430 protein-coding genes, 8 tRNA genes, 1 other RNA gene, 2 pseudogenes and 2 riboswitches (2 of these 443 cut by a window edge) are annotated in these 450,623 nt (G+C 73.7%); of the genes and pseudogenes, 145 read left to right on the top strand and 296 right to left on the bottom strand.

Going from position 1 to position 450,623, the window contains the following annotated elements:
• Nucleotides 1-374: the final stretch of a hemolysin family protein gene (locus OCU29_RS03765; protein WP_261818831.1), read on the top strand. It extends 916 nt beyond the left edge of the window; 374 of the gene's 1,290 nt are visible here — the last part of the coding sequence; its start codon lies beyond the left edge, outside the window; it ends in the stop codon at nt 372-374.
• 90 nt (nt 375-464) lie between these two features.
• Here the strand turns inward: OCU29_RS03765 and OCU29_RS03760 are convergent, their stop codons facing one another.
• Together OCU29_RS03760 and OCU29_RS03755 are read right to left on the bottom strand one after the other, a co-directional pair.
• Nucleotides 465-752 carry a hypothetical protein gene (locus OCU29_RS03760; protein WP_261818830.1) on the bottom strand — a complete coding sequence of 96 codons (288 nt, stop codon included), beginning with the start codon at nt 750-752 and terminating at the stop codon, nt 465-467.
• Between the two features lie 23 nt (nt 753-775).
• On the bottom strand, nt 776-985 hold the full coding sequence (locus OCU29_RS03755) for a hypothetical protein (protein WP_261818829.1): 210 nt from the start codon (nt 983-985) through the stop codon (nt 776-778).
• Nucleotides 986-1,029: 44 nt separating this feature from the next.
• Between OCU29_RS03755 and map the strand changes: the two genes are divergently transcribed.
• Nucleotides 1,030-1,878, top strand: a complete 849-nt coding sequence (gene map, locus OCU29_RS03750) for a type I methionyl aminopeptidase (RefSeq protein WP_179616147.1) — start codon at nt 1,030-1,032, stop codon at nt 1,876-1,878.
• Nucleotides 1,879-1,885: 7 nt separating this feature from the next.
• Here the strand turns inward: map and OCU29_RS03745 are convergent, their stop codons facing one another.
• Complete coding sequence (locus OCU29_RS03745) at nt 1,886-2,305, bottom strand: tetratricopeptide repeat protein (RefSeq protein ID WP_261818828.1); 420 nt, start codon at nt 2,303-2,305, stop codon at nt 1,886-1,888.
• A gap of 53 nt (nt 2,306-2,358) precedes the next feature.
• On the opposite strand from OCU29_RS03745, the gene rnpB reads away from it, so the two are divergent.
• The 3 genes from rnpB to OCU29_RS03730 all read left to right on the top strand — a co-directional run bounded on the left by rnpB (nt 2,359) and on the right by OCU29_RS03730 (nt 5,155).
• Nucleotides 2,359-2,757: RNase P RNA component class A (gene rnpB / locus OCU29_RS03740), an RNA gene on the top strand.
• 147 nt (nt 2,758-2,904) lie between these two features.
• Nucleotides 2,905-3,774 (top strand): universal stress protein, encoded by an 870-nt coding sequence (locus tag OCU29_RS03735; protein ID WP_261818827.1) that lies wholly within the window; start codon nt 2,905-2,907, stop codon nt 3,772-3,774.
• Nucleotides 3,761-5,155, top strand: a complete 1,395-nt coding sequence (locus tag OCU29_RS03730; RefSeq protein ID WP_261818826.1) for a CBS domain-containing protein — start codon at nt 3,761-3,763, stop codon at nt 5,153-5,155. The genes OCU29_RS03735 and OCU29_RS03730 overlap by 14 nt, the downstream gene beginning before the upstream one ends.
• 24 nt (nt 5,156-5,179) lie before the next feature.
• Here OCU29_RS03730 and OCU29_RS03725 read toward each other — a convergent pair whose 3' ends face one another.
• Together OCU29_RS03725 and OCU29_RS03720 are read right to left on the bottom strand one after the other, a co-directional pair.
• On the bottom strand, nt 5,180-5,365 hold the full coding sequence (locus OCU29_RS03725; protein WP_261818825.1) for a hypothetical protein: 186 nt from the start codon (nt 5,363-5,365) through the stop codon (nt 5,180-5,182).
• Nucleotides 5,358-5,801, bottom strand: coding sequence for a pyridoxamine 5'-phosphate oxidase family protein (locus OCU29_RS03720; RefSeq protein WP_261818824.1), 444 nt, complete (start codon nt 5,799-5,801; stop codon nt 5,358-5,360). Before OCU29_RS03720 ends, OCU29_RS03725 begins: the two co-directional genes overlap by 8 nt.
• Before the next feature lie 166 nt (nt 5,802-5,967).
• On the opposite strand from OCU29_RS03720, the gene OCU29_RS03715 reads away from it, so the two are divergent.
• Nucleotides 5,968-6,378 (top strand): hypothetical protein, encoded by a 411-nt coding sequence (locus OCU29_RS03715; protein ID WP_261818823.1) that lies wholly within the window; start codon nt 5,968-5,970, stop codon nt 6,376-6,378.
• A 4-nt stretch (nt 6,379-6,382) separates the two neighbouring features.
• Nucleotides 6,383-6,838 carry an NUDIX domain-containing protein gene (locus OCU29_RS03710; protein WP_261818822.1) on the top strand — a complete coding sequence of 152 codons (456 nt, stop codon included), beginning with the start codon at nt 6,383-6,385 and terminating at the stop codon, nt 6,836-6,838.
• A gap of 19 nt (nt 6,839-6,857) precedes the next feature.
• Here the strand turns inward: OCU29_RS03710 and OCU29_RS03705 are convergent, their stop codons facing one another.
• Nucleotides 6,858-7,979 (bottom strand): pentapeptide repeat-containing protein, encoded by a 1,122-nt coding sequence (locus tag OCU29_RS03705; protein ID WP_261818821.1) that lies wholly within the window; start codon nt 7,977-7,979, stop codon nt 6,858-6,860.
• A gap of 204 nt (nt 7,980-8,183) precedes the next feature.
• Here OCU29_RS03705 and OCU29_RS03700 point away from each other — a divergent pair, with 204 nt between their 5' ends.
• On the top strand, nt 8,184-8,324 hold the full coding sequence (locus OCU29_RS03700) for a hypothetical protein (RefSeq protein ID WP_261818820.1): 141 nt from the start codon (nt 8,184-8,186) through the stop codon (nt 8,322-8,324).
• Nucleotides 8,325-8,460: 136 nt separating this feature from the next.
• Here the strand turns inward: OCU29_RS03700 and OCU29_RS03695 are convergent, their stop codons facing one another.
• The gene (locus OCU29_RS03695; RefSeq protein WP_179616141.1) at nt 8,461-9,921 is read right to left on the bottom strand and encodes an RNB domain-containing ribonuclease; all 1,461 of its coding nucleotides are present in this window, start codon (nt 9,919-9,921) and stop codon (nt 8,461-8,463) included.
• 21 nt (nt 9,922-9,942) lie between these two features.
• On the opposite strand from OCU29_RS03695, the gene yaaA reads away from it, so the two are divergent.
• On the top strand, nt 9,943-10,722 hold the full coding sequence (yaaA, locus tag OCU29_RS03690; RefSeq protein WP_261818819.1) for a peroxide stress protein YaaA: 780 nt from the start codon (nt 9,943-9,945) through the stop codon (nt 10,720-10,722).
• On the opposite strand, the gene OCU29_RS03685 is transcribed toward yaaA, so the two are convergent.
• From OCU29_RS03685 to hisD, 8 genes are read right to left on the bottom strand one after another with little or no spacing between them, the layout of a single operon-like run.
• The gene (locus tag OCU29_RS03685) at nt 10,709-11,482 is read right to left on the bottom strand and encodes a hypothetical protein (protein ID WP_261818818.1); all 774 of its coding nucleotides are present in this window, start codon (nt 11,480-11,482) and stop codon (nt 10,709-10,711) included. The genes yaaA and OCU29_RS03685 overlap by 14 nt on opposite strands.
• 45 nt (nt 11,483-11,527) lie before the next feature.
• On the bottom strand, nt 11,528-12,289 hold the full coding sequence (gene hisF, locus OCU29_RS03680; protein WP_179616138.1) for an imidazole glycerol phosphate synthase subunit HisF: 762 nt from the start codon (nt 12,287-12,289) through the stop codon (nt 11,528-11,530).
• Entirely contained in the window at nt 12,286-13,020 is a 735-nt protein-coding gene (priA, locus tag OCU29_RS03675; protein ID WP_261818817.1) for a bifunctional 1-(5-phosphoribosyl)-5-((5-phosphoribosylamino)methylideneamino)imidazole-4-carboxamide isomerase/phosphoribosylanthranilate isomerase PriA, read from the bottom strand. Before priA ends, hisF begins: the two co-directional genes overlap by 4 nt.
• Nucleotides 13,021-13,045: 25 nt before the next feature.
• Nucleotides 13,046-13,381 carry a hypothetical protein gene (locus OCU29_RS03670; protein WP_261818816.1) on the bottom strand — a complete coding sequence of 112 codons (336 nt, stop codon included), beginning with the start codon at nt 13,379-13,381 and terminating at the stop codon, nt 13,046-13,048.
• 25 nt (nt 13,382-13,406) lie between these two features.
• The gene (hisH, locus tag OCU29_RS03665; protein WP_179616135.1) at nt 13,407-14,066 is read right to left on the bottom strand and encodes an imidazole glycerol phosphate synthase subunit HisH; all 660 of its coding nucleotides are present in this window, start codon (nt 14,064-14,066) and stop codon (nt 13,407-13,409) included.
• Nucleotides 14,063-14,671, bottom strand: coding sequence for an imidazoleglycerol-phosphate dehydratase HisB (hisB, locus tag OCU29_RS03660; RefSeq protein ID WP_179616134.1), 609 nt, complete (start codon nt 14,669-14,671; stop codon nt 14,063-14,065). Before hisB ends, hisH begins: the two co-directional genes overlap by 4 nt.
• Entirely contained in the window at nt 14,668-15,828 is a 1,161-nt protein-coding gene (locus OCU29_RS03655) for a histidinol-phosphate transaminase (protein WP_261818815.1), read from the bottom strand. Before OCU29_RS03655 ends, hisB begins: the two co-directional genes overlap by 4 nt.
• 9 nt (nt 15,829-15,837) lie before the next feature.
• On the bottom strand, nt 15,838-17,154 hold the full coding sequence (gene hisD, locus OCU29_RS03650; RefSeq protein ID WP_179616132.1) for a histidinol dehydrogenase: 1,317 nt from the start codon (nt 17,152-17,154) through the stop codon (nt 15,838-15,840).
• Between the two features lie 93 nt (nt 17,155-17,247).
• On the opposite strand from hisD, the gene OCU29_RS03645 reads away from it, so the two are divergent.
• Together OCU29_RS03645 and ybaK are read left to right on the top strand one after the other, a co-directional pair.
• Nucleotides 17,248-17,913: an LON peptidase substrate-binding domain-containing protein gene (locus OCU29_RS03645; RefSeq protein ID WP_261818814.1), complete on the top strand. Its 666-nt coding sequence runs from the start codon at nt 17,248-17,250 to the stop codon at nt 17,911-17,913.
• An 8-nt stretch (nt 17,914-17,921) separates the two neighbouring features.
• The gene (gene ybaK, locus OCU29_RS03640; RefSeq protein ID WP_261818813.1) at nt 17,922-18,416 is read left to right on the top strand and encodes a Cys-tRNA(Pro) deacylase; all 495 of its coding nucleotides are present in this window, start codon (nt 17,922-17,924) and stop codon (nt 18,414-18,416) included.
• Nucleotides 18,417-18,574: 158 nt separating this feature from the next.
• Here the strand turns inward: ybaK and OCU29_RS03635 are convergent, their stop codons facing one another.
• From OCU29_RS03635 to mraZ, 25 genes are all read right to left on the bottom strand, one after another.
• Nucleotides 18,575-20,125 carry a DUF3352 domain-containing protein gene (locus OCU29_RS03635; protein ID WP_261818812.1) on the bottom strand — a complete coding sequence of 517 codons (1,551 nt, stop codon included), beginning with the start codon at nt 20,123-20,125 and terminating at the stop codon, nt 18,575-18,577.
• Between the two features lie 40 nt (nt 20,126-20,165).
• Nucleotides 20,166-20,783: a hypothetical protein gene (locus OCU29_RS03630; protein WP_261818811.1), complete on the bottom strand. Its 618-nt coding sequence runs from the start codon at nt 20,781-20,783 to the stop codon at nt 20,166-20,168.
• Nucleotides 20,768-24,325, bottom strand: coding sequence for a DNA polymerase III subunit alpha (gene dnaE / locus OCU29_RS03625; protein ID WP_261818810.1), 3,558 nt, complete (start codon nt 24,323-24,325; stop codon nt 20,768-20,770). The genes OCU29_RS03630 and dnaE overlap by 16 nt, the downstream gene beginning before the upstream one ends.
• A gap of 156 nt (nt 24,326-24,481) precedes the next feature.
• Entirely contained in the window at nt 24,482-25,195 is a 714-nt protein-coding gene (locus OCU29_RS03620; RefSeq protein ID WP_261818809.1) for a GNAT family N-acetyltransferase, read from the bottom strand.
• Nucleotides 25,185-26,123, bottom strand: coding sequence for an RluA family pseudouridine synthase (locus tag OCU29_RS03615; RefSeq protein ID WP_179616125.1), 939 nt, complete (start codon nt 26,121-26,123; stop codon nt 25,185-25,187). The genes OCU29_RS03620 and OCU29_RS03615 overlap by 11 nt, the downstream gene beginning before the upstream one ends.
• Nucleotides 26,120-26,713 (bottom strand): signal peptidase II, encoded by a 594-nt coding sequence (gene lspA, locus OCU29_RS03610; RefSeq protein ID WP_261818808.1) that lies wholly within the window; start codon nt 26,711-26,713, stop codon nt 26,120-26,122. Before lspA ends, OCU29_RS03615 begins: the two co-directional genes overlap by 4 nt.
• Nucleotides 26,686-27,435 carry a TraR/DksA C4-type zinc finger protein gene (locus OCU29_RS03605; RefSeq protein WP_261818807.1) on the bottom strand — a complete coding sequence of 250 codons (750 nt, stop codon included), beginning with the start codon at nt 27,433-27,435 and terminating at the stop codon, nt 26,686-26,688. Before OCU29_RS03605 ends, lspA begins: the two co-directional genes overlap by 28 nt.
• A 193-nt stretch (nt 27,436-27,628) precedes the next feature.
• Entirely contained in the window at nt 27,629-28,393 is a 765-nt protein-coding gene (locus OCU29_RS03600) for a DivIVA domain-containing protein (RefSeq protein WP_246305161.1), read from the bottom strand.
• A 116-nt stretch (nt 28,394-28,509) separates the two neighbouring features.
• Nucleotides 28,510-28,800, bottom strand: coding sequence for a YggT family protein (locus tag OCU29_RS03595; protein WP_179616121.1), 291 nt, complete (start codon nt 28,798-28,800; stop codon nt 28,510-28,512).
• Nucleotides 28,801-28,859: 59 nt separating this feature from the next.
• On the bottom strand, nt 28,860-29,375 hold the full coding sequence (locus OCU29_RS03590) for a cell division protein SepF (RefSeq protein ID WP_179616120.1): 516 nt from the start codon (nt 29,373-29,375) through the stop codon (nt 28,860-28,862).
• A gap of 54 nt (nt 29,376-29,429) precedes the next feature.
• Nucleotides 29,430-30,146, bottom strand: a complete 717-nt coding sequence (locus OCU29_RS03585; protein ID WP_261818806.1) for a YggS family pyridoxal phosphate-dependent enzyme — start codon at nt 30,144-30,146, stop codon at nt 29,430-29,432.
• Complete coding sequence (gene pgeF, locus OCU29_RS03580; protein WP_370463650.1) at nt 30,134-30,820, bottom strand: peptidoglycan editing factor PgeF; 687 nt, start codon at nt 30,818-30,820, stop codon at nt 30,134-30,136. The genes OCU29_RS03585 and pgeF overlap by 13 nt, the downstream gene beginning before the upstream one ends.
• Before the next feature lie 9 nt (nt 30,821-30,829).
• Nucleotides 30,830-32,095: a cell division protein FtsZ gene (gene ftsZ, locus OCU29_RS03575; RefSeq protein ID WP_261818804.1), complete on the bottom strand. Its 1,266-nt coding sequence runs from the start codon at nt 32,093-32,095 to the stop codon at nt 30,830-30,832.
• A gap of 354 nt (nt 32,096-32,449) precedes the next feature.
• Nucleotides 32,450-33,178 (bottom strand): cell division protein FtsQ/DivIB, encoded by a 729-nt coding sequence (locus OCU29_RS03570; RefSeq protein ID WP_261818803.1) that lies wholly within the window; start codon nt 33,176-33,178, stop codon nt 32,450-32,452.
• Nucleotides 33,171-34,601 carry a UDP-N-acetylmuramate--L-alanine ligase gene (murC, locus tag OCU29_RS03565; protein WP_261818802.1) on the bottom strand — a complete coding sequence of 477 codons (1,431 nt, stop codon included), beginning with the start codon at nt 34,599-34,601 and terminating at the stop codon, nt 33,171-33,173. Before murC ends, OCU29_RS03570 begins: the two co-directional genes overlap by 8 nt.
• A complete protein-coding gene (gene murG, locus OCU29_RS03560) occupies nt 34,598-35,698 on the bottom strand; it encodes an undecaprenyldiphospho-muramoylpentapeptide beta-N-acetylglucosaminyltransferase (protein WP_261818801.1) in 1,101 nt (366 codons plus the stop codon). The genes murC and murG overlap by 4 nt, the downstream gene beginning before the upstream one ends.
• 10 nt (nt 35,699-35,708) lie before the next feature.
• A complete protein-coding gene (gene ftsW / locus OCU29_RS03555) occupies nt 35,709-36,968 on the bottom strand; it encodes a putative lipid II flippase FtsW (RefSeq protein ID WP_258016946.1) in 1,260 nt (419 codons plus the stop codon).
• 28 nt (nt 36,969-36,996) lie between these two features.
• On the bottom strand, nt 36,997-38,487 hold the full coding sequence (murD, locus tag OCU29_RS03550; RefSeq protein WP_370463647.1) for a UDP-N-acetylmuramoyl-L-alanine--D-glutamate ligase: 1,491 nt from the start codon (nt 38,485-38,487) through the stop codon (nt 36,997-36,999).
• The gene (gene mraY, locus OCU29_RS03545) at nt 38,469-39,557 is read right to left on the bottom strand and encodes a phospho-N-acetylmuramoyl-pentapeptide-transferase (protein WP_179616113.1); all 1,089 of its coding nucleotides are present in this window, start codon (nt 39,555-39,557) and stop codon (nt 38,469-38,471) included. Before mraY ends, murD begins: the two co-directional genes overlap by 19 nt.
• A gap of 138 nt (nt 39,558-39,695) precedes the next feature.
• Nucleotides 39,696-41,285, bottom strand: a complete 1,590-nt coding sequence (locus tag OCU29_RS03540; RefSeq protein ID WP_261818799.1) for a UDP-N-acetylmuramoyl-L-alanyl-D-glutamate--2,6-diaminopimelate ligase — start codon at nt 41,283-41,285, stop codon at nt 39,696-39,698.
• Between the two features lie 100 nt (nt 41,286-41,385).
• A complete protein-coding gene (locus OCU29_RS03535) occupies nt 41,386-43,197 on the bottom strand; it encodes a penicillin-binding protein 2 (RefSeq protein WP_258016944.1) in 1,812 nt (603 codons plus the stop codon).
• 50 nt (nt 43,198-43,247) lie between these two features.
• Nucleotides 43,248-43,922 carry a hypothetical protein gene (locus OCU29_RS03530; protein WP_261818798.1) on the bottom strand — a complete coding sequence of 225 codons (675 nt, stop codon included), beginning with the start codon at nt 43,920-43,922 and terminating at the stop codon, nt 43,248-43,250.
• Complete coding sequence (gene rsmH, locus OCU29_RS03525) at nt 43,919-44,899, bottom strand: 16S rRNA (cytosine(1402)-N(4))-methyltransferase RsmH (RefSeq protein WP_261818797.1); 981 nt, start codon at nt 44,897-44,899, stop codon at nt 43,919-43,921. Before rsmH ends, OCU29_RS03530 begins: the two co-directional genes overlap by 4 nt.
• A gap of 1 nt (nt 44,900) precedes the next feature.
• Complete coding sequence (locus tag OCU29_RS03520) at nt 44,901-45,083, bottom strand: hypothetical protein (protein WP_179616109.1); 183 nt, start codon at nt 45,081-45,083, stop codon at nt 44,901-44,903.
• A gap of 251 nt (nt 45,084-45,334) precedes the next feature.
• Nucleotides 45,335-45,760 (bottom strand): division/cell wall cluster transcriptional repressor MraZ, encoded by a 426-nt coding sequence (gene mraZ / locus OCU29_RS03515; RefSeq protein ID WP_179616108.1) that lies wholly within the window; start codon nt 45,758-45,760, stop codon nt 45,335-45,337.
• Nucleotides 45,761-46,055: 295 nt separating this feature from the next.
• Here mraZ and OCU29_RS03510 point away from each other — a divergent pair, with 295 nt between their 5' ends.
• The 4 genes from OCU29_RS03510 to OCU29_RS03495 all read left to right on the top strand — a co-directional run bounded on the left by OCU29_RS03510 (nt 46,056) and on the right by OCU29_RS03495 (nt 51,583).
• Complete coding sequence (locus tag OCU29_RS03510; RefSeq protein ID WP_179617444.1) at nt 46,056-46,982, top strand: MoxR family ATPase; 927 nt, start codon at nt 46,056-46,058, stop codon at nt 46,980-46,982.
• A 24-nt stretch (nt 46,983-47,006) separates the two neighbouring features.
• Nucleotides 47,007-48,293, top strand: a complete 1,287-nt coding sequence (locus OCU29_RS03505) for a DUF58 domain-containing protein (RefSeq protein WP_261818796.1) — start codon at nt 47,007-47,009, stop codon at nt 48,291-48,293.
• Nucleotides 48,290-50,695 carry a DUF3488 and transglutaminase-like domain-containing protein gene (locus OCU29_RS03500; RefSeq protein ID WP_261818795.1) on the top strand — a complete coding sequence of 802 codons (2,406 nt, stop codon included), beginning with the start codon at nt 48,290-48,292 and terminating at the stop codon, nt 50,693-50,695. The genes OCU29_RS03505 and OCU29_RS03500 overlap by 4 nt, the downstream gene beginning before the upstream one ends.
• Before the next feature lie 84 nt (nt 50,696-50,779).
• Nucleotides 50,780-51,583, top strand: coding sequence for a nucleotidyltransferase domain-containing protein (locus OCU29_RS03495; protein ID WP_261818794.1), 804 nt, complete (start codon nt 50,780-50,782; stop codon nt 51,581-51,583).
• Nucleotides 51,584-51,629: 46 nt separating this feature from the next.
• Here the strand turns inward: OCU29_RS03495 and OCU29_RS03490 are convergent, their stop codons facing one another.
• From OCU29_RS03490 to OCU29_RS03455, 8 genes are all read right to left on the bottom strand, one after another.
• Nucleotides 51,630-52,085 (bottom strand): DUF3040 domain-containing protein, encoded by a 456-nt coding sequence (locus OCU29_RS03490; protein ID WP_179616104.1) that lies wholly within the window; start codon nt 52,083-52,085, stop codon nt 51,630-51,632.
• 127 nt (nt 52,086-52,212) lie between these two features.
• Nucleotides 52,213-53,418: a DNA polymerase IV gene (gene dinB / locus OCU29_RS03485; protein ID WP_261818793.1), complete on the bottom strand. Its 1,206-nt coding sequence runs from the start codon at nt 53,416-53,418 to the stop codon at nt 52,213-52,215.
• 96 nt (nt 53,419-53,514) lie between these two features.
• Nucleotides 53,515-54,273, bottom strand: coding sequence for a methyltransferase (locus OCU29_RS03480; protein WP_179616103.1), 759 nt, complete (start codon nt 54,271-54,273; stop codon nt 53,515-53,517).
• A gap of 31 nt (nt 54,274-54,304) precedes the next feature.
• The gene (locus OCU29_RS03475) at nt 54,305-58,252 is read right to left on the bottom strand and encodes a DNA polymerase III subunit alpha (RefSeq protein WP_261818792.1); all 3,948 of its coding nucleotides are present in this window, start codon (nt 58,250-58,252) and stop codon (nt 54,305-54,307) included.
• Nucleotides 58,253-58,361: 109 nt separating this feature from the next.
• Nucleotides 58,362-59,639 carry an endonuclease gene (locus OCU29_RS03470; protein ID WP_261818791.1) on the bottom strand — a complete coding sequence of 426 codons (1,278 nt, stop codon included), beginning with the start codon at nt 59,637-59,639 and terminating at the stop codon, nt 58,362-58,364.
• A 14-nt stretch (nt 59,640-59,653) separates the two neighbouring features.
• A complete protein-coding gene (locus tag OCU29_RS03465) occupies nt 59,654-60,115 on the bottom strand; it encodes an SAV_6107 family HEPN domain-containing protein (protein WP_261818790.1) in 462 nt (153 codons plus the stop codon).
• Between the two features lie 14 nt (nt 60,116-60,129).
• Nucleotides 60,130-60,510 (bottom strand): DUF6504 family protein, encoded by a 381-nt coding sequence (locus OCU29_RS03460; protein WP_179617442.1) that lies wholly within the window; start codon nt 60,508-60,510, stop codon nt 60,130-60,132.
• Between the two features lie 194 nt (nt 60,511-60,704).
• Nucleotides 60,705-61,205 carry a hypothetical protein gene (locus OCU29_RS03455; protein WP_179616099.1) on the bottom strand — a complete coding sequence of 167 codons (501 nt, stop codon included), beginning with the start codon at nt 61,203-61,205 and terminating at the stop codon, nt 60,705-60,707.
• Nucleotides 61,206-61,303: 98 nt separating this feature from the next.
• Between OCU29_RS03455 and OCU29_RS03450 the strand changes: the two genes are divergently transcribed.
• Entirely contained in the window at nt 61,304-61,786 is a 483-nt protein-coding gene (locus tag OCU29_RS03450; protein ID WP_261818789.1) for a YbaK/EbsC family protein, read from the top strand.
• A gap of 25 nt (nt 61,787-61,811) precedes the next feature.
• Nucleotides 61,812-63,113: an NAD(P)/FAD-dependent oxidoreductase gene (locus OCU29_RS03445; protein WP_261818788.1), complete on the top strand. Its 1,302-nt coding sequence runs from the start codon at nt 61,812-61,814 to the stop codon at nt 63,111-63,113.
• Nucleotides 63,114-63,126: 13 nt separating this feature from the next.
• Here OCU29_RS03445 and metF read toward each other — a convergent pair whose 3' ends face one another.
• Nucleotides 63,127-64,017 (bottom strand): methylenetetrahydrofolate reductase [NAD(P)H], encoded by an 891-nt coding sequence (gene metF / locus OCU29_RS03440; protein ID WP_179616096.1) that lies wholly within the window; start codon nt 64,015-64,017, stop codon nt 63,127-63,129.
• An 88-nt stretch (nt 64,018-64,105) separates the two neighbouring features.
• Between metF and OCU29_RS03435 the strand changes: the two genes are divergently transcribed.
• Nucleotides 64,106-65,194 carry a polyprenyl synthetase family protein gene (locus OCU29_RS03435; RefSeq protein ID WP_261818787.1) on the top strand — a complete coding sequence of 363 codons (1,089 nt, stop codon included), beginning with the start codon at nt 64,106-64,108 and terminating at the stop codon, nt 65,192-65,194.
• 145 nt (nt 65,195-65,339) lie between these two features.
• On the opposite strand, the gene OCU29_RS03430 is transcribed toward OCU29_RS03435, so the two are convergent.
• Together OCU29_RS03430 and OCU29_RS03425 are read right to left on the bottom strand one after the other, a co-directional pair.
• The gene (locus OCU29_RS03430) at nt 65,340-65,795 is read right to left on the bottom strand and encodes a hypothetical protein (RefSeq protein ID WP_179616093.1); all 456 of its coding nucleotides are present in this window, start codon (nt 65,793-65,795) and stop codon (nt 65,340-65,342) included.
• Nucleotides 65,796-65,814: 19 nt separating this feature from the next.
• A complete protein-coding gene (locus tag OCU29_RS03425) occupies nt 65,815-66,192 on the bottom strand; it encodes an Rv2175c family DNA-binding protein (RefSeq protein ID WP_179616092.1) in 378 nt (125 codons plus the stop codon).
• Nucleotides 66,193-66,353: 161 nt separating this feature from the next.
• Between OCU29_RS03425 and pknB the strand changes: the two genes are divergently transcribed.
• The 9 genes from pknB to OCU29_RS03380 all read left to right on the top strand — a co-directional run bounded on the left by pknB (nt 66,354) and on the right by OCU29_RS03380 (nt 77,456).
• Entirely contained in the window at nt 66,354-68,429 is a 2,076-nt protein-coding gene (gene pknB, locus OCU29_RS03420) for a Stk1 family PASTA domain-containing Ser/Thr kinase (RefSeq protein ID WP_261818786.1), read from the top strand.
• Between the two features lie 296 nt (nt 68,430-68,725).
• Nucleotides 68,726-69,676 (top strand): sensor histidine kinase KdpD, encoded by a 951-nt coding sequence (locus tag OCU29_RS03415; protein ID WP_261818785.1) that lies wholly within the window; start codon nt 68,726-68,728, stop codon nt 69,674-69,676.
• A gap of 79 nt (nt 69,677-69,755) precedes the next feature.
• Entirely contained in the window at nt 69,756-70,487 is a 732-nt protein-coding gene (locus tag OCU29_RS03410; protein ID WP_261818784.1) for a response regulator transcription factor, read from the top strand.
• 58 nt (nt 70,488-70,545) lie between these two features.
• Nucleotides 70,546-71,460, top strand: a complete 915-nt coding sequence (locus OCU29_RS03405; RefSeq protein ID WP_261818783.1) for a deoxyribonuclease IV — start codon at nt 70,546-70,548, stop codon at nt 71,458-71,460.
• Complete coding sequence (locus OCU29_RS03400) at nt 71,457-72,407, top strand: DMT family transporter (protein WP_258016939.1); 951 nt, start codon at nt 71,457-71,459, stop codon at nt 72,405-72,407. The genes OCU29_RS03405 and OCU29_RS03400 overlap by 4 nt, the downstream gene beginning before the upstream one ends.
• Before the next feature lie 62 nt (nt 72,408-72,469).
• Nucleotides 72,470-73,519: a 3-deoxy-7-phosphoheptulonate synthase gene (aroF, locus tag OCU29_RS03395; protein WP_179616088.1), complete on the top strand. Its 1,050-nt coding sequence runs from the start codon at nt 72,470-72,472 to the stop codon at nt 73,517-73,519.
• 103 nt (nt 73,520-73,622) lie between these two features.
• Nucleotides 73,623-74,573 (top strand): hypothetical protein, encoded by a 951-nt coding sequence (locus tag OCU29_RS03390; protein WP_261818782.1) that lies wholly within the window; start codon nt 73,623-73,625, stop codon nt 74,571-74,573.
• A gap of 100 nt (nt 74,574-74,673) precedes the next feature.
• Nucleotides 74,674-75,798, top strand: coding sequence for an NAD(P)/FAD-dependent oxidoreductase (locus OCU29_RS03385; protein ID WP_261818781.1), 1,125 nt, complete (start codon nt 74,674-74,676; stop codon nt 75,796-75,798).
• Between the two features lie 32 nt (nt 75,799-75,830).
• Nucleotides 75,831-77,456, top strand: a complete 1,626-nt coding sequence (locus OCU29_RS03380) for a LuxR family transcriptional regulator (RefSeq protein ID WP_261818780.1) — start codon at nt 75,831-75,833, stop codon at nt 77,454-77,456.
• A 22-nt stretch (nt 77,457-77,478) separates the two neighbouring features.
• Here the strand turns inward: OCU29_RS03380 and OCU29_RS03375 are convergent, their stop codons facing one another.
• The 4 genes from OCU29_RS03375 to OCU29_RS03360 all read right to left on the bottom strand — a co-directional run bounded on the left by OCU29_RS03375 (nt 77,479) and on the right by OCU29_RS03360 (nt 82,617).
• Nucleotides 77,479-78,471, bottom strand: a complete 993-nt coding sequence (locus OCU29_RS03375) for a low specificity L-threonine aldolase (RefSeq protein ID WP_261818779.1) — start codon at nt 78,469-78,471, stop codon at nt 77,479-77,481.
• 160 nt (nt 78,472-78,631) lie between these two features.
• A complete protein-coding gene (locus tag OCU29_RS03370) occupies nt 78,632-79,981 on the bottom strand; it encodes a class II 3-deoxy-7-phosphoheptulonate synthase (RefSeq protein ID WP_261818778.1) in 1,350 nt (449 codons plus the stop codon).
• Between the two features lie 59 nt (nt 79,982-80,040).
• The gene (locus OCU29_RS03365) at nt 80,041-81,513 is read right to left on the bottom strand and encodes an APC family permease (protein ID WP_261818777.1); all 1,473 of its coding nucleotides are present in this window, start codon (nt 81,511-81,513) and stop codon (nt 80,041-80,043) included.
• Nucleotides 81,514-81,588: 75 nt separating this feature from the next.
• Entirely contained in the window at nt 81,589-82,617 is a 1,029-nt protein-coding gene (locus OCU29_RS03360; RefSeq protein WP_261818776.1) for a 6-phosphofructokinase, read from the bottom strand.
• Between the two features lie 67 nt (nt 82,618-82,684).
• Between OCU29_RS03360 and OCU29_RS03355 the strand changes: the two genes are divergently transcribed.
• On the top strand, nt 82,685-83,218 hold the full coding sequence (locus tag OCU29_RS03355; RefSeq protein ID WP_261818775.1) for a hypothetical protein: 534 nt from the start codon (nt 82,685-82,687) through the stop codon (nt 83,216-83,218).
• Nucleotides 83,219-83,231: 13 nt separating this feature from the next.
• On the opposite strand, the gene OCU29_RS03350 is transcribed toward OCU29_RS03355, so the two are convergent.
• A complete protein-coding gene (locus tag OCU29_RS03350; protein ID WP_218876340.1) occupies nt 83,232-84,485 on the bottom strand; it encodes an MFS transporter in 1,254 nt (417 codons plus the stop codon).
• 65 nt (nt 84,486-84,550) lie between these two features.
• Here OCU29_RS03350 and OCU29_RS03345 point away from each other — a divergent pair, with 65 nt between their 5' ends.
• Together OCU29_RS03345 and glpK (OCU29_RS03340) are read left to right on the top strand one after the other, a co-directional pair.
• The gene (locus OCU29_RS03345; protein ID WP_261818774.1) at nt 84,551-85,384 is read left to right on the top strand and encodes a DUF1028 domain-containing protein; all 834 of its coding nucleotides are present in this window, start codon (nt 84,551-84,553) and stop codon (nt 85,382-85,384) included.
• On the top strand, nt 85,381-86,868 hold the full coding sequence (gene glpK / locus OCU29_RS03340; protein WP_261818773.1) for a glycerol kinase GlpK: 1,488 nt from the start codon (nt 85,381-85,383) through the stop codon (nt 86,866-86,868). The genes OCU29_RS03345 and glpK (OCU29_RS03340) overlap by 4 nt, the downstream gene beginning before the upstream one ends.
• Nucleotides 86,869-87,135: 267 nt before the next feature.
• Here glpK (OCU29_RS03340) and OCU29_RS03335 read toward each other — a convergent pair whose 3' ends face one another.
• The 5 genes from OCU29_RS03335 to OCU29_RS03315 all read right to left on the bottom strand — a co-directional run bounded on the left by OCU29_RS03335 (nt 87,136) and on the right by OCU29_RS03315 (nt 91,263).
• The gene (locus OCU29_RS03335) at nt 87,136-88,041 is read right to left on the bottom strand and encodes a hypothetical protein (RefSeq protein WP_261818772.1); all 906 of its coding nucleotides are present in this window, start codon (nt 88,039-88,041) and stop codon (nt 87,136-87,138) included.
• Nucleotides 88,034-88,723, bottom strand: a complete 690-nt coding sequence (locus OCU29_RS03330) for a response regulator transcription factor (RefSeq protein ID WP_261818771.1) — start codon at nt 88,721-88,723, stop codon at nt 88,034-88,036. The genes OCU29_RS03335 and OCU29_RS03330 overlap by 8 nt, the downstream gene beginning before the upstream one ends.
• 91 nt (nt 88,724-88,814) lie before the next feature.
• Entirely contained in the window at nt 88,815-89,351 is a 537-nt protein-coding gene (locus OCU29_RS03325; protein WP_261818770.1) for a flavin reductase family protein, read from the bottom strand.
• Nucleotides 89,348-90,487, bottom strand: coding sequence for a MacS family sensor histidine kinase (gene macS / locus OCU29_RS03320; protein WP_261818769.1), 1,140 nt, complete (start codon nt 90,485-90,487; stop codon nt 89,348-89,350). The genes OCU29_RS03325 and macS overlap by 4 nt, the downstream gene beginning before the upstream one ends.
• Nucleotides 90,488-90,537: 50 nt before the next feature.
• Nucleotides 90,538-91,263: a 1-acyl-sn-glycerol-3-phosphate acyltransferase gene (locus tag OCU29_RS03315; protein ID WP_261818768.1), complete on the bottom strand. Its 726-nt coding sequence runs from the start codon at nt 91,261-91,263 to the stop codon at nt 90,538-90,540.
• A gap of 83 nt (nt 91,264-91,346) precedes the next feature.
• On the opposite strand from OCU29_RS03315, the gene OCU29_RS03310 reads away from it, so the two are divergent.
• Nucleotides 91,347-92,141, top strand: coding sequence for a carboxylesterase (locus OCU29_RS03310; RefSeq protein WP_179616073.1), 795 nt, complete (start codon nt 91,347-91,349; stop codon nt 92,139-92,141).
• Nucleotides 92,142-92,164: 23 nt separating this feature from the next.
• The gene (locus OCU29_RS03305) at nt 92,165-92,644 is read left to right on the top strand and encodes a hypothetical protein (RefSeq protein ID WP_261818767.1); all 480 of its coding nucleotides are present in this window, start codon (nt 92,165-92,167) and stop codon (nt 92,642-92,644) included.
• 43 nt (nt 92,645-92,687) lie between these two features.
• Here OCU29_RS03305 and OCU29_RS03300 read toward each other — a convergent pair whose 3' ends face one another.
• From OCU29_RS03300 to OCU29_RS03280, 5 genes are read right to left on the bottom strand one after another with little or no spacing between them, the layout of a single operon-like run.
• Nucleotides 92,688-93,686, bottom strand: a complete 999-nt coding sequence (locus OCU29_RS03300) for an ROK family protein (RefSeq protein WP_261818766.1) — start codon at nt 93,684-93,686, stop codon at nt 92,688-92,690.
• Between the two features lie 16 nt (nt 93,687-93,702).
• Nucleotides 93,703-94,644 carry an ROK family glucokinase gene (locus OCU29_RS03295; RefSeq protein ID WP_261818765.1) on the bottom strand — a complete coding sequence of 314 codons (942 nt, stop codon included), beginning with the start codon at nt 94,642-94,644 and terminating at the stop codon, nt 93,703-93,705.
• Nucleotides 94,641-95,207, bottom strand: a complete 567-nt coding sequence (locus OCU29_RS03290) for a hypothetical protein (RefSeq protein WP_261818764.1) — start codon at nt 95,205-95,207, stop codon at nt 94,641-94,643. The genes OCU29_RS03295 and OCU29_RS03290 overlap by 4 nt, the downstream gene beginning before the upstream one ends.
• Complete coding sequence (locus tag OCU29_RS03285; protein ID WP_261818763.1) at nt 95,204-96,415, bottom strand: ArsA family ATPase; 1,212 nt, start codon at nt 96,413-96,415, stop codon at nt 95,204-95,206. Before OCU29_RS03285 ends, OCU29_RS03290 begins: the two co-directional genes overlap by 4 nt.
• A gap of 13 nt (nt 96,416-96,428) precedes the next feature.
• A complete protein-coding gene (locus tag OCU29_RS03280; protein WP_261818762.1) occupies nt 96,429-96,878 on the bottom strand; it encodes an SRPBCC family protein in 450 nt (149 codons plus the stop codon).
• Between the two features lie 200 nt (nt 96,879-97,078).
• On the opposite strand from OCU29_RS03280, the gene OCU29_RS03275 reads away from it, so the two are divergent.
• The 9 genes from OCU29_RS03275 (at nt 97,079) to OCU29_RS19825 (ending at nt 107,945) form a co-directional block, all read left to right on the top strand.
• Entirely contained in the window at nt 97,079-98,881 is a 1,803-nt protein-coding gene (locus OCU29_RS03275; RefSeq protein WP_261818761.1) for a long-chain fatty acid--CoA ligase, read from the top strand.
• A gap of 190 nt (nt 98,882-99,071) precedes the next feature.
• On the top strand, nt 99,072-99,818 hold the full coding sequence (gene cpaB, locus OCU29_RS03270) for a Flp pilus assembly protein CpaB (protein ID WP_179616066.1): 747 nt from the start codon (nt 99,072-99,074) through the stop codon (nt 99,816-99,818).
• 5 nt (nt 99,819-99,823) lie between these two features.
• Nucleotides 99,824-101,053, top strand: a complete 1,230-nt coding sequence (locus OCU29_RS03265; protein WP_261818760.1) for an AAA family ATPase — start codon at nt 99,824-99,826, stop codon at nt 101,051-101,053.
• Complete coding sequence (locus OCU29_RS03260) at nt 101,050-102,489, top strand: CpaF family protein (protein ID WP_261818759.1); 1,440 nt, start codon at nt 101,050-101,052, stop codon at nt 102,487-102,489. Before OCU29_RS03265 ends, OCU29_RS03260 begins: the two co-directional genes overlap by 4 nt.
• Nucleotides 102,489-104,405, top strand: coding sequence for a type II secretion system F family protein (locus tag OCU29_RS03255; protein ID WP_261818758.1), 1,917 nt, complete (start codon nt 102,489-102,491; stop codon nt 104,403-104,405). Before OCU29_RS03260 ends, OCU29_RS03255 begins: the two co-directional genes overlap by 1 nt.
• A 1-nt stretch (nt 104,406) precedes the next feature.
• Nucleotides 104,407-105,330 (top strand): type II secretion system F family protein, encoded by a 924-nt coding sequence (locus tag OCU29_RS03250; RefSeq protein WP_261818757.1) that lies wholly within the window; start codon nt 104,407-104,409, stop codon nt 105,328-105,330.
• Between the two features lie 7 nt (nt 105,331-105,337).
• Nucleotides 105,338-106,948, top strand: coding sequence for a sensor histidine kinase (locus OCU29_RS03245; protein ID WP_261818756.1), 1,611 nt, complete (start codon nt 105,338-105,340; stop codon nt 106,946-106,948).
• Nucleotides 106,945-107,598, top strand: a complete 654-nt coding sequence (locus tag OCU29_RS03240) for a response regulator transcription factor (protein WP_261818755.1) — start codon at nt 106,945-106,947, stop codon at nt 107,596-107,598. Before OCU29_RS03245 ends, OCU29_RS03240 begins: the two co-directional genes overlap by 4 nt.
• A gap of 146 nt (nt 107,599-107,744) precedes the next feature.
• Nucleotides 107,745-107,945, top strand: a complete 201-nt coding sequence (locus tag OCU29_RS19825; RefSeq protein WP_368858941.1) for a Flp family type IVb pilin — start codon at nt 107,745-107,747, stop codon at nt 107,943-107,945.
• On the opposite strand, the gene OCU29_RS03235 is transcribed toward OCU29_RS19825, so the two are convergent.
• The 4 genes from OCU29_RS03235 to OCU29_RS03220 all read right to left on the bottom strand — a co-directional run bounded on the left by OCU29_RS03235 (nt 107,850) and on the right by OCU29_RS03220 (nt 111,932).
• Nucleotides 107,850-109,196, bottom strand: a complete 1,347-nt coding sequence (locus OCU29_RS03235; RefSeq protein ID WP_261818754.1) for a M48 family metalloprotease — start codon at nt 109,194-109,196, stop codon at nt 107,850-107,852. The two genes, OCU29_RS19825 and OCU29_RS03235, sit on opposite strands and share 96 nt — an antisense overlap.
• Nucleotides 109,193-110,425: a hypothetical protein gene (locus tag OCU29_RS03230; protein ID WP_261818753.1), complete on the bottom strand. Its 1,233-nt coding sequence runs from the start codon at nt 110,423-110,425 to the stop codon at nt 109,193-109,195. The genes OCU29_RS03235 and OCU29_RS03230 overlap by 4 nt, the downstream gene beginning before the upstream one ends.
• A 49-nt stretch (nt 110,426-110,474) precedes the next feature.
• Entirely contained in the window at nt 110,475-111,467 is a 993-nt protein-coding gene (locus OCU29_RS03225) for an NlpC/P60 family protein (protein ID WP_258016938.1), read from the bottom strand.
• 291 nt (nt 111,468-111,758) lie between these two features.
• Nucleotides 111,759-111,932 carry a hypothetical protein gene (locus OCU29_RS03220; protein ID WP_368858940.1) on the bottom strand — a complete coding sequence of 58 codons (174 nt, stop codon included), beginning with the start codon at nt 111,930-111,932 and terminating at the stop codon, nt 111,759-111,761.
• Between the two features lie 193 nt (nt 111,933-112,125).
• Here OCU29_RS03220 and OCU29_RS03215 point away from each other — a divergent pair, with 193 nt between their 5' ends.
• On the top strand, nt 112,126-113,508 hold the full coding sequence (locus tag OCU29_RS03215) for a hypothetical protein (protein WP_261818752.1): 1,383 nt from the start codon (nt 112,126-112,128) through the stop codon (nt 113,506-113,508).
• On the opposite strand, the gene OCU29_RS03210 is transcribed toward OCU29_RS03215, so the two are convergent.
• Nucleotides 113,417-114,772, bottom strand: a complete 1,356-nt coding sequence (locus OCU29_RS03210; protein ID WP_261818751.1) for an NYN domain-containing protein — start codon at nt 114,770-114,772, stop codon at nt 113,417-113,419. The genes OCU29_RS03215 and OCU29_RS03210 overlap by 92 nt on opposite strands.
• A gap of 118 nt (nt 114,773-114,890) precedes the next feature.
• On the opposite strand from OCU29_RS03210, the gene OCU29_RS03205 reads away from it, so the two are divergent.
• From OCU29_RS03205 to OCU29_RS03195, 3 genes are read left to right on the top strand one after another with little or no spacing between them, the layout of a single operon-like run.
• Nucleotides 114,891-116,705: a DEDD exonuclease domain-containing protein gene (locus OCU29_RS03205; RefSeq protein ID WP_179616053.1), complete on the top strand. Its 1,815-nt coding sequence runs from the start codon at nt 114,891-114,893 to the stop codon at nt 116,703-116,705.
• 5 nt (nt 116,706-116,710) lie between these two features.
• Entirely contained in the window at nt 116,711-116,989 is a 279-nt protein-coding gene (locus OCU29_RS03200; protein ID WP_179616052.1) for an Lrp/AsnC family transcriptional regulator, read from the top strand.
• Nucleotides 116,990-116,997: 8 nt separating this feature from the next.
• Nucleotides 116,998-117,633: a hypothetical protein gene (locus OCU29_RS03195; RefSeq protein ID WP_219633579.1), complete on the top strand. Its 636-nt coding sequence runs from the start codon at nt 116,998-117,000 to the stop codon at nt 117,631-117,633.
• Nucleotides 117,634-117,846: 213 nt separating this feature from the next.
• Here the strand turns inward: OCU29_RS03195 and trpD are convergent, their stop codons facing one another.
• Genes trpD through OCU29_RS03180 form a run of 3 tightly spaced genes read right to left on the bottom strand, consistent with a single transcriptional unit; the run spans nt 117,847 to nt 120,279 of the window.
• Complete coding sequence (gene trpD, locus OCU29_RS03190) at nt 117,847-118,869, bottom strand: anthranilate phosphoribosyltransferase (protein ID WP_261818750.1); 1,023 nt, start codon at nt 118,867-118,869, stop codon at nt 117,847-117,849.
• A gap of 2 nt (nt 118,870-118,871) precedes the next feature.
• On the bottom strand, nt 118,872-119,294 hold the full coding sequence (locus OCU29_RS03185; protein WP_179616050.1) for a response regulator transcription factor: 423 nt from the start codon (nt 119,292-119,294) through the stop codon (nt 118,872-118,874).
• A 10-nt stretch (nt 119,295-119,304) separates the two neighbouring features.
• Nucleotides 119,305-120,279: a cytochrome c oxidase assembly protein gene (locus OCU29_RS03180; protein ID WP_261818749.1), complete on the bottom strand. Its 975-nt coding sequence runs from the start codon at nt 120,277-120,279 to the stop codon at nt 119,305-119,307.
• A 107-nt stretch (nt 120,280-120,386) separates the two neighbouring features.
• Here OCU29_RS03180 and OCU29_RS03175 point away from each other — a divergent pair, with 107 nt between their 5' ends.
• The 4 genes from OCU29_RS03175 to OCU29_RS03160 are packed head-to-tail and all read left to right on the top strand — an operon-like array spanning nt 120,387 to nt 124,763.
• Nucleotides 120,387-120,992 carry a heme-copper oxidase subunit III gene (locus OCU29_RS03175; protein WP_261818915.1) on the top strand — a complete coding sequence of 202 codons (606 nt, stop codon included), beginning with the start codon at nt 120,387-120,389 and terminating at the stop codon, nt 120,990-120,992.
• Nucleotides 120,993-121,030: 38 nt separating this feature from the next.
• Nucleotides 121,031-121,900 carry a c-type cytochrome gene (locus OCU29_RS03170; protein WP_306799002.1) on the top strand — a complete coding sequence of 290 codons (870 nt, stop codon included), beginning with the start codon at nt 121,031-121,033 and terminating at the stop codon, nt 121,898-121,900.
• Nucleotides 121,897-123,018, top strand: coding sequence for a ubiquinol-cytochrome c reductase iron-sulfur subunit (locus tag OCU29_RS03165; RefSeq protein WP_306799001.1), 1,122 nt, complete (start codon nt 121,897-121,899; stop codon nt 123,016-123,018). The genes OCU29_RS03170 and OCU29_RS03165 overlap by 4 nt, the downstream gene beginning before the upstream one ends.
• Nucleotides 123,015-124,763: a cytochrome bc complex cytochrome b subunit gene (locus OCU29_RS03160; protein WP_261818748.1), complete on the top strand. Its 1,749-nt coding sequence runs from the start codon at nt 123,015-123,017 to the stop codon at nt 124,761-124,763. The genes OCU29_RS03165 and OCU29_RS03160 overlap by 4 nt, the downstream gene beginning before the upstream one ends.
• A 60-nt stretch (nt 124,764-124,823) precedes the next feature.
• Here the strand turns inward: OCU29_RS03160 and OCU29_RS03155 are convergent, their stop codons facing one another.
• The 4 genes from OCU29_RS03155 to coxB all read right to left on the bottom strand — a co-directional run bounded on the left by OCU29_RS03155 (nt 124,824) and on the right by coxB (nt 129,232).
• Nucleotides 124,824-126,041, bottom strand: a complete 1,218-nt coding sequence (locus OCU29_RS03155) for an Ig-like domain-containing protein (protein WP_261818747.1) — start codon at nt 126,039-126,041, stop codon at nt 124,824-124,826.
• A gap of 91 nt (nt 126,042-126,132) precedes the next feature.
• The gene (locus tag OCU29_RS03150) at nt 126,133-126,549 is read right to left on the bottom strand and encodes a cytochrome c oxidase subunit 4 (RefSeq protein ID WP_179616044.1); all 417 of its coding nucleotides are present in this window, start codon (nt 126,547-126,549) and stop codon (nt 126,133-126,135) included.
• A complete protein-coding gene (ctaD, locus tag OCU29_RS03145; protein WP_179617434.1) occupies nt 126,549-128,255 on the bottom strand; it encodes a cytochrome c oxidase subunit I in 1,707 nt (568 codons plus the stop codon). Before ctaD ends, OCU29_RS03150 begins: the two co-directional genes overlap by 1 nt.
• Before the next feature lie 44 nt (nt 128,256-128,299).
• A complete protein-coding gene (gene coxB, locus OCU29_RS03140; protein ID WP_261818746.1) occupies nt 128,300-129,232 on the bottom strand; it encodes a cytochrome c oxidase subunit II in 933 nt (310 codons plus the stop codon).
• 93 nt (nt 129,233-129,325) lie between these two features.
• On the opposite strand from coxB, the gene OCU29_RS03135 reads away from it, so the two are divergent.
• Nucleotides 129,326-130,465 carry an aminotransferase class V-fold PLP-dependent enzyme gene (locus tag OCU29_RS03135; protein ID WP_261818745.1) on the top strand — a complete coding sequence of 380 codons (1,140 nt, stop codon included), beginning with the start codon at nt 129,326-129,328 and terminating at the stop codon, nt 130,463-130,465.
• Complete coding sequence (locus OCU29_RS03130) at nt 130,462-130,704, top strand: sulfurtransferase TusA family protein (protein ID WP_261818744.1); 243 nt, start codon at nt 130,462-130,464, stop codon at nt 130,702-130,704. The genes OCU29_RS03135 and OCU29_RS03130 overlap by 4 nt, the downstream gene beginning before the upstream one ends.
• Here the strand turns inward: OCU29_RS03130 and OCU29_RS03125 are convergent.
• Nucleotides 130,701-131,642: a carbohydrate kinase family protein gene (locus tag OCU29_RS03125; protein ID WP_179617431.1), complete on the bottom strand. Its 942-nt coding sequence runs from the start codon at nt 131,640-131,642 to the stop codon at nt 130,701-130,703. The two genes, OCU29_RS03130 and OCU29_RS03125, sit on opposite strands and share 4 nt — an antisense overlap.
• Before the next feature lie 150 nt (nt 131,643-131,792).
• On the opposite strand from OCU29_RS03125, the gene OCU29_RS03120 reads away from it, so the two are divergent.
• Nucleotides 131,793-132,104 carry a hypothetical protein gene (locus OCU29_RS03120; protein WP_261818743.1) on the top strand — a complete coding sequence of 104 codons (312 nt, stop codon included), beginning with the start codon at nt 131,793-131,795 and terminating at the stop codon, nt 132,102-132,104.
• 324 nt (nt 132,105-132,428) lie between these two features.
• Here OCU29_RS03120 and erpA read toward each other — a convergent pair whose 3' ends face one another.
• Together erpA and OCU29_RS03110 are read right to left on the bottom strand one after the other, a co-directional pair.
• The gene (gene erpA, locus OCU29_RS03115; RefSeq protein ID WP_218876335.1) at nt 132,429-132,791 is read right to left on the bottom strand and encodes an iron-sulfur cluster insertion protein ErpA; all 363 of its coding nucleotides are present in this window, start codon (nt 132,789-132,791) and stop codon (nt 132,429-132,431) included.
• A gap of 103 nt (nt 132,792-132,894) precedes the next feature.
• Entirely contained in the window at nt 132,895-133,986 is a 1,092-nt protein-coding gene (locus OCU29_RS03110; protein ID WP_261818742.1) for a glycerate kinase, read from the bottom strand.
• 50 nt (nt 133,987-134,036) lie between these two features.
• Here OCU29_RS03110 and OCU29_RS03105 point away from each other — a divergent pair, with 50 nt between their 5' ends.
• Both OCU29_RS03105 and nadA read left to right on the top strand, forming a co-directional pair.
• Complete coding sequence (locus OCU29_RS03105) at nt 134,037-134,930, top strand: GNAT family N-acetyltransferase (RefSeq protein ID WP_261818741.1); 894 nt, start codon at nt 134,037-134,039, stop codon at nt 134,928-134,930.
• Nucleotides 134,931-134,952: 22 nt separating this feature from the next.
• Nucleotides 134,953-136,137, top strand: coding sequence for a quinolinate synthase NadA (gene nadA / locus OCU29_RS03100; protein ID WP_261818740.1), 1,185 nt, complete (start codon nt 134,953-134,955; stop codon nt 136,135-136,137).
• A gap of 101 nt (nt 136,138-136,238) precedes the next feature.
• Here the strand turns inward: nadA and OCU29_RS03095 are convergent, their stop codons facing one another.
• The 5 genes from OCU29_RS03095 to OCU29_RS03075 all read right to left on the bottom strand — a co-directional run bounded on the left by OCU29_RS03095 (nt 136,239) and on the right by OCU29_RS03075 (nt 140,223).
• Nucleotides 136,239-137,483, bottom strand: coding sequence for a GAF domain-containing sensor histidine kinase (locus tag OCU29_RS03095; RefSeq protein ID WP_261818739.1), 1,245 nt, complete (start codon nt 137,481-137,483; stop codon nt 136,239-136,241).
• Nucleotides 137,484-137,612: 129 nt separating this feature from the next.
• Entirely contained in the window at nt 137,613-138,191 is a 579-nt protein-coding gene (locus OCU29_RS03090) for a hypothetical protein (RefSeq protein WP_179616040.1), read from the bottom strand.
• Between the two features lie 7 nt (nt 138,192-138,198).
• Nucleotides 138,199-139,122, bottom strand: coding sequence for a zinc metalloprotease HtpX (gene htpX, locus OCU29_RS03085; protein ID WP_179616039.1), 924 nt, complete (start codon nt 139,120-139,122; stop codon nt 138,199-138,201).
• Nucleotides 139,123-139,165: 43 nt separating this feature from the next.
• Nucleotides 139,166-139,444: a hypothetical protein gene (locus tag OCU29_RS03080; RefSeq protein WP_179616038.1), complete on the bottom strand. Its 279-nt coding sequence runs from the start codon at nt 139,442-139,444 to the stop codon at nt 139,166-139,168.
• Nucleotides 139,441-140,223, bottom strand: a complete 783-nt coding sequence (locus OCU29_RS03075; RefSeq protein ID WP_179616037.1) for a PspA/IM30 family protein — start codon at nt 140,221-140,223, stop codon at nt 139,441-139,443. The genes OCU29_RS03080 and OCU29_RS03075 overlap by 4 nt, the downstream gene beginning before the upstream one ends.
• Before the next feature lie 192 nt (nt 140,224-140,415).
• Between OCU29_RS03075 and OCU29_RS03070 the strand changes: the two genes are divergently transcribed.
• Nucleotides 140,416-141,021: a DUF3043 domain-containing protein gene (locus OCU29_RS03070; protein WP_261818738.1), complete on the top strand. Its 606-nt coding sequence runs from the start codon at nt 140,416-140,418 to the stop codon at nt 141,019-141,021.
• Nucleotides 141,022-141,030: 9 nt separating this feature from the next.
• A complete protein-coding gene (locus OCU29_RS03065; RefSeq protein WP_261818737.1) occupies nt 141,031-141,894 on the top strand; it encodes a hypothetical protein in 864 nt (287 codons plus the stop codon).
• On the opposite strand, the gene OCU29_RS03060 is transcribed toward OCU29_RS03065, so the two are convergent.
• Nucleotides 141,868-142,875 carry an aldo/keto reductase family protein gene (locus tag OCU29_RS03060; protein WP_179616035.1) on the bottom strand — a complete coding sequence of 336 codons (1,008 nt, stop codon included), beginning with the start codon at nt 142,873-142,875 and terminating at the stop codon, nt 141,868-141,870. The two genes, OCU29_RS03065 and OCU29_RS03060, sit on opposite strands and share 27 nt — an antisense overlap.
• Before the next feature lie 61 nt (nt 142,876-142,936).
• Between OCU29_RS03060 and OCU29_RS03055 the strand changes: the two genes are divergently transcribed.
• From OCU29_RS03055 to OCU29_RS03040, 4 genes are all read left to right on the top strand, one after another.
• Nucleotides 142,937-143,491 (top strand): GNAT family N-acetyltransferase, encoded by a 555-nt coding sequence (locus OCU29_RS03055; RefSeq protein WP_261818736.1) that lies wholly within the window; start codon nt 142,937-142,939, stop codon nt 143,489-143,491.
• A 114-nt stretch (nt 143,492-143,605) separates the two neighbouring features.
• On the top strand, nt 143,606-143,806 hold the full coding sequence (locus OCU29_RS03050; RefSeq protein ID WP_179616033.1) for a hypothetical protein: 201 nt from the start codon (nt 143,606-143,608) through the stop codon (nt 143,804-143,806).
• Nucleotides 143,807-143,816: 10 nt separating this feature from the next.
• Nucleotides 143,817-144,554 (top strand): AzlC family ABC transporter permease, encoded by a 738-nt coding sequence (locus tag OCU29_RS03045; protein WP_261818735.1) that lies wholly within the window; start codon nt 143,817-143,819, stop codon nt 144,552-144,554.
• Complete coding sequence (locus OCU29_RS03040; protein WP_261818734.1) at nt 144,551-144,862, top strand: AzlD domain-containing protein; 312 nt, start codon at nt 144,551-144,553, stop codon at nt 144,860-144,862. The genes OCU29_RS03045 and OCU29_RS03040 overlap by 4 nt, the downstream gene beginning before the upstream one ends.
• 79 nt (nt 144,863-144,941) lie before the next feature.
• Here the strand turns inward: OCU29_RS03040 and OCU29_RS03035 are convergent, their stop codons facing one another.
• Both OCU29_RS03035 and dapB read right to left on the bottom strand, forming a co-directional pair.
• Nucleotides 144,942-146,648 carry a M4 family metallopeptidase gene (locus OCU29_RS03035; RefSeq protein WP_261818733.1) on the bottom strand — a complete coding sequence of 569 codons (1,707 nt, stop codon included), beginning with the start codon at nt 146,646-146,648 and terminating at the stop codon, nt 144,942-144,944.
• Nucleotides 146,649-146,806: 158 nt separating this feature from the next.
• Nucleotides 146,807-147,553 (bottom strand): 4-hydroxy-tetrahydrodipicolinate reductase, encoded by a 747-nt coding sequence (dapB, locus tag OCU29_RS03030; RefSeq protein WP_246305657.1) that lies wholly within the window; start codon nt 147,551-147,553, stop codon nt 146,807-146,809.
• A 157-nt stretch (nt 147,554-147,710) separates the two neighbouring features.
• Here dapB and OCU29_RS03025 point away from each other — a divergent pair, with 157 nt between their 5' ends.
• Both OCU29_RS03025 and OCU29_RS03020 read left to right on the top strand, forming a co-directional pair.
• Nucleotides 147,711-148,232, top strand: a complete 522-nt coding sequence (locus tag OCU29_RS03025; RefSeq protein ID WP_179616029.1) for a trans-aconitate 2-methyltransferase — start codon at nt 147,711-147,713, stop codon at nt 148,230-148,232.
• A 70-nt stretch (nt 148,233-148,302) separates the two neighbouring features.
• Complete coding sequence (locus OCU29_RS03020) at nt 148,303-149,028, top strand: NADPH-dependent F420 reductase (protein ID WP_261818731.1); 726 nt, start codon at nt 148,303-148,305, stop codon at nt 149,026-149,028.
• 26 nt (nt 149,029-149,054) lie between these two features.
• Here the strand turns inward: OCU29_RS03020 and OCU29_RS03015 are convergent, their stop codons facing one another.
• From OCU29_RS03015 to rimP, 12 genes are all read right to left on the bottom strand, one after another.
• Nucleotides 149,055-150,389 carry a pitrilysin family protein gene (locus OCU29_RS03015; protein WP_306799000.1) on the bottom strand — a complete coding sequence of 445 codons (1,335 nt, stop codon included), beginning with the start codon at nt 150,387-150,389 and terminating at the stop codon, nt 149,055-149,057.
• Nucleotides 150,390-150,469: 80 nt separating this feature from the next.
• On the bottom strand, nt 150,470-152,707 hold the full coding sequence (locus OCU29_RS03010) for a polyribonucleotide nucleotidyltransferase (protein WP_261818730.1): 2,238 nt from the start codon (nt 152,705-152,707) through the stop codon (nt 150,470-150,472).
• 288 nt (nt 152,708-152,995) lie between these two features.
• The gene (gene rpsO / locus OCU29_RS03005) at nt 152,996-153,271 is read right to left on the bottom strand and encodes a 30S ribosomal protein S15 (protein WP_179616027.1); all 276 of its coding nucleotides are present in this window, start codon (nt 153,269-153,271) and stop codon (nt 152,996-152,998) included.
• A 177-nt stretch (nt 153,272-153,448) separates the two neighbouring features.
• Nucleotides 153,449-153,688 carry a DUF6458 family protein gene (locus OCU29_RS03000; RefSeq protein WP_179616026.1) on the bottom strand — a complete coding sequence of 80 codons (240 nt, stop codon included), beginning with the start codon at nt 153,686-153,688 and terminating at the stop codon, nt 153,449-153,451.
• A gap of 134 nt (nt 153,689-153,822) precedes the next feature.
• Nucleotides 153,823-154,872, bottom strand: coding sequence for a hypothetical protein (locus tag OCU29_RS02995; protein WP_261818729.1), 1,050 nt, complete (start codon nt 154,870-154,872; stop codon nt 153,823-153,825).
• Nucleotides 154,873-154,876: 4 nt separating this feature from the next.
• The gene (locus OCU29_RS02990; RefSeq protein WP_261818911.1) at nt 154,877-155,824 is read right to left on the bottom strand and encodes a bifunctional riboflavin kinase/FAD synthetase; all 948 of its coding nucleotides are present in this window, start codon (nt 155,822-155,824) and stop codon (nt 154,877-154,879) included.
• Between the two features lie 21 nt (nt 155,825-155,845).
• Nucleotides 155,846-156,757, bottom strand: a complete 912-nt coding sequence (truB, locus tag OCU29_RS02985; RefSeq protein WP_261818728.1) for a tRNA pseudouridine(55) synthase TruB — start codon at nt 156,755-156,757, stop codon at nt 155,846-155,848.
• On the bottom strand, nt 156,754-157,236 hold the full coding sequence (gene rbfA / locus OCU29_RS02980) for a 30S ribosome-binding factor RbfA (RefSeq protein ID WP_261818727.1): 483 nt from the start codon (nt 157,234-157,236) through the stop codon (nt 156,754-156,756). The genes truB and rbfA overlap by 4 nt, the downstream gene beginning before the upstream one ends.
• 110 nt (nt 157,237-157,346) lie before the next feature.
• Complete coding sequence (infB, locus tag OCU29_RS02975) at nt 157,347-160,220, bottom strand: translation initiation factor IF-2 (protein WP_179616017.1); 2,874 nt, start codon at nt 160,218-160,220, stop codon at nt 157,347-157,349.
• Nucleotides 160,221-160,349: 129 nt separating this feature from the next.
• Nucleotides 160,350-160,670, bottom strand: a complete 321-nt coding sequence (locus tag OCU29_RS02970; protein WP_261818726.1) for a YlxR family protein — start codon at nt 160,668-160,670, stop codon at nt 160,350-160,352.
• Between the two features lie 139 nt (nt 160,671-160,809).
• Nucleotides 160,810-161,808, bottom strand: a complete 999-nt coding sequence (gene nusA, locus OCU29_RS02965; RefSeq protein ID WP_179616016.1) for a transcription termination factor NusA — start codon at nt 161,806-161,808, stop codon at nt 160,810-160,812.
• The gene (rimP, locus tag OCU29_RS02960) at nt 161,808-162,323 is read right to left on the bottom strand and encodes a ribosome maturation factor RimP (protein ID WP_261818725.1); all 516 of its coding nucleotides are present in this window, start codon (nt 162,321-162,323) and stop codon (nt 161,808-161,810) included. Before rimP ends, nusA begins: the two co-directional genes overlap by 1 nt.
• Before the next feature lie 139 nt (nt 162,324-162,462).
• On the opposite strand from rimP, the gene OCU29_RS02955 reads away from it, so the two are divergent.
• On the top strand, nt 162,463-162,999 hold the full coding sequence (locus tag OCU29_RS02955; RefSeq protein WP_261818724.1) for a hypothetical protein: 537 nt from the start codon (nt 162,463-162,465) through the stop codon (nt 162,997-162,999).
• A complete protein-coding gene (locus tag OCU29_RS02950; RefSeq protein ID WP_261818723.1) occupies nt 162,996-163,421 on the top strand; it encodes a ferritin-like domain-containing protein in 426 nt (141 codons plus the stop codon). The genes OCU29_RS02955 and OCU29_RS02950 overlap by 4 nt, the downstream gene beginning before the upstream one ends.
• 209 nt (nt 163,422-163,630) lie before the next feature.
• Here the strand turns inward: OCU29_RS02950 and OCU29_RS02945 are convergent, their stop codons facing one another.
• The 4 genes from OCU29_RS02945 to OCU29_RS02930 all read right to left on the bottom strand — a co-directional run bounded on the left by OCU29_RS02945 (nt 163,631) and on the right by OCU29_RS02930 (nt 168,089).
• Nucleotides 163,631-164,560: a zinc metalloprotease gene (locus OCU29_RS02945; protein WP_261818722.1), complete on the bottom strand. Its 930-nt coding sequence runs from the start codon at nt 164,558-164,560 to the stop codon at nt 163,631-163,633.
• A gap of 137 nt (nt 164,561-164,697) precedes the next feature.
• Complete coding sequence (locus OCU29_RS02940; protein ID WP_261818721.1) at nt 164,698-165,462, bottom strand: class I SAM-dependent methyltransferase; 765 nt, start codon at nt 165,460-165,462, stop codon at nt 164,698-164,700.
• A gap of 72 nt (nt 165,463-165,534) precedes the next feature.
• Nucleotides 165,535-166,293, bottom strand: coding sequence for an HAD family hydrolase (locus OCU29_RS02935; RefSeq protein WP_261818720.1), 759 nt, complete (start codon nt 166,291-166,293; stop codon nt 165,535-165,537).
• Nucleotides 166,290-168,089 carry a proline--tRNA ligase gene (locus OCU29_RS02930; RefSeq protein ID WP_261818719.1) on the bottom strand — a complete coding sequence of 600 codons (1,800 nt, stop codon included), beginning with the start codon at nt 168,087-168,089 and terminating at the stop codon, nt 166,290-166,292. Before OCU29_RS02930 ends, OCU29_RS02935 begins: the two co-directional genes overlap by 4 nt.
• A 147-nt stretch (nt 168,090-168,236) precedes the next feature.
• Between OCU29_RS02930 and OCU29_RS02925 the strand changes: the two genes are divergently transcribed.
• The 3 genes from OCU29_RS02925 to OCU29_RS02915 all read left to right on the top strand — a co-directional run bounded on the left by OCU29_RS02925 (nt 168,237) and on the right by OCU29_RS02915 (nt 171,330).
• The gene (locus OCU29_RS02925; RefSeq protein ID WP_261818718.1) at nt 168,237-169,223 is read left to right on the top strand and encodes a hypothetical protein; all 987 of its coding nucleotides are present in this window, start codon (nt 168,237-168,239) and stop codon (nt 169,221-169,223) included.
• Nucleotides 169,220-170,254 (top strand): hypothetical protein, encoded by a 1,035-nt coding sequence (locus tag OCU29_RS02920; RefSeq protein ID WP_261818717.1) that lies wholly within the window; start codon nt 169,220-169,222, stop codon nt 170,252-170,254. Before OCU29_RS02925 ends, OCU29_RS02920 begins: the two co-directional genes overlap by 4 nt.
• Before the next feature lie 92 nt (nt 170,255-170,346).
• Nucleotides 170,347-171,330, top strand: coding sequence for a hypothetical protein (locus tag OCU29_RS02915; protein ID WP_261818716.1), 984 nt, complete (start codon nt 170,347-170,349; stop codon nt 171,328-171,330).
• A gap of 6 nt (nt 171,331-171,336) precedes the next feature.
• On the opposite strand, the gene OCU29_RS02910 is transcribed toward OCU29_RS02915, so the two are convergent.
• From OCU29_RS02910 to gabT, 6 genes are all read right to left on the bottom strand, one after another.
• Nucleotides 171,337-172,182 (bottom strand): GNAT family N-acetyltransferase, encoded by an 846-nt coding sequence (locus OCU29_RS02910; RefSeq protein WP_261818715.1) that lies wholly within the window; start codon nt 172,180-172,182, stop codon nt 171,337-171,339.
• A 28-nt stretch (nt 172,183-172,210) separates the two neighbouring features.
• On the bottom strand, nt 172,211-173,362 hold the full coding sequence (ispG, locus tag OCU29_RS02905; RefSeq protein WP_179616006.1) for a flavodoxin-dependent (E)-4-hydroxy-3-methylbut-2-enyl-diphosphate synthase: 1,152 nt from the start codon (nt 173,360-173,362) through the stop codon (nt 172,211-172,213).
• An 85-nt stretch (nt 173,363-173,447) separates the two neighbouring features.
• Nucleotides 173,448-174,389, bottom strand: a complete 942-nt coding sequence (locus OCU29_RS02900) for an endonuclease domain-containing protein (protein WP_261818714.1) — start codon at nt 174,387-174,389, stop codon at nt 173,448-173,450.
• 165 nt (nt 174,390-174,554) lie between these two features.
• On the bottom strand, nt 174,555-175,916 hold the full coding sequence (locus tag OCU29_RS02895) for an RIP metalloprotease (protein WP_306798999.1): 1,362 nt from the start codon (nt 175,914-175,916) through the stop codon (nt 174,555-174,557).
• A complete protein-coding gene (dxr, locus tag OCU29_RS02890; protein ID WP_261818713.1) occupies nt 175,913-177,031 on the bottom strand; it encodes a 1-deoxy-D-xylulose-5-phosphate reductoisomerase in 1,119 nt (372 codons plus the stop codon). Before dxr ends, OCU29_RS02895 begins: the two co-directional genes overlap by 4 nt.
• Nucleotides 177,032-177,072: 41 nt before the next feature.
• Nucleotides 177,073-178,419 (bottom strand): 4-aminobutyrate--2-oxoglutarate transaminase, encoded by a 1,347-nt coding sequence (gene gabT, locus OCU29_RS02885; protein ID WP_261818712.1) that lies wholly within the window; start codon nt 178,417-178,419, stop codon nt 177,073-177,075.
• A gap of 63 nt (nt 178,420-178,482) precedes the next feature.
• Between gabT and OCU29_RS02880 the strand changes: the two genes are divergently transcribed.
• Nucleotides 178,483-180,339: an amidohydrolase family protein gene (locus OCU29_RS02880; protein WP_261818711.1), complete on the top strand. Its 1,857-nt coding sequence runs from the start codon at nt 178,483-178,485 to the stop codon at nt 180,337-180,339.
• Here OCU29_RS02880 and OCU29_RS02875 read toward each other — a convergent pair.
• The 3 genes from OCU29_RS02875 to OCU29_RS02865 all read right to left on the bottom strand — a co-directional run bounded on the left by OCU29_RS02875 (nt 180,326) and on the right by OCU29_RS02865 (nt 184,729).
• Nucleotides 180,326-181,549, bottom strand: a complete 1,224-nt coding sequence (locus OCU29_RS02875) for a saccharopine dehydrogenase family protein (protein WP_261818710.1) — start codon at nt 181,547-181,549, stop codon at nt 180,326-180,328. The genes OCU29_RS02880 and OCU29_RS02875 overlap by 14 nt on opposite strands.
• A gap of 7 nt (nt 181,550-181,556) precedes the next feature.
• Nucleotides 181,557-183,005, bottom strand: coding sequence for a gamma-aminobutyraldehyde dehydrogenase (locus OCU29_RS02870; protein WP_261818709.1), 1,449 nt, complete (start codon nt 183,003-183,005; stop codon nt 181,557-181,559).
• A gap of 92 nt (nt 183,006-183,097) precedes the next feature.
• Nucleotides 183,098-184,729, bottom strand: coding sequence for an amidohydrolase (locus OCU29_RS02865; RefSeq protein ID WP_261818708.1), 1,632 nt, complete (start codon nt 184,727-184,729; stop codon nt 183,098-183,100).
• A 115-nt stretch (nt 184,730-184,844) separates the two neighbouring features.
• Between OCU29_RS02865 and OCU29_RS02860 the strand changes: the two genes are divergently transcribed.
• Nucleotides 184,845-186,233, top strand: coding sequence for an aspartate aminotransferase family protein (locus tag OCU29_RS02860; protein ID WP_261818707.1), 1,389 nt, complete (start codon nt 184,845-184,847; stop codon nt 186,231-186,233).
• 95 nt (nt 186,234-186,328) lie between these two features.
• Nucleotides 186,329-187,837, top strand: coding sequence for a CoA-acylating methylmalonate-semialdehyde dehydrogenase (locus tag OCU29_RS02855; protein WP_370463646.1), 1,509 nt, complete (start codon nt 186,329-186,331; stop codon nt 187,835-187,837).
• Nucleotides 187,838-187,898: 61 nt separating this feature from the next.
• On the opposite strand, the gene OCU29_RS02850 is transcribed toward OCU29_RS02855, so the two are convergent.
• From OCU29_RS02850 to OCU29_RS02825, 6 genes are all read right to left on the bottom strand, one after another.
• The gene (locus tag OCU29_RS02850) at nt 187,899-188,837 is read right to left on the bottom strand and encodes a type IV toxin-antitoxin system AbiEi family antitoxin domain-containing protein (protein ID WP_261818706.1); all 939 of its coding nucleotides are present in this window, start codon (nt 188,835-188,837) and stop codon (nt 187,899-187,901) included.
• Nucleotides 188,838-188,994: 157 nt separating this feature from the next.
• Nucleotides 188,995-190,407 carry an FAD-binding oxidoreductase gene (locus OCU29_RS02845; RefSeq protein WP_261818705.1) on the bottom strand — a complete coding sequence of 471 codons (1,413 nt, stop codon included), beginning with the start codon at nt 190,405-190,407 and terminating at the stop codon, nt 188,995-188,997.
• The gene (locus OCU29_RS02840) at nt 190,404-191,240 is read right to left on the bottom strand and encodes an ABC transporter permease (protein ID WP_261818704.1); all 837 of its coding nucleotides are present in this window, start codon (nt 191,238-191,240) and stop codon (nt 190,404-190,406) included. The genes OCU29_RS02845 and OCU29_RS02840 overlap by 4 nt, the downstream gene beginning before the upstream one ends.
• Entirely contained in the window at nt 191,237-192,136 is a 900-nt protein-coding gene (locus OCU29_RS02835) for an ABC transporter permease (protein ID WP_261818703.1), read from the bottom strand. The genes OCU29_RS02840 and OCU29_RS02835 overlap by 4 nt, the downstream gene beginning before the upstream one ends.
• A 2-nt stretch (nt 192,137-192,138) precedes the next feature.
• Nucleotides 192,139-193,290: an ABC transporter ATP-binding protein gene (locus OCU29_RS02830; protein WP_258016927.1), complete on the bottom strand. Its 1,152-nt coding sequence runs from the start codon at nt 193,288-193,290 to the stop codon at nt 192,139-192,141.
• Between the two features lie 35 nt (nt 193,291-193,325).
• Nucleotides 193,326-194,546, bottom strand: coding sequence for a spermidine/putrescine ABC transporter substrate-binding protein (locus tag OCU29_RS02825; RefSeq protein WP_261818702.1), 1,221 nt, complete (start codon nt 194,544-194,546; stop codon nt 193,326-193,328).
• Between the two features lie 159 nt (nt 194,547-194,705).
• Between OCU29_RS02825 and OCU29_RS02820 the strand changes: the two genes are divergently transcribed.
• From OCU29_RS02820 to OCU29_RS02800, 5 genes are all read left to right on the top strand, one after another.
• Entirely contained in the window at nt 194,706-195,179 is a 474-nt protein-coding gene (locus OCU29_RS02820) for an Lrp/AsnC family transcriptional regulator (protein WP_179615991.1), read from the top strand.
• The gene (locus OCU29_RS02815) at nt 195,164-196,600 is read left to right on the top strand and encodes an FAD-binding oxidoreductase (protein ID WP_261818701.1); all 1,437 of its coding nucleotides are present in this window, start codon (nt 195,164-195,166) and stop codon (nt 196,598-196,600) included. The genes OCU29_RS02820 and OCU29_RS02815 overlap by 16 nt, the downstream gene beginning before the upstream one ends.
• 26 nt (nt 196,601-196,626) lie before the next feature.
• Nucleotides 196,627-197,403: a dimethylargininase gene (gene ddaH, locus OCU29_RS02810; RefSeq protein ID WP_261818700.1), complete on the top strand. Its 777-nt coding sequence runs from the start codon at nt 196,627-196,629 to the stop codon at nt 197,401-197,403.
• A gap of 186 nt (nt 197,404-197,589) precedes the next feature.
• A complete protein-coding gene (locus OCU29_RS02805; protein ID WP_261818699.1) occupies nt 197,590-198,522 on the top strand; it encodes a serine protein kinase RIO in 933 nt (310 codons plus the stop codon).
• 48 nt (nt 198,523-198,570) lie between these two features.
• The gene (locus OCU29_RS02800) at nt 198,571-199,698 is read left to right on the top strand and encodes an LOG family protein (protein WP_258016926.1); all 1,128 of its coding nucleotides are present in this window, start codon (nt 198,571-198,573) and stop codon (nt 199,696-199,698) included.
• Nucleotides 199,699-199,745: 47 nt separating this feature from the next.
• Here OCU29_RS02800 and OCU29_RS02795 read toward each other — a convergent pair.
• The 12 genes and pseudogenes from OCU29_RS02795 to rpsB form a co-directional block, all read right to left on the bottom strand.
• Nucleotides 199,746-200,708: pseudogene (locus OCU29_RS02795) on the bottom strand (glycosyltransferase); the annotation flags it as partial.
• A gap of 213 nt (nt 200,709-200,921) precedes the next feature.
• A complete protein-coding gene (rlmN, locus tag OCU29_RS02790) occupies nt 200,922-202,112 on the bottom strand; it encodes a 23S rRNA (adenine(2503)-C(2))-methyltransferase RlmN (RefSeq protein WP_246305155.1) in 1,191 nt (396 codons plus the stop codon).
• Nucleotides 202,113-202,187: 75 nt separating this feature from the next.
• Complete coding sequence (locus OCU29_RS02785; RefSeq protein WP_179615986.1) at nt 202,188-203,906, bottom strand: glycerol-3-phosphate dehydrogenase/oxidase; 1,719 nt, start codon at nt 203,904-203,906, stop codon at nt 202,188-202,190.
• 42 nt (nt 203,907-203,948) lie between these two features.
• Complete coding sequence (gene glpK / locus OCU29_RS02780; RefSeq protein WP_179615985.1) at nt 203,949-205,478, bottom strand: glycerol kinase GlpK; 1,530 nt, start codon at nt 205,476-205,478, stop codon at nt 203,949-203,951.
• A gap of 75 nt (nt 205,479-205,553) precedes the next feature.
• Entirely contained in the window at nt 205,554-206,432 is an 879-nt protein-coding gene (locus OCU29_RS02775; protein ID WP_261818698.1) for an MIP/aquaporin family protein, read from the bottom strand.
• A 107-nt stretch (nt 206,433-206,539) separates the two neighbouring features.
• Nucleotides 206,540-206,947, bottom strand: a complete 408-nt coding sequence (locus tag OCU29_RS02770) for a hypothetical protein (protein WP_179615983.1) — start codon at nt 206,945-206,947, stop codon at nt 206,540-206,542.
• 4 nt (nt 206,948-206,951) lie between these two features.
• Nucleotides 206,952-207,500 (bottom strand): histidine phosphatase family protein, encoded by a 549-nt coding sequence (locus OCU29_RS02765; RefSeq protein ID WP_261818697.1) that lies wholly within the window; start codon nt 207,498-207,500, stop codon nt 206,952-206,954.
• On the bottom strand, nt 207,497-208,393 hold the full coding sequence (locus tag OCU29_RS02760; protein WP_246305153.1) for a phosphatidate cytidylyltransferase: 897 nt from the start codon (nt 208,391-208,393) through the stop codon (nt 207,497-207,499). The genes OCU29_RS02765 and OCU29_RS02760 overlap by 4 nt, the downstream gene beginning before the upstream one ends.
• Before the next feature lie 23 nt (nt 208,394-208,416).
• Nucleotides 208,417-208,971, bottom strand: coding sequence for a ribosome recycling factor (frr, locus tag OCU29_RS02755; protein WP_179617416.1), 555 nt, complete (start codon nt 208,969-208,971; stop codon nt 208,417-208,419).
• Nucleotides 208,972-209,057: 86 nt separating this feature from the next.
• Complete coding sequence (pyrH, locus tag OCU29_RS02750; RefSeq protein ID WP_179615980.1) at nt 209,058-209,774, bottom strand: UMP kinase; 717 nt, start codon at nt 209,772-209,774, stop codon at nt 209,058-209,060.
• A gap of 120 nt (nt 209,775-209,894) precedes the next feature.
• Complete coding sequence (gene tsf / locus OCU29_RS02745) at nt 209,895-210,707, bottom strand: translation elongation factor Ts (protein WP_179615979.1); 813 nt, start codon at nt 210,705-210,707, stop codon at nt 209,895-209,897.
• A 108-nt stretch (nt 210,708-210,815) separates the two neighbouring features.
• Nucleotides 210,816-211,775, bottom strand: coding sequence for a 30S ribosomal protein S2 (rpsB, locus tag OCU29_RS02740; RefSeq protein ID WP_179615978.1), 960 nt, complete (start codon nt 211,773-211,775; stop codon nt 210,816-210,818).
• Between the two features lie 416 nt (nt 211,776-212,191).
• On the opposite strand from rpsB, the gene OCU29_RS02735 reads away from it, so the two are divergent.
• Complete coding sequence (locus tag OCU29_RS02735) at nt 212,192-212,791, top strand: M23 family metallopeptidase (RefSeq protein WP_261818696.1); 600 nt, start codon at nt 212,192-212,194, stop codon at nt 212,789-212,791.
• 87 nt (nt 212,792-212,878) lie between these two features.
• Here the strand turns inward: OCU29_RS02735 and OCU29_RS02730 are convergent, their stop codons facing one another.
• The 7 genes from OCU29_RS02730 to OCU29_RS02700 form a co-directional block, all read right to left on the bottom strand.
• Nucleotides 212,879-213,823 (bottom strand): tyrosine recombinase XerC, encoded by a 945-nt coding sequence (locus OCU29_RS02730; RefSeq protein ID WP_261818695.1) that lies wholly within the window; start codon nt 213,821-213,823, stop codon nt 212,879-212,881.
• Between the two features lie 28 nt (nt 213,824-213,851).
• Nucleotides 213,852-214,988, bottom strand: a complete 1,137-nt coding sequence (dprA, locus tag OCU29_RS02725) for a DNA-processing protein DprA (protein ID WP_261818694.1) — start codon at nt 214,986-214,988, stop codon at nt 213,852-213,854.
• Nucleotides 214,988-216,586: a YifB family Mg chelatase-like AAA ATPase gene (locus OCU29_RS02720; protein WP_261818693.1), complete on the bottom strand. Its 1,599-nt coding sequence runs from the start codon at nt 216,584-216,586 to the stop codon at nt 214,988-214,990. The genes dprA and OCU29_RS02720 overlap by 1 nt, the downstream gene beginning before the upstream one ends.
• Nucleotides 216,586-216,954 carry a YraN family protein gene (locus OCU29_RS02715; protein WP_179615972.1) on the bottom strand — a complete coding sequence of 123 codons (369 nt, stop codon included), beginning with the start codon at nt 216,952-216,954 and terminating at the stop codon, nt 216,586-216,588. The genes OCU29_RS02720 and OCU29_RS02715 overlap by 1 nt, the downstream gene beginning before the upstream one ends.
• Nucleotides 216,955-217,067: 113 nt before the next feature.
• The gene (locus OCU29_RS02710) at nt 217,068-218,624 is read right to left on the bottom strand and encodes a pilus assembly protein TadG-related protein (protein WP_261818692.1); all 1,557 of its coding nucleotides are present in this window, start codon (nt 218,622-218,624) and stop codon (nt 217,068-217,070) included.
• Nucleotides 218,624-219,058 carry a TadE/TadG family type IV pilus assembly protein gene (locus OCU29_RS02705; protein WP_261818691.1) on the bottom strand — a complete coding sequence of 145 codons (435 nt, stop codon included), beginning with the start codon at nt 219,056-219,058 and terminating at the stop codon, nt 218,624-218,626. The genes OCU29_RS02710 and OCU29_RS02705 overlap by 1 nt, the downstream gene beginning before the upstream one ends.
• 165 nt (nt 219,059-219,223) lie before the next feature.
• Nucleotides 219,224-219,532, bottom strand: a complete 309-nt coding sequence (locus OCU29_RS02700; RefSeq protein ID WP_261818690.1) for a DUF2469 domain-containing protein — start codon at nt 219,530-219,532, stop codon at nt 219,224-219,226.
• Between the two features lie 73 nt (nt 219,533-219,605).
• Between OCU29_RS02700 and OCU29_RS02695 the strand changes: the two genes are divergently transcribed.
• Both OCU29_RS02695 and OCU29_RS02690 read left to right on the top strand, forming a co-directional pair.
• Complete coding sequence (locus tag OCU29_RS02695) at nt 219,606-220,343, top strand: YqjF family protein (RefSeq protein ID WP_261818689.1); 738 nt, start codon at nt 219,606-219,608, stop codon at nt 220,341-220,343.
• Between the two features lie 56 nt (nt 220,344-220,399).
• The gene (locus tag OCU29_RS02690) at nt 220,400-220,606 is read left to right on the top strand and encodes a hypothetical protein (RefSeq protein WP_179615968.1); all 207 of its coding nucleotides are present in this window, start codon (nt 220,400-220,402) and stop codon (nt 220,604-220,606) included.
• A 38-nt stretch (nt 220,607-220,644) separates the two neighbouring features.
• Here the strand turns inward: OCU29_RS02690 and OCU29_RS02685 are convergent, their stop codons facing one another.
• From OCU29_RS02685 to OCU29_RS02550, 28 genes and pseudogenes are all read right to left on the bottom strand, one after another.
• Nucleotides 220,645-221,304 carry a ribonuclease HII gene (locus OCU29_RS02685; RefSeq protein ID WP_179615967.1) on the bottom strand — a complete coding sequence of 220 codons (660 nt, stop codon included), beginning with the start codon at nt 221,302-221,304 and terminating at the stop codon, nt 220,645-220,647.
• Nucleotides 221,305-221,314: 10 nt separating this feature from the next.
• Entirely contained in the window at nt 221,315-222,121 is an 807-nt protein-coding gene (gene lepB, locus OCU29_RS02680) for a signal peptidase I (protein WP_261818688.1), read from the bottom strand.
• Between the two features lie 28 nt (nt 222,122-222,149).
• Complete coding sequence (gene rplS, locus OCU29_RS02675) at nt 222,150-222,503, bottom strand: 50S ribosomal protein L19 (protein ID WP_179615966.1); 354 nt, start codon at nt 222,501-222,503, stop codon at nt 222,150-222,152.
• A 200-nt stretch (nt 222,504-222,703) separates the two neighbouring features.
• Nucleotides 222,704-223,105 (bottom strand): GNAT family N-acetyltransferase, encoded by a 402-nt coding sequence (locus OCU29_RS02670; RefSeq protein ID WP_261818908.1) that lies wholly within the window; start codon nt 223,103-223,105, stop codon nt 222,704-222,706.
• A 93-nt stretch (nt 223,106-223,198) separates the two neighbouring features.
• Nucleotides 223,199-223,885: pseudogene (gene trmD / locus OCU29_RS02665) on the bottom strand (tRNA (guanosine(37)-N1)-methyltransferase TrmD); the annotation flags it as partial.
• A 5-nt stretch (nt 223,886-223,890) separates the two neighbouring features.
• A complete protein-coding gene (rimM, locus tag OCU29_RS02660; protein WP_219633577.1) occupies nt 223,891-224,439 on the bottom strand; it encodes a ribosome maturation factor RimM in 549 nt (182 codons plus the stop codon).
• Nucleotides 224,440-224,522: 83 nt separating this feature from the next.
• Nucleotides 224,523-224,765, bottom strand: a complete 243-nt coding sequence (locus OCU29_RS02655) for an RNA-binding protein (RefSeq protein WP_179615964.1) — start codon at nt 224,763-224,765, stop codon at nt 224,523-224,525.
• A 5-nt stretch (nt 224,766-224,770) separates the two neighbouring features.
• Nucleotides 224,771-225,313 (bottom strand): 30S ribosomal protein S16, encoded by a 543-nt coding sequence (gene rpsP, locus OCU29_RS02650; protein ID WP_261818687.1) that lies wholly within the window; start codon nt 225,311-225,313, stop codon nt 224,771-224,773.
• Nucleotides 225,314-225,494: 181 nt separating this feature from the next.
• Nucleotides 225,495-226,565, bottom strand: a complete 1,071-nt coding sequence (locus tag OCU29_RS02645; RefSeq protein ID WP_261818686.1) for an amidohydrolase family protein — start codon at nt 226,563-226,565, stop codon at nt 225,495-225,497.
• Between the two features lie 40 nt (nt 226,566-226,605).
• Entirely contained in the window at nt 226,606-226,992 is a 387-nt protein-coding gene (locus tag OCU29_RS02640) for a hypothetical protein (RefSeq protein ID WP_261818685.1), read from the bottom strand.
• Nucleotides 226,989-228,563 carry a signal recognition particle protein gene (gene ffh, locus OCU29_RS02635; RefSeq protein WP_179615960.1) on the bottom strand — a complete coding sequence of 525 codons (1,575 nt, stop codon included), beginning with the start codon at nt 228,561-228,563 and terminating at the stop codon, nt 226,989-226,991. The genes OCU29_RS02640 and ffh overlap by 4 nt, the downstream gene beginning before the upstream one ends.
• Before the next feature lie 44 nt (nt 228,564-228,607).
• Entirely contained in the window at nt 228,608-230,827 is a 2,220-nt protein-coding gene (locus tag OCU29_RS02630) for a [protein-PII] uridylyltransferase (protein WP_261818684.1), read from the bottom strand.
• A gap of 162 nt (nt 230,828-230,989) precedes the next feature.
• Nucleotides 230,990-231,328, bottom strand: a complete 339-nt coding sequence (locus OCU29_RS02625; protein WP_179615958.1) for a P-II family nitrogen regulator — start codon at nt 231,326-231,328, stop codon at nt 230,990-230,992.
• On the bottom strand, nt 231,325-232,665 hold the full coding sequence (locus OCU29_RS02620) for an ammonium transporter (protein WP_261818683.1): 1,341 nt from the start codon (nt 232,663-232,665) through the stop codon (nt 231,325-231,327). Before OCU29_RS02620 ends, OCU29_RS02625 begins: the two co-directional genes overlap by 4 nt.
• A 170-nt stretch (nt 232,666-232,835) precedes the next feature.
• Nucleotides 232,836-234,002, bottom strand: a complete 1,167-nt coding sequence (gene ftsY / locus OCU29_RS02615; protein WP_370463645.1) for a signal recognition particle-docking protein FtsY — start codon at nt 234,000-234,002, stop codon at nt 232,836-232,838.
• A 33-nt stretch (nt 234,003-234,035) separates the two neighbouring features.
• Complete coding sequence (locus OCU29_RS02610) at nt 234,036-234,236, bottom strand: hypothetical protein (RefSeq protein ID WP_261818681.1); 201 nt, start codon at nt 234,234-234,236, stop codon at nt 234,036-234,038.
• Between the two features lie 61 nt (nt 234,237-234,297).
• Nucleotides 234,298-234,765, bottom strand: a complete 468-nt coding sequence (locus OCU29_RS02605; protein ID WP_179615955.1) for a thioesterase family protein — start codon at nt 234,763-234,765, stop codon at nt 234,298-234,300.
• Nucleotides 234,762-238,325, bottom strand: coding sequence for a chromosome segregation protein SMC (gene smc / locus OCU29_RS02600; RefSeq protein ID WP_261818680.1), 3,564 nt, complete (start codon nt 238,323-238,325; stop codon nt 234,762-234,764). Before smc ends, OCU29_RS02605 begins: the two co-directional genes overlap by 4 nt.
• 33 nt (nt 238,326-238,358) lie before the next feature.
• Nucleotides 238,359-239,876 (bottom strand): hypothetical protein, encoded by a 1,518-nt coding sequence (locus OCU29_RS02595; RefSeq protein ID WP_261818679.1) that lies wholly within the window; start codon nt 239,874-239,876, stop codon nt 238,359-238,361.
• Between the two features lie 53 nt (nt 239,877-239,929).
• A complete protein-coding gene (locus OCU29_RS02590) occupies nt 239,930-240,136 on the bottom strand; it encodes a hypothetical protein (RefSeq protein ID WP_179615952.1) in 207 nt (68 codons plus the stop codon).
• A gap of 197 nt (nt 240,137-240,333) precedes the next feature.
• Complete coding sequence (gene mutM / locus OCU29_RS02585) at nt 240,334-241,221, bottom strand: bifunctional DNA-formamidopyrimidine glycosylase/DNA-(apurinic or apyrimidinic site) lyase (protein WP_179615951.1); 888 nt, start codon at nt 241,219-241,221, stop codon at nt 240,334-240,336.
• Nucleotides 241,222-241,228: 7 nt separating this feature from the next.
• Nucleotides 241,229-242,047, bottom strand: coding sequence for a ribonuclease III (gene rnc / locus OCU29_RS02580; RefSeq protein ID WP_370463649.1), 819 nt, complete (start codon nt 242,045-242,047; stop codon nt 241,229-241,231).
• 5 nt (nt 242,048-242,052) lie between these two features.
• On the bottom strand, nt 242,053-242,238 hold the full coding sequence (rpmF, locus tag OCU29_RS02575) for a 50S ribosomal protein L32 (protein ID WP_179615949.1): 186 nt from the start codon (nt 242,236-242,238) through the stop codon (nt 242,053-242,055).
• A gap of 66 nt (nt 242,239-242,304) precedes the next feature.
• On the bottom strand, nt 242,305-242,829 hold the full coding sequence (locus tag OCU29_RS02570) for a DUF177 domain-containing protein (RefSeq protein ID WP_258016922.1): 525 nt from the start codon (nt 242,827-242,829) through the stop codon (nt 242,305-242,307).
• 115 nt (nt 242,830-242,944) lie between these two features.
• On the bottom strand, nt 242,945-243,430 hold the full coding sequence (gene coaD / locus OCU29_RS02565) for a pantetheine-phosphate adenylyltransferase (protein WP_179615948.1): 486 nt from the start codon (nt 243,428-243,430) through the stop codon (nt 242,945-242,947).
• The gene (gene rsmD / locus OCU29_RS02560) at nt 243,430-244,038 is read right to left on the bottom strand and encodes a 16S rRNA (guanine(966)-N(2))-methyltransferase RsmD (RefSeq protein ID WP_261818677.1); all 609 of its coding nucleotides are present in this window, start codon (nt 244,036-244,038) and stop codon (nt 243,430-243,432) included. The genes coaD and rsmD overlap by 1 nt, the downstream gene beginning before the upstream one ends.
• Nucleotides 244,039-244,049: 11 nt before the next feature.
• A complete protein-coding gene (locus OCU29_RS02555; RefSeq protein ID WP_261818907.1) occupies nt 244,050-246,266 on the bottom strand; it encodes an ATP-dependent DNA helicase RecG in 2,217 nt (738 codons plus the stop codon).
• A 43-nt stretch (nt 246,267-246,309) separates the two neighbouring features.
• Nucleotides 246,310-247,968 (bottom strand): DAK2 domain-containing protein, encoded by a 1,659-nt coding sequence (locus OCU29_RS02550; RefSeq protein WP_261818676.1) that lies wholly within the window; start codon nt 247,966-247,968, stop codon nt 246,310-246,312.
• A 245-nt stretch (nt 247,969-248,213) separates the two neighbouring features.
• Between OCU29_RS02550 and rpmB the strand changes: the two genes are divergently transcribed.
• Nucleotides 248,214-248,399: a 50S ribosomal protein L28 gene (rpmB, locus tag OCU29_RS02545; protein ID WP_056862348.1), complete on the top strand. Its 186-nt coding sequence runs from the start codon at nt 248,214-248,216 to the stop codon at nt 248,397-248,399.
• An 80-nt stretch (nt 248,400-248,479) separates the two neighbouring features.
• On the opposite strand, the gene OCU29_RS02540 is transcribed toward rpmB, so the two are convergent.
• Nucleotides 248,480-249,457 carry a thiamine-phosphate kinase gene (locus OCU29_RS02540; RefSeq protein ID WP_261818675.1) on the bottom strand — a complete coding sequence of 326 codons (978 nt, stop codon included), beginning with the start codon at nt 249,455-249,457 and terminating at the stop codon, nt 248,480-248,482.
• Nucleotides 249,458-249,603: 146 nt separating this feature from the next.
• On the opposite strand from OCU29_RS02540, the gene OCU29_RS02535 reads away from it, so the two are divergent.
• Genes OCU29_RS02535 through OCU29_RS02525 form a run of 3 tightly spaced genes read left to right on the top strand, consistent with a single transcriptional unit; the run spans nt 249,604 to nt 251,373 of the window.
• Nucleotides 249,604-249,840, top strand: a complete 237-nt coding sequence (locus tag OCU29_RS02535; RefSeq protein WP_028636164.1) for an Lrp/AsnC ligand binding domain-containing protein — start codon at nt 249,604-249,606, stop codon at nt 249,838-249,840.
• Nucleotides 249,841-249,860: 20 nt separating this feature from the next.
• On the top strand, nt 249,861-250,382 hold the full coding sequence (locus OCU29_RS02530; protein ID WP_261818674.1) for a DUF3515 domain-containing protein: 522 nt from the start codon (nt 249,861-249,863) through the stop codon (nt 250,380-250,382).
• A gap of 37 nt (nt 250,383-250,419) precedes the next feature.
• Entirely contained in the window at nt 250,420-251,373 is a 954-nt protein-coding gene (locus OCU29_RS02525) for a D-alanine--D-alanine ligase (protein ID WP_261818673.1), read from the top strand.
• Between the two features lie 203 nt (nt 251,374-251,576).
• Here OCU29_RS02525 and OCU29_RS02520 read toward each other — a convergent pair whose 3' ends face one another.
• Nucleotides 251,577-252,671 (bottom strand): D-alanine--D-alanine ligase family protein, encoded by a 1,095-nt coding sequence (locus OCU29_RS02520; RefSeq protein ID WP_261818672.1) that lies wholly within the window; start codon nt 252,669-252,671, stop codon nt 251,577-251,579.
• Nucleotides 252,672-252,682: 11 nt separating this feature from the next.
• Nucleotides 252,683-254,074, bottom strand: coding sequence for a UDP-N-acetylmuramoyl-tripeptide--D-alanyl-D-alanine ligase (gene murF, locus OCU29_RS02515; protein ID WP_261818671.1), 1,392 nt, complete (start codon nt 254,072-254,074; stop codon nt 252,683-252,685).
• 74 nt (nt 254,075-254,148) lie between these two features.
• On the opposite strand from murF, the gene OCU29_RS02510 reads away from it, so the two are divergent.
• Nucleotides 254,149-255,216 (top strand): PLP-dependent aspartate aminotransferase family protein, encoded by a 1,068-nt coding sequence (locus tag OCU29_RS02510; RefSeq protein WP_179615940.1) that lies wholly within the window; start codon nt 254,149-254,151, stop codon nt 255,214-255,216.
• Between the two features lie 13 nt (nt 255,217-255,229).
• Here OCU29_RS02510 and OCU29_RS02505 read toward each other — a convergent pair whose 3' ends face one another.
• Together OCU29_RS02505 and OCU29_RS02500 are read right to left on the bottom strand one after the other, a co-directional pair.
• Complete coding sequence (locus OCU29_RS02505) at nt 255,230-256,246, bottom strand: NAD(P)H-dependent glycerol-3-phosphate dehydrogenase (RefSeq protein ID WP_261818670.1); 1,017 nt, start codon at nt 256,244-256,246, stop codon at nt 255,230-255,232.
• Nucleotides 256,243-257,013 carry a 1-acyl-sn-glycerol-3-phosphate acyltransferase gene (locus tag OCU29_RS02500; RefSeq protein WP_261818669.1) on the bottom strand — a complete coding sequence of 257 codons (771 nt, stop codon included), beginning with the start codon at nt 257,011-257,013 and terminating at the stop codon, nt 256,243-256,245. Before OCU29_RS02500 ends, OCU29_RS02505 begins: the two co-directional genes overlap by 4 nt.
• A gap of 109 nt (nt 257,014-257,122) precedes the next feature.
• Here OCU29_RS02500 and cofC point away from each other — a divergent pair, with 109 nt between their 5' ends.
• Nucleotides 257,123-257,803, top strand: coding sequence for a 2-phospho-L-lactate guanylyltransferase (gene cofC, locus OCU29_RS02495; protein WP_261818668.1), 681 nt, complete (start codon nt 257,123-257,125; stop codon nt 257,801-257,803).
• A 116-nt stretch (nt 257,804-257,919) separates the two neighbouring features.
• On the opposite strand, the gene OCU29_RS02490 is transcribed toward cofC, so the two are convergent.
• From OCU29_RS02490 to leuC, 3 genes are all read right to left on the bottom strand, one after another.
• On the bottom strand, nt 257,920-258,783 hold the full coding sequence (locus OCU29_RS02490) for an HU family DNA-binding protein (RefSeq protein ID WP_306798998.1): 864 nt from the start codon (nt 258,781-258,783) through the stop codon (nt 257,920-257,922).
• 122 nt (nt 258,784-258,905) lie between these two features.
• Entirely contained in the window at nt 258,906-259,511 is a 606-nt protein-coding gene (leuD, locus tag OCU29_RS02485) for a 3-isopropylmalate dehydratase small subunit (RefSeq protein ID WP_261818667.1), read from the bottom strand.
• Nucleotides 259,512-259,525: 14 nt separating this feature from the next.
• The gene (leuC, locus tag OCU29_RS02480) at nt 259,526-260,926 is read right to left on the bottom strand and encodes a 3-isopropylmalate dehydratase large subunit (protein ID WP_179615934.1); all 1,401 of its coding nucleotides are present in this window, start codon (nt 260,924-260,926) and stop codon (nt 259,526-259,528) included.
• A 186-nt stretch (nt 260,927-261,112) separates the two neighbouring features.
• On the opposite strand from leuC, the gene OCU29_RS02475 reads away from it, so the two are divergent.
• Nucleotides 261,113-261,838 carry an IclR family transcriptional regulator gene (locus OCU29_RS02475; RefSeq protein WP_179615933.1) on the top strand — a complete coding sequence of 242 codons (726 nt, stop codon included), beginning with the start codon at nt 261,113-261,115 and terminating at the stop codon, nt 261,836-261,838.
• 21 nt (nt 261,839-261,859) lie between these two features.
• Here the strand turns inward: OCU29_RS02475 and OCU29_RS02470 are convergent, their stop codons facing one another.
• Together OCU29_RS02470 and OCU29_RS02465 are read right to left on the bottom strand one after the other, a co-directional pair.
• The gene (locus OCU29_RS02470) at nt 261,860-262,339 is read right to left on the bottom strand and encodes a methylated-DNA--[protein]-cysteine S-methyltransferase (protein ID WP_261818666.1); all 480 of its coding nucleotides are present in this window, start codon (nt 262,337-262,339) and stop codon (nt 261,860-261,862) included.
• A 1-nt stretch (nt 262,340) separates the two neighbouring features.
• A complete protein-coding gene (locus OCU29_RS02465; protein ID WP_261818665.1) occupies nt 262,341-263,843 on the bottom strand; it encodes an AlkA N-terminal domain-containing protein in 1,503 nt (500 codons plus the stop codon).
• A 113-nt stretch (nt 263,844-263,956) separates the two neighbouring features.
• On the opposite strand from OCU29_RS02465, the gene OCU29_RS02460 reads away from it, so the two are divergent.
• Nucleotides 263,957-265,192 carry an LCP family protein gene (locus tag OCU29_RS02460; protein WP_261818664.1) on the top strand — a complete coding sequence of 412 codons (1,236 nt, stop codon included), beginning with the start codon at nt 263,957-263,959 and terminating at the stop codon, nt 265,190-265,192.
• On the opposite strand, the gene OCU29_RS02455 is transcribed toward OCU29_RS02460, so the two are convergent.
• From OCU29_RS02455 to OCU29_RS02390, 14 genes are all read right to left on the bottom strand, one after another.
• Entirely contained in the window at nt 265,122-265,955 is an 834-nt protein-coding gene (locus OCU29_RS02455) for a phosphatase PAP2 family protein (RefSeq protein WP_261818663.1), read from the bottom strand. The two genes, OCU29_RS02460 and OCU29_RS02455, sit on opposite strands and share 71 nt — an antisense overlap.
• A complete protein-coding gene (locus tag OCU29_RS02450) occupies nt 265,955-266,440 on the bottom strand; it encodes a hypothetical protein (protein ID WP_261818662.1) in 486 nt (161 codons plus the stop codon). The genes OCU29_RS02455 and OCU29_RS02450 overlap by 1 nt, the downstream gene beginning before the upstream one ends.
• Nucleotides 266,440-267,594 (bottom strand): glycosyltransferase, encoded by a 1,155-nt coding sequence (locus OCU29_RS02445; RefSeq protein ID WP_261818661.1) that lies wholly within the window; start codon nt 267,592-267,594, stop codon nt 266,440-266,442. The genes OCU29_RS02450 and OCU29_RS02445 overlap by 1 nt, the downstream gene beginning before the upstream one ends.
• Nucleotides 267,591-268,967 (bottom strand): cytochrome P450, encoded by a 1,377-nt coding sequence (locus OCU29_RS02440; RefSeq protein WP_261818660.1) that lies wholly within the window; start codon nt 268,965-268,967, stop codon nt 267,591-267,593. Before OCU29_RS02440 ends, OCU29_RS02445 begins: the two co-directional genes overlap by 4 nt.
• Entirely contained in the window at nt 268,964-269,302 is a 339-nt protein-coding gene (locus OCU29_RS02435; protein WP_179615926.1) for a lycopene cyclase domain-containing protein, read from the bottom strand. Before OCU29_RS02435 ends, OCU29_RS02440 begins: the two co-directional genes overlap by 4 nt.
• Nucleotides 269,299-269,643, bottom strand: coding sequence for a lycopene cyclase domain-containing protein (locus OCU29_RS02430; protein ID WP_261818659.1), 345 nt, complete (start codon nt 269,641-269,643; stop codon nt 269,299-269,301). The genes OCU29_RS02435 and OCU29_RS02430 overlap by 4 nt, the downstream gene beginning before the upstream one ends.
• Nucleotides 269,640-271,247: a phytoene desaturase family protein gene (gene crtI / locus OCU29_RS02425; protein ID WP_261818658.1), complete on the bottom strand. Its 1,608-nt coding sequence runs from the start codon at nt 271,245-271,247 to the stop codon at nt 269,640-269,642. Before crtI ends, OCU29_RS02430 begins: the two co-directional genes overlap by 4 nt.
• A complete protein-coding gene (locus OCU29_RS02420) occupies nt 271,244-272,140 on the bottom strand; it encodes a squalene/phytoene synthase family protein (RefSeq protein ID WP_261818657.1) in 897 nt (298 codons plus the stop codon). Before OCU29_RS02420 ends, crtI begins: the two co-directional genes overlap by 4 nt.
• On the bottom strand, nt 272,137-273,165 hold the full coding sequence (locus OCU29_RS02415) for a polyprenyl synthetase family protein (protein ID WP_261818656.1): 1,029 nt from the start codon (nt 273,163-273,165) through the stop codon (nt 272,137-272,139). Before OCU29_RS02415 ends, OCU29_RS02420 begins: the two co-directional genes overlap by 4 nt.
• 154 nt (nt 273,166-273,319) lie before the next feature.
• A tRNA-Glu gene (locus tag OCU29_RS02410) sits at nt 273,320-273,395 on the bottom strand.
• Nucleotides 273,396-273,520: 125 nt separating this feature from the next.
• Nucleotides 273,521-273,592 (bottom strand) — tRNA-Gln (locus tag OCU29_RS02405).
• Nucleotides 273,593-273,644: 52 nt separating this feature from the next.
• Nucleotides 273,645-274,607, bottom strand: coding sequence for a CPBP family intramembrane glutamic endopeptidase (locus tag OCU29_RS02400; protein WP_261818655.1), 963 nt, complete (start codon nt 274,605-274,607; stop codon nt 273,645-273,647).
• 6 nt (nt 274,608-274,613) lie between these two features.
• Nucleotides 274,614-276,101 carry a glutamate--tRNA ligase gene (gene gltX / locus OCU29_RS02395; RefSeq protein ID WP_179615921.1) on the bottom strand — a complete coding sequence of 496 codons (1,488 nt, stop codon included), beginning with the start codon at nt 276,099-276,101 and terminating at the stop codon, nt 274,614-274,616.
• Nucleotides 276,098-276,907 (bottom strand): fumarylacetoacetate hydrolase family protein, encoded by an 810-nt coding sequence (locus OCU29_RS02390; protein ID WP_179615920.1) that lies wholly within the window; start codon nt 276,905-276,907, stop codon nt 276,098-276,100. The genes gltX and OCU29_RS02390 overlap by 4 nt, the downstream gene beginning before the upstream one ends.
• Before the next feature lie 32 nt (nt 276,908-276,939).
• On the opposite strand from OCU29_RS02390, the gene OCU29_RS02385 reads away from it, so the two are divergent.
• From OCU29_RS02385 to OCU29_RS02365, 5 genes are read left to right on the top strand one after another with little or no spacing between them, the layout of a single operon-like run.
• Nucleotides 276,940-277,845 carry a 3-methyladenine DNA glycosylase gene (locus OCU29_RS02385; RefSeq protein ID WP_261818654.1) on the top strand — a complete coding sequence of 302 codons (906 nt, stop codon included), beginning with the start codon at nt 276,940-276,942 and terminating at the stop codon, nt 277,843-277,845.
• Between the two features lie 9 nt (nt 277,846-277,854).
• The gene (locus OCU29_RS02380) at nt 277,855-278,670 is read left to right on the top strand and encodes an alpha/beta fold hydrolase (RefSeq protein WP_179615918.1); all 816 of its coding nucleotides are present in this window, start codon (nt 277,855-277,857) and stop codon (nt 278,668-278,670) included.
• Nucleotides 278,667-279,845 carry a SpoIIE family protein phosphatase gene (locus tag OCU29_RS02375; protein ID WP_261818653.1) on the top strand — a complete coding sequence of 393 codons (1,179 nt, stop codon included), beginning with the start codon at nt 278,667-278,669 and terminating at the stop codon, nt 279,843-279,845. The genes OCU29_RS02380 and OCU29_RS02375 overlap by 4 nt, the downstream gene beginning before the upstream one ends.
• 9 nt (nt 279,846-279,854) lie before the next feature.
• Nucleotides 279,855-280,082 (top strand): hypothetical protein, encoded by a 228-nt coding sequence (locus OCU29_RS02370; protein ID WP_261818652.1) that lies wholly within the window; start codon nt 279,855-279,857, stop codon nt 280,080-280,082.
• Nucleotides 280,079-280,693 (top strand): pentapeptide repeat-containing protein, encoded by a 615-nt coding sequence (locus OCU29_RS02365; RefSeq protein ID WP_306799004.1) that lies wholly within the window; start codon nt 280,079-280,081, stop codon nt 280,691-280,693. Before OCU29_RS02370 ends, OCU29_RS02365 begins: the two co-directional genes overlap by 4 nt.
• Here the strand turns inward: OCU29_RS02365 and OCU29_RS02360 are convergent.
• The gene (locus OCU29_RS02360) at nt 280,667-281,251 is read right to left on the bottom strand and encodes a TetR/AcrR family transcriptional regulator C-terminal domain-containing protein (protein WP_179615915.1); all 585 of its coding nucleotides are present in this window, start codon (nt 281,249-281,251) and stop codon (nt 280,667-280,669) included. The two genes, OCU29_RS02365 and OCU29_RS02360, sit on opposite strands and share 27 nt — an antisense overlap.
• 115 nt (nt 281,252-281,366) lie before the next feature.
• Here OCU29_RS02360 and OCU29_RS02355 point away from each other — a divergent pair, with 115 nt between their 5' ends.
• Genes OCU29_RS02355 through OCU29_RS02345 form a run of 3 tightly spaced genes read left to right on the top strand, consistent with a single transcriptional unit; the run spans nt 281,367 to nt 283,308 of the window.
• Nucleotides 281,367-281,975: a biotin transporter BioY gene (locus OCU29_RS02355; RefSeq protein ID WP_261818651.1), complete on the top strand. Its 609-nt coding sequence runs from the start codon at nt 281,367-281,369 to the stop codon at nt 281,973-281,975.
• Between the two features lie 10 nt (nt 281,976-281,985).
• The gene (locus OCU29_RS02350; RefSeq protein WP_218877130.1) at nt 281,986-282,675 is read left to right on the top strand and encodes an energy-coupling factor ABC transporter ATP-binding protein; all 690 of its coding nucleotides are present in this window, start codon (nt 281,986-281,988) and stop codon (nt 282,673-282,675) included.
• An 18-nt stretch (nt 282,676-282,693) separates the two neighbouring features.
• The gene (locus OCU29_RS02345; protein ID WP_179615912.1) at nt 282,694-283,308 is read left to right on the top strand and encodes a CbiQ family ECF transporter T component; all 615 of its coding nucleotides are present in this window, start codon (nt 282,694-282,696) and stop codon (nt 283,306-283,308) included.
• 158 nt (nt 283,309-283,466) lie between these two features.
• Here OCU29_RS02345 and OCU29_RS02340 read toward each other — a convergent pair whose 3' ends face one another.
• The 11 genes from OCU29_RS02340 to OCU29_RS02290 all read right to left on the bottom strand — a co-directional run bounded on the left by OCU29_RS02340 (nt 283,467) and on the right by OCU29_RS02290 (nt 295,393).
• A complete protein-coding gene (locus OCU29_RS02340; protein WP_261818650.1) occupies nt 283,467-284,870 on the bottom strand; it encodes an amidase in 1,404 nt (467 codons plus the stop codon).
• 15 nt (nt 284,871-284,885) lie between these two features.
• A complete protein-coding gene (locus tag OCU29_RS02335; RefSeq protein ID WP_261818649.1) occupies nt 284,886-285,431 on the bottom strand; it encodes an NADPH-dependent FMN reductase in 546 nt (181 codons plus the stop codon).
• 174 nt (nt 285,432-285,605) lie between these two features.
• Nucleotides 285,606-287,204, bottom strand: a complete 1,599-nt coding sequence (cimA, locus tag OCU29_RS02330; protein WP_261818905.1) for a citramalate synthase — start codon at nt 287,202-287,204, stop codon at nt 285,606-285,608.
• A 110-nt stretch (nt 287,205-287,314) separates the two neighbouring features.
• The gene (locus OCU29_RS02325) at nt 287,315-288,982 is read right to left on the bottom strand and encodes a serine/threonine-protein kinase (RefSeq protein ID WP_261818648.1); all 1,668 of its coding nucleotides are present in this window, start codon (nt 288,980-288,982) and stop codon (nt 287,315-287,317) included.
• A gap of 26 nt (nt 288,983-289,008) precedes the next feature.
• A complete protein-coding gene (locus OCU29_RS02320) occupies nt 289,009-290,058 on the bottom strand; it encodes an iron-siderophore ABC transporter substrate-binding protein (protein ID WP_261818647.1) in 1,050 nt (349 codons plus the stop codon).
• Between the two features lie 41 nt (nt 290,059-290,099).
• Complete coding sequence (locus OCU29_RS02315; RefSeq protein ID WP_261818646.1) at nt 290,100-290,957, bottom strand: ABC transporter ATP-binding protein; 858 nt, start codon at nt 290,955-290,957, stop codon at nt 290,100-290,102.
• The gene (locus OCU29_RS02310; RefSeq protein ID WP_179615907.1) at nt 290,950-292,005 is read right to left on the bottom strand and encodes an iron chelate uptake ABC transporter family permease subunit; all 1,056 of its coding nucleotides are present in this window, start codon (nt 292,003-292,005) and stop codon (nt 290,950-290,952) included. The genes OCU29_RS02315 and OCU29_RS02310 overlap by 8 nt, the downstream gene beginning before the upstream one ends.
• Nucleotides 292,002-293,030, bottom strand: a complete 1,029-nt coding sequence (locus OCU29_RS02305; protein ID WP_261818645.1) for an iron ABC transporter permease — start codon at nt 293,028-293,030, stop codon at nt 292,002-292,004. The genes OCU29_RS02310 and OCU29_RS02305 overlap by 4 nt, the downstream gene beginning before the upstream one ends.
• A gap of 20 nt (nt 293,031-293,050) precedes the next feature.
• Nucleotides 293,051-294,139: a branched-chain amino acid aminotransferase gene (locus OCU29_RS02300; RefSeq protein ID WP_261818644.1), complete on the bottom strand. Its 1,089-nt coding sequence runs from the start codon at nt 294,137-294,139 to the stop codon at nt 293,051-293,053.
• A gap of 35 nt (nt 294,140-294,174) precedes the next feature.
• Entirely contained in the window at nt 294,175-295,257 is a 1,083-nt protein-coding gene (locus tag OCU29_RS02295) for a 3-isopropylmalate dehydrogenase (RefSeq protein WP_261818643.1), read from the bottom strand.
• Between the two features lie 10 nt (nt 295,258-295,267).
• Complete coding sequence (locus OCU29_RS02290; protein WP_258016917.1) at nt 295,268-295,393, bottom strand: hypothetical protein; 126 nt, start codon at nt 295,391-295,393, stop codon at nt 295,268-295,270.
• A 407-nt stretch (nt 295,394-295,800) separates the two neighbouring features.
• On the opposite strand from OCU29_RS02290, the gene OCU29_RS02285 reads away from it, so the two are divergent.
• The gene (locus tag OCU29_RS02285) at nt 295,801-296,370 is read left to right on the top strand and encodes an O-methyltransferase (protein ID WP_179615903.1); all 570 of its coding nucleotides are present in this window, start codon (nt 295,801-295,803) and stop codon (nt 296,368-296,370) included.
• On the opposite strand, the gene OCU29_RS02280 is transcribed toward OCU29_RS02285, so the two are convergent.
• A complete protein-coding gene (locus OCU29_RS02280; RefSeq protein WP_179615902.1) occupies nt 296,351-297,031 on the bottom strand; it encodes a YitT family protein in 681 nt (226 codons plus the stop codon). The genes OCU29_RS02285 and OCU29_RS02280 overlap by 20 nt on opposite strands.
• A gap of 62 nt (nt 297,032-297,093) precedes the next feature.
• On the opposite strand from OCU29_RS02280, the gene OCU29_RS02275 reads away from it, so the two are divergent.
• From OCU29_RS02275 to OCU29_RS02255, 5 genes are all read left to right on the top strand, one after another.
• A complete protein-coding gene (locus tag OCU29_RS02275; RefSeq protein WP_261818642.1) occupies nt 297,094-298,527 on the top strand; it encodes a PLP-dependent aminotransferase family protein in 1,434 nt (477 codons plus the stop codon).
• Nucleotides 298,528-298,973: 446 nt separating this feature from the next.
• Entirely contained in the window at nt 298,974-299,396 is a 423-nt protein-coding gene (locus OCU29_RS02270) for a VOC family protein (RefSeq protein WP_261818641.1), read from the top strand.
• 157 nt (nt 299,397-299,553) lie between these two features.
• A complete protein-coding gene (locus OCU29_RS02265) occupies nt 299,554-300,876 on the top strand; it encodes an HNH endonuclease signature motif containing protein (protein ID WP_261818640.1) in 1,323 nt (440 codons plus the stop codon).
• Between the two features lie 331 nt (nt 300,877-301,207).
• A complete protein-coding gene (locus tag OCU29_RS02260) occupies nt 301,208-302,806 on the top strand; it encodes an ATP-binding cassette domain-containing protein (RefSeq protein ID WP_261818639.1) in 1,599 nt (532 codons plus the stop codon).
• 4 nt (nt 302,807-302,810) lie between these two features.
• A complete protein-coding gene (locus tag OCU29_RS02255) occupies nt 302,811-303,191 on the top strand; it encodes a hypothetical protein (RefSeq protein ID WP_261818638.1) in 381 nt (126 codons plus the stop codon).
• On the opposite strand, the gene arr is transcribed toward OCU29_RS02255, so the two are convergent.
• The 5 genes from arr to OCU29_RS02230 are packed head-to-tail and all read right to left on the bottom strand — an operon-like array spanning nt 303,188 to nt 307,715.
• Nucleotides 303,188-303,610: an NAD(+)--rifampin ADP-ribosyltransferase gene (gene arr, locus OCU29_RS02250; protein ID WP_261818637.1), complete on the bottom strand. Its 423-nt coding sequence runs from the start codon at nt 303,608-303,610 to the stop codon at nt 303,188-303,190. The two genes, OCU29_RS02255 and arr, sit on opposite strands and share 4 nt — an antisense overlap.
• 34 nt (nt 303,611-303,644) lie before the next feature.
• Nucleotides 303,645-304,913, bottom strand: a complete 1,269-nt coding sequence (efeB, locus tag OCU29_RS02245; protein ID WP_261818636.1) for an iron uptake transporter deferrochelatase/peroxidase subunit — start codon at nt 304,911-304,913, stop codon at nt 303,645-303,647.
• Nucleotides 304,910-306,097 (bottom strand): iron uptake system protein EfeO, encoded by a 1,188-nt coding sequence (gene efeO / locus OCU29_RS02240; protein WP_261818635.1) that lies wholly within the window; start codon nt 306,095-306,097, stop codon nt 304,910-304,912. Before efeO ends, efeB begins: the two co-directional genes overlap by 4 nt.
• Before the next feature lie 4 nt (nt 306,098-306,101).
• Nucleotides 306,102-306,941, bottom strand: a complete 840-nt coding sequence (gene efeU, locus OCU29_RS02235; RefSeq protein ID WP_261818634.1) for an iron uptake transporter permease EfeU — start codon at nt 306,939-306,941, stop codon at nt 306,102-306,104.
• 54 nt (nt 306,942-306,995) lie between these two features.
• Complete coding sequence (locus OCU29_RS02230) at nt 306,996-307,715, bottom strand: DsbA family oxidoreductase (protein ID WP_261818633.1); 720 nt, start codon at nt 307,713-307,715, stop codon at nt 306,996-306,998.
• 108 nt (nt 307,716-307,823) lie between these two features.
• Between OCU29_RS02230 and OCU29_RS02225 the strand changes: the two genes are divergently transcribed.
• Both OCU29_RS02225 and OCU29_RS02220 read left to right on the top strand, forming a co-directional pair.
• Complete coding sequence (locus tag OCU29_RS02225) at nt 307,824-308,753, top strand: ABC transporter ATP-binding protein (protein WP_261818632.1); 930 nt, start codon at nt 307,824-307,826, stop codon at nt 308,751-308,753.
• Nucleotides 308,750-309,583, top strand: coding sequence for an ABC transporter permease (locus OCU29_RS02220; protein ID WP_261818631.1), 834 nt, complete (start codon nt 308,750-308,752; stop codon nt 309,581-309,583). The genes OCU29_RS02225 and OCU29_RS02220 overlap by 4 nt, the downstream gene beginning before the upstream one ends.
• Before the next feature lie 55 nt (nt 309,584-309,638).
• Here OCU29_RS02220 and ilvC read toward each other — a convergent pair whose 3' ends face one another.
• The 4 genes from ilvC to OCU29_RS02200 form a co-directional block, all read right to left on the bottom strand.
• Nucleotides 309,639-310,667 carry a ketol-acid reductoisomerase gene (ilvC, locus tag OCU29_RS02215; protein ID WP_276529353.1) on the bottom strand — a complete coding sequence of 343 codons (1,029 nt, stop codon included), beginning with the start codon at nt 310,665-310,667 and terminating at the stop codon, nt 309,639-309,641.
• A 48-nt stretch (nt 310,668-310,715) separates the two neighbouring features.
• Nucleotides 310,716-311,255 carry an acetolactate synthase small subunit gene (ilvN, locus tag OCU29_RS02210; protein WP_179615887.1) on the bottom strand — a complete coding sequence of 180 codons (540 nt, stop codon included), beginning with the start codon at nt 311,253-311,255 and terminating at the stop codon, nt 310,716-310,718.
• A 10-nt stretch (nt 311,256-311,265) separates the two neighbouring features.
• Nucleotides 311,266-313,035, bottom strand: coding sequence for an acetolactate synthase large subunit (locus tag OCU29_RS02205; RefSeq protein ID WP_179615886.1), 1,770 nt, complete (start codon nt 313,033-313,035; stop codon nt 311,266-311,268).
• Nucleotides 313,036-313,275: 240 nt separating this feature from the next.
• Nucleotides 313,276-313,683 carry a VOC family protein gene (locus OCU29_RS02200; protein WP_179615885.1) on the bottom strand — a complete coding sequence of 136 codons (408 nt, stop codon included), beginning with the start codon at nt 313,681-313,683 and terminating at the stop codon, nt 313,276-313,278.
• A gap of 36 nt (nt 313,684-313,719) precedes the next feature.
• Here OCU29_RS02200 and OCU29_RS02195 point away from each other — a divergent pair, with 36 nt between their 5' ends.
• Nucleotides 313,720-314,367, top strand: coding sequence for a Pr6Pr family membrane protein (locus tag OCU29_RS02195; protein WP_261818630.1), 648 nt, complete (start codon nt 313,720-313,722; stop codon nt 314,365-314,367).
• Nucleotides 314,364-316,550: a molybdopterin-dependent oxidoreductase gene (locus OCU29_RS02190; RefSeq protein ID WP_261818629.1), complete on the top strand. Its 2,187-nt coding sequence runs from the start codon at nt 314,364-314,366 to the stop codon at nt 316,548-316,550. The genes OCU29_RS02195 and OCU29_RS02190 overlap by 4 nt, the downstream gene beginning before the upstream one ends.
• Here the strand turns inward: OCU29_RS02190 and OCU29_RS02185 are convergent.
• Together OCU29_RS02185 and OCU29_RS02180 are read right to left on the bottom strand one after the other, a co-directional pair.
• A complete protein-coding gene (locus tag OCU29_RS02185) occupies nt 316,531-317,577 on the bottom strand; it encodes a S66 peptidase family protein (protein ID WP_261818628.1) in 1,047 nt (348 codons plus the stop codon). The two genes, OCU29_RS02190 and OCU29_RS02185, sit on opposite strands and share 20 nt — an antisense overlap.
• Nucleotides 317,574-318,809, bottom strand: coding sequence for a kynureninase (locus OCU29_RS02180; RefSeq protein WP_261818627.1), 1,236 nt, complete (start codon nt 318,807-318,809; stop codon nt 317,574-317,576). Before OCU29_RS02180 ends, OCU29_RS02185 begins: the two co-directional genes overlap by 4 nt.
• Before the next feature lie 43 nt (nt 318,810-318,852).
• On the opposite strand from OCU29_RS02180, the gene OCU29_RS02175 reads away from it, so the two are divergent.
• Nucleotides 318,853-320,412, top strand: a complete 1,560-nt coding sequence (locus tag OCU29_RS02175; RefSeq protein WP_261818626.1) for an acyl-CoA carboxylase subunit beta — start codon at nt 318,853-318,855, stop codon at nt 320,410-320,412.
• 100 nt (nt 320,413-320,512) lie between these two features.
• Here OCU29_RS02175 and ilvD read toward each other — a convergent pair whose 3' ends face one another.
• Nucleotides 320,513-322,201 (bottom strand): dihydroxy-acid dehydratase, encoded by a 1,689-nt coding sequence (ilvD, locus tag OCU29_RS02170; RefSeq protein ID WP_179615879.1) that lies wholly within the window; start codon nt 322,199-322,201, stop codon nt 320,513-320,515.
• Nucleotides 322,202-322,302: 101 nt separating this feature from the next.
• On the opposite strand from ilvD, the gene OCU29_RS02165 reads away from it, so the two are divergent.
• A complete protein-coding gene (locus OCU29_RS02165; protein ID WP_261818904.1) occupies nt 322,303-323,013 on the top strand; it encodes an HAD family phosphatase in 711 nt (236 codons plus the stop codon).
• Complete coding sequence (locus OCU29_RS02160) at nt 323,010-325,511, top strand: glycoside hydrolase family 65 protein (RefSeq protein WP_261818625.1); 2,502 nt, start codon at nt 323,010-323,012, stop codon at nt 325,509-325,511. The genes OCU29_RS02165 and OCU29_RS02160 overlap by 4 nt, the downstream gene beginning before the upstream one ends.
• A gap of 39 nt (nt 325,512-325,550) precedes the next feature.
• On the opposite strand, the gene OCU29_RS02155 is transcribed toward OCU29_RS02160, so the two are convergent.
• Nucleotides 325,551-326,654, bottom strand: coding sequence for an exo-alpha-sialidase (locus tag OCU29_RS02155; RefSeq protein ID WP_261818624.1), 1,104 nt, complete (start codon nt 326,652-326,654; stop codon nt 325,551-325,553).
• Between the two features lie 42 nt (nt 326,655-326,696).
• Here OCU29_RS02155 and OCU29_RS02150 point away from each other — a divergent pair, with 42 nt between their 5' ends.
• From OCU29_RS02150 to OCU29_RS02135, 4 genes are all read left to right on the top strand, one after another.
• Nucleotides 326,697-327,575 (top strand): DMT family transporter, encoded by an 879-nt coding sequence (locus OCU29_RS02150; RefSeq protein WP_261818623.1) that lies wholly within the window; start codon nt 326,697-326,699, stop codon nt 327,573-327,575.
• Between the two features lie 103 nt (nt 327,576-327,678).
• Nucleotides 327,679-327,921 (top strand): hypothetical protein, encoded by a 243-nt coding sequence (locus OCU29_RS02145; RefSeq protein ID WP_179615876.1) that lies wholly within the window; start codon nt 327,679-327,681, stop codon nt 327,919-327,921.
• A gap of 43 nt (nt 327,922-327,964) precedes the next feature.
• Nucleotides 327,965-328,876 carry an alpha/beta fold hydrolase gene (locus OCU29_RS02140; protein ID WP_179615875.1) on the top strand — a complete coding sequence of 304 codons (912 nt, stop codon included), beginning with the start codon at nt 327,965-327,967 and terminating at the stop codon, nt 328,874-328,876.
• Entirely contained in the window at nt 328,873-330,045 is a 1,173-nt protein-coding gene (locus tag OCU29_RS02135) for a sorbosone dehydrogenase family protein (protein WP_261818622.1), read from the top strand. The genes OCU29_RS02140 and OCU29_RS02135 overlap by 4 nt, the downstream gene beginning before the upstream one ends.
• Here OCU29_RS02135 and OCU29_RS02130 read toward each other — a convergent pair.
• The 9 genes from OCU29_RS02130 to gatC form a co-directional block, all read right to left on the bottom strand.
• Nucleotides 330,029-330,796 carry an ECF transporter S component gene (locus OCU29_RS02130; protein ID WP_261818903.1) on the bottom strand — a complete coding sequence of 256 codons (768 nt, stop codon included), beginning with the start codon at nt 330,794-330,796 and terminating at the stop codon, nt 330,029-330,031. The genes OCU29_RS02135 and OCU29_RS02130 overlap by 17 nt on opposite strands.
• Before the next feature lie 86 nt (nt 330,797-330,882).
• Nucleotides 330,883-332,490: an ABC transporter ATP-binding protein gene (locus tag OCU29_RS02125; RefSeq protein WP_261818621.1), complete on the bottom strand. Its 1,608-nt coding sequence runs from the start codon at nt 332,488-332,490 to the stop codon at nt 330,883-330,885.
• Nucleotides 332,487-333,623 (bottom strand): energy-coupling factor transporter transmembrane component T, encoded by a 1,137-nt coding sequence (locus OCU29_RS02120; RefSeq protein WP_261818620.1) that lies wholly within the window; start codon nt 333,621-333,623, stop codon nt 332,487-332,489. Before OCU29_RS02120 ends, OCU29_RS02125 begins: the two co-directional genes overlap by 4 nt.
• Nucleotides 333,620-334,753 (bottom strand): hypothetical protein, encoded by a 1,134-nt coding sequence (locus OCU29_RS02115; RefSeq protein WP_261818619.1) that lies wholly within the window; start codon nt 334,751-334,753, stop codon nt 333,620-333,622. The genes OCU29_RS02120 and OCU29_RS02115 overlap by 4 nt, the downstream gene beginning before the upstream one ends.
• Nucleotides 334,754-334,846: 93 nt before the next feature.
• Nucleotides 334,847-334,917: riboswitch (cobalamin riboswitch) on the bottom strand.
• 67 nt (nt 334,918-334,984) lie between these two features.
• Nucleotides 334,985-335,944: a hypothetical protein gene (locus tag OCU29_RS02110; RefSeq protein ID WP_261818618.1), complete on the bottom strand. Its 960-nt coding sequence runs from the start codon at nt 335,942-335,944 to the stop codon at nt 334,985-334,987.
• On the bottom strand, nt 335,941-337,035 hold the full coding sequence (locus OCU29_RS02105; RefSeq protein ID WP_261818617.1) for a hypothetical protein: 1,095 nt from the start codon (nt 337,033-337,035) through the stop codon (nt 335,941-335,943). The genes OCU29_RS02110 and OCU29_RS02105 overlap by 4 nt, the downstream gene beginning before the upstream one ends.
• Before the next feature lie 77 nt (nt 337,036-337,112).
• Nucleotides 337,113-337,233: riboswitch (cobalamin riboswitch) on the bottom strand.
• Between the two features lie 43 nt (nt 337,234-337,276).
• The gene (gene gatB / locus OCU29_RS02100; RefSeq protein ID WP_179615869.1) at nt 337,277-338,776 is read right to left on the bottom strand and encodes an Asp-tRNA(Asn)/Glu-tRNA(Gln) amidotransferase subunit GatB; all 1,500 of its coding nucleotides are present in this window, start codon (nt 338,774-338,776) and stop codon (nt 337,277-337,279) included.
• Nucleotides 338,773-340,263, bottom strand: a complete 1,491-nt coding sequence (gatA, locus tag OCU29_RS02095) for an Asp-tRNA(Asn)/Glu-tRNA(Gln) amidotransferase subunit GatA (RefSeq protein ID WP_218877116.1) — start codon at nt 340,261-340,263, stop codon at nt 338,773-338,775. The genes gatB and gatA overlap by 4 nt, the downstream gene beginning before the upstream one ends.
• A gap of 32 nt (nt 340,264-340,295) precedes the next feature.
• Entirely contained in the window at nt 340,296-340,595 is a 300-nt protein-coding gene (gatC, locus tag OCU29_RS02090; RefSeq protein ID WP_179615867.1) for an Asp-tRNA(Asn)/Glu-tRNA(Gln) amidotransferase subunit GatC, read from the bottom strand.
• A gap of 120 nt (nt 340,596-340,715) precedes the next feature.
• Here gatC and OCU29_RS02085 point away from each other — a divergent pair, with 120 nt between their 5' ends.
• The 5 genes from OCU29_RS02085 to wrbA all read left to right on the top strand — a co-directional run bounded on the left by OCU29_RS02085 (nt 340,716) and on the right by wrbA (nt 345,485).
• Entirely contained in the window at nt 340,716-342,074 is a 1,359-nt protein-coding gene (locus OCU29_RS02085) for a PP2C family protein-serine/threonine phosphatase (protein WP_261818616.1), read from the top strand.
• On the top strand, nt 342,071-343,063 hold the full coding sequence (locus tag OCU29_RS02080) for a B12-binding domain-containing protein (protein ID WP_261818615.1): 993 nt from the start codon (nt 342,071-342,073) through the stop codon (nt 343,061-343,063). The genes OCU29_RS02085 and OCU29_RS02080 overlap by 4 nt, the downstream gene beginning before the upstream one ends.
• 106 nt (nt 343,064-343,169) lie before the next feature.
• Nucleotides 343,170-343,691 (top strand): SigE family RNA polymerase sigma factor, encoded by a 522-nt coding sequence (locus OCU29_RS02075; protein ID WP_261818614.1) that lies wholly within the window; start codon nt 343,170-343,172, stop codon nt 343,689-343,691.
• Nucleotides 343,684-344,799 (top strand): hypothetical protein, encoded by a 1,116-nt coding sequence (locus OCU29_RS02070; RefSeq protein ID WP_261818613.1) that lies wholly within the window; start codon nt 343,684-343,686, stop codon nt 344,797-344,799. Before OCU29_RS02075 ends, OCU29_RS02070 begins: the two co-directional genes overlap by 8 nt.
• A 92-nt stretch (nt 344,800-344,891) precedes the next feature.
• The gene (gene wrbA, locus OCU29_RS02065; RefSeq protein WP_261818612.1) at nt 344,892-345,485 is read left to right on the top strand and encodes an NAD(P)H:quinone oxidoreductase; all 594 of its coding nucleotides are present in this window, start codon (nt 344,892-344,894) and stop codon (nt 345,483-345,485) included.
• Between the two features lie 34 nt (nt 345,486-345,519).
• Here the strand turns inward: wrbA and ligA are convergent, their stop codons facing one another.
• The 13 genes from ligA to OCU29_RS02000 all read right to left on the bottom strand — a co-directional run bounded on the left by ligA (nt 345,520) and on the right by OCU29_RS02000 (nt 363,912).
• A complete protein-coding gene (ligA, locus tag OCU29_RS02060) occupies nt 345,520-347,616 on the bottom strand; it encodes an NAD-dependent DNA ligase LigA (protein WP_261818611.1) in 2,097 nt (698 codons plus the stop codon).
• A 352-nt stretch (nt 347,617-347,968) separates the two neighbouring features.
• Nucleotides 347,969-348,991, bottom strand: coding sequence for a methionine synthase (locus OCU29_RS02055; RefSeq protein WP_261818610.1), 1,023 nt, complete (start codon nt 348,989-348,991; stop codon nt 347,969-347,971).
• Entirely contained in the window at nt 348,988-350,136 is a 1,149-nt protein-coding gene (mnmA, locus tag OCU29_RS02050; protein WP_261818609.1) for a tRNA 2-thiouridine(34) synthase MnmA, read from the bottom strand. Before mnmA ends, OCU29_RS02055 begins: the two co-directional genes overlap by 4 nt.
• Nucleotides 350,136-351,320 (bottom strand): cysteine desulfurase family protein, encoded by a 1,185-nt coding sequence (locus tag OCU29_RS02045; RefSeq protein WP_261818608.1) that lies wholly within the window; start codon nt 351,318-351,320, stop codon nt 350,136-350,138. Before OCU29_RS02045 ends, mnmA begins: the two co-directional genes overlap by 1 nt.
• Nucleotides 351,317-352,318: an endonuclease/exonuclease/phosphatase family protein gene (locus OCU29_RS02040; protein ID WP_179615860.1), complete on the bottom strand. Its 1,002-nt coding sequence runs from the start codon at nt 352,316-352,318 to the stop codon at nt 351,317-351,319. The genes OCU29_RS02045 and OCU29_RS02040 overlap by 4 nt, the downstream gene beginning before the upstream one ends.
• Before the next feature lies 1 nt (nt 352,319).
• Complete coding sequence (gene proB / locus OCU29_RS02035) at nt 352,320-353,435, bottom strand: glutamate 5-kinase (RefSeq protein WP_179615859.1); 1,116 nt, start codon at nt 353,433-353,435, stop codon at nt 352,320-352,322.
• A 7-nt stretch (nt 353,436-353,442) separates the two neighbouring features.
• Entirely contained in the window at nt 353,443-355,017 is a 1,575-nt protein-coding gene (gene obgE, locus OCU29_RS02030; protein ID WP_261818607.1) for a GTPase ObgE, read from the bottom strand.
• 133 nt (nt 355,018-355,150) lie between these two features.
• Nucleotides 355,151-355,405: a 50S ribosomal protein L27 gene (gene rpmA / locus OCU29_RS02025; RefSeq protein WP_179615857.1), complete on the bottom strand. Its 255-nt coding sequence runs from the start codon at nt 355,403-355,405 to the stop codon at nt 355,151-355,153.
• Between the two features lie 61 nt (nt 355,406-355,466).
• Complete coding sequence (gene rplU, locus OCU29_RS02020; RefSeq protein WP_179615856.1) at nt 355,467-355,769, bottom strand: 50S ribosomal protein L21; 303 nt, start codon at nt 355,767-355,769, stop codon at nt 355,467-355,469.
• A gap of 198 nt (nt 355,770-355,967) precedes the next feature.
• Nucleotides 355,968-359,621, bottom strand: a complete 3,654-nt coding sequence (locus OCU29_RS02015) for an Rne/Rng family ribonuclease (protein WP_261818606.1) — start codon at nt 359,619-359,621, stop codon at nt 355,968-355,970.
• Between the two features lie 387 nt (nt 359,622-360,008).
• Nucleotides 360,009-360,722: a TIGR03936 family radical SAM-associated protein gene (locus OCU29_RS02010; RefSeq protein WP_179615854.1), complete on the bottom strand. Its 714-nt coding sequence runs from the start codon at nt 360,720-360,722 to the stop codon at nt 360,009-360,011.
• Between the two features lie 102 nt (nt 360,723-360,824).
• The gene (locus tag OCU29_RS02005; RefSeq protein WP_261818605.1) at nt 360,825-362,543 is read right to left on the bottom strand and encodes a S8 family peptidase; all 1,719 of its coding nucleotides are present in this window, start codon (nt 362,541-362,543) and stop codon (nt 360,825-360,827) included.
• 181 nt (nt 362,544-362,724) lie between these two features.
• A complete protein-coding gene (locus OCU29_RS02000) occupies nt 362,725-363,912 on the bottom strand; it encodes a winged helix DNA-binding domain-containing protein (RefSeq protein ID WP_261818604.1) in 1,188 nt (395 codons plus the stop codon).
• Nucleotides 363,913-364,118: 206 nt separating this feature from the next.
• On the opposite strand from OCU29_RS02000, the gene OCU29_RS01995 reads away from it, so the two are divergent.
• Together OCU29_RS01995 and OCU29_RS01990 are read left to right on the top strand one after the other, a co-directional pair.
• The gene (locus tag OCU29_RS01995) at nt 364,119-365,324 is read left to right on the top strand and encodes an MFS transporter (protein WP_261818603.1); all 1,206 of its coding nucleotides are present in this window, start codon (nt 364,119-364,121) and stop codon (nt 365,322-365,324) included.
• Entirely contained in the window at nt 365,321-366,115 is a 795-nt protein-coding gene (locus tag OCU29_RS01990; protein WP_179615846.1) for a DUF4190 domain-containing protein, read from the top strand. Before OCU29_RS01995 ends, OCU29_RS01990 begins: the two co-directional genes overlap by 4 nt.
• A gap of 94 nt (nt 366,116-366,209) precedes the next feature.
• Here the strand turns inward: OCU29_RS01990 and OCU29_RS01985 are convergent, their stop codons facing one another.
• Entirely contained in the window at nt 366,210-368,180 is a 1,971-nt protein-coding gene (locus OCU29_RS01985) for a TIGR03960 family B12-binding radical SAM protein (RefSeq protein ID WP_179615845.1), read from the bottom strand.
• A 102-nt stretch (nt 368,181-368,282) separates the two neighbouring features.
• Here OCU29_RS01985 and OCU29_RS01980 point away from each other — a divergent pair, with 102 nt between their 5' ends.
• On the top strand, nt 368,283-369,404 hold the full coding sequence (locus OCU29_RS01980) for a calcium:proton antiporter (protein WP_261818602.1): 1,122 nt from the start codon (nt 368,283-368,285) through the stop codon (nt 369,402-369,404).
• A gap of 9 nt (nt 369,405-369,413) precedes the next feature.
• Here OCU29_RS01980 and rodA read toward each other — a convergent pair whose 3' ends face one another.
• The 7 genes from rodA to OCU29_RS01945 form a co-directional block, all read right to left on the bottom strand.
• Nucleotides 369,414-370,619: a rod shape-determining protein RodA gene (rodA, locus tag OCU29_RS01975; RefSeq protein WP_179615843.1), complete on the bottom strand. Its 1,206-nt coding sequence runs from the start codon at nt 370,617-370,619 to the stop codon at nt 369,414-369,416.
• Nucleotides 370,616-372,775, bottom strand: coding sequence for a penicillin-binding protein 2 (gene mrdA, locus OCU29_RS01970; protein ID WP_261818601.1), 2,160 nt, complete (start codon nt 372,773-372,775; stop codon nt 370,616-370,618). The genes rodA and mrdA overlap by 4 nt, the downstream gene beginning before the upstream one ends.
• A 22-nt stretch (nt 372,776-372,797) precedes the next feature.
• Entirely contained in the window at nt 372,798-373,307 is a 510-nt protein-coding gene (gene mreD / locus OCU29_RS01965; RefSeq protein ID WP_179615841.1) for a rod shape-determining protein MreD, read from the bottom strand.
• The gene (gene mreC, locus OCU29_RS01960) at nt 373,304-374,347 is read right to left on the bottom strand and encodes a rod shape-determining protein MreC (RefSeq protein WP_261818600.1); all 1,044 of its coding nucleotides are present in this window, start codon (nt 374,345-374,347) and stop codon (nt 373,304-373,306) included. The genes mreD and mreC overlap by 4 nt, the downstream gene beginning before the upstream one ends.
• Complete coding sequence (locus OCU29_RS01955) at nt 374,347-375,375, bottom strand: rod shape-determining protein (RefSeq protein ID WP_261818599.1); 1,029 nt, start codon at nt 375,373-375,375, stop codon at nt 374,347-374,349. The genes mreC and OCU29_RS01955 overlap by 1 nt, the downstream gene beginning before the upstream one ends.
• Nucleotides 375,376-375,635: 260 nt before the next feature.
• Entirely contained in the window at nt 375,636-376,055 is a 420-nt protein-coding gene (gene ndk, locus OCU29_RS01950; protein ID WP_179615839.1) for a nucleoside-diphosphate kinase, read from the bottom strand.
• 10 nt (nt 376,056-376,065) lie between these two features.
• A complete protein-coding gene (locus OCU29_RS01945; protein WP_261818598.1) occupies nt 376,066-376,788 on the bottom strand; it encodes a pyridoxamine 5'-phosphate oxidase family protein in 723 nt (240 codons plus the stop codon).
• A gap of 71 nt (nt 376,789-376,859) precedes the next feature.
• Here OCU29_RS01945 and OCU29_RS01940 point away from each other — a divergent pair, with 71 nt between their 5' ends.
• Nucleotides 376,860-378,191 carry a PLP-dependent aminotransferase family protein gene (locus OCU29_RS01940; RefSeq protein ID WP_261818597.1) on the top strand — a complete coding sequence of 444 codons (1,332 nt, stop codon included), beginning with the start codon at nt 376,860-376,862 and terminating at the stop codon, nt 378,189-378,191.
• Between the two features lie 29 nt (nt 378,192-378,220).
• On the opposite strand, the gene OCU29_RS01935 is transcribed toward OCU29_RS01940, so the two are convergent.
• Both OCU29_RS01935 and OCU29_RS01930 read right to left on the bottom strand, forming a co-directional pair.
• Nucleotides 378,221-378,583, bottom strand: a complete 363-nt coding sequence (locus OCU29_RS01935) for a DUF4233 domain-containing protein (protein WP_258016906.1) — start codon at nt 378,581-378,583, stop codon at nt 378,221-378,223.
• Complete coding sequence (locus tag OCU29_RS01930) at nt 378,580-380,010, bottom strand: folylpolyglutamate synthase/dihydrofolate synthase family protein (RefSeq protein WP_261818596.1); 1,431 nt, start codon at nt 380,008-380,010, stop codon at nt 378,580-378,582. The genes OCU29_RS01935 and OCU29_RS01930 overlap by 4 nt, the downstream gene beginning before the upstream one ends.
• A 65-nt stretch (nt 380,011-380,075) precedes the next feature.
• Between OCU29_RS01930 and OCU29_RS01925 the strand changes: the two genes are divergently transcribed.
• On the top strand, nt 380,076-381,176 hold the full coding sequence (locus OCU29_RS01925) for an NAD(P)-dependent alcohol dehydrogenase (protein WP_261818595.1): 1,101 nt from the start codon (nt 380,076-380,078) through the stop codon (nt 381,174-381,176).
• Here OCU29_RS01925 and OCU29_RS01920 read toward each other — a convergent pair.
• Complete coding sequence (locus OCU29_RS01920) at nt 381,154-382,059, bottom strand: GNAT family N-acetyltransferase (RefSeq protein WP_261818594.1); 906 nt, start codon at nt 382,057-382,059, stop codon at nt 381,154-381,156. The genes OCU29_RS01925 and OCU29_RS01920 overlap by 23 nt on opposite strands.
• 97 nt (nt 382,060-382,156) lie before the next feature.
• Between OCU29_RS01920 and valS the strand changes: the two genes are divergently transcribed.
• A complete protein-coding gene (gene valS, locus OCU29_RS01915) occupies nt 382,157-384,769 on the top strand; it encodes a valine--tRNA ligase (RefSeq protein ID WP_261818593.1) in 2,613 nt (870 codons plus the stop codon).
• 72 nt (nt 384,770-384,841) lie between these two features.
• Here valS and clpX read toward each other — a convergent pair whose 3' ends face one another.
• From clpX to OCU29_RS01855, 12 genes are all read right to left on the bottom strand, one after another.
• Entirely contained in the window at nt 384,842-386,125 is a 1,284-nt protein-coding gene (gene clpX / locus OCU29_RS01910; protein ID WP_179615832.1) for an ATP-dependent Clp protease ATP-binding subunit ClpX, read from the bottom strand.
• 139 nt (nt 386,126-386,264) lie between these two features.
• Entirely contained in the window at nt 386,265-386,870 is a 606-nt protein-coding gene (locus OCU29_RS01905) for an ATP-dependent Clp protease proteolytic subunit (protein ID WP_179615831.1), read from the bottom strand.
• Nucleotides 386,871-386,887: 17 nt separating this feature from the next.
• A complete protein-coding gene (locus tag OCU29_RS01900) occupies nt 386,888-387,490 on the bottom strand; it encodes an ATP-dependent Clp protease proteolytic subunit (RefSeq protein ID WP_179617394.1) in 603 nt (200 codons plus the stop codon).
• Nucleotides 387,491-387,649: 159 nt separating this feature from the next.
• On the bottom strand, nt 387,650-388,846 hold the full coding sequence (locus OCU29_RS01895) for a triacylglycerol lipase (protein ID WP_261818592.1): 1,197 nt from the start codon (nt 388,844-388,846) through the stop codon (nt 387,650-387,652).
• A 118-nt stretch (nt 388,847-388,964) separates the two neighbouring features.
• Complete coding sequence (gene tig / locus OCU29_RS01890) at nt 388,965-390,389, bottom strand: trigger factor (RefSeq protein WP_261818591.1); 1,425 nt, start codon at nt 390,387-390,389, stop codon at nt 388,965-388,967.
• 57 nt (nt 390,390-390,446) lie between these two features.
• Nucleotides 390,447-390,519: transfer RNA gene (locus OCU29_RS01885), tRNA-Pro, on the bottom strand.
• Between the two features lie 47 nt (nt 390,520-390,566).
• Nucleotides 390,567-390,640 (bottom strand) — tRNA-Gly (locus tag OCU29_RS01880).
• Between the two features lie 131 nt (nt 390,641-390,771).
• Nucleotides 390,772-391,875, bottom strand: a complete 1,104-nt coding sequence (locus tag OCU29_RS01875; RefSeq protein ID WP_261818590.1) for a PP2C family protein-serine/threonine phosphatase — start codon at nt 391,873-391,875, stop codon at nt 390,772-390,774.
• Between the two features lie 26 nt (nt 391,876-391,901).
• Complete coding sequence (locus tag OCU29_RS01870; RefSeq protein ID WP_261818589.1) at nt 391,902-392,750, bottom strand: Fpg/Nei family DNA glycosylase; 849 nt, start codon at nt 392,748-392,750, stop codon at nt 391,902-391,904.
• The gene (locus OCU29_RS01865) at nt 392,743-393,264 is read right to left on the bottom strand and encodes a ribose-5-phosphate isomerase (protein ID WP_261818588.1); all 522 of its coding nucleotides are present in this window, start codon (nt 393,262-393,264) and stop codon (nt 392,743-392,745) included. Before OCU29_RS01865 ends, OCU29_RS01870 begins: the two co-directional genes overlap by 8 nt.
• A 36-nt stretch (nt 393,265-393,300) precedes the next feature.
• Nucleotides 393,301-394,185, bottom strand: a complete 885-nt coding sequence (locus OCU29_RS01860) for an alpha/beta hydrolase (RefSeq protein WP_261818587.1) — start codon at nt 394,183-394,185, stop codon at nt 393,301-393,303.
• Between the two features lie 9 nt (nt 394,186-394,194).
• Nucleotides 394,195-394,764, bottom strand: a complete 570-nt coding sequence (locus OCU29_RS01855) for a hypothetical protein (RefSeq protein WP_179615825.1) — start codon at nt 394,762-394,764, stop codon at nt 394,195-394,197.
• Between the two features lie 88 nt (nt 394,765-394,852).
• Between OCU29_RS01855 and OCU29_RS01850 the strand changes: the two genes are divergently transcribed.
• Nucleotides 394,853-395,212 carry a DUF2568 domain-containing protein gene (locus tag OCU29_RS01850; protein WP_261818586.1) on the top strand — a complete coding sequence of 120 codons (360 nt, stop codon included), beginning with the start codon at nt 394,853-394,855 and terminating at the stop codon, nt 395,210-395,212.
• A gap of 33 nt (nt 395,213-395,245) precedes the next feature.
• Here the strand turns inward: OCU29_RS01850 and metG are convergent, their stop codons facing one another.
• A complete protein-coding gene (gene metG, locus OCU29_RS01845; RefSeq protein WP_179615823.1) occupies nt 395,246-397,042 on the bottom strand; it encodes a methionine--tRNA ligase in 1,797 nt (598 codons plus the stop codon).
• Nucleotides 397,043-397,103: 61 nt separating this feature from the next.
• On the opposite strand from metG, the gene OCU29_RS01840 reads away from it, so the two are divergent.
• The gene (locus OCU29_RS01840; protein ID WP_261818585.1) at nt 397,104-397,763 is read left to right on the top strand and encodes a GPP34 family phosphoprotein; all 660 of its coding nucleotides are present in this window, start codon (nt 397,104-397,106) and stop codon (nt 397,761-397,763) included.
• 18 nt (nt 397,764-397,781) lie between these two features.
• On the opposite strand, the gene OCU29_RS01835 is transcribed toward OCU29_RS01840, so the two are convergent.
• On the bottom strand, nt 397,782-399,008 hold the full coding sequence (locus tag OCU29_RS01835) for an N-acetylmuramoyl-L-alanine amidase (RefSeq protein WP_261818584.1): 1,227 nt from the start codon (nt 399,006-399,008) through the stop codon (nt 397,782-397,784).
• A gap of 82 nt (nt 399,009-399,090) precedes the next feature.
• Here OCU29_RS01835 and OCU29_RS01830 point away from each other — a divergent pair, with 82 nt between their 5' ends.
• On the top strand, nt 399,091-400,368 hold the full coding sequence (locus tag OCU29_RS01830; RefSeq protein WP_179615820.1) for a DUF2254 domain-containing protein: 1,278 nt from the start codon (nt 399,091-399,093) through the stop codon (nt 400,366-400,368).
• A gap of 25 nt (nt 400,369-400,393) precedes the next feature.
• Here OCU29_RS01830 and OCU29_RS01825 read toward each other — a convergent pair whose 3' ends face one another.
• Nucleotides 400,394-401,032: a DsbA family protein gene (locus OCU29_RS01825; protein WP_179615819.1), complete on the bottom strand. Its 639-nt coding sequence runs from the start codon at nt 401,030-401,032 to the stop codon at nt 400,394-400,396.
• Between the two features lie 46 nt (nt 401,033-401,078).
• Complete coding sequence (locus OCU29_RS01820; protein WP_261818583.1) at nt 401,079-402,719, bottom strand: CHAP domain-containing protein; 1,641 nt, start codon at nt 402,717-402,719, stop codon at nt 401,079-401,081.
• Nucleotides 402,720-402,937: 218 nt separating this feature from the next.
• Here OCU29_RS01820 and pepN point away from each other — a divergent pair, with 218 nt between their 5' ends.
• Nucleotides 402,938-405,487 carry an aminopeptidase N gene (gene pepN / locus OCU29_RS01815; protein ID WP_261818582.1) on the top strand — a complete coding sequence of 850 codons (2,550 nt, stop codon included), beginning with the start codon at nt 402,938-402,940 and terminating at the stop codon, nt 405,485-405,487.
• A gap of 98 nt (nt 405,488-405,585) precedes the next feature.
• Here the strand turns inward: pepN and OCU29_RS01810 are convergent, their stop codons facing one another.
• On the bottom strand, nt 405,586-405,972 hold the full coding sequence (locus OCU29_RS01810; protein WP_261818581.1) for a DUF5130 domain-containing protein: 387 nt from the start codon (nt 405,970-405,972) through the stop codon (nt 405,586-405,588).
• Complete coding sequence (locus OCU29_RS01805; RefSeq protein ID WP_261818580.1) at nt 405,959-406,330, bottom strand: hypothetical protein; 372 nt, start codon at nt 406,328-406,330, stop codon at nt 405,959-405,961. The genes OCU29_RS01810 and OCU29_RS01805 overlap by 14 nt, the downstream gene beginning before the upstream one ends.
• Before the next feature lie 176 nt (nt 406,331-406,506).
• On the opposite strand from OCU29_RS01805, the gene OCU29_RS01800 reads away from it, so the two are divergent.
• Nucleotides 406,507-407,556, top strand: a complete 1,050-nt coding sequence (locus OCU29_RS01800) for a mechanosensitive ion channel family protein (protein WP_261818579.1) — start codon at nt 406,507-406,509, stop codon at nt 407,554-407,556.
• A complete protein-coding gene (locus tag OCU29_RS01795) occupies nt 407,553-407,924 on the top strand; it encodes a globin (protein WP_179615813.1) in 372 nt (123 codons plus the stop codon). The genes OCU29_RS01800 and OCU29_RS01795 overlap by 4 nt, the downstream gene beginning before the upstream one ends.
• A 40-nt stretch (nt 407,925-407,964) precedes the next feature.
• Here the strand turns inward: OCU29_RS01795 and OCU29_RS01790 are convergent, their stop codons facing one another.
• Complete coding sequence (locus tag OCU29_RS01790; RefSeq protein ID WP_261818578.1) at nt 407,965-408,846, bottom strand: thioesterase family protein; 882 nt, start codon at nt 408,844-408,846, stop codon at nt 407,965-407,967.
• A gap of 36 nt (nt 408,847-408,882) precedes the next feature.
• On the bottom strand, nt 408,883-409,098 hold the full coding sequence (locus OCU29_RS01785; protein WP_261818577.1) for a hypothetical protein: 216 nt from the start codon (nt 409,096-409,098) through the stop codon (nt 408,883-408,885).
• Between the two features lie 137 nt (nt 409,099-409,235).
• Here OCU29_RS01785 and OCU29_RS01780 point away from each other — a divergent pair, with 137 nt between their 5' ends.
• A complete protein-coding gene (locus OCU29_RS01780; protein ID WP_179615810.1) occupies nt 409,236-410,450 on the top strand; it encodes an acetyl-CoA C-acetyltransferase in 1,215 nt (404 codons plus the stop codon).
• A 119-nt stretch (nt 410,451-410,569) separates the two neighbouring features.
• A complete protein-coding gene (locus OCU29_RS01775) occupies nt 410,570-411,085 on the top strand; it encodes a MarR family winged helix-turn-helix transcriptional regulator (RefSeq protein WP_179615809.1) in 516 nt (171 codons plus the stop codon).
• A gap of 30 nt (nt 411,086-411,115) precedes the next feature.
• Here the strand turns inward: OCU29_RS01775 and ettA are convergent, their stop codons facing one another.
• From ettA to OCU29_RS01755, 4 genes are all read right to left on the bottom strand, one after another.
• Entirely contained in the window at nt 411,116-412,798 is a 1,683-nt protein-coding gene (gene ettA, locus OCU29_RS01770; RefSeq protein ID WP_179615808.1) for an energy-dependent translational throttle protein EttA, read from the bottom strand.
• A gap of 81 nt (nt 412,799-412,879) precedes the next feature.
• Complete coding sequence (locus OCU29_RS01765) at nt 412,880-414,526, bottom strand: GTPase (protein WP_261818576.1); 1,647 nt, start codon at nt 414,524-414,526, stop codon at nt 412,880-412,882.
• 67 nt (nt 414,527-414,593) lie between these two features.
• Nucleotides 414,594-416,363, bottom strand: coding sequence for a GTPase domain-containing protein (locus OCU29_RS01760; RefSeq protein WP_261818575.1), 1,770 nt, complete (start codon nt 416,361-416,363; stop codon nt 414,594-414,596).
• Nucleotides 416,360-417,481, bottom strand: coding sequence for a PrsW family intramembrane metalloprotease (locus OCU29_RS01755; protein WP_179615806.1), 1,122 nt, complete (start codon nt 417,479-417,481; stop codon nt 416,360-416,362). Before OCU29_RS01755 ends, OCU29_RS01760 begins: the two co-directional genes overlap by 4 nt.
• 82 nt (nt 417,482-417,563) lie before the next feature.
• Between OCU29_RS01755 and OCU29_RS01750 the strand changes: the two genes are divergently transcribed.
• Nucleotides 417,564-418,985 (top strand): aminopeptidase P family protein, encoded by a 1,422-nt coding sequence (locus OCU29_RS01750; protein WP_261818574.1) that lies wholly within the window; start codon nt 417,564-417,566, stop codon nt 418,983-418,985.
• A gap of 619 nt (nt 418,986-419,604) precedes the next feature.
• Here OCU29_RS01750 and OCU29_RS01745 read toward each other — a convergent pair.
• The 4 genes from OCU29_RS01745 to OCU29_RS01730 all read right to left on the bottom strand — a co-directional run bounded on the left by OCU29_RS01745 (nt 419,605) and on the right by OCU29_RS01730 (nt 424,339).
• Nucleotides 419,605-420,948, bottom strand: a complete 1,344-nt coding sequence (locus OCU29_RS01745; RefSeq protein ID WP_261818573.1) for a sensor histidine kinase KdpD — start codon at nt 420,946-420,948, stop codon at nt 419,605-419,607.
• Complete coding sequence (locus OCU29_RS01740) at nt 420,945-422,072, bottom strand: cytochrome P450 (RefSeq protein ID WP_261818572.1); 1,128 nt, start codon at nt 422,070-422,072, stop codon at nt 420,945-420,947. The genes OCU29_RS01745 and OCU29_RS01740 overlap by 4 nt, the downstream gene beginning before the upstream one ends.
• 237 nt (nt 422,073-422,309) lie before the next feature.
• Nucleotides 422,310-422,693 (bottom strand): response regulator, encoded by a 384-nt coding sequence (locus tag OCU29_RS01735; protein ID WP_261818571.1) that lies wholly within the window; start codon nt 422,691-422,693, stop codon nt 422,310-422,312.
• A 38-nt stretch (nt 422,694-422,731) separates the two neighbouring features.
• Entirely contained in the window at nt 422,732-424,339 is a 1,608-nt protein-coding gene (locus OCU29_RS01730) for a Na+/H+ antiporter NhaC family protein (RefSeq protein WP_261818570.1), read from the bottom strand.
• Nucleotides 424,340-424,565: 226 nt separating this feature from the next.
• On the opposite strand from OCU29_RS01730, the gene OCU29_RS01725 reads away from it, so the two are divergent.
• A tRNA-Arg gene (locus OCU29_RS01725) sits at nt 424,566-424,639 on the top strand.
• 33 nt (nt 424,640-424,672) lie between these two features.
• Here the strand turns inward: OCU29_RS01725 and OCU29_RS01720 are convergent.
• Complete coding sequence (locus OCU29_RS01720; RefSeq protein ID WP_179615800.1) at nt 424,673-425,347, bottom strand: response regulator transcription factor; 675 nt, start codon at nt 425,345-425,347, stop codon at nt 424,673-424,675.
• A gap of 90 nt (nt 425,348-425,437) precedes the next feature.
• On the opposite strand from OCU29_RS01720, the gene OCU29_RS01715 reads away from it, so the two are divergent.
• Nucleotides 425,438-426,211, top strand: coding sequence for a PIG-L deacetylase family protein (locus OCU29_RS01715; RefSeq protein ID WP_261818569.1), 774 nt, complete (start codon nt 425,438-425,440; stop codon nt 426,209-426,211).
• On the opposite strand, the gene OCU29_RS01710 is transcribed toward OCU29_RS01715, so the two are convergent.
• From OCU29_RS01710 to OCU29_RS01700, 3 genes are read right to left on the bottom strand one after another with little or no spacing between them, the layout of a single operon-like run.
• A complete protein-coding gene (locus tag OCU29_RS01710; RefSeq protein WP_261818568.1) occupies nt 426,199-427,224 on the bottom strand; it encodes an adenosine deaminase in 1,026 nt (341 codons plus the stop codon). The two genes, OCU29_RS01715 and OCU29_RS01710, sit on opposite strands and share 13 nt — an antisense overlap.
• The gene (locus OCU29_RS01705; protein ID WP_261818567.1) at nt 427,221-427,967 is read right to left on the bottom strand and encodes a DsbA family protein; all 747 of its coding nucleotides are present in this window, start codon (nt 427,965-427,967) and stop codon (nt 427,221-427,223) included. The genes OCU29_RS01710 and OCU29_RS01705 overlap by 4 nt, the downstream gene beginning before the upstream one ends.
• Nucleotides 427,964-428,509: a MauE/DoxX family redox-associated membrane protein gene (locus tag OCU29_RS01700; RefSeq protein WP_261818566.1), complete on the bottom strand. Its 546-nt coding sequence runs from the start codon at nt 428,507-428,509 to the stop codon at nt 427,964-427,966. The genes OCU29_RS01705 and OCU29_RS01700 overlap by 4 nt, the downstream gene beginning before the upstream one ends.
• A 108-nt stretch (nt 428,510-428,617) precedes the next feature.
• Between OCU29_RS01700 and orn the strand changes: the two genes are divergently transcribed.
• The 3 genes from orn to OCU29_RS01685 all read left to right on the top strand — a co-directional run bounded on the left by orn (nt 428,618) and on the right by OCU29_RS01685 (nt 430,004).
• Nucleotides 428,618-429,238: an oligoribonuclease gene (orn, locus tag OCU29_RS01695; protein WP_179615795.1), complete on the top strand. Its 621-nt coding sequence runs from the start codon at nt 428,618-428,620 to the stop codon at nt 429,236-429,238.
• 89 nt (nt 429,239-429,327) lie between these two features.
• Nucleotides 429,328-429,403, top strand: a tRNA-His gene (locus OCU29_RS01690).
• Between the two features lie 79 nt (nt 429,404-429,482).
• Nucleotides 429,483-430,004, top strand: coding sequence for a GNAT family N-acetyltransferase (locus tag OCU29_RS01685; protein WP_261818565.1), 522 nt, complete (start codon nt 429,483-429,485; stop codon nt 430,002-430,004).
• A 6-nt stretch (nt 430,005-430,010) separates the two neighbouring features.
• Here the strand turns inward: OCU29_RS01685 and OCU29_RS01680 are convergent, their stop codons facing one another.
• Both OCU29_RS01680 and OCU29_RS01675 read right to left on the bottom strand, forming a co-directional pair.
• On the bottom strand, nt 430,011-430,958 hold the full coding sequence (locus tag OCU29_RS01680; RefSeq protein ID WP_261818564.1) for a pirin family protein: 948 nt from the start codon (nt 430,956-430,958) through the stop codon (nt 430,011-430,013).
• Nucleotides 430,959-431,031: 73 nt separating this feature from the next.
• On the bottom strand, nt 431,032-433,059 hold the full coding sequence (locus tag OCU29_RS01675; RefSeq protein ID WP_261818563.1) for an ATP-binding protein: 2,028 nt from the start codon (nt 433,057-433,059) through the stop codon (nt 431,032-431,034).
• A 203-nt stretch (nt 433,060-433,262) separates the two neighbouring features.
• On the opposite strand from OCU29_RS01675, the gene OCU29_RS01670 reads away from it, so the two are divergent.
• From OCU29_RS01670 to OCU29_RS01640, 7 genes are all read left to right on the top strand, one after another.
• Nucleotides 433,263-434,846, top strand: a complete 1,584-nt coding sequence (locus tag OCU29_RS01670; RefSeq protein WP_261818562.1) for an NAD(P)/FAD-dependent oxidoreductase — start codon at nt 433,263-433,265, stop codon at nt 434,844-434,846.
• 76 nt (nt 434,847-434,922) lie between these two features.
• Nucleotides 434,923-434,995, top strand: a tRNA-Lys gene (locus OCU29_RS01665).
• 206 nt (nt 434,996-435,201) lie between these two features.
• Nucleotides 435,202-436,410 carry an ATP-binding protein gene (locus OCU29_RS01660; RefSeq protein WP_261818561.1) on the top strand — a complete coding sequence of 403 codons (1,209 nt, stop codon included), beginning with the start codon at nt 435,202-435,204 and terminating at the stop codon, nt 436,408-436,410.
• 52 nt (nt 436,411-436,462) lie between these two features.
• Nucleotides 436,463-438,112 carry an NAD(P)/FAD-dependent oxidoreductase gene (locus OCU29_RS01655; protein ID WP_179615789.1) on the top strand — a complete coding sequence of 550 codons (1,650 nt, stop codon included), beginning with the start codon at nt 436,463-436,465 and terminating at the stop codon, nt 438,110-438,112.
• A 35-nt stretch (nt 438,113-438,147) separates the two neighbouring features.
• Entirely contained in the window at nt 438,148-438,507 is a 360-nt protein-coding gene (locus tag OCU29_RS01650; RefSeq protein ID WP_218876322.1) for a hypothetical protein, read from the top strand.
• Between the two features lie 72 nt (nt 438,508-438,579).
• Complete coding sequence (locus tag OCU29_RS01645; protein ID WP_261818560.1) at nt 438,580-440,043, top strand: MFS transporter; 1,464 nt, start codon at nt 438,580-438,582, stop codon at nt 440,041-440,043.
• A 128-nt stretch (nt 440,044-440,171) separates the two neighbouring features.
• Nucleotides 440,172-441,419, top strand: coding sequence for a hypothetical protein (locus OCU29_RS01640; protein ID WP_261818559.1), 1,248 nt, complete (start codon nt 440,172-440,174; stop codon nt 441,417-441,419).
• 34 nt (nt 441,420-441,453) lie between these two features.
• On the opposite strand, the gene OCU29_RS01635 is transcribed toward OCU29_RS01640, so the two are convergent.
• The 8 genes from OCU29_RS01635 to OCU29_RS01600 all read right to left on the bottom strand — a co-directional run bounded on the left by OCU29_RS01635 (nt 441,454) and on the right by OCU29_RS01600 (nt 447,429).
• Entirely contained in the window at nt 441,454-443,895 is a 2,442-nt protein-coding gene (locus OCU29_RS01635) for a penicillin acylase family protein (RefSeq protein ID WP_261818558.1), read from the bottom strand.
• Between the two features lie 44 nt (nt 443,896-443,939).
• On the bottom strand, nt 443,940-444,179 hold the full coding sequence (locus OCU29_RS01630; protein WP_179615785.1) for a hypothetical protein: 240 nt from the start codon (nt 444,177-444,179) through the stop codon (nt 443,940-443,942).
• A gap of 64 nt (nt 444,180-444,243) precedes the next feature.
• Entirely contained in the window at nt 444,244-444,567 is a 324-nt protein-coding gene (locus OCU29_RS01625) for a co-chaperone GroES (RefSeq protein ID WP_179615784.1), read from the bottom strand.
• A gap of 41 nt (nt 444,568-444,608) precedes the next feature.
• Nucleotides 444,609-444,857: a DUF3618 domain-containing protein gene (locus OCU29_RS01620; RefSeq protein WP_179615783.1), complete on the bottom strand. Its 249-nt coding sequence runs from the start codon at nt 444,855-444,857 to the stop codon at nt 444,609-444,611.
• The gene (locus tag OCU29_RS01615) at nt 444,854-445,681 is read right to left on the bottom strand and encodes an energy-coupling factor ABC transporter ATP-binding protein (RefSeq protein WP_261818557.1); all 828 of its coding nucleotides are present in this window, start codon (nt 445,679-445,681) and stop codon (nt 444,854-444,856) included. The genes OCU29_RS01620 and OCU29_RS01615 overlap by 4 nt, the downstream gene beginning before the upstream one ends.
• Nucleotides 445,678-446,361 carry a cobalt ECF transporter T component CbiQ gene (cbiQ, locus tag OCU29_RS01610; RefSeq protein WP_179615781.1) on the bottom strand — a complete coding sequence of 228 codons (684 nt, stop codon included), beginning with the start codon at nt 446,359-446,361 and terminating at the stop codon, nt 445,678-445,680. Before cbiQ ends, OCU29_RS01615 begins: the two co-directional genes overlap by 4 nt.
• A gap of 1 nt (nt 446,362) precedes the next feature.
• Nucleotides 446,363-446,734, bottom strand: coding sequence for a PDGLE domain-containing protein (locus OCU29_RS01605; RefSeq protein WP_261818556.1), 372 nt, complete (start codon nt 446,732-446,734; stop codon nt 446,363-446,365).
• Entirely contained in the window at nt 446,731-447,429 is a 699-nt protein-coding gene (locus tag OCU29_RS01600) for an energy-coupling factor ABC transporter permease (protein WP_261818555.1), read from the bottom strand. Before OCU29_RS01600 ends, OCU29_RS01605 begins: the two co-directional genes overlap by 4 nt.
• Before the next feature lie 140 nt (nt 447,430-447,569).
• Between OCU29_RS01600 and bcp the strand changes: the two genes are divergently transcribed.
• Nucleotides 447,570-448,049 carry a thioredoxin-dependent thiol peroxidase gene (bcp, locus tag OCU29_RS01595; RefSeq protein WP_179615779.1) on the top strand — a complete coding sequence of 160 codons (480 nt, stop codon included), beginning with the start codon at nt 447,570-447,572 and terminating at the stop codon, nt 448,047-448,049.
• Here bcp and OCU29_RS01590 read toward each other — a convergent pair.
• A complete protein-coding gene (locus OCU29_RS01590) occupies nt 448,046-448,603 on the bottom strand; it encodes a GNAT family N-acetyltransferase (protein WP_261818554.1) in 558 nt (185 codons plus the stop codon). The two genes, bcp and OCU29_RS01590, sit on opposite strands and share 4 nt — an antisense overlap.
• Nucleotides 448,600-449,490 carry a hypothetical protein gene (locus OCU29_RS01585; RefSeq protein WP_261818553.1) on the bottom strand — a complete coding sequence of 297 codons (891 nt, stop codon included), beginning with the start codon at nt 449,488-449,490 and terminating at the stop codon, nt 448,600-448,602. Before OCU29_RS01585 ends, OCU29_RS01590 begins: the two co-directional genes overlap by 4 nt.
• A gap of 22 nt (nt 449,491-449,512) precedes the next feature.
• Between OCU29_RS01585 and OCU29_RS01580 the strand changes: the two genes are divergently transcribed.
• Nucleotides 449,513-449,594 (top strand) — tRNA-Leu (locus OCU29_RS01580).
• A gap of 145 nt (nt 449,595-449,739) precedes the next feature.
• On the opposite strand, the gene OCU29_RS01575 is transcribed toward OCU29_RS01580, so the two are convergent.
• On the bottom strand, nt 449,740-450,321 hold the full coding sequence (locus OCU29_RS01575) for a 1-acyl-sn-glycerol-3-phosphate acyltransferase (RefSeq protein ID WP_261818552.1): 582 nt from the start codon (nt 450,319-450,321) through the stop codon (nt 449,740-449,742).
• A 29-nt stretch (nt 450,322-450,350) separates the two neighbouring features.
• Nucleotides 450,351-450,623 carry the 3' portion of an RdgB/HAM1 family non-canonical purine NTP pyrophosphatase gene (gene rdgB / locus OCU29_RS01570; protein WP_261818551.1) on the bottom strand. It continues 357 nt past the right edge of the window, so the window shows 273 of its 630 coding nt (coding positions 358-630); its start codon lies off the right edge, out of view; its stop codon occupies nt 450,351-450,353.

Below are 450,623 nucleotides of genomic sequence, written 5' to 3'. Positions count from 1 at the left end.
TCGCCGTGGTCGTCGACGAGTACGGCGGCACCGACGGCATCGTCACCCTCGAGGACCTCGTGGAGGAGCTCGTCGGGGAGATCCACGACGAGTACGACGTGCCGCTCACCGCAGCGCGGGCCGGCACCAACGGGGCCGACCCCGCGCTCGACGCGGGGCTGAGCATCGAGGACTTCGGGGCCGCGACCGGCCTGGTGCTGCCCGACGGTCCCTACGAGACCGCGGCCGGCCTGGTGCTGCACCGGCTGGGCCGGGTCGCCCACGTCGGCGACCGGGTGCGGCTGGCCGACGCCGAGCTGGTCGTGGTGCGGGTCGAGGGGCACCGGATCACCCGCCTCGAGGTGCACCCCGTCCCCCCGCCCGAGCAGGAGTGAGCCGAGCGGTCACTTCTGCACCATCGACCGGTCACTCCCGCACCGTCGACCGGTCACCGAGTCCTGGGTGACGGGTCGGCGCGCCCGGGATCAGTCCCAGTCGAGCCAGATCCCGCCGGGGACCACCACGAGGAACCAGGTCACCGCGGAGACCACCGCCACCCACGGCACCCAGCGCGGGTGCAGGGTGAACCAGGCCGAGGCCACCAGCAGGCAGAAGGCCCACCACACCAGCATCAGCGCCTGCACCCACCAGGGCGTGAAGGGGGCGCTGGCGGCGTACAGGAAGAAGGTCGTGGCCATCCCGACCATGCCCACGAAGGGCCACGGGTCGGCCGCGTCGGGGCGCGGGGCAGGGCGGGTCCGTCGACGTGCCATCGGCGTGCTCGGTCCTCTCCGGCTCAGTCCTCGAGGCCGGCGTCGTCCCAGCGCTCGTCCTCCTCGTCCCACTCCTCGTTGCGCGCCTGGGCGATCTCGAGCGCGTTGGCCGCGGCCTCGCGCGAGTCGTAGGGGCCCATCCGGTGCTTGCCGGGACACAGGTCGTCGACCGTCTCGACCCGGTGGTGCTTGACGCAGAACCAGTACTGGTCGGGGTTGCCGCCTTCGCTCATGCCCCGACACTAACGCCTCGCGACGCCGCCTAGACTCGCTCGACGTGACTCCCGTGGCGCCCGCGACCCTCTCCCCCCGCCGACCCGTGCCCGCCCACGTCGTGCGGCCCGAGTACGTCGACCGCGACGCGCCGGCGCCGTACACCGGGCCCGAGGTCAAGGACGCCGAGACCATCGAGAAGATGCGGGTCGCCGGCCGGCTCGCCGCGCAGGCCCGCGAGGAGGTCGGCCGCCACGTCGCGCCCGGCGTCACCACCGACGAGCTCGACCGGATCGGCCACGAGTTCCTCTGCGACCACGGCGCCTACCCCTCCACCCTGGGCTACCGCGGCTTCCCCAAGTCGCTGTGCTCCAGCGTCAACGAGGTCGTGTGCCACGGCATCCCCGACAGCCGGGTCGTCGAGGACGGCGACATCGTCAACATCGACATCACCGCCTACCTCGACGGCGTGCACGGCGACACCAACGCCACCTTCCTCGCCGGCGACGTCGATGAGGAGTCGCGGCTGCTGGTCGAGCGCACCCGCGAGGCGCTCGAGCGCGGCATCAGGGCGGTCAAGCCGGGGCGCCGGATCAACGTCATCGGCCGGGTCATCGAGTCCTTCGCGAAGCGGCACGGCTACGGCGTGGTGCGCGAGTTCACCGGCCACGGCATCGGCACGCACTTCCACTCCGGGCTGATCGTGCCGCACTACGACGACCCGCAGCACGACGACCTGATCGAGGTCGGGATGACCTTCACGATCGAGCCGATGCTCAACCTGGGCACCCACGAGTGGGAGATGTGGGACGACGGCTGGACCGTCGTGACCGCCGACCTGCGCCGCTCCGCGCAGTTCGAGCACACGCTGCTGGTGACCGCCGACGGCGCCGAGGTGCTGACGAACCCCTGAGCGCGGCTCAGTGCCGGCTGTCGGCCAGGCGGCGCTGCACGCGCAGCACGTCGGCCTGGTGGTCGTAGTCGTCGCTCATCACCGCGGCCAGGCGCAGGAAGCCCAGCGCCTCGGCGTACCGGCTCTGGCGCTCCAGGCTGCGCCCGAGCGCGTGGCAGGCCCACACGTCGTCCGGGCGCTCCTCGACCAGCAGGCGCAGGTCGTCCTCGGCGCGCTGCAGCTGGGCGCGGGCCAGGAAGGCCCAGGCGCGCAGCGAGCGCAGCCCGCGGTTGCCGGGCTCGCGCTCCAGCGCCGGCTCGAGGACGTCGAGCGCCTGCGACGGGGCGTTGCGGGCCAGCAGGTCGTAGGCGGTGCGGTAGGCGGACTCGGGCGCCCACTGCCCGGGGAAGAGCAGCGGCGGGGCCTGGATCGGGGACTCCTCGCTCATGGTGGTGCAACAAGCCGGGCAAGCGCGGTGTTCCGCTACCCTGGTCACGCGGACGGGCTGGCCGGGCGACCGCGTCGTACCTCTCGAGGTGCGCCGAGGAAGGTCCGGGCTCCACAGGGCGAGGTGGTGGGTAACACCCACCCGGGGCAACCTGCGGGACAGTGCCACAGAGAACAGACCGCCACGACCGGCTCCGGCCGGGCGGGGCAAGGGTGAAACGGTGGAGTAAGAGACCACCAGCGTCCGGGGCGACCCGGACGGCTAGGCAAACCCCACCTGGAGCAAGGTCAAGAAGCCACCACTCGTGGTGGCGCGCGTGCGTTCGAGGGCGGCCCGCCCGAGCACGCGGGTAGACCGCTGGAGCCCACCGGCAACGGTGGGCCTAGATGGATGGTCGCCCCCCGGTCCGAGAGGCCCGGGGACAGAACCCGGCCTACAGGCCAGCCCGTCCGCACCCGGGCCGTGCACACCGAGCCGGCCCGTTCGAACCGGCCGGCTCGGCGAGCGGACCACGACCCGGGCGGCTCAGGACCTCCGTCCCTCCGCGCGCAGACCTCGGGCCCTGCCGGCGCCCGTCGCCGGCGCGGCACCCTGGGTGGATGAACTCGCCCTCGGGCTCCCCCACGAGCTCCCCGGTCCGGCCGGACGCCACGACCGGCGCCGGCGTCGTGGTGGCCGTCGGCGGCTCCGACCCCGGCTCCGCCGCCCGGTGGGGCGCCCGGGAGGCCGCTCGCACCGGCGCCACCGTGCGGCTGCTGCACGTGGCGCCGCACGACCCGGCCCTCGCGCAGGGCCGCGAGGCGCTGCGCCTCGCGGCGGCCGCCTGCCGCGACGAGGTCGGTGACCGGGTGGGCATCGAGGAGCAGCAGGTCGTGGGCGACCCCGGCGCGGCCCTGCCCGAGGCGTGCCACGACGCCCGCCTCGTGGTGACCGGGCGGCGCAGCAGCACCTCGTGGCACTCCACCAGCTCGGTCTCGGCGCAGCTGGCCGGGCGCCTCGACCTCCCGGTCTGCGTGGTGCCCCCGTCGTGGACCTCGTCGAGCCACGGCGTGGTGGACGTGGGCCTGACCCCGGACGGGCACGACCACCGGGCCCTCACCGAGGCGGTACGCCGGGCCCGCCTGCAGCGCGCCGCGCTGCGGGTGCTGGTGTGCCGGCCCGGGTCGCTGGCCCCCGACCCCACGGAGAGCGACGACGTCCTGCGGCGCCGGGCGCTGGCAGCGCTCGACCAGGCCGGCGGGGACGCCTGCGACGTCGAGGTCGACGTGACCTCCGGCCACCCCGCCTCGCAGCTGCTCGAGGCGGCGGCCACGGCCGACCTGCTCGTGCTGGGCCGGCGCCGGCGGCACGGCGAGCACGCGACCTACCTGGGTCCCGTGGCGCGGGCGGTGCTGCCGTGGGCGGCCTGCCCCGTGCTGCTCGCCCGCCCCGGACCGATCGACGAAGGAGCCGACCATGCACGTCGCTGAGCTCATGACCATCCCACCCGTGACCACCCGGGGCGACGTGGCCGTCACCGAGGCCCTGCGGGTGCTCGTAGAGCACGGCATCACCGCGCTGCCGGTCGTCGACGACGCCGGCCGGCTCGAGGGCCTGCTCAGCGAGGCCGACGTGATCCGCGGGCGGGTGCCGCACACCGACCGGCCCACGGGCGCCGGCGGGGCGCCCGCCCTGGTCGCCGACGTCATGGAGCCGCTGCGGGCCAGCGTCGGGCCCGAGACCGACCTGGCCACGGCCGTGGACCTGCTGACCTCGGTGTCCGTGCCGATCCTGCCGGTCGTGGACCCCGACGGCCTGCTCGTCGGGGTGGTGAGCCGCAGCGACGTCGTACGCAGCCTGTCGACGGCGCAACCGACGGCGCAGTCGACGGAGCATGCCGGGCTCGCCCCTCACGAGCGGCGCCTGCTCGAGACGGCCTGCCGCGCCCCGAGCGTGCACAACACCCAGCCGTGGCTCTGGCGCGTCGACGGCCCCTTCGTCGAGCTGTACGCCGACCCCTCGCGGCTGCTGCCCGCCTCCGACCCCGACGGGCGCAACATGCTGATCAGCTGCGGCGCCGCCCTGCACCACCTGCAGGTGGCGGCCCGGGGGCAGGGACGCACCTGCACCGTGACCCGCCTGCCCGAGGGCCCGCGCTCGACGCTGCTGGCCCGGGTCGTCCTGGGTGCCGCCGACCCGGAGGGTCAGGGCCGGAGCGAGGAGGCCCACCGCCGGGACCTGGAGGACAGCGCCCGCGACCTGGAGGCGGTCGCGGCCCGCGTCACCGACCGCCGCCGCTTCACCTCGTGGCCGGTGCCCGAGCAGCGCCTGGACCACCTGGCGTCACTCGCCTCCCGCCAGGGCTGCACCGTCGCCGCCGTCACCGACCCCCACCAGCGGCACCGGCTGGAGGAGCTGGTCGAGGAGGCGCGGGCGGGCCTGGCCGGCGACCCCGCCCGGTGGGGGGAGCAGCGCGCCTGGACCGGTCGCGGCGGTGCCGACGGGGTGCCCGAGGAGGCGCTCGAGGGCCCCGCGACGCGCTTCGACGACGAGCCGGTGCTCGACCCGGGCGGCATCGAGCGGGCCGACGGGGTCCTGGTGCTGGCCACCCCCGCCGACGAGCCGCTCGACCACCTGGTCACGGGCGAGGCCCTGAGCAGGCTGTGGTTGAGCGCCACCAGCGAGCTGCTGTCGCTGGTCCCCCTCAGCCACGTCGTGGAGGCCCCGCAGACCCGGCACGCGCTCCGGCACGAGGTGCTGGCCACCTCCCTGCACCCCCAGCTGCTGGTCCGGGTCGGGTGGCAGGAGACCTCCCGCGACCCGCTTCCGCCCAGCCCCCGGCGCGCGCTCGGCGACGTGCTGCTGCGCTGAGGCGGGCCGGCCTGCCGGGCGTCCTCAGTCCAGGGCGGAGAAGGCCTCGAAGACCATGAACGCCGGCCACACGAGGCCCTCCAGCACGGCCAGGACGTGCCACCAGAACCCGTCGCGCGCGTCCTGCCAGAAGTAGACCCAGGCACCGAGGACGCCCAGCCCGTAGAGGGCCCCGCCGCCGCCCGCCGCGCCGCCCCGGTCCTCAGCCATGCCGGGCCGCGGTCCGCTCAAGGCGCAGGCGACGGCCGCTGACCACAGCGGGCTCCAGCCGCACCACGTCGTACTTGAGGGTCGGGACCCAGGACCACAGCCCCAGCTCGTCGGCGCGGTGCGCCTCGTCCTCCGGCACCCGCTGCAGACGGCCGTGCACCACCACCGACCGGGCGACCCGGTCCTCGACACGGTCGACCTCGAAGGCCACCTCGGAGTGCAGGGCGGCCGCGAGCAGCTTGCCGCCCGCGGCGGTGCGGAAGAGGAGCACGCCGTCGTCGACGACGTGGTTGACCGGCACCAGGTGCACCTCGTCGACCAGGCGGTAGGCCAGCCGGCCGAACCGCTCGTCGGCGACCAGGTCCCAGCACTCCTGCTCCGTCAGCTCGGTGACGGGCTCGTCTGCGTCCTCCCAGGCACCCGTGGTGTCCGTCATCGGGCTCTCCCGTCGCTCGCGTGCCCCCTCGGGCCGTCCTCCCAGGTGTAGCGCCGGGTCGACGCGACCCACCAGGGGCGCACGTCCCGTCGGGTCCGGGCCAAGGTCCCGCCCGCTCCCCCGCCCGGGCGTGGGCCAGGGGGCCGCCGGCTGGTGGGATGGCCACATGGTCACCCGACACGAGTTCGCCTTCGCCCCGACGTACCGGCTGCCCGCGCTGGCCCTCGGGATCACCCCGCGCACCGCGTGGGTCGAGCTCGACGACCCGGAGGCCGCGGCACCGGAGCTGCGGGTGCGCTTCGGGCTGTGGCGGCTGCGCACCCCGGTCGCCAACATCACCGGCGTGCAGCGCAGCGGTGGCTTCGCCTACCTCAAGACCGTCGGTCCCCCGCACCTGTCGTTCAGCGACAAGGGCGTCACCTTCGCCACCAACGGCGAGGCCGCCGTGTGCCTCGAGCTCGACACCCCGGTCAGGGGCATCGACCCGACCGGCCGGATCGTGCACCCCGGGGTGACGCTCACCGTCGCCGACCCCGACCGGCTCGCCCAGGAGCTCACCGCCCACCCGGCACGATGAACCCATGAGCTGGGCCAGGTGCGCGCGGGGCCACCACCACTGGGGCCCGCGCGGCGCGGCCGGCCTGCTGGTCGCGGCCGACGGCGCGGTGCTCCTGCAGCTGCGCGCCCGGTGGGCCCACCAGGGCGGCACCTGGTCGATCCCCGGCGGCGCCCGTGAGCGGGGCGAGTCGGCCGAGACGGCGGCGCTGCGCGAGGCCGAGGAGGAGCTCGGCATCGACCCCGCCGTCGTCAGGGTCACCGGGTCGTACGTCGCCACCTGCGGCGGGTGGAGCTACGAGACGCTGCTGGCCCGTGCCCCGCGCGACCTCGCCGTGCGCGACCGGGCGGAGTCCGACGGGCACCGGTGGGTGCCGGTCGACGAGGTCGACGACCTGCCGCTGCACGCCGGCTTCCGCGCCGCCTGGGCCGACCCCGGGCGCGCGCTGCGCGACTTCGCGGCGTCATCGCGGAGTCTGTGACACTTACCGTGACGACGCCCTACGAACCAGCGACGCGGTCTTCGAGTCGACGTTCGAATTCTGCCGCAGCCACGGCTTGTTGCCTGGCCCAAGCCCGACGGTCTGCCTCATGGTCAGCCCCGCAGACCGCGTTGCCCGTTGGGGTCAGCATGTCCGATCTCGGCACTTCATCATCGCGGACCATCCCCGCCTTGGCCGGGTCGAAGCCCGCGGGGAAGAGCGTGCGTCGATCGTGCGCCGCATTCCGCAGATCCGCGTGTTGCAAGTCTGCGTCGCGAAGATCAGCCGAGCGAAGATCAGCCCCGCGCAGGTTGGCATTGCGAAAAGAAGCGCCAACAGCTGAGACTCCGAAGAGCTCGGCATCGACAAGGTCGACTTCCTGCATACGGGCATGGTCAAGGGTGGCTCGGTGCAAGTGCGCTCCTCGAAGGACCGCCCCACGCAAGAAGGCGTTGGTCAGATCGGCGTCATTGAGCTCGCCTTTCGTGAAATCGCATTGTTCGAGATTGGACCGGAACAGGCAACATCGACGGGAACGAGACCCCGAGAGGTCACGTCCCCGCAGAGAGAACCAAGACAGGTCTAGGTCCGACAGATCAACCCGCGACAGATCACGCTCTAGCCCGAGGATCAGCAGCATCGTCGAGCGTTCGCTCTGTCGCCGTAGTTCCGATGCCGAATGCTCGTCTCGGCGCTGCTGAGCGAGTTGCATAACAATGAGGACGGCAGAAACGATAAGTCCGCCGAGCAGTGCGTTCCCAAGGTCCGTGGCCACGTTTTGCCCCGGCGTGGTTGCCAGGCGCTCGCCCAAGAACGGCACGTGGCCACTCGCCAAGATGATCATCCCAGCGAGAAGCGTTAACCAGAAGGTTGTGTGCGTCACCAGCCGCAAGACGTCTGCCGGTTGCGGGCCGCCGAAGCGTATTCGGTTACGCCAAGTAGTCGACACTTCCAGCAGGAACACTGCCGGACCAACCAACAGTAGGGCTTGCTCCTCGTGGGCTAACCGGGTTATTCCGACGACGAGAAGGACGATGCCAACGACCCACACGACTGCCGAGCTGACAGCCTCAGGTTGACGGGCCTTGAGCGTCTGCCAGTAGCTGACGGTCGAATGTGCTCGCTTGATCCGTGCACTCATAGATGTCTCGCTTAGTGTCGAGGCGCCGCCGCGGACGCTCCTGAAGAAGCGTCAGAATCTCAGAGCCACGTTTGACCCGGAGGGGTCTTCTTAGAATTGCCTGTCGATCTGGGCTCCCAGTCCCAGTCTCAGGCTCATACAGCGCCCGCGAGCGCGGTCTGCGCCGCGACGAGACGCTGCTGGCCTGCGCAATGCGACCTCGCCGTGCGCGACCTGGCGGAGTCCGACGGGCACCGGTGGGTGCCGGTCGACGAGGTCGACGACCTGCCGCTGCACGCCGGCTTCCGCGCCGCCTGGGCCGACCCCGGGCGCGCGCTGCGCGACTTCGCGGACCACCCGGGCTGAAGGGGGTCGTGGTCCGGGTCGTGGGCGGAGTCGTGGTCCGGGTCGTGTGCCCACGGACGCGCCATACCGCGTCCACAGGCCACGACCCAACCCACGACCCGGGCCACGACCCGGACCACGACCGGGCAGGCGGCGCTCAGGCCTCCGCGACCAGCTCGAACGCCACCTTCCGGGCCTGTACGTCGGCCACGACCAGCCGCACGCGCACGTCGGTGCCCAGGGGCAGCTCGGCACCGTCGCTGGTGAGCCGGCCCTCGACGGCGGGCGACTGCACGACCACGGAGCCGCGGGTCGGCTCCTTCTCGTCAACGTCGACGACGACCCCGGCGAACTCCTCACCGACGCGGTCCTCGAGGACACCGGCCTCGACCAGGTCGAGCACCCCGCGCTCGTACGCACCCGCGCGCCGCGCGGACTCGCGCAGGGTCTCGGGCAGCCCGGGCAGCGCCTCGAGCACCCAGCCGGGGACCTCGGTGCCGGCGCACAGGGCCAGGCAGATCTCGCCGGCGTAGCGGTCGCCGAGGCGGCGCAGGGGCGCGGTGACGTGGGCGTACTCGGCGGCCAGGGCCGCGTGCAGCGGCTGCTCGGGCAGCTCGCCGTCGAAGCCGACGTACCCGCTGCCGCGCAGCAGTCGGGTGCTGGCGTCGACCATCGCGGCGTGGGCGGGCACGCGCGGGTCGAGGGTGCGGATGAAGTCGGGGTAGAGCATCTCGGCGGGCCACTCGATGCCCAGCGCGCGGGCGGTGCGGTGCAGCCGCTGCACGTCGCGCGGGTCGGCGGGCGGCAGCGTGCGCAGCAGCCCGACGCGGGCGTAGACCATCAGGTCGGCGGCGCCGTAGCCGGTGAGCAGCGAGATCTGGGCGTTCCAGTCCTCCATCGGCAGGCGCTCGCGGAAGGTCAGGCGCCAGTGCTCGCCCTCGACGTCGACCTCCTGCTCGGGCAGCGGCAGCGACACCCCGCCGCGGGCGGCCTCGCGGAGCAGGCGCAGCGGCCCCACCTCGGCCAGCAGCCGGAGGGTCTCGGGCGCGGACCCGTCGTCGAGGGCGGCCTGCGCCTGCTCGTAGGTCAGCTGGGCGGTGGAGCGCACCAGCGCCCGCTCGACGGTGACGTCGGTGCCCTCCCCCTCGGCGTCGAGCCGGATGGTCCACAGCAGGGCGGGCCGGACCTGCCCGGCCAGCAGCGAGGCGGCGTCCTCGCTGAGCACCGGCGGGTGCAGCGGCACCTTCGAGTCCGGGGCGTAGAGCGTCTCGCCGCGCCGGTTGGCCTCGAGGTCGACCGGGTCGCCGGCGGTGACGAAGGCGGCCACGTCGGCGATGGCGTAGTGCACGACGTACCCGTCGCCGTCGCGCTCGATGTGCATCGCCTGGTCGAGGTCGCGCGCGCCCTCGGGGTCGATGGTCAGCATCGGCAGGTCGGTGCGGTCGAGGTCGGGCAGGCGGGGCGCCGCGGCCGCGCGCGCCGCGGCCTCCTCGACCTCGGGCGGGAAGTCGGGGGTGACCCCCAGCTCCTCGCGCAGTCGCTCGACACCGTCGCGCAGGCGGTGCGCGGCGACGCCGTCGTCGTGGGAACGGACCCGGAGCACGCGGTTGCTGGGCATGCAGGCACCATAACGACCACCATGCTGATCCTGCTGCCCCCCAGCGAGGGCAAGACCGCTCCCCGCCGCGGCAAGCCGCTCGACCTGGCCACCTTGTCGTTCCCCACGCTCACCCCGACCCGCGAGCGGGTGCTCGACGCCCTGGTCGACCTGTGCTCCGGCGACCCGCAGGAGGCCGCGCGGGTCCTCGACGTCGGCAGCACCCAGCTCGACCTGGTCGACCTCGACCGGGGGCTGCGCACCAACCCCACGGCCCGCGCCGACGCGGTGTACGCCGGCGTGGTCTACGACGCGCTCGACGTGACGACCCTCAGCCCCGCCGCACGGCGCCGTGCCACCGCCCGCCTGGCGGTGACCTCCAGCGTCTTCGGCCTGGTGCGCCCCGGCGACCGCATCCCCGCCTACCGGCTCTCCGGCGGCACCACCCTGCCCGGCCTGGGCCCGGTCGCGGGCGCCTGGCGCGAGGTGCTCGGCGAGGCCGTCACCGACGCGCTGGGGGGCGGCCTCCTGGTCGACCTGCGCTCCAGCACGTACGCCGCCTTCTGGCGGCCCACGCCCGACCTGGCCGCGCGCGTGGCCACGGTGCGGGTGCTGCACGAGGTCGGCGGCACCCGCAAGGTCGTCAGCCACTTCAACAAGGCCACCAAGGGCCGGTTGGTGCGTGCGCTGCTCGAGGACGGCGGCCACCCGCGCACCCCCGCCCGGCTGGCCGAGGCGCTGCGCGACCTGGGCTGGCACACCGAGGTCGGCGAGCCCGGCCCGCGGGGCACCCAGCTCGACGTGGTCGTCAGCGACCTGTAGCCACGCCGCCCAGCAGGTCGAGCACCGGGTCGACCACCCCGTCGAGCACGTCGGTGATGCCGTCGGTCGCCGGCACCACGACGTCCATCACCGGGTTGGTCGTGCCACCTGTCACGTCGTCGGCCAGGCCGGCCACACCCGACACGACCGGGTCGAGCAGGCTCGAGACGGTGCCGGGCCGGGTCGGCGGCGGCGACGGCGGCCCCGGGTCGACCGGCGGCTCGGTGGGCGGGTCGACCGGCGGGTCGGGCGTCCCGGGCCCCTCGGCGCCCGGGTCGGTCGACGGGCCGGACGAGGGCACCGAGGGCGTCAGCAGCGTGCCCGGCACCACCGCGGCCGGCTGCGGCTGCGGCGCGTCGGCGGCCTCCGCGGGCGCGGGCTCCGCCTCGGGGCCGTCCGTCGGCTCGTCGGGCTCGGAGCCCGACCCGGGCACCAGCAGGTCGGGCAGCTGGGCGAGCACGTCGTCACGCAGCCCGGCCCCGATGTCGGTGCTGAGCAGGCCACCCCCGGCGAGCGCGAGGAACGCCAGCCCGGCGACCCGCAGGCCCCACGTCGTACGCCGGTCGCGACGCACCGCGGCGCCCTCGACGCCGGGCGCGGGGCCGGGCACCACCGGGGGCCCGAGGCCCGCGGTCATCTCGGCGCCGACCGCGGAGGGCAGCACCCGCTGGGGCTGCTCCCCGGTGGGGCGCTCACGGACCGCCGACCAGCCCCAGGGCGGCGTGCTGCCGTCCCCGTCGGGGGTGGTGTCGTCGGTCACGGCGTCCATCATGCCGTACCCCGAGTACGTGTGCGCGGAACCCGCTCAGCGGACCGGGTGGCCGCCCTGCGCCAGCGCGTCCTTGACCTGGCCCACGGTCAGGGTGCCGAAGTGGAAGACCGAGGCGGCCAGCACGGCGTCGGCGCCGGCGTCGACCGCGGGCGCGAAGTGCTCGGGCGCCCCGGCCCCGCCCGAGGCGATCACCGGGATGGTGACCTCGCGGCGCACCGCCTCGATCAGCTCGAGGTCGAAGCCGTCGCGGGTGCCGTCGGCGTCCATGGCGTTGAGCAGGATCTCCCCCGCCCCCAGACCGGCCGCCCGGTGGGACCACTCGACGGCGTCGAGACCGGAGGAGGTGCGGCCACCGTGGGTGGTGACCTCGAAGCCGGAGTCGGTGCCGGCGGCGCGCCGGGCGTCGACCGAGAGCACCAGCACCTGGTTGCCGAAGCGGTCGGCGATCTCGGCGACCAGCTCGGGGCGGCGGATCGCGGCGGTGTTGACCGCGATCTTGTCGGCGCCCGCGCGCAGCAGCCGGTCGACGTCGGCGACCGAACGGACGCCACCGCCCACGGTGAGCGGGATGAAGACCTGCTCGGCGGTCGCCGAGACGATCTCCATCGTGGTCGCGCGGCCCTCGTGGGAGGCGGAGATGTCGAGGAAGGTCAGCTCGTCGGCGCCCTCGGCGTCGTAGAGCTTGGCCAGCTCGACGGGGTCGCCGGCGTCGCGCAGGCCCTCGAAGTTCACGCCCTTGACCACCCGGCCGCCGTCGACGTCGAGGCAGGGGATGACGCGGACCGCGAGGCTCACGAGGCGCCCTTGGTGAGGGCCAGCGCGTCTTCGAGGGTGAAGCGGCCCTCGTAGAGCGCGGTGCCGGCGATCGCGCCCTCGACGCCCTCGGGGACCAGCGCCATCAGCGCCTCGATGTCGGCGAGCTCGGTGACCCCGCCCGAGGCGATGACCGGGCGGTCGGTGACCGCGCAGACGTCGCGCAGCAGCTGCAGGTTGGGGCCCTGGAGCATCCCGTCCTTGTTGACGTCGGTGACCACGTAGCGCGCGCAGCCCTCGCCGTCCAGGCGGGCCAGGACGTCGTAGAGGTCGCCGCCGTCGCGGGTCCAGCCGCGGGCCGCGAGGGTGCGCCCGCGCACGTCGAGACCGATCGCGATCCGGTCGCCGTGCTCGGCGATCACCTTCGCGCACCACTCCGGCTGCTCCAGCGCGGCGGTGCCGATGTTGACGCGGCGGCAGCCGGTGGCCAGCGCGGCGGCCAGCGACTCGTCGTCGCGGATGCCGCCCGACATCTCGACGTCGATGTCGAGGGCGCCGACGATCTCGGCCTGCAGCTCGCGGTTGGTGCCGCGACCGAAGGCCGCGTCGAGGTCGACCAGGTGCAGCCACTCGGCCCCCGCGTCCTGCCAGCGGCGCGCGGCGGCGACCGGGTCGCCGTACACGCGCTCGGAGCCGGCGACGCCCTGGGCGAGCTGGACGGCGCGCCCCTCGGTGATGTCGACGGCGGGGAGGAGCTGCAGGTAGTCGCTCATGGGACCTTCCGGTGGTGGGGCCGCCTCAGCGGCGGAACAGCAGGGTGTGCAGGACGGGGGCGGCCAGGGCGGAGACGACGAGCGAGAGGGCGGGCCAGGCCCAGCCGTCGGTGAGCAGCGCGACCAGGACGTTGAGGACCACGAGCAGCACCACGGTGGTGGTGCGCTGGCGGCGCTCGCGCTCGGCGATGACGCCCGAGGGACGACCGGTGCGCGAGGAGCGCTCGGGCAGCCAGGAGGCCAGCGCCCGGCGGCGCGCCGCCCGCCGCTCGCGGCGCTCGGCCTCGGCCGCGCGCGCCGCGGTCAGCACCGCCTGCTCGCGCAGCCGCTCCTCGCGCCGGCGCGCCCGCTCCTTGCTCATCCTCGCTCGTCTCCGGTCGGTGGGCTCAGCGCCGCAGCGTGGCGACCCAGTTGCGCAGCAGCGCCGCGCCGGCGTCGCCCGACTTCTCGGGGTGGAACTGGGTGGCCCACAGCGGACCGTTCTCGACCGCGGCCACGAACCGGTCGCCGCCGGCGTCCGCGGGGCCGGTCTCGGCCCAGGTGACCAGGGGCGCACGGGTGCGGTCGTTGGTGACCAGGCTCCAGTCGCGCACGCCGTAGGAGTGCACGAAGTAGAACCGCTCCCCCTCCACGCCCGCGAACATCGCAGAGCCCTCGGGCGCCTCGACGGTGTTCCAGCCCATGTGCGGCACCACCGGCGCCTGCAGCCGCTCGACCAGCCCGGGCCACTCGTCGCAGCCCTCGGTCTCGACGCCGTGCTCGATGCCGCGCTCGAAGAGCACCTGCATGCCCACGCAGATTCCCAGCACCGGACGGCCACCGGCCAGCCGGCGACCGATGATCCGCTCGCCCTTGACCTCGCGCAGGCCGGCCATGCAGGCGGCGTACGCCCCCACCCCGGGCACCAGCAGGCCGTCGGCGGCCAGGCAGGTGTCGAAGTCGGAGGTCAGCTCGACCTCGGCGCCGGCGCGCTCGACGGCGCGCACCACCGAGCGCAGGTTGCCCGAGCCGTAGTCGAGGACCGCCACCGTCGGGCGATCGCTCACAGCGCGCCCTTCGTCGAGGGGATGCCGCTCTCGCGCGGGTCGATCGCGACCGCGTCGCGGAAGGCCCGGGCGAACGCCTTGAACTGCGTCTCCACGATGTGGTGCGGCTCGCGGCCGGCCAGCACCCGCACGTGCAGCGCGAGGTGGGCGTGGAAGGCGATCGTCTCGAAGACGTGGCGGGTCAGCGACCCGAGGTAGCCCACCCCGCTGCCGCCGAGCGAGACGTACTGCTGGCCCTCCGGCTCGCCGGTGTGCACGCAGTAGGGCCGGCCCGACACGTCGACGACGGCCTGGACCAGCGCCTCGTCGAGCGGCACGGTCGCGTCACCGAAGCGGCGTACGCCGACCTTGTCGCCCAGCGCCTCGCGCAGCGCCTGGCCCAGCGCGATCGCGGCGTCCTCGACGGTGTGGTGGGCGTCGATGTGCACGTCGCCGTCGACCTGCACGGTCAGGTCGACCAGCGCGTGGCGCGCGAAGGCGGTGAGCATGTGGTCGTAGAAGCCGACGCCGGTGGAGATGTCGTGGCGGCCCGACCCGTCGAGGTCGACCTCGACGAGCACCTTGGACTCGCTGGTCCGGCGCTCGATGCGTGCGGTGCGGCTCATCGCGTGCTCACTTCCTCGTTGCGGGTCCCCGGGGCCGGCTCGTGGGCCAGCACGTCGTCCAGGGCGGTGTCGAAGGCCATCATCTCCTCCGGGGTGCCGACGGAGACGCGCAGCCACCCCTCCGGGCCGGTCTCGCGCACCAGCACGCCCCGGTCGAGCAGCCGCTGCCAGGTGTCGTGCCGGTCGGCGAAGGTGCCGAACAGCACGAAGTTGGCGTCGCTGTCGGCGACCGTGAGGCCCTTGGCGCGCAGCGACTCGACGGTGCGGTCGCGCTCGACGCGCAGGTCATCGACCTTGCCGAGCAGCTCGGGGGCGTGGCGCAGCGCGGCCAGCGCGACCGCCTGCGTCACCGCGGAGAGGTGGTAGGGCAGGCGCACCACCCGGATCGCGTCGCAGATCGCCGGGTCGGCGGCCAGGTAGCCCAGCCGGGCCCCGGCCAGCGCGAACGCCTTGCTCATCGTGCGGGTCACCACGAGGTTGCGGTGCTCGGGCAGCAGCTCGAGCGCGCTCGGGGTGCCGGCGCGCCGGAACTCGCCGTACGCCTCGTCGATGACCACCAGCCCGCACGGCTCGTAGGAGGCCGCGGCCTCGCAGAGCACGCCCACCGCCTCGGGCGCCAGGGCGGTGCCGGTGGGGTTGTTGGGGCTGGGCAGCAGGATGACGCTCGGTCGCTGCTCGAGCACCAGCGCGCGGGCCGCGTCGAGGTCGAGGGTGAAGTCGTCCTCGCGGCGCCCCTGCACCCACTCGGTCGAGGTGTCGCGGGCGTACTCGGGGTACATCGAGTACGTCGGCGCGAAGCTCAGCGCGCGCCGCCCCGGGCCCCCGAAGGCCTGCAGCAGCTGCAGCATCACCTCGTTGGAGCCGTTGGCCGCCCACACCTGCGCCGGGTCGATCGCGAACCCGCGGGTCGGCTCGGTGTCGCGCGTGAGGTACGCCGCCAGGGCCGCGCGCAGCTCGACGTGCTCGCGGTCGGGGTAGCGGTTCAGCGTCGTCGCGGCGCGGCGCACCGACTCGGCGACGTCGTCGGCGCAGGCCGGCGACGGGCCGTAGGGGTTCTCGTTGGTGTTGAGCTGCACCGGGGCGCGCTCGAGGGAGACCTGGGGCGCGCCGTACGGCGCCAGCCCCTGCAGCTCCTCGCGGAGCGGGGGGAAGACCATGTCGCCGCCCTACCGCTCGAAGCGCACGCGCACGGCGGCGCCGTGACCGGGCAGGTCCTCGGCCTCGGCGAGCGTGACCACGTGGTCGGCCACGTCGGCCAGGCCCTCGCGCGAGTAGTCCACGACGTGCACCGACTTGGTGAACGCGCGCACCGACAGGCCCGAGGAGTGGCAGGCGCAGCCGCCGCTGGGCAGCACGTGGTTGGAGCCGGCGCAGTAGTCGCCCAGGCTCACCGGGGCGTGCGGACCCACGAAGATCGCGCCCGCGTTGCGCACCCGGGCGGCGTCGCCCGCGGCGTCGGCGGTGTGGATCTCGAGGTGCTCGGCGGCGTAGGCGTTGACCACCTCGAGCCCCTGCTCGAGGTCGTCGACCAGCACGGTGCCCGACTGGCGGCCGGTGAGGCTGGTGCGGATGCGCTCGACGTGCTTGGTCACCGAGACCTGCTTGTCGAGCTCGGCGTCGACCTCGTCGGCCAGGCTCTCCGACGTGGTCACCAGCACGCTGGCGGCCAGCGGGTCGTGCTCGGCCTGGCTGATCAGGTCGGCCGCGACGTACGCCGCCTCCGCGGTCTCGTCGGCCAGGATCGCGATCTCGGTGGGGCCGGCCTCGGAGTCGATGCCCACGACGCCCTTGAGCAGCCGCTTGGCGGTGACGACGTAGATGTTGCCCGGGCCGGTCACCATGTCGACGCGCTCGCAGGGGCCGACCCCGTAGGCGAACATCGCGATCGCCTGGGCGCCGCCGACGGCGTACACCTCCTCGACGCCGAGCATCGCGCAGGCCGCGAGGATCGTGGGGTGCACCTCGCCGCCGAAGTCCTTCTGCGGCGGGGAGGCCAGCGCCAGCGAGCGCACGCCGGCGGTCTGGGCGGGCACCACGTTCATCAGCACGCTGGAGACCAGCGGCGCGAGGCCGCCGGGCACGTAGAGCCCGACCCGGTCGATCGGCACCTTGCGGTGCGTCACGCGGGCGCCGGGGCCCAGGTCGGTCACCGCGTCGCGCTCGAGCTCGTTCTCGCAGGTGCGGCGCAGGCGCTCGATCGACTCCTCGAGCCCGGCACGGATGGCCGGGTCGAGCTCCTCGAGGGCGCGGCGCATCGCCTCGGGGGCCACGCGCACGTCCTCGCGCTCCACGCCGTCGAACTTCGCCGACATCTCCTGGATCGCCTCCAGGCCGCGGGTGCGCACCGCCTCGGTGATCGCATGCACCGCCGGGACCGCCGCCTCGATGTCGAAGTCGGCGCGGGGCAGGGCCGTGCGGTAGTCGAACGGCTCGGTGGCCGAGCGGCCGGTGGCGGCGCTGCGCAGGTCGATGCGGCGGATCATGCCCTCGAGTCTACGAGCGCCGGGCCCGCGCACCCAGCCGGCAGCGGGTGGTGGACAGCACACGCCTCGCCGCCCCACCGCTAGGTTGGGGGTGTGAGCGACACGTTGCCGATGTTCCCGCTGGGCTCGGTGCTGTTCCCGGGCGTCAGCGTGCCGCTCACCGTCTTCGAGGACCGCTACCGCGCGCTGGTGCACCACCTGCTGCGCGTGGAGGACCCCACCCAGCGGCTCTTCGGCACCGTCGGCATCCGCGAGGGCTACGAGGTGGGCGACCACGGGGCCCAGTCGCTCTACCGGATCGGGGTCAAGGTGCTGCTCACCGAGGTGGAGCCGCACGACGACGGCACCTTCTCCTGCGTCGCCGTCGGCCTCGAGCGCATCGCCCTGGAGCGCCTCGACACCACCGGCCTCTTCCCCGTCGGCCACGTCGAGGACCGGCCCGAGCCCGAGGGGGTCGTCGAGGACCACGTCGTCGAGCGCGCCCGCGGCGTCTTCACCGCCTACCGTGCCGCGCTGGCCGAGCTGCGCGCCGACCCCTACTCCGGCGCGCTGCCCCGCGACCCGACGTACCTGTCGTGGACGCTGGCGGCCTGCGCGCCGCTGCCGATGCCCGAGCGGCAGGCGCTGCTCGAGGCCGACGACACCACCGAGCGGCTGCTGCTGGTCACCGACCTGCTGCAGACCGAGCTGCGGGCGATGAACGTCATCCCCTCGCTGCCGGCGACCGACGTGGCGCGCACGCGCTGGTCGCCCAACTAGGCCGGCTCGTGGCGCGCCGCTCCCGCGACCGCTCCCCCGCCACCCAGGCGACCCTCGCCCTGGGCCGGGCCGGCGTCGCCTTCACCCCGCACCCCTACGAGCACGACCCGCGCGCGGCGTCGTACGGGCTGGAGGCGGCGCAGGTGCTGGGCATCGACCCCGCACGGGTGCTGAAGACCCTGGTGGCCGAGGTCGACGGGCGCCTGGCGGTCGCGGTCGTGCCGGTGGCCGGCCAGCTCGACCTCAAGGCGCTGGCGCGGGCGCTGGGGGCCAGCCGGGCCGCGATGGCGGACCCCGCCGCCGCCGAGCGGGCCACCGGCTACGTCGTCGGCGGCATCTCCCCCCTCGGCCAGAAGCGGCCGCACCCCACCGTCGTCGACGTCTCGGCGCTGGAGCACCCCACCGTGCTGGTCTCCGGCGGCCGGCGCGGCTTCGACGTCGAGCTGGCCCCCACCGACCTCGTCTCGGTCACCGGCGCCACCACCGCCCCCATCGCCCGCTGACCAGGCCCATATCTCGCGCCGACCCGGCGCATATGTCGCGCCGACCCGGCGCATACCCGCACCCCTCGCCGGGTACGTCGGTCCTGGCCGGGTCAGCGCGAGATTCGCGACGGGTCAGCGCGAGATTTGCGACGGGTCGGCGCGAGATTCGCGACGGGTCAGCGGAGGGTCAGGCGCAGCACGGCGCGGGCGACGTCGTCGTCGACCCGGGCGCTGGCGCCCACGGCGCCCAGCTGCTGCAGGTCGGCGAGGACGTCGTCGTCGCCCGTGCCGCTGGCAGCCACCTCGTCGCCGACCAGGTCGGCCACCACGCCGAGGTCGAGGAAGAACACCGACTGGGCGCCGTCGACGTCGGGGACGACCGCGCTGAAGAGGTCGGTGTCGCCGAGCGTGCCGCCCGCCTCCACCGCGTCGAGCCACGCACCGGTCGGGCCCACCAGCACCCGGTCGCCGGCCTGGCGCGCCTCGAGCGAGGCGGCCAGCGGGCCGGCCTCGGCGAGCGCCTGCTCGGCGTCGCCCAGCTCGCCACCGGTGACCAGCGCGACGGGGACCCGGCTCAGGTCACCGGCGAAGAACGCCCCGAGCAGGGCGTCGGGGTCGAGGTCGGGGCCCACGGCCAGGGCCGCGACGTCGCCGAGCAGCGCCTCGACGTCGAAGGGCAGCGACGCGGTCTCCTCCTCGAGCCCCTCGGTCCAGCCCTCGACGAGCCCGGCCGCAGCGGCCAGGGCGGTGTCGTCGGGCAGACCGCTCACCAGCTCGCCCGCTCCCCCACCCAGCACGTCGGTCTGGTCACCGGCCGCGCCCGCGGCCTCCACCTCGACGCTGCCCTCGCCGAAGCGCAGCACCGCCGCCATGCCCTCGAAGTCCTCGACGGCGTCGTCGAGCTCGACCAGCTCGTCGGCGCCGGGGAGCTCACCACCGAAGAACTCGCTGCCCAGGTCGGCCAGCACGCCCAGCGCCTCGGGCGCGGCGTACGCCGTCAGCACGCCCTCGTCGCCGGCCTCGCCGGTCCAGCGCTGGAAGTCGTCGTCGTCGGCCAGGGACCCCTCGGCCGCGGCGTCGACGACGCCCTCGGCGATCTCGGGCGTCTCGGCGACCACCATCCAGTCGCCCTCCACGACCCAGCCGGCGAGGCTCTCGGCGTCACCGCCGTCGCAGGAGAGCAGCGCCCGCAGGCCCGCGTCGGCGGCCTCGGCGTCGGTGACTTCGACGGCGAAGACCATCGAGGGCAGCGCCTCGCCCGCCGGCACCGCCGCGACCCCGAACCGCTCGCCCAGCCACGGCTCGACGTCGCCGGCGTAGTCGATGTCGCAGGGCGCGTCGGCCAGCACCGCCTCGGCGATGCTGCGCTTGACGTCGATCTCGTCGACCGGGCCCTCCAGGTCGAGCTCCTCGGCGAGGGTCGGGAGCTCCTGGAGGGTCTCGAGCGCGGCCAGCTTCTGCTGGCCGCTGGGGTCGAGGGTCAGCCCGACGTAGCCGACCGAGTCGGCCGGGAACGCCTCGGCCGCCTGGGCGCCGTCCGCGAGGTACCAGTAGGCGCCGAAGGCTGCTCCGCCGACGAGCCCGAGGCCCAGCACACCGAGCCCGGCCACCACGCCGGCGCGACGCCGCCCGGCGCGCGCCTCGGGGGTGATCGGTCCGCCTCCGCCCGACTCGAGGAGCTCGGGCTGCGGGGCGTCGTCGGGGCGCTGCTGGGGGGTCTGGTCCACGGCCGGCACTTTACCGCGCGGGCGTGGTGCGCCGAGGTGGCTACCGCGGGCTGCGGGGGTGCAGGCTCGGCAGCAGCAGGTACACGCTGCCGGTGCCCGCCAGCGCGGCCAGCGGCCAGGCCAGCAGCGCGCCGAGGCTGTCGAGGCTCAGGTCGCTGGGCAGGGTCGCGCCGCGGCCGGCGGTCGCGGCGAGCTCCTGGGGGTCGGCCGGGCCCAGCGCGACGCCGACCTGCCACATCACCAGCGCCGCGAGCACCGAGGCCAGACCCACCACGAGCAGGGCCAGCAGCTCACGCCCGGCCAGCAGCAGGCTGGCCAGCACCCCGAGGACCACTCCCCCGCCGAGCGCGAGCACGACGTACTGGGCGGTGCCGGCGAACTCGTTGCGCAGCGCGTCGAGGTCGTAGCGCCCCTCGGCGTCGACGGGGAACCACTCCTTGCGGAAGACGGTGCCCGTCGAGGGCTCCCACCAGCGCTCCCAGACCCACCCCAGGGCCGCGCCGACGAGCACGAAGACCACGACGACAGCCAGCGACTGGAGCAGGCTCGAGCGCAGCCCCGGCCGCGGCCGGCGTACGTCGTCGGCGTGCGGGTGCGCGGCGTGGCCACCGAACGGGTAGGGGTGCGCGGAGGAGGAGTGGGTCAGCTGGTCAGGCATCCGGGACCCAAAAGCGCCTTGAGGTCGGCGAACAGCGCCGGCGTCGGGGTCACCCGCAGCCGGTCGTCGAGCCTCATCACCTTCGTCGCCTCGCGTGTCATCAGGCGCAACCGTACTTCGGTCATCCCAGGGTGGGTGCCCAGCACGTCCTTGAGCTGCTCGACGACCGGGCCGGTGCAGCGCGTGGAGGGCATGGAGATGACGACGGGGCCCGAGGGGCCGTCGGAGATGTCGGGGACCGAGACCTCCTGGCCGTGGATCTCGGGCTGGTCCTTGCTGCGCGAGAGGCGGCCCTTGACGGTGAGGATGGCGTCCTCGACCAGCAGCGTGGAGGCGAGCTGGTAGGCGCTGGGGAACAGCAGCACGTCGATGCCGCCGTCGAGGTCCTCGAGCGTGATCATCGCCCACGCGTCGCCGCGCTTGGTGATCTTGCGCTGCACCGAGGTGACCAGGCCGCTGATGGTGATCGGCGAGCCGTCGGTGCGGTCCTCGTCGAGCATCAGCTGGCCGATCGTGCAGTCGGAGCCGTTGGCCAGCACGTGCTCGAGCCCGAGCAGCGGGTGGTCGGAGACGTAGAGACCCAGCATGTCGCGCTCGTGGGCCAGCAGCGTGGTCTTGTCCCACTCGTCGATGTCGGGCACCGTCACCGAGATCCCGAAGGAGCCGCCGGCGTCGTCGTCCATCCCGCCGAAGAGCGAGTCCTGGCCGATCGCCTCGTTGCGCTTGATGTCGACGTACTGGTCGACCGCGGTCTCGTGGATCGCCACCAGCGCTCGGCGCCGGTGCTTCATCTCGTCGAAGGCGCCGGCCTTGATCAGCGACTCGATGACGCGCTTGTTGCACACCAGCGCCGGGACCTTGTCCATGAAGTCGTTGAAGTCGGTGTAGCGGCCCTTCTCCTCCCGGCCGGCCACGATCCCGTCGACGACGTTGGCGCCGACGTTGCGGACCGCGGTGAGCCCGAAGCGCACGTCGTTGCCGACGGGGGTGAAGTTGGCCGCCGACTCGTTGACGTCGGGCGGCAGCACCTGGATCTTCATCCGCCGGCACTCGTTGAGGTAGATCGCCGACTTGTCCTTGTCGTCCTTCACCGAGGTCAGCAGCGCGGCCATGTACTCGGCCGGGTAGTTGGCCTTGAGGTAGGCGGTCCAGTAGGACACCACGCCGTACGCCGCGGAGTGCGCCTTGTTGAAGGCGTAGTCGGAGAACGGGAGCAGGACCTCCCACAGGGTCTTGATGGCGGCGTCGGAGAAGCCGCGCTCCTTCATGCCGCCCGAGAAGCCCGCGAACTGCTTGTCCAGCTCGGCCTTCTTCTTCTTGCCCATCGCGCGCCGCAGGATGTCGGCCTGGCCCAGCGTGTAGCCCGCGAGCTTCTGGGCGATCGCCATCACCTGCTCCTGGTAGACGATCAGGCCGTAGGTCTCGCCCAGCACGTCCTCGAGCGCCTCGGCCAGCTCGGGGTGGATCGGCTCCACCGGCTCGCGACCGGTCTTGCGGCGCGCGTACTTGTTGTGCGAGTCGGCGCCCATCGGGCCGGGCCGGTAGAGCGCGCCGACCGCGGAGATGTCCTCGAAGGTGTCGGGGCGCATCGAGCGCAGCAGCGCGCGCATGGGGCCGCCGTCGAGCTGGAAGACGCCCAGGGTGTCGCCGCGCTGGAGCAGCGCGTAGGTGTTCTCGTCGGTCAGCTCGAGGTCCTCGAGCACGACGGTCTCGCCCCGGTTGGCCTCGATGTTCTTGATCGCGTCGTCGAGGACGGTGAGGTTGCGCAGACCCAGGAAGTCCATCTTGATCAGGCCGAGGCCCTCACAGGTGGGGTAGTCGAACTGGGTGATCATCGCGCCGTCGGCGGGCCGCTTGAGCAGCGGGATGACGTCCTCGAGCGGCTCGCTGGACATGATCACGCCGGCCGCGTGCACGCCCCACTGCCGCTTGAGGCCCTCGATGCCGATGGCGGTGTCGACGACCTTCTGCACGTCGTTGTCGGAGTCGTAGAGCTGGCGGAACTCCCCGCCCTCGCCGTAGCGGGCGTGCTCGGGGTCGAAGATCTGCTGCAGCGGCACGTCCTTGCCCATCACCGCCGCGGGCATCGCCTTGGTGATCCGGTCGCCCATCGCGAAGGGGTAGCCCAGGATGCGCGAGGAGTCCTTGACGGCCTGCTTGGCCTTGATGGTGCCGTAGGTGACGATGTAGGAGACCCGGTCGTCGCCGTACTTCTCGGTGACGTAGCGGATCACCTCGCTGCGCCGACGCTCGTCGAAGTCGATGTCGAAGTCGGGCATCGAGACGCGGTCGGGGTTGAGGAACCGCTCGAAGATCAGGCCGTGGACCAGCGGGTCGAGGTCGGTGATGCGCAGCGCGTAGGCGACCATCGAGCCCGCGCCCGAGCCGCGGCCCGGCCCGACGCGGATGCCGTTGTTCTTGGCCCAGTTGATGAAGTCGGCGACGACGAGGAAGTAGCCGGGGAAGCCCATCTGGGTGATCACGCCGAGCTCGAACTCGGCCTGCTTGCGGACCTCGTCGGGGATGCCGTTCGGGTAGCGGAACTGCAGCCCGCGCTCGACCTCCTTGACCAGCCAGGAGTCCTCGTTCTCCCCCGGCGGGCAGGGGAACTTGGGCATGTACTTGCCCACGCCCTCGGAGAACTCCACGTCGCAGCGCTCGGCGATCAGCAGCGTGTTGTCGCAGGCCTCACGCAGCTGGTACCGGTCGGCCCACAGCGCCCGCATCTCCTCGGCGGACTTGATGTAGTAGCCGTCGCCGGAGAAGGCGAAGCGCTGGCCGGGGCCGTCACCGGCCGGGATGTCCATCGTCGAGCCGGAGTTGATGCACAGCAGGTGCTCCTGGCTCTTGGCGTCCTCGCGCATGACGTAGTGCGAGTCGTTGGTGGCCAGCAGCGGGATCTTGAGGTCGCGCCCGAGCTCGAGCAGACCGTCGCGCACCCGGTTCTCGATGTCGAGGCCGTGGTCCATCAGCTCGAGGAAGTAGTTCTCCCTGCCGAGGATCTCCTGGAAGTCGCCGGCGGTCTGGCGGGCGGCGGCGTAGTTGCCGTGGCGCAGGTGCACCTGGATCTCGCCCGAGGGGCAGCCGGTGGTGCCGATGATCCCCTTGCCGTGCTGGGAGAGCAGCTCGCGGTCCATGCGGGGGTGCTTGAAGAACCCGTCGCGCCACGCCCCGGTGGAGAGCCGGAAGAGGTTGTGCATGCCCTCGGTCGACTCCGAGAGCAGCGTCATGTGCGTGTAGGCGCCGCGGTTCGACACGTCGTCGGGGCCGCCGCCGTAGAAGTTGACGCCCTTGCGCTCGAAGCGCGAGATGTTGGGGGCGAAGTAGGCCTCGATGCCGATGATCGGCTTGACGCCGGCGGCCTTGGCCTTGGAGTAGAACTCGTAGGCGCCGAACACGTTGCCGTGGTCGGTCATCGCGATGGCGGGCATGCCGAGCTCGGCTGCGCGCTCGGTCAGCGCGCCGAGGCGGGCAGCGCCGTCGAGCATGGAGTACTCGGTGTGCACGTGCAGGTGCACGAAGGAGTCCGACGAGGTCGCCATGGTCGCGGAATGCGTCCCTTCGGGATCGGTGCGGGCGGGCAGCATCGACCGCGACCAGCGCTGGGCACCGGGGTCGGACGTCGATCCTGGGGGAAGGACGTCAGCCTACGCGACCGACTCCGTCAGGGTGCCAGGGCGCACCGACAACCGGGGCCGTCAGGGTCGCTCGGCCGCCGCCTCGAGGGACTCGGTGATGATGACGTGCGCGATCCGCTCCAGGCGCTCGGCGCCCAGCTCGGGCGCGCGGGCCGCGAGGGTCTCGGCGACGGCACGCTCGCGGCCGGGGTCGCGGCGCGTGGAGCCCTTGAAGGGCTGGATGGCGCGGGTCAGCGCGGCACGGCGGGCCAGCAGGTCACCGAGCTGGGCGTCGACGTCGTCCACCAGCCCGCGCAGGAACCGCAGCGGGTCCGCGCCGGGCCAGGCCATTCGTACGTCGGGAGCGCCCTCCTCGTTGGCCGAGCCGTCGGTGGCCTCGAGCTCGACGAGGCCGTGGCGGGCGTAGAAGGCCCGCGCCGGGGCGTTGGAGGCGAAGACCCACAGGCAGAAGCCCTCGGGCAGCCGCGACTTCACCAGGTCGAGCAGCGCGCTGCCCACACCGCGCCGGGCGGCGACCGGGGCGACGTACAGGTCGTCGAGCCAGCCGGGCGTCAGCCGGGCGTAGCCGACCACCCCGTGGCCGGCGAGGTCGGCGACCCAGACCTCGTCGCTCTCCAGGCGGCCCGAGAGCCACCGGGTGACGTCGGCGGGGTCGTGCACCGGCTCCGGCATCGGCGCCGCTCGGCGGGCCGCGAGGTGCACCGCGGCGAGGGCCGCGCCCTCCCCCGGCTCGGCCGGGCGCAGCCACAGGTCGGCCGAGGCGTCAGTGGGCATCGCGGATCGTGTCGAGGGCGCGCGCCAGGTCGTCGGGGTACGACGACTCGTACTGGACCTGCTTGCCGGTGTCGGGGTGCTCGAAGCCCAGGCGCACCGCGTGCAGCCACTGCCGCTCGACCCCGAACCGCTTGGCCAGCACCGGGTCGGCGCCGTAGGTCAGGTCACCCACGCAGGGGTGCTTGAGCGCACTCATGTGCACCCGGATCTGGTGGGTGCGCCCGGTCTCCAGGTGCACCTCGAGCAGGCTCGCGAAGCGGTGCGCCTCGAGGGTCTCGTAGTGGGTGACCGAGGCGCGGCCGTCGGCCATCACCGCGAACTTGTAGTCCGCCTTGGGGTGGCGCCCGATGGGGGCGTCGATCGTGCCCTCGAGCGGGTCGGGGTGGCCCTGCACGACCGCGTGGTAGGTCTTGTCGACCGTGCGGTGCCGGAAGGCGTTCTTGAGCACCGAGTAGGCATGCTCGGACTTGCAGATCACCATCACGCCGGAGGTGCCGACGTCGAGGCGCTGCACGATGCCCTGGCGCTCGGAGGCGCCGCTGGTGGCGATCCGGAAACCGGCGCCGGCCAGGTGGCCGACCACGGTCGGGCCGCTCCAGCCCGGCGAGGGGTGCACGGCGACGCCGACCGGCTTGTCGATCACGACGATGGAGTCGTCGTCGTGGATGATCTTGATCCCCTCGACGATCTCGGGGCGCACCTCGAGCGGGTCGACGGCGCTGGGGATGGAGACCTCCAGCAGCGAGCCGGGCAGCACCCGGTCGCTCTTGCTGGGCACGCTGCCGTCGAGCAGCACGTGGCCCTGGGCCACCAGCTCGGCCGCACGGCTGCGCGAGAGGCCGAACAGCCTCGCCATGGCGGCGTCGACCCGCTCACCGGCCAGGGCGTCGGGGACGGTGAGGGCACGCTCGTCGGACACCTGGGTCATGCTCGCCCCTCCTCCTGCTCGTCGGCGGGCGCGGGGCCCGGCTCGTGGTCGCGGTCACGGGTGCCGTCGAGGCGCACGCCGCGGAAGGCCTGCACCAGGATCAGCGCCGCGGCGCCGTTGATGGCCATGTCGGCCACGTTGAAGACCGGCCAGTTCGGCAGCATCAGGAAGTCGATGACGTGCCCGCGCATGGGCCCCGGCTCGCGGAACAGGCGGTCGGTCAGGTTGCCGAGGACACCGGCCATCAGCAGGCCCAGGCCCAGGGCCCACAACCGGCTGCGCAGGCGGATGCTGAGGTAGGCCACGACGACGGCGGCGACGATCGAGAGCGTGCTGAGCACCACGGTGTACTCGGTGCCGGTGCTGAAGGCCGCACCCGGGTTCTTCACCAGGCGCAGGACCAGCAGGTCACCGACGACCGGGACGTCGGGCTCGCCCTCGAGGCGGCTGACCGCCAGCACCTTGGTGCTCAGGTCGAGCGCGTAGCCCGTGAGGGCGACCAGGGCGAAGACCGCCCACGTACGTCGTCGGGTCGGTCGGTCCTCGGGTGCTGCGGCCGGGTCTATCGCCGCTCCTCGCGCTGCTTGCATGGCATGCACAGTGTGGCACGGGGGAAGGCCATCAGCCGCAACTTGCCGATCGGCTGGGAGCACGACTCGCACTGCCCGTAGCTGCCGTCGGCGATCCGGGCGAGGGCCCGGTCGATCTGGGCGAGCTTGTCGCGCTCGCTGTTGAGCACGCTCATCTCGTGGTCGCGCTCGAAGCTCGTCGCACCGACGTCGGCCTGGTCCTGGCCCGCGCCGTCACCGGAGTCGCGCATCAGCCCGTCGAGCTCGGCCTCCATCTCCTCGACCACCGTGGCGCTGTGGTCGCGCTGCTCGTGGAGCTCGGCCATGAGCTCGTCGAGCTCGGCGGGGGTCCAGGCCTCCTCGTCGGCCTTGACGACCAGCGAGTCGGCCGGGGCCTTCGCAGCGCTCTTCTTCGGGGCGGCCTTCTTGGTCGCCGTCTTCTTCGCAGGTGAGGTCGTCACGGGCGCTGCCTTCTTCTCCGGGGCCGTCGGGGTGGTGGTGCGGGGCTGCTGGGTCTTCGTGGCAGCGGTCTTCTTCGCCGGGGTCTTCTTGGCGGCGGTCCTCTTCGTGGCCGAGGCCGACTTCTTGGCGGCGGTCCTCTTCGTGGCCGAGGTCGACCTCGTCGCCGGCGCGGGCTGCTCGACGGGGGCCGGGTCGTCGCCCGTGTCCCCCGGTTGGAGGCCCAGGGCCCGGCGTGCCGCCGTCACCGCCTGGCCGGCGAGCGCGCGTGTGCCACGAGCCATCGAGCCCGCCTCCCTCCGGCGCCCCCTGCGGGGACCCGTCAGCTGCCGTGGTCCGCCTCCCGGACCACCGCGGTGGCACGGAGAGTAGCCCCTGCACCCCACCCCTCAAAACCGCCACACCGGGTAGGACGCACGACGCGGCCGACCCCATCGGGGTCGACCGCGTCGTGGTGCTGCTGTGGGGAGGGCTGGTTCAGCCCTCGTCCTCGCCGAGGATCGAGCGCAACCGCTTGGGCTGCGGGCTCTCCTCCGAGCCCGAGTCGCCGGAACCGGCGAGCGCCTCGAGCTGCTGGGTGAAGTAGCTCTTGAGCCGCGAGCGGTACTCGCGCTCGAACGAGCGGAGGTTCTCGACCTCGCTGCTGAGCTTGTCGCGCTCGCGCTCGAGGTCGCCGAACATCTGCTGGCGGCGCTCGGCGGTCTCGGAGTCGAGCATCTGGGCACGGGTGCGGGCGTCGGACTCGAGGCGGTCGGCCTTCGACTTCGACTCGGCTTCGAGACGCTCGGCCTTGGTGCGGGCCTCGCCGATGATCTTGTCGGCGTCGTTCTTGGCCTCGTCGACGAGCTCGTCGGCGTTGCGCGTGGCGATCTCGAGCAGGCGGGCGGCCGCGTTGGAGGCCTGCGGCACCGTCTCGACGCGGATCGTCTCGACCGGGCTCGAGGCGGCAGCCGCGACCGGGGCCGGGGTGGGCTCGGGCGCCGGGGTCGGCTCGGGAGCCTTCTCCGGGGCCTTCTCGGGAGCCGGCGTCGGCGCAGCGGCCACGGCGGGCTGCTGGCCGGTGTCGCCACCGGTCTGGGCCGACGCGAGCCGGGCGCGCAGGTCCTCGTTCTCCTTGGTCAGACGAGCGAGCTCGGCCTCGACCTCGTCAAGGAACTGGTCGACCTCCCCCATGTCGTACCCCTCGCGGAGACGGACCGGAGTGAAGCGCTTGTTGCTCACGTCCTCGGGCGTCAACGGCATGACCTCACCCATTCGTAGTCGTGGTTGTCCCGAGGACCCGACTGCGTCCTCGACCTGTCGGATCGAACAATAGCCTCATCAGTGGGGCAGGTGTGACAGCCGGGTTCTCCCCCGGCTCACAGCAGCGTGCTCGCGACGACGCTGCGCAGGATCCACACGCTGATGAAGACGATCAGGAAGCTGAGGTCCAGGGCGATGCTGCCCAACCGCAGCGGCGGCACGACGCGGCGCAACGCCTTGATCGGCGGGTCGGTGACCGAGTAGACGGCCTCCAGCACCACCAGCACCGGACCCCGCGGCGACCAGTCGCGCGCGAAGACCATCACCCAGTCGACGACGAAACGGATCCACAAGAAGATCCAGAAGATCGTCAAGATGATGTAGATGATCGAACCGGCGACCTGCACGTCGGTCTGTCTCCTGTTCAGTGACCCGGGACCGCGCCCCGGGTCGGGTCACGCGAGCCTCAGCTCTGGTTGAAGAAGCCGTTCTCGGCCATGCGCTCCTTGTCCTCGGCCGCAACGGTGACGTTGGCGGGCGAGAGCAGGAAGACCTTGTTGGTGACGCGCTCGATGGTGCCACGCGTGGCAAAGACCAGACCAGCGGCGAAGTCGACGAGGCGCTTGGCGTCGGCGTCGTCCATCTCCGAGAGGTTCATGATCACCGGCACGCCCTCGCGGAAGTTCTCCCCCACGGTGCGGGCCTCGTTGTAGGTGCTCGGGTGCAGGGTCGTGATGCGGGACAGCTCGGCCACCACTCCGGTCGGGCCGGGCGCCGGACGACGGCGCTCGGCGAGGTCGGCCACGGGTGCGGGGCGCTGCTCGCGCGCACGCTCGTGTCGGGACGGGCCGGGGGCGGCCACGGGACGGGTCTCGGCGGTGTAGTCGTCGCTGGGGTCGTACTCGCCGTGGTCGCCGTCGTACCGGCCGGTGTCCTCGACGAGGCCGAGGTACTCGCCGATCCTGCGCATCGCGCCGCTCATGGTGGTGCCCTCCGGATCTGAAGCGTCCGGTGACGGACGCCTGGTGGTCTGAACTTAACGGACCGCAGGCCTCGAACCGAGGATTGCGGAGCCGACGCGCACGTGTGTCGCGCCGGCGGCGACGGCCTCGTCGAGGTCGCCGCTCATCCCGGCGGAGAGCCGGTCTGCTCGGGGGTGGTCGGCCAGCAGGCGCTCGCGCACCGCGGCCAGCCGGGCGAAGGCCGCTGCGGGCTCCTCGCCGAGGGGTGCGACGGCCATCAGCCCGCGCAGGCGCAGGTGCTCGGCCGCCTCCACGGCGTCGGCCAGCGCGGGTACGTCGTCGGGCGCGGCGCCGGCGCGGTGCTGGCTGCCGGGCGGGTCGAGGCTGACCTGCACCAGCACGTCGAGGGGTCGGCCGCGCTCGGCGGCGCCGCGGTCGAGGCCGCGCACCAGCTTGGGGCGGTCCAGGGACTCCACGACGTCGGCGTAGCGGGCGACGGCGGCCGCCTTGTTGCTCTGCAGCGCCCCGATGTAGTGCCACACCAGGTCGAGGTCGGCGCACTCGGCGGCCTTGGCCTCGGCCTCCTGGTGCCGGTTCTCGCCGACGTCACGGACCCCGAGGTCGACCAGCAGGCGCACGTCGGAGGCGGGGAAGAACTTGGTCACCACCACGAGGCCGACCCCCGGGTCGTGGGGGCCGTCGCGCCCGGCGCCCGAGCGGGCCGCCTCGATCCGCGCCCGCACGGCCGCGAGCCCCGCCTCCAGCTCCTCGCGCCGGTTCACGAGGTCCACACCAGCCCGGCCATCCGCCCGGAGGCGGCGGCGTCGCGGCGGTGCGAGTGCAGCGCCGGGTCCTCCAGGGTGCAGCGGCCCACCTCGGTGAGACCCACGCCCAGCGCGGCGAGCTGGGCACGCACGCCCGCACCGAGGTCGAGGGCGGGTGTGCCCCAGCTCGTCTCGGCCCAGGTCTGCGGGACCACGGCCGCCACCTCCTCACGCATCTGCTCGGGGACCTCGTAGCAGCGTCCGCACACGTGGGGTCCGACCCACGCGTGCAGCTCGCCGGCGCCCTGCTCGCGCATCCGCTCCACCGCCCGGGTCACCACGCCCAGCGCGACGCCCGCACGGCCCGCGTGCACGGCACCGACCACACCGGAGCCGGTGTCGGCCAGCAGCACCGGCAGGCAGTCGGCCACCCGGACCATCAGGCCCAGGCCCACCGTGGCGGTGACGAGGCCGTCGGCGGTCGGCACCTGCTCCGTCGGGGCGGGGCCGGGCTCGTCGACGAGGAGCACCTCGTCGCCGTGCACCTGGTTCATCCGCGCGAAGCGGACGCCGCAGGCCTCCTCGACCCGGGGCAGCTCGTCGACGAAGCCGGGCCGCAGACCCTGCAGGTCGACGGTGGAGTCGGTGAAGGCGACGTCGACACGGACGTCGCCCTCACGGTGGTCACGGAAGCTGAACAGGGCAGGGGCTCACTTCAAGAAGTCGGGCACGTCGAGGTCGTCGTCGTCGAACTGGACCTGGCGCGGAGCCGGCTTGGGGACCTGCGGAGCCGCCGGGGTGGAGGGGTGGAAGGTCTGCTGCGGCGTGACCGAGGGCCGCTCACCCTGGGAGCCCTGGGAGCCCTGCGAGCCCTGGGAGCCCTGGGATCCCTGGCGGGCGCCGGCCTCGACCCGCGCGGGCTCCTCGCGACGGTTGGCCGCGGCACGCACCGCCTCGCGCGTCTCGTCCTGGCTCTGCTGCTCGCGCGGCTCGCGGCGCAGGACGGTGCCCTCGTCGCGGCGCTTCGGCGTACCCCCGTCGAAGCCGGCGGCGATGACGGTGACGCGCACCTCGTCGCCCAGGGCGTCGTCGATGGTGGCACCGAAGATGATGTTGGCCTCGGCGTGCACGGCCTGGGCGACCAGCGCGGCCGCCTCGTTGATCTCGAACAGGCCGAGGTCGGACCCACCGGCGATCGAGAGCAGGACGCCGTGGGCGCCGTCGATGCTGGCCTCGAGCAGCGGCGAGCTGACCGCCATCTCGGCGGCCGCGACCGAGCGGTCCTCGCCCCGGGCCGAGCCGATGCCCATCAGGGCCGAGCCGGCGTTGGCCATCACGGACTTCACGTCGGCGAAGTCGAGGTTGATCAGGCCGGGGGTGGTGATCAGGTCGGTGATGCCCGAGACACCCTGCAGCAGCACCTGGTCGGCCTGCTTGAAGGCGTCGAGGACCGAGACGTTGCGGTCGCTGATCGAGAGCAGCCGGTCGTTGGGGATCACGATCAGGGTGTCGACCTCCTCGCGGAGCCCGGCGATGCCCTCCTCGGCGGAGTTGGCGCGGCGACGACCCTCGAAGGCGAACGGGCGGGTGACCACACCGATGGTCAGCGCACCGAGCGAGCGGGCAATGCGCGCGACGACCGGCGCACCGCCGGTGCCGGTGCCGCCGCCCTCGCCGGCGGTCACGAAGACCATGTCGGCGCCCTTGATCACCTCCTCGATCTCGTCGGCGTGGTCCTCGGCGGCGCGCGCCCCGACCTCGGGGTTGGCGCCGGCACCGAGGCCGCGGGTGAGCTCGCGGCCGATGTCGAGCTTGACGTCGGCGTCGCTCATCAGCAGCGCCTGCGCGTCGGTGTTGATGGCGATGAACTCGACGCCCTTCAGACCGACCTCGATCATCCGGTTGACGGCGTTGACACCACCACCACCGATGCCCACGACCTTGATGATGGCCAGGTAGTTCTGTGCTGCTGCCACGGCGGCTCGCCTCTCGCTGAGTACTTCGGTTGGTTGGGTGCTGCTGGGTTGTTGCCGGATTGCTGCTGGGTGTTGCCGGGTGTTGCGGAGTCTGGGACGACCGGTCGGCGTGTCTCTCAACTCTGACCCTCAGGTAGAGGGTTATAGTTATGTCAACCTCGTCGTGGTCACGACAGTAGGCAGCCCGCTCGGCCGCACCGCGCCGACACACCGCGCGCCGTGCCGATTTCTGCACCGATCTGCGTGCGCCCACTCACACCGCGCCGGCGTATGCCGGTCCGGGCCGGGTCGGCGCGAGATTCACCACGGGTCGGCGCGAGATTCGTGACGGGTCGGCGCGAGATTCGCGACGGGTCAGCTGCGGGTGGTGGGGGTGGCCGGGACGGAGACGTCGAGCACCCGGCCGTCCTGCTCGAGCAGGATCTCCAGCACCCGGGCCTTCTGCTCGGAGTCGGAGGCGCTGCCCCACACCACCTCGCGGCCGTCGCGCAGCAGCAGGCGGATCTGGTCGACGGTGCCGACCTCGACGTGGTCGACGTCGGCGGCGAGCCCCTCGGGCAGGGCAGAGACCACGGCGGCGCCCTCGCGCAGCGCCTCGCTGGTCACGCCGGTCAGGGCGTCGACGCGGGGCAGGTCGGTGGGGGTGTCCTCGTAGTCGCGGAAGACGACGCCGTCGGCGTCCATGCCACGCAGGGTCGAGCCGATGCGCACCACCGCGACGGCGACGCGCTCCACCACCTCGACCCGCACCCCATCGGGCCAGGCCCGCGTCACGTCGGCGGAGCGGACCACCGCCAGCGCCTCGACCCGCGCCCGGACGGCGTCGAGGTCGATGCGGGCCACCGGGTCGCCCACGGGCACCGAGGCGGCCTCGCGGACCTCCTGCTCGGTGAGGACCTCGGAGCCGACGACCTCGACCCGCTCGACGGCCAGCAGCGAGGAGAACCAGACCGACCACACCGCGACCACGAGCAGCGCGAGGGCCAGCACGCCGACGACCACGTAGCGCAACCGCACCCAGCGCCGCTCCCACTGCCGGCGCACGAAGCGCCGCCGGGAGGACGCCACGGCGGGCTCAGCCACCGGACCCCTCCCGCAGCAGCGCCAGCACGCGCGGGCCGACCTCGGTGATGCTGCCGGCGCCCAGGGTCAGCACCAGGTCGCCGGGGCGCGCCCGGGCCACCAGGGCGGCGGGCACGTCGTCGAGGTCGGGCACGAAGGCGACCCGCTCGGGCGCCAGCGGCACGTGGTCGGCGACCAGGGCGCCGGTGACGGCGGGGTCGGCGTCCTCGCGGGCCAGGTAGACGTCGCACACGACGACCTCGTCGGCCGCGCCCAGCGCGGCGCCCATGCCGGCGCCGAAGAGGCGGGTGCGCGAGACCAGGTGGGGCTGGAAGGCCACGACGACGCGCCCCTCCCCCGCCACCGAGCGGGCGGCCTCGAGGTCGCCGGCGATCTCGATGGGCTGGTGGGCGTAGGAGTCGTAGACCCGGACACCGGCGGCCTCGCCCTTCGACTCCATCCGGCGCCCGGTGCCGCCGAAGCCCTCGAGCCCGGTGCGCAGCCCCTCGAAGGGCAGTCCGAGCCGCAGCCCGACGCCCAGGGCGGCGAGCGCGTCGAGCACGTAGTGGCGCCCGGGGATGGCCAGGCGCACCCGGCCCAGCTCGTGGCCCCGGTCGACGACGGTGAAGGAGGAGGTGGTGCCCTCGAGGACGACGTCGACGGCGCGCAGGTCGGCGTGCTCACCCTCGCCGACCCCGACGAGCTCGAGCCCGCGGGCGGCGGCCAGGGGACGCAGCGCCTCCGCGCCCGGGTCGTCGACGCAGGCCACCAGGAACCCGTCGGCGTCGATGGTGCCGACGAACTCGGCGAACGCGGCCCGGTAGGCCTCCTCGGTGCCCCAGGTGTCGAGGTGGTCGGCCCCGACGTTGGTCACGATGGCGGCGTGCGGGCGGTAGACCAGGAAGGCGCCGTCGCTCTCGTCGGCCTCGGCGACGAAGAGGTCGCCGGCGCCGGCGTCGGCGTTGCGCCCGGTCGCCGAGAGCACCCCGCCGACGGCGTACGTCGGGTCGGCGTCGCAGGCGAGCAGGGCGACGGTGAGCAGCGAGGTCGTGGTGGTCTTGCCGTGGGTGCCGGCGACGGCCAGCACGCGCCGGTCGGCCATCACCGAGGCGAGCCCGGCCGAGCGGGGCAGCAGCCGCAGGCCGCGGCGGCGCGCCTCGAGCACCTCGGGGTTGTCCTCGCGCGCCGCGGTGGTGACCACGACGCTGTCGCCGGGGCCGAGGTCGCCGAGGTGGGCGGGGTCGTAGCCGAGGTGGCAGGTGACGCCGAGCTCGCGCAGCGAGGGCAGGAACGGGGTGTCGTGGTCGTCGCTGCCGGTGACCTCGACGCCGCGCGCGGCCATGATGCGCGCGATCGCCGACAGCCCGGCGCCGCCGATGCCGACGAAGTGGACGCGACCCAGCTCGGCCACGCCGGGCACGACCTCGGGGACCGGCAGCCTCATCGGGCCGCTCCCCCGGCCTCGAGCACGATGCGGGCCAGGGCCTCGTCGGCGTCGCGCGGCACCAGGTGGCGCGCGGCGGCGCTCATCGTGGCCAGTCGGGCCGCGTCGGTGGCCAGCGGCACCACGTTGGCCACGACCCAGCCGGTGGTCAGCTCCTCGTCGCGCACCAGCAGCGCTCCCCCGGCGTCGACGACGGGCCGGGCGTTGAGCTCCTGCTCGCCGTTGCCGATCGGCAGCGGCACGAAGACCGCCGGCACCCCGGTGGCCGCGGCCTCCACGACGCTGTTGGCGCCGCTGCGGCAGACCATCAGGTCGGCGGCGGCCAGCGCGTAGTCCATGCGGTCCACGAAGTGCTCCACGACGTACGGCGTGCCGGTCGCGGTCGTCGCGGCGGGGTCGGCCTCGCCCTTGGGCCCCACGACGTGCAGCACCTGCACCCCGGCCTCGCCGAGCTGGCGGGCGGCGCCCGAGACGGCCTGGTTGAGCCGGCGCGCCCCCTGGGAGCCGCCGGTGACCACCAGAGTGGGCCGGTCGGCGTCGAGGCCGAAGAACGCGCGGGCCTCGGCGCGCAGGGCGTCGCGGTCGAGGGTGGAGATCATCCGACGGATCGGCAGGCCGACGTACTCGGCGCCGGGCAGCGGGGTGTCGGGGAAGCTCACGGCCACGCGTCCGCCGCGCCGGGCGGCGACGCGGGCGCCGAGCTTGTTGCCGAGCCCGGGCAGCGCGTTCTGCTCGTGCACCACGACCGGGAGGCCGCGCTTGCGCGCGGCCAGGTACGCCGGCACCGAGACGTAACCGCCGTAGCCGACGACGACCTGCGGGTCGACCCGGTCGAGCACGGCGTGGGTCTGGCGCACGGCGTCGCGGATGCGGCCGGGCACGCGCAGCAGGTCGGCGCCGGGCTTGCGCGGCAGCGGCACCGGTGGCACCAGCTCGAGGGGGTAGCCGGCGGCGGGCACGACGGTGTTCTCGAGGCCGCGCGGGGTGCCCAGGCAGGTGATCTCGACCGACGGGTCGAGCCGCCGAAGGGCGTCGGCGGTGGCGAGCAGGGGCGAGGTGTGGCCGGCGGTGCCGCCGCCGGCGAGCAGGATGCGCATCAGGGTCAATCTAGGCGCTGTGGCTGCTGTGCGAGGCACCGGCCGCGACGCCCGCCGCGCGGCCGCGGCGGCGCGCGGCCAGGGCGCGGGCGGCCTCGGGCTCGTGGCGCGCGAAGCCGATCAGCAGGCCGAGCGCGACCAGCGAGGGCAGCAGCGAGGAGCCGCCGTACGAGATCAGCGGCAGCGGGATGCCGATGACCGGCAGCAGCGCCAGCACCATGCCGACGTTGATGATCATCTGGCCCACCAGCCACACGACGATGCCGAAGCTCGCGTAGCGCACGAAGGGCTCCTGGGTGTGGCGGGCCACCCGCAGCGCCGCGAGGGCGATGGTCAGGAACAGCGCGACGACCAGCAGGGTGCCGACGAGCCCGAGCTCCTCGCCCAGCACCGCGAAGATGTAGTCGGTGTGGGCCTCGGGCAGGTCGCCCCACTTCTGCTGGCTGGCGCCGATGCCCTGGCCGAACCAGCCGCCCGAGGACAGGGCGTAGAGCCCGTGGGCGGGCTGCCAGCCGGTGTCGAGGTAGTCCTGGAAGGGGTCGGCGAAGTTGGTGATCCGCGCGACGCGCTCGGTGTCGGTGGCGGCCAGGCCGATCGCGGCGACGCTGACCAGCGAGATCGCCAGCCAGAACAGCCGGGCCGGGGCCCCGACGACCCAGAGCATGCCGAGCAGGATCGCGAAGAAGATCAGCGCGGTGCCCAGGTCGCGCCCGGCCACGACGAGCAGGGTCGCGAGCAGCAGGCCCGGCACCACCGGCACCACCAGCTGGTGCAGGCTGTGCAGGCGCCGCTCCTTGTTGGCGTAGATGTGCGCGGCCCACAGCACCAGCGCCAGCTTGGCGACCTCGGAGGGCTGGATCGCCAGCGAGCCGACGCCGAGCCAGTTCTGGTTGCCGTTGACGGTGGTGCCGACGAAGGCCGTGGCCAGCAGCAGCACCAGGGAGAACAGGTAGGCCGGGTAGGCCAGCGCGCGCACCCAGCGCAGCGACATCCGGCTGGCGATGAAGGCCGCCGGCAGGCCGAGCGAGAGCCACATCAGCTGGCGGCGCACCACGGCGTAGGAGTCGCCGTCGTAGACCTTGAACGACCACACGCTCGAGGCCGAGAGCACCATCACCAGGCCGATGGTCAGCAGCAGCGCCGAGGCGCCGACCAGCAGGTAGTAGGAGGTCAGCGGCCGGTCGAAGGCCTCGCGGGCGCTGGCCACCGAGGCGCGCAGGTGACCGAGCCGCCGAGGGAGCCCCATGTCGTCCGGGACTGCTGTGGTCACCTCGGCCCCTCTCCTGGTCCTGCGGGTGCTACTCCTGGGGTCCGGTGCGGGCCCGTACGGCGGCGGCGAACGCGTCGCCGCGAGCGCCGTAGTCGGTGAACATGTCCTGCGAGGCGCATCCCGGGGCCAGCAGCACGGTGTCGCCCGGCTGGGCGAGACCGGCGGCGGCCTCGACGACACGACCCATCGGCCCGTGCTCATCGTCAGTCACACCAGTCTCATGCGCCTCAACTTCGATCACGGGTACATCCGGTGCGTGTCGCGCAAGTGCCTCCGCGATCACCGCGCGGTCGCGCCCCAGCAGCACCACGGCGCGCAGCCGGTCGCGCACGGCGGCCACCAGCTCCTCGAACCGCGCGCCCTTCGCCAGCCCGCCGGCCACCCACACGACGCTGTCGTAGGCGCGCAGCGAGGCCAGGGCGGCGTGCGGGTTGGTGGCCTTGGAGTCGTCGACCCAGGTCACGTCGCGGTGGCGGGCCACCTCGGCGATGCGGTGCCCGTCGGGGCGGAAGGAGCGCAGCCCGTCGCGCACCGCCTGCTGGGAGACGCCGTGGGCGCGCGCCAGCGCGGCGGCGGCCAGCGCGTTGGCGACGTAGTGCGGCGCGCTGCTGGCCAGCTCGGAGACGGTGACCAGCTCGGCGGCCGAGTCGGAGCGCTGCTCGATGAAAGCGCGGTCGACCAGGATGTCCTCGACCAGGCCGAGCATCCCCACCCCGGGCATGCCGAGGGTGAAGCCGATGGCGCGGGCGCCCTCGACCACGTCGGCCTCGCGCACCAGCGCCTCGGTCTGCGGGTCGTCGACGTTGTAGACGCACGCGCGCTGGACCTGCTCGTAGACGCGGCCCTTGTCGGCGGCGTACTCGGCCATCGAGGCGTACCAGTCGAGGTGGTCCTCGGCGATGTTGAGCACGGCGGCCGACTCAGCGCTCATCGAGCTCGTGTAGTGCAGCTGGAAGCTGGACAGCTCGACGGCCAGCACGTCGTACGGCGTCGGGTCCATCACCGCCTCGACGATCGGCAGCCCGACGTTGCCGGCCGCGACCGTGCGCAGCCCGGCGGTGCGCAGGATCGTCTCGAGCATCTGCACGGTGGTGGTCTTGCCGTTGGTGCCGGTCACGGCCAGCCACGGGGCGGCGTGCTCGGGGTGGCGCAGCCGCCAGGCGAGCTCGACCTCGCCCCAGACCGGCACGCCGCGCTCGCGGGCCTGGGCCAGCAGCGGCGCGTCGGGGCGCCAGCCGGGCGAGGTGACCAGCACGTCGACGTCGTCGGGCAGCGTGGCCGTGGCGCCCTCGCCGAGGCGGATGGTCGCGCCGAGCACCTCGAGCAGCTCGGCCTTCTCCTCCTTGCCGGTCGCCGACTCGTCGAGGGCGGTCACCGAGGCACCGAGGTGGTTGAGGTTGTCGGCGGCGGCGAAGCCGGAGACGCCGAAGCCGGCGACCACGGCGCGCACGCCGTCCCAGGAGCTGGTCTGGTCGAGCCCGTCGAGCTCGCGCGGCGCGCTCACGTGCCTGCCACCCACTCGGCGTAGAAGATGCCCAGGCCGCCGGCGACGCACAGGCCGGTGAGGATCCAGAACCGGATCACCATCGTGACCTCGCCCCAGGCCATGTCGAAGGTGTGGTGGATCGGGGCCATCCGGAAGAGCCGCTTGGGCGAGCCGGTGAGGCGTCGGCTGAGCTTGAACCAGGAGACCTGCAGCATCACCGAGACCGTCTCCATGACGAAGACGCCGCCGACGATCACCAGCAGCAGCTCGGTGCGGGTCAGCACCGCCAGGCCGGCGAGCGCGGCGCCGAGCGCCAGCGAGCCGGTGTCGCCCATGAAGATCTGGGCCGGTGAGGCGTTCCACCACAGGAAGCCGAAGCAGGCGCCGGTGATGGCGGCGGCCACGATCGCCAGGTCGAGCGGGTCGCGCACCTCGTAGCACTTGCCGTAGGTGATGTCGGACTGGCCGCACCACTGGTTGTTCTGCCAGATGTTCACGATCGTGTAGGCGCCGAAGACCATCATGCTGCAGCCGGTCAGCAGGCCGTCGGCGCCGTCGGTGAGGTTGGTGGCGTTGCTGGTGGCGATGACCATCACCAGGATCAGTGCCACCACCGCGGCCGCGGGCAGCACGAAGCTGTCGAGGTCGCGGATGAAGGACAGCGAGAACGACGCCGGCCGCTGGCCGCGGTCGTCCTCCAGCATCGGGCTCAGCGCCAGGATGCCGAAGGTCAGGCCGACGACGGTCTGGCCGACGATCTTGGCCTTGCTGCGCAGGCCGAGGCTGCGCTGCTTGTAGATCTTGATGAAGTCGTCGAGGAAGCCGACGGCGCCGATGCCGACGAAGAGCAGCAGCAGGAGCAGCGCCGAGGCGGTGGGCGCCGACAGCGTGATCAGCTTGGCCCCGAAGTAGCCGAGCACGGTGGCGCCGATGATCGCGACGCCGCCCATGGTCGGGGTGCCGCGCTTGACGTGGTGGGTGGTGGGCCCGTCGTCGCGGACCTCCTGGCCGTAGCCCCACTGCGTGAACTGCCTGATCGCGAAGCGGGTGCCGATCAGCGAGATCAGCAGGGCCAGGCCTCCGCCCAGCAGGATCGCCCTCACCGCCGTTGCACCTCGTTCCGCTCGCAGATCGCCTCGCCGACGACGTGCGTCACCGACCGGGCCGGCTCACCGGCACCGTTCATCTTGGCCCATGCCGGCGGACGGCTCGACCACGCCTCGCCGGGCGGGTGTCGATCATCACGCCCCGCCGGCGTCCTCCGCGGCCCGCTCGCGGGCGCGCTCGCGCAGCAGCTCGGCGGCCACCTCGCGGTCGTCGAAGGGGTGCACCACGCCGTCGACGACCTGGCCGGTCTCGTGGCCCTTCCCGGCGACCAGCACGATGTCGCCGGTGCCGACGCGGCGCAGCGCCTCGGCGATCGCCTCGCGCCGCCCGGCGACCTCGAGCACCTCGGCGCGCTGGTCCCCCGGCACCTGCGCGGCGCCGGCCAGCACCGCCGCGCGGATGGCCGCCGGGTCCTCGGAGCGCGGGTTGTCGTCGGTCACGACGAGCACGTCGGCCAGCCGGGCGCCGATCTCCCCCATCACCGGGCGCTTGCCGGTGTCGCGGTCCCCGCCGGCGCCGATGACCAGCACCAGCCGACCGGTGGTCAGCGGGCGCAGCGCGCCCAGCGCCGCCTCGACCGCGTCGGGCTTGTGGGCGTAGTCCACGACCACCTCGAAGTCCTGGCCCGCCACCACGCTCTCGAGGCGCCCGGGCACGCCCGGCAGCGCGCTGATGCCGGCGGCCACCTGGGCGGCGACGTCGACCGGGTCGACGTCGCCGGGGCTGGCCTCGCCCACCGCGGCCACCGCCGCGAGGGCGTTGGAGACGTTGAAGCCGCCCGCCAGCGGCACCCCGCCGGCGAAGGCCCGGTCGCCCGGGCCCAGCACCCGGAAGTCGGAGCGGCTGGGCGAGGCGTCGACGTCGACGACGCCCCAGGTGGCCTCGCGGCCCTCGGTCGAGAACGTCGCCACCGGCAGCCCGGTCTCGCCGGCCAGGCGCCGGCCGTGCTCGTCGTCGACGTTGACCAGGGCCCGGCGCGCGCGCTCGGGGGTGAACAGCGAGGCCTTGGCCGCGTAGTACTCCTCCACGGTGTCGTGGAAGTCGAGGTGGTCGCGCCCGAGGTTGAGGAAGACCGCCACGTCGAAGACGACCCCGTCGACCCGCCCGAGCACCAGGGCGTGGCTGGAGACCTCCATCGCGCAGACGTCGACGCCCTGCTCGACCATGGCGGCGAACAGGCCGTGCAGGTCGGGGGCCTCGGGCGTGGTCAGCGTCGTCGGCACGTCCTGGCCCGCCACGCGGGTGCCCACGGTGCCGATCACCGCGCCCACCAGCCCGGCCTCGTGCAGCCCGCCCTCCAGCAGCCGGGTGGTGGTGGTCTTGCCCTGGGTGCCGGTGACCCCGATCATCGTGAGCCGCTCGGCGGGGTCGTCGTAGACCCTGGCCGAGAGGCGGCCCAGGATCCGGCGCGGGTCGTCGGTCACCAGCAGCGGCACCCCCGCGGGCACCTTCTCGGCGCCGGCCGGGTCGGTCAGCACCGCCACGGCCCCTGCCTCGAGCGCCTCGGCGGCGAAGTCGGCGCCGTGCGCGCGGGCGCCCGGCAGGGCGGCGTACAGGTCGCCGGGGCGCACCCGCTGGCTGCTGAGGCTGATGCCGGTCACGACCGGGTCGTCGCCGCGGTGCTCGACCATCGCCAGCGCGTGGCGCGCCCACCCGGCCAGCTCGGCCAGGGGGGTCCGCGGCGGGTCGACGGGGCGGGTCGCGGGGACGTCGGGGCGAGGCATGGCGGGAGGCTAGCAGCGCGGGATCCGCGCCGGGTCAGCGCGACATTTGCGCCGGGTCAGCGCGACATTTGCGCCGGGTCGGCGAGAGATTTGCGCCGGGTCACCACTCGACGGGGAGGTCCGAGGCGGGGGTGCCGGTGGGGGGCACGGCGTAGCGGCGCAGCGCGTAGCCGGTGATCTTGGCGAACGCCGGGCCGGCGACCGAGCCGCCGCCGCCGCCGTTGCGCGGGTTCTGCACCACGACGTAGACGGTGAAGCGCGGGTCGTCGGCGGGGGCGAAGCCGGCGAAGGAGACGGTGAAGGTGCCGTCGTAGCAGCGGCACTCCTCGCCGACCCGCTGGGCGGTGCCGGTCTTGCCCGCGACCCGGTAGCCGGGGACCTGCGCGCCGGGGGCGACACCGGCCTCGGGGTCGACCACGCGCTCCATCATCAGCGCGGTCTTGCGGGCGGCCTCGGCGCTGATGACCTGGGTCGTGGTGGCCTGGTCGGTGCCGACCTGCTCGCCGGCGTCGGTGGTGGCGCTGCCACGCACCAGGCTGGGGTCGATGCGCACCCCGCCGTTGGCCACGGTGTTGATCGCCGCGGCCATCTGCAGGGCGTTGACCGAGACCGACTGACCGAAGGCGATGCGGTCCTGGGCCTGGCTGGTCCACAACGAGGGGTCGGGCAGGATGCCGGCCGACTCGCCGCGCACCCCCGCCCCGGTCGCGGAGCCGAGCCCGAAGGCGGCGAGGTAGCGGCGCATCTGGCCGTCCTCGAACTTGTCCGAGGCCAGCACGGTGCCGATGTTGGAGGACTTGGCCAGCACCCCGGCCAGCGTCAGCCGGATCGTGTCGTGCGGGAACCAGTCGCCGATGGTGCGGTCCTGGCGGGCCAGCGAGCCCGGCACCGTCAGGCGGGTGCGCGGGGTGACCTTGCCGGCGTCGAGCAGGCCGGCCATGGTCAGCACCTTCGAGACCGAGCCCGGCTCGTAGACGTCGCTCATCGCCCGCGACCCCAGGTCGGCCTCGTCGGAGGCCAGCGGTGCGTTGGCGTCGAACGTCGGGTGGTCGGCCAGCGCCAGCACCTCACCGGTGCGCGAGTCCATCACCACCGCGAGACCGGAGTCGCCGCGCGACTGCTGCACCGTCTGGCGCACCACGCGCTGGGCGTACCACTGCAGCTCGCGGTCGATGGTCAGCGTCAGGTCCTCGCCGTCCTGCGCCTCGACGACGGTGCTCTCACCCAGCGGCAGCTTGTTGCCGGCCGCCACCGAGTAGCGCGCAGAGCCGTCGGTGCCGGAGAGGAGCTCGTCGAAGGTGCGCTCGAAGCCCGCGAGCGGCTGGGGGGTGCCGTCGGCGAGCGGGGTGCCCAGGAAGCCGACCAGGTTGGCGGCCACGTCGTCGGCCGGGTACTCGCGCACCGGGTCGCGCCACGTCGACAGGCCCGAGAAACCGAGCTCCTCGGCGCGGTCGACGACCTTGGTCGCGGTGGCCGCCGGCACGCCGCGGGCGACGTACTGGAAGCGGCTCTCCGTGCGCAGCCGCTGCAGGATCGTGAAGTAGTCGACGTCGAGCTTGTTGGAGAGGAACTTCGCGACCTCCGGGGCCCGGTCGACCTCGCGGCCCTCGTCGTCGGTGTTCACCAGCGCCGGGTCGGCCACCACCATCAGCCCGTCGGCCGACTCGGCCAGGGGCTCGCCGTTGCGGTCGAGGATCGCGCCCCGCTCGGCCGGCAGCACCATCTCGTCGACGCCCTCGGCCGCCGCCATCTCGGCGTACGCCTTGGGGTCGATGCCCTGCAGCTGCACCAGGCGCCCGGCGAAGACCGAGAGGACCATCGCGATCAGCACGAACCCGACACGCAGTCGGAAGTGCGGCTGGCCGCGGCGAGCGGCGACCTCGCTGCTCGGCGTCGGGCGCGTGGTGGGCACGAGGGCTCCTCCCTGGGTGCGGTGCGGGGGTCGGTGGTGCGGGTCGCGGCTCAGCCGCGGTCGGACTCGTTCTTCTTCGCCTTGCGCTCGGCCTTCTTCTCGGCCTTCTCGGCCTTGCGCTCAGCCTTCTTCTCGGCCTTCTTCTCGGCCTTGGTCTGCTTCTTCTCGTCCTGCTCGTTCCTACTCCCGTCGCCGCCGCCGGAGCCGCCGCCACGCGGGTCGGCCAGCACGCCCTCGGGCGGCGTCACCACCGTGGCCGGCGGGTCGAGCTCGGAGGGCCGCGCGGGGGGCAGCGGGTCGAGCGCGACGCGGGCACCGAGGGTGGCGCCGCTGGCGTCGCCGGAGACCGAGCCGTCGGAGAGGTCGAGGAAGAGCGGCGCGGCCGGCACCTGCATGCCCATCCGCTGGGCCTTGCGCGCGATCTCCTGCGGGTCGCGCAGCCGCTCGAGCTTGGTGGCCAGCGCCTCCTGGCGGGCCGAGAGGACGGTGGCGCGCTGCTCGAGCGAGGTGGCGGCGAAGGCCGACTGCTGCATGGAGGTGTTGAAGAGCAGCAGGCCCACGACGCCACCGAGCAGCAGCACGGTCACCAGGCTGACGAACGGGACCCTGGCCGCGCGGGTGCGCGCGACCGGCACCACGCTGAGGCGGGCGCGCTCGACCGCGGCGCCGGCGATGCGTGGCACCCGGCTCCGGGCCGTGCCCTGCGGGCTGTAGAGACTGCTCATCGGGCTGCTCCCCTTCCGGTGGTGGTGTCAGTGGTGGGTCGCACGCGTTCGACGGCGCGCAGGCGCACCGAGGCGGCGCGCGGGTTGGCCTCGATCTCGCCCGCGTCGGCCTTCTCGGAGCCGCGGGTGACCAGGCGCAGGGCGGGCTCGCTGCCCTCCGGCACGAACGGCAGGTCGACGGGGACCTCCGAGCGGGTGGCGGCGGTGAAGGCCTGCTTGACCAGCCGGTCCTCCAGCGAGTGGTAGGACTCGACCACCACCCGGCCGCCGACCCCGATGGCCTCGATGGCCGCCGGCACCGCGCGGCGCAGCACCGCGAGCTCGTCGTTGACCTCCATGCGCAGCGCCTGGAAGGTCCGCTTGGCCGGGTGGCCGCCGGTGCGGCGCGCGGGCGCCGGGATCTCGGCGTACAGCAGCTCGACCAGCGCGGCCGAGGTGGTGAAGGGCTCGCTCTCGCGGCGGCGCACGATGGCGCCGGCGATCTTGCGGGCGAACTTCTCCTCGCCGTAGTCGCGCAGGACCCGGGTCAGCTCGGCCGCGGAGTAGGTGTTGAGCACGTCGGCGGCGGTGGGGCCGGTGCTGCCCATCCGCATGTCGAGGGGGGCGTCCTCGGCGTAGGCGAAGCCGCGCTCGCGCACGTCGAGCTGCATCGAGGAGACGCCGAGGTCGAAGAGCACCGCGTCGACGTGGTCGAGGCCGAGCTCGTCGAGCACCTCGGGGATCTCGTCGTAGACCGCGTGCACGCCGCGGAACCGGTCGCCGTACGCCGCCAGCCGCCGACCGGCCAGCTCGAGGGCGGCCGGGTCGCGGTCGATGCCGATGACGCTGGCCTGCGGGAGGCGCTCGAGGACCGCCTCGGAGTGGCCGCCGAGACCCAGGGTGCAGTCGACGAGCACGGCGCCCGGGTGGTCGAGCGCGGGAGCGAGCAGTGCCACGACCCGGTCGAGGAGCACCGGGACGTGCGAGGGGCCGGCCACGTCAGCGGCCCAGGCTCGTCAGGAGCGTGAAGGCGACCGCGGCACTGAGCGACATCGCCGCCGAGAAGGCCATCAGCCGCAGCGCGTCCTGGGCCTGGTGGCGCACCCGGGGCGCGGGGGCGCCGGGGGCCGGTCGGGCGCCGGGGGCGCCGCCGGTCAGTCCGTCGACCTGGGTGCTGCTCATGGTCTCGACCCCATCGGGAGATTGCTGCGTGGCTGGTGCTGGGTGTGGTGGTGGGGGATCCGCAGGGTCTGGTCCCTGCCCGCTCGCCGGTGCTTCGTGGGGCTCTGGAACCGGGGAAGGTGCTACAGAGCCGGGTGCCGTCTGGGGCCGGGGAAGGTGTCCCAGAAGACGAGGTGGGGAGCGGGCCGAGACCGGGCCCTGCGGATCGCTGTCCTGTTGTGGTGGTGCGGGGTGGAGCGAGGTGGTGCTGGTCAGAGCGGGGGTGTCTCGTCGAGCTCGGCGAACTTGGCCTGGGCGCCGGCGGAGTACTCCGCCCAGCGCTGGGGGTTCCAGATCTCGACCCGGTCACCGACGCCGGCCACGACCACGTCGCGCTCGATGCCGGCGCTGGCGCGCAGGATCGGCGAGATGCCGATGCGTCCCTGCTTGTCGGGCGTGCCCTGCTCGGCCCCCGCGAACAGCACGCGCCGGTAGTCGCGCGCGTCCTTGTTGGTCATCGGGGTCTCCTGGGCCCGCCGTGCCTCGGCCATGAACGTCGCCTCGGGCCACACGGTCAGGCAGTTCTCCTGTCCTTGCGTGATCACGAGCCCCTCCGACAGTGCGTCCCTGAACTTGGCCGGGAGGAAGAGGCGTCCCTTCTCGTCGACCTTGGGGGTGTAGGTGCCCATGAAGAACACATCGCACCTCCACGTCGACAAGCCCCGGGACGGTCACTTGCTCCACTTTCCACCACTCTACTCCACAACGCTCCACCGTCAACCACATTCCGCCCCCTTCCACCCCCTCCGCTCCCCCGCGCCGCTGGACCCTCCCCACCACCGGCTCGCACCTGGCCCGCACCTGTGGGGGCGCGGTGTTGCCGCGACGGCATACGGTGGAAACCCACTGCCGGGCACCGGCACGACCTGGAAGGGACCGCTCGTGGGATCTCCGACAGCTGGAGGCGCCGACCTCGAGACGCTGGCGCGCGTGATGGAGCGCGTGCGCACCAACGTGGAGCGCGTCATCGAGGGCAAGCCCGAGGTCGTCAGCTCGGCGCTCGTGGTGCTGCTCGCCGAGGGGCACCTGTTGATCGAGGACGTGCCCGGCGTCGGCAAGACGATGCTCAGCAAGGCGCTGGCCCGCTCGATCGACTCGACCGTGCGACGCATCCAGTTCACGCCCGACCTGCTGCCCTCCGACGTGACCGGCGTGTCGGTCTTCAACCAGGACACCCGCCAGTTCGAGTTCCGCCCCGGCGGCGTCTTCGCCAACATCGTGGTCGGCGACGAGATCAACCGCGCCTCCCCCAAGACCCAGTCGGCGCTGCTGGAGTGCATGGAGGAGCGCCAGGTCACCGTCGACAACGCGACCTACCAGCTCGAGACGCCCTTCATGGTCATCGCCACCCAGAACCCGGTGGAGATGGAGGGCACCTACACGCTGCCCGAGGCCCAGCGCGACCGCTTCATGGTGCGCACCTCGATGGGCTACCCGGTCGAGGCCGCCGAGCTGGCGATGATCGCCGGCCACACCGGCGGCAACCCGCTCGACGACCTCGAGCACGTCACGGACGCCGCCGAGATCCGCAAGCTCACCGCCATCGTGGGCCAGGTCTACGTCGCCGAGGCCGTGCAGCGCTACACCGTCGCGCTCACCTCGGCCACGCGGCGTACCGACGAGCTGGTGCTGGGCGCCTCGCCGCGCGCGACCCTGCACCTGGTGCGCGCCGCCAAGGCGTACGCCGCGCTGCACGGTCGCGACTACGTGCTGCCCGACGACGTGCGCGCCCTGGCGCCCCGGGTGCTGACCCACCGGCTGCTGCCCAGCGTCGAGGCCTCGATGAACGGGCGCGGCACCGACGAGATCCTGGAGCGCCTCGTCGCCGCCGTGCCGGTGCCCGACGGCACCCGCGGCTGAGGCCGCGGTCGTGGGGAGGACGTCGTGAGGGAGGCGCTGGCCGGGCTGACCGTGCGCGGGCGCGCGTTCGTGGCCGCCGGGGTCACCGCCGTGGTCTGCGCCGTCCTGCTCGGGCAGCCCGCGCTGACCCGCGTCGGCGTGCTGGTGCTGGCCCTGCCCCTGGTCACCGCGCTGGTGCTGGGTCGCAGCCGCTACCGCCTGGCGCTGGTGCGCACGGTCTCCCCGCCGCTGGTCACCGCCGGGCAGCAGGCCCGCGTGACGCTCTCGCTGAGCAACGAGGGCCGCACGCCCAGCGGCGTGCTGCTGCTCGAGGACCACGTGCCCTACGTGCTGGGCACCCGTCCCCGCTTCGTGCTCGAGGGCATCGGCCACGGCTGGCAGCGCCAGGTCGGCTACCAGGTGCGCTCCGACGTGCGCGGCCGCTTCGAGGTCGGCCCGATGTCGGTGCGCGTCAGCGACCCCTTCGGCCTCGTCGAGCTCGGCCGGGCCTTCCGCACCACCTCCGCGCTCACCGTGACCCCCCGCACCGTCGCGCTGCCGGCGATCCCGCTCGGCGGCTCCGAGAGCGGCTCCGGCGACAACCGCCCCCGCGCCTTCGCCACCGGCAGCGCCGAGGACGTCACGGTGCGCGAGTACCGCCGCGGCGACGACCTGCGCCGGGTGCACTGGCCGAGCTCGGCGCGGGTCGGCGAGCTCATGGTGCGCCGTGAGGAGCAGCCCTGGCACTCCCGCGCCACCGTCTTCATCGACAACCGCGAGGTCGCCCACCGCGGCGAGGGCATCGCCTCCTCGCTCGAGACCGCCGTCAGCGCCGCCGCCTCGGTGGCCGTGCACCTGACCCGGCGCGGCTTCGCCGTGCGGCTGGTCACCGCCGCGGGCGAGGACCGCTCGAGCGGCTGGCACGAGCGGGGCGCCGAGCCCAGCACGGCCCCCCTGCTGGAGTCGCTGGCCGTGCTGCGCCCGACCCCGGCGCCCCGCCTCGACACCGCCTGGCTGGGCGAGGCCGGCCACGGCGGCCTGGTCGTCGCCGTGCTCGGCGCCGTCCAGCAGCACGACGCCCCGGTGCTGCGCCGCATGCAGTCCCACCAGGGCAGCGCGCTCGCGCTGGCCCTCGACGTGGAGGCCTGGGTCGGCGCCACCGGCGCCAGCACCGCCCCGGCGACCGGGCTGCTGGCCCAGCAGGGCTGGCGGGTCACCACCCTCGGCCCGCGCGACCGGCTCGAGGCGCGTTGGCAGGAGCTCGGGGCCGGCGCCCGGTCCGGCGCCCGGCGCGCCGCGCCCGAGCGGCGTACGACGGAGGTGGGGCGATGACCTCGCGGACGCGCAGCAGCCTGGGCGCCGGCCTGACGCTCTCGACCGTGGCGGCGCTGACGACGTGGATCTGCATCCTGTCGTGGCGCGGCTTCACCGACGCGCCCTCGTTGTTCCTCTCCCCCCTGCTCGGCCTCGCCCTGCTGGTGGCCGCCGTCGGTGCCGTGGGGCGCTGGTCGCGCCTCGGTGCGCTCTCGGTGCTGCTGCTGCAGCTGCTCAGCGGCGCGATGGCGCTGAGCTGGGTCGTCGTCGGCTCGCCGCTGCCCGTCGGGGCGACGTGGGACGCGCTGCTGGTGGCGCTGGCCGACGCGCGCGAGGGCGCCGTCGTCTACGCCTCACCCGTGCCGACCGCGGAGGCCGCGGTCGAGCCGCTGCTGCTCGCCGGCGGGCTGGCCTGCCTGGTGCTGGTCGACCTGCTGGCCTGCGGGCTGCGCCGGGTGCCCCTGGCCGGCCTGCCGCTGCTGGCCGTCTACAGCGTGCCGGTCAGCCTGCTGGCCACCGACCTGACGTGGTGGGTCTTCGCCCTCTCCGCCCTCGGCTTCGTCGCGATGCTCTACCTCCAGGAGAGCGAGCAGGTGGCGCGCTGGGGGCGCAGCCTCGGCAACGACGACCTCACCGCTCCGTTGGCCGAGCCGTCGGGCCTGGGCGTGCACACCGCGACCGTGCGGGTCCACGCGCTGGCCGTGGGCGGCGTCGCGACCGCGCTGGCCGTGGTGGTGCCGCTGGCGGTCCCGACCCTCGACGTGCACCTGCTCGACATCGGGCGCGGACCGGGCGGCGACACCGAGATCAGCGTCGACAACCCGATGACCGACCTGGTGCGCGACCTCAACCGACCCGAGGACACCCCGCTTCTGGCCGTGCGCAGCGAGCAGGTGGAGCCCGAGTACCTGCGGATCTCGGTGCTCAACCGCTTCTCCGAGAACGAGTGGAGCCCCGGTGACCGGGAGATCCCCCTCGAGAACCGTCCCGACGGCGAGATGCCCAGCCTGACCGGGGTCAGCCAGTCGGTGCCGCGCCGCACCCTCGACTACAGCATCGAGGCCTACGAGACGTTCTCGTCGCGCTGGCTGCCGACCTTCGCCCCGGTCAGCCGGGTCGAGGCCGAGGGCGACTGGCGCTACGACGAGTCGACGATGGACTTCCTGGCCGGCGACGCCGACCTCGACCTCACCGGCACCCGGTGGTCGATGACCGGCGTCGACCTCGACCTCTCGGCGCAGGAGCTCGCCGACGCCCCGTCCTCGGTCGGCATGGTCTCGGCGTCCTACACCGACCTGCCCGACGACATGCCGCCGCTGATCCGCCAGCTGGCCAACCAGGTCACCGCGAGCGCCCCGACCCGGTTCCAGAAGGCCGTGGCCCTGCAGGACTGGTTCCGCCAGGAGTTCGAGTACTCGCTGCGCAACGTGCCGCCCGGCAACGGCACCGACGAGCTCGAGGAGTTCCTGAGCACCGAGGGCGACTACGCCCGCACCGGCTACTGCGAGCAGTTCGCCAGCGCGATGGCCGTCATGGCCCGCCAGCTCGGCATCCCCGCCCGCGTCGCGGTCGGGTTCCTGACGCCCCAGCGGATCGCCGACGGCGTCTACGAGTACTCCTCCGACGACCTGCACGCCTGGCCCGAGCTCTTCATCGCCGGTTCGGGCTGGGTCCGCTTCGAGCCCACTCCCCCCGCGCGGGCCGGGGCCGTGCCGTCCTACACCCGCGAGGCCGTCGACCTCGAGCAGCCCGAGCCCAGCGGCCCGAGCGGGCGCGCCGAGGACCAGCTGCCCGACCGCAACGGCGAGCCCAGCGCCGCCCCCGAGGAGGAGCTGGACCCCGAGACCGGTGCCGCGGCCGGCAGCACGGACGGCGGGTTCCCCTGGGGCACCCTGCTCGGTGTGCTGCTCGGCGCGCTCGCGCTGGTCGGCCTGGCGCTCGCGCCCGGCGCGCTGCGACGTCGCCGCCGCGAGCACCGTCTGGCGGCCGGGCCCGAGGAGATCTGGGACGAGCTGCGCGACACCGCCCGCGACCTCGGGCTGCCCTACGCCGGGGGCCGTTCGCCCCGCGAGACCGGCGCCGGTCTCGTGGGCCACCTCGGCAGCCCGCTCGACGACCGCCTGCGCCCCGGCCACGGTGCCGGGCAGGCACCCGAGGCCGTCGCCTCGCTGCACCGGCTGGTGGCCGACCTCGAGCGGCTGCGCTACGCCCCCGCCGGCGCCGCCGACCCGGCGCACCGCCACGACGACGGCCTGCGGGTGGTCCAGGCCCTCTTCGACGGCACCACGCCCCGGGCCCGGCGCCGCGCCACCTGGCTGCCCCGCACCCTGCTGCGGCCCACGCGTCGTACGAGCGCGGCGGCGGGGCCCGAGACGGAGTCGCTGGGCTACCGCGGCGGGGTCGTCGACCACGTCGGCTGACCCCGACCCGGCCGGTTCGAAGCGGCCGGGTCGCGCGCGCAAACCCGTTGCCGCAGGGATGGCCGTTCGTGGACAGTGCGGACGGTGACCGCACCCCACCCGGCCCTCACCCTCCCCGACCACGTGTCCCCGGAGCACCGGCGCCTGCTCGACGAGGTCGCGGAGCGCAACCTGGCGGAGCACGGGGACGACCTCGTGGCGATGGTCCTCACCGGCTCCGCGGCTCGCGGGATGACCACGCCCCGCTCCGACGTCGACGTCTACGTCGTCCTCACCGACGAGGGCGCGCGCCGACGCACCACGAGCCATTCCGAGACCGTCGACGAGATCCCGGTGTCGGTGGCCGAGCTCGAGGAGGTGCCGGTCTTCGGGACGCAGTGGTGGTACTCCCGGTGGTCCTTCGCCTGGGCGCCGGTGCTGATGGACCGCAGCGCCGGGCGGGTGGGCGCCGCGGTCCGCCGGCAGGCCGTCGTGGACGTCGCCGAGGCCGAGTCCGTCCTCCTCGAGCACGACCGGCTCGACGGGTGGTTGAACTACGCCTACCGCGCGCTCAAGAACGACCGTGACGGGCGCGGCCTCGAGCGGCGCCTCGACGCGGCGGAGTCACTGCCCTGGCTGCTCGACGTCGTCTTCTCCCTGGCCGGCCGGGTCCGGCCGTACCACACGTACCTGCCGTGGGAGCTGCGCACGCACCCGCTGCCGGGCTGGGACGCGGACGAGCTGCTCGGGCTCGTCACCGCCACCCTCGACGGGGACCCCGACGCCCTCCGGACGACGTTCGCCGAGGTCGACGCGCGCTGCCGGGCCCACGACGCCCGGCGACCCCGGCCCGTGCTGGGACCGGTCATCGACGCCTGGGGGCGCGACCTGGAGCTGCTGCGCCCCTGAGCGGCAGCCCGTCGCGAGCCGGCTCGTTCGAACCGGCCGGGTCGGGTCAGAAGCCGCCGTTCTCCTCGCGGCGGCGGCGCCAGCGCTCCTCCATGCGGTCCATGAACCCGGCGCCGCCGGCGCCACTGCGGCGCTGGCGCGAACGGGTGCGGCGCCCGCCGTCGATGACGGTGAAGGCCCGGGAGCCCTGGTCGGCGTGCGGCGCGCCGGTCTCGGCGGCGGGGCCGGCCTGCGCCTGGTTGCGCAGGGCGTTGAGCCCGAAGGTGGCCGAGCCGAGCATCACGACGAAGCCGACGATGCCGATCGCCCAGATCTGCGAGATCGCACCGGTCATCAGGACGACGATGCCGAGGGCGAAGACCGCCCCGGCGAGCATGGCGCGGCGACGCGCGACGCGGCGCAGCGACGTGCCGCGCAGGGTGGAGGCGAACTTCGGATCCTCCTCGGAGAGGGCACGCTCCATCTGCTCGAGCAGTCGCAGCTCCTCTTCCGAGAGTGGCACCGTTCCTCCAAGGGGTCACACACGCACCGTCACATCGCGGCGATGTCGGCGGGTCAAGTCTAGGCAGGCCCTCGCCGTCACGGTAGGCGGCTCATGCAAATTGGGTGATGATGGCCTCTCGGAGCGCTCAGGAGAGCAGGCTGGCCGGTCGCACCGCGGCCGAGCCGAAGCGGCGCGTCGCCCGGTCGACGGCCCGGTCGGCCTCCGACCAGCCGTGCTCGCGCTCGCCCAGCACGTGCTGGTGGTGCACGCTCTCGCGGGGCGCGAGCCCCTCGACCCGGACCCCCACCAGCCGCAGCCGGGCCCGCTGCAGCCCCAGGGCGTCGTACAGGGCGGTGGCGGTGCGGTAGACCTCCTGGGTGACGTCGGTGGCCTCGCTCATCGTGCGCGAGCGGGTGATGGTGGTGAAGTCGGCGAAGCGCACCGTCAGCGTCACGGTGCGCCCGGCGACGCCGGCCACGCGCATCCGCCCGGTGACGGTGCTGGTCAGGCGCAGCAGCTCGCGCAGCACCACCGCCCGGTCGTCGACGTCGCGCCCGAAGGTCTCCTGCGCGCCCATCGACCGGTCGGGCTCGCCGCCGCCGAGCCCGAAGGCGCCGGTGGTGCGGGCCACGACCTCGCGCCGGTCGTCGCCCCACGCCAGCTCGTGCAGGTGGCGCCCGAGGTGGTCGCCGACCGCGCGCTGCAGGGTGCGCACCGGCGTGTGCGCGACGTCGCCGACGGTGACCAGGCCCAGGCGGTGCAGCATCGCGCGGGTCTTCTCCCCCACCCCGTAGAGCTCGCCGACGTCGAGCGGGTGCAGGAAGGTGGTGATCTCCTCGGGCGGCACCACCACCACGCCGTCGGGCTTGGCGCGCCTGCTGGCCAGCTTGGCCACCGAGACCGTGGCCGCCACCCCGACCGAGCAGGTGATCGCCTGCTCGTCGTGGATGGTGGCGCGCACCTGCTCGGCGATCTCGGCCGGGGGGCCCAGGCGGCGCACGGACCCGCTGACGTCGAGGAAGGCCTCGTCGAGGGAGACCACCTCGACCAGCGGTGTGACCCGGCGGAAGGTCTCGACCACGGCGGTCGAGACGCTGCCGAAGAGCTCGTGGTCGGGCGGCACCACCACGGCCTGGGGGCACAGCCGCCGGGCCCGGGTGGCGGGCATGCCGGAGCGGACGCCGTGCTCGCGGGCCAGGTAGTTGGCCGAGAGCACCACGCCGCGGTACCCGCCGCCCACGATGACCGGCACGTCCCACAGCTCGGGCCGCTCCCGCACCGCCACGGAGGCGTAGAAGGCGTCCATGTCGATGTGGAGGATCGGCGTGGCCGAAGCGCCAGCGGAGGTCACGCCGATCCTCCACCACAGCACGTGAGAAGAAGCCGAGTCGGCGCTACTTCACGGGAGGAGCGAAGCGGGGGAACGTGAAGTAGCGCCGACTCGGCGTCAGCGGGCGAGCACGTGCAGCTGCGTGGCGAGCGGGAGGTACTCGGGACGCGTGGCGACCGCCTTCTCGAGCTCGACGAGGGCGGCGGTGGAACCGGGCTCGAGGTCGAGCAGGGTGCCGGGGACCAGGTCGGCGAAGACCCGCACGCCGTGGACCTGCTCGACGTGCAGGTCGGCGGTGGCCAGCAGCGCGACGAGCTCGTCGCTGGTGTAGCGGTGCCCGGCGCGACCGGGGTCGACGGTGGGCTCGAGGAGCGCGAGGGCCTGGCCGAAGTGCCCGGCCATGGCGCGCGCCAGCACCGCCGCGTGGCGCTGGGCGACCAGGAGGCTGAGGGTGCCGCCGTCGCGCACGGCCTCGCGCAGCACCCCGAGGGCGGTGGCGGGGTCGCCGACGTGCTCGAGCACGCCGTGGCACAGCACCAGGTCGGCGCTGTCGGCGCCGGCGACGTCGAGCAGGCTCGAGACCTCGCCCTGCAGGCCGGCCACCTCGACGCCGCGCTCGCGGGCGCGGCGCCCGAGCGAGGCGAGGGCGTCGGGGCTGGGGTCGACGACGGTGACGCGGTGCCCGAGCTCGGCCACCCGTACGGCGAAGCCGCCGGTGCCGCCGCCGATGTCGAGGACGTCGAGTGGCCCGGACTGCTCGAGCAGCGGGCGCAGGGCGTCCCACACCACGGCGGTGCGGGCTGCTGCCCGGCGCTCGCTGGGACGCTCGGCGAGACGTTCGCTGGGTCGGTCGCTGGGGCGCTCGCTGGCGGACATGGGACCCACCCTAGGGCCACGGGCACGCCGTTCATCCCGGGCTCCCCGAGCTGCGGTGCCACAGCTTGCGCGCCACGTCGCGGGTCTCCTCGCCGGCCGGCTTGATGTCGGCGTACGGCGAGAGCTTGAAGCCGCTGGAGTGCACCAGCACCCGGCGCCGGCCCATCCCGCCCGCGGCGCCCGGGCCGTCGGGGCGGGCCATGACCGGGCGCGGGGCCCGGCTCTCGGCCGCGCCCTGCCCGGCGAGCTCGACGCCGACGCCGCCGAAGCCCTGGGGCACCACCGCCATCTGCTCGCGCACCGCCTCGATGCCGCCGCTGCGCCACTGCTGGTGCAGGACCGGCAGCTCCCAGCAGCCGGTGGCGCGCAGCGAGACGCCGCGGTGGCCGGTGCGGCGCAGCTCGCCGCGCACGACGAGCAGCCAGGAGTGGAAGACGGTGGCGGCGTAGGGGCCCTGGGCGTCCTCGAAGAAGGTGGCGTCGACCGGGCCGGTGCCGTCGTCGAGGGTCAGGAAGACCACCCGGCGCCCCGAGCGGATCGGCGGGGTCTGGGTGGCGACCTTGACCCCGGCCACCAGCAGCTCGGCCTTGCTGCGCTGGGCGAGCAGCTGCTCGCTGCGGGTCACCCCGAGCGCGTCGAGGAAGGGGCCGTAGGTGTCGACGACGTGGCGGCTGGCGTCGAGGCCGAGGATCTCGAGCTCGGCGCGCATCTGCTCCTCGCCGGTCATCTCGGGCAGCCCCGAGACCCCGCCCTCCCCCGGCGCGTCGCCGAGGTCGAGGCTCAGCTGGACCGAGTCGACCGGGGGCGGCGGCGGGGCGGTGCGGGCCTGGGCCTGCGAGCGCCCCCACACGCCCTCGCGCACCGGCGCCCCCCGGTCGTCGCGGTAGTCCTCGGCCTGGTCGCCGGGTCGCTGGTCGCGGCGCCGGTCGGCCTCGGCGACGCTCTCCCCCGCCTGCGCCCGCTCGCGCACCGAGAGGTCGGTGCTGTTGCGCGCGGCCGCGGCGTCGGCGACCTGGCGGGCGCGCGTGGTGGCCCCGCTCCAGGACTTGCGGGCCGCCAGGCCGCGTCCGCGCGAGGCCCGCTCGAGCGCGCGGCCCTGCCGGTCGAGCTCGGCGACCTGCAGCAGCAGGTCGCGGCGGGTCAGCACCCCGCGACGTCGTACGTCGCTGCCGGCGGCCGACCCGATCCCGTAGGTGCTGTCGAAGGCACCGGCCAGCACCAGCCGCTCGACCACCGGGCGCGAGACCCGGGCGCGCTGCCAGAAGTCGGGAAGGGAGTGGAAGGGCCGGGCCGCGACGATGCGCGAGACCTCGACCTCGCTGATGCCCTTGACCTCGGCCAGCGCCAGCCGGATGCCCCACGGCCGCCCGTCGGGGACGTCGGGGCCGGGGTGGGCGCCGGTGGGCTCGACCCGCTCGACGACGTAGGCCCGCTCGGAGGCGTTGACGTCGAGGCCGAGCACCGCCACGCCGAGACGGCGGGCGTCCTCGAGGATCAGCCGCTTGGGGTACATCCCCGGGTCGTGGGTCAGCACCCCGGAGAGGAAGTGCGCCGGCCAGTGCGCCTTGAGCCAGGCCGACTGGTAGGTCGGCAGCGCGAACGCGGCCGCGTGGGCCTTGCAGAAGCCGAAGGAGGCGAAGGCCTCCAGGACGCTCCACACCTCCTCGACCACGCCGAGCGGGTAGCCGCGGCCCAGGGCACGCGGGAAGAACCAGGCCCGGGTCTCGGCCATCCCCTCCGCGTCGCCGAGGGCCCGGCGCTTCTCGTCGGCCTCGGCGTAGGAGATGCCGGTGAAGCAGCCGATGATCTCGATGACCTGCTCGTGGAAGACCACCACGCCGCGGGTCGGGGCCAGGATCGGGCGCAGGTCGTCGTGGAGGTAGCGCGGCTCGCGCCAGCCGTGCTTGACCTCGAGGTAGGGCGTGATCATGTCGCTCTTGACCGGCCCGGGCCGGAAGAGCGAGATGTCGGTGATGATGTCCTCGAAGGTCTCGATGCCGGACTTGCCGACCAGCTCCCGCTGGCCCGGCGACTCGATCTGGAAGACCCCGAGGGTGCGGGCCGCGGAGATCATCCGGTAGGTCGCGGGGTCGTCGAAGGGCACCTGCTGGTCGTCCTCGAGGTCGATGCGCACCCCCTCGACGCGCTCGACCTCGGTGAGGGCGTGCGCCATCGCCGACTGCATCCGGATGCCGAGCACGTCGAGCTTGAGCAGGCCGAGGTCCTCGACGTCGTCCTTGTCGAACTGGCTCATCGGGAAGCCGGCGTACGACGCCTCCACGGGGGTGCGGTCGAGCAGGGTCGCGTCGGAGAGCAGCACCCCGCAGGGGTGCACCGCGACGTGGCGCGGCAGCCCGTCGAGGCGCTCGACGAGCTGGAACATCAGGTCGAGGCGGGCCTCGCCCAGCCCGCTGGCGCGCAGCTCGGGCAGCTCGGCCAGCGCGGCGCGGGCGTCGCGGGCCCGGACGTGGGGGAAGGCCTTGGCGATGGCGTCGGTCTCGGCCGGGGGCATCCCGAGCGCGGCGCCGACGTCGCGCACGGCGTGGCGCACCCGGTAGGTGTCCATCATCGAGACGCACACGCACCGCTCGCCGCCGTAGCGGTCGAGGATGCGCTCGTAGACCTCGGTGCGCCGGTCGGACTCGACGTCGACGTCGATGTCGGGCAGCGCCTGGCGCAGCGGGGAGAGGAAGCGCTCCATCAGCAGCTGGTGGCGGATCGGGTCGACCCCGGAGATGCCGAGCAGGTAGTTGACCAGGCTGCCGGCCCCCGAGCCGCGCGCGGCGACCCGCACCCCCATCTGCTTGATCAGGTCGGTGACGTCGCCGACGGTCAGGAAGTACGAGGCGTAGCCGAGCTCGCCGATCACCGCGAGCTCGTCCTCGAGCCGCTTCCACACCACCGCCAGCCCGCCGCTGCCGTAGCGGTCGCCGATGGCGCCCTCGCAGCGTGCGCGCAGCGCGACGTCGGCGCTGGGGTGGTCGGTGGAGAGGCTGAACTCGGGGAAGTGCACCTCCCCCAGGCCCAGGTCGGCGCGCGGGTCGAGCGCGCAGCGCTCGGCCAGGGTGCGGGTGCGCGCCAGCAGGCGCAGCGCCTCGCGCCCGGTGCCGGCGCCGGCGCGGGCCACGACCTCGTGGGCCACCTCGCGCATCTGGGGCCCGGACTTCAGGTGTCCCTCGGCGTTGCCGCGGTCGACGTGGCGCCGGTCGAGGGCGACCAGGCGCCGGGCGGCGTCGAGCACGTCGACGGTGGCGGCGTCGCTGCGGTCGGCGTAGCGCACGGCGTTGGTCAGCACCGACCCAGCACCGACCTCCTGGGCCAGCGCGAGCATCCGGGCGGCGTGCCGGGTCGAGCCGGGGCCGTCGCCGGCCACGCGGTGCGAGACCACCTCGACCTGCAGGTTCTCGCGGGGCACCAGGGCGCTCCAGCGCTCCAGGGCGGCGCGGGCGTGGTCGCGGCGGCGCTGGGCCGCGGCGGCCCCGACCTCGGAGGCCGGGCCGAGCAGCACGACCAGGTCGCCGGAGGCGAGCAGCGCCGCGACCTCGGGGGCCTCGGGGTCCAGGACCGGGGTGCCGCGCTCGCCGGCGAGGTGGGTGGTCGAGAGCACCCGGCACAGCGCGGCCCAGCCGCCCCGTCCGCCGCCGGGCCCGGCGGCGTGGGCCAGCAGGGTGACCCGCGGCAGCCGCGGGTCGCGGAAGGCGCCGCCCCGCACCGGGGTGCGCCCGCGCCCCGGCACGGGCGCCGACGCCCCGGGGCTGCCCGGCCGGTAGGCCAGGTCGACCCCGAGCACCGGGCTGATCCCGGCCTGCAGGCACGCCTTGGCGAACTTCACCGCCCCGTAGGTGCCGTCGCGGTCGGTGAGCGCCAGCAGGTCCATGCCGTGGTCGGCGGCGCGCTGCACCAGCAGGTGCGGCAGCGAGGCGCCGTGCTGCAGGGAGTAGCCCGAGGCGACGTGCAGGTGCGGGAACGGGTCGGGCACGGGTCGGACCACCTCTCGCGTCGGCTCGACCCTGACGAAGAATCTCTCGAACTCATGTTCGAGAAGGCGCCAGCCTAACCCCGTCGCGCCATGCGCGCCAACCCACCCCTCACCAGATCGCGGAGACCCACTCCGGCCGGTCGACGAAGGGGTTGCGGTTGCCCTGCCAGGTCTCGTGGATCGCGTCGTTGCGGGCGCGCTCGAAGGCGTCGGGCGGGTCCTGCTCGTGCCAGCGCAGCAGCGTGGAGAGCCGACCCAGGTAGCCCAGCGCGTCGAGGTCGCGCCGGCCCACCTCCTCGGAGACCTCGAGGTCGGCGTACCCGTCGCCACCCTCGTAGCGCACCGCCATGTAGAGCACCATCCGGGCCACGTCGCCCTTCACCGCGTCGCGCGGCTCCCAGGAGTCGGCGTCGCGGTAGGTGTCGTCGGCCTCGCCCTGGGGGCTGCCGCCGTCGTCGAAGTCGAGGCTGGAGCGGTCGGCGTTGACGCTCACGTCGGCCGGGCGGACGTGGTGCAGGTCGGTGCCCGGCCCGGCGCTGGTGCCGAAGCCGCCGCGGCTCTGCGGCCACACGTGCTCGCGGTTCCACTCGTCGGGGTCACCGCCGTTCGCCTCGCCCGGCACGCTGTCGCCGGTGTAGAGCTCGATCACCCGGCCGGGGGCGTCGGGGTCGGCGTCGGTGTCGCGCAGGGCCTCCCACAGCTCGTCGTAGCGCAGCCGGTCGACGTCGGTGGAGATGATCTCGTGCAGCGCCCGGGCGAGGTCCTCGCCGGTGCGACCCTCCGCGTCGGCGTAGTAGCCGACCAGCTCGGCCGGCAGGTCGCTCGGCAGCCCACCCGGCAGGTCCGTCGGGGCCGGCGCGCCGGGACCGCTCGGCGCCGCCGCGTCGACCAGCGCGACCGCGGTCACCCGCTTGAGCCCCGGCGCCGAGAAGTACGCCGCCCGCTCGCCGTCCAGCACCACCTCCGCGCCCAGCAGCGCGGGGTGGGAGGCCAGCCCCCAGGTGCCGCGCAGCTCCTCGGGGAGCTGCACCAGCAGCATCCGGGAGGGGTCGCGCTCCTGCGGGTCGTCGGCCACCGCGAGCGCCAGGTCGTCGGGGAAGGAGCCGCGCACCACGGTGCCCGGCGCGGTGGGCTGGCCGACCAGGTGGCCGCGGACCCGCAACGACGCACCGTCGGGCATCGTCAGCGCCTGCGCGACATCGACCGCCCCCTCCAGCGCCTGGCTCGCGGCCTCCGAGCCGGAGCCGAGCAGGGTGCTGCGCGCGGTCCCGCCCTCCCCCGGCCGCGCCGCGTCGTCGGCGCCCGCGCAGGCCGGGAGCACCCCGAGGACCCCGACGAGGAGGACGGCAGCGAGCCGCGGTGGGCGCAGGGCGGGCGAGAGGGCCATGGGAGCAGCCTGCCTCACCCGGCGCGCGCGATGCGCTCCTGGACCGGCGGGTGCGGCACGAGCCCGAGGCACTGCTCGACCACGGCCAGGAACCGGTCGGCGTCGCGGACCAGGTCGTCGGCCTCGCGCTCGGTGACGGCGCGCGTCGAGCCGGCCTCGGCGGCCGCGCGCTTGGCCGCGCCCGCGGAGAAGAACGTGGCCCACTCGCCCAGCTCGGGCGCGACCTCGGCCAGCAGCACCCAGGCGTTCTTCTGGGGGCGGCGCCGCGGCCCGGCCGGTCGTGCGCGCGCCGAGAGCAGGGCGGCCGCCGAGCGCAGCGCCGAGACGTGGGCGCAGGCGTAGCGGGCCGGGACCTCGGGCGTGGCCATCGCCTCGCTCAACGACTCGGCGGCGCGGGCCAGGTAGGAGTGCGTGGTCGCCGGGAGGGCCTGCGGGTGCGGTGCGGGGACCGCGGCAGGGGTGCGGGTGCGCGCCATCGTGGCCACCACCCTCAGTCCGCGCAGCCGACGAGCTGCCAGCGCCCGCCGTCGACGTCGAGGGCCAGGTCGAAGACCCCGCCGGTGTCCTCGGCGCCGCGCACCGCGGCACCCCGGCCGGCCTCCACCCGCCAGACCGCGCGCTCGGCGAGCAGCTCCTCCAGCGGGCGGGGCCGGGCGGGCCGCTCGGCGGTGGAGGCGTCGGCCGGCTCCTCGGAGCCGAGCACCGCACGCACCCCGGCGTGGCGCCACCACTCGCCGGTCTCCACCCAGTGCTCGAGCACCGAGCGGACCTTCCAGAGCCGTCCGCGCCACAGGAACTGCTCGGGGACCGTCGTCTCGGTGCCGGCCAGCACGCCGCACCGGACCTCGACGGGCTCGTCGTACCGTCGCATCAGCTCCACCACTGCCACCTCTCCGGCGCCGGGGCGCCAGGTCCGCCTGGAACCCCCGACGGGGGCGGGGTCGAGGTCGCCCCCGCCGGGAGCGTGTTCGAATCTGTGTTCGAACTTGGTCCCAAGGTACACGCCCCCACCGACAGTGGGTCAAGGGTCGTGACGGACCCCTGTGGACGGGGCCGGGGAGAGCCTCAGGAGGCGGCGATCCGCTCGCGGGTGGCGCTGAGGTAGCGGTCGGTGTCGGGGTGGAACATCGTGACGAGGATCGCGACCTCGACGACCAGCGAGAGGTAGCTGAGCACCACGAAGACCTGCGGCGGCTCGACCCGGATGCCGCTGAGCGTCGCGACCGCCGTCATCACCACTAGCACCGCCAGGCAGACCCGCGCCCAGTGGTGGCCGTTGCGGAAGAAGACCATCAGCACCCCGATGAGCATCGCCATCACCACGAACAGCACCGCCGCGACCGGGAAGAACTGCGGGACCGCGATCGGCTGCTCCTCGATCAGGTAGTCCAGCCCCTGCCGCTCGAGGATCTCGCCGGCCGAGCGGTGCCCCCGCGCCCAGTTGAGCACCAGGTCGTCGCGCAGCACGGCGGTCAGCACGACGGTCAGCGTGCCCAGCGCCAGCAGGACCAGGTGCAGCTGCAGGCACAGCCTCAGTGCGCGCGGTCGTTCCAGCCGGTCGTCCATGACGGCCCTCTCGTGGGTGGTCTCGTGCGTGATCTGGAGCCTGGTCTCGTGCGTGATCCCTCGTGCACGATCTCCGAGCGAACTCTAGGGTCGCAGCCATGAGCACCGAGCACCCGGGCATCGCGGCCTTCCGCGCCGAGCTGGTCCGCCGCGGCGGCCGGGGCGAGGTCGTGGTCCTCCCCGACGCCGTCCACACCGCGGCACTGGCCGCCGAGGCCCTCGGCTGCGAGGTGGGCGCGATCGCCAACAGCCTGCTCTTCGACGCCGGCGGCACGCCGGTGCTGGTGCTCACCTCGGGCGCGCACCGGGTCGACGTGCGCGCCGTGGCCGAGCGCATCGGGGTCGAGCGCCTCTCGCGCGCCAGCCCGGACTTCGTGCGTGAGCACACCGGGCAGGTGATCGGCGGGGTCTCCCCGCTCGCCCACCCCGCGCCGGTGCCGACGTACCTCGACGAGTGGCTGGCGCGCCACGAGGTCGTGTGGGCGGCGGCGGGCCACCCCGCGGCGGTCTTCTCCACCTCCTTCGGCGAGCTCCTCGAGCTCACCGGCGCCGAGGTGGTCGACGTCGAGAGCCCCGCCTAGGAGCACGACCCCCTAGGGTGTGCGCGTGGCGCGGGTCGTGGTGGTCGGGGGCGGGTACGCCGGCCTCGCCACGGCCGCCCGCCTGGCCAAGACCGGCCACGACGTCACCCTCCTCGAGCGCGGCGACACCCTGGGCGGCGCCCTGGGCTCGGTCGAGGCCGACGGCTACCGGTGGGACGCCGGGCCGACCTCGACCCTGCTGCCGGCGGTGCTGCGCGACCTGTTCCGCAAGACCGGCCGGCCGCTGGAGCGCGAGCTGGAGCTGGTGCCGCTGGAGACCGTGCGCACGCACCGCTTCGTCGACGGCTCCGAGCTCGCCCTGCCCGGCGGGTCGCGCTCGGCGCAGCTGCGGGCCGTGGAGGAGCTGTCCCCCGGCGAGGGGCAGCGCTGGCTCGACCACGTCGCGGCCTACACCGAGGACTGGGAGGTGCTGCGCCGCGGCTACCTCGAGGAGCCCTGGGACCGCACCGCCCTGCCCCGTGACCTGCGCGAGCGCCTCGACTCCCGCGAGAGCCTGCAGCGGCGCCTGCGCCGCACGCTCAAGGACGACCGGCTGCGCGACGTGGCCGCGCACCCCTTCGTCGCCGACGGCCACGCCCCCCGCGACGTGCCGGCCTGGATGGGTCTGGTGGCCTACCTCGAGCAGCGCTTCGGCTCCTGGACCGTGCCGGGCGGGATGGCGAAGGTGGGTGAGGTGCTGGCCGGGCGGATGAGCACCCGCGGCGTCGACGTGCGCCTGGGCACGAGCGTGCACGACGTGGTCGTGCGCGGCGGGCGCGCCGTCGCGGTCAGGACCGACGCCGGCGAGGTCGACGCCGAGGTGGTCGTCTGCGCCATCGACCCGCGCCGCCTGCCGGCGCTCGCCGAGCTCGTCAAGCGCACGATGCCGGCCATCCCACCGGTGGTCTGCCACGTCGGGCTCGTCGGCGACCTGCCGGAGGTGCCCCACGAGCTGGTCCTGCACGGCGACCCGGGCCTGGTGGTGCGCACCGGCGGCAGCGCGCCCGACGGCGGCGCCGCGTGGACGGTGCAGGGGCGTGGCCGCCTGGCCGAGGACGTGCTGCTCGCGCTGGCCCGGCACCGCATCGACGTGCGCGCCCAGGTCGTCACCCGGGTCGACCGCTCGCCCCGCGACCTCGTCGAGGCGTGGGGCGGCTCCCCCCTGGGCGTGCTGTGGCAGGGCCGCTCGACGGTGCGCCGCCGGCTCGGCCCCGACACGCCCGTGCCCGGCGTGTACGCCGCCGGCGCGCACGCGACCCCGGGCTCGGGGCTGCCCTTCGTGGGGCTCTCGGCGGCCCTGGTGGCCCAGCGCGTCGGGCCCGCCTGACCCGACCCGCCCGTCAGGGCGTGACGTCGAGCTTCTCGAAGATCTCGCGCGTGGCCTTCGACCTGTTCAGGGTGTAGAAGTGCAGCCCCGGCGCTCCCCCGTCGAGCAGCTCCTGGCACAGCTCGGCGGCCTGGGTGATGCCCTCGGCGCGCATCGAGACCGGGTCGCCCTCGTGGGCGCTGATCCGCTCGACCACGTCGGCGGGCACGTCGGTGCCGATCAGCTCGCCCTGGCGGCGGATCGCCTGCAGGTTCAGGATCGGCATGATGCCCGGCAGGATCGGCAGGTCGACGCCGCGCGCCCGCACCCGCTCGACCAGCGAGAAGTAGTCGGAGGCGCGGAAGAACATCTGGGTGACCGCGAACTCCGCGCCCGCCCGGGCCTTGGCGGCCAGCACGTCGGCGTCCTGCTCGAGCGAGGCCGACGAGGGGTGGCGCTCGGGGAAGGCGGCCACGCCGATGCGGAACTCGCGGCGAGCGGCGACCAGCTCGACCAGCTCGTCGGCGTGGTCGAGGCCGCCCTCGGTGGAGGTCCACTCGGCGCGGGGGCCGGCCTCGGGGTCGCCGCGCAGCGCCATCACGTGGTGCACGCCGGCGGCGGCGTACTCGTCGAGGATCTGCTCGAGCTCGCCGCGGGTGTGGCCCACGCAGGTCAGGTGGGCCATCGGCAGCATCGAGGTCTCGCGCGCGATCCGCCCGGTCAGGCGCACCGTGGTGCCGCGGCTGCTGCCGCCGGCGCCGTACGTCACCGAGACGAAGGTGGGGCGGTAGGGCTCGAGGGCGCGCACGGCGTCCCACAGCTGGGTCTCGCCGGCCTCGTCCTTGGGCGGGAAGAACTCGAACGAGAACGAGCGCTCGCCGGCTGCGATGAGGTCGGTGAGCGCGCGCCCACGGCCGATGGTCATGGCCACGATTCTAAGGACGCCCGGGCCACCCGGGGGTGGGCGTCCACCCAACGGCGCCAGTTGTGGGTACGTCTCCTACTGTGATCCGGTGAGCGAGACCCCCGCCCCGACGCCCGCCTCCGACTGGGACGCCGACGGCTTCCGCGACCGGGTCCAGGCGGCCCTGGACCAGTTCCTCGACCGGCAGGCCGACCGCCTGGCCCCGCTCGGCCCCGACGCCGAGCGGCTGCTCGCCGAGGCCCGCGCGATGATCTCGGGCGGCAAGCGGCTGCGGGCGGCCTTCTGCTGGTGGGGCCACCTCGCGGTGGCGGCCCCCGTCGACGAGCAGGCCCTGGTGCGGGCCTGTGCCGCCCTGGAGCTGCTGCACGCCAGCGCGCTGGTGCACGACGACCTGATGGACGCCTCCGACACCCGGCGGGGTCGCCCGGCCACCCACCGCGTCTTCGAGCGCGAGCACCGCGCCGACGCCTGGCGCGGCGACCCCGAGCAGTACGGCGCCGCCGCGGCCATCCTGCTCGGCGACCTGCTGCTCTCCTGGTCCGACGAGCTGCTGCGCGGCTGCGGCCTGCCGGTGCAGCGGGTCGTGGCGGCCCTCGAGGTGCTCGACCTGTGCCGCACCGAGGTGATCGCCGGGCAGTTCCTCGACGTCTCGGTGCAGGCGCGTGGGCGCGCCGACGTCGACGCCGCCATGACGGTGCTGCGCTACAAGTCGGCGAAGTACTCCATCGAGCGGCCGCTGCAGGTCGGCGCCGCCCTCGCCGGGGCCGACCCGGCCACGATGGAGCAGCTCAGCGCCTTCGGCCTGCCCCTGGGTGAGGCCTTCCAGCTGCGCGACGACCTGCTCGGCGTCTTCGGCGACCCCGCGACCACCGGCAAGCCCGCCGGCGACGACCTGGTCGAGGGCAAGCGCACCGTGCTGGTCGCGCTGGCCCTCGACTCCGCCTCCGACGACGATGCCGCCCTGCTCGACCGTGCCCTGGGCCGCCCCCTCGACGACGAGCAGGTGGAGCGGCTGCGCACGATCTTCACGACCTCCGGCGCCCGGGAACAGGTCGAGGAGGTCATCACCGCACTGACCGAGCGCGCCACGCACTCGCTCGACCGCAGCGGCCTCGACCCCGCAGCGCGCACCGTGCTGACCGAGCTCGCCACGGCCGCGACCCAGCGCCTCGTCTGACGCGACCCGGCGCCACTTCCCCGCCGAGTCGGCGTCTCTTCCCCGCCGAGACGGCGCTACTTCCTTGCACGGGCTGGGAACTGGCGCCCTCTCGGTGAACTGGCGCCGTCTCGGTGAGCTGGCGCCGGCTCGGGGCAGGGTCGGGCTAGGGACCGATGCGTGAGAACGACGCGCCGTCGTCGTCGCTGTAGTAGCGCTCGCCGCCCGCGCCGGCCACCAGCAGCGAGCCGGCGCCGAGGGCGTACTGGCTGTAGTAGCCGGTGGTGCGCTGGACCGGCAGGAGGCCCGCGCCGTTGAGGAAGGGCCGCCGGGAGACGCCGGCGGGCAGCTCTCCCCCGGCGTCGACGTCGCGCAGCACCTCGGCGACCCGGGCCGGCAGGTCGATGGGGGCCACGTACGGCAGTCCGCTGACGGGGTCGTCGGGTGCGCGGGCGTCGCTGCGGCCGGGGTCGTCGACGCTGCTGAAGGTCGAGCTGCCGGGGTCGCGCCCGGCCAGCAGCCAGATGCCGAGCGCGAGGCCGATCACCACGACGATCGCGAGCGCGCCGGAGGGGCCGCCCCGCGGCGGCCGGACGTTCTCGGGAGAGATGCGGTAGACCACGACGACCCCCCGGGAGGTCCTACAGGGCCATGGCCTGGGCGCGGCGCTTGACCTCGGAGCCACGGTTCTCGCGCAGCGCGTCGATCGGGCGCCCCGGGAGGCCGAGGTCGAGGAAGAGCCAGGCGATGCACTCGCGGTCGTCGTAGCGACCGTCGTGCAGGACGGTCAGCAGCCCCGGCAGGCCCTTGACGGGCAGGCGCAGCTCGTCGTCGATGAACAGGGCCGGGATCTTCTGCCCCTCGCCGGGCACCGGCACGGCGGCGGCCAGCTCGTGGGTGCGGATCATCGTGCGGACCTTGCCGACGCTGACCTCGAGCCGGCTCGCGGCCTCGGCCCAGTCGATCCAGTCGTCGACCAGGACGGCCAGGTCGTGCCCTGCCAGGGAAGTCTCGCTCATGGCTCCATGCTCCCACCCCGCACCAGGCCCGCCCAACCGTGAGGGTGGGGCGTACGTCGCCCCGACCCGCCTGCGGGCCGTCGGTGCCCGTCCCGGCGGGTCCGCCCGCCTACGATGGGCTCCGCCGGAACCTTCCCCGTCCGGCCACGCAGGAGGTCGCTGTGCCGACAGACCGGCAGCCGCACGAGGTCGCCCGGCCTGCCCGACAGGGCACGTCCGGTGGCCTCGCCGACCCCGTGACCGGCCGCGTCCTCGACGGTCGCTACCGCATCGGGCCGCGCATCGCGCGCGGCGGGATGGCCAGCGTCTACGAGGCCACCGACCTGCGGCTCGACCGCGTCGTGGCCGTCAAGGTGATGCACGTCGGGCTCGGCGACGACGAGGAGTTCGCGGCCCGCTTCGTGCGCGAGGCCCGCGCCGCGGCCCGGCTCTCGCACCCCAACGTCGTCGCGGTCTTCGACCAGGGCGACGACCAGGGCACCGTCTTCCTGGCGATGGAGCTGGTCCCCGGGCACACCCTGCGCGACGTGATCGCCAAGGAGGCCCCGATGTCGCCGTCGCGGGCGCTCGCGCTGGTCGAGCCGGTGGTCTCCGCCCTGGCCGCGGCGCACCGCTCAGGCATCGTGCACCGCGACGTGAAGCCCGAGAACGTGCTGATCGCCGACGACGGGCGGGTCAAGGTCGCCGACTTCGGGCTGGCCAAGGCGGTCGGGACCGACACCCAGCACACCGCGACCGGCGGCGTGCTCATCGGCACCGTCTCCTACCTGGCCCCCGAGCTGGTCTCCGAGGGCATCAGCGACGCGCGCGCCGACGTCTACGCCGTCGGGGTGCTGCTCTACGAGCTCCTCACCGGCGCGAAGCCGCACGAGGGCGAGAGCCCGATCCAGGTGGCCTACAAGCACGTGCACGAGGACGTGGCGCCCCCCTCGCGGCTGGTCCCCTCGCTCCCGGGGTACGTCGACGCGCTGGTCGCCCGCGCCACCTCCCGCGACCGCGGGCTGCGCCCGGCCGATGCCGGGGTGCTGCTGCACCACGTGCACCGGGTGGCGCACGCGCTGGCCGAGGGCGTGCGCGAGGACCCCGAGCTCACCCAGGACCTGGCCCCGCTGCTGCTGCACCCCGACACCGGCGAGATCGTCGTCGAGGAACCTGGGCCGGCCCGGCCCCCCGGGCCCGGCGTGGACCCAGGCACCACCGGCGACCACGAGCCCACCTCGATGCTGCGCACGGTCTCGGCACCCGACTCCCCGGTGCGCGCCGCTGCCCTGCCCGGCCTGCCCGACCCGCGGGGGCCGCAGCCGGACGCACCCGCGTCCGCCGCCAGCCCCTCCAGCCCCGCCCGCCGTCGCCGCTGGAGGGGCCCGGTCGCGGTGCTGCTCGCGGTGCTGCTCGCCACCACCCTCGGGATCGGCGCGTGGTGGTACGGCTGGGCGCGCTACTCGACCGTGCCCAGCGTGCTGGAGCAGGGACGCGCCTCGGCGGTCGCCGAGCTGGAGGACGCCGGGTTCGAGGTCGTCCTCGGCGAGGCCGTCTACAGCAACCGGGTGCCCGAGGGTCGGGTCGTCACCGCCGAGCCCGGCGCCGGTAGCCGCGCCCTGGAGGGCGACGAGGTCACCATCGTGCTCAGCCTGGGCATCGAGCAGTACCCGGTGCCCGAGCTGGCCGGGCGCACCCTCGAGGAGGCGCGCTCCGCGCTGGCCGAGGTCGAGCTGGAGGTCGGCCGGGTCAAGGAACGGTTCTCCGAGACCGTGCCCGACGACCAGGTCGTGCGCAGCACCCCGGGCCCCGGCAAGGAGCTGCGTCCGGGCGCCGCGGTCGACCTCGTGGTCAGCAAGGGGCGCAAACCGGTCAACGTGGGCGACTGGGTCGGTGAGCCGGCCGACGAGGCCCAGCGCACGCTGGAGCGCAAGGGCCTGCTGGTGCAGCGCAACGAGGACGTCTTCTCCGACGACGTCGCCGCCGGTGACGTCGTCGCCCAGGAGCCCACGGGCGGCACCCTCTTCAAGGGCGACACCGTCACCCTGACCGTGTCGAAGGGGCCCGAGCTGGTGGAGGTGCCCGGCGTGCGGGCCCAGGGGGTCGACGCGGCCCGGGCGCAGCTGGAGTCGCTGGGCTTCGTGGTGCAGGTCCAGAACATCTCCGACTACCTGGGGCTGGGCTACGTCTTCCGCACCGACCCCGGGGCGGGCGAGCTGGTGCCGAAGGGCTCGACCATCACCCTGTTCCTCGTCTGAGCGTTCCTCGTCTGAGCGTTCCTCCTCCGAGCGGGCGCGTAGTCACTTCTGACCAGCCCGGGTGGGCAGTGCGGGCTATGTCGCCGCGGCCGATCGGGTAGGACGATCGTGGGACGGACATCGGGGTCCGTGCCCAGGGGAGGGCGGCACAGGGGGGACCCACCATGGTTCGAGGTCGACAACGCACGACGAGGGACGCTGGACGCGACCCGGGCGGGGGTGCAGCGGGACCGGCGAGGCGGGGTCCGTGGCGCGACCCGCACGCCCTGCTCGCCGCCGCGGGGGCCGCGGTCGCCGTGGTGGTCCCGGTCGGGCTGCTGCCCCTGGCCCTGGAGCGCGAGCCCCGGCTCAGCGACCCGGCCGTCGCCGTCTCCGCACTGCTGCTGGTCCTGGTCGTCGGACTCCTGGAGTGGCGCGCCGCCGGGCGCGTGGTCGACGGGCACCGCGCGGTCCTCGAGGCGGCCCTGGTCGACGCCGCCCGGGTCCGCGCCCAGCACCAGGCGCGGGCCGAGGAGGTCGAGCACGACGCCCGCAGCGCGCTGGGGGCGCTGCGGTCGGCCCTCTCGACCCTCGAGCGCTACGACGAGCAGCTCGACCGCAGCCTGGCCCACCGGCTCCAGGCGGCGGCGCTGCGCGAGGTCGACCACCTCGAGCAGCTGATCCGCCTGCGCGAGCCCGCGCCGCCGGGACCGGACGCCGCCGGGGCGGTCGACTTCGACGTGCGCGAGGTGGTCCGCGACGTGGCCCTGACCCGCCAGGTCGCCGGCCTGCGGGTGCGCACCGACGGGGTCCACGGGCGCGCGCACGGGTCGCCGGGCGACCTGGCCACGGTGCTGGGCAACCTGCTGGTCAACGTGATGCGGCACGCCCCGGGAGCCGCGGTCGAGATCACCAGCGCGGTGGTCGGTGACCGGCTCGAGCTCAGGGTGCGTGACGACGGCCCCGGCATGCGCCCCGGGCTGGCGGCGTCGGTGTTCGAGCGCGGCACGCACGGCGGCCACCACCTCAGCACCGGCCTGGGCCTGTACGTCTCGCGCCAGGTGCTGCGCGAGCTGGGCGGCGACCTGCGCCTGGAGCCGTCCGCGACGGGGTGCTGCTTCGTGGTGGGCCTGCCCCGGGCCGGGGCAGGCACTCCGCCCGCTGGCGGCGGCGCACCGGTCGAGGTGCCCGAGCACACCGCCTCTGGACCGGACGGGCCACCCGATCTGGCACGAACGGGCCATCGTCATGATCCGGCCGAGTCATGACGACCCGGCGTCCGGTACGGCAGAATGGTCCGCCCAGTGGCCGTCGCCACCCACGTCACACGGCAACCGGGGGGAAGCCATGACGATCCAGGACCTCCACCAGCACCAGCACGACCCGCCGCGCGCGCGGGTGAGCATCGTCGAGCGTCACCAGCTCCTCGTCGACGGGCTGGAGATGGCCCTGCGCGACGACGGGTTCGACGTCGGCGCCGTCGGCGTGGAGGGTCGCAGCACGGACGACCTCGTCGAGGCGGCGCTGGCGGGACACCCGCAGCTGGTGCTGCTCGCGCTCGACCTGGGCGCGGGTGCCGACGGCACCGACCTGATCGGCCCGTTGCGGACCGCCGGCGCCCGCGTGCTGGTGATCACCGGGATCGAGGACCAGGCGCGTCACGACCGGGCCGTCGCGCTGGGGGCCGAGGCCGTGCTCCCCAAGACGACCCCGCTGGCCGACATCCGCGCCGCCGTCCCGCGTGCCGCCGAGGGTGGGGAGCTGATGTCGCCCGCGGAGCGCGCGGCGTGCCGGAGACGTGACGCGCTGGCGGCGCCCGCGCGCGAGCGCGACCTGCTGGGGCTGCAGCTGCTGAGCCCGCGCGAGTCGGAGGTGCTCGCGGCGCTGGTCGACGGTCACTCGGTGTGCGAGATCGCCACGCACGGGAAGGTGCGGCCCTCGACGGTCCGCGCCCAGGTGCGCGCGATCCTGGTCAAGCTCGGGGTCTCCTCGCAGCTGCAGGCCGTGGCCGTGGCGCACCGCCGGGACTGGCGGGCACCCGCGCTCGGCGACTGGGAGGCGACGCCGACCTCCGCGTGAGGGCCGCCACAGGCCCGCGGATTGGCTGCCCGCGCCAACGGCTCCCTAGCGTGCTCGCGTGAGCACCCACGACGTCGCGCAGCGCAACCCGATCGGCACCCACGTCCTGGTCGGCAAGGGCCTGGCGGCCGGGGCCCTGGTCGACGCCGAGCGGCTGGGCTGCGAGACCCTCCAGGTCTTCGTCGGCAACCCGCGCGGGTGGGCGCTGAGCCCCGGCCGGCCGGCCGACGACGAGGCCTTCCGCGCCGCGACCGCGGAGCGCGGGATGCGCACGTTCATCCACTCCCCCTACCTGGTCAACCTCGGCTCGCCCACGCAGAAGACCTACGAGAACAGCGTCGCCGTCGTGGCCCACAACCTGCGCCGCGCCGCCGAGACCGGCGCCGAGGGCGTCGTGGTCCACACCGGCTCGTACGTCGACCCGCAGGGCGACCCGGCCGGTGCGGCCGAGCGTCACGCGGCCGCGCTGCGCCAGGTGCGTGAGGGGCTGCTGCCGCTGCTCGAGGCGCTCGGCGACGACGGCCCGTGGCTGCTGCTCGAGCCGACCGCGGGCCAGGGCCGCTCGCTGTGCGCCGGCGTGGAGGACCTGGCGGCCTACCTCGACGTGCTCGAGCACCACCCGCGCGCCGGCATCTGCCTCGACACCTGCCACGTCTTCGCCGCCGGCGCCCCGCTCGACGAGCCGGGCGGCGCGGCCGCGACCCTCGAGCGGATCGTCGAGATCGGCGGCCCGGGGCGACTGCGGCTGGTGCACGCCAACGACTCCAAGGACGTGCGGGGCGCCTACAAGGACCGCCACGAGCGGATCGGTGAGGGCCACATCGGCGCCGCCGCCTTCGGCGAGCTCTTCGCCCACCCCGCGACCGAGGGCGTGCCGTTCGTGCTCGAGACCCCCGGCTCGCGCGACGCCGACAACCCCGACATCGCGCTGCTCAAGCGGCTGCGCGCCGAGGCCCACGGCGCCGTCGCGTGACGACCACCCTGCCGGCGACCTCGCGGCGCACCTCGGCGCTGGCCACCATCGCGCTGCTGGCGATGACGGCGAGCTGGGGCAGCACCTTCTTCCTCATCAAGGACCTGCTCGAGCGGGTGCCGACCCTCGACTTCCTCGCGGTCCGCTTCGCCGTGGCCACCGTGGCGATGGTCGTGGTGGCCCCGCGCGCGCTGTCGCGGCTGAGCCGCGAGTCGCGGCGCCACGCCGTCGTGCTCGGCCTGGTCTACGGCCTGGCCCAGATCCTGCAGACCGCCGGCCTGGCGCACACCCCGGCCAGCGTCTCGGGCTTCATCACCGGCATGTACGTCGTGCTCACCCCGCTGCTGGCCGCGGTGCTGCTGCGCAGCCGGATCGGGGCGACGACCTGGGCCGCGGTGGCGCTGGCGACCGCGGGCCTGGCGGTGCTCAGCCTCGACGGCCTGTCGGTCGGCTACGGCGAGGCGATCACCTTCGTCTCCGCGATCCTCTACGCGCTGCACATCGTCGGCCTCGGCGCGTGGTCGGACGCGCGCCAGGCGCTGGGCATGTCGATCGTGCAGATCGGCGTGATCGCGCTGGTCTGCACGCTGGCCACCGCCCCCGACGGGATCGTGCTGCCGAGCACCGGCGCCGACTGGGCGTCGGTGGTCTACATGGCGCTGGTCGCCGGTGCGCTGGCGATGCTCGCCCAGACCTGGGCGCAGGCGCACCTGCCGCCCACGCGCACCGCGCTGATCATGAGCATGGAGCCGGTCTTCGCCGCCACCTTCGCGGTCTGGCTCGGCGGCGAGGCGACCACCGCGCGGATGGTCGGCGGCGGGTTGATGGTGCTGACCGCGATGCTCGTCGTCGAGCTGCGCCCGCCGCGCAGCCAGCACCCGCCCGGGCCGCGGCCCGACCCCGACGACGGCCCCATCGAGGGCCAGGTCACCCACCTGGCGGTGTGAGCGGGGGTCTCGCCAGCTGGGAAGCCCCCGGTGGTGTGACGAGCGCCGCCTAGTCTCCTCGCATGGTCGTCGTCATGTCCCCCGACGCCACCGACGAGGACGTGGCCCACGTCGTCGCGCGGGTCGAGGGCGTCGGTGGCGAGGCCTTCGTCAGCAAGGGCGTGGTGCGCACGATCATCGGGCTGGTCGGGGACATCGACTCCTTCCACCACCTCAACCTGCGCACCATGCGCGGGGTCGCCGACGTGCACCGCATCTCCGACCCCTACAAGCTCGTCAGCCGCCAGCACCACCCCGACCGCTCGACCGTCTGGGTCGGCCCGCCGGGACGCCAGGTGCCGATCGGTCCCGACACCTTCACGTTCATGGCCGGGCCCTGCGCGGTCGAGACCGCGGCGCAGACCCTCGAGGCCGCGCAGATGGCGGCCTCCGCGGGGGCCACGATCCTGCGCGGCGGGGCCTTCAAGCCGCGCACCTCTCCGTACGCCTTCCAGGGGCTGGGCCTGCGCGGCCTCGAGATCCTGGTCGACGTGGGCCGGGCCACCGGGCTGCCGGTGGTGACCGAGGTCGTCGACGCCCGCGACGTCGCGGTGGTCGCCGAGCACGCCGACATGCTGCAGGTCGGCACCCGCAACATGGCCAACTTCGGCCTGCTGCAGGCGGTCGGTGACGCCGGCCGACCGGTGCTGCTCAAGCGCGGCATGACCGCGACCGTCGAGGAGTGGCTGATGGCTGCCGAGTACGTCGCCCAGCGCGGCAACCTCGACATCGTGCTGTGCGAGCGCGGCATCCGCACCTTCGAGCCCGCCACCCGCAACACCCTCGACGTCTCCGCGGTGCCGGTCGTGCAGGCCACCAGCCACCTGCCGGTGATCACCGACCCCTCGCACGCCGCCGGGCGCAAGGACCTGGTCGTGCCGCTGTCGCGGGCCTCGATCGCCGCCGGGGCCGACGGGATCATCGTCGACGTGCACCCCGACCCGGAGTCGGCGCTGTGCGACGGCCCGCAGGCGCTGCTGGGCACCGAGCTGCGCGAGCTCGCGGCCGCCGTACGACGACTGCCCCCGGTGCTGGGCCGGGTCGACGCCGGCGAGCGGATCCGCACCGCCTGAGCCCACTCCCGGCCCTCGCGACCGGCACCGACCGGTCTGGACCACCTCGCTAGGCTGGACCGGCCGACCGGGGAGGGGCCCAGGGCCGGCGCCGGGGAGGGACGTGACCGCGCACTGCGCCGCCTGCGGGGCACCACTGGTCGACGTCGGCCGCTACTGCACGAGCTGTGGCCAGCCACGGCCCGACGCCCCCGAGGTGACGGCGCCGCCGGCCGTGGGCCGGCGCCCGGGTCCGGCCCGCTACCCGCTCTACGTCGACGCGGACCCCCGACCCGCCCCCGATGCCCCCGCGGCAGCCGCGGCGCAGGACGCCTGGGTGCAGCCGACCGAGACCGACCTGTCGCCGGTGCCGCCTGTGCCGCCTGTGCCGCCGGTGCCGCCTGCCCCCGCGGCACCGGTGCAGCGGACGCGCCGCCGGCGGGGGCTCGGGTGGTTGCTGGCCCTGCTCCTCCTCGCCCTGGTCTGCGTGGCCGGGGCCGCGTGGCTCGGGAGCCGCGACCAGCGCACCGGCTCCCCCGCCACCGAGGGGTCGGCGGCGTCGGGCGAGCCGCGGCCGCTGCTCGACCTGGCCGAGGCCTCAGCGCCCGCCCAGGACGACGACAGCGTCGACATCGCCACCGGCGAGACGACGACGTACGCCGCCGCGAACCTGCTCGACGACGACCCGAGCACCGCGTGGCGGGTGCCCGGTGCCGCGGTCGGCACCGAGCTGGTGCTGCGCCTCGACCAGGACGTCACGCTCACCACCGTCGGGCTGGTCAACGGCTACGCCAAGACGTCGGTCTCGGAGGGGACCACCTACGACCTCTACGCCGGGGGGCGGCGGGTCACCGCGGTCACCTGGCTGCTCGGCGACGCGCCACCGGTGCGCCAGGAGCTCGACGAGACCCGCGACCCGCAGGTCCTCGACGTCGGTGCGGTCACCACCGACACCGTGCGGCTGCGCATCGAGTCGGTCACCGAGCCGGGCTCGGGGCCGGCCGCCCGCGACACCACCGCGATCAGCGACGTGGTGCTCGAGGGGATCGTCGCGGACGCGGCCGGCGGTGGGTAGGAACACCCACCCCCGCCGCGGAGGATGGGTGCTGCGACCGACGCGTGGGAGGGCGGGCGGCTCCTAGCGTGGGTGCCACCCTCACCCACCTGGAGTAGTCATGAGCGACACCCTCCGCGACAGCACCTCCGAGACGTCCACCGACGTCGTCGTCGTCGGCGCCGGCCAGTCGGGCCTGGCGACCGCCTACCACCTGCGGCGCCGAGGGATCGACCTCGTGGTCCTCGACGCCGCCGAGCACGTCGGGGACCAGTGGCGCCGCCAGTGGGACTCGCTGCGCCTCTACTCCCCCGCCCGCTACGACGCACTGCCGGGGATGGCGTTCCCGGCCCCGCCGTGGTCCTACCCCGACAAGGACCAGGTGGCCGACTACCTGGCCTCCTACGCCCGGCACCTCGACCTCCCGGTCCGGCTGCGCACCCGGGTCCTCGCCGTCGACCCCGACGGCGACGGGTACGCCGTGCACACCGACGCGGGCACCTACCGCTGCCGCAGCGTGGTGGTGGCCACGGGCACGTTCGGGCGGGCGCCGTACCGGCCCGGCATCGCCGCGCAGCTCGACCCCGGGATCCTGCAGCTGCACTCCAGCGAGTACCGCCGCCCCGGGCAGCTGCGCGAGGGGCCCGTGCTGGTGGTCGGGGCCGGCCACTCCGGCACCGACATCGCCTACGAGGCCGCCGAGAGCCACCCCACGATCCTGGCCGGACGCGACTGCGGGCAGATCCCGCCCCGGCTGGAGTCCCGCAGGATGCGGCTGCTGTTCCCCGTGCTGATGCTGGTGTGGAAGCACGTGCTCAACCGTCGGACCCCGGTCGGGCGCCGGATGATGCCGCACCTGCGTCACCACGGCGGCCCGATGCTCCGGGTCAAGCGCGCCGACCTGGCCGCGCGCGGCGTGGAGCGGGTGACCTCACGGGTGGAGTCGGTCCAGGACGGGCGACCGGTCGTCGACGGCACCCCCCGGGACGTGGCGACCGTCGTCTGGGCCACCGGGTTCCGGCAGGGCTTCGACTGGATCCACCTGCCGGTCGTCGGCGACGACGGCTGGCCCCGCGAGCTGCGCGGGGTGGCCACCGACGCCCCCGGGCTCTTCTTCTGCGGCCTGGCCTTCCAGTACTCCTTCACCTCGATGCTGCTGGCCGGCGCCGACCGGGACGCCGGGTTCGTCGCCGCCCGGGTGGCCGAGAGGCACCGGGACCGCGCCGGGCTCGCGACCGCGGCCTGAGCCGCCGTACGCTGCCCGGGGAGGTTCCTGCGATGGGCGTCGGCGAGCTCGAGCGGGCCCGGGCCGGCTTCGAGCGCGGCGACTGGGCCGCCGCCCACGCGGGCTGGGCGGCCTCGGCACCGGGCACGCTGTCGGTGCAGGACCTCGCCGACCTCGCCACCGCGGCCGAGCTGCTCGGGCGCCACACCGAGGCGGTGGCGGCCCTCCAGGACGCCTTCGCACGGTCCCTCGAGGGCGGGGAGCTCCCCCGGGCCGTCCACTGCGCCTTCCGGTTGGCGATGACCACCGCCGCCCACAGCCAGCCGGCGCTGTCCGCAGGGTGGGCCGCGCGTGTCGAGGAGCTCCTCGACACGCTCGACGCCGACGCGGTCGAGCACGGCTGGGTGGCGATGCTGCGGATGTTCCGCGCGCTCGGCGCCGGGGCGTTCGACGAGGCGGGCGCGTGCGCCGACCGGGCGGCGGCCGTGGGACGAGGACACCACGACACCGACCTGGTCGCCATGGCCACCTGTGCGCGCGGACGGTTCGCGATGTACGCCGGGCGGGTGCCCGCCGGGCTGGCGCTGCTGGACGAGTCGATGGTCCGGGTGGTGGCCGGGGAGACCTCGCCCGTGATCGCCGGCCACGTCTACTGCACCGCCATCGAGGGCTGCCAGGAGGTCGGCGACCTGGCCCGCGTCGCGGAGTGGACAGCCGCACTCGAACGCTGGTGCGCCCGGCAGCCGGGCCTGCTGGCCTTCACCGGGCAGTGCGCCGTGCACCGTGGCCAGCTGCTGCGCCTGCACGGGGACTGGCCCGGTGCCCTCGCGGAGTTCGCGGACGCGGAGCGGCGCTACCGCCAGGTGCACGCCCTCGACGCGGTGGGGCTGGCGTCGTACGAGAGGGGCGAGGTGCTGCGGCTGCTCGGTCAGCACGCCGACGCCGAGGCCGCCTTCGACCGGGCCTCCGACCACGGCTACGAGCCGCAGCCCGGGCTCGCCCTGCTGTGGGTGGCGCGCGGGCGCACGGGCGCCGCACGGGCGGCGGTGGGCCGACTGCTCACCGAGGCGGCCGGACCCGTGCAGCGGGCGCGCCTGCTCGGCCCGGCCGTCGACGTGCTCCTCGCCTGCGACGACCAGGGCGCCGCCCGCGACCTGGTCGACGACCTGGACCGCCTGGCCGCGGAGTTCGGCTGCGCCGGGCTGCTGGCCACGGCCGCGGCCGCGCACGGTGCGGTCGAGGTCGCCGGCGGCGACCCGGCCGGCGCGCTCCCCTACCTGCGCAAGGCGTACACCGCCTGGGTCGCCCTCGACGGCCCGCACGAGGTCGCGCGGGTGCGCGTGCAGCTGGCCCGGGCCCTGCGCTCGATGGGCGACCACGACTCGGCACGTGGCGAGCTGGAGGCTGCCCGCCGCACCTTCGCAGCCCTGGGGGCCGCGCCGGACCTGGCCCAGGTGGGGCGCCTGATGGCTCCCGAGGTGCTGCCCGCCGGGCTGACCGGGCGCGAGGCGGAGGTGCTGCGGCTGGTGGCCGCCGGGCGCAGCAACGCGCAGATCGCCGACGAGCTGGTGCTCAGCGAGAAGACCGTGGCCCGGCACCTGAGCAACATCTTCACCAAGCTCGACGTGCACTCCCGGACCGCCGCAGCGGCGTTCGCCTTCGAGCACGACCTGATGTGAGGGCGTCTGCCGGTCGGCTGGCTCAGAGGCGGGCCAGCACGGCCGCGGCCCGCTCGGCGGCCGCGCGGTCCACGCCGAGGTGGGTGACCAGGCGCACCGTGCGCGGCCCCACGGCCGCCACGCGCACACCGGCCTCGGCCGCGCGTGCGACGTAGCCCGGTGCGTCGTCGTGGGGCACCACCACGATGTTGGTGTCCACGCCGGCCGGGTCGACCCCGCAGGCCTCCGCCAGCAGGCGGGCGTGCTCGTGGTCGTCGGCGAGGCGGTCGAGGTGGTGGTCGAGGGCGTGCCGGCCGGCGGCGGCCAGGATGCCGACCTGCCGCATCCCGCCGCCCATCCGCTTGCGGCGCACCCGCGCCGCGGAGATCGCGTCGGCGCTGCCGACCATCAGCGAGCCCACCGGGGCCCCGAGGCCCTTGGAGAGGCAGACCGCCATCGTGTCGGCGACCGCGCCGTACTCCGCCAGCGGCGTGCCGGTCGCCACGTGCGCGTTCCAGAGCCGTGCGCCGTCGACGTGCACCGCGATGCCGGCGCCGTCGGCGAGCTCGCGCAGGTCGCGCAGGTCGCCGATCGGCAGCACCGTGCCGCCCGCGAAGTTGTGGGTGTTCTCGACCGAGACCGCGGCCGTGCGGACGAAGAACGGCCCCATGTCGGGGGCGAGCATGCCGCCGACGACGTCGAGGTCGAGCTGGCCGCGCGAGTGCAGCCAGGTGCGCATCGTGACCCCCGAGATCGCGCCGTGGGCGCCGAGCTCGGCGCGCGCGATGTGGGCGGAGGCCTCGCACAGCACCTCCTCACCGGGCTCGACCAGGGCGCGCACCGCCAGCACGTTGGCCATCGACCCGGTGGGGGTGAAGAGCGCCGCCTCGTGGCCCAGCAGCCCCGCGACGTGCTCCTCGAGGTCGAGGACGGTCGGGTCCTCGCCGTACACGTCGTCGCCGACCTCGGCGCGCGCCATGGCGGCGCGCATCGACTCGGTGGGCTGGGTCAGGGTGTCGGAGCGCAGGTCGATCACCCCGGCATCCTCACACCCGCGAGCCGGCCGGTTCGAACCGGCCGGGTGGGCGCGCACGCCGAGCCGGCGCCAGTTCACGCGCGAGTCGGCGCCAGTTCCGGAACTGGCGCCGACTCGGCGAGGAAGTAGCGCCGACTCGGCGGGCCGGCGGGCTGGTGCCTCAGGCCTTCTTGAGCATCTCCGCGACGAGGAAGGCGGTCTCCAGCGACTGCACCCGGTTCAGGCGCGGGTCGCAGACCGACTCGTAGCGGTTGCCGAGGTCGATCTCGGCCAGCTCCTCGCCACCACCGACGCACTCGGTGACGTCGTCGCCGGTGAGCTCGATGTGGATGCCGCCGGGCCAGGTGCCCAGGGCGCGGTGGACGTCGAAGAAGCCCTGCAGCTCGTCGATGACGTCCTCGAACTTGCGGGTCTTGTAGCCCGAGGAGGCCTCGAAGGTGTTGCCGTGCATCGGGTCGCAGACCCAGGCGACCTGCAGGCCCGCGGCGGTGACCTTCTCGACCAGGTCGGGCAGGCCGTCGCGGATCTTGCCCGCGCCGAAGCGGGTGATGAAGGTCAGGCGCCCGGGCGTGTTGTCGGGGTTGAGCTTGGCGGCCAGCGCGATCGCGTCGTCGGCGGTGGTGGTCGGGCCGAGCTTCACGCCGATGGGGTTGCGGATCTTGCTCAGCAGCTCGACGTGGGCGCCGTCGAGCTGGCGGGTGCGCTCGCCGATCCACACGAAGTGCCCCGAGACGTCGTACGGCGCCTCGGTGCGCGAGTCGATGCGCGTCATCGCGTGCTCGTACTCCAGCACCAGCGCCTCGTGGCTGGAGTGGAAGTCGACGCGGTGGAACTCGTCGGGGTCGGCGCCGATGGCCTTCATGAAGGTCAGCGCGCGCTCGATGTCGGCGGCCATCGACTCGTAGCGCTGGCCGATCGGGCTGGAGCGCACGAAGTCGGTGTTCCAGGTGTGCACCTGGCGCAGGTCGGCGTAGCCGCCGGTCACGAAGGCGCGCACCAGGTTGAGGGTGGCGGCCGAGGCGTTGTAGACGTCGACGAGGCGCTGCGGGTCGGGCACCCGCGAGGCCTCGGTGAACTCGAAGCCGTTGACGGCGTCACCGCGGTAGGCCGGCAGCGTGACGGCCTCGCCGTCGACGGTGCGGGTCTCGTTGTCGGAGGAGCGCGGCTTGGCGTACTGCCCGGCCAGCCGGCCGACCTTGACCACCGGCACCGAGCCGGCGTACGTCAGCACGACCGCCATCTGCAGCAGCACGCGCAGCTTGTTGCGCACGTTGTCGGCCGTCACGCCGGCGAAGGTCTCGGCGCAGTCGCCGCCCTGCAGCAGGAACGCCTCGCCGCGGGTGACCGCGGCGATCTTGTCGGTCAGGTCGTCGCACTCACCGGCGAAGACCAGCGGCGGCATCGTGCGCAGCTTGGTGACGGCGGCGTCGACGGCAGCACGGTCGGGGTACGACGGCTGCTGGGCTGCTCCGCGGGCGTGCAGGCTCTCGAGATCGGGGATGGCGCTCACCCGACCAGACTACGTCCGTGCGGGGCGCCCCTCCGATTCGCGGCTCGGGCGTGGGACGCTCACTGCCCCTCGAGGTGGTCGATGTCACGGAAGCCGGTGCGCTTGGCCCGCACCCCCCGGTTGGTGGCCCAGGTCAGCACCCACAGGCCGACGCCGATGAGCAGCAGCACCCCGGCGATGGAGTACTGGATGTGGTCGTCCTCGTTGCGCGCCCACGGCCCGACGAGGAAGGCGGCGGTCGCGGCACCGACGTACGGCACCCAGGTCGGGGCGCGGAAGACCGGCTCGGTGCGGGTGTCGCGGCGCAGCACCAGGCAGGCGATGTTGACGACCGTGAAGACGACCAGCAGCAGCAGCCCGGTGGTGCCGGCCAGCGCCACCACGACGTCGCTGTCGGAGCGCAGCCGCACGAAGGTGATCAGGCCCAGCGCCATGGCGGTGGTGAAGAGGATCGCGGCCCACGGGGAGCGGCGCCCCGGCAGCACCGCCGACAGCGAGCGCGGCAGCACGTCCTGCTTGCCCATGCCGTAGATCAGCCGGCTGGCCATCAGCATGTTGATCAGGGCGGTGTTGGCGACCGCGAAGACGGTCAGGAACGGGAAGATGTCGTCGATCGGCAACCCCGGCGCGCCGACCCGCACCACGTCGAGCAGGATGCCGGCCTCGGGGTTGACCGGGTCGGTGATGTCGCCCGGCGGGATCACCACGACCACGGTGATCGCGACGAGCACGTAGATCACCGCGCAGATGCCCAGGCCGGTGAGCATGATGCGGGGGAAGGTCCGGCCCGGGTCCTCGACCTCCTCGACCATGTTCACGGAGTCCTCGAAGCCGACCATCGCGAAGAACGCCACCGTGGTGGCGATGGTGATGGCCGCGAAGACGTTCTTGTCGCCCGGCGACTCGAAGACCACGACCCGGCCCACGTCGCCGTCGGTGGCCATCGCCCAGAAGCCGATGGCGATGATGACGCCGAGCGCGAGCACCACGACCGAGGTCAGCACCACGTTGAAACGAACGCTCTCGCCGACGCCGCGCAGGTTGACGAGCGCGAGCAGCACCATGAAGCCGAGCGCGACGAGCAGGGTCGCGGTGTCGCCGGTGGGTACGCCGCCGACGAGGCCGTCGAGGCCGAGCAGCAGGTTGGAGGCGACCAGGCCCGAGGACGTCGAGGCGCTGGTGATGCCCGAGCAGACCACCGCGAAGGCCACCAGGAAGGTCAGGAAGTGCACGTTGAACGCCTTGTGCACGAACAGCGCGGCCCCGGCGGCCTGCGGGTGCTTGGTGACCAGCTCGAGGTAGGACAGCGCGGTCAGGGCGGCCACGGCGAAGGCGACCAGGAACGGCACCCAGGCCACGCCCCCGACCTCGCCGGCCACGTCGCCGGTGATCGCGAAGACGCCGGCGCCGATGATGTCGCCGACGATGAAGAACAGCAGCAGCCGCGGGCCGATGGCCCGCTTGAGCTCGCCCCCCGCCCCCTCGTCACGCTGCTCCGCCGGGTCGGGGCGGGTCGTGCTCTGCGTGGCCATGCTGCCTCCCGGGTCGTGGTGCTGGGAGGAGTCCTGCCCCGCGGCGCCCCGGCCAAACCTGCGGGCGCGGGGACCTCAGCCGAAGAAGACCTCGGCCTCGGCGTACTCGGCGGGGCTGACGGTCTTGAGCTCGCCGGTGCCCTCGATCAGGGGGACCCGGTCGATGCGGGTGCCGCGCAGCGCCATCATCGTGCCGAAGTCGCCGTCGGCGACCGCGTCGGCGGCCTGCAGCCCGAAGCGGGTGGCCAGCCACCGGTCGAAGGCGGTGGGGGTGCCGCCGCGCTGGATGTGGCCCAGCACGACCGCCCGCGCCTCCTTGCCGGTGCGCTGCTCGATCTCGCTGGCCAGCCGGTCGCCGATGCCCCCCAGGCGCACGTGGCCGAACGAGTCCTTCTCCCCCGAGGAGAGCGTCATGTCGCCGCCGTCCTTGGGCACCGCGCCCTCGGAGACGACGATGATGGGGGCGTACTCGCTCTCGAAGCGGGTCTGGACGTGGTCGCAGACGGCGTCGATGTCGAAGGGCTGCTCGGGGATCAGGATGGCGCTGGCGCCGCCGGCCATGCCGGCGTGCAGGGCGATCCAGCCGGCGTGGCGGCCCATCACCTCCACCACCAGCACCCGGTGGTGCGACTCGGCGGTGGTGTGCAGCCGGTCGATCGCGTCGGTGGCGATGTTGACGGCCGTGTCGAAGCCGAAGGTGAAGTCGGTGCCCGACAGGTCGTTGTCGATGGTCTTGGGGACCCCGACGACCGAGACGCCCGCCTCGGCCAGCTTGGTGGCCACGCCGAGGGTGTCCTCGCCGCCGATCGCCACCAGGGCGTCGACCCCGTCGGCGGCCAGGTTGGCGCGGATCCGCTCCACCCCGTCGTCGATCGCGAACGGGTTGGTGCGCGAGGAGCCCAGGATGGTGCCGCCGCGCGGCAGGATGCCGCGGCACTGCTCGATGCCCAGCGGGAAGCTCAGCCCCTCGAGGGGGCCCTTCCAGCCGTCGCGGTAGCCGATCAGCTCGAAGCCGTGGTCGCGCACCCCACGGCGCACCACGGCACGGATGACGGCGTTGAGGCCGGGGCAGTCCCCGCCTCCGGTCAGCACTCCCACTCGCATGACCTCGACCCTAGTCGCGAGCGCGTCGCACGGCCATCACCTCCGGCGGCGTGCGAGCATGCGCGCCATGACCGTCCGCCTGCTCGCCTCCGGCGTGGCCCTGCTGCTCGCCGCCGCCGCCTCCTGGGCCGGCCTCGCCGCGTCCCACCTCGACGGCTACCGCTGGGACGAGGCGTCGCTCGTCCCGGCCGACGGGCGACCCCACGACGTACGGCTGGCCGGCGACCGCACGGCGGTGCTGTGGACCTACGAGCCCGACGCGACGCCGGACTGCTCCGCGGTCGACACGACCACGGGCCGCGACCTGCCGATGGCGCCGCTCGACGCCTCCTACCGTCGCGAGGGCGGCAGCCCCGGCGACTGGACAGGCACCGCCTCCTTCGAACCGGCGTCCGCGACCGTCGAGGTGACCTGCACCGGGGGCGGGGGCAGCACGGTCCACGAGACCGCGGTGGCCGTCGAGACCGCCCCGCGGCTGCCCGCCCCGCTCGTCGGCCTCGGCGCGTGGGGCGCCGTCCCGGGCGTGCTGGCGCTGGCCGGGCTGCTGGCGCTCGGCGCCGCCGCCCTGCTCGTCGTACGACGCCGGCCGGCGGCGCGCTGACCGGCGCGGCCGCTCAGACCGCCAGCACCTCGGAGCGGGTGCTGACCCGGTCGGTGGCCAGCGGCATCACCCGGCCCAGCCGCAGGGCGACCAGGCCGCCCGCGAGGGCGATCGCGCCCAGCGCCGCCCAGATCGGCCACACGCCGCGGTCGAGCAGCCACGCGAAGGTCACCGGCGCGACCGCGCCCGCCACGCCCCAGGCCAGCTGCACCAGCGAGAGGTAGCGACCGCGCAGGTGCTCGGGCGCCGCCTCGGCCGACAGGGCGCCGTGCACCGGCCCGCCGAGGAGCTCGCCGGCGGTGTAGACGACCGAGCCGAGCAGCAGCGCGACCACCGCGAGGGCGACCGGGAGCGCACCGGCCAGCGCCATGACGGCGTACGCCGCCGCGAAGGTGGCGTGGGCGAGCAGCAGCACCCGCCAGCGGCGCGCGCCCGTCATCGCGCGCACCACCAACCCCTGGCCCAGGCCGACCAGCACCGTGTTGAGCGTGAAGACGGTGCCGGTGACCCAGCCGGGCAGCCCCAGCACCGTCGTGGCGTAGACCGGCAGCACCACGTTGAGCACCATCATCGACATCGCGAAGCACAGCTGGCCCAGCACCAGCAGCCGGTAGGGCCGGTCGCGCAGCACCGTGGCCCACGAGCCGGGCTCGGGGCGGTGGCCGCTCGAGGCCGTGGCCGGCACCGACAGCAGCAGCAGGAAGGCCACGGCGTACGACGCCGCGTTGACGACCACGATGGCGGCGTACGCCGACGGGGTGCCGATGGTGATGGCGAGCCCGGCCGCGAGCCCGCCGAGCGCGAAGCCGACGTTGCGCAGCGCGCCCAGGAAGCCGAACCAGCGCTCCCGCTCCCCCGGCCGCGAGATGGCGGCCACGATGGTGCCGTAGGAGCCCCAGAAGGCGGTGCGCCCCAGGGTCACCACGACGGTCCACACGACGACCGCGGTGAACGACTCGGTCAGCAGGTAGGCCAGGAAGCCCACACCCTGCAGCGCGTTGCCGGCCAGCAGCACGACCTTGGCGCCGAAGCGGTCGACGACACCGCCCAGCAGCGGCCCGACCGGCAGCGCCAGGAGCGCCGAGAGCGACAGCGCCGCACCGACCTCGACCAGCCCCAGCGACGTGGTGGCCAGGAAGTACAGCACCGAGACCGGCATGAAGACGCCGCTGCCGACCGCGTCGATGGCGATCGCGGTGACGAAGCGGCGGTGGTCCCCGAGAGAGGGCCAGCCCAGGCGCTCGGCCCAGGTGGTCGTGTGCGGCACGCGGAGCATCCTCACAGTGCGGTGGCTCGGGCGTCGACCCGTCCCCGGATCGCTACAGTCCCGGCATGACCTTCTCGATCGTGGCCCGCTCCGCCGACGGTGAGTCCTGGGGGGTGGCGGTGGCCTCGAAGTTCCTGGCCGTCGGCAGCGCCGTGCCCGCCGCGGTGGCCCAGGTCGGCGCCATCGCCACCCAGGCCGACGCCAACGTCGCCTTCAAGGGCCTGGCGCTCTCGCACCTCGACGAGGGCGCCACCGCCGCGGTCGCCCTCGACCGGCTGCTCGAGGAGGACGAGGGCCGCGACCACCGCCAGGTCGGCATCGTCGACGTCGACGGCGGCGCCGCCACCTTCACCGGCCCCCTGTGCCTGGACTGGGCGGGTGGGCGCAGCGGCGACGGCTACGCGCTGCAGGGCAACGTGCTCGCCGGCGAGGAGGTCCTCGAGGCGATGGAGACCGCGTTCCTCGGCTCCGACCCGGGAGCCCCGCTCGGCACCCGGCTGCTGGCCGCGCTGCACGCCGGCGACCGGGCCGGCGGCGACCGCCGCGGTCGCCAGTCGGCGGCGCTGCTGGTGGTGCGCGACGAGGCCGGGTACGGCGGTCTCGACGACATCGAGGTCGACCTGCGCGTCGACGACCACGCCGACCCCGTGGTCGAGCTCGCCCGCCTGCTCGACCTCAACGAGCTCTACCTGACCGCCTCCACCGAGGAGGAGAAGGTGGCCGTCACCCCCGAGCTCGAGGCCGAGCTCGAGCGGTTCGCGGCCGAGGGCGGCCACCGCGACTTCCACGCGTGGGTCGGCACCGAGAACTACGAGATGCGGGTGGCACCCGACCTGTCCTGGATCGACCGGCGGATCCTGGCCGTGGTGCGCGGGGGCCCCGACGAGGCCACCGCGTGAGCTGTGTCCTGGCGATCGACGCCGGCACCACCGGCGTCACCGCGGTCGTCGTCGACGCCTCCGGCCAGGTCCGGGCCCGCGGCTACCAGGAGTTCGCCCAGCACTTCCCGCACCCCGGGTGGGTCGAGCACGCGCCGGAGGAGATCTGGCAGGCGACCCTGGAGTCGGTGCGCGCGGTGCTGGGCCAGGTCGACGCCGCCGAGCTGACCTCGATCGGGATCACCAACCAGCGCGAGACCGTGCTGCTGTGGGACCGCGAGACCCTGGGCTCCCCGCGGCGCGCCATCGTCTGGCAGGACCGACGTACGGCCGAGATCTGCGTGCGGCTGCGCGAGCAGGGCCACGAGCCGCGGGTCGCCGAGCTGACCGGGCTGCGGCTGGACCCCTACTTCTCCGGCACCAAGCTGGCCTGGCTGGCCGAGCACGAGCCGCGCACCTGGGCGCTGGTCGAGGAGGGCCGGTACGCCGTCGGCACCGTCGACTCCTACCTGGTCGCGCGGATGACCCGCGGCCTCGAGCACGTCACCGACGTCTCCAACGCCAGCCGCACGCTGCTCTACGACCTCACCACCGGCGACTGGTCGGCCGAGCTGTGCGCGCTCTTCGGGGTGCCGGTGGACGCGCTGCCCGAGATCGTGCCCAGCTGGGGCGAGGTCGCGACCACCGACCCGCGCTCGTTCCTGGGCCTCTCGCTCCCGGTGGCCGGCATCGCCGGCGACCAGCAGGCGGCGCTCTTCGGCCAGACCTGCTTCGACGTCGGCGACGCCAAGTGCACCTACGGCACCGGCTCGTTCATCCTCACCAACACCGGCGGCGAGCTGGTGCGCTCCGACGCCGGGCTGCTCACCACCGCCGCGTGGCGCTCGCCCGACGGCACCGACACCTTCGCGCTCGAGGGCGCCGTCTTCGTCACGGGTGCCGCGGTGCAGTGGCTGCGCGACGGCCTGCAGATCATCGGCTCCGCCGCCGAGACCGAGGCGATCGCGGCGACCGTCGACAGCTCCGAGGGGGTCGTCTTCGTGCCGGCCCTGACCGGCCTGGGCGCCCCCGACTGGGACCCGCACGCCCGCGGCACCATCCACGGCCTGACCCGCGGCACCACCCGCGCCCACATCGTGCGCGCCACCCTCGAGGCGATCGCCTTCGAGGTGCGCGACGTGCTCCAGACGATGCACGGCACCGTTCCGGCCCGCACCTCGCTGCGCGTCGACGGCGGGGCCTGCGCCAACGACCTGCTCTGCCAGGTCCAGGCCGACCAGCTCGGCCTCGAGGTGCAGCGCCCCCGCCTGTCGGAGACCACCGCGCTCGGCGCCGCCTTCCTCGCGGGCCTGGGCACCGGTGTCTGGAGCTCCACCGACGACCTGCGCGAGACCTGGCAGCTCGACCGCAGCTTCTCCCCCCGCGGCGACCGCGAGCGCGCCGACGCCGAGCACGCCCGCTGGCGCGAGGCGGTCGAGCGCTCCAAGGGCTGGGCCCTCCTGTGACCAGGGCCCAACCCCACGCTGACCCGGCGCATATCTCGCGCTGACCCGGCGCAGATCTTCCACTCACCCGGCCCGGATCTCTCGTCGACCCGGCTGGCTCCTCCGCTTGACCCGGCCGCGCCCGCCCGCAGCAGAACCCGGGCGGGTCCGCGCCGGGTCGGTGGGAGGTTTGCGCCGGGTCAGCGCGAGATTCGCGCCGGCTCGGTGCGAGGTTTGCGCCGGGTCAGCGCGAGGTTCGCGCCGGGTCGGTGGGAAGTTTGCGCCGGGTCAGCGGGCGGCCTGGGTGAGGGCCCGGGCGGCGCGGTCGCGCTCGGCCTCGGCCTCCTCGAGGGCGGCCTGGGCCTCGTCACGCTCGTCCTCGGCCTCCCCCAGCTCGTCGTCGACGTCCTCGCTGGTCGACTCCAGCTCGGCCAGGCGCCGGCGCAGCTCGTCGATCTCCGACTGCACCTGCAGGCCGCGGGCCTCGAGCTCCTCGACCCGCGCGCCGGCCTCCTCGCGGGCCTCGCGAGCCCGGGCCAGCTCCTCGTCGGCCGCCTCGAGCGCCTCCTCGGCCTCGGCGCGGGCGCGCTCCTGCGCCTCCGGGTCGGGTACGACGTGCAGCTCGGGCCGCGGGGGCGCCTCGGCGGGGGCGGCGGCGCGGGCCTCGAAGCCGAGCGCCTGCGGCAGCGCCAGCGCCGCGGCCACGTCGACGTCGTCGACGCCGGTGGTCTCGAGCGGGGCCACGAGCAGCCCGCTGCGCACGGCGCGGGCGCAGTCGGCGTCGACCATGGCCGCGGTCAGGGTGGCCTGCACCTGCTCGGCGACGGCCTCGGTGACGCGCAGCCCGTGCTCGCGGGCCAGGCCGCGGGCGGTGGTGGTGACGGCAGCGGTGAGCTGGCGGCGCTGCTTGGTCAGCGTGCGCAGCTCGTCGGCCGACATCGAGGCCTGGGCCTCGCGCAGCGCGGCCCCGACCGAGAGCACCTGCTCGACCTGCTCGGTCTCGTGGCGCACCAGCAGGTCGACGACCCACGCGGCGGTGGTCGGCTTGCGCAGGGCCTTGAGGTCGCGGGCCAGGTCGCTGCCGCGGTGCTGCTTGACCAGGGCGTCGCGCGAGGCGGTGAACTCGCCCAGCGGCAACCCGTAGAGGTCCTCGGCCAGGTCGAGGAGCGACGGCGCGTCGGCCTGCTCACTCATCGTCGAGGCCACGCTCGATCGCCCACCGGGTCAGCTCGACGCGGTTGTGCATCTGCAGCTTGCGCAGCGTGTTCTGCACGTGGTTCTGCACCGTGCGGTGCGAGAGCACCAGGCGCTCGGCGATCTGCTTGTAGGACCAGCCCTTGGCGACCATCCGCAGGACCTCGGTCTCCCGCTCGGTGAGCTCGGGGTGCCCGGCGCCCGGGTCGTCGTCGGGGGTGTCGGAGAGCCGGCGGTACTCCCCCAGCACCAGCCCCGCCAGGCCCGGGGTGAAGACGGGGTCGCCGACGGCGACCGCCGCGACGGCGGCGAGCAGCTCGGCCTTCGAGGCCGACTTGACCAGGTAGCCGGTGGCGCCCGCCTTGACGGCGGCCAGCACGTCGGCCTGCTCGCCGGAGGCCGAGAGGATCAGCACCCGTGCCGACGGGTCGACCGCGAGCACCCCGGCTGTGACCTCGACGCCGCTGGGCCCGGGAATCTGCAGGTCGAGGACGACCACCTGGGGCCGGGCGGCCGGGAACCGTGCCAACGCCTCGTCGCCCGTGGCGGCGACCGCCACGACGTGGTGCCCGGCCGCGGCGAGGTCGCGCTCCACCGCGTCGCGCCACATCGGGTGGTCGTCGACCACCATCACGCGCAGCGGCGCGACGGGCTCGGCGTCGAAGGGTGTGACGGCGCTCATGGCGCCGACCCTATGCCGCGCGAGCCCCGGGCCCCGGGATCAGGGCCCCGAGGTCAGGTCCAGGGTCAGGCCCCAGGGTCAGGGCCCAGGGTCAGGGCGTGGTGCCGCCGGCCTCTCCGAGCCGCAGGTAGCGCCCCCGCCGGTGCCCCAGCGCACCGCCCGGCCCGTCGTCCTCGCCGACCACGACGTGCGCGAGGCGGCAGGTCACCTCCAGCGACCAGCCGACCTGGCGCTGGTCCTCCACCTCGACACCGGCCCACGTGGGCGCCAAGACTGGCCGCGGGCCCCAGTCGGTCTGCTCGAAGTCGGTCAGCCGGAAGGGCCCACCCGGCGCGGGTGCGGTGCCGGCGAAGGCGTCGGCGAGGTAGCGGTGCTCCCAGGCCAGCAGCGAGACCACGGCCCGCCCGGTGTCCAGCAGGGTGCCGGTCAGGTCGGCGTCGGGGTCGAGCAGCGCCAGCAGGCTGGGCCGCTCGCCGTGGGCCAGCATCAGCGAGGTGACCGTGAGCCCGTCGCGCAGCGCCCCCTCGCCCGCGGCCCACAGGGTGACGGCGCCGCCGAGCCGCCCGCGCAGCCGGCGTACGGGGTCGGGGTCGGGGTCGGCGAAGGGGTGCGAGTCGTGGATGGTCATCGCGGCACCACCAGCTCCCACTCGGTGCCGAAGGAGCCGGTGGTCAGCGTGGCGCTGCCGCCGAGGTCGTGCAGGCGCCCGCGCACCGAGCCGCTGACGCCCATCCGGCCCTCGGCCTCGGCCTGCTCGAGGCGGCCCTCGGGGATGCCCGGGCCCTCGTCGCGCACCGACACCTCGACCCGGTCGGGCAGGTCCTCGAGCAGGACCCATGCCCGCGGCGGCGCGCCGTCGTCACCCGGCGGCACGTGCCGCTGCACGTTGTCGAGGCAGGCAGCGACCGCGGCGGCCAGCTCGGTGGCGGCGGCGGACTCGAGGCGCACCGGTCCGGCCGGCACCACGACCTCGACGCCCGGACGGCGCCCCAGCAGCGTCAGCTCGGCGGCCAGGTCGACCACGCGCGCCGCACCCGCTGCACCGGGCGCACCGGGGACGGCGCCGGGGACCGGCCCGACCGCGTCCTGGGTGCGGATCAGCCCGCGCAGCACGCTCTCCTGCTCGCCCGCCAGCCGGGCCAGCTCCTCGCCCTGCTCGCCGAGCTCGTGGCCGCGGCGCTGCACCAGCGCCAGCACCTGCAGCACCCCGTCGTGGACCGCGCGGGCCAGGCGGGTGCGCTCGGCGGCGGCCGCGGCCGCCCGCTCGGCGCGGTCGCGCTCGGTGGCCATCTGCTGCAGCGAGGCGGCCAGGTAGCCCACGATCGGGCCGCCGATGAGCAGCAGGAAGACGTTGCCGTAGACCGACTGGCTGACGTCCTGGCGCACGGCCAGGTCGGTGCCGGCCAGCACCACCGCGGCGACCAGCCCGCCCTGCCAGCGCAGGTGCGCGGCCCAGGCCAGCAGCGCCGCCATCACCCAGAAGCCGGGCACCGAGGCGTTGAAGTCGGCGCCCTTGACCAGCGGGGTGGCCACCATCGCCGCGACCGCGACCGCCAGGTCGGCGACCAGCAGCGGCCAGCCGCGGCGGGCGTGGTCGGCGTACCAGTGCCCGGCCAGCAGCGTCCACAGCACCAGCACCGCGACCACGCCCATGCCCAGCAGCGGCCGCTCGAAGTTGTCGTAGCGGTAGACGTTGAGCACCACCGCGTTGGCCAGCACCACCCAGCGCAGCCAGGCCAGCGCCTGGAGGAGGCGGTCCTCCACGGCGACGGCGGCGGGGTCGGTGGCCCCCCGGAAAGCCTCGGCGAGGCGGGTCAGGACGCCTTCTTCTGCTCGGCCGCCTTGGCGGCGGCGGCGTCCGCCTTCTTCGACTCCTCCTTGGCCCGGGTCGCGTACATGTCGACGTACTCCTGGCCGGAGAGGCGCATGATCTCGTACATGATCTCGTCGGTGATCGAGCGCAGGATGTAGCGGTCGTTCTCGAGACCCTCGTAGCGCGAGAAGTCCAGGGGCTTGCCGAAGCGGACCACGGGGCGGGTGAAGGTGCCGAACTTCTTGCCCGGCGGGGCCACCACGTCGGTGCCGACGACGGCGACCGGCACGACCGGCACACCGGTCTCGAGCGCGAGCCGCGCGACGCCGGTCTTGCCGCGGTAGAGCCTGCCGTCGTGGGAGCGGGTGCCCTCGGGGTAGATGCCGAAGAGGCCGCCCTCGCCCAGCACCCGCTTGGCCGACAGCAGCGCACCGGCCGCGGCGTCGGCGCCGGCCCGGTCGATGGGCACCTGGCCCGAGCCGGAGAAGAAGGTCTTCTGCAGCCAGCCCTTGAGCCCGGTGCCGGTGAAGTACTCGGCCTTGGCCACGAAGGTCACCCGGCGCGAGAGGGTGAGCGGCATGAACAGCCAGTCGGCGTAGGAGAGGTGGTTGCTGGCCAGGATCGCCGGGCCCTCGTCGGGCACGTGCTCGCAGCCCTCGACCTGGGGGCGGAAGACGATGCGCAGGAGCGGGCCGAGAGCCACCCACTTCAGGAACCAGTAGAACACCGAGACAGCCTCCCGACCGCGAACCGACGACCGCCGCAGGAGCCTCCTGCGGCGCGCGCTCAGCCTAGGGCATGATCTCGCGCATGACTGATGCGTCGGCACCGCCCGTGCACCCGCTGGCCTCCCCGTTCGCCACCGACCCGCGGCCCGACCTGACCGGCGGGCGCCGGGTCGGCGTGCTGCTCAGCCACGGCTTCACCGGCCAGCCGGCCTCGATGCGCCCGTGGGCCGAGGCCCTGGCCGAGAAGGGGTACGCCGTCGAGGTGCCGCGCCTGCCCGGGCACGGCACCACCTGGCAGGACCTCAACACCTACCGCTGGGACGACTGGTACGCCGAGCTGCGCGAGGCGCACCGCCGGCTCGTCGAGCGCTGCGACCGGGTCGTGCTGGCCGGGCTGTCGATGGGTGGCGCGCTGGTGCTGCGCCTGGCCGCCGACACCGCCTCGGCGACCGAGGTGGCCGGGGTGGTCGTGGTCAACCCCGCGGTCTCCAGCAAGCGCCTCGACGTCAAGCTGCTGCCGGTGCTCAAGCACGTGGTGGCCTCGTTCCCCGGCATCGCCGACGACATCAAGAAGCCCGGCGTCTCCGAGCACGGCTACACCCGCACCCCGCTCAAGGCGGTGCACTCGATGATGCAGGCGTGGCCCGGCCTGGTCGCCGACCTGCCCCAGGTCACCGCTCCCCTGCTCTACGCCCGCTCGAGCGTCGACCACGTGGTCGACGAGTCCTCCGAGCCGCTGATCACCTCGCGGGTCTCCTCGCGCGACGTGAGCGTGCTGCGGCTCGAGGAGAGCTACCACGTGGCGACCCTCGACAACGACCTGCCGCTGCTCATCGAGGAGTCGGCCGCCTTCGTCGCCCGGGTGACCTCGGACTGAGGGCCACCACCTACGCTCGCAGTGTGCACCGCGAGGACGACGACGAGGCCTGGCGCGCCATCGTCGAGAACTTCGGCGAGCGCGCCGATCTCGACGACGGCGAGCCCGCTCCCGGCCACGACGAGCGCGCCCGCCCGGAGGGCCCCGAGGGTGCCGAGGGCCCCGACGAGGACCTGGTCCGCCCCGCGCGACCCGAGCCGGGTGCCGCCGCCGAGCCCAGCCCGGAGCCGACCCCGCAGCCGACCCCGCCGGTCGACGACGAGGACCGCTTCGTGCCGCCCGACCCCGGCCCGCTGCCGGTGCCCGCGCCCGACCGCGGGATCGCCTGGATCGGCGTGTTCGGCGCGCCCGTGGTGCTGCTGGTCTCGCTGCTGGTCGGCATCGACCTGCCGCGCTGGGTGGGCTGGCTGATGGTGGCCTGGTTCGTGGGTGGGTTCGTCTACCTGGTGCGCCAGATGCCCCACGAGCCCCGCGACCCCTGGGACGACGGCTCCCGCATCTGACCGGGGTGCCGGGCGGTGCGCCCGCGGGCGCCGTACGCCGGGCTCAGGCGCGCGGTCGCGCGTGGCGGCCCAGGCCCTCGCGCACCAGGTCCGCGGCGCCGACCACACCGGCCTCCGGGCCGTAGCGGGCCCGCAGCAGCGGCGGCACCACGCGGTGCGGCGCCCCCACCAGCGAGCGGCCCAGGGCCGCGCGGGCGGGCTCGAGCAGCAGGTCGCCCGCGGCCGACACCCCGCCGCCGACCACCACCACGCTGGGGTCGAAGCAGGCGACGAGGTTGGCGGCACCGATGCCGAGCCACTCCCCGACCTCGGCGTACGCCGCCAGCGCGGCCGGGTCGCCCGCGTGCGCGGCGTCGGTGACCATCGGCCCGGTGACCGCGGCCAGGTCGCCGGCGCAGGCCGAGGCCAGCGGGCCGTCGGCTGCCATCGCGGCGCGGGCGGCGCGCACCAGGGCGTTGCCGCTGCAGTACTGCTCCCAGCAGCCGTGCCCGCCGCACTCGCAGTCGCGCCCATCGGGCACGACCCGGGTGTGCCCGAACTCGCCGGCCATCCCGTTGCGGCCGCGGTGCAGCGCGCCGCCGACCACGAGGGCACCGCCGATGCCGGTGCCGAGGGTCAGCACGAGCGCGTCGGCCGCGCCGAGCGCCGAGCCGTGCGCCGACTCGGCGCGCGCGGCGCAGTTGGCGTCGTTGTCGAGGAAGACCGGCACGCCCCACCGGTCGGTGAGCCGGGCCCGGACCTGGTGGCCGCGCCAGGGCAGGTGCGGGGCGAAGGCGACCCGCTCCCCCGCGGCGTCGACGAACCCGGCCGCGGCGAGGCCGACGCCGGCGACCCGGCGCCCGTCGGCGACCTCGAGCACGGCCTCGGTCAGGGCGTCCTCGAGCAGCGCGACGTGGACCCGCCGTCCGGGGGTGGCGCGGCGAGCCACCCGGGTGACGGTGCCGTCGATGGCGACCTCGGCGGCCATCACCTTGGTGCCCCCGACGTCGACCCCGATGACGACGGGGCGCAGCGCGCCCGACCCGGCCGGCGTGAGCGTCACGGCGACGTGTGCCCGCTCAGATGCGGGCGAGGTCGGCGGCGCCGATCAGCCCGGCACGGTTGCCCAGGCGGGCCTTGCGGATCTCGAGGGTGGGGCGGTGCCCGCGACCGGTGAGCTGGGCGGCGAAGGCGGCGCGGATCGGGTTCAGCAGCAGGTCGCCGGCCTCGCTGACGCCGCCGCCGATGACCACGGCGGCCGGGTCGAGCACGGCGGTGAGCGAGGCGATGCCTTCACCGAGCCAGCGGCCGAGCTCGGCGAGCTGCTCGATCGCGAAGGGGTCGCCGGCGCGCGCGGCCTCGGTGATGAGCGGCCCGGTGATGGCCTCGGGGTCGCCGCCGGCCAGGTCGAGGACGCCGCGGGCCAGCAGGGAGCCGCCCGACGCCGCGGCGCGGGCCTCGCGCACCAGCGCCGAGCCGGAGGCGTACTGCTCGAAGCAGCCGCGGTTGCCGCAGCCGCAGAGGATGCCGTGCGGGACCACGCGCATGTGGCCGATCTCGGCGCCGACGCCGAAGGCGCCGCGGTGCAGCGCGCCGTCGAGGACGATGCCGCCGCCGACGCCGGTGCCGACGGTGACCAGCAGGAGGTCCTCGACGTCGTGGCCGGCCCCGAAGCGGAACTCGCCCCACGCGGCGGCGTTGGCGTCGTTCTCGATCACGACCGGCAGGTGGACGCGACGCTCGAGGTCGGCGCGCATCGCGACGTCGCGCCAGGCGATGTTGGGGGCGAACATGACCACCGAGCGGGAGCGGTCGACGTACCCCGCGGCGCCGATGCCGACGGCGCTCACGTCGTGGCGCGAGCCGAGCTCGTGGACCAGCCCGGCGACGGCGTCCTCGATGGCCTCCTCCGAGCTGGCCGGCGACACCACCCGCAGCTCCTCGAGGATGGTGCCCTGCTCGTCGACGACGCCGCCGGCGATCTTGGTGCCACCGATGTCGATGCCGCAGGTCAGGCTCATGTGGGGTCTCCGGGGTCGGGCTGGGTGTCGGACGGGTCCGGGGAAGTCTCGGACGCGGGCTGGTCGTCGGGCCAATTCTCGTCGAGGTCGATCGTCTCCACGTCGCGTCCGCGGCCCGACGGCGGCGTGGTCGCCATCATCGCGGCGGCCGCCTGCACCAGCGAGGAGGCGGCCGCCCCCAGGTGGGCGCGGACCTCGGGGCTGACCTGGCGCACCGCGTGCACGCCGCGGCACACCGGGCACCAGCGGCACTCCGGCGCACCGGTGGCGAGGTGGTCGTCGAGCGCCTCGCCGAGGTGGGCCCGCACCTGCGCGGCCGCGTCGACGGCATGGCCGGCCAGCCCGGCGAGGTGGGCACCCAGGTCGCCCAGGTCGCCCTGCGCGGCGCGCGCCCCGGCGGCGCCCAGGTCCCCCAGGTCGCCGAGGTCGCCGAGGTCGCCGGCCTGGTCCTGGGCCCAGTCGGTGAGCGCGCCGAAGAGCTTCGCGGCCTCCTCGGCCAGGGAGCCGACGTCCTCGGGGCCGCCGGTGTCGCCGGGGCCGCCGGGGGGCTGCTCGCCGCTCACCGCGCCGCCTCCCGTCGTACGTCGCCCGTGGGCGCGGCCGGCTGGTCGGGCTCGACGAAGCGCACCTGGAGGCCGCCCGCCACCACCCGGGCGCCCGCGACCCGCAGCCGCGCGAGGCCGGCGGGCAGGGTCAGCAGCCGGCGGTAGGACCCCACGGTGAGCACCAGCTCGTCGCCGTTGCGGGCCAGGTCGACCTCGGCGCGGCTGACCAGCGGCAGGGCCAGGCGCAGCACGGCGCCGCCGGCGGTGCGCTCGACGTTGAAGGGGCCCTGGCCCGTCGGCACGGCCAGCGGGTCGGTGCCGGCGTACACCTGCTCGGCGAGGCGGCGCAGCGCCTCGACGCCCACGGGCTCCTCGGGCCGGTACTCCGAGCGCCACACCGGCAGCCCGGCGAAGGACTGGTCGACCTCCTCGAGCACGCCCGCCTGCGCGGCCACCCAGCCCGCGCGCCAGTCGTCGCCCTCGGCGGCGGGGAAGACCCGGTTGGCGACCACGCCGTCGACGCGGTAGCCGAAGAGGGACAGGTGGGTCCAGCTGCGCCGGGCCTCGGCGAGCACGACCTTCTCGGGGGTCAGCACCACGCGCACGCTCGCCTCGGGCCCCGAGAGCAGGGTGCGGACCTCGTCGAGCTCGGCGTGCAGCCGCTCGATGGCGTCGAAGACGTTGTCGCCGGGCATCGGCACCCCCACGCTGCGGGTGAGCACGGGCTTGAGGGCCTTGATGATGCGCCGCTCGGCGGGGAAGACGCGCTGCATGTACCAGCCCAGCGCCTCCGGCAGGGCCAGCAGCCGCAAGGTCTCGGCGGTGGGCGCGCAGTCGACGACCACGACGTCCCAGCGGCCCGACAGCGCCTGCTGGCGCAGCTCGAGCAGGGCCAGGACCTCCTCGGCGCCCGGCAGCACCGTGAGCTCCTCGGCGGCGACGGGATCGACGCCGGCGACGTCGAGCACCGAGAGCAGGTAGTGCTGCACCTCGGTCCACGACTGCTGCAGCTTGCGCTGCGCGTCGACCTGCTGCACGAAGAGGTCGGGCGCGACCGGCGTGGGCTCGGGGCCCGCGGTCACCCCGAAGGCGTCGGCCAGGGAGTGCGCGGCGTCGGTGGAGAGCACCAGGGTGCGGTGCCCCGCGGCCGCGGCGAGCGCCGCGGTGCCCGCGGCGACGGTCGACTTGCCGACCCCGCCCTTGCCGGTGAACAGCAGGATGCGCACGCAGCGGCCCCGCTCAGCCGAGCGACTCGACGCGCTTCTTCAAGCCCTTCAGCGCCGTGTCGATGAGGATCTTCTCGCCCTTGCGCTTGAGCATGCCGATGAGCGGGATCGAGACGTCGAGCGCGAGCCGGTAGGTCACCTCGGTCGCGCCGTCACGCTCGCGCAGCACGTAGGCGCCGTCGAGCGCGCGCAGCATCTTGCCCTCGACCAGGGTCCAGGTGACCTGGCGGTCGCCGTCCCACTCGTAGGCCAGCGTGTACTCGTCCTTGATCGGCGAGACGTCGAGGGAGAAGAACACCTCGCGGGCCCGGCCGGCGTCGGGGCCGGAGTCGATGGTGGAGCGCACCTCGGCGGTCTTCACACCCTTGGCCCAGGCGGGGTACGCCGGGAAGTCGGCGATCACCGCCATGACCTGCGCTGCCGTGGCGTCGATCACGATCGACGAGGTGGTCTGCTCGGCCATCTGGCTGCCCCCTGTCCCTCCGGGTGGTGACCCGGGTCTCGCCCCGGAGTGCGCGGCGACTGTACCGGATGGGCCGCCACCTCGCGGCGGCGGTAACGTGCCGTGCGCGTCCCGCCCCGAGCCGCGGCGGGCGTGCTCGCCGAGGCGGGCATGACCGCGCGCTCGACCGGACCGGATTCGTGAGCATGAAGGAGACAGACGTGCGTGAGTTCTCCACGCCCCTGACCATCGAGGTCCCCGCGACCGGCAACCTGACCGACGACGTCGTCACCAACGCCGAGCAGGCGCCCGACGCGGTCGTCTTCAGCCGGCCCGGCCCCGACGGGGACTGGCATGACGTCACCGCCGCCGCGTTCCTGGCCGAGGTCACCGGCGTGGCCAAGGGCCTGGTCGCCGCGGGCGTCGAGGCCGGCGACCGCGTCGCCCTGATCTCCAAGACCCGCTACGAGTGGACGCTGCTCGACTACGCGATCTGGTTCGCCGGCGCCGTCACCGTGCCGGTCTACGAGACCTCCTCCCAGGAGCAGGTCGGCTGGATCCTGCGCGACTCCGGTGCCCGCGCCGTGGTCGCCGAGGGCCCCGAGCACGTCGCCCGGGTCGCCGCGGTGCGCGGCGAGCTGAGCGAGCTCAACCACCTGTGGTCCTTCGCCGACAACGCGGTCGACGTGCTGACCCGCCTCGGCGAGGACATCTCCGACGGCGAGCTGGAGAAGCGTCGTACCAGCGCCACGCCGCTCGACCTGGCGACGCTGATCTACACCTCCGGCACCACCGGTCGCCCCAAGGGCTGCATGCTCACCCACGGCAACTTCATGTTCGAGCTGACCGTGGCCACCGACGAGCTCGACGCGCTCTTCGAGTCCGAGGGCGCGGCCACCCTGCTGTTCCTGCCGCTGGCCCACGTCTTCGCGCGCATCATCCAGATCGGCGCGGTCAAGAAGCGCGTGCGCCTGGGCCACAGCTGCGACATCAAGAACCTGCTGGCCGACTTCCAGGTCTTCCGCCCGACCTTCATCCTCGCGGTGCCCCGGGTCTTCGAGAAGGTCTTCAACACCGCCTCGCAGAAGGCCACCGCCGAGGGCCGCGGCGCGATCTTCGACAAGGCCGCCGAGACCGCGATCGCCTGGTCGCGCGCCCAGGACAAGGGACGGGTGCCGCTGCGGGTGCGCGCGGCCCACGCGGTGTTCTCGCGGCTGGTCTACGCCAAGCTGCGCGACGCCCTCGGCGGCCAGTGCGCGTACGCCGTCTCCGGTGGCGCGCCGCTCGGCGAGCGGCTGGGTCACTTCTACCGCGGCATCGGCGTCCACGTGCTCGAGGGCTACGGCCTGACCGAGACCACCGCGGCGCTGTGCGTGAACACCCCGGAGGCCACCCGCATGGGCACGGTGGGCCGCCCGATGCCCGGCACCGCGGTGCGCGTGGCCGACGACGGCGAGCTGCTCTTCCGCGGCGGCCAGGTCTTCGCCGGCTACTGGGACAACGAGCAGGCCACCGCCGAGGCGCTGGAGTCGGACGGCTGGTTCCACAGCGGCGACGTCGGCGAGGTCGACGACGAGGGCTTCGTGCGCATCACCGGGCGCAAGAAGGAGATCCTGGTGACCGCCGGCGGCAAGAACGTCGCCCCCGCGGTCCTCGAGGACCGCCTGCGTGCGCACGCCCTGGTCGACCAGTGCGTGGTCGTCGGCGACGGCCAGCCCTACATCGCGGCGCTGGTGACCCTCGACCGCGAGGTGCTGCCCGGCTGGGCGCAGGCCCACGGCAAGTCCGCCGACCCGGCCGCGCTCGTCGACGACCCCGACCTGCGCGCCGAGATCGAGAAGGCCGTCGACGACGCCAACAAGGCGGTCTCGAAGGCCGAGTCGATCCGCAGGTTCGTGGTGCTGCCCGACGAGTGGACCGAGGAGGGCGGCCAGCTCACCCCGAGCCTCAAGCTCAAGCGCTCGGTGGTGATGCGCGAGCAGCGCGCCCGCGTCGAGGAGCTCTTCGCCGCTCCCCCCGCCTGACCCGTTCGGCGGGGAAGGCCTAGTCACACCAGCCACATCCTTTACCCGAACGGTTCCCGAAACCGGCCACGGGGCCCGGCCGCCGTACCTAGCATTGGGTACGGAGGCGGGTGCACCTGTGCACCCGGGTCGACGGGCGGAGCATGGGGACCTCGCGTCAGTGCGGCCGTCAACGGGGAGGAATGCACTGATGGATCGTCGACGAGTACTGCTCATCGCCGCTGCGCTCGTCGCAGCGCTGGGCACCGTGCTGGTGCTGGTCTACGCGCAGGGGGCCGACAACCGCGCCCGCGACGCGTACGAGACCACCGAGGTCCTGGTGGTCACCCAGCAGATCGAGCGCGGCGAGAGCGTCGCGACCGCCGCGGCCGGCGGCAAGCTGGCCCTCGAGCCGGTCGCCCGCGGGCAGCTGCTGCCCGGCGCGCTGACCACCACCGAGGGGGTCGAGCAGTCGGTCGCGATGACCACGATCTACCCCGGTGAGCAGGTCGTGCCGCAGAAGCTGGGCGCCAGCGCGGTCGAGGAGACCCGCCTGCAGATCCCCGACGAGGGCGACATGGCCATGTCGATCAACCTCACCGACCCCGCCCGCGTCGCCGGCTTCGTCAACCCCGGCTCCGAGGTCGCGGTCTTCGTCAACGGCACCGACGCCACCACCGGCCAGCCCTACAGCCGGGTGCTGCTGACCCGGGTCACGGTGATCGCCGTCGGCTCGACCACCCCGATCACCACCACGACCACCACCGAGGGCCAGGACGGCGAGCAGGTCGCCGAGACCCTGCCCCGCACCCTGATCACGCTCTCGGTCAGCCAGCCCCAGATGCAGCGGGTGCTGCTCGGCCAGAGCCAGGGCGAGCTGTCCTTCGCGCTGCTCACCGAGGACTCCAAGGTCAAGGTCGCGCCGCCCACCACCCCGCAGAACCTCTTCCAGGGCTGAGTGCCGTGCCTGTCGTCGCCGACACCGAGGACGCAGTGATCACCGCCCTGCTCGACGTCCTGCCCCCCGGCAGCCAGGGCGTCGACTCGGTCGAGCGCATGCGTGCCTGGCTCGACCTGCACCCCGACGAGTACGTCGTCGTCCTGGGCCCCCACCTCGACCTCGACGACGCGCTGAAGGTCTGCGAGGACCTGCGCACCACCCGCCCCACCGTCAGCGTGGTGCTGGTGCGCTCCGAGCTCGACACCGGCGTGCTGACCCGGGCGATGCAGGCGGGTGCCCGCGACGTGGTGCCCGAGGGCGACCTGCCCGGGCTCGCGTCGTCGGTCGGGCGGGCCCACGAGCTGCACGTCGCCCTGCGCGGGCCGGCGGGTGCCCACCAGGTCGGTCGCGTGGTCACCGTCTTCTCCCCCAAGGGCGGCGTCGGCAAGACCACGATGGCGGTCAACCTGGCACTGGCGCTCTCCGACGGGGGCGCCCGGCGCGTGTGCCTGGTCGACCTCGACCTGGCCTTCGGCGACGTGGCGATCACCATGCAGCTCTTCCCGACGCACTCCATCGAGCACGCGATCGGCTCGGAGCAGGACCTCGACGTCGAGCAGCTCGACGGGCTGCTGACCCGCCACGCCCAGTCGCTGATGGTGCTGGCCGCGCCGGCCCACCCCGACGCCCGCGAGCGGGTCACCCCGGCGCTGGTCACCCGGGTGCTGCGCACCCTGCGCGAGTCGTTCGACCACGTGGTCGTCGACACCGCGCCGGCCTTCGACGAGCAGGTGCTGACCGCCCTCGACGAGACCGACGAGTGCGTCATCGTGGCCACCCTCGACGTGCCCACGCTCAAGAACGTCAAGGTGGCGCTGGAGACCCTCGACATGCTCGACATCGCGCGCGGGCACCGGCACCTGCTGCTCAACCGCGCCGACGACGCGGTCGGGATCGGCCCCGAGAAGGTCGAGGCGATCCTCGGCATGCCGATCGCCACCCAGGTGGGCTCCTCGATCGAGATCGCGGCCTCCACCAACTCCGGGGTGCCGATCGTCGTCGACTCCCCGGACCACACCAGCAGCGCGGCGCTGCGCGCGCTGGCCGCGACCCTGTCGGGCGACAGCCTGCCCGCGCCCACCGGCGCCACCGGCGAGCAGCCGTCCGCCGACGCGGGCCAGGCCGGCCAGCCGGGCCAGCCCGACGCCACCGGCCGCGGCCGATCCCGCTTCCGGATGAGGAGACCAGGATGAGCAGCCTCTCCGACCGGCTGGCCGCGGCCCGCCGCGCCGACCTCGACCCCACCGAGCTGCCCGACAGCGCCGGCGCCGGCGCTGGTGCCTCCAGCGGCGTCGTACCGGCACCGGTGGAGGCGGCCCCCGCCGCGCCCCGGCGCAGCTTGGGCGGGCGCGAGGACGACCGGCTCGAGCAGCTCAAGGCCAGCGTCCACGTCGAGCTGGTCAAGCAGCTCGGCCCGCACCTCTACGACGCCGACATGGACACCGACGAGCTCGACCAGCGGGTCCGCTCGGTGCTGGCGGAGGTGCTCGGCAAGCAGGACCGTCCGCTCTCCAGCAGCGACCGCCACCGGGTCTCGCAGGAGATCAGCGACGACATCCTGGGCTACGGGCCGATCGAGCCGTTCCTGCGCGACCCCGACGTCTCCGAGGTGATGGTCAACGGCCACGACTCGATCTGGCTGGAGAAGAGCGGCCGGCTGGTGCCCGCCGCGGCGAAGTTCGCCGACGAGGACCACCTGCGCCGCACCATCGACAAGATCGTCTCGCGCATCGGTCGTCGCGTCGACGAGTCCTCGCCGATGGTCGACGCCCGGCTGCCCGACGGCAGCCGCGTCAACGCGGTCGTGCCGCCGCTGGCCGTCGACGGCTCGGCGCTGACGATCCGCAAGTTCGCCGCCGACCCGCTGACCGTGGCCGACCTGATCAGGTTCGGCTCGCTGTCCGACCAGACCGCCGACTTCCTCGACGCCTGCGTGCGCGGGCGGCTCAACGTGATCGTCTCCGGCTCCACCGGCGCCGGCAAGACCACCACGCTCAACGTGCTCAGCTCCTTCATCCCCGGCGACGAGCGGATCGTGACCATCGAGGACGCCGCCGAGCTGCAGCTCAAGCAGGACCACGTGGTGCGCCTGGAGTCGCGCCCGGCCAACATCGAGGGCAAGGGTGCGGTCTCGATCCGCGACCTGGTCAAGAACAGCCTGCGGATGCGTCCCGACCGGATCATCGTCGGTGAGGTCCGCGACGCCTCGGCGCTCGACATGCTCCAGGCCATGAACACCGGCCACGACGGCTCCATCTGCACCCTGCACTCCAACGGCCCGCGCGACACCCTGTCGCGGATGGAGACGATGGTGCTGATGGCCGGCATGGACCTGCCGGTGCGTGCGATCCGCGAGCAGGTGGCCTCCGCGGTCGACCTGATCGTCCACCAGACCCGCTTCAAGGACGGCACCCGCCGCATCACCCACATCACCGAGGTGGAGCGGATGGAGGGCGACGTCATCACGCTCCAGGACATCTTCGTCTTCGACTCCTCGCTCGGCTTCGACCGCGACGGCCGGTCGCTGGGGCGGCTGCGCGCCACCGGGCTGCGCCCGAAGTTCCTCGAGAAGATGGCCTACGCCAACGTGACCGTCGACCCGCTGCTCTTCGCCACGGACCGGATCTGATGCGCCCCCGGTCGCTGCCCCTCCTCCTGCTCCTGCTGGTCCTGCTCGGGGCCGGGCCGGCCGCCGCCGCGGGCACCGGCGGCGGGGCGAGCATCGCGTACGCCGAGCCCACGGCTGAGGGCGTGTCGCTGCTGGTCTCGGTGCCCGCCGGCGCCGACGTCGACCCGGCCTCGGTCGCGGTCACCATCGGCGGCCAGGACGTGTCGGCCCGGGCCGAGGCGGCCGGATCGGCCGGGTCGGCCGGCACGGTGCAGCGCAGCGCGGTGCTCGCGATCGACACCAGCAACTCGATGGCCGGTGAGCGGTTCGAGGCGGCCCAGCAGGCGGCCCGCGACTTCCTGGCCCAGGCCCCCGACGACGTGCTGGTCGGCGTGGTCACCTTCGCCGGCGAGGTCGCCACCCCCCAGGTGCTCACCGCCGACCGCGACGCCGCCCGCGCCGTCATCGACTCGCTGACCCTGAGCCGCGGCACCGCCCTGCACGAGGCCGTCCTGGCGGCCGTCGAGCTGGCCGGCACGGAGGGCCAGCGCACCGTGCTGGTGCTCTCCGACGGCGCCGACACCACCGCGACCCCGCTCGACGAGGCCGCCGCGGCGGTCGCGGCCGCCGAGGTCGGCCTCGACGTGATCTCGCTCCAGGGTGCCGACGCGCGGCTGCGCGAGCTGGCCGCCGCCGGCGACGGCCGCGTCGTACCCGCCACCAGCGAGGCGCTCGCGGCCGCGTTCGCCGCCGAGGCCGAGGAGCTCGAGCGCCAGCTGCTGGTCACTGCCGCGCTGCCGGCCGACCTCGACTCCACCGAGCAGACCGTGCGTGTCACCCTCGACTCCCCCGGCGGCCCGGTGGTCGCCGAGGCGTTCGTGCCGGTGGCCCAGTCGGTCGCCGGCGGCACCGGCGTCGACGACCTGGTCGCCACCGACAACGGCTGGAGCGCCCCCGGCTGGACGATCTGGGTGGGCGGGGCCGCCCTCGGCGTCGGTCTGGTCGCTCTCGCCGTGCTGCTGGTGCCGCGCCGCCAGGCCGCGCCCGGCCCCGCCGAGCGCGTCGACGCCTACGCCGCCGCCACGATGCGCCCCGGCACCCCCGTCGCCGCGCCGACCCGGGTCGACCCCGAGCAGGCGCTCGCCCAGGCCAAGCAGGCCGCCGGCCAGGTCCTGCGCCGCAACCGCGGGCTCGAGGCCCGCATCGCCGCCCGCCTCGAGGCCGCCGGCAGCGAGCTCAAGGCACCTGAGTGGCTGCTGGTCCACGTCGGCATCATCGTCGGCGCCGGCCTGCTCGGGCTGCTGCTCGGCGGCGGGTCGATCGGGGTCGCGCTGGTGCTGCTGGTGCTGGGCGCGCTCGGCCCGTGGCTCTACCTCGGCGTACGCCGCTCGCGGCGGCGCAAGAAGTTCGACGAGCTGCTGCCCGAGACCCTCGGTCTCATCTCCGGCTCGTTGTCGGCCGGCCTCTCGCTGAGCCAGTCGGTCGACACCGTCGTGCGCGAGGGGCAGGAGCCGATCGCGGGCGAGTTCCGCCGGGTGCTGGCCGAGACCCGGCTGGGCGTCACGCTCGAGGAGGCGCTCGAGGGCGTCGCCGAGCGGTTCGACAGCAAGGACTTCGAGTGGGTGGTCATGGCGATCCGCATCCAGCGCCAGGTCGGCGGCAACCTCGCCGAGCTGCTCGACACCGTGGCCGGCACGATGCGTGAGCGGGCCTACATGAAGCGGCAGGTCTCCGCGCTGGCCGCCGAGGGCAAGCTGTCGGCGTACGTGCTCGGCGGTCTGCCGCCCCTGTTCATGATGTACCTGTTCCTGACACAGCGCGACTACGTGATGATCCTCTTCACCGACCCACGCGGCCTCGTCATGCTCCTCGGGGCCGGGCTGTGGCTGGCGATCGGGGCGTTCTGGATGAGCAAGCTGATCAAGGTGGAGGTCTGAGATGGTGGTGCTGCTGCTCCTCGGCATCGTCCTGGTCGCTGCCGCGCTGGTGCTGCTCGCAGCCGCGACCACCACCGACGCCGAGGCGAGCGGGGTCGGCCGTTCCTTGGCGGTCCTGCAGGCGATGACCGACGCCCCGAAGGAGCTGACCACCGAGGTCGACCGTCCGTTCTCGGAGCGGGTGCTCGAGCCGCTGCAGGCCCGTGCTCTGGGCGTGGGCCGCCGGCTGTCCGGTGGCGACTCCGCCGACCGGATCCGCCGCAAGCTCGACCTTGCCGGCAACCCGGCCGGCTGGGACGTCGACCGGGTCGTCTCCGGCAAGGTCATCGGCGCCGTCGCCGGCCTGGCTGCCGGGCTCGTGCTCGGATTGCTGCTCGGTCTGTCCACGCCCACGTTCGTCGTGGTGGTCGTCGTGGGACTGGTGCTGGGCTTCCTCGCGCCGGGGCTGTACCTCTACCAGAAGGCCTACGACCGCACCCAGCGGATCACCAAGGACCTGCCCGACGCCATCGACCTGATGACGATCAGTGTCGAGTCGGGTCTCGGCTTCGACGCGGCGGTGCAGCAGGTGGCCCGCAACACCGAGGGGCCGGTCGCCGACGAGTTCGCCCGGGTGCTGCGCGAGATGCAGATCGGGCAGGGGCGCTCCGCCGCGCTGCGCGCGATGGCCGACCGCACGGACGTCGCCGATCTCAGGTCCTTCGTCAGCGCGATGGTGCAGGCGGACTCGTTCGGCATCCCGGTCGCCCAGGTGCTGCGGGTGCAGGCCGGCGAGATGCGCGTCAAGCGCCGCCAGCGAGCCGAGGAGAAGGCTCAGCAGGTGCCGGTGAAGATCACCGTGCCGCTGATCTTCTTCATCCTGCCGTGCCTCTTCGTGGCGGTGATGGGCCCGGCGGTCATCGGGATCATGGACGGTCTGGGATGATCCCACCGTGCTCCTAGCCCACCGCCAGGCCCTGCGCATCAACGCCGCCGCCCGTGCCTTCGTGCTGCTGGCGATCGGTGGACCGCTGCTGTGGGGCCGCGAGAGGGAAGAGCTCGTCGGCCTGGGCGTCCTGGGGGCGCTGTGGGTCGCGTTGTTCCTCCTCGAGCGCCGCTCCCAGCGCTACCCCCTCACCTTGACCGTCGTCGAGTCGGCAGCGGTGACCGTGACGTGCCTGCTCGCACTCAGCAGCTCCCCGGCCATCCTCGGTGCCCTCGCGGCGCCCCCCTTCGTGGCGGGGCTGCGCTGCGGCGCCAGGGGCGTGCTGACGGCACTCGGCACCGTCGTCGCCATGGCGGCACTGATGCTGGGCGGCGCGGAGGTGTCGCTGAACCAGGACGAGCTCCTCGCTGGCTTCACCTGGCTGACCATGGGCCTCGGTCTGGGGATGATCGCCGCCTTCCTGCGCTCCGCCCTCAGCGAACCCGACCCGCTGCTGCCCTACCGGCACGCCAGCGAGCTGCTGCACGAGCTCAACCAGCTCTCGGAGGGCCTCAGCTCCGGCCTGGAGCCGCGGAGCCTGGGCGGGGCGATCCTCAGCGCGGTGCGTGACGAGCTGCCGACAGCCGACCTGGTGCTCTACGTCGGCGACGACGAGCTGACGCCCTTGCTCAGCCGCACGCTCGACGACTCCGGCTCGACGCACACGGCGCTGCTCGCCCGTCTGGCGCAGCGTTCCGGGCGGCTCGAGACCGACGGCCAGACCTTCGCCTTCCCGTTGCGGCCCGACTCGCCCCAGCCCGGCATCATCGCCGGGGTCTTCTCCGACCGGCTCGACCCGGGCGCGCTCGACCTGCCCCGCACGGTGCGTCGGCTGACCCGGCAGCTCGAGGTCAGCACCGTGCACCTCGAGACAGCCCTGCTCTTCACCGCCTTCCGTGACGCCGCCACCGCCGACGAGCGCCGTCGCCTCTCCCGCGAGATGCACGACGGCGTGGCGCAGGAGATCGCCTCGCTCGGCTACCTGGTCGACGCGCTGGCCGCCGGCGCCACCTCACCCGAGCAGGCCGACCGCTTCGCGATGCTGCGCGAGCGGGTCACCGAGGTGGTCGCCGAGGTGCGCCGCTCGGTGATCACCTTGCGCACCACCGTCGGCGAGAGCGAGAGCCTGGGCGCCGCCATCGGCTCGCTGGCCCGCAACCTCAGCCAGCTCTCCGGCGTGGTCATCGAGGTCACCCTCGACGAGAAGTCCCAGCGTCTACGCGGAGAGGTCGAGGCCGAGCTGTTCCGGATCACCCAGGAGGCGCTCAACAACGCCGTCAAGCACGCCCAGTGCACGCTGATCCGCGTGCACTGCCACGTCAACGCGCCCGCTGCCAGCATCGCTGTGACCGACAACGGACGCGGCCTCGGCGACATCGGGCTGCCGCTCGACGCCCGAGCCGACTCCTACGGCCTGGGCATCATGCGCGAGCGGGCCGCCCTGATCGGCGCCCGGCTCGACATCGAGGAGCCGCCCGGCGGCGGACTCCGGGTGGCGGTCGCGGTACCGTCCGGTCACCGGGCCCCCACCCCCGGGCACGACAGCGAGTCCCCCCGAGAGGTCCAGGTGACGACATGAGCGAGTCGCAGACGAGAGTGATGCTGGTCGACGACCACCAGCTGATCCGCGACGGCCTCGGCGGCGTCTTCGAGATGCACGCCGACATGACCGTCGTCGGCACGGCCGGCTCGGTCACCGAGGCCCTCGCCCTCTTCGCCGAGCAGCGCCCCGAGGTCGTCGTCACCGACCTGCAGCTGCAGGACGGCACCGGCCTCGACATCGTGCGCGCCCTGCGTCGCGACCACCCCGAGGTCGGGCTGGTGGTGCTGACCATGCACTCCGGCGACGACCAGATCTTCGCTGCCATGGAGGCCGGCGCCTCCGGGTTCGTCGGCAAGGACGCCCCCTCCGACGAGGTGGTCAAGGCCGCCCGCCACGCCAAGGTCTCGCCTCGGTCGTTCATCTGCTCCGGCCTGGTCGGCGCGATGATGCGCCGCGGGGCCGCGGAGTCCTCACGACTGACCGACCGCGAGCACGAGGTGCTGGTGCTGCTCGCTGATGGGCTGGGAGCGTCGGCCATCGGCGACAAGCTCTACATGAGCGAGTCGACGGCGAAGTCGCACATCGCCAAGATCTACCAGAAGCTCGGCGCGGCCAACCGGGCCCAGGCCCTTGTGACTGCCATGCGGGTCGGGCTGCTGTCCTCGGTTCAGCGCAACCCGAGCTAGCGCTGCCCTGCCGCGACACGGCCTAGTCCGAACGGACTACGTCGACGGCGCACCTTCTCCCGATCCGCGACAGGTCGTTCCTCGGCATCCTTGAAACATCAGGTCCCACCCCCTGTTCGGGACCGTGTCTTGAGGGAGACCACCACATGCTTCAGTTTCTGATGACCATGATCGCCGGCCAGCGCGCCAAGATGGACGAGCGCGGCGCTTCCGCGGTCGAGTACGGCCTGCTTGTCGCCGGTATCGCTGCGCTAGTCGTCGGTGCTGTCTTTTTGCTTGGCGGAACAGTGACTAGCGCCTTCACCGAGACTGAGGGTTGCATCAAGGGCGAGGGAGCCAGCTGCTAAAGGTCTGTGTCCTGCGCAGTCCGCACCCAGGGCTAGCCTTAACGCGGCCGGAGGATGGCTGAAGTGCCAGACCCAGTACGGGTTCCAAGGCGACGTGTCGCTTAGGGACCGCACAGCCAGTTGACGTTGCAGCTCGATGAAGCCCTCCGGGTCCCCCGTGGCCCGGAGGGCTTCGACGTCCGCCCGGGTCTCCACGGTCCGGCTGATGCCGTTCTGGATCGGCGCGGCGAGCACCGTGCCGATCGCCAGCATGGCAAGCACGAGCGGCACGGTGCCCGCCTGCCGGACGTCACGCCGGCGCAGCAGCACCCCGGCCAGGCCCACCGCGGCCGCCACCCCCACCGCGCCCAGTACCGAGCCGACGAGCACGTCGTCGTGCTTGGCGTGCACCAGCTCGTGGGCCACCACCGACAAAGCCTGGTCCTCCGGCAGGTCGCGCACCAGGGTGTCGTAGAGCACCACCCGGCGGGTCTGGCCGAAGCCGGAGACGTAGGCGTTGAGCGTCGTCGTACGACGTGACGCGTCGGCGACGAGCACCTCGTCGACCTCGACCCCCTCGGCCTCGGCCAGCGCCAGCACGCTGCTGCGCAGCGACCCGTCCTCGAGCGGCTCGAAGTCGTTGAAGAGCGGCTCGACGAGCAGCGGGTAGACGAACGAGCCGAGGAGCACGAGCACGCCGAGCACTCCCCCGGCCACCGCGGGCCAGCGCCGCGGGAAGCGCCGCGCGCAGACCATCAGCGCCAGCAAGCCCAGGGAGGTCACCACCACCGTCAGCCCCTCGCGGACCGCGAGGTCGCGGGCGAAGCCCCACCACGACTGGGTGGACAGCCCCTCCTCCAGGACGCGCCGACGCACCAGCACCGCGAAGGGCAGGGTGAGCACCCTGCCGGCCACCTCGAGCAGCGCCACGACGAGCACCACCTGCGCCCACCAGGGTCCGGGCAGCCGCGCGACCAGCCGCCGACCGAGCGAGGTGAAGCCCGCGACCGCCGCCACCAACAGCGACAGGCCGAGCGACGAGAGGCTCCAGGTGCGCACCCAGTCGGAGAAGGACTCGGCACGCGCGATGTGGGCGGCGGTGAAGTAGTCCTCCGGGTCGACCGGGTCGGGGCGGCCGCCCGGCACCGGGTCCCAGGGCACCAGCCACCAGGCCAGCAGCGCGAAGAGGGACCCCGCGACCAGCAGCACCAGCCACGCCGTCCGCGTCTGCGCGCCCTCGCGGTGCTCGCCGGCCCGCTCCTGCTCGGTCACGCCGCGTCCGCCTGCTCGGCGAGCGAGCGCATCGCGTCACGCCAGCGCTCGACCAGCTCGTCACGGCTGAGGCCGACGACGTCGCGCAGTGCCGCGTCGAGGTCGTCGCCCGCGCCGACCGACCGGTAGAGCTCGACGAGCGCGTCCTCGCCGCCCGCGCGGGCCAGCTCGCGGGTGGCCAGCCAGGCGGCCTCGTACGACGCCCCGAGGTACGGCGCCCCCACGCCGAGCTCGGCGGGGCCGGGGAGGTCGTCGGGCAGCCCGTTCTCCTGCACCTGCTCGGCGAGCTGTGCGGCCACCTCGGTGTCGGGCAGGTCGACGTCGCGCAGGGCCACGTAGTCGGCGAACCCCTCCACCAGCCACAGCGGGGCCCGGCTCATCGGTGCGTCGCTCAGCGCGTGCGCCGCCTCGTGGCTCATCACCACCTGGGCCCCGACCTGCTTGAGCCGGCCCACCTCCGACGGGTTGACCAGCACGTGCAGCGGCCCGGCCTCCCGGACCTCGCCGTCGGGGCTGGTCGTCACCGCCGCGATGTCGGCGTAGGTGCCCTCCTCGGCGTCGAGCGCGGCGTCGAGGCCGGCAGCCGTGCGCGGGACCTCGACCACCAGCCGGCGCTCGACCTCGGGCAGCACCTCGCGGACCACCGGCAGCGCCCGGCGGGCCAGGCGGTCGTAGCGGGCCAGGTCGCGCTGGCTGCCGGCCACGGCCACCACCCGTGAGTCCGTACGCCGCACCCGCAGGTCGTCGCTCAGCCACAGCGGCGCGCGGCCCCCGGCGATCCCGGCCGCGGTGACGGCGACCCGGTCGCCGGTCGGCTCGGTGACGTTGCGCAGCGCGAAGAGCACCTCGCTGCGCGCCGGCGCGGGGTCGAAGCCGGCGATCTGCCAGGTCACGTCGACGACGGCCTGCCAGGCGCCGGTCGGGTCGGTGCCGCCGTCCTGGTCGACGTAGCGCAGCGTGACGCCCTCGAGGCCCAAGGCCTCGGCGTTCTCGACCACGTCGCGCAGCCGGTCCGCCGCGTCGGCGTCGCCGCTCGGGGCGAGCGCGGCGGCAGCGGCGGCGTCACCGCGCTCGATCGCGGCCTCGAGGTCGGCGAGCGCCAGCGCCGCCTGGCCGGGGCGCGCGGTCGGGGCCGCGCTGCCGCCGGGCGTGGCGACGTACGGGTCGTCGAGGGCACGCCAGGCGAGCCCGACCACGACCAGCAGCAGGGACAGCGAGAGGCCGACCACCCACCATCGTGGGCGACCGGCCTCTCGGCGTGCGGTGCTGGCCAGCGGATCAGCCGGGTCGGGTGGCCCCGACGAGGGGCATCGAGCGGACGCCGGTGATCTGGACACCGGTGCTGGGGTTGGCGGCGTGCACGATCTGGCCGTTGCCGATGTAGATGCCGACGTGGCTGATCGGGCTGTAGTAGTAGACCAGGTCGCCGGGCTGCAGCGCCGAGGTCGAGACCTTGGTGCCGCCGCCGTACTGGGCGCTGGAGGAGTGCGGCAGCGAGACGCCGGCCTGGCGCCAGGCCATCATCGTCAGGCCCGAGCAGTCGAAGGAGCTGGGGCCGGCGGCGCCGTAGACGTAGCTCTTGCCGACCTGGGCCAGCGCGTACTGCACCGCGGCCGCGGCGCGGCCCGAGGCGGGCACGGAGACCGGCGCGGTCTCGGTGCGCGAGGCGTCGCGCGAGACGACCGCCTCGCGGGCCTCGGTCTCCAGGCGCGAGAGCAGCGCCTCGGCCTCGTCGACCTTCTCGTCGATGGTCGCCTTCTCCTCGGCGAGCTCGGCCTCGACGTCGGCGAGCTCGGCGGCCTGGGCCGCGGTCGCCTGACGACGGATGTCGAGGGCCTTGACCTCGGTGGAGTAAGTGTCGAAGAGCTGGTCCTGCAGGCCGTCGTAGGCGCTCAGGGTCGACATCTGGGCCAGGAAGGCGCTGGGGTCGTCGGCGACGACGACCCGGCCGACGGCGGAGAGGTTCTGGCCCTGGTAGGTGCGCACGATCGAGTCGCGCACCTGCTCGCGGACCGCGCTCATCTGCTCGTCCTGGCGCTCCTGGTCGGCGCGCACGGCGTCGAGCTCGCGCTGGAGCTCCTCGAGCTCGATGCGGGCGTCGTTGTGGCGCTCCGAGGCCTGCTCGGCCTCGTGGTAGAGCCGGTCGACGCGTGCCTGCACGTCGTCGATGTCGGGCTCGGCCAGGGCCGGGCTGGCGGGGACGAAGGCCACCGCTCCGACGAGCAGGGCACCGGCGAAGGCCGTGGTCAGGCGCTTGTGACCGTGAAGCACGAGTGGGCGGTCTCCCTCAGCTATCGACGTCTGCCGGGTGAGCAGGAGGGTGCGACCCCACGACCGATGGTTCCCCGGCTCCGGGGTGCGGGCACCCCGGACTCGACGCGGTGTCCGCGCGGACCAGGACGATCCACTCCCACGGACACCAGCCACGGACGGTAATCGCTGCACGGCGCCGAGGCCAATCATGCGGCGCGCGTCGAACCACAAATGGTGTATCTGCGCGCCTCAGGAGCCACTCACGTCACAGGGACCCCACAGGACACGGCCGGCGGGCCCGTGGACCAGTCAGGCCGACTCGGCCTCGGGGCCGGTGACCGGCTCCACCAGCCGCAGCGGTGGCACCAGGCCGCCGGCGGCCAGCGCGTCGAGCGCCCGCCTCTCGTCGTCGTCGATGGTCAGCTCGGGCGGCGGCCCCAGCAGCACGGTGACCACGCAGTCGTGGCAGGACAGGCCTCGCACCACACAGGTGTCGCAGTCGATTCTCGTCGTCATGGGCGTGACGTTGGCAGGGCCCACCGACAACGACGCCGACGACATTGCCTGCGCGGCGTGTCGCGCACCGGGCTACGCGATTCGCGCCCCCTGCCTGCCCTGCGCGTGAGACCGTCGGCCGGTGTTGTCCCGGCCCTCTCGCATCGACCGCCGCGAAGCTGTGCTCTGGGGTTCCTGGAGCCTGGTGCTCCTCGTCGTCTACATCGCCACGGTCGCCCGCGACCGGGTGGTCAACGACGTGCTCTCGGCCGCTCTGGCCGCCTGGCGCATCGCCACGACGGGTGAGCCGTGGTTCGACGGTTTCCCGCTCGAGCAGATACCCACGGCCCCTCATCAGCACCTCTGGACCGGGCTCGCCGACAACGGCCACGTCGCCGTCTTCCGCTCCCCCGGGGCCATCGCCGCCGGAGTGCCGGCGTACTTGTTCGGCCGAGGTACCGAGCCGCAGGACTTCAGCGTGGTCCCCGCCGGGGTGCTCGCCGCCGTCCTCGTGGTCGCGGCGCTGCTGCTCTACGCACGCGCCCTGCTCACGGTCCTGCCCACGGCACAGGTCGTCGCTGCGCTGACGGCGCTGGCACTCACGACCCCGATCTGGAGCAACGCGGCCAACAGCCTGTGGCCCCACACCGTCACCCTCGTCGGCATCGCGGGCATGGCGTGGGCCTGCTCTCGAGAGCGGTGGTGGCTGCTCGGCCTCTTCGGAGGTGTCGCCCTCTGGGGCCGCCTGCACGCCGTCCTGGTCGTCGCTCTGCTTGGGCTCGGGCTCGCCCTGTGGCGCCGCCGTGCCGTCATCGCCGTGCGTGCCGGAACCGTGAGTGCGGGGTTCCTGGGCCTCGCCTTCGTGTGGACCCACGAGATGTACGGCAAGTGGGAGCCGACCGGCGGGTACGACGCCTCCAGCGTCGCCACCAACGCCACGACCGGCGGTCCCGGGGGCTCGGGGCTGGTGGACCGCACCGTGAACCAGCTGGGGCTGTGGATCTCCCCCGACCGAGGCATCCTGGTGTGGACGCCGGTGCTGCTGCTCCTGCTGCCCGCGGTGGTGCGCTCCTGGCGGGTGCTGCCGGACTGGAGCCGCCTGCTCCTCGCGGCGGGGCTGGCCTACACCTTCGTGCAGGGCCTCATCAACCACTTCGGCGGCGGGGTGAACTTCTACGGGTACCGCCTGACCCTCGAGCTGCTGGCCTGCTCCTTCCCCGCCTACGCGATGGCAGCGACCCGAGCGGGACCGGTGGGGCGGCGACTGCTCGGGCCAGTGCTCGGCCTCCAGCTGGGAGTCATCTCGCTCGGGGCCGTCACGGAGAGCTTCTTCGTGCCCGTCACCGAAGCGTGGACCGACAGCTCGCTGGCGCTGGCGCTGCGCGAGTTCCCGTGGCTGATCGGCTGGCTGGCGCTCACCACCCTCATCGGCGCCCTCGCCGGTCAGGTGTACGCCGACCGGTTCGGCCCCCTCAGCGCGCCAGCAGGTCCAGCAGCACCCGCGAGCCCACGTGCCGCACACCCCGGCCGCGGGTCCGGGCGCGCAGCTCCTGGTCGTCGGTGACCACGAGGACCACGCGCCCCTCGGGCTCGGCGGCGACCAGGTCCTCGATGACGCGGTCGGCGATGACGCCGTACGGGCTGAAGAGCACCTTGACGCCCCGCGGCGCCGACACCGCCGGGCGCAGGTCGACCTCGGCGGCGTCGAAGACGACGGTGGTCTCCGCGCGCGTGCGCGCGACCAGCGGCGCCAGGAGCGCCAGCAGCCGGGTGCGCTGGGTCTCCAGCGACGAGGACGACCAGACCGCCTTGCTGACGTTGTAGCCGTCGACGACCAGCCGCGCGTGCGGCAGCGAGAGGTGCTGCTCGAGCACCGACGCGGTGATCGGGGGGCTGGTGGTGCGGCCCGAGGCGTCGTCGCGCGCCGCGTCGTCCTCGACCTGCTGCTCGACCGACTCCCCCGGCGAGGTCGACCCGGTCGGCAGGCCCAGCTCGCGGCGCAGCCCGGACGCCGCGTCGATGACCGTCTCGAGCAGCACCCGCGCCCGCGCGCTGGCGTCCTCGCGCTCGGTGCGCCCGGCGCGCCGCTGCGACTGCGCCTGGGCCTCCAGCTCCTCGACGCGGGCCCGGAGCCGGCGCAGCTCCTTGTCCTGGGCGGTCAGCGCCGCCTGCTCGCGGGCGCGGGCCTGCTCGACCTCGCCCTGCGCGCGCTCCAGCTCCTCGCGGGCGGTGCGCTCGGCGGCGCGGGTCTCGCCCAGCCGGCGGCGCAGCGAGGCGATCTCCGACTTCTGCTCCTCCACCTGGGCCCGGTACGACGCCCGCGCCTCGCGCAGCGCCTGCTCGGCCTGCTCGGCGCGCTCGCCCAACCGGGTCTCGCGCGCCCGCTCGGCGCTCTCCTCGCGGGCGGCCACGGTGCTGACGGCGTCGTCGAGGCGCCGGGTCCAGCCGCGCGGGCGCAGCAGCCAGCCGAGCGCGGCGTCCTCGAGCGCGTCACCCGAGCCGCCCTCGCGCAGCGCCTGCACCTCGGCGGCGCGCTGGGTCGCGACCTGGTGGGCGGCCCGCTCGCGCAGGTCGGGGTCGGCCAGCGCGGCCGCGATCGCCGTACCGCCCAGCCGGGCGCGGCGCGCCGGCGCGAAGCCCGCCACCCGGCGCAGGGCCGGCGGCAGGCCGCTCACCTCGGGCAGCACCGCGGCGACGATGCCCACGACCCGGGTGCGCACCGCGACCGGGAGGGCGTCCAGCGCGACGTCCGCCTCGCCGCCCTCATCGTGGTCGACGTGGTCGCCGTCCCCGGCAGCCGGGCCGACGGCGCGCTCGTGCTCGCCCACGCCGCCTCCTCGCTCGCTGGTTGGGGACCGGTCCTCACGTCCGCCGGTCGCTCCCGGCTCCACCCTATGGGCGCGCGCCTACCGCACGCTGTCGGTGCCGCCACCTAGCGTCACTCCCATGAGCAGGGCCAGCGCGCAGACCGTCACCAGCACCCCTCCGGGGGCGGTCCAGCGCGAGGCCCAGCTGAGCTTCGACGAGCTCGGCCGGCCGCTGCGCGACCTCACCTTCTGCGTGGTCGACCTCGAGACGACCGGCGGGTCGGCGGCCCAGGGCTCGATGATCACCGAGATCGGGGCGGTCAAGGTGCGCGGCGGGGAGGTGCTCGGGGAGTTCCAGACCCTGGTCAACCCGCACACCACGATCCCACCGTTCATCTCGGTGCTCACCGGCATCACCAACTCGATGGTCGCCGACTCCCCCGGCATCGAGTCAGCCCTGCCGGCCTTCCTGGAGTTCGCGGCCGGCTGCGTCCTGGTGGCCCACAACGCCCCCTTCGACGTCGGCTTCCTGCAGCACTTCGCCGCCGAGCAGCAGCGGCCCTGGCCGCGCTTCGAGGTCGTCGACACCGCCAAGATCGCGCGCCGCGTCATCACCCGCGACGACGCCCCCAACTGCAAGCTGTCCTCGCTGGCGCGGCTCTTCGGGGCCGAGACCACGCCCAACCACCGCGCCCTGGCCGACGCGCGCGCGACCGTCGACGTGCTCCACGGGCTCTTCGGGCGACTGGGCAGCGTCGGTGTGCAGACCCTCGAGGAGCTGCAGACGTTCTCGGCGCGGGTCAGTGCCGCCCAGCGCAAGAAGCGCCACCTGGCCGAGCAGCTGCCGCACGCCCCCGGCGTCTACCTCTTCCGCGACGACCACGAGCGGGTGCTCTACGTCGGCACCTCGCGCGACCTGCGCACCCGCGTGCGCTCCTACTTCACTGCCTCCGAGACCCGCTCGCGGATGGGCGAGATGGTGCGCCTGGCCGACCGCGTCGACCACGTCGAGTGCGCCACCCCGCTCGAGGCGCAGGTGCGCGAGCTGCGGCTGATCGCCGAGCACAAGCCGCGCTACAACCGCCGCTCGCGCTTCCCCGAGAAGATGCACTTCATCAAGCTGACCCGCGAGCCGTGGCCACGGCTCTCGCTGGTCACGCGGGTGCTCGAGGACGACGCCGACTACCTGGGCCCCTTCTCCTCCAAGCGCGCCGCCGAGAGCTGCCTCTCGGCGCTCCACGAGACCTTCCCGGTGCGCCAGTGCACCGACCGGCTGGCGCGGCGCCCGTCGCGCAGCGCCTGCGTGCTGGCCGAGATGGGCAAGTGCCTCGCGCCCTGCGACGGCAGCGTCGACGAGGCGTCGTACGCCGCCCTGGTGCGCCAGCTGCGCGACGCGCTGCTGCGCCGCCCCGACGACGTGGTCGAGACGATCAACCACCGCATGGGCCTGCTGGCCGCCGAGGAGCGCTTCGAGGAGGCCGGCGCCCACCGCGACCGGCTCGCCTCCTTCGTGCGCGCGGCCGCCCGCACCCAGCGGCTCGGCGCGCTGACCGGCTGCCCCGAGGTGGTGGCCGCGCGCCGCGAGGACGACGGTCGCTGGGCGGTCCACGTGGTGCGCCACGGCCGGCTGGCCGCCGCGGGCGTGATCCCGTCCGGGCATGACGCCCACGCCTACGTCGCCCAGCTGCGCGCCGCGGCCGAGACGGTGCGGCCCGCGCCGGGTCCGGTGCCGGCGGCGAGCGCCGAGGAGACCGAGAAGATCCTGCGCTGGCTGGAGTCCGACCACGTCCGGCTGGTCGAGGTGACCGGCGAGTGGGCCTGCCCGGTGGCCGGCGCGACCCGCCACCTTGCCGTGCACGACGCGGTGGCGCAGTCGCGGCGCGAGCTGACGCCCGCCGCCGAGCGCCGTCCGCTCGCCACCTCGCGACGCCCCCGCGTCGAGGCGCTACCGTGACTGCCGTGATCACCGCCATCGTCTTCGTCAAGGCCGACGTCGCCCGCATCCCCGAGGTGGCCGAGCAGATCGCCGCCCTCGACGGCGTCTCGGAGGTCTACTCCGTGACCGGCCAGATCGACCTCATCGCCCTGGTCCGGGTCCGCGACCACGACGAGGTCGCCTCGGTCGTCGCCGACACGCTCAACAAGGTGCCCGGCGTGACCTCGACCGAGACCCACATCGCCTTCCGGGCCTACTCCCGCCACGACCTCGAGAGCGCCTTCTCCCTCGGTCTCGACTGAGGTCGGCCGTGGACCTCCTGGCCGAGCACTGGCTCGACGTCCTCGGGTGGGGCGGCAGCGCGCTGCTGGTCTTCTCGTTGATGCAGCAGCGGGTGCTGCGCTTCCGGGTGCTCAACCTGGCGGCCGGCCTGGCCCTGCTGCTGTTCAACGCGCTGATCGAGGTCTGGCCGATGGTCGGGCTCAACGCGGTCACCAGCGCGATCAACGTATGGTTCCTCCTCAAGCTGGTGGGCCAGCGCCACGACGACCACGTCTTCGAGGTGCTCGAGGTCGGCGCCGACGACGTCTACCTCCACCACGTGCTGCGCACCCACCGCGCCGACATCGCCCGCTTCCAGCCCGACTTCGACGGCCGCCCCGACCCGGTCGACGACCACGCGTTCCTGGTGCAGCGCGGCGACGAGACCGTCGGTGTCGTGGTGGTGCGCCGGGAGGGCGACGTGGCCCACGTGCGCCTCGACTACGTCACCCCGCGCTTCCGCGACTTCACCCCCGGCGAGTTCGTGTGGCGCCGCAGCGACGCGCTGCGCGAGCTGGGCTTCACCCGCGTCGTCACCGCTCCCCGCATGGTCGGCGCCTACTACGACCACCTGGGCTTCCGCCGCGACGGCGAGGCCTACGTGCTCGACCTCGCGCCCAGCTGACCACCACGCCGAGACGTCGCAAATGTCGCGCTGAGGCGTCGCATATCTCGCAACGAGCCGGCCCGAACCGACCCCGTCGTACGCACCCAGGTGCGCCGGGCTGTCAGTGGGACACCCGGGCCGGGTCAGCGCGAGATCCGCGCCGGGTCAGCGTGAGATCTGCGCCGGGTCAGTGTGAGATCCGCGCCGGGTCGGTGTGAGATTTGCGCCGGGTCAGCGCGAGACCTCGACCCAGCGCTGCAGGGTCGAGGCGGCCGCGCCGGAGTCGACCGACTCGGCGGCGCGCTGGATGCCGGCGGCCAGGGCCGTCAGCGGGTCGGCGGCCGGCTCGTCGTGCACGGCCAGGGCGGCGCCGGCGTTGAGCAGCACCGCCTCGCGCACGGGTCCGCGCTCCCCCGCCAGCACCCGTCGTACGACGTCGGCGTTGTGGGCCGCGTCGCCGCCGCGCAGGTCGTCGGTGGTCGCCGGCGCCAGGCCGAGCGCCGCCGGGTCGACGGTGGCCTCGCGGACCTCGCCGTCGTGGACGACCCACAGCGAGGAGGTGGTGGTCGTGGTCAGCTCGTCGAGCCCGTCGTCGCCGCGGAAGACCCACGCGTCGACGCCGCGGCGGGCGAAGACGCCGGCCATCAGCGGCGGCTTGCCGGCGTAGGCGCAGCCGATGGCCTGGGCCGCGGGGCGCGAGGGGTTGGCGAGCGGGCCGAGCAGGTTGAAGGTGGTGCCGATGCCCAGCTCGCGGCGCGGCACCGCGGCGTGGCGCAGCGCCGGGTGGAAGGCGGAGGCGAAGCAGAAGGTGATGCCGGCCTCCTGGGCGACCTCGGCCACCCGCGCGGGCGGCAGGTCGAGGCGCACGCCCAGCACCTCGAGCACGTCGGCGGTGCCGGAGGTCGAGGAGGCCGAGCGGTTGCCGTGCTTGACGACGCGGGCCCCGGCCCCGGCGGCCACGATCGCCGCCATCGTGGAGATGTTGACCGACATCGACCGGTCACCGCCGGTGCCGACCACGTCGAGGGTGCGCCCGGGCACGCTCAGCGGCGTGGCGACGGCGTACATCGCCTCGACCAGCCCGAGGACCTCCTCGATGCTCTCGCCCTTGGCGCGCAGCGCGACGGCGAAGCCGGCGACCTGGGCGTCGGTGGCCTGCCCGGCGAGGATCTCGCCCATCGCCCAGCCGGTCTGCTCGGCGGAGAGGTCCTCCCCGGCGACCAGGGCGCCGAGCACCTCGGGCCAGCTGGCCACGCTCAGGCGCTGGTCGCCGGCACGCGGGCGCGCAGCAGCGCCACGACCGTCTCGGCGAGCTGGATCGGGTCGAGCGGGTGCGGCACCGCGGCCTCGGCGCGCGACCAGGTCGCCAGCCAGGCGTCCTGGGGGCGGCCGGTCAGCACCAGGACCGGGGGGCAGCGGTGGATCTCGTCCTTGAGCTGCTTGGCGATGCCCATCCCGCCGGCGGGCACGGCCTCGCCGTCGAGGATCGCCAGGTCGATGTGGCCGGCGTCCATGTTCTGGATGACGACCGGCTCGGTCGCGACCTCGACGTACTCCAGCTCCGGCAGGTCCGGGTGCGGGCGTCGGCCCAGCGCCAGGATGACCTGCTTGCGGGTGTTGACGTCGTCGCTGTAGACGAGCACCTTCAACGGCGCGCGGGAGGCAGTGGTGTCGCTCACGGCCGCGATGCTACCCGTCGCCGCTGCCGGCGGACGCCGCGGCCCGCTCCCGGGCCTCCAACCGGTCCAGGCGCCGGTCCTCGCGCCTGGCCTCGGCCATCGACGAGCGCACCCACTGCACGAAGAGCACCCCGAAGAAGCTGAGGGCGATCAGGTCGCCCGAGCCCCACAGGATGCCGCCGGCCAGGTGCTGGTCGTCGAAGGGGTCGGGCAGCCACGAGCCCATCGGCCCCTCGCCCAGGCGTGGGTAGTAGTCGCCGCCCAGCAGCGTCGACTGGCCCATGATCGTGACGCCGAGGAAGGCGTGGAAGGGCAGCGTCAGCACCGTCAGCAGCATCCGGAACGGGTAGCCCAGGCGGCCGGGCAGCGGGTCGATGCCCATCAGCGGCCAGAAGAACAGCGCCCCCACCGCCACCAGGTGCACGTGCATCATCTCGTGCACGAAGACCGACTCCAGCGACGCGCGGTACCAGTCGGTGAAGTAGAGCGCCCACGGCGAGACGATGTAGAGCACGAAGGCCAGGGGGGCGAAGGACAGCACCTTGGCCAGCCGCGAGTGCAGCAGCGCCAGCAGCCAGCCGCGCGGGCGCTGCGGCAGCGTGCGCAGCGCCAGGGTCACCGGGGCGCCCAGCGCCAGCGCGAGCGGCACCAGCATCGACAGGATCATGTGCTGGACCATGTGCACGCTCAGCAGCGTCGTGTCGTACGCCGCCAGCCCCGAGGCGGTCGCGAAGTAGAAGGAACCCATGCCCACGCCGACGAACGCCACCGTGCGCCCCACGGGCCAGCGGTCGCCGCGGGCGCGCAGCCTCGAGACCCCGTAGAGGTAGAGGCCGACCACCCAGACCGTCGCGACCGTGGGCACCGGGGAGAGCGACCACTGGCCCAGGACCTGGCCCAGGGAGAAGGCCGGGAGGTCCGGGTCGGCCGTCAGCGCGACCACCACGGGAGCGGCCAGATCGGCGGGGAACGCGGGAATCTGCACACTGTGAACTTTATGACCCGGCACTAACCGGGGGTCGTGGTGGCCTCTGCGAGATCGCAGGCCATAATGCTCGTGTGGCGACAGCGGCAACCCTCCCAGCATCCCGTCTGCACGGGCACCACGACCGACCCAGCATGGTCAGTGTCGGGACCATCATCTGGCTTTCGAGCGAGCTGATGTTCTTCGCGGCGCTCTTCGCGTCGTACTTCACGATCCGCTCGGTCAGTCCCGACCTGTGGGAGCAGAACACCCAGCTCCTCGACGTGCCCTTCGCGTTGACCAACACCACGATCCTGGTGCTGTCCTCGCTGACCTGCCAGCTCGGCGTCTTCGCCGCCGAGCGCGGTCAGGCCGGGCGCACCGGGTCGCTGCTGCAGTTCAAGCTGTGGGGCCTGCGCGAGTGGTTCATCCTGACCTACGTCATGGGTGCGATCTTCGTGGCCGGCCAGGCCGTCGAGTACGCCACCTTGATCCAGGAGGGCGTGACCATCCAGGACTCCGCCTACGGCACGATGTTCTACCTGACCACCGGCTTCCACGGCATCCACGTGGTCGGCGGTCTCATCGCCTTCCTCCTCGTGCTGGGCCGCACCTACCTGGCTCGCAAGTTCACCCACGAGCAGGCAGTCAGCGCCATCGTCGTCTCGTACTACTGGCACTTCGTCGACGTCGTCTGGATCGGTCTTTTCGCCACGATCTATCTTGTGAAGTAACGCCCCGAGACGCTGCACCCCGAACCCAAGGATCCCCAGTGCGCTTCGTGAACCGCTCCGCCGGTCGCCTCTCCCGACACCGTCGCGGGCCGTTGGCCGGCCTCGTCCTGCTGCTGGTCGGTCTCGTGACCGCCGGCGGTCTCTACACCGCCCTGGCCCCGGCCCAGGCGCAGGACTCCGACACCCTGGCCATCGAGGTCGAGAAGGGCCGCGAGCTGTTCCTCGTGGGCTGCTCGAGCTGCCACGGCCTCAACGGCGAGGGCGTCAGCACCATCAACGGCAATGTCCTCGGCCCCTCGCTGGTCGGGGTCGGCGCCGCCGCCGTCGACTTCCAGGTCGGCACCGGCCGGATGCCGATGGCGCAGCCGGGCGCCCAGGCGCCCCGCAAGCCCGCCACGTACTCCGACGAGGAGACCGCCCAGCTGGCGGCGTACGTCGCCTCGCTGGGCCCCGGCCCCGCGATCCCCGACGAGTCGGACTACTCCATCGAGGGTCTCGACGACGACGCGAAGGAGGCCGCCGTCGTGCGCGGTGGCCAGATCTTCCTCACCAACTGCACCGCCTGCCACAACTTCGAGGGTGCCGGCGGCGCCATGCCCCACGGCGGCTACGCCCCGGCGCTGCACGGTGTCGAGGAGAAGTACATCTACGAGGCCCTGCTCACCGGTCCCCAGAACATGCCGAGCTTCAGCAACGGCAACATCTCCCCCGAGGAGAAGCGCGACGTCATCGCCTACCTGAAGTCCCTCGAGGAGCAGCCCTCCTACGGCGGCTTCGGCATGGGCGGTCTCGGCCCGGTGACCGACGGGCTGTTCGCCTGGGTGGTCGGCATGGGCGGCCTGGTCGCCTTCGCCATCTGGATCGCTGCTCACACGACCCGTTCGACGAAGAAGAAGGTGGCGCCGTGAGCGACATCCAGCACGACACGCACGGCGCGTCCCACCAGAACCTCCCGGCCACCACCGAGGAGCCGATCGCCAACCCGGGCCTGCCCGAGCACACCTGGCGTCCCACCGACATCGACGACAAGGCCGCCCAGCGCGCCGAGCGCCAGGTCGCTGCGATGTTCGGGCTCTCCTCCGTCTTCGCCATCCTGTTCCTGGTCGCCTACTTCACCCTCGACGTGGGCGACAACTGGCAGACCTTCGGCGGGTACGGCGCCTCGAACCTCGCCCTGGGCATGACCCTGGGCATGGCGCTGCTGCTCATCGGCGTGGGCATCATCCAGTGGGCCCGCAAGCTGATGGCCGACCACGAGATGGTCGAGATGCGCCACCCCGCCCGCTCCTCCGACGAGGACCGCGCCGCGACGCTGGCCGCGCTCGACGCGGGTGTCGCGGAGTCCGGCATCACCCGCCGGCCGCTGATCCGCAACTCGCTGCTCGGCTCGGTGACCCTGCTGCTGGCCCCGGCCGTCGTGCTCTTCCGCGACCTCGGCCCGACCCCGAGCCAGGCCGCCGCCGCGGGCCCGAACGCGGGTCTGGAGAACACGATCTGGAAGCCCGACATGCGCGTCGTGCGCGACGTCATCGGCACCCCGATCCGGGCCTCCGACCTCGAGGTCGGCGACCTGGTCAACGCCGAGCCGGAGGCGATCTTCCCGACCGAGGAGAACGGCTACCCCGAGATCGAGGGTGTCGAGCTGCACGTCGCGAAGTCCAAGGCCGCGGTGGTCGTGGTCCGCATGGACCCCGACGACGTCATCCCCGGCGAGGGACGCGACAACTGGTCGGTCGACGGCATCGTCTGCTACTCCAAGATCTGCACCCACGTCGGGTGCCCGATCTCGCTCTACGAGCGCACCACGCACCACCTGCTGTGCCCGTGCCACCAGTCGACCTTCGACCTCGCCGACTCCGGTCGCGTCGTCTTCGGCCCGGCTGCCCGGCACCTGCCCCAGCTGCCGCTGGCCGTCGACGCCGAGGGCTTCCTGGTGGCCCAGAGCGACTTCACCGAGCCGGTGGGGCCCAGCTACTGGACGCGTGACCACAAGGACATCGGCGACCAGGGTGAGGCGGAGCTGTGAGCATCGACACCAGCAAGACCGCGACGAGCAACAGCTCGGCCGCGACGGCCAAGAAGCCGGGCAAGGCCGGCGTCGTGGCCAACTGGGCCGACGAGCGCCTGGGCCTGGGCACGGCCATGAAGAAGAACCTGCGCAAGGTCTTCCCCGACCACTGGTCCTTCATGCTCGGCGAGATCGCTCTGTGGAGCTTCGTCGTGCTGCTGCTGACCGGCGTGTTCCTCACGTTCTGGTACCGGCCGAGCATGGCCGAGGTGACCTACATGGGCTCCTACGACCAGCTGCGCGGGCTGCACATGTCGGAGGCGATGGCCTCCACGCTCAACATCAGCTTCGACGTCCGCGGCGGCCTGCTGATGCGCCAGATGCACCACTGGGCGGCCAACATCTTCATCGCCTCGATGATGATCCACCTGCTGCGCGTCTACTTCACCGGCGCGTTCCGCAAGCCCCGTGAGCTCAACTGGGTCATCGGCTCGCTGCTGCTGCTGCTCGGCACGCTCGAGGGCTTCACCGGCTACTCGCTGCCCGACGACCTGCTCTCGGGCACCGGCATCCGTGCCGCCGACGGCTTCATGAAGTCGGTCCCGGTGGTCGGCAGCTACATGTCGTTCTTCCTCTTCGGTGGCGAGTTCCCGGGTGACTCGATCATCCCGCGCCTCTACACCATCCACGTGCTGCTGCTGCCGGGCCTGCTCCTGGCGCTGATCGCGGCCCACATGCTGCTGCTCGTCTACCACAAGCACACGCAGTGGCCTGGTCCCGGCCGCACCGAGGAGAACGTCGTCGGCTTCCCGATGCTCCCCGTGTACGCCGCCAAGGCCGGTGGCTTCTTCTTCATCGTCTTCGGCGTCACCGCGGTGATGGGTGCACTGCTCAACATCAACCCGGTCTGGAAGCTCGGCCCCTACGACCCGACCAAGGTCACGGCCGGCTCGCAGCCCGACTGGTACATGGGCTGGCCCGACGGCGCGCTGCGCATCATGCCCGGCTGGGAGACCCACCTGTTCGGCTACACGATGGCCTGGAACGTCTTCCTGCCGATCATCGTGCTGCCCGGCCTGATGTTCACGATCCTGCTCCTGCTGCCGTTCATCGAGTCCTGGATCACCGGCGACAAGCGCGACCACCACCTGCTGGAGCGTCCGCGCAACGCGCCGACGCGCACCGCGCTGATGGTGGCCCTGATGACCTTCTACGGCCTGATGTGGGCCGCGGGCGGCAACGACATCATCGCGATCAAACTCAACCTGAGCATCAACCAGATCACCTACTTCATGCGGGTGGCGGTCTTCGTGGGCCCGGTCATCGCCTTCATGATCGCTCGCCGCTGGTGCATCTCCCTGCAGCGTCACGACCAGGAGAAGCTGCTCCACGGCTACGAGACCGGCGTGATCATGCGCTCCCCCGAGGGCGGCTACAGCGAGCGGCACCTGCCGATCACGCCGTCGTCGGCGTACACCCTCACGGCTCGCGACCGCGACGAGATGTGGACGCCGGAGGCGGAGACCGACGAGAACGGGGTCCGCACCCCCGGCGGGCGCCTCAGCGGTCTGCGGGCCAAGCTCAACAAGCTCTGGTACGCCGACAACGTCCAGAAGCCCACCGCGGCCGAGCTCGAGGAGGCGCACCACCACGCCGAGCACGAGCACGAGCTGCAGGCGCCGATGGAGGGCCACTCCGCCGACGGCCACCAGTTCGACGGCCACCACGCCGTCGAGGGCGAGACGCTGCGCGGGAGCCACTGAGCACCTCAGCTCCACGACGAAGGCCCCCACCCGAGCGATCGGGTGGGGGCCTTCTGCGTCTCAGCCGAGCGCGGAGCCGGCGCGGTACTCGCGCCAGGTCGCGTTCCAGTCGCCGAAGCCGTTGTCGAGGGTCATCGGCCGGTCGGTGCCGGTGTACTCGACCACGTCGCCGCGGCGCGTCATGGCGTAGAGCCAGGCGGCCTGCTCGGTGCTCATGCCGGTGCACCCGTGCGAGACGTTGGCGCTGCCCTGGCTGCCGACCGACCAGGGGGCTGCGTGGATGAACTCCCCCGAGCTCGTCAGCCGCATCGCCCACTGCACGTCGGCGATGTCGTAGGCCTCGTCGCCCCCGATGCCGACGGTCTCGGAGTCCATCCGCTTCGACTCGTACTTCTCCATCACCACCTTGGTGCCCGAGCGGGTGGTGAAGCCGGCCTTGCCGGTGGTGATCGGGATGGTGCGCAGCAGCTCGCCGTCGGCGAGCACCTGCATGGTGTGGGCCTGGGCGTCGACCCGGTAGACGTGGGACTCCCCCACCGTGAAGGCCACCTCGCGGCTCTCCTGGCCGTAGACCCCGCCCCCGGCGTCGACGCCGTTGACGTCGAGGTCGACGACGACCTCGCTGCCGGCCTCCCAGTAGTCCCGGGGCCGGTAGTGCACCTCGGTGTCGCTGAGCCAGTGCCAGCTCCCGACCTGGGCCGGGGTGGCCTCGACGTGCATCTCGCGCTCCATGGCGGCGCGGTCGGTGACCGGCACGTCGAACTGCACGACGACCGGCATCCCGACCCCGACGGTCTCGCCGGCGAGCGGGGCGACGGAGGCGTAGGTCTGCTGGGCCAGGGACAGCTCGACGGTGCTGAAGCGACGTTCGCGCACCTGGGGGCCGTCCGGGCCGCTGACCCGTGCCCGCACGACGTACGCCGTGCCCGGCTCGAGCCGCTCGGCGGCGCGCCAGGTGCCGTCGTCGCGCCGGCGGCCGGGCAGCCGTCCCTGCGGCGAGGAGACCTCGACGCCCAGCAGGTCACCGTGGTCGGCGCCCACCTCGAGCAGGGTGTCGACGGGCACGTCCTGGGCTCCCTTGCGCACGTTGCTGCGCACCACCACCCGGGGCGCCTGCGCGGCCGTGGAGTCCCCGGCACCGCCCACGGCGTCGCTCTGCTCGCCGGAGGTCCCGGGGTCGCCCTCGCAGGCGCTCAGCACGCCCAGGGAGAGTGCCAGGGCGGCCAGGGACGCGAGACGACGGCGGTGACGGGAGGCACCGGTGAGCGCTGGTGTCATGCAGCCAGGGTAAAGGGGGCTCCTGACGCACGACGACTCCGCGGCCCGGAGGCGGCGGAGTCGTCGTGGTGGAGCCGGGTGGGGCGCCCGCTCAGTGAGCGTGCTCCCCGCGGTAGTACTCGTAGACCAGCCCGGAGGTGGCCACGGCGCCCAGGACGCCACCGATGATGGCGAGCCACCAGGCGGTCATCGCCAGCCCGAGCACGATCGTGCCCAGGGTCAGCGCCGCCCACAGCGGCCACCACGAGTAGGGCGGGAAGAAGCCCAGCTCGCCGGCGCCGTCGGCGATCTCGGCGTCCTTGCGGTCCTCGGGCCGCGGCTCCATCTTCTTGGCGTGGAAGCCGAGGTAGAAGGTGACCATCATGGTCAGCAGCGTGGTCATCGTCAGCGCGGACGTGCCGGTCCAGTCGCCACCGGTGTCGCCGGCGCTGGTGATGAACCAGTACGCCGGGGTGACCAGCACCAGGAACGCGGTGCAGATCGCGAAGATCATCGCTTCGGCCTTCATCAGCTGTCCTGCCCCTCGTCGGTGCTGGTGCGGGTGCCGGTGCGCTCGCCGACGACCTGCTCGCGCCCGGCCATGTCGGGGGCGTCCGCGAAGTCACCGTTGCGCGCCGCGTCGTTCTCCTCGAGCTCGATGGCGGCGATCTCCGGGTGGTGCAGGTCGAAGGCCGGCGACTCCGAGCGGATGCGCGGGATGGTCACGAAGTTGTGGCGCGGCGGCGGGCACGAGGTGGCCCACTCCAGCGAGCGGCCCCAACCCCACGGGTCGTCGACCTCGACGAGCGGCGCGTTGCGCGAGACCCACACGTTGTAGAAGAACGGCAGCATCGACAGGCTCAGCAGGAAGGCACCCACCGTGGAGACCTGGTTGAGCAGGGTGAACCCGTCGTCGGGCAGGTAGTCGGCGTAGCGGCGCGGCATGCCCTCGACACCCAGCCAGTGCTGGACCAGGAAGGTCAGGTGGAAGCCGATGAAGAGGATCCAGAAGTGCAGCTTGCCGAGCCGCTCGTCGAGCATCCGCCCGGTGAACTTGGGCCACCAGAAGTAGAAGCCGGCGAACATCGCGAACACCACGGTGCCGAAGACCACGTAGTGGAAGTGGGCCACCACGAAGTAGGAGTCCGAGACGTGGAAGTCCAGCGGCGGGCTGGCCAGGATGATGCCGGTCAGGCCACCGAACAGGAAGGTGGTCAGGAAGCCGATCGACCACAGCATCGGGGTGTCGAAGGACAGCGAGCCGCCCCACATCGTGCCGATCCAGTTGAAGAACTTCACTCCGGTCGGCACCGCGATCAGGAACGTCATGCCCGAGAAGAACGGCAGGTCCACCGCGCCGGTGACGAACATGTGGTGCGCCCACACCGCGACCGAGAGGATCGCGATGCCCAGCGTCGCCCCGACCAGGCCGACGTAGCCGAAGAGCGGCTTGCGGCTGAAGACCGGGAAGATCTCGGTCACGATGCCGAAGAACGGCAGCGCGATGATGTAGACCTCGGGGTGGCCGAAGAACCAGAACAGGTGCTGCCACAGGATGGCGCCGCCGTGGGCGGTGTCGAAGACGTGCGCGCCCAGGATGCGGTCGGCCTCCAGGGACAGCAGCGCGCCGGCCAGCACCGGGAAGGCGACGAGCACGAGCAGGCTGGTGACCAGCGTGTTCCACACGAACAGCGGCATCCGGAACATGGTCATGCCGGGCGCGCGCATGCAGATGATCGTGGTGATGAAGTTGACCGCACCCAGGATCGAGCCCAGGCCGGCCATCCACAGGCCCATGATCCACAGGTCGCCGCCGACGCCGGGGCTGTTGATGGCGTCGGAGAGCGGGGTGTAGGCGAACCACCCGAAGGAGGCCGCACCCTGCGGGGTCAGGAAGCCGGAGGCGGCGATCAGGCCGCCGAAGAGGAACAGCCAGTAGCTGAACATGTTCAGCCGCGGGAACGCCACGTCGGGCGAGCCGATCTGGATCGGCATGATCACGTTGGCGAAGCCGAAGAACAGCGGGGTCGCGAAGAGCAGCAGCATGATCGTGCCGTGCATCGTGAAGAGCTGGTTGTACAGCTCCTCGTTGACGACCTGCTGGCCCGGGTAGGCCAGCTCGGAACGGATCAGCAGGGCCATCACGCCGCCGACGAGGAACCAGGCGAACGAGGTGACCAGGTACATCTTGCCGATCAGCTTGTGATCGGTGGTCGTCAGCATGCGGACGACCATCTGGCCCAGCGGCTTGCGGGCCGCGGCGGGCGTCGAAGCGGCGCTCACTGGCCCTCCCCCTCGGTCTCGGCGGACGCGAGGCCCACCTGGGTACGGGTGTCGTCGCCGCCCAGGATCGGCAGGGCCGACTCGGCACCGGCCGCGGCCAGCGAGGCGACGTGGGCGTCGTACTCCTCGGCGCTGACGACGTCGACGTTGAACAGCATCCGCGAGTGGTAGGCACCGCAGAGCTCGTAGCACTTGCCCTTGAAGGTGCCCTCGGTCTTGGGGGTGACCTCGAAGGAGTTCACCCGACCGGGGATGACGTCCATCTTGACGAGGAAGCCGGGCACGCCGAAGTCGTGGATGACGTCGGGCGAGTGCAGGTTGAAGCGGGTGGTCTGCCCGACGGGGAGCACCAGGGTGGGCACGTCGGTCAGGGTGCCGGCGACGTAGGCGTAGCCCTCGTAGGGGTACTCGTCGTCCTCGTTGTCCTCGTTGGCCGCGACGTCGACCGCGCCGACACCGTGGTTGAAGGTCCACGACCACTTCTGCGCGGTGACCTCGACGATGTTGTCGGGGGCCGGGGACTCCTCGAGCACGATGTCCTGGACCCGGATGGTGTGGGCGAAGAACACCACGACCATCATGATCGGCGCGACCGTGTAGAAGATCTCCAGCGGCAGGTTGTAGCGCGTCTGGACGGGGATCTCGTCGTCGCTGCGACGGCGGTAGGCCACCACGACCCAGGCGATGAGGCCCCAGACCACGACACCGGTGATGAGGGCAGCGATCCACGCCCCCTGCCACAGGTTCAGGGTGGCCTCGCCCTGCTCGGTGATGGGCTCTGGCATGGCCAGGCGCTCCCACTCACCGCGGGACTCCGACGAACAGCCGGCGAGCAGCACGAGGCCGAGGCCGAGCGTGGCGCCCAGGCCCGCACGACGGGCCGTGGCCCACCGACGTCCTGGTGCCATCTGGGGGAGCTGCAGACTCACGAACGAGCCTTCCTCTCAAGCGATCAGAAGTTGGCGCCAGAGTACCCCGCCCGCCACCGGTCGGGGCGCACAGGGTGGCCTACCGTGGCGGTTGTGACATATGCCGCGCCGGTCGACCTCGACGCCGCCTCCGGGGAGCCGCTGCACCCCGCCGCCCGCGACGTGCTCGCCGCGGCCCACGAGCGGGGCTGGGGCGATCCGCGACGGCTGCACCACAGCGGTCGCGACGCCCGGCTGCTGCTCGACAACGCCCGGGAGGTGGTCGCCGGCTGCCTGGGCGTGCGCCGCGAGGAGGTCAGCTTCACCGGCTCCGGCACCGAGGCCGTCCACCGCGGGCTGCTGGGCCTCCTCGAGGGCCGTGCCGACGGGCGCGAGGCCACCCTGGTCAGTGCCGTGGAGCACTCCGCGGTCGGGCACGCCGCGGCGTGGGCGGCCCGGCGCAGCGGCCAGCCAGGCGCCGTGGTCCCCGTCGACCGGCTCGGCCGGGTCTCGCCCGACGCGGTCGAGGACCTCCTCTCCCCCACCACCGCCGTGGTCGCGGTGCAGGCCGCGAACCACGAGGTCGGCACGGTCCAGCCCGTCGCCGCGGTCGCGGCGCGCCTGGAGGCCCGGGTGCCGCTCTTCGTCGACGCCTGCGCCAGCGCGGGTCGCCTGCCGCTGCCGACCGGGTGGGACGCGGCCGCCGCCTCGGCCCACAAGTGGGGCGGCCCGCCCGGCGTGGGGGTCCTGCTGGTGCGCAAGGGCGCCCGCTGGGCCTCGCCCTTCCCCGGCGACGACCGCGTCGACGAGCGCACCAGCGGCTTCGAGAACGTGCCGGCGGCCCTGGCGGCCGCTGCGGCCCTGCAGGCGGTGGAGGCCGAGCGCGCGGAGGTCGCGGCCCGTCAGCACGCCCTGGTCGACCGGTTGCGCGAGGGGGTCGCGACCATCCCCGACGTCGACGTGGTCGGCGACCCGGTCGAGCGGCTGCCGCACCTGGTGACCTTCTCGTTCCTCTACGTCGACGGCGAGGCGCTGGTCCACGAGCTCGACCGGCACGGCTTCGGGGTGGCCAGCGGCTCGGCCTGCACCTCGTCGTCGTTCGAGCCCAGCCACGTGCTGGCCGCGATGGGCGCGCTCACCCACGGCAACGCCCGCGTCTCGCTGCACCGCGACACCGGTGCCGACGACGTCGAGCGGCTGCTGGCGGTGCTGCCCGGCGTGGTCGCCGACCTGCGCGCCCGGGTGGGCATGTGAGCCCGGCACCGGTCGCGCTCGAGCTCGACTGCCGCGGCCGGCTGTGCCCGCTGCCGATCATCGACCTCGCCCGGGCGCTGCCGGGTCTCGAGGTCGGCGCGGTGCTGGCGGTCGTCGCCGACGACGCTGCCGCGCGCGTCGACGTCCCCGCCTGGTGCCGCATGCGCGACCAGGAGTACGTCGGCGAGGACACCGCCGACGACGGCGTGCCGCGCTACCTGGTGCGGCGCAGGACCTAGCGCACCGAGGCCAGGTGCGGGGCGACGTCGGCGGCCGCCTCGGCGCCGTACGACTCCTCGACGCGGCCCAGGAACTGCTCGGGGGTGAAGGTGTACTCCTGGGTGCCCACGGTCTCCACGACGTACGCCGCCAGCACGCAGCCCACCTGGGCGCTGCGGGTCAGGTCGAGGCCCCACGCGGTCGCGGCGAGGTAGCCGGCGCGGAACGCGTCGCCGACACCCGTCGGCTCCACGGCGGTGACGTTCTTGGCGGCCGGCACCACGATGTCCTCCTCGCCCGCGCGGCACACCCGCACGCCCTCGGCGCCCAGCGTGGTCACCTGGACGCCGACCCTGGCCAGCACGTCCTCGGAGGACCAGCCGGTCTTCTGCTCGATCAGGTGCGACTCGTACTCGTTGCTGAAGAGGATCGCGGCGCCCTCCACGAGCTGGCGGATCAGGCCGCCCTCGCCGAAGGCCAGCTGCTGGCTGGGGTCGGCGATGAAGGGGTAGCCGCGCTGCAGGCACTCCTGGGTGTGGCGCAGCATCCCGTCGGGGTCGTCGGCGCCGATCAGCACGAACGAGGGCTGGCCGACCCTGGCCACGATGGGGGCCAGCTCGATGAGCCGCGCCTCCTTCATCGCACCGGGGTAGAACGAGGCGAACTGGGCCATCGTGGAGTCGGTGGTGCACACGAAGCGGGCGGTGTGCAGCGTCTCCGAGATGTGCACGTGGTCGCAGTCGACACCGTGGCGCTCCAGCCAGGAGCGGTAGTCGGCGAAGTCCTCGCCGGCCGAGCCGACCAGCACCGGGGAGAGGCCCAGGCGGGCCATCCCGAAGCACATGTTGGGCGCCACCCCGCCGCGGCGGATCTCGAGGTCGTCGACCAGGAAGGAGACCGACAGCTTGTGCAGCTGCTCGACCACCAGCGAGTCCTCGAACCTGCCGGCGAAGCTCATCAGGTGGTCGGTCGCGATCGACCCGGCCACCAGCAGCGGTCCGCCGGGCACGGCGTCGGTCACGGGCGCAGAAGTGGTGTCGGGCACGGCGCGAACACTACCTGCGGGTAGTGCTGGGAGTACCCCCCAGTAGCCCCTAGCGTCGCGACCATGACCCCCTCGACTCCCTCCTCGACGCCCTCCTCGGGCCCCGTCGGCGCCCGCGACTCCCGCACCCGGCTGCCCTACGACGACCTGGCCTGCGTCAGCGACATGGGTGCCGACTGCGAGGCCGCCGGCCGCGCCCTGCACCTCGCGGTGGGCCGTGAGGCCGCTGCCGCCGCCTCGGTGGCCCGGGCCGCACGCCGCCCCGCCCCCAGCATCCGCTTCGACGACTTCCCGCGCGAGGTGCGCAAGCGCGACATCGAGGTCGGCGAGGCCGCCCAGCGGCTGGCCAACGCGCTGTCGCTGCACTTGGACTGAGACGGTCGCGGAGCGGACGTCGCTCGGTCCAGGTCGAGCAAGCGGCGCGGCTGAGGAACGAAGCCGCGGTCCGCGTGTCGAGACCCCGTGAGGTCCTCAGCAACCTGGCCCCGCGCCCCTGACGTACGACAAAGCCCCCGGACCTGGTCGGTCCGGGGGCTTCGTTGTTGCTGTGCGTCTTGGTGCTGAGGCCGTGGCTGGGGTGGTCCCGCCCGTCACCGGGTCTCGACACGGCGGTCACGGCTTCGCAGGCTCAGCCGTGCGCCTTGCTCGACCACCGACGACGAGTCCGCTGGCGCGTCCTCGTCACTGGCGCGTCCTTGCTCAGTTGAAGCTGTCGCCGCAGGCGCAGGAGCCGGTGGCGTTGGGGTTGTCGATCGTGAAGCCCTGCTTCTCGATGGTGTCGACGAAGTCGATCATCGCGCCGTTGAGGTAGGGCACGCTCATCCGGTCGACGACGACGCTGACGCCGTCGAAGTCGGTGACGACGTCGCCGTCGAGGGTGCGCTCGTCGAAGAAGAGCTGGTAGCGCAGGCCCGAGCAGCCACCGGGCTGGACGGAGATGCGCAGCGCGAGGTCGTCGCGGCCCTCCTGGCTCAGCAGGCTCTGCACCTTCTCGGCCGCCACCGGGCTCAGGTTGATGCTGTCGGTGCGACGCTCAGGAGTGGTCTCCACCTGCTCGGTCATGTCTGTGCTCCCAACATGGGTTGCGTGGTGCGTGGTCTGGTGCGGGCCGCCGGCACGTCGACGACGAGCAGCGGTCCCTGGGTCAAGGGTAGGCCACCCGGGGTTATTCCCTCGACCACGTCCGGGCGACGCGCTCCGCGAGCGCCTCGAGGCTGCCGACCGGGTCCTCGAAGGCCCGCTGCTCACCGACGAGGTCGACCAGCGAGTACGCCGACTCCACGCCGAGCGCGCGCATCTCGCGCGAGCCGACGAGCACCTGCCCGGCCAGGGCCACGCAGGGTCGCAGCGCCTCGCCCGCGACCTCGGCGACGCCGTAGGGCACCTTGCCCGAGCGGCTGGAGAAGTCGAAGGCACCCTCGCCGGTCACCACGAGGTCGGCGGCCCGCGCCCGGGAGGCCAGCCCGACCGCCTCGGCGACCAGGGCGATGCCGGGCTCGCGGACCGCGCCCAGGCACAGCAGTGCGTGGCCCAGGCCGCCGGCGGCCCCCGCGCCCTTGCCGAGCGACGTACGCCGGTCGGTGGCCTCGGCCAGCTGCTCGAGCCAGCCGTCGACCTCGGCGATCCGGTCCTCGCCGATGCCCTTCTGCGGGCCGTAGGTCTTGGTGGCGCCGAAGAGCCCGGTCAGGGGGTTGTCGACGTCGGTGGCGGCCACCAGCCGTCGCCCTGCGACCAGGGCGCGCGCGGGCGCCAGGTCGACCCGGCCCAGGTCGCCGAAGAGGACCGGCCCGCCGTCGAGCTGGCCGGCGTCGGGCCGGGCGCCGAGGGCGTCGAGCAGGCCCGCTCCCCCGTCGTTGGTGCCGCTCCCGCCCAGGCCGACCACGACCGTGGCGGCGCCGGTGCCGAGCGCGGCCACGAGCAGCTCGCCCACGCCGACGGTGGTGGCGAACTCGGCCCCGCCCTCGGTGACGAGCTGGCGCCCGCAGGCCTGGGCGCTCTCGACGTAGGCGGTGTCGCCGACCAGCAGCACGGTCGCCGGCACCTCCTCGCCGTGCGGTCCCTCGACGGTGGCCACCAGCAGCTCGCCGCCCAGGGTCGCGTGCAGCACGTCGACGAAGCCGGGCCCGCCGTCCGACATCGGCGCCAGGTCGAGCTCGTCGTCGGGGGCGTGGCGACGCCAGCCGGCGGCGATCGCCTCGGCGGCCTCGACCGCGGTGAGGGTGCCGGCGAACTTGTCGGGGGCGACGAGGACTCGCATGCGCGCATCCTCGCAGGCGGCCCGCGCCGGTCCGCCCCTACGGTGGGGGCGTGCCCAGCCCGACCGCCGCCATCCGCCCGATGCGTCCCGCCGACGTGGCGGAGGCCGAGCAGGTCACCTCGGAGAGCTTCCACGCCCTCGACCGGCTCACGCTGCCCCGGGCCTGGCCCGACCCCGAGCCGCGCGAGCCGGGGCGCAGCCGTTCGTGGCAGGCGCGCACCCAGCACCTCCTGCGGACCGACCCGGGTGGCTGCTGGGTCGCGGAGGAGGACGGACGGATGGTCGGGGTCGCCACCTCCCTGGTGCGCGAGGGCACCTGGATCCTCTCGTCGTACGCCGTCCGGCCGGGCCACCAGGGCCGGGGCGCGGGCAAGCCGCTGCTCGCGGCGGCGCTGCACCACGGCCGCGGCGCGCTGCGCGGGATGATCTGCAGCTCGGCGGACCCGCGGGCGGCGCGGGTCTACCGCCAGGCCGGGCTGTCCCTGCACCCCCAGATGGTGCTGCGCGGCACCGTCGACCGCTCGGCGATCCCGCTGGGCACCGGCGACAAGGTCCGCGAGGGCACCCCGGGCGACGTCGACCTGCTCGACTCGGTGGACCGCCAGGCGCGTGGCAGCGCCCACGGCCCCGACCACGCGCTGCTGGTGGAGCAGTCGCGGCTGCTGGTCTCGGAGACCTCCACCGGCTCCGGCTACGCCTACGCCTACCCCGACGGCGCGGTGGCGCTGCTCGCCGCGACCAACCGTCGTACGGCGGGGCGGCTGCTGTGGGCCGCGCTGGCCGACGGTCCGGCGCAGACCGAGGTCGGGCACGTCACCGCCGCCAACGAGTGGGCCCTCGACATCGGCCTGGCCGCGCGCCTGGAGGTGTGGACGGTCGGCTACCTCGCGCTGCGCGGCATGCGCCCGCCGGTGCCCTACCTGCACCACGGCTCGCTGCTGTGAGCGGGGCGCCTACGATGGAGGCATGACGACCGTCGACCTCCCGCTGCTGCCGCTGGGCCGTGGCACCGACCTGCAGTCCGAGCGCGGGGTCGAGTGCCCCGGTGACCTGCCGGCGGCGTCCGACCCCGACCTGGTCGCGCGCGCCCGCGCGGCGAAAGAGGCGCTGGGCGAGCGCGTCTTCGTGCTGGGCCACCACTACCAGCGCGACGAGGTCATCCAGTTCGCCGACGTCACCGGCGACTCCTTCAAGCTCGCCCGGGAGGCCGCGGCCCGTCCCGACGCCGAGTTCATCGTCTTCTGCGGCGTGCACTTCATGGCCGAGTCGGCCGACATCCTCACCTCCCCCGACCAGCAGGTCGTGCTGCCCGACCTCGCGGCCGGCTGCTCGATGGCCGACATGGCCCGTCTCCAGCAGGTCGAGACCGCCTGGGACGCCATGGCCGAGGCGGGCATCCAGGACGCCGTCGTCCCGGTGACCTACATGAACTCCAGCGCCGACATCAAGGCCTTCTGCGGCCGCAACGGCGGCGTGGTCTGCACCTCCAGCAACGCCGAGGTCGCCCTGGAGTGGGCCTACGACCAGAAGCCGGACGTCGAGGGCGGCGCCAAGGTGCTGTTCCTGCCCGACCAGCACCTCGGGCGCAACACCGCGGTGCTGCAGATGGGTCTCTCGCTCGACGACTGCGTCGTCTGGGACCCGCACCGCCCCAGCGGCGGCCTGACCCCCGAGCAGCTGCGCGACGCGAAGATGATCCTGTGGAAGGGCCACTGCTCGGTGCACGGCCGCTTCTCCCCCGACGTCGTCGACGAGCTGCGCGCCAAGGACCCCGAGATCCAGATCCTGGTGCACCCCGAGTGCCGCCACGAGGTCGTGCTCAAGGCCGACCTGGTCGGGTCCACCGAGTTCATCATCCAGACGATCGAGGCCGCGCCGGCCGGGTCGTCGTGGGCGATCGGCACCGAGCTCAACCTGGTCAAGCGCCTCGCCGACAGCCACCCCGACAAGTCGATCGCCTTCCTCGACCGCACGGTCTGCTACTGCTCGACGATGAACCGCATCGACCTGCCCCACCTGGTGTGGGCGCTGGAGTCGCTGGTCGCCGGCACCGTCGTCAACCGGATCGAGGTCGACCCGGCCACCGAGCAGCAGGCCCTGGTCGCGCTCGAGCGGATGCTCGCCCTGCCCGGCAAGACCGCCAAGGACTGACGGCCGAGCAGTCACTTCTGAACCATCGACCGGTCACTTTCGCACCCACGTCGGGGCAGCGGTGACTGGTCGATGGTTCAGAAGTGACCGGTCGGCCGGGACTACTCGGGCGGGGCCGGGAGCTCGACCCAGACGGTCGTACCGCCCCCGGGGGTCTCCTCGATGCCGATGGAGCCGGCGTGCGCGTCGACGACCCGGCGCACGGTGGCCAGGCCGATGCCCGAGCCGGGTACCTGCTCGTGGGTGCGCGTGAGCGGCTCGAAGACCCGCTCGCGGTCCTCGGGCGCGATCCCCAGGCCGTGGTCGACGACCTCGATGCGCCAGCCCGCCTCGACCCGGCGCGAGGCGACGCGGATGCGCGCGGTCTCACCGGCGGGCACGAACTTCGCGGCGTTGGCCACCAGGTTCTGCAGCACCGCGCGCAGCTGCACCGGGTCGCCCGTGACGACCGGCAGCTCGCCGACCTCGAGCGTGGCCCCGCTCAGCGCCTCGGCGAGGTCGTCGCGCACGGCGGCCGCCACGAGCCCCAGGTCGACGGGCTTGCTGGCGATCCGCCCGCCGATGCGGGCGTAGGCCAGCAGGTCGTCGATGAGGGCCTGCATCCGCTCGGTGCCCCGCTCGGCGCGCGAGAGCAGGTAGGTGCTGGTCGCCGGGTCGGGCGCACCCTCCTCGGACTCCTCGGCGAGCATCGACAGCGACATCCGCACCGTCGTCAGCGGGTTGCGCAGGTCGTGGCTGACCTGGCCGGCGAAGGCCGTGAGCTGGCTGTTGGAGCGCTGCAGCTCGTCGCGGGCGCGCTCGAGCTCGGCCACGGAGGCCGCCAGCTCGCGGGTGCGCAGCTCGAGCTCGAGCAGGTCGACCACCCGCTCGGCCAGCTCCACGAGTGCGCGCTCCTGGTCGTCGGTGATCTCCCGGGCGACGGTGTCGAAGACGCACAGGGTGCCGATGACCACGCCCTGCGGGCTGACCAGCTGGTGGGTGGCGTAGAAGCGGACCTCGCCGATCTCCCCCGTCACGAACGGGTTGTCGGCGAAGCGGGGGTCCTTCGAGGCGTCGGCCACCACGACCGGGGCGCCCTCGTGCAGCACCACGTTGCACATCGAGTCCTCGCGCGAGCACACCGAGGCGTCGAAGCCCTTGGTGGCGATCTGGTGCTGCGAGACGTCGGTGATGAGGTTGATCGTGGCGAGCGGGACGTCGGCCACCTGGGCTGCGATGTCGACCAGCGCGACCAGGTCGCTGCGCGGCGGGTCGAGCAGCACCTGGTAGCGGTCGATCTCCACCACGCGTCGGCGGTCCACCTCGACGGTGGCCTGGTCGACCAGCGGGCCCAGTGGGCTCAGCACACGTTCCTCCTGTGGTCCGGCAGTGGCTCGGGGGCACGAAGGGGCGCCACAGCCGGGACGGGCGCCAGTCTAGGGACGGTTCCTGAGCGCCCGCAGGCGAACCCGCAGGCAGGGTCGGGCAGCCGCCGGCTAGAGGCCGGGGGCGCCCCACAGGGCCAGCCACCGCGAGGTCTGCTGCTCCACCGGCAGCTCGCCGCTCAGCGTCTCGCGCAGGTTGATCTCGAGCAGGCTGTCGCGCTGGTGCGCCCCACCCGGCTGCGGCGCGAAGGGGTAGAAGGTGCCCTGCTTGTAGAGGTAGACCAGACCCACCCGCCGTCCGGCGGCGTCCTCGAAGGGCACCAGCGAGCACAGCAGCCCGGGGCCGAAGCCCTGCGCCTCCAGCGTCGTGTTGACGGCGTGCAGGTCGGTGCACAGCCCGGCCACGTCGTCGGGGTCGTCGTCGACCACCAGCCACGTGTAGCCGAACTCGTCGTGGCTGGTGCTCACCTCGGGGGCGTCGGGGGCGTCGCGCAGCAGGGTGAGGATGTCGGCCTCGGTCTCGGCGAAGGCCGCTCCCCCGGCGGCGCGGTAGCAGACCGAGCCGCGCCCGGTCGGCCGCAGCCCCAGCGACGCCTGGAGGGTGATGGCCGCGCTCGGCACGAGGAACAGCGCGTCGAGGTCGGCCTGCTTGGGCCGGCTGCGGCCCAGGATGGAGTCGAGGAAGCCCACGGCCGCCTCAGCCCGTCGGACGGCCGAGCTCGGCCTGGATCTTCGCCAGCTGCTCGAGCCGCTGCTCGAGGCTGGGGTGGGTGGAGGTGAGGCTGCGCATCGAGACCCCCTTGATCGCCGGGGCGATGAAGAAGGCGTTCATGGCGGCGCTGGCGCGCAGGTCCTTCTGCGGGACCGAGTCCATCTCGCCGGTGATCTTCTGCAGCGCCGAGGCCAGGGCCTGGGGCTTCATCGTCAGGTACGCCCCCGCCCGGTCGGCGGCCATCTCGCGGTAGCGCGAGAGCAGCTTGAGCAGCACGAAGCTGACGGCGTAGACGACGACGCTGACCAGCAGGACCAGCAGCCACACCGGGAGCGCGTTGTTGTTGTCACGGCGGTTGCCGCCGAAGAGCATCCCGTAGCGGGCGCCCGAGGTGAGCATCCCGGCGGCGATGCCGGCCGAGGAGGCCACGGTCATGACCAGCACGTCGCGGTGGGCGACGTGGGACAGCTCGTGGGCGAGCACGCCCTCGAGCTCCTCGGCGTTCAGGGTCTGCATGATGCCGGTGGTGACGACCACGACCGAGCGGTCCGGCGACCGGCCGGTGGCGAAGGCGTTGGGGATGCGGGAGTCGGCCACGCCGACCCGGGGCTTGGGCATGTCGGCCATCGCGCAGAGGCGGTCGATCATGCCGTGCAGCTCGGGCGCCTGCTCCGGGCTCACCTCGCGTGCCCGCATGGCCTTCATGGCCACGGTGTCGCTGCTCCACCACTGGTAGACCGCGACGCCGATGCCGGCCAGGCCGATGAGCACCGCGATGCCCGGCGAGCTCTGCGCGAAGATCGCCATCAGGGAGCCGACCAGCACGACGAACAGCAGGCCGAGCAGGAACATGACCAGCGTCATCCGGGCGGTCAGCCCGGCGTCGCCGACGAAACGGGTGCGTGCCATGTCCTCATCCTCCCCTGTGGCGCCAAGCGGGCCCGCGGCAGGCTCAGCCGGGGAGGAGCCCGTCGTCGGAGAGCATCTGCGCGACCTCGGCCATCGTGGCGTCGGCCGGCGGCAGGATCAGGTCGGACTCGTCGAGGCTGTCGAGCTCGTGGGGCGATGCCTCGGCGCGCACCGCGTCGAGCAGCCCCGCCAGGGCGGACGCGAAGGCGGTCTCGTCGCCGGCCTCGACCGCGGCCTCGACCTTCGCGTCGAGCGCGTTGAGCCGCTCCAGCGCCTCGTCGGGCAGGTCGAGCTGACCCTCGCCGAGGATCCGGACGATCACGACCGGCCCTCCGGGCGCTCCTGCTCCGCGGCCTTCTCGGCCTCGGGGCTGAGGATGTCGCCGCCCTCGATCGCCGAGGGCTGCGAGGAGCCCTTGAGCCGGGCCAGCTCGGCCTCGACGTCGGAGTGGCTGCTCATTGCGTCGAGCTCGCGCGAGATGTCGTCGCCGCGGTTGAGCGAGCTGGCGTCGTCGAGCGCGCCCGAGGCGATCAGCTCGTCGATCGCGCCGGCGCGGGCCTGCATGTTGGCCGTCTTGTCCTCGGCGCGCTGGATGGCCAGGCCCACGTCGCCCATCTCCTCGCCGATGCCCGACATGGCCTCGTTGATGCGGGTCTGGGCCTCGGCGGCGGTGTACGTCGCCTTGATCGTCTCCTTGCGGGTGCGGAAGGACTCGACCTTGGCCTGCAGGCGCTGCTGGGCCAGGGTGAGCTTCTCCTCCTCGCCCTGCAGCTGCGCGTGCTGGGTGCGCAGGTCCTCGATCTGCTGGCTCAGCGCCGACTTGCGGGTCAGCGCCTCGCGGGCCAGGTCCTCGCGGTCGACCGAGATCGCCTTCTGGGCCTGGGCCTGGAGCTTGTCGGACTGCTGCTGCAGCTGGTTCATCTGCAGCTCGACCCGCTTGCGCGAGGTGGCGACGTCGGCGACGCCGCGGCGCACCTTCGAGAGCAGGTCCAGCTGGCGCTGGTAGCTGTAGTCGAGGGTCTCGCGGGGGTCCTCGGCACGGTCGAGGGCCGTGTTGGCCTTCGAGCGGAAGATCAAGGTCATGCGCTTCCAGAGGCTCATGGTGGTGCGGTCCCTCTTCCGGTCGGTCTGGGCGTCGGTCGTCGAGACGCCGGCGGCGCCGACGACCCTCACCTCACCCTACGGCGGGACGGCAAGGTGCCGCGAGGGGGTCGGGGCCCTTCGCCGGTAGGCTGGAGGGCCAGTCCCCACGCCCCGTACGCCGCCACGGCGTCCCCCACCAGAAGGCCCACGTTGTTCCGTCGCAGCAAGAGCGAGCCCGTCGCGGACACCACCGCGTCCCCCACCGGCGCCCCCGAGTCCGAGCGCCCCGGCGCGAAGGGGCGACCCACCCCGACGCGCAAGGAGGCCGAGGCGATGGCCCGGGCCCGGGCCAAGCCCCCGCGCACCCGTCGTGAGATCGCCCAGGCCCAGCGCTCGGCGCGGGGCGAGTCGACGGCGCGGGTCAAGGCCGGGATGAAGGCCGGCGAGGAGCGCTACCTGATGGCGCGCGACAAGGGCCCGGTGCGCCGCTTCACCCGTGACTTCGTCGACGCCCGCTTCTCCTTCGTCGAGCTGATGATCCCGATCCTGCTGGTGACGATGGTGCTGAGCTACTCCGGCAACCCGGGCCTGGCCAGCTTCGGCAGCTCGGTCCTGCTGCTCACGATGCTGCTGGTGGTCATGGACATGGTGCTGCTGCGCTTCCGGCTGCGCCGCGAGCTGACCGCGCGCTTCCCCGACGAGTCGCACAAGGGCACCACCTACTACGCCATCACCCGCGCGATGCAGATGCGCTTCATGCGCCTGCCGAAGACGCAGGTCAAGATCGGGCAGACCCTGCCCGAGCACTACCGCTAGGCCGGGGTCGTGGGCCCGCTCGAGCTCGGCGGACTGGCCGCAGGACTCCTCGGGGCCGTGCTGTTCGGTGTCGGCGCGGTCGCGCAGGCCCACGGCGTACGACGCCACCCCACCCCGCCGGTCCACCTCGGCGCCTTCGTCGCGCGCTCGGTGCGCGACCCCTGGACCTGGCTGGTGCTGAGCGCCTACCTCGGCGGGTTCGTGCTGCACGCCGCGGCGATCTGGCTGCTGCCGCTCTACCTGGCCCAGGCCACGGTCGCGATGGCGCTGCCGGTGGCGGCGCTGGCCCAGCGCCACGTCGAGGAGCCGCTGGGGCGCGCCCACTGGGGCTCGGTGGGTCTCGTGGTGCTGGGCCTGGTGCTGCTGGCGGCGGGCTCCGGCAGCGCCGGCGCGGCACGCGCCGAGCCGGCGCTGGCGCTGTCCCTGGTGGCGGGCGCGGCCCTGCTGGGCCTGGCCAGCGCGCTGCGCCACCGCGTCGGGGCGGCCGGGCTCGGCACGCTCGCGGGCCTGGGCTACGCCGGCTCGGCCGTGGCGGTGCGCGGCGTGGAGCTGCCGTTGGGCGCCTGGGCGGTGGTGTGCGCGCTGGCGGTGCCGGCCTTCAGCCTGGTGGCCTTCTGGCTCTACTCGCTGGGCATGGACCGGGCGTCGGTGTCCTCGGCCACCGCCCCGATGAACGTCGGGCAGACGTTCGTGCCCGCCGCCGTCGGCGTGGCGCTGCTGGGTGACACGGTGCGCCCGGGCTGGTGGTGGGTGGTGCTGCTCGGTCTGGTGCTCTCGACCTGGGGAGCGGTGCGGCTGGGCCGCGCGGCGGACCTGGCCCGGCCGCACCGCCCCACGGGGGCCGGCTCAGCCGAACTCGCGCCGAGCCGGTGAGGTCGTCTTCGCCGGGTCGCGCTCGACGACCGGCGCGACGGCCTCGTCGATGGCGGCCATCAGGTCGTCGTCGAGGCGCACCCCGGCGGCCTTGACGTTGTCGGTGACCTGCTCGGGCCGGCTGGCACCGATGATCGCCGACGAGACGTTGGGGTTCTGCAGCACCCAGGCCACGGCGAGCTGGGCCATCGACAGCCCGGCCTGCTCGGCGAGCGGCTCGAGCAGCTCGACGCGGCGCAGCACGTCGTCCTGCAGCCAGCGGCTGATCATCTTGTCGCCGCCCTTCTCGTCGGTGGCCCGCGAGCCGGCCGGGTGCTCCTGGCCGACGCGGTACTTGCCGGTCAGCACGCCCTGGGCGATCGGCGACCAGACGACCTGGCCCATGCCGAGCTCCTCGCAGGCAGGCACCACCTCCGACTCGATCACCCGCCACAGCAGGTTGTACTGCGGCTGGTTCGAGACCAGCGGGATGTGCAGCTCGCGCGCCAGCGCGTGGGCCTCGCGGATCTCCTCCGCACGCCACTCCGAGACCCCGATGTAGTGCGCCTTGCCGGCGCGCACGACGTCGGCGAAGGCCTCCATCGTCTCCTCCAGCGGCGTCTCGTGGTCGTAGCGGTGGGCCTGGTAGAGGTCGACGTGGTCGGTCTGCAGGCGACGCAGCGAGGCGTCGATCGACTCCATGATGTGCTTGCGCGACAGGCCGTGGTCGTTGTGCGCCCCGGGACCGGTGGGCCAGTAGACCTTGGTGAAGATCTCCAGGCCCTCGCGGCGCTCGCCGGCCAGGGCCTTGCCCAGGACCGTCTCCGCGGCCGTGTTGGCGTAGACGTCGGCGGTGTCGAAGGTGGTGATGCCCTCGTCGAGGGCGCGACGCACGCACGCGGTGGCGGCGTCCTCCTCGACCTGGGAACCGTGGGTGAGCCAGTTGCCGTACGAGATGGCCGAGACCTTCAGGCCACTCTTTCCGAGGTTGCGGATCTCCATGCCGGCGACACTACCCACGCCGCCTCACCCCTCTCCTCCCCCGCCTGAGAGGATCGTGGGCATGAGCAGCCCGACAGCCGACGTGTCCGTGCGCGTGGCCTGGGCCGAGGACGCCGCGGCCGTCGCCGCGCTCCAGCTGCGCGCCTGGCCGGTGATGTACGACGGCCTGGTGCCGGCGGAGTCGCTGCCCTCGGGCCCCGAGGCGCTGGAGGCCGTCACCGCCGCCTGGGCCCAGGCGCTGGCGCGCCCTGCCGACGCCCGGCACCGCACGCTGGTCGCGTTGGAGCGCAACCGCGTGGTCGGGTTCGCGATCACCACGCCCGCGACCGACCCCGACTGCGACCCGGTCTCCGACGGCGAGCTGACCGAGCTGGTCCTCGACCCCGACGAGCGTCGCAAGGGCCACGGCTCGCGGCTGCAGCAGGCGGCCGTCGACACGCTGCGGGCCGACCGGTTCACCCGGGCCGTCACCTGGCTGGTGGCCACCGACGACGCCACCCGTGCCTTCCTGGTCGGCGCCGGGTGGGACAGCGACGGCGCGCACCGCGAGCTCGACCTCGACGGCACCGGCGCGGTCACCCTCAAGCAGGTGCGCCTGCACACCGACCTGTCCTGACGCCCGGCTCCACCCAGGACCACCTCTTCGGGCGGGATTGCCCGTGAGCGGGCGGGGTAGAGGTGAAGAGGATGGACGCGGCCACCGTGGCCGCACCGGATCGAAGGACCTCTCATGCTCGGACCGCTTCCCCGGATGCACCGCTCGTTCCTCATTGGCCTCCTCGTCGCCCTCGGCGCCCTGACCGGTCTCTTCGTGGCTCTCGACACCGCCGCCCTGCCCGCGACGCTCGGGCTGCTGGCCGGCGCCGGCACCGGCGCGCTGCTGGCGCTGCTGGCCGACGGCACCCAGCCGCAGGAGCCGCACCAGGCCTAGAGTCCCGGGCGTGACCGGTCCGCTCCCCCCGTCCTCTTCCCCGGCCCCGCCGGACGCCGACGCCCGCCGGGCCGTGGTGCGCGACAGCCTCGGCGTCGCCCTGGCCACCGGCACGTACGGCGTCTCGTTCGGCGCCGTCTCGGTCGCCTCCGGCCTCTCGGTCGCCCAGACCTGCGTGCTGTCGCTGGTGATGTTCACCGGCGCCTCGCAGTTCGCGCTCGTGGGGGTCGTCGCCTCCGGCGGTGCGCCGCTCTCGGCAGCGGCGACCGCCTGGCTGCTGGGCACCCGCAACACCCTCTACGGCCTGCGCCTGGGGCCGCTGCTGGGCTGGCGCGGTCGTCGGCGGGTGCTGGCGGCCCACCTGCTCATCGACGAGTCCACCGCGATGTCGGTGACCCGGCCGACCACCGCCCAGGCCAGGCTGGGCTTCCTGGTCACCGGGGGCGGCATCTTCGTGCTGTGGAACCTCTTCACCCTGCTGGGCGCCGTCGGGGGCACGGTCCTCGGCGACCCGAGGACCTTCGGGCTCGACGCCGCGGTGGGCGCGGCCTTCCTGGCCCTGCTGTGGCCCCGTCTGTCCGACCCGCTGCACCGGGCCGTGGCCGTGCTGGCCGCCGGTGCCGCTCTCGGGCTGGTGCCCCTGACCGCTGCCGGCGTGCCCGTGCTGGCCGCCGGCGGCGTGGCGCTGCTCGCCGGGGCGCTCGCCGCGGTGCGCGGCGGCGCCCCGACGGACGGGGCGGCCCGGTGAGCGGGCTGTGGCTGGCCGTCCTCGCCGGTGGCGTCGGCTGCTACCTGCTCAAGCTGGCCGGCCTCGCGGTGCCGACCTCGGTGCTGGACCGGGGCTGGGTGCGCCGTACCGCCGACCTGGTACCCGTGGCGCTCCTGGCCGCGCTGGTCGCGGTGCAGGTGGCCTCGACCGACCAGCGGCTGGTCCTGGACGCCCGGGCCGCTGGGCTGGGGGCCGCGGTCGGGCTGCTGGTGCTGCGGGCGCCCTTCCTGCTGGTGGTGGCCGGGGCGGCCGCGACCGCCGCCGTGCTGCGCCTGCTCGTGGGCTGAGCCCCCGCGCCTCGAGAGCGCCTGTACGTCCCACGTGCCGGCGCCCGCCCCCACGGGCGCGCGCCGGCACGTCACGGGGTCAGGAGACGGAGACCGCGCTCCAGGCGGCGGCCACGGCGCCCACCTGGGTGCTGCCCGCGCCGTAGAGGTCCGTGGCCGCGTCGATCGTCGCGGTGCGGGCCTGGGCGTAGGTGGTGCCGGAGGTCATGTAGACGTTCAGCGCCCGGAACCAGATGTCGGCGGCCGCCTCGCGACCGATGCCGGTGAGGGTCGAGCCGTCGCAGGTGGTGGAGCTGTGCGCCACGCCCCCGAACGTCTTCGCGCCCGAGCCCTCGGCCAGCAGGTAGAAGAAGTGGTTGCCCACGCCCGAGGAGTAGTGGACGTCGAGGTTCTTGGTGTTGCTCGACCAGCAGTTGGGCGACTTGCCGTCGGCGATGGGGTTGTCCATCCGGCGGAAGCCCCGGCCGTTGCGCAGGTCGAACTCCTCACCCACCAGGTAGTCGCCCGGGTCCTCGCTGTTGGCGGCGTGGAACTCCACCATCGTGCCGAAGATGTCGGAGGTGGCCTCGTTGAGGCCGCCCGACTCCCCCGAGTAGGTCAGGTTCGCGGTGTTCTGGGTGATGCCGTGGGTCATCTCGTGACCGGCGACGTCGAGGGAGACCAGCGGACCGTAGTTCACGCCGTCGCCGTCGCCGTAGGTCATCTTCTGGCCGTCCCAGAAGGCGTTGACGTAGTCGCGGCCGTAGTGCACCCGGTTGTAGGAGCCCGAGCCGTCGCCGAAGATCCCGTCGCGGCCGTGCTCGCCCTTGAAGTAGTCCCAGGTCACCGCGGTGCCGTACTGGGCGTCGGCCGCGGCGGTGTCGGGGTCGGCGTTGGTGCCGTCACCGAACGTCGTGCTGGGGCTGGTCACGATGGTGCCGCTCTTGCACCCCCACCCGAAGGCCGAGCAGGCGAAGCCGTCGGTGGCCCCGCCCATGTCGGTGGTGTAGCTGCCGCCCCGGGTGGCGTCGCGCAGCTCGTACGCCGAGCCCTTCTGGGTCACCTGCAGCGGCACGGTGCCGCTGTAGAGGGACTCCCCCTGCCCGTCGGCGGTGTGGATCTGCTCCTCGCGGCGCAGCACCCGGCCGGTGCGGGCGTCGACGTAGCTGGCCAGGCGGCTGGGGGTCCCGTCCTCGCGCACCCCGGTGGCCACGACCTCCCAGGCCAGCACCGGCTCGGTGCCGTGGGCGTCGACCACCAGGATGGGCCGGCCGGACCGCTCGAGCCGGCCGACCTCGCGCAGCTCCTTCGCCGGCGCCAGCGCGCGGGCGCCGGCGGCGTCGGCGCCGAGCGTGGGCGTGGTGCCCAGCGCGAGCGGGGCGTCGAGGGTCTGCGAGACGCCCTCCCACGCGGCACCCTCGGCGCCGTCGGCGTCCTGGGCGGCGCCGGCGCCCCGGTGCACGACCAGGTCGCCACCGAGGACCCGCAGGCCGCGGAAGGTGCGCTCCATGCGCACGTGGGTGGAGCCGTCGGGGTCGACGACGGTGTCGGTCACCTCGACCTCCTGCCCGGCGCCGGCGCGGGCGGCGCGGGGATGGGCGCGCAGCGCCTCGACGGCGGCCGCGGCGATGCGCGCCTCGTCGGCCCCGTGGACGCCGCTCAACGCGGTCGACGTGGTGGCGCCGGTCGTGGCGCCGGTCGTGGTGGTCGGCGCGGTCGGTGCTGCCTGGCTGGTCGCTGCGGTCGCGACGCCGAGGCTGCCGACGGCGAGGACGGCGGCGGTGGCCAGCCCCATCGTGGTCTTCATCCGGTTCCCTCTCGTCCGCGACGCCTCCGAGCGGGCGCCGCGGCACCGACCCTGTCGCACGCCCGGGGGCCGGAGGAACCGTGTGGGTGCCTCAGCTTCTCGCGCTGCAGGAAGGTGAGCCGGACCGGTGCAGACGGTGCCGACCGGCGCGGCCCGGCTCAGACGTCGAGGTCGAGCAGGTGCTCCAGGCCCACGGTCAGGCCCGGTCGCGAGGCGATGGCACGCAGGCCGGTCAGCACCCCGGGGGTGAAGGAGGCACGGTCGAGCGAGTCGTGGCGGATGGTGAGGGTCTCCCCCACCCCGCCCAGCACGACCTCCTGGTGGGCGACCAGCCCGCGGATGCGCAGCCCGTGCACCCGGATGCCCTCGACGTCGGCGCCGCGGGCCCCCTCGAGGGCGGTCGAGGTGGCGTCGGGCACCGGGGCGCACCCCGCCTCGCGGCGGGCGGCCGCGACCAGCTCGGCGGTGTGCCGTGCGGTGCCCGACGGCGCGTCGGCCTTGTCGGGGTGGTGCAGCTCGACGATCTCGACCGACTCGTAGAACGGCGCGGCCGCGGCCGCGAAGCGCATCATCAGCACCGCGCCGATCGAGAAGTTCGGGGCGATGAGCACGCCGGTGCCGGGCGAGTCGGCCAACCAGCCCCGCAGCGTCCGCAGCCGCGACTCGTCGAAGCCGGTGGTGCCGACGACGGCGTGGATGCCGTGGGAGACGCAGAACTCCAGGTTGTCCATGACCACGTCGGGGTGGGTGAAGTCCACCACCGCCCGGGCCCCGGAGCGCACCAGGGCCTCCAGGTCGTCGTCGACGTCGATCTCGGCGACCAGACGGGTGTCGGCGGCCGCCTCGACCGCCCGGCACACCTCGCGCCCGACCTTGCCGCGGGCACCCAGCACGCCCACCGCCAGCCCGTCCTCGGGGCCGCTCTCGTCGCCCCGGCCACCCTGCCCACGCACGTCGTCCGTCACGATCACCCAGCCTCCCACACGTGCTCCGCGACACGCGGGGAGCGTCCAGGGGGGACCTCCGCGACACGGGAGGCGGAGTTTCTGGCAGGCTGCTGCCATGGCACTGCAGACGATTCCGGCGCGGATCCGGTGGGCGGTCGACATCATGGACCTCCAGCCGAACGACCACGTCCTCGAGATCGGCTGCGGCCCGGGCGCCGGTGCCGAGCTGATCTGCAGCCGGGTGACGGCCGGCAAGGTCTTCGCGATCGACCGGTCCGAGTCCGGCGTCGACCGCACCAAGCGGCGCTGCGCGCAGTACGTCGAGGCGGGGCGGCTCACGGTGCGCCAGATCGACCTCGCCACCCTGCGGGTCCCGGTCAAGCGCCTGACGAAGGTCTACGCCTTCAACGTCAACCTCTTCTGGGTGCGCGACTGCGCCGACGAGATCGCGCTGCTGCACGAGCGGGTGCTGCCCGGCGGAGCGGTCTACCTGTTCTTCGAGGCGACCCGGCCCGAGCAGGTGCCGACGATCGTCGAGAAGGCGTCGGGAGCCCTGGCCCAGGGCGGGTTCCGCGTCTCGGTGGTCCAGCGCAAGGCGCCGGCCGTGGTCGGCATCATCGGCAAGCGCATCGGCTGACCACCCACGGCAGTGACCTCCGCCTCCTGGCGGGCGGGAATCGTCAGGGCGCCCTCGGCGCTCTCCTGACATGACAACACTCGCACTCATCGGCAGCGGCAACATCGGCAGCGGCGTGGCCCGCCTGGCGGTCGCCGCCGGCCACGACGTGGTCCTCAGCAACTCGCGCGGGCCCGAGACCCTCACCGACCTGGTGGCCGAGCTGGGCCCCCGGGCCCGGGCCGCCACCGCCCAGGAGGCGGCGGAGGCCGGCGACGTCGTCGTCGTCACCGTCCCCCTCAAGGCCGTGCCCTCGCTCCCCGCCGAGGCGCTGGCCGGGCGGCTGGTGCTCGACACCAGCAACTACTACCCCCAGCGCGACGGCAACGTCGCCGAGCTGGACGACCGCAGCACCACGACCAGCGCCTGGGTCCAGCAGCACCTCCCCGAGGCCCGCGTCGTGAAGGTCTTCAACAACATCTTCTACGGCCACCTGCCCGAGCTGGCCCGTCCGACCGGGTCGCCGGAGCGCTCGGCGCTGCCGATCGCCGGTGACGACGAGGCCGCGCTGCGCGAGGCCACCGCGTTCCTCGACACGCTGGGCTACGACACGGTCGTGGCCGGCGGCCTCGCCGACAGCTGGCGCTTCGAGCCGGGCACCCCGGCCTACGGCGCGGTCTACTTCGACCCCGAGGCCGACGCCTCGGCCGCCAAGCCCGGCCAGGCCGTCGGCATGCCGCCGTCCTCGCCGACCCCGGCGCAGGACGTGCGCCGGGTGCTCGACGCAGCCCGCAACGAGGGCCCCGTCGGCGGCTGAGCAGCCCCCTGGTGGTCGGCCCGGTCTCAGGCCGGGCCGACCACCGCGAGGACCTCAGGCCGGGCGAAGACCTCGGCGGCCACGTCGCGCACCTGCTCGAGGGTGACGGCGTCGATGCGCCGCAGCACCTCCTCGATGCCCAGCAGCTCGGTGTGCACCAGCTCGGCCTTGCCGATGCGCGCCATCCGCGAGCCGGAGTCCTCCAGGCCCAGGACCAGCCCACCGCGCAGCTGGCCCTGACCGCGTCCCAGCTCCTCCTCGGTGATGCCCTCGGCCGCCACCTTGGCCAGCTCGCCGCGGACCACCTCGAGCACGGCGTCGAGCTTGCCGGGCAGGCAGCCGACACCGACGCCCACCAGGCCCGAGTCGGCGTGGTGGCCGGCGAAGGAGTAGACCGAGTAGGCCAGGCCCCGGACCTCGCGGACCTCCTGGAAGAGCCGGCTGGAGGTGCCCCCGCCGAGCGCGGTGTTGAGCACCCCGAGCGCGAAGCGGCGCGGGTCGTCACGGCGCAGCCCCTCCATCCCGAGCACCACGTTGACCTGCTCGAAGGGCCGGGTCTCGCTCGAGCGGCCGGGGGTCACCGGCACCGCCACGCCGCGGCCGGTCACCGGGACCGGCTCCTCGACCACGTCGAGGAAGCCACCGCGACCGAAGGCCGCCTCGACGAGGCGCACGACCTCGTCGTGGTCGACGTTGCCGGCCGCCGAGACCACCATCGTCGCGGGGCGGTAGTGCCGGCGGTAGAACCCGTGCACCTGCTCGCGGGTGAGCGCCCGGATGCTGGCCTCGGTGCCGGCGATCGAGCGGCCCAGGTCGGAGCTGGCACCGTAGGCCTGCTCGGCGAAGAGCTGGTGCACCACGTCGTCGGGGTCGTCGTCGTGCATGGCGATCTCGTCGAGGATGACCTCGCGCTCGGCCTCGACGTCGGCCGCCTCCAGCAGGCTGTCGGTCATCATGTCGCCGAGCACGTCCACGGCCAGCGGCAGGTCCTCGTCGAGGACCCGCGCGTGGAAGCAGGTGTACTCCTTGGCGGTGAAGGCGTTGAACTCACCGCCGACCGTGTCGAGCGCGATCGAGATGTCCAGCGCCGAGCGCGAGCCGGTGCCCTTGAAGAGCAGGTGCTCGAGGAAGTGCGAGCAGCCGTGCAGCGTGTCGTCCTCGTCGACCGAGCCCACGCCCACCCAGACCCCCACGGCCGCGGAGCGGACGCCGGGCATGTGCTCGGTGACCACCCGCAGGCCCGAGGGCAGCACGCTGCGGCGTACGCCGGGCGCGCCAGGCAGGTCCTCGGTGCGGGTGGCGCCGGCGGCGGTCGGCGCCGCGTGGTCCGGGGTGGTGCTCAGGTGCTGGGTGTGGCTCACGGGGTCCTCCTGGGGGAAAAAGCGGTCGACCCGCCCGAGGGACTCGGGCGGGTCGACCGGTGGAGCTGATCAGCGGGAGGTCACTCCTGCTCGGTGCTCTCCTCGGCCGCGTCCTCCGCGCCCTCCTCGAGCACCGGGACGAGCGAGAGCTTGCCGCGGTCGTCGATCTCGCCGATCTCGACCTGGAGCTTCTGCCCGACCGAGACGACGTCCTCGACGGAGTCGACGCGCTTGCCGCCGGCGAGGCCGCGCAGCTTGCTGATGTGCAGCAGCCCGTCCTTGCCCGGCATCAGCGAGACGAACGCACCGAAGTTCGTCGTCTTCACGACGGTGCCGAGGTAGCGCTCGCCGACCTCGGGCATCGTCGGGTTGGCGATCGCGTTGACGGCCGAGCGGGCCGCCTCGGCGGCCTCGCCGTTGGTGGCACCGATGTAGACGGTGCCGTCGTCCTCGATCGACAGCGTGGCGCCGGTGTCGTCCTGGATCTGGTTGATCACCTTGCCCTTGGGGCCGATGACCTCGCCGATCTTGTCCACGGGCACCTTGACGGTGATGATCCGCGGCGCGTGCAGCGACATCTCCTCGGGCTCGTCGATGGCCTCGGCCATCACGTCGAGGATCGCCAGGCGCGCGTCGCGGGCCTGGGTCAGCGCGGCGGCCAGCACCTCGGCGGGGATGCCGTCGAGCTTGGTGTCGAGCTGCAGGGCGGTGACGAACTCGCGGGTGCCGGCGACCTTGAAGTCCATGTCGCCGAACGCGTCCTCGGCACCGAGGATGTCGGTGAGCGCGACGTACTGGGTCTGGCCGTCGATCTCACCGGAGATCAGGCCCATCGCGATGCCGGCGACGGCGGCGCGCAGCGGGACACCCGCGTGCAGCAGCGACATCGTGGAGGCGCAGACCGAGCCCATCGAGGTGGAGCCGTTGGAGCCCATGGCCTCGGAGAGCTGGCGGATCGCGTAGGGGAACTCCTCGCGGCTGGGCAGCACCGGCAGCAGCGCGCGGCGCGCGAGCGCACCGTGGCCGACCTCGCGGCGCTTGGGCGAGCCCACGCGACCGGTCTCGCCGGTGGAGAACGGCGGGAAGACGTACTTGTGCATGTAGCGGCGCGACTTCTCCGGGGAGAGGGTGTCGAGCTGCTGCTCCATCTTGAGCATGTTGAGCGTGGTGACACCCAGGATCTGGGTCTCGCCGCGCTCGAAGAGCGCCGAGCCGTGCACGCGCGGGATCAGGCCGACCTCCGAGTGCAGCGGGCGGATGTCGGCGAGGCCACGGCCGTCGATGCGGACCTTGTCGCGCAGGACGCGCTCGCGCACGACCTCCTTGTTCAGCCCGCGGAACGCGGCGCCGATCTCCTTCTCGCGGCCCTCGAACTGACCGGCCAGCTTCTCGAGCAGCCCGGCCTTGAGCTCGTCGGTGCGCGCCTCGCGCTCCTGCTTGTCGCCGATGGTCATCGCGGCGGTCAGGTCGTCCTTGGCGGCCTTGGTGACGGCCTCGTAGACGTCGTCCTCGAAGTCGAGGAAGACCGGGAAGTCCTGGACCGGCTTGGCGGCCACGTTGGCCAGCTCGGCCTGGGCCTCGCACAGCTGCTTGATGAAGGGCTTCGCGGCGTCGAGGCCACTGGCCACGACCTCCTCGGTCGGCGCCTGGACGCCGCCCTGGATCAGGGTCCAGGCGTGCTCGGTGGCCTCGGCCTCGACCATCATGATGGCCACGTCGCCGGTGTCGGTGACCCGACCGGCCACGACCATGTCGAAGACGGCGTCCTCGAGCTGGCTGTGGGTCGGGAAGGCGACCCACTGGCCCTCGATCAGCGCCACGCGCACGCCGCCGACGGGGCCGGAGAACGGCAGGCCGGAGAGCTGGGTGGAGATCGAGGCCGCGTTGATCGCGAGCACGTCGTAGGGCTGGTCGGGGTCGAGCGCCATCACGGTGATGACGACCTGGACCTCGTTGCGCAGACCCTTCTTGAAGGTCGGGCGCAGCGGGCGGTCGATGAGGCGGCAGGTGAGGATGGCGTCCTCGCCCGGGCGACCCTCGCTGCGGAAGAACGAGCCGGGGATCTGGCCCGCGGCGTACATCCGCTCCTCGACGTCGATCGTCAGGGGGAAGAAGTCGAAGTGGTCCTTGGGGTGCTTGCCGGCGGTGGTCGCCGAGAGCAGCATCGTGTCGTCGTCGAGGTAGGCGGTGACCGAACCGGCCGCCTGGCGGGCCAGCAGCCCGGTCTCGAACTTGATGGTGCGGGTGCCGAACTTGCCGTTGTCGAGGACGGTCTCGACAGCGGAGATGACGGGCTCGGCCGTGTTGTTCTCAGTCAAAAGGGATCCTTGTCCTTCTCACGGAGCGATCCGCCGCGTCCCGCTGCGGGGCGGGGGGCGATGCCCAGGGCCCGCCGGTGGTGCGGGGGCCGGTCTTCGATCGAGGCCCGCAGACCGCTCGCTCGCGGTGCTGAGGGCCACTACCGAGGACCGGGCCGGTGCGCGCGGGTCGCTCCTGGTGTGGGTTCTTCAGTTGTGCAGGCCCGAGCCTAGTGCTCCGGGCCCGGAATGCGACGAAGCGGCTGCCCCTGTCGGGCAGCCGCTCCGCCCATCACGAGTGGTGCGAGGTCAGCGACGCAGACCGAGGCGCTCGATGATCGAGCGGTACCGGTTGATGTCGGACTTGTTCAGGTAGTTCAGCAGCCGGCGGCGCTGGCCCACCAGGAGCAGCAGGCCACGACGGCTGTGGTGGTCGTGCTTGTGCTGCTTGAGGTGCTCGGTGAGGTGGCTGATGCGGTGGCTCAGCAGCGCGATCTGGACCTCGGGCGAGCCGGTGTCGCCCTCGGCGACGGCGTACTCGGCAATGATCTTCTTCTTGGTCTCCGCGTCGGTACCGATCGACATGCGGGCTCCCTTCTCGCCCCTGCTGGGGCTCTCGCTGCGCGGCGCGCCGGGGCCTGTTCACCCGGGCACTCTTGGTCCGCGGCCGTTCTACGGCAACCGGGCAACAATAGCGACGAGCGGCGCCCAACCCGAAATCCCGGGTCGGACGCCGCTCGTGGCCGGCTCAGCGGGAGGTGCTCACACGTCGTGCTCGGTACGACGCTCGGTGACCGAGCCGTCGGCGTGCGTGGTCGTGGCGACCGTGCCCTTGCGACGGCCCGAGTTCAGCGTCACCGCGGACAGGATGATGACGCCGAGACCGACGATCGTGAGGATCCAGCCGATCATCTGGAGGTCGACGCCGTCGACGGCGTCCTGCACGGCCAGCGCCAGGATGAGGCCGACCGCCAGCAGGAAGGCTCCGAGTCCGTAACCCATGGTGTGTCCTTTCGTCGGTGGCGCCCGGTCAGGGGAGGGAGCGTGGGCGCCTCGGACCATGGTGTCCACCTGGTCCGCTCCCCAAACTCCTACGCACCGGTGGACCGGACCACCCCCACGCGGGTGGGCGCCGCTCAGGCCTCGCCGGGCTCGGCCCGCTCGGCCCGCAGCGCGAGGTAGACCGCCCGCACCCCCACGGCGCGCTCGAGCTCGCGGGTGACCCGCCCGAAGAACTGCTCGCGGTAGGTGTCGTCGGTGACGGTCGAGACCGCCAGGTAGAGCAGCGAGAACGCCGCCAGGAAGAGCGAGACCTTGCCCAGCGGCACCGACACCTGCACCAGGTAGGGCAGCTTGGTGATCTCGTCGACCGCCTGGCCGGTCCAGGCGGCCTGCACGTCGACGCCCATCGTCAGCGCCCCGAAGAGCAGGAAGAAGATCAGCACGCCACCGGCCATCAGCAGCACCTGCGCGGCCTGGATGACGACCATCGCGAGCACCAGGTTGGCGCGCTCGAAGCCGGTGACCGTCGCGTACGACGCCGGGTCGGCGTCGGGGTCGGCCACCAGGCGGGCGCACTCGGCCTCCAGCGGGGTGCCGGCGCAGGCGCGCACGAGGAAGGCGTCGTCGACCTCGTCGTCGACCTTGTCGACCTCCTCGGGCAGGCGCACGCCCAGGAACGCCACCGCGAGCACGGCGAAGAGCAGCACCACCAGCCACAGCGCGCCGGTCTCCAGCTCGGCGGCGAGCTGCCAGACCTCGGCGTTGATGAAGAGGAAGGTCACGAAGACCAGCAGCAGCGGCAGCGCCCGGGTGGCCAGCGGCAGCAGCGAGCGCAGCCCGGCCACGGTGCGCGCCAGCGCCCACGTCACGATCGGGCGCGCGTGCAGCACCGTCAGCGCGTAGACCACGGTGGCGGCGATGACCAGCGAGAGCACGACCGCCGGCGCGGCGCTCACCTGCCCGGTCACCCAGGCCAGCGCCGCCCCGCCCGCGGCGGCGACCAGCGCCACCAGCAGCAGGCGCGGCACGGTGCGGCGGGGCGAGAGCGCGGCCCTGGCCTCGGAGCGCTTCTCGGGCACGAAGTAGGACAGCCCGTTGGCCAGGAACCACGCGTCGGTGCGCTCGAGCGGGTCCTCGCCGCGGCCGTGGCGCCCGCGCAGCGGCAGCGAGGGACGCGAGGGCACCGGCTCAGGCCCCCGGTGCCGGGCGCAGCGCCTCGCGGGCGCGGTCCACGTCGTCGGCCATCTGCTCGAGCAGCTCCTCGACGGAGTCGAAGGCGACCATCCCGCGCAGCCGGTCGACGAAGCCGACCTCTACCTCGACGCCGTACAGGTCGAGGTCGGTGCGGTCGAGGACGTAGGTCTCGACGCGGCGCTCGCGCTCGCCGGCGAAGGTGGGGTTGGTGCCGACGCTGATCGCGCCGGGCAGGCTCTCCCCCGTGTCGAGGCGGCGCAGCCACCCGGCGTACACGCCGTCGGCCGGGGCCGCGCTGCGCGGGCCGACCGGCACGTTGGCGGTCGGGTAGCCCAGGTCCCGGCCGCGCTGGTCGCCGCGCACGACCTCGCCGCGCACGGCGTAGGGCCGGCCCAGGGCCTCCGCCGCCCCGGCGACGTCGCCGGCCGCCAGGCAGGTGCGCACGTAGGTGGAGGACCACACCTGCGGTCCCCCGTCGAGCTCGATGCCCTCGGCGTCCAGGTCACGGTCGGCGCCCAGCGCCACCAGGGTCCCCACGTCACCGGCGGCCCGGTGCCCGAAGCGGAAGTTGGCCCCCACGACGACGGCGGCGGCGCCCAGGCCGTCGACCAGCACCCGGTCGACGAACTCCTCGGGCGTCCAGGAGGCCACGTCGCGGTCGAAGGGCAGCGCCAGCACGGCGTCGGCGCCGGCCTCGGCCAGCAGCTCGGCCCGCGCCTCGAGCGTGGTCAGCGAGGTGGGGGCGTGCTCGGGGCGCAGCACGGCCATCGGGTGCGGGTCGAAGGTGACGACCACCAGGGTCAGGCCGCGGTCGTCGGCGACCCGCCGGGCCCGGGCCAGCACCTGGCGGTGGCCCAGGTGGACGCCGTCGAAGTTGCCGATGGTGACGACGGTGCGGGCCAGGTCGGCGGGCACGTCGTCCAGGGAACGCCAGAGCTGCACGGTCACGACCCTATCCCCGGCTCAACCCTGCACGAACACCGCGACCGGGCGCGCCCGGCCCTCGCGCGGCTCGTAGAGCGCCAGGAACTCACCGTCGGGGTCGAAGACCCCCGTCATCTCCTCGAGCGGGACGTCGATCGGGCGGCCGACACGTACGTCGCGCGCCTGCTGCTCGTCGAGGTCGAGGCTCGCGAACGCGGCCCGGGCGGCGGTGGCCAGCGGCAGCACCGCGAAGTCGTCGGCCAGGTCGTCGAGGGTGCGGGCCACGTCGAGGTCGTAGGGGCCCACCGCGGTGCGGCGCAGCGCGGTGAGGTGGCCGCCGGTGCCCAGCGCGGCGCCGGCGTCGCGGGCGACCGCGCGCACGTAGGTGCCCGAGGAGCAGCGCATCGAGATGTCGACGTCGAGCACCTCGACCGGCTCCCCCGCGGCGTCGGCGGCCGTGGCGGGACGCACCTGGTGCACGACGAGCTCGTGGATGGTGACCGGGCGCGCCTTCAGCTCGACCTGCTCGCCGTCGCGGACCCGCTGGTAGGCGCGCCTGCCGTCGACCTTGATCGCCGAGACGGCCGTGGGGACCTGCTCGATGTCGCCCACGAAGCCGGCGAGCACCTCGCGCACGGCCCGCTCCTCCACGCCCGCGGCACCGACGGCCGAGAGGGTCTCGCCCTCGGCGTCGTCGGTGCCGGTCGCGACGCCGAGCCGCACCGTGGCGTCGTACGCCTTCTCGGTGAGCATCAGGTGGCCCAGCAGCCGGGTGGCCCGGTCGACCCCGAGCACCAGCACACCGGTGGCCATCGGGTCGAGGGTGCCGGCGTGGCCGACCTTGCGGGTCCCGGCCAGCCGGCGCACCCGCGAGACCACGTCGTGGGAGGTGATCCCCGCGGGCTTGTCGACGACGACCAGCCCGGGGGTCACCGGGGCGGAGGGCCTCACGCCTCGGGCTCGTCCTCGCCCTCGGACTCCTCGGAGTCCTCGCGGGGCTTCTTGTAGGGGTCGGCCTCGCCGGCGTACGCCGCGCCGCGCTGGGCGGCGACGGCCTCGTCCTGGGCACGGGCCCGCGCCAGCACCTCGTCGAGCTGGCGCGCGGTCTCGGGCAGCGCGTCGTGGATGAACTCCAGCGTCGGGGCCAGGCGCATGCCGAGCTGCTTGGCGACCTCGGAGCGCAGCAGCCCCTTGGCCGACTCGAGCGCGGCCGCGGTCGCGGCCAGCTGGGCCTCCTCGTCGTCAGCGGCACCGGGGCCACCGACGCCGAGCACGGTGTAGAAGACGCTGGCGTGCTGGGTGTCGCCGGTGACACGCACGTCGGTGACGGTCACGAAGCCGAGCCGCGGGTCCTTGACGCGGCGCTCGAGCATCTCGGCGACGATCACCTGGATCCGGTCGGCGATCTTGCGCACCCGGGGGTTGGTCATGTTCCTACCTTACGAACGTGGGGGTGTGAGTCGAGCGGCGCCCGCCCCCACGAGGTGGGGACGGGCGCCGGTTGCTGCTGTGCTGCCCTCGGGCAGCGGTGGAGCCGCGATCAGCTGCGCGGGATCTCCTTCATCTCGAACGCCTCCACGACATCGCCTTCCTTGATGTCCTGGAAGTTCTTGAGCACCAGACCGCACTCGAAGCCCTCGCGGACCTCCGAGGCGTCGTCCTTCTCCCGCTTGAGCGAGGCCAGGTCGAGGTTGTCGGCCACGACGTTGCCGTCGCGGATGACGCGGACCTTGGCGTTGCGGCGGATCAGGCCGCTGGTGACCATGCAGCCGGCGATGTTGCCGATCTTGGAGGAGCGGAAGATCGCGCGGATCTCCGCCTGACCCAGGGTCGACTCCTCGTAGATGGGCTTGAGCATGCCCTTGAGGGCCGCCTCGATCTCCTCGATCGCCTGGTAGATGACCGAGTAGTAGCGGATCTCGACACCCTCCTTGTCGGCCATCTCGGTCGCCTTGCCCTGGGGCCGGACGTTGAACCCGATGATGATCGCGTCGGAGGCGGCGGCCAGGTCGACGTTGGTCTCGGTGATCGCACCGACACCGCGGTCGATGACGCGCAGGCTGACCTCGTCACCCACGTCGAGCGCCGACAGGGCGTCCTCGAGGGCCTCGACCGAACCGGACACGTCGCCCTTGAGGATGAGGTTGAGCTCCTGGCTCTCGCCCTTCTCCATGGAGGCCATGAAGTCCTCGAGCGTGCGGCGGACACGGCGCTTGGCCTGCATGGCCGCCCGCTCGCGCGCCTCGCGCTTCTCGGCGATCTGGCGGGCCATCCGGTCGTCGTCGACGACGAGGAAGTTCTGGCCGGCACCCGGGGTGGCGGTCAGGCCCAGGACCATCGCGGGACGCGACGGGTCGGCCTCGTCGATGCTCTCGCCGTGCTCGTCGAGCATGGCGCGCACGCGGCCGTAGGCCGGGCCCGCCACGATCGAGTCGCCCACGCGCAGCGTGCCGCGCTGGACCAGGATCGTGGCGACCGGACCGCGACCGCGGTCCAGGTGCGCCTCGATGACCAGGCCCTGTGCGTCCTGCTCGGGGTTGGCCCGCAGGTCGAGGGAGGCGTCGGCGGTCAGCACGACGGCCTCGAGCAGCTTGTCGAGGTTGAGCTCGGACTTGGCCGAGACGTCGACGAACATCGCGTCGCCGCCGTACTCCTCGGGCACCAGGCCGTACTCGGAGAGCTGGCCACGGACCTTGGTCGGGTCCGCGCTCTCCTTGTCGATCTTGTTGACCGCGACCACGATCGGCACACCGGCCGCCTTGGCGTGGTTGAGCGCCTCGATCGTCTGGGGCATCACGCCGTCGTCGGCCGCGACCACGAGGATCGCGATGTCGGTGGCCTGGGCACCACGGGCACGCATCGAGGTGAACGCCTCGTGACCCGGGGTGTCGATGAAGGTGATGCGACGCTCGGCGCCGTCGACGTCGGTGGTGACCTGGTAGGCACCGATGTGCTGGGTGATGCCACCGGCCTCCTTGTCGACGACGTTGGCGCTGCGCAGCGCGTCGAGGAGCTTGGTCTTTCCGTGGTCGACGTGACCCATGACGGTGACGACCGGGGGCCGCACCATCAGGTCGTCCTCGTCGCCCTCGTCCTCACCGAACTCGAGGTCGAAGGACTCGAGCAGCTCGCGGTCCTCGTCCTCGGGCGAGACGACCTGCACGACGTAGTTGAGCTCCTCGCCGAGCAGCTCGAGCGTCGCGTCGTTGACCGACTCGGTCGAGGTGACCATCTCTCCGAGGTGGAAGAGCATCTGCACGAGCTGGGCGGCGTCGACGCCGACCTTCTCGGCGAAGTCGGTCAGCGAGGCGCCTCGCGCCAGGCGGACGACCTCGCCGTTGCCCTTGCGGACGCGCATGCCGCCCAGGGTCGGGGCCTCCATGGCCTCGAACTCCTGACGACGCGCCCGCTTCGACTTGCGACCGCGGCGCGAGGGACCGCCGGGACGGCCGAACGCACCCTGGGTCTGGCCACGCTGGCCGGGACGACCGCCACCGGGACGGCCACCGCCGCCGGGGCGACCTGCGAACCCGCCGGGGGCGCCACCGGGACGACCCGGGGCTCCGCCACCGGGGCCCGGACGACCGCCGCCACGACCACCGGGGCCGGGACGACCGGCGCCGGGGGCGGGACGACCGCCGGGGCCCGAGCCGAACGCGGCCGGGGACTTGGGCATCATCGCCGGGTTGGGGCGCGGCATGCCGGAGCGCCCGGGGGCGCCGCCGTCACGACCGGCCGGCGGGCGCGGCGGGCGCTGGTCGCCGGCACCGGCTCCGGCACCGGGGCCGGGAGCAGCGGGGCCGCGCTCGCCACCGGGGGCCGGGGAGGGCTTGCGGCCCATGCCCTGGCTGGAGGAGAACGGGTTGTTGCCCGGACGGGGGGTGCCGGGGCGACCGACCGGACGCGGGGCCGGCTTGCCGGCCTCGCCGCCGTCGGACTTGGCGGCGGGAGCCTGGGGCTCGGCCTTCGGGGCCGGCTTGGCGGCCGGACGCGGCGCGGGCTTGGGGCCCGGACGCGGGGCGGACGCGGCAGGCGCGGCGGGTGCCTCGGGGGCGGCGGGCGCCTCGGGGGCGGCCGGTGCCTCAGCGGCGGCGGGCGCCTCGGCGGCAGCCGGCGCAGCAGGGGCCTCGGGGGCCGCGGGGGCCTCCGGGGTCTCGGCGGCGGGCTTGGGCGCCTTCGGGCCGGGCCGGGGGCCGGGCTTGGCCGCCGGGGCGGCGCTGGCGGGAGCGGGCGCCGAGGGAGCCTCGGTCTTCAGCTTCTCGCCGTACTCCTTGCGGAAACGCATCTCCGCAGGGAGCTCCACGGTGGAGCTCGCCGACTTGACGAACTCCCCCATCTCCTTGAACTTCTCGAGAACGAACTTGCTCTCGACGCCGAACTCCTTGGCGAGCTCGTGTACGCGGGTCTTGGCCACAATTCTCCTTCTGGCCCCAGACCCGGGTCACGGGCGTTCCTGGGGACCGTTAGTGGTGGTGCAAACTCATCGGGAAGAACTCATCGAGTGCTCATGAGCTGCTGCTCCAGTTCCTGGTCGTCCGGGCGGTCATCGGACCGCCTCGCTGTCTTCGGTGCTGTGCCTGCTGGTCGTGCTGGTGCTGCTGGTCGTGCTGCTGGTCGTACTGGCGGCCAGGTGCTCGGCCACCGGTGCGCTCGAGAGCCCCGGCCCGCCGCTGACACGCAGCGCCCGGGCGAAGGCCTTCCTCCGCACCGCGAGGTCGAAGCACTCGGTCGTGGGGTGCAGGTGCGCCCCACGGCCGGCTGCGCCGCCCCCGGGATCGGGCACGACGGCCGGGTGGCCGTGCGGGTCCGAGCCGACGACGAGCCGCAACAGCTCGTCCTTGGTGGCCCGGCGCCGGCATCCCACGCAGGTCCGGACGGGCCCGCGCGGAGCGGGATCGGCCGTGGGTGCGGGGACAACGTCTGGATGGACCACCACCGACAACCCTAGCGTGTCGGGCCCCCGAGGACCGAACCGGGAGCGTCGTGCGCCGCCGGTGCCCCGCTCAGGACGGCGGGGCCACGACCTCGGTCTCGCGGGGAGCCTCGTCGCTGCGGATGTCGATGCGCCAGCCGGTCAGCCGGGCGGCGAGCCGGGCGTTCTGGCCCTCCTTGCCGATGGCCAGCGAGAGCTGGAAGTCCGGCACCACGACCCGCGCCGAGCGTGCGGCGGCGTCGACGATCTCGACCGAGGTGACCCGCGCCGGCGACAGCGCCGAGGCGACGAGGGCGGCGGGGTCGTCGGCCCAGTCCACGATGTCGATCTTCTCGCCGTTGAGCTCGGCCATCACGCTGCGCACCCGCTGGCCCATCGGGCCGATGCAGGCGCCCTTGGGGTTGACCCCCTTGGCCGAGCTGGTCACCGCCATCTTGGTGCGGTGGCCGGCCTCGCGGGCCACGGCGGCGATCTCGACGGTGCCGTCGGCGATCTCGGGCACCTCGAGGGCGAAGAGCCGCTTGACCAGGTTGGGGTGCGAGCGCGACAGCGTGATCTGGGGCCCGCGCATGCCCTTGCGGACCGAGACCACCAGGCACTTGATGCGGGTGCCGTGGCTGTAGTCCTCGCCGGGCACCCGCTCGCTGACGGGCAGCAGCGCCTCGAGCTTGCCGAGGTCGACCATCACGTCGTCGGGGTTGCGACCCTGCTGGATCACGCCCGAGACGATGTCGCCCTCCTTGCCGGCGAACTCGCCGAAGCGCAGGTCGTCCTCGGCGTCGCGCAGCCGCTGCAGCATGATCTGCTTCGCCGTCGTCGCGGCGATCCGGCCGAAGCCCTGGGGCGTGTCCTCGAACTCGCCGATCTTGTTGCCGTCGTCGTCGAGCTCGGCGGCCATCACCGTGACGTGGCCGGTCTTGCGGTCCAGCTCGACGCGGGCGTCCTCGTAGGCCCCCGAGGTCTTCTGGTAGGCCATCAGCAGGGCCTGCTCGATCGCCTCGACCAGCACCTCGAAGGAGATCTCCTTCTCGCGCTCCAGCATCCGCAGGATGCTCATGTCGATGTCCATCAGGCGTCCTCCTCCGACTCGTCGTCCTGGCTGTCCGCGGTGGCGCCGGGGCGGTTGAACTCGATCTGCACGAGCGCCTTGGTGACCTCGGCGTAGCGCACCTCGCGCTGGGCCCCGTCGACCTCGACGGTGGCGGCGTCCTCGCCCGCGGCGCTGATGCGCCCGGTGAAGGTGCTGTCGTCGGAGGTCGTCACCTTGACCAGGCGTCCGGCGTTGCGGCGCCAGTGGCGCTCGAGGGTCAGCGGGCGGTCGACGCCGCGCGAGGTCACCTCGAGGGTGTAGGGCTGCTCGCCCATCACGTCGGAGTCGTCGAGGACCCGGTTGACCTCGCGCGTGGCCTCGGCCACGTCGTCGAGGCTGACCCCGCCGTCCTTGTCGACGGCCACGCGCAGCACCCGGCGCTTGCCGGCCGGGGTGATCTCCACCGCCTCGACGTCGAGCTCGAGGGCCAGCAGCGGAGCGCGGAGCTCCGCCTCGATCCGGTCCCTGGTGGTGTCCTGCTTCGGCTGGGTCACGGGTCGGAGACCTCCGGTGTTCTCTTGTGCTGGTGCGGGCGTTGCGGTGCGGCCACGATAGCCCCTCCCCCGGCCCGCGCACGCAACGGCCGAGCCGGGCACCAGCGCTGCGCGCGAGCCCGGCGGCTAGGGTCGGGCGGTGCCCCACGAGCCCTCCGCGACGCGTCGTACGGCGTTGCGCGCCGTCGCGCTGGGCGTCCCGCTGCCGGCGCTGCTGGCCGCCTGCACCGACGACCCCGCGACCGATCTCACACCCGGCGCCTCCCCCGCCGCCACGACGGACACGAGCGACGACCCCGACCTGGTGGTCGTGGCCGGGGTCCTGGGCGAGGTGGGCGCCCTGGTCGCCCTGCTGGAGGCCACGCGCACCCGCCACCGCTCGCTGCGCGCCCCGCTCGCCCCCGCCCTGCGGGTGCACCGCGCCCAGCTCGAGGCGGTGCTGGCCACCGGCGCCGACGACCCCGGGCCCCGCGGCCGCACCCGGGTGCCCGGGCGCCCCGTGGCCGCGCTGGAGGCGGTGCGCCGGCGCGAGGAGACCGCACGGCGCCGGCTGGTGACCCACGCGGTCGACGCCGAGAGCGGGGCACTGGCCCGCCTGGTCGCGGCCGTCGCCGCCGGGGTGGCCCAGCAGCAGGTGCAGCTCGCCACCGTCTCCCCCACCGGAGGCGGACGATGAGCACCGTCGAGGCCCTCCAGGACGTCCTGGCTGCCGAGCACGCCGCCGTGCACGTCTACGGCACCCTCGGCGCGGCCACCTCGCTGTCGGCCACACCCGAGCTCTACGAGCGCGTCTCGCTGGCCTGGACCGAGCACCGGGCCCGCCGCGACGCGCTCGAGGTCGAGCTGCGCGGCCTGGGCGTGCGACCCGTCGGCACCCGGGCGGCGTACGAGGCGCCCGGCTCGGTGGGCTCGCCCGACGAGGTCTCGGCGACCGCGGCACTGCTGGAGCAGCGCTGCGCCGCGACGTACGCCGCCCTGGTCGCGGCGACCTCGGGCCCGCGGCGCCGGGCCGCCGTCGAGCTGCTGGCCGAGACGGCGGTGACGTTGCTGGCCTTCGGAGGTGCGGCCGAGCCGCTGCCCGGGGTGGGCGGGGCCTGAGCCGCACCGCCCCCTTCCGCCGGGGACCCCGGTCGCCTGCGAGGGAGTCCCGAGATCTCCCCCGCAAGGCGGGGCGTCAGGAGCGCCGTGCTGGGGGGCCCGGCGCTCCTGACAGGTCGATCATGCCCTCTGCTGGCGACTGCCAGGCCCCACCCGGCTCCTCACAAACCTGCAATGCAACAACCTGCAGGGCTGCGACCGGCGGACGCTCACCGGTAGGCGGCGAAGGCGTCGTCGGCGCGCTGCGCCTGGCCGGGGGTGAACTCCAGGTAGCAGTCGTCGTAGCTGTAGTCCATGAAGTTGTGGATGGGGTCGAGCCCCGGCAGCGTGCAGGAGTCGCGCCCGGCCGGGCACCCGGTCGTCGAGCTCGACTGCGCCGGGGTGTCGGCCACCAGGTCGTTGCTGCTCGTGCAGCCGCCCTGGAAGGTGTGGTAGAGCCCGAGCCAGTGGCCGGCCTCGTGGGTGGCGGTCTCGCCAGCGGCGTAGTTGGTCGCCGAGCCGCCCGGCAAGGTCGTGTAGTTGACCCGGATGCCGTCGATCGCGCCGTTGCGGGCGTAGTCCCACGGGAAGGTCGCGACGCCGAGGTAGGCGAAGTCGACGAGCCAGATGTTCAGCGCGTCGGCGCCGCCCTGGCGGGTCTGGCGCCGGTAGCTCGACGACTGCTTGTCCTGGTGCCAGCTGGTGTTGTCGAACCGGTCGATGCCGGCGAGGGTGAACCGGAACCCGGTGTCGGTCGCGGTCGCGGACTTCTGGCCCGCGAAGCTGCGGTTGAGCACGTCGACCTGCTGCTGGATGGCACTGTCGCTGACGTCGCCGCCACCGGCGGAGTCGCGCATCACGTGCACGTAGACCGGGATCGTGGCGCCGGCTCGGGCCGCCGTGCCGGGCCTCTCGCCCTGCCGGGCGAGCCGCCGGTCCATCTGGCGCTCGATGCGCCGCTGCTCGCGCAGCGACACCTCGCGGTGGTCGGTGCCGTGCGGGCCGCCGCGTGCGGCGTCGGTGTCGTCGTGGCCGCCCTCGACGCACTCCGCGGCGCTCGGGGTGAGGGTGTCGAGCGGCACCTGGGCGGAGGCGGGGGCGGCGAGCCCGGTGACGGCCAGCGCGAGCAGCGTGGCGGGGAGGCGGGACGACAGGGCCATGGGTGGGTTCCTTCGATCGGCGCGGAGCCGCTGGTGGGCGGCCGGTGCGCCGATCGTGGACCACGGGGGCGAGGTCGAGGCGATGTGCGTCGCCTCCACTTCGTGCACTGCACGAACCTGCAGAAGTCAGCGGGCCCTCAGAGCCGCCGGGCCATGGCGAGCTCGAGCGTGGAGTCGACCTCGAGCCGGTCCGGCAGCACCTCACGGACGCGGGAGAGGGCGGCCGCGCGCTCGCTCGGGCCGAGCAGCAGGTACGCCGACACGGTCGCGAGCCGCCCCACGTAGGCGTCGCTCTCGACCGTCCCGACCGCGCCGAGGTCGCGCTGGAAGGTGTCGGTGAGCCCGGGAGCGGCCTCCATGTCGGCGACCGACCAGGGGTGCAGTGCCGCCGGGTCGGCGGCCGGCAGCACCTCGCGTTCCACGGCGTCGACGGCTGCCCGCAGGGCGGGCTCGCTGATCACCGAGCGCCGGCGGAAGAGTGCGAGGACCCCGCCCGGCGCGAGCAGCCGGACCGCCCGGGCCCAGCGGCTCGTCGGGTCGGTCCAGTGCCAGGCGGCCGCGGCGTACACGAGGTCGAAGGGCTCGTCCGCCGCGAACGCCTCGAAGGTCGAGACCAGCGTCCGCACCCGCAGCCCGCTCGTGCGCTCCACGAGGAGGGCGGCCATGTCGGGGTCGGGCTCCAGGGCCGTCACCGCCGTCGCCCCGCCGGCGAAGAGCCGCGTGGCCTTGCCCGTGCCGGCGCCGACCTCCAGCGCCCGGCGCGGCGGGCGTCCGGCGTACCGGTGCACGACGTCCACCAGCTCGAGGGGGTACTCGAGCCGGAACCGCTCGTAGTCGGAGGCGACGGAGCCGAAGTCGAGCCCGCGGGCGGCCCCGGTCGGGCGCGGGCGCTGGTCTCCCATGCCTCCAGGCCTACCACAGGACGGCCAGGACGCCAGGACGGGTGCCGGCCCGGGGCGTCACCCGGGCCCCCCTCAGCGCCAGGCGGAGACGATGTCGTGGACGTCCGCGAGGCGGTGCGCCACGGCGTCCGGCACGCCCTCGGTGTGCCCGACCTGGCCGCGGGGGATCCGGCTGTGCGGGACGTGGATGGCCCGCATGCCGGCCTGCTGGGCGCCCCAGACGTCGTCGAAGAGCCGGTCGCCGACGTAGACGCAGCGCGCCGGGTCGTCGACGCCCACGGCAGCCATGGCCGCCGCGAAGGCGTGCGGGGAGGGCTTGGTCCACGCGATCTCGCTGGAGTAGACGTCGCCGTCGACGAGGTCGTACACGCCGTCGCGCTCGAAGAACCCCACGTGCCACTCGCGCGGCCACAGCGTGTTGGAGAGGACGCCGATCCGCAGCCCGTCGGCCCGCAGCGCCTCCCACAACGGCCGCACCTCGGCATCGGTCGTGGTGTGCGGCTCCCAGAACTCGTGGTACGCGGCGAGCAGGTCGGGGTCGTGGTCGAGGCCGGCCTCCTCGAAGAGGTCCGCGATCGTGGCGCTGCGCTGGTGGTCGCGGCTGCGCCCCCACACCACCTCGCCCGCGCCGAGCAACCGGGCGGCGTGCTCGCCGTGCCCGTCCTGCCCGTCGAGCAGGGCGTCGTCGGCGGTGCTGGGGGTGCGGCGCACGGCACCGGCGAGCGCCAGCGACTCGGCGTGGAAGTCGACGTCGTGCCACTGCGTGAGCGTGCCGCCCCAGTCGAAGATGACGGCCTCGACCCCCGACCCGCGCGGCACGCCTCGGCTCACCGGCGCACGAGGTCGACCAGGTGCGAGACCACGTGGTCGGCGGCGACCGCGGTCTTCTCCCCGCTCCGGCGGTCCTTGACCTCGACCTCGCCGGTCTCGGCCAGCCCGCGGCCCACCACGACGATGGTCGGGACGCCGATCAGCTCGGCGTCCTTGAACTTCACGCCGGGGCTGACCTTGCCGACCCGGTCGTCGTACAGGACCTCGACGCCGGCCTCGGCCAGCTCGTGGGCGATCCGCTCGGCGGCGGCGAGGATCGACTCGTCCTTGCCGGCCGCGACCAGGTGCACGTCGGCCGGCGCCACGTTGCGCGGCCACGACAGCCCGATCTCGTCGAGGGTGCCCTCGGCCACCGCCGCGACCGCGCGGGTCACACCGATGCCGTAGGAGCCCATCGTGACCGTGACCAGCTTGCCGTTCTCGTCGAGCACCTTGAGGTCGAGCGCCTCGGCGTACTTGCGCCCGAGCTGGAAGATGTGGCCCATCTCGATGCCGCGCGAGGTCTGCAGGGTCCCGTCGTCGCAGCGCGGGCACGAGTCGCCCTCGCGCACGTCGGCGGCCTCGATGGTGCCGTCGGGGGTGAAGTCGCGCCCGGCCACCAGGTCGAGGACGTGGCTGCCCTCGACGTCGGCGCCGGTGACCCAGCGGGTGCCCTCGACCACGCGGGGGTCGACCAGGTAGCGGATGCCCGAGGCGCTCTCCTCGCCCAGCACGCCGGGGCCGATGTAGCCCTTGACCAGCGCGGGGTGCTCCTTGAGCGTGACCTCGTCCATCGGCTCGACCTCGATCGGCTCGAGCTGGCCCTCGAGCCGCTTGAGGTCGACCTCGCGGTCACCGGGCACACCGATGGCCAGCGCCTCGCGCTCGCCCGTGGGGTGGCGCAGCTGCACCAGCACGTTCTTGAGCGTGTCGGCGGCCGTCCACGCCCGGTCCGAGCGGGGGTGCTCGGCGTTGAGGTGGTCGACCAGGGTCTCGATGGTGGGGGTCGCGGGCGTCTGCTCGGCGTGGGCGGCCGGGGCGTCGTCGTACGGGAGGGGCTGGGGGGCCCGCACCTCGACGGCCTCGACGTTGGCGGCGTAGTCGCAGGTCGTGCAGCTGACGTAGGTGTCCTCGCCGACCTCGGCCTTGGCCAGGAACTCCTCCGAGCGGGAGCCGCCCATCGCGCCCGACGTCGCCTTCACCACGACGTACTCGAAGCCGAGACGGTCGAAGATGCGCACGTAGGCGTCGCGGTGCAGCTGGTAGCTCTCGTCGAGGCCGGCGTCGTCGACGTCGAAGGAGTAGGAGTCCTTCATCGTGAACTCGCGCCCGCGCAGCAGCCCGGCGCGCGGGCGCGCCTCGTCGCGGTACTTCGTCTGGATCTGGTAGATCGAGAGCGGCAGGTCCTTGTAGGAGTTGTACAGGTCCTTGACCACGAGGGTGAACATCTCCTCGTGGGTGGGCCCGAGCAGGTAGTCGGCGTCCTTGCGGTCCTTGAGCCGGAAGATCCCGTCGCCGTACTCGGTCCAGCGCCCGGTGGCCTCGTAGGGCTCGCGGGGCAGCAGCGCCGGGAAGCTGAGCTCCTGGGCGCCGATGGAGTCCATCTCCTCGCGCACGATCGCCTCGATGTTGCGCAGCACCCGCAGCCCCAGCGGCAGCCAGGTGTAGATGCCGGGCGCGGCGCGGCGGATGTAGCCGGCGCGCACCAGCAGGCGGTGGCTGGGCACCTCGGCGTCGGCCGGGTCGTCGCGCAGGGTCCGGACGAACAGCTGGGACATCCGCAGGATCCGGGCAGAGCTCCGCGTCGAGGCAGTCATGGGCGCAAGGGTACGGCGAGCGGGTCCCGGTCCGCGCACCGGTTTACGGCCCCCGCGCGCGGCGGCACGCAACCTTTCGCCCGCCGGCCGCGTCTCCCTGTCACCGGACCCTCCGACCACGGGGGTCCCACGTCTCGGAGGACCACCATGAGCCGTCTGACCAGCACCCTCGCGTCCCTGGCCCTGGGGGCCCTCACCACCAGCCTCCTGCCCGCCGCGGTCGCCGCCGGCGCCGCGGAGGCACCCCCGCCCACCACGATCCGTCTCGAGCGTCTCGAGCGCGGCGCCGACGCGGCGGCGGCGTACGTCGACGGGGACCGGGTCGTCGACGGCGCCCGCTCCACGAGGGTGCGCGGCCAGCAGCTGCGCCTGCTCGGCACCCGTCCCGACGGGCGCTACGTCGTGGTGGTGCACCGCGGCGGCCGGGCGCAGGTGCGCGCGGTGACGCCCGAGAAGGGCTCGCGCAAGATCCTCCCGGTCTACGAGCAGGAGACCGCGATGCTCTCCGGCGACGGCACCCGGGTGGTGACGGCGCTGTACCGCTACCGCGCGGGACGCACCCTGCTGCGGGCCTACGACAGCACCAGCGGGGTGCGCACCGGGTCGGTCGAGCGCCGCGGCTACGAGTCCGTGCTCGACGCCGACGCGACCACGGTCGTGCACTCCGGCGACCGCGGGCCCGTGGTCGCCTGGGACCCGGCCACCGGCACCAGCCGGCGGGTCAGTGCCCGGGCGGGCTACGCCGCCGACCTGGCCGCCGACCGGCTCGCGGTCCTGACCGGCGACCCCTACGAGGGCGGTTGCTCGGTGGTGAGCACCCTCTCGGACCCGGGCACCGCACTGTGGCGCTCGTGCGAGGAGGGGGTGGTGGAGTTCTCGCCGGACGGCAGCCACGTCGCCACCATCCACCTGCTGACCGACGGCCTGGGCCCCTCGGAGGTGGCGGTGCACACGGTCGCCGGTGCGGAGACCGGGCGCTACCGGCTGCGCTCGGGGTACTTCCCGCGTGCCTTCTTCGAGGACGCCGACACCCTCCTGCTCGACACCTCCACCGCGAAGGCGTCGGCGGTGGTGCGCTGCGACGGACCCCGTTGCGAGCTGGCCTCCGACCTGGGCGCCGGGGAGACCTGGTGACCGGCGCGAGCGGGCGTCGACGTACGACGCGTCGCCGGACCGGGGTCGCAGCCGGTCTGGTCGCGGGCCTGGTCGCCGGCCTGGTCGCCGGAGTGGTCGCCGGCGGGTCCGGCCCCGCCGCGGCGTCCCGGACGGCGGACCGGCCCACCGCCATCGACCTCTCCACCCTCGAGCGCGGCCCCGACACCACGATCGCCTACCGGCGCCACCGCACCGTCCAGCACGGGCCGGTCCGGGTGCGGATCCCCGGCCGCCAGCCCGACCTGCTGGGCGTGGTCGAGGGCGGCTACCTGGTCACCGGTGCGTCGGGGGGCCGCACCACGCTGCGGGTCCTCGGAGCCGACGGCAGCCGCCGCACCCTCGGCACCTACGGCCTGGCGTCACGCGACTTCGTCCTGGGTGACGAGGGCCGGGTGGTGCTGATGCGGCTGCGCGGCCGTGGCGCCAGCACCCGGCTCACCCTGCTCTCGACCGTCGACGGCAGCGTCGTGGCCAGGCTGCGCTCGCAGCAGACCCTGCAGCCGCTCGACGTCACCACCGACGCCGTGGTCCTGAGCACCCAGCCACCCGGGCGGCCCGGGCAGGTGCTCGTCTGGACGCCCAGCAGCGGGGAGCTGCGTCGGGTGGTGCGCGGACCGGCCGGTCTCGCCGACCTGCGGCGCGACGTCCTGGTGCGCACCCCGCGGCGCGACGGCGAGCAGTGCCTGGAGATGTCCACCGTCTCGGACCCCCGGCAGGTCGCGTGGAGCAGGTGCGCCGGCGACGTCCCCCGGGCGCTCTCACCCAGCGGCGCCCACCTGCTGACCGGTGACGAGTGGGGGCGGGGGCACGACTTCCGGCTCCTCGGCGAGGCGGGCGAGCAGCTGGCCCGCTACCGCGTCCGTGGCGGCAGCGGCACCGGCCTCGTGCACCTCGAGGACGAGCACACGGTCCTGCTCGGCGTCGAGGCCGACGGTGTCGGGGCGGTGGTGCGTTGCAGCGGCACGCACTGCGAGCTGGCGACCGACCTGACGTCACGACCTCCGCGCTGAGCCGAGGACCCGGTCCTCGGAGCCGGTGACAACTTTTCGGCCGGTGGGTGCGTCCCACCTGTGAGAGCACGTCCCGACCGAGAGGACACGCCATGTCCCGTCTGCCCCGCCTCCTCGCCGTGGGCCTCCTGCTCGGAGGCCTCGCCCTGCCCGCTCTCGGCGTCGCACCTGCCGCTGCCGCCGCCGTGCGCATCGACCCCGCCGTCCTCGCGCGCGGGCCGAGCTCCGCCCTGCCCCACCTCGAGGGCCGCCGCATCATCGACGGCGACCTGCGGATCCGGGTGCGCGGCCGCCACCTCCAGCTGCTCGGCGAGACCGCCGACGGCTACCTGCTCCGGATGACCCGCAGCAGGACCGCCCAGGTCCGGTTCGTGCGCCCGGACGGCTCGACGGTCCAGGTCGTGGCCGACCTGCGCAACGACGACGCGGTGCTCGGCGGCGACGGCAGCGTGCTCACCGTGGTGCACCACCGCTTCCGGGCGCGCGCCTCGACGATCAGGGCCTACGACCCGCAGACCGGCGACCAGCTCGGGGTACGCAAGGTCAAGGGCTTCGCCGACGTCCTCGACACCGACGGCACCGGGCAGGGCCGGGTGGTCTTCGCCACCTTCCCGCCCCGGCGCACCGTCCTGTGGGACCTCGCCACGGACTCCGGGGAGCGGGTCTCGAAGCGACCCGGCTACCACGCCGACCTCGACGAGGACCTGCTCGCGGTCTACACCAGGGACCCCTACCGCGGCGGCTGCTCGGTGCTGCGCACCCTCAGCGACCCCGGCACCCGGCTGTGGCGCTCGTGCACCGAGAGGGTCACGGCCGTGGCCCCCGGTGGGGCGAGCGTGGCCACGATCGACCTGCTCAGCGACGGCATCGGCCCCTTCACGACGTGGATGCGCACCACCGCCGGTGACCGGGTCGCCCGCTACCGCGTCGACGGGTTCTTCGGCTCGATCGACTTCGAGGACGCCGACGCCCTGCTGCTGCGGACCTACACCGCCGACAGCTCGGGGCTGGTGCGCTGCGAGCTCGAGAAGTGCGAGCTCGCCTGGCGGCTGCAGCCCGGCTCGCCGCTCCTGTGAGGTCGCTCAGAACATGACGGTCGAGAACCGGGCGGTCTCGGTGAAGCCGACGGCGCGGTAGGCGTTGCGCGCCGCGGTGTTCCACTCGTTGACGTAGAGCGAGACCGTCGGGGCGACCTCGCGGCGCACCGTCTCGGCCACCGCGGCCATGCCCGCCACCGCCAGGCCCTCGCCGCGCCGGTCGGGGGCGACCCAGACGCCCTGGATCTGCGCGGCGTGCGGGGAGGTGCACGCGACCTCGGCCTTGAAGACCAGCCGGCCGCCGTCGAAGCGGGCGAAGGACCAGCCGCGGCTGACCAGCTGGGCCACCCGGGCCCGGTAGAGGTCGGCCCCTCCCCCGGCCTCGGGCGAGAGCCCCACCTCCTCGGTGTACATCGCCACGCACGCGGGGTAGAGCAGCTCCATGTCCTCGCGGGTCGTACGCCGCACCCGCGGGTCGGGGGCGACCGCCGGCGGGCCCGACAGCTCGAGGTGCGGCTGGCGCCAGCGGGTGTCGCGCGGCGGGCCCCAGGCCCCCGAGACCGCCTGCCAGAAGGCCCGGACCGCCTCGTGGGGGCCCACGATCGTGGAGACCGTGCGGCTCCGGGTCAGGGCCCGCTCGGCGAAGGCGCGGGCGTCGTCGGGGGTCGCGTTGACCGGCACCAGGTTGGCGCCGACGTGGCAGGCAGCGACCAGCCTCCCGTCGGCGTACCGGCCCCAGACCTCGCCGCCGAGCCAGCGCGGCTCGAGGTTGGTGGAGCGGGCTCGGTGGTCGACGAAGACGTTGACCACCGGGTCGAGGTCGCTGAGCGCGAGGAAGTCCGCCAGGTCGGCGGCGCCGAGGGCTCGGACGCCGTGGCGGGTGGTCAGCACGTGACCGAGCCTACGTGTGGCCGGGCGATCAGCCGACGGAGATCTCGGCCGAGGAGCCGTCGACGCTCTCCATGCCCTCGGCGATGCGCATGGCCTCCTCGATGAGGGTCTCGACGATCTTCGACTCGGGCACGGTCTTGATCACCTCGCCCTTGACGAAGATCTGGCCCTTGCCGTTGCCGGAGGCCACACCGAGGTCGGCCTCGCGGGCCTCGCCGGGGCCGTTGACGACGCAACCCATGACCGCGACGCGCAGCGGCACCTCGAGGCCCTCGAGCCCGGCGGTCACCTCGTCGGCGAGCTTGTAGACGTCGACCTGGGCGCGCCCGCACGAGGGGCACGAGACGATCTCGAGACGGCGCGGCTTGAGGTTGAGCGACTCCAGGATCTGCAGGCCGACCTTGACCTCCTCGACCGGCGGGGCGCTGAGGCTGACCCGGATCGTGTCGCCGATGCCCTGGCTGAGCAGGTGGCCGAAGGCGACCGAGGACTTGATCGTGCCCTGGAAGGCCGGGCCCGCCTCGGTGACCCCGAGGTGCAGCGGCCAGTCGCCCTCGGCGGCCAGCATCTCGTAGGCCCGCACCATCACGACCGGGTCGTTGTGCTTGACCGAGATCTTGAAGTCGCGGAAGCCGTGCTCCTCGAAGAGCCCGGCCTCCCACTTCGCCGACTCCACCAGCGCCTCGGGGGTGGCCTTGCCGTACTTCTCCAGCAGGCGCTTGTCGAGGCTGCCGGCGTTGACGCCGATGCGGATCGAGGTGCCGTGGTCCTGGGCCGCCTTGGCGATCTCCTTGACCTGGTCGTCGAACTTGCGGATGTTGCCGGGGTTGACCCGCACCGCCGCGCAGCCCGCCTCGATGGCGGCGTAGACGTACTTGGGCTGGAAGTGGATGTCGGCGATGACCGGGATCTGGCTCTTCTGCGCGATCGCCGGCAGCGCGTCGGCGTCGTCCTGGCTGGGGCAGGCCACCCGCACGATGTCGCAGCCGCTCGCGGTCAGCTCGGCGATCTGCTGCAGCGTCGCGTTGATGTCGGAGGTCAGCGTCGTGGTCATCGACTGCACCGAGATCGGGTGGTCGCTGCCCACCCCCACCTTCCCGACCTGGATCTGGCGGGTCTGGCGGCGCGGGGCCAGCACCGGCGGAGGCGCAGCGGGCATGCCCAGGTTGATCTCGGTCATGGGGCCAGGCTACTCACCGCGCCCCCACCGGACGTCATACGGGCGGGACGTCGGTCTGCGCCCGGCGGATGACGTCCCGGGGATGTCAGGCGGCCCGGGCCGACCAGCCTGCAGCGACCAGCGCCGCGCGCACCTGGGCGAAGAACTCCTCCGGCTGCAAGCGGTAGCTGAGCAGCGGCAGCCGCAGGACGGTGTCACCCTGCAGGGACAGGGCGTTCTGCCGGAGGGCGTCGCCCACGACGTTCTCGGCCCAGGCGTGGTGGATGCCGTCGATCTCGAGGACGACGCGGTACCGCTGCCAGCACATGTCGAGGTAGTAGCGACCGTGGTGGTCATGCCGGAGGACCTGCTGGTCGGGGCGCGGCAGGCCATGTCGCTGCAGGTCACGCAGGACGTCCTGCTCACCCAGCGACCTGGCACCGTCGAGGAGGTCGTTGACGACCGCGTGCAGCAGTCCCCTGCGCCGGTCGCGGCGCACACGCAGGATCTCGGAGCCGAGGAGCGTCGGCGTGACGAGCCCCTGCTGCACGGCGATGGTGAGCAGGTACGTCGCCTCGCGGTCCGTCCGCGCCCACAGCGCTCCCCGCACCGTGGCCACTGCCGGACGGGTCCGCGGGACACCAGAGGCGACGAGGTCGTCCCGGTGCCACCGCCGGGTCTGGCGGATGTCGTAGCGGGGCGTGCGCCGGACGCGGGCCCCTCGCGGGACGGTCACCCGGACGCGGTCGACGCTGAAGCGCTGCAACCCGGAGGCGACCAACGCCGAGGCTCCGTCGAGCTGGGCTCGCGGCCCACCCTGGAGGACCGCCGCCCACCAGTGACCCACCTCGGCGACGGGCCCGTTGTGCAGGCAGATCGCCTGGTCGCTCATCCGCTGCCAGCGACCCACCCGGAGCTCGCGCGCCACCAGCCAGCGCGGGACCCCGGCGGCGTACAGCTGAGGTCGGGAGACGACCCCGCCCTGGTCCTGGCCCAGCGCGCGGGCGGTGGCGATCAGTGGGTCGTCGAGGTGGCTGCGTCGGCTCATGGTCGCGACGCTTCCGCCGCTCTCGTCGCGGTGCCGCCCGGCGCCGAGTCGCTGTGGAACCGTCAGTTCCGGCGGCGCCCTGTGGACGCGCCGAGGCCCGCCGGGACGTCATACGCCCCGCACAGACGGACGTCCCGCCCGTATGACGTCCCAGCGCACCCGGGGCTACTGGATGCCGAGGCTCATCGGGACGACGAGGTCGGCGACGATCAGCACGACGCCCATCACCAGCAGGGCGGAGGCCACGACGTAGGCGACGGGCAGCAGCTTGGCGGCGTCGACGTAGCCGGGGTCGGGGCGGCGGCGCAGCCGGGCCCAGCCTCGGCGGATCCACTCCCAGGCGGCGCTGGCGATGTGGCCGCCGTCGAGGGGCAGCAGCGGCACGAAGTTGAAGACGCCGATGAAGAAGTTGAAGCCGGCGATCAGCGAGAGCAGGAAGACCGACTTCTCCACGAGCGGGAATGACTCGGCGGAGGTGACCTCGCCGGCGATCCGGCCGCCGCCGACGATCGAGATCGGGCTGTCGGCGGCGCGCTCCTCCAGGCCCACGATGGCCTTGGCGACGTCGAAGACCTTGACCGGCAGCGTCACCAGCGCGGTGACGGTGTCCTTGGCCATCTCGCCCATCTGCTGGAGCGTGAAGATCGGCCCGCCGCGCACCACCTCTAGGTGCGAGGTGGGGGTGACCCCGAGGAAGCCGACCTGGGTCAGCGTCACGTCGGTCTCGGAGGTGGGTCGCGCCTGCACCGTGGTCGAGGTGGTGCCGCTGAGCTGCTCGCCGTCGCGCTCGTAGCCGATGACGGCCTCGCCGCCGGCGTTGTCGCGGATCAGCGTGCGCAGCTGGTCCCACCCGGTGACGCTGACCCCGTTGAACGAGGTGACGGTGTCACCGGGCCGCAGCCCCGCCTCGTACGCCGGGCTGCGCGGGTCGCTGGGCTCGCACTCGCGCGCGCCCTCCTCGTAGGGGATGACGCAGACCGAGACCGAGTCGATGACCGGCGCGCCGGCGTCGGGCTCGATGGTGCGCTGGCCGTAGGTGGCGTAGATGCCGAGGAAGAGCAGGAAGGCGATGAGGATGTTGACCGACGGCCCGCCGGCCATCACCACGATCTTCTTCCACGAGGCCATCTTGTAGAAGAGCCGGTCCTCGTCCTCGTGCTGCACCAGCTCCCACTCGGCCGCGCGGGCATCCGAGATGAGCTGGGTGAACATGCCGGTGTTGGACTTGCGCACCATCGTGGCGGTGTTGCCGTCGGCGTCGACGACGGTCTCCCCGAGCTGCTCGGCCCCGGGCGGCAGCATGCCGACGATCTTGACGTAGCCGCCGAGCGGGATCGCCTTGACGCCGTACTCGGTCTCGCCGACCTGCCTGCTCCACACGGTCGGGCCGAAGCCGATGAAGTACTGGGTGACCTTCCCGCCGAACTTCTTGGCCGGGATCATGTGGCCCAGCTCGTGGAGCCCGATCGAGACCAGGATCGCGCCGACGAAGAGGACCACGCCGAGGAGGTAGAGCAGGGCGGTCATGCGGGGCTTCCTTGCCGGATCAGGTCGGCGGCCGCCTCGCGCGCCCAGGCGTCGGCCGCGAGCACGTCGTCGAGGGTGAGGTGCTGCGTCGAGCCTACGTCGTGGGCCCGCACCACCGCCTGCACCATCTCGACGATCCGCACGAACGGCAGCCGGCCGTCGCGGAAGGCCTGCACGCACACCTCGTTGGCGGCGTTGTAGACGCACGGAGCGGTGCCGCCGCGCTCCCCCGCCTCGCGGGCCAGCGCGACCGCCGGGAACGCCTCGTCGTCGAGGGGGTGGAACTCCCAGGTCTCGGGCCGGCTCCAGTCGACGGCGGGCGCGGCGTCGGGCACCCGGTCGGGCCAGGCCAGGCCGAGCGCGATCGGGATGTGCATGGTCGGCGGGCTGGCCTGCACCAGCGTGGAGCCGTCGACGAACTCGACCATCGAGTGCACGACGCTCGTGGGGTGCACCACGACCTCGATCCGGTCGAAGCCGATCCCGAAGAGCAGGTGCGCCTCGATCACCTCGAGGCCCTTGTTGACCAGGGTCGCCGAGTTGATGGTCACCACGGGCCCCATCGACCAGGTCGGGTGCGCCAGCGCGTCCTCGACGCGTACGTCGCCCAGCTGCTCACGGGTGCGTCCGCGGAACGGCCCGCCGCTGGCCGTCAGCACCAGCCTGCGCACCTCGTCGGGCGCCCCGCCGCGCAGGCACTGGGCGATCGCGGAGTGCTCGGAGTCGACGGGCACGATCTGGCCGGGCCGGGCGCGCTCGAGCACCAGCGGGCCGGCCATGATCAGCGACTCCTTGTTGGCCAGCGCCAGGGTGGTGCCGGCCTCGAGCGCGGCGAGCGTGGGGCGCAGGCCCACGGCGCCGGTGATGCCGTTGAGCACGACGTCGCACTCCATGGACGCGGCCTCGACCGAGGCCTCCTCCCCCAGACCGGAGTACGCCGGCGCGAGCTCGGCGACCTGCTGCTCGAACAGCTCGGGCTTCGAGCCGCCGGCGCTCATCCCCACCACCCGGAACCAGTCGGGGTTGGCCCGCACGATGTCGAGGGCCTGGGTGCCGATCGACCCGGTCGACCCGAGGATGACGACGTCGCGACGCTGCGCTGCTGACTGGCTCACCCGGTCATCCTCGCAGCCGGGCGCGACGGCACCCGCCCCGGTCAGGCGGTCGCGGCGAACGCCTCCGCGACGACGTCGAAGGCCTCCTCGAGCAGCTCGTCGGAGATCGTCAGCGGCGGCAGGAAGCGGAAGACGTTGCCCCACGTGCCGCAGGTCAGGGTGACCACCCCGTGCGCGTGGCAGTACGCCGACGCTGCCGCGGCGCGCGCCGCGTCGGGGGTGGTGGTGCCCGGCTCGCACAGCTCGATCGCCATCATCGCCCCGCGCCCGCGCACCTCGGCGACGACCGGGTGGTCGGCGGCGAGCGCCTCGAGCCGGCGACGCACCAGCGCCTCGATCTCGCGGGCCCGGGTGGCGAGGTCGCCGCGCTCCATCTCCTCGATGGCGCCCAGCGCCGCCGCGCAGGCGATCGGGTTGCCGCCGTAGGTGCCGCCGAGACCACCGGCGTGCACGGCGTCCATCAGCTCGGCGCGGCCGGTGACCGCGGCCAGCGGCAGGCCTCCGGCGATGCCCTTGGCGCTGGTGACCAGGTCGGGCACGACGCCCTCGTCGTCGCAGGCGAACCAGTCGCCGGTGCGGCAGAAGCCCGACTGGATCTCGTCGGCGACCAGCAGCACGTCGTGGGCCGTGCACCACTCGCGCAGCGCCGGCAGGAAGCCCGGGGCGGGCACCACGAAGCCGCCCTCGCCGAGCACCGGCTCGATGACCACGCAGGCCAGGTTGGTCGCGCCGACCTGCTTGTCGATCACGTCGATGGCCCGGGCGGCGGCCTCGGGGCCCGACAGCCCGTCACGCATCGGGTAGGAGACCGGTGCGCGGTAGACCTCGCCGGCGAACGGCCCGAAGCCGTGCTTGTAGGGCATGTTCTTGGCCGTCATCGCCATCGTGAGGTTGGTGCGCCCGTGGTAGGCGTGGTCGAAGACGACCACGGCGTCCTTGCCGGTCGCGACGCGGGCGATCTTGACCGCGTTCTCGACCGCCTCGGCACCCGAGTTGAACAGCGCCGACTTCTTGGCGTGCTCGCCCGGGGTGAGCCGGGCCAGCGCCTCGCAGACGTCGACGTACCCCTCGTAGGGCGTGACCATGAAGCAGGTGTGGGTGAAGGCGTCGACCTGGGCGTGCACGTTGCGCACCACGGCCGGGGCGGCGTTGCCGACCGAGGTGACCGCGATGCCGGAGCCCAGGTCGATCAGGGAGTTGCCGTCGACGTCGACGAGCACGCCCCCACCGGCGGCGGTCACGAAGACCGGCAGGGCGGTGCCGACACCGTCGGCGACGAAGGACTTCTTGCGCTCGAGGTGTTTGAGCGAAAGAGGTCCGGGGATCTCGGTGACGAGGCGGCGGACCTGCGGCAGCGATGGCCCTCCGGCGGACGGTGTGCTGTTCATGGGGACAGCCTAGGAGACCAGACAGCCGTTGACGAGAGGCGGTCCGGCGCGGACCATTCAGACATGACGGACTTCCCGATGTACGACGCCATCGTCCGTGGCGGTCGCTGGTTCGACGGCACCGGCGCCCCCTCGGCGGTGCGCCACCTCGGCATCCGCGGCGGCGTCGTCGTCACGGTCAGCGAGGAGCCGCTCGACGAGACGGGCTGTCCCGAGGTCGTCGACGCCGCGGGGCGCTGGGTGCTGCCCGGGATGGTCGACATCCACACCCACTACGACGTCGAGGTGCTCGACGACCCGCACCTGCCCGAGTCGCTGCGCCACGGGGTCACCACGATCCTCCTCGGCTCCTGCTCGCTCTCCACCGTCCACGTCGACCCCGTCGACGCCGGCGACCTCTTCGGCCGGGTCGAGGCCATCCCCCGGCGCCACGTGATCCGCTCCGTGGGGGCGGCCAAGGACTGGTCGAGCGCCGAGGAGTACGTCGCCGCGCTCGAGGCGCGACCCCTGGGGCCCAACCTCGCCTCCTTCATCGGCCACTCCGACATCCGCACCGCCACGATGGGGCTGGACCGCGCCACCCGCCCCGAGGTGCGCCCCACCCGCCTCGAGCAGGCCCGGATGGAGCGGATGCTCGACGAGGCGCTCGACGCCGGCTTCGTCGGCATGTCGGCGCAGCAGCTGCTCTTCGACAAGCTCGACGGCGACACCTGCCGCTCGCGCACGCTGCCCTCGACGTACGCCCGGGGCCGCGAGATGCGCGGGCTGCGCGAGATCCTGCGCCGACGCGGGCGCGCACTGCAGGCCGGGCCGGACGCCTCGCACCCGCACACGATCCTGCTGCAGGCGCTGCACTCGATCGGCTGGGGCCGTGGCGCGACCGGCCGGGCGCCGCTCAAGACCAGCCTGCTCTCGGCCGCCGACATCAAGGCGATCCCGTTCATCATCCACCTGATGCGTGGGCTGTCGGGGGCGGTCAACCGGGCCGGCGCCGACTTCCGCTGGCAGCACCTGCCGGTGCCGTTCGAGGTCTACGCCGACGGCATCGACCTGGTGATCTTCGAGGAGTTCGGCTCCGGCGCCGCGGCGCTGCACCTGGCCGAGGAGGTCGCGCGCAACGAGCTGCTGCGCGACGAGGACTACCGCCGCCGCTTCCGCAAGGACTACGACTCCAGGTACGGCCCGCGGGTCTGGCACCGCGACTTCTTCGACGCCGAGATCGTGGCCTGCCCCGACGCCTCGGTGGTCGGGAAGTCCTTCGGCCAGGTCGGCGTCGAGCGCGGCGGGCTCCACCCCGTCGACGCGTTCCTCGACCTGGTGCTCGAGCACGGCACCGCGATCCGCTGGCGCACCACCATCTCCAACCACCGCCCGAAGGTGCTGCGCCGGATGGCGCAGTCGCCGGGGGTGCAGATGGGCTTCTCCGACGCCGGCGCCCACCTGCGCAACATGGCCTTCTACAACTTCGGCCTGCGCCTGCTCAAGCACGTGCGCGACGCCGACCGCGCCGGCCGGCCGTTCCTGACCCCCGAGCAGGCCGTGCACCGCCTGACCGGTGAGCTGGCCGACTGGTACGGCGTCGACGCCGGCCACCTGCGCGTCGACGACCGGGCCGACCTGCTGGTGCTCGACCCCACGCGTCTCGACGCCTCGCTCGAGGAGTACGCCGAGGCGCCGGTCGAGCAGTACGACGGCCTGTCGCGGATGGTCAACCGCAACGACGCGACGGTGCCGCTGGTGATGGTGGGCGGCCGGGTGGTCTTCCGGGACGGCGCGCCGACCCAGGTCCTGGGTCGCCAGCGCACGGGCCGCTTCCTGCGCGCCGGGCGCACCGACAGGGCCGCGCTCCCGACCGATGCCCCCCAGCCGCCGGTCGGGAGCGCTCCTGCGAGCGCCACACCCCTGCTCACATCTCCTTGATCCCCCACGGGCTCCCGTAGGCGGTCAGCAGGTCGAGGAACGGCACCGCGTCGAAGGCCTCAGGGCCCAGCACGCCCGCGCCCTTCCACACCCCGGTGGCCAGCAGCTCGAGGGCGACCACGGGGTTGACCGCGGTCTGCCAGACCACGCACTGGTGGCCGTACTCGCGCATCGTCCACTCGTTGTCGACCACGTGGTAGAGGTACGTCGAGCGCGGCTCGCCGTCCGGGCCGCGCCCGGTGACCCACACCCCCGCGCAGGTCTTGCCGGTCATCCTCGGGCCGATGCTCGCGGGGTCGGGCAGCACCGCGGCGACGACGTCGCGCGGGCTCACCTCGCAGTGCCCACCGGAGGCGGCCTTGACCCGCACGGGTTCGGTGGAGTCCAGGCCGAGCTGGTGCAGCACCTTGAGGATGCCGATCATCTCCTCGCCGAGGCCGTACTTGAAGGTCGCGCGCCGGCACTCGATCCAGCGCGGCATCAGCAGCACCTCCTCGTGCTCGACGTTGACGCACTCGACCGGGCCGATGCCCTCGGGGAAGTCGAAGACCTCCGGCTCGCTGAAGGGCGCGGTGGTGTGCCAGGCGCCGTCCTCCCACACCACCGGCGGGTTGAGGCACTCCTCGATCGTGGTCCACATCGAGAACGACGGCGCGAAGACCTCGTCGCCGTCCTCGTCGGTGACCACGAGGTTGGCTCCGTCGCGGGTGCCGAGCTCGTCGATCTCGCTGAAGAGGTGGTCGGCGGCGTACCTGGCGAAGACGTCGGAGAGGCCCGGCTCGACGCCGATGCCCACCAGGGCCAGGCGGCCCGCCGCCTCCCACTCCCCGGCCACCGCGAGCTGCTCGTCGCCGAGCTTCACGCCCGTCTTCTCGTACGGCGACTCCGGGTGCGGGCGCGAGAGCGACATCGCCATGTCGAGGTAGTCGGCCCCCGCGGCGAACGCGCCCTCGAAGACCGGCATGTCGAAGACCGGGTCGACCGCGTTCATCACGTGCGTGACCGCGTGCTCGCGGCACAGCGCGGCGACGGCCTCGGCCGAGGAGGCGTCGAGCTGCGCGGCGACGTACCGGGCGTCGGTGGCCGCGGCCCGCTCGGCGCGCTCGAGGGAGTAGTCGGTGACCACGACGGTCTCGAAGAAGTCGCGGCGGGCCGCGATCGCGCAGAAGGCCGAGCCGACGCCGCCGGCCCCGACGAGCAGGATCCTCATCGGGCGCTCACTGCGCCTGCTCCGGGCCGATGTAGGACATCACGTGCTTGATGCGCGTGTAGTCCTCCAGCCCGTACATCGACAGGTCCTTGCCGTAGCCCGAGTGCTTGAAGCCGCCGTGGGGCATCTCGGACACGAAGGGGATGTGGGTGTTGATCCACACCGCACCGAAGTCGAGGCGGCGCGAGACCCGCATCGCGCGGGCGTGGTCGGTGGTCCACACGCTCGAGGCGAGGCCGTACTGCACGCCGTTGGCCCAGCGCAGCGCCTCGGCCTCGTCGCTGAACCTCTGCACCGTCATCACCGGGCCGAAGATCTCGGTCTGCACCTGCTCGTCGTCCTGGCGCAGCCCGGAGACGACGGTGGGCTCGTAGAAGTAGCCCGCGCTGCCCTGGCGGGTGCCGCCGGTGACGAGGCGCGCGTGGTCGGGCAGCCGCTCGACCATCCCGCTGACGTGGGCGAGCTGGGTGGCGTTGTTGAGCGGGCCGTAGTAGACGCCCTCGGCGTCGGGCATCCCGGTCGGCATCCCCTGCGCGGCCTCGGCGAGCGCGGCGACGAACTCGTCGTGGATGCCGGGCGCGACCAGCACCCGGGTGGCCGCGGTGCAGTCCTGGCCGGCGTTGAAGAGGCCGGCCCCGGCGATGCCCTCGGCGGCCGCGGCGACGTCGGCGTCGTCGAAGACGATCACCGGAGCCTTGCCCCCGAGCTCGAGGTGCACCTTCTTGAGGTCGGCGGCCGCGGTGCCCGCGACCTCCATGCCCGCGCGCACCGAGCCGGTGATCGCGACCATCTGCGGCGTCGGGTGCGCCACCAGGGCCCGACCGGTGTCGCGGTCGCCGCAGACCACGTTGAGCACGCCCGGCGGCAGGTGCTCCTGGCAGATCTCGGCGAGCAGGGTCGAGGAGGCCGGGGTCGTGTCGCTGGGCTTGAGCACGACGGTGTTGCCGGCGGCCAGCGCCGGGGCGATCTTCCAGATCATCATCAGCAGCGGGTAGTTCCACGGCGTCACCTGGCCCACGACCCCGATCGGCTCGCGACGCACCCAGGAGGTGTGCTCGGCCAGGTACTCGCCGGCCGAGCGCCCCTCCAGCACCCGCGCCGCGCCGGCGAAGAAGCGGAAGTGGTCGGAGGCGTAGGGCATCTCCTCGTCCATGGTCAGCCCCAGCGGCTTGCCGGTGTCGCGGCACTCGACCGCGTTGATCTCCTCGACCCGCTCCTCGATCGCGTCGGCGATGCGCAGCAGCGCCCGGGCCCGGTCCTGCGGGGTGCTCCGCCAGCCCCAGCCCTCGAAGGCCGCGTCGGCGGCGGCGTACGCGCGGTCGACGTCCTCCTGGCCCGAGGCCGGCGCCTGGGCGTAGACCTCACCGGTGGTCGGGTCGATGACGTCGTACGTCGCTCCCGACGCGCTGTCGACGAGTCGGCCGTTGATCACGTTCTGGAAGGTGGTGTCCGCCATGCTCGGACTGTAGTGACTCCGCTGCGGAATCTGTAGTGGTTGCCGACGAGCAGCACGGAATCAGTCGTCACCGACTGCCGTTCCGGCCCTTCTCACCCTCCGTGGACCGGCACGCCGTCCACCCAGGTCGAGACCACCCGGGCCTCGCCGACCTCCGCGGGCGGCGCGGCGAAGGGGTCGCGGTCGAGCACCACCAGGTCGGCCACGGCCCCGGGCCGCACCACCCCGGCGTCGTCGCGGTGGCAGACCCAGGCGCTGCCCGAGGTGGCGGCGGCCATCGCGGTCTCGAGGTCGAGCGCCTGCTCGGGCAGGAACGGCTCCGAGCCGCCCCGCCCCGGCTCCCCCAGCGCCCACCGATTGACCGCGACGTGCAGGGCGGCCAGCGGGTCGGGGGTGCTGACCGGCCAGTCGCTGCCGGCCACCAGCCGGGCGCCCGCGCGGTGCAGGCCGCCGAAGGGGTACTGCCAGGTGGCGCGCTCGGCGCCCAGGAACGGCAGCGTCAGCTCGACCATCTGGTCGTCGAGGCAGGCCCACAGCGCCTGGATGTTGGCCGCGACGCCGACGGCGGCGAAGCGGGCCAGGTCGTCGGGGTGCACGAGCTGCAGGTGGGCCAGGTGGTGGCGCAGGTCGTGCACGTCGGGGCCGGTCGCCCCGAAGGCGTCGAGGGCCTCGCGCACGCCGCGGTCGCCGATGGCGTGCACGTGCACCTGGAAGCGCGCCTCGACCAGGGCGCCGACCGCCTCCGCGAGTGCCGACGGCGCCAGGAAGGAGTGACCGGCGTTGTCGGTGGCGTGCCCGCAGCGGTCGAGGTACGGCGCCCCGAGCGCGGCCGTGGCGTTCTCGGCCACCCCGTCCTGCATGATCTTGGCGCTGGTGGCCCGGAAGCGCCCGTGCGTGTACGCCGCGCGCCGCTCGACCAGGTCGGCGACCTGCTCGACGCCGCGCTCGCGGTCCCACCACAGCGCGCCCACCACGTGGGCGCTCAGCAGGCCGCGCTCGGCGGCGCGCCGGTAGGTGGGTCCCGGGTCGTCCATCCCGGCGTAGGCGCCGACGATCGCGTCCTGCCACGCCGTGACCCCCAGCGAGTGCAGGTAGGACTGACCGGCCGCGAGGGCGTCGTCGAGCTCGGCCTCGGTGACCGGGGGCAGCAGCCGGGTCACCAGCTCCATCGCCCCCTCGTGGAGGGTGCCGGTGGGGCGACCGTCGGCATCGCGCTCGATGCGCCCGTGCGGCGGGTCGGGCGTGCGCCGGTCGATGCCGGCCAGCTCGAGGGCGCGGGTGTTGACCCAGGCGCCGTGGTGGTCGCGGTTGGGCAGCAGCACGGGCCGGTCGGCGACGACGGTGTCGAGGTCGGCGGCGCTCGGGGTGCCGCCCGGGAAGGCGGCCATCGCCCAGCCGCCGCCGAGGATCCACTCCCGGTCGGGACGGGCCCGGGCGTAGCGGTCGACCTGCACGAGGTACTCCTCGCGGGTGCTCATCCCACTCAGGTCGCAGCGGGTGCGCTCGAGGCCGCCCTGGACGGCGTGCACGTGGGCGTCGACGAAGCCCGGCGCCAGGAGGCCGCCGCCGAGGTCGACCTCCTGCGCGCCGGCGGGCACCGTGAGCCGCTCCTCGTCGCCGACCGCGAGCGCCGCGACCCGCCCGGACTCCACGAGCACCTCGGCCGGACCGACGTACCGGTGGCCGTCGAAGAGGGTGCCGCGACGGAAGACGGTGGAGGTCATGCGACTTTCTATCAGAGCCGAGCCAGTCGGTCACGACGACTGATTTCGTGTCGTTTGGCGCAATTCACCACCGATTCACTTGCCCCAGCCCGGTGCGGCAGCGCACGATGGGCACATGCACCCGGACTACGACCACCTGCAGCAGGCCGCCAAGGACCACCTGTGGATGCACTTCACCCGCCACGGGCAGTACGACGAGTCCGACGTCCCCGTCATCGTGCGCGGCGAGGGCGCCTACATCTGGGACGCGAAGGGTCGCCGCTACCTCGACGGCCTGGCCGGCCTCTTCGTCAGCCAGCTCGGTCACGGTCGCACCGACCTCGCCGAGACCGCGGCCAAGCAGGCCGCGGAGCTGGCCTTCCACCCGCTGTGGTCCTACGCGCACCCGACCGCGATCCAGCTGGCCGAGAAGATCGCGGGGCACGCCCCCGGCGACCTCAACCGGGTCTTCTTCACCAGCGGCGGCGGCGAGGCCGTCGAGACCGCCTGGAAGCTGGCCAAGAACTACTTCAAGCTCACCGGCAAGCCGATGAAGCACAAGGTCATCAGCCGCGCGATCGCCTACCACGGCACCACGCAGGGCGCGCTGTCGATCACCGGGCTGCCGGGGCTCAAGGCGCAGTTCGAGCCGCTGGTGCCCTCCACCTTCCGGGTGCCCAACACCAACGCCTACCGCGCCGACGAGATGACCGGCGGCTTCCTCGACGGCAGCGACCCCGAGGCCTTCGGCCGCTGGGCCGCCGACCAGATCGGCATCGCCATCGAGAACGAGGGCGCCGACACCGTGGCCGCGGTCTTCCTCGAGCCGGTCCAGAACGCCGGCGGCTGCTTCCCGCCGCCCCCGGGCTACTTCCAGCGGGTGCGCGAGATCTGCGACGAGCACGACGTGCTGCTGGTCTCCGACGAGGTGATCTGCGCCTTCGGCCGCCTGGGCCACATGTTCGGCGCCGAGCGTTACGGCTACCAGCCCGACATGATCACCTGCGCCAAGGGCCTGACCTCCGGCTACTCGCCGCTGGGCGCGATGATCGCCTCCGACCGGCTGATGGAGCCGTTCCTGCACGGCGCCGAGTCGTTCGCGCACGGCTACACCTTCGGCGGCCACCCGGTCTCCACCGCGGTCGGGCTGAGGAACCTGCAGATCTTCGAGGAGGAGCGCGTGCTCGAGCACGTGCGCGACAACGAGGGCGCCTTCCGCGCCACCCTCGAGCGGCTCATGGACCTGCCGATCGTCGGCGACGTGCGCGGCGACGGGTTCTTCTACGGCATCGAGCTGGTCAAGGACAAGGCCACCAAGGAGTCCTTCACCCACGAGGAGTGCGAGCGGCTGCTCTACGGCTTCGTCTCCAAGCAGCTCTTCGCCGAGGGCCTGTACTGCCGCGCCGACGACCGCGGCGACCCGGTCGTCCAGCTCGCTCCCCCGCTCATCTGCGACCAGGCCCAGTTCGACGAGATGGAGCAGATCCTGCGCGTGGTCCTCGACAAGGCCGGCACCCTCGTCTGACCCGGCGCACATCTCGCGTCGACCCGGCGCATACTTCGCCCCGACCCGGCGCACATCTCGCGTCGACCCGGCCCGAACCCGCACCCAGGAGTCCTGTGAGCACCCTGATCCCGCACTGGCGCGCCGGCGCCCGCTGGCCCGGCGCCACCCCCGAGCCCGAGCGGTACGCCGACGTGCACGACCCGGCCACGGGTCAGGTGAGCGGCCGGGTGGCGCTCGCGAGCGGCGCCGAGGTCGACGCCGTCGTCGCCGACGCCGTGGCCGCGGGCCGCGAGTGGGCCGAGACCTCGCTGTCGCGGCGCACGTCGGTGCTGTTCGCGTTCCGCGAGGTGCTCGTACGCCGCCGCGAGGAGGTCGCCGCCGCGATCACCGCCGAGCACGGCAAGGTCCTCGACGACGCGCTCGGCGAGGTGCAGCGCGGTCTCGAGGTCGCGGAGTTCGCCTGCGGGGCGCCGCACCTGCTCAAGGGCGGCTTCAGCGAGGGCGTGTCGAGCGGTGTCGACGTCTACTCCATCCGTCAGGCCCTCGGCGTCGTCGCGGTGATCTCCCCGTTCAACTTCCCCGCGATGGTGCCGCTGTGGTTCGTGCCGGTGGCGATCGCCTGCGGCAACGCGGTGGTGCTCAAGCCCTCGGAGAAGGACCCGTCGACGTCGCTGCTGCTGGCCGAGATCTGGGCCGAGGCGGGCCTGCCCGACGGTGTCTTCAACGTCGTGCAGGGCGACAAGGTCGCCGTCGACTCCCTGCTGACCCACCGCGACGTCAAGGCGGTCTCCTTCGTCGGCTCGACGCCGGTCGCGCGCTACGTCTACGAGACCGGCACCGCCCACGGCAAGCGGGTCCAGGCGCTGGGCGGCGCCAAGAACCACATGGTGGTGCTGCCCGACGCCGACCTCGAGGCGGCCGCCGACGCCGCGGTCTCCGCCGGCTTCGGCTCCGCCGGCGAGCGCTGCATGGCGATCTCGGCGCTCGTGTGCGTCGACCCGGTCGCCGACCGCCTGGTGCCGCTGATCGCGGAGCGGATGGCGGGCCTGGTCACCGGTGACGGTCGACGCGGCAGCGACATGGGGCCGCTGGTCACCGCCACGCACCGCGACAAGGTGGCCTCCTACGTCGACGCCGGCGCCGAGGCGGGCGCGAGCGTCGTGGTCGACGGGCGAGGGGTGCAGCCTGACGGCGCCGAGGGAGGCTTCTGGCTCGGGCCCACCCTGCTCGACCACGTCGAGACGTCGATGTCTGTCTACACCGACGAGATCTTCGGGCCGGTGCTGTCGGTGCTGCGGGTGCCGTCGTACGACGCCGCGCTCGAGCTGGTCAACGCCAACCCCTACGGCAACGGCACCGCGATCTTCACCCACGACGGCGGCGCGGCGCGGCGCTTCCAGCACGAGGTGGAGGTCGGGATGGTCGGGGTCAACGTGCCGATCCCGGTGCCGATGGCCTACTACTCCTTCGGCGGCTGGAAGAGCTCGCTCTTCGGCGACTCCCACGCCCACGGCACCGAGGGCATCCACTTCTTCACCCGCGGCAAGGTCGTGACCTCGCGCTGGCCCACGCCCGACCTCCCCCGGCCCGGCATCGACCTCGGCTTCCCCCAGCACCGCTGACCCGGCGCAGATCTCGCGTCGACCCGGCCCATACCTCGCACCGAGCCGGCTCGAACCGGACTCAGAGGTAGTGCCGGCGCCGGTTGCTGGTGATGCTCTCGTGCAGCGCTCGCAGGCGCCGCTCCGCGTCCTGCTCACCGCCGAAGACGTTGTCCCTGCGGAAGACCTCGACCGTCCACGCCCGGCGCAACCAGGCCCGCCGCGCCTGGTCGTGCTCACGCTGCTCGGGCGAGGAGTGGAACTCCTGGCCGTCGTACTCCGCTCCCGCCTTCTCCTCGGGCAGCCCCATGTCCAGGCGGTACGCCGCTCCCCCGTCGCGCGGCACCTCGAGCTGGGTGACCGGGCGCGGGAGCCCCGCCTGGTGCCACCGCAGGCGCAGCGCGGACTCGCCGAAGGACTCCGAGCCACCGTCGGCCAGCATGACCAGGGCGCGCAGGGCCACGACGCCACGCTGGCCGGCGAACCTGTTCACGCCCGCCAGGAGCTCCCCGTGCTCGAAGACGCCCAGCGAGAGCATGGTGTCCATCCCGTGCAGCCTCGCGTCGTTGGAGCGGGGCAGCCGGCCGAGGTCGAGCGCGGTGCGCAGCGGCGTGGTGGTGACCAGGCCCCCGATCTCGACGAGGTCGCTGTCACGCACGGCGCGCTCACCACTGCGCACGGTCGACCTCCTCAACCGCCCCGCGCGCTTGAAGCACGCCATCTCGGGGGTGCCCAGGTGGTCGTTGGGTGCCAGCGCCCGGTCGCCCGCGTGGAGCCAGGCCGCGGTGTGGTCGCAGAGGAACGCGTCGTCGGGGACCACCAGCCGCAGCACCGCGCACCGCAGCTCGAGGGTGTCCTCCAGCGCGCCGACGACGTACACGCCGTGGACGGGCCGGCGCAGCCAGCCGTGCTGCACCATCCGCCGCAGCTGCCGGTCGCCCAGGCCACGGTCGTGCGCCTCAGCGGTGGTGAAGGGACGGTCCAGCGGCAGCGAGTGCCCGAGGTCGATGATCTGCGCCATGTCCTCAGGCTGCTCCGCGGGGCCCCACCGCGCCAGTGGCACCTGCGCTGCCTGTGGAGAACCCGTCGAGGGGTGGGAGGTCCGAGCCGGGTCGACGGGAGATATGCGCCGGGTCAGCGCGCGATTTGCGCCGGGTCAGCGCGCGATTTGCGCCGGGTCAGGAGTCGAAGCCGAGGCCGACGGCGTCGAGGCCGCGCAGCCACAGGTTGCGCTGCCCACCACGACGGTCGGCACGGTCCAGGGACCAGCGGGTGAGGTTGATGCCGGCCGAGCGCAGCGGCTCGGGCGGGAAGGGCAGGGGGCGTTCGCGGACCATCCGCAGCCGGGTGCGCTCGGTGTCGGCGCCGTCGAGCAGGTCGAGCACCACCTGCGCCCCGAACCGCGAGGCGGCGACCCCGAGCCCGGTGTAGCCCAGCGCGTAGCCGACCCGGCCCGAGACCGCGGTGCCGAAGAACGCCGAGAAGCGGGTGCAGGTGTCGATGACCCCGCCCCACCGGTGCGTGAAGCGGAGACCGGCCAGCTGCGGGAACGTCTCGAGGAAGTGCTCGGCGAGCAGCCGGTGGGTCTGCTCGCGCTGCTCGAGGGAGGCGTCGATGCGGCTGCCCCAGTGGTAGACAGCGTCGTAGCCGCCCCACAGGAACCGGTCGTCGCGGGTGAGCCGGTAGTAGTGGAACTGGTGGGCGGCGTCGCCGATCCCCTGGCGCCCCGACCACCCGATCGAGGCGAGCTGGGAGGCCGAGAGCGGCTCGGTCATCAGCACGTGGTCGTAGACCGGCACGCTCATCAGCCGCAGCCGGCGCAGCAGCGGCGGGAAGGCGTTGGTGGCCAGCGCGACCCGGCCCGCCCGCACCCGACCTGCCCCCTGCGGACCCAGGGTCCGCAGCTCGACCCCGACGCCGGAGCGCTCCAGCCCCGTGACCCGCGTCGACTCGTGCACCACGACGCCGGCGTCGAGGCAGGCCCGCCGCAGGCCCCAGGCCAGCCGGGCGGGCTCGACGAGCGCCAGGCCGGTGGGCTCGCTCAGCGCCCCGAGGTACGTCGGCGACGCGACCTGGGCCTGCGCCTCGGCGGCGTCCAGCCAGCTCGCCTCATGGCCGTGCTCGACCAGCGCGCCGCGCAGCTCCTGCAGCTCCTCGACGTGGTGGGGCCGCGTGGCGACCGTCAGCTCGCCGACCTCGCGCCAGTCGCAGTCGATGCCGAGCGCGGTGACCGTCTCGCCGATCTCGCGCAGGTTCTCGGCGCCGAGCCGGTCGAGCTGCGCCAGCTCCTCGGGCCAGCGCTCGAGGCCGTTGCCGAAGCCGTGGGTCAGGCTGGCGGAGGCGAAGCCGCCGTTGCGGCCGCTGGCCTGCCCGCCGCACTCCCCCGCCTCGAGCAGCAGCACCGACGCCGAGGGGTGGCGGGCGCGGGCCAGCAGCGCCGTCCAGAGCCCGGTGTAGCCCCCACCCACCACGACCAGGTCGGCGCGGGCGGCGCCGGTCAACGGGGGCGCCGGCACCGGCCGGTCGGGGTCGTCGAGCCAGTACGTCCGCGGCTCGGCCTGCGCGAGGGCACGCTCGGCAGTGGTGCTCACCGCCCGGCCCGTCTCCGGCTGGCGAGCTCACCGGCCAGGACGACGGCCATCGCGACCAGGAACATGATGGTGCCCACGACGTTGATCTGCGGCGGGATGCCGCGCTGCGCCGCGCCCCACACGAGCATCGGGAAGGTGACCTCCTGCCCGGCGTTGAGGTTGGTGATGATGAAGTCGTCGAAGGACAGCGAGAAGGACAGCAGCGCCGCCCCGAGGATGCCCGGGAAGACCAGCGGGAAGCTGATCCGCCAGAACGTCTGCCACTCGTTGGCGTACAGGTCCATCGCCGCCTGCTCCAGGCGCGGGTCGAGCCCGGCCAGGCGTGCCTTGACGGTCACCACGACGAAGGACAGGCAGAAGAGCACGTGCGCGACCAGGATGGTCCAGAAGCCGAGGAGGCCGGCCACGCCGACGTTGACGAAGAGCGCCAGCAGCGAGGAGCCCATCACCACCTCGGGCGTGGCCATCGGCAGGAAGATCAGCAGGTTGGCGGCGCTGCGGCCGCGGAAGCGGTGCCGGACCATCGCGAAGGCCATCAGGGTGCCCAGCAGGGTCGCGCCCAGGGTCGCCAGCAGGCCGATCTGCAGGCTGGTGACCAGCGACTCGCACAGCTGGAAGGGCCCGCAGACGTCGGTCCAGTTGGCGAGGGTGAACCCGTCGAAGCTGTAGCTGTTGCGGCTGGCCGGGTCGTTGAAGGACATCAGCATCACCACGAGCACCGGCACCGTCATGTAGACCAGCACCAGCAGGCCCAGGACCAGGACCAGGTGGTCGGCCAGCCACCGGCCGGGGCCACGTCCGGCCCGGCGCGCGGTCACGGTCGCGGCGCTCACACCAGGTCCTCGGTGCCCGAGCGGCGCACGTAGACGAAGACCAGCACCACGATGGCGGCCATCAAGGTGACCGACAGTGCGGAGGCCGTCGGGTAGTCGCCGGCGGCGAAGAGGTCCTGGATCTCGTTGCCGACCATGCGGGTCTGCGGATTGCCCAGCAGCTCGGAGTTGATGTAGTCGCCGGCCGAGGGGATGAAGGTCAGCAGGGTGCCGGCGACCAGCCCGGGCATCGCCAGCGGCAGGGTCACGGTGCGGAAGGCGGTGAACGGCGAGGAGTAGAGGTCGGCTGCAGCCTCGAGGAAGCGGTGGTCGATCTTCTCCAGCGAGGCGTAGAGCGGCAGCACCATGAACGGCAGGAAGTTGTAGGTCAGCCCGGTCACGACCGCGAACGGCGTGGCGAGCAGGTGCCCGTCCTCCCCCAGCACCCGGATCGTCCGCAGGAAGGAGACCAGGGCCTCGTTGTCGCCGAGGATGTACTGCCACGACAGGGTGCGCACCAGGAAGCTGGTGAAGAACGGCGCGATGACGGCGACCAGCATCAGGTTCTTCCACCGCCCCGCCTTGAAGGCGATGGCGTAGGCGAGCGGGAAGCCGAGCACGACGCAGGCCAGCGTCGCGGTGCCGGCGTACAGGAAGCTGCGCACCAGCTGGGGCGAGTAGTCCTGGATGGAGTCGGCGTAGTTCTGCACGTGACCGGTCATCCGGTAGCCCAGCTGGAGCGACCCGCTCGGGTCGTAGAGGCTGGTCGCGACCAGCGTCGCGGTGGGCACCACGAAGAACAGCGCCAGCCACACGCCGCCGGGCAGCAGCAGCAGGTAGCCGCTCAGACCGCCGCGACGCCCGCCGGGCGCGGGCGGCGTCCCGGTCGGCTCGGCGGTGCGCAACGGGCCGGCCACGCTCACCGGTCCTCGGGCTCGACGCCGGCGGCGGCGTCCTGGGAGGCGTCGAGGCAGAAGGTGTGCGCCGGCGACCAGTGCAGGTCGACCGCGGCACCGGTGCGCAGCCGCTCGTGGTGCCCGGAGTTCTGGGAGAAGGCCGTGAGCTCCTGGCCCCACGGCATCCGCACGAGGTACTGGGTGCTGACCCCGACGAAGCTGACGTCGCTGACCACCCCGCCGCGCAGGCAGTTGCCCGCGGGCTCGGACGGTGCGCCTCCGGCCGGTGCCAGCACCACCTTCTCGGGCCGTACGCCGACCCAGACGTCGCCCTGCGCCACCACGGCGCGGGCGCGGTCGGCGTGGACCGTGGTGCCGTGCACGTCGAGCACGAGGTCCCCCTCGCCGGCGCCGTCGCGGACCCGGCCCGCGACCAGGTTGGACTGGCCCAGGAAGTTGGCGACGAACGTGGTCGCCGGGCACTCGTAGAGGACCTCCGGCGGACCCATCTGCTCGATGCGCCCCGCGTTCATCACCGCGACGGTGTCGGCCATCGTCATGGCCTCCTCCTGGTCGTGGGTCACGTGCACGAAGGTCAGCCCGACCTCGGTCTGGATCCGTTTGAGCTCGATCTGCATCTGCCGGCGCAGCTTGAGGTCGAGCGCACCGAGGGGCTCGTCGAGCAGCAGCACCCGGGGCTGGTTGATCAGGGCCCGCGCCAGTGCCACGCGCTGCTGCTGACCGCCGGACAGCTGGGCGGGGCGGCGGTCGGCCAGACCCGTGAGCTCGACCAGGTCGAGCATCCGCTCGACGTCCTCGGCGACCCGCTTGCGCCCGCGCCGCCGCAGCCCGAAGGCGACGTTGGCGGCGATGGTGAGGTGCGGGAAGAGCGCATAGCTCTGGAAGACGGTGTTGACCGGGCGCTTGTAGGGCTTGAGGTGGGTGATGTCGTCGTCGCCCAGCGTGATCGTGCCGCCGGTCGGCTCCTCGAGACCGGCCACCATCCGCAGCGTGGTGGTCTTGCCGCAGCCCGACGGGCCCAGCAGGGCGAAGAAGGAACCCTGGGGCACCGTCAGGTCGAGGTCGTCGACGGCGGTGAACGACGCGAAGCGCTTGGTCAGGCCGCTCAGCACCAGGTCGGCGCCCGCCCCCTGCGCACCGCTCTCCTGGCTCACCGTGCCTCCGCTCGGGACGCTCGTCCGGGTCGCCATCAGGCCCCGATCACCCGGGCGAAGTCCTTGTCGTACTGCTGGCGCGTGGACTCGTCGAGCTCCATGAACCCGTAGGCGTTGGCCAGGAAGTCCTCGTCGGGGAAGATCAGGGGGTTGTCGACGAGCGAGGCGTCGACCTGCTCCATCGCCTCCTGGGCCCCCTCGACGGGGCAGATGTAGTTCACCCAGGCGGCCAGCTGGGCGGCGATCTCGGGCTGGTAGTAGAAGTCCATCAGCGCCTCGGCGTTGGCCTTGTGCTCGGCCTTGTTGGGCACCAGCATGTTGTCGGACCACAGGGAGAGCCCCTCCTCGGGCACCACCCACTTGATGTCGGGGTTGTCGTACTGCATCGCGATGACGTCGCCCGACCACGCCTCGCAGGCCACCACGTTGCCGGCGTTGAGGTCGCGGATGTAGTCGTTGCCGGTGAATCGCCGGATCTGCCCGGACCCGACGTACCCCTCGAGACGACCGAGCGCGCCCGACCACTGCTCCTCGGTGAAGTCCTCGGGGTCGGCGCCCTCGAGGAGCAGCATGAAGAGCATCGTGTCGCCCATCTCGGAGAGCAGGCTGACCTTGCCCTTGAGGTCGCTGCGGGTCATCAGCTCCTCGAAGCTGCCCACCTCGCCGGTGTACTTGGCGTTGTAGGCGATGCCGGTCAGCCCGCTCTGCCACGGCACGCTGTAGCTGCGGTCGGGGTCCCAGGTGGGCGAGCGCAGGTCGGGCTTCAGGTTGGCCTGCACGTTGGGCATGGCGCCCATGTCGAGCTCCTGCACCCAGCCCAGCGAGACCATCCTGGCGGCCATCCAGTCGGTGAGCACGATGATGTCGCGCCCGATCGGCTCGCACCCGCCGAGCTGGTCCTTGACCTTGCCGAAGAACTCGGTGTTGTCGTTGACGTCGGTGTTGTAGGTGACAGAGATGCCGCTGGTGGTCTGGAACTCCTCGAGCGTGGGCATCTTCTTGCCCTTGCGGTCGATGTACTCGGGCCAGTTGGAGAAGACCAGCGCCTTCTCGGTGTCCGAGAGGTCCTCGGAGGTGCAGGACTCGGCGGTCTGCACCTGGGACTCCGTGCCGCAGGCGGTCAGCAGCCCGGGCACCCCCACCGCGAGCGCGGAGACCGAGGCGCCGCGCAGGAAGGAGCGGCGTCCGAGACCGCGCACGCCCGCGGCACGGGAGGCGCGGAGGAGCTCGTCGAGGCGGTCAGGATGGACGGTCATCTGGTACCTCCAAGGTCGGGCTGAACTCGGATCGTGTCACCGTCGACACCCTCAGGACAAGGGAAACGGTTGATCTGAAACAAGTCTGCAACGAAATCCATCGTCAATCGCGACAGCCCGCACCGTTCCGTCACCCCTTCCCCGCGATAGGTTGCTCCCATGAGCCCCCGCAGCGAGCGCGCCACCACTCCCCTCGACGACGTCTCGAAGGCGATCATCGAGCAGCTCCAGCAGGACGGCCGCCGCTCGTACGCCGCCATCGGCAAGGTGGTGGGGCTCTCCGAGGCCGCCGTGCGCCAGCGGGTGCAGCGCCTGGTCGAGGGCGGGGTGATGCAGGTCGTGGCGGTCACCGACCCCCTCGAGCTGGGCTTCGCCCGGCAGGCGATGGTGGGGGTGCGGGTCAGCGGGCCGCTCGAGCCGGTGGCCGACGCGCTGGCCGAGATCGCGGAGGTCGACTACGTCGTGATCACCGCCGGCTCCTACGACCTGCTGGCCGAGGTGGTCGCCGAGAGCGACGAGGGCCTGCTCGAGCTGATCTCCCAGCGCATCCGCACGATCGAGGGCGTGGTGGGCACCGAGACCTTCATGTACCTGCGGCTGCGCAAGCAGACCTACTCGTGGGGTGTGCGCTGAACCCGGCCGGCTCCCCCACCGAGGACTACCGCGCGCTCTCTCTGTGGCACGCCACCGCCGGCGAGGACTGGACCCCGCGCGCCCCGCTGGCCGGTGACCTCGACGTCGACGTCGCCGTGGTGGGCGCCGGCCTGACCGGGCTGTGGACCGCGCACTACCTCGCCGAGGCCGACCCCGCCCTGCGGATAGCGGTCCTCGAGGCCGAGGTCGCCGGGTACGGCGCGTCGGGACGCAACGGCGGCTGGTGCTCGGCGCTCTTCCCCGCCTCCTCCGAGACCCTCGCGGCCCTGCCCCGTGCCGACGGCCGCCCGCACGGGCGCGCCGGCGCCCTGGCCCAGCACGCCGCGATGCGCGGCAGCGTCGCCGAGGTCGCCCGGGCCGCGGCCGCCGAGGACATCGACGCCCAGCTCGCCCGGGGCGGCACCATCGACCTGGCGCGCAGCCCCGCCCAGCTGGTCCGCGCCCGCGCGGAGGTCGTGCACGCCCGGGCCTGGGGGCGGGGCGAGGACGACCTGCGGCTGCTCGACCGGGCCGGGGCCGAGGAGCACGTGCGGGCCGCGGGCACCCTCGGGGCGACGTACACGCCCGACTGCGCGGCGCTGCACCCGGCGCGGCTGGTGCGCGGGCTGGCCCGGGCGGTCGAGCGGCGCGGGGTGCGGGTCCTCGAGCAGACCCCCGTCACCGCGGTCACGCCCGGGCGCTGCGGGACCCCGCGGGGCGTGGTGCGCGCCGAGGTGGTCGTGCGGGCCACCGAGGGCTGGACCGCGCACCTGCCGGGGCACGAGCGCGACGTCGTGCCGGTCTACTCGCTGGTGATCGCCACCGAGCCGCTGCCCGAGGAGGTGTGGGCGGAGATCGGTCTGGCCCGGCGCGAGACGTTCACCGACCACCGCCACCTCATCGTCTACGGCCAGCGCACCGCCGACGGGCGGCTGGTCTTCGGCGGGCGGGGTGCCCCCTACCACCTCGGGTCGGCGATCCGGCCCGGCCACGACCGCGACCCGCGCGTCCACGCCCGGCTGCTGGCCACGTTGCGCGAGATGTTCCCGGTGCTGGCCCGGGGGCGCGGGGTGCGGGTCACCCACGCCTGGGGCGGGGCGCTGGGCATCCCGCGCGACTGGTGCGCCTCGGTGGGTCTGGACCGCGACACCGGGCTGGCCTGGGCCGGCGGGTACGTCGGCGACGGGGTCGCCACCACCAACCTCGCCGGACGCACGCTGCGCGACCTCGTGCTCGGCCGCGACACCGACCTGACCGCGCTGCCCTGGGTCGGCCACCGCTCCCCGCGCTGGGAGCCCGAGCCGCTGCGCTGGCTGGGCATCAACGCCGGGCTGCGGGCCACGACCGCCGCCGACGTCGAGGAGCGGTGGACCGGTCGGCCCTCCCTGCTGGCGCGCGCCGTCGCGCCGCTGCTGGGCTGACCCGCTGCCGGGGGCAGGATGGGCCCATGAGGAAGCTCGCCCTGGTCCGCCGTCCCGGTCCCCGACTGGCCGACGGCATCGTGACCCACATCGACCGCTCCCCCGTCGACATCGACCTGGCGCTGCGCCAGTGGGAGGGGTACGTCGCCGCGCTGCACGACGAGGGCTGGGAGACCGTCGAGGTCGACCCGGCCGACGACTGCCCCGACGCGGTCTTCGTCGAGGACACCGTCGTCGTCTACGACGACCTGGCCGTGGTCGCCCGCCCCGGCGCCGACGAGCGCAAGCCCGAGACAGCCGCGACCGAGGACGCGCTGCGCCGCCTCGGCTACCGGCTCGCGCGCATCGAGGCACCCGACACCCTCGACGGCGGCGACGTGCTCAAGCACGACGGCACCGTGTGGGTCGGTCTCGGCGGGCGCACCACCCCCGGTGCCGTCGAGCAGCTGCGGGCCCTGCTGGCGCCGCTGGGCGCTCGCGTGGTCGGCGTACCGCTGGCGAAGGTGCTGCACCTGAAGTCGGCCGTCACCGCGCTGCCCGACGGCACCGTGGTGGGCTGGGACCCGGTCGTCGACGACGCCTCGGTCTGGGAGCCCTACCTGCCGGTGCCGGAGGAGCCCGGCGCGCACGTCGTGCTGCTCGACGAGTCGACGGTGCTGATGTCGACCAGCGCACCCCGCACCCGTGCGCTCCTCGAGGGGCGCGGGCTGCGGGTCGTGGCGGTCGACATGAGCGAGTACGAGAAGCTCGAGGGCTGCGTGACCTGCCTGTCGGTGCGGCTGCGTGGGGCGCCGACGGCCTGACCCGCCCGCCGCCGGCAGGTGGTCGCGCCGGCCGAAAACCCGTTGCACCGCGTCCGGCCGGGCCCCACCCTGGTGCCTGAGCAGCACGACGTCCGAGCCGTGCCCGTCGAGAGGAGCGTGACATGTCCACGACTGTCCCTGGCCTGCCCGCAGACCACCCCCTCTTCTCCCGATGGAGCACCCACCGTGACGTACGACGTCTCGCAGCACCCGCAACACCCGCAGGACCGCACCACCCCTGACACCCCGTCCGACCCGGAAGCCTTCCGCTTCCACTTCCGTCCCCTCGACGACCTGGGCGAGGACCAGCGTTGGTCCACCTGGCTCGAGGTCGAGCCGCTCTCGCGCGGCCCCGAGCCCCGGCCCGACTGGGTCGTGACCAGCCAGGCGGCCGTCGACACCGAGCTCGGCGTCCTCAAGACCGGCAAGGAGGCCGACGCGTTCCTGCTCGAGCGCGCCGTCCCCGACACCGACCCGTCCTTCGTGCCGGGCACCCCCGGCCTGTCGGTGGTGATGGTCGCCAAGCGCTACCGCGGCGAGGAGCACCGCTCGTTCCACCGCTCCGGCGCGTACACCGAGGGCCGGCGGGTCCGGAACACCCGCGACGCCCGGGCCATGGCCAAGAAGACCGCACACGGCCGCGCGGTCGCCGCGGGCCAGTGGGCCTGGGCCGAGTTCCAGGCGCTGAGCCGGCTCTGGACCCTCGGCGCGCGAGGGGGCCTGGCGGTCCCCTACCCCGTGCAGGTCGACGGCACCGAGCTGCTGATGGAGTGGATCACCGTCGAGGGCGAGCACGGCCCCGAGACCGCGCCACGCCTGGCCCAGACCCGGCCCGGGCCGCGGTTGCTGGCGTCGTACTGGGAGCAGGTGCGCGAGGCGATGGCGCTGATGGTGCAGGAGGGCATGGTGCACGGCGACCTGTCGCCGTACAACGTGCTCGCCGCGGGCGAGCGGCTGGTCGTCATCGACCTGCCCCAGGTCGTCGACCTGGTCGGCAACGTCAACGGGATGGACTTCCTGCTGCGCGACTGCCGCAACATGGCCACCTGGTTCCGCGCGCGTGGTCTCGACGTCGACGAGCACGACCTCTTCGGCGACCTGGTCGCGCACGCGTTCTGAGCCGACACCGGGCGACCTCACCCGCGCGCAGTCGGTAGGTTCGGCCCCGTGAGACACACACGGGGCCGGACCGTCGACATCACCACCCTCGACGAGCTCGACCACCGGCTGCGCGCCGGCGCGCGCACCCTCTCGGGCTGGCGGGTGCGCTCGGTCGACCTCACCGAACGGGGCGCCGAGCTCGGCCGCTGCCGGCTCGCGGGCGCCACCTTCCTGGGCTGCCGCTTCGCCGAGGGCGACGCCGCGAGGGTCGAGGCCTCCGGGGCGCTGGTCCTCCCGCAGATCCCCGACGTGCCGGTCGACGTCTACCGCCACGAGCTCTACGAGGCCCGCGAGCTCTTCGACACGCTGCGCTGGAGCGAGTCGGTCGACGGTCGGGCCTACGCGTGGTCCAAGCCCGGCGCGATCGACGACGCCGAGGTCTCCACCGAGGTGCCGCTGGCCCGCACCCTCCACGACCACGCCATCGACCTGGCGCTCGACCGCTGGCGCGAGGGCCGGCGCGTCGTCGGCGTGATGGGCGGGCACGCCGCCTCCCGGGGCACCTCGCTCTTCACCGACGCGGCCCGCCTGGGCCACCGCCTCGGCGGGGCCGGGCTGACGGTGGCCACCGGCGGCGGGCCCGGGGCGATGGAGGCGGCCAACCTCGGGGCACGGCTCTCCTCGCGCGACGACGCGGTGCTCGGCGAGGCCCTGCGGATGCTGGCCGCGGTGCCGTCGTACCGGCCCTCGGTCGACGCCTGGGTGCTCTCGGCGTTCGACACCCTCACCGCGCTCGACCCGCCCGAGGCCGACGGCGGACCGGTCGCCAACCTCGGCATCCCGACGTGGCACTACGGCCACGAGCCGCCCAACGTCTTCGCCACTGCGATCGCGAAGTACTTCCGCAACGCCACCCGCGAGGCGATCCTGCTCGAGGTCTGCGACGCCGGCATCGTCTTCCTGCCCGGCGCCGGCGGGACGGTGCAGGAGGTGTTCCAGGACGCCTGCGAGAACTACTACGCCGACGAGGCGTCGGTGGCGCCGATGGTGCTCGTCGGGCGTCGGCACTGGACCGAGGAGCTGCCGGCCTGGCCGCTGCTGCAGGCGCTGGCGTCGGGCCGGGCCATGGAGCCGCACGTGCACCTCGTCGACACCGTCGAGGAAGCGCTCGAGGTCGTGACCAGCTCCCGGTAGGTCTCGACCAACGCCTCGTCGAGCGCGCGCCACGAGCGGTGCCGCACGCTGCGCCGCGCCTCCAGCGCCGTACGCCGCAGCGCCAGGTCGTCGTGCACCAGCCGGGCCACGCAGGCCTCGAGGTCGGCGGCGTCACCGGGCTCGAAGAGCAGGCCCGCGGTGCCCTCGTCGACGAGGTCCTCGGCGACGCCGTTGCGGGGCGCCACCACCGGGACGCCCGAGGCCAGCGCCTCGAGACCCGCCCGGGTCAGCCGCCCGCAGGTCTCGCGGCGGGCGGTGTGCACCAGCAGGTCGAGCGAGGCGTACGCCGTCGCCAGGGCCTCGCCGCGCAGGTCGCCGAGGAAGTGCGCGTGCGGCAGCAACCGCCGCAGCCGCGTCTCGTCGGGGCCGCTGCCCACCAGCACCAGCCGGTAGCGGTCATCGGCGTCGAGGCCGGTCAGCAGGTCGACCTCCTCGTCCCGCTCCAGCGGCCCGACGTGGCCGAGCAGGCGTCGGCCGTCGGCCGCCAGCGCGGCGCGCCACGGCTCGCTGCGCCGGCTGGGGTGGAAGGCGGTCAGGTCGACCCCGCAGGGCCACAGCGACGACCGCTCGACCCCGTGGGCCTGCAGGTCGCGCAGCACCGCGGTCGATCCCGCCAGCACCCGGTCGGCCGCCTCGAGCACGCGCGGAGGAGGCGGGCCGCCCTCCCCCGTGGGCCCCACGTCGAGCACGACCGGCACGCCCAGCCGGGCTGCCACGAGGACCGCCCGCCGGCCCAGCCGCCCGGGCCCGGCCACGTGCAGCACGTCCGGGCCGAAGCGCCGCAGCGTGCTGCGCAGCCGCGAGCCCGCGGGCCAGGAGCCGACGCGGCGCACCGGGAAGCCGGCGTACGTCGCGGGGCCGTCGTGGGTGACCAGGCGGGCGTCGTGCCCCTCGGCCGCCAGGTGCGCCAGCAGCCGGGGCACCGTCGCGTCCCCCGCGCCCGGCTCGAAGGTCTCGCTGACCACCAGCACGCGCAACCGGTCGCGCATCGGCTCGGGCTGGCTCATGGGCCCACGGTGCGCCCCACGGGCCAGCGGCCGGCGAGCGCCCGGGGCGCGCCGGTGGACGATCCGGTGAACACCGCACCAACGACCCGGCCGCCCGACGCGAGGTCCGCGCCGGGTCGGTGCGAGATCTGCGCCGGGTCAGCGCGAGGTTCGCGCCGGGTCGGCGCGAGATCTGCGCCGGGTCAGCGCGGGTGGTCAGACGTCGGTGGCGGCCAGCTGGCCGCAGGCGCCGTCGATCTCCGAGCCGCGGGTGTCGCGCACGGTGGTGGGGATGCCCTTGGCCTCGAGCCGGCGCACGAACTCGCGCTCGTCGGCGGGGTCGGAGGCGGTCCACTTGCTGCCCGGGGTCGGGTTGAGCGGGATCAGGTTGACGTGCACCCAGCCCCAGTCGCCGTAGCCGCGCAGCACGTCGGCGAGCAGGTCGGCGCGCCAGGCCTGGTCGTTGATGCCACGCATCATGGCGTACTCGATGGAGACCCGGCGCTTGGTGACGCGGGCGTAGTCCCAGGCCGCCTCGACGGTCTCGGCGACCGAGGAGCGGGTGTTGATCGGCACCAGCTCGTTGCGCAGCTCGTCGTCGGGGGCGTGCAGGCTCAGCGCGAGCGTGACCGGGATGCCCTCCTCGGTGAGCTGGCGGATGCGCGGGACGAGCCCGACCGTGGAGACCGTGATGCCGCGCGCCGACATGCCGAGGCCGTCGGGGGCCGGGTCGGTGAGGCGGCGCACCGCGCCGATGACGGCCTTGTAGTTGGCCAGCGGCTCGCCCATGCCCATGAAGACGACGTTGTTGACGCGTCCGCGCCCGCCGGGCACCTCGTCGCGGTCCAGGGAGCGGGCGCCGGCGACGACCTGCTCGACGATCTCGGCGGTGCTCATGTTGCGCTGCAGGCCGCCCTGGCCGGTGGCGCAGAACGGGCAGGCCATGCCGCAGCCGGCCTGGCTCGAGACGCACATGGTGGTGCGGCCGGGGTAGCGCATCAGCACCGACTCGACCAGGGCGCCGTCGAAGAGCTTCCACAGCGTCTTGCGGGTGGTGCCCTTGTCGGCCTCGAGGGTGCGCAGCGGCGTCATCAGGTGCGGCAGCAGGGTGCTGACCAGCTCGGCGCGCTGACCGGCGGGCAGGTCGGTCATCTGCTCGGGGTCGTCGACCAGGCGGCTGAAGTAGTGCGTCGAGAGCTGCTTGGCCCGGAAGCCCGGCAGGCCGTTGTCGGCCAGCAGCTGCTTGCGCTCGGCCGGCGTCAGGTCGGCCAGGTGGCGTGGCGGCTTCTTGCGCCCGCGCGGCTCCTCGAAGACCAGCGGGAGCGCGGTCGTGCCCTCGGCGGGCTCGGGGGCGCGCGGCGGGACGGCGGCGGAGGCGGGCACGGGGGCAGCGGTGTCATCGGGCATAGCACGCCCAGTCTCCCACCCGGCTCCCCGCCCGGGCGAACTCCCGGGCGAGCTCCCGTGCGGGACCCGGCCCGCTCAGCTCAGCGGCACCACGTCGGGCGCCCCGAGGCGAGCCGCGTCGGCGGTCTCGTCGTCGGGCTGCTGCTGGCTCTCGCGCTCGGCCGCGACCCGGGCCCGGTAGTGCTCGATCTCGAGGTCGACCTGCTCCTTGCTCCAGCCCAGCGGGTCGCTGACCAGCGCGGCGACCTCCTCGACCACCCCCAGCCCGCGGTCGAAGGTCTCGATCGAGATCCGGGTGCGCCGCGTCAGCACGTCGTCGAGGTGGCGCGCGCCCTCGTGGGTCGCGGCGTAGACGACCTCGACGCGCAGGTAGTCGGAGGCACCGGCCAGCGGCTCGCCGAGCGAGGCGTCGTCGGCCACCATCGCGAGCAGCTCGTGCACCAGCGAGCCGTAGCGCTGGAGCAGGTGCTCGATGCGCACCACGTGCAGCCCCGAGCGCTCCGCGAGCTGGTGCCGGGTGTTCCACAGGGCCTGGTAGCCCTCGGCGCCCAGCAGCGGGACCTGCTCGGTCACCGACGCGGGGACCGCACGCTCCTCGTGGCGCAGCATCCCGAAGACCGCCTCGTCGATGACGTCCTTGGCCATCACCCGGTACGTCGTGTACTTGCCGCCGGCGATCACCACCAGGCCCGGCGCGGGGTGGCCCACCGCGTGCTCGCGGGAGAGCTTGGAGGTGGCCTCCGACTCCCCCTCCAGCAGCGGGCGCAGACCGGCGTAGACGCCCTCGACGTCGTCGCGGGTCAGCGGGGTCTCCAGCACGGCGTTCACGTGGTCGAGCAGGTAGTCGATGTCGGCCTCGCTGGCCGCGGGGTGCGCCTTGTCGAGCTCCCAGTCGGTGTCGGTGGTGCCGATGATCCAGTGCCGGCCCCACGGGATGACGAAGAGCACCGACTTCTCGGTGCGCAGGATCAACCCGGTCTCGGAGCGGATGCGGTCCTTGGGCACCACGAGGTGCACGCCCTTGCTCGCCCGCACCCGGAACGCGCCGCGCTGACCGCCCAGCGACTGGGTCTCGTCGGTCCACACGCCGGTGGCGTTGACGACCTGCTTGGCGCGCACCGTGACCTGCTCCCCGCTCTCGAGGTCGTGGACCACGGCACCGGTGACCCGCTCGCCCTCGCGCAGCAGCTCCACCACCCGCGCCCGGGAGGCCACCTTGGCGCCGTAGGCCGCCGCCGTGCGGGCCAGGAACATGGTGTGCCGCGCGTCGTCGACCTGGGCGTCGTAGTAGTGCAGCGCGCCGACCAGGGCGTCCTTGCGCAGCGCCGGCACCAGCTTGCGCGCGCCGCGGCGGGTCAGGTGCTTGTGCAGCGGCAGCCCCGAGCGGCCCGAGATCCGCGACAGGGCGTCGTACAGCGCGACGCCGGAGCCGGCGTAGAGACGCTCCCACCCGCGGTGCTGCAGCGGGTAGAGGAAGCCGACCGGGCGGATCAGGTGGGGCGCGAGGGTCTGCATCAGCAGACCGCGCTCCTTGAGCGCCTCGGCGACCAGGGCGAAGTCGAGCATCTCGAGGTAGCGCAGGCCGCCGTGGATGAGCTTGCTGGAGCGGCTCGAGGTGCCGGAGGCGAAGTCGCGCGCCTCCACGAGCCCGACCTTGAGGCCCCGGGTGGCCGCGTCGAGCGCGGCGCCGGTGCCGACCACCCCTCCCCCGACGACGAGCACGTCGAGCTGCTCGTCGGCCATCTCCTGCAGGGACGAGGCGCGGAACTGCGGCGACAGGGCGACGGGTCTCATGGTCCTACTCTCCCGGGCGGGGCAAGGGGGGCGGCAGCGGCATCAATCGACGTCGACCCAGTCGAGGGTGCGCTGCACCGCCTTGGTCCACTGCGCGTGGCCCTCGGCGCGCTGCTCGTCGCTCCACTGCGGCGACCACCGCCTGCCCTCGTTCCACTTCTTGCGCAGCTCCTCGGTGCCCGACCAGAAGCCGACCGCGAGCCCCGCGGCGTACGCCGCCCCCAGGCAGGTGGTCTCGGCCAGCACCGGCCGGCTCACCTCGACGCCGAGGGTGTCGGCCTGGATCTGCATGCACAGCTCGTTGGCGGTCACGCCGCCGTCGACCTTGAGCACCTCGAGCTTCACCCCGGAGTCCTGCTCCATGGCCGCGGCGACGTCGCAGCTCTGGTAGGCGATCGCCTCGAGGGTGGCCCGGGCGACGTGGGCGTTGGTGTTGTAGCGCGAGAGCCCGACGATCGCGCCGCGGGCGTCGGAGCGCCAGTGCGGGGCGAAGAGCCCCGAGAAGGCGGGCACGAAGTAGACGCCGCCGTTGTCGTCGACCTGGCGGGCCAGCGACTCGCTCTGCGAGGCGCCCGAGATGATGCCGAGCTGGTCGCGCAGCCACTGCACCGCCGAGCCGGTCACCGCGATCGAGCCCTCGAGGGCGTAGACCGGCTCCTCCTTGCCGAAGCGGTAGCACACGGTGGTCAGCAGCCCGTGCTGGGAGCGGATCAGCTCGGTGCCGGTGTTGAGGAGCATGAAGTTGCCGGTGCCGTAGGTGTTCTTGGCCTCCCCCGGCTCGAAGCAGACCTGTCCCACGGTGGCGGCCTGCTGGTCGCCGAGGATGCCGGTCAGCGGCACCTCGCCGCCGAAGGGGCCGTCCTTGCGGGTCGTGCCGTAGCCGTCGGGCTCGCTGGAGGAGCGGATCTCGGGGAGCATCGCGCGGGGGATGTCGAAGAGACCGATCAGCTCGTCGTCCCACTCGCAGGTCTCGAGGTCCATCAGCATGGTGCGGCTGGCGTTGGTGACGTCGGTGACGTGCACGCCGCCGTCGGTGCCGCCGGTGAGGTTCCAGATCAGCCAGGAGTCGGTGGTGCCGAAGATCGCCTCGCCCTGCTCGGCGGCCTCGCGCACCCCGTCGACGTTCTCGAGGATCCACTGGATCTTGCCGCCGGCGAAGTAGGTGGCCGGCGGCAGCCCGGCGCGGTGCCGGATCAGGTCGCCGTGGCCGTCGCGCTCGAGCTTGGAGGCGATCTTGTCGGTGCGGGTGTCCTGCCACACGATCGCGTTGTAGTAGGGCCGCCCGGTCGACCTGTTCCACACCACGGTGGTCTCGCGCTGGTTGGTGATCCCGACCGCGCAGAGGTCGGAGGCGTCGAGGCCGGCCTTGCCCATCGCCTTCTGGATCACCGACCGGGTGCGCTCCCAAATCTCGACGGGGTCGTGCTCGACCCAGCCGGCCTTCGGCATCACCTGCTCGTGCTCGAGCTGGTGGCGCGCGACCTCCTCGCCGTCGTGGTCGAAGATCATGAAGCGGGTGCTGGTGGTCCCCTGGTCGACGGCGCCGACGTAGCGGGCACTGGTCTCGGTCACGGGGTCTCTCCTCGGTGGATCGGTGGTGCGGCGGTCAGGGTGCGGCGGTCAGGATCGGGCGCTCAGGAGGCCGGGTCAGCGGGCGGCCGGCTCGGGGACGGGCTCGGGCAGCGGCTCGCCGACGGCGTCGGGGCCCTCGACGCTGCCGGTGGCCTCCTCGGCGACCTCCTCGTCGGGGTCGGTGAGGTGGTCCTCGACGAGGTACTTGAACAGCGCGCCGCCGACCAGCCCACCGAGCAGCGGCGCGACGATCGGCAGCCAGAAGTAGAGGTAGCCGTTCTGGTCGCGCAGCGCGCCGTCGTAGCCGGTCAGCAGCGAGGCGATGCGCGGGCCGAAGTCGCGCGCGGGGTTGATCGCGTAGCCGGCGTTGGCGCCCCAGGCCATGCCGATGGCGACCACCACCAGGCCGATCACGAACGGCCCCAGGTTCGCCATCGGCGGGTTGTTCCACGCCGAGGTCAGGGCGAAGATCAAGAACACCAGGATCGCGGTGCCGACGACCTGGTCGACGAAGGCGCTGGAGATGCTCACGTCGGCCACCCCGTTGCCGGGCAGCGTCGAGAAGATGCCCTGGGTCGCGATCGTGTGCTCGGGGTCGACGGCCGCGATCAGGTCGGCGTACGACGCCCGCACGATCAGCGCCGCCACGAAGGCACCGAGGGTCTGGGCCAGGGTGTAGGGCAGCACCTTGCGCCACGAGAAGCCCTTGAAGACGGCCAGCGCCAGGGTGACCGCCGGGTTGAGGTGGGCGCCGGAGAGCCGGGCGGCCACGTAGACGCCCAGCGTCACGCCGAGCCCCCACGCCCACGCGATCGAGTCGTGGTCACCGAGCGCCCCGTCCTGGCTGGTGGCGACCTGGGCGACGACGCCGACGCCGAAGAGGATGAGGATCATCGTGCCGGCGAACTCCGCGCACATCTCCCCGACGATGGCCGGTCTCCTGCTGCGTGACATCGGGACCTCCGAGTAGGGCGATGTGGTGGACGTGTGGTGGTCGTCACATCTCTCTACCCAGCACCACGCAGACCCACACCTGCGATCTCGCAGCGGGCCGCGGGGCCTCAGGCCCGGCTGACCAGCACCCAGACCACCAGCGCGGCGACCCCGAGCACCACCACCGCGGTGGAGACCACGCCGAAGAGCATGTAGCGCCCGAAGCGGCGCGTGTGGGGGGCCACGACCAGCCCCAGCGGCACCGCCAGCGCGACCAGCACGAAGGGGAACAGGTCGGTGGCGGTCTCGTCGTCGGTGACCGCGTTGAGCACCGCGGCGTACACCGAGGGCACCAGCAGCACGAACAGCAGGCCGCTGAAGAACCCGGACAGCGGCGTGAAGACCGGGTGGTCGCGGTGCCACCAGCTCGGGCGGCCCGCCGTCGCACCCGCCGCGGTGTCGGTGTCGGAGGCGGTGTCGGGGCCGGTGTCCTGCGGGGTGGTCGGCGCCACGGCGTCGTCGTCGGTGGTCACCATGGCCTCAGTCTCCCACCCGGTCGTCGTCGCCGCGCTCAGGCGCGTCGGGGACCACGACCACGTCGGGGAAGGCCAGCGCGCGCCAGCGCCGGAGGTCCGGCTCGGCACCGGCCAGCGCCGCTGCCGCGAGGGTCCAGGCCGTGCCGTGGCCGACCAGCACGACCTCCTCGCCGCGGTGCACGTCGACGATCCGGGCCACGGCCGCCGCCACCCGCTCCCGGCAGCGCGCCAGCGGCTCCCACCCCTCGTACGCCGCCAGCTCGGGCTCGGCGAAGGCGCGGGCGACGACGGTCTCGAAGTCCTCGACCCACGCCGCGCCGCGCTCGTGCTCGCGCAGGTCGTCGACGACCCCGACCTCCGCCTCGGTGAGGAGCTGCGCGGTGGCGACCGCCTTGGGCTCGGGCGAGCAGAACCACACGGCGCGCCGGGGCAGGCGGCCGGACTCGCGCAGCGCCCACACGTCGTCGAAGCCGGCCGGGTCGAGCTCCCAGCGCGCGGCGGGCACCCCCGGCTCGACCAGCGGACGACCGTGGCGGACCAGGTGCAGGCTCACGCCCGGAAGACCAGGTGGTGCAGCAGCAGCCAGACCGGGGCGATGGTGGCCAGCAGCGAGTCGAGGCGGTCCATCAGGCCGCCGTGGCCCGGGATCACCTGGCTCATGTCCTTGATGCCGAGGTCGCGCTTGACCACCGACTCGCACAGGTCGCCCAGGGTGGCCATCACCGCGACGATCAGGCCCAGGAAGACCCCGACCCACCAGCGGCCGTCGAGCAGCCAGACCATGGCCACGACACCGGCGGCGACGCTGAAGACGACCGACCCGACGAAGCCCTCCCACGACTTCTTCGGCGAGATCACCGGGGCCATCGGGTGCTTGCCGAAGAGCACGCCGAAGGTGTAGCCGCCGGTGTCGGAGAGCACCGTGACGGCGATGAAGACGATGATGCCGCGCACCCCGTCGTTCTCGAACCCGCCGCCGTAGAGCCCGCCCTCGCGCAGCAGCAGCGCGACGAAGGCCCCGAGGAACGGCACGTAGACCAGGGTGAACAGCGAGGCCGAGGCGTTCTGGACGTAGCCGTCGATGCCGCGGCGCAGCAGCCACAGCATGGTGACCAGCGCGGTCACCGCCGTGGCGGTGACCAGGGCGTCGGCGCCGAAGACGTAGGCGACCACGACCATCACCGCGCCGCCGAGCATCAGCGGCTCCTCGGGCAGGTCGATGCCCTTGGCGCTCAGCCCGCGGCCGAGCTCCCACACCGCCACCACGACCGCGGCCACCACGATCACCATGAACGCGGTCTTCCACAGCAGCAGCGAGGCCAGGATGGCCCCGATCAGCACGAAGGCCGAGGTGAAGGCGGCACGCAGGTCACGGCCGGCGCGACCGTGGTCCTTCGCAGGGGGCGCGCCGGCCGGGGTGCCCGGAGGCGTGGTGGGGTTCGTCATCGGCATCAGCAGCGAGGGAGGTCTCAGACCTCCAGCAGCTCGGCTTCCTTGTTCTTGAGCATCTCGTCGATGGCGTCGGTGTGCTTCTTGGTGGTCACGTCGAGCTTCTTCTCCGCGCCGGTGACGTCGTCCTTGCCGACCTCGCCGTCCTTCTCGAGCTTCTCGAGGCCCTGCTTGGCCGAGCGGCGCAGGTTGCGGACCGCGACCCGGCCGTCCTCGGCCTTGGTGCGCGCGACCTTGATGTACTCCTTGCGGCGCTCCTCGGTCAGCTCGGGGAAGTTGCAGCGGATGACCTTGCCGTCGTCGGCGGGGTTCACGCCGAGGTCGGAGTCGCGGATGGCCCGCTCGATGTCCTTCATGGCGCTCTGGTCGAAGGGCGCGATGAGGATGACGCGCGCCTCGGGGGCGGTGAAGGAGGCCAGCTGCTGCAGCGGCGTCGGGGAGCCGTAGTAGTCCACGACGATCTTGGAGAACATCGAGGGGTGGGCGCGCCCGGCGCGGATCGCCGCGAACTCCTCGCGGGTCGCCTCCACCGACTTGCTCATCTTGGTGTCGGCCTCGTTGAGGATGTCGTTGATCACGGCTGCTCCTGGGTTCGTCGCGTACGTCGGTCGGTGCGGGCTGGGTGCGGGCCCTGGGTGCGGGCTCTGGGTGCGTCGCGCGGTCAGTCGGCGCTGACCAGCGTGCCGATCTTCTCACCCTTGAGCACGCGCGGGATGTTGCCCTCGGGCTCCATGCCGAAGACCACCATCGGCAGCTTGTTCTCGGCGCACAGGGTGAAGGCGGTCTGGTCGACCACCTCGAGGTTGCGCTGGATGGCGTCGGCGTAGGTGATGGTGTCGAACTTGGTGGCGTTCGGGTCCTTGCGCGGGTCGGCGTCGTACACGCCGTCGACGCCGCTCTTGGCGAAGAACACCGCGTCGCAGCGGCTCTCCAGCGCCCGCTGGACCGCCACGGTGTCGGTGGAGAAGAACGGCATGCCCATGCCGGCGCCGAAGATGACCACGCGGCCCTTCTCCATGTGCCGGATGGCGCGGCGCGGCACGTAGGGCTCGGCGACCTGGCCCATGGTGATGGCGGTCTGCACGCGGGTCTCGACGCCCATCTTCTCGAGGAAGTCCTGCAGGGCCAGGCAGTTCATGACGATGCCGAGCATGCCCATGTAGTCGGCACGCACGCGGTCCATGCCGCGCTGTTGCAGCTCGGCGCCGCGGAAGAAGTTGCCGCCGCCGGTCACGACGGCGATCTGCACGCCTGAGCGGGCGACCTCGGCCACGTCGAGGGCGATCTTCTGCACCACGTCGGGGTCGACGCCGACCTTGCCGCCGCCGAAGACCTCCCCGGAGAGCTTGAGGAGGACACGCTGGTACTGCTGGGTCATCGGGTTTCCCTTCGTGGGGGTGTGGGCACAGCACGAAGGCCGGCCCGTTGATCCATCTGGTGGGGGATCAAGCGGACCGGCCTCCTTGGCGTCAGGTGCAACCTAGCGGATCAGCGCCTCTCAGGCACCGACCTCGAAGCGGGCGAAGCGCTTGAGGGTGGTGCCGGCCTCCTTGAGGACCGCCTCCACGCTCTTCTTCGACTCCGTCACCGACGGCTGCTCGAGGAGGACGACCTCCTTGAAGAAGCCGTTGACCCGGCCCTCGGTGATCTTGGCGATCGCCTGCTCGGGCTTGCCCTCCTCACGCGACTTCTGCTCGGCGATGGAGCGCTCCGACTCGACGACCTCGGCGGGGACCTCGTCGCGGCTCAGGTACTGCGGGCGCATCGCGGCGATCTGCATCGCGGCGCCGCGCGCGGCCTCGTCGGAGCCGTCGTACTCGACCAGGACGCCCACGGCGGGCGGCAGGTCGGCGGCACGCTTGTGCATGTAAGTCACGGTGGGGCCCTCGAAGTAGGCCACGCGACCGAGCTCGATCTTCTCGCCGATGGTGATGGCGAGCTGCTCGACGACCTCGCCGACGGTCTTGCCGTCGAGCTCGACGGCCTTGAGCGTCTCGGTGTCGCCGGCCTTGGCGGCGTCAGCGGCGGCGGCGATCTTCTCGGCGGCCGCGACGAAGTCGTCGTTCTTGGCCACGAAGTCGGTCTCGGAGCGCATCTCGACCAGCGCGCCACCGGAGGTGACGACCAGGCCCGAGGAGGCCTCGCGCTCGGCGCCGCGCTTCGCGGCCTTGGCCTCGCCCTTGACCCGCAGGATCTCGACGGCCTTGTCCAGGTCGCCGTCGGCCTCGGTCAGCGCCTTCTTGCAGTCCATCATGCCGGCGCCGGTCTGCTCGCGGAGCTTCTTGACGTCGGCCGCGGAGATGTTCGTCATTGACGTTCCGTCCCTCGAAGAGAAAGTGGTGGAGTAGCGGGAAGTTCCCCGGCGTGCCGCCGTCCGCGAGCCCCGGAGGGCTCGCGGACGGCGGTCAGCGCGGAGAGGTCAGGCCTTGGCCTCGTCCTTGGCGGCCTCGTCCGTGGCGGCCTCGTCCGAGGTGGCCTCGGGCGCGACGGGGGCCTCGGTCGCCTCGGCGGCGGCCTCGTCGGAGGCGGCAGCCTCGGTCGACGCGCCGGTGGCCTCGGAGGCCGCGGTGTCGTCGGCCTGGGTGGCGCTCTCGGCGGCCTTCTCGGCCTCGCCGGCCAGGAGCTCGCGCTCCCACTCGGCCAGGGGCTCGTCGGTGGTGCCGGAGCCGGCACCCTCGCTCTTGCCGCCACCGCGGGCGATGAGGCCCTCGGCGACCGCGTCGGCGATGACGCGGGTCAGCAGACCCACGGCGCGGATCGCGTCGTCGTTGCCCGGGATCGGGAAGTCGACCTCGTCGGGGTCGCAGTTGGTGTCCAGGATGCCGATGATCGGGATCCGGAGCTTGCGGGCCTCCTCGACGGCGAGGTGCTCCTTCTTGGTGTCGACGATCCACACGGCCGACGGGACGCGGCCCATCTCGCGGATGCCGCCCAGGGTGCGGTCGAGCTTGTCGCGCTCCCGCTTCATCTGCAGGAGCTCCTTCTTCGTGCGGCCCGAGCCGGCGACGTTGTCGAAGTCGACCTCGTCGAGCTCCTTGAGGCGGTTGATCCGCTGGTGCACGGTCTGGAAGTTGGTGAGCATGCCGCCCAGCCAGCGCTGGTTGACGTAGGGCATCCCGACGCGGGTCGCCTGCTCGGCGATCGCCTCCTGGGCCTGCTTCTTGGTGCCCACGAACATCACGGTGCCGCCCTTGGCGACGGTCTCCTTGATGAAGGCGTACGAGCGGTCGATGTAGCTCAGCGACTGCTGCAGGTCGATGATGTAGATGCCGTTGCGCTCGGTCATGATGAAGCGCTTCATCTTCGGGTTCCAGCGACGGGTCTGGTGTCCGAAGTGGACGCCGCTCTCGAGGAGCTGGCGCATGGTCACGACTGCCATGGTGGTGATCTCCTGTGCTGGAGCCGGCACCGCTGGTGGCGCCCTTCATGCCTTGCGGCCAGGACGCACCGGTGTCGTGCTCCGGTGGTGGTTTACGGTTCGTCGCGGCCGGCGGGTGCCGGTCGCCCTGACGTCTGCGCGCGACCCGACCCGGCTCTCCAGGCTCGCGCCTGTCGGTCCGGGACCGAGGATCGTCGCCCACGGGTGGCCACCCCTCCTCGCGGAGCGGTGTCGCGGTCTGCGGACGTGCGAAGTCAATCCCTGAGGATTGCGTCCGCCAGACTACGCCAGCGCGGGCCCCACCAGCGAATCCGTCGGGGACCACCACCGGTGCACAGCCCGGCCGCTCGTCGGCGTCGTCCCCAGCCCGGCGTCGCGGCCGCACCGCGGGCCCGCCGCGGCCCCAGTCTGGCAGGGTGCCCCTCTCCCCCGCCGCCGCCCTGCTCAGCGTCCTCGTCCTGGCCCTGGCGCCGGGCCCCGACCCGGTGGGCAGCTGGCCGCTGCGTCCCGAGCCCGAGGTGGTCGAGACCTTCGACGCGCCGGCCTCCCCCTACGCGGCCGGCCACCGCGGCGTCGACCTGCTCGGGCGCGCCGGCCAGCCGGTGCGCACCGCGCTCGACGGCGAGATCTCCTTCGCCGGGCGGGTCGCCGGCCGCGGCGTCGTGGTGGTCTCCCACGGCGCGACCCGCACGACGTACGAGCCGGTGGCGGCGAGCCTGGCCGTCGGCGAGGCAGTGGTCGCCGGCGACGTCGTGGGGCGCCTGCAGGTCGCGCCGTCCCACTGCGTGCCCCGCGCGTGCCTGCACTGGGGCTGGATCGAGTCCGGCGCGGCCGGCGAGCAGTACCTCGACCCGCTGCGCCTGGTCGGCCACGGCCCGGTCCGCCTGCTCCCCCTCTGGGCCGCCGCCCCGGTCACCGCGTCCGGTCCTGCCGCTCAGCTCGCACCGACCTTCGCAGCACCGTCGTACGACACCCCCTACCGAGCCGTCCTGACCAGCCTCGCTGCGCTCCTGTGACCCCGAGCCGGCGCCAGTTCCTCACCGAGTCGGCGCCAGTTCCGCGAACTGGCGCCGACTCGGTGGTGAAGTGGCGCCGGGTCGCGGTCAGGCGCGCGGGTGGGCCTGGCGGTACGCCGCTCGCAGCCGGTCGGTGGTCACGTGCGTGTAGAGCTGGGTCGTGGCCAGCGAGGCGTGGCCGAGCAGCTCCTGCACCGAGCGCAGGTCGGCGCCGCCCTCGAGCAGGTGGGTGGCGGCGGTGTGGCGCAGGCCGTGCGGACCGATGTCGGGGGCGCCGGGCACCTCGGCGATGCGCTTGTGCACCAGCGTGCGCACCGCCCGCTGGTCGATGCGCCCGCCCCGGGCCCCGAGGAAGAGCGCGGGCCCCGAGCCCTCGACGACCAGCCGCGGGCGGCCGTGGCGGGTCCAGAAGTCGAGCGCCCGCGCGGCCGGTCGCCCGAAGGGCACGCTGCGCTCCTTGCGGCCCTTGCCCAGCACCCGCACCACGTTGCGCTCGCGGTCGACGTCATCGACGTCGAGGCCGGCGAGCTCCCCGACCCGGATGCCGGTGGCGTAGAGCAGCTCCAGCATCGCCACGTCGCGCAGCCCCACCGGGCTGCCGTCGTCGGCCAGGTCGGTGGCGGCGCGGATCAGCTCGTCGGCCTCGTCGCGGCGTAGCACGGCCGGCAGCGTGCGGTGCGCCCGGGGGCTGGCCAGGCTCGACCCGACGTCCTGCTCGGCACGGCCGGTGCGAGCCAGCCAGGCCGTGAAGACTCGGGCGGCGGTGGCGCGCCGGGCGATGGTGGTGCGCGACCTGCCGAGGCTCTGCTGCTGGGCCAACCAGCTGCGCAGGGTGCGCAGGTCGAGGCGGCCGACGTCGCCGAGCCCGAGCCGTCGGGCGTGCTCGAGGAGACCGGCCACGTCGGTGACGTAGGCGCGCACCGAGTGCGGGGTCAGGTCGCGCTCGACGGCGAGGTGCTGCTCGTAGTCGCCGAGGACCCGGGCGAAGGCCTCGGGCAGCGCGTCTGCCTCCTGCTGCGCGTCGTCGGCCATGCCCGGAGTCTAGGAAGCCGGCGGGCGCTCACGGCAGAGCCAGCCCGGCGAGCCGCCACCCGTGGCCGTCGCTGCGCACCAGCCCGGCCTCCTGCAACCGCACCAGGACGGCGTCGGTGGTCCCCGGCCCGACGCCGGCGGTGCGGGCGATCGAGACGCTCGGGACGGCCCGCGAGACGGGCACCGCGTCGAGGACCTGGCGGTCGACCGGGTCGAGCCGGTCGCGGGTCGTCTCGGGCCCGCGCGGGACCTCCAGCAGGTGCTGCCCCGACTCGGCGACCATCTCGAGCACCTCGGGCCCGGTGGTCACCAGCCCCGCTGCCCCGACCCGCACCAGCTGGTGCACCCCCTGGGACTGCGCGGAGGTCACGGGACCGGGCACCCCCATCACCGGTCGGTTGAGCTGGTGGGCCCAGTTGGCGGTGTTGAGCGCCCCGCTGCGCAGTGCGGCCTCGACCACGACGGTGCCGCAGGTCAGCGCGGCAATCAGGCGGTTGCGGCTCAGGAAGCGCATCCGCATCGGCGACCAGCCGGGTGGCGCCTCGGAGACGACGGCGTGCCGGGTCGCGAGGTGCTCGATGAGGTCGCGGTGCGCCTCGGGGTAGATCCGGTCGGCACCACAGGCCAGCACCGCGACGGTCGACCCGTCGCTGCCGAGGGCTCCGCGGTGCGCGGCCTGGTCGATCCCGAACGCGGCCCCGGACACCACCGGGCGGCCCTCCCCGGCGACCTGGGCGGCAATGTCACCGGCGACCGAGGCGCCGTACCCGGTGGCGGTGCGGGCGCCGACGACCGCCACCGACCCGGCAAGGGTGTCGAGGCGCTGCGGTCCGCGCACCCACAGCCCCACCGGCACTCCCCCGCGTCCCTGCACCCGGGGCTGGTCGAGGTCGGCCAGCTGGTGGGGCCACTCGTCGTCGGCGGGGGTGACGAACCGGATGCCCTGGCGGGCGGCGATGGCCAGGATGCGCTCGGGCTCGAGGCCGCCGCTGCGGGCCTGCGTCTCGGCCTGCAGCTCGGCGAGGTCCGGGTGGCTGTCGGCGAGCTGCTGCAGCGTCTCGACGGGGCCGATGCTGCTGATGCTGGCCAGCAGCCGCGGGTCGCCGGGCTCGACGATGCGCGAGAGCGCGACGCGGGCGAGGCGGTCGTCCTGCCAGACCCGCATCAGGCACCCCGCTCGAGGACGCTCAGCATCAGGGGGTCACCGGACCGCAGCCGCAGCGCCGTGTCGACCTCGTCCTTGCCCGGTCGCCGCTCGGCGTCGACCTCGGGCAGCAGGTCGAGCACCGTCCACGCCAGCCGGTGCACCCGTACGGCGCCGCGGCTGGTCACCTCGGCGTTGTAGAGGGCCTTGTCGAGCATCGCCTGCCCGTCCTCGCGCAGCGGCCAGCGCTCGCGCAGCGCGGCCCCGGGGACCTGGGAGTTGAGCCGCCAGGTGCACCCGCGGTAGCGCTCGGCCTGGCACCGCCGGGCGCGGGCGACGCGTTCGCGCACGGTCGCGGACGTCTCGCGCACGGCGAGGGGGTCGCGCCGCTCGTGCGGTCGCACCGGGTCGACCTGGCGGGTGATGTCGATGCGGTCGGTGACCGGGCCGGTGACCTTGCGGCGGTAGTCGCGGCGCACGGTGTCGCGGCACGAACACCTGTTGGCGCCGGCATCGGCACGGAAGTCGCCGCAGGGGCACGGGTTGGCGGCCAGCACGACCATCCCCCGGGCCGGCAGGGTGACCAGCTCCTCGGCCCGGGCGACGGTGATCTCGCCGTTCTCGAGCGGTTCGCGCAGCGCCTCGATCACGTCGGCGCGGAAGAGGGGAAACTCGTCGAGGAGGAGGACGCCGCAGTGGGAGCGGCTGAGCTCGCCGGGGCGCACCTGACCGCTGCCACCGCCGACGATGCTGGCCTTGCTGGCGTCGTGGTGGGGCGCCGAGTACGGCGGGCGGGTGAGCATGCCCCGGCTCGGGTCGAGCACGCCGGCCAACGAGTGGATGGCGGTCAGCTCGAGGGACTCCTCCGGCTCGAGGTCGGGCAGGATCGTGGGGATGCGCTCGGCGAGCGTGGTCTTGCCCGACCCCTTGGGCCCCTGCAGCAGCAGGTGGTGACCGCCCGCGGCGGCGACCTCGGCGGCGTACCGCGCGTCGGCCATGCCGGTCAGGTCGGACATGTCCGCCTCGTCGCGGCGGTCAGAGCCGCGCCAGGAGAGCAGGCTGGCCCCTGACGACGAGGCGACGGGGGGTGCGTCGGGCACCTCCTGGCCGCACAGCTGGGCGACGACCTGGCGCAGCGAGCGCATCCCGAAGACGGTGGTGCCGGGCACCATCGCGGCCTCGGCGGCCTGCGGCTCGGGCACGAACACGGTGTGGATGCCGGCCTCGCGCGCGGCCAGCACCATCGGCAGCACGCCGGCCACCGGCCGCAGCCCGCCGTCGAGGGTGAGCTCGCCGACGAAGAGGCAGCCCTCGAGCGACCTCTCGGTCATCACCGCGTCCGCCGCCAGGACGGCCAGCGCCATGGCCAGGTCGAAGTGGGTGCCGCGCTTGCGCAGGTCCGCCGGGGAGAGCAGCACCGTGATGCGCTTGGTGGCCGGCCACCCGAGACCGGAGTTGATGATGGCCATCCGCACCCGGTCGCGGGCCTCGCTGATGGCGATGTCGGGCCGCCCGACCAGGGTGGTGCCGACCTGGCCCGGCGAGACGTCGGCCTGCACGTGGATGAGGTGCCCGACGGCGCCGTGCAGCGACACGGTGCGGGCGGTCGCAAACGGCATCAGACCAGCCCCCGCACGTGCTCGACCTCGGCGGCGCCCTTCGCGGCCAGCCGGACCGCGACCAGGTCGACCCGCACCTCCGGCAGACGCACGTCGCGCGCGACCTGCCACTCCTCGCCGAGGCGTTGCAGGCGCTCGAGCTTGGCCGGGGTCACCGCCTCGTGCGGCGACCCGCCCTCGTCACCCGCGCGGGTCTTCACCTCGCACACCACGAGGACCTCGCCCTCCTGGAGCACCAGGTCGACCTCGCCGACCGGGCACCGCCAGTTGCGCTCGAGCAGGGTCATCCCCTGCTCCACCAGGTGGCGCGCCGCCACCCTCTCGCCGTACGCCCCGAGGGCCTGCCGGCTCGCTGCTGTCGCTGTCATCTCCGACCTCCTGATCAGAGACTCCCTGTCCCTTCACGCACCCGCCCCACGAGCGCAGGCCCCTGTGGACAGAGGCGCCGCGGCGGTCCGGTGTGCGTTGTGACAGGCGCGGGTCACCCCGTGAGGAGTGGCTGCGCACAGGTGGGCGTCCGCACTCCAAACATGTCGGCGCCAGCGACTCGCAGGCCGAGAGCTGGGAAGACCTCGCCGACCAAGGCGTCCTCGAGTCGACGCAGGACACCCTGGACCGTGTTCGTGAGCGGGTTCAGCGCGTTGCCCAGTACGTCACCGAGCAGCCCACCGAGATCGAGCCCCAGCACCGAGATGTCAGCCTTCTCGATGTCGGCCACGACCAGGGTGCCCGAGCCCGACTGCTTGCCGACGTCGTAGTTGGCGGGGAGCTCGAGGAGGTGTGCGCCCTGGCTGGCCGTGCCCCCCGACCCCTGTGTCCTGACCGTCGACCGCACGCCCGAGGCAAGGTAGACCTCCAGGACAGAGGTGACCTGGGCGAGGGCTGGCGTGCTCAGGTCCACCGCCATCGAGACCGCTCGACCATCCGTGCAGGTGATCTTCCGCAGTGTCGAGGCGGCGCTGGCGATCTTGACCTCGACGAACACCTCGGCGTCAGCCAGCTCCTTCGGCAACGTGGCGTTTAGGTTGCCTCCAACGCGAAGAGTGATCTGCGAGGTATTGGCGGTGGAACCGATGCCGCAGGCGATCTGCGGTTTCTGGATGACGTGGGCAGAGACGGTGACGGCCTTCAGGTTCCCGACCCCTACGCTGATGCCTGGTACGGCGATCGCATTGGTCCCGTTCGCGACCAGCAAGGCGCCCTGGACCAGGTCGAGGACATTCACCGTCGAGCTGAGAGCCGCCGACGGGGCGCCCGCGATCGTCACGAGGTCCCCGAGCTTGATGGGCTTCAGTTTCAGGGCCGCCGACATCCTGCCGAGGAACTGGGTGTTCAGCACGCCTGCTGCGGCAGTGTCCGGGCCGAGAACAGTCACGAGGTAATCGAGGAACGTCCCCACCTGCAGTGATGTGCCCAGGGCTTGCTCCGGGATACCAGCGGAGATCTGTGTGGCAAGGTCCTGGAGCGTCACCTGGGCGGTGGCGAGCCCCGCGTAGGACACGGCGCGCAGCTCCACGTTGGTCCCAGCGGCGTTCAGCACCGGCCCCAGGATGGAGCTCCCGGTCCGCAGGTCTGCGGCCCAGGAGCCGACCTTGTGACACCCCGAGGTCGTGGCCGCTGCATACGCAGTGCGGCTCGCGCCCCCCTCTCCAGGTGCGAAGGCGAACGCGACACTTCCGGAGGCCACGACCTTGACGGCCGTGGGTGGGTCGACCCCTGGCACCCATGTGGTGCCGTTCCAGGCACCCCAGGTCGCCGTCAGTCCAGTGACGTCCCCGAGGGCCGAGCCCTCGTTCGACTGCCGGCTGCGAGCGATGGCTCCGGGGAGAGCTGCGTTCAGGTCGGCGAGGGATCGTCCGTCCAGTTCTCGCGCGAGGTCGAGTGCGACCACGTCGGCCAGCGCCTGCATGTCGCTGCGGACGACACGTTGCATCCCGAGGTCCACAGCGAAGGCCGCCGACGTGATCATCAGAGTCAGCATTACCGCGACCAGTGGCGCCACGGCACCGCGGTCGCGCCCGCGTGGCAGGCGCGCCATCAACTGATCCTCACCTCGGAGGTGAACGCGAGCGAGTCGGGCATCACGACACCGAGCCCGGGGAACTCCGGCCCCACCGGCGCCTTGTCGTAGTTGTAGCTGACCGCCACGCGCACGGTCTTCCCGGTAGTACCGGGGTCGGGGATGGTGCAGGTCAGCACACCGTCACCACACGTGTGCGACCCGGGAATGGCGGCAGCGATCGCAGCCTCGGCCGCCCGCTTCCGGGTGGCGAAGTCGGTGCCCGGTGGCGCCACGGCCGCAGCCCGAGCCCCCTCCGCGGCTGCCTGGCTGATCGACTGCCGGAAGCTCAGCATCAACCCGAAGGCGATGATGCCCATCAAGATGGTGAGCAGCGGGACCGCGAGCAGCGCGAACTCGACCGCGGCCGCACCCCGCTCGCGCTCAAGCGCGCGCCGAACCCCTCCAGCCATGCTCCCCACCCTGTCCTAGACGCGGACTCCCGATCCGCCCTACCGAGCGTAGGGAGCCGCGGCGGGCCCCGGGAGGGTTCACAGGGTTAGATGGCCCAGAAGGACTAGTCATCGTGGACGCTCGGCCCCCTCCGGGGAGGCCGGCGCCGGTCGCGAGCGACCCGCTCAGGCCTCGGGCGGCTCGTCCTCGGAGGGCTGCAGCTCCTCGACGTTGACGTCCTTGAAGGTCAGCACCTTGACGTTCTTGGCGAAGCGCGCGGGGCGGTACATGTCCCACACCCACGCGTCGCTCATCGAGACCTCGAAGAACACGTCGCCCTGCTCGGTGCGTGCCTTCACGTCGACCTGGTTGCACAGGTAGAACCGGCGGTCGGTCTCGACGACGTACTTGAAGATCCCCACCACGTCGCGGTACTCGCGGTAGAGGGTCAGCTCCATCTCGGCCTCGTACTGCTCGAGCTCCTCGGCGCTCACACGTGCTCCTCACTCGACCGGCGGACCTGCTCGCCCACCCTCGCGGCGAGGTGGGCACTGGCATCGTAGACGTGTGCCAGCCACCTCGAGCGCGACTCCCCCGGGCCAGGGCCCGCCGCTGCCCGGTCGGGCGATCATGGACCAGTGGTGGCGCGACATCACGTTCCTGCACTGGCCCGTCGACCCCGCCGTGGTCGCGCCGATGATGCCCCGCGGGGTGCGCCCCGACCTGTACGACGGTGCCGCCTGGGTCGGCCTGATCCCGTTCCGGATGGTCGACGCGGGCGTCGGCGAGGGGCACCCGGCCCCGTGGCTGGGGACCTTCCTCGAGACCAACGTGCGCCTCTACTCCACCGACGACCGGGGCCGCCACGGCGTCGTCTTCCGCTCGCTCGACGCCGACCGCCTGGCCGTCGTCGCCGGGGCCAACGCCGGCTTCGGGGTGCCCTACAAGTGGGCCCGGATGTCGGCCGGACGGCGGGACGGCGGGTGGCGCTACGAGATGCGCCGTCGCACCGGCGGGCGCCCTCGCAGCGTCATCGACGTCGAGGTCGGCGAGCCGGTCGACCCCGACCCGCTGGAGCTGTTCCTCACCGCCCGCTTCGGCCTGCACACCTCCGTGCTCGGGCGCACCCTGTGGGTGCCCAACACGCACGGTCCCTGGCCGCTGCACCGCGCCCGGGTGCGCGAGCTGCACGACGGGCTGGTGACCGCCGCCGGCCTGCCCGGCGTCGCGACCACCCCTCCCGTCTCGGTGCTGCACTCGCCCGGTGTGCGCACCCGGTTCGGGACGCCCCAGCCGGTGCGGTGAACCCGGCTGTCGCGATGGACCGGGCGGACCGGGCCCCGGGTGGGCACACTGGGGCCATGGACGAGACGAACGTGGTGGCGATGCCGCAGCGGAGCCCGCGCCCGGCACGCCCCACGCGCGACAGCGACCCGGAGCGGATCCGCGCGGCCCGCGCCCTCGAGGCGGCCCGAGCCGGGGCCGAGTCGGACCTGGACGACGTGCGGGTCGAGGACATCGACGCCGCGCTGCGCGAGCAGCGGCGGCGCGGGCTGCGCAGCGTCTAGGTCACGCCGAGCGCCGCGACCGACGCCTGATCCCTTCCTCAGGAGGGCAGCCCGGCCGCCCGGCGCACGTTGACGAAGCGCATCCGGTGCACCGGCGAGGGACCGTGCTCCTCGAGCGCGCGAGTGTGGGTGTCGGTGATGTAGCCCTTGTGCGTCTTGAAGTCGTACGCCGGCCAGTCGCGGTCGAGGTCGCGCATCAGGCGGTCGCGGGTCACCTTCGCGAGCACCGACGCGGCCGAGATGCACGCCGCGACCCGGTCGCCCTTCCACACCGCGAGCCCCGGCACGCCGAGCCCGTCGACGGGGAAGCCGTCGGTGAGCACGTAGTCGGCGGGCACGTCGAGCAGGGCCACCGCCCGTCGCAGCGCCTCGATGTTGGCCACGTGCATGCCCAGGCGGTCGCACTCCTCGTGGGAGACCACCACGACCGACCAGGCGACGGCGCGCCGCACGACCTGGTCGTAGCAGCGCTCGCGGGCCTTCTCGGTGAGCAGCTTGGAGTCGGCGAGCCCCGGCACGATCCCGCTGCGCCCGGGCGGCAGGATGCAGGCGCCGGCGACCAGGGGCCCCGCGCAGGCCCCGCGACCGGCCTCGTCGACGCCGGCGACGGCCTCGAGCCCGTGGCGGCGCAGGGCGCGCTCGTAGCCGTAGAGCCCGGCGTCGCGCCGGACCGTGGACCCCTTCGGCAGCAGCGACATGCTCGGGCCCCTAGGAGGCGTCCGGCACGTCGTCGAACGCGTCGGTGGCCTCGAGACCCCCGAAGCGGTCGGTGGGCCACAGCAGCAGCCACACCTTGCCGACGACCAGGTCGGTGGAGACGTACTCGTCGCCGGGCACGCACTCGGTCTCGTCCTCGAGGCACATGTGCACCGTCGAGTCGGCCGAGCGGCCGCGGTTGTCACCCATCACGAAGACCGATCCCTCGGGCACCGGGCCGGCCTTCCAGGAGCAGTTGCCGGTCATCGGCCCCCGGCAGCCGCGCACCCGCTTGTCCTCCAGGACGTACTCGTCCTCGTCGAGGGCCACCCCGTTGACCACCAGGCGCTTCCGGTCGTCGCAGCACACGATGGTGTCGCCCTCGACGCCCACCACGCGCTTGACCAGGAACCCGGTGTCGGGCAGCAGCCCGATCGCGGCGAGCGCCCCGGAGACGGGGTTCGTCGGCTCGTCGACCTCGCCGCTGGTCAGCCAGCCGCCCGGGTCCTCGAAGACCACGACGTCGCCCCGCTCGACCTCGCCGCCGAACCAGCCCGACCACTTCTCGACCAGGATGCGGTCGTCCTCGACGAGACCGGGCTCCATGGACTCGGAGGGGATGTAGAAGGCCTGCACCACGAACGACTTCAGCAGCAGCGCGATGACCACCGCGAGGCCCAGCAGCAGCACCGACTCCAGCCACAGCGGCAGTTCACGGCGGCTCTGGTCACGCGCCGCGGCGACCCGCTCGGCCGGGGACGGCACGACCCCGCCGCCCTGGGTGGTCGGGCGTGCGGGGTCGTGGTCGTCGCTGCTCACGCGGCGAGTGTAGAGAAGGGGTCGCGGATCAGAACTCGCGACGCTCCTTGATCTTCGCAGCCTTGCCGCGCAGGTTGCGCAGGTAGTAGAGCTTCGCGCGACGCACGTCACCGCGGGTGACGACCTCGATGGTCTCGAAGATCGGGGAGTGCAGCGGGAAGGTGCGCTCGACGCCGACGCCGAAGGAGACCTTGCGGACGGTGAAGGTGCGGCCGACGCCGGAGCCCTGCACGCGGATCACGACGCCCTGGAAGATCTGCACGCGCGAGCGCGAGCCCTCGATGACCTTCACGTGCACCTTGACGGTGTCACCGGCGCGGAAGTGGGGGTTGTCGTCGCGCTTGATCTCGTTGCCGAGCTGGGCGACCAGGTTGTTGCTCATGGTGTCTCCTCGCGAGTGCCACAGATCAGCCGCGGAATCAGGTGGTGCTGGAACGGACGTGCCTGCCCTGAGCTCCGGTGGCGTGGGCCGCCCTCTGTGGCAGGCGTCCGACGCGGGCCCCCCGTGCGTTCCTCGGGGCTGCCCTCCGGTCCGGCAGGACCAGCGTCGAAGTCTGCCACAGGCGCGACCCCCGGCCGAAATCAGCCGCGGCCCGTGCGCCGCCGTGCCTTGGTCAGCACCGCGGGCCCCGACGGCCCGTCGAGGACCTCGCGCACCCGGTAGCCGGCCCGCTTGTAGCGCCGCAGGTTGGCCTCGCTGTCCTTGCCGGTCACCAGCCGGTACGTCGTCGCCGACGGCGCAGCGACCCGTTCGGCGTGCTCGAGCAGCACGCGGCCCAGCCCGCGGCCCTGGAGGTCGGGGGCGACCATCAGCCGCCCGATCTCCCAGGTGGTGCCGTCGAGGCGGCCCCGCACCGAGCCCACCAGCCGCCCGGCGACCCGCACGACGTAGGTGTCCCACTCGGCCAGGGACGCGGCGGTGTCGGCGGTGCTCTCGTGCAGCGGCGGGATGGTCAGGTCGTCGTTGAGCAGCGCCTCGCCCACCCAGCAGGCCAGGGTCAGCACGTGCAGCTCGGCGACGTCGCCGGGCGCGGCCGGGAGCACCTCCCACTCCCCCGCCACGTGGCTGGCGTGCAGCAGGTCGGGGCGGCGCTCGGCGGTGCGGGCCAGTGACTGCTCGTGGCGCCAGGCGGCGATGGCCGCGTGGTTGCCGCTGAGCAGCACCGGCGGGACGTCGTGGCCGCGCCACGACGAGGGCTTGGTGTAGACGGGGTACTCCAGCAGCCCCTGCTCGTGGGACTCCTCCTCGAGCGAGGCGGCGTTGCCCATGAAGCCGGGCAGCAGGCGCACCACGGCCTCGGTGACGGCCAGCGCGGCCACCTCGCCCCCGTTGAGGACGTAGTCGCCCAGGGAGACCTCGACGACCTCCTCGACGTCCTCGCGCTCGCGGGCGTGGTCGAGCACGCGCTGGTCGATGCCCTCGTAGCGGCCGCAGGCGAACAGCAGCCGCGGCCGGGTCGACAGCTCGCGGGCCAGCGCCTGGGTCAGCGGGCGTCCGGCGGGGCTGGGCACCACCACGGTGGCCGGGTGCGGGTCCTGGCCCAGCAGCTCGTCGAGCGCCTCGCCCCACGGCTCGGGCCGCATCACCATGCCGGCGCCGCCGCCGTACGGCGTGTCGTCGACGGTGCGGTGCCGGTCGCGGGTCCAACCGCGCAGGTCGTGCACGTGCACCTCGACCAGCCCGCGCGCGGCCGCCTTGCCCGGCAGGGAGAGCCCCAGGGGGGCCAGGTAGTCGGGGAAGATCGTGAGGTAGTCCAGGCGCACGGGCGTCAGTCGTCCTCGGGCAGCGGCGTGACCAGCCCGGGGCGGTCGGCCACGACCACGCGGCCCGCGGCCAGGTCGACCTCGGGCACCAGCGCGGCGACGAAGGGCACCAGCGTGTCGCGCCCGTCGAGGGCCTTGACGCCCAGGAGGTCCTGCGCCCCGCCGTGCACCACCGAGCTGACCGTGCCGAGCGCGGTGCCGTCGGTGTCGACCACGGCGAGCCCGACCAGCTGGTGGTCGTAGAACTCCTCCGGGTCCTCGGGGGTGGCGTCGGCGGGCAGCTGGGCGTGCAGCACGATCCCGCGGGCCGCCTCGGCGGCGTTGCGGTCGCCGATCTCCTCGAAGGTCGCCAGCAGCACGCCCTGGTGCCAGCGGGTGCGCGCGACCCGCAGGGTGCGCCAGGTCACCGCCGACCCGCGCGGCTTCTCGACCTCAAGGACGGCGCCGTCGGCGAAGCGCAGCGCCGGCTCGTCGGTGCGCACGTCGACGGTCACCTCGCCCTTCAGGCCGTGGGGCTTGCCGAGCCTGCCCACCACCACGTCGATGGTCTCCACCGCTGTCTCCTGTCGAAATGACGCCGACCCGCCCAGGTGTCCCGGGCGGGTCGACGTGAGTGTGCTCAGTGCTGGTGCTGGGCTCAGCGGCGGCGGTCGACGTCGACGAAGTCGACGCGTGCCCCGCCACGGCCGGCGAGCGCACCGATGACGGTGCGGAACGCCGAGGCGGTGCGACCGCCCCGCCCGATCACCTTGCCGAGGTCGTCGGGGTGGACCCGGACCTCGAGGACCGAGCCACGGCGCAGCTCCTTGTCACGCACGCTGACGTCGTCGGGGTTGTCGACGATGCCGCGCACGAGGTGCTCCAGCGCCTCGGCGAGCATGGCGCTCAGCCCTCCGCCTTGGTCGCGTCGTCGGCGGTGGTCTCCGCCTCGGCGGCCGCAGCCGGCTCCTCGGCCTTGGCCTCGGACTTGTCGTCAGCCTTCTCGTCGGCCTTGGCGTCGGCCTTCTCGTCAGCCTTGTCGTCGGCCTTGGCCTCGGACTTCTTGGCGGCCGACTTCTTGGTCGTCGCGGCGGCGCCGGACGAGCCGTGCGCCTCCTTGAGGGCCTCGTTGAAGATCTCGAGCTTGTCGCGCTTGGCGTCAGCGGTCTTCAGCGTGCCCTCGGCGCCCGGGAGGCCGTGGTACTTCTGGAAGTCACCGGTGATCTTGAGGATCGCGGCGACCGCGTCGCTGGGCTGGGCGCCGACGGAGAGCCAGTACTGGGCCCGGTCGGAGACGACGTCGATGTACGACGGGTCCTCCTTGGGGTGGTACTTGCCGATCTCCTCGATCACTCGACCGTCGCGCTTCTTGCGCGAGTCGACGACGACGATGCGGTACTGCGGCACCCGGACCTTGCCCAGGCGCTTCAAACGGATCTTGACGGCCACGGTTGTGGTGTCTCCTTGATGTCGTGTGTGGTGAGGGCCGGGGCTCCAGGTGGGGACCGGGACTCGACTCCTCGATGGGCTCCACGCGATCGGTTGAGAGGGGCCGAACGCGCAGGACTCAGCGTGGAATGATGCCAGACGTCACCGGGCGGGGACGAATCGCCTCCCGTGCGACGTGCGCTCAGGCGACCACGCGGCCCCGCAGCACCACGCGGGTGGGTTCCCACAGCACCGTCAGGTCCTGTGCCGGGTCGCGGTCGTAGACGACGAAGTCGGCCGAGGCGCCCTCGACGAGGCCCTCGAAGCCCAGCCACTCGCGTGCGCGCCACGACGCGGCGGCCAGCACCTCGGCGGCCGGCAGGCCCATCTGCGCCATCGCCAGCACCTCGCCGGCCAGGTGGCCGTGGCGCTGGGCTCCCCCGCCGTCGCTGCCGACGTAGAGCGCCACCCCGGCCTCGTGGGCCGACATCAGCACCTCGCGGCGCCGGGCGTGCAGCTCGTCCATGGTCGCGGCGTACGCCGGGAACTTCTCGCGGCCCTGGGCGGCGAACTCGGGGAACTTGTCGGTCTGCATCACCGTCGGCACCAGCGCCACCCCCGTGGCCGCCATCTGCTCGACCTGGTCGAGGGCGAGACCGGTGCCGTGCTCGATGCAGTCGATGCCGGCGTCGAGAAGACCCTGCAGGACCTCGTGGCCGAAGCAGTGCGCGGTCACCTTGGCACCGTGCTCGTGGGCCACCCCGATCGCCTCGGCGAGGCTCTCGGGCGGGAACGAGGGCGCCAGGTCGCCGGTCTCGCGCGAGATCCAGTCCCCCACCAGCTTGACCCAGCCGTCGCCGGCGTCGGCCTCCTGGGCGACGTACGCCGACAGCTGCTCGGGCTCGACCTCGTGGGCGTAGCTGCGGATGTAGCGCCGGGTGCGGGCGATGTGGCGCCCGGCGCGCACCAGCCGCGGCAGGTCGTCGCGCTCGTGCACCCACCGGGTGTCGGCCGGGGAGCCGCAGTCGCGCAGCAGCAGCGCGCCGGCGTCGCGGTCGGCCAGCGCCTGCCCCTCGATCTCGGACTCCTCGACCGCGCCGTGGTCCTCGAGGCCGAGGTGGTTGTGGGCGTCGACGAGGCCCGGCACGATCCAGCCGCGCGCCGCGGTCTCGGCGCCGGGCTGCGGCTCGAAGGTGATCCGGCCGTCGACGACGTAGAGGTCACGGCTCTCGCCGTCGGGCAGGACCGGACCGGAGAACTTCAGCGCGCTCATGCCCGCGAGGCTAGCGGCCCGTCGGCGACCGGGTGGGGGCTCAGCCGTGCTCGAGCGTGTCGAGCTGGTCGAGCAGCCAGGTCGGGCCGACGACGGTGGCACCGGTCGCGGTGACGTTGGCGGCCAGGGCCCGGTCGGCGGTGACCACGGTGACCGTGCAGCCGCGAGCGCTGGCGCGCTGGGCCTCGGCCAGGATGGTCACGTCGCCCTCCTTCGGGGCGTGCACGATGCGCACGTGGGCGTCCTTGCCGGGGCGCGCGCCGCCGCGGGCACCGCCCTCGAGGACCATCACGATCTCGTCGCCCGGCACGTCGGCGACCAGCAGCGCCTCGTGCAGGCGCCGGGTCGCCGCGGCGCGGTCCTTCCACCACCCGTCGGGCCGGCTGCCGACCACGTTGGCCGAGTCGACCACCACCACGGACCTCACTTGAGGAACTTCGAGAAGTCCTTGGGCAGGTTGAGGTCGGCCGCCGCCTGCTCGTAGTCGACCGTCTCACCGCCCGGGGTGCCGAAGGGGTTGGCCGGCGCCGCGGCCGCCTTCTCCTTGGCCGCCTGCGCCTCCTGGGCGGCCTTGGCCGGGTTGCCGGACCTCTTGGCGCCCTTGCCCTTCTTCTGCTGCGGCTTGGCCTTGCCGCGCTTGCCGCCGCCCATGCCGGGCATCCCCGGCATGCCGGGCATCCCGGGCATCCCGCCGCCGCGCGCCATCTGCATCATCATCTTGCGCGCCTCGAAGAAGCGGTCGACGAGCTGGTTGACGTCGGAGACCTGGCGGCCGCAGCCCTTGGCGATGCGGGCGCGGCGCGAGCCGTCGATCATCTTGGGGTTGGCCCGCTCGGCCGGCGTCATCGACTGGATGATCGCCTGCACGCGGTCGATCTCGCGCTCGTCGAAGTTCTCCAGCTGCTCGCGGAACTGGCCCATCCCGGGCAGCATCCCCATGATCTTCGACATCGAGCCGAGCTTGCGCACCTGCTGCATCTGCTCGAGGAAGTCGTCGAGCGTGAACTCCCCGCCCTGCCCGCTCAGCTTCTGCGCGGCCTTGAGGGCCTGCTCGGAGTCGAAGCTCTTCTCGGCCTGCTCGATCAGGGTCATCACGTCACCCATGTCGAGGATGCGCGAGGCCATGCGGTCGGGGTGGAAGAGGTCGAAGTCGGTCAGCTTCTCGCCGTTGGAGGCGAACATGACCGGCTTGCCGGTGATCGAGGCGATCGAGAGCGCGGCGCCGCCGCGGGCGTCGCCGTCGAGCTTGGTGAGCACGACGCCGTCGTAGCCCACGCCGTCGAGGAAGGACTGCGCCGTGACGACGGCGTCCTGGCCGATCATCGCGTCGACGACGAACAGCACCTCGTCGGGGGTGACGGCGTCGCGGATGTCGGAGGCCTGCTTCATCAGCTCGGCGTCGATGCCCAGGCGGCCGGCGGTGTCGACGATGACCACGTCGTGCAGCGTGCGCTTGGCCTCCTCGATCGAGCCGCGCGCCACGGCGACCGGGTCGCCGACGCCGTTGCCGGGCTCGGGCGCGAAGACGGTCACGCCGACGCGCTCACCGTTGACCTGCAGCTGCTTGACCGCGTTGGGGCGCTGGAGGTCGGCGGCCACGAGCATCGGGGACTTGCCCTGCTCCTTGAGCCACAGCGCGAGCTTGGCGGCCAGCGTCGTCTTGCCGGCGCCCTGGAGGCCGGCGAGCATGATGACGGTGGGGCCGTTCTTGGCGTAGCGCAGCCGGCGGGTCTCCCCGCCCAGGATCGTCACGAGCTCCTCGTTGACGATCTTGATGATCTGCTGGGCCGGGTTCAGCGCCCCGCTGACCTCCTCGCCGCGGGCCCGCTCCTTGACCGCGCCGACGAACTCCTTGACCACCGGCAGGGCGACGTCGGCCTCGAGCAGCGCGATGCGGATCTCGCGCGCGGTGGCGTCGATGTCGGCCTCGGACAGGCGACCCTTCCCCCGGAGGTTCTTGAAGGTGTCGGCGAGCCGGTCGGACAGTGTGGCGAACAAGGGCGTCCCTCGGTGTGTCGGCGGAGCGGGGTGGAGGCTCCAGACTAACGGGGCTCCACGGTGAGAGCCGCACGGACGGCGTGCGCGGCGTCGGCGGCGCGGGTCTCGGAGAGGACCCCGGCCGCCGCCTCCTGCAGGTAGAACACGTCGACGGCCTGCGGCCCGAGGGTCTCCACGTGCGCGGAGCGCACCGCCACGTCGAGCTGGGCCAGGGCCGCGCAGACGCGGTGCACGACGCCGGGCTGGTCCGCGGCACGCACCTCGAGCACGGTGGCCTGCCGCGAGGCGTCGGGCCGCACCTCGACGGTGGGCGCCAGCGCCTTCGGGTCGGGCCGCAGCCGGCTGGCGGGGTCGACGCGGCCCTCGGCGATCGCGGCGTACCGCTCGCGCAGGTAGGGCACGTCGAGGCCGGGCTCGGCGACCTCCCAGACCGAGACGCTGTAGACGTCCTGGGCCCAGGCCCGCGCCGCGCGCACCGGGATGCGCTGCAGGGCGAAGAGACCAGAGAAGTCGGCGAGGAGACCGACGCGGTCGGGGGCGACGGCGGTGACGCGGGTGCCGTCGGGGGTCGCCTCGACGGCGAAGTGGACCGCGCCGTTGCGCACCTCGCGCGGGATCTCGACCTCCTCGTCGGCGACCGGCGGCAGGCTCCGGCCCGTGTCGAGGGCGGTGTGGGTGCGCCGCGAGAGCTCCAGGACCAGGCCGGCGCGCCACGTCGACCACGCCTGGGGCGAGGCGGCCTTGGCGTCGGCCTCGGTCAGCGCGGTCAGCAGCGACAGCGCCTCGGTCGACCCGACCCGCGAAGCGACCCGCTCGACGGTGGCCGGGTCGTCGTGGTCGCGGGTGGTCGCGGTCTCGGCGAGCAGCAGGTGCCAGCGCACCAGCCCGGCGATCAGGTCGACGGAGGCCGGCTCGAAGCCCATCCGGGTGGCGATGTCGCGGGCGATGGGCTCGCCCGCCACGCTGTGCTCGGTCAGGCTGCCCTTGCCGATGTCGTGCAGCAGGGCGGCGACCATGAGCACGTCGGGCCGGTTGACCTGGCGGATCAGCGACGACGCCTCGATGCAGGTCTCCACCACGTGCCGGTCGACGGTGAAGCGGTGGATCGCCGAGGCGTGCGGGAGCAGCCGGATGCGCTCCCACTCGGGCAGCAGCCGGGGCAGCGCGCCGGTCTCCTCGAGGGTCTCCCAGACCGGCAGCAGCCCCCGGCCCGAGGCCAGCAGCCGCACCAGCTGGTGGCGCGCCTCGGCGGGCCACGGCACCGGCAGGTCGGCGACCTCCCGCGCCAGGCGGGCGGCGGTGGGCGGGGCGAGCACGGCGTCCATCTCCGCGGCCGCGGCGGCGGCGCGCAGCAGCAGCACCGGGTCCTCGGCGGGCTTGGCCTTGCGGTCCAGCACGATCTCGCGCCCGGCCAGCGCGACGCCCGGCGCGATCGGGAACAGCGTGGGGGTGCGCGCGGTGCGCACCGAGACCGGGCGGGCCAGGAAGTCGTCGACGCGGCGCCAGCTCAGCCGCGAGAGGTGGGTGATGCGCCGGCCCAGCGTGCGCACGTGCACCTGGGCGTCGCGGGCGTCGTCCATCCCCAGCCCGGTGGCCAGCTCGCTCCACATCTCGGGGTGGATCCGGTCGCTGGCGCGCCCGGCGGTGGCCTGCACCAGGTCGCGGACGTCGAGCAGCGCCTGGCGCCCCCGCTCGAGGTCGGTGTGGGGGACGTCGACGAGCCAGGTGGCCACCAGGGCCCGCAGCACCGTCGCGTCGCGCAGCCCGCCCTCGGCCTCCTTCACGTCGGGCACCGACATGTGGGCCAGCTCGCCGACCAGCTCGTGGCGCCCGCGCACCAGCTCGCGCAGGGCCGGCAGCCGCTCCCGGGCGTGGCGGCGCCACTGCGCCAGCACCGTGGCGCGCAGCCGCAGCGTCAGGTTGGCGTCCCCGGCCAGGTGGCGCACGTCGAGCAGGCCGAGCGCGACGCGGAGGTCGGCCTCGGCGGCGGCGAGCATCTGCGGGACCTCGCGCACGGAGTGGTCGATGGTGGTGCCGGAGTCCCACAGCGGGTACCACAGCTTCTCGGCGACCTCGCCGGCCTCGACCCCCTCGTCGAGCACCAGCACGACGTCGAGGTCGGAGTGCGGCGCCAGCTCGCGGCGGCCGTAGCCGCCCACCGCGACCAGCGCACTGCCCACGTCGGCGCCGCCCGCCTTCTCGTACGCCGCGGCGCACAGCGCGTCGGCCTCGGTCGTGCGCTCCTCCCGCTCGGTGGCCGTCACGTCGGTCTCCTCGGGTCGGGGCGGGGCTGGTGCGGGTGCTGGTGCGGGGGCTGGTGCGGGGGCTGGTGGTGGTCCCCGATCATGCCGGACGCGACGACGGCCCGGCCCACCGCAGGGGTGGACCGGGCCGTCGTGGCTGTCACGGGCGCGTCACGGGGTGCATCACAGCGCGGAGGCGTCCCGGTCGCCGGTGCGGACCCGCACCACGCTGTCCACCGGGCTCGTCCAGACCTTGCCGTCACCGATCCGGCCGGTCTGCGCGGCCTTCACGATGATCCCGGACACGTCCTCGGCATCGGCGTCGTCGACGACGATCTCGAGCCGAATCTTCGGGACGAGCGCGACGTCGTACTCCGCGCCGCGGTAGACCTCGGTGTGGCCCTTCTGGCGGCCGTAGCCGCTGACCTCGCTGACGGTCATGCCGGCGACGCCGAAGGTCTCGAGGGCCTCGCGGACGTCCTCCCACTTGTGCGGCTTGATCACCGCGGTCACGAGCTTCATGCGTGTGCCCCTTCCGTGCGGGTGGAGGGATCGGGCCTCGTCGCAGCGGCGAACGCGCCGCCGCTGCTGCTGGAGAGGCTGGTGTTGAGATCGTAGGCGGACTCGCCGTGCTGGTCGAAGTCGATGCCCTCGACCTCGTCCTCCTCGTCGATGCGCCAGCCCATCGTGAACTTGATGGCCAGGGCGATCAGCAGCGTGGCCACACCGGACCAGGCCACCGCCACCAGGACGCCGAGCAGCTGGTCGACCAGGGAGCCGATGCCGCCGCCGTAGAACAGGCCGTCGACCGCGCCGCCGGCGATGTTGTCGCCCTCGGAGGCGGTGACCGAGAACAGGCCGATCATCAGGGTGCCGACGATGCCGCCGACCAGGTGGACGCCGACCACGTCGAGCGAGTCGTCGTAGTTGAGCTTGAACTTCAGGCCCACGGCCCAGGCGCACAGGGCACCGGAGACCAGGCCGATGGCCAGGGCGCCGAGGATGTTGACCGCACCGGCGGCCGGGGTGATCGCGACCAGGCCGGCGACGATGCCCGAGGCGGCACCCAGCGTGGTGGCCTTGCCGTGCAGCACCTTCTCCACGACCAGCCAGCCGATGATGGCGGCCATCGTGGCCAGCGTGGTGTTGGCGAAGGTGAGCCCGGTCTCGGCCAGGAACTGGTCGCTGGTGTCGAGGTCGTCGCTGAAGACGAGCGAGCCGACGTTGAAGCCGTACCAGCCGACCCACAGCAGGGCGGCGCCGAGCATGGTCAGCGTCAGGTTGTGCGGACGCATGGGCTCACGGCCGAAGCCGATCCGCTTGCCGATCACCAGGGCCAGCACCAGGCCGGCGACACCGGCGTTGATGTGCACCGCGGTGCCTCCGGCGTAGTCCTGGGCACCGATCTGCGTGCAGATCAGGGCGCCGTCGGTGCAGCCGAAGACCATGTGGGCCAGCGGGAAGTAGGACAGGGTCGCCCAGATCGGCACGAAGACCAGCCAGGCCGAGAACTTCACCCGGTCGGCGATCGCACCGCTGATCAGAGCGGTGGTGATCACCGCGAAGGTCAGCTGGAACATCATGAACGTGTAGCCGTCGTAACCCACGCCGTCGAGGGCGAAGTTGGCGAACGGCGAGTTGAAGAACGCGTCGATGCCCCCCTCGCCGCTGAACACCATCGAGTAGCCCCACAGCACCCAGATGATGCCGACGATCGCCATGGCGGCGTACGACATCATCATCATGTTCAGGACCGACTTCGACCGCGTCATACCGCCGTAGAAGAGGGCCAAGGCCGGGGTGGTCATCATCAGCACCAGCAGCGTGGCCACCAGCATGAACGCGTTGTAGCCGTCCACAGAACCTCCAAGATCAACTGCGAAGGACGCTCCCCCGGGGCCCCGACGGCGGTGTCGGAGCGGGGTGCGTCCCCATCAGGGCAGAGCCTGTCGCTGCTGTGTTTCGAGGTCCGGCGGCTGGTGTTACGGGCGGGCAACGAGTGCCCGCCCCGTGTTACACGCTCGTGAACTCAGCCGCCGAGCAGGGCGTCGACGAAGGCGCCGGCGTCGAACGGGGCCAGGTCGTCGGCCCCCTCGCCCAGGCCCACGAGCTTGACCGGCACGCCCAGCTCGCGCTGCACGGCGACGACGATGCCGCCCTTGGCCGACCCGTCGAGCTTGGTCAGCACGATGCCGGTCACGTCGACGGCGTCGCTGAAGACGCGGGCCTGGATCATGCCGTTCTGGCCGGTGGTGGCGTCGAGCACGAGCAGCACCTCGGTGACCGGCGCCTGCTTCTCCACCACCCGCTTGACCTTGCCGAGCTCGTCCATCAGGCCCTGCTTGTTCTGCAGCCGCCCGGCGGTGTCGACGATGACGGTGTCGACCCCGGCCCGGCGGCCCTCCTCCACGGCGCGGAACGCGACCGAGGCCGGGTCCGCGCCCTCCTCGCCCTTGACCGTCTCCACGCCGACCCGCTCGCCCCAGGTGCCGAGCTGCTCGACGGCGGCGGCACGGAAGGTGTCGGCCGCGCCCAGCACGACGCTGCGGTCCTCGGCGACCAGGATGCGCGCGATCTTGCCGACGGTGGTGGTCTTGCCGGCGCCGTTGACGCCGACGACCAGCACGACGCCGGGCTCGTCGCCCTCGCCGCTGACCCGCAGGGCGCGGTCCATGGTCGGGTCGACCAGCGCGAGCAGCTCCTCGCGCAGCACCGCGCGCGGGTCGGCCGAGCCCTCGACCCGCAGCCGGGTCCGCAGCCGCTCGACCAGCTCCTGGGTGGGGGCGACGCCGATGTCGGCGGTCAGCAGGGTGTCCTCGATGTCCTCCCAGGTGTCCTCGTCGAGCCGCTCGCGCGAGAGCAGGGCGAGCAGCCCCCGACCCAGGGTGCCCTGGGAGCCGGCGAGGCGCTGGCGCAGGCGCACCAGGCGCGAGGCCGTGCCCTCGGGGCGCTCGATCTCCGGCGCGGCCGGCTCGGCGGGGGCCTCGGGCTCGATCGTCGCCGGCGGGGCGCTCAGCTCGACCGGCGGGGCGTCGGGGTCGGCAGGGGGTGCGCCGAGGACGTCGGTGTGGGTGTCGGGCAGCGGTCCCGGCTTGCGCCGCCGGGTGACGACCAGGCCGGCGACGGCGCCCACGAGGGCGACGCCGACGACGGCGATGACGAGGATCACGAGGGCGAGGGCGTCCATGTCCCTCATCCAACCACCCGGTGCGGGGCGGTCGGCAGGCGGTCAGCGCCTGGTGGCGGACCCTCCGTCGTCGTCCTCGTCGTGCTCGCCCAGGGTGCGCACCGACCCGCGGGCGCGCTGCATGGCCCGGTCGAGCCAGCCCCCCGAGCCGGCGCCGTCACCGCGGTGCGGGACCGCGACGTAGTAGAGGACCAGGGCGGCGAGGGCGAGGATGACGACCATCGCGACGACGATCGGGATCACGGGCGTCTCCGGGGGGTGAGGACGAGCGGGGCGGACCACCCCACGGTGGCACACCCCGGGCTCAGCTGCCCCCGGGCACGCGCAGCAGCGGCTCGACTGCGGCGCGGATCACGTCGGGCATCGGCGTGACGCCGCGCGCCGGGTCGGTGTTGTCGACGTACACGTGCACGAAGCGGCCCTCGGCGGCCGCCTCGTCGCCCTCGCCCTGGAAGAGGCCGATGCGGTAGACCACCGAGGAGGTGCCGACCTTGTCGACCACCAGGCCGGTCTCGACGGGGGCCGGGAAGCCGATCTCGCGGAAGTAGCGGCACGAGGTCTCGGCCACCACCCCGATCTGCGGCAGGGCCCGCACGTCGACGCCGGTGGCCTCGTAGAGGTGCGCGTTGACCGCGGTGTCGAACATCTCGTAGTAGGTGGCGTTGTTGAGGTGGCCGTAGGCGTCGTCGTCGCGCCAGCGCGTGGTCACGGTGCGCCAGGCCACGTAGTCGTCCCTGGTGGGGCGGGCGGCACGGTCGGGGCTGGGGCTCACACGGGCTCCGTCTCTCGCAGGCGCTGGCTGATGACGGCCGAGACGCCGTCGCCGCGCATGGTCACGCCGTAGAGGGCGTCGCCGACCTCCATGGTGCGCTTCTGGTGGGTGATGACGAGCAGCTGGGAGTTCTCGCGCAGCTCCTCGTAGATCTCGAGCAGGCGACCGAGGTTGGTGTCGTCGAGCGCCGCCTCGACCTCGTCGAGGATGTAGAACGGTGAGGGCCTGGCCTTGAACAACGCGACCAGGAAGGCCACCGCGACCAGCGAGCGCTCACCGCCCGAGAGCAGCGAGAGCCGCTTGACCTTCTTGCCCGGCGGACGGGCCTCGACCTCGACGCCGGTGCTGAGCATGTCGCCCGGGTCGGTGAGCACCAGCCTGCCCTCTCCCCCGGGGAAGAGCCGGGCGAAGGTGGCGTCGAAGGCCTTCTCGACGTCGGCGTAGGCCTCGCGGAAGACCTGCTCGACCCGGTCGTCGACGTCCTTGACGATGTCGAGCAGGTCCTTGCGGGTGCGGCGCAGGTCCTCGAGCTGCTCGGTGAGGAACTTGTGGCGCTCCTCCATGGCCGAGAACTCCTCGAGGGCCAGGGGGTTGACCTTGCCGAGCATGGCCAGGGCCCGCTCGGCCGACTTCAGCCGCTTGCGCTGCTCCTCGCGCACGAACGGCACCGTCGCCGGCGTGCCCTCGGGCGCGTCGTCGGCGACCTCCTGCGGCACCGGCTGGTGGGGGCCGTAGTCGGCGACCAGCCCGTCGGGCTCGATGCCGAGCTCGTCGAGCGCGCGCTCCTCGAGCTGCTCGATGCGCATCCGCTGCTGGGCCCGGGCCAGTTCGTCGCGGTGCACCGAGCTGACGAGCTCCTCGTGCTCGCGGGCCAGGTCGCGCAGCCGGGCCCGGACCTCGCGCAGCTGCTCCTCGCGCTCGCGGCGGGCCTCCTCCACCTCCGCGCGGGCATCGGCCGCCTGCTGCACCGAGGCCTCGAGCCGGGTCAGGGCCCAGGTCACCGCGGCCCCGACGGCCTCGGCCGCGCGGCCCTCGCGCAGCAGCCGGTCGCGGCGCTCGGCGGCGCGCGCCCGCTGCTCGCGCTCCTTGGCGGCGGCCCGCACCAGCGAGTCGGCCCGGCCGTGGATGGCACGCGCCCGCTCCTCGGCGGTGCGCAGCGCCAGACGGGCGTCCATCTCGCCCTGCCGGGCCTCGCGGGAGGCCTCGACGAGCCGCTCGCGCTCGGAGGTGTCGGGCTCCTCCTCGGGCGCCTGCTCGGCGCGCGCCAGCCGCGCCTCGAGGTCGGCGAGCCCGGCCACGGCGTCGGCGCGGGCCTGCTCGGCCCGGGTGATCGCCTGCTCGACCCGCTCGGCCTCCGCGCGCGCCGAGCGCGCCTGCGAGCCGTGCTGGCCCAGCTCCTCGGCGACGGCGGCCAGGGTCGCGTCGGACTCGTGCAGGCGCGCGAGCGCCACGTCGACGCGCTGCTGGGCGTCGTGGCGGCGCGCCTCGAGCCGTGAGGTCTCGAAGCCGGCCCGCTCGCTGGCCGCGACCGCCTCGGCCAGCGCGGCGGCGGCCTCGTCGACGGCGGCCTGCACCTCGAGGAGGCTGGGTTGCGCGCTGGAGCCGCCGGCGACCAGGTGGGCGCTGACGACGTCGCCCTCGCGGGTGACCGCCCCCAGGCTCGGGTCCTCGGCCACCAGGGACCGGGCCGAGGCCAGGTCCTCGACGACGACGACCCGGTCGAGCAGCCGGACCAGCGCCGGGCGCAGGCCGGGCGGGCACTCCACCGCGTCGACGGCGTACGTCGCCCCCGGGGGCAGGGTGGGCCAGCCGGCGGGGCCGGGCAGCCCGGGCCCGTCGGCGAGCAGCAGGCCCGCGCGCCCCAGGTCGTCGGCCTTGAGGTGCGCGACCGCGGCGAGCGCGGCATCGGTGCCCTCGACGGCCACCGCGTCGGCGTGCGGGCCGAGGGCGGCCGCGACCGCCGCCCCATAGCCGGGGCGCACCGTGACCAGGGCGGCGACCGAGCCCAGCAGACCGGTGAGCCCGGAGTCGTCGCCCGCGCCGAGCAGGGCGCCGGCGCCGTCCTTGCGGTTCAGGCCCATCTCGAGGGCGTCCTTGCGGGCGGCGAGGGTGTGGCGGTCGCGGTCGGCGGCCTGCGCCTGCTCGCGCACCGCGGCCAGCAGCCCCTCCACCTCGTCGAGCTCGTCGACGGCCTGCTCGTGCTCGGCGTCGAGGCCCTCCTCCCCCGCGTCGAGACCCGCGACCTTCGTCTCCAGGGCGGTGAAGGCCTTCTGGGCGCGCTCGGCGCGCTCGAGCGCCTCCTGGCGGCTGTGGCGCAGCCGGCCGACCTCCTCGTCGGCCGCGGCGGCGCGCGACTTCAGCGCGTTGACCTGGCCGTGCAGGCGGGCCAGCCCCTCGCGCCGGTCGGCGGCGGCGCGCTGCAGCGCGGCGATGCGTCGCTCCTCCTCGGCGGCGGCGTCCTCGGCGCCCTTGCGCGCGGTGACGGCCTGCTCGAGCCCGGCGCGCCGCGCGTCGACCTCGGCGGCGGTGCGCTGCTCCTGCTCGCGCACCCGCGCGGCCTCGGCCTCGAGGTCCTCGGGGTCGCGCCCGCTGGCGGTCTCGACCTCGGTGCTGGCCGCGGCGTTGCGCACCCGCTCCGCGGCCAGCGACTGGGTGCCGCGCAGCCGCTCGCGCAGGCCCGACAGGGCGTACCAGGTGTCCTGGGCGGCGGCGAGCACCGGCAGGTCCTCGCGCAGGGCCGCCTCGAGGACGCCCTCGCGCTCACGGGCCGTGGCGGTGGCGCGCTCGACCTCCTCGCGCCGCTGCTTGAGCACCGACTCGTCGGCCATCTCCTGCTCCAGCGCGGTGCGGGCGGTGACCAGGTCGTCGGCCAGCAGCCGCGCCCGGGCGTCGCGCACGTCGGCCTGCACGGTGGCCGCCCGGCGGGCCACCTCGGCCTGGCGGCCCAGCGGCTTGAGCTGGCGGCGGATCTCGCTGAGCAGGTCGTTCAACCGGTGCAGGTTGCCCTCGGTCGAGTCGAGCTTGCGCAGCGCCTTCTCCTTGCGCTTGCGGTGCTTGAGGACCCCGGCCGCCTCCTCGATGAAGCCCCGCCGGTCCTCGGGGGTGGCGTGCAGGATCTGGTCGAGCTGGCCCTGGCCGACGATGACGTGCATCTCGCGCCCGATGCCCGAGTCGCTGAGCAGCTCCTGGACGTCGAGCAACCGGCAGGTCTGGCCGTTGATGGCGTACTCCGAGCCGCCGGAGCGGAACATCGTGCGGCTGATCGTGACCTCGGCGTACTCGATCGGCAGCGCGCCGTCGGTGTTGTCGATGCTCAGCTGCACCTCGGCACGCCCGAGCGGCGGGCGGCCCGAGGTGCCGGCGAAGATGACGTCGTCCATCTTGCCGCCGCGCAGGCTCTTGGCGCTCGCCTCGCCCATCACCCACGCCAGCGCGTCGACGACGTTGGACTTGCCCGACCCGTTGGGCCCCACGATGCAGGTGATGCCGGGCTCGAGCTGCAGGGTCGTCGACGAGGCGAAGGACTTGAACCCTTTGAGGGTCAGGCTCTTCAGGTACAACGCAGGGGCCCTTCCGCCGAGGTGGGCCTCAGGCTACCCCTGGGCGCGCCGGCGCCGCAGGAGCAGCGCGCCGGCCATCGCGACGCCCACGAGCCCCAGCGGCAGCGCGTTGGCGGCCGCGCGGTCCGAGACCGACACCGGCGCGGTCGCGCCGACGGGCGGCTCGGCGCCCCGCCCGTCGCCCGGCACGTCGACGGCGAACACGTCGAGGCCCCGCACCAGGTCGATGCTGTAGACGAGGTTGGTGCGCTTGGCCGTGCGCCGGTCGCGGGCGTCGTAGACCGGCACCCACATGGCGTCCCAGACCTCCGAGAGGCCCCACACGGCGTGGGCGTGGGTGCGGATGCGGCGCGGGTTGCTGACGTCGAGGACCTGGGTGCCGCCGCCGTAGAAGCCGGCCGCGACCAGGCCGCCGGCGCGGTAGTCGAACCAGTGCGAGGAGCAGAAGGCGCCGCGCGGCAGCGGGAAGGTGCCGAGGTCGGAGAGCTCGACCTTGTCGAGCGGGACGATCTTGCCGGGCTTGCCGTTGAGCTTCTTGACCCACCAGGTCTGGAACGAACCGGCCTGGGCGCAGTCGGTCTCCTCGTAGTCCTCCTCGGTCACCAGCAGCACGTTGCCGCGGCGCAGCGAGGGCTTGCGGCCGGGCTTGAACCGCTCGGCGTGCGGGCGGAAGGCGTTGTGCAGGATGAAGTCGTTCCAGCCCTCGTGGTCAGGGTCGTCGCCGGCCCCGGCGGCGCCGGTGGTGGTGAGCACCCGCGGGCGGCGCGGCTTCGAGACGTCCCACATCGAGGCACCCTCGTAGCCGGTGTGGGTGCCGATGCCGGCGGCGTCGAAGTTCCACTTGTGCCCGCCGGTCGGGCTGGCGAAGGGCTGCACGCCGGGCGTGGAGCGGTCGGAGTCGACCTCGACGGGGTTCTCGATGTCGCGCAGGTCGAAGATCGAGAAGCCCGAGCGGCCGCCGGCCGAGTAGGCGTAGCGGCAGTTGGTGTCGTCGATGCAGGCCACGGTGTGCGTGGAGGTGGTGCCGGGGGCCCGCGAGAGCACCGCGGGGGCGCTCGGGTCGGTCACGTCGACCACCACCAGCTCGCCGCCGCCGACGTTGACGTGCTCGATGTCGTCGGGCGAGGCCTGGTAGAGGTCGACCCCGATCAGCGCGAAGCGTCGGGTGCCCTGCTTGGTGCGGCGCTCACCGCAGTTCATCGCCTCGTTCTCGAACATCAGGCTGGGCAGCACCCCGACCCGCTCCGGGCTCGCCGGCTCGGAGACGTCGAAGACCTGCAGCGAGTCGAGCCCGCTGGTGACGAAGAGCGGCGCGGTGGCGGTGAAGCAGCCGGAGATGCCGACCTGGCCGGGGTTCGTCGAGACCTGGGCCATGTTGTCGCTGGCGACCAGCGACGCGGTCGTGCCGGGCTGCTGGGCGGCCCGCTCGAGCATCTGGCTGCGCACGTCGTCGGGGTCGGCACCCTGGGCGGGTGCGGACACCGCCATCGAGGTCAGGGCGAGGGCAGCGGCGGCCAGGACACCGGGCAGGGCGCGGGGGCGACGGGTCATGCCAGGCCCAACGACGCGTGGCCCCGGTGGTCACGGCCGAGGGGGCCGAGGGCTCAGACGGGCTGCATCTCCTGCAGGTCCTGCAGCTCCTCGCGCAGACCGTGCTCGGCGACCTCGGCGGTGAGCCGGTCGTTCTCGGCGCACAGCCTCAGCACGAGCGCCTCGAGCTCGCGCACGCGCGCGCGCAGCCGCGCGTTGTCGGCGGCTTGGCGGGGGTCGAGCAGGTCGCTGCTGCGGTAGCCGATCAGCGCCTTGGCCATGAGGGACTCTCCAGTGCGGTGGGACGATGGGGGTGGCGACGGACGAGCATCCGGACCGTCTATAAGAGTCCCACCACGCGGGCCTCCCGGTCAATCGCGGGGGGCGGCGGTGCCGTGGCGACCGGACCCGCAGCAGGAACGGTTGCTGACGCACCGCCCGACCATGCCGCGGGTCGTGGTCCGGGTCGTGGTCCGGGTCAGTCGGGCGCAGCGGCACCGGGGGTGACCACGCGCCGGCGGCGGGGCGCCGGCTGGCAGCGCGGGCAGAAGTACGACGACCGGTTCATGAACGCGACCCGGCGGATCGGGGTGCCGCAGCGGTCGCACGGCTCGTCGGCGCGGCCGTAGGCGTGCAGCGAGCGGTCGAAGTAGCCCGACTCGCCGTTGACGTTGACGTAGAGCGCGTCGAAGGAGGTGCCGCCCTGGGCGAGCGCCTCGGCCATGACGTCGCGCGCGTGGTCGAGCAGCGCCAGCACCTGGGCGCGGCTCAGCCGCTCCCCCGGGCGCTCGCCGTGGACGCCCGCGCGCCACAGCGCCTCGTCGGCGTAGATGTTGCCGACGCCCGAGACGAGGTTCTGGTCGAGCAGCTGGCGCTTGATGCCCGAGGCCCGTCGGCGCACGCGCGCGGCGAACTCGTCGTCGTCGAACTCCGGGTCGAGCGGGTCACGGGCGATGTGGGCGATCTCGGGCGGCAGGTCGGCACCGCCGGCCGAGATCGACAGTCCGCCGAACATGCGCTGGTCCACGAAGTGGAGGTGCCGGCCGTCGGCGGCACCGTCGAGGCGCACCCGCACCCGCAGGTGCTTCTCGGGGGCCGCGTCGGCGGGCTGGACCAGCATCTGCCCGCTCATGCCCAGGTGGGCCAGCAGGGCGTCGCCGTCGTCGAGGGGCAGCCAGAGGTACTTGCCCCGGCGCCGGGCGCCGGTGAGGGTGCGCCCGGTGAGGGCGGCGGCGAAGCCCTCGGGGCCGCGCTCGTCGCGGCGCACCGGCCGCGGGTGCAGCACGTCGACGCCGACCACCCGGGCGCCGACGACGTGGCGCTCGAGCCCGGCGCGCACCACCTCGACCTCGGGGAGCTCGGGCACCGGTCGCCTAGGAGCCGTCGGTGTCGGCGGGGCCGGTGGCCGTGCCGGCGGCGGGGCCGGTGCCGGACTTGCCGGCCGCGGCGTTGCCGGCCGCGACCTCGGCCGCGGTCTCGGCAGGGTCGGTGACACCGAGCTGCGCGGCGATCTCGCCGTACGCGGTCTCGGCGGCGGCCTGCTCGGCCTCCTTCTTCGACCGGCCGGTGCCGTTGCCGTAGAGGCGCTCGCCCACGCGCACCTGGGCGGTGAAGGTCTTCTGGTGGTCCGGGCCGCTGTCCTCGATGACGTACTCGGGCACACCCAGGCCGTGCTCGGCCGACAGCTCCTGCAGGGAGGTCTTCCAGTCGAGACCGGCCCCGAGGGCCGAGGCCGCCTCGATGAGCGGGTCGAAGAGGCGGTGCACCACCGCGGCGGAGGTCTCGATGCCTCCGCCGGAGAGGTGCACGGCCCCGATGACCGCCTCGACGGTGTCGGAGAGGATGGAGGCCTTGTTGCGGCCCCCGGTGCTCTCCTCGCCGCGACCGAGCTTGACGTGCTCGCCGAGCCGGATGCCGCGCCCGACACCGGCCAGCGCCCGGGCGTTGACCACCGCGGCGCGCAGCTTGGCCAACCGGCCCTCGGAGAGGTCCGGGTGGGTGCGGTACAGCGTCTCGGTCACGACGACGCCGAGCACCGAGTCGCCCAGGAACTCCAGGCGCTCGTTGGTCGGCAGGCCGCCGTTCTCGTAGGCGTAGGACCGGTGCGTGAGCGCGCGATCCAGCAGCTCGGGGTCCAGCTCAGGATCCCCGAGCGCTGCTCGCAGCTCGGCGTAGTCGTTCAGGGAACTGATCGGTCTCAGAGGACCTGACGACGGTCGGCCTTGGCGCCGTACTGGCCGCACTCGCCGCACGCGCGGTGCGGGAGGTGCTTGGCACCGCACGCGGCGTTCGCGCAGGTCACCAGGGTCGGCGCCGTGGCCTTCCAGGCCGAGCGACGGTGACGGGTGTTGCTGCGCGACATCTTCCGCTTCGGGACAGCCACTGTTTTCTCCTCGTTGCGAGGCCGGGATCGCTCCTCGGCCTGGTGGTGGTCTTGCTGGTGGGTCTGCTACTTCTCGTCCGGCTCGTCCTGCGCCAGGGCGGCCAGGCCGGCCCAGCGCGGGTCGATCGGTTCGTCGTGACCGTGGTCGGGGTCCTCGGCCAGTCGTGCCCCGCAGTCGGGGCACAGACCGGGACAGTCCTCGGTGCACAGGGGCTGGAACGGCAGCTTGAGCACCACTGCGTCCCTCAGCTGGGGCTCGAGGTCGAGCAGGTCGTCCTCGAGCCGGCTGACCTCGTCGTCCTCGTCGTGGGAGGTCTGGTGCTCGGCGTAGACGTACAGCTCCTGGAAGGTCACCTCGACGTCGTCGTGGATCTCCTCCAGGCACCGTGCGCACTCGCCGTCGAGCCCGGCTCGCGCCGTGCCCGTGACCAGGACTCCCTCCATGACCGCCTCGAGCCGCAGGTCGATGTCGACCGGCGAGCCCTCGGGGACAGTGAGGACGTCGATGCCCAGATCTGCCGGTGCCGGCACCGAGAGCGTCACCTCACGCTGGGACCCCGGGCGGCGGCCGAGCTCGCGGGTGTCGAGCACGAGCGGCGCTCTCGGGTCCAGGCTGGTCAGGGGATCACTTCCGGGTCCGGGCACGAACAGATCAGCGGGAAGCGTATCCCTCGGGTGAACGGCGGGGCAAAACGCGCCTGCCGGGTCATCCGCGCTGCTCGGCGATGCGCTCGGTCAGGCGGGCGTGCACGAAGTCGGGCACCAGCGTGGAGACGTCGCCGCCGAAGGTCGCGACCTCCTTGACCAGGCTCGAGGCGAGGAAGGAGTACTCGGGGCTGGTGGGCACGAAGACGGTCTCCACGTCGGTGAGCGAGGAGTTCATCTGCGCCATCTGCAGCTCGTAGTCGAAGTCGCTGACCGCGCGCAGGCCCTTCACGATCGCGTGGATGCCGTGCTCGGCGCAGTAGTCGGTCAGCAGGCCCTTGAAGCCGTCGACGCGCACGTTGTCGAAGTCGGCGCACGCCTCGGTGAGCATCGCCATCCGCTCCTCGGGGGTGAACATCCGGTTCTTGGACTTGTTCACCCCGACCGCGACGACGACCTCGTCGAAGAGGGAGGCGGCCCTCGCGACGATGTCGATGTGCCCGTTGGTGACGGGGTCGAAGGACCCCGGGCAGACGGCTCGACGCACTACTGCTCCCCCGCTCGTGGTTGCTCTGCTGGCTCCCCCGGCTCGTCCACGGGCGCGTGGGCCGACCACAGGGTCGTCTCACCGTACTTGCGCGAGCGGACCTCGACGAACCCGGTGGGGAACGCCGGCTGCGGGCTGCGCCGCGAGCGCTCGACGACGACCAGCGCGTCGGGCACCAGCCAGCCCTGCTCGACGAGCGCCAGCAGGTCGGCGCCCAGCTCCTCCTCGGTCAACGGGTAGGGCGGGTCCATGAAGACGACGTCGTAGGGCGCCACCGGCGCCCGGCCCAGGGTCGCGGCGACCGGTGCCGCGAGCACCTCGGCCCGCGGGAAGCCGAGCGTGCGGGCGTTGGTGGCGATCAGCCCCGCCGTGCGCCGGTCCGCCTCCACCAGCGTCGCCACGCCCGCGCCGCGCGAGAGGGCCTCGAGCCCGACGGCGCCCGAGCCGGCGTACAGGTCGAGGAAGCGCAGGCCCTCGAGCGAGCCCGTGGCGGCCTCGATCGAGGAGAACAGCGCCTCGCGGACCCGGTCGGCGGTGGGACGGGTGGCGGTGCCGGGCGGGGTGCTCAGCCGGCGTCCGCCGGCGCTGCCGCCGATGATGCGGGTCATGGGAAGCGATCCTACGAGCGGTCGACGAAGTCGGCGGCGACCGACCTCTCGAGGGCCTCGACGGCGGCGGCCAGCGCGGGGGCGCCCCGCAGGTCGGGGTCCGACTCGAGCAGGTCGACGCCTGCGGCGCGGGCGGCGAGGATGGTCTCCTCGTCGCGGAGCACCCGCAGGGTGTGCAGGCTGGACTGGTAGCCGGACTGGTGGGCGCCGAGCACGTCGCCCTCGCGGCGCTGCTCGAGGTCGACCCGGCTCAGCTCGAAGCCGTCGGAGGTGGCGGCGACCGCCTCGAGACGCCCACGGGCCGGGGTGCCGACCTCGGCGTGGGTGACCAGCAGGCACAGGCCGGGGTGGCCGCCGCGGCCGACCCTCCCGCGGAGCTGGTGCAGCTGGGAGACCCCGAACCGGTCGGCGTCCAGCAGCACCATCGCCGTGGCGTTCGCCACGTCGACCCCGACCTCGATGACCGTGGTGGAGACCAGCACGTCGACCTCGCCGTCGGCGAACGAGCGCATCGTCGCGTCCTTGACGTCGGGGGTCAGGCGCCCGTGCATGGCGGCCAGCCGCAGCCCCGCCAGCGGACCCGCGCGCAGCTCCTCCACGACCTCCTCGACCGCGCTGAGCGGACGCTCGGTGCGTTCCTCGCCGGTGTCGCCCGGCTCCCCGGCCTCGGCCTGGCCGGCCTCCCGCTCGTCGCCGGAGATGCGGGGGCACACGACGTAGACCTGGTGGCCGGCCGCGACCTCCTCGCGCACCCGCTGCCAGACGCGGTCGACCCAGTGCGGGGCGTCGGCGACGGGCACGACCGTGGTCTGAACCGGCGCCCGGCCGGCCGGCAGCTCGGTCAGGGTGGAGATCTCGAGGTCGCCGAAGACGGTCATCGCCACCGTGCGCGGGATCGGGGTGGCGGTCATCACCAGCACGTGGGGCGGGGTGCCGGCCTTGTCGGTCAGGGCGGCGCGCTGCTCGACGCCGAAGCGGTGCTGCTCGTCGACCACGACCAGCCCGAGGTCGGCGAAACCGACCTTGTCCTCGAGCAGGGCGTGGGTGCCGATCACGATGCCGGCCTCGCCCGAGGCCAGCCGCGACATCGGCCCGGTGCGCTGGGTCCTGGTCATCGAGCCGGTGAGCAGCTCGACCGCGGTGGCCTCCTCCGCCCCGCCCAGCAGGCCGGCCGAGGCGAGGTCGCCGAGCATCGCGGTGATGGAGCGGTGGTGCTGCTGGGCGAGCACCTCGGTCGGCGCGAGCAGGGCGGCCTGGGCCCCGGAGTCGACGACGCGCAGCATCGCGCGCAGCGCCACCAGCGTCTTGCCCGAGCCGACCTCGCCCTGCAGCAGCCGGTTCATCGGCCGCTCGCGCGCCAGGTCCTCGTCGATCTCGGCGCCCACCTCGCGCTGGCCGCCGGTCAGCTCGAAGGGCAGCCGCGCGTCGAAGGCGTCGAGCAGGCCCCCGCTGCGCCCGGCCCGGGGCCGTGCACCCAGCCGGGCGAGCGCACGGCGCCGGCGGGCCAGCACCAGCTGGGTCACGATCGCCTCGTCGAAGCGCAGCCGCTGCAGCGCCCGCGTGACCTGGGCGTAGTCCTTCGGGTGGTGCACCCACTCCAGCGCGGTGCCGGCGTCGACCAGCCCGGCCTGCTCGCGCACCGACTCGGGCAGCAGCTCGGGCACCTCGTCGAGGACGGCGAGGGCGAAGGTGATAGCGCGCTGGAGGTCCCAGGTGTCGACACCCTTGGTGAGCGGGTAGATCGGGTAGAGGTCGCCGAGGGTCTCCAGCGAGAGCTGCGCGGCGTCCTCGCCCTCGGTGCCCATCAGGACCATCTGCGGGTTGGTGAGCTGCCAGTCGCCGTTGAAGCGGCCCACCTTGCCCTGGAAGATGCCCCGGCGCCCCTCGGGCAGCCGGCGCTCGTGCCAGTCGGTCATGTGCGGCTTCTTGGCGAAGAACGACATCCGCAGGCTCGGGCCGTCGGTGTGCAGCACCGTGTCGACCCGGTACGCCGTGCGGCCGGTGCGGCGGTCGACGTACTCGCGCCGGCGGGTCTGGCCGATCTGGCCGACCACCGTCAGCAGCTCGCCCTCCTGCAGCGAATCGACCGTGGTCAGCTCGGCGGTGCGCACGTAGCGCCGCGGCAGGTGGTGCACGAGCTGGCCGACGGTGCGCAGCCCCAGGCCCTTGGTGATCTTGGCGGCCTTGGTGCCGGTGTCGCCCAGCAAGGTCTCTATCGGCGAGTCCATCGAGATCACCGCCGCACCTCCTCCCCCGGGCTCAACGCTCGGTTCACTCCACGGCCAGCAGGAGCGGGTAGCGCTCCTGCCCACCGTCGTACACCACGGCATCGACAAAGGGGTGGCGCTCGGCGAGCCAACCGGTGCAGTGCTCGGCCAGGGCGCCGTCGGGGTCGTCGGCCCCCGAGACGATGGTGACGAGCTCGCCACCGCCGGCGACGAGGCGCTCGAGCACCTCGGTGGCGACGTCGGCGAGCGCCGACCCGACGACCGCGAAGTCGCCGGCCACCACGCCCAGGGCGTCGCCGGGCTCGCAGGGCCCGGCCATCGTCATCGCCTGGCGCGCCGCGACGGTGACCGCGCCGTGGCGGGCGTGGCGCGCGGTGGCGGTCATCTCGAGCACGTCGGCGTCGAAGCCGCGACCGGGTTCGTGGACGGCCAGCGCGGCCAGGCCCTGCACCTGCGCCTGGGTCGGGATGACCGCGACCCGGACCCCCGCGTCCTGGGTCGCCGTCGAGGCGGCCACCTGGGCGGCGCGCACCGAGTCGCCGTCGTTGGGCAGCACCACGACCTCCTGGGCGCCGCAGCCGGTGATGGCCTGAAGCAGGTCGCCGGTCGAGGGCCGGCGCCCGGGCCCGCCCTCGACGACCACGGCGCCGGCCTCGGCGAAGAGCGAGGAGAGCCCGGGGCCGGCCGAGACCACGACCACGCAGCGGCCCTCGCGCGGCCTGCCGGCCGCCTCGCGCTCCGCCCGGGCGGCCTGCTGCGTGACCTGGTCGTGGAAGTGGGTGACCCGGATGCGGTGCGGGCGCCCGGCCTCGATGCCGGCCTCGATCGCGGCACCGACGTCGTCGACGTGCACGTGCACGTTCCAGAGCCGCTCGTCGCCGACGACGACCAGCGAGTCGCCCAGGGCGGCGAGGCGCTCGCGCAGCGCCGGCACCTGCTCGGCGTCGGTGTCGAGCAGGTACATCACCTCGTACGCCGGCCCGCCCGGGGTCAGGTCGCCACCGGGCTGCTGCGCGGTCGTGGCCTGGGCGATGGGGATGGCGTGCTGGCCGATGCGCGGCAGCACCGGCTCGGGCCGGCGCCCGGTCAGCGCGGTCTCGGCGGCGTCGAGCACGACGCTCAGCCCCCGGCCGCCGGCGTCGACCACGCCGGCGTCGGCCAGCGCCTGCAGCTGGGTGGGGGTGCGTGCCAGGGCGGCACGGGCCGCCTCGGCCGCCCCGGTGAAGACGTCGCGGGTGCGGGCGGAGGGGTCCTCGCGCACCGCCTCGGCCGCCTCGGCCGCGGCCCGGGCCACCGACAGGATGGTGCCCTCCACGGGCGTGCCCACCGCGGCGTACGCCGCCTCGGCGGCCAGGCGCAGCGCCTCGGCGAGGACCTCGGCGTTGCGCTCCTCGGCGGTCGCGCGCGCCAGGCGGCGAGCGATGGCGCGCATCATCTCGCTGAGGATGACCCCCGAGTTGCCGCGGGCCCCCAGCAGCGCCCCCCGGCTGAACGCCGCCAGCGCGTCGCCCAGCTCGGCGCCTGAGTCGCCGCCGGTGGCCTCGCGCACGGCGTCCCTGGCCGCGGAGACCGTGAGGTACATGTTGGTGCCGGTGTCGCCGTCGGGGACCGGGTAGACGTTGAGCGCGTCGATCTCCTCGCGCGCCGCCCCCAGGGCGTCGACGGCGATGTCGACGAAGAGCAGCACGACCTCGAGGCTCACCCCGCGTCCGGTCGGTCCCACTGGCTCCACGGGGCGACACGTTAGTGTGCGGGTGGCGGCGATGCGTGGCGTGACGCGCCCCGCAGCCACCTCCGGCCCCCGATCGTCCCGCGATTGGCCGAGCACCGCACGCCTCGGATACTCTGGCGCGGTTGCCCGGAGCACCGGGCCCTCGACTCGTTCGGCTGTGCACGAACAGTTGTGCACATCTTTTCGTCCCAACCTCGATCCTTCAGGAGTTCACGGTGGCTGCCGTCTGCGACATCTGCGCCAAGAAGCCTGGCTTCGGCAACAACCGGCCGTGGTCGCGCAAGATCACGAAGCGCCGCTTCGACCCCAACATCCAGCGCGTGCGTGCCAAGGTCAACGGCACCCCCAAGCGCCTCAACGTCTGCACCGGCTGCCTGAAGGCGGGCAAGGTCTCCCGCTGACCTCCCGCTGACCACCTCGGTCCGCCGTCGGACGGCCGTCACCCCACCGGGGTGGCGGCCGTTCGTGCGTCCGGGGCCGATCAGAAGTGCGTCCACCCGGTGTCGCCGGTCCAGGGGGCGCCGTCGACCGTGACGCCCTCGCCCTCGCGCACCTCGCCGATCACGCTCCACCCCTCGGGCAGGACGGTCCCGGCCGGGAAGGTCGCCAGCAGGGCGTGGTCGTCGCCGCCGGAGAGCATGAAGGCCACCGGGTCGACCCCGCCCAGCGCGGCGGCCACCGCGTGCAGCGGCTCGGGCACCTCCAGCGCGTCGGTGCGCACGTCGACGGCCACGCCGGAGGCGGTGGCCAGGTGGCCGGCCTCGGACAGCAGGCCGTCGGAGACGTCGATCATCGCGGTCGCGCCGGCGTCGGCGGCGGCCGGCCCGGCGTCGTACGGCGGCTGGGGGCGGCGGTAGGCCTCGACCAGCACCCGCGGGGAGCGGAAGCCGCGCCCAAGCACCGCCAGGCCGCCGGCGGCCCAGCCCTGGCGCCCGGCGAGGGCCAGCACGTCACCGGGGGCGGCACCCGAGCGCACGACCGGGGCCACGGTGCAGGCGCCCATCACGGTCACGGCCACGACCACCTGGTCGCCGCGCGTCAGGTCACCGCCCACGACGCTGGCCCCGACCAGCGCGCACTCGTCGGCGAAGCCCTGGGCGAAGTCGAGCGCCCACTGCGCCTCGAGATCGGCGGGGGCGGCGAGGCCGATGGTCAGCGAGGTGGCCCGGCCGCCCATCGCGTTGATGTCGGAGATGTTCTGCGCCGCGGCCCGGTGGCCCACGTCGGAGGCGGAGGCCCAGTCACGACGGAAGTGCCGGCCCTCGACCATCAGGTCCGTCGAGACCACCACGTGGCCGGTGCGCACCCGCAGCACCGCGGCGTCGTCGCCGGGCCCGATGAGCACCTGCTCGCCCTGCTCGAAACGGCTGGTGATGGCCGAGATCAGGCCGAACTCGCCGACGTCGGCGAGGCTCGCCCCCGGCTCGAAGGACTGCTCGGGGGACGACGGGGAGGTCATGGCCCCATCCCACCAGACCCGGCGGCGTCCACCCGCCCAGGGCCCCAGTGACCCTGCGTCCACCAGCAGGTAGGTTGTCGCCGACACATCCGGGTGACGTGTCCGCGGCAACGGAGCCGTGACGACAACCCTTGAGGAGCAACACGATGGTCGTGCAGGCCTACATCCTGATCCAGACCGACGTCGGCAAGGCTGCGGAGGTCGCGGCCGCGATCGCCCAGGTCAAGGGCGTGACCCTCGCCGAGGACGTCACCGGCCCCTACGACGTGATCGTGCGCGCCGAGGCCCGCAACGTCGACGAGCTCGGCAAGCTGGTCGTCTCGAAGGTGCAGAACCTCGACGGCATCACCCGCACCCTGACCTGCCCGGTCGTCCACATCTGAGCCGGACCGACCCGACCTCCGTGGTCATCACCCGGCGCGCAGCGTCCCGACGCCCCGGCCCCGCGAGGGGTCGGGGCGTCGTCGCTGCGGGTGCGCTGGCGCTGCTGCTGGGTGCCTGCGGCGGCCCCGTCGAGGTCGCCGCACCGGCCCTCGACGCGGAGTCCGCCGCCGCCTGCGACGAGCTCCTGGGCGCCCTGCCCGACGACCTGGCCGGGCTCGAGCCCCGCGAGGTCTCCCCCGCCGACGCCCCGGCCCGCGCCTGGGGCGAGGGCCTGGTGCTGACCTGCGGCGTCGAGGAGCCCCCGCTCTTCCGCGAGCTGATCGCCCCCTCCTGCGACGAGATCGTCGGCGTGGGCTGGTTCTTCCCGCCCGCCGAGCTGGAGGACGAGGACGGCCCGGTCACCGGCACCACGATCGGCTACCGGCCCCGCGTCGAGGTGCTGGTGCCCGACGAGTACCGCGGTGGTGTCTCCTTCACCGCCCTCTCCGAGCTCGCCGCACCCATCACCGAGCACCTCGAGCTCGTCCAGCGCTGCCGGTGAGTGACGGCCGGTCGGCGCGATGTGGGACGCTCGTGCCATGAGCGAGGAGCAGCTGCCCGGTCCCGTCGCCGTCATCGCCGGCGGCCTGAGCCACGAGCGCGACGTGTCGCTGGCCAGCGGCCGCAACCTGGTGCGCGAGCTGCGCGCGGTCGGCGTCGAGGCCGAGGCCTACGACTTCGACCGCAACCTGCTGCACACCCTCGAGCAGCACAAGGTCGTGGCCGCGGTGCCCGCGCTGCACGGCCACTTCGGCGAGGACGGCGAGATCCAGACGCTCCTCGAGCTCATCGACCTGCCCTACGTCGGCACCCGCAGCCGCGCCTGCCGGGTGGCCCACGACAAGGGCACCGCCCGCGAGCTCCTGCGCCGCGCCGGCATCGCGGTGCCCGAGAGCGTCGGGCTCTCCTCCCAGACCTTCCGCGACATCGGCGCCGCCGCGCTGATGGAGCACGTCATGCACCGGCTCGGGGAGCGTGTCGTGGCCAAGCCGACGCGCTGCGGCAGCGCCCTGGGGGTGACCGGCGTCGACGGCCTCGCCGCCCTGCCCTCCGCGCTCGTGACCGCCTACGCCTACGGCGACGACGCCCTCATCGAGCGCTTCTACGACGGCACCGACGTCAGCGTCGTGTGCATCGAGACCGACGAGGGCGTGCAGGCTCTGACCCCGGTGGCGGTGGAGTACGAGAAGGGCCACGAGTTCGACTTCGACGCCCGCTACACCGCCGAGTTCGTCTCCTTCTCCCGCCCCGACCTGCCCGACGAGCTGATCGCGGCCCTCGAGCGGACCGCCTGCGAGGCCCACCGGGTGCTCGGCCTGCGCCACCTCTCGCGCTCCGACTTCATCGTCTCGGGCGACGGCTCCTACGTGCTCCTGGAGACCGCGATCACCCCCGGCACCACCGAGACCTCGGTCATGCCCTTCGCCTGCACCCTCTCCGGCACCAGCCTCGGCCAGGTCGTCCTCGACCTGGTCCGCCGCGCCCTGGCCTGACCACCCCCACCGACCCGGCCCATATCTCGCGCTGACCCGGCGCATATGTCTCGTCGACCCGGCGCACATCTCGCGTCGACCCGGCGCACACCTGCCTGTGCCGGTTCCGGCCGGGTCAGCGCGAGATTTCCGCCGGGTCAGTGGGAGATTTGGGCCGGGTCAGTGGGAGATTTGGGCCGGGTCGGCGGGAGATTCGAGCCTGGTCAGCGCAGACCGGTGGGGCGCTCGAGGGCGAGCTGGATGAGCTCGTCGACCAGCTCGGTGTAGGACATGCCGCTGGCCTCCCACATCTTCGAGTACATCGAGATGGGGGTGAAGCCCGGCATCGTGTTGATCTCGTTGAGCAGGACCTCGCCGTCGGGCGTCACGAAGACGTCGACGCGCGAGAGGCCCTCGCCGCTGATCGCCTCGAACGCCTGCACCGCGACCTCGCGCACCCGCTGGGCGACGTCGTCGGGCAGGTCGGCCGGGGCCTCGGTGCGGGCCTGGGAGTCGGAGAGGTACTTGGCCTCGAAGTCGTAGAACGTCGCGGCGCCGTGGTCGACCACGATCTCGCCCGGCACCGACGCCCGCGGCGCGGCGCCGCCACGACCGCCGAGCACCGCGCACTCGATCTCGCGTCCCTCGACACCCTGCTCGACCAGCACCTTCGGGTCGTGGGCGCGGGCCTCCTCGATCGCGTCGGCCAGCCCCGTGAGGTCGTCGACGCGGGTGACGCCCAGCGACGAGCCGGCCCGGGCGGGCTTGACGAAGACCGGGAACTCCAGCGCCTCCTGCACCCGCGCCACCACGGCCTCGGGGCGCTGCTCCCACTCGCCCGGCTTCACCACGACGTACGGCGCCACCGGCAGCCCGTGGCCGGCGAAGACCAGCTTCATGTAGTGCTTGTCCATGCCGACCGCCGAGGCCAGGACGCCGGCGCCGACGTAGCGCACGCCGGCCAGCTCGAGCAGCCCCTGGATGGTGCCGTCCTCGCCGTACGGGCCGTGCAGCAGCGGGAAGACCACGTCGACCGGACCGGCCTCACCGAGGCTGGCCAGGGCCGGGCCCGACCCGGTCGTGACCTCGGGGAGCCGCCCGGCGGCGAGCTCCCAGCGCGACGCGTCGCCCGCGGCCAGGACCCAGTCGCCGTCGCGCGTGATGCCGATGGGCAGCACCTCGTACTTGTCGCTGTCGATCGCCTTCATCACCCCGGCGGCCGTGGCCGCCGAGATGGCGTGCTCGCCCGAGCGTCCACCGAAGACGAGGGCCACTCGGGTCTTGCGTGCAGCGGTCTCGGGGCGAGGCGTCTCGGTCATGGTCCGCGACCCTACTGAAGGCCCGCGGCGACCTCGTCCAGGCGCGCCCCGCGGGAGGCCTTGAAGAGAACCGCGTCACCCTCGGCGAGGTGCTCGGCGAGCCAGGCGCCGGCGGCGGCGTTGTCGGCGAGCAGCAGGCTCCGCTCCCCCGCGCCCTCGTGGATGCCGCGGGCGGCCTCGCCCACGACCACCACCACGTCGACGCCCCGGTCGACGGCGTAGGCACCGACGCCGCGGTGCTCCTCCGGGCTGGTCTCGCCCAGCTCGCGCATCTCGCCCAGCACCGCGACGGTGCGGCGTACGCCGGGGTCGGCGCCGATCGAGGCGAGCGCGTCGATGGCGGCGCGCATCGAGTCGGGGTTGGCGTTGTAGGAGTCGTTGAGCACGGTCACGCCGTTCGGGAGCTCGCTGAGCTCCATGCGCCACTGCGAGAGCGTCGAGACCCCGCCCAGCGCGGCGGCGACCTGCTCGACCTCCAGGCCGGCGGCGATCGCGGCCGCGGCCGCGGCGGCGGCGTTGAGCGCCTGGTGGGCGCCCACCAGCCGGAGCCTGACCGGCACCCGGGCCCCGTCGGCGACCAGCACGAACGACGGCCTGCCCAGGCGGTCGAGCTCGAGCTCCTCGACGCGTACGTCGGCGGGCTGCTGGGCCCCGAAGGAGACCACGCGCGCGCCGGTGCGTGACGCCATCGCCGCGACGCGCTCGTCGTCGGCGTTGAGGACGGCGGTGCCGTCGTCGTCGAGCGCCTCCACCAGCTCGCCCTTGGCCTGCGCGATCGCCTCGCGCGAGCCGAACTCGCCCAGGTGGGCCTGGCCGACGTTGAGCACCAGCGACACGTCGGGGCGCACGAGGGCGGTCAGCTCGGCGATGTGGCCCAGGCCCCGGGCGCCGAGCTCGAGCACCAGGTAGCGGGTGCCGGTCTCGACGCGCAGGGCGGTCAGCGGCATGCCGAGCTCGTTGTTGAAGGAGCCGCGGGTGGCCACGGTCGGCGCGGCCTCGGACAGCACGGCGCCGAGCAGGTCCTTGGTCGAGGTCTTGCCCTGCGAGCCCGTGATCCCCACGACCGTCAGGCCGCCGTCGCGGCGCACCCGCTCCACGACGTGGGCCGCGAGCCGCTGCAGCGCCAGCCTCGGGTCGTCGACCACCACCGTCGGCAGCTCGGTGGGGCGGCTGCCCAGGACGGCCACGGCCCCCTGCCGGCCGGCCTGCGCGGCGTGCTCGTGGCCGTCGCTGTGCTCGCCGACGAAGGCGGCGAACAGGCTGCCGGGGCCGGCCTCGCGGCCGTCGATCACGACCGGGCCGTCGACCACGACGTCCTCGGGGGCCACAGCGGACCCGCGGGGCCCACCGGTGACCTCACCGCCCACCACGGCGGCGACCTGCGCCAGGCTGAGGGCGATCACGAGGCTCGTCCTGGGGTGGGCGCGGAGCACGACTGGTTGGCCGACGTCATGGGGCGTCACCCTAGTGTGTGCCCATGAGCGAGACCCCCCAACCCGCCACCGTCGCCGTCCACGCCGGACGTCCCCCGCACGAGGCCGACCAGCCGCTCAACGAGCCGCTGACGATGGCCTCGACGTACGTCGCCCTCGGGGACCGCGAGTACGGCCGCTACGGCAACCCGACCTGGCAGGCCTTCGAGGACGCGCTCGGGCGTCTCGAGGGCGGCACCGCGCTCGCGTTCTCCTCCGGTCTGGCCGCGGTCGCGACCGTGCTCGACCTGGTCGGCCAGGACGCGCTGGTCGTGGCCCCCGACAGCGCCTACAGCGGCAGCCTCGCCCAGCTCGCCGACCTCGAGATGCGCGGACGCGTGCGCAGCCGCCTGGTCGACATCGCCGACACCGACGCCGTGGTCGCCGCCTGCGAGGACGCCGCGCTGGTGTGGGTGGAGACCCCGACCAACCCCAACCTCGACATCGCCGACCTGGCCCGCATCGTCGAGGCCGCCCACGCCGCCGGCGCCTACGTCGTCGTCGACAACACCTTCGCCACGCCCCTGGTGCAGACCCCGCTGGCCGACGGCGCCGACATCGTCGTGCACTCGGCCACCAAGTACCTCGGCGGGCACAGCGACCTGCTGCTCGGCGCCCTGGTGACCAGGGACGAGGAGCTCGCCGGGGTGCTCAAGGGACGCCGCGACCTCTACGGCGCCGTGCCGGGCACCATGGAGGCGTGGCTGGCGCTGCGCGGCCTGCGCACCCTGCACCTGCGCGTCGAGCGCGCCACCGCCAACGCCACCGAGCTCGCCCGGCGCCTGGCCGAGCACGCGGCCGTCGAGCGGGTGCGCTACCCCGGCTTCGGGGCGATCGTCTCCGTCGAGCTCGCCGGCGGCGCGATGGCCGCCGACCTGCTGACCCGCAAGACCCACCTGTGGGTGCACACCACCAGCCTCGGCGGCGTCGAGTCGACCCTCGAGCGCCGGCGCCGCTGGAAGCTGGAGCCCACCACCGTCTCCGAGGCGCTGGTGCGGCTCTCCGTCGGCATCGAGGACGTCGACGACCTGTGGGCCGACCTGTCCCGCGCGCTCGACGACCTCACCGTCTGAGCCCCGCCGAATCTCAGTCGGTCTCGGCCTTCGTGTCGCGGGCCAGGACGGCGTCCATCATCTCCTGGGCGGTCATGTGGCCGGCGACGACCTCGTCGACGTACCGGGCCACGGGGGCGTCGCAGCCGCTCTGCTCGGCGAGGGCGCGCAGGGAGGAGCAGGACTTCGCGCCCTCGGCGACCTGGCGGGTGCTGGCGTAGATCTCCTCGGTGGTCATCCCCTGGCCCAGCTTCTCGCCGAACGACCGGTTGCGCGAGAGCGGCGAGGAGCAGGTGGCGACCAGGTCGCCGAGGCCGGCGAGACCCATCAGGGTCAGCGGGTTGGCGCCCAGCTTCATCGCCAGCCGCGCGGTCTCGGCGAGCCCGCGGGTGATGATCGAGGCGGTGGTGTTGTCGCCGAAGCCCAGGCCCACCGCCATGCCCACGGCGAGGCCCACGACGTTCTTGTAGGCACCGCCGAGCTCGCAGCCGAGCACGTCGACGGAGGTGTAGGGGCGGAAGGCCGGCGAGTGGCAGCGCTGCTGCAGCCGCTTGGCGACCTCCTCGTCCTCGCAGGCCACCACGGAGGCGGCCGGCTCGCGACGGGCGATCTCCTTCGCCAGGTTGGGGCCGCTGACGACCGCGATCCGCTCCGGCCCCGCGCCGGTGACCTGGTGGATCACCTCGCTCATCCGGTTCAGGCTGCCGAGCTCGACCCCCTTCATCAGCGACACGAGGACGGCGTCGTCCTCGATGTGGGGCGCCCAGGCGGTGAGGTTCTCGCGCAGCGACTGCGACGGCGTCGCGAGCACGACCATGTCGGCGCCGTGCAGCACCTTCTCGACGTCGGTGGTGGCGTCGACGCTGGGCGGCAGCTCGATGCCAGGCAGGTAGTCGGCGTTCTCACGCCGCTCGTTGATGCTCTCGGCGACCTCGGGCCGGCGCGCCCACAGGGTCACGTCGTTGCCGGCGTCGGCGAGCACGACCGAGAAGGCCGTGCCCCACGACCCGGCGCTGAAGACGGCGACCTTGCCCTTGGTCGAGACGCTCATGCGGTGTCCTTCCGGTCCTGGGACTCATCATCGGCTCGCGCGCCCTGCCGGCGCATGTCGAAACGTACGGCGGGTGCCCGCTCGCCGCGCACCTGCTCGACCAGGGCGGTGATGGCGGCCATGATCCGGTCGGTCGCACGCTGCGCCGCGGCCGCCTCGGCGCCCCCGCCGGAGCCGGCGGCCAGGTCGGAGAGGTCGACGGGCTCGCCGACGTGCATCGAGATCTTCTTGGGCGGGAACAGCCGGGGCTTCTTCGTGTACGGCGCCAGCAGGTCCTGGGCGCCCCACTGCCCGACCGGGATGACCGGGCAGCCGGTGGCCAGCGCGATCCGGGCGGCCCCGGTCTTGCCGCGCATCGGCCACAGGTCGGGGTCGCGGCTGATGGTGCCCTCGGGGTAGACGACCACGCACTCGCCCCGGCGCACGGCCTCGACCGCGGCGTCGTAGGCCCCGATGGCCGAGCTGGTCGCCCGGTGCACGGGGATCTGCCCGGCACCGCGCAGGAAGAACGCGAGGAACCTGTTCCTGAAGAGCCCCGACTTGGCCAGGTAGCGCGGCAGGCGACCGTGGTCGTAGAGCAGGTGCGCGGCCAGCAGCGGGTCGACGTGGGAGACGTGGTTGAGCACCAGCACGAAGCCGCCGGTGGCCGGGATGTTCTCCCCGCCGCGCCAGTCGCGCCGGGTCGTCGCGAGCAGCAGCGGCTTGACGATCGGCACGGCGAAGCTGAACGCCCAACCGCGTGGTTGCTGCAGCTTGCGAACGGTCACGCGTCTCCCTCGGCAACGGTGCCGGAGCAGGTCGGCTCCGACGTCGACCTGCAGGCTACTCGCAGCCGGCCCGGCAGGCGTGCAGCGACGCCTGCGAGGATGGCCGACCATGAGCACGACCTCCGAGCCCGCCGCCCACCCCTCGTCCGACCCCTCGGGCTGGGTCGTGCTGGTGCCGGTCAAGCCGCCCGCGCGGGGCAAGTCGCGCCTGGTCGGTCTCGACGACGGCGCTCGCCGCGAGCTCGCCTCGGCCTTCGCCCTCGACACCGTCGCGGCCTGCCTGGCGGCGCCGGGGGTGGCGCAGGTCCTGGTGGCCACCGACGACGCCGGCTTCGCGGCGTCGCTGCTCGCGCTCGGCGCCGACTGCATCCCCGACGGCGACTCGGGGGACCTCAACGCCACGCTGCGCCAGACGGCCGCCGAGGCCGGACGCCGGTGGCCGGCGCTGCGCCCGGTCGCCCTCTGCGCCGACCTGCCCACGCTGCGGCCCGAGGACCTCGCCACCGGCCTCGCCTCGGCCGGCCGGGCGCTCGGGGGCGCGGCGGCGGCCTTCGTCCCCGACGCCGCCGGGGTCGGCACCACCCTCTACGCGGCGGCGTACGACGCCTTCGACCCCCGGTACGGCGGCGCCTCGCGGCAGGCGCACCTCGACGCCGGCTGCACCGAGGTCGAGCATGCCCCCGCGACGCTGCGGCGCGACGTCGACGACCTGGTCGACCTGCAGGCAGCCGTGGCGCTGGGACTGGGCCCCCGCACCGCCGAGGTCGTCGCAGGCCTGCGGCTGTTCTGAGCCTGCCCCGGACCTGCCTGGCCCGGGCATGTCCTGGCTCGGCGCCGAGGCAGCGCTGACCTGGGGCACGCCGATGGCGGGCCACCCGAGGGCGACCCGCCGTGCGACGAGGTGGATCAGGAGGAGGACGTCGAGGAGCCACCGCTGCCCGAGCTGCTGCCCGAGCTGCTGCTCGACGTGCTGCCGCTCGAGGTGCCGCCCGCGCTCGCCGTCTTCTTGGCCGGGCTCTTCTTGGCGCTGCTCTTCTTGGCCGCGGTCGACTTCGAGGCGGTCGACTTCGAGGCGGTCGACTTCTTGGCAGGCGCCTTCGTGGCAGCGGTGCCGGTGGACTTCTTGGCCGGCCCCTTCGTGCCGGCCGACGACGAGGTCGCGCTCGTCTTCGCCGGGGTCTTCTTCGCCGTCGACTTCTTGGCGGGCGTCTTCTTCGCCGTCGTCTTCGCGGCCGTCGTCTTGGTGGTCGTCGTCTTCTTGGCCGGGGCCTTGGCGGCGGTCTTCTTGGCGGCGGTCTTCTTGGCCGGGGCCTTGGCAGCCGTCGCCTTCGTCGCCGGGGCAGCCTTCTTGGCGGGCGCCTTCGTCGCCGGCGCCGACTTCGCGGTCGACGCCTTCGCGGTCGACGACTTCTTGCCCGTCGCCTTCTTGACCGTGTCGACGGCCATCGCCGCAGGCGCCGTCGCGGCGGCGACGGTCAGCTTGGGCAGCTTCTTGGCGCCGGAGACGACGTTCTTGAGGTCGGCGCCGGGGGTGAACTTCGGCACGGCGGTCTTCTTGGCCTTGATCCGCTCACCGGTGCGCGGGTTGCGCACCCACCGGGCGTCGCGGATCCGCTTCTCGAACGACCCGAACCCGGTGATGGCGACCTTCTCGCCCTTCGAGACCTCGCGCGTGATCGTGTCGAGGACCGACTCGAGCGCGTGCGCGGCCGCCTTCCTGTTCCCCTCGTAGCGCGCTGCGAGCGCGTCGATGAGCTGAGACTTGTTCACTCCGCTTCCCCTTCAGCCGACCTCGGCAGCACGGCGCGCTGCCCGATGTTGCTAGCACGCTAGGGACTTGTGGCCCGGGCCACAACGACCCGGGCCGGGAAGGGACCCCGGGAGTGTCGAGGTCAGGAGTGGATGGTCAGCGGCTTCCAGCTCGGTCGCCCGGCCTCGAAGCGGCCGATCTCCTCGTCGTGACCCAGCGTGATGCCGATGTCGTCGAGGCCCTCGAGCAGGCGCCAGCGGGTGTAGTCGTCGATGTCGAAGGAGTCCTCGATCGCGTCGTCGCCCTCACCGGCGCGCACGGTGCGCGACTCGAGGTCGACGGTGATCGCGGCGCCCGGGTCGGCCTCGAGCAGGTCCCACAGCCGCTGCACGACCTTCTCGTCGACCTGGGCGGCGAGCAGGCCCGCCTTGCCGGAGTTGCCGCGGAAGATGTCGGCGAAGCGCGAGGAGATGACGACCTTGAAGCCGTAGTTCTGCAGCGCCCAGACCGCGTGCTCGCGCGAGGAGCCGGTGCCGAAGTCGGGGCCCGCCACCAGCACCGAGCCCTGCGAGTAGACCGGGTGGTTGAGCACGAACTCGGGGTCGTTGCGCCAGGCCGCGAACAGCCCGTCCTCGAAGCCGGTGCGCGTGACCCGCTTGAGGTAGACGGCCGGGATGATCTGGTCGGTGTCGACGTTGCTGCGGCGCAGCGGGACACCGATGCCGGTGTGGGTGGTGACCTTCTCCATGGTCTTTCTCCGTCTCAGGCGAGGTCGGCGGGCGAGGACAGGGTGCCGCGCACCGCGGTGGCGGCGGCGACGGGGATCGAGACCAGGTGGGTGCGTCCACCCTTGCCCTGACGGCCCTCGAAGTTGCGGTTGGAGGTCGAGGCGCTGCGCTCGCCGGGGGCGAGGGTGTCGGGGTTCATGCCCAGGCACATCGAGCAGCCGGCCCCGCGCCACTCGGCGCCGGCCTCCTTGAAGACGACGTCGAGGCCCTCCTCCTCGGCCTGCAGGCGCACCCGCACCGAGCCGGGCACGACCAGCAGCCGGGTGTCGGGGGCGACGGTGCGACCCTTGATGATCTCGGCGGCCAGGCGCAGGTCCTCGATGCGGCCGTTGGTGCACGAGCCGACGAAGACGGTGTCGACCGAGACCTCGCGCATCGGCGTGCCGGCCACCAGGTCCATGTAGGCCAGCGCCTTCTCGGCCGCGACGCGGTCGGAGGGCTCCTCGAAGTCGTCGGGGTGCGGCACCGAGGCGCCCAGGGGCACGCCCTGGCCGGGGTTGGTGCCCCAGGTGACGAACGGCGTCATCGTCGAGGCGTCGAGGACGATCTCGGCGTCGTACGTCGCGTCGTCGTCGGTGCGCAGGCTCGTCCAGTGCTCGACGGCGGCGTCCCAGTCGGCGCCGGTGGGGGCCTCGGGGCGTCCCTCGATGTAGTCGAAGGTGGTCTGGTCGGGGGCGATCATCCCGGCCTTGGCGCCCCACTCGATACTCATGTTGCACACCGTCATCCGCGACTCCATCGAGAGCTCCTCGATGGCCTGGCCGCGGTACTCGACGATGTAGCCCTGGCCGCCTCCGGTGCCGGTGTGCGCGATCAGGTTGAGCACCATGTCCTTGGCGGTCACGCCGTCGGGCAGGCTGCCGTTGATGGTCACGGCCATCGTCTTGGGGCGTGCCTGCATCAGCGTCTGCGTGGCCAGCACGTGCTCGACCTCGGAGGTGCCGATGCCGAAGGCGATCGCGCCGAAGGCACCGTGGGTGCTGGTGTGGCTGTCGCCGCACACGATCGTCATGCCCGGCTGGGTCAGGCCCAGCTGGGGGCCGACCACGTGCACGATGCCCTGGTCGAGGTCGCCGAGGGGGTGCAGGCGCACCCCGAACTCCTCGGCGTTGCGGCGCAGCGTCTCGACCTGGGTGCGCGAGACCGGGTCGGCGATCGGCTTGTCCCAGTCCAGCGTGGGGACGTTGTGGTCCTCGGTCGCCAGGGTCAGGTCGGGGCGGCGCACCGGGCGTCCGGCCAGCCGCAGCCCGTCGAAGGCCTGCGGCGAGGTCACCTCGTGGATGAGGTGGAGGTCGATGTAGAGCAGGTCCGGCTCTCCCGCGGTCGAGCGGACGACGTGCTCGTCCCAGACCTTCTCCGACAGGGTCCTGCCCATGACGCGCTCCTTGATGACTGGTGGGTGACGGTGGAACAGCACCCGAGCCTACGTCCTCGATCCCAGGAAGTGAGACGCGGGTCCCGTCATTCGAGACGGCGATGCTGAGCCCGCTCCTTACCGAGCGGGGGTGAGACCCCGGTCACAGGACTTGCATCCCATGATCTGAGACGCAAGTATTGGCATATGGACAGCAGTGGAGTGGGAGTGCTCGACAAGGCCGCGATCGTGCTGACCGCGCTCGAGGCCGGCCCGGCGACCCTGGCCGGGCTCGTGACCGCGACCGGCCTGGCCCGCCCGACGGCCCACCGGCTCGCGGTGGCGCTCGAGCACCACCGGCTGGTGGCGCGCGACATGCAGGGCCGCTTCGTGCTCGGTCCGCGCCTCTCCGAGCTCTCCGCCGCCGCCGGCGAGGACCGCCTGCTGGCCACCGCCGGCCCGGTGCTGGCCCGGCTGCGCGACATCACCGGCGAGTCCGCCCAGCTGTGGCGCCGCCAGGGCGACCACCGCGTCTGCGTCGCGGCCGCCGAGCGTCCCTCGGGCCTGCGCGACACCATCCCGATCGGCTCCCAGCTGACCATGCGCGCCGGGTCGGCCGCCCAGGTGCTGCTGGCCTGGGACGACCCCGAGCGGATGCAGCGGGGCCTGCAGAACGCCGCCTTCTCGGCGGCCGCCCTCTCCGGCATCCGCCGCCGCGGCTGGGCCCAGTCGGTCGGCGAGCGCGAGCAGGGCGTCGCCTCGGTCTCCGCGCCGGTGCGCTCCCCCAGCGGCAAGATCATCGCCGCCGTCTCGGTCTCCGGCCCGCTCGAGCGGCTCTCGCGCCAACCCGGCCGCATGCACGCCCCCGCCGTGCTCGCCGCCGCCGAGCGGCTCTCGGAGTCGCTGCGCCGCGCCGCGGCCGAGAGCGCCTGAGGCGCACGCACCTCCCCGGGGCTAGAACAACCCGTCCTGCTCGAGGCCGAGCAGCACCTGCTTGCGCTCCAGTCCACCGGCGTAGCCGGTGAGGGTGCCGTTGGCGCCGATGACGCGGTGGCACGGGATCACGACCGGGATCGGGTTGCGGCCGTTGGCCAGCCCGACCGCGCGCGAGGCGGCGTTGGTCATGCCCAGCGCGCGCGCCACCTCGCCGTACGACGCGGTCTCGCCGTAGCCGATCGTGCGCAGCTGGGCCCACACCCGCTGCTGGAAGTCGCTGCCGCGCGGCGCGAGGGGCAGGTCGAAGTCGCGCAGCCCGCCGTCGAAGTACGCCGCCAGCTGGCGCACCGTCTCGACCAGCACCGGCTGCGTGTCGTCGCGCTCGCCCGGGTCTTGGGCCCCCGGCTCGGGGTAGGGCGCGAACTCCACGGCCGCCAGCGCACCGTCGCGCTCGACGAGGCGCAGCGGCCCGATCGGGCTGTCGGTCTCGGTCCACATCTCAGTCGTCCTCCGGTCGGGGCGGGTCGGGCATCAGGGTCTGCCACAGGTGCATCAGGGCGTAGGAGCGCCACGGGCTCCACAGCGGTGCTCGGGCGATCTCGGCGGCCGGCTCGAGCCCCAGGCGCTTGAAGGCGGTCCGCACGCCCAGGTCGGTCGACAAGAAGACGTCGGGGTGGCCCAGGGCGCGCATCGCGACGTAGTCGGCGGTCCAGGGGCCGATCCCGGGCAGGGCCAGCATCGCCGCGCGCACGGCGTCGCGCTCCGGACCGCGGTCGAGCGCCAGCTCGCCGGCGGCCAGCGCCGCGCTCAGCCCGACCAGGGCCCGGCCCCGGGCTCGCGGCATCGGCAGCGTCTCCGGGTCGACCTCCGCGAGGGTCGCCGCGTCGGGGAACAGGTGGGTCAGCCCCGGCTCACCGGTCTCGACCGGTCGGCCGTGGGCGGCCACGACGCGCCCGCCGACCGTGCGGGCGCCGGTCACCGAGACCTGCTGGCCGATCACCGTGCGCACGGCCGTCTCGTCGCCGTCGACCTGGCCGGGCAGCCGCAGCCCCGGGGTGCGGCGCACCAGCGCCCCGAGGACCGGGTCGGTCCCGAGGTGCTCGGCGACCGGCAGCGGGTCGCAGTCGGCGTCGACCAGGCGGCGTACGCGCTCGACGGCCGCGGTGGTGTCGCGCAGGTCGGTGAGCCGGAAGTGGGCCCCGACCATCGCCACTCCCCCGGCCGGCACCTCGTCGAGCGCCGGGTCGAGGTCGACGCGCACCGTGCCGGGTCCGTGGGGCAGGTCGAGGGTGCGGGCGTACCAGCCCGGTCCGGCGGTCTCGACGCCCGGGACCAGGTGGTAGGCCAGGAACCCCAGCAGCGCCTGGCCGGCGAAGGGGGTGCGCACCGCCAGCCGCAGCGAGATGCCGCCGGCGCTCGCCGTCGCCGCGCCCCGGCGTCCGCGCAGCTGGCTGGGGCTCAGCGCGTAGACCTCGCGGATCGTGTCGTTGAACTGCCGCACGCTGGCGAAGCCCGCCGCGAAGGCCACGTCGGCGAGCGGCAGGTCGGTGGTCTCGACGAGCACGCGGGCGGTCTGGGCGCGGCGGGCCCGGGCCAGCGCGAGCGGACCGGCGCCCAGCTCGGCGGTGAGCAGCCGGGTCAGGTGGCGCGGGCTGTAGCCGAGCCGGCGCGCCAGCCCGTCGACGCCCTCGCGGTCGACGACCCCGTCGGCGACCAGGCGCATGGCCCGCCCGGCGGCGCCGGCGGCGACGTCCCACTCGGGGCTGCCGGGCGTCGCGTCGGGCAGGCACCGCTTGCAGGCCCGGAAGCCGGCCCCCTGGGCCGCGGCGGCGCTGGGGTGGAAGATCACGTTGCCGGCGGCCGGGGTGCGGGCCGGGCACGAGGGGCGGCAGTAGATGCCGGTCGTGCGCACCGCCGTCCAGAAGACCCCGTCGAAGCGACGGTCGCGGGCCTTCACCGCGGCGTAGCAGGACGCCGCGTCGAGTCCCTCCAGGCCGGTCATGGCCTCATCCTCCCCCACCGCCCCAGCCGTGACTGGCGGGAATCGGACGTCGCCCGCGGGGACCCCCGACCGGGGTGTCGCGCAGATCACCACGCGTCAGGGAGAATCATGAGGTGGACGACGACCAGAGCCCCAGCACCGAGCGGCCGGCACCGCGTCCCGGACGCCGTCGGCGGATCAGCCCGGAGCGGCGCTCCCGCCGCACCGTGTGGCGCGTCGTCCTGATCACCCAGCTGTGCCTGGCGCTGCTGACCGCAGGCACCGTCGCGGTGGCCTACGACCGCCTCGACTCCGGTCTCGACGTGCAGGACATCGAGGACCAGCTGATGGACCGGCCCGAGAAGAGGGAGGTCGAGGGGCCGCAGGAGCCGCTCAACATCCTGGTCCTCGGCACCGACGACCGCAGCTGCGAGGGTTGCGGCATCGACGGCGAGGCCGGTGGCGGCGGCTCCGACACGACCCTGCTGATCCACGTCTCGGCCGACCGCAAGGAGGCGTACGGCGTCTCCCTGCCGCGCGACGCCCTGGTCACCCGTCCCGACTGCATGGCCGAGGACGGCAGCACGATCCCCGGCGCCGAGCTGGCGATGTTCAACACCGCCTTCGCCGAGGGCGGGGCCGCCTGCACCGTGCAGACCCTCGAGCAGCTGACCGGGGTGCTCATCGACCACTACGTCACCGTCGACTTCAACGGCTTCGTCGACATGGTCGACGCCGTCGGCGGCGTGGAGGTCTGCCTGCCCAAGGAGGTCGCCGACCCCAAGACCAAGATCTACCTCGACGCCGGCACCCAGGTCCTCGACGGCGAGGACGCGCTCAAGTACGTGCGTGAGCGGTCGGTGCTCTCGGCCAACTCCGACATCGGCCGGATGAAGCGGCAGCAGGCCTTCATCGCCTCGATGGTCAACAAGGTCGTCTCCGCCGGCACCCTGACCCGACCCGACCGGGTCTACAGCTTCCTCAAGGCCGCCACCGGGTCGCTGACCCTCGACGCCGAGCTCGACAGCCTGGGCAGCCTGGCCGACCTGGCGCTGCAGTTCCGCCAGACCGGCCTCAGCGACATCAAGTTCATCAGCGTGCCCTTCGAGGCCTACGAGCCCGACCCCAACCGGCTGGTGTGGACCGACGAGGCCGACAAGCTCTGGACCCGCATCAAGCGCGACAAGCCGCTCAGCTCCACGCTCAAGGAGGGCTCGATCAACGCCGCGGACCCGGTGGGTGGGACAGCGACGCCGTCGGCCTCGCCGTCGGAGGCACCCGACGAGCCGAGCACCGGCGCTACGACGGAGCCGCAGGCCCCCACCGAGGAGGAGCAGGCCGAGGCGCTGGCCAACGGCCTGTGCGCCTGAGCCGGGCCAGCACGGCGCCGGCGCCCGCCCCCGCCGCCGCGGTGAGCCAGCCGGCCACGACGTCGACGACGTAGTGCTCGCCGGTGTAGACGAGGGTCAGCCCCATCGCCAGCACGTAGCCCAGCGCCAGGGTGCGCCCGGCGGCGCCGAGCACCGGCCACAGGACCAGGGCCACGAGCATCGCGCTGCCCGCGTGCAGCGACGGCATCGCCGCGACCGGGTTGCTGCCCGACTGGCCCGAGACCGTCAGCACGCTGATCCAGTCGAGGTGCAGGTGCTCCCAGCCCAGGTGCGAGACCCGCTCGACCGGCCCGATCTCCCCGCGCTGCGAGGCCAGCCACGGAGGGGCGGCGGGTGAGACGACGTAGCCCGTCATCCCCACCACGGTGAAGACCAGCAACGACGCGAGCAGGGGCACGAACCGGTCCCGCAGCGCGAACCAGACGTACGCGGTCAGCAACGGGATGGCCACGAAGTGGGTGCTGTAGACCAGCGCCGCAGCGGCGTCGTACCAGTGCGTCGTCCCGTCGACGAGGTGCTGCTGCAGCCACACCGTGGGCACGCCGCCGAGCAGCGTCCGGTCGACCTGCGCCGGCCACGTCAGGGCCACCTCGAACCCGAGCCGGTTGGTCGCGTCGACGTCGGCGCCGAGCGGCGCGCTGACCCACCCCGCGACCGCGTAGGCGACCAGGATCAGGCTCAGCGGCGACCAGGCGATGAGCAGCTGGGCGACCGGCCCGTGCCGCGAGGCTCCCGCTGCCATCAGCGGCGCCGCCGCTCGATGACCGCCTGGGTCCGGAAGCGGTTGTAGCGCTGGATCAGGATGAAGGGCAGGTTGACGACCACGCCGTACGCCACGAGGAGGACGGCGGCCACGGGCGGGTTCCACAGCACGAACAGCGGCCCGCAGGCCATCGCCCACCAGTGGGCGAGCTCGGCGCGCCGGGTCTCCTGGACGAAGAGCTGCAGCCCCGCGACGTCGTACGACGGCAGCTGGCGCTTGCTGACCCCGCCCCGGAACAGGTCCCCGGCCTCGGGCACCCGGTCCTTCCACCGGTGGATCCGCAGCCGTCGGCGGTACCACGTGCCGCGGGCCTCGAAGCGTCGCGCCCGCAGCAGCCACCCGTCCTCGGCCAGCCGCTCGGCGCCGAGGCGGTGGGCCGCGTAGCCCGTGGCCGCGTGCAGCGCCCCCCAGGCCAGCACGTCGACGACGACGGTCACGGCCTCCGGCATCACCAGTCGCAGCATCAGCCCACCTCGCGGACGCGGTCGCGCCCCCTGGTCCGCACCGGGCGCCCCCGCCAGGTCACCGAGCCGCGCACCAGCGTGGCCCCGACCGAGCGCGCGAAGACCGCGTCGAAGGCCAGCAGCGGCAGCGGGAACAGCGCCCAGGTCCACCAGCGGAAGGAGCCCAGGCGGGTCAGGAGCAGCCGCAGGTGCAGCGCGGTCACCACGTAGCCCACGACCCAGACCAGCGGGTGCCCGTGCGCGAGCGGCCCGACCGGGCTGCCCGACACGTCCAGCAGCGCCAGGAGCAGCCCCACGGCCACGGCGTGGTGGACGCACAGCCACAGCACCGCGGCCAGGGTCGGCCCCGGGGCGGCGGCCGACGCACCGGACGCCATGTTCTTGGTCCAGCCCGGGACCAGCTGCCGCCACCCCCCGGGGTAGCTGCGCATCCGGACCTCCTCGCCCCCGGCGGCGCAGTGCACGGGCAGGCCGCAGCGGTGGTAGGCGCGGGCCAGCTCCACGTCGTCGAGGACCTCGCCGCGCACCGCGGCGTGCCCCCCGGCCCGCGCGTAGTCCTCGCGCGAGGTCAGCAGGCAGGGCCCGAAGGCCATCGGGCGGCTGCTCGCACCACGGCCGAACGCCCCGCTGGCCATCATCGACACCACGTTGAAGTAGGAGGAGAGCTGCTCGTGGCCACCTCCGACGGCGTGGAAGGGCTGCACGGAGACCAGTCCCCCGTGCCGTCCGTGCAGCTCCAGCAGGCCGGTGAGCGCCCCGGCGGCCAGCTCGGTGTCGGCGTCGAGGAGGAGCAGCAGGTCGCCCGACGTCGCGCCGACGCCCTGGTGGCAGGCCCAGGCCTTGCCGGTCCACCCGGGAGGAGGGGGCGAGGCGCTGACGAGGGTGGCGCCGCCCGTGGTGGCCACGGCCGCGGTCCGGTCGACGGACCCGTCGTCGACGACGACCACCTCGCCGACCGCGACGTCGAGCCGGGCCAGCGAGGCCAGCAGCGCGGGCAGGCTCGCCTCCTCGTCACGAGCCGGCACCACGACCGACACGCGGGAGGCCTCCGCGCCCCAGCCCGCACCGGGGCGCAGCACGCGCAGGTCGCGCAGCTGCCACCCGCCGGCCACCGTGCCGACCAGCAGCGCCAGGGCCAGGGCGAGGTCGCTCATCGCTCGCTCCCCACACCGGTGACCAGCAGCGGCATGCCCCCCTGGGGGTGCACGGCGACCTGGGCCTGCGCCACCGGTCGCGACCAGCCGGCAGGGACCTCGAGCCGGTGCTCGCGCAGCAGCCGGCTCAGGACCAGCACCATCTCCCCGAGCGCGAACTCGCGGCCGATGCACAGCCGCGGCCCCTGCCCGAAGGGCAGGTAGGCGGAGCGGGCGGCCGCGGGGTCGAGGAAGCGCTCGGGTCGGAAGGACAGCGGCGCCGGCCAGGACTCCCCCCGCCGGTGCAGGAGCCACGGGCTGATGATGGCCAGCGTCCCGGCCGGGACCTCGCGACCACCGACGACGTCGGGGCCCAGCGAGCGTCGCGACAGGGCCCAGGCGGGCGGGAAGAGCCGCAGCGACTCGTCGACGACCGCGCGGGTCCACGGCAGCCTCTCGCGGTGGCCCAGCAGGGACACGGGGCCCGGGTGTGCGTCCAGCTCGGCGCGCAGGCGGTCCTGGGCGTCCTGGTGCTCGGCGAGCAGCATCAGCGTCCAGGACAGCGCCCCGGCCACCGTCTCGTGGCCGGCGATGACCATGGTGACCAGCTCGTCGCGCACGGCGGTGTCGTCGAGCCCGCTGTCGAGCAGGAGCCCCAGGAGGTCGTCGCCGTGGTCGCCGCGCGGCGAGCGACGCCCTCGTCGCTCGGCGATGATCTCGCCGGTGATCGAGTCGAGGCGGCGCCGGGTGGCGCGCAGGCGGACGTTGGTCCGGGTGGGCAGCCACGGGGCCGTCGGCAGGATCGACCGACCCAGCCGCACCACCAGCTCGGCCGCCCTGCTCGTCGCGTCGAGGAGGTGCTGCGCGTGGCCGGACAGGTCGGTGGAGAACAGGGCCCGCCCGACCGCGTCCAGGCCGATGCGGTGCGTCAGGGCGGCGACGTCCACGACCTCGGTGCCGGTCCCCCGCCCCAGCCGGGCGGTGACCGCCGCGTCGACGGCGGCCGCCACCTGCTCGCCCACCGCGAGCAGCCGCTCGTGGTGGAAGGCCGGTGCGGCGAGGCGTCGGTGCTCGATCCAGCTCGGCTCGGAGGACGCCAGCAGGCCGGGCCCGGTGACCCTGGCCAGCGCGGCGTACTGCACGGTCTGCTTGCCCCAGCCGCGCGCGGCGGTCTGCAGGACGTGGCGCGCGTCGGCGGGGTCGTTGAGCAGCAGCGCCGGTGGCCCGGGCACGGGGAAGGAGACCAGGTCGCCGTAGCGGTCGGCGACGTCGACCAGGAAGGACAGCGGGTCGGCGCGCACCGAGCGGAACGCCCGGGCCATGTCGAGGGACGTCGGGCCGGGCACCCCGATGTCGGTCGGCTGGAGCGCCTGGAGGCGCTCGGAGACGCTCATGGCTGCCCCGTCCCGTCGCGGTGCCGCCCGAACCAGGTCCACGCCACGCAGGAGGTCAGGACCAGGGCGAAGCCGAAGGCGAGGTCCTCGGCGGGGGCGAAGAACAGCCGGCCGTCGCCGAGGACGGTGATCTGCTCGGAGCCGATGATGCTCTCGCCGTCGTAGCGGACGATGCCGCGCCCGGTCAGCCACCCGTTGGTGAGCAGCTGGAAGAAGACGATGATGGCGTAGGCCGTCCACCAGACGGAGGTGCTGGTCAACCGGGTGCCCACGACCCAGCGGTCCACCACCAGGGCTGCCACGACGCCCAGCACTGCCAGTGCGGTGTAGGTCACCGGGCCTCCTCGCGTCGACGTGTGAGCACCCGGGGCCGCGCCGCACGCACCCCCTCGAGCGTCAGGACCGAGACGAGCGGGATGACCACGAAGAAGGCGATCTCCTCGAGGGGCAGGCCAGCGACGCGCCAGGGCAGGGTCTGCTCGTCGTCGAAGTGCCAGTGCCCCGCCGCCGTGGCACCGAGGTCCCAGAGGAGGAACGGCGTCCCGGCCGCCAGCACGGTCAGGGCCAGCCGCCGGGGCTGGCGCAGCACGTCGAGCCGGAAGGCCGGCACGAGCCACAGGGTGCCGACGAGGCAGAAGACGAGCATGGCGACGTACGACAGCTGCAGCAGGCTCATGGCGCCACCGGTCCCGCCGACCGGTCCCCGGACAGCCGCTTGAGCACCAGCTCGGCGCTGATCAGGCACATCGGCAGCCCCACCCCCGGCACGGTGCTCGCCCCGGCGTAGAACAGGCCCTCCACCTTGGAGGACACGTTGCCGGGGCGGAAGAAGGCGCTCTGGCGCAGGGTGTGCTCGAGCCCGAGGGCCCCGCCGCGCCAGGAGTTGTAGCGCTGCTCGAAGTCGGCGGGCCCGACGGTGTGCCGCACCCGGATCCGTCGGCGCAGGTCGGGGACCTTCGCCCAGCCGGCCACCTGGTCGATGGCGGCGTCCACCGCACGCTCGACGGTCTTGGAGCCCGCGCCGTCGTCACCGCCCGCACCGATGCTGGTGTCGGCCGGCACCGGCACCAGGACGAAGAGGTTCTCGCACCCCTCCGGGGCCACCGTGGGGTCGGTCGCCGAGGGCTTGCAGACGTACGTCGAGGCCGGGTCCGGGACGCGGGCCTGCGCGCCGAAGATGTCGCCGAAGTTCTGCTCCCAGTCGGAGGTGAAGAACAGGGAGTGGTGCGACAGCTCGGGCAGCGCGCCCTCGACGCCGAGCATCGCCAGCACCGCACCGGGCCCCGGGGAGCGTCGGCGCCACGCGGTCTCGGGGTGGGACTGCAGCGCGGCCGGCAGCAGCTGCGTCTCGAGGTGGTGCAGGTCCGCGGCACCGACGACCACGTCGGCCTCGATCGTGCCCGTCCCACCGGTGGGGCTCGCGTGCTCCACCCCGCGCACCGACGCCCGGGCACCGCGGGAGGCGGGGCCCGTCAGGATCCTGGTGACGCTCGTGGCGGTGTGCAGCCGGGCCCCGTGGCGCCGGGCCAGGTCGGCGACCACCTCGACGAGCCGGGTGAACCCGCCCTGCGGGTAGAGGACCCGGTCGCCGAGGTCCAGGCTGCTCATCAGGTGGTACATGCTCGGGGCCCGGCTCGGCGAGGAGCCCAGGAACACCGCCGGGTAGCCGAGCACCTGGCGCAGGCGGTCGTCCTGGAACCGGCTGGCGACGTGGCTGCCCAGCGAGCGGGTGAGCAGCTGGCCCAGCCGCGGTGTCCGGCGCAGCACGTCGGAGCGCAGGAACGAGGCGGAGGAGTCGAAGTTGCTGTAGAGGAACCGCCGCAGCGCGATGTCGTAGGTCTCCTGCGCGGAGGAGAGGTAGTCGTCGAAGCGCTGGCCGGCCCCCGGCTCGACCTCCTCGAAGACGGCCCGGTTGTGCGCCCGGTCGGGGCGGATGTCGAGGGGGCGCTCGTGGCCCTCGAAGAAGACCCGGTAGCTGGGGTCGAGCACGGTCAGGTCGAGCTCGGCCGCGGCCGAGGTGCCGAGCAGGGCGAAGAAGTGCTCGAAGACCTCGGGCATCAGGTACCAGGACGCACCGGTGTCGAAGCGGAAGCCGTCCCTCTCGATGCTGCCGACCCGGCCGCCCAGCTCCTCGTTCTTCTCCAGCAGGTCGACGCTGTGTCCGTGCGCGGCGAGCAGCGCCGCGGTCGCGAGGCCGGCGATGCCACCGCCCACCACCACGACGCGGCGCGAGCCGGACGCGGCACGCGGGCCGCGGCGCTGGGGCAGCAGGGAGGTCATGCGTCGCTCCTCAGCAGGACACCGGCCAGCAGCCGCAGCTTGACCGGGTCGGGGACCCGGACCCGGGTCCGGCGGATGTCGGGCGCGGGGGTCTCCCGCAGGCGGGCGCCGAGCTCGGCGAAGGTCGCGTGCGCGGCCGCCACGGCGCGGCGGCTGCTGCTCGGCAGGGCCGGGATGACCGCGGCCGCGGCGACCAGGTCGGCGTCGATGTCGTCGAGGATCCGGTCGCGGTCGCCGTCGCAGAAGCGCTCGACGTCCAGACCGGGGAAGTAGGCGCGCCCGAGCTGGTCGTGGTCCTCGGCGAGGTCGCGCAGGAAGTTGAGCTTCTGGAACGCCGCACCCAGCCGTCGGGCGCCGGGCGCGAGGCGGTCGTACTCACGCTCGCGGGCCGCGCCGTCGCCGGCCAGGAAGACCCGCAGGCACATCAGGCCGATCACCTCCGCCGAGCCGTAGACGTAGCGCTCGAAGCTGGCAGGGGTGTGCTCGGTGGTCTCCAGGTCCGTCCCCATCGAGGCGAAGAACGGGTCGACCAGGTCCGCGCCGATGCCGCAGCCCCGCGCGGTGCGCGCGAAGGCGTGCACGACGAGGTTGGCGCTGTAGCCGTGCTCCAGGGCGTGCCGCACGTCGTCGTGCAGCCAGCCGAGCATGGTCCGTCGGGGGCCCACCTCGAGACCGGGATCGGTGTTGTCGACGATCTCGTCGGCGACCCGCACCAGGGCGTAGACGTTGCGCACCTGCGTGCGCACCGGCTCCCCCAGCAGGCGCGAGGACAGCCCGAACGAGCTCGAGAAGGCCCGGATCACCCCGGCCGCGCTGTCCTCCGAGAGGGAGTCGTAGAGGGTGGTCGCCTCACGGCTGGGGCCGTGGGGGCCGTGGGGGCTGCGGGTCCTCACGCGGCGGCCTCGTCGAGGCCGAACGAGGTGAGGAGCGGGCCCAGCACGTCGACGGGCAGGTCCAGCTCCTCGACGGTGCGCACGGCCGAGGCGTGGTGCCGGGCCGCGAGAGCCTCGACGAAGGCCCGCGACCCGGAGGCGGTGAGCAGCGCCCGGGCCTCGGCGAGGTCGGCGGCGGCGAGGTCGCGACCGACGTAGGGCTCGAGGCGGGCCCACTGCGACGTGGAGCGGGCGTGGACCAGGAGGGGTGTCTGCTTGGCGTCGCGCAGGTCGCTGGTGGTGCTCTTGCCCGTGCGGGCCGGGTCCCCGAAGACGCCGAGCAGGTCGTCGACCAGCTGGAACCCGATGCCGAGCACCCGGCCGGCCTCCCCCAGCCGCTCGACCGTGTGCTCGTCGGCGTCCGCCAGCACGGCGCCGGCCTGGAGGGGCAGCGCGAAGGAGTAGGCGCTCGTCTTGCGCTCGGCCGCGTCCAGGCTCTCCGCCATCGACGCCGCCCCCAGGCCCAGGGAGAGGGTCACGTCGGCGAGCTCGCCGGCGGCCGTGGTGTGCAGGGCCGCGTCGAGGAGGTCCAGGAGCCGTTCGGTGACGTCGCGGGGGGCCCCGCACGTGGCCACGGCGCGGACGGCGGTGGCCAGCGCCAGGTCGCCGGCCAGGATGCCGGCGGCGAGCGCGAGCGCGTCGGCTCCCCCCGCGTCCGCACCGGCCTCCCGCGCCCCGGCGCGGAACGTGCCGCTCACGTTGGGCCGGCCGCGTCGTACGTCGTCCCCGTCGATCACGTCGTCGTGGACCACCAGCGCGGTGTGGAGCAGCTCGATCGCGGCGCCGGTCGCGGCCGCGGCCTCCTGGCGGGTCCCGCCGAGGGCGTCGTGGGCGGCGACGACCAGCGCAGGTCGGAACCGCTTGCCGCCCTCGGTACTGCGGGCCAGGGCGTCCCAGAGCCGCACCTGGTCGGGGCCGAGCCTCCTCGCTCGGGCGCGGCCCTCGTCGAGCAGGTGGCGCACGGCCTGGTCGGTGGTCGTTGCCATCACTTGCCCTCCGGTGTGCCTGACACGTGTCAGGGAGACCGTACGGAAGGAGGGGGCTTAGCAGGTCACCCCTGGGGGCATCCGCGGACGACGTCGCCCTGGAGACGCAGCAGGCCCCAGCCGGAGGGCTGGGGCCTGCTGTCGGGTCCTGCTCTGGTACCCCCGACCGGATTCGAACCGGCGCTACCGCCTTGAGAGGGCGGCGTGCTAGGCCGCTACACAACGGGGGCGTGGCAGTCGGATCGGCCTTGCGGCTTCTCCGGAGCAACCTGCGGAACTCTAGCCGGGGCTGGCTTTCCGCACAAAATCGCGGGGCTCCGAGCTTCTCGGGGCACCGCGACAGAGTCGCTGCTCGCTGGGATACTAGGACTCGAACCTAGAATAACTGGACCAGAACCAGTCGTGTTGCCAATTACACCATATCCCACTGGGGGGTTCTTCAGGTCGCCTTGCGGCTTCCCTCAGGACCGGTGGAAACCTTACACGGGGGCCGGCCGAGGCGACAAAACGGCCACCTCGCCCGCCCCCGCGGAGGTCGCGATCCCGCGCCAGCGCGCCCATCCGACGACCACCCCGAGGTAGACCAGGCTCTGGGTCAGGGTCACCGGGAGGCTCCACCAGCTGCCGCCTGTCGGGTTGAGCGCGGTGGTCATGTCGCTGAAGGCCAGGGCGAGGCCGAAGGCCAGGAGGTTGTTGAGGACGTGCATCGCGATGCCCGCCTCCAAGCCGCCGGTGAGCACGACCAGCGTGCCGGCCACCAGCCCGAAGGCCAGCCGGTCGACGAAGATCGGCGGGTCCTGCACCCCGTGGAAGAGGGCGAAGACGACGGCCGGCACGACCACGGCCGTCACCACCGAGACCCGTGGCCAGCGGGAGAGCACGGCACCGAACGACTGGGTCAGGTAGCCGCGGAACGCGTACTCCTCCCCCGCGGCCTGCAACGGGGTCAGCAGCAGCACCACGAGCAGGAAGTCACGGGTGGTGCGGGTGAAGTCGTTGAGCCCGCCGTCCAGCGCGACGCTCTCCTGGGCGGGCACCAGCGCCGAGACGACCAGGGTCGCGAGCAGGGCGATGAACGAGAGCCCGAAGCAGGTCAGCATCCAGCCCCAGCGCAGGCGTCGGGCCACCGACGACAGCCAGCCCGGTGAGACCCCGTGCACCACCCACACGATGCCCAGGGCCACCGGGATGGTCACCGCCCAGCCGAGGTTGACCAGCGCCAGGAACGACGGCATCACCCCGCCCTCGCCGCTGACCCGGTCGAAGGCCGTGCCGACGTCGAGCCCCCCGAGGGCCAGCCAGAGCGTCAGGACGAGCGCGATCAGCAGCTGCAGGACGATGAACAGCACGCCCAGCACCGCCACCCCGAAGAGCATCCACCACCCCCGCCGCGGGGCAGCACTCAGCAGGCGGTGGTAGGGCAGGCGCTCCTCGGGGTGCATGGCGGGTCAGGCGAGCGCGCCGCGCAGCCGCGAGAGCGACCGCTCGCGGCCCAGCAGCTCCATCGACTCGAAGAGCGGCGGGCTGACCCGACGTCCGGAGATCGCGACCCGCACCGGCCCGAAGGCGTTGCGGGGCTTGAGCCCCATCTCGTCGACCAGGCGGGCCTGCAGGGCGTCCTGGATGGCAGCCGTCGACCACTGCTCGAGCCCCTCGACGGCCTCGAGCGCCGCGCGTACGACGCCCAGGCCGTCGTCGGTCAGCAGCTTGGCGGCGTCGTCGGGGTCGATCGTGAAGTCGGCCTCGTCGACGAAGAGGAAGCCGAGCATGGCAGGCGCCTCGGTGAGCTTGTTGATGCGCTCGGCGACCAGCGGCATCGCCAGCTCGAGCATCTGGGCGTCGGCGTCGGAGACCGGGTCGGAGACGACGCCGGCGTCCTTGAGGAACGGCAGCACCCGGTGGGTGATCTCCTCCACCGGGAGACGGCGCATCTGCGAGGTGTTGATCGCGTCGGCCTTCTTGAGGTCGAAGCGGGCCGGGTTGGGGTTGACGTCCTTGATGTCGAACGCCTCGACCATCTCCTCGAGGCTGAAGACGTCGCGGTCGGCCGCGATCGCCCAGCCCAGCAGGGCCAGGTAGTTCATCAGGCCCTCGGGGATGAAGCCCTGGTCGCGGTAGGCCAGCGCGTGCGCCTGCGGGTCGCGCTTGGAGAGCTTCTTGTTGCCCTCGCCCATCACGTAGGGCAGGTGGCCGTAGGCGGGGGTCACCTCGGCCACGCCGATCGCCTTCAGCGCCTCGAACAGCGCGATCTGGCGCGGGGTCGAGGAGAGCAGGTCCTCGCCGCGCAGCACGTGGCTGATGTGCATGGTGGCGTCGTCGACCGGCGCGGTGAGGGTGTAGAGCGGGTCGCCGTTGGCGCGGCACAGCGCGAAGTCGGGCACGTGGGTGGTGTCGAAGGTGACCTCGCCGCGCACCAGGTCGTCCCAGGTGATCGAGCCCTCGGGCATCCGGAACCGCACGAGCGGGGCCCGCCCCTCGGCCACGAACGCGGCGCGCTGCTCCTCGGAGAGGTCGCGGCAGAAGCCGTCGTAGCCCATCACCTTCGAGCCCGAGGCCTTGCGGCGCGCGTCGACCTCCTCGTTGGTGCAGAAGCACTCGTAGGTGTGCGACGAGGAGGCCAGCTTCGCGAGCACGTCGCGGTAGAGGTCGCCGCGCTCGGACTGGCGGTAGGGGCCGTAGGGGCCGCCCTTCTCGACGCCCTCGTCCCAGTCGAGGCCGATCCAGCGGAACAGGTCGAGGATCGCCTGGTAGGACTCCTCGGTCGAGCGCTCCTTGTCGGTGTCCTCGATGCGCAGGACGAACGTGGCGTCCTGGCCCTGGAGCGCGGCGTGGCGCGCGAAGGCGAAGTTGAACAGCGCCGTGCGGACCAGGCCCACGTGGGGCGAGCCGGTCGGGGACGGGGCCATGCGGACGCGGACGGGAGCGGGGGTGCTCATCGGGTTGCCACCTTGTTCGTGAGGGTGCCGAGGCCGTCGATCGAGATCTCGACCTCGTCACCGACCTCCATCGGGCCGACACCCTCGGGGGTGCCGGTGAGGATGACGTCGCCGGGGAGCAGCGTCATGATGCTGGAGACGTGCGCGACCAGCGCGGGGATGTCGACGACCATGTCGGCCGTCGAGCCGTCCTGCACGACCTCGCCGTTGAGGAAGGTCTGGATGCGCACCCCGTCCTTGAAGGTCTGGGGGTCGATGTCGGTCTCGATCCAGGGGCCGAGCGGGCAGAAGGAGTCGAAGCCCTTCGCCACGGTGAAGTGGCCCTGCCGGCTCTGGATGTCGCGGGCGGTCACGTCGTTGGCGATCGTGTAGCCGTGGATCACGTCGGTGGCCCTCTCGACCGGCACGTCGCGGCAGATCCGCCCGATCACGACCGCCAGCTCGCCCTCGTAGCTCAGCTCCTGGGTCTGCGGCGGGTAGAAGACCGGGTCCCCGGGGCCGACCACGCTGGTGTTCGGCTTGAGGAACATCATCGGCTCGGCCGGCACCTCGTTGCCGAGCTCGGCGGCGTGGGCCGCGTAGTTGCGGGCGATGCCGACGACCTTGCTGCGGGGCAGCACCGGCGCCAGCAGCCGGACGTCGGGCAGCCGGAACTCCTGGTCGAGCAGCTTGACGCCGACGTACAACGGGTCGCCGGCCAGGGCCACGACCACGCTGTCCTCGCTCGGTTGCCCGAGCTCGTCGAGCTCGCCCGTGACCACGCCGTAGAGGGGGTCCTCGCCATTGGTGAATCTCGCGATGCGCACGCCCCGACCCTAGCGACCTACGGTTGGTGCCCGTGGAGGTGCTCGAGCGCGAGGAGTGGCAGGCGCGGGCCGCGTCACACGCGGCGCGCGTCGATGCCTGGGTGACCCCGCACCTGGAGCGTCGCGGGGCCCGGGTCAAGCACCCGGTGCACGACTTCCTGTTCACCTACTACTCCCAGCGCCCGGCCCAGCTGCGCCGCTGGCACCCCGGGCACGGCACCGGGCTCGCCGACGCACCCGAGTACGACGGCCTCAAGGGCTACGGCAGCGTCGACGGCGGGGCAGGGGTCCTCGGCGTGACCACCGAGCACGTCGCGCGGCAGCGCCCCCTGCTGGAGGCCACCCGGCGGCTGCTGCGCGCCACCGCCTCGCGCCCGGCGCAGCTCGGCTGCTTCGGGCTGCACGAGTGGGCGATGGTCTACCGCCTGGCCGACGACGAGACCCGGCACTCCGACTGGCCGCTGCGCCTGGGCCCGGAGGGCACCGACACGGTGGTGGAGTCGCACCGCATCGCCTGCAGCCACTTCGACGCGTTCCGGTTCTTCACCGAGCCCGCCCGCCCCCTCAACACCCTCTCCCCCGCCGTCGACGACCGGGCCGACTTCGAGCAGCCGGGCTGCCTGCACGCCGGGATGGACCTCTACAAGCACGCCTTCCGGCTCAGCCCGATGGTCTCCTCCGACCTGGTCGCCGACTGCTTCGAGCTGGCCCGCGAGATCCGGGTGCTCGACATGAGGGCTGCGCCGTACGACCTCAGCGGCCTCGAGGTCGACGGGCGGCCCTTCACCCCGGTGCGCATCGAGACCGCGGAGGGCAAGCGCGAGTACGCCGCTGCGCAAGACGACTTCGCCGAGCGCGCGGCCCCGCTGCGCGCGCGCCTGCTGGCCGCGTGCGAATACCTGGTACGGACCGCTGCGGACACCGGTGCGCACGGCTAGGCTCGCCCCATGAGTGCCTTGACTCGACACCACGTGTCGGTGACCGGGCGCCACGACGCGCCTCCCCTGGTGCTGGTGCACGGCTTCGGCTGCGACCAGCACATGTGGCGCTACGTGGCGCCGGCCTTCGAGGACTCCCACCGCGTCGTGCTGATGGACCTCATCGGCGCCGGGGGCGGCGACCTGTCCGGCTACGACAGCGAGCGGTACTCCGAGCTGGAGGGCTACGCCGCCGACATCACCGCGGTGGTGCGCGAGCTCGACCTGCACGGCGCGGTGCTCGTGGGCCACTCGGTCTCGGCGATGCTGGTGGCGATGACCCAGCTCGAGGAGCCCGAGCGCGTGGCGGGCCTGGTGATGGTGGCCCCCTCGCCCCGCTACATCGACGAGCCCGGCTACACCGGCGGGTTCGGGGAGGAGGACGTCGACGAGCTGCTCGACTCGCTGGCCGGCAACTACCTCGGCTGGTCCTCGGCGATGGCCCCGGCGATCATGGGCAACTCCGAGCGGCCCGAGCTGGGCGAGGAGCTCACCGAGAGCTTCTGCCGGATGGACCCCGCCGTGGCCCGCCGCTTCGCGACCGCCACCTTCCGCTCCGACAGCCGCGACCTGCTGCCGCGCATCGGCGTCCCGACGCTGGTGCTGCAGTGCACCGACGACGTCATCGCGCCCGTCGCGGTGGGCGAGTACGTCGCCGAGCAGGTGCCCGACGGACGGCTCGTGATGCTCGAGGCGACCGGCCACTGCCCCAACCTCAGCGCCCCGGAGGCCACGACCCGGGCGATCGCCTCGTTCCTCGACGACCTCGACGTCGTGCCGGCGTGAGCGACGACCATGCCCCCCGCTCGTCGTGGCCGCCGGCCCACGACGTGGCGGACACCTCGTTCGAGCAGGCCCCCTGCGGCTACCTGACCACCACGCCCGACGGGCGGATCGTGCACGCCAACTCGACCCTGGCCGAGTGGCTGGGCATCAGCACCGACGCGCTGGTCTCGATGTCGCTGGTCGACCTGCTCACGCCGGGCGGCCGGCTCTACCACGAGACCCACCTCTCCCCGCTCCTGCACATGCACGACGAGGTCAACGAGATCGCCGTCGACCTGCGCCGCCACGACGGCACCCGGATGCCGGTGCTGCTCAACGCCCGGATGACCCGCTACCCCGACGGGACGCCGAGCACCACCCGGATCGCGGTGCTGGTCGCCACCGAGCGGCGCCGCTACGAGCGTGAGCTGCTCAGCGCCAAGGAACGGGCCGAGACCTCCGAGGCGCGGGCGCGCACCCTGGCCCGCACCCTGCAGGAGACGCTGATCCCGCCCACGCCGCCGGCCGTGCCGGACCTCGACGTCGCGGCGGCGTACCGACCGGCCGGCGACGGCACCGAGGTCGGCGGCGACTTCTACGACGTCTTCAGCCTGGGCCAGGACGACTGGATGGTGGTGCTCGGCGACGTGCGCGGCAAGGGCCCCGAGGCCGCGGTGGTGACCGCCCTGGTGCGCTACACCGTGCGCGCGCTCGCCGTCGCGACCCGCCGGCCGTGCCTGCTGCTCGAGCAGGTCAACGAGACCCTGCTCCAACACAGCAGCGACCGCTTCTGCACCGCGGTGCTGGTGCGGCTGCGGCGCCGCGAGGGCGGGTGGCGCGCGGAGATCGGCGTGGCCGGGCACCCCGCTCCCCTGCTGCTGCGCGCCGACGACCGCGCCCGCCAGATCGACCTGCTCGGCCCGCTCCTCGGGGTGATCGACGACGCCGTCTACACCGACCGCGAGATCTTCCTGGGCCCCGGCGACACGATGCTGCTCTACACCGACGGCGTGACCGAGGCCTCCGGCCCGTCGGGCTTCTTCGGTGACGAGCGGCTGCTGGACATGGTCGACTCCGGGCCGACGGGCTCGAGCGCGGAGGTGGTCGACAACGTGCTGAGCCAGGTGCTGGCCTTCCAGAACGGTGTGGCCCGCGACGACATCGCCCTGCTCGCCCTCGGGGTCCCGACGCACTAGGGTCCTCGCATGGGGACCTTCGGCATCGTGGTGGTCGTCGTCGTCGCCGTGCTCGCGCTGGCGGTGCTGGGCGTGGACCTGCTGCTCTCGCGCCGTCAGCAGCGCGGGCTGGGCAGCCCCGAGCGGCCCGGCACCGACTCCGACCTCCTCGGCCACGGCTCCGCGAGCCGGGGCGCGGCCTACGGGTTCTCCCGCGGGCACGGCCTGCTGAACAAGCGGGAGCGTCGGTCGCGCTGAGCAGCGACCTCGCCGGGCGCATCGAGGACGGCCGCACATTCACCGGCGCGGACTGGTACGCCGCCGACCTCGCCGACGCGCGCTTCACCGACTGCACCTTCCGCGACGTCGACCTCACCGAGGCCACCAGCCGGGGCGCGGTCTTCACCGGCTGCACCTTCGAGTCCTGCCGCTTCAACGCCTCGACGCACACCGAGAGCGCCTTCGTGGCCTGCACCCTGCGCGGCTGCTCGTTCTTCTCGGCGACCCTCGAGGGGTGCAAGCTGACCGGGTCGGTGCTGGAGCGGTGCACGGTGCGCCCGATGAGCGTGCTGGGCGGGCAGTGGCGCGGCGTGGGCCTCGCGGGCGCCCGGCTGGTCGGGCTCGACCTGACCGGTCTCGACCTGCGCGAGGCCGACCTGGCCGGGGCCGACCTGGCCGGCGCCGTGCTGCGCGACTGCGACCTGCGGGGCGCGACGCTGCGCGCCGCCTCGCTGCTCGAGGCCGACCTGCGCGGCGCCCGGCTCGAGGGCGCCGACCTCGCCGGGGCGGCGCTGCGCGGGGCACGGCTCGACGTGGCGGGCGCGGTGGTGCTGGCCGAGCAGTCAGGCGCGCTGGTCGAGCCGGTCTGAGGTGCCCGTGGCGGCACGCAGCCGGATGCCGTCGACGACCAGCCCCAGCCCGGCCGCGAAGTCCGAGCGTGGGCGCGGTCCGTCGCCGATCGCCCCGGCGCTGCCGGCCTGGAGGTGGGTCTGCTCGTCGAGGGTGTGCCCGAGCACGAGGTGCAGGAGGGTGCGGGCGGCCGTCGCGGCCAGGTCCTCGCCCAGGCGCGCCGGGGCCAGCGCGGCGACCAGGTCGTCGTACGGCTGGGAGGCGCCCAGCCCGAAGGCGATGACCGTGGAGACCAGCTCGGCGCCGTCGCGGTAGGCCAGCAGCGCGTCGCGCAGCCCTGAGCAGATCTCGACGACCTGCTCGTCCCACGCGGTCGCGCTCACCGGCCGGGCGCCGCGCCGCAGCACCTCGTCGGCCACGGCGGCCAGCAGCGACTGCTTGTCGCGGAAGTGGTGGTAGAGCGCGCTCGGGCGGACGTCGAGGTCGCCGGCGAGCCGTCGCATGGTCAGGTCGGCGAGCCCGTAGGTGTCGAGCACGCCGAGCGCGTGGCGCACGACGTCGTCGCGGTGGTGGCGCACATCACTCCTGCGGGGTCGGGGCGCGGCATTGACCGCGATCTCGCAGCCAGCCTAACCTGAACGCCGTTCAGGAGGCCACGTCCTCCACCCCCGCACCCGAAGGCCCACCATGGCGATGACCGACCGCACCCAGCAGGCCCCCACCGAGGACCGCCGCCGGCGGATGACCCCGACCGACCTGGCGCTCGTCGCCTCGTTCGCGGCCCTCATCTCCGCCTTCGCCTACATCGGCGGGATCCCGGTCGGCGGCGCCGGTGTGCCGATCACCCTGCAGACCGCCGGCGTGATGCTGGCGGGCGTGCTGCTCGGGCCCACCCGCGGCTTCCTGGCCGTCGCGCTCTACCTGGCCCTGGGTGCGGTGGGCCTGCCGGTCTTCGCCCAGCACGCCTCGGGCCTGGGCGCGATGACCGGCGCCAGCGCCGGCTACCTGTGGTCCTTCCCGGTCGCCGCGCTGGTCGGCGGCCTGCTGGTCAAGTACGCCGCCGGCGAGCGCGGCAAGTCCCGCGCGGCGATCGTCTTCGTCTGCTCGCTGGCCGCCTCGGTGCTCGTGATCCACCCCGCCGGCATCGCCGGGCTGGCCTTCTACCTCGACATCTCGCTGGTCGAGGCACTCAAGATCGACGTCCTCTACTGGGCCGGCGACCTGCTCAAGACCACCCTGGTGGCGCTCGTCGCCGCCGAGGTGCACCGCGCCTTCCCCCAGCTGCTGCGCGCGCGTCGCTGAGCGCGTGCCACTGATCGAGCTCGACGCCGCCGGGGTCGCCGTCGCGACCCCGGACGGCGACCGGGTGCTGCTCGAGCCCACCACGCTCACCCTCACCGAGCGGCGCGTCGCCGTCGTCGGGGCCAACGGGTCGGGCAAGTCGACGCTGGCCCGGATGCTCAACGGCCTCGTCGCCCCCACCACCGGCGCGGTGCGCGTCGACGGGCTCGACGTGCGCAGGCAGGGCGCCGCCGTGCGCCGCAAGGTCGCCTTCAGCTTCACCGACCCCTCGGCACAGCTGGTGATGCCGACCTGCGTGGAGGACGTCGAGCTCTCGCTGCGCCGGCACGAGCGCAGCGCCGGACGGCGGCGCGACCTCGCGCTCGCGGTGCTGGAGCGCTACGGGCTGGCCGAGAAGGCCGACGTCTCGGTGCACAGCCTCTCCGGGGGCCAGCGGCAGCTGCTGGCGCTGGCCGGGGTGCTGGCCACCGACCCCGACGTGCTGGTCGCCGACGAGCCGACCACCCTGCTCGACCTGGCCAACACCCGTCGGGTGGGCGACCTCCTGCTGGGCCTGGACCAGCAGCTGGTGCTGGTCACCCACGACCTCGCCCTGGCCCGGCGCTGCGACCGGGTGCTGGTGGTCGAGGACGCCCGGGTCGTGCACGACGGCGAGCCCGAGGCCGCCGTGGCGGCGTACGAGGCGAGCGTGCTGGGATGAGCCCCCGATGAGCCCCCGATGAGCAGCGCCGTGACGGTCGCGGCGTACCGGCCCGGCGACACGCTGGTGCACCGGCTGCCGGTCGGCGCGAAGCTGGGCGCGCTGGCGCTCTTCAGCCTCTCGGTGGTGCTGGTGCGCTCGATGCCGGCCTCGTGGGTGTGGCTGGGCCTGGCGCTGCTCGCCGCACTGGTGGCCCGCACCGACCTGGCCACCCTGCTGCGTGCGGCCCGGCTGGTCCTGGTGCTGGCGGTGGTCGTCTCGGCGTTCCAGTGGTGGATCGACGGGCCGGCGAAGGCGGTGGAGACGCTGGTCGACCTGCTGGCGCTGGCGCTGGGCGCGATCGTGGTCAGCGCGACCACGTCGGTCAACGCCATGCTCGACGCGATCGTGCGGTGGGTCGGCCCACTTCGACGGGTTGGGGTCGACCCCGAGCGGGTGGCCCTGACCTTCTCGATGGCCATCGGGGCGCTGCCGGGCACGGTCGGCCTCGCGCTCGAGACCCGCGACGCGGCGCGGGCCCGCGGACTGGGTGGGCACCCCCGCGCCTACGTCACCCCGTTCGTGGTGCGGGTCGTGGCCCGGGCCCACGAGACCGGCGACGCCCTGCACGCCCGCGGCCTCGGCGACGACTGAGCCCGCGTCCCCACGCCCACTCGTGGTCCGGGTCGTGGTCCGGGTCGTGGTCCGGGTCGCGTGCCTGAGGACGCGCCATGCCGCGGCCACGGGCCACGACCCGAGCCACGACCCAGGCCACGACTCAAACCACGACCCGGGCCACGACCCCGAGGGCCTCACCAGCCCGGCGGCCTCCGGTGGTGCCAGGGCGCGGCCTGCTCGACCTGGGCGGCCAGGGCCAGCAGCCCGGCCTCGCCGGCGGGCCGGCCGGCGAGCATGACACCGACGGGCAGACCGTCGGGGGTCCAGTGCAGGGGCAGGCTGATGGCGGGCATGCCGGTGACGTTCCAGGCCGAGGTCCAGGGGGTGAAGCGCTTCTGGGCCTCGAAGTCGGCAGCGGGGTCGGCGTCGTCGCGCAGCGCCCCGACCGGCAGCGGCGGCGCGGCCAGGGTCGGCGTCAGCACGGCGTCGTACGCCGCCAGCGCGCGCACCGCCTCGGCCGCGTGGCGGCGCATCGCCCCGATGGCCAGGCCGAGCTCGGGGCCGCTCACGGCGCGGCCACGCTCGCTGAGCCACCGGGTGAGCGGTCGCAGCAGGTGCTCACGCCCCTCGGGCGCGCTCGACATGGCCGTGAGCACCGCCCAGCAGGTGTGGAAGACGGGCACGGCGTCGCGGCTCATCGGCACCGGCACGTCGACCACCTCGTGGCCCAGCCGCTCCAGCAGCCGGGAGGCGTCGTCCCAGGCGGTCAGGCACTCGGGGTCCACGTCGACGTCGGCGATCACGGGCTCGGCGAACCGGGCGATCCGCAGCCGGCCGGGCTCGCGGTCGCAGGCGTCGAGGAAGGACGTGCCGGGCTCCGGGGCCCAGCTCGGGTCACCGGTGCGGGGGCCGGCCAGCACGTCGAGGAGGGCGGCGGCGTCACGCACGGTGCGTGCGATCGGGCCGGCAGTGGCCAGCCCCATCGGGTCGCCGTACATGGGGAAGCCGCTGATGCGTCCGCGTGCGGGCTTGAGGCCGACGAGACCGCAGCAGGAGGCGGGGATCCGGATCGAGCCGCCCCCGTCGGAGCCCTGGGCCAGCGGCACCAGCCCGGCGGCCACGGCGGCCGCGGCGCCCCCGGAGGAGCCGCCGGCCATCCGGGTGCGGTCCCAGGGCGTCACCGCCGGCGGGTGCCCCTCGGGCTCGGTGTAGCAGGGCGAGCCGAACTCGGGGGTCGCGGTCTTGCCGAGGCTGACCAGCCCGGCCTCCTCGAGGGAGAGCACGACGCCGTCGGAGACCTCGGGCACGAAGTCGTCGTAGGCCGCGGAGCCGAAGGCGGTGCGGACCCCGGCGGTCAGGTTGAGGTCCTTGACGGCCGTGGGCACCCCCCACAGCGGTCCGGCACCCTCGGGGGGCACGGCGCCGAGGGCGGCAGCCCGCTCGCGAGCCTGCTCGGCGGTGCGGTGCACGAAGGCGCCGACGTCGTCGAGGCGCTCGACGCGGTCGAGGTAGTGCTCGGCCAGCCCGAGCGGGGACGTCTCGCCGGTGCGGACGAGCGCCCCCAGCTCGAGCGCGGTCAGGTCGTGGAGGTCACTCACACCACGACCCTAGGCTCAGGCCGCGACGGCCGGGGTGAAGTCGACCAGCGTGCGCACGGCGGCGGCCAGCTTCTCCTGCACCTCGGGGTCGGTCAGCGGGTCGACCTCGAGGGCCGACTGCGAGACGGTGACGTCCTCGACGACGGTGGCCCCGGCGACGCCGGCCGAGCGGACGACGTCGGCGTGCGCCCACTTGCCGCCGTACGGTGTCGGGGTGGCGCCGATGACACCGACGGGCTTGCCGACCAGGGCGCCCGCACCGTAGGGACGCGAGAGCCAGTCGATGGCGTTGTTGAGGACCGCGGGCATGGTGCCGTTGTACTCGGGGGTGACGACCAGGACGCGGTCGGCGGCGGCGACGGTCTCCCGCAGGCGCACGGCACCGGCGGGCGGGGTGTCCCCGTCGACGTCCTCGTTGTAGAAGGGCAGCTCGTCGAGCCCGGTGACGATCTCGAGCTCGACGCGGTCGGCGGCGTTGGCCACGAGGCCCTCGGCGATGCGACGGTTGAGGGAGTCGGCACGGAGGCTGCCGACGAGCACGGCGACACGAGTAGAAGTCATACAACCTTCAACCTCCTAGGCGTGCTGGGCATTCCCGCACCCCTCCCCGTCGGCAGTGACCTGCCTCACCCCGGCCGCCGAGCGGTCACTTATGAACCGTCCAGCCGTCAGTTGCGAACCGTCGAGCGGCCGAAAGTGACCGGTCGATGGTTCACAAGTGACTGCCGGCCGTCCTCAGCGGTGGTGGCGGCGCAGGCCGAAGGTGACGGCGTCGAGCAGGGCCTCCCAGGAGGCCTGCACGACGTTGTGGCCCACCCCGACGGTGACCCACGAGCCCTCGCCGTCGGCGGTCTCGATGAGCACGCGGGTGATCGCGTCGGTGCCGTGGCCCTGGTCGAGGATGCGCACCTTGTAGTCGACCAGCTCGAGCCTGGCGACCTCCGGGTAGGCCTGGCCGATCGCGGAGCGCAGGGCGTGGTCGAGCGCGTTGACCGGGCCGTTGCCCTCGCCGGCCACGACGTAGCGCACCCCCTGGGCGCGCAGCTTGACCGTGGCCTCCGAGAGCGCCTCCTCGCCGGGGCCGGGCTGGGTCTCGGTGATGACGCGCCACGACTCCACGTCGACGTACGACGGTCGCTCGCCCTCGACCTCCTCGACCAGCAGCAGCTCGAAGGAGGCGTCGGCGGCCTCGAAGGTGTAGCCGCGTCCCTCGAGCACCTTGACCCGCTCGGTGATGCGGGTCAGCAGCGCCTTGGCCTCGGGGGTGTCGCCCGACAGGTCGAAGCCCAGCTCGCGGCCCTTGAGCTCGATGGAGGCGCGCCCGGCCATGTCGGAGACCAGCAGCCTCATGTCGTTGCCGACGCCGAGGGGGTCCATGTGCTGGTAGAGGTCGGGGTCGACCTTGATCGCGCTGGCGTGCAGCCCGGCCTTGTGGGCGAAGGCGGAGGTGCCGACGTAGGGCTGGCGCGCCGACGGCGCGATGTTGGTGACCTCGGCGACGGCGTGGGCGATGCGCGTGGCCTCGCGCAGCAGCCCCGGCGGCAGCACCGGGCGCTCCAGCTTGAGCTCGAGGTTGGCCACCACCGTGACGAGGTCGGCGTTGCCGGTGCGCTCGCCGTAGCCGTTGACGGTGCCCTGCACGTGGGTGGCCCCGGCGTCGACGGCGGCCAGCGAGTTGGCCACCGCGCAGCCGGTGTCGTTGTGGCAGTGGATGCCGATGCGCCCGCCGGTGGTCTCGACGACGTCGTGGACCACCTCGGAGACCCGCGGCGGCAGCATCCCGCCGTTGGTGTCGCACAGCGCCGCGACCTCGGCGCCGGCCTCGAAGGCGGTGCGCAGCACCTCGAGGGCGTAGTCGCGGTTGGCGCGGTAGCCGTCGAAGAAGTGCTCGGCGTCGAGGAAGACCTGTTGGCCCTCGGCCCGCAGGTGGGCGACGGTGTCGCGCACCATCGCGAGGTTCTCCTCCAGGGTGGTGCGCAGCGCGAGCTCGACGTGGCGGTCGTGCGACTTGGCCACCAGCGTCACCACGCCGGCGCCGCTGTCGCGCAGCGCCGCCACCTGCGGGTCGTCGGCGGCCCGGGCGCCGGCGCGACGCGTCGCCCCGAAGGCCGCGAGCCGGGCGTGGGTGAGGTCGAGCTCGGTGGCGGCGCGGCGGAAGAACTCGGTGTCCTTGGGGTTCGCACCCGGCCAGCCGCCCTCGATGTAGCCCACGCCGAGACCGTCGAGCTGGCGCGCGATGGCCAGCTTGTCGGCGACGCTGAGGTTGAGCCCCTCCTGCTGGGCGCCGTCGCGCAGGGTCGTGTCGTAGACGTGGAAGGCGCCGTGGAGGTCCATCGCTGCTGCTCCGCTGCTCGGGTGCTGGTCGGGGTGCTGGTCGGGGTGCTGCTCCAACAAAAAAACCTCCCGCGGACGAGAGGTTGGCGCGTCGGGGTGGTCCCGGCGCGCTAGCGAATGATGGAGGCGTGGTGCTGCACGTGCTCGAGTGTGCCACCGACCACGCCGGTCGGCGCGGCGTCTCGCGATCCGATCGGCTGGTCCTGCGCCGGCACCCACCAGGGCCCCCGCGTCTCCAGCGTGTACGCCGCCGCCCCGGCGCCCGCCGCGACCAGCAGCAGCGCCGCGACCCAGCGCCCGGGGGCGGCCGAGAGCGGCCGCACCACGCGACCCAGCGGCGAGCGCACCCGCGAGCCGCCCGGGCCCCACCACAGCCCCAGCACCAGCGTGCCCGCCCCGGCCAGCAGCGTCGTGGTGGGGCCGGCGGCGACCGCGTAGCACAGCAGCCCGGCCGCCGCGGCGAGGCCGAGGGCCCACAGCTGGAGCACGAGCGTGGAGGGGATGGAGCGCAGCAGGTCCCACGGCGCGCGCACCAGCACGACCGGGGCGTCGTACCAGCGCCGGCCGCGCAGGGCCCGGCGCTCGCCGACGCGGCTGCCGGCCAGGGACCCGCTGCGCAGCAGCCAGACGACCACCAGCACCGTCGCGAGCCCGGCGTAGGGCACGGCCGCGACGCCCACCGCGACCGCGGCGCCGACCCCCAGGGTGAGCAGGCCGCGCCGCAGCCGCTCCCCCGCCGGCACCCGCGGGGCCGGGGGCTGGTCGTCCCAGGGCAGGAGCATGGTGTGCGGGCCCTCGTCGGGCCAGTCCTCGTCGGGCCAGTCCTCCGCGGGCCGGTCCTCGACCCAGGTGTCGTCGGGATCCGGCTCGCGCTCGACGCGCGTGGCCTCCTCGGGCCACGCGGCGGCGCGCATCGGCGCGGTCTCGACGGCCTCGGGCAGCGGCCCGGGCACCGGGCGCCGGTGCACCTGGGTCGACTGCGGGCGCAGCCAGTCGAGGATCTCCCCCAGGCTCGGCCGGCGCTGCGGGTCGGGGTCGAGGGCGGCCTCGACGACGTCGTGCAGGTCGCCGCGCAGCCCGTCGAGGTCGTGCTCGCCGCGGCGCACCCGGTCCATCACCGCCATCGACGGCCCCCGCCCGAAGGGGGCCCGGCCGGTGCCGGCGTAGGCGACCGTGGCCGCCCACGAGTGCACGTCGGAGGCGGTGCTGGCGTCGTCGCCGTAGAGGATCTCGGGGGCCAGGTAGCCCGGGGTGCCGATGAGCCACCCGGTGTGGGTGAGGCGGGGGTCGTCGGCGACCCGGGCCAGGCCGAAGTCGATGAGGATCGGGGTGCGCCCCTCCATCAGCACGTTGGAGGGCTTGACGTCGCGGTGCAGCACCCCGACCTCGTGGACCGAGGCCAGCCCCTCGGCCAGGCACCCGGCGAACCAGACGAGGTCGCGGCCCGTGAGCGGGCCCTCCTCGACGACGTGGTCGTGCAGCGAGAGCCCGGGCACGTAGCGGGTGGCGACGTACGGCACGTCGCCCCACGGGTCGGCGTCGAGCACCTCGGCGACCCACCGGCTGCGCACCCGCGACAGCGAGGCGACCTCGCGCTCGAGGCGCAGGCGGGCCTCGTCGCCGCCGACGACCTGGGGCCGCAGCACCTTGAGGGCCACCCGGTCGCCGCCGGGGCGGCGGGCCAGGTGCACCACGCCCATGCCGCCCTCGCCGATCTTGGTCAGCAGCGTGTAGCCGCCGACGGTGGCGAGGGCGTCACTGCCCGGCGAGGTGCTCACCTCACGAGGCTACCGACCCCGGACCCTCAGTCGGTGGAGACGGCACCGGCCAGGGCGTCGACGAACGTGTCGAGGCTGTAGGTCAGCGACAGCGCGGTCGGCGGCGAGACGGAGGAGACGACGGCCTCGCCCGCGACGGTGGCCACGTGGCCCTCCTGGAACTGCTCCATGGTCTGGTACGTCGGGTCCTCGGCGATCTCGTCGGCCCGCTCCTGCGTGGCGGCGTAGGACAGCAGCACGTCGGACTCGAGCCGGTCGACGTTCTCGGTGCTGAGCGTGTAGTAGAAGGTGCTCTCGCCCGTGTCGAGCTCGTCGACGCTCGGCGCGACGGTGAAGCCGAGGTCCTCGAGGAACTGCACGCGCGGGTCGGCGTCGCTGTAGACGTAGAAGGCGCCCGGGTCGATGGCGACCGCAGCGATGCTGGTGCCCTCGAACTCGGGGTGCGCCTCAGCCGCGGCGGCCACGTCGGCGTCGATGTCGGCGAGCACCTGCTCGGCCTCGTCGTCCTGGCCCAGCACGTCGCCGACGGTGGTGATGACCTCGCGCCACGGCGTCGACCACGGCTGGTCGGGGTAGGCCACGGTCGGGGCGATCTGGGTGAGCTTGTCGTAGTCGGCCTCGGTGATGCCGGAGTAGCTGGCCAGGATCACGTCGGGGGCCGCGGCGGCGATCTCCTCGAACGGCGGCGCCTCGCCGGGCGTCAGCGCGGTGGGCTGCCCGGCGTCGAGCTCCTCGAAGGCCTCCTCCTGCCAGGGCATGAACCCCTCCTCGGAGGCGCCGTAGCTGAGCTTCTCCATGGCCACGGGCACCACGCCCAGGGCCAGCACGGCGTCGGGAGTGCCCCAGCCCCAGGTGACGACGCGCTCGGGGCGCTCGGTGACCTCGGTGGCACCGAAGGCGTGCTCGACGATGACCGGCTCGAAGTCCTCGGCACCGGCGGCGTCGTCGGACCGGGTCTCCTCAGCAGCGTCGTCGCTGCCGCAGGCGGCCAGGGGCAGGACCAGCAGTCCCGCCACGAGCGGAAGGGCGAGACCGGACAGGCGGGACCGGGTGGTCCGTCGGGGAAGGGACGACACGTCCACTCCTCACGTGCGGGACCGGCCGAGCCGGTCGATGGTTAGGTGAGGCTAACCTTACTGCATGCCAGACCTCGCCGCTCCCGCGCCCCCGCCGGGACCACCATCGGGCAGCCGGTCACCGGGTCGGCGACCACGCGGGCCACGAGGCCGAACGCCTCGCGCACGCAGTCCTCGTCGAGCACCTCGGCCGGCGGCCCCTCGCGCACAACCCGGCCGGCCGCCATCACCACCAGGTGGTCGGCGTAGCGCGCGGCCAGGTTCAGGTCGTGCAGCACCATCACCACGGTGGTGCCGCGCTCCTCGTTGAGGTCGGCGAGCAGGTCCAGGACGTCGACCTGGTGGGCGATGTCGAGGTACGTCGTGGGCTCGTCGAGCAGCAGGACGTGCGGGTCCTGGGCGAGCATCATCGCGACCCACACCCGCTGGCGCTGCCCTCCGGAGAGCTCCTCGACCCGGCGGGCGGCCAGGTCGTGGGTGTCGGTCAGGGCCAGCGCCCGCGCCACCGCGTCGGCGTCGTCGGCGCTCCAGCGCCCGAAGGCGCCCTGGTGGGGGTGCCGCCCCCGCCCGACCAGGTCGCCGACGCTGATGCCCTCGGGGGCGACCGGCTGCTGGGGCAGCAGCCCCAGCACCGAGGCGACCTCGCGGGCGCGCATCCGGTGCAGGTCGTGCCCGTCGAGCTCGACGACGCCCTCCACCGGGCGCAGGATCCGGCCCAGGCCGCGCAGCAGGGTCGACTTGCCGCAACCGTTGGCGCCGACGATCACCGTGACCCGCCCGGTCGGGACCGCGAGGTCGACGCCGTGCACCACCCGGCGCTGGTCGTAGGCCAGGTGCACGCCGCGCGCCACCAGCCGGGGCGGCGCTGCCGCTGCCTCCATCCGCTGCTCCTCACTCACGTCGGGTTCCTCCGGTCGCCATCAGCCAGATCAGGTAGGGCCCGCCGACCGCGCCGGTGACGACCCCGACGGGCACGGACAGGTCGCCGGGCAGCAGGTGCTGGGCGACCAGGTCGGCGCCCACCACCAGGACCACGCCGACCAGCGCCGACTCCACCAGCGCCAGGCTGCCGTCGCGCAGCAGCCGGCGGGCGACCGGTGCGGCCACGAAGGCCACGAACGCCACCGGCCCGGCCGCCGCGGTCGCCGCGCAAGCCAGCGCGACGCCGAGCGCGATGACGCAGGCGCGCACCGCCTCGGGCCGCAGGCCCAGGCTCCCGGCCTGGTCGTCGCCGAGCAGCAGCAGGTCGAGGCGCCGCGCGACCAGGGCCACCATCGGCACCAGCACCGCCAGCGCCCCGGCCAGCACCTGCACCAGCGACCACTCGGCCTGGGCCAGGCTGCCGGCCATCCAGCGCAGCGCCACCTGGGCCTGGTTCACCTCGCTGCGCGTCAGCAGGTAGCCGACCACCGCCGCGCAGACGTAGGCCACACCGATGCCCGAGAGCACGAAGCGGTGACCGGTCATGCCGCCCCGCCACGCGACGGCGTACAGCAGCACACCGACCAGCGCACCACCGGCCAGCGCCGACGCCGAGACCGCGGCCCCGCCCAGCCCGCCGAGCAGCAGCGCCGCGACGGCGCCCGCGCTGGCGCCCTGCGAGATGCCGATGATGTCGGGGCTGGCCAGCGGGTTGCGCAGCACCGACTGGAACAGCGCCCCGGCCAGGCCGAAGGCGAGGCCCACGAGGAGGCCCAGCAGCAGCCGCGGCAGGCGCAGCTCGACGACGATGAAGCGCGCCGAGGGGTCCTCGGCGCCCACCAGCGCACCCAGGACCTGCCCGACCGAGAGCGGGAAGTCGCCCAGCACCAGCGCCGCCACCGACGACGCCAGCACCAGGGCCGCCAGCACCACCAGCACGCCCGCGCGCCGCGCGCGGCGACGGCGCCGTACGGCGCGCAGCCCGGCGGTGGCGACCTCGGTGCGCTCGGCGACGGCGGCGCTCATGCGGCCACCGCCCGCGAGCGACGCACGATCAGCAGCAGGACCGGCGCGCCCACCAGCGCCACGACCAGCCCGGCCTCGAGCTCACCGGGGCGCACCACGAGCCGGCCCACGACGTCGGCGGCGATCAGCAGCACCGGGCCCAGCAGGGCCGAGAGCACCACGATCCAGCGGTGGTCGGGGCCGACCAGCGCGCGGGCCAGGTGCGGCACGGCCAAGCCCACGAACGCGATGGGCCCCACCATGGAGACGGCCGACCCGCACAGCAGCACCACCGCCAGCACCACCAGCAGCCGGCCGCGGGCGACGTCCTGGCCCAGGCCGCGCGCGACGTCGTCGCCGAGCGCGAGGGCGTTGAGCACCCGGCCCGCGGCGAGCGCGAGCGCGAGGCCGACCAGGACGAAGGGCAGCACGGTGAGCAGCACGTCGAGGGGCCGGTTGGCCAGCGACCCGACCTGCCAGAAGCGGTAGTCGTCGAGGGCCTGGGTGTCGGCGAGCAGCAGCACGGTGATCAGCGAGGTCGACGTCGCGGTGAACGCCGCGCCGACCAGGGCCAGCTTGACCGGCGTGACCCCCTCGAAGCCCAGGGAGGCCGCGCCGTAGACCACGACGGCGGCCAGCGCGGCTCCGGCGAAGGCGAACCACAGGTAGCCCGAGGCCGAGGTGACGCCGAGGCCCGAGATGGCCACCAGCACCGCCAGCGAGGCCCCCGAGTTGAGCCCGAGGAGCCCGGGGTCGGCGATGGGGTTGCGGGTCACGCCCTGCATCAGGGCGCCGGCGACGCCGAGCGCGGCGCCGCCCACCAGCCCGACGAGGGTGCGCGGCACCCGCAGGTCGCGCACCACCAGGTGGTCGTTGTCGCCGGCCACCGGGTCGACCAGCGCGGCCCAGACCTGGGCCGGCGAGACGTCGCGCGCACCCAGCGCGAGGCTGGCGGCCAGCGCGACCACCAGGAGCACGAGCAGCCCCAGCACCGTCACGAGGTGCCGCGAGGCAGGGCGCGACGGCGCGTCCAGGGTCGAGATCACCCAGTTAGGGTAGCCTCACCTCACACGATGCGGTGCATCCACCCGAAGGAGTCCTCGGCGCGGCCGAACTGGATGTCGACGAGCGCCTGGCGGATGCGCTGGGTCAGCTCGCCCCCGGCGGGACCGGTGTCCGCGGGCGCGGCCACCTCTCCTCCGGCGTGCTTGAGCGTGCCGACCGGCGTGACCACGGCGGCGGTGCCGCAGGCGAAGATCTCGCGGATCCGGCCCGACTCCACGCCCTCGCGCCACTCCTCGACCGAGAACCGGCGCTCCTCGACGCGGTGGCCGAGCTTGGCGGCCAGCTCGATGATCGAGGCGCGGGTGATGCCCTCGAGGATCGTGCCGGTCGCGGGGGTCACGATGGTGCCGTCGTCGTGCAGGAAGTACATGTTCATGCCGCCGAGCTCCTCGACGTAGCGCATCTCCTGCGCGTCGAGGAAGACCACCTGGTCGCAGCCGTGCGCGGTGGCCTCCTGCTGGGCGACCAGCGACGAGGCGTAGTTGCCGCCCGTCTTGGCCGCGCCCATGCCGCCGCGACCGGCGCGGGTGTACTCCTCGGTGAGCCACAGACTCACCGGCTTCAGCCCGCCCTTGAAGTAGGCACCCGCCGGGCTCGCGATGACCATGAAGGTCACGTGCTGGGCCGGGCGCACGCCGAGGAACTTCTCCGAGGCGAACATGAAGGGGCGCAGGTAGAGGCTCTTCTCGCCGCCCTGGTCGGGCACCCAGCGCTCGTCGACCTCGACCAGCGCGCGCACCGCGGCCAGGAAGTCCTCGGTCTCCAGCACCGGCAGCGCCAGGCGGTGGCTCGAGCGCGCCATCCGCTCGGCGTTCTGCTCGGGCCGGAACGCCCACACCGAGCCGTCCTCGTGGCGGTAGGCCTTCATCCCCTCGAAGGTCTCCTGCGCGTAGTGCAGCACCGCGGTGGCCGGGTCGAGGGTCAGCGGCCCGTACGGCGTGATCCGCGCGTCGTGCCAGCCCTTCTCGGGGGTCCACTCCACCGTGAACATGTGGTCGGTGAAGTGGGTCCCGAACCCGGGGTTGGCCAGGATCTCGGCCAGCCGGTCGTCGGGGACGGGCGCGGGGTTGCGGGTGACGCTGATCTCCATGGGCATCAAACTACCGCCCTCTCTCGACGTGGTGCTCAGCCCGCCACGCGCTTGGCGACGGCGTCGCCCACCTCGGGCGTACGACGCCGGGCCGTGCCGCGCTCGGCGAGGTCGGCCAGCACGGCGTCCTCGATGCGGGCCGCGGCCTCGGGGTGGCCGAGGTGGTCCAGCAGCAGCGCGGTGGAGAGGATCGCGGCGGTGGGGTCGGCGACCTGCTGGCCGGCGATGTCGGGCGCCGAGCCGTGCACCGGCTCGAACATCGACGGCGCGGTGCGGTCGGGGTTGATGTTGCCCGAGGCCGCGAGCCCGATGCCGCCGCTGATGGCGCCGGCCAGGTCGGTGATGATGTCGCCGAAGAGGTTGTCGGTGACGATCACGTCGAAGCGCTGCGGGTTGGTGGTCATGTGGATCATCGCCGCGTCGATGTGCATGTAGTCGACGGTGACGTCGGGGTGCTCGGCGGCGACCTGCTGGGTCAGCCGCCACCACACCGCGCCGGCGTGCACGAGCACGTTGGTCTTGTGGACCAGGGTCAGCTTCTTGCGGGGGCGCTTCTCGGCGCGGGCGAAGGCGTCGCGCACGACCCGCTCCACGCCGTACGCCGTGTTGACCGAGACCTCGGTGGCGACCTCGGCCGGGGTGCCGACGCGCAGCGCGCCGCCGTTGCCGGTGTAGGGGCCCTCGGTGCCCTCGCGCACCACGACGAAGTCGACCTCGTCGTCGCCGAGCACGTCGCGGCTCAGCGGCGAGGTGACGCCGGGGAAGATCCGCGAGGGGCGCAGGTTGACGTAGTGGTCGAGCTCGAAGCGCAGCCGCAGCAGCAGCCCGCGCTCGAGGATGCCCGGGGGCAGGTTCGGGTCGTTCGGCTTGCCGCCGACCGCGCCGAGCAGGATGGCGTCGTGCTCGCGGATCTCGCCGAGCACGGTGTCGGGCAGCACCTCGCCGGTCGCGAGGTAGCGCTCCGCGCCGAGGTCGTAGCGGGTCTGCTCGAAGGTGACTCCCGCCGGTGAGGCGACCTCGAGGACCTTGAGGGCCTCGGCGGTCACCTCCTGCCCGATGCCGTCGCCGGGGATGACGGCGAGCGTGACGGGACCGGTGGCGGCAGGAGTGGAGGTCATGGGCCGAACGCTAGTTGTCGTCGGGGCGCTGGCCGCCGTTGTCCCGCAGGTCGAGCGAGACCTGGACGGCCTCGCGGCTGCGGGGGTTCTCGGGGTTGTGCGCTGCCGGGCCCCACTCGGGGTACATGTCGTACATGGTGCGTCTCCTTCTCGGGTGGTCGATGGGTGTCGTGCGGTCCTGCGGTGGTGCTCCGGGGATGGCTCACGCCACGGCCGGAGATGACCCCGCGGTGGGGACGGACGACCCATGGATCGCATGGGAGGTGGAGACCTCGAGAGGAGCGGATCACGCGTGCTAGCGAAGGTGGACCCGCCGCGGAGACATCTTCAGATGTGCCGTGAGACCGAGAGCAACGCCGAACACCGCGGCGAGGTGGCCTCACTGGCAGCTATCGCTGCTGGGCCTCGCCGCGGCACTCGATAAGTACGAAAATGCTCCGCATGATGGACACATCGTAGGCACGCAGTGCGGACACCGGCTACCGCTTTCCGGAATGTGTCCATCATCCGGGACGGGCGTCTCGAGATGACAGACTCCACGCCATGAGTGCCCCACCCGAGCTGCCCGACGTCGTACGCCGGGCCTTCGAGGTCTCGCGCCGCGCCGGCTACGTGTCGTTCTGCCGCAACGAGACCGGTCGGCTGCTGGCGACGCTGGCCGCCACGCGCGAGGGCACGATGGCCGAGTTCGGCACCGGCTGCGGGGTCGGCACGGCCTGGCTGCGCAGCGGGGTGCGCGGGCAGGACGCCCGCATCGTCACCGCCGAGCTCGACCCGCGCCTGGCCCGGGCGGCCGGCGAGATCTTCGAGGACGACCCGCTGGTGGAGGTGCTGGCCGCCGACTGGTCGACCCTGCTCGACAAGGGCCCCTTCTCGCTGCTGTTCCTCGACTCGGGCCAGCCCGGCGAGGTCGGGGTCGACGCGATCGCCGACCTGGTCGCCGACGGCGGCGTCGTGGTGCTCGACGACTTCACGCCCTGCGAGCAGTGGCCGCCGGTGACCTACGGCCGCGTCGACGTGCTGCGCGAGCAGTGGCTCACCGACCCGCGCTTCACCGCTGTCGAGGTGATGGTCGCCTCCGACGCCTCCACGATCATCGCGACGAAGCGGTAGTCGTCACCGGGTCGACCTCGGGCGGGTCCACCGGGGCCGGCAGCCGCACGGTCAGCGCGGGCAGCAGGGCCTGGGTGACCGGGCCGATGCTCAGGGCGTAGAGCACGGTGCCGATGCCGGCGACCCCGCCGAGCAGCAGGCCGATCGCGACCACGGTGACCTCGAGCCCGGTGCGCACCACGCGCAGGGAGACGCCGGTGCGCCGGTGCAGCCCGGTCATCAGCCCGTCGCGCGGCCCGCGGCCGAGCTGGGCGCCGATGTAGAAGGCGGTCGCGGCGCCGTTGCCGAGCACCCCCACGACCATGAGCACGATCCGCAGCCACATCTCGTCGGGCCGCTCCAGCACCGCGAGCGTCGCGTCGGCGGCGATGCCGATGACCAGCGCGTTGGAGATCGTGCCCAGGCCCGGCACCTCGCGCAGCGGGATCCACAGCAGCAGCACCAGCAGGCTGACCACGATCAGCACCTCGCCCAGGCTCAGCGGCACGTAGCGGGCGATGCCGAGGTGCAGCACGTCCCACGGGGCGGCGCCGAGGTCGGCGCGCACCATCATGGCCAGCGAGACGCCGTACAGCCACAGGCCGACGTAGAGCTGGGGCAGGCGGCGACCCAGGCGGCCAGCGCGGAGCTGGGCGATGGGTCCGAGGTCGGCGAGGAGCATGGGTCCAGGGTGGCGCGCGATTGGCCTGTCGCGAAATAGCCAATCGTGCGACAGTGGTCTGCATGGTCACCTCCGTGTCGGCCGCGCGGGTCGCCGGTCTCGTCGGCCCCTTCGACCGCTCCCCCGCCTACGTCGGGCTCGCCGACGCGCTGACCCTGCTGGTGGGCGACGGCCGCATCGGCTACGACGTGCGGCTGCCCAGCGAGCGCGAGCTCACCGAGGCCCTGGGGGTCTCCCGCACGACGGTGACCCGGGCCTACGCGCTGCTGCGCGAGAGCGGGTACGCCGTGTCGCGGCAGGGGTCGGGGACCTTCACGCGGGTGCCCGGCGGCCGCGCCCGCTCGCACGACCGCGCACTGCTGCCCGGTCTCGACGACCGCGACGCGATCGACCTCAACTGCGCTGCGGCGGCCGCGCCCGCGGGGCTGATGCAGGCCTACACCGAGGCGATCGGCGACCTGCCGGCCCACCTCGGCGGCCACGGCTACTTCCCGGCCGGGCTGCCCCGGCTCCAGCAGCGCATCGCAGCGTCGTACGACGCCCGGGGGCTGCCCACCGACCCCGACCAGGTGCTGGTCACGCCGGGGGCCCTGGCCGCGGCCGCGGTGGTGGCGCAGGCCTTCGCCGGGCGGGGCGACCGGGTGCTCGTCGAGTCGCCGGTCTACCCCAACGCCACCCAGGCGCTGCGCAACGCCGGTGCCCGGCTGGTCCCCTCCGCGGTCGACCCGGAGGGGTGGGACCTCGACGCGGTCGGCGCCACGCTGCGCGACGCCCGGCCACGACTGGCCTACCTGGTACCCGACTTCCAGAACCCGACCGGCCACGTGATGGGCGAGGAGCAGCGCGCGGCGTACGCCGCCCACCTGCGCGCCGCCGGCACTCGCGCGGTGGTCGACGAGGCGCACCAGGCACTGGCGCTCGACGGGCAGCAGATGCCGGCACCGTTCGCCGCCCACTCCCCCGCCACCATCACCATCGGCAGCGCCAGCAAGAGCTTCTGGGGTGGGCTGCGGCTGGGGTGGATCCGCGCCCCGCACGACTGCGTCGAGACGCTGCAGGAGGCGCGTCTGGCGCTCGACCTGGGCGCGCCGGTGCTCGAGCAGCTGACCCTCGCACGGCTCCTGGAGCACGGCTCGGTGCTGCCGGGCCACCGCGAGCAGCTGCGCGAGCAGCGCGACCGGCTGGTCGCCAACCTCGCCCAGCACCTGCCCGAGTGGCGCTTCCACGTGCCGGGCGGCGGGCTGGCGCTGTGGGTCGAGCTGCCCTCGGCCCGCGGCAGCGCCCTCGCCGCCGCCGCCGAGCAGCACGGCGTCATCGTCGCCCCCGGCCCGGTCTTCGCCGCCGAGGGCGGCCTCGACCGCTTCGTCCGCATCCCCTGGACCCGCCGCCCCGACGAGCTCACCCTCGCCGTCGAGCGGCTCGCCCTCGCCTGGGCCGAGGTCCGCGACGCCCCCGTCAGGCGGGTCCGCCGCGGGACCCGGGTCATGGTCGCCTGACCCACCCTCCGTCGGTCGAGCAGCGACGAGCGCCAGCGAGGAGCGTCGCCGAGACCCCACCCTCCGTTGGTCGAGCAGCGACGAGCGCCAGCGAGGAGCGTCGCCGAGACCCCGCGAGCACCGCACCCCCGCAACCCCACCCTCCGTTGGTCGAGCAGCGACGAGCGCCAGCGAGGAGCGTCGCCGAGACCCCGCGAGCACCGCACCCGCCGCAACCCCACCCTCCGCTGGTCGAGCAGCGACGAGCGCCAGCGAGGAGCGTCGCCGAGACCCCGCGAGCACCGCGCCCGCCGTACGCCGTACGTCGCACGCTGGGTACACGGTCTCGACAGGCGCTCGAGCCCCGGCCTTCGCTGGTCGACCAAGAATGAGGGGCACCAGCGTGAGGAGCCGAGAAGCCGGCCGTCCGACCACCCGACACCCGTTCCGATCCTCGAGGAGCACCCATGAGCGACCACCCCCGGCTGCTGCACACCGCGATCGACGCCACGGACGCCCGCGGACTGGCCGAGTTCTACCGCCGATTGCTCGGCCTGACCTACCGCCCCGGTGACGAGCCTCCGCCCGACGGGGACGAGGACGAGGCGGACTGGCTCGTGCTGGTCGACGACCAGGGCGGACGGGTGCTCGCGGTCCAGGAGGTCGAGGAGCTCGCCGCGACGACCTGGCCGGTCCCTCGCGTACCCATGCAGATGCACCTCGACTTCGGCGTCGCCGACCGCGTGACCCTCGAACTTCACCGCCGGCGCGCCGAGGCCCTGGGCGCCCGGCTGCTCCTCGACCGGACCCACGACGACACCGAACCGCTCTACGTGCTGGCCGATTCGGCCGGTCACCCGTTCTGCCTGCTCGTCGCCACAGAGGACTGACCGGTTCGGGCCGCACACGGGCTCCGGAGCAACGCGTCGCACTCCGGCTCCTGACCGGGGAGCCGACCGCTCTGCGGTGCTCACCGGGGCTCCAGGGCACTGACGCAGGTGTGGACGAACCATTGCCTTCGAACGCACGTTCGAGTAAAATCGGGTCATGAACCAGCCCAGCCACGAGCAGCTTCCCGAGGTCGACGACCTCGACGCTGACCGGCTGCTCGAGGTGGCCCGCGAGGCCGAGGTCGAGGTACGTCGCGCCGAGCGCCGCCGGTTGCGGCTGGTGCTGCGCTGGTGCGACCTGCACCCCGCCATCGACGACTCCCAGCGGCTCTCGTGGGGCGAGCAGGACCGGGTCTGGGACTGCGATGCCTGGATCGGTGGCGAGGGGGTCCCGGCGGTGGCGGAGTTCACCGCCGAGCCGTTGGCGGCGGTGATGCGGATGTCACCGGCCGCGACCACCTCGCTGATGGGCGAGGCGCTCGAGCTGCGGCACCGCCTGCCCAGGATCCACGCCCGGGTGGAGTCCCTCGACGTCGCGCTGTGGCGCGCGCGTCGGGTCGCGAAGGCCACCCAGGGCCTCTCGGTCGAGGCCGCCGCGCACGTCGATGCGGTCCTGGCACCCCTCGTGGACTCCGTGGGCCCCACCCGCATCGACCGCGCGGTCGCCGAGGCGGCCGCCCTGTACGACCCCGAGACCCTCACCGACGCCGAGGAGCACGCCCGGGTCCACGAGTGGGGCATCACGCTGCGCCACCACCGCGCCGGTGAGGGCCGCCAGTGGGCTGGCACGTCCTGGCTCGCGATCACCGGTGACACCCCCACCCTGCAGCGCCTGCACGACCTGATCACCGACACCACCGCCCCACCCCCAAACCCCGACGGCAACCTCCACAGCGACCGCGACCTCGGCGTACGCCAGATCCAGGCCCTGGCCGAGGTCCTCGACGGCCTCGGCGCACCCCGCCCCCGGGTACGACTGGCCATCGACCTCACCACCGACGACCTCACCGGCCACAGCGCCCAGGTCGGACGGGTGCTCGGGCTGGGCCCCGCCACCCTCGCCACGATCCGCGACTGGCTCACCGGGGCCTCGGTCACCGTGCTGCCGGTCCTCGACATGGCCCGCACCGACGCCATCGACGCCCACGACCCGCCCCGGTGGATGCGCGACCTGGTCACCCGCCGCGACACCCACTGCGTGCACCCCTTCTGCGACACCCCCGCCACCCGCTGCGACCTCGACCACATCACCGCCTACATCCCCATGGACGAAGGCGGACCACCCGGCCAGACCCACCCAGCCAACCTGGCACCCCTGTGCAGGCACCACCACCGCAACAAGACCCACGGCCACTGGACCTACCACCGCACCCACCACGGCGACTACCTCTGGCACGACCAGCACGGACACACCTACGCCGTCACCCGCCAAGGCACCCTCGAGCTCGATCCAGGCTCGCCAGCCACGCCTCCGCGCTGACCCATCGGGTCGCGCTCGAATGGTGGAGGAACACGCTCTGGTGGCGGACCGGGCCGACCACCGCCACGTGCTCGGACAGGACGGCAAGGACGGCATCTGCGGCGAGCACCGCGTCGAGGTCGGCGGTCGCGACCGCGACCGCCACGACACCCACGCGCCGACCCGGCTCGTTCGAACCAGCCGGGTCGCGGCTAAACCAGGTGCGCGGCGCCACGCGCCCGTCCTAGCCTGGCGAGGTCCCAGCCCCGCACCCCAGGCAAGGTCACGTTGCTCCTCTGAGGCCCGTCCCAGCGTCCGACGCGACGCACCCGACCCCTCACCTGGAGCACCCATGCCCTCGACCCGACCCCTCTGCGTCGTCTCCGACCTCGACGTCACCTGGCCCGACGGGAGCCATGCCCTGCGCGGCCTGGACCTCACCCTCGGCCAGGGACGCGCCGGTCTCGTCGGCGCCAACGGCAGCGGCAAGTCCACCCTGCTGCGGGTGCTCGCCGGCGAGCTGGCGCCGACCCGGGGGCACGTGCAGGTGCGCGGCGAGGTCGCCCACCTGCCGCAGGACCTGACGCTCGACGTCGCCCAACCCGTCGCCACCTTCCTCGGCGTGGCCCCGACCCTCGAGGCCCTGCGCGCCATCGAGTCCGGCAGCACCGAGCAGCACCACTTCGACGCGGTGGGCGACGACTGGGACGTCGAGGAGCGCGCCACCGCCGAGCTCGACCGGCTCGGGCTCCCCACGCACACCCTGCACCGTCGCCTCGGGGAGCTCTCTGGTGGCGAGGTGACCCGGCTCGGCCTGGCGCGCCTGCTGCTGCGGCGCCCCGACCTGCTGCTGCTCGACGAGCCGACCAACAACCTCGACCGGGAGGGCCGCGAGCGGGTGCACGAGCTCGTCGCGACCTGGCCGCGCGCCCTGCTGGTCGTCAGCCACGACCGCGAACTGCTCGAACGGGTCGACCGCATCGCCGACCTGCGCGACGGCGCGGTGCGCTGGTACGGCGGCGGCTGGTCGTCGTACGCCGCCCAGGTCGCGGCCGAGCAGGAGGCGGCCCGGCAGGCGGTGACGACCGCCCGCAACGAGGTGCGCCGTCAGCGCCGCGACGTCGTGCAGGCCGAGAGGGCGCTGGCCCAGCGCCGCCGCGTGGCCGCGAAGGCCGAGGCCACGACCGGCATCGGCAAGGCGGCGCGCGACTACATGGTGGGGCGCGCCGAGCGCTCGGCCGCGTCCTACCGCCAGGTGCACGCCGACCGGCTCGGCTCGGCCCGCAGCGACCTCGACCGCGCGCAGGAGGCGCTGCGCGACGACGTGGCGATCCGCGTCGACCTCCCCGCGACCGAGGTGCACCGCGGCGCGCGGGTGCTCAGCAGCCGCGACCTGGTGCTGCGCACCGGCGCCGCCGTCGACGTCGAGGTGGTCGGCCCCGAGCGCATCGCCCTCGTCGGACCCAACGGCAGCGGGAAGACCACCCTGCTGCACACCTGGTCGGGGCGGCTGGCCCCGCTCTCGGGCGAGGTCCGCGCCCACGTCCCGGTCGCCCTGCTCCCCCAGCGCCTCGACGTCCTCGACGACGCCCTGCCGCTGGCCAGCGAGGTCGCTCGCCGCAACCCCGGCGCCACGACGGAGCAGGTGCGCGCCCGGTTGGCCCGCTTCGGCTTCCGCGGCGGCGCCGGCGACCGCCTCGTGGGCGACCTCTCCGGCGGCGAGCGGCTGCGCGCCACCCTCGCCGCCCTGCTGCTGGCCGACCCGGCCCCGCGCCTGCTGCTCCTCGACGAGCCGACCAACAACCTCGACCTCGCGTCGTACGACGCCCTGGTCGCCGCGCTCGCCGGCTACCGGGGCGCGCTGGTGGTCGCCAGCCACGACCGGGCCTTCCTCGACGACCTGGACCTCGGGCGCACCGTCGACCTCGGCGCTCCGCCGGTGGGAGGCTGAGCCGGTGACCACCACCGACAGTGCTGCCGCGGCCATCGCCTGCGAGAGGCGTGTCGCACTCACGGCGGATGCCTCCACCGATGGGACCGCTGCACCGCCGGCGTGGGTGGTGCTGACCACCGACGGACGCCTCGGCCTGTGGACCGCCCCGCCCACCTCTGCACGGGTGCGGGTGGTGCCCTGTGACCGCCGTGGTCGTCCCACGGGGACCGGCGCGCCCGTCGCCGGCCAGGCCGAGGTGGTCCGCTCCGGCGCCGTCTTCGACGAGGTGCGCGGGCGCGTGCGCGAGAAGTACGGGTGGCGCAGCCGGTTCGGCGCGCGACACGTCGACACCGTCGTGCTGGTCACGCCCGACCGGCCCACGGCACCCGGAGGTCCCAGCTAGTCGTCGATCACGTCCAGACCCTGCTCGCGCAGCCGGGCGAGGCCGGCCAGCATCTCCTCGACCGCCTCCGGCGGGTGGCGCGGCCAGTCGACCACCTCCGCGACGACGCGCAACGGGTGCCTGCTGCGGTAGGAGCGGGTGGGGTTGCCGGGGAACTTCTTGTCGGTGACGTTGGGGTCGTCCTCGAACGGACCGAGCGGGACCACCTCGTAGACGCGGCCCGAGTCGTCGTCGCCGTGCAGCGCGCTCGCCAGCTGGGCACCCCAGGCCGCGGTCGTGATCAGCGAGGTGAAGTAGACGTTGTTGGACGTCCGTCCTCGCTGGAAGTTCGATCCGTGGCCCGCCACCAGCTCCTCGCCGGGTGACAGCGCCACCCTGGTCCCGTGGAAGAACGGGCCCGCTCCGTGGTTCTCCTCCATGCCGTCATCCTCCACGATGCGGGCGCGACCGTCCTCAGGCGAAGAGTGCCTGGGCGACGAACTCGCCCTCGCCCACCCCGGGCGGCACGGCGAACAGCGCGGAGCCGGTGAAGCGCAGGTACTCCATCAGCGCGTCGTTCTTGGCCATCGCGTTCTGCACCGGGATGAAGCCGGTCGCGGGGTCGCGCACGAAGGCGATGAAGAACAGCCCGGCGTCGAGGCCGCCGAGGTCGTCGCTGCCGTCGACGAAGTTGTAGCCCCGGCGCAGCATCCGAGCTCCCCCGTGGGCGTCGGGGTGCACGACGCGGACGTGGGCGTCGGGAGCGATCACGGTGGTGCCGTTGCTGCCGGGCATCTCGAAGTCGGGCTCGGTGTGCTCCGAGCCTCCCGAGAGCGGCGCCCCGGTGCCCTTGGTGCGACCGATGAACGCCTCCTGCTCCCCCAGCGGCTGACGGTCCCAGACCTCGATCGTCATGTTGGTGCGCCGGGCCGCGAGGTAGGTGCCGCCCGCCAGCCACCCCGCGGCCGGGTCGTCGTCAGGGCCCACCCACACGTGCTCGGCGAGCGCCTCGGGCTCCTCGGCCTTCACGTTCGCGGTGCCGTCCTTGAACCCGAAGAGGTTGCGCGGGGTGGCCTGGCTGGTCGAGGTCGAGGAGGTGCGTCCGAAGCCCAGCTGCGACCAGCGCACCGAGACCCGGCCGAAGCCGATCCGCACCAGGTTGCGCACCGCGTGCACCGCCACCTGCGGGTCCTGCGCGCACGCCTGGATGCACAGGTCCCCGCCCGAGCGGCGCGGGTCGAGCACGTCCCCGGGGAAGTGCGGCAGGTCGCGCAGCGCCTCGGGCTGCCGGTCCGCCAGCCCGAACCGGTCGCGCCCCTCGGCGTCGCGGAACAGCCCGGGCCCCAGCCCGAAGGTGATGGTCAGTCCGCCCGGGGGCAGGCCGATCGCCTCGCCCGTGTCGTCGGGCGGCAGCAGGTAGCTGCCGCCGACGGCGCCCTCCGGCCCCGCGTCCTCGCCGCGGGTCATCCGCTCGGCGGCCTCGGTCCACTCCTGCAGCAGCGCCACCAGCTCCTCGCGAGAGTCGGTGGTGACGTCGAGCGCCGCGAAGTGCAGGCGGTCCTGGGCCGGGGTGACGATGCCGGCCTGGTGCTCGCCGCGGAAGGCGTACGACGCCGCCTCCACCACCGTCTCCGCGTCACCGCTCGTGACCGCGCGGCCGCCGGCGAACCCTCCGGCCACGCCCACGGCCGCTGCTCCGCCGCCGCCGAGCAGGCCGCGGCGCGAGACCCGCGCGGGGCTCACGCCAGGACGGCCGCGGTCAGTCGCGACAGCGGCTCGGAGAGCGCGTTGACGGCGTCGGCGAGCGCCTTGACCTCCTCGGTCCCGAGCTCGTCGTAGGCCACGAAACCGTCGCCGCTGCGGTGCTCGTCGAGCAGGTCCTGCAGCGCCTCGAAGCGGTCCTCGAGCGTCTCGGCGAGCTCGGGGTCCTTCTCGGCCACGATCGGCTGGACCCCCTCGAAGCCGACCCGGGCGCCGTCGACGTTGGCCTGGAAGTCGTAGAGGTCGGTGCGCGACCAGTACTCCTCCTCGCCGGTCACCTTGCCGGTGGCGACCTCCTCCAGCAGCCCGCGCGAGCCGTTGGCGATCTGGTCGACGGTGAAGTCGAGGCCCTGGATCTGCGCGTCGAGCGTCTCGGTGTTGGCCAGCAGGTCCTGGGCGTACGTCGAGCGCTGCCGCGGCGTGAGCGCGGTGTAGTCCTCGGCGCGGGCGGGCCACAGGTCCTTCTCGATGCGGTGCCAGCCGGTCCACTCCTGGCCCGGCTCGAGGTCGGCCTCGCGCAGGTCCATGCGGGGGTCGAGGTCGCCGAAGGACTCGGCCACGGTCTCGATGCGCTCCCAGTGGGTGCGCGCGACCGGGTAGAGCGCCCGGGCCTCGTCGTCCTCGCCCGCCTCGTAGAGCGCCACGAACCGCGCCGTCTTCTCCAGCAGCTGGGCCGACTGGTCCTCGACGTAGGCCTGGTAGCCGGCCAGGGCCGCGTCGACGAGCTCCTGCTCGTCGGCGGAGACGTCGCGCTCCTCCCCGGAGTCGGTCACGGTGAAGGCGGCGCGGATGCCCTCGCCGCTCATGCCCGGCTTGCAGGCGGTGCGGTAGGAGCCGGCGGGCACGCTCGTCACGAGCTGGCGGGTGGCCTGGGGTCCGATGTTCTCGATCTCGGCCACGATCCGCAGCCCGTCGTCGGCCAGCAGGTAGAACTCGGTGACCCGCGAGCCGGCGTTGGTGACGTCGAAGCGCAGCGTGCCCGACGGCGCCTCGACGTCGGAGACCTCGCAGGCCTCCTCGCTCGAGGTGACCGTCACCGTGCGGGAGTCCGCACCGGTCGCGGAGGACTCGGTGCTCTCGGTGCAGGCGGCCAGGGCCGGGAGGGCGACCACCAGGGCGGCGGCCAGGGGACGGGAGATCACGGTGTGCACGAGCAGGTTCCTCATCGGGTCAGTGGCCGGCGGCCGGGACGGGGCGACGGACCCGGGCCAGGAAGAGCGCCAGGACGGGCACGACGTACGCCACCCAGACCACCGCCTCCACCCAGGTCGTCTGCGGGGAGAAGTTGAAGACGCCCTTGAGCAGGGTGCCGAGCCAGCCACCGGCGCTGACGAGGCCGGAGACGTCGAAGGCGTAGGAGTGCAGGCCGGGCAGCACGCCGGCCTCCTGCAGGTCGTGGAAGCCGTAGGCCAGCACCCCGGCCGCCACCACGACGAGCAGCGCGCCGGTCCAGGTGAAGAAGCGGGTCAGGTCGATGCTGATCGCGCCGCGGTAGAGCAGCCACCCGAGCAGCACGGCGACGCCGATGCCGAGCAGGGCGGCGAGGATCGGGGTGGCGGTCTGCTCGCCGACCGCGTCGCCGGTCGCCTGCCGGGTGTTGCTCCACAGGATGAGCGAGGTCTCGAGGCCCTCGCGCCCCACCGCCAGCACGGCCACGAGGACCAGGCCCCAGGCCGGGCCGTCGGCGGTGGCGTCGACGCGACCGCGCAGCTGACCGCCCATCGAGCGGGCGGCGGTCGCCATCCAGAAGACCATCCAGGTCACGAAGCCGGCGGCGACGATCGACAGGGCGCCGCCGACCAGCTCCTGGGTCTGGAAGGTGAGCTGGCGGGCCTGCAGGCCCAGCACCACGGTGAGGGCCGCGCAGGACCCGAGGGCGAGCGCAACACCGGCCCAGACCCGCGGCAGCAGGTGCCGGCGACCCGAGGTGACGAGGTAGGCGACGAGGATGCTCACCACGAGGGAGGCCTCAAGACCCTCGCGCAGGCCGATCAGGAAGTTACCGAGCACCCGCCGGACACTAGACCAAACACTTAGGTTTGCCTAACCAAAGTGAGGTTCCCCTCAGCTGCAGCCGTCGGGTCCGCACACCGCGCCGTCGGCCCCGGCCCGGTCACCGACCGGCGCACCGACCATCTCGACGGCCGGGTGGGCGTCGTCCCAGGCCCGCTGCAGCACGTCGGCGAAGACGTCCGCGGGCTGGGCGCCGGCGATGCCGTAGCGCCCGTCGACGACGAAGAACGGCACACCGGTGGCCCCGTAGGCCCCGGCCTGGCGGATGTCGGCCTCGACCTCGTCGGCGTACTCGGTGGAGGCCAGCACCTCACGCACCCGCGCCTCGTCGAGCCCCGCGGAGACCGCGATCTCGGTCAGCACGTCGTGGTCGGCGACGTTGCGCGCCTCGATCATGTACGCCTTCAGCAGCGCCTCCTTGAGGTCGCCGCGCTGGGCGTGGTCGGCGGCCGCGTGCAGCACGCGGTGCACGTCGGCGGTGCCGACCCGGTGGGCCTGGCCCAACCGGTAGAGCAGCCCCTCCTCGGCCGCCACGGCCTCCATCTGGTCGATCATCTGCTGGCCGGCCCGGGGCCCGCCGCCGTACTTGCGGCCCAGGTGCTCGGCGATCGTCTCGTCGGCGACGGAGGGCGCGCCGGGGTCGAGCTGGAAGGAGCGCCACACGACCTCCACCTCGTCGCGGTGCTCGAAGTCGGCCAGGGCGGTCTCGAGGCGCCGCTTGCCGATGTAGCACCACGGGCAGACGACGTCGGACCAGATCTCGATACGCATGTGGGGCCCAACCCCGAGAGACCCCTGGTTCTTCCCGGGTGGCTCTCCGGGTCGCGACCCGCGTCATCCCCGATGCGCCGAGACCCCCGCGGGCGCGAGGCTCCGAGCATGATCACCATCGAGAACCTCACCCGACGCTACGGCGCCCACACGGCCGTCGACGACGTCACCTTCACCGCACGACCCGGGCGCGTCACCGGCTTCCTGGGTCCCAACGGCGCCGGCAAGTCGACGTGCATGCGCGTGCTCGTCGGGCTCACCCCGCCGACGTCGGGCAGCGCGACCGTGCTGGGCCGCCGCTTCGTCGACCTGCCCGACCCCGGTCGCGAGGTGGGGGTCCTGCTCGACGCCTCCGCCCAGCACGCCGGCCGCACCGGCCGCGAGACCCTGATCCTGGCCCAGCGCACGATGGGCCTGCCCCGGGCCCGGGTGCAGGAGATGCTCGACCGGGTCAGCCTCACCGACGAGGAGGCCGGGCGGCGGGTGCGGCACTACTCGCTGGGCATGCGCCAGCGGCTCGGCATCGCCCACGCCCTGCTCGGCGACCCGGAGGTGCTCGTGCTCGACGAGCCCGCCAACGGCCTCGACCCCGCCGGCATCCGCTGGATGCGCGACCTGCTGCGCGAGTACGCCGACCACGGCGGCACCGTGCTGCTCTCCAGCCACCTGCTGCACGAGATCGAGGTGGTCGCCGACGACCTCGTCGTCATCGGCCGCGGGCGGATCGTGGCCAGCGGCACCAAGGCCGAGCTGCTCGCCTCGGCCGGCACCGTGGTCCGCTCCCCCGACCCCGAAGCCCTGGCGCGGGCGCTGGCCGGGGCCGGGCACGGCGCCGAGGCGAACCGTGACGGCGCGCTGACCACCGACGCCCCGCCCGACCTCGTCGGCCGGCTGGCCTTGGAGGCGGGCCTGGCCCTCTCCGAGCTGCGCGCCGCCGACGGCGCGGGCCTGGAGCAGATGTTCCTCGACCTCACCGCCGACACCCAGCGCGAGACCCAGAGCGAGACCACCACGACCCCTCCAGGAGCAGCAGCATGAGCACCCCGACCCTGACCACCCCCGGCACCGTGCCCGGCCCCCGCACCCCAGCGGCGTACGCCGCCCGCCCGGCGCCGCCCCCGATCCCCTTCGCCCGGCTCCTCGAGGTCGAGCTGCGCAAGATGTTCGACACCCGCTCGGGAGCCTGGCTGATGATCGGCGTGGGCGTCCTGTCGGTGCTGGCCAGCGGCGCGGTGGTGCTGTGGGCGCCCGACGAGGCCATCACCTACGCGGCGTTCGCCCAGGCGGTCGGCTTCCCGATGGCGGTGCTGCTGCCGGTCATCGCGATCCTCTCGGTCACCAGCGAGTGGAGCCAGCGCAGCGGGCTGACCACCTTCACCCTCGTGCCCCACCGGGGACGGGTCATCGCCGCGAAGGCCGTGGACTCCGTCGTGGTCGCGGTCGGCGGGATGCTCGTCGCCGCCGGCGTCGGGGTCCTGGGCAACCTCCTCGGCTCGGCCCTGGCCGGCACGCCGACGGTGTGGGACGTCACCCTGGCTGACTTCGCCGCCATCGTGCTGGCCAACGTCCTCGGCGTGCTGATCGGCTTCATGCTCGGGGTGGTGCTGCGCAGCTCGTCGGCCGCGCTGGTCGGCTACCTGGTCTACGTCTACGTGTTCACGGGGCTGACCTTCGCCCTCGCCCAGGCCCAGCAGTGGTTCGCCGACCTGCAGCCGTGGGTCGACTTCAACTACACGCAGGGCTCCCTCTTCGAGGGCTTCCCCGCGACCGCGCAGGCCTGGGCCCAGCTCGGCGCCACCAGCCTGCTGTGGCTGGTGCTGCCGCTCGCGGTGGGCCTGTGGCGGGTCGCCCGGGTCGAGGTGAAGTGACGCCGACGCCGACCCGGCGCGTTCGAACGCGCCGGGTCGGCGTCGGCGGTCGGGCTCAGCGGGCGGAGGAGCCCTCGACGTAGTCGGAGTCGTGGCTCTTGACCCACGCCATCAGCTTGCGCAGCTCGCGGCCGGTCTTCTCGATCGGGTGCGACTCGCCCTGCTCGCGGAACTTGGTGAACTCCGGCTGGCCGTTCTCCATGTCGGTCATGAAGCGCTCGGCGAACGAGCCGTTCTTGATGTCCTCGAGGACACCGACCATGTTCTGCTTCACGCGCTCGTCGATGACCCGCGGGCCGGAGACGTAGTCGCCGAACTCGGCGGTGTCGGAGACCGACCAGCGCTGCTTGGCGATGCCACCCTCGTACATGAGGTCGACGATCAGCTTGAGCTCGTGCAGGCACTCGAAGTAGGCGACCTCGGGCTGGTAGCCGGCCTCGGTGAGGACCTCGAAGCCGTACATGACCAGCTGCGAGGCGCCGCCGCAGAGCACGGCCTGCTCGCCGAACAGGTCGGTCTCGGTCTCCTCGGTGAAGGTGGTCTTGATGCCGCCGGCGCGCAGGCCGCCGATGCCCTTGGCGTAGGACAGCGCGAGCTCCCAGGCCGAGCCGGAGGCGTCCTTCTCGACCGCGACGAGCACGGGCACGCCGCGCCCGTCGACGTACTCGCGGCGCACCAGGTGGCCGGGGCCCTTGGGGGCGACCATGAAGACGTCGACGCCCTCGGGGGGCTCGATGAAGCCGAAGCGGATGTTGAAGCCGTGGCCGAAGACCAGGGTGTCGCCCTCGGCGAGCTGCGGGGCGATCTCCTCGGCGAAGAGCTTCTTCTGGTGCTGGTCGGGGGCGAGGATGACGATGACGTCGGCCTCCTCCGCGGCCTCGGCCGGGGTCAGCACGCGCAGGCCCTCGGCCTCGGCCTTGGCGCGGCTCTTGGAGCCGGGCTGCAGGCCGATGCGCACGTCGACGCCCGAGTCGCGCAGCGACAGCGCGTGGGCGTGGCCCTGGCTGCCGTAGCCGATGACGGCCACGTTCTTGCCCTGGATCAGGGACAGGTCGGCGTCGTCGTCGTAGAACATCTCAGCCACGGGGGCTTCTCCTTCTGGTGGTGGACCGGGTGGACCTGGTGGTGGGTTTCAGACTGCTGCGGGAGGGGCGGGCACGGCCACCGGGCGCTGGCTGCGCTCGGAGATCGAGCGCGGGCCGCGCCCGATCGCGACCATGCCCGACTGCACGAGCTCACGGATGCCGAAGGGCTCGAGCATCTTGAGGAAGTCGGCGATCTTGCCCTGGTTGCCGGTGATCTGCATGGTGATGGCGTCGGGCGCCACGTCGATCACCTTGGCACGGAACAGCTGCACGGTGTCGAGCACCTGCCCGCGGGTCTCGGCGTTGGCGCTGACCTTGACCAGCACCAGCTCGCGGTTGACCGAGGCGTCGGGGTCGAGCTCGACGATCTTGATGACCTCGATGAGCTTGTTGAGCTGCTTGGTGACCTGCTCGAGCGGCGACTCGTCGACGTTGACCACGATGGTCATCCGGGAGACCTCGGGGTGCTCGGTCGGTCCGACGGCGAGGCTGTGGATGTTGAAGCCGCGGCGGCTGAAGAGCCCGGCGATGCGGGTCAGGACGCCGGGCTTGTCCTCGACCAGGACGGACAGGGTGTGCTGGGTCATCGAGAGGTCCTCACAGGTCGTCCTGGTCGAAGTCGGGCGCCAGGTCGCGGGCGTACTTGATGTCGTCGTTGCTGGTGCCGGCGGCGACCATCGGCCAGACCATCGCGTCGCGGTGCACGCGGAAGTCGACGACCACCGGCACGTCGTCGATCTCCATGGCCTTCTCGATGGTGGCGTCGACGTCGTCGGGGCCGTCGCACGCCAGGCCCACGCAGCCGTAGGCCTCGGCCAGCTTGACGAAGTCGGGGATCCGCACCGGGCCGCCGTGGCGCTGCAGGTTCGTGTTGGAGTAGCGCTCGTTGTAGAAGAGCGTCTGCCACTGGCGCACCATGCCCAGCGACTCGTTGTTGATGACCGCCACCTTGATCGGGATGTTCTCGATCGCGCAGGTCGCGAGCTCCTGGTTGGTCATCTGGAAGCAGCCGTCGCCGTCGATGGACCACACGGTGGCCTCGGGGCGACCGACCTTGGCGCCCATCGCGGCCGGCACCGAGTAGCCCATGGTGCCCAGGCCGCCGGAGTTCAGCCAGGTGCGCGGGTGCTCGTACTGCACGAAGTGGGCGGCCCACATCTGGTGCTGGCCCACCCCGGAGGTGTAGATCGCCTCGGGCCCGGCGATGGCGCTGAGCCGCTCGATGACGTGCTGGGGGGCCAGGGTGCCGGCGGGCGACTGCTCGTAGCCGAGCGGGTACTTCTTCTTGACCCCCGCCAGGAACGACACCCAGCCCTCGTAGTCGCCGGTGTGGCCGGCGTCGGCCTCGGCCTGCAGGGCCACCACGAGGTCGGAGATGACCTCGCGGCAGTCGCCCACGATCGGGACGTCGGTGTAGCGGTTCTTGCCGATCTCGGCCGGGTCGATGTCGGCGTGGATCACCTTGGCGCCGGGCGCGAAGGAGTCGAGGTTGCCGGTGACGCGGTCGTCGAAGCGCGCGCCGAGGCTGATGATCAGGTCGCTCTTCTGCAGCCCGGCCACGGCCGCGACGGTGCCGTGCATGCCGGGCATGCCCAGGTGCTGGGGGTGGCTGTCGGGGAAGGCGCCCAGCGCCATCAGCGTGGTCACCACCGGCATGCCGGTCATCTCGGCGAGCACCCTCAGCTCGCGCGAGGCGTTGGCGCGGACCGTGCCGCCGCCGACGTACAGCACCGGGCGGCGGGCCTCGAGGATCAGCCGGGCGGCCTCGCGGATCTGCTTGCTGTGCGGCTTGGTCACCGGGCGGTAGCCCGGCAGGTGCAGCTCGGTGGGCCAGCGGAAGGTCGTCATCGACTGCAGCGCCGACTTCGCGACGTCGACCAGCACCGGGCCGGGGCGGCCGGTGGAGGCGATGTGGAAGGCCTCGGCGATCCGCTGCGGGATCTCGTCGGGGTCGGTGACCAGGAAGTTGTGCTTGGTGATCGGCATCGTGATGCCGCGGATGTCGGCCTCCTGGAAGGCGTCGGTGCCGATCAGCGAGGCACCCACCTGCCCGGTCACCGCGACCATCGGCACCGAGTCCATGTGCGCGTCGGCCAGCGCGGTGACCAGGTTGGTCGCACCGGGCCCCGAGGTGGCCATGCAGACGCCCACCCGGCCGGTCGCGGCGGCGTACCCCTGGGCGGCGTGGCCGGCGCCCTGCTCGTGGCGCACCAGGATGTGGCGGATGGAGGAGTCCATCAACGGGTCGTAGGCGGGCAGGATCGCGCCGCCGGGGATGCCGAAGATGTCGGTCGCGCCGGCAGCCTCGAGCGAGGTGACCAGGCTCTGCGCGCCCGTGATCTGTGTGCCTGAGGCTTCAGTGCTCATCCCTTGCCGCTTTCCTTGCTCGTGCGTGGTCCGCTCATGAAAAAACCCCTCGGCCCGGTGGGCAACGAGGGGCGACGCGCTGGCTGGTGCCGGGTCCGACTCAGCTCACGCGTCGCGTGGGTACGAGAAGGTCCTGGCGCATGGCTGCACGGTATCCCGGTGCCGCTCACCTCGTCACGCCAGTCTGTCACGCGTCCCAGCATCCGAGACGTCGGTCCCACATGCTGGCGGCACGGGCGTTCAGGGCAGGACCTCCTGGCCGACCGGTCCCGGGTTCCAGGCGACCTCCCAGCGGTAGCCCGCCGGGTCGGCGAAGTAGCCCGTGTAGCCGCCCCAGGCGCGGTCCTGGGGCGCCAGCACCGCCCGGGCGCCGGCGACCCGGGCCTGCTCGAGCACCTCGTCGACCTCCTCGCGGGTCGCGACGTTGTGCGAGATCGTCAGCGGCGCCGCGCCCGAGCCGAGCGGGCCGATCTCGGCCTCCATCGCCGAGCGGTCCCACAGCGAGAGCACCAGGTGCTCGCCGACCCGCAGCATCAGCACCTCCTCGTCGTCGTGGCTGGCCTGCCAGCCCAGGCCGTCGAGGAAGAAGGTCCTCGAGGCGTGCAGGTCACGCACGCCCAGGGTGATGAAGCTGATCCGCTGATCCACGCCCCCATGGTCCCAGATGCCCTACGGTCATGGCCCATGACGTCGAGGCACCGGTCCTTCCACGCCCTGGTCGCCGTCCTGGCGACCGCGGCCCTGCTGCTGCAGCTGGTGCTGGTCCTCCAGGGCGGGCGGGTGCTCGACGAGCAGTCCGTGCCACCGCTGGAGGTGCGCCTGGGCCGGCTGGTCTCCTACTTCACGATCCAGAGCAACCTGCTGGTCGCCCTGGCCGCCGTCCACCTGGCCCGCAGCGCCCGACCGGGGCGCCCGGTGCTGCGCCTCGACGCCCTGGTCGGCATCACCATCACCGGGCTGGTGCACTTCGTGCTGCTGCGCCCGCTGCTCGACCTCGAGGGCCTCGACGCGCTCGCCGACGCGATGCTGCACCTCGTGGTGCCCATCGCGGCGCTCGTCGGCTTCGTCGCCGTCGGACCCCGCCCGCGCGTCACCCGTCGTACGGCGGGCCTGGCGCTGGCCTGGCCGCTCGGCTGGCTGGCCTGGACCCTGGTGGTGGGGCTGGTGACCGGCTGGTTCCCCTACCCCTTCCTCGACCACCGCGAGGAGGGCTGGGCGGCGGTCGTCGTCACGTGCGCCGCGATCACCGCGCTCTTCGTGCTGCTGCTCGGCGCCCTGGCGCTCCTGGACCGCTCCCGCACCCGCGGTCCCGAGAAGCAGCCGGTCCGATGACCCGCAGCGTGCGCACCTTCTGCCGCATCTGCGAGGTGCACTGCGGCCTGGTCGTCGACGTCGAGGGCACCCCCGGCGCCGGCGGGGGCGAGCGGGTCGTCAAGGTCCGGCCCGACCGGGAGCACCCCGTCTCCCGGGGCTACTGCTGCGTCAAGGGACTCGGCCTCGGCGCGCTGCACCACGACGAGGACCGCCTCGAGACGCCGCTCAAGCGGGTCGACGGCGAGCTGGTCCCGATCAGCTGGGAGCAGGCCAACCGCGAGATCGGCGCCCGGGTGCGTGCGCTGGTCGACAAGCACGGGCCGCGCGCGGTCGGGATGTACCAGGGCAACCCCACCTTCTTCTCCCTGGCCGGCACCCTGATGTCGGCCGGGTACGTCGAGGCGCTCGGCTCCCCCAACGTCTTCGCGTCGCACTCCATCGACGTCAACACCAAGTTCCACGTCTCCACCGAGATGTACGGGCTCTCGCTGGTGCAGCCGGTGCCGGACCTCGCGCACGTCGAGATGTTCGTGTGCCTGGGCTCCAACCCGCTGGTCAGCCAGATGTCGGTGGTGCAGGTCGCGGACGCGGCCGGGGTGCTGCGCGCGGTCGAGGAGCGCGGCGGCCGGGTCGTGGTCGTCGACCCGCGGCGCACCGAGACCGCGCGCCGCGTCGGCGAGCACGTCGCGATCCGTCCCGGCACCGACGCCTACCTGCTGGCCGCGATGCTGCACGTGGTGACCCGCGAGGTCGGCGTCGACCTGGGCCCGGCCCGCGCGGTCGCCCGGGGCGTCGACGCCTTCGTGGCCGCCGGCGCACCCTGGACCCCCGAGCGCGCCGAGGCCGTGACCGGGGTGCCGGCCGCGACCGTCCGCGAGCTCGCGACGGCGTACGCCGCCGCCGACGGGGCCGCGCTCTACTGCTCGACCGGGGTCAACATGGGGCCCTTCGGCTCGATCTGCGCCTGGCTGGTGCAGGGGCTCAACCTGCTCACGGGCAACCTCGACCGGCGCGGCGGGCTGCTGGTGCCGCGCGGCGCCTTCGACACCCTGCGCCTGGCCGACCTGGCGGGCCTGGGCCGCTTCGACGAGCACCGCACCACCGACGGGCGCTGGCACCGGGTCGCCGGCGCGTTCCCCGTCGCGGCGCTGGCCGACGAGATCACCACCGAGCACCCCGACCGCATCCGGGCGCTGTTCGTGACCTCCGGCAACCCGGTGCACTCGGTGCCCGGCGGCCGGCTGGCCGCGGCGCTGGAGCGGCTCGACCTGGTCGTCAGCGTCGACCTCTACCGCAACGAGACCGCCGCGCACGCCGACTACGTGCTGCCGGCCACCGACATGCTCGAGCGCAGCGACTTCCCGGCCTCCCACCAGTCGCTGCAGGTGGTGCCGCACGCGCAGTGGACCCCGCCGGTGGTCGCCCCGCTGGGCGAGCGGCGTACGGAGTGGCGGATCTTCTCCGACCTGGCCCTGGCCTCGGGGGTGCGCCCGTGGGGCACCACCCCGGCCCACCTGCTCCCCCGGCTCAACCGGCTGCTGGCCCGGCTGCCCGGCTCACCGCAGGTCGGCTTCGAGCAGCTGCTCGCGGTGCTGCTGCGCTGGGGCCGGCGCACGACGCTCGGCGAGCTGCGGCGCCGACCCGAGGGCGTGCTGCTGCCCCCGACCGAGCCGGGCACCTTCCTGGGCCGCCGGGTCGCGACGCCCGACGGGCTGGTCGACCTGGCCCCCGCCGACCTGGTCACCGACCTCGAGCGGCTGGCCGCCATGGAGGCGGACCTCGCGCGCCCGGGCGTGCTGCGGCTGGTGGGGCGCCGCGACCGGCGCTCGCACAACAGCTGGATGCACAACAACCCCTACATCGAGCAGCCCGACGGCAACACCGCGCTGCTGCACCCCCTCGACGCCGAGGAACGCGCGATCGCCGACGGCGACGAGGTCGAGGTGCGCGGCGAGGCCGGTGCGGTGCGGCTGCCGGCGCGGCTGACCACCGACGTCGCTCGCGGGGTCGTGGTGGTGCCGCACGGCTGGGGCCACCGCGCCAGCGGCGCCTCGCGGGCCCGCGCCCGCGCCGGGGTCAACGTCAACGAGGTGGTGCCCGGCGGGGCGCCGCACATGGAGCCGGTCAGCGGTCAGGCGGTGATGCTGGCCCACGTCGTCGAGGTGGTGCCGGTCGCCGCGCTCAGCCCCACGTCTGGGTGATCTCGCTGCGGCGGTGGTCGACGACCACCCGGCAGGAGGCGCCGTTGACAAGCGGCAGGTTCGGCGGCACGTGGCCGACGTCGACCCCCAGCACCAGGGGCACCTCCAGCGGGCCGAGCGCGTCGACGACGGCCTGGCGCTGGGTGAGGCCGGGGCTGTCGGGCGCCGACGTGCGGCCCACCAGCACCGCCTCGGCCTCGTCGAACCAGCCGGCCATCCGCATGCCGTGCAGCGCGCGGCAGACGTCGAAGGCGGCGTGCTCGGCCGCCTCCACGTAGACCACCAGGCCCTCGTCGACCTGGCTGCGGCCCCAGCCCGCGACGTCGGCGCACGGCGTGCCGACCAGCGGGCCGAGCACCTCGATGCAGCCGCCGACCAGGCGCCCGGTCAGGTCGAGACCGCCGCCGCCGACGACCTCCCAGGCGCCGGTCGCCTCGAGGCGCTGCTCGGTGATCGCCGGCGTCGCCTCCCAGTCGTCGAAGCCGCCGGTGCGGTGGCGCCCCGGCGAGGACTGCACGACCGGGTCGCCCGGGTCGGTCTCGAGCACGTCGACCCAGTGCGCGAGCCCGTCGGGCTGGCGGTAGGGGGTGTCCATCAGGTTGCCGCCGTGCAGCGAGGCCCAGCCCAGCCGGGTCAGCAGCGGCACCATGAGCGTGGTCAGGTCGCTCCAGCCGACCAGCCAGGTCGGCTCGGCGGCCGCCAGCGCGTCCCAGTCGAGGTGGTCGAGGACCTGGATGGCCAGCTCGCCGCCCCACGGCGGCACGACCGCGCGCACGTCGGGGTCGCAGAGCATCGCGGTCAGCTCGGCCGCGCGCTGGGCGGCCGGGGCCGCCACTCCCCCGTCGGGCGTCTCCAGCACGGCCCCGCGGCGCACCTCGTAGCCGCGCTGGCGCAGGTGGTCGCAGGCCACGTCGAGGCGTGCCGCCAGCGGGGTCTGCACCCCCGAGGAGGGCGCGGTGACCCCGATGGTGTCGCCGGGGCGGAGCGGGCGCGGGAAGCGGACCTCGGGCGTGGGGTCGGGGCTCATGCGCCCGAGGCTCCCAGGTCGAGCAGCTCGTCGCGAACCCGTGCGAGCCCGCGCGCCACCTCGTCGTACGACGTCGAGAGCGGCGAGAGCCCCAGGCGCAGGCCGCCGGGGTCGCGGTAGTCGGGGATCACGTCGGCCTCCCACAGCCGCGCGGTCACCTCGCGCATCGCCGGGTGGGTGAGCGTGACGTGGCCACCGCGGCGCCGCGCCTCGCGGGGCGTGGCGAGGCCGACGCCGAGCGGGGCGAGCAGGTCGTCGGTCAGCGCGAGGGCGTGCTCGGTGAGACCGACCGACTTGGCGCGCACCGCCACCATGCCGACCTCCTCGACCAGGGCGAGCATGTCCTGCAGCGCGAGCATGCCGACGACCGGCGGGGTGCCGGAGATCATCCGGCGGATGCCCGGCGCGGGGGTCCACCCGGGGCCCATGGCGAACGGGTCGGCGTGGCCCATCCAGCCCGGGATCGGCTGGCGCAGCCCGTCGAGCAGCCGCTCGGCGACGTAGACGAAGGCCGGCGAGCCGGGCCCGCCGTTGAGGTACTTGTAGGTGCAGCCGACCGCCAGGTCGACGCCCCAGGTGTCGAGCTCGAGCGGCACCGAGCCGACCGAGTGGCTCAGGTCCCACAGCACCAGCGCGCCCGCGTCGTGCACCGCGGCCGTGATCGCCGGTGCGTCGGCCAGCCACGCCGAGCGGTAGGCGACGTGGCTGAGCAGCACCACCGCGGTCTGCTCGCCGACCACCTCCTGCACCTGCTCGAGGGTGGCCCCGGCGCTGGTGTCGACGTCGATCCAGCGCAGCGTGAGCCCGAGCTCGTCGGCGACCCCGGCTGCGACGTAGCGGTCGGTCGGGAAGTTGTCGCGGTCGAGCACGACCTCGGTGCGACCGGGGCGGGCCGCGACCCCGGCGCGCAGCGCCTTGTAGAGCAGCACCGTGGTCGAGTCGCCCACGACCACCTGGCCGGGGGCCGCGCCCAGGCACGCCGAGCCGATCCGGTCGCCGACGACGGTCGGCAGGTCCATCCAGGCCTCGTCCCAGCCGCGGATCAGCCGGCCGCCCCACTCCTGGTCGACGAAGCTGCGCAGCCGCTCCCCCGTGGTGCGCAGCGGGCGGCCCAGCGAGTTGCCGTCGAGGTAGACCAGCGGCGTCTCGGAGCCGACGAAGCGGTCGCGGTACGACGCCAGCGGGTCCTCGGCGTCCAGGCGTGCGGCGGTCTCGTGGGTGGTGGAGGTCACGGCGCATGTCTACCCCACCGGGCCCGCTCCTAGACTCCCCGCCATGTCCCCCCTCGCTTCGAGTCCTGGGTCGATCCGACCCGAGCTGCTGGAGGTGCTCGCGCGGCGGGCCCTGACCGAGGACGCCGCCCGCCCCGAGGCGGTCGAGGCGCTGCACGCGCGCGGTGGCCGCACCGCCCGCGAGCAGGTCGCGGCGCTCGTCGACCCCGGCAGCTTCGTCGAGTACGGCCGCTTCGTCACCGCCGCCCAGGAGGACAAGCGGTCGATGGACGACCTGCTCGACCGCACCGTCGCCGACGGCATCGTCGGCGGGCTGGCCACCATCGACGGCCGCCCGGTCGCGGTGCTGTCCTACGACTACCTGGTGATGGCCGGCACCCAGGGCATGCGCGGGCACCGCAAGACCGACCGGCTGCTCGACGTCGTCGAGCGCCTCGCCCTGCCCTGCGTCTTCTTCGCCACCGGCGGCGGGGGCCGCCCCGGCGACACCGACATCCCGCTGGTCTCCGCGCTCGACGTGACCACCTTCGCCGCCTGGGCCCGGCTGTCGGGGAAGGTGCCGCGCATCGCCGTCGTCGAGGGCCCCTGCTTCGCCGGCAACGCGGTCGTCGCCGGCTGCTCCGACCTGGTCGTCGCCACGCCCCGCGCCTCGCTGGGCATGGGTGGCCCGGCGATGATCGCCGGCGGCGGGCTCGGTGACGTCCGGGCCGCCGACGTCGGCCCCCTCGACGTGATGACCGCCAACGGCGTGGTCGACGTCGCCGTCGACGAGGACGACGCGGTCGACGCCGCCCGCGCGCTCATCGGCTACTTCCTGGGCGACGAGGAGACCTGGGAGGTCCCCGACCAGACGCCGCTGCGCGAGGCCGTGCCCGACGGCGAGCGGACGTCGTACGAGCTGGGGCCGGTGGTGGAGACGATCTGCGACGCAGGCACGGTCACCGAGGTGCGCCCCGACTTCGCGCCCGAGCTGCTGACCGCGCTGGGGCGCATCGAGGGCCGCACCGTCGGCCTGCTCGGCAACGACACCCGGCACCTGGCCGGCGCGATCACCGCCGACGCCGGCGACAAGGCCGCCCGGTTCCTCCAGCTGTGCGACGCCCACGGCTTCCCCGTCGTGTCGCTGGTCGACACCCCCGGGATGATGGTCGGCCCCGACGCCGAGCGCACCGGCCTGGTGCGCCACACCTCACGGCTGCTGGTCGCCGGCGCCCAGCTGCAGGTGCCGCTGGTCGGGGTGGTGCTGCGGCGCGGCTACGGCCTCGGCGCCCAGGCGATGCTCGGCGGCAGCACCCACCAGCCGCTGATGACGCTGGCCTGGCCCGGCGCGCACCTCGGCGCGATGGGTCTCGAGGGCGCGGTGCGCCTGTCGATGCGCCGCGAGCTCGAGGCGATCGAGGACGAGGCCGAGCGGGAGCAGCAGGTGCGCGAGCTCACGGCGTACGCCCAGGCGCACTCGACGGCCCTCAACGTGGCCCGGCACTTCGAGATCGACGACGTCATCGACCCCGCCGAGACCCGTCAGGTGCTCGCCGCCGTGATCGGCGCCGCGGCCCGTGACGGCCGCCTCGTCGGCTCCGGCCGCACCGTCGACACCTGGTAGCAAGCCGAGCAGTCACTTCTGAACCACCGAGCAGTCACTTTCGCACCCGCCGCGGGTTCAGAAGTGACCGGTGGAAGGTTCGAAAGTGACCGGTCGGCCGTCAGCCGGTGACCGCCCCGTGGGCCGCCGAGGAGACGGTCTTGGCGTACTTGCCCAGCACGCCGCGGGTGTACTTCGGGGGGTTGGGCTCCCAGCCCTCCTTGCGCGACTCCCAGTCGTCGCCCTGCTCGACCTCGAGGGTGCGGTTGAGGACGTCGAGGGTGATCTTGTCGCCGTCGCGCACGAACGCGATCGGGCCGCCGTCGACGGCCTCGGGCGCGACGTGGCCCACGCACAGGCCGGTGGTGCCGCCGGAGAACCGGCCGTCGGTGAGCAGCAGCACGTCCTTGCCCAGGCCCGCGCCCTTGATGGCGCCGGTGATGGCGAGCATCTCGCGCATGCCGGGGCCGCCCTTGGGGCCCTCGTAGCGGATGACGACCACGTCGCGGGCCTTGATCTCGCCGGCCGAGAGGGCGTCCATCGCGGCGCGCTCGCCGTCGAAGACCCGGGCGGTGCCCTCGAAGACGGTCTCGTCGAAGCCGGCCGACTTCACGACCGCGCCCTCGGGGGCCAGCGAGCCCTTGAGGATGGTCAGGCCGCCGGTGGCGTGGATCGGGCGCTGCAGGCTGCGGATCACGTCGTCGTCGAGGGCCGGCGGCGCCAGCGCCTCGAGGTTCTCGGCCATGGTGCGGCCGGTGACGGTCAGGACGTCGCCGTGCATCAGGCCCGCGTCGAGCAGCGCCTTCATCACCACGGGGATGCCGCCGATCTTGTCGACGTCGTTCATGACGTACTTGCCGAACGGCTTGAGGTCGCCCAGGTGCGGCACCTTGTCGCCGATGCGGTTGAAGTCGTCGATCGTCAGCGGCACCTCCGCCTCGCGGGCGATCGCGAGCAGGTGCAGCACGGCGTTGGTGGAGCCGCCGAGCGCCATCACGACGGTGATCGCGTTCTCGAAGGCCTCCATCGTCATGATCTGGCGCGCGGTGATGCCCTCGCGCAGCATCCCGACCACGGCCTCGCCGGAGCGGTGCGCGAAGCCGTCGCGGCGACGGTCGACGGCCGGCGGCGCGGCCGAGCCCGGCAGCGACATGCCCAGGGCCTCGCCGACGGCAGCCATCGTGTTCGCGGTGTACATGCCGCCGCAGGCGCCCTCGCCGGGGCAGATCGCCCGCTCGATGCGGTCGACCTCCTCGCGGGTGATCTTGCCGGCCAGGCACGCGCCGACCGCCTCGAAGGCGTCGATGATCGTGACGTCCTCGCCGTCGACCTGGCCGGGCATGATCGAGCCGGCGTACATGAAGACGGAGGCCAGGTCGAGGCGCGCGGCGGCCATCAGCATCCCGGGCAGCGACTTGTCGCAGCCGGCGAGCAGCACCGAGCCGTCGAGGCGCTCGGCGCTCATCACGACCTCGACGGAGTCGGCGATGACCTCGCGGGAGACCAGCGAGAAGTGCATGCCCTCGTGGCCCATCGAGATGCCGTCGGAGACCGAGATGGTGCCGAACTCCAGCGGGTAGCCGCCCGCGGCGTGCACGCCGTTCTTGACCGCCTTGGCCAGGCGGTCCAGCGACAGGTTGCAGGGGGTGATCTCGTTCCAGCTCGACGCGACGCCGATCTGGGGCTTCTCCCAGTCGTCGTCGCCCATCCCCACCGCTCGCAGCATGCCGCGCGAGGCGGCACGCTCGAGGCCGTCGGTGACGTCGCGGGAACGGGGCTTGAGGTCGGGGCGCTCGGACGGTCCGGTCATGGGGCCAGGCTATCCGTGACGGTCGTCGCACCATCGCCCCGTCTCAGTACGTCGATCTGCGCGCGCACCGGTCGGGGCCCTAGCCTCGGAGGGTGAGGACTGTGACCTGGAGAGACCACGACGCCGTGCTGCTCGACCTCGACGGCGTGATCACGCCGACCGCCGAGGTGCACATGCGCGCCTGGGCGGAGATGTTCAACGCCTTCCTGGAGTCCCACGAGGGCACCGACGGCGACCGCTCGGCGTACACCGACGCCGACTACTTCGCCCACGTCGACGGCAAGCCCCGCTACGACGGGGTGCGCGACTTCGTGGCCTCGCGCGGCATCGAGCTGACCGAGGAGCAGGTGCGCGAGCTGGGCGACCGCAAGAACGAGGCGTTCAACGCGGTGCTGGCCCGGGACGGCGTCGAGGCCTACCCCGGCTCGGTCGCGCTGCTCGACGAGCTGCGCGCGCTCGGCATGCCCCTGGCCGTCGTGTCGTCCTCGGCCAACGCTCCGGCCGTGCTCGAGGCGGCCGGCCTGGCCGAGCGCTTCGGCACCGTCGTCAGCGGCGCCGTCGCCACCGAGCTCGGCCTGCCCGGCAAGCCGGCGCCCGACACGTTCGTGCACGCCGCCCGCGAGCTCGGCGCCGAGGTCGAGCGCTGCGTGGTCTTCGAGGACGCCGTCTCGGGCGTGCGCGCCGGCGCGGCCGGCGGCTTCGGGCTGGTCATCGGCGTCGACCGCGGCGTCGGCGCCGAGGTGCTGCGCGAGGCCGGGGCCCACCTGGTGGTCGGCGACCTCGCCGAGCTGGTCTCGGGGGCCGACGCGTGACCCGCCGCTTCGTCACCGACGACCCGATCGACCGCGGGCGGTTCCCGGTGCACCCGTGGCGCCTGGTCGAGCGCTCGCACCGCGCCGACGACCTCGGGGTCACCGAGACCCTCTTCAGCGTCGCCAACGGCTACCTCGGCATGCGCGGCAACCCCGAGGAGGGGCGCGACGCCCACGCCCACGGCACCTTCGTCAACGGCTTCCACGAGACCTGGCCGATCCGGCACGCCGAGGCCGCCGTCGGCTTCGCCCAGACCGGCCAGACGATCGTCAACGTGCCCGACGCCAAGCTGATGAAGGTCTACGTCGACGACGAGCCGCTCATCCTGGGCACCGCCGACCTCGAGCGCTACGAGCGCTCCCTCGACTTCCGCGACGGCGTGCTGCGCCGCTCCCTGCTGTGGCGCACCCCGTCGGGCAAGCGGGTCAAGGTCGAGTCGACGCGGATGGTCTCGATGACCCAGCGCCACCTCGCCCTGCTCGGGCTAACGGTGACGATGGTCGAGGGCGACGCGCCGATCACCATCTCCTCGCAGCTGATGAACCGCCAGGACGGCACCGACGAGTACCACGACCCGCACGCGGCCATGGGCGAGGGCATCGACCCGCGCAAGGCGGCCGCCTTCGAGGACCGGGTGCTCGTGCCGCGCCTGCACTCGGCGCAGCAGCAGCGCATGGAGCTGGGCTACACCTGCGCGAACTCGCGGATGACCATCGCGGTGGCCGCCGACCACGTGCTCACCACCGACGACCCCACCGAGGTCGTGCGGCGTGCCGACGAGGACCTCACCAAGATGGTCTTCCGGGTCGAGGCCACCGAGGGCAACCCGGTGCGCCTGCAGAAGACGGTGGCCTACCACACCTCGCGAGGCGTGCCCGTGCGCGAGCTGGCCGACCGCTGCGAGCGCACCCTCGACCGGGCGCGTCACCACGGCCTGGACCACTACCTCGAGGAGCAGCGCGACTGGTACGCCGACTTCTGGGCGGCCGCCGACGTCGAGGTCACCGAGGAGGACGCGCCCGACGAGCAGATCGCGATCCAGCAGGCGATCCGCTTCAACCTCTTCTCGCTGGCCCAGGCCAGCGCCCGCGCCGACCAGCAGGGGGTGCCCGCCAAGGGCGTCACCGGGTCGGGCTACGAGGGCCACTACTTCTGGGACAGCGAGATCTACGTCGCGCCGTTCCTGACCTACACCCAGCCGCACCTGGCGCGGAACCTGCTGCACTTCCGCAGCCGGATGCTGCCCGCCGCCCGGCACCGGGCCCGCGAGATGGCCCAGAGCGGGGCCCTCTACCCCTGGCGCACCATCAACGGCGAGGAGGCCTCGGCCTACTACGCCGCCGGCACCGCGCAGGTGCACATCGACGCCGACGTGGCCCACGCCCTGATACAGTACGTCGCCGCCTCGGGCGACGTGGGCTTCCTGGTGCGCGACGGCATCGACATGCTCGTCGAGACCTCCCGGATGTGGGTCGACCTCGGCTTCTGGCGCTCCAACGGCACGCCGTCGTTCCACATCCACGGCGTCACGGGGCCCGACGAGTACACGACGGTCGTGAACAACAACCTGTTCACCAACGTGATGGCCCGCTACAACCTCGAGCAGGCCGTGGCCGCGGTCGAGACGGTGCGCCGCGACCACCCCGAGGACTTCGAGCAGGTGCGCGCCCGTCTCGAGCTCGACGACGACGAGGTCGCCGAGTGGGCGCGCTGCGCCAAGGGCATGCACATCCCCTTCGACGAGGGCCTGGGCATCCACCCGCAGGACGACGCCTTCCTCGACCGCGAGGTCTGGGACCTCTCCGAGACCCCCGACTCGCTGCGCCCCCTGCTGCTGCACTACCACCCGCTGGTCATCTACCGGTTCCAGGTGCTCAAGCAGGCCGACGTCGTGCTGGCGCTGTTCCTGCAGGGCGACCGCTTCACCGCCGAGGAGAAGCTCGCCGACTTCGAGTACTACGACCCGATCACCACCGGCGACTCCACGCTCTCGGCGGTGGTGCAGTCGGTGGTCGCCGCCGAGGTCGGGTACGCCGACGCGGCCTGGGGCTACTTCCGCCAGGCGCTGCACGTCGACCTGGCCAACCTGCACGGCAACACCGACGACGGCCTCCACATCGCCTCGGCCGGCGGGGTGTGGGCGGCGCTGGTCAACGGCTTCGCCGGCATGCGCGACCACGGCGGCCGGCTCACCTTCGACCCGCGCCTGCCCGACGCCTTCCCGGTGCTGCGCTGCCAGCTCGCCTGGCAGGGCCACCGCCTGGCGCTCGAGGTGCGTCCCGACCGCCTGTGCGTCGCGGTCGTCGACGGGCCCGGCCCGGTGCGGCTGAGCGTGCGCGGCACCGAGCACGAGGTCGGCCCCGACCGGCCGCTGGTCGTCGAGCTCGACGCCCACGGCACCCGCCTGCCGCACCCGCTCGACGACCGCCCCCAGCTGGGCGGCACCCGGGCCGACGGCAGCCGGATCACCGCAGGGGTCCCCGCCGCCACCCTGTGACCCCGGCGGTCGAGCAGCCCGCCGTACGCCGGCGGCGGGTCAGTAGGAGGCGGCGCGCACGCAGACCACGTCGGGCAGGTCGCTGACGACGCAGCGCCAGGTCTCGCCGGAGTCGGCGGAGGCCCAGACGCTGCCGTTGCGCGCGCCGACGTAGAGCCCGGCCGAGGGGTGGTCGTCGCTGCACATCGCGTCGCGCATCACCCCGACGAAGAAGCTGTCGGGCAGGCCCTCTCCCAGCTCCTGCCAGCTCTCCCCCGCGTCGCGCGAGCGCCACACCCGGGCGCGGCCCCCGGGCGGGTAGCGGCCGTCGGCGCCGGCGAGGGGGAAGACGTAGGCCGTGTCGGGCTCGTGCGGGTGCACCACCACCGGGAAGCCGAAGTCGGCCGGCAGACCGTCGGCGATCGAGGTCCAGCTGCCGCCCTCGTCGTCGGAGCGGTAGACCCCGCCGTGGTTCTGGGCGAAGAGCCGCTCGGGACGGGCGGGGTGGCGCGCGACCTTGTGCACGCACTGGCCGAACTCGGGGTACTGCTCGCCCTCGGGCAGGAACTCGGCCCGGATGCCCTGGTTGCGCGGGTGCCACGACGCGCCGTCGTCGGTGGTGCGGTAGACGCCGCCGGTCGAGAGCGCCGCCACCGCCGAACCCGGGTCGGTGGGGTGCGGCAGCACCGTGTGGAAGGCCTGGCCGCCGAACCCCTCGGCCCACTGCGGACGGTGCGGGTGGTCCCACAGGGCGCGCTCGAGCTGCCAGGTGCGGCCGTCGTCGCGGGAGCGGAACACCGCCCCCGGCTCGGTGCCGGCCCACAGCACCCCCGGCTCGCTGCCGGCCACCAGCTGCCACACCCGCTCGACCGAGGCGTCGACGTCGTCGGGGAAGGCCGGCGGCTGCTCCGCCTCGTGCCAGGCGCCGCCGAGGTCGTCGGAGACCTGCACCTGCGGGCCGAACCACGTCGAGGCGGCACCGGCCAGCAACCGGGGCCGGCCGTGCTCGTCGCGCACCCGGGTGTCGACCAGGCAGGAGTAGACCTCCTGCATGTCGTGGTGGGGGCCGGTGAAGGACCACTCCTGGCGCCGGTCGTCGGACTCCCCCACCCACAGTCCCTTGCGGGTGCCGACCATCAGCACCGTCCTGCCCTGCTGCGTCATGTCGCTGTCCTCTCCTCGACGTCCCACCCGTACATTGACCGCGTGGTCGGCCCGAACTCATCGTCGCCCCTGCCGCAGGCCGTGTCACCCGTGTGGCTGGTCCTCATCGGGATCGCCTCGGTGCAGCTCGGCGCCAGCGTCGCGAAGTCGATCTTCGACGAGATCGGCCCGACCACGATGGTGTGGCTGCGCCTGGCCTCGAGCGTGCTGGTGCTCGCCCTGGTCGTGCGCCCGCGCCTGCGCGGACGCACCCGGCGCGACTGGGCGGTGGTGGTGGCGTTCGGGCTCAGCCTGGGCCTGATGAACTGGTCGATCTACCAGTCCTTCGCCCGCATCCCGCTGGGGGTGGCGGTGACCATCGAGTTCATCGGCCCGCTCACGCTGGCGGTGCTGGGCTCGCGCCGGGCCCGCGACCTCGTCTGGGTGGTGCTGGCGGGGGTGGGGGTCGCGCTGCTCGGCTTCGACGGCGACGACCTGACCTGGGCCGGCGTCGGCTTCGCGCTGCTGGCCGGCGCCGCGTGGGCGGCCTACATCCTGCTCAGCGCCGAGACCGGCAGGCACTGGGAGGGCGTCGACGGCCTGGTGCTGGCCAGCGCGGTCGCCGCGCTGGTGCTGCTGCCCTTCGCCGTCGGCACCGGCGGCAGCGACCTGCTCGACCCGCGGGTGCTGCTCATCGGCGCCGCGGTCGGCCTGCTGTCGTCGGTGATCCCCTACAGCTGCGAGCTGGTCGCGCTGCGCAGCCTGCGCCCGGCCGTCTTCGGCATCCTGATGAGCCTCGAGCCGGCCGCCGCAGCCCTCGCCGGCATCGTCGTGCTCGGCGAGCTGCTCGGGGCGGTGCAGTACGTCGCCGTGGCCTGCGTGGTGCTGGCCAGCATCGGCGCCACCCGCTCCCAGCGCGCCCGGGTGCCGGTCCTCGACTGAGTCGCTGACCTGGCTGTTCACGCGGGCTTGACGCCACGGTCTCCCCAGCGTCGGTCACGCGTCCTAGTGTCGGGGTCTCGCCGACCCCCTGGGGAGCCCCTCGATGTCTCTCGCCCGCCACCTCGTCCTGCCTGTCCTGGGTCTCGCCGACGCCGCCCGCCGCTGGCCCGTCGCCTCCCAGGAGCGCGCCCAGCACAACGCCATGGTGGCCAGCACCGACGCCGCCCGTCGCCGGGTGGAGCGCCACGAGGTGGAGACCTACCTCGAGCGCCTCGAGCTCGCGCGCCACCACCGCCAGCAGCAGCACCACGACCCCCACCACCCACCGCGCGCGCAGCACTTCTGAGCACCCGCGGGCCGCCGCCCGCGCGGTGCGGCACAATCGGCGCATGCCGACCTCCCAGGCCCGCACCTCGACACCGTCCCTCGCGTTCTCCGAGGTCATCTCCGACGACGGGACCCGGCTGCGAGCCTGGACCAACGACCCCGAGGGCACCATCGAGGGCCCCACGGTCGTGCTGTGCAACGGGCTCGGCACCAGCGCCTACGCCTGGCCGGCCCTGCTCGACCCCGGCTGCGGGGTGCGGGTGGTGTCGTGGCACCACCGCGGGGTGGGCGGCTCCGAGCGCCCCCGCGACAGGTCCCACTGCGGGATCGAGGACATCGTCGACGACGGGCTCTCGGTGATGGACCACTTCGGCATCGACCGGGCGGTGCTGATGGGCTGGTCGATGGGCGTGAACACCATGTTCGAGCTCGCGCTGCGCCACCCCGAGCGCGTCAGCGGCCTCTTCGCGGTGGCCGGGGTGCCCGGCGACACCTTCGCCACGATGCTCGCCCCGCTGCGGCTGCCGCGGCCGGTGGCCCGGCTGCTGACCGTCAACGCCGCCCGTGTGGCCAAGCACGCCGGCTGCGCGCTCACCCCGATCTCGACGCGGCTGCCGATCGGTCCGCGCACGATCACGGCCCTGAGCCACACCGGCTTCATGCTGCCGGTGCGCGACCCCGACATCGCGGCGATGGCGGTGCGCGAGTTCCTGACCACCCCCCTCGACTGGTACTTCCACCTCGCGCTGCGCACCTCCGAGCACGCCCGGGTCTCGCTGCGCCACCTGCGGGTGCCGGTCACCTTCGTGGCCGGCACCTGGGACGTGCTGGCCGGGGCGCGCGACATGGCCCGGGCGGCCGCCCGGGTGCCGGGGGCGGCGTACCACGAGCTGCCCGGCAGCCACTTCCTGCCGCTGGAGCACCCCGACGAGGTGCACCGGCTGCTGCTCGAGCTGCTCGAGCGGTGCGGGTGAGGCGCCGGCCGGCCCTGCTCGCCGGCACCCTGCTGGGTGCGGTGCTGCTCGGCGGTTGCCTGGAGGAGGGCAACAGCACCGACGTGCGGATCATCGAGACGACGCCGGACACCACACCGCTGCCGGCCACCCCGACCGGGTCGGGGTCCGACTCCCCCTCCCCCTCCGCCACGGCGTCGACCTCCACGGCCCCGGCCCGGGCGCCGCGGCTGCTCGAGACCGTCGCGACGGGGCTCGAGGTGCCCTGGGGGCTGGACTTCCTGCCCGACGGCGACGCGGTCGTCACCGAGCGGGACAGCGGCCGGGTGCTGCTGCTGCGCGGCGAGCAGCACCGGGTGGTCGTGGCCGGCACCGTCGAGGAACGGGTCGCGCAGGGCGAGGCCGGCCTCCTGGGAGTCGCGGTCTCGCCGGACTTCGAGGACGACCGGATGCTCTACCTCTACGTCAGCACCGCCGAGGACAACCGGGTGGTGCGGGCCCGGCTGCGCGGGATGCGGCTGGGCGAGACCGAACCGGTGCTGACCGGCATCCCCAACGGCTTCATCCACGACGGCGGCCGGCTCCTCTTCGGCCCCGACGGCCACCTCTACGTCTCGACCGGTGACGCCGGCGAGCCCTCCCGGGCCCCCGACCCCGACAGCCTCGGCGGCAAGATCCTGCGGATCACCACCGACGGCGAGCCGGCCCCGGGCAACCCCCGCCCCGACAGCCCGGTCTTCTCCTCGGGCCACCGCAACGTGCAGGGCCTGGCCTTCGTCGGCGACCGGCTGTGGGCCTCGGAGTTCGGCGACAGCACCGCCGACGAGCTCAACCGCATCGACGGCGGCGAGGACCACGGGTGGCCGGCCGTCGAGGGGGTCGGCGGGCAGGACGCGTACGTCGACCCGCAGGTCACCTGGCCCACCGGGGAGGCCTCGCCCTCGGGGCTGGCGCTGGCGGGTGGCCACCTGTGGCTGGGCGCGCTGCAGGGCGAGCGGCTCTGGCGCGTCGAGGTCGACGACCAGGGTCGCCGGGCCGGCGAGTCGACGGCGTACCTGGTGGGCGAGCACGGCCGCCTGCGCACCGTCGCTGAGGCGCCCGACGGGTCGCTGTGGGTGACCACCAGCAACCGCGACGGCCGGGGCAGCCCGGGCGCCGAGGACGACAAGATCCTCAGGATCCGTCCCTGACCCCCGCCACGCTGCCGGTCACGCTGCCCGTCACGCTGCCGGTCACGGTGGCCCGGCGGGCCGCCCGGCGCAGGACGGCCAGGATCGAGGGCCCCAGGAGCACGATCGCCACCGTGTTGGTGACCGCCCGCAGGGTGTCCCAGCCGCCGGTCGAGGTCAGCAGGGTGTAGATCGCGAACCGGTGCAGGTTCTCGAGCACCGGCGCGCCGGCGACGTAGCTGAGGTCGCCCTCGTGGCCGGGCACCGCGACCCCCAGGATGAACGGCCAGCCCGACAGGTTCATCAGGGCGCCGAAGACGTAGGCCGCCACGATCCCGTAGACGACCAGCATCGCGATCTCGCTGCGCCCGCGGGGGCGGCGCGGCAGCAGGCCGGCGCCCATGCCGACCCAGGCCGCGACCAGCATCTGGTAGGGCAGCCACGGCCCGACCCCGGCGGTGACCAGGGCCGAGGCGAAGAGGCTGGTGCAGCCCAGCACGAACCCGAACCCGGGCCCGAAGACCCGGCCGCCGAGCACCAGCAGGAAGAAGACCAGCTCGACCCCGGCGATGCCCGGGGAGATGGCCCGGGCCAGGGCGTTGACGGCGCTGAGCACCCCCAGCACCGCCAGCACCCGGGCGTCGAGGCCGCCCTCGCTGACCTCGGCCAGCACCACCGCGACCACGACGGGCAGCAGCGCCAGGAAGAGGAACGGCGGGTCGACCCGGGTGCCCTCGGGCACCTGCAGCAGCAGCGGCCAGACCAGCATCATCAGCCCGGCCACCGAGGCCAGGGCGAGCACGAGCGCCGAGCGCCGGCCCAGCGGCACGGCTGCGACGCGGGTCAGCACCGGGGTGCTCACGCCGGCTCCAGGGCGGTGACGACCTCGTCGACGCGCAGCCACGGCGCGCCCAGCACCTTGGTGACCTGGGGCGCGAAGGCGGGCGACTCGACGACCACGCGGCGGGCCGGCCCCGAGGAGACGACCTCGCCCTCGGCCATCACCACGGCGTCGTCGGCGGCCTGGGCCACGAACTCGACGTCGTGGGTGGCGACCAGGACGGCGTGCCCCTCGGCGGCCAGGGCCCGCAGCACCCGGGCCAGCTCGGCCTTGGCCGAGTAGTCGAGCCCGCGGGTGGGCTCGTCGAGCAGCACCGCCCCGGGGCGGGCCGCCACCACCAGGGCCAGGGCCAGCGCCAGGCGCTGGCCCTCGGAGAGGTCGCGGGGGTGGGCGTCGCCGTCGATGCCGGGCACCAGCCGGTCGAGCAGGGCCCGACAGGCGCCAGGGGCGCCGGCGGGGTCGCCGGCGGCCAGCTCCTCGTCGACGGTCTCGAGGTAGAGCAGGTCGGCGGCGTTCTGGGGCAGCAGGCCCACCAGCGCCCTCCGCTCGGCGGGCTGGACCGAGGCCGGGTCGGTGCCCGCCGCGGTGACGGCTCCGGCGAAGCGGCGACCGGTGCCCTGCAGCGCCCACAGCAGCGACGACTTGCCGGCGCCGTTGCGGCCCATCAGCGCGGTCACCCGGCCCGGCGGCAGGCTCAGGTCGACCTCGCGCACCGCGACGGTCGCGCCGTGGCTGACGGTCAGGCCGCGGGCCACGAGGCCCGTGCGGGGGTCGTGGCTCACCGTGGCGCGCTCCTCCGGCGGGTCGACCAGCCGGGGGCGCAGCGACCTGGCGGCGCGGCGCGCCTCGCGCACGCTCAGCGGCAGCGGCGACCAGCCGGCGGCGCGGCCCAGCTCGACGATCGGCGGGGCGACCGGCGAGGTGCGCAGCAGCTCGGCGGGCGGGCCCACCAGCAGCCGCCCGTCGCCGGGCAGCAGGCACATGGTGTCGGCGAACGGCACCACGCGCTCGAGGCGGTGCTCGGCCAGGAGCACCGAGACACCCAGGTCGTGCACCAGGCGGGTCAGCGTGGCCAGCACCTCCTCGGCGGCGGTGGGGTCGAGCGCCGAGGTCGGCTCGTCGAGCACCAGCAGGCGGGGGTGCATGGTCAGCACCGAGCCGATGGCCACCCGCTGCTGCTGGCCGCCCGAGAGCGTGCGCAGGTCGCGGGAGCGCAGGTCGGCGATGCCGAGCAGGTCGAGGGTCTCCTCGACACGGCGGCGCATCGTCTCGCCGGGCAGGCCGAGCTGCTCCATCCCGTAGGCCAGTTCCTCCTCCACGGTGTCGGTCACGAAGCCGCGGGCCGGGTCCTGCCCGACGTACCCGATCGCGTGGGCCCGCTCGCGCGGCGGCCGGTGCACGATGCTCTCGCCGTCGAGCAGCACGTCGCCCTCGAGGACGCCGCCGGAGAAGCGCGGCACCAGCCCGGTGACGACCCCGAGCAGGGTCGACTTGCCGACGCCGGTGGGGCCGGAGACCACCACCAGCTCGCCCTCCTCGACGACCAGGTCGACGCCGTCGAGGATGCGGTGCTCGTCGTCGGGCCCGGTGGCGTAGCCGAAGCGGATGCCGCGCAGCTCGATCACGACGCTCCCCCGCCCCGGACGGCGGCGTCGGGCGCCGCGAGCCCACCGGCCAGAGCCAGGCCCGTGGCCAGCAGCACCGCGGCGCTCACGGTCGGTACGCCGTCGAGCGGCGGGTGGGCGATGGCGAGCTGCTCGCGGGCGACCCACAGGCCGAGCGCCCCGGCGCCGACGCCGCTCAGCGCCACGACCAGGTCGGGCCAGCGCCAGCGGTCGGGCCGGTAGCGGGTGCGCTCGACGCGCTGGCCGGCCGTGGCCAGCCCCGCCACCGCCAGGACGACGCCGAGGCCCAGCATCGGCAGCGCCAGCACCCGCGGCGCGGTCGTGTCGAGCAGGGCGTAGACGCCCACGCAGACCCCGACCAGCCCGGCCACCATCAGCGACCCGGTCAGCAGCCGGGCGCCACGCCCCTGCTCGGGGCTGCGGCCGTAGCCGCGCGCGTCCATGCCGGCCGCCATCGCCAGCGAGCGGTCGAGCGCGTCCTCGAGGACCGGCACCAGCGAGCGCCGCACCAGGCCGGTGCGGCCACCGGCGCCGGCCCGCAGGCCCTGCGCGGCGCGCACCCGGCGTACCGAGTCGGCCAGCTGCGGCAGCACCGTCACCGCCACCACGAGGGCGGTGCCGATCTCGTAGAGCGCCGGGGGCACCGAGCGCAGCAGCCGCTTGGGGTTGGCCAGGGAGTTGGCGGCGCCGATGCACACCACGATGGTGGCCAGCCGCATCCCGTCGTACAGACCGGCGAGCAGGGCCTGCGAGGTCAGCGGGCCGAGCAGCGCGATGCCGGCGGCGGCGTCGGGCAGCGGGATCTCGGGCAGGTCGAGCAGCACGGGCCCGCCGGCGTACCCACCGCCGAGCAGGATGCGGAAGAGCACCCGGACCACCACGATCGCCAGCCCCAGCCACAGGTAGAGGCGGAAGGAGCCCGCCCAGGGCTGGTCGGAGCGGCGGGCCGAGACCACGAGGGCGGCGACGCCGACCAGCAGCAGCAGGCTCAACGGGTTGGTGGTGCCCGAGGCGGCCGCGGCCAGGCCGATCGCCCAGACCCACCAGGCCACCGGGTGCAGGTCGCGCGGCAACCGGGCGTTGCCGCCGACGGGGGCCCCGGGGGTCGTCGCCGGGCTCGCGGTGCTGGTCACGACCCGGCCTCGCAGCGCCCGGGCTCGAGGTGCTCCAGGGCGGGGGCCGCCTGGGCGGTGGCGCGGCGCCACTGGTCACGCTCGGGGGTGGTGATGCGACCGGTGCCCGGCAGCGCGTCGTACGCCGCCTCCTCGTAGGCGACCGCGCCGGCCTCGCGCTCACCCGCCGGCACCTGCAGGTCGCTGAGCCACTGCGCGGCGCGGGCGGCCTCGGCGCAGGAGCCGAGCCGCCCCAGCACCCAGCCGGCGAGGCCGGTGGAGTTGGCGCTGGCGACCGTGGAGCCGCTGGCCGGCTCGCCGGTGAGGCTGCCGTCGGCGGCCTGCTGCTCGACGAGCCAGGCCGCTGCTCGGTCGACGGCCGCCACGACCTGCGGCGAGGGGTCCTCGAGCTCGAGCAGCGAGAGGACCACGAGCGCCGTCGCGTCGGTGTCGGGGACGCTGCGGTCGTCGGTGCGCGCGGCCGCACCACCGTCGCAGGACTGGTCGCCGGCCTTCGCGTCCTCGGTGAGCAGCAGCCGGAACCAGCCGTCGGCGCACTGCTGCTCGAGCAGGTAGTCCGTGACCGGCGCGGCGGCCGCCGAGCCGGCCGTGGTGAGCGCGTGGGCGGCGAAGGCCTGGCCGATGGTGTTGGCGACGTCGGCGCCGGGGGCGGTGTCCTGGAGGCGGCCGGTCGAGGCAGGCCGGCTGCTGACCAGGCCCTCGAGGCGCTCGACGAGGTCGGCGCCGCCGACGTCGGTCGGGTCCCCCCCCGCGAGCGTCATGAACGAGGCCAGCTTGGCGACCGCGCCGGAGTAGAGGCCGTCGGTGCCACCGCTGGTGTAGGCCTCGACCGCACCGTCCAGCGCGTCGGCGACCCGCGCGACGGTGGCCTCGTGGCCGCCGAGGGCGCGCAGCGCGAGGGCCACGTCGATGCTCAGGCCGTGGTCGTCGAAGTCGTACTGCTCGTTGCGCACGACCCCGTCGGTGAGCTGCTCGGACAACCAGCCGCCGGCCAGCGCGGCCTCGGGCGGCTGCTCGGCCCGGGGGGCCGCCTCGGGGGCCGTCGACTCCTCCGCGCCGCACGCGGTCGCGCCCAGCAGGGCGAAGGCCACGGCTGCGGCGAGCGGGGCTCGACGGCTCTGGCTCCTCACGGGGCTCCCCTCCGCTGCACGCGGCGGCGACCCGGTGGTGCAGGGGCGACACCGCTGCGGTCCTCGACAGCGTGTGATCGGTGCGCGTCACGCGGGTGCTCCGGCTCGCCACCCTGGGGCGGCCTACGGTTGCGGGTCAGCGCCGGACTTCGACCGGCTTCCCCCGACGTGCGCGGGTGTGGTTGGTGGGTGCAGCATACCGCCGTCGGCCCCGACGGCGGCATGCCAGCCTCACAGCCGACGACGGCGGCGTACCACCGCGACGCCGGCCAGGCCCAGCCCCAGCAGGGCGAGCACCGCAGGGGCGACCCAGGTCGGCAGCCCGTCGGAGTCGGTCGCGGGCACCGCGACCGGCTCGGTGTCGTCGAGGTCGACCACGGTGTCCTGGTCGTCGGCACCGGCGCTCTCCCCGGACTGCTCGGGCTCCTCGTCGCGCCCGTCCTTCGACCGCTCCGTCGCGCCCTTGTCCTTCTTCGTCCTCTTGCGGCCCTGCTCGGCCCCGGTGGTGGCCTCGTCCTCGACGGCGGCGCCGGCACTGGCGCTGCCCCCGGACGGCGCAGGTGTCGCCGGGGTCGTCGAGCCCGTGCCGCCCGAACCACCCGAGCCACCCGATCCACCCGAGGTCGAGCCCGTGCTGCCCGAGCCACCGGAGCCCCCCGAGCCGCCCGAGCTGCTGGGCGAGGGCGCGGCGGCCGGCTTGGTCGGCGGGGCGGTGCCGGGCTGCACCTGGCCCGACTGGTCGTCCCAGGCGAACCCGACCGAGCCGCCCTCGGGGATCTCGAGCTGGTCGACGCCCAGGCTGGAGTAGCTCCACGAGCCCGACGAGCCGTCGGACCACCACAGCGACCAGTAGGCATCGGCGGGCGAGGCGTTGACGCACGGGTCGTCGGCGGGCACGTCCTGCACCCGGCACACGAAGCCCTGCTGCCTGCGGGCCCGGGTCAGCGACACCCCGGCCGCGGAGAAGATCGCCGCGGCGCTGCTGCCGCCCTCACCGGTGACGCAGCCCGTCTGCTGCCCGCCACCGAGGCCCTTGAAGTCGACGACCACGGAGACGCCGCCGGCGTTGCTGCAGGTGGCGGCGCTCGCCGTCGGCGGGGCCGCCACCAGCCCCGCCGTCGCCGCGCCGAGCGCGACGACGGCGGACAGCAGGACCGAGCCGGTGCGGGAGCGGGAGCGGCGCAGGCTCACGCCTTGCACTCCACCTTGCGCAGGTTCTCCAGCGCCGGGGCGGCCTGGGCGGTCGCCCGGTGCCACTGGTCGGCGGTCAGCGTGGTGATGCCCTCCTTCTTGCCGCTCAGGAAGGCGGCGCGGTCGTAGGCGATCGCGCCCTTCTCCTGGGCCAGGGCCTTGTCCCGGCCACCGGCCTGCTGCTTCTTGACCCACTGCGCGGCGCCCTGCGCCTTGCCGCAGACGCCGGCCTCGCCGAGGGCCCAGCCGGCCAGGCCGGTGCTGTTGGAGTTCACCCCGGCGTCGGGGCCGCCGTCGAAGGCGCCGCCGTCGCTCTGCTGGCTGACCAGCCACGCGGTGGCGTCGTCGACCGCGGTGCGCACCTCGGCCGAGGGGGCCTCGATCTCGAGCAGGTTCAGCACCACCAGTGCGGTCACGTCGGCGCCCTGCTCGGGGTCGCCGGGGTCGGCGTCGCAGCCCTGCTCGGGGGCGTCGGCGGCGGCGAACGAGAGCCGGAAGTAGCCGGCCTCGCACTGCTGCTGCAGCAGGTACGACGTCACCGGCGCGGCCTGCTCGGCGCCCACGGACTGCAGCGCCTGGGCGGCGAAGGCCTGACCGATGGTGTTGGCGTAGTCGCCGTAGGAGGAGGAGTCCTGCAGGCGACCGGCGACCGGGGCCTCGGTGGCCACCAGGCCCTCGAGGCGCTCGACGAGGTCGACGCCGCCGAAGGCGGCCGGGTCCCCGCCGGTGCGGACCACGAAGGAGGCCAGCTTCGCCGTGGCGCCGGCGTACACGTCGTCGGAGCCGAAGTCGGCCCCGGTGGTGTAGCTGTCGACGGCGCCGGCGAGCGCGTCGCTGATCTTCGCGATCTTGCGGGCCTTGAGGCCCTGGGCGCGCAGCGCCAGACCGGTGTCGATGCTCAGGCCGTAGTCGTTGAACTCGTACTGCTCGTTGACGGCGACGCCGCCGTCGAGCTCGCCGGCCAGCCAGTCGGCGGCGGCCTGCTGCTTGTCAGCCGTGCCGGCCACGGCGGGCGTGGCGGCGGCCACGACGGCCAGGGCCGTGGCGGTGCCGGCGACGAGCGCCGCACCACGGGTGAGGGGGTGCTTCACGGGGTTCCTCTCCGCTGCGAGCAGCGGCGACGACCCCACGCGCGGCGAGGGCGACACCGCTGCGGTCCTCGACAGCGTGTGATCGGTACGCCGCACGAGGGTGCTCCGGCTCGCCGTCCTGGGACGGCCCACGGTTGCGGGTCAGCGCCGGAGTTCGACCGGCTTCCCCCTGCGAGGGCGTGCATGTGGAGTTGGTGAGCGGAGCGTACCGCCGCCGGGGCCCGGCGGCGGTACGCGCCCGTCAGGCGAGCTTCTCGAGCACCAGCTCGCGCACCCGGGCGGCGTCGGCCTGGCCGCGCATCTGCTTCATCACCGCGCCGATGAGCGCACCGGCCGCGGCGTGCTTGCCGTCGCGGATCTTGTCGGCGACGTCGGGGTTGGCGGCGATCGCCTCGTCGACGGCGGCGTTGAGCGCACCCTCGTCGGAGACGATGGCCAGGCCGCGGGCCGCGACGATCTCGTCGGGGGTGCCCTCGCCGGCCAGGAGCCCGTCGAAGACCTGGCGCGCCAGCTTGTCGTTGAGCGACCCCTCGTCGACCAGGGCCTGGACCCGGGCCACGTCGAGCGGGGTGACCCCGAGGTCGGCGATGTCGGCGCCCGAGTCGTTGGCGCGTCGCGCCATCTCGCCCAGCCACCACTTGCGGGCGGCCTGCGGCGCGCAGCCGGCGGCCACGGTGGCCTCGACCAGCCCGAACGCCCCGGCACCCACGGTGTCGCGCATCTCGAGGTCGGTGAAGCCCCAGTCGGCCTGCAGCCGCGCCCGCTTCTGCGTCGGGTTCTCGGGCAGGGTGCCTCGCAGCTGCTCGACCCACTCGCGCGAGGGCGCCACCGGGACGAGGTCGGGCTCGGGGAAGTAGCGGTAGTCGTCGGCGTCGGACTTCTCGCGACCGCTGGTGGTCACGCCGGTGTCCTCGTGCCAGTGCCGGGTCTCCTGCAGGATCGAGCCGCCGGAGCCCAGGATGCCGGCGTGGCGCTGCATCTCGAAGCGCACCGCGCGCTCCACCGAGCGGAAGGAGTTCACGTTCTTGGTCTCGGTGCGGGTGCCGAGCGTCGTGGAGCCCTTGGGGGCCAGCGACAGGTTCACGTCGGCGCGCAGGTTGCCCTGGTCCATCCGCGCCTCGGAGACCCCGAGCGCGACGATCAGGTCGCGCAGCTGCTGCACGTAGGCGCGGGCCACCGCGGGGGCCTTCTCCCCCATGCCGGTGATCGGCTTGGTGACGATCTCGATCAGGGGGATGCCGGCGCGGTTGTAGTCGACCAGCGAGTAGTCGGCGCCGTGGATGCGGCCGGTGGAGCCGCCGACGTGCAGCGACTTGCCGGTGTCCTCCTCCATGTGGGCGCGCTCGATCTCGACCCGGTAGGTCTCCCCGTCGACGTCGACGTCCATCCAGCCCTCGAACGCGATCGGCTCGTCGTACTGGCTGGTCTGGAAGTTCTTCGGCATGTCGGGGTAGAAGTAGTTCTTGCGCGCGAAGCGGCACCACTCGGCGATCTCGCAGTTCAGCGCGAGGCCGATCCGGATCGCCGACTCGACCGCGACCCGGTTGACCGCCGGCATCGCGCCCGGCAGGCCCAGGCAGGTCGGGCAGACCTGCGTGTTGGGCTCGGCGCCGAAGGCCGTCGGGCAGCCGCAGAACATCTTCGTGTTGGTGTTGAGCTCGACATGGACCTCGAGGCCCAGGGCGGGGTCGTAGGCGGCCAGCACGTCGTCGAACGGCACGAGGGTCTCGGCGGCGCTCATCGGGCCGCTCCTTCCAGGGTGGGAGCCTTGTCGAGCAGCGGGCCGCCCCACTGCGCCTCCAGCGCGGCCTCCAGGGCCGCGCCGACGCGGTAGAGCCGGTCGTCGGCCAGGGCGGGGGCCAGCACCTGGAACCCGGTGGGCAGCCCGTCCTCCTCGGCGAGACCGCTGGGCACCGAGATGCCCGGCACGCCGGCGAGGTTCGCGGGGATGGTCGCGAGGTCGTTGAGGTACATCGCGAGGGGGTCGTCGAGCTTCTCGCCGAGCTTGAAGGCGGTGGTCGGCGACGTCGGGCTGACCAGCACGTCGACCTTCTCGAAGGCGGCCGCGAAGTCCTGGGAGATCAGGGTGCGCACCCGCTGCGCGGTGCCGTAGTAGGCGTCGTAGTAGCCGCTGGAGAGCGCGTAGGTGCCCAGGATGATGCGGCGCTTGACCTCGTCGCCGAAGCCGGCGTCGCGGGTGGCCCGCATGACCTCCTCGGCCGACGGCGACTCCACGCCCTCGGGCAGCACCCGCAGGCCGTAGCGCATCGCGTCGAACTTGGCGAGGTTGGAGGACGCCTCGCAGGGCATCACCAGGTAGTAGGTCGCCAGCGCGTGCACGAAGTTCGGGCACGACACCTCCACGACCTCGGCCCCGGCCTGCACCAGCAGCTCGACGGACTCGTGGAAGCGGGCCAGCACGCCGGCCTGGTAGCCCTCGCCGGACAGCTCGGTGATGACCCCGACCTTGAGCCCCGACAGGTCGCCGGCCGCGCCCTGGCGGGCCGCCTCGACCAGCGGGGGCAGCGGCTGGTCGACCGAGGTGGAGTCGAGCGGGTCGTGGCCGCCGATGATCTCGTGCAGCAGCGCCGCGTCCAGGACGGTGCGGGTGACCGGGCCGACCTGGTCGAGGGAGTTGGCCATCGCCACCAGCCCGTAGCGCGAGACCCCGCCGTACGTCGGCTTGACGCCCACGGTGCCGGTGACGGCGCCGGGCTGGCGGATCGAGCCGCCGGTGTCGGTGCCCAGGGCCAGCGGCGCGGTGAAGGAGGCGACGGCCGCGGCCGAGCCGCCGCCGGAGCCGCCGGGGATGCGCTCGAGGTCCCAGGGGTTGTGGGTCGGGCCGTAGGCGGAGTGCTCGGTGGAGGAGCCCATGGCGAACTCGTCCATGTTGGTCTTGCCCAGGATCGGCAGGCCCGCGGCCTTGAGCCGGGCCACGACCGTGGCGTCGTACGGCGGCAGCCAGCCCTCGAGGATCTTCGAGCCGCAGGTGGTGGGCAGGCCGGTGGTGGCCAGCACGTCCTTGACCGCGACGGGCACGCCGTCGAGGGCCGAGGCGGGGGTGCCGGCGGCGCGGCGGGCGTCGGAGGCGGCGGCCTGCGCGAGCGCACCCTCGGCGTCGACGTGGAGGTAGGCGTGCACGGCGCCGTCGACGGCGGCGATCGCGTCGAGCGCCGCCTGCGTGAGCTCGACCGAGGTCGTCTCGCCGGCGGCCAGGGCGCGCGCCATCGCGTCGGCGCTGGCGCGGGTCAGGTCGATGCTCACTGCTCGTCCCCCAGGATCCGCGGCACCATGAAGCGCTGCTCCTCGGAGGCCGGGGCGCCCGCGAGGGCCTCCTCGGCGCTCAGGCCGGGCCTGACGACGTCCTCGCGGAAGACGTTGGTCAGCGGCAGCGGGTGCGAGGTCGGCGGCACGTCGGCGCCGGCCACCTCGCTGATCGAGGCGACCGACTCGAGGATGACCGACAGCTGGGGTGCCAGGTGGTCGAGCTCGTCGTCGGACAGGTCGATCCGGGCCAGGGTCGCCAGGTGGGCGACCTCGTCTCGGGTGATCTCGGGCATGGGCGCCATCCTAGGAGGCCGGCGCCCGACCACCCGACCGGGTGGGTCGGGGCCCGGGAACGGGCACTTCACCCACGAGTTCCTTACTGTGGTCGCAGGCAACGGCAGCATGGAGGCTCGATGACGGCGACGACGCGGGAACGTCCTGCGCGTCTGCTCGCCGACTCACGATCCGCCGAGCCGCGCGCACGGCTGGCCCAGGCCGTCAGCCGCGCCGAGTTCCTGCTGCGCCTCTCGCGCAGCGTCTCGGCCGTCCAGAACCCCGACCGCGGCCTCGAGGCCCTGGTCGAGCTGCTGCTCGACGAGGTCGTCGACGTCGCCCAGGTGGTCGTCCGCTCCGGTCCCCACCACCTGGTCAGCAGCGGCACCCACGTCGACGAGCCGACCACGGTGCGCAGGCCCCTGGCCGACCCGCTCCCCCGCGACGCCGCGGCCACCATGGAGACGGGTCTGGCCACCGAGGTGGTCCTGCCCCGCCACGGGTCGGCGCGGCGCGAGGCGCTCCGCTCGGTGGTCGTGGACCCCGACCTCGCCGCCCGGCTCGAGCTGAGCGAGGTGGAGCTGCTGGTGGTGCTGCCGCTGACCGCGCGGGGCCGCACCCTGGGCTCGCTGGTCGTCGGCCGCGACCGCGGGGGTGACTTCTCGGGCTCGCACGCCTTCCTGGGCGACCTGACCGACCGCATCGGCGTCGGCCTCGACGCGACCCTGCTGGTCGCCGAGAGCCGCTACGTCGCCGACGTGCTGCGCCGCTCGCTGGCCCCCGGCCGGGTGCCGGAGGTGCCGGGCCTGCAGATCGCCACCCACGTGCGCGTGGCCCACGAGTCCCAGGCGGTCGGCGGCGACTTCTTCGACGTGCTCAGCGACCCCGCCCACCCCGACGACCTGATGCTGCTGTGCGGCGACGTGACCGGCAAGGGCGTCGAGGCGGCCGTGCACGCCAAGCGCATCCGCAACGCGGTGCGCACCTCCTCGCTGGTGCACCGCGAGCCGGGCGCGGTGCTCGCGCTGACCAACCGGGTGCTGGTGCTCGAGGCCGACCAGGACGACGAGTTCAGCGAGCGCCTGGCCACGGCCGTGTGCGGACGCCTGACCCGCGACGGCGACCGGCTCGAGGTCACCCTGGCCGGCGCCGGCCACCCCGACGCCCTGGTCGTCCGGGCCGACGGGTCCGTCGAGGCCCAGGAGGGCCAGGGCGTGGCGCTGGGGCTGCTGGACGGCGCTGACTTCCCGGAGACCACCGCCTGCCTCGACCCCGGCGACACGCTGGTGCTCTACACCGACGGGGTGACCGAGGCCCGCGGCGTGCACGACCTCTTCGGCCAGGAGCGGCTCGAGGCGACGCTGGCCGCGGTGGCCGGCATGCCGGCGGCCGCCGTCGCCGAGGCCGTCGCCGTCGCCGTCTCCGACCACCTGGGCGAGCGCGCGCACGACGACATCGCGCTCGTGGTCCTGCACCGCGAGGTCGGGGCGGGCGCATGAGCACGCTGACCGACGAGGTCGGCGCGGCCCACCGCGAGGACTACTGGGCCGCGGTCTCCGCGGCCGACACCGACGCGGCGCACGCCGTCGCCGCCCGCGCGCTCGAGGCCGGTCTCGGGGTCGAGGACTTCCTCGAGCAGGTCGTCGTCGAGGCCCAGCGCCGCGTCGGCGAGCGCTGGGCGGCCAACAACTGGAGCGTCGCGCAGGAGCACGCGGCCACGGCCGTCTCCGAGGCCGTGGTCCGACGCCTCGCCGACACCCTGCACGTGGGCCCCGGCCCGCTGCTGCTCGTCGCCTGCGCCGAGCGCGAGTGGCACGCGATGCCGGCGCTGGTGCTCACCACCGTCCTGCGCGCGCGGGGGCTCGACGCGGTGCACACCGGCGCCTCCACCTCGCGCGACGAGCTGGTCTCCACGATCCTCGACCGGGGCCCGCGGGCCGTGCTGCTCAGCGCGTCGCTCTCCTCGTCGCTGCCCCGCCTGCGCCGCCAGGTCGAGGCCGTGCGTGGCACCGGCACCCCCGTGGTGGTCGGCGGGCGGGCCTTCACCGACGCGCGACGCTGGCGCACGCTCGGCGCCACGGCGTACGCCGAGTCGCCGGCGCGCGCCCTCGAGGTGCTGGCCGAGCTGCCCCGCCACGTCGGCGCCGCCCCCGCGCTGCACCACCCGGGCGCGGCCGAGGCGCGGGCCGTGCAGGCCGGGGCCGACCGGATCGTCGGCGACGTGCTGGCCGCGCTCGACCTCGGCAACCTGGCGCTGCCGCCCGACGACTGGCGCGTCGTCCTGGCCACCCACACCTCCCACGTCGTCGACTCCGTGGCCAGCGCCCTGCTCTGCGACGACCCCACGGTGCTCTCGGAGGCCCGTGCCTGGCTGCGCGACGTCGTGGCGGGCCGCGGCGGCGACCCTGCGGCCGTGGACCGGCTGTGGGACGCGCTGGCCCACGAGCTGCGCGACTTCCCGGTCGCGCTGACCATGCTCGCGGGCTGAGCGGTCTCACGCGCTCTGGACGCGGTCGATCGCAGCCTGGGCGCCCCCGGAGGCAACCGAACCGGCGCTCGCGGCATCTCCTGGGTGTGACCTCCCGGGAGACCCCATGACTCGACCACCCACCGACGCCGAGTTCAGCGAGATGGTGCGCGCCAGCTGGCCGTCGCTCTACCGCACGGCGTACCTGCTCCTCGGCGACGCCGCCGAGGCCGAGGACCTCGTGCAGAGCGCCCTCACCAAGACCTACGCCTCGTGGTCGAAGGTGCGCTGCGTCGACGCGGGCCCCGGCTACGCGCGCACCGTCATGCTCAACACCGCGACGTCGTGGTTCCGCAGGAGGTCGTGGCGCAACGAGCGGCCCACCGAGGTGCTGCCGGAGGCGGCGACGTGCAGCGACGAGGCCCTGCGCCCGACGCTGCTCGACGCGCTCTCCCGGCTCGCCCCGCGCCAGCGGGCGGTCGTGGTGCTGCGCTTCTACGAGGACATGAGCGTGGCCGAGACCGCCGCCGCGCTCGCCGTCCACGAGGGCACCGTCAAGAGCCAGACGTCGCAAGCCCTGAGGCGCCTGCGCGCCCTCCTGGCCGACGACGTCGTCACCGTCGCCAGCACCGGAGGACCCCATGACTGACAGACTCGCGCTCCAGCTGCAGGACGAGGCCGCCGGCCTCGACGTGCCACCGGCCCCGGCGGCCTCGATCCTCGCCGCCGGGCGTCGAGCCCGGCGTCGCCGACGGGCGGGCACGGCTGCCGGATCGGCCCTCTTCGCCCTGGTCGTGATCGGGGGCGCCTCGCTCGGCCTCACCGTCCTCGGCGGTGAGGACCGGGCGGACCGGCACCGGGGCGTCGACCCCGCCACCGCGGCGTACCTCGACCACGGCGTCTTCGCCACCGGCTCGACGGTCCACCTGGGCGACGGCTCCACGGCGGAGGTGGACGAGGAGGTGAAGGTGCTCTACTACACCTCCGCAGGCCCGCTGGTGCGCACCGGTCGCGTGAGCTCCACCGACGACGACGGCCCGTCCCGCTACACGCTGGTGCGACCCGACGCGAGCCAGGCGACCCTCGACCTCGACCTCGGCGACCGCGTGCCGGGCACCGACCCTGAGCAGCCGCTGCTCGCCTACGCGGAGTCGACCGGCGGACCGCGCCGCTGGGAGGTCGTCGTGCTCGACGTCACCACCGGGGAGGAACGGGCCCGGGTACGCGTCGAGGGCGCCATGTCGGGCGGGTGGGAGGCACCACCGGTCGCGCTCGACGGCGACCTGGTCTACGTCAGCTTCGACGGCGGGGCCACGACGGCCGTCGACTGGCGCAGCCGCGAGGTCGTGCCGTACACCGGCGCCGGCCCCGCCGTCGGCGGACGAGTGGTGGAGAGCGACGGCGAGGAGCTGCGGGTCGTGGACCTGGTCCGCGACGAGGTCCTCTACCGGGTGAGCAGCGAGCGCTACCCCTACGTCGACCTGTCGCCCGACGGGACCCTGGCCAAGGTCGTCTTCCAGGACGAGCAGGAGGAGGACGGCTTCCTCGTCGTCGACCTCGACAGCGGCCGCACCACGACCATCGCCGAGGCACCGTGGGACTTCGGGTGGACAGCCGGTGGGCACCTGTTCTCCGTCGACACCCAGGCTCGGACCACGACCACCTGCGCGCCCGCGACCGGCGTCTGCGAGACGCAGCCCGTCACCGGCCCGGCGCAGGGGGCGCTGAGGCTCGCAGGCCTGTCCTACGAGTCCTGACCCACCCCCGGGGGTGGGCGGCCCGGGACGGCGCACCACCTACCGTCGAAGTTGAAGTATCAACCTTCCTTCGACCTCCCGGGAGCGTCCGCATGACCAAGATCGCGATCGTCTACTACTCCTCCTACGGCACCGTGCACGCGCTGGCCGAGCGCGCGGCGCAGACCGCCGAGAAGGCCGGGGCCGAGGTGCGGCTGCGCCACGTCGCCGAGACCGCGCCCGAGGAGGTCTGGTCGTCGGTGGAGGGCTGGGCAGCGCACCGGGCCGAGGTGGCCGACCGCCCGGTCGCGGAGCCCGAGGACCTGGCCTGGGCCGACGTGGTCCTCCTCGGCTCCGGCACCCGCTACGGCAGCGTCACCAGCCAGCTGCAGTCCTTCATCGACACCCTGGGCCCGCTGTGGCAGCAGGGCGCCCTGGCCGACAAGGTCTACGCCGGCTTCACCGCCAGCCAGACCGCGCACGGCGGCCAGGAGACCACCCTGCTGTCGATGCTCACGACCTTCGTCCACCTCGGCGGCGTGATCGTGCCCCCGGGCTACACCGACCCGATCAAGTTCACCGACGGCAACCCCTACGGGGTCGGCAAGGTCACAGGCGCCTCGTCCGAGCTCGACAAGGACGACCTCGCCGCCATGGACCACCTCGTCGAGCGGGCCCTGCGCATCGGCGCCAAGCTCGCCGCCTGAGCCGACCGCTCCCTCCGGGCTCCCCGGCGGCCGCTCAGGCCTCCGGGGGGCCCTGCTCGAGCAGCGACTTGAAGCCGTCCTCGTCGAGGACCGGCACCCCCAGCTGCTCGGCCTTCTCGGCCTTCGAGCCCGCGTTGTCGCCGACCACGACGAAGTCGGTCTTCTTCGACACCGAGCCCGCGGCCTTGCCGCCCCGCGACAGGATCGCCTCCTTGGCGGAGTCACGGCTGAAGTCGACCAGCGAGCCGGTGACCACGACCGTGAGGCCCTCGAGGGTGCGCGGCACCGACTCGTCGCGCTCGTCGGCCATCGTGACCCCGGCCGCCTCCCAGGCGTCGACGATGCGGCAGCGCCACTCGACGGCGAACCACTCGATGACCGCGGTCGCGATCGTGGGGCCGACCCCCTCGGCGGCGGCGAGGTCCTCCTCGCTGGCCTCGCGGATGCGCTGCATCGACCCGAACTCCTGGGCCAGCGCCCGCGCGGCGGTCGGTCCGACGTGGCGGATCGAGAGCCCGACCAGCACCCGCCACAGCGGCACCTGCTTGGCGCGGTCGAGGTGGTCGAGGAGCCGCTGCCCGTTGGCCGAGAGCACCCGGCCGTCGGTGGCGTCATCGACCTCGGTGCGCTTGGCGGCCCGGGTGAAGAGCTCGGTGCGCAGCAGGTCCTGCGCGGTCAGCGCGAAGACGTCGCCCTCGTTGGTGATCACGCCGGCCTCGAGCAGCGCCGAGGCGGCCTCGTAGCCCAGGCCCTCGATGTCGAAGGCGCCGCGCCCGGCCACGTGGAAGACCCGCTCGCGCACCTGGGCGGGGCACTGCTCGTGGTTGGGGCAGCGCAGGTCCTTGTCGCCCTCCTTCTGCTCGGCCAGCGCCGTGCCGCAGGCCGGGCAGTGCGTCGGCATCACCCACGGCTCGAGGCCCTCGGGCCGCAGCGCCAGCACCGGGCCCAGGATCTCGGGGATGACGTCGCCGGCCTTGCGCAGGATCACCGTGTCCCCCGGGCGCACGTCCTTGCGGCGCACCTCGTGGGCGTTGTGCAGCGTGGCGTTCTCGACCGTCGAGCCGGCCACCCGGGTCGGCACCATGACGCCGTACGGCGTCACGCGGCCGGTGCGCCCGACGTTGACGCGGATGTCGAGCAGCTCGGCGTTGACCTCCTCGGGCGGGTACTTGAAGGCGATCGCCCAGCGCGGGGCGCGGCTGGTCGAGCCCAGGCGCCGCTGGTCGCTGACCGCGTCGACCTTGACCACGACGCCGTCGATCTCGTGCTCGACGTCGTGGCGGTGCTCGCCGTGGTGGGCGATCAGCGCCTCGACCTCGGCGAGCGTGGCCAGCACCGTGGCCCGCTCGCTGGTGGGCAGGCCCCAGGCCCGCAGGGCACCGTACGCCTCGGACTGCGAGACGGGCTCGAAGCCCCGGCGCGCGCCGACGCCGTGGCAGACCATCCCCAGCGCCCGGGTCGCGGTGACCCGGGGGTCCTTCTGGCGCAGCGAGCCGGCGGCGGCGTTGCGCGGGTTGGCGAAGACTGGCTTGCCCGCCTCGGTCATCGCCTCGTTGAGGCGCTCGAACGCCGCCACCGGCAGGAACACCTCGCCGCGCACCTCGACCAGCTCGGGCACCGGGAACTCGTCGGTGCCGGTGAGGCGGTGCGGGATGGTGTCGATGGTCTTGACGTTGGGCGTGACGTCCTCCCCCGTGCGGCCGTCGCCGCGGGTCAGCGCCCGCACCAGACGACCCTCCTCGTAGAGCAGGTTGATCGCCAGGCCGTCGACCTTCAGCTCGCACAGCAGCGGCGGGTCGTCGACGCCGTCGCGGCGCAGCCGCTCGTGCCAGGCCTGGAGCTCCTCGTAGGAGAACGCGTTGTCGAGGCTCTGCATCGGCTCGAGGTGGTCGACGGCGGTGAAGAGCGTCGAGACCGCTCCCCCGACCTGCTGGGTCGGCGAGTCGGGGGTGCGCAGCTCCGGGAACGCGTCCTCGAGCTCCTCGAGGCGCCGCATCCGGGCGTCGAAGTCGGCGTCGTCGATCGTCGGGTCGTCGAGCACGTAGTAGCGCCAGCGCGCGTCGCCGATCTCCTCGGCCAGCCGGCGGTGCTCCTCGCGCGCCTCGTCTCCGGCGGGGGTGGGGTCGCTCATGAGGGACATCCTGCCCGGTGCCGGGGACACCCCTGGCGTCTCCCCCGCCGTTGGTCGAGCAGCGAGGGCCGAAGGCTCGAGCGCCCGTCGAAACCCCGTGAGCACACGGCGTACGGCGAGCGGTCACCGTCGACGCCCCACTCACCGGGTCTCGACGACGTTCCTCGCTGGCGCTCGTCACTGCTCGACCAACGGACTGCCACCACCCGACGTGCGGCGAGCGGTCACCGTCGACGCCCAGCTCACCCGGTCTAGACGACGTTCCTCGCTGGCGCTCGTCACTGCTCGACCAGCGCGGGCGCGTGCGGGAGCTGCCGGCACGGACGACCCCGGAGGGTCGCTCGCCTAGGACCTACCCCAGGTTCGTCAGGTTGTCGGCGACGGCCCGGCTGAGGGCCAGCGCCCGCCGCGACCAGTCGTACGACGCCCCGGCGAGGCCGCAGGCCGGCGAGACGCCGAGGCGGCCCGAGGCGGGGTCGAGGCCGAGCATGTCGAGCCAGCGCACGACGCGCTGGGTGAGCGCGGTGTCGGTGACCGAGCCGTTCGGGCCGTCGGGGTCGGTGCTCGGCACCACCCCCAGCACCACGGCGTCCCCGGCCTCCAGCGCCTCGGCGAGCACGTCGTGGTCAGCGGCGCCGAGCCGGTCGGCGTCGACGAGCAGGCCGCGGGCCCCGGCGCCGCGCAGCAGCGCCAGCGGGGTGCCGGCGGCGCACGAGTGCACCCACGGCTCGGCGCCCTCGGCCACGACCGCCCCGATGACGGTCTCGAGCAGGGCCGAGGCCTCGGGCGGGTGCACGGTGCGGTGGCGGCCGAAGCCCGACGCGGTCGGCACCGCGCCGGCGAGCACCGAGGCCAGGGCGGGCTCGTCGAGCTGGACCACCAGCGCGGCCGCGCTCGGCATCCGTCGGCGCACGTCGCGCACGTGGGCGCCGAGCCCGTCGGCCAGCGCCTCTGCGAGGTCGCGCCGCGCACCGTGGTCGCCGAGCACGACGTCGCCGCGCGGGCGCTCGACGGTCGCCGCCAGCGTCCACGGGCCGGCGAGCTGGAGCTTGACGGTGCCGGTGTAGCCCTGGCCGAGCTCCTCGACGGCGTCGAGGTCCTGGGCCAGCAGGCTTCGGGTGCGGCGGTGGTCGAGCCCGGGGCTGCCCGAGGAACCGGTGAGGCGCCACCCGGCGGGCTGCAGGTCGACGTCGAGGCCCTCGACGACGGCCAGGGTGCGCCCGGTCATCGTGGCGGCCGGTCCGCGCCCGGGCAGCTCGGGCACGCACGCCAGGTCGGGCAGCGAGTCGAGGACGACCTTGACCGCCTCGCGGTAGGCGGCCCCGCCGCTGTCCTCGCCGGGCATCGAGCCGATCGCGGTGGCCAGGACGCTCACGTGTCTCCTCGGGTGCTGCTGGGGGTGCTGCTGGGGGTGCTGCTGGTGGTCTCGGTGATGGTGGCCGAGCCGACGACCCGGCTGCCGTCGTAGACGACGACCGCCTGCCCGGGCGCGATGCCGTACGCCGGCTCGCCGAGCTCGACGACGACCTCGGGCTCCTCGCCGTCGTCGACCACGACCCGGGCCGGCAGCTCGGCGCCGTGGGCGCGCAGCTGCACGCTCACCGCCGGGCCCTCGAGCCGGGTGGGCGGGGTGCCGCACCAGCGCGGGCGGATGCCGCGCAGCCGGTGCACCGCGAGCCGCTCGCGCGGCCCGACCCGCACGGTGCCGCTGACGGGCTCGATGTCGAGCACGAAACGGGGCTTGCCGTCGGGGGCCGGGCGACCGATCCGCAGGCCCTTGCGCTGGCCGATGGTGAACCCGTAGGTGCCGTCGTGGCGCCCGAGCTCCTCGCCGGTGGCGTCGTCGACGACCACGCCGCCGTGGTTGGGGGCCCGGTCGCCCAGCTTCTCGCGCAGCCAGCCGGCGTTGTCGCCGTCGGCGACGAAGCAGATGTCGTGGCTGTCGGGCTTGTCGGCGACCAGCAGCCCGCGCTCGGCGGCCTCGGCGCGCACGTCGGTCTTGGTGGAGCCGCCGAGGGGGAAGAGCGAGTGGCGCAGCTGGCGCTGGTCGAGCACCCCGAGCACGTAGGACTGGTCCTTGCCGTGGTCGAGCGCGCGGTGCATCTCCACCAGCCCGTCGTCGCCGGTGCGCAGCTGGGCGTAGTGCCCGGTCACGACCGCGTCGAAGCCCAGCGCGAGCGCCTTGTCGAGGACCGCGGCGAACTTGATCTTCTCGTTGCAGCGCAGGCACGGGTTGGGGGTGCGCCCGGCGGCGTACTCGTCCATGAAGTCCTCCACGACGTCCTCGTGGAAGCGCTCGGACATGTCCCAGACGTAGAAGGGGATGCCGATCACGTCGGCGGCCCGGCGCGCGTCGTTGCTGTCCTCGATGGTGCAGCAGCCCCGCGCCCCCGAGCGGTACGACGCCGGGTTGCGCGAGAGGGCCAGGTGGATGCCGGTGACGTCGTGGCCGGCCTCGACGGCGCGGGCCGCGGCGACCGCGGAGTCCACGCCGCCCGACATGGCGGCGAGGACGCGCATCAGAGCCGGACCCCCCGGGCCCGCTCGACGCAGGCACCGATCGCGCCGACCAGGGCCTCGACGTCGGCCTCGGTGGAGGTGTGGCCCAGCGAGAACCGCAGCGAGCTGCGGGCGGCGGCGTCGCTGCGGCCCATCGCCAGCAGCACGTGGGAGGCCTGCGGCACCCCGGCCGAGCAGGCCGAGCCGGTCGAGCACTCGATGCCGCGGGCGTCGAGCAGCATCAGCAGCGAGTCGCCCTCGCAGCCGGGGAAGGACAGGTGCACGTTGCCGGGCAGCCGCTCGGCGTCCCAGGTGTCGGGGCCCGGACCGTTGAGCACCGCGTCGGGCACGACCTGCAGGACCCCGTCGACCAGCCGCTTGCGCAGCCCCGCCATCCGCGCCGCGTGCTCGCCCTGGCGGGCCACGGCCAGCTCGACGGCGGCGGCGAACCCGGCGATCGCGGGCGCGTCGAGGGTGCCGCTGCGGATGTCGCGCTCCTGCCCGCCGCCGTGGACCAGCGGGACCACCCCGACCTCGCGTCGTACGACGAGGGCGCCGGCGCCGTGCGGTCCGCCGACCTTGTGCCCGCTCACCGTCATCGCGTCGACGCCGGAGCGGGCGAAGTCGACGGGCAGCACGCCCAGGGCCTGCACGGCGTCGGTGTGCACCGGGATGCGGTGCTCGGCGGCGACCGCGACCACGTCGGTGACGGGCTGGCGGGTGCCGACCTCGTTGTTGGCCCACATCACCGAGACCAGCGCCACGCTGGCGGGGTCGCGCTCGATGCTGGCGCGCAGGGTCCCGGGGTCGAGGCGTCCGTCGGCGTCGACGGGCAGCAGCTCGACCTCGGCGCCGTCCTGCTCGGCGAGCCAGTCGAGGGGGTCGAGCACGGCGTGGTGCTCGACCGCGGTGGTGAGGATGCGCACCCGGCGGGGGTCCTCGGCGCGGCGCGCCCAGTAGATGCCCTTCACCGCGAGGTTGTCGGCCTCGGTGCCGCCGGAGGTGAGCACCACCTCGCCGGGCCGGCAGCCCAGCGACCGCGCGAGGGTCTCGCGCGACTCCTCGACCACCCGGCGCGCGCGCCGGCCCGAGGCGTGCAGCGAGGAGGGGTTGGCGGCGTGGGCCAGCTGCCCGGTCATCGCCTCGAACGCGACCGGCACCATCGGCGTCGTCGCTGCGTGGTCGAGGTAGACGGGCGTGCTCATGACCGGCCCAGCCTACGTGCCGCCACCAGCACCTCGACCAGCAGCGCACGGTGGTCGGTGCCGTCGATGCGCACGGTGCGCGCCGAGTCGGCGACCAGGCCCGGGCCGGTCAGCACGTGGTCGATCTGCACCAGCAGCACCGGCAGGCCGGCGAAGAGGCCGTTGGCCGGCCAGGTCGGCTGCCAGCCGCCGTTGCTCTGCTCGACCGCGTCGCGGTAGCCGTCGTCAACCAGCCGGCGCACCGGGGCGTGGTCGAGGGTGGCGTTGAAGTCGCCGACGACCAGGTCGGCGCCGCTCTCGCGGGCCGCCTCGCGCAGCAGGTCGTGGTCGCGCACCCAGCCCTCGGGGTCGGTGGGCGCCGAGGGGTGCACGGCCAGCAGCACCAGCCCGTCGACCTCGACCTCCCACGACTGCAGCACCGTGCCGAGCGGGCGCGGCTCGCCGAGCGGCTGCCGGGCGAAGACCATGGTGCCGACGGTGTCGGCGAAGGGCCGCTCCCCCGTCACCGGGAAGCCGATGCGGTGCGGCAGCAGCTCGTCGAGCCCGGCCGCCTCCAGCCCGGCCAGCGACCGGCGGGTCACCTCCTGCAGCACCAGGACGTCGACGTCGCCCTCGACCGCGGTGCGCACCACCTGGGCGGCGTCGGCGCGCCCCATCAGCAGGTTGCTGCTCATCACGACCACCCGCTCGTCGCCCGCCGCCTCCCCCGCGGTCGCCGAGGCCGGGGAGCCCACGACCAGCGGCGCCAGCCACGAGCCGTGCAGCACCAGCGCCGCCACCACGCCGAGGGCGGCCAGGCGCGCCCCGCGGGTGCGGCGGGCCACGCCGAGCAGCAGCACCAGCGCGACGGCGTAGGCCACGACGGCGTACGGCGTGAAGGAGACCAGGCGGATCGCCGGCCCCGCCTCCCACGCCCCCAGGCGCAGCACGGTCAGGGCCGCGGCCGGCAGGAGGCTCGCCAGGAGCAGCACCCACCACAGGACGCGTCGGCTGCTCATCTCAGAGCAGCACCAGGTCGTCGCGGTGCACGACCTCGCGCTCGTAGGCGGCGCCGAGGTCGCGCTTGAGGTCGTGGCTGGAGCGGCCCAGCAGCAGCGGCACCTCGTCGGCGTCGAAGTTGACCAGCCCGCGCGCCACGGCGGCGCCGTCGGGGCCGGCCAGGTCGACGGGGTCGCCGGCCACGAAGCTGCCGGAGGCACCGGTGACCCCGGCGGCCAGCAGCGAGGCCCGGCGCTCCACGACGGCCCGCACGGCCCCGTCGTCGAGGTGCAGGGTGCCCAGCGGCTCGGTGGCGTGCGCCAGCCAGAGCAGCCGCTTGGGGCGGCGCTTGCCGGTGGGGTGGAACAGGGTCCCGACCGGGGCGCCGGTCAGCGCCTCGGCGGCCCGGTCGGCGGCGGTCAGCACGACCGGGATGCCGGCGCCCGTGGCGATGCGGGCGGCCTGCACCTTGGTCTCCATGCCGCCGGTGCCCAGGCCCGCGGCCCCGGTGCGCCCGATCCGCACCCCGTCGAGGTCGTCGAGGCCGTGCACGTCGCCCAGCAGCCGGCTGCCGGGCGTGCGCGGGTCGGCGTCGTAGAGCCCGTCGACGTCGGAGAGCAGCACCAGCAGGTCGGCGTGGACCAGGTGCGCCACGAGCGCGGCGAGCCGGTCGTTGTCGCCGAAGCGGATCTCCCCGGTGGCCACGGTGTCGTTCTCGTTGACGATGGGCAGCACGCCCAGCTCGAGCAGCTGGGTGAAGGTCTGCGCGGCGTTGCGGTAGTGGGCGCGGCGGGTGACGTCGTCGACGGTCAGCAGCACCTGCCCCGCGATCAGGCCGTGGCGGCGCAGCTCCTCGGTGTAGCGGTGCACCAGCAGGCCCTGGCCGACCGAGGCGGCGGCCTGCTGGGCGGCCAGGCCCGAGGGACGCCGCCGCAGGCCCAGGGGGGCCAGGCCGGCCGCGATCGCGCCCGAGGAGACCAGCACGACCTCGGCGCCGCGCTCGCGGGCGGCGGCGACCACGTCGACCAGCGAGCGCACCCGGTCGGGGTCGATGCCACCGGAGGCGGTGGTCAGCGACGACGAGCCCACCTTGACCACGACACGTCGGGCCCCGGTGACCTCCGGGCGCAGGCTCATCGCCGGCTCACTCCTGGTCCGTGCCCGCGCCGGGGTCCGACTCTTCCCAGTCGGGGTCGGCGGGCGTGCCGATCTCGTACGACGTCGGGCCGCTCGCGCCGCCACGCTTCTGCTTGGCGGTGCTGGTGGTGTCGAGGCGGCGTGCCACGTCGGCGCGGGTCTCGTTCTCCTCGCGGCCCTCCATGGCCTCGTCGATCTCGCGACGGCGGCGTGCGGCCGGGCGGGAGTCGTCGAAGCGCTGGTCCTCGCCGCGGCGCCCCAGCATCTCGGCGCCGGCCTCGATGCCGGGCTGGAAGTCGAAGACCACGGCGTTGTCGGGGTGGCCGATGAGCACGGTGTCGCCCTCGACCGCGCCCATCTTGACCAGCCGCTCCTCGATGCCCAGGCGGTTGAACCGGTCGGCGAGGAAGCCGACCGCCTCGTCGTTGCTGAAGTCGGTCTGGCGCACCCAGCGCTCGGGCTTGGTGCCGCGCACCCGCCAGCCGTCGCCGGTCTCGGTGATGGTGAAGTCGTCGCCGCCGTCGGCGCTGGGCGGTCGCAGCACGATGCGCTGGGCCTCGACGACCTCCTTCTCGGCGCGCGAGGCGGCGACGATCTCGCCCATCGCGAAGGTCAGCTGGCGCAGCCCCTCGCCGGAGGCGGCCGAGATCGGGAAGACCTTGAGCCCCCGCTCGCGCAGCTCGTCGATGGTGATGTCGGAGAGGTCGCGGCCGTCGGGCACGTCGACCTTGTTCAGCGCCACCAGGCGGGGGCGGTCCTCGAGCCCGCCGTAGCGCGCGAGCTCGTTCTCGATGACGTCGAGGTCGTCGACGGGGTTGCGGCCCGGCTCGATGGAGGCGGTGTCGATGACGTGCACGATCGCCGCGCAGCGCTCGATGTGGCGCAGGAAGTCGTGGCCCAGGCCGCGGCCCTCGCTCGCACCCTCGATGAGGCCGGGCACGTCGGCGACGGTGAAGGTCAGGTCACCGGCGGTCACGACGCCCAGGTTGGGCACCAGGGTGGTGAAGGGGTAGTTGGCGATCTTGGGCCGGGCCCGCGAGATCGCAGCGATCAGGCTGGACTTGCCGGCGCTGGGGAAGCCCACCAGGCCGATGTCGGCGACCACCTTGAGCTCGAGGACGATCTCGAGCTCGTCGCCGGGCTCGCCGAGCAGGGCGAAGCCGGGGGCCTTGCGCTTGGAGGAGGCCAGCGCGGCGTTGCCGAGACCTCCGCGACCGCCCTGGGCGATGACCAGCTCGGTGCCCGGCCCGACCATGTCGGCCAGCACGTTGCCGCGGGCGTCGCTGACCACGGTCCCGTCGGGCACCGGCAGCACCAGGTCGGAGCCGTGCCCGCCGTTGCGGTGGTCACCGGCCCCGTGGCCGCCGTGCTCGGCACGACGCTTGGGGCTGTGGTGGTAGTCGAGCAGCGTGGTGACGTCGGTGTCGACGCGCAGGATCACCGAGCCGCCGGGCCCGCCGTTGCCGCCGTCGGGGCCGCCGAGCGGCTTGAACTTCTCGCGGTGCACCGAGGCGACACCGTTGCCGCCGCGTCCGGCGCTGACGTGCAGCGTGACGCGGTCCACGAAGGTGGGGACGGCCATGGTGGTGCTCCTCGGGGCTGGTGCAGCTCAGGTGGTGCTCAGGATGGTGCGGAAATGCCGAAGGGCGCCCCGGGTGGGGGCGCCCTCCTGGACAGCTGCCGGTCAGGACCGGCGCAGACGTGGTCGCCTCAGGTCACTCGCCCGGGACGATGTTGACGACCTTGCGACCCCGACGGGTGCCGAACTCCACGGCACCGGCCTCGAGGGCGAACAGGGTGTCGTCGCCGCCGCGGCCGACGTTGGAACCCGGGTGGAAGTGGGTACCACGCTGGCGCACGATGATCTCACCGGCGTTGACGAGCTGGCCGCCGAAGCGCTTGACGCCGAGGCGCTGGGAGTTGGAGTCGCGGCCGTTCTTGGTGGACGCCGCACCCTTCTTGTGTGCCATGTCGTGTTCCTTAGTCCTGGATTCGTTCGGGGAGGGCCTGCAGCAGGCTCGAGCCGGAGGCTCAGAGCGAGATGTCGGTGACCTTGACCTGGGTGTACTTCTGGCGGTGACCCTGGCGCTTCTTGTAGCCGGTCTTGTTCTTGTACTTCTGGATGATGATCTTGGGGCCCTTGGTGGCGCCGAGGACCTCGACGGTCACCGCGGCCTTGTCGAGGCCGTTGGCCGTGACCTTCTCACCGTCGACAGCCATGAGGACGGGGAGCGTCAGGGTCTCGCCGACGGCCGTCGTGACCTTGTCGATCTCGATGACGTCGCCCACGGCAACCTTCTGCTGGGTGGCGCCAGCGCGCACGATCGCGTACACCGCGGTCTCCTTCGTCGAACTCTGGATGTGTCTTCGGTCTGGGGCTGCCCACCCGCTAGCGGGCCACCTCCGAGGAGATGCCTCGTCAGTGGGGGTGCCACGCAGAGACGGCACGCGTAGGCGCACCGAAGGGCAATACTACGGACGGGGCCGAGCAGGAGCAAAACGCGAGCCCGGCTCCTGCTCGGCACCGGTGTCTCAGCGCTTGCGGGCGCCCTTCTTCACAGGCACGTGGGCGACGTTCTCCTCGGTGCCGGCCTCGCTGCCGTCCTGCGTGCTGGGCTCCGCACCGGTGCCCGCCGAGGACGCCGTGCGTCCGCGGCTGCGGGTGCGGGTCACCACCGTGGGGGCCGGGGCCGCCGCGGGGGCGGCGGGCTCGGCCTCGGTGGACGCCGCCGCCGGGGGCGCCGACATCACGACCGGCTCCCCCGCCGTCGTCGGCTGCCCGGCGGGCCGGGTCGCCGCACGACGCGTACGGGTCACGACCCGGGTGCCGGCGGGTGCCGCCTGCTCGTCCGGCTCAACGCCGTCTTGAGCCGCCGCAGCGGGCCGCGCCTCGGCTCCTTTGGGCTGCGTGGGCTCGGGCTCCGGCTCCGGGTCGGGCGCCTGCTCCTGCTTCGGCTCCTGCTCCTGCTTCGGGGCCTGCTTCGGGGCCCGCTCCCGCTTCCGTTCCTGCTTCGGGGCCTGCTCCTGCTTCGGGGCCTGCTCCTGCTCCGGGGCCTGCTCGGGCTGCTCGTCGGCCGGCTGGTCCTGCTCGGCGTTCTCGTGGCGGGCCATGGCGGCGACGTCCTTGGGCGAGGGCGCCTTCGCCGAGACCGAGGTGTCCTCGCCCTGGGCGCCGCCCTTGCCCCGGCCGCCACCGTTGCCGCCGCCACCGTTGGCGTTGCCGCCGCTGCGACCGCCGTTGTCGCCGCCGCCGGAGCCCTTGCCGCCACGACGTCCGCCGCTGCGACGACCCTCGTCCTCGCCGCCGCGCTTGGGCTCGATCGGCTGGTCGTGGGTGATGATGCCGCGGCCCTGGCAGTGCTCGCACTGCTCGCTGAAGGCCTCGACCAGCCCGGTGCCGATCCGCTTGCGGGTCATCTGCACCAGGCCCAGCGAGGTCACCTCGGCGACCTGGTGGCGGGTCCGGTCACGGCCCAGGCACTCGACCATCCGGCGCAGCACCAGGTCGCGGTTCGACTCGAGCACCATGTCGATGAAGTCGACGACGATGATGCCGCCGATGTCGCGCAGCCGCAGCTGGCGCACGATCTCCTCGGCCGCCTCGAGGTTGTTCTTGGTGACGGTCTCCTCGAGGTTGCCCCCCGAGCCGGTGAACTTGCCGGTGTTGACGTCGACGACCGTCATCGCCTCGGTGCGGTCGATGACCAGCGAGCCGCCCGAGGGCAGCCAGACCTTGCGGTCCAGGCCCTTGGCGATCTGCTCGTCGAGGCGGTAGACCCCGAAGACGTCCTTGCCGGCGTGCTTGCCCTCGGTGGCCGGCTCGAAGCGCTCGAGGCGCTCCTCGAGGTCGGGGGCGACGTGGCTGACGTAGCTCTGCACGGTCTCCCAGGCCTCGTCGCCGTCGATGACCAGCCGTGAGAAGTCCTCGGTGAAGAGGTCCCGCACGACCTTGAGGGTCAGGTCGGGCTCGCCGTAGAGCAGCTGGGGGCCGTTGCCCTTGGTCTTCTTCTCGATGTCCTCCCAGCGCGCCTTGAGCCGCTCGACGTCGCGGGTCAGCTCGTCCTCGCTGGCCCCCTCGGCGGCGGTGCGCACGATGACGCCGGCGGAGTCCGGGACGATCTCCTTGAGCAGCGCCTTGAGGCGGGCCCGCTCGGTGTCGGGCAGCTTGCGGGAGATGCCGCTGGTGGTGCCGTCGGGCACGTAGACCAGGAAGCGGCCGGCCAGGCTGACCTGGCTGGTCAGGCGCGCACCCTTGTGGCCCATCGGGTCCTTGGTGACCTGCACCAGCACCGACTGGCCCGAGGAGAGCACCGACTCGATCTTGCGCGGCTGGCCGTCCTTGTGGCCCAGCGCCGACCAGTTGACCTCGCCGGCGTAGAGGACCGCGTTGCGGCCCTTGCCGATGTCGATGAACGCGGCCTCCATGGAGGGCAGCACGTTCTGGACCCGGCCCAGGTAGACGTTGCCGATCAGGGAGGTCTGCGACTCGCGGGCCACGTAGTGCTCGACGAGCACCTTGTCCTCGAGCACCCCGATCTGGGTCAGGTCGTCGCGCTGGCGGATCACCATCGTGCGGTCGACAGCCTCGCGGCGGGCGAGGAACTCGGCCTCGCTGGCGATCGGGGCGCGGCGCCGGCCGGCCTCGCGGCCCTCGCGGCGGCGCTGCTTCTTGGCCTCCAGGCGCGTCGAGCCGGACACCGCGGTGATCTGGTCCTCACCGGTGCGCGAGCTGCGCACGCGCGTGACGGTGTTGGCCGGGTCGTCCCCGCCCTCGCCGCCGTCCTCGCCCGAGCGGCGACGGCGCCGACGCCGGCGCGAGCTGCTGCTGCCGCCCTCGTCGCCGTCCTGGCCGCCCTGGCCGCCCTGATTCTGGTTCTGGCCCTTGGCGGACTGCTCGGTCTCGGAGCCGTCCTGCTCGGACCCGTCGCCGCCCTTGGCCTGGTCGCCCTGGTGGCGGCCGCCACCCTGGTTCTGGCCCTGGTTCCGGTCCTGGTTGCGGTCCTGGTTGCGCCCGCCCTGGTTCTGGCCCTGGTTCTGGCCGCCCTGGTCCTGGTCGTCCTGGTTGTCCCGGCCGCCGTTCTGCTGGCCGCCCTCGCCACCGCCGTCGCCGGACTTGCGGCGACGACGACCCCCGCGGCGCCGGCGGCGACGGCCGGTGCCGGAGCCCTGGCCCTCGTTGTCGTCGTCGCTGTCGGTGTCGTCGTCGCTGTCGGTGTCGGCGTCGTCGTCGGTGTCCGCGTCGCCGGCCCGCGCAGGCTTGTCGGCGGGCTGGTCGGCGGGCTCGACCGGCTGCGCGGTCTCGTCCTCGTCCTCGTCGCCGGTCACGGCCTTGGGCTCGTCCTTGGCCTCGTCCTTGGGCTCGTCCTTGGTCTGGGCGGCGCGCGAGCGGGTACGACGCGTGGTGGTCGTGGTGGTGGTGCGCGCGGCCGGGGCGGCGGCGCTCCCGGCGCCCTCCTGGGCCTCGTCGGTCGTCGCGGCGTCCGCGGGGGCCTCGGCCGGGGCTGCCACCGGCTCGGCCGCGCGGGGGGTGGTCGCCTTGCGGGCGCTGCGGGTGCGCGTCGTGGTGGTCACGGCGGGCGCCTGGAACAGCGGCGCCGCGGCGGCGCCGCTGTCGGCGGCGGACGGGGCCGGGGTCTCGACGACCGGTGCGGCGGCCGGCGCGGCAGGCGCGTCGGCGGCCGGGGCCGCGACCTTCTTGGTGGTCGACTTGCGGGTGGTGCGCTTGACCACGGGCTTGGCGGCGGTCTCCTCGCCGACGGCGGGCGTCTCGGCGGGTGTCTCGTCGGGCGTCGCGGCGGCGGCCTTCTTGGCGGTCGTCTTCTTGGCTGCGGCCTTCTTCGCCGGCGCCTTCTTGGCCGCCGTCTTCTTCGCAGCCGCCTTCTTGGCGGGGGCCGGTGCCTCGGTCGCCTCGACACCCTCGCCGAGCTCGAGCTGCTCACCGACCGGGGCGGCGGCCTTCCTGGCCCGGCTGGTCGTCTTGCGCGCCGGCGCCTTGGCGGGGGTCTCGGCCCCCTCGGCGACCTCGGCGACGGCCTGCTCGGTGGCCGGTGAGGTGGCCTGCTTGGTGGCCGACTTCTTCGCCGGGGCCTTCTTGGCGGCGCTCTTGCGGGTGCGCGTGGTGGTGGTGACCGTGGGCGCCGGGGCGTCCGTGGTCGGCTCCTGGCCGACCTGGTTCTCGTCGGGCATGTGGTGCTCCTCTGCCCGGCACGCCAGCGGGTGCCGGACTCGTCAGACGTCGTCCCCCGCGGTGCGGGGGCGACGCAAAGCCTTCGGTGGCGACGACACCCTCCGCGTGTGCGTCACCACGGTCACGACCGTCACCTTCCGCGGTCGCCGGGCTCTCCTCCGGATGGAGGTGGCTGACTCGCTGTCACCGGGCCTGCCTGCCGCGTCGCGGTCTGGCGACGACCGGTTCCCTGGTGTGCCGCCCTCCAGCTGGGAGGACCGGCGAGAACGTCGTCGGGTCGACGACCGCAGCTGTGCCGTCGGGGCGGGCGCTGGAGTGCGCCCTCGTCGGGTACGACCGCAGGTCGGGGACCGTGGCGAGTATCGCACACCACGACCCCGCGGGCGTCATGTCGTCGCGGCCAGCGGGTCGCCGACGCTCCCGTCGTCCTCGAGGGGGCCCTGCGCGAGCCGGGTCAGCAGCGGCGCGCCCCCGGCCTCCAGGCCGGCCACGGCGGCCAGGCCGCGCAGCACGTCGTCGGGCCGCACCGAGGGCACCCCGTGGCGCAGCACCAGGTCGAGGGAGGCGCCCTCCTCGCGCGGGCTGCTGGTCAGGGAGACCACCGCCGCGCGGCAGTCGAACTCGCGCAGGCCCTTCTTCATCATCCGTTCCACCAGCACCGACTCGGTGGCCATGAAGGTGCTGACCGCGGCGGCCGCCTCCTCGGGCAGGGCGGCGATGTCGAGGCGCCAGTGGCTGGCCTCGAGCCGGTCGGCCAGCGAGCCGCCGGGCGACTCGACGACCTCGAGGACGTCGAGCCCGGTCGGCAGCGCCTCGGCGAGCTCGGCGTGGATGTCGGCGGGGTCGACCACCTGGGCCAGGCCGATCTCGAGGTACTCGGCCTCGCTGGCCGAGCCGGTCGGTGCCGCGCCGGCGTACGAGATGCGCGGGTGCGGGTTGAAGCCCGAGGAGTAGGCCATCGGCACCCGGGCGCGGAAGACCGCGCGCTCGAAGGCGCGCGAGAAGTCGCGGTGGCTGGTGAAGCGCAGCCGCCCCCTCTTCGCGTAGCGGATGCGCAGGCGCTGGACGGGCGGGGCTTGCTGCTCGGGCTGGTCACGCACGCACGACAGGGTAGGTGAGGTCCCCCGGGTCGGCCCGCATCGCCGGGGCGGACGCACCCTGCCCCCGGCCTCGACGGCCGGGGGCAGGGTGGGCAGAGGTGGTCAGCTGGTGGTCAGGGCGGTGTCGTCGACCACGAAGCTGGTGCCCAGCGAGGAGTCCTCGGTGCCGACGAAGCGCACCGTGACGCTCTTGCCGGTGAAGGCGGAGGCGTCGAGGGTGCGGGTGACGTAGCCCGTGCCCTCGTCGAGGTTGGAGTAGGTGGCCAGCGTCGTGGTGCTGCCGCCCGAGACGACCTGGACCTGCAGGGTGTCGTAGGCCCGGGTCGTGGTGGTCTCCGCGCTGCTGACGTAGAGCTTGAACGACAGCGAGGCGCTGCTGGCCGCGGGGACGCTCACCTGCTGGGTGAGGGTGTCGGTGCGGGTGGTGCCGTAGCCGGTGAGCCAGGCCTTCCAGGAGCCGCTGGCCGCGGGGGCGCCGGCGTCGTTGGTGATGACCCCCGAGGTCGCCGACCAGGCGGTCGCGCCGGACTCGAAGCCGGGGTTGGCCAGCAGGTTGCCCGACGGGGCCGGCGGCTCGGTCGGGGCGCTGCTGAGCAGCGAGGTCAGGAGCCGGTTGGGCGAGCCGGTGCCGGCCCCGGTGACCTTGCCGCTGGTCGAGCTGCCCAGGACCGCGCTGGTGACGGTGCTCGGGGAGGCGCTCGGGTCGCCCTGGAGGTAGAGGGCGGCCACGCCGGCGACGTGCGGGGTGGCCATCGAGGTGCCCGAGATGGTGTTGGTCGCGGTGGTGGAGGTGTGCCAGGCCGAGGTGATGCTCGAGCCGGGCGCGAAGAGGTCGAGGCAGCTGCCGTAGTTGGAGAACGACGAACGGGCGTCGGTGCTGGTGGTGGAGCCGACGGTGATCGCCGCGGCGACGCGCGAGGGCGAGCCGTTGCAGGCGTTGGTGTTCTCGTTGCCGGCCGCCACGGCGTAGGTGACGCCGTCGGCGATCGAGCTGTTGACCGCCTGGTCGAGCGCCGAGGACACCCCGCCGCCCAGGCTCATGTTCGCGACGGCGGGGGCGCCGGCGCTGTGGTGGGAGGTCACCCAGTCGACGCCGGCGATGACGCCGGAGGTCGACCCGCTGCCCGCGCAGTCGAGGACCCGCACGGGCCGCAGGGTGACCTGCTTGGCCACGCCGTACGTCGTCCCGCCGACGGTGCCCGCGACGTGCGTGCCGTGGCCGTTGCAGTCGCTGGTGCCCCTGCCGTCGTTGATGGCGGTGTAGCCGGACTGCACGCGTCCGCCGAGGTCGGTGTGGCCGGCGAGGATGCCGGTGTCGATGACGTAGGCGGTGACCCCGCTGCCGGTCGGGGTGTAGGTGTAGGTGCCGTTGAGCGGCAGGTCGCGCTGGTCGATGCGGTCCAGGCCCCAGGTCGCCCCGGTCTGGGTCGCGTCGATCGAGAGGGTCTGGTCGGCCTCGATGTAGGCGACCCCGGGACGGTTGCGCAGCGCCTCGACCGCCCGCTGCGGGAGCCGCGCGGAGAAGCCGTTGAGCACGGTGCCGTAGGTCTGCTTGACGCGACCACCGTTGTCGCGCGCCGCCTGGCGCGCGTCGGCGGCGGCGGAGGCGGTCGCCCGCTCCTCCATCACCACGATGTAGTCGCCCGGGACGGCCGAGGCGCGTCCCTGGCCCACGACGGGGGCGGGCCGGTCGTCGGCGCGGCCCCCGCGGTCGGGGGCGGCCTGGGCCGCGGTGGGGCTGAGCGCGGTGAGGCCGGCGAGGGCCACGGCGGCGGCGGTGCCGGCGCTGAGACGGCGCAGGCGCGAGGACGAGGTTGTCATGGATGGACTCCCGAGAAGTGAGGTCGCCGCGGGACCTCTCCCGTGGCTCCCGTGCCGGTCGGCGCGGTGCTGAGGACAGTAGGGCCGGAGGATCAGCGGTGGGGCGCGCCGGTCACCTCAGGTTCGTGCGCTGCACAAACCTGCACCTTTACTTCTTCCGTCGCTGCGACCACCCGGCCGGTCAGGCGCGCACCACCGGGTGCGTGAGGTCCGCCGGGTCGGCGCGCATCAGCGGCGAGGGGTAGACCGTGCCGACCCGCTGTCCGTCCAACCAGTCGCCCAGCCGCGCCGCCTCGCGGGCGAGCCCCGCACGGGCCTCGGCGCCGACGTCCTCGACCAGCCTCACCTCGACGGCGCCGTCGCCGTCCTGCACCCAGCACCCCACGACCCGCCCCGACCACCAGGCGGTGGTGCCGGCGTTGCCGTTGCGGTCGAAGAGCCGCGGCTGGTGCGGGCCGAGGTGGAAGTCGCGCTGCCGCCAGCCCATCGCGGTGGGGTCGAGCACCGGCAGCAGCGCCGCCCACGGCTCGACCGGTGCCTCCTCCTCGACGTCGTCGGGCAGCAGGTAGGCCCGCTCCCCCGCCCCGACACCGACCTCGACGGCCCCGAGCGCGGCCAGCGACGCCCGCACGGCGCCCTTGGTGGCGCCCAGCCACCACACCAGGTCGGCCTCGGTGCCCGGCCCGAAGCGCAGCAGCCAGCGCCGCACCAGCTCGACGTACCCCTCGGCCGAGCCGCAGGTCGGGGGCGGGTCGCCCAGCCAGTGGCCGGTCAGCGTCCAGCGCGGGCGCGACTGGCGCCAGTGGGTGGTGCTGTGGCCGCGCACCACCTCCGCCCGGGCCCCGAGCCAGGTCAGCACCCGGCTGCCGGCGTACGTCGCCCCGCCGCCGAGGCGCGCCTCGAGCCCCGGGACGCGCTGGCGCAGGTCGAGGGCCGTGAGCCCCTCGGGCTCGGCGCCCAGCACCTCCAGCACCCCGGCGCGCACGCCGTCGAGCCACCGCGCCCCGTCGGCGGCCACCCCCGCGGACTCGACGTCCTTGACCAGGCGGGCGCGCTCGGTGGCCGCGACCCGGGCCGAGGCGCTGCCCCAGGCGGCGCCCAGCAGGTCGCGGGGGAAGACGAACAGCGTGCGCCGCATCGCCAGCTGGCGCACCAGGCTGCGCTCGTCGTGGAGGACCCGGTCGACCTCACCGGTCCCGAGGCCCTCCACGCGGGCCTGCAGGGAGAGGTGGACGGTCGCGGGCTCGGTGGCGTGCAGCGCCACCACCGAGCGGGTCGCGCCGGCCGCGTCGGGCGCCCGGTGGGCGGGCGCCACCGCGTGCCGTCGCCCCAGCCGGGCCCGCCGCTCGTCGTCGCTGACCTGTCGCACGCCGCCATCCTGCCGTGCGGCACCGACGTCCGTGCATGAGTCACCGGTCGACCGGTGACTCATGCACTTGTCAGGTGTTGCAACACCTGACAAGCGAGGGACTCGCCCGACAAGTTACGCCCCCAAGGTACGGCGGCGCCCACGCCGCCCTCGTACGCGACGGGTCCGACCGCCCGGGGTGTGGCTCCGGGTGCGACGATCCACGGGTGTCTCGTCGTGGTGGGTGGCTGTTCCTGGCCGGTCTCGTGCTGCTGTCGTTCAACCTGCGCCCGGCCGCGGTGAGCGTGGGACCGGTGCTGGCGGAGGTGCGCGACGGGTTGTCGCTGTCGGCGCCGGAGGCCTCGCTGCTCACGACGCTGCCCGTGCTGGCCTTCGCGGTCTTCGGTGCGCTGGCGCCGGGTGCCGCGGCCCGCGGCGGTCTGCACCGGGTGACCCTGGTGGCCCTCGTCGCGGTGGTGGTCGGGCTCGCGGGGCGCGCCGTCACGGGCTCGGGCCTGGTCTTCCTGGCCCTCTCGCTGCTCGCGGTGGCCGGCATGGCCATGGCCAACGTGCTGATGCCCTCCCTGGTCAAGCGGCACGCACCCGAGCGGATCGGCGCCGTGACGGCCGTCTACTCCACCGCCCTGGCCATCGGGCTGACCTCTGCGCTGCTGCTGACCGTCCCCCTCTCCGAGGCCCTCGGCGGCTGGCGCGGCGGGCTGGGCGCCTGGGCGGTGCTCGCCGGGCTGGCGCTGCTGCCCTGGCTGCTGCTGGCCCGCCACGACCGGGTCGCGCCGACGCCCGGCGGCCCGATCACCGTCGCGCAGGTGGCGCGCACCCGGCTCGGGCTGGCGATGGCGGCGTTCTTCGGCGTGCAGTCGCTGCACGCCTACGTGATGTTCGGCTGGTTCGCGCAGCTGTGGCGCGACGCCGGCTACTCCCCCGCCGCAGCCGGCGCGCTCGTGGGCCTGCTGGCCGGGGTGAGCATCCCGCTGTCGTGGCTGCTGCCGCCGCTGCTGGCCCGCTCCCACCACCAGCGCCGGGTGCTGCTGCCGGTGATCTCCTGCTACCCGCTCGCCTACGTCGGCCTGCTGGTGGCCCCCGGGGCCGGGGCGGTGCTCTGGGCGGTGCTCGCCGGCATCGGCGCCTGCACGTTCCCGCTGATCCTGACCCTGATCGGGCTGCGCGCCCGCACCGCCGAGGGCACCGCGGCCCTCTCGGCGTTCACCCAGTCCGCCGGCTACCTGCTCGCCGCCGCGGGCCCCTTCGTGGTCGGGCTGCTCTACGACGCGACCGGCGAGTGGACGATCCCGCTGACGCTGCTGCTCGTGCTCGTGGTACCCATGCTGGGTCTGGCCACCTGGCTCTCCGGCCCCCGGCTCCTCGAGGACGAGCTGGAGCAGCACGCCGCACGAAGGAGCGCACCCGCATGAGCAGCACGCCGCCCGAGGGCCCGCAGGAGCCCGAGCAGGGTCCCGGCCACCCCGGCCAGCCCGGCCAGCCCGGCCCGTCGCCGTACGGCGAGCCGCCCGCGCAGCCGCCGTACGCGCAGGGCTACCCGCCCCCGCCGACCCACCAGCCCTACGGCCAGCCGTTCCCCGGCGGCGGGGACCCGCGCCAGGAGGGCCCGCCCTCGAAGGCGCTCGCCATCACCTCGCTGGTGCTGTCGTTCCTGATCTGCGTGCCGTTCGTGGCCGCCATCGTCTCGATCGTCCTGGGCGTCATCGTGCTGGGGCGCAGCAAGGACGGACGCGCCCACGGCCGCGGGATGGCCATCGCGGGCATCGTGATCAGCTCGCTGGTGATGCTGGCGACGGTCGTGGGCATCGGGCTGGCGGTGGTCTTCGGCCTCAACACCTTCAAGGACGTCAACGACCTGGCGGTCGGCGACTGCATCAGCGCCGAGAACCTGGTCGGCGCCGATGTCGAGGAGGAGGGCTTCGGCTTCATCACGATCGAGGACTGCACCGACGAGCACGACGCCGAGGTGGTCGGCACCCTGACGCTGAACGCCGAGCAGGCCGCGGCGTACGCCGACTCGCCGGTCGCCGAGATCTGCCAGAGCCTGGTGCTCGACGACCCCGACCTCGTCGAGCTCGTCGGCCCCGGGATCGACCTGCTGACCATCACCGACTCGGCCGAGCCCGTCGCCGGCGACACGGTCGCGTGCGTCCTCTACAACGCCGACGGCTCGCCGCTCGACGAGCCGCTGCTGGTCGACTGACCGCTCCTCGCGGTCGGTTCGCGCCGGGTCGGTGCGAGATTCGCGCCGGGTCGGCGCGAGATATGCGCCGGGTCGGCGCGAAGTTCGCGCCGGGTCAGACCACGGAGAGCGGCAGCAGCTTCTGGCCGGTGGGGCCGACCTGGATCTCGGTGCCCATCTCGGGGCACACGCCGCAGTCGTAGCAGGGGGTCCAGCGGCAGTCCTCGACGTCGACGGAGTCGGGGTCGAGGGCGTCCTCCCAGTCGGCCCACAGCCAGTCCTTGTCGAGGCCCGAGTCGAGGTGGTCCCAGGGCAGGACCTCGTCGATGGTGCGCTCGCGGGTGGTGTACCAGTCGAGGTCGACACCGGTGCCGGCCAGGGCGGTGGTGGCCGCCTCGACCCAGCGGTCGTAGGAGAAGTGCTCGCTCCAGCCGTCGAAGCGGCCGCCGTCGCGCCAGACCTGCTCGATGACCCGGCCGACGCGACGGTCGCCGCGCGAGAGGAGTCCCTCGATGATGCCGGGCTTGCCGTCGTGGTAGCGGAACCCGATCGCGCGACCGTACTTCTTGTCCTCGCGCACCGTGTCGCGCAGCTTCTTCAGCCGCTCGTCGGTGGTCTCGTGGTCGAGCTGGGCAGCCCACTGGAACGGGGTGTGCGGCTTGGGCACGAACCCGCCGATCGAGACGGTGCAGCGGATGTCGTTGCGCCCGGAGACCTCGCGGCCCTTGGCGATGACCTTCTTGGCCAGCTCGGCGACCTGCAGCACGTCGTCGTCGGTCTCGGTGGGCAGGCCCACCATGAAGTAGAGCTTCACCTGGCGCCAGCCGTGCGAGTACGCCGCGGCCACGGTGCGGATCAGGTCCTCCTCGGTCACCATCTTGTTGATGACCTTGCGCATCCGCTCCGAGCCGCCCTCGGGGGCGAAGGTCAACCCCGAGCGGCGCCCGTTGCGGGAGAACTCGTTGGCCAGGGTGATGTTGAAGGCGTCGACGCGGGTCGAGGGCAGCGACAGCGAGACGTTGGAGCCCTCGTAGCGGTCGGCCAGGCCCTTGGCAACGTCGCCGATCTCGGTGTGGTCGGCGCTGGAGAGCGAGAGCAGCCCGACCTCCTCGAAGCCCGACTTGCGGATGCCGTTCTCGACCATGTCGCCGATGGTCTCGATGGAGCGCTCGCGCACCGGGCGGGTGATCATCCCGGCCTGGCAGAAGCGGCAGCCGCGGGTGCAGCCGCGGAAGATCTCGACGCTGAACCGCTCGTGCACGGTCTCGGCCAGCGGCACCAGCGGCTTGGCGGGGTAGGGCCAGGCGTCGAGGTCCATCAGGGTGTGCTTCTTGACCCGGAACGGCACGCCGGGCTTGTTGGGCACGACGGCCTCGATCGAGCCGTCCTCGGCGTGCACGACGTCGTAGAACTTCGGGACGTAGACGTTGCCGGTCACCGCGAGGCGGCGCAGCAGCTCGTCGCGGCCGCCGGGGCGGCCCTCGGCCTTCCACTCGCGCACGACCTCGGAGATCGCGAGCACGACCTCCTCGCCGTCACCCAGCACGGCGGCGTCGACGAAGTCGGCGATCGGCTCGGGGTTGAACGCCGCGTGGCCGCCGGCCAGCACGACCGGGTCGTGCTCGCCGCGGTCGACGGCGTGCAGCGCGATGCCGGCCAGGTCGAGGGCGTTGAGCATGTTGGTGTAGCCCAGCTCGGTGGAGAAGCTCAGGCCCAGCACGTCGAAGTCGCCCACGGGGCGGTGGGCGTCGACGGTGAACTGCGGGATGCGGTGCTCGCGCAGCACCGCCTCCATGTCGGGCCACACCGCGTAGGTGCGCTCGGCCACGATCCAGTCGCGCTCGTTGAGCACCTCGTAGAGGATCTGCACGCCCTGGTTGGGCAGGCCCACCTCGTAGGCGTCGGGGTACATCAGCGCCCAGCGCACGGTCTCGCCCTCGGGGGCGCAGTCCCACTCCTTGACGGTCGAGTTGAGCTCGCCGCCGACGTACTGGATGGGCTTCGAGACGCTGGGCAGGTGCGGCTCCAGGTCGGCGAAGACGGAGCGACCGGCCTGGCGCGTGGTCTCGACGGTGGACGCGGACATGCAGCAACCTCGCAAGCGGTGGTTCGGCGAACGGTGGGGAAGGGTCCAGGGTACGGCGACGCCGGGCAGCGGGCCATTTCGTCGTCTCCCTATGCTTCGCACATGAGCGACCCCGCGGTGCGAGGCCCCGTCAGCTGGACCACGATCGTGCCGGTGGTGGCCCTCGTGCTGCTGGCGGCCACCTGGGCCAACCACGACGCCTGGCCGGTGCTGGTCGCGGTCGCGCTCGCCCTGGTGGGGGCGGTGGTCGCCGCGGTGCACCACGCCGAGGTGGTCGCGCACCGCGTGGGCGAGCCGTTCGGCTCGCTGATCCTGGCCGTCGCGGTCACCGTCATCGAGGTCGGCCTGATCGTGATGCTGATGATCGGCGGCGGCGACGGGGCCAGCACCTATGCCCGGGACACGGTCTTCGCGGCGCTCATGATCACCCTCAACGGCATCGTCGGCATCTCGCTGCTGGTCGGCGCGCTGCGCCACCACCTGGTCAGCTTCAACGCCAGCGGCACCGGCTCGGCCCTGTCGACCGTGATCGCGCTGGCGGCGGTGTGCCTGGTGCTGCCCGGCTTCACCGTCAGCGAGGCGGGCCTGTCGTACTCGCCCTCCCAGCTGGCCTACGTCTCCGTCGCCTCGCTGGTGCTCTACGGCGCGTTCGTGCTGACCCAGACCGTGCGCCACCGCGACTTCTTCCTCCCGGTCTCCTCCGACGACCAGGGCCGGGTCACCGGCCTGCTCGACGAGGACGAGGACGGCCACGCCGACCCGCCCTCGGACCGGGCGGCGCTGCTGAGCCTGGGCCTGCTGGTGGTCTCGCTGGTCTCCGTGGTGGGCCTGGCCAAGGTCCTCTCCCCCACCATCGAGGACGGCGTCTCCTCCCTGGGGCTGCCCTACACCGTGGTCGGTGTGGTGATCGCGCTGCTGGTGCTCTCGCCGGAGTCGGTCTCGGCGCTGCGCAACGCCGCGCGCGACCGGGTGCAGAACAGCCTCAACCTGGCCTACGGCTCGGCGATGGCCTCGGTGGGCCTGACCATCCCGACCATCGCCGTGGCGATGATCTGGATCGACGGCGAGCTGGTGCTGGGCCTCGAGCGGCTCCAGATCGTGCTGCTGGCCATCACCGTGGCCATCTCGACCCTGACCCTGGCCCAGGGCCGCGCCAAGACGCTGCAGGGCGTGGTGCACCTGGTGCTCTTCGCGACGTTCCTGTTCTTCTCGGTCAAGCCCTAGCTGTAGTCCCTAGCGGGCCGTGACCAGCACCCGCGGCGCGGAGTAGCGCCGCGGTGCGGGCTCGGTGGCGCGCAGGTGGATGTTCTGCAGCAGACCCACCGCGAGCAGGCCCGCGAACATCGAGGAGCCGCCGTACGACACGAAGGGCAGCGGCACGCCGGTGACCGGCATGATGCCCAGGCACATCCCGATGTTCTGGAAGGCCTGGAAGCCGAACCAGCAGGCGATGCCGGCGGCCGCGACCCGGCCGAAGACGTCCTCGGTGCGGGTGGCGATCGCCAGGGCGCGCCAGATCACCAGGCCCAGGAGCACCACGACGAGACCGGCGCCGACCAGGCCCAGCTCCTCGCCGGCCACGGTGAAGACGAAGTCGGTGTGCTGCTCGGGCACGAAGCCCGAACGGGTCTGCGAGCCGTTGAAGAGACCCTGGCCGAACAGGCCGCCGTTGCCGACCGCGACCCGGGCCTGCTCGACGTTGTAGCCGGCACCGCGGGGGTCGAGGTCGGGGTTGGTGAAGGCCATGAACCGGTCGACCTGGTAGTCCTTCAGCACCCCGGCGGCGACCGCGACGACGGCCGCGGTCACGCCACCGGCGCCGAGCAGGGCCAGCCAGCGGCGCGGGGCCCCGGAGACGGCGAGCACGCCGACGACGGTGGCGGTGAGCACGAGCATCGTGCCGAGGTCGGGCTGGAGCAGGATCAGGACGGCGGGCACGGCCGCGATCAGCAGCATCAGCACCACCTCGACCAGGCCCACCTTGGGGCGCCAGCGCCCGGCGGCGCGGTGCGCGAGGACCAGGCTCATGCCGATGATCACCGCGAGCTTGGCGAACTCGGCCGGCTGCACCGACATCCCGCCGAGCATCAGCCAGGAGCGCGACCCGTTGATCGTCGAGCCCATCACCAGCACCAGCACCAGACCCACCAGCGAGGCCAGGTAGACCACCGGCGCCGCCACGCGGACCCACCGGTGGTCGGCGACCACCACGGCGGCCATCAGCAGCAGCCCGACCGAGATGTTGAACAGCTGCTTCTCGAGGTAGGCCCGCGGGTTGCCGCCGGTCAGGTCGTCGCGCGTCGAGGTGGCCGACCACACCAGCAGGGTGCCGACGACCACGAGCGCGAGCACGGCGCCCAGCAGCACCCAGTCCAGGCCCCGCCAGCGGAACCGGGGCCGGGTGCCGCCGGCAGCCCGCAGCCGCACGCCGGCGCTCACCGCTGGTCCTTCTTCCTGCTGCTCGACCGGGCGGGCGGCAGCACCGAGCCGTCCCGGGTGAAGGTCGGCAGCTCGGTGGGCGGGGTGGTGCCCGGGATGGCGGCCTGCGCGGGTCGGACCTGGTCGCCCTCGACGCCGTACAGCGCCTCCCAGATGGCACGGATCGCCGGGCCGGAGGTGCCCGAGCCGGTGCCGCCCTGGCTGACCATCATCACCACGACGTAGTCCTCGGAGTAGGAGGCCACCCACGACGTCGACTGCTTGCCGTAGACCTCGGCCGAGCCGGTCTTGGAGCGGATCGGCACCTCCTCGAGCGGGAAGCCGACCATCCGCCACGACATCGTGCCCTGGCGGGTCACGCCGGCCAGCGCCTGGTCGATGTAGCCGAAGGTCTTCTCGGGCAGGTCGACGGTGCCCTGCACCTCGGGGTCGATGGTGCGCAGCACCTTGCCGTCGGGGTCCACGACCGCCTTGGCGACGCGGGGCTCGTAGAGCGTGCCGCCGTTGGCGATCGCGCCGTAGGCCCGCGCGAGCTGCAGCGGAGTGACGATCGTGTCGCCCTGGCCGATGGCGAAGTTGACGGCGTCACCGGCGCGGTAGGCGAAGCCCTCGATGCAGAACTCGCGGGCGAACTTGTAGACGAAGTCGGAGGTGTCGGCGTCCTGCGGCTTCTTCGAGATCCCGCAGTAGTAGTCCTTCATCGACTCGTAGTAGTCGCGCTTCCACTGCCGGTCGGCGATGCGGCCCGAGGCCTCGCCGGGCAGGTCGATGCCGGTCTCGCCGCCGAAGCCCCAGTCCTTGGCGGCCTCGACCAGCGGGTCGCGGGCGTCGACGTCGTCGACGTCGGAGCCCAGGCGGCGCCAGTAGTCGTAGCCGATGCGGTAGAAGAAGGTGTTGCAGGAGACCTCGAGCGCCTTGGCGAAGGAGATGTAGCCGTAGGCGCCGGACTCGTAGTTCTTGAAGTCGCGGTTGCCGACCCGGAACGCCGAGGAGCAGTTGAGCAGCTGGTCGGTGTCGTAGCCGTTGCTCAGCGCCCCGGCGGTCATGAACGGCTTCCAGGTCGAGCCGGGCGCGAACTGGCCCTGGGTGGCGCGCCCGAGCAGCGGGGTCCCGGCGGCCTCGGAGTAGAGGGTGGCCAGCTCCTTGTCGGAGATCCCGCCGACCCAGACCTCCGGGTCGTACGTCGGCTGGCTGGCCATCGCCACGACCCGGCCCGTGTCGGCCTCGAGCACGATCGCGGCGCCGGAGTCGGCGGCGTACCGGCGCCCGGTGACGGTGTCGGTGGTGGCGCGGGCGGTCTTGATGGTCTCGGCGAGCTGCTCCTCGACGACGCCCTGCACGCGGGCGTCGATGGAGGTGACCAGGGTGTCGCCGGGGCGCGCCTCGGTCTCGCTGTCCTCGCCGAGCACGCGGCCCATCGAGTCGACGGCCACCGACTGGTAGCCGGGCATCCCGCGCAGCCAGGCGTCGTACTGCTTCTCGACGCCGGCGCGACCGACCGAGGAGGCGCCGTTGACGCTCGCGTCGCCGTCGGACTCGGCCTGGTCGAGCTCGTCCTCGGTGATCGGGCTCAGGTAGCCCAGCACGTGGGCCAGGTTGACGCCGTAGGGGCGCGGGTAGGCCCGCACGGTCTGCTGCTCGGCGAGCACGGCCGGGTAGTCCTCGGGCTGCTCGAGGATCTTGAGCGCGACCCCGCGCTCGACGTCGGTGGCCACCGGGACCGGCTGGTAGGGCGAGCCGTTCCAGCAGGTGCCGCTGACCGAACCCTCGTCGCCGCAGGTGACCAGGCGCTTCTCGAGGGTGCCGCGCTCCTCGCCGGTGACCGTGGCGACGCGGTTGAGCACCTCGCGCCGGTCGCGCCCGCCCATCCTGCCCAGCAGGGTGCGGTCGACCGAGACGACCCAGGCGGTGCGGTTGGTGACCAGCGGACGGCCCATGTCGTCGACGATCAGGCCGCGCTGGGGCTGGACCACGATGTCGCGCACCGACTGCGAGGCCGCCTGCGCGGTGTACTCCTCGCCGGTGACGACCTGCAGGTAGTAGAGCCGGACCAGCAGGGTCGCGAAGAGGGAGAGCACGAGGGCCTGGATCACCACGATCCGCAGCCGCGAGCGGCGGGTGCCGGTGGCTTCCTCGCCGCGGGTGGGAGCACGCATCAGCAGGACCTCACAGAGCAGCTCACAGGGCGTGGACGGGTTCGAGGCGGCGGAACAGCGCCATCAGCGGGGGCAGCACGAAGGGGGTCAGCAGCACGTCCCAGACCAGCGAGACCGCGAGCACCGACAGCGTCTCCCCCACCCCGACGACGGGGTCGGAGAGCACGACGCCGCTGAGCGCGAAGACCGAGGTGCCGACGAACGAGGCGGCGGCCACGGTGGCCACCACGGTGGTGGCGGTGGGACGCGACTCGGGCCGCACCCGCCCCACGAGGTAGCCCACCAGCAGCAGCGCGAGCGCCCAGCGGCCGGCGACGTGGTCGGCCGGCGGCGCGAGGTCGAGCAGCAGCCCGGCCCCGAAGCCCAGCACCATCGCGAACTGCGGGCCGCGGGTCAGCGCCCCGGCCACGACCACCAGCAGGCACAGGTTGGGCACCACGCCCTCCCAGGCCAGCGGCCCGAAGACCGAGACCTGCAGCACCAGCGCCAGGCTCACCGCGAGGGCGGCGACGACCGCGCGCAGCGCGCTCACCGGCCGCCTCCCTCGATCTCGCCGTCGGCGCCGATGATGCCGCGGTCGCTGCGGGTGCCGGTGGGCACCACCACGCCGACCAGGTCGAGGGCGCCGAAGTCGACGTACGGGTCGATGACCGCGCGCTGGGCGGTCTCGCGCAGCGAGGAGTAGACCTTGGTGACCCGGCCGACGGGGATGCCGGCGAGGTACGGCGCGCCGCCCTCGCTGCCCCAGGTCACGACGCTGTCGGCGCGCGCGGGCACCGAGGAGTCGTCGACCAGCTCGAGGTCGAGGCGGCCCTCGTCGCCGATGACGCCGCGGCCGCTGAGGAAGCCCATCTCCATCGAGTCGCCCACCCGGGCCCCGACGGTCGACTCGGGGTCGACCAGCAGCAGCACGGTCGCGGTGGAGCGCCCGGCGCTGAGCACCCGGCCGACGAGGCCGTCGTTGTTGACCACGGTCATGTCGGGCTGCACGCCGGCGTCGGTGCCGGCGTCGATGGTCACGGTGCTCGAGAACGACTGGGCCGGGCCGACTCCGACCACGCGGGAGGGCACCAGCGAGTAGCCCAGGTCGGAGGCGACGCTGGTCAGGCCGTCGTACTCCGCGAGCCGGTTGCGGTCGTAGGCGGAGGTGTTGAGCTCCGAGCGCAGCGCGGAGTTCTCGGCCTCGAGGGTCGCGACCTCCTCGCGCAGCGAGCCGTTGCTCTCGAACCAGCCACCGACCGCGGTGAAGGGGCGCACCACGGCGGTGGTCGCGCTCTGGGCGGGCCCGAGGGTGTCGGCGAGCACACCGCGCACCGGGTCCAGCGGCGAGGAGTCGCCGGCGGCGAGGTCGAGGGTGGTGACGCTCGCGGTGGCCAGCAGCAGCGCGACCAGCAGCGAGCGCGACGGGCGGGGCGCCTCGGCACCGGGACCGCCCGGGCCGGCTCCCCAGCGGCGCTCGCGACGCTCGTGGCGCGCCATCAGCGACCGGGTGCGCCGCGGGCGGCCGGGCTGGTCGCCGCGCGGCGTACCGGCGGGGCGGCGGGGGGTGGAGACGCGGTCGAGCAGGGCCATCAGTAGCGCCTCGGGTCGGTCACGAGCACCTGCTGGAGCGCCTCGAACTCCTCGACGCACTTGCCGGCGCCCAGCGCCACCGAGCTCAGCGGGTCGGGGGCGACGTGCACGGGCATGCCGGTCTCGTGGCGCAGGCGCTCGTCGAGGCCGCGCAGCAGCGCGCCGCCACCGGTCAGCACGATGCCGCGGTCCATGATGTCGCCGGCGAGCTCGGGCGGGGTCTGGTCGAGGGTGGTGCGCACCGCGTCGACGATCGCGTGCAGCGGCTCCTCGAGGGCCTGGCGCACCTCGGCGCTCGAGACGACCACGGTGCGCGGCAGCCCGGAGACCATGTCGCGGCCGCGGATCTCGGCCTCGGGCTCGTCGGGCAGCGGGAACGCGGAGCCGAGGGTCATCTTGACCTCCTCGGCGGTGCGCTCGCCGAGCATGAGCGAGTACTCCTTCTTCATCCACGCCACGATCGAGGCGTCGAGGTCGTCGCCGGCGGTGCGGATCGACAGGCTGGTCACGATGCCGCCGAGACTGATCACCGCGACCTCGGTGGTGCCGCCGCCGACGTCGACGACCATGTTGCCGGTGGCCTGGTGCACGGGCAGCCCGGCACCGATCGCCGCGGCCATCGGCTCCTCGACGATGTAGACGCGCCGGGCGCCGGCCTGGTAGCCGGCCTCCTTGACCGCGCGCTGCTCGACGGCGGTGATGCCGCTGGGCACGCAGATGACCATGCGGGGCTTGGCGAAGGCGCTGCGCCGGTGCACCTGCTGGATGAAGTAGCGCAGCATCTGCTCGGTGGCCTCGAAGTCGGCGATGACGCCGTCCTTGAGCGGGCGGATGGCGGTGATGTTGTCGGGGGTGCGCCCGATCATCCGCTTGGCCTCGTGGCCCACCGCGAGGATCTCGCCGGTGGTCGAGTTGAGCGCCACCACGCTGGGCTCGTCGAGCAGCACCCCGCGCCCGCGGGCGTAGACCAGCGTGTTGGCGGTGCCGAGGTCGACGGCCATGTCTCGGCCGAAGAAGCTGTTCGCCATGGCGGGTGCGCCTCGTGGTCCCTCGTGCGCGAGTGCTGACCGGGGAAGGTAGGCCGTCCCGCGCGCACGATCCCGGTACGACCCGGTCCCGAGCCTAAGGAGCACCTACCACAGATCCCGGACGCCACGCCGGGGCACCACGCGCCACACCAGTCACAACGCCCACCCGGCCCAGATATCGCGTCGACCCGGCCCGAAGTGTCGGGCCGGGTCGGGTGAGCGGGAGATCTGCGCCGGGTGGGCGCGAGATCTGCGCCGGGTCAGCGCTCCGGGAACCAGATGCCGATCTCGCGCTCGGCGGTCTCGGGGGCGTCGGAGCCGTGCACGAGGTTCTGCTGCACCTTCAGGCCCCAGTCGCGACCCAGGTCGCCGCGGATGGTGCCGGGGGCGGCGGCGGTCGGGTCGGTGGCGCCGGCCAGCGAGCGGAAGCCCTCGATGCAGCGCTCGCCCTCGAGGACCATCGCCACGACCGGGCCGGAGAGCATGAACTCGACCAGGGGCTCGTAGAACGGCTTGCCCTGGTGCTCCTCGTAGTGCTCGGCGAGCAGCTCGGGGGTCGCCTCGCGCAGCTCGAGGCGGGCGAGGGTGTAGCCCTTGGCCTCGATGCGGCGCACGATCTCGCCGGTGAGGCCGCGGCGGACGCCGTCGGGCTTGATCAGGGCCAGGGTGCGCTCGGTCATGGCCGCGACCCTACCGATCCCCCAGCGCCGCCGCGCGTGCGGCCACGTCGCGGGGCACCGGCAGCCCGGCCGCGTCGGCGTCGGGGACCGGGTCGCCGGCCACCAGCCGCAGGGGCACGTGGCCTCCCCACACGCCCGCGGCGACGTCGGGCTCGTCGTCGACCGGTCCCCCGCCGCGCACCTTCAGCGACGCCTCGACCAGGGGCAGCGCGAGCACGGCGGTGGCGGCCAGCTCCTTGCGGGTGTGCGGGCGCAGGGTGGCCGACCGGCCCGGCACCACCTGGTCGACGACGAGGTCGAGGGCCCGGGCCCGCTCGGCCTCGTCCCGCACCAGCCGGGGGCGACCCACGACCACCGCGCTGCGGTAGTTCATCGAGTGGTGGAAGCCCGAGCGGGCCGCGACCAGGCCGTCGAGCAGGGTGATGGTGACGCAGACCTGGCCCGCGAGCACCGGGGCCAGCCAGCCCGCGGCGACCGAGCCGTGCAGGTAGAGGGTGCCGCCCTCGTCGGGGCCCTCCGGGTCCGCGGCGTACGCCGTCGGCAGGACGACCGGGTGCGCCTCGTCGGCCTCGCCGACGACCAGTCCCAGGTGGGCCACCATCGCCTCCGCGAGCAGGGCGTGCAGGGCGGCGCGGTCCTCGACCATCCGGTGCCGGCCGCGCGTGGCGGTGGTGCGGTCGGTGGGCGAGAGCGGCGAGAGCGGCGAAGGCGGCGAAGGCGGCAGGGTCGTCATGCCACCATGGTCGCCACCCAGTGGCTCGCCCACGAGGGCCAATACCCGACTATTCAGACAGGCCACTGACGATGCCCCTCCTCGCCGTGCGGCTCGACCGCGGGACCTCTGTGCCCTTGGGCGTGCAACTGGCCGACGCGGTGCGCGCGCGGGTCACCGACGGGCGGCTGCACCCCGGCGACCGCCTGCCCAGCAGCCGGGCGCTCGCCGCCGACCTCGGGGTCGCCCGCAGCGTGGTCGAGCAGGCCTGGGCGCAGCTGGTGGCCGAGGGGTGGCTCGAGGGGCGACACGGGCAGGGCACCTTCGTCGCCGCCGGCCGCAGCCAGGCCAGCCCCGCACCCGCACGCTCCCCCGCCGCGGCGCCCGGGCCGCCCGAGCCGGTGCGCCTCGACACCGGCACCCCCTGGATCGACCCCCGGCACCGGGCACTGTGGCGCCGCGCCTGGCGCGACGTCGCCGCCGCCACGCCGCCGCGCGGGTACGACGACCCCCGCGGCCTCCCCGAGCTGCGGGCCGAGCTGGCCACGCGGCTGGCCCGCACCCGCGGCCTGGCCGTCGACCCCGACGAGGTGCGGGTGACCACCGGCACCACCGACGGGCTGCGCCACCTGCTCGGCGCCCTGGCCCCCGGCCCCGTCGGGGTCGAGGACCCCGGTTACCGGGCGGCCGTCGCCACCGTCGAGGCGGCGGGCCGGCGGGTCGTCGACCTGCCGCCCGGCGCGGCCGGGGCCGACCTGCGCGGTCTCGCGGCGGCGTACGTGACCCCGGCCCACCAGCACCCGCTGGGCGCGACCATGACCGGGGCCAGCCGTCTGGCACTGCTGGGCGCAGCGGGCGAGGCGGGGGCCGTGGTGGTCGAGGACGACTACGACTCCGAGTTCCGCTACGACGTCGCGCCGATCCCGGCGCTGGCCAGCCTCGACCGCGAGCGGGTCGCCTACCTGGGCACCGCCAGCAAGTCGGTCTCGCCGAGCCTGCGGCTGGGCTGGCTGGTGCCGCCGGCGGCGCTGGGCGCGGCCGTCGACGAGCGGCGCGAGCGCACCCACGACGCGGCGCCCTGGCCGGTGCAGCGCGCCTACCTCTCCCTGCTGCGCGAGGGGTACGTCGACCGCGTGGTCCGCTCGGCGCGGCGCACCTACGCGGCCCGGGCCGCGCGGGTCGTCGAGGCGCTGGGCGAGCACCTCGACGGCCCGGTGGCGGGGATGTACGCCACCGTGCCGCTGCCGGCGGCGCTCGCCCGCCGGGCCCAGGAGGCGGCCCGACGCGTCGGGTTCGACGTGCCCCTGCTCGACGGCTACTGCCGCTCGAGGGCCCTGAGCGGGCTGGTGCTCGGCTTCGGCGGCTGCACCGACGCCGAGCTCGACCGGGCCCTGGCGGCGGTCGCCACCGCCCTGCGCGGCTAGCCGGCGGCCGGCTGGCTGCCTGGCTGGGGTTAGCCCTGCTCGGCCTCGTACGCCGCGTACGCCGCCGCCCGCTCGCGCTCGATCTTGCGCCCCAGGAGCACGGCGGTGCCCCACAGCAGCGCGAAGACGCCACCCAGGAAGAACATCAGCGGGATCACGAAGCCCAGCCCGACGGCCGCGGCCTGCACCACCCAGCCGGCGGTGTAGGCCCACTCCGAGCGCAGCATGCCGGCCAGGAGCAGGCACACGACGGCGAGGCCGAGCCCGACGAGCAGCGCCACGGAGGTCGGCACGTCGGTCAGCGAGATCATCACCGGCGTGGTCAGGCCCAGGGTGACGGCCTCGAGGGAGAGGATCGCGGCGCACATGCCGCGACGGGGCGACCGCTTCACGACGGGTCCTCCTCGCGGGGGGTGCCGGGCGCGCGGCGCCCGCGGGTCAGCAGGGTGCGGACCTCGCCGGCGGTGACGACCGAGCCGGTGACCAGCACCGCCCCGGAGCCGATCGAGGAGCCGACGGCCTCGCCGGCCTCGGCGAGCGCGGCGGCGGCGTCGATGGCGTCGACCAGGCGCGGCACGACGGTGACGCGGTCCTCGCCGAAGACCTCGACGGCGGTCTCGGCCAGGGCGGTGGCCGACATCGCGCGGTCGGAGGAGTTCTGGGTGCAGACCACGTGGGCCAGGTGCGGCTCGAGGGCGACCAGCAGGCCCTCGGCGTCCTTGTCGCCCATCACGCCCAGCACGCCGATGAGCGGCTCGAAGGTGAAGGAGTCCTCGAGCGCGGCGCCGACGGCCTCGGCCCCGTGCGGGTTGTGGGCGGCGTCGAGCACGACGGTGGGGCTGCGCCGCACCACCTCCAGGCGCGCCGGCGAGGTGACCTCGGCGAAGGCCGCGCGCACCAGGTCGGCGTCGAGGGCCTGGGCGTCGGGACCGGCGGCGGCGAAGGCCTCGACGGCCGCCAGCGCGACGGCGGCGTTCTGGGCCTGGTGGGCGCCGTAGAGCGGCAGGAAGACCTCGTCGTAGCGGGCCCGCAGGCCCTGGAGCGAGACCATCTGGCCGCCGACCGCGGGAGTGCGCGAGACGACGCCGAACTCCAGGCCCTCGCGGGCCACCGTGGCGCCGACCTCGGCGGCCCGGGCCATCAGCACCGCGCCGGCCTCGGGGTCCTGCTGGGCCATCACGACCGTCGAGCCGGGCTTGATGATGCCGGCCTTCTCGTGGGCGATCGCCTCGGTGGTGCCGCCGAGGTAGCGCGCGTGGTCGACGGCGATCGGCAGCACGACGGCCACGTCGGCGTCGGCGACGTTGGTGGCGTCCCACGAGCCGCCCATGCCGACCTCGACGACGGCCACGTCGACGGGGGCGTCGGCGAAGGCGGCGTACGCCATGCCCACCACGGTCTCGAAGAACGACAACGGGTGCGGCTGGTCCTCGTCGACCAGGTGCGTGTACGCCGCGATCTCGTTGAAGGCGCGCACGAAGGCCTCGTCATCGAGGGGCTCCCCGTCGACGCTGATCCGCTCGTTCATCGTCTCGACGTGGGGGCTGGTGAAGCGACCGGTGCGCAGCTCGAGGGCGCGCAGCAGCGCGTCGACCATCCGCGAGGTGGAGGTCTTGCCGTTGGTGCCGGTCAGGTGCACCATCCGGAAGGAGCGCTGGGGGTCGCCGAGCAGCTCGAGGAAGGCCTCGATGCGCTCCAGCGAGGGCTCGAGCCGGGTCTCGGGCCAGCGCGAGAGCAGGGCGTCCTCGACCTCGCGGAAGGTCTCGGCGGCGCGGGGCACGACGGGCTCGTCGTCTGGCAGGGAGGGTGTCTCACTCATGTCCGGTCCAGTCTAGGGACGTGGACCCCTTGACCCCGAGTCTGTAACACGTTCTAGTTCTGCCCATGAGGACGACGGTGGCGATGGTGACCCGGCAGGGCGGCGACTTCGAGCTGGCGGAGGTCGACATCGACGACCCCCGCGACGACGAGGTGCTGGTGCGGATCGTCGCGACCGGCCTGTGCCACACCGACCTGACGATGCGCCACTTCCTGCCCGACGAGATGTTCCCCAACGTCTTCGGCCACGAGGGCACCGGTGTCGTCGAGGCCGTGGGCCCGGCCGTCGAGGGCATCGCCGTCGGCGACCACGTGGTGCTCTCCTTCCGCTCCTGCCGCGAGTGCGGACCGTGCCGCCAGGGCGACGTCGGCTACTGCGAGCAGTCGCTGCTGCTCAACTACATGGGCATGCGCGCCGACGGCTCGACGACGATGAGCCTCGACGGCTCCCCCGTCTTCGGCTCGTTCTTCGGCCAGTCCAGCCTCGCGCGGCACGCGATCGCCCACGCCGACAACTGCGTGGTCGTCGACCGCGACCTCGACCTGACCCTCGCCGCGCCCTACGGCTGCGGCTTCCAGACCGGCGCCGGGACCGTGCTCAACGTGCTGGCCCCCGGGGCGCAGGACTCCCTGGCGGTGTACGGCGCCGGCGCCGTCGGGCTCGCCGCGGTCGCGGCCGCGGTGGCCGAGGGCGTCGGCACGGTGCTGGCCGTCGACCTCGCGGCCGGTCGTCTCGCCGAGGCCGAGCGCCTGGGCGCCACCCCCGTCGACGCCACCGGCCTCGAGCCGGCCGAGGTGGTCGCGCGGGTCAAGGAGCTCACCGGCGGTGCCGGGTCGACGTACGCCATCGACACCACCGCGGTGCCGGCCGTGGTCAAGCAGGCCCAGCAGGCGCTGGCGCCGCGCGGCACCCTCGTCGCGCTCGGGCTGGGCCCCGAGGAGTACCAGCTCGACGCGATCGACCTGCTCCAGGGCGGCAAGCGGGTGATGTCGTCGATCGAGGGCGACTCCGACCCCCTCGAGATGGTCCCCCGGCTGCTGGCGCTGCGCGACGCGGGCCGCTTCGACCTCGACGGGCTGGTCACCACCTACCCGTTCGAGAAGATCAACGACGCGGTCGCCGACGTGCTCGCCGGGCGGGTCGTCAAGCCCGTGCTGGTGTGGTGACCGGCGCGGCGAGCCTCAGGTTCGCGGTGTCGGTGACCGCCTCGTAGCCCAGCGCCTGGTAGACGCGGTTCGACACCGGGTTGGCCTGGTCGGTGAAGAGCGTGGGCCTCGCGCCCTCGTCGAGCACCGCTCGGCTGAGGTGGGCCACCAGGGCGCTGGCGTAGCCGCGCCCCCGGTGCTCGCGCGGGGTGTAGACCGGCCCGATCCGCGACACCCCGAAGCGGGCGGGCGTGCGCGCGCTGAAGTGCACCGGCACCCCGTCGACCTCCCACACCCACAGCAGCCCGCTCGCGAGCCGGTCGCGGGTCCAGGCCCGGTCGAGGTGCTCGCCCGGCTCCGGCTCGCGCCCGCCCTGCTCGTCGGCGTCGACCGAGAACGCCGCGGCCCAGGCCGCGACCAGGTCGAGGTCGTCGGGGCCGGCGACCCGGGCCCGCCCGGGTCCGGGGCGGGGGTCGACGAGCTCGCGCAGCTCGAAGAGCCGCAGGTGCTCGTGCACGTACGCCGTCGTCCCCCGCGCGCGGGCCAGCTCGTCCATGAAGACCCGCACCGAGGGCAGCGCCCCGTTGGCGGCGCTGACGTCGTCGCCGCGCTCGTGCACCCAGCGGGCCAGCGCCACGGCGGCGTCGTCGGGCATCAGGTGCACCCACATCGGGTGCGGCACGAAGGGCGCGGTGCGCATCGCGGCCCCGACGACCCTCCCGGCCGGGTCGAGCACGCTGACCCACCACCGCGGGTGCGGCGGCGCGCCGGCACCGCTCTCGACCGCCCCGTGGGCCGACCCGGCCAGCACCGTGGCCAGCACCGGCTCGAGCGCCAGGTGCTCCCCCGCCCGGTCCAGGAAGGCGGCGGGGTCGTCGGTGCTCTCGAAGCGGTAGGACGTCACGAGCGGAGGTTAGGGGCTGCCCGACGACGCCCGCACGCGGGTTTCGGGCGGGACGCGGGTTCGCACCCGCCGAGCCGCGACTCATAGGATTCCTCCCATGACCGAGACCACACCGCAGGCCACCGACACGACGAGCACCGACGCGCGTGCCCTCGTCGTACCGGACAAGCCGGCGCTCGAGGGTCTCGAGTCGACCTGGGCGGCGCGCTGGAAGGAGCAGGACACCTACGCCTTCGACCGCAGCCAGCCGCGCGAGAACGTCTACTCCATCGACACTCCCCCGCCGACCGTCAGCGGCAGCCTGCACGTGGGCCACGTCTTCTCCTACACCCACACCGACCTGGTCGCGCGCTACCAGCGCATGCAGGGCAAGTCGGTCTTCTACCCGATGGGCTGGGACGACAACGGCCTGCCCACCGAGCGCCGGGTGCAGAACTACTACGGCGTGCGCTGCGACCCCTCGCTGCCCTACGACCCCGACTTCGCCCCGCCGGCCAAGCCCGACGCCAAGAAGCAGGTGCCGGTCAGCCGGCCCAACTTCATCGCCCTGTGCGAGGAGCTGGTCGCCCAGGACGAGGAGGTCTTCGAGTCGCTGTGGCGCACCCTGGGCCTCTCGGTCGACTGGTCGCAGCACTACACGACCATCGGCCCGAAGGCGCAGACCGTCAGCCAGCGCGCGTTCCTGCGCAACTTCGCCCGCGGCGAGGCCTACCTGCAGGAGGCGCCCACCCTGTGGGACGTCACCTTCCAGACCGCCGTGGCGCAGGCCGAGCTGGAGGCGCGCGAGTACGCCGGCGCCTACCACCGGGTGGCCTACCACGCCCCCGACGGCACCCCCGTGCACGTCGAGACCACCCGCCCCGAGCTGATCCCCAGCGTCGTGGCGCTGATCGCGCACCCCGACGACGAGCGCTACCAGCCGCTCTTCGGCTCGACGGTGACCTCGCCGGTCTTCGGCGTCGAGGTGCCGGTGCTGGCCCACCCGGGCGCCGAGATGGACAAGGGCGCCGGCATCGCCATGTGCTGCACCTTCGGCGACCTCACCGACGTGACCTGGTGGCGCGAGCTCGACCTGCCGGTGCGCACCGTCATCGGCCGCGACGGCCGCTTCACCCGCGAGACCCCGCCGTGGCTGGCCGCGGCCGAGGAGTCCTACCAGCGCCTGGCCGGCAAGACGACCTTCTCGGCGCGCGAGGAGATGGTCGCGATGCTGCGCGAGGTCGGCGACCTCGAGGGCGAGCCCAAGCCCACCCAGCGGATGGCCAACTTCTTCGAGAAGGGCGACAAGCCGCTCGAGATCGTCGCGACCCGCCAGTGGTACCTGCGCAACGGCGGGCGCGACGGCGACCTGCGTGACGAGATGCTCGCGCGCGCCGACGAGATCACCTGGCTGCCGGCCCACATGAAGCACCGCTACGACAACTGGGTCGGCGGGCTCAACGGCGACTGGCTGATCTCGCGCCAGCGCTTCTTCGGCATCCCCTTCCCGGTCTGGTACCCCCTCGACGCCGAGGGCGAGCCCGACTACGAGCACCCGCTGCTGCCCTCCGAGGCCGAGCTGCCGGTCGACCCGTCGACCGACGCCCCGCGCGGGTACGACGAGGCGCAGCGCAACCAGCCCGGCGGCTTCATCGGCGACCCGGACGTGATGGACACCTGGGCGACCTCGTCGCTGACCCCGCAGATCGCCGGCGGCTGGGAGGACGACCCCGACCTCTTCGAGCGGGTCTTCCCGATGGACCTGTGCACCCAGGGCCACGACATCATCCGCACCTGGCTCTTCAGCCGCGTGGTGCGCGCCCACCACGAGCACGGCCGCACGCCGTGGACCCACGCGATGCTCTCGGGCTGGATCCTCGACCCCGACCGCAAGAAGATGTCGAAGTCCAAGGGCAACGTGGTCGTGCCGACCGAGATCCTCGAGAAGTTCGGCGCCGACGCGGTGCGCTGGCGCGCAGCGATGGCCCGTCCGGGTCTCGACTCCCCCTTCGACGAGGCCCAGATGAAGGTCGGGCGCCGCCTGGCCATGAAGGTCCTCAACGCCTCCAAGTTCGTGCTGGGCAACGTGGGCGCGACCTCGTGCAACGCCTTCGAGGTCTCCGAGCCGGTCGACTGCGCGCTGCTGGGCCGCCTGGCCCTGGTGGTGCGCAAGGCGACCGAGTCCTTCGACGCCTACGACTACACCAGCGCCCTGGAGTCGGTGGAGAAGTTCTTCTGGGAGTTCTGCGACGACTACCTCGAGCTGGTCAAGGAGCGCGCGTACACCGAGGACGGCGGCGCGGCCACCGCCTCGGCGAAGGCCACGCTGGCCATCGCCCTGCAGGTGCAGCTGCGCCTGCTGGCGCCGTTCCTGCCCTACGTCACCGAGGAGGTCTGGTCGTGGTGGCAGGAGGGCTCGATCCACCGCGCCTCCTGGCCCACCGAGATCGACCTGGGCTCCGCGGCCGCCGCCGACCCCGTCGTGGTCGACGCCGTCGCGGCCGCCCTGGCCGGCATCCGCGGCGCCAAGTCGCAGGCCAAGGTCTCGATGCGCGCCGAGCTGGGCCGCGTCGAGGTCACCGGCCCCGAGGCCCAGGTGCGCGCGGCCGAGCTGGCCGCCGACGACCTGCGCCGCACCGGGCGCATCGTGGGCGACCTGGTCTTCACCGTCGACGGGTCGGCCACCGAGATCGGCGTGGCCGCCGAGCTCGCCCCGGTCGCCCAGGACTGAGCACCCCCGCACGCAGCAGCGCCCCGACCGGGACTCCGGGCGGGGCGCTGCTCTGCGTGGTGGGGGTGCGGCTCAGGCCGACTTCTTCTTCTTGGTCTCGGCCTCGCGCAGCACCAGCTCGGGGCTCTGCTGGCCCGCGACCACCTCGGCGTTGAGGATGACCTTGGCGACGTCGCCGCGCGAGGGGACGTCGTACATCACCTGGAGCAGGACCTCCTCGATGATGGCGCGCAGGCCGCGCGCGCCGGTGCCGCGCTCCATCGCCTTGTCGGCGATCGCGTCGATGGCCTCGGCGGTGAACTCGAGCTCGACGCCGTCGATCTCGAAGAGCTTCTGGTACTGCTTGACCAGCGCGTTGCGCGGCTCGGTGAGGATCTGCACCAGCGCGGGCCGGTCGAGCTTGGAGACGCTCGCGATCAGCGGCAGCCGGCCGATGAACTCGGGGATCAGGCCGAACTTGGTGAGATCCTCGGGACGCACCAGCGCGAGCAGGTCGTCCTCGGTGCGGTCGGCCTCCTTGCGGACCTCGGCGGTGAAGCCGAGGGTCTTCTTGCCGACCCGCTGCTCGATGATGTGCTCGAGCCCGGCGAAGGCACCGCCCACCACGAAGAGGATGTTCGTGGTGTCGATCTGGATGAACTCCTGGTGCGGGTGCTTGCGCCCGCCCTGCGGGGGCACCGAGGCGGTGGTGCCCTCGATGATCTTCAGCAGCGCCTGCTGCACGCCCTCGCCGGAGACGTCGCGCGTGATCGAGGGGTTCTCGGCCTTGCGGGCCACCTTGTCGATCTCGTCGATGTAGATGATGCCCGTCTCGGCCTTCTTGACGTCGTAGTCGGCCGCCTGGATCAGCTTGAGCAGGATGTTCTCGACGTCCTCGCCGACGTAGCCGGCCTCGGTCAGCGCGGTGGCGTCGGCGATCGCGAAGGGGACGTTGAGCATCCGGGCCAGCGTCTGGGCCAGGTAGGTCTTGCCGCAGCCGGTCGGGCCGATCACCAGGATGTTGGACTTGGCGACCTCGACGACCTCGTCCTTGGCGTGCTTGCCCCCGGCCGGCGCGAGGCCGGCCTGGACGCGCTTGTAGTGGTTGTAGACCGCCACCGCCAGCGACTTCTTGGCCTGCTCCTGGCCGATCACGTAGGAGTTGAGGAAGTCGAAGATCTCCCGCGGCTTGGGCAGCTCGCCCATGCCGACCTCGGTGCCCTCGCTGAGCTCCTCCTCGATGATCTCGTTGCACAGGTCGATGCACTCGTCGCAGATGTAGACGCCGGGTCCGGCGATGAGCTTCTTCACCTGCTTCTGCGACTTGCCGCAGAACGAGCACTTCAGCAGGTCTCCGCCGTCACCGATCCGTGCCACCGGGTCACCCTCCTCGATCCCCTCGGGCGAACGGGACGCCCGGGTCGTGCTGCTTGCAGAATTGCCGATCTGGTCGAAGGTACTCCCCGGACCGGCCCGTACGGGCCAGGACACGGGGAGTCCCCTCGTCTTGTGGACCTCAGGTGAGGGCCGGCGCCTTCAGCGACTCCAGGACCGAGTCGATCAGGCCGTACTCCACCGCCTGCTCGGCCGTGAGGATCTTGTCGCGCTCGATGTCGCGGCTGACCTCCTCGACCGGACGGCCGGAGTGGTCGCTGATCATCTTCTCGAGCAGCTCGCGCATCCGGATGATCTCGTTGGCCTGGATCTCGATGTCGGAGGTCTGGCCGAACGTGCCCTCGGTGTAGGGCTGGTGGATGAGGATGCGGCTGTTGGGCAGGCCCATCCGCTTGCCCGGGGTGCCCGCGGCCAGCAGGATCGCGGCGGCCGAGGCCGCCTGGCCCAGGCAGACCGTGCGCACGTCGGGCTTGATGAAGTTCATCGTGTCGTAGATCGCCGTCAGCGCGGTGAAGGAGCCACCGGGGCTGTTGATGTAGATGCTGATCTCCTGGTCGGGGTTCATCGACTGCAGGCAGAGCAGCTGGGCGATCACCGCGTTCGCGACGTCGTCGGAGATCGGCGTCCCGAGGTAGATGATGCGCTCCTCGAAGAGCTTCGCGTAGGGGTCGATGCGGCGCACGCCGTAGGAGGTGCGCTCCTCCCACTGCGGGATGTAGTAGTTCATGGTGTGCGGTGCTCCCGTCACTTCGTGTGGGCCGGGCGGCCGTCGTCGGCCGCCTCGCGAGCGCTCTTGATGACCTGGTCGACCAGGCCGTAGTCCTTGGCCTGGTCGGCGGTGAACCAGCGGTCGCGGTCGGCGTCGGCGACGACCTGGTCGATCGGCTGGCCGGTGTGCTCGGCGATCAGGTCGAGCAGCACCTTCTTGATGTGCAGCGACTGCTGGGCCTGGATCTTGATGTCCGAGGCCGAGCCGCCCATGCCCGAGGAGGGCTGGTGCATCATGATCCGCGCGTGCGGCAGGGCGTAGCGCTTGCCCTTGGTGCCCGCGCAGAGCAGGAACTGGCCCATCGAGGCGGCCAGGCCCATGCCGACCGTGGCCACGTCGTTGGGGATGTAGTTCATGGTGTCGTAGATCGCCATGCCGGCGTCGACGGAGCCGCCGGGCGAGTTGATGTGCAGGAAGATGTCGGCCTCGGGGTCCTCTGCCGAGAGCAGCAGCAGCTGCGCGCAGATCGCGTTCGCGTTCTGGTCGCGCACCTCGGAGCCGAGGAAGACGATCCGCTCACGGAGCAGACGCTGGTAGATGTGGTCGTCGAGGACGTTGAGCCCGCCGCCACCACCCATCCAGTGGTCGGAGGCGGTGTCGCGGCCTGCGGAGCTGGAGTTCTGGTTCACGTCGCCGACACTAGCCCGAAGGACGGACAGTTCCACGGGCAACCCCACCCTGTTCGCCGACAGCGGATTTCGAGGTCCGGCTGGTCCGGTCCACCGCACGCCGCGGGCTCAGTCCAGCCAGCCGCGCAGCGCCTGCAGCACCTCGGGGTGGTTGAGCAGGTCGAAGTGGTCGCTGCTGCCGACGTGCAGCACCGTCGCGCCGGGGAAGAGCTCGCCGCCCCTGCGGTCGCGCCCGTACGCCGAGCGCGGGCGCACCAGCAGGTCGCCCACCACCTGGCCGACCGGGTGCCGCTCGGAGGCGCTCAGGGTGGCCGCGACCAGCCGGTAGCGCGCGTGCGGCAGCGGCGCGACGTCCTCGGCGAGCCCGGCGACCAGGTCGTGCACGCCCACCGAGCGCCAGTCGAGCAGCCGGCCGAGGGCAGCGGTCTCGGGCAGCAGCGACAGCCCGCGGCTGCCGTGCCCGATCCCCCACGCGACGGGCGCACCCAGGTGGGGCGTGCCGAGCGTGACGACGTCGCTGACCAGCCGCGTCCACGGGGCGGCGGACCCGTCGCCCCCCACCGCCACCGCGCCGGCCGCCCGCATCACCAGCCCACCCATCGAGTGCCCCACCAGCGCGACGCGGGTGACCTCGACGGGCCAGTGGTCGACGACCTGCTGGAGCAGCGAGGTCAGCGCCGCGCCGTTCTCGCGCAGCGACAGCCCGGTGTTGGCCCGCAGCAGCACCGGGGTCCAGCCGCGCGCGGCGAGGTCCTCGGCGTACGTCGTGCCGGTGCGCTCGCGGTGCCGGCCCCAGTAGGACTCGTTCTCGCAGAGCCCGTGCAGCAGCACCACGACCCGCCCGGTGGCCCCCGGGAAGGCGGCGGCCAGCCCCTCGGCGTCGGGGACCACGTCGCGGCCCTCGTGGCGCACCGCCGTCGCGATCGCCATCTGCGGGCGCTCGCGCAGCAGCCGGTCGCCGATGAGGCCGTTGACGGCAGCGCTGACGAAGCGGCCCTCGGCGCTCCCCTCCAGGCGGGGGCCGGCGCCGGTCGAGGCGACCGTGTCGAGCCCGCGCGAGGCGGCCCGCAGCCCGAGCCCGAGCCCGCCGTACACGGCGCCGGCGATGCCGCGGTGCGCGGTCTCGACGACGCCGGGGCCACCCGCGCCCGTCACCCGTCGCCCGAGGCCGTGCACCCGGTCGAGCCAGGCGGTGTGGGTGTCGCGCACGCTGCGCACGACCAGCCCGTCGGCGACCTCGCAGGCCAGGGACGCCAGGTCCAGCAGCGTGGGGCCGGGCGGCGCGGGCGCGGCGGTGGTCGTCATGGCGACAGCGTAGCGCCCTGAGTGGACAGGCGTTCACTCAACAGGGGGCTCGTCCCCCTGGAACGCCACGACCCGCCCGAGCCGTGCTCGGGCGGGTCGTGGACGAGGGGCCTCAGGCTCAGGCCTGGGCGTCCTCGGTGTCGTTCTCGGTGCCAGCCTCGGCAGCGGGGGCCTCGGTCGCCCCGGCGGCCTCCGGCTCCTCGGCGGGCTGCTCCATGATCGTGCCGTCGGGCTGCAGGTTCTTCAGCTCCAGCACGTTGCCCGAGGCGTCCTTGACGGTCGCCGACTCCACCAGCACCGCCAGCGCCTTGCCGCGCAGGATCTCCTGCACCAGCTCGGGGATGTGGTTGTGCTCGAACATGTGGTTCGCGAACTCCTGCGGGTCCTGGCCGGACTGCTGGGCGCGACGGATCAGGTGCTGGGAGAGCTCCTGCTGGTCGACGCCGAGCTCCTCCTTCTTGGCGATCTCGTCGAGCAGGAACTGCGCGGCGACGGCGTCGCGGACCCGGCGGTCGAGCTCGGCCTCGAACTCCTCCTGGGTCTGCTCCTCGTCCTCGAGGTACTTCTCCATCGTGATGCCGGCCATCATCAGCTGCTGCTCGATGTTCTGGCGGCGCGCGTTGAGCTCGTCGGTGACCATGGTCTCCGGCAGCGGGACGCTGATCTTCTCGAGCAGGGCCTCGAGCACCGCGTCGCGGGCCTCGGCGGCCTGCTCGAGGCGCTTGCCGTTGCCCAGGCGCGAGCGGACGTCGGCCACGAGCTCCTCGGAGGTGTCGAACTCGGAGGCCAGCTGGGCGAACTCGTCGTCGAGCTCGGGCAGCTCCTGCTCCTGGACCTGGCTGACCGAGACGGCCACCTCGACCTCCTCGCCGACGAGGTCGCCGCCGACGAGCTGGGAGGTGAAGGTCTTGTCGTCGCCGGCCTTCATGCCGACCAGGGCCTCGTCGAGGCCGTCGATCATGCCGCCCTTGCCGACCTGGTAGCTCATGCCGGTGACCTCGGCGCCCTCGAGCACCTCGCCGTCCTTCATGGCCTTGAGGTCGAGCACGACGAAGTCGCCCTCGGCGGCGGCGCGCTCGACGTCGGCGAGGGTGCCGAAGCGCTCGCGCAGCGACTGGACCTGCTCGTCGACGTCCTCGTCGCTGATCTCGATGTCCTCGACCTGGGCCTCGAGGCCCTCGTAGGCCGGGAGGTCGATCTGCGGCTTGACGTCGACCTCGGCGGTGAACTCGATGTGGTCGTTGTCCTCGAGCTTGGTGACCTCGATCTCGGGCTGCGCGAGCGGCTCGAGCGAGTTCTCCTGGAGGGCCTCGACGTACTTCTTGGGCAGCGCGTCGTTGATGGCCTGGTCGAGGACCGCGCCGCGGCCGACCTGACGGTCGATGACCATCGGCGGCACCTTGCCCCGGCGGAAGCCGGGGACGTTGATCTGCTGGGCGATCGCCTTGTAGGCCGCGTCGAGGCTCGGCTTGAGCTCCTCGAAGGGCACCTCGACGGTCAGCTTGGCCCGGGTCGGGCTCAAGGTCTCGACGGCGCTCTTCACAGGGTGTCTCCTCATGGTTCGGTGGGTGTGTCGGCACAGGTGGTTCGCGGTGGGACGTCGGGGCGACAGGACTCGAACCTGCGGTCTCCTGCTCCCAAAGCAGGCGCGCTAGCCACTACGCTACGCCCCGCCAAAGCGCCCCCTCCGGCTCGCGTCGCGAGGCCGCCAGAGGCTCCTTGGAGCGGATGACGGGAATCGAACCCGCGTAGCCAGTTTGGAAGACTGGGGCTCTACCATTGAGCTACATCCGCGCGCGTGATCGTCGACGTCGACCCGCCCGGACGAGGGCGCGCGCCAGCCTGCGATCTGCTCAGTCATCGTGCCACACGGCCCGGCCGCGGCCACAACCGGCGCCCTCGCCGCCGGGCGCGGCACGGCGGTCTCAGCGCCGGTGCACGACCACCATGGCGCGGTCGTCGTCGGGGGAACCCAGCGAGGAGACCAGCCGCTCGGCCGAGCCCACGAAGCTGCCGCGCAGCAGCGTCTCGGCCTGCCCGAGCATCCGGTCGAGGCCCATCTCGATGTCGCGGCGGGGCCGCTCGACCATGCCGTCGGTGTAGAGGATCACGGCGTCGCCGGGGCCCAGGACCCCCTCGGCGACCTCGAACTCCGCCTCGTCGACCAGCCCGAGGACCGGACCGGCGCTGGGCAGCACCGCCCAGCGGCCCGAGCCCGAGTGCCGCTGCACGGCCGGCGGGTGGCCGGCGCTGCACACCGCGAAGCGCCCGGTGCGCAGGTCGAGCGAGAGGTGCACCGCGGTCGCGAAGCCCTCCTCCCAGCCCTGGCGCATCAGGTAGTCGTTGGCGGCGCGGAGGAAGTCCTGGGGCGCCAGCGACCCGAGCATCCCGCCGAAGGCGCCCGAGAGCAGCAGCGCACGCGTGCCGGCCGCGTCCCCCTTGCCCGACACGTCGACGACCACCACCTCGAGCCGGGTGTCGTCGTCGAGCACGGTGGCGACCAGGAAGTCGCCGGCGAAGGGAGTGCCCGACGCCGAGCGCAGGGCCGACTCGACCAGCCAGCCCGGCGGCAGCGACGGGATGCCGCCCTGGTTGAGCAGCCGGTCGCGCAGGTCGACGAACATCGACTCCCCCGTGTTGCCGGCCACGCCGAGGCTCGAGCGCCGCCGCGCGGTCACCAGCACGATCGCGACCATCAGAGCCTCGATGACCGCCACCGCGACGATCCGGGTCGACACCTCCTGCTGGAGCACCAGGGTGGTCGTCGCCAGCACCACGATCCACGCCACGAACCACGGCAGCTGACGGGGGTTGAGCACCAGGCTGCCCAGCAGGAGCGGCACCATCAGCGAGGTGATCGGGAAGATCGCCGGGACCAGCGCGACGCCCACCACCAGCAGCGAGGCCAGCAGGCACAGCAGCCCGACCGCGCGGAACCGGCGGACGCGACCGCGGCGCCACATCAGGCGCAACCGGTCGAGGCCGGCCCTGGCCGGCCCGGGGCGGGAGTGGTCGAACGCCGCGTCCATGCTCCGTCCTCCCCCGCTGGTGGCCCTCATCGTAGGGCTCGGGAGCGGAAGGTGGGCTGACAACGGCTGCACCAGAACAGGTTGCGCCCGACCATCTCGGTGGTGCGCACGGCCCGGCCGCACACCAGGCACGGCTGGCCGGTGCGCCGGTAGACGTAGACCTCGCCGCCGTGGTCGTCGCGGCGCGGCGCCCGCCCCATGGCCTCGGGCTCGTGCTCGGGGCGCACCGTGTCGATGCGCCCGGTGCGCACCCCCTCGGTCATCAGGACCACCAGGTCCTCCCACAGGGCCTGCCACTGCCCCACGCGCAGCGTGCGCCCGGGGCGCTGCGGGTCGAGCCGGTGCCGGAAGAGCACCTCGGCGCGGTAGACGTTGCCGACTCCCGCCAGCACCGACTGGTCCATCAGCAGCGCCCCGATCGGGGCGCGGCTGCGGCGGATCCGATCCCAGGCCAGGTCGGGGTCGGCGTCGGCGCGCAACGGGTCGGGCCCCTGCCGCTCGAGCACTGCGTCGCGCTGGGCGTCGGTGAGCAGCTCGCAGGCGGTGGCCCCGCGCAGGTCGGCGTACGCCCGACCGCGCGCGTCGTCGGCCACCAGCCGCATCCGCACCTGGCCCACCGGGGCGAGCACGTCGTCGACGTCGGGATGCACGTCGAGCTTGCCGTAGAGGCCGAGGTGCACGTGCACCCAGCGCGCGCCGGGGAAGGCGAGGAAGAGGTGCTTGCCCCACGCCTCGGCGTGCTCGAGCACCTGCCCGTCGAGCTCCTCGGCCGCGGCGGCGAAGCGGCCCTGCGGGCTGGAGACGCCCACCCGGCGGCCGGCGACGGCCGCGCCGAGGTGACCGGCCAACCGGTGGAGGGTGTGCCCCTCAGGCATCGTTCCCCTCGTCGGGGCCCAGGCCCCGCGCCGACTCGGGCAGCGGGGGCAGCACCGAGGTGGCGTCGTACGACGAGAGCTGGCCGATGCGCCGCACGTGGCGCTCGTCGCCGCTGAACGGCTCGGCGAGGAAGACCTCGACGAAGCGGGTCATGTCCTCGAGGCTGTGCATCCGGCCGCCGACGGAGACCACCTGCGCGTCGTTGTGGTCGCGGGCCAGCCGGGCGGTCTCCTCCGACCAGGCCAGGGCGCAGCGGATGCCCTCGACCTTGTTGGCCGCCATCTGCTCGCCGTTGCCCGACCCGCCGATCACCACGCCCATCGAGTCCTGCCCGGCCGCGCGCTCGCGGGCCACGGCCTCGGCGGCGCGCAGGCAGAAGACGGGGTAGTCGTCGAGGGCGTCGTAGACGAACGGACCGTGGTCGACGGGCTCGTAGCCGTGCTCGGTGAGCCAGGCGACGAGGTGGGCCTTGAGGTCGAGTCCGGCATGGTCGGAGCCGAGGTGCACGCGCATGGCGGGATCATCCCAGAGCCCGCGGGGCCGGTCGGTCTAGGGGTACATCCCCAGGAACGCGGCCACCTGGCGGGTCATCGGCTCGGCGGCGTCGAAGACCTCGGGGTGGCGCCAGAAGCCGTGCACCTGGCCCAGGTAGCGGGTCGCCACGACCGCCACCCCGGCGTCGGCGAGCAGGGCGGCGAGGTGCTCGCCCTCGTCGCGCAGCGGGTCGTGCTCGGCGGTGGTCACCAGGGTCGGCGGCAGCGTCCAGAGCCGGTCGGAGCGCAGCGGCGCGAGGTCGGGGTGCCGCAGGTCGGCCGGGGTGGCGGCGTACTGCTGCCAGTACCACTGCGCCTCGCGCGGGTCGAAGCCGTCGGCGGCGGTGCGGTAGCTCTCGAAGCCCGCCTCGGGGTCGAGGAACGGGTAGACCAGCGCCAGGGCGCGGAAGCGGCCGGGGTGGCGCAGCGCGGCGACCAGCGCCAGGTTGGCCCCGGCGCTGTCGCCGTGGGCGTAGAGCGGTCCGGAGAGGTCGTGCTCGGCACCCTCGCTGGCCAGCCAGCCCAGCACCGTGTCGACGTCGTCGGGGGCCGCCGGGAACCGGTGCTCGGGCGGGCGGCGGTAGTCGACGCTGAGCACCGTGACCTCGCTGCGGTTGGCCAGGCGGCGCGCCGCGGCGTCGTGCACGTCGATGTCGTGGAAGACGAAGCCGCCGCCGTGCAGGTGCACCAGGGTGCCCTCGCGCGCGTCGCGTGGCCGGTAGAGCCGGCAGCGCACGCCGCCGGCGTCGACGTCGAGCACCTGCTCGACGTCCTCGCGCGGCAGGCTCGCTGCCAGCTCACGGGCCTGGCGGCGCGACTCCTCGATGTCGAAGTCGGGCTCGAAGACCTTCGGGGTCAGGGCGGCCGCCTCGACCGAGCGGCGGGCCTGGGGGTAGAGCACGTGGACTCCTCAGCGCTGCATCAGGGCGTCGAGGCCGACGGCGATCGCGGCCGCGACCCGGAAGTCGACGCGCTGGTCGGGGACGGTGACGGTGTAGCGGTCGCGCAGCTGGAACTGGCGCTCCACGCTCATGAGCGGCGCCCCGTCGGGGGCGGTGAAGTCGAAGTGGATCGACAGGAAGGGCACGTCGGCGAAGCGCCGTACAAGCGCCGTCAGCTGGCTGCGCTCCTGGCCGGTGCCGGTGTAGCCGGGCCCCTCGACGTGGAAGGTCGAGCGCAGCAGGCTCGCCCCGAAGTCCTTGCGGAAGAAGCCGATCTGCTGCTGGGCCTCGTCGAGCACGTCGTAGCCGGCGTTGAGGTCGACCCGCTTGCGGGCCTTGAAGCTGAAGACCGCACGCGCCTTCGACTCGTCGGCGTAGAACGTGACCTCCTCCTTGAAGGCCAGCCGCTTCTGCTGGGCCAGCCCCATCAGCTGCCCCTCGGATCCGTCGGGACCGGCCGCGACGAGCTCGTAGCGGTTGGTGGTCATCGCGAACTTCTGCTTGACGTAGAAGCTGGGGAGGTACATCTCCGCGGTCATGGCCCGAACCTACTGCCGAGGAGTCACTTGTGAACCACCGACCGGTCACTTCCGCACCCTCGGTCCTGGCCAGGAGCAGACTGGTCGCATGGTCTGGTCGGTGCTGGCGCTGCTCCTCGTGGTCGAGCTGCTCGCGTGGGCGTCGTACGGCGTCCTGGGGTGGACGTGGTCGCCCGCCTGGCTGTGGGTGTGGCTGCTCCCGCTGCTGGTGGTCACGCTGTGGGCGCTGACCGCCTCACCCCGTGCCCGGTGGCGCGGCGCCGTGCTGACCCCGGTCGTCAAGGTGCTGGTCCTCACCGGGGCCGTGGTGTCGCTGGTTGTCACCGGGCACCCGGTGGCCGGCGTGGCGCTCGCGGTGCTCGTGGTGGTCACCCACCTGGCTGCCCGCCACCCCGACGTACGCGCGCAGCTGGCGGCGGCCGGTGACCGGTCGAGGGTGCACAGCTGACCGGTCGATGGTTCAGAAGTGACCGCTCGGCCGTCAGGCCTCGGCGAGGCGCGCGACCTCCTCCTCGGCGACCGCGGGGTCGAGCTTGGTGAAGACGGGGGTGGGCTTCTCGACGGGGGTGCCGACGACGATCGGGTGGCGCCGCCAGGCCGGGGCGGTGGTGTAGTCGCCGGTGATGACCGGGTAGCCGGGGCCGCCGTCGAGGTCCTCGACCTCCTCGATGCGCGGCATCGGCGCGATCTCGCCGGTGCCCCCCAGCGCGCGGTCGACGGCGTTGGCCGAGAACGGCAGGAACGGGGCGAGCACGAGGTTGAGGTCGGCCACGCACTGGGCGACCACGTGCAGGATCGTGGCCAGCCGCTCGCGCTGGTCGTCGCCCTTGAGCTTCCAGGGCTCGGAGTCGGAGACGTACTTGTTGACCACGCCCACCGCCCGCATCGCCTCGCCGATGGCGGCCTTGAGGCGGTGCCGCTCCAGCAGGTCGCCGACGAGGCCGAAGGCCGCCTCCGCGACCGCGAGCACCTCCTCGTCCTGCGGCTCCAGCGGGCCGGCCGCGGGGATCTCGCCGAAGTTCTTGGCGATCAGCGTCGCGGTGCGGTTGACCAGGTTGCCCCAGCCGGCGACCAGCTCGTCGTTGGTGCGGCGCACGAACTCGGCCCAGGTGAAGTCGGAGTCCTGGTTCTCGGGGCCGGCCGAGGCCACGAAGAAGCGGAACGCGTCGGGCTGGTAGCGGCTGAGCAGGTCGCGCACGTAGATGACGACCTTCTTGGAGGAGGAGAACTTGCGGCCCTCCATGGTCAGGAACTCCGAGCTGACCACCTCGGTGGGCAGGTTGAGCTCGCCGTAGGAGTGCGTCGTGCCCCCGCGCTCGCCCTTGCCCGAGTAGGCCAGCAGCTCGGCCGGCCAGATCTGGGAGTGGAACGTGATGTTGTCCTTGCCCATGAAGTAGTAGGACAGCGCCTCGGGGTCGTTCCACCACTGGCGCCAGGCCTCGGGGTCGCCGCTGCGCCGGGCCCACTCGATCGAGGCCGAGAGGTAGCCGATGACGGCGTCGAACCAGACGTAGAGCTTCTTGGTGGGCTGCTCGCGCCACCCGTCGAGCGGCACCGCGATGCCCCAGTCGATGTCGCGGGTCATCGCCCGCGGCCGGATCTCCTTGAGGATGTTCTGGCTGAAGCGGATCACGTTGGGCCGCCACAGGCCGGTGGCCTCGCGCTCGTCGAGCCACTCCCCCAGCGCCTCGGCCAGCGCCGGCAGGTCGAGGAAGAAGTGCTGGGTCTCGATGAACTCCGGCGTCTCGCCGTTGATCTTGGAGACCGGGTCGACCAGGTCGGCGGGGTCGAGCTGGTTGCCGCAGGTGTCGCACTGGTCGCCGCGCGCGCCGCCGGCGCCGCAGATCGGGCAGGTGCCCTCGATGTAGCGGTCGGGCAGGGTGCGCCCGGTCGAGGGCGAGATGGCGCCGTGCGTGGTCTGCTCGACGAAGTAGCCGTTGGCGTGCACGCCCAGGAACAGCTCCTGCACCACCGCGTGGTGGTTGCGCGTGGTGGTGCGGGTGTAGAGGTCGTAGGTGCAGCCGAGCGCCGCGAGGTCCTCGGCGATGACCCGGTGGTTCTTGTCGGCGAGCTCCTGGGGGGCGACCCCGGCCTCGTCGGCGGCGATCAGGATCGGGGTGCCGTGCTCGTCGGAGCCCGAGACCATCAGCACGTCGTGGCCGGCCATGCGCATGTAGCGGCTGAACACGTCGGAGGGCACACCGAAACCGGCGACGTGGCCGATGTGGCGCGGACCGTTGGCGTAGGGCCAGGCGACTGCCGACAGGACTCTGCTCATGGGGGGAATCCTAGGAGTGCGTCCGTCGACCCGGTGCGGCGGTGCGGCTACCGTCGAGGTCATGACCACGTCGGTCGCGGAGGACCTGCTGCTCCTGCTGCTCGACGACGCCTCGGGAGCACCCCACGGCAGCACCTACCTGGTGCCCGCGCTGGGGGGCGCGCTGCTCGTCGAGCTCGACCGGGCCGGGCGCGTCGAGGTCGTCGAGCACGGCGGCCTGCTGCGCCGCCGGACGGTGCGCGCCCTCGGCACCGACGCCCCCACGGACGCCCTGCTCGCGGCGGCCTGGACCGAGGTGGCCCACAAGGAGCGCAGTCCGCAGCACCTGGTGACCCGCCTCGGGCGCGGGGTCGAGGAACCGCTGGCCGGGCGCCTCGTCGAGCAGGGGGTGCTCGAGCGGCGCGACGACACCGTGCTCGGGCTGTTCCACCGCACCCGCTGGCCCGAGCGCGACGGCACCCGCGAGGCCGTGCTGCGGCGCGAGCTGACCTCGGTGCTGGTCGGCGGCGCCCGGCCCGACCCGCGTACGGCGGCCCTCGTCGCGCTGCTGCACGCCGTCGGGCGCGCCCACAAGGTCGTCGACCACCAGGGCATGCGGGCCTCGCGGGTGCGGGCCCGGGCCCGCGACGTCGCCGACGACGCCGAGGTCGCCTGGGCGGCGAAGGCGGTCAAGGACGCGATCGCGGCCGCGGGCTCGGGGACCTACGTCGGCGGGGTGTGAGCCGGGCAGGTCGACGGCTCAGCCGGTGCCGCCGTACTTCTTGGCGCGCTTGCGGGTGCGGCGCCGGATCGCGGGCAGCTTGGCGTAGAGCGACTGGCCCGGGCAGGCGGTGTCGTTGGTGTCGCGGTGGCCGTCGATGACGCGCAGCTTGACCCAGCCGCGCCGGTACTTGTCGCTGCCGGTGCAGTAGACCCGCACCTTGCCCGACGGGCGACGGCGGTACTTGTCGAGCTTCCACGCCGCGAGCTTGACCAGGGCGGTGACCGTCTTGGAGGTGACCCCGGTGGTCTCGAGGTTGCCGATGACCGCGACGCCCATCGAGGTGTTGTTGAACCCCAGCGTGTGGGCGCCGCGCACGGGGCGCCCCGGCCCCCCGGCGCGCCCGACCCAGGTGCGGCCGAACTTGTCGACCAGGAAGTTGTAGCCGATGTCGGACCAGCCCAGCGACTGGGTGTGGTAGCGGTACATCGAGCGGATCAGGGCCGGCACGTCGCCACGGCTGTAGTCGTTGCCGCTGGCGGTGTGGTGCACGTGCACCTGGTGGATGGTGCGGCACATCACCGGCTTGCCGTCGCGCCAGGAGTCGTCGGCGCCCCAGTCGCTGCGGCTCAGCAGCCGCGGCCGCGGCGAGCGGCTCGGGCGGCGGGCCGTGGCGTCGCCCTCCTCGGCCGGCTCGTCGGTGGGCCCGTCGGTGGGCTCGTCAGTGGGCTCGCCCTTGGCGGCGGCACGGGCGCCGGGCAGCGACGGACGCACCCGTGCGTCCTGCGCGCGCTGCTCGGCGTGGATCAGCACCAGGCGGAGGTCGCTGGGTCGCCGTCCGACGACGAGCACCTCGACGCCGTCGGCCTCGGGCAGCCACAGCGGGTCGGTGCCGCGGCGTCCCTTGTCCTCGCCGCTGCCGGCGTCGGGCCCGTCGTGCAGCACGCGCAGCGCCTGCCACGACGACCACCGGCCACCGCTGCGGGTGCGCACCCGCAGGCCCGGCGCCGCGCCGCTCCAGGTCAGCGCGAGCATCCGGTACGTCGCGGTGTCGAGGCGACCGGTGGCCCAGCGCCCCGTCCCGCTGCGCGCGAGCCGCTGCCCGCCGAGGCTGATCTCGTGGGTGGTCACGCCGCCGGAACGGGTGGTGGTGGCACCCGAGACGGGCGGCGCGAGGGGTCCCGCGAGGGCACCGAGGGCGGGCACGGTCGACAGGGCCGCGGCCCGGGTGACCAGGGTGCGGCGCGGCATCGGTGGGCTAGACATCACTGACATCATGCGTCACTGCCGTCACAGTGTCGATCCCCTGTCACTGCCGCCCCGGCCCCCAGGCGGTAGGAATGGGGCGGTGAGCACCCCGCAGCCGCAGCCCAGCCCCGTGCCTGCCGCACCCTCCGGCCGCCAGGCCGGGCGGGGCTGGTTCGCCCGCCTGGCCAGCCGGCTGGTGCGCCCGTTCTGGGTGGTCCCGGCCCTGTGGTCGCTCGGCGCGATCGCGCTCGGGCTGGTGGTCCCCCGGCTCGACTCGACCGGCCTGTCCGACCTGCTGCCCTTCCTCTTCCCCGGCGACGTCGAGGGCGCGCGAAGCGTGCTGTCCAGCATCGCCGGCGCGATGATCTCGGTGACCGGGCTGGTCTTCTCCAACACCATGGTCGTCCTGCAGCTGGCCAGCAGCCAGTTCTCGCCCCGGGTGCTGCAGACCTTCCTGCAGGACCGCGTCACCCAGCACACGCTGGGCGTCTTCACCGCCACCTTCGTCTACGCCCTGACCGTGCTGAGGTCGCTTGCCGACGCGGGCGACAGCCCCGTCCCGCAGCTGGCGGTGACCCTGGCGTTCGCGCTGGTCGTCGCGGCGGTGGCGATGTTCCTGATGTTCATCAACCACATCACGGCCTCGGTGGGCATCTCCAACATCCTGCACCGCAGCGCCGCGGAGACGCGCGGCCTGCTCGAGCGCGGGCGCGGCGCCCGCACCCGCATGCCCGACGGCCCGCCCGACCTGCCCTACCTGGGGCACCAGCAGGTGGTGCTGGCGCGCAGCAGCGGCTACCTCGACGCGGTCGACGTCGACCAGGTCGCCGCGGCCGCGCAGCGCCACGACGTACGGGTCGAGCTGCTGCACCCGCTCGGCACGTTCCTGGTCGAGTCGCGCCCGCTGGCGATGGTGCACGGCGGCCGCGGCACGGACGTCGACTGGACCCGGGTCCTGGGTCGCCACCTCGACCTCGCCCGCGAGCGGTCGTTGCAGCAGGACATCTCCTTCGGGCTGCGACGCCTGGTCGACATCGCCGAGCGGGCCCTCTCCCCCGGCATCAACGACCCGACGACCGCCGTGCAGGTCGTCGACCAGCTGCACGACCTGCTGCACCGCATCGCCGCCGAGTCCGACCCCTACCCCGTGCACCTCGACGGGGACGGGACGGCCCGGCTGGTCACGCGCGAGGTCACGTTCGCCGAGCTGCTCGACCTCGCGGTCGACGAGATCGCCCACTGGGGCGCGGACAGCCTGCAGATCCCCCGACGCCTGCGCGCGATGCTCGACGACCTGCTGGTCGACGCCCGCCCCGAGCACCGCGAGGCGCTGCAGCGCAAGCAGTCGCAGCTGGCCGCCCTCGACACCGCCGGCTGACCCGGCTGACCCGGCCGACCCAGCCTCAGCTGAAGTCGAGCTCCGCGGTGCGCGAGCGCTTGAGCTCGAAGAACTGCGGGTAGCCGGCCAGCAGCACCGCGCCGTCCCAGACCCGGCCGGCCTCCTCGCCGCGCGGGATCGAGGTGAGCACGGGGCCGAAGAAGGCGGTGCCGTCGATCGCGATGGTCGGGGTCCCGACCTCGTCGCCGACCTGGTCCATGCCCTCGTGGTGCGAGGCGCGGATGGCGTCGTCGTACGACGCGTCGTCCCACGCCTCGATCAGCGACGACGGCAGCCCGACCTCGGCGAGGGCGTCGACGACCACGTCGCGCTCGGGGCCGCGCCCGTCGTCGTGGATGCGGGTGCCCATGGCGCTGTAGAGCGGGAGCAGCTGGTCCTGGCCGTGCCGCTGCCAGGTGGCCATGGCGACGCGCACCGGGCCCCAGCCCTTCTCCAGCGCCTTGCGGTACTCCTCGGGCACGTCCTTGCCCTCGTTGAGGTAGGACAGGCTCATCAGGTGCCAGCTGACCTCGACGTCGCGCACCTTCTCGACCTCGAGGACCCACCGCGAGGTGATCCAGGCGAAGGGGCACAGGGGATCGAACCAGAAGTCGGCCGTGGAGGTGGTGGACGTGCTGGACGCCGTGGCGGTCTCGGAAGTCATGGAAGGTTCAATCACCTGCCCCGCCGGGCTATTCCCGACCGTCGCCTCAGCGCCGGGGCACCTCGACCCGCACGACCTCGCGCGAGCGCCGGACCACGTCGGTGCCGTCGTAGACGACCCGCACCCGGTGGGTGCCGGGGTCGAGCCGGGCCAGCCGCAGCCGCACGACGCCGCCCTCGAGCTCGGCGACCTTCTCGCGGTCGCCGACCAGCAGCCGCACCACTCCGCCGGGCTCCGCGACCCCGACGGCGGTGACGGACACGTCGGCCACCACCTTGCGCGTGCGCCCGACCGCGTCGACCACCATCGACGAGCGGGTGGTGACCGGGCCGTCGGTGCCCAGCACGCCGGTGTACGTCGTGTAGCCGGGTCGCGAGACCTCGACGGTGACCTCGAGGACCCGGCCCACGTCGCCCTCGCCGAGGGAGTAGCGGCGTCCGCCGGCGCCGACGGAGGAGCCGGTGACGACCTGGCCGTCGCGGCGCCAGGTGTAGGTGACCTCGGCGTCGGCGGGGGCGTAGGTGCCGCGCCCGACCTCGAGGGTCTTGCCCAGGCGGGCCTTGCCCGTGAGCGTGAAGGGCTCCGACACCACGAGCACGCCCGGCGCCACCCGGCCGGCGTCGACCGCGACGGTGCTGGTGCGGTAGCCGTCGAGGGTCGCGGTCTCGCGCACCTCGACCCGCTTGTCGACCAGCTCCGGCGTCAGCCGCAGCCGCGCCGTCGTGGCCCCCTCGAGGGGCGAGCCGTCGGCGTACCACTGCAGGCCGGTCTGCTCGGGGGTCGGCTCGTAGCCGCCGCGGGTCGCGGTCAGGACCTCGTCGACGCGGGCGGTGCCGGTGACGGTGGGCGCGCTGCGCGTGGTGAGGGTGCCGGGCTTGACCTTGCTGGTGCGCGAGGACGTCGCGGTGCCGTCGGCGTAGCCCTTCTTGGTGGCCACGACGGCCACCGAGAGGCGGTTGCGGCGCTGCGCGGCGGTGGGGGTGAACGTCTCCTCGTCGGCGCCGGCGATCGGGGTGTTGCCGGCGTACCACTGCAGGCGGGTGCTGCTCGCGGGCTTCCAGCTGCCCGGGGTGGCGCGCAGGGTCGCGCCGACCGCGGCGTCGCCGGTGATGCTGGGCGCCTCCTGCGCCTCGACCTGCTGGTCGCGGAAGTGGATGAAGCCGGTCGGCCAGCCCGAGCCCGACGTGGTGATGCGGCGCCAGTGGAAGTCGCCGCCCCAGGAGTCCTCCGAGACGATGATCTCGTCGGACGAGACCACCTGCTCGACGTAAGCCAGGTGGCCCACGGACCCGCCGCCGGGCACCCCGGCGCGCCACCAGGCGATCGAGCCGACGACCGGGGTGCCGTCGACCAGGTGCTTCATGGCCTCGCCCCAGTTGGTGGCGTTGCCGCTGCCGGTCCACGGGCGCTCGTTGGGCATCCCGTTCTGCACCAGGCGGTAGGCGACGTAGTTGGTGCAGTTGTGCCCGGCGTACATCCGCCAGTACATCTGCTGGCCCGCGGTGCGGTAGCCGGCGTGCGAGTAGCCCTTCGACTCGCACGAGGCGTAGCCGGTGCACAGGTAGGTCGAGTAGCCCTGCGCCGGCACGGCCGGCAGGACCACCAGGGAGACGGCCAGCGCGAGCAGCAGCCCCACCAGGCGTCCCGCGCCCCGGCGGGCGCCCGGCCCGGGGGGTCGGCTCGTCACAGCACGCAGCGCATCCCGAGTCATCATCACGAGTGGGGATTAAACCCCACGTCAAGCACCGACACGCCGGTCGAGTCGATTTTTTTCACTTTTGTCACACCGGTCGCAGCAGGACTCACCCGCCCCAGGAGACCCTGCCACGCCGGGCCCGGCGCGGCCAGGGGTGCTCCGGCTATCTGGTTGCGGTCCCGGGGCCGGGCGGTGCGATGATCGGCGCCATGCCTGGAACCAACCTCACCCGGGACGAGGCCGCCACCCGCGCCGCCCTCCTGGACGTCACGTCGTACTCCATCGACCTGGACCTCACGACGGGCGAGAAGACCTTCGCGTCCACGACCACCATCTCCTTCACCTGCAGCGAGCCGGGGGCGGCCACCTTCGCCGACCTCGTCGACGCGACCGTCCACGAGATCACCCTCAACGGGCGCAGCCTCGACCCCGCGACGGCGTACGCCGACAGCCGGATCGCGCTCGACGACCTCGCGGCCGACAACGAGCTGGTCGTGCGGGCCGACTGCACCTACTCCCACACCGGCGAGGGCCTGCACCGCTTCGTCGACCCCGCCGACGACCGGGTCTACCTCTACTCGCAGTTCGAGGTGCCCGACGCCCGGCGCGTCTACACGACCTTCGAGCAGCCCGACCTCAAGTCGGTCTTCAGCTTCCGGGTCACCGCGCCCGAGGACTGGAAGGTCGTCTCCAACTCCCCCACCCCCGAGCCGCAGGGCCTCGGCGACGGCCGCGCCGTGTGGGAGTTCGAGCCCACGAAGCCGATGTCGACCTACATCACCGCGCTGATCGCCGGCGAGTACCACGAGGTCCAGGACTCCTACGAGGGCAAGCACGGCACCATCCCGCTGGGCCACTACTGCCGCCAGTCGCTGGTGGAGTACCTCGAGCGCGACCTCGACGACGTCCTGACCATCACCCGGCAGGGCTTCGCGTTCTTCGAGGAGGCCTTCGACTTCCCCTACCCCTTCGGCAAGTACGACCAGCTCTACGTGCCGGAGTACAACATGGGCGCGATGGAGAACGCCGGCGCCGTGACGCTGCGCGACGAGTACCTGCCGCGCTCGCGCCAGCCGCGCTCGTTCTACGAGTTCCGCTGCTCGGTGATCCTGCACGAGATGGCCCACATGTGGTTCGGCGACCTGGTGACCATGAAGTGGTGGGACGACCTGTGGCTCAACGAGTCCTTCGCCGAGTGGGCCTGCTACCACGCCGAGGTGGAGGCCACGGAGTTCACCGACTCCTGGACCGGCTTCGCCAACGCGCGCAAGCAGACCGGCTACCGCGCCGACCAGCTGCCCAGCACGCACCCGATCGCGGCCGACAACCACGACCTCCAGGCCGTCGAGGTCAACTTCGACATGATCACCTACGCCAAGGGCGCCTCGGTGCTCAAGCAGCTGGTGGCCTGGGTCGGCCTCGAGGACTTCCTCGGCGGGCTGCAGCAGTACTTCACGGACTTCGCCTACGGCAACTCTGAGTTCGCCGACCTGCTCGCCGCGCTGGAGAAGTCCTCGGGCCGCGAGCTGTCGGGCTGGGCCAAGGAGTGGCTGCAGACCGCCGGCGTGAACACCCTCAGCGCCGAGTTCGACCTCGACACCGAGGGCCGCTACACCCGCCTGGCCGTGCGCCAGGGCGCCCACCCCGACTGGCCGCAGCTGCGTCGCCACCGCCTCGGGATCGGCCTCTACAACGAGGTCGAGGGCCGCCTGGTGCGCACCCGCTACGTCGAGACCGACGTCGAGGGCGAGCTCACCGAGATCGCCGATCTCGCCGGGGAGGCGCAGCCCGACCTGCTGCTGCTCAACGACGCCGACCTGACCTACGCCAAGATCCGGCTCGACGAGCGCTCGCTGGCCACCGCCATCGCGGGCCTCTCGCGCGTCGACGACTCGCTGGCGCGCGCGCTGGTGTGGGGCGCGGCGTGGGACATGACCCGCGACGCCGAGATGGCCGCCACCGACTACGTCGAGCTGGTGCTGGCCAACATCGGCAGCGAGACCGACCCCTGGGGCGTCAGCCGGATCCCGAGCACCGCCGCGACCGCGGCCTCGGCGTACTCCGCACCCGAGGGGCGCGCCGCCCTGCTGGCGCGCTGGGAGACCGGGCTGCGCGAGCTGGCGCTGGCCGCCGAGCCCGGCAGCGACCAGCAGCTGACCTTCGTGCGCTCCTACGCGGGAGCGGCGCACAGCGACCGCGCCCTCGACGACGTGGCCGGCCTGCTCGACGGCACCTGGGAGATCGAGGGCCTCAGCGTCGACCAGGACCTGCGCTGGTCGCTGGTGACCTCGCTGGCCGCCGCGGGCCGCGCCGGCTCGCGCATCGAGGACGAGCTGGCCGGCGACGCCACCATCTCGGGCCAGGAGCACGCCGCCGCGGCCCGCGCCGCCCGTCCCGACGCCGACGCCAAGGCCGAGGCGTGGGAGCTGGCGGTCGAGCGCACCGACGTGCCCAACGAGACCGCCCGCTCGATCGTGTTCTCGTTCATGCGCCAGGGCCAGGAGGACGTCCTGGCGCCGTACGCCGACAAGTACCTCGAGGCCGCCGAGACGCTCTGGGACCACCTGGGCACCCACCGCGCCTCCACCGTGCTCAACTACATCTTCCCCAGCCCGCTCGCGAGCGCGGAGCTCGTGGAGAAGGTCGACGCCTGGCTCGAGCGCACCGCGGCGCCCGCCGCCGCCCAGCGCTTCGTGCTCGAGGGCCGCGCCGACGTGCTGCGCGCGCTGGCCGCCCAGGAGCGGGACGCCCGCCGCTGACGGCCGAGCGGTCACTTCTGAACCACCGAGAGGTCACGTCTGAACCTCTCGGCGGTCAGGAGTGACCGCTCGAAGGTTCAGAAGTGACTGCTCGGCTGTCAGGCCTGGGCGTGCAGGGTGCGCGGGGGTCGCGCGTGCTCGGCGAGCATCTCGATCCCGCGGCGCAGGCCGCCGGCGAGGTCGCCGGCGGCGAAGTCCTGCTGCATGTGCAGGGCGGCCAGCTCGACCTCGCGGTCGCTGAGGGTACGCCGCACGAACCCGCCCGTGACGATCTCGAGGAACCGCTGGGTCGGGTCGACCATGATCAGGATGCTGCGCGAGGGCGCCACGAGCGTGTTGTGCAGGCTCGTCGCGAAGGCCCGGGGCTCGCCCTCGGCGTTGCCGACGAAGACCGAGATCTCCATGCGGCACAGCTGCTCGGCGCGACGGATCGTCGCGTCGAGCGCCGCGTGCTCGGCGGAGGAGAAGGGGTCACCAGCGGGCACTGGAGCCACCCGCCTGCGAGTCGTCGCTGTCGGGGGCCGCGAGCTCACCGGTGGCGCGGCGCGGGCCGCCGATCCACTGGTTCTCGACCGGCGGCGCACCCGGCGCCACCCGCTCCCCGCGCGCCAGCGGCGGGCCGTAGACCAGCGCCGTCAGCACGAGCACGCCGAGCACGGGCAGCCCGACGAGGACCAGCAGCCAGCCGAGCGGGTCGACGGCGGCCGGGTCGGACCAGCCCTCGGGGACGTCGGCGGCGGCCGGTGCGGCGCTGAGCACGACGGCGGTGCCGGCCGCGCCGAGCGCGAGCAGCAGCGTGCGGGCACGACGGGCCAGGACGGAGGAGGTGATCAGGGTGCTCACGACCGAAGGATATCGGCTCGCCGCCCACCTCTCGAACCGCGCCCACCCCCCTGGTCACCCGGGCCGGAAGCGGGGCGGGAAGCGGGGCGGGGAACAGCCGTCGGCCCGCCGGACGTGACCCGGTCGACACGTGCAGGGTTGGGGGTCGGCACCGGCCACCTGTTTGACTGGCAGGCATGGTTCCCCTCGTATCCCTGTCCTCCCTGATCAAGGGTCGGTGCGACGAGTCCGAGCAGGTCTGCAACTGGGTCAAGGACCAGACCGGCAGCAACAAGCTCGCGAACACCGCCGACCTGCTGATCGGCAAGCCGATGGCGGTCCTGGGGCTCGTCCTCCTCGGCTTCGTGCTGCGCTGGGTGCTGCACCGCGTGGTGGACCGGATCGTGGCCCGCGCCCAGGACGGGGTGCTGCCCGACCAGGTGCACCGCTTCCGCAAGGGCCGCGCCGCGAAGGTGCAGGCGGCGAGCGAGTCGCTCAACGCCACCCGCCGCGTGCAGCGGGCCAAGACGATGGGGAGCCTGCTCAAGAGCATCATCACCGGCCTCGTGCTGGCGATCGTGGGCACGATGGTGCTCAGCGAGATCGGCGTCAACATCGCCCCGATCATCGCCAGCGCCGGCATCGTGGGCCTGGCCGTCGGCTTCGGCGCCCAGTCCCTGGTCACCGACTTCCTCTCGGGCGTCTTCATGATCTTCGAGGACCAGTACGGCGTCGGCGACGAGATCGACCTGGGCGAGGCCATCGGCACCGTCGAGGCCGTCAGCCTGCGCGTCACGCGGCTGCGCGACATCAACGGCACCGTCTGGTACGTCCGCAACGGCGAGATCGCCCGGGTCGGCAACATGAGCCAGAACTGGGCCCGCACCGTGCTCGACGTCTCGGTCTCCTACGACGCCGACCTGGTCGAGGTGCGCCGGGTGCTCGAGGACGTCGCCCACGACCTGTGGGACGACGAGGACTTCAAGGGCAAGGTCATCGAGGAGCCCTCGGTCTGGGGCGTGCAGGACCTGGGCGCCGACGGCATCGCGGTGCGGGTGGCGCTCAAGACCGCCCCCGGCCTGCAGTGGGGTGTCGCGCGCGAGATGCGCCAGCGCATCAAGGCCCGCTTCGACATCGAGGGCATCGAGATCCCCTTCCCGCAGCGGGTGGTGTGGCACCGCGACGAGCGCGACGCCCGGGGTGCCTCGGAGGAGCCCGCGGCCGACAGCGAGATGATGGGCCGGTGACGTTCTACGACGAGATCGGGGGCGAGGCGACGGTCCGCGCGATCGTCCACCGCTTCTACGAGGGCGTGGCCGGCGACGAGGTGCTGCGCCCGATGTACCCCGAGGAGGACCTGGCCCCGGCCGAGGACCGCTTCGCGCTGTTCCTGATGCAGTACTGGGGCGGGCCCACGACGTACTCCGACACCCGGGGCCACCCCCGGCTGCGGATGCGCCACGCCCCCTTCGCGGTCAACCCCGAGGCCCGTGACCACTGGCTGCTGCACTTCCGGGCCGCCCTCGACGAGGTTGACCTCACCGAGGAGCAGCGCCAGACGTTCTGGGACTACGTCACCCACGCCGCCCAGTTCATGGTCAACACCCTCGACTGACGGGCCCCGCCCGACCGCTCGACCGGCTCGACGGGTCGGCTCAGCCGGCGCGAGCCAGCATCGCCACGAGCGGCTCGCGCTGGGCCGCCGGCGGCGGCGCCGAGCGCCCGGTGCCCGCGTCGACGAAGACGAGCACCACCCGGGCCCGCGCCAGGACGGTCCCGCCGTCGCAGATCTCGCTCTCGACGACCACCGAGCTGGTGCCGACGTGGCTGACCCACGACCAGGCGTCGTACGCCGCCTCGCGGTGCAGGATCGGCACCTTGTAGTCGACCTCGGCGCGCGCCAGGACCATCGAGGCGCGGCTCGCCCCGGCCGGGTCGTCCCACAGGCGCGCCAGGAGCGAGATGCGGGCCTCCTGCAGGTACTCGAAGTAGCGCACGTTGTTGACGTGGCCGTAGACGTCGACGTCGCTGAAGCGCACGTGCACGGGGTAGTGCCCGGCCTCCTCGCGGTGCGCCGGGGTGCGGGTCGCCCGCTCCCCCGGGCCGGGGTCCTCGACGTAGGCGGCGAGCGCCTGGCGCTCCTCGGCGGTGAGCCGCCGCGGCCGCTCCTGGCTGAAGACGAAGGGGGTCAGCACGGTCGTGGCCGTGAGGTGGACGGTGCGGCTGCCGTCGGGGTGCTCGTCGAAGATCTCGTAGGCCATCGTGAAGCTGGCGGCGCGCACCTGCACCACCCAGCACTCGATGCTCACCGGCGCGAACCGGAACTTTAGGGGCGTGCGGTAGTCGACCTCGTGGCGCACCACGACCAGGCCCTCGACGAGGCCCTCGGCCGACTGCTGGGCGGCGGCACCGCCCCGGTGGTGGCGCATCATGTCGACGCGCGCCTCCTGCAGGTAGTCGACGTACACGACGTTGTTGACGTGTCCGAGCAGGTCGAGGTCGGCCCATCGCACGGGGCACTCGTAGCGGTGGCGCATCGGGCGATCGTGCCAGACCCGCCGGGCGCCCGCGGGTCAGCGCGCGCCGCTGAGACCCCGGTAGTAGACGGGGATGCTCAGGCCGGCCGCACGACGGCGACGGCGGTGGCCGGTGAGGGCGGTGGCGGCGACACCCGTGACCACGGCACCGACCAGCGCCGCGACGGCGAGGGTGAGGACGTAGAGGACGGCGACGGGGGTGGTGACGGTGACCATGTGGAGCTCCGGGTTCTGCTGCGGGACGTCGGACATACCGAGAGTACGTCCGCGTCGGCCCGACCGGACCCCACGTGGGGGGAGACCCGCGACACGTCCGCCGACCCGCACCGGACCCTCGACTAGGGTGGCAGCGACTTCATCGTCCCCGAACAGAGAGCCGGTCCCCATCCATGCCTGAGGCAGTCATCGTCTCCACCGCCCGCTCGCCCATCGGCCGCGCCAACAAGGGTTCGCTCAAGGACATGCGTCCCGACGACCTGAGCGCGCTGATCATCAAGGCCGCGCTCGACAAGGTCCCGGCGCTCGACCCCAACAGCGTCGACGACCACTACATGGGCGTGGGCCTGCCCGGCGGCGAGTCGGGCAACAACCTGGCGCGCGTCGTCAACGTCCTCAACGGCATGGACGACGTGCCCGGCGCGACCATCACCCGCTACTGCTCCTCCTCGGTGCAGACCACCCGGATGGCCTTCCACGCCATCAAGGCGGGCGAGGGCGACGTCTTCATCTCTTCGGGCGTCGAGACCGTCTCGCGCTTCGCCAAGGGCACCTCGGACCACTGGCCCGACACCCACAACCACCTCTTCGACGAGGCCAAGGCCCGCACCGACAAGCTCGCCGAGGGCGGCCAGGACTGGGTCGACCCCCGCGAGAACGGCGCGCTGCCCGACGTCTACATCGCCATGGGCCAGACGGCCGAGAACGTCGCGCGGCTGCGCGGGCTCGACCGCAAGGAGCTCGACGAGTTCGGCGTCCGCAGCCAGAACCTCGCCGAGAAGGCGATCAACGACGGCTTCTGGGCCCGCGAGATCACCCCGGTGACGCTGCCCGACGGCACGGTCGTCTCGGCCGACGACGGCCCGCGCGCCGGCGTCACCTACGACGCGATCAAGGACCTCAAGCCGGTCTTCCGTCCCGACGGCGTCGTGACCGCGGCCAACTGCTGCGCCCTCAACGACGGCGCCGCCGCGGTCGTCATCATGAGCGACACCAAGGCCGAGGAGCTCGGCCTCAAGCCGCTGGCGCGCATCGTCTCCACCGGCGTGAGCGGCCTGTCCCCCGAGATCATGGGCCTCGGCCCGGTCGAGGCGACCCGCAACGCCCTCAAGCACGCCGGCATGAGCATCGGCGACATCGACCTCGTCGAGATCAACGAGGCCTTCGCCGCGCAGGTGGTGCCGTCCTACCAGGACCTCGGCATCGACCTGGACCGCCTCAACGTCAACGGTGGCGCGATCGCCGTGGGCCACCCCTTCGGCATGACCGGCGCCCGCCTGCAGAACACCATGCTCAACAGCCTGGAGTGGCACGACAAGAGCACCGGCCTGATCACCATGTGCGTCGGTGGCGGCCAGGGCATGGCGCTCATCCTCGAGCGTCTCTGAGCCACCCGCTGACCCGGGCCCCACGGCCCGCTCGACGAGACCCCCGGCACCTCGGTGCCGGGGGTCTCGCCCGTCCTGGGTGTGCCGCGCGGCATGGGGGCCGCACTACAGTGTGGGGCGTGACCAGCACCGACAGCTCCCCCGCCCGCGTCACCGGGCGCTGGCTCGACACCGAGCAGCAGCACGCCTGGCGTGCGCTCGTGCTCGGCTCGACGCTGCTCTTCGACCGGCTCGACGACGACCTGCGGCAGGGCTGCGGGCTCTCGCTGACCGAGTACGAGATCCTCGTGCGCCTCTCCGAGCGCGACGGGCGCCTGCGCATGGCGCAGCTCGCCGACGCGCTGGCGCACAGCCGCAGCCGGGTCACCCACACGGTGGCCCGCATGGAGCGGGCCGGCCTGGTGGAGCGCCGCTCCTCGCCCGAGGACGGCCGCGGCATCATGTGCTGGTTGACCGACGCCGGGCGCGAGCTGCTGGAGCGGAGCGCACCGGTGCACGTCAACGGCGTGCGCGACCACCTCGTCGACCTCGTGCCCGCCGAGGACCTCGCGGCGATGGGACGGGTGATGAACGCCGTCTCCGACGCCCTGGTGGCCTGCCACCCCGAGATGGAGATCCGCCAGCCGGGCCGCTGAGCGGTCCCGGCCGGCGGGCCGAGCGGACTGCTAGTCGCGCGTGAGGCGACGGTGGGTGACGCGGTGCGGACGCGCCGCCTCGACACCCAGGCGCTCGATCTTGTTCTCCTCGTAGGCCGCGAAGTTGCCCTCGAACCAGAACCAGCTCGCCGGGTCGTCCTCGTCGCCCTCCCAGGCCAGGATGTGGGTCGCGACGCGGTCGAGGAACCACCGGTCGTGGGAGGTGACCACGGCGCAGCCGGGGAAGTCGAGCAGCGCGTCCTCGAGCGAGGACAGGGTCTCGACGTCGAGGTCGTTGGTGGGCTCGTCGAGCAGCAGCAGGTTGCCGCCCATCTTCAGCGTCAGCGCCAGGTTGAGGCGGTTGCGCTCACCTCCGGACAGGACGTTGGCCTTCTTCTGCTGGTCGGGGCCCTTGAAGCCGAACGAGGCGACGTACGCGCGCGAGTTCATCTCGAAGTTCGCGACCTTGATGAAGTCGAGCCCGTCGGAGACGACCTCCCACACGTTCTTGGTCGCGTCGAGGCCGCCGCGGCTCTGGTCGACGTAGGAGATCTTGACGGTCTGACCCACGTCGAGCGAGCCCTCGTCGGGCTGCTCCTGGTCGGTGATCATCCGGAACAGGGTGGTCTTGCCGACGCCGTTGGGGCCGATGACGCCGACGATGCCGGCGCGGGGCAGCGAGAAGGACAGGTCGTGCATGAGGGTGCGGCCCTCGAAGCCCTTGGTCAGGCCCTTGGCCTCGAGCACCACGTCACCGAGCCGGGGCCCGGCCGGGATGTTGATCTCGGAGGTGTCGATCTTGCGCATCCGGTCGGCCTCGGCCGCCATCTCCTCGTAGCGCGCGAGCCGCGACTTGCTCTTGGCCTGGCGCGCCTTGGGGTTCGAGCGCACCCACTCCAGCTCCTTCTCGAGCATCTTGGCGCGCTTGGCGTCCTTCTGCCCCTCGACCTTGAGCCGGTCCTTCTTGGTCTCCAGGTAGGTGGAGTAGTTGCCCTCGTAGGGGTGCGCCTGGCCCCGGTCGAGCTCGAGGATCCACTGGGCGACGTTGTCGAGGAAGTACCGGTCGTGGGTCACGGCCAGGACGGCGCCCGGGTAGCTGGCCAGGTGCCCCTCGAGCCACTGCACCGACTCGGCGTCGAGGTGGTTGGTGGGCTCGTCGAGCAGCAGCAGGTCGGGCTGCTGCAGCAGCAGCTTGCACAGCGCGACCCGGCGGCGCTCGCCACCGGAGAGGTTGTCGACCACGGCGTCGGCCGGCGGGCAGCGCAGCGCGTCCATCGCCTGGTCGAGCCGGCTGTCGAGGTCCCAGACGTTGGCCGCGTCGAGCTCGCTCTGCAGGTCGCCGGCCTCGGTCGCGACCTTGTCCTGGTCGGCGTCGGGGTCGCCCATCATCATGTAGAGCTCGTCGAGGCGCGCCATCTTCGCCTTGGTCTCGGCGACCGCCTCCTCGACGTTCTCGAGGACCGTCTTGCCCTCGGTGAGCGGGGGCTCCTGCTGGAGCATCCCGACCGTCGCACCGGGGTCGAGGATCGCGTCGCCGTTGTTGGCGTGGTCGAGCTGGGCCATGATCTTCAGCAGCGACGACTTGCCGGTGCCGTTGGGGCCCACCACGCCGATCTTGGCGCCGTGAAGGAACGAGAGGGTGACGTTGTCGAGGACGACCTTGTCACCGTGGGCCTTGCGCACGTTGCGCAGTGTGAAGACATATTCCGCCATGTTTCCGAGCCTAGTTGCTCGGCCCCGCCCCGGCTCCCCGGGGTCCCCCGCCCCGGGCCCCCGCGCGAGCGGGGCGCGCGCTCAGCGCTCGGCGAGCGCCTTCGACAGCCCGCCGCGCGCGCGGGTGTACGCCGCGAGCTCGGCCTCGACGGGGCTGACCACCAGGTCGTGGGCGACCGCGCCGACCGCCTCGCGCAGCCGGGTGTCGGCCACCGAGGCGCGTCGTCTGGCCGTGCCGGCCACGAGTCCCCGGCACACCAGTGCCAGCAGCACCCCGAGCCCGACCCCGCCGAGCAGCAGGAGCAGCGGCAGCGCGACCCCGGCGTAGACGGGGGTGTCGTCGAGGGTGCCGGACAGGGCGGTGGCCACCGTCCAGGCGCCGCCGACCAGCGCGGTGACGACCAGCACCCACTGCAGCACCCGCACCACCCCGGCCCAGACCGGGATGCGGGAGGTCTGCAGGTCGACGCCGCGCAGCGCGTCGTCGAGCCGGTCGCCGATCTCGGGCAGGCGCTGCACCGAGGCGCGGCGCACCGCGTCGGCCCAGGGGCGCCCGAGGCCCTGCGTCGCCTCGTCGACCAGGGAGCGCACCTCGGAGTCGACCCGGGCCCGCTGCACCGACGTCGTCTCGGGCACCGCGCTCTCGCGACCGCGCAGCGCCTTGGCGGAGCCGCCGAGGTCGAGCTGCATCTTCTTGAGCGGGTCGGGACGCAGCCGGCTGGTCCACGAGACCAGCGGCCAGCCGGTCGCCCGGCCGGCCCGCAGCCGGGTCGAGCGCTCGACGGCCTCGACCACGGTCGGCACCCCGGCGGCCTCGGCGAAGGCGTCCTGCATCGCGTGCACCCGCTGGTCGGACAGCGCGCGGGTCGGCGCGGCACCCCCGGCCTCCTGCAGGCGGGCCGCGGCGGCGCGCACGTCGGACTCGATCCGCTCGGCGGTCATCTTCTTGGCCCGCACCCGCGACTCGATCTCACCGCGCAGCTCGTCGAGGCCCAGGCCCTGGCGGGCGCTGATCCCGATCACGGGCACCCGGCCCAGACCGTCGGCCTCGAGCAGGCGGCGTACGTCGGCCAGCATCGCCTCGCGGCCCTCGGCCGGCACGGTGTCGATGTGGTTGAGCACCACGACCATGACGCCCTCGTGGGTCTTCAGCGGCGCCAGGTAGCGGTCGTGGATCGCGGCGTCGGCGTACTTCTGGGGGTCCAGGACCCACACGAGCATGTCGGCCAGCGCCACCAGGCGGTCGACCTCGAGGTGGTGGGAGACCTCGGTCGAGTCGTGGTCGGGCAGGTCGAGCAGGACCACGCCCTCGAGCGCCTGCGACTCGCGCCGGGTGTCGAGCATGGAGTCGCGGGTGGTCTGGTGCCGCGGCGGGATGCCCAGCCAGTCGAGCAGCTCACCGGCGCCGTCGCTGCCCCACACGCAGGCGGTGGCCCACGACGTGGTCGGTCGACGTACGCCGACCGCGGACAGCTCCAGCCCGGTCAGGGCGTTGAAGGTGGAGGACTTGCCCGAGCCGGTGGCGCCGGCGATCGCGACCACGGTGTGCGCGGCCGAGAGGCGCAGCCGGCTGGTGGCCCGGTCGACCACCTTCTCCGCGTCGTCGACGAGGGCGTCGTCGAGCCGCCCGCGCGCCGCCTCGGCGGCGGCGGCGAGACCATCGATGCGGGCGCCGGTGTCGGTCCCACGGGTGACCAGCTTCTTGGCCCCCTCGAGCAAGGACGTCATGTTCTCCCACTCAGCGTGCGGTCAGTGCTGGGCGACACCCTAGGGGGCCGCGCCGGCAGTCTCGTGGTCAGGGCCGACCCGGCTTGGGTGCGGCGGCGAAGCGGACGTCGTCGACACGGCGCGCGGCCTGGCGCAGCTGCTCGGCGGCGTCGGGCGCCAGGCCCAGCGCGTCGACCAGGTCGGTGAAGCGCCGGCGCTCGGCGTCGAGGAGCCCGGTGATGCGCTCCTCGAGCATCCGCCGGGCCCGCTCGGCCAGTCCGCGCACCGCCTGGTCGCCGAAGACCGCCTCGAGGAGCTTCTGGCCCAGGGCGGCCGAGCCGCCCGCGATCCCGGCCTCGGCCCCGGTCAGGCCGGCGGTGTGGGTGAAGACGACCACCATCAGCGCGACCGAGAGCCCGTTGACGCCGAAGGCCAGGAACCGCGCGGTGGAGCGCTTGTCGGCGCCCTCGGCCTTGACCAGCTCGAGCACGTCGCCCTGCCACTCGCGCACGGCGCGCTCGGCCCGCCGGCGCAGGTCGCGCGAGGCCCGGCCGATGTCGGGCCCGGCCTGGGCCAGGAGGCCGACGCCGGCGGCGTGCTGCTGCCAGGCGGCCTCTGCCCGCTCGGCGGCCTGCTCGGCGTGCTCGAGGATGAGCAGCTCGAGGCCCGACTCGACCGCCACGGTGACCCGCTCGGCCTGCTGGGGCTTGCCCTTGACGGCGTTGACCACGCGGTCGCGCAGCCAGCCGACCCGGTTCTCCAGCGACTTCAGCAGCTCGCCGGTGCCGACGAACTCCTGCCAGCGGGCGAGCACCTCGCCGCGCAGCAGCGTGCCGTCGGCGGTCGCCTTGACCGCGTCGGCCGCGGCGCGCTCGTAGGCCCGCTCCGCCTCGTGGCGCAGCGTGGCCGCGGTGTCGACCTGCACGGCCGCGGCGTCGGCGACCGGGTGCACGTGGTGGGTGATGCTGCGGATCGCGCCGTCGAGGGTCTGCTTGACCACCGCGGCCCGGGCGCCGGCGTCGGCGGCCAGCGACTCCAGCCACCCGCGCACGTCGGCGACGTGACCGGGCGGCAGCAGCCCCGCCTCGTCGACCGGCCCCTCGTTGACCACGAAGAGCGGGGAGTCCTTGAGCCCGCGCGAGGCCAGCATCCGGGCCAGGTGGGTCGACACGGTCTGCACCGCGTCGGGCGCGGTGCGGTCGAGCACGACCGCGACGGCCGTCGAGCGGTCGGCGGCCTGCTTGAGGAAGCCCCAGGGCACCTGGTCGGCGTACCGGGCGGCCGAGGTGACGAAGAGCCACAGGTCGGCGGCCGCGAGCAGCTGGGCGGCCAGGGTGCGGTTGCGCTCCTCGACCGAGTCGACGTCGGGGGCGTCGAGGACGGCCAGGCCCTGCGGCACGGTGTCGGAGGCCACCAGCTGGAGCGCGTCGGGGTCGTTGGTCGAGTGCTCGACCCGGCGCAGGTCGGGCAGCAGCCGGTCCTGGCCGAACCAGTGCCCGTCGTCGGGGTGGTGCACCAGCACCGGCGAGCGCGTCGTGGGGCGCAGCACCCCGGGCTCGGTGACGCGACGGCCCACGAGCGAGTTGACCAGGGTCGACTTGCCGGCGCCGGTCGAGCCGCCGACGACGGTCAGCAGCGGCGCGTCGATCGTCATGACCCGCGGGATCACGTAGTCCTCGAGCTGGTCGACCATCTCCTGGTGCGAGGTGCGCAGCTCCTCGACCCCGGGCAGGTCGAGCGGCAGGGTCGCGGCCTGGAGGGCGCCGCGCAGGCGCACCAGCGCGGTGAGCATCTGCGCGTCGTCGACCCCGCTCGGGCCGCTGGGGCCGTCGGGGCTGGCGTCGTGCGGGGCTGTCATCGGGTCGGAACCACCTGTCCGGGGAAGGCGATGGACGGTCGTACGGCGCGGATACGCGCGACGTAGTGCTGTCCTCGGAGTGCGAAGTCTGGCGGAGGGGTGCCCCGCAGGTAGCGATGATGCAGGAATCCGAGCTCGATCACCGCTTGCTGGTAGTCACGCATGGCAGCCTCGCCGGCGGCACCACCCGCCTGGCGGGCGTGGCGGCGAGCCCGGCGACGCGCCCCGAGGTCGACGACCCAGCCGATGTCGGTGGCGGGCAGCAGACCGCGCTGCGCCGCGTCGCCCAGGGCGGCGGCCAGCATCGTGCGCTCCGAGCGGCGCGCCCACACGGCGATCGCGAAGAGCCCGACCAGCGCCGGGAACATCAGCACGAGGTAGACCACCACGAAGCTGCCGACCCCGAAGATGGTCGAGCCGTTCCACAGCCCGTGGGCCAGGACGGCCAGCACGTAGCCCCCCAGCGGCGCCAGCACCCGTACCGCCGGGGAGCGCGAGCCCACCGCCAGGCCGACGCCGATGCCGATGAAGGTGGTGAAGAACGGGTGGGCGAAGGGGCTGAAGAGGCAGCGCACCACGAAGGTGGCGGTCAGCGCCTCGGTGCCGCCGGGACCCATCCCGTCGGTGCCGTTGTAGGCGGCGGCGAGGTAGAGGATGTTCTCGACGAAGGCGAAGCCGATGCCGACCATGCCGGCGTACACGATGCCGTCGAGGACCCCGTCCAGCTCGGCGCGGCGCCACCACAGCAGCAGCACCAGGAACGCGCCCTTGGAGAGCTCCTCGGTCACGGGGGCGACCACGGCGAGACTGGCGGCCTCGGTCACCCCGACGAAGAAGCCGCCGACGCCCTGCACGAGCAGGGCCGCGGCGGTGGCCACGAAACCACCCCACAGCAGGCCCAGCAGCAGCAGCGAGCGCGGCTCGGGCTCGTACCGGTCGAGCCACAGGTAGCAGGCCACCAGCGGCCCCACCGGCAGGGCCGCGAGACCCGTGGCGAGCACCAGCGAGCCGGGGCCGCCGGACAGTGCGATGACCAGCAGGATCGGCAGGGCGCCGAGCACGACCAGGGCGGTGACGACGACGGTGAAGGCGACGTTGTCACGACGGGCCGGCACCATGGCAGCAGAGCCTATCGGCAGGCGTTGGTGGTGGCGTCGAGCGGCACCGCCGCTCTCCGGGTCGGCACGTAGCATGGCGTGCATGAGCGAGCAGAGCACCCCGGAGTCCGCCGAGCCCAAGACCGAGTCGCACGACCCGGCCGTGCCCGCGGCCTACTCGGAGTTCATGCGCACCGGCTGGGGCGAGCGCGAGCTCGACCTGCCGCGCCACCCGGTGGCCGACCTCGCCGCCCAGCGCCGCGCCCGCCTCGTCGAGGCCTTCCCCGGTGAGCGGCTCGTGCTGCCTGCCGGCACCTACAAGGTGCGGGCCAACGACACCGACTACCGCTTCCGCAGCGACACCGCGCACACCTACTTCACCGGCAACCTGACCTCCGACGCGGTGCTGGTCATGACCGACGGCGAGGCCGTGCTCTACGCCCGTCCGCGCTCCTCGCGCGAGAGCGACGAGTTCTTCCGCGACCGCCAGTACGGCGAGCTGTGGGCGGGTCGCCGCCCCTCGGCCCGCGAGATCTCCGACTCCCTGGGCATCGAGGTGCGCCACGTCGACCGGCTCGCCGAGGACCTCGCGGTCAGCACCCCCAAGACCCGGGTGCACCGCGGCGTGTCCGCCCAGGTCGACCGGCTGGTGGGCGGCGACGCCGGCCTCGACGGCGAGCTCGCACGGGTGGCCTCGGAGATGCGCCTGGTCAAGGACGACTGGGAGGTCGCCGAGCTGCAGGCCGCCTGCGACGCCACCACCCTGGGCTTCGAGGACTCGGTCTCCGACTGGGCCAACGTGCTCAAGTACGGCGAGCGCTGGATCGAGGGCACCTTCTTCCGCCGGGCCCGGGCCATGGGCAACGACATCGGCTACGACTCGATCGTCGGCGGCGGCAAGCACGCGACCACGCTGCACTGGATCGAGAACTCCGGCGCGATCACCCCCGGCGAGCTGGTCCTGCTCGACATGGGCGTGGAGGGCCACAACCTCTACACCGCCGACGTCACCCGCACGCTCCCGGTCGACGGCACCTACACCGGCGCCCAGCGCGAGCTCTACGACCTGGTCCTGGCCGCGCAGGAGGCCGGCATCAAGGCCGTGCGCCCGGGCACCCCCTTCGCCGACGTGCACACGGCCTCGATGACGGTGCTGGCCCACGGGCTCGAGGACATGGGGCTGCTGCCGGTCCCCGCGGCGCAGGCCCTCGACCCCGACAGCAAGGTCTACGCCCGGTGGACCCTGCACGGCACCAGCCACATGCTCGGCATGGACGTGCACGACTGCGGCGCCGCGGCCCCGGAGTCCTACGCCAAGGGCACCCTGGCCGAGGGCATGGTCCTGACCGTCGAGCCGGGTCTGTACTTCCAGGAGGACGACCTGCTGGTGCCCGAGGAGCTGCGCGGCATCGGCATCCGCATCGAGGACGACGTCCTGGTCACCGCCGACGGGCACCGCAACCTCTCCGCCGCCCTCCCCCGCAGCGCCGACGACGTCGAGGCCTGGATGGGCGCCCGCCTCTAGGACCCGCCCCCACACCGCGGGTTGCGCAGCGAGGGCCCCACCGTTGGTTGAGCAGCGAGGGCCGAAGGCTCGAGCGTCGCCGAAACCCGGTGACCCCACGGCGTACGGCGACCGCGCACCTCACCGGGTCTCGGCGACGCTCCTCGCTGGCGCTCGTCGCTGCTCGACCAACGGGCGGCGACCACACGGCGTACGGCGACCGCGCACCTCACCGCCGAGTCGGCCCGTTCACACCAGCCGGGTCGGCGTTGTCCCGCCGTGGGTTGAGCAGCGGGGGCCGAAGGCTCGAGCGTCGCCGAAACCCGGTGACCCCACGGCGTACGGCGACCCCGCAGCTCACCGGGTCTCGGCGACGCTCCTCGCTGGCGCTCGTCACTGCTCGACCAACGGGCGGCGACCACACGGCGTACGGCGACCGCGCACCTGCACGTCGAGTCGGCCCGTTCACACCAGCCGGGTCGGCGTCGTCCCCCCGTTGGTTGAGCAGCGAGGGCCGAAGGCTCGAGCGACGCCGAAACCCGGTGACCCCATGACGTACGGCGACCGCGGTTCTCACCGGGGTCTCGACGACGTTCCTCGCTGGCGCTCGTCACTGCTCGACCAGCGGCGCGGCCGCTGCTCAGTCGGGCGGGGCGGGCAGGTCGACCCAGAAGGTCGATCCCTCGCCGGGGCGCGAGTCGACGCCGAGCCAGCCGCCGTCGCGCTCGGCGACCGAGCGCGCCAGCGACAGGCCCAGGCCGGTGCCGCGCACGCCTGCCTCCGCGAAGCGCACGAACGGCTCGAAGACCTGGTCGAGCTGGCGCTGGGTGAGCCCCGGGCCGGTGTCCTTCACGCTGATCCGCACCCGGGGCTCGCCGGCCTCCCCGCGGGTGCGGGCGGCGGTGACCGTGACCGTGCCGCCGGGGCGGTTGTGGGCCACGGCGTTGCCGACGAGGTTGGTGAGGACCTGGCGCACGCCCGAGGCGGTGGCCTCGACCGCGAGGTCCGGCTCGATCGCGCAGGTCACTTCCACCCCGGCGGTCGCGGCCGGCGTACGGACCCAGTGGGCGACGTCCTGGACGGCCTCGGAGACCACGACCGGGCCGCGGCTGCCGTCGCCGAGCAGGCGCGCGGTGCTCAGCAGGTCCTCGACGATGGCGAGCAGCTGCTCGCCGGCGCTCACGATGACCCCGGTGTCCTTGCGGACCTGGGTGACGAACTCGGCCAGCTGCTCGGGGTCGAGCACGCCCTCGAGGTCCTCGGCGTCGTTCTGGAGCACCTCGGCGTAGCCAAGCACGGCGCTGATCGGGGTGCGCAGCTCGTGGCCGGTGGCGGCGAAGAACTGCTGCTGCACCGCGCTGGCCTGGTCGCCGCGCACGATCGCGTCGGCCAGCGAGCGCTCCGCGGCCTGCACGGCCATCCGTGCGGTGAAGGCGGCGCTGAGCAGGCGCAGGTCGGCCACCAGCGTCTCGGACCAGTCCCCCGGCTGCTCGCTGCCCACCGAGAGTGAGCCGAACATGGAGCCGCCGGAGAGCATCGCGGTGCTGACGGTGGCGCGCACGTGGCAGCGCGCCATCTCGCGGGCGTCCTGGGCGGCCTCGGACGGGAGCAGCTCGGCGTCGCGCACCACGACTGCCTCGCGCCGCGAGCGCTGGGAGAGCCACGGCATGGTGAGCGCGTCCTGCGCGTCGCGGGCGCCTCCGGGCAGCACGGTGCACCGGGCGCCGGGACGCTGCCACTGGCGCAGCCAGGCACGCTCCCCCAGGTGGAACCACTGCTCGGGGTCGGTGGGGCTGAAGGTGGTCAGGGCGACCGCGAGCACCTCGACGCGCGGGTCCTCCAGGACGACCTCGGCCAGCTGCTCGAGCGCCGTGACGAGCTCGGTCTCGGCCAGGAGCACCTGCTGGGCCAGGCGGACGCCGAAGGCGCTGGGCCGGGCATCCTCGGCGACCTCCTGGAGGGCGGGCTCCATCGTGCTGCTCACCCCTCCACCTCGTCGCGGGCCGTGACGGCCAACCGTGCCGGTCGCGGAAAGATACCGCGGGACTGGTCCAGGTGTACCGGTGCGGCCAGCTCGAGGTGCACGCCACCGGCCCACGTGGTGAGCGCGACCAGCTGGGCCAGGCCCACGCTGCGGCCCGGGCAGGCGTGCGGGCCGGCACCGAAGGGCAGCCAGGCCCCGGGCCGGGCGTGCGGGTCCTGCCACCGGTCGGGGGCGAACAGGCCCCTGGTGTCGCCGGTCTCCTGCTCGTGGGCCGGCACGAGCTCGGCGAGCCGGCCCAGCAGCAGGGGGCTGACCAGCACCACCCCGCCCTCGGGCACCCGCTCGCCCCCGAGCACGACGGCGCGACGGGCGACCCGGGCGGTGACCCAGGTCGGCGGGGTCAGCCGCAGCACCTCCCAGACGACCGAGGACGGCTCGAGGTCACCGGTGCCGAGCCGCTGCTGCAGCGCGGGTCGCTCGGCCAGCGCCACCAGCAGCCACGCCCCGGCGGCGATGGGGACCTGGGTGCCGGCCGCCAGCATCGTGGCCGTGCGCGCCGGCTCCGGGTCGTCGAGGGCCCGGAGCAGCGACTCGAGGCGGGTGCGCGCCGCGTCCTCGTGGCGGCGTACCCGCGACCAGCGGCCCGGGGGGCGCAGGGCCGCGATGACCGGGGCCAGCGCGTCGATCCAGGCGAGCACGGCGTCGGCGACCGCGTCGCGCTCGGGGTCGGCGACGCCGTCGAGGACCGCCGCGGCCGTGGCGCGGGCCACCGGACGGCGCAGCAGCCGCATGGCGTCGTGCTCGGCGCCCGCGCGCGATCGGACGGCCGCGCGCAGCTCGTCGACGAGGACGTCGGCGGCGACCGCCGTCCGGGCGCGGGGCAGCGGCACGAAGCCGGCGTCGCGGTCGCGCTCCTCGCCCCGGGGCAGGGAGCGACGGCTGACGTCGACCGGGAAGTCGAAGGCGCCCGGGTCGGTGAGGACCGAGCGCGCGTGCTCGAGGGTCGTGACCACCCAGGGCCCGTGGCGGCCCAGCGCCACCGGCTGCGGGCGACCCACCGCACGCAGCACGGCACCGAGCCGGCCGTCGGCCTGCTCGGTGCCGCGCTCGAGGACAGACGTCATCCGCCTGCCGTCCGGCGTCGGGTCGCGGTCAGCGGCCCGGACGCCACATGTAGAACGCCGAGACCTGGCGTGCGGCACGACGCTTCTGGATCAGCTTCAACATCGGTGTGCTCCCTCCCTAGAGTGGGTCCTCGGAGGTCCCGAGAACGACCGCCTGGACCCTCCCGTCCCTGCGGCTGGCCTCATCCTAGTGAGGCCGGGCTCACCCCGACCACGGAATCGAGCGCTCCGGTGGGCTCAGCGCGACTGCGCGAGCTCGTCGAGCAGGTCGAGCAGCTGCTGCTTGCGGAACGGCTTGGGCAGCACGGCGTCGACGCCGAGCTCGTGCAGCACCGGGCGCTTGTCGCCCGCCCAGGCGCTGACGACCACGACCCGCAGGCCGGGGGCCACGTCGGGGTGCTCGCGCAGCCAGCGCACGACGTCCTCGCCGCTCATCCGTGGCATCGAGAGGTCCAGCAGCATCACGTCGTACGTCGACGCGGCCAGCGCCTCGACGGCGAACTGGCCGTCGGCGGCCTCGTCGGCGACGTGCCCGAGGCGGGTGAGCATCCGGACCATGATGTCGCGGATGTCCTCCTGGTCGTCGACGACCAGGAAACGCCACTCCCCGGACCCGTCCACAGCAGGAGCCTAGCGATCTTTACGCGTCGAGCAGGTGTCTACGGCGTGGACGGTTGCGTCACGTCGGCTGCGTCGATGTCGTCCTCGAGCGGGCCGGCCAGGCGGTGCGCGGTCAGCAGGACGAGCGCGCCGACGCCCAGCGTGACGCCGAGCCCGAGCAGCACCGAGCCGACGAGGGCGACCGTCACGTAGCCGAGCGTCGCGGCGACGACCGAGATGACGACGTACGGCAGCTGGGTGGTCACGTGGGTGATCACGTTGCAGCCCGCTCCGGTGGAGCTGAGGATCGTGGTGTCGGAGATCGGCGAGGCGTGGTCGCCGGCCACGGCACCGGCCAGCACCGCACCCAGCGCCGGCAGCAGCAGCTCGGGGGCGTCGACGGCGTTGACGATGCCGCCGGCGATCGGCAGCAGCAGGCCGAAGGAGCCCCACGAGGTGCCGGTCGCGAACGCCATCGCGCCGGCGATGAGGAAGACCGTCGGGACCAGCCACGACGGGGAGATCGAGGAGTCCTCGACCAGGCCGCCGAGGAACTCGCCGGTGCCCAGGGCGGCGATCAGCGAGCCGAGCATCCAGGCCAGCAGCAGGATGCTCACCGCCGGCCACATCGACCGGATGCCCTCGGCCCAGCCGCGGCCGAAGGTGCTGGCCCCGAACTTGGGGTTCGACGAGGTGTCGCGCGCGTAGTAGTAGAGCGAGCCCGCCAGCCCCAGGAAGCCTCCGACGAGCAGCGAGAGCGTCACGTCGGTCTCGGCGAGGATGTCGATGGGCGACCAGGAGCCGGCCCCCCTTCGTCCGGTGACCGCGATGCCGCCGAGCACCCCGAGCACGAGCAGCCCGAAGGGCACCACCAGGGCGCGCTTGGCGCCGGGACGGTGGGTGGGCAGGTCCTCGGACAGCTGCCCGGGGATGTCGTCGCTGCGGTCGTAGGTCTCCCCCTCGACCAGGGCCCGGCGCTCCTCGCGGCGCATCGGGCCGATGTCGACGCCCAGCAGGACCACCAGCGCGACCATCAGCAGCGCCGCGTAGGCGTAGTAGTTGGCGCCCGCGGCCCGCAGGAACGCGCTCACGTCGCTCATGCTCAGCGAGGACTCGTCCATGATCGGCGCGATGACGCCGAGGATGTAGGCGCCCCAGCTGGAGAACGGGACCAGGACCGCCACCGGCGCCGACGTGGAGTCGACCAGGTAGGTCAGCTTGGCCCGCGAGACCCGGTGCCGGTCGGTCACCGGGCGGGTGACCTGGCCGACGGTCAGGGCGTTGAAGTAGTCGTCGATGAAGATCGCCATGCCGAGCAGGGCGGGCAGCAGCACCGCGCCGCGCCGGGTCTTGATGCGCTCGTGGGCCCAGTCGGCGAACGCCTTGGTGCCGCCCGACATCAGGATGAACGCGGTGATCACGCCCAGGGTCAGGGTGAAGACCAGGATGTAGACGTAGGTGGTGTTGAGACCACCGTCGACCCAGAAGATCTCGGCGAAGGCGGTCGCGACCAGCGTGACGGTCTCCCAGGGCGACCCGTCGGCCACCAGGAACGCGGCGCTGAGCACCCCCAGACCCAGGCTGAGCAGGACCTTGCGGGTGGCCACCACGAGACCGATGGCGAGCAGCGGCGGGACCAGCGACAGGAACTCGTACGACTCGACCACGGTGGCTCTCCTCCCGACAGGGGTGCACACGCTACCCCTGCTCGGCCGGCGCCGATCCCACCCTTGCGTGGCCGCCACGACGGCGGCCGGTGCGGGTGCGTGCCCGCGCGACGCGGAGGCCGGGGAGCCGACGGACGGCCTGAGGCATACTGTGCCCCGGGTCGGGGCTCACGCCCGGAGCCTCGTCGTCCTCCCGGACGTCGTGCCGGACCGCCCCCGATCCCCCGCCTCCGTAGCTCAGCTGGATAGAGCAGCGGCCTTCTAATCCGCCGGTCGCAGGTTCGAGTCCTGCCGGGGGCGCTCGTCGCGGCGCCGGCACCTCCGGGTGCCGGGTCAGCCGCTGCGCGGATCCTGCGCCGAGGGTCGCAGGACGCGCACGCGCTCGGGGCGGAACCCGTTCTGCATCGCCCAGGCCACGGCCTGCGAGCGCGAGCCGGCGCCGATCTTGCGGTAGGCGGTGCGGATGTAGGTCTTCACCGAGTTGATCGACAGGTAGGTGCGCTCGGCGATCTCCTGGTTGGACAGCCCGGCGCAGATCAGGGCGAGCACCTCGGCCTCGCGCGCGGTCAGCCCGCGCTCGCGCCCGGGCCAGGAGCCGACCTCCGGCAGGGTGCAGTCGCCGACGTCCTCGGGCCGCAGCACCACGCCGGCGGCGATCTGCTGCAGCGCCCAGGCCATCTCCTGCCCGGTCACCTGCTTGGACAGGTAGCCGCTCGCGCCGAGGGCCAGCGCCCGCTCGACCACCTCGGGCTCGGTGTTCCAGCTGAAGACCGCGACCCGGGCCCGGCCGTGGTCGACCAGGGTGGGCAGGTCGACGCCGTCGCCCTGGTCCTGCCCGAAGGTGTCGTAGAGGATCACCTCGACCTCGGAGAGCACCTCGGCCCCCGCGACGATCTCGACGACGCGCACCCGGTCGGCGTACGGCTCGAGCACCGCCGCGACCCCGGCCACCACGATCGGGTGGTCGTTGACGATCGCGACCCGCACGGGCGCGCCCTGGGCTGGCATGGGCCCAGGATAGGGAAGTTCACCCCCGAGGAGGATGCGCGGAGCGAGGCCTTTACCTAACCTCGGCCCCAACGACCGTGGGGGTAGGCCTTGTCGAAGACGTGGCAGCAGCATCCGGCGTGGGGGCAGGTCCCGCCCCTGGAGCTCGACGGCGGCCCCGACGGCGTGAACCGGCTGGTCGTCGTCTCGGCGCACCCCGACGACGAGAGCCTGGGTGTCGGCGGCCTGATCGCCACCGCGCACCGCGCCGGCCTCGACGTGTACGTCGTCCTGCTCACCGCCGGCGAGGCCTCGCACCCGCCCGGCCGGGAGATGACGCGCCACGCCCTGGCCACCGAGCGGCTGGCTGAGATGGAGGCGGCGGTCGCCCTGCTCGCCCCCGGCACCCCCGTGGTGTTCCTGGGCGCCCCCGACGGCGGCGCGGCCGACGTCGAGGACCAGATGGTCGTGGCCCTGCGCGACATCGTCGGTGACGGCGAGCGCACGCTGCTGGTCGCCCCCTGGCGCCACGACGGGCACCCCGACCACGAGGCGGCCGGCCGCGCCGCGGCGGAGGTGGCCCGGCTCAGCGGCGCGCGCCTGGTGGAGTACCCCCTGCTGATGTGGCGCCTCAGCGGGCCCGAGGAGGCCCCCTGGGAGCAGATGGTCCGCCTCGACCTCGACCCCGAGGTGCTCGAGACCAAGCTGGCCGCCATCCGGGCCCACGCCAGCCAGCTGCGCGCCCTCTCCCCCGGCGACCCGCCCGCGCTCTCGGGGCCGATGCTGGCGCACTTCACCGTCGCGGTGGAGCACCTCGTGGTCGGCGCCGCCGCCCCGGAAGGACCGAGCGACGGCGCCGACGAGGCCCTGCGTCAGCCGGTGTAGCCGTCGATCTCGGCGAGCAGCCGCTGGGCGACGTCGGCGGGCGCGAAGGAGGCGTGCACCGAGGCGCGGGCCAGGTCGCGCAGCCCCACCTCGTCGAGGTCGAGCAGGTCGGCGGCGATCACGTACTCGTTGTTGAGGGTGGTGCCGAACATCGGCGGGTCGTCGGAGTGCACGGTCACCGTGACCCCGGCGTCGCGGAAGGCGCGGATCGGGTGCTCGTCGAGCGTGGCCACCGCCCGGGTCGCGATGTTGGAGGAGGGACAGACCTCCAGCGGCACCCCGGTCCGCGCCAGGTGGGCCAGCAGCTCGGGGTCCTGGGCCGCCGAGGTGCCGTGCCCGATGCGCTCGGCACCCAGCAGGTGCAGCGCGTCCCACACCGTCTGCGGGCCGGTCGTCTCCCCCGCGTGCGGGACACTGCGCAGGCCGGCGGCCCGGGCGGCGTCGAAGTAGGGCTGGAACTGCGGGCGCGGCACGCCGATCTCGGGGCCGCCGAGCCCGAAGCCGACCAGGGCGTCGGTGCGGTGCTCGAGCGCGTACTCGAGGGTCTTCTCCGCGGCCGGCAGCCCGGCCTCGCCGGGGATGTCGTAGATCCAGCGCAGCACCAGGCCGAAGTCGCGCTCGGCGGCGACCCGGGCGTCCTCGAGCGCCTCGGTGTAGGCCTCGACCGCCATCCCCACGCCGCTCTCGTGCGGGCGCACCGAGGTGTACGGCGTGCAGGTGAGCTCGGCGTAGCGGACCTGCTGGGTGGTGGCCATCTCCCGCGCCACCTCGTAGGTCAGGTAGCGCACGTCCTCGGGGGTGCGCACCAGGTCGACCACGGCGAGGTAGACGTCGATGAAGTGCGCGAAGTCGCGGAACTCGAAGAAGCGCCGGAGCTCGTCGAGGTCGGCGGGCACCACGCCCGGGTGGCGGGTCGCGAGCTCGGAGACGATCTGCGGGGAGGCCGAGCCGACGTGGTGCACGTGCAGCTCGGCCTTGGGCAGGCCGGCGACGAACGCCTCGAGCGCGCTCACTCCACACCCGCGACCAGGGCGGCCGCGATCTCCTCGACGGACCCGCCGTTGACGGGCTCGCCGTCGAGCAGCACGGTCGGGGTGCCCCGCACCCCGGCGTCCTGGGCGGCCTGCGTGGCCTCCTCGACCCAGTCGTTGCGAGCGCCCGACTCGATGCCCTCGGCGACCGCGTCCTCCTCGGCGCCGGCCTCGACGGCCAGCTCGACCAGGTCGGCGTCGGAGGGGAACGGGCCGCTCTCGGAGGGCTGGTTCTCGAAGAGCAGGTCGTGGAACTGCTTGGCGACCTCGGGACCGGACTCCTCAAGCACGACCGCGAAGGCGTTGGTCGCGCGCTGCGAGTAGTCGCCGATGCGGGAGAGCAGGTTGAAGGGCCGGTACTCGACGGTCACCTTGCCCTCCTCGGCGAGCCGCGCCAGGTCGGCGCTCGACTCCTCCTCGAGCGCGCCGCAGAACGGGCAGAGGAAGTCCTCGTAGATCACGATGTCGTGGGGTGCGTCGGTCGGGCCGACGACGACGCCGTACTCCCCCTGGCCGGCCGCGGGGGCGGCCACGTCGGTGCTGGTGTCGCGGTCGCGCTGGATGAGGAAGCCGACCCCGATGATCAGCACCATCGCCAGGACCACGCCGCCCACCGAGAGCATCTTGCGACGCCGCTCGGCGCGCTCCTGCTCGGCGCGTGCCTGCTGGGCGCGGGCGGCGCGCTCGGCTGCGCGGTCGGCTGCCTTGGCCTTGCTCTTGCTCATCGTTCTCCCTCGTGGGTCAGGTCGCTGGGCTCGACGTGGTCGGGCTCAGCGTGGTCGGGGCTGGTGTCCGGGCCGGGTCGGGGCGCCCAGAAGAGGTTGTCGACGGCCCACCGGGTGCGCGGCAGCGCGACGAGGTAGACCGAGGCCGCCAGCAGGGCGGTGTCACGGGCGATCTCCCAGGGGTACTTCGAGGCCGCGTCGGGGTCGGTGCCCCCACCACCGAAGCAGCCGCAGTCGATGGTCATGCCGCGCGCCCACACCGAGGCGATGCCGATGATGAAGGCGACGAAGAGGACCGCCGAGACCACCGAGGCGCCCCGGGTCAGCAGGCCCAGCACCAGGGCGAGGCCGATGACCACCTCGACGACCGGCAAAAGCTGGCCCACGGTGGGCACGACCGCCTCGGGCAGCAGGTCGTAGGCGCGCACGGCGGCGACCGACTCGTAGGGGTCGGGCAGCTTCACCGCGCCGGCGACGATCCAGACCCCGCCGGTCAGCAGGCGTGCCACCAGCCCGATCCACTCCTTGACCGCGGTGCTCACGCCCCGAGCCTAGGAGAGCCGGCTGAGCGCGCACTGAGAGAGGGCCCGACCCGAGGCACCGGGAGAGGGACCCGGTGGCGTGCTGCGGCGCGCGTAGGGTGTGGCCCCATGAGTGACCGACTGGTGTGGATCGACTGCGAGATGACCGGCCTGGACCTGGGCGCCGACGCCCTCATCGAGGTCGCCGCCCTGGTCACCGACTTCGACCTCAACGTGCTGGGCGAGGGCGTCGACATCATCGTCAAGCCGCCCGCCGAGGCGCTGGAGCAGATGATCCCCTTCGTGCGCGAGATGCACGAGAAGTCCGGCCTGCTCGTCGAGCTCGAGCAGGGCGTGAGCCTCGCCGAGGCCGAGGAGAAGGTGCTGGCCTACATCAAGGAGCACTGCGCCGACGGCAGCCGCCCGCCGCTGGCCGGCAACACCGTGGCGACCGACCGGGCCTTCCTGGCCCGCGACATGCCCGCGCTCGAGTCGTTCCTGCACTACCGCATCGTCGACGTCTCCTCGATCAAGGAGCTCTCGCGCCGCTGGTACCCGCGCGCCTACTTCGCCGCTCCTGAGAAGCGCGGCAACCACCGCGCGCTGGCCGACATCCAGGAGAGCATCGAGGAGCTGCGCTACTACCGCGAGGCGGTCTTCGTGCCCGCGCCCGGCCCCGACAGCGCGAGCGCCAAGGAGGTCGCCCAGCGCCACGGGGGCTCGATCACGGGTCTCGGCGAGCCCTCCTGAGCCGCACCCGCCCAGCGTACGAGCCCGATTCTGCACCGCCGGGTCGTGTGCCCTAGACTCTGCGTCGTTCCGGCCACGGCCGGATCATGGTGGGCGTAGCTCAGCTGGTAGAGCACCGCGTTGTGGTCGCGGGGGTCGCGGGTTCAAGCCCCGTCGTTCACCCCACTGCCGTCGGGCCCCTGCCCCGCACTCGTGCGGAGCAGGGGCCCGACGCATGTCCGGACCCGCCACCTAGGCTGCGTGGGTGCCCCCGACTCCCGTCACCCTCGAGCGCGCCGACCACGACGACCCCCGGGTCGTGGCAGCGGTACGCCGGTACGTCGGCGAGCTCGACGCCCGCTTCCCCGGTGGTTTCGCCGTCACCGAGGCCGACCTCGTCGACCCCGGCGGGCACTACCTGCTGGCGCTGCGCCCCGGTACCGACCCCGGCACCGACGGCCCTGACGACCCCGACGACGCTGACGGCGCCGTCGACGTGGTGGGCGTCGGCGGGGTGCGCGCGCTGCCCAGCACCGACGGCGTCCCGACCGCCGAGGTGAAGCGGATGTGGGTCGACCCGTCGGCCCGAGGCAGTGGACTGGGTCGGCTGCTGCTGGGCGCGCTGGAGGACCTGGCGCGCGAGCTGGGCCACCGCCGGGTGCTGCTCGACACCCACCTCACGCTCGGTGAGGCGCTGGCGCTCTACGACCGGGCCGGCTACGACCGCGTCGAGCGCTACAACGACAACCCCTACGCCCAGGCGTTCTTCGCCAAGCGCCTCGACTGAGGGGGCTCAGGCAGGGATGTGCCCGAAGCGCCCGCTCTGGAAGTCCTGGTAGGCCTCCATCACCTCGGCGCGGGTGTTCATCACGAACGGCCCCGCCCAGGCGAGCGCCTCGCGGATCGGCCGCCCGCCGAGCACGACCACGTCGAGGGCCGGCGTGCGGCTGTCCTGGCGGGCGTCGGCGCTGACGCTGAGGTAGTCGCCGGCGCCGAGCACGGCGGTCTGGCCGGTGCGCACCGGGCGCCCCTCGACCCCGACCGTGCCCTGGCCGCTGAGCACGTAGACCAGTGCGTTGTGCTCGACGTCCCAGGGCAGGTCCAGACGTGCCCCGGGCTCGACGGTGGCGTGCACCAGGCTCATCGGCGTGTACGTCGCCCCCGGGCCGGCGTGCCCGTCGACGGTGCCGGCGATGACCCGCACCAGGGCCCCGGCGTCGGGGGTCGAGAGCAGCCGCACCTCCCCGGAGCGGATGTCCTGGTAGCGCGGGTCGCTCATCTTGGCCTCGCGCGGCAGGTTCACCCACAGCTGGATGCCGTGGAAGAGGCCGCCCGACTGCACCAGCCACTCGGGCGGGGTCTCGATGTGCAGCAGGCCGGAGCCCGCGGTCATCCACTGGGTGTCGCCGTTGGTGATGGAGCCGCCGCCCCCGTGGGAGTCGCGGTGGTCGAAGACGCCGTCGATCATGTAGGTGACGGTCTCGAAGCCGCGGTGCGGGTGCCAGGCGGTGCCCCGGGGCTCACCGGGCGCGTACTCCACCTCGCCCATCTGGTCCATCATGATGAACGGGTCGAGCAGCGCCAGGTCGATGCCGGCGAAGGCCCGGCGCACCGGGAACCCCTCGCCCTCGTGGCCCTGCGGCGCGGTGGTGACCTGGAGCACCGGGCGCGGCTGGTCGCCGAGCCCCGGCGGGCGCAGGCGGGCCAGGGTGGTGAGGTCGTCGACGGTGATCGCAGGCACAGGGCCCACCTCGCTCCGGGTGCAGGGACGGGGACACCGGTTCCAACGGTAGTTGAATACTTGATATTCCTCGTCAGACCATCGCCGGCAGCTCGACGACGAAGGTGGCACCGGCCCCGGGTTCCGACTCCGCCCGCAGCGTGCCGCCGTGCTGGGTGACCACCGAGTGGGCGATGGAGAGCCCCAGGCCGCTGCCCGGGATGGCCTGCGCCTGCGCCAGCGAGGAGCGGAAGAACCGGGTGAAGAGCCGCTCCTGCTCGGCCAGCGGGATGCCGATCCCGGTGTCGGTGACGGTGAGGACGCTGCCCCGGGCGTCGTGTCGCAGCGCCACGTCGACCCGGCCGCCCCGCGGGGTGAACTTGACCGCGTTGCCCACCAGGTTGATCACGACCCGCTCGAGCATGTCGCGGTTGCCCAGGAACGGCACCGGCTCCCCCGGCGCCTGGACGCTCAGCGCCACCCCGGCGCGGTCGCCACCCGGTGCCACCACCGCGCAGCCGGTGCGCACGACCTCGCCGAGGTCGAGCACCTTGTCGTCGAGGCCGAGCCCGTCCTCCTGGACCCGCGAGAGGGTCAGGAGGTCGTCGATGAGGGTCAGCAGCCGCCCGCTGTTGGCCGCGACCTTCGTGACCGCCGTGCGCTGCGGGGGCGTCAGCTCGCCGAACGAGCCGTCGTCGAGCAGCTCGAGGTAGCCCTGGATGCTGGTGATGGGGGTGCGCAGCTCGTGGCTGACGCTCGAGACGAAGGCGTCCTTGACGGCGTCGACCTCCTGCATCCGTGCGAGGGCGTCGCGCAGCGCCTCCTCGGCGGCGACGCGGTCGGTGACGTCCTCGGAGGTGCTCACGTAGCCCAGCACGCGGCCCGCCTCGTCGGTGATGCGCCCCAGGGTCATCGAGTGGGTGCGCTCGACCCCGTCCCTGCGCACGAAGCCGATGTCGCCGCCGGCCATGTCGGGCTCCATCATCCGCGCCGACACGGCTGCGAAGTCCTCGGCGACCCCGAGCTCGCGTGCCTTGGCGCTGATCTGCGCAGGCGTGTGCAGGACCTGTGTCGAGCAGCCCATGACCTCGGCGGCCGACCAGCCCAGCAGCCGCTCGGCCCCCGGGTTGAAGAGCGTGATGCGACCGTCCCGGTCAGCACCGACGATGGCCATCCCGGTGGCGCTGCGCACGATGCGGTCCAGGGTGTCGCGCTCGGCGGCTGCGGCGCGGGCGGCCTCGACGCTCTCCCCCACGCGCAGCAGCAGCGGCACCACGATCAGGGCACAGGTGGCGGCGAACGCGGCGAGCAGGACGGCGCGCACGTCGCGCGGCAGGTCGAGCAGGACCGGGACGTCGGCGAAGGGGCCGCGGTCGGCCGTGGTCATCAGCACCGCGAAGGCGAGCACCGCGACCATCTGCGCCAGGGCCGCCCGCGGGCTGACCCGCAGCGCGCTCCACGCCAGCAGCGGGACCAGCACGAAGACCACCGAGGGCACCATCTGGGGCACGAGGACGGCGGGTGCGACGACCAGCAGCACGCTCCACTGCAGCACCTGCTCGGGACGCCGCGCGATCGAGCCGTGCGTGGGCAGCCGCGCCCACAACGGGGTCAGGGCCAGCTGCGAGGCGACGTGCGAGGCACCCAGGGCCAGCCCCACGAAGCCCGGGTCGCCGAAGCCGGCGACCGCCGAGGTCAGCGCACCGCCGACGAGGGCCAGCAGCCCTCCGAGCAGGCAGGCGCCCAGGTAGCGGCGCAGGTCGGCGTCGGTGCGCAGCCGCCACGCGCCCTCACCGCCGGCCAGCAGGAGCCGGGCGACCACCCACGTCTCCACCGCGATCGTCAGGGCGTAGCCGACGACCACCGCCGGCGGACGGTGCGCCACCGAGAGCGTCAGCAGCGCCAGCACCAGCACCACGGCGAGCAGCACCGGTGCACGGCGGCGCGGGGCGAGCACCAGCACCCCGGTCGCGGCGCCGACCGGCCAGATGCCGATCACGTGCCCGTCGGCCGACGAGGCGCGCACCGCGCCGAGGCCGAGCACGACGATCAGGGCCAGCAGCGCGGCGACGCGGACCTGCCAGCGGCTGGTCCAGCCGGTGACGCTCGGGCTCGTCGGCACGCCGTCCCCTCCCAGGTCGGTGGCGACTCCCCCGTCGCGCCCGGACATCGTGGCACCTGCGGCGTGGCGCGCCCATGACCGACACCGGTCATTTGTCCCACCCGAACGGACGAGGCGGGACGGGCCGGGCGCCCGGACCGGCCCCGGGCGCGGCACCCACCCGGGCGGGGCCCGGCGGTCCCGGGCTCGTCTAGGTTGTCCCGATGAGCCCCGCCACCCCCTCTCGCAGCCACTACGACGTCGCCGTGGTCGGCGGCGGACACAACGGCCTCACGGCCGCCGCCTACCTCGCCCGGGCCGGGCTCTCGGTGGTGGTGCTCGAGCGCCTCGACCACACCGGGGGCGCCGCCGTCTCCGCCCCCGCGTTCAGCGGGCACGACGTGCGGCTCTCGCGCTACTCCTACCTGGTCTCGGTCATGCCCGACGAGCTGATGCGCGACCTCGACCTCGACGTGCGGCTCGCCTCGCGCCGCACGGCGTCGTACACCCCCACCCTGCGCGGGGGCACGCCCGGCGGGCTGATGGTCCAGCGCCCCGAGGGCGAGGAGACCGCCCGCTCCTTCCGCGACCTGACCGGCGGCGACGACGAGTACGCCGCCTGGTGCGACTTCTACGCCGGTGTGGGCCGCCTCGCCGAGGCCGTCGCGCCGACGCTGCTCTCCCCGCTCCCCCACGAGCGCGACCTGCGCGAGCAGGTCGACCCCACGATCTGGCGCGACGTCGTCGAGCGGCCGCTGGCCGAGGCCATCGAGCGCCGCTTCCACGACGACACCGTGCGCGGCGTCGTCGGCACCGACGCCCTGATCGGCACCTTCGCCTCGCTGCACGACCCGTCGCTCGTGCAGAACCGGTGCTTCCTCTACCACCTGATCGGCAACGGCACCGGCGAGTGGCGGGTGCCGGTCGGCGGGATGGGCGCGGTCACCGACGCCCTGGCCCGTTCGGCGGTCGGCGCCGGCGCCGAGGTCCTCACCTCGGCCGGCGTGTCGGCGATCCGGCCCGGCGAGGGCGGGCCCGCCGAGGTCGACGTCCACAACGGCGCGGGGCCGCTGACCCTGACGGCCGACACGGTGCTGGCCAACGTGGCGCCCTGGGTGCTGCGCATCCTGCTCGGCGAGGGCGAGGACCCCGCCTCCAAGCCGGTGGGCGCCCAGCTCAAGATCAACCTGCTCCTCGAGCGCCTGCCGCGACTGCGCTCGGGCGTCGACCCCGAGGAGGCGTTCGCCGGCACCCTGCACCTCGCCGAGGACTACTCGCAGATCGAGCGGGCCTACGCCGACGCCGCCGCCGGCCGCGTGCCGACCCAGATGCCGGGCGAGGTCTACTGCCACTCGCTGAGCGACCCCTCGATCCTGGGGTCGGCGGCCCCGGGCACGCACACGATGACCTACTTCGGCCTGCACACCCCCGCGACCCTCTTCGAGCGCGACGCCGAGGCCACCAAGCAGCTGGCCGTCGAGCGCGCGCTCGCGGCGCTCGACGAGCACCTGGTCGAGCCGATCTCGTCGGTCGTGGCCCGCGACGCCGAGGGCAACCCGTGCATCGAGGCCAAGATCCCCCAGGACATCGAGGCCGACCTGGCCATGCCCGGCGGGCACATCTTCCACGGCGACCTCGACTGGCCCTGGGCGCCCAACCGGGCCCGGCTCGACACCCCCGCCCAGCAGTGGGGCGTGGCCACCGGTGTCGACCAGGTCCTGCTCTGCGGGTCCGGCAGCCGTCGTGGCGGCGCCGTGTCGGGGCTGGGCGGGCACAACGCCGCCCAGGCGGTGCTGGCCGCGCGTTGAGCCGGCCCGACGCCGGCACCCACCCTCGATTTCGACTCCGCGCCGCCCGCTGGTAACGTTCTCATCGCTTCACCACGCGGCATTAGCTCAATTGGCAGAGCAGCTGACTCTTAATCAGCGGGTTCGGGGTTCGAGTCCCTGATGCCGTACAGATCTCCACGCTCGAGGCCCACCACGCAGAGATGCGGGTGGGCCTCGAGTGCTTTCCCGACCTCGGCCCCCGGCGGTCTGGACCGGTCCACGTCCGGTCGGGGCGGCTTTACCGTCCTGCCGGTGGCGCGGCCCTCGACGCCGTAGCCTCGGGGCCGAGCCACCACGTGGAGGGACGGGGCGGCACCCGGGGCTGGGAGGACCCATGGCGCACGAGCGCGGCACCGCCACGGCGGACACCGGCCCGCGGGCCGGGCGGAGCACCCTGGCCGACGCCGGCACCGCGAAGCGGGCGCTGACGGCGCTGCGCACGGTCTCCGACGCCGACCTCGCCGACCTGCTCGCCCTGGCCGCCGACCTGACCGGCGTCGAGGTGGCCGCCCTGGCCGTCGCCGACGACGACCGGTTCCACTACCCCGTCACGGTCGGCACCGACCCCTCCGCCATGGCCTCCGCCGAGGCGATGTGCCGCCTCGCCCGCGGTGTCCCCGGCCTCGTGGAGGTCACCGACACCACGCTCGACCCGGACCTGCGCGACTCTCCCCTCGTCACCGGGGAGGTGGCGTCGGTGCGCTACTACGCCTCGGTGCCGCTGAGCACCGCGGCGGGCGACGAGGTCGGGCGCTTCTCCCTCTTCGGCAGCCGCCCGCACCACCTCGACGGCGAGCAGCGGCGGGTGGTGAGCACCCTGGCGGTCGCCGCCAACCGCATCCTCGAGCTGCGCCTGCGCCGACTGGCGCCGACCCAGGTGCCCACCGCCGACGCCCTGGCGGTCGCGGCCCAGGTCAGCCACGACCTCCAGTCGCCCCTGGCGACCCTGACGATGAGCCTGGGGATGCTGCAGGGTGGTGGTCTCGACGCGGCCACCCACGCCTCGGTGCTGGCGATGGCGGTCCGGTCGGTCGAGCGGATGAGCGGCATGGTCGAGGGCACCCTGCGCCTGCACGACCTGGCCCACGAGCCGCCGCGGCACGAGGTCGTCGACCTGCGCGACCTCGTCGAGCAGCTGGTCGCCGACGAGCACGACCAGTGGGACCGCGCCGGCGGCAGCGTCGACGTGGGCCCGCTGCCCCGGGTGGTCGGCGACCCCGCCCAGGTGACCCTGGTGCTGCAGAACCTGCTCCAGAACGCCCGCAAGTTCGCCCGGCCCGGGCACCCGCCCGAGGTCGCGGTGCGCGCCGCCCGCGAGGGCGACCGAGTGCGGGTGACCGTGCGCGACACCGGCGTGGGCATCCCGGTGGAGCACCGCTCCCGGGTCTTCGACCTCTTCGCGCGCTCCGGCGAGGCGCAGGGCCACGGCATCGGTCTGGCCACGGTCGCGCGGATCGTGCACGCCCACGGGGGCCGGTGCGGCGTCGAGGACCTCCCCGAGGGCGCCGGCGCGGCGCTGTGGTTCGAGCTGCCCGCCGCCTGAGGCGGCTCGCCGGGTGGTGCGCGGTCACCGGCCGGCTGGCACCGTGGAGCCCGTGAGCGCCCCCACTCCTGGCAGTCCCGGCAGCCCCGGCAGCCCCGGCAGCCGCGGTCACGACGCCGTCGTCGTGGGCGCCGGCCACAACGGCCTGGTCGCCGCCAACCTGCTCGCCGACGCGGGCTGGTCGGTGCTGGTGCTCGAGCAGCAGGACCAGGTGGGCGGCGCGGTGCGCAGCGACACCGAGGTGCACCCGGGCTTCGTGCACGACACCTTCAGCGCGTTCTACCCGTTCGCGGCCGCCTCCCCCGTCATCGCCCGCCTCGGGCTGGAGGAGCACGGGCTGCGCTGGCAGCACCCGCCGGCCCCGCTGGGCCACCCCTTCCCCGACGGGGGCTGGGCCTTGGTGCACCCCGATCGCGAGGACACCGCGGCCGGCCTCGAGGCCGAGCACCCCGGCGACGGCGAGGCGTGGCTCGACCTGTGCCGCACCTGGGACCGGGTCGGAGGTCCGCTGCTGGGCGCGCTGCTCGACCCCTTCCCGCCCGTGCGCGGGGGCGCCCGGCTGCTGTCGCGGCTGCCGGGGGCCGGCGGCCTGCACCTGGTGCGCGAGCTGCTCACCCCGGCCGGCTCGTTCGGCGCGCAGCGCTTCGGCGGGCGCGGCGCACGCACCCTCATCGCCGGCAGCGCGGGCCATGCCGACATCCCGCTCGACGCGACCGGCTCGGGGGCCTTCGGGCTGATCATGACGATGCTGGCCCAGCACGTCGGCTTCCCGGTGCCCGAGGGCGGTGCCGGCCGGCTCACCGAGGCGATGGCGCGCCGGCTCGAGACCCGTGGCGGCCAGGTGCTGCTCGGCACCGAGGTCACCTCCATCGACGTCGAGGGCGGGCGGGCCGTCGCGGTGCGCACCCGCGAGGGCGAGCGGTACGCCGCCGGGCGTGCCGTCGTCGCCGACGTCTCGGCGCCGCTGCTCTTCGGCCGGTTGCTGGACCCCGACGACCTGCCCGCCCGGGTCGTGCGGGGGATGTCGTCCTTCGAGCTCGACCCCGCCACCGTCAAGGTCGACTGGGCGCTGTCGGGGCCGATCCCCTGGGCCCAGGCACCCGCCGTGGCGCCGGGCTCCTTCCACGTCGGCGACTCGCTGGCCGAGCTGCAGGGCTCGCTCGCCGAGGTCGCCGCCGGCGGGGTGCCGCAGCGGCCCTTCCTGCTCGCGGGGCAGATGACCACCACCGACCCCACCCGCAGCCCCGCCGGCACCGAGTCGCTGTGGGCCTACACGCACGTGCCGCAGTCGGTCGGCGCCGCGTGGGGGCGCGACGAGGTGGAGCGCTTCGGCGACCGCGTCGAGTCGCGCCTCGAGGAGCTCGCCCCCGGGTTCGGGTCGCGGGTGCTGGCCCGGCGGGTCCTGGGCCCGCGCGACCTGCAGGAGCGCAACGCCAGCCTCATCGGTGGTGCCGTCAACGGCGGCACCTCCCAGCTGCACCAGATGCTGGTGCTGCGCCCGGTGCCCGGCCTGGGGCGCCCCGAGACCGGCATCGGCGGCCTCTACCTGGGCTCGAGCTCGGCGCACCCCAGCGGCGGGGTCCACGGCGCGCCCGGCGCCAACGCCGCCCGGGCCGCGCTGCTGCACCACCGACTGCACGCCCCCGTGCGCGCCGGGGCCGGCGTACGAGCACTGCTGGGGCGGGCCGCACCCGACGGGTGAGCGCCCGACCGGCCGGGCGACCTACCGTCGAGGCCATGCCCACCATGAAGCTGTCCCGCACCCTGTCCGCCGCCACCGCGTCGTACGGCGCCTTCGCGCTCGCCCGGCCCTCCCACCTCCCCGACGCCCTCGGCTCGCAGGCCGCAGACCGCGACGGCCTCGAGCTGCTGGCGCAGTCCTACGGCGTGCGTGACCTCGCCATCAGCGCGGCCGGTGTCTTCGGCTCGCCGTCGGTCGTCAAGGCCGCCATGGCCGTGCGGATCGCCATGGACCTCGGCGACTGCGCCCTGCTGTCTGCGCGCACCGAGGGCGACGTGCGCCGCAAGGTGATGGCGGTGACGCTCGGCTGGGGCGCGCTGAACGCCGTCGCGCTGCTGGTCGACCGCAAGGGCTGAGCCGGCGCCGGACCCGGCTACACTCCCTGCGTGCTTGGTTGTCAGGCACAACCATATTCGAGGAGGACCCGGGTGCCGTCGCTCTCGACCCTGCGCCGGCGCGGCGACGAGCGCACGACCTTCGCGGTCCTGGCGGTCGCGGTCGCCTCGTTCGTGATGCTGCAGTCGCTCGTCGTGCCGGTGCTGGCCCAGCTCCAGGTGGAGTACGAGACCGACCAGGCCACCGTCACCTGGGTGCTGACCGCCTACCTGCTCTCCGCCTCCATCGCCACGCCGCTGGTCGGGCGCCTCGGCGACGCTGTCGGCAAGCGACGGGTCCTGGTGGTCGCCCTGGTGCTCCTGACGGTCGGCTCCGCCCTCGCCGCGCTCGCCCCCACCATCGGCTGGCTGATCGCGGCCCGGGCGGTGCAGGGCGTCGGTGGCGGGGTGATGCCGCTGGCCTTCGGCATCATCCGCGACGAGTTCTCCCCGACCCGCGTCAACGGCGCGCTGAGCGTGATGGCCTCGCTGACCGCGGTGGGCTTCGGTGTCGGCATCGTCACCGCGGGACCCGTCGTCGACGCGCTCGGCTTCACCTGGCTCTTCTGGCTGCCGATGATCGCGACCGCGCTGGCCGCGGTCGGGGCGGTGGCGCTGGTGCCCGAGTCGCCCGTGCGCACCCCCGGCCGGCTGCCGGTGCTGCCGGCGGTGCTGCTCGCGGGCTGGCTGGTCTGCCTGCTGCTGGGCGTCAGCCAGGGCAACGTGTGGGGCTGGGGCTCCGCCCGGGTGCTGGGCCTGCTGGTGGCCGCGGTCGTCCTGGTGCTCGCCTGGGTGCGGGTGGAGACGCGGGTGCCGGTGCCGCTGATCGACATGACGATGATGCGCCAGCGCGGCGTGTGGACGGCCAACGCGGTGGCGGCCTTCGTCGGCTTCGGGATGTTCGCCTCCTTCGGCTTCCTGCCCCAGTTCCTCCAGAGCCCCGTCGAGACCGGCTACGGCTTCGGCGCCTCGATCAGCGAGTCGGCCACGCTGCTGCTGCCCTCGGCGGTCGCCAGCTTCCTGGTCGGCTTCGTCACCGCCCGCCTCGTGCGCCGCTTCGGCGCGCGAGCCGTCATCGTCGCCGGCACCCTCGGCAACGCGGTCGCCTTCGCCTCCTTCGGGCTCTTCCACGACCACACCTGGCAGCTCTACCTGGCCACCACCCTCCAGGGCCTGAGCTCGGGCTTCGTCTTCTCCTCCCTCGCCGGCGTCGTGATCGGCGCGGTCCCCGCCCACCAGACCGGCGTGGCCAGCGGCATGAACGCCAACATCCGCACCATCGGCGGCGCCGTGGGCTCCGCGGTGATGGCCGGCATCCTCACCGCCGACGTGCTGGCCTCGGGCTACCCGACCGAGCACGCCTACGTCGTGGGCTTCCTGGTGCTCGCCGCCGCGATGGTGCTCGCCGCCGTGGCCGGGGCCCGCATCCCCGACTCCCACGAGCAGCGCACCGCAGGGGCCCTCGCCGACGCCGACAACGCCGAGCTCGGCAACGTCGCGGCCGCGCCCTCGCGCTGAATCCCGCACCCTTCTGCAAGGAAACCTCAAGGTCCGCGGCCGGGTCCACAAGGTCTGCGCAAGCAGGCCTCCCGGGGCCCTCGGGGCTGCCAGGCTCGCCTCATCACCTGCTGATCGAGGAGAGAACCGTGCTCGAGACCACCACCCCCACCCGCCCACGAGGCACCACCGCGCTCGTCGCGGGCCTGAGCGCACTGCTGGCGCTCGGCACCGTCACGGTCCTCGCGGCAGCCCCCACCGTCGCCCAGGGCAAGCCTGACGACGGCGAGCAGGTCTGCCTCGAGCTGGACTCGGGCAAGAAGGACGTGTCGGGCGAGGTGATGTCGCTGACGCTGGCCGCCCCGACGGGCAAGCTGATCACCGGCTACTGCGTCAAGGCCGGCAGCGCCAAGCAGGGCGACGGCCCCCAGTACGTCGACCTCGTGACTCCCTTGCCGTCGATCTCCATCAGCTACACCTCGACCGTGAGCGAGACGCGCAAGGCGATCTCGCACTACTCCTACTCGTGGGTCGCTGCGCCGACGCCCACGCCGGAGCCCACGCCGACCCCGACCCCGACGCCGACTCCGACGCCCACGCCGACCCCGACGCCGACGCCGACCCCGACGCCGACTCCCACCCCCACGCCGACCCCGACCCCGACGCCGACGCCCGCGCCGGAGCCGACGCCCACCCCCACGCCTACCCCCACGCCGACGCCGACGCCGACGCCGACGATCCCGCCGAACCCGCCGACCAACCCGGGCGGCCCGTTCGACCACAACTGGAAGTACGCCGACCCGACCTGCGCCGGGCTCGTGGTGGCCTACCCGAGCGACCTGCCGCAGGGCCAGTCCAACGACATCAACATCCGGCTGCGGACGCCCAGCGGGCAGATCACGCTGAACTACCACAACAACGAGGGCACCTGGTCGGGCACGCGCGCCTTCCCCTACTCCCAGCACCGCAACTGGCCCGCCGGGACCACCGACTACACGGTCGAGTGGATCCAGGTCGCCGGCACCAACTACCACTGGGAGGAGGGCCTGCGCTGCCTGCTCGAGGCCGACGGTGACGACACCACGCTCGACGTGCCGCGCGCCGTGACCGCCATCGAGGACTTCGAGGACTCGAAGGTCAAGCTGCGCCGCGGCCAGCGGGCCCCCACCGACCTGGTCAGCATCGACCAGCCGGGCCTGGAGTCCGTCGAGCTGCAGCGCCTGCAGAAGGGCGACTGGAAGACCAAGGACAGCCTCCCCGCCGACTCCGGCCGGGTCCTCGTCTCCTACCCCAAGGAGCGCAGGAAGGGCACCTCGCGCTACCGCCTGGTGGTGCCGGGCTCCGAGTCGGTGACCGGCGCGGTCAGCAGCGTGCTCAAGGTGAAGGTCCGCCGCTGACGGCGGACCCCCACCTCGACCCGGACCGGGTCCGTCAGCGGGTGACCACCTGCCGGCGGATCCGGTCCTTGCGGATCTGGGCGTCGGTCCACGCGAAGCGCACCCACTTCTCCTGCGAGAACAATCGCGTCTGGTCGCGCGAGAACCGCGAGCGCGGGTCCTCGGACTGACCGTAGGTCAGGATCGTGCGGGCATCGACGCCGCGGCGCCCGCGGTAGCTGATCGCCTGGATGTGCGAGGAGCCGTAGGTGATCGGCCGGTAGCGGTCGGCGTGGTCGCGCACGTCGCGCGAGGCCAGGGCGTTGGCGTTGCCGAGTGCGTCGCCCGTGCCACCGCCCAGTCCGTAGGGCCGGGCCCCACGGTCGCCGGCGACCTGCAGCGAGCCCCACCGCGCGTCGAAGGCCAGGCCCTGGTCGCGCACGGCGTCGATCGCGGCCTGCATGGCCTCGACCACCTGCGGGTTGTCGGTGTTGAGGTCGCGCGGCGTGGTCAGCGGCTCCTCGGGGTCGAACGGCGTGCGCCACACCGTCTCGACGAGGTCGAGCGGCACCGTCGGCAGCCGGGTCACGAACTCCTCCACGAGGTGGACCCCGCGCGAGCCCTTGTCGGAGCGTCCGTCCCAGGCGGCCAGCGCGGCGCACGCCTCGGTCTCGCCGGTCTGCTCGCAGACCGCGTCGAGGGCGCCGTCGGCGCGCATCACCTCACCGACCATGACCCGGTTCTCGTACTGGTGGCCGCGGAAGCTGCGCGGGGTCTCCTTGCGGCCCTTCGCGAGCCGGTCGGCGACGTACGCCGCGACGACCCGGGTGCGCATCGTCCGCTCGCAGCGCTCGCAGCCGATGATGGCGGCGTACCCCTCGAGGCGCACCTCGTCGTTGGGCAGCCAGTAGGAGTCGTTGGCGTTCATCACCCAGTCGCGGCGCACCACCGACGGCAGGTTCTCGGGGCCGAAGATGCCGGGGCGCTGGGCGTCGTCGTCGCTGCCCCAGGCGCACGAGGAGGACGCACGGGTGCCGTCGAGGCCGGGCAGTCCGGCGACCTGCTCGAGCAGCCGGCCCACCGGCGTCATGCACTGCTGGGCGAGCGCGTCGGGCACGTTGGGCACCACCGAGTGGTCGGCGTATAGCACCCGACCGTCGCGGTCGGCGGCCGTGGTGTTGACCCACGGCATCCCACCGCCGGCGTCCTGGCGGCGCAGCAGGTCGCGCACGCCGGTGGCCTTGCCCATGTCGAAGAAGGTGTCGATGGTGCGCAGGTGCTCGGCGTTCGCGTCGCGCAGCGCCCACACCGAGGCCGGCCCCCAGGGCATCAGGGTGTCGGGCGAGTCGACGACGTAGCCCTCCGCGGTGCGGTAGAGGTCCTCGGTCACGGTGCTGACGCGCCCGTCGTCGCCGAGCACCTCGATCTCCACCTCTCGGTGCTCGATCTCGGCGGGCCCTGCGTCGGTGAGGTACGTCGTGGGGCCGAGCGTGACGTACTCGTAGGGGGTGAAGCGGTAGGCGGTCGAGACGGTGTGGCTCCAGGCGACGTGGTCGTTGAAGCCGATGTTGACCGCAGGCGAGCCCACCAGCGAGGCGCCGGCGACGTCGTAGCGCCCCGGGATCGTCAGGTGCTGCTGGGTGAAGTGGTAGCGCCCGCGCCAGGGGAAGTGGGGGTTGCCGAGCAGCATGCCCCGACCGGTCGAGGTGGCCGCCGAGCCGGCCGCCGTGGCGTTGGAGCCGAACGGCGCCTCGGGGTCGCGACCCAGCGCGGTCAGCAGCGCGTCACGGTCGACCTGGGAGGCCTTGACCGGCAGCGTGGGCAGGCCCGGGTCACCCGGGCTCGGCGGCGCGGCGTCGGCGATCTGCGGCACGAAGACACCGGTGGAGGCGAGCAGGTTGGCCAGGTAGACGCCGTACCAGAGGTCGGTGGCGGTCACGTCGGGGCGCAGGTAGCCGGCACCGCGGCAGGCCTCGTCGCGCACGTCGTTCTTCCGCACCCAGTCGTTGACGCCGGCCACGTAGCCCTTGACCAGCTGGCGCGACTCGCGGCCCGGGCCGCGCACCTCGTCGGCGAGCAGGGTCTCGACGACCTTGCGGTCACGCAGGTCGGTGACCAGCGTGTCGACCTGCAGGTTGGTCGCGTCGAGGGTCACCTGGTCGTTGTAGCGGCCCTCGGCGCCGAACCAGCGCGAGCGCTGGCCGCGGCCGGTGACCAGGGTGTCGAAGAGGGTGCAGGCGGTCATCTCGGTGGCGGCGTAGCCGCTGCCGTAGCCGAGCGAGGTGACGTTGCGGGCCTCGATGTGCGGGATGCCGTGCTCGGTCCAGGTGATCTCGGCGCGCAGGCCGGCCGGACCGCGCGCCGACGCACCGGTCGCGCTCGGCGGCTCCTCGGCGGCGTGGGTGAGCGGGACGGTCGCGAGGAGCGTGGCCAGGGGCGCCAGCACGGCGACGGTGAGCGGGGCGAGCAGCCGGGAGCGCCGGCGGACGGGGGGCATGACTGCCCTAACGCCGCGCAGTGACGTGCGTTACGCACACCTCCCTAGCGAGGGTCGATGTCCTGGTGCAGCCGCAGCTCGGCGTGCAGCGCGTAGGGCACCGGCAGGCGACGCTGCTCGAGCTCGTGCACCAGCGCCTCGAGGGAGCGGCGCAGCTCGAGGTGGGCGCGGCTCAGGTCGTCACGACGACCGGGGTCCTGGCGACGCAGCGCCACCTCGTCGCGGGCCAGCCGCACCCGCTCGCGCAGCATGGTCAGCGGCAGGTCGTTGCCCGTCTCGCGCACGTGTCCCCCTGTCGCCCCTGTGGTCCTCGTGCCAGCCTACGCGGCGCACCCCGGCGGGGTCGGGTCAGAGGTAGAGCCCGGTCGACTGGTCGCCGACGCGCTCGGCCGCCACGGCGTGCACGTCACGCTCGCGCATCACCACGTAGGTCTCGCCGTGCACCTCGACCTCGGCCTTGTCCTCGGGGCCGAAGAGCACCCGGTCACCGGTCTCGACCGCGCGGGCCTGGGGGCCGACCGCGACCACGCGGGCCCAGGCCAGGCGCTGGGCGCCCATCGCGGCGGTCGCGGGGATCACGATGCCGCCCGAGGAGCGGCGCTCGCCCGCCTCGGCGTCGAGCTCGACCAGCACCCGGTCGTGCAGCATCTTGATCGGGATCTTCTCGCTCATGGGCTGCCGCTGCTGTGGGGAGGTCGGGTCGGCCGGGGCGGTCAGGACGTGATCTTGCGGACCGCGACGAACGCGACGACCACGCCGACGACGGCGCCGACGGTCTTGAGGATGTTGTCGGTGCGCGGCTCGCCGGTCTGAGGGTCGACGTAGTGGGCCTTGATGGTCCAGATCTCGCGGCCGACGATCGTCTTGGGGCTCGCCCGGTGCAGCAGCTGGTCGATGGTGCCCGCCAGTCGCTCGCGGGTCTCCTCGATCTCACGCTCGAGGGCGCTGGGGTCCGTGGTCACGTCGTCACGCTATCAACCCCGGGCCCCACCCCGTGACCACCCCAGGGGCCGGGCCCGCCGGCACCCGGCGGGGGGCCGACGGTGCGGGGGTCGAAGCCGAAGGGCAGCTCGAGCCGGTTGGCGCGCATCAGCGCGTCGTCGGTGAGCACGTCGTAGGTGGGTCCGTCGGCGACGACCTGGCCGTCGTGCAGCACCACCGAGCGCGGGCACAGCTCGAGGGCGTAGGGCAGGTCGTGGGTCACCATCAGCACGGTGACGTCGAGCGAACGCAGCACGTCGGCCAGCTCGCGCCGCGAGGCCGGGTCGAGGTTGGAAGACGGCTCGTCGAGCACCAGCACCTCGGGCTCCATCGCCAGCACGGTCGCGACCGCCACCCGCCGGCGCTGGCCGAAGGAGAGGTGGTGCGGGGGCCGGTCGGCGTACGCCGCCATCCCGACCTGCTCGAGCGCGGCCATCACCCGCGCCTCCAGCGCCGCGCCGCGCAGGCCCAGGTTGTGGGGGCCGAACGCCACGTCGGCGCGCACGCTGCCCATGAAGAGCTGGTCGTCGGGGTCCTGGAAGACGATGCCCACGCGCCGGCGGACCTCCTGCAGGTGCTCCTTGCCCACGGCCAGCCCGCTGACGGTCACCGAGCCGGCGCCGGCGGTGTGGATGCCGTTGAGGTGCAGCACCAGCGTGGTCTTGCCGGCCCCGTTGGGGCCCAGCAGCGCGACCCGCTCGCCGCGCCGGACCTGGAGGTCGACGCCGTAGAGCGCCTGGTGGCCGTCGGGGTAGGCGTAGGCCAGCCCGCGCACGTCGAGGACCGGCGGCTCCCCGGCGCTCATCGGTGGACCCCCTGCTCGGGCATGGTGCCGGTGTAGCCCCGCGAGAGCATCGCCAGGTGCACGCGCTCGCCGCGCTCGTAGGAGCGGATGAACAGGGCGCCGGTGGAGCGGGCGATGACCGGCCACTGCCGCGGGTCGCGGGCGGTGAAGCCGCGCGACTCGCGCGCCACCCGCATCCGCCGCATCTCGCCGGTCACCACGTCGAGGTAGCGCACCATGAACGCCATGATCTGCACCAGCAGGCTCGGCACCCGCAGCCGCTGCAGGCCCACCAGCAGCGCCTGCGGCTCGGTGGTCGCCGCCAGGGTCAGCGACGCCAGCACGCCCAGGGTGGCGGTGGCCAGGATGCCGAAGGCGGCCAGCAGCCCCGGCCTGCTCAGCGAGACGCCCAGCACCTCGACCTGCTCGCCGTACGCGACGAAGGGCAGCACCAGCGCGAAGACCACGAACGGCACCTCGACCACCATCCGCTTGAGCAGGTAGGTCGGGGGCACCTGGGAGACCGCGACCACCCCGACCAGCACCAGCAGGTAGGCGCCGAAGGCGGCGAACCAGTCGTCGGGGGTGGCCACGACGACCAGCATGAAGCCCAGCAGGGCCAGCAGCTTGAGGTGCGCCGGGGCCCGGTGCAGCGGCGAGTGGGCGTGGTAGTGCAGGCGGTGCCCGTGCCCGGCGCCCACCTCAGACCTGCGTCTGGTCGCGCGGCGCCCCGGCGTCGGTGCCGGCGTCGGTGCTGGCGTCGCTGTGGCGGCGTACGCCGTAGGCCAGGGCGGTGCCGAGCACCAGCACCACGAGCACGCCCGCGACGCCGGCCACTCCCCCGCTGAGCCGGTCGCCGTCGAGGAAGCCGGCGTCGTAGCCGGCGAACGGGCCCTCGGCCGCGCCGTGCTCGGTCTCGGTCTCGGCGAAGCCCTGCTCCTGCGAGACCTTGGTCAGCCCGTCGGGGGTGGAGGCGGCGTAGAAGCTCACGACGCCGGCCAGCAGCAGCGAGACCAGCAGCGCCCCGACCACGACCGCGCGGGTGCTCACGCCCTGGGCGGTGCGGGCGCTCACGCGGACGCTCCCGCGGTCTCGGTGCGGATCTCGAGCGTGCGCGCCGCCAGGACCGGCCGCGCGCCGCGCACCAGGTCGGGACGCACCGCGATGATTCCTGCGACGGCCAGGAAGGTGATCAGGCCCTCCCCGACGCCGATCAGCGAGTGCACCCCCACCATCGCGGTGGTCAGCGTGTCCAGCGGCACCGGGGCGGCGCCGCCGACCGCGTAGAGGGCCACGAAGAGCAGCGAGGCGACCGGCACCGAGACGAAGGCACCGATGCCGGCGAGCACCGGCACCAGCGCGACCCGCTTGGGCAGCAGGGCCTGCAGGAGCCGGAAGACGCCGTAGCCGACCGCGACGGTGGTCACCCCCATGACCGTGATGTTGGTGCCCATGGCGGTGATGCCGCCGTCGGCGAACATCAGGGTCTGCACGACGAAGACGACGCTGGTGGCCAGCACGGCGGTCCACGGCCCCACCAGGACCGCGGCCACGGCCCCGCCCATCAGGTGGCCGCTGGTGCCGGCACCGACCGGGAAGTTGAGCATCTGCGCGGCGAAGACGAAGGCGGCCACCAGGCCGGCCATCGGGGCGGTGCGGTCGTCGAGCTCACGGCGGGCCCCGCGCAGGGACACCCCGATGGCGGCGACGGCCACGACGCCCGTCGCGATCGAGGTGGGGGCGTCGAAGAACCCGTCGGGCACGTGCATGGCCGCTCCTGCTCAGGTCGGTGGGTGGGACTAGGTTGGACGCCGGTCGGGCATCGTCGCCCACCCTACGTTGTTGCAAAGAGTTCGCAACAAGCCCCGTACCGGATTTGTGCCCGGCTCGAACGCACCAGGAGGACCCCTTGACCACGACGCCCGCCCCGCGCCTGGCCCCCGGCGACCCCGCCCCCGACTTCACCCTGCTCGACGACACGGGCACCGAGGTCACGCTCTCCTCGCTGCGCGGCCGCAAGGTGATCGTCTACTTCTACCCCGCGGCGATGACCGCGGGCTGCACCAAGCAGGCCTGCGACTTCACCGCCACCCAGGACGCCTTCCGCGAGGAGGGCTACGAGGTGCTCGGCATCTCCCCCGACAAGCCCGAGAAGCTCGCCCGCTTCCGCGACAAGGAGGCGCTGGGCATCCGGCTGCTCTCCGACCCCGACAAGTCCGTGATGACCGCGTGGGGCGCCTTCGGCGAGAAGAAGCTCTACGGCAAGGTCGTCCAGGGCGTCATCCGCTCCACCTTCGTCGTCGACGAGCAGGGCGCCGTCGAGGTGGCCCAGTACAACGTCAAGGCCACCGGCCACGTCGCCAAGCTGCGCCGCGACCTCTCCCTCTAGCGGTCGGTGACCAGCCGGGCGTGCAGGTGCTCGTCGTGGTGGCGCCCGTCGGGGTAGCGGTACGACTGGCGCAGCGTGCCCTCGAGCAGGAAGCCCGCCCGCCGGGCCACCGCGCACGAGGCCGGGTTCTCCACCGCGTGGAAGAGGTAGACACGGTGCAGGCCCAGCCGCTCGAAGCCGTACGCCGCCGCTGCCGCGGCGGGCGCCGCCCCGAGCCGGCGCCCGCGCGCCCAGGGTGCGACCCAGTAGCCGACCTCGGCGTCGCCCTGGTCGCGGTCGATCTTGTGCAGCGAGACCGAGCCCAGCAGCCGCGTCCCGGCCGGTCCGGCGGCGGTCTCGGTGACCGCCCACGAGGCGTGCGTGCCGGCGCTCCAGTCGTTGCGCTCGCGCATGAACGCCAGCGCCCCCTCGGCGGGGCCGGGGTTCCAGGTCGCGACCGCGGGGTCGGTGAACGCCTCGGCCAGGTCCGCCTCGTCGCTCCACTCGAAGGCCCGCAGCACCACGCCCGGCCCCGACCACGGCTCGGGGGCGCGGGTCGCCCCGGGCGCGCTCACAGCCCGCAGCTCTCGCGCACGAACGCGACCGCGGTCGCCGAGACGCGCTCGCTCATGCGCACCAGCAGCTGGCCCGGCTGACCGTCGAGGCGCAGCCCGACGCGGAACGCGGTCGACCCGCCGCCCTCCATGAAGACGTGGTCGTCGCACCGAGCCGCCTGCGCCTCCAGCGGCAGGCGCACCACGGCCCCGTCGCTGCGCACGAGCACCCCCGGGGACCAGTGCGGGGCGCGCGCGGCGCCCAGGAGCGGCGTACCGCTGACGGTGTCGATGACGAGCCGGTGGCCGGGCTCGCCCGTGGGCCGGGCCTCGAGGACCATCGTGGCGGTGCTGCCGCGCCGGCCGTCGTGGCGCACCGGCAGCCAGCGCAGGTCGACGGCCTCGGCCACGGCGCGCTCGAGGCAGCGGGCCGCGAGGTGGCGTCCGAGCACGTCGGTCTCGTCGGCCACCGGCGCCCGCCACTCCCCCTGGGCGGCGCGCACCTGCACCTGCTGGACCCCGCGGTCCTGCGCCCGCGGGCCGCAGGCTGGCCGCGGCGGCAGTGGCAGCACGAACCCGAACCGGGCCCCCTCGGGCACCTCGCGCAGGCGCTCCCCCGCGATCGGGCGGCCCAGCCGGTCGTCGACGTAGCGCACCGAGGTCGGCAGCAGCGGCGCCCCGGTGCCGTTCTCCACCCACACCTGCATCTGCCCGCGCGCCACGTCGAGCGACGACTGGCGCAGCTCAGCCGCGAGACCGGTCGACGGGCTGGTCGACGGGCTGGATGACGGGCTGCTCGAGGGGCTGGACGACGGGCTGGGCGCGGCGTCGGGCCCGGGGTCGCTGCAGCCGCCCCCGAGCAGCACCGGCGCGAGCAGCAGCAGGCCCGCCAGACGCGTGCACCTCATCGCTCCTAGACTCCCACCTGCAGCCGGAGTGGTGGAACAGGCAGACACGCAGGTTTTAGGTACCTGTGCCCCAGGGCGTGCGGGTTCAAGTCCCGCCTCCGGCACCGACGGCCGAGCGGTCACTTCTGAACCCTCGACCGGTCAGCTTCGCACCCTCAACCCGGTCGATCCCGGCCATCGAGGGGCGGGCCGACCATGCGGCCGGGGCGAAAGTGACTGCTCGGTGGTTCAGAAGTGACCGCTCGGCCGTCAGGCCGGGCCCTCCTCCTTGAGGCGGGGCTCGGTGGCCTGGTCGGGCTTGAGGCCGGTCTTGTCGGCGAAGAACGCGCGGATCCGGTCCATGTCGGCGGACACGTCGCCGCTGAGCGGGAACGTCGGGCCCCAGCCCACGCGGCGGGTGGGCTTGTCGACGAAGGCCAGCGTGATCGGCAGGCCGGTCTGCTGGGAGATCCGGTAGAAGCCCGACTTCCAGTACTCGCCCTTGCTGCGGGTGCCCTCGGCGGCGATGCCCAGCAGGAACGTCTCGTCGGTCTCGGCGTCGGCGACCAGCTCACGGATCGTCGCGCCCGGGTTGGACCGGTCGAGCGGCACCGCGCCGGTCGCGCGCAGCACCCAGCCGATCGGGCCCTTGAAGAACTCCTTCTTCACCAGCAGCCGGATCGTCACCCGGCTGTCCCAGGCCAGCAGCAGCGTCAGCACCCAGTCCCAGTTGGAGGTGTGCGGGGCGCCGACGAGGACGCCCTTGCGCGGCACCTCCCCCACGGTGCGCCAGCCCACCAGGCGCAGCAGCAGGCGGGCGAGCGGACGACGCAGGAGGAAGGGACGGGTCACGGGGGCAGCCTCTCAGACCGGGGCGCGGCTCAGGCGAGACGACGCGCGACGAGCGGGGCGATCTCGCGCAGCGCGCGACCCCGGTGGGAGACCCGGTCCTTCTCGGCCGGGTCGAGCTCGGCGCTGGTGCGCTCGGGCTCGCTGTGCTCGTCGGCCACGAACAGCGCGTCGTAGCCGAAGCCGCCCTCGCCGCGCAGCTCGGTGATGACGGTGCCGTCCATCCGGCCCTCCACGACGAGCTGGCCGGCCTCCCCCGGCCCGTCGACGTACGCCACGGCGCAGGCGAAGTGGGCGCCGCGGCG

It is taken from the genome of Nocardioides sp. OK12 (assembly GCF_024341885.1).
Classification (GTDB): domain Bacteria; phylum Actinomycetota; class Actinomycetes; order Propionibacteriales; family Nocardioidaceae; genus Nocardioides; species Nocardioides marinisabuli.
The sequence above is the reverse complement of the archived record's forward strand: the minus strand, read 5'-3'. Positions and strand labels throughout refer to the sequence as shown.

Coding starts and splice junctions, on each gene's coding strand:
- OCU29_RS03760 (WP_261818830.1), bottom strand. CDS start 752: ATGGCACGTCGACGGACCCGCCCTGCCCCGCGCCCCGACGCGGCCGAC.
- OCU29_RS03755 (WP_261818829.1), bottom strand. CDS start 985: ATGAGCGAAGGCGGCAACCCCGACCAGTACTGGTTCTGCGTCAAGCAC.
- OCU29_RS03745 (WP_261818828.1), bottom strand. CDS start 2,305: ATGAGCGAGGAGTCCCCGATCCAGGCCCCGCCGCTGCTCTTCCCCGGG.
- OCU29_RS03735 (WP_261818827.1), top strand. CDS start 2,905: ATGAACTCGCCCTCGGGCTCCCCCACGAGCTCCCCGGTCCGGCCGGAC.
- OCU29_RS03730 (WP_261818826.1), top strand. CDS start 3,761: ATGCACGTCGCTGAGCTCATGACCATCCCACCCGTGACCACCCGGGGC.
- OCU29_RS03725 (WP_261818825.1), bottom strand. CDS start 5,365: ATGGCTGAGGACCGGGGCGGCGCGGCGGGCGGCGGCGGGGCCCTCTAC.
- OCU29_RS03720 (WP_261818824.1), bottom strand. CDS start 5,801: ATGACGGACACCACGGGTGCCTGGGAGGACGCAGACGAGCCCGTCACC.
- OCU29_RS03715 (WP_261818823.1), top strand. CDS start 5,968: ATGGTCACCCGACACGAGTTCGCCTTCGCCCCGACGTACCGGCTGCCC.
- OCU29_RS03710 (WP_261818822.1), top strand. CDS start 6,383: ATGAGCTGGGCCAGGTGCGCGCGGGGCCACCACCACTGGGGCCCGCGC.
- OCU29_RS03705 (WP_261818821.1), bottom strand. CDS start 7,979: ATGAGTGCACGGATCAAGCGAGCACATTCGACCGTCAGCTACTGGCAG.
- OCU29_RS03695 (WP_179616141.1), bottom strand. CDS start 9,921: ATGCCCAGCAACCGCGTGCTCCGGGTCCGTTCCCACGACGACGGCGTC.
- yaaA (WP_261818819.1), top strand. CDS start 9,943: ATGCTGATCCTGCTGCCCCCCAGCGAGGGCAAGACCGCTCCCCGCCGC.
- priA (WP_261818817.1), bottom strand. CDS start 13,020: ATGAGCGACTACCTGCAGCTCCTCCCCGCCGTCGACATCACCGAGGGG.
- OCU29_RS03670 (WP_261818816.1), bottom strand. CDS start 13,381: ATGAGCAAGGAGCGGGCGCGCCGGCGCGAGGAGCGGCTGCGCGAGCAG.
- hisB (WP_179616134.1), bottom strand. CDS start 14,671: ATGAGCCGCACCGCACGCATCGAGCGCCGGACCAGCGAGTCCAAGGTG.
- OCU29_RS03655 (WP_261818815.1), bottom strand. CDS start 15,828: ATGGTCTTCCCCCCGCTCCGCGAGGAGCTGCAGGGGCTGGCGCCGTAC.
- hisD (WP_179616132.1), bottom strand. CDS start 17,154: ATGATCCGCCGCATCGACCTGCGCAGCGCCGCCACCGGCCGCTCGGCC.
- OCU29_RS03630 (WP_261818811.1), bottom strand. CDS start 20,783: ATGCCTGACCAGCTGACCCACTCCTCCTCCGCGCACCCCTACCCGTTC.
- dnaE (WP_261818810.1), bottom strand. CDS start 24,325: ATGGCGACCTCGTCGGACTCCTTCGTGCACCTGCACGTGCACACCGAG.
- OCU29_RS03620 (WP_261818809.1), bottom strand. CDS start 25,195: ATGCCCACTGACGCCTCGGCCGACCTGTGGCTGCGCCCGGCCGAGCCG.
- OCU29_RS03615 (WP_179616125.1), bottom strand. CDS start 26,123: ATGACCCAGGTGTCCGACGAGCGTGCCCTCACCGTCCCCGACGCCCTG.
- lspA (WP_261818808.1), bottom strand. CDS start 26,713: ATGCAAGCAGCGCGAGGAGCGGCGATAGACCCGGCCGCAGCACCCGAG.
- OCU29_RS03605 (WP_261818807.1), bottom strand. CDS start 27,435: ATGGCTCGTGGCACACGCGCGCTCGCCGGCCAGGCGGTGACGGCGGCA.
- OCU29_RS03600 (WP_246305161.1), bottom strand. CDS start 28,393: ATGCCGTTGACGCCCGAGGACGTGAGCAACAAGCGCTTCACTCCGGTC.
- OCU29_RS03590 (WP_179616120.1), bottom strand. CDS start 29,375: ATGAGCGGCGCGATGCGCAGGATCGGCGAGTACCTCGGCCTCGTCGAG.
- murC (WP_261818802.1), bottom strand. CDS start 34,601: ATGAGGCTGCCGGTCCCCGAGGTCGTGCCCGGCGTGGCCGAGCTGGGT.
- murG (WP_261818801.1), bottom strand. CDS start 35,698: ATGCGCATCCTGCTCGCCGGCGGCGGCACCGCCGGCCACACCTCGCCC.
- OCU29_RS03540 (WP_261818799.1), bottom strand. CDS start 41,285: ATGCCTCGCCCCGACGTCCCCGCGACCCGCCCCGTCGACCCGCCGCGG.
- OCU29_RS03530 (WP_261818798.1), bottom strand. CDS start 43,922: ATGAGCAGTCTCTACAGCCCGCAGGGCACGGCCCGGAGCCGGGTGCCA.
- OCU29_RS03520 (WP_179616109.1), bottom strand. CDS start 45,083: ATGAGCAGCACCCAGGTCGACGGACTGACCGGCGGCGCCCCCGGCGCC.
- OCU29_RS03510 (WP_179617444.1), top strand. CDS start 46,056: ATGGAGCGCGTGCGCACCAACGTGGAGCGCGTCATCGAGGGCAAGCCC.
- OCU29_RS03500 (WP_261818795.1), top strand. CDS start 48,290: ATGACCTCGCGGACGCGCAGCAGCCTGGGCGCCGGCCTGACGCTCTCG.
- OCU29_RS03480 (WP_179616103.1), bottom strand. CDS start 54,273: ATGTCCGCCAGCGAGCGCCCCAGCGACCGACCCAGCGAACGTCTCGCC.
- OCU29_RS03470 (WP_261818791.1), bottom strand. CDS start 59,639: ATGGCCCTCTCGCCCGCCCTGCGCCCACCGCGGCTCGCTGCCGTCCTC.
- OCU29_RS03465 (WP_261818790.1), bottom strand. CDS start 60,115: ATGGCGCGCACCCGCACCCCTGCCGCGGTCCCCGCACCGCACCCGCAG.
- OCU29_RS03460 (WP_179617442.1), bottom strand. CDS start 60,510: ATGCGACGGTACGACGAGCCCGTCGAGGTCCGGTGCGGCGTGCTGGCC.
- OCU29_RS03455 (WP_179616099.1), bottom strand. CDS start 61,205: ATGGACGACCGGCTGGAACGACCGCGCGCACTGAGGCTGTGCCTGCAG.
- OCU29_RS03450 (WP_261818789.1), top strand. CDS start 61,304: ATGAGCACCGAGCACCCGGGCATCGCGGCCTTCCGCGCCGAGCTGGTC.
- metF (WP_179616096.1), bottom strand. CDS start 64,017: ATGACCATCGGCCGTGGGCGCGCGCTCACCGACCTCATCGCAGCCGGC.
- OCU29_RS03425 (WP_179616092.1), bottom strand. CDS start 66,192: ATGAGCGAGACTTCCCTGGCAGGGCACGACCTGGCCGTCCTGGTCGAC.
- OCU29_RS03410 (WP_261818784.1), top strand. CDS start 69,756: ATGACGATCCAGGACCTCCACCAGCACCAGCACGACCCGCCGCGCGCG.
- aroF (WP_179616088.1), top strand. CDS start 72,470: ATGGTCGTCGTCATGTCCCCCGACGCCACCGACGAGGACGTGGCCCAC.
- OCU29_RS03385 (WP_261818781.1), top strand. CDS start 74,674: ATGAGCGACACCCTCCGCGACAGCACCTCCGAGACGTCCACCGACGTC.
- OCU29_RS03380 (WP_261818780.1), top strand. CDS start 75,831: ATGGGCGTCGGCGAGCTCGAGCGGGCCCGGGCCGGCTTCGAGCGCGGC.
- OCU29_RS03365 (WP_261818777.1), bottom strand. CDS start 81,513: ATGGCCACGCAGAGCACGACCCGCCCCGACCCGGCGGAGCAGCGTGAC.
- OCU29_RS03360 (WP_261818776.1), bottom strand. CDS start 82,617: ATGCGAGTGGGAGTGCTGACCGGAGGCGGGGACTGCCCCGGCCTCAAC.
- OCU29_RS03355 (WP_261818775.1), top strand. CDS start 82,685: ATGACCGTCCGCCTGCTCGCCTCCGGCGTGGCCCTGCTGCTCGCCGCC.
- OCU29_RS03345 (WP_261818774.1), top strand. CDS start 84,551: ATGACCTTCTCGATCGTGGCCCGCTCCGCCGACGGTGAGTCCTGGGGG.
- OCU29_RS03335 (WP_261818772.1), bottom strand. CDS start 88,041: ATGAGTGAGCAGGCCGACGCGCCGTCGCTCCTCGACCTGGCCGAGGAC.
- OCU29_RS03330 (WP_261818771.1), bottom strand. CDS start 88,723: ATGAGCGCCGTCACACCCTTCGACGCCGAGCCCGTCGCGCCGCTGCGC.
- OCU29_RS03325 (WP_261818770.1), bottom strand. CDS start 89,351: ATGACCATCCACGACTCGCACCCCTTCGCCGACCCCGACCCCGACCCC.
- OCU29_RS03310 (WP_179616073.1), top strand. CDS start 91,347: ATGACTGATGCGTCGGCACCGCCCGTGCACCCGCTGGCCTCCCCGTTC.
- OCU29_RS03295 (WP_261818765.1), bottom strand. CDS start 94,644: ATGAGCCTGACCTGCGGCATCGACATCGGTGGCACCAAGATCGCCGGC.
- OCU29_RS03280 (WP_261818762.1), bottom strand. CDS start 96,878: ATGGCCGAGCAGACCACCTCGTCGATCGTGATCGACGCCACGGCAGCG.
- cpaB (WP_179616066.1), top strand. CDS start 99,072: ATGGATCGTCGACGAGTACTGCTCATCGCCGCTGCGCTCGTCGCAGCG.
- OCU29_RS03260 (WP_261818759.1), top strand. CDS start 101,050: ATGAGCAGCCTCTCCGACCGGCTGGCCGCGGCCCGCCGCGCCGACCTC.
- OCU29_RS03255 (WP_261818758.1), top strand. CDS start 102,489: ATGCGCCCCCGGTCGCTGCCCCTCCTCCTGCTCCTGCTGGTCCTGCTC.
- OCU29_RS03250 (WP_261818757.1), top strand. CDS start 104,407: ATGGTGGTGCTGCTGCTCCTCGGCATCGTCCTGGTCGCTGCCGCGCTG.
- OCU29_RS03240 (WP_261818755.1), top strand. CDS start 106,945: ATGAGCGAGTCGCAGACGAGAGTGATGCTGGTCGACGACCACCAGCTG.
- OCU29_RS19825 (WP_368858941.1), top strand. CDS start 107,745: ATGCTTCAGTTTCTGATGACCATGATCGCCGGCCAGCGCGCCAAGATG.
- OCU29_RS03205 (WP_179616053.1), top strand. CDS start 114,891: ATGAGCAGGGCCAGCGCGCAGACCGTCACCAGCACCCCTCCGGGGGCG.
- OCU29_RS03155 (WP_261818747.1), bottom strand. CDS start 126,041: ATGACACCAGCGCTCACCGGTGCCTCCCGTCACCGCCGTCGTCTCGCG.
- OCU29_RS03150 (WP_179616044.1), bottom strand. CDS start 126,549: ATGAAGGCCGAAGCGATGATCTTCGCGATCTGCACCGCGTTCCTGGTG.
- ctaD (WP_179617434.1), bottom strand. CDS start 128,255: ATGGTCGTCCGCATGCTGACGACCACCGATCACAAGCTGATCGGCAAG.
- OCU29_RS03125 (WP_179617431.1), bottom strand. CDS start 131,642: ATGAGCTTCGCCGGCAGGTTCGAGGACTCGCTGGTGGTCGAGCAGCTG.
- OCU29_RS03120 (WP_261818743.1), top strand. CDS start 131,793: ATGACCCCCTCGACTCCCTCCTCGACGCCCTCCTCGGGCCCCGTCGGC.
- erpA (WP_218876335.1), bottom strand. CDS start 132,791: ATGACCGAGCAGGTGGAGACCACTCCTGAGCGTCGCACCGACAGCATC.
- OCU29_RS03110 (WP_261818742.1), bottom strand. CDS start 133,986: ATGCGAGTCCTCGTCGCCCCCGACAAGTTCGCCGGCACCCTCACCGCG.
- nadA (WP_261818740.1), top strand. CDS start 134,953: ATGACGACCGTCGACCTCCCGCTGCTGCCGCTGGGCCGTGGCACCGAC.
- htpX (WP_179616039.1), bottom strand. CDS start 139,122: ATGGCACGCACCCGTTTCGTCGGCGACGCCGGGCTGACCGCCCGGATG.
- OCU29_RS03075 (WP_179616037.1), bottom strand. CDS start 140,223: ATGAGCCTCTGGAAGCGCATGACCTTGATCTTCCGCTCGAAGGCCAAC.
- OCU29_RS03060 (WP_179616035.1), bottom strand. CDS start 142,875: ATGGAGATCCGCAACCTCGGAAAGAGTGGCCTGAAGGTCTCGGCCATC.
- OCU29_RS03055 (WP_261818736.1), top strand. CDS start 142,937: ATGAGCAGCCCGACAGCCGACGTGTCCGTGCGCGTGGCCTGGGCCGAG.
- OCU29_RS03050 (WP_179616033.1), top strand. CDS start 143,606: ATGCTCGGACCGCTTCCCCGGATGCACCGCTCGTTCCTCATTGGCCTC.
- OCU29_RS03035 (WP_261818733.1), bottom strand. CDS start 146,648: ATGAAGACCACGATGGGGCTGGCCACCGCCGCCGTCCTCGCCGTCGGC.
- OCU29_RS03025 (WP_179616029.1), top strand. CDS start 147,711: ATGGCACTGCAGACGATTCCGGCGCGGATCCGGTGGGCGGTCGACATC.
- OCU29_RS03020 (WP_261818731.1), top strand. CDS start 148,303: ATGACAACACTCGCACTCATCGGCAGCGGCAACATCGGCAGCGGCGTG.
- rpsO (WP_179616027.1), bottom strand. CDS start 153,271: ATGTCGATCGGTACCGACGCGGAGACCAAGAAGAAGATCATTGCCGAG.
- OCU29_RS03000 (WP_179616026.1), bottom strand. CDS start 153,688: ATGGGTTACGGACTCGGAGCCTTCCTGCTGGCGGTCGGCCTCATCCTG.
- rbfA (WP_261818727.1), bottom strand. CDS start 157,236: ATGACCAACCCCCGGGTGCGCAAGATCGCCGACCGGATCCAGGTGATC.
- nusA (WP_179616016.1), bottom strand. CDS start 161,808: ATGGACATCGACATGAGCATCCTGCGGATGCTGGAGCGCGAGAAGGAG.
- OCU29_RS02950 (WP_261818723.1), top strand. CDS start 162,996: ATGAGCACCGTCGAGGCCCTCCAGGACGTCCTGGCTGCCGAGCACGCC.
- OCU29_RS02945 (WP_261818722.1), bottom strand. CDS start 164,560: ATGGCCCTGTCGTCCCGCCTCCCCGCCACGCTGCTCGCGCTGGCCGTC.
- OCU29_RS02940 (WP_261818721.1), bottom strand. CDS start 165,462: ATGGGAGACCAGCGCCCGCGCCCGACCGGGGCCGCCCGCGGGCTCGAC.
- OCU29_RS02930 (WP_261818719.1), bottom strand. CDS start 168,089: ATGACTGCCTCGACGCGGAGCTCTGCCCGGATCCTGCGGATGTCCCAG.
- OCU29_RS02925 (WP_261818718.1), top strand. CDS start 168,237: ATGAGCCGTCTGACCAGCACCCTCGCGTCCCTGGCCCTGGGGGCCCTC.
- OCU29_RS02915 (WP_261818716.1), top strand. CDS start 170,347: ATGTCCCGTCTGCCCCGCCTCCTCGCCGTGGGCCTCCTGCTCGGAGGC.
- ispG (WP_179616006.1), bottom strand. CDS start 173,362: ATGACCGAGATCAACCTGGGCATGCCCGCTGCGCCTCCGCCGGTGCTG.
- OCU29_RS02900 (WP_261818714.1), bottom strand. CDS start 174,389: ATGAGCCGACGCAGCCACCTCGACGACCCACTGATCGCCACCGCCCGC.
- OCU29_RS02895 (WP_306798999.1), bottom strand. CDS start 175,916: ATGACCGCCCTGCTCTACCTCCTCGGCGTGGTCCTCTTCGTCGGCGCG.
- gabT (WP_261818712.1), bottom strand. CDS start 178,419: ATGAACAGCACACCGTCCGCCGGAGGGCCATCGCTGCCGCAGGTCCGC.
- OCU29_RS02880 (WP_261818711.1), top strand. CDS start 178,483: ATGACGGACTTCCCGATGTACGACGCCATCGTCCGTGGCGGTCGCTGG.
- OCU29_RS02875 (WP_261818710.1), bottom strand. CDS start 181,549: ATGAGGATCCTGCTCGTCGGGGCCGGCGGCGTCGGCTCGGCCTTCTGC.
- OCU29_RS02870 (WP_261818709.1), bottom strand. CDS start 183,005: ATGGCGGACACCACCTTCCAGAACGTGATCAACGGCCGACTCGTCGAC.
- OCU29_RS02865 (WP_261818708.1), bottom strand. CDS start 184,729: ATGACCTCCACCGTCTTCCGTCGCGGCACCCTCTTCGACGGCCACCGG.
- OCU29_RS02860 (WP_261818707.1), top strand. CDS start 184,845: ATGCACCCGGACTACGACCACCTGCAGCAGGCCGCCAAGGACCACCTG.
- OCU29_RS02850 (WP_261818706.1), bottom strand. CDS start 188,837: ATGGCGCAGATCATCGACCTCGGGCACTCGCTGCCGCTGGACCGTCCC.
- OCU29_RS02825 (WP_261818702.1), bottom strand. CDS start 194,546: ATGACCGTCCATCCTGACCGCCTCGACGAGCTCCTCCGCGCCTCCCGT.
- OCU29_RS02820 (WP_179615991.1), top strand. CDS start 194,706: ATGAGCCCCCGCAGCGAGCGCGCCACCACTCCCCTCGACGACGTCTCG.
- ddaH (WP_261818700.1), top strand. CDS start 196,627: ATGAGGAAGCTCGCCCTGGTCCGCCGTCCCGGTCCCCGACTGGCCGAC.
- rlmN (WP_246305155.1), bottom strand. CDS start 202,112: ATGCCCGATGACACCGCTGCCCCCGTGCCCGCCTCCGCCGCCGTCCCG.
- OCU29_RS02785 (WP_179615986.1), bottom strand. CDS start 203,906: ATGAGACCCGTCGCCCTGTCGCCGCAGTTCCGCGCCTCGTCCCTGCAG.
- OCU29_RS02775 (WP_261818698.1), bottom strand. CDS start 206,432: ATGTCACGCAGCAGGAGACCGGCCATCGTCGGGGAGATGTGCGCGGAG.
- OCU29_RS02770 (WP_179615983.1), bottom strand. CDS start 206,947: ATGGTGACCACCGACGACGACGCCGTGGCGCCGACCACCCCGCAGGAC.
- OCU29_RS02760 (WP_246305153.1), bottom strand. CDS start 208,393: ATGACGAACCCCACCACGCCTCCGGGCACCCCGGCCGGCGCGCCCCCT.
- pyrH (WP_179615980.1), bottom strand. CDS start 209,774: ATGACCCAGCAGTACCAGCGTGTCCTCCTCAAGCTCTCCGGGGAGGTC.
- tsf (WP_179615979.1), bottom strand. CDS start 210,707: ATGACGAACATCTCCGCGGCCGACGTCAAGAAGCTCCGCGAGCAGACC.
- rpsB (WP_179615978.1), bottom strand. CDS start 211,775: ATGGCAGTCGTGACCATGCGCCAGCTCCTCGAGAGCGGCGTCCACTTC.
- OCU29_RS02730 (WP_261818695.1), bottom strand. CDS start 213,823: ATGGCCGACGACGCGCAGCAGGAGGCAGACGCGCTGCCCGAGGCCTTC.
- dprA (WP_261818694.1), bottom strand. CDS start 214,988: ATGCGGGTCTGGCAGGACGACCGCCTCGCCCGCGTCGCGCTCTCGCGC.
- OCU29_RS02720 (WP_261818693.1), bottom strand. CDS start 216,586: ATGCCGTTTGCGACCGCCCGCACCGTGTCGCTGCACGGCGCCGTCGGG.
- OCU29_RS02715 (WP_179615972.1), bottom strand. CDS start 216,954: ATGACAGCGACAGCAGCGAGCCGGCAGGCCCTCGGGGCGTACGGCGAG.
- OCU29_RS02710 (WP_261818692.1), bottom strand. CDS start 218,624: ATGGCGCGCCTGCCACGCGGGCGCGACCGCGGTGCCGTGGCGCCACTG.
- OCU29_RS02705 (WP_261818691.1), bottom strand. CDS start 219,058: ATGGCTGGAGGGGTTCGGCGCGCGCTTGAGCGCGAGCGGGGTGCGGCC.
- OCU29_RS02690 (WP_179615968.1), top strand. CDS start 220,400: ATGGACGAGACGAACGTGGTGGCGATGCCGCAGCGGAGCCCGCGCCCG.
- OCU29_RS02685 (WP_179615967.1), bottom strand. CDS start 221,304: ATGTCGCTGCTGCCGAAGGGGTCCACGGTCCGGCGCGACGCCGGGCTC.
- rplS (WP_179615966.1), bottom strand. CDS start 222,503: ATGAGCAACAACCTGGTCGCCCAGCTCGGCAACGAGATCAAGCGCGAC.
- OCU29_RS02655 (WP_179615964.1), bottom strand. CDS start 224,765: ATGCTCGCCGAGGCGCTGGAGCACCTCGTGCGCGGCATCGTCGACAAC.
- OCU29_RS02645 (WP_261818686.1), bottom strand. CDS start 226,565: ATGAGCGCGCTGAAGTTCTCCGGTCCGGTCCTGCCCGACGGCGAGAGC.
- OCU29_RS02625 (WP_179615958.1), bottom strand. CDS start 231,328: ATGAAGCTCGTGACCGCGGTGATCAAGCCGCACAAGTGGGAGGACGTC.
- ftsY (WP_370463645.1), bottom strand. CDS start 234,002: ATGAGGGACATGGACGCCCTCGCCCTCGTGATCCTCGTCATCGCCGTC.
- OCU29_RS02595 (WP_261818679.1), bottom strand. CDS start 239,876: ATGACCCGTCGCCCCCGCGCCCTGCCCGGTGTCCTGGCCGCCGCTGCC.
- OCU29_RS02590 (WP_179615952.1), bottom strand. CDS start 240,136: ATGGCCAAGGCGCTGATCGGCTACCGCAGCAGCGACCTGCTCGACCCC.
- rsmD (WP_261818677.1), bottom strand. CDS start 244,038: ATGACCCGCATCATCGGCGGCAGCGCCGGCGGACGCCGGCTGAGCACC.
- OCU29_RS02555 (WP_261818907.1), bottom strand. CDS start 246,266: ATGGACTCGCCGATAGAGACCTTGCTGGGCGACACCGGCACCAAGGCC.
- OCU29_RS02540 (WP_261818675.1), bottom strand. CDS start 249,457: ATGACCTCCCCGTCGTCCCCCGAGCAGTCCTTCGAGCCGGGGGCGAGC.
- OCU29_RS02535 (WP_028636164.1), top strand. CDS start 249,604: ATGGTCGTGCAGGCCTACATCCTGATCCAGACCGACGTCGGCAAGGCT.
- OCU29_RS02525 (WP_261818673.1), top strand. CDS start 250,420: ATGAGCGAGGAGCAGCTGCCCGGTCCCGTCGCCGTCATCGCCGGCGGC.
- OCU29_RS02520 (WP_261818672.1), bottom strand. CDS start 252,671: ATGACCGAGACGCCTCGCCCCGAGACCGCTGCACGCAAGACCCGAGTG.
- OCU29_RS02510 (WP_179615940.1), top strand. CDS start 254,149: ATGAGCGAGACCCCCCAACCCGCCACCGTCGCCGTCCACGCCGGACGT.
- OCU29_RS02505 (WP_261818670.1), bottom strand. CDS start 256,246: ATGAGCGTCTCGACCAAGGGCAAGGTCGCCGTCTTCAGCGCCGGGTCG.
- cofC (WP_261818668.1), top strand. CDS start 257,123: ATGAGCACGACCTCCGAGCCCGCCGCCCACCCCTCGTCCGACCCCTCG.
- leuD (WP_261818667.1), bottom strand. CDS start 259,511: ATGGAGAAGGTCACCACCCACACCGGCATCGGTGTCCCGCTGCGCCGC.
- leuC (WP_179615934.1), bottom strand. CDS start 260,926: ATGGGCAGGACCCTGTCGGAGAAGGTCTGGGACGAGCACGTCGTCCGC.
- OCU29_RS02475 (WP_179615933.1), top strand. CDS start 261,113: ATGGACAGCAGTGGAGTGGGAGTGCTCGACAAGGCCGCGATCGTGCTG.
- OCU29_RS02470 (WP_261818666.1), bottom strand. CDS start 262,339: ATGTGGACCGAGACCGACAGCCCGATCGGGCCGCTGCGCCTCGTCGAG.
- OCU29_RS02465 (WP_261818665.1), bottom strand. CDS start 263,843: ATGACCGGCCTGGAGGGACTCGACGCGGCGTCCTGCTACGCCGCGGTG.
- OCU29_RS02455 (WP_261818663.1), bottom strand. CDS start 265,955: ATGGCAGCGGGAGCCTCGCGGCACGGGCCGGTCGCCCAGCTGCTCATC.
- OCU29_RS02450 (WP_261818662.1), bottom strand. CDS start 266,440: ATGCTGCGACTGGTGATGCCGGAGGCCGTGACCGTCGTCGTCGACGTG.
- OCU29_RS02445 (WP_261818661.1), bottom strand. CDS start 267,594: ATGAGCGACCTCGCCCTGGCCCTGGCGCTGCTGGTCGGCACGGTGGCC.
- OCU29_RS02440 (WP_261818660.1), bottom strand. CDS start 268,967: ATGAGCGTCTCCGAGCGCCTCCAGGCGCTCCAGCCGACCGACATCGGG.
- OCU29_RS02430 (WP_261818659.1), bottom strand. CDS start 269,643: ATGAGCCTGCTGCAGCTGTCGTACGTCGCCATGCTCGTCTTCTGCCTC.
- crtI (WP_261818658.1), bottom strand. CDS start 271,247: ATGACCTCCCTGCTGCCCCAGCGCCGCGGCCCGCGTGCCGCGTCCGGC.
- OCU29_RS02415 (WP_261818656.1), bottom strand. CDS start 273,165: ATGGCAACGACCACCGACCAGGCCGTGCGCCACCTGCTCGACGAGGGC.
- OCU29_RS02400 (WP_261818655.1), bottom strand. CDS start 274,607: ATGCACCCCGAGGAGCGCCTGCCCTACCACCGCCTGCTGAGTGCTGCC.
- gltX (WP_179615921.1), bottom strand. CDS start 276,101: ATGAGCACCCCCGCTCCCGTCCGCGTCCGCATGGCCCCGTCCCCGACC.
- OCU29_RS02380 (WP_179615918.1), top strand. CDS start 277,855: ATGAGTGCCTTGACTCGACACCACGTGTCGGTGACCGGGCGCCACGAC.
- OCU29_RS02370 (WP_261818652.1), top strand. CDS start 279,855: ATGGGGACCTTCGGCATCGTGGTGGTCGTCGTCGTCGCCGTGCTCGCG.
- OCU29_RS02355 (WP_261818651.1), top strand. CDS start 281,367: ATGACCGACCGCACCCAGCAGGCCCCCACCGAGGACCGCCGCCGGCGG.
- OCU29_RS02345 (WP_179615912.1), top strand. CDS start 282,694: ATGAGCAGCGCCGTGACGGTCGCGGCGTACCGGCCCGGCGACACGCTG.
- OCU29_RS02335 (WP_261818649.1), bottom strand. CDS start 285,431: ATGACTTCTACTCGTGTCGCCGTGCTCGTCGGCAGCCTCCGTGCCGAC.
- cimA (WP_261818905.1), bottom strand. CDS start 287,204: ATGGACCTCCACGGCGCCTTCCACGTCTACGACACGACCCTGCGCGAC.
- OCU29_RS02310 (WP_179615907.1), bottom strand. CDS start 292,005: ATGAGCGCCGCCGTCGCCGAGCGCACCGAGGTCGCCACCGCCGGGCTG.
- OCU29_RS02300 (WP_261818644.1), bottom strand. CDS start 294,139: ATGGAGATCAGCGTCACCCGCAACCCCGCGCCCGTCCCCGACGACCGG.
- OCU29_RS02295 (WP_261818643.1), bottom strand. CDS start 295,257: ATGACCTCCACTCCTGCCGCCACCGGTCCCGTCACGCTCGCCGTCATC.
- OCU29_RS02290 (WP_258016917.1), bottom strand. CDS start 295,393: ATGTACGACATGTACCCCGAGTGGGGCCCGGCAGCGCACAACCCCGAG.
- OCU29_RS02285 (WP_179615903.1), top strand. CDS start 295,801: ATGAGTGCCCCACCCGAGCTGCCCGACGTCGTACGCCGGGCCTTCGAG.
- OCU29_RS02280 (WP_179615902.1), bottom strand. CDS start 297,031: ATGCTCCTCGCCGACCTCGGACCCATCGCCCAGCTCCGCGCTGGCCGC.
- OCU29_RS02275 (WP_261818642.1), top strand. CDS start 297,094: ATGGTCACCTCCGTGTCGGCCGCGCGGGTCGCCGGTCTCGTCGGCCCC.
- OCU29_RS02270 (WP_261818641.1), top strand. CDS start 298,974: ATGAGCGACCACCCCCGGCTGCTGCACACCGCGATCGACGCCACGGAC.
- OCU29_RS02265 (WP_261818640.1), top strand. CDS start 299,554: ATGAACCAGCCCAGCCACGAGCAGCTTCCCGAGGTCGACGACCTCGAC.
- OCU29_RS02260 (WP_261818639.1), top strand. CDS start 301,208: ATGCCCTCGACCCGACCCCTCTGCGTCGTCTCCGACCTCGACGTCACC.
- arr (WP_261818637.1), bottom strand. CDS start 303,610: ATGGAGGAGAACCACGGAGCGGGCCCGTTCTTCCACGGGACCAGGGTG.
- efeO (WP_261818635.1), bottom strand. CDS start 306,097: ATGAGGAACCTGCTCGTGCACACCGTGATCTCCCGTCCCCTGGCCGCC.
- OCU29_RS02230 (WP_261818633.1), bottom strand. CDS start 307,715: ATGCGTATCGAGATCTGGTCCGACGTCGTCTGCCCGTGGTGCTACATC.
- OCU29_RS02225 (WP_261818632.1), top strand. CDS start 307,824: ATGATCACCATCGAGAACCTCACCCGACGCTACGGCGCCCACACGGCC.
- OCU29_RS02220 (WP_261818631.1), top strand. CDS start 308,750: ATGAGCACCCCGACCCTGACCACCCCCGGCACCGTGCCCGGCCCCCGC.
- ilvN (WP_179615887.1), bottom strand. CDS start 311,255: ATGACCCAGCACACCCTGTCCGTCCTGGTCGAGGACAAGCCCGGCGTC.
- OCU29_RS02205 (WP_179615886.1), bottom strand. CDS start 313,035: ATGAGCACTGAAGCCTCAGGCACACAGATCACGGGCGCGCAGAGCCTG.
- OCU29_RS02195 (WP_261818630.1), top strand. CDS start 313,720: ATGACGTCGAGGCACCGGTCCTTCCACGCCCTGGTCGCCGTCCTGGCG.
- OCU29_RS02190 (WP_261818629.1), top strand. CDS start 314,364: ATGACCCGCAGCGTGCGCACCTTCTGCCGCATCTGCGAGGTGCACTGC.
- OCU29_RS02185 (WP_261818628.1), bottom strand. CDS start 317,577: ATGAGCCCCGACCCCACGCCCGAGGTCCGCTTCCCGCGCCCGCTCCGC.
- OCU29_RS02175 (WP_261818626.1), top strand. CDS start 318,853: ATGTCCCCCCTCGCTTCGAGTCCTGGGTCGATCCGACCCGAGCTGCTG.
- ilvD (WP_179615879.1), bottom strand. CDS start 322,201: ATGACCGGACCGTCCGAGCGCCCCGACCTCAAGCCCCGTTCCCGCGAC.
- OCU29_RS02155 (WP_261818624.1), bottom strand. CDS start 326,654: ATGACGCAGCAGGGCAGGACGGTGCTGATGGTCGGCACCCGCAAGGGA.
- OCU29_RS02145 (WP_179615876.1), top strand. CDS start 327,679: ATGTCTCTCGCCCGCCACCTCGTCCTGCCTGTCCTGGGTCTCGCCGAC.
- OCU29_RS02140 (WP_179615875.1), top strand. CDS start 327,965: ATGCCGACCTCCCAGGCCCGCACCTCGACACCGTCCCTCGCGTTCTCC.
- OCU29_RS02130 (WP_261818903.1), bottom strand. CDS start 330,796: ATGATGCTGGTCTGGCCGCTGCTGCTGCAGGTGCCCGAGGGCACCCGG.
- gatB (WP_179615869.1), bottom strand. CDS start 338,776: ATGAGCGCCGCCGAGACCCTCGTGCCGTTCGACGACGTGCTGGCCGCC.
- gatA (WP_218877116.1), bottom strand. CDS start 340,263: ATGGCGCGCGCCCTGGCCGCCGGCGAGACGACCTCGGTCGAGCTCACG.
- gatC (WP_179615867.1), bottom strand. CDS start 340,595: ATGCCCGAGATCACCCGAGACGAGGTCGCCCACCTGGCGACCCTGGCC.
- OCU29_RS02085 (WP_261818616.1), top strand. CDS start 340,716: ATGACGGCGACGACGCGGGAACGTCCTGCGCGTCTGCTCGCCGACTCA.
- OCU29_RS02080 (WP_261818615.1), top strand. CDS start 342,071: ATGAGCACGCTGACCGACGAGGTCGGCGCGGCCCACCGCGAGGACTAC.
- OCU29_RS02075 (WP_261818614.1), top strand. CDS start 343,170: ATGACTCGACCACCCACCGACGCCGAGTTCAGCGAGATGGTGCGCGCC.
- OCU29_RS02070 (WP_261818613.1), top strand. CDS start 343,684: ATGACTGACAGACTCGCGCTCCAGCTGCAGGACGAGGCCGCCGGCCTC.
- wrbA (WP_261818612.1), top strand. CDS start 344,892: ATGACCAAGATCGCGATCGTCTACTACTCCTCCTACGGCACCGTGCAC.
- ligA (WP_261818611.1), bottom strand. CDS start 347,616: ATGAGCGACCCCACCCCCGCCGGAGACGAGGCGCGCGAGGAGCACCGC.
- mnmA (WP_261818609.1), bottom strand. CDS start 350,136: ATGCGCGTCCTCGCCGCCATGTCGGGCGGCGTGGACTCCGCGGTCGCC.
- OCU29_RS02045 (WP_261818608.1), bottom strand. CDS start 351,320: ATGAGCACGCCCGTCTACCTCGACCACGCAGCGACGACGCCGATGGTG.
- OCU29_RS02040 (WP_179615860.1), bottom strand. CDS start 352,318: ATGAGCAGCCGACGCGTCCTGTGGTGGGTGCTGCTCCTGGCGAGCCTC.
- proB (WP_179615859.1), bottom strand. CDS start 353,435: ATGAGCCTGCGCCCGGAGGTCACCGGGGCCCGACGTGTCGTGGTCAAG.
- obgE (WP_261818607.1), bottom strand. CDS start 355,017: ATGGCCGTCCCCACCTTCGTGGACCGCGTCACGCTGCACGTCAGCGCC.
- rpmA (WP_179615857.1), bottom strand. CDS start 355,405: ATGGCACACAAGAAGGGTGCGGCGTCCACCAAGAACGGCCGCGACTCC.
- OCU29_RS02015 (WP_261818606.1), bottom strand. CDS start 359,621: ATGCCCGACGAGAACCAGGTCGGCCAGGAGCCGACCACGGACGCCCCG.
- OCU29_RS02005 (WP_261818605.1), bottom strand. CDS start 362,543: ATGACAACCTCGTCCTCGCGCCTGCGCCGTCTCAGCGCCGGCACCGCC.
- OCU29_RS01990 (WP_179615846.1), top strand. CDS start 365,321: ATGAGCAGCACGCCGCCCGAGGGCCCGCAGGAGCCCGAGCAGGGTCCC.
- OCU29_RS01985 (WP_179615845.1), bottom strand. CDS start 368,180: ATGTCCGCGTCCACCGTCGAGACCACGCGCCAGGCCGGTCGCTCCGTC.
- OCU29_RS01980 (WP_261818602.1), top strand. CDS start 368,283: ATGAGCGACCCCGCGGTGCGAGGCCCCGTCAGCTGGACCACGATCGTG.
- mrdA (WP_261818601.1), bottom strand. CDS start 372,775: ATGCGTGCTCCCACCCGCGGCGAGGAAGCCACCGGCACCCGCCGCTCG.
- mreC (WP_261818600.1), bottom strand. CDS start 374,347: ATGGCCCTGCTCGACCGCGTCTCCACCCCCCGCCGCCCCGCCGGTACG.
- OCU29_RS01955 (WP_261818599.1), bottom strand. CDS start 375,375: ATGGCGAACAGCTTCTTCGGCCGAGACATGGCCGTCGACCTCGGCACC.
- ndk (WP_179615839.1), bottom strand. CDS start 376,055: ATGACCGAGCGCACCCTGGCCCTGATCAAGCCCGACGGCGTCCGCCGC.
- OCU29_RS01945 (WP_261818598.1), bottom strand. CDS start 376,788: ATGACGACCCTGCCGCCTTCGCCGCCTTCGCCGCTCTCGCCGCTCTCG.
- OCU29_RS01940 (WP_261818597.1), top strand. CDS start 376,860: ATGCCCCTCCTCGCCGTGCGGCTCGACCGCGGGACCTCTGTGCCCTTG.
- OCU29_RS01930 (WP_261818596.1), bottom strand. CDS start 380,010: ATGAGTGAGACACCCTCCCTGCCAGACGACGAGCCCGTCGTGCCCCGC.
- OCU29_RS01925 (WP_261818595.1), top strand. CDS start 380,076: ATGAGGACGACGGTGGCGATGGTGACCCGGCAGGGCGGCGACTTCGAG.
- valS (WP_261818593.1), top strand. CDS start 382,157: ATGACCGAGACCACACCGCAGGCCACCGACACGACGAGCACCGACGCG.
- OCU29_RS01905 (WP_179615831.1), bottom strand. CDS start 386,870: ATGAACTACTACATCCCGCAGTGGGAGGAGCGCACCTCCTACGGCGTG.
- OCU29_RS01900 (WP_179617394.1), bottom strand. CDS start 387,490: ATGGGTGGTGGCGGCGGGCTCAACGTCCTCGACGACCACATCTACCAG.
- OCU29_RS01895 (WP_261818592.1), bottom strand. CDS start 388,846: ATGACGACCACCGCCGCGCCCGCGCCGCCCGGCCCCACGCTGCTGGAC.
- OCU29_RS01875 (WP_261818590.1), bottom strand. CDS start 391,875: ATGGACGCGGCGTTCGACCACTCCCGCCCCGGGCCGGCCAGGGCCGGC.
- OCU29_RS01870 (WP_261818589.1), bottom strand. CDS start 392,750: ATGCCTGAGGGGCACACCCTCCACCGGTTGGCCGGTCACCTCGGCGCG.
- OCU29_RS01865 (WP_261818588.1), bottom strand. CDS start 393,264: ATGCGCGTGCACCTCGGCTCCGACCATGCCGGACTCGACCTCAAGGCC.
- OCU29_RS01855 (WP_179615825.1), bottom strand. CDS start 394,764: ATGACCGCGGAGATGTACCTCCCCAGCTTCTACGTCAAGCAGAAGTTC.
- OCU29_RS01850 (WP_261818586.1), top strand. CDS start 394,853: ATGGTCTGGTCGGTGCTGGCGCTGCTCCTCGTGGTCGAGCTGCTCGCG.
- metG (WP_179615823.1), bottom strand. CDS start 397,042: ATGAGCAGAGTCCTGTCGGCAGTCGCCTGGCCCTACGCCAACGGTCCG.
- OCU29_RS01840 (WP_261818585.1), top strand. CDS start 397,104: ATGACCACGTCGGTCGCGGAGGACCTGCTGCTCCTGCTGCTCGACGAC.
- OCU29_RS01835 (WP_261818584.1), bottom strand. CDS start 399,008: ATGTCTAGCCCACCGATGCCGCGCCGCACCCTGGTCACCCGGGCCGCG.
- OCU29_RS01825 (WP_179615819.1), bottom strand. CDS start 401,032: ATGACTTCCGAGACCGCCACGGCGTCCAGCACGTCCACCACCTCCACG.
- pepN (WP_261818582.1), top strand. CDS start 402,938: ATGCCTGGAACCAACCTCACCCGGGACGAGGCCGCCACCCGCGCCGCC.
- OCU29_RS01800 (WP_261818579.1), top strand. CDS start 406,507: ATGGTTCCCCTCGTATCCCTGTCCTCCCTGATCAAGGGTCGGTGCGAC.
- OCU29_RS01790 (WP_261818578.1), bottom strand. CDS start 408,846: ATGCGCCACCGCTACGAGTGCCCCGTGCGATGGGCCGACCTCGACCTG.
- OCU29_RS01785 (WP_261818577.1), bottom strand. CDS start 409,098: ATGTCCGACGTCCCGCAGCAGAACCCGGAGCTCCACATGGTCACCGTC.
- OCU29_RS01780 (WP_179615810.1), top strand. CDS start 409,236: ATGCCTGAGGCAGTCATCGTCTCCACCGCCCGCTCGCCCATCGGCCGC.
- ettA (WP_179615808.1), bottom strand. CDS start 412,798: ATGGCGGAATATGTCTTCACACTGCGCAACGTGCGCAAGGCCCACGGT.
- OCU29_RS01765 (WP_261818576.1), bottom strand. CDS start 414,526: ATGACGTCCTTGCTCGAGGGGGCCAAGAAGCTGGTCACCCGTGGGACC.
- OCU29_RS01760 (WP_261818575.1), bottom strand. CDS start 416,363: ATGACAGCCCCGCACGACGCCAGCCCCGACGGCCCCAGCGGCCCGAGC.
- OCU29_RS01755 (WP_179615806.1), bottom strand. CDS start 417,481: ATGGTGCCGGCCCGTCGTGACAACGTCGCCTTCACCGTCGTCGTCACC.
- OCU29_RS01750 (WP_261818574.1), top strand. CDS start 417,564: ATGAGCGAGCAGAGCACCCCGGAGTCCGCCGAGCCCAAGACCGAGTCG.
- OCU29_RS01740 (WP_261818572.1), bottom strand. CDS start 422,072: ATGACGTCTGTCCTCGAGCGCGGCACCGAGCAGGCCGACGGCCGGCTC.
- OCU29_RS01720 (WP_179615800.1), bottom strand. CDS start 425,347: ATGCCAGCCCAGGGCGCGCCCGTGCGGGTCGCGATCGTCAACGACCAC.
- OCU29_RS01705 (WP_261818567.1), bottom strand. CDS start 427,967: ATGAGCAAGAGCAAGGCCAAGGCAGCCGACCGCGCAGCCGAGCGCGCC.
- orn (WP_179615795.1), top strand. CDS start 428,618: ATGAGTGACCGACTGGTGTGGATCGACTGCGAGATGACCGGCCTGGAC.
- OCU29_RS01670 (WP_261818562.1), top strand. CDS start 433,263: ATGAGCCCCGCCACCCCCTCTCGCAGCCACTACGACGTCGCCGTGGTC.
- OCU29_RS01660 (WP_261818561.1), top strand. CDS start 435,202: ATGGCGCACGAGCGCGGCACCGCCACGGCGGACACCGGCCCGCGGGCC.
- OCU29_RS01650 (WP_218876322.1), top strand. CDS start 438,148: ATGCCCACCATGAAGCTGTCCCGCACCCTGTCCGCCGCCACCGCGTCG.
- OCU29_RS01635 (WP_261818558.1), bottom strand. CDS start 443,895: ATGCCCCCCGTCCGCCGGCGCTCCCGGCTGCTCGCCCCGCTCACCGTC.
- OCU29_RS01625 (WP_179615784.1), bottom strand. CDS start 444,567: ATGAGCGAGAAGATCCCGATCAAGATGCTGCACGACCGGGTGCTGGTC.
- OCU29_RS01615 (WP_261818557.1), bottom strand. CDS start 445,681: ATGAGCGCCGGGGAGCCGCCGGTCCTCGACGTGCGCGGGCTGGCCTAC.
- OCU29_RS01600 (WP_261818555.1), bottom strand. CDS start 447,429: ATGCACGTGCCCGACGGGTTCTTCGACGCCCCCACCTCGATCGCGACG.
- OCU29_RS01585 (WP_261818553.1), bottom strand. CDS start 449,490: ATGAGGTGCACGCGTCTGGCGGGCCTGCTGCTGCTCGCGCCGGTGCTG.